The organism is Sphingomonas faeni, from assembly GCF_040407565.1.
Taxonomy (GTDB): Bacteria; Pseudomonadota; Alphaproteobacteria; order Sphingomonadales; family Sphingomonadaceae; genus Sphingomonas; species Sphingomonas faeni_F.
Genome location: NZ_JAPZPR010000005.1, coordinates 55,605 through 424,635, shown reverse-complemented (window position 1 = coordinate 424,635; position 369,031 = coordinate 55,605). Strand labels below are relative to the sequence as shown.

Genomic DNA, 369,031 nt, shown 5'->3' with positions numbered 1-369,031 from the left:
GCCAGCAGCAGCGACCCCGCCATTGCCAGCCTCCGGTTCCGCTTCGCTCCACCTACGCCCGGCAATGGCGGCGGAGGCGACAATGCACTAACTATCTACCCGGACCACCCGGTGGGGGCTGCTCAGGTATGGACTCTCTACGTGGGGCTGTTGACGAGCGTGGCGGTGTTGATCATCAGTGTGATCTTCCAGACCGGTCCTTTTGCGTGGAGCGAGGGGCTCGTCGATCGTCTGTTCAGGCACGACAGCGTCGCGGTAGCCGGGCTGCCGGTAGTTGCGCTGACAATATGGTTGCCGATAGCCGTGCTGCGATGGCTTCCCCGTCGTCCGGAGCGATCCTTTCTGTGCGGCATGCAGGACGCACTCGACCCAAAACGCAATCCGAACTGGCGATCGCGCCTGCCTTCCGGCACCCAGCGCGCAGAATGGTTGCGCCGATGCCGCGCGGGTGCGCTGATCGCCGCCGCCGTTTTCGCCCTTGCCGCGACGGCTGGCTATATCCTGGCCGGAAAGGCGCCCGCCGATGCTGGCAAACCTTTGCCAAGGCTGACCCTAGCGGCACTCGCGGGCAGTCATGGTGCGGGGATGCCGGCCTATGCTCGGCTGGTCGACGCGTTGCCGGGTTACGATCAGGCATGGCTGCGGCGCTGGAATACGCGGACGAGCAGCTATCACGACTATTACCTGCCGTTGCGCGCGCCCGGCCAGTCCCCGATCGATCCGGTCGCCGTCGTCATGTTGGCAAGCTATCCCGCAAGCGGTGAGGGGCCCGATGCCGATCCGCCGGTGCCGCCCCTGGAAGGGGCGCTTTCGAAGGCGCATCTGCCGACCTGGATGCGGATCAGGATGCGCGAGCATGGCTTCGAACTTGCCGAGGATGCGGTGTTGCTGCGGCGCATGGCGCTAGATGGGCGCATGCCCGGCGCTGACGATGTTGCGCAGGCATTGTCCATTATTTTTGGTGGTACGCTGACCTTCTGTTGTCTGATGATGGCTTGGCTGTGGACGCGAGCGCTACGCGCGATGCAGCCAAGGCGGTGAACGCCGCTACGCCGGCGCGGCGACTGGGACCGCCGGCGGGGCCAACCAGGTCCGGCAATGTGGCTTTCGCCGCTCAGTCCTGCGGCTCGGGCTCGCTGAAATGACAGGGTTCCTCGGCGCCTGCATAGAACGCTGTACCGTCGCGTCGTCAGTGCTGTGGCTCTAGCACACGCCCCTTGCGGTCGATTACGGACCAACGCCCGCCGACCATCGTTCCATGTTCGTCGTCGAGCCGTTTTTCCTTGCAGCCTATACAGACTTCGGCGCGACCATGATCGAACGGATATCCCCAGTCATAGTCGGTCACGATCATGGGGCGTAGGGCACGATCATAATAGACGAGCTTGCCGTGCCGCAGCCCTCGCACAAAGCCTTCTTTGAAGTAGTCGGCGCCATTGTCGAGGATGAAAACGCTCACGGCTCGCCCGTCTGGCCTGACATAGGCGATCCCGCCCCCGGTTCCGGCACGGCCGATCCGAACCTCCGCCAGACCATTTTCGAATGTCATCCGCACGAGATGTGCCGGATCGATATGCGGTACGTCCTCCTCGAACCGCGCGCAGGGCCCGTGCGATTCCAACCCGCCGCCTCGCGCTACGTAGGTGCAATCCAGCGGAAAGTTCGTTGTTTGCGGGGATGCCGCAAGCAACGTAACGGCGAGCGCTGCGATCACGATTTTCGCTCTCCCGGCGCGACCTGTGGATCCTGCGTCAATGGGTCATCCAAGCGGTTCCGGTGCCGATGTCGCAGGCCGTTCCCCGCCTGCGCCTGGATACATATCCTCAAATCGCTTGATGCACGAGCGTAGGACGAAGACATTCAATCCGAACACCAATGCCCAAGGTAGAGCAGCGGATGGGTTCTAGATCAGCGCGACCGTATCTGACTGCATCGCAACGCGCCGGACACTCAGCGGATTGTTCCGCCACGGCACGGCCCTCCCACGCCGAAAACCGCGCCAAATTATCATGATCTCGCCGACCGCCCAGACGTTGGCGCCGTTCGGCAATTCGCATTGCTTAATGCGCCGCGCGTGGGATTCATGGCGCTAAGTGGTACCAATGCCGCGTAAGCCGTGTTTGCTCATAGACGATCGCGCCGGTCGGACTTCCGCCGTGCGGCCTGAACACGAAGCTGGTGCCCCAAGGGGTGCCGCCCGGCAGCTTTTCCAACAAGTCGATCTGACCGTCGGCGTGGCGCACGTAACCGGCGAACGATAACCGGTCGATGGCTGCGCACAGCGCCTCGTATCGACCCTTGGGAACGCGCAAGCGCCGCAACATGTCGTTGACATGGACTCTGGGTTGCAACGCTGTCGGATCAGCTTTCGCCGGATAGTGCGTGATCAGCGTGTCGTTCAGGAACCGATAGTCATCGAAGGCGGGTTGCCCGTTTTTCCCTGCATGGTCCTGGCCCCTTTCAAGCGACGCGATCGCGGGCGTCGCGGCGATCTCCGCCACGAGCGCGTCCAGGCGATATCGGTTCAACCAGAAGAAGCCTTGCGTCGTATGGAAGGCGGCCCCATAGAGCGCGCCACCGAGGACCAAAGCGGCGAGCAGTACGCCGATCTTGCGACCTGCGGCCTGGTGCAACAACACGGCAGCGGCGATAATGCCGGCCGCCGTTGGGACCGGCGCATAAATTATCAGCGACCAGACCACGCCGGTAAGTGCGATCGCCCCGAGCGGCAAAGTAGTCGTTGTCGTTGCCCGTATCACTGCGGGTCTGCAGCGTTTAGCAGTCGCAATATCGCTGGCTTATGCGAATATCGGCGTCGCAACCGCGCCTGCTCGGCATCGATGTGCGAGCAACGCAGGCGGCGTATCGCAGTCGCGATTTCGATCGATCGTGCGCGGTCATAAGGTTCTTCGCCTGCCCAATGGGCGCATTGGGCGCGACGCGCCAAAACGCCTTTGACGGAGTCCTTTGATTTGACAGTGTCGATCCGTGCAACCTCTGCCGAGGCGGTGTCGAGCGGCGCAGAGGATGCATCCGCCGTCGCCAATTGTACCGCAAGCAGGAAAAGCGCGCTGGTCTTCATGGCTTGCGCATCTCTTTCGTAAGATGCCGATCGTCGATCAACGTGGGGCGTAAGTGATGCCGATTGAGGCGCGTCATTTAACGGCCGAGATGGCAAGGCGTCGGTGTAGATCGCCCGAGACTCGCAACAGCATTCGACAAGCCTCGGTCGTTGTCGACGTCGAAGCGGCGCTCAGCAGTCGTCGCCGCCGTCCCCGTAGCCCCGACGCCGCCGTTGGGTCAGACTGAAAAACGACGTGGCAAGACACTGCGTCTACATCCACACGGATCGACGCTGAAAGACGCGGCCCATTCCGGCCGCGAAAGAATCGACGCGTGCCCGGAGCAGGGTGCGACGTCCGTCGCCGGTGCGGGTGTAGACCAGTTCCGAACTTCCTATGCTTTGTCGCCATTGACGATGGAAATGTTCAGCAATCTCTTTGCGGGCGCCGATCAGGGCGGGAACGGCATGATAGTCGGTGCGACGGCTACCCCACAGGTGGCTTTCACGAACCAGGAGATACCGCGGGTTCTGCACCGGTCCGAGCACTTCGGCGAGCGCGTCGAGAAATATGCGCTCCTCTGCACGCGTGGCGCGGTCCATGATCACCTCGTAACGGCCTTTGAGGTTCGGTCGGATGAGAATTTCATACCCTGATCCATCCCGCGACAAGGCCCCGGCATGGTGCAGGGTGGCAACGAGGGCTTCGCAGACTTGGCTCAGGCTGCGTTCGAGGGAGCCGTTTCGCCGCCATAGCATCATGGCCCGCGAAAGTTTGGGCAGCGAGAAGACGAAGGTCGCGCCCAGGAAGATCAGCAGCAGCGTCACCAAATTGCCTGAACCGATGAACTGACGGACGACGCCCGTCGCCGAGAGTGCGCCACCGCTGATCCCCGAGAAGGTCAGCGCGCGTAGCGTATCGCGCCATGCGAGTGCGCGCGGTGCGTAGTTCGCTTCGGCCACGCGGCGGACATGACTGCGCTCCGTCGCGCCTCCGAGGGACGTGCGCCATTTTGCCGCAACGCCTTGACGATCGCGCGCTTCCGTCAGGGTCCTGGAGTTCTCGCTGTCCGTCGATACGGCGAGATCGAGCGCCAGCCTCTCGATACCGTTCTCGACCGTTTGGGATGGTCCATTTGTTATGCCTTCGAACGCGTCGAACCGCCGGGCGAGCAGTGCGATATCACCCTCCCGCGCGGTCGGATCCGCTGACGAGCCGGGGAACACGGTCGCGAGGTGCCATATCGCCGCCACCTTGCCCGGCGCGCCCGGGTCGATGCGGATCGCGCGGCCCCGCATCTGGTTCGACAGCATGTAGGAGCCGGCGTTGCTCGCAAGGATCAGGCTGTTGATCGCCGGCGCATCCCATCCCTCGCCGAGCAGCGCCTGCGTGCCTACCAGAACCCGTATGGCGCCGCGCTGGAACAGGCGCGTAACCACGGTAATGAGAACATGACCGATCCCGCCCTTTGCCTCCAGGCCGACATGATCGGGGCAGCCCGGCAGCACGCGACGGTTCACGCGAGCCGGATCGATCCGCATGGCGGTGGCTTCCACGTCGAAGGCTGGCAAGACGCCGATCGGTAGAATGACGAGTGTCCCGGTAAGCACCGCAAGCGCATCGGGGATGACGTTGGCGCGACGCAGCACCTCGAAGATCGGCACAACACCCAGCTTCGTTGGCGAGAACGGTAGGTCGTCCTGCTTCGGTAGTTCGTTCGCGCGCACTCGATCGGAAAGGATGACCATGCGAAGACCGGCTCCGAGCGTGTCCGCTTCAGCTCGCGCGATCTCCACGATGCTGTCCATTTTCGCGACGCTGCCGGCCACCGCCGTAAAGATCGCCTTGGACTCGTGGAGGGTGACGCGCTTGTTCTCGATCAGGCCCAGGTCGTCGAGTTCGTGGCGGAGTTTGCGCCAGCGTTCGTCGCCGAGAACGGTCTTGCTGCGTGGCTCGTCGAGGAGTCCCTGCAAGAGCCGCTCGAGCCAGTCGGACGTCAAGGGAGGCAGGGCAGCGTCCGCGATGCCGAGCAGGTCGGTCGCGGCGGGCGGAATGGCTCGTCCGGCGGCATGGATCACGATCATCAGGGCCGTCAGATATTCGGGGCGGTCGAGCAGTTCCTCTTCATGTGCTTGCGGATCGGCCAGCCAGGGATGCGCCACGAGGCAGTCGATCAGCGCGGCATCGGTGGTCAATGCTTCGGTCAGACGCTCGATCGCCTCACGCCGCGACAGCAGCAGGGTCCATTCGTCGTGATGCGGGCGGGAGAGATGAATATGGTCCTGATGAGGGCACAGGTCGCCGTTGCGCACGAGTTCGGGCACGGAAATTTCGCTGTCGATCGGTCCGCAGAGCGCTTCGTAGCGCGACCACTCGGCAAATGGCGCGTCGTAGGGCGGCGTGGCGGTCAGCGCGACCAGCAGCGTGTCCTGCAACCGTTCGCGCAACGCGAATAGCGCGCTCCACCATTCTCGACGCAGATGATGTGCCTCGTCGACGATCAGGGTGATCGGTCCCATGCGTTCGAGCGCGGTCACTAGGGCATCGAACCGCTCGGCGCCGCTGGCATGGACAGCGTGCAGCGCCTGGTACGTGGTGACCGTCATGGTCGCAGGCGTCTCGATATCGGTCGATATGTCGGCGTCCCAACCCTGTGGATCGTCGAGGAACAACGGAAACAGGCGTTCGCGCCACTGATTGCGGATCGTAAGACTTGGGGCGAGGATCAGCGCGGGGCGCCCGATCCGCCGCATCAATTCCAGACCCAATATGGTCTTGCCGGACCCCGGAGCGGCGACGATGTGCAGTCGTGCGTCGCTGAGGTAGCCATCCATTTCAGCCAGCACGCGCGCCTGATAATCGCGCCAGGTGCCTTTGAATTGCATATCACTCAACATCGGGCCGCATCAGAACGGCTGTTGGCCGTTCGGTCAATTAGGATCCTCCGGCCGACGTGCAGTCCCGAGTTCCGCCAGCGGCATACGGCTAGCCGTTGTGCGAGGCACAGGATTTGACCCTGCGATGCATGAGGGACGCGCGTGCGGTTCGGCGACTGACGGCGTACGCCGCTAATTGGCGGCTCGTCGTCGCCAGTCACTGCCGCTAAGTCGAACCTGTCGATATGAAGCGAGCTAGCGACGACAGGAGCAATGCGATGTTCAGCGATCCCGAAGCATTGGCCATGATCGCCGTTTCGCTTGTGCTGGCGGCGTTCGTCACGTGGATCGCGGTTCGCCTTGTCGGGCGGCGTCTGGCGAAGCGGAACCTGTTCCTGGCCTTCTCGGTGACGGCCCTCGCCGCGCCTGCGATCGCGCTCGCGTGCGGGATCGTGCTGTTCAAAATCGACTCTGCTGCATACCCGAGATCAGACGGGCCACCGATGGCGCTCGCGGGCGCGATCATGATCTCGCAGGTCATGCTGCTGGCGACTGTTCCCACGGCCTGGCTCTTATTGAGACGCCGGAAGTCGAAAGTCGGCGGCGACACCACCGGTCGCGTGGCGTCACCGGGTGACGCGACGAAGGGAGGCAGCACGACGGCGGTTCCGCTGACGATCAGCATGACGCGGGATAGCGTCTGCATGGCCGATGACATCAATGCGCCTCACGACAAGACGTTCGTGGTGACCGCCGTCGATACGCTGGCCGACGTCGCTGCCAAGGTTGCGGCGTCGAGCTATCTGCCGATGCCGAGCGGCACGTTGGGCTGGACGATCGAGGCGGAGGGGGTGGTGGTGGTGATCCGCAAGGGGTTTTTATGCCGTCGCGTAGCCACGGTGCAAGGAGATCCCGCAGCGATCATGGCGCGGGACCACCCGATTTTGACCGCCCTCTACGTCCGTCCGGGCTCGCGCTGGCTAGACGCAGTGAAGGCCTCGTCGTGATCCGGACCAATCGGGGCGGCCAGCGCAAGGCTGCGTAAGGCGGTTTCCTCATCGACTCTTGTCGGCGTATCGGTTTTGACAACCACGTGCCAGCCAGGCAGCGTCGGACCGCTCGAACCGGCGCGCGGCGTGCCCCGCGGTGCGCCGGACGTAAACGATCGGCTTAGCGTATTGGTGACGGCAGGTGATCGTCGCCACGGTATCGGGCTCTTGGCCGACCCGGTCGGGGGGCGAACCACATCGACTTACAGGTCACATACCGCAACGCCGGCCATTACACCGTGACGCTGCCGGGTACCGGGTTCGGCCGCGGCGCGGCGCCGATCGGGCGGAGACCACGCAGGCTAGCGACATGGCGGGCGTTGACCTCGCCGACGCGCGGACGGACAATGACGACGCTCGGCAGATTGTCAGCATGGACAATGAGCCGGCCAAGGGGACGATCCGCCTCCTTCCCGTTGAAACCGGGAGCGGAGCGGGCGCTCGCTCTCCTGAGGACCGTCAAGATTACGCACGCCGAGGTTCAGCCGGTCGGCGACGGACGTCGGCTATCCTTCCCATCACGACATTCGCAAGCGGATAGCCGGGCTTCGAAATCGGTCATTCGAAAGCATGAACCAGCGTCCGTGTGTGGACGCCCCGCTGGATACAATGGGGTATTTGATAGATGTGTTCGCGCAGGTTCAGGTGCTTCCGTGTGTCCGGCCTGTTGATGCAGCCATCATCACGGCTGCTGGCCTGTATGGAGATCGCGGATCGGGTCCAGACCGAAGTTGCGCGCTCGAGGCGCTCGGACACATCCCTGGTTTTCCCAATCCCGTCTCTGACCGTTGCGCCATACCTCTCTACTGACCTTCCTTGCGTCCCTGACGCCTCAAGCCTTGACGGTTACACCGCCGCGGCCGGAGCTCTGTAGGACCGGCCATGCGCCATCAGCGCCCAGACGGTCCTCGCCATCTTGTTGGCCAACGCCACCGTGATCAGCATGCGCGGCTTGCGAGCCAGCATGCCGGCCAGCCATGCGCCGGCTTTATCGGGGTCACGCGCCGCAACCTTCGTAACCGAACTTGCGCCGATAATAAGAAGCCTCCGCAAGCTACGCTCGCCCATCTTTGTTGTGCGCCCCAGCCGCTCCTTGCCGCCGCTAGAGTGCTGTCGGGGTACGAGGCCAAGCCAGGCTGCAAAATCACGCCCGCGTCGGAACGTGCTGGCAGCAGGCGCTAGCGCCACAAGCGCAGTCGCGATCACCGGCCCCACCCCCGGAATGGTCATCAGCCGCTTCGCCACGGGGTCAGTCTTGGCCCGGTGCGCGATTTCGCGATCCAGAAGAGCGATCTGCGACTGAAGCGCTTGAAGGCTTTGAGTGATAACTGTCAGCACTGGCCGCGCCACAGGCGGTATATCGGATGCAGGATCGGCAACAAGCTCGAACAGCTTCCCGACATGCCCGACACCCTGCCGAACGATGTAGCCAAATTCGGTGAGGTGTCCTCGTAGGGCGTTGATCAGCTGCGTGCGCTGGCGCACGAGCAGATCGCGCGTACGGAAGATTACTCCGGAGGCCTGTGCTTCGGCGCTCTTACCCTGCACGAAGCGCATCGTCGGGCGCTGCGCCGCCTCGCAAATCGCTTCGGCATCGGCCATGTCGTTCTTCTGCCGCTTCACGAACGGCTTCACGTAGGCCGGTGGAATGAGCCGCGTGTCGTGACCTACTGCGGTGATCTCGCGAGCCCAGTAATGGGCGCTTGCACAGGCCTCCATTGCCACCACGCATCGTGGCAAAGTCGAGAAGAATGACATAACCTGATCACGCCGAAGCTTTTTGCGGAAGATGACAGCACCGCTCGGATCCGAGCCGTGAACCTGGAAAACCGACTTGGCCAGATCGATGCCGACTGTGCTAAACTCACCCATGGACGCCTCCTCAGTGGTGTTTTCAACACCCCCACTATGGCACATCAATGCCGTCAGGGGGCGTCCACCCCAACGAAGTTGGGAAGTGTGGGAAGCGGCGTTAGCGTCCGCAACTGGTTCCTCAGGACATCACTGCTCGCTGTCGCAAATGTGCATGGTATCCGCTTCTTTTCGGAACGGACATTTGCGACAACCCGATGATCGCATTTCGGTCAGCCGTCGGCCAGGTCACAGCTGTCGCGAAACTTAGGATATTCGCGATTGGGGGCGCAGTCGCTTGGACCATCCGTTCGGAAATCCTGCACGGACTTCGGGCATTGGCGGGTTGCGTATAAAGGCTGCGCTATCTGCCGGCCGGCAGCCAAAGCCGCATCACCGTAGGCGTGCTTACTTGCGGGCCAGCCATCACGACCATGGCATAGGGGGCACCAGCGCGCACGGCGCGCATCGCGGCCCCGCCGGCCTTTCGTGCCGCCCCGCTAACCGCGCTATTGGCAGGTATGTCGAGGTTACGAGCCACCGCCACACCGTCGAAAAACAGCATAGTACGGAACGCGATCTGCACGTTACGTGCATAGAGCACCTCTCCCATGTTGAGATCACCCTGACCGCGCTGGTCCGTGGCAAGCAGCTTACCGACACGCGCCAGCAAGGCTCGATCCGCTGCCAGCTTCATCTGCGCGGCCTTGTAGCCGTCGGTCTGGAGTGCCATCGCGTTATAGGCGATGTCGTGCAGTTTGCACGCTTGGTCCACGGGGCTCTGACGACCAATGCCATTACGACTGATGAGAACAATGGCCGGCTTCTTGAGGTCCGCCGGGGTGAGCGCAGACTGGCTTTCGCGTCCTGCCGACCAGCCCTGACCGCACCAGTCGCCGAAATAGGTTATTGGTTCACGCTGTGGCGGGGTTGGACGTGCTCGAGGTGAGGCCATGTCGCTTACTCCTCTAGGACGATACGACGACGTGCGACCAGCGCGGCGGGGTCCACAGTCCGCCACGTTCGCGTCGCTAGGTCGAGCGTGAACAAAACCTCTGGTTGCATTGGATCAGGACCGCCGACGATCATCGCGACGTGGCCGCCATCGGTCGAAACCGCAACGTCGCGCACGACAAGTGCTTTCATGGTCTTGGTTTCGGACGGCAGGCTTATAATACGCTCCAACCGCGCGGCCGCCTGGCGGAACAGCGCGATCCCTCCCTCGTCCTGTGCTAGCAGCAGGAGGCCGCCCGGCACCGCCATCGCCTTCATTACGTCCTTGTTGCCAGCGAGACGCGCCAGACCGAACGGCTGGGCGGGCGCCAGACGCCACGCGCTGGTGCCGCCAGCATAGTCGAGGTAGCGGTTGCTGTCCTCCACGCCATCGGCCGGGTAGCCAGCGTTGACGACCGTTCCCGCCTTCTGCGGTACGATCGTGTCGACTTCGGCGAAATGGTGTGCAGCGCCGACAGGCGCCGTACTCCCAGAAGCGGTCTGCTCGAATAGGTCATGCTGGCAGTAGCGATCGGTAGGTGCGAGGCAGTTGCGTCGCCAGAACATCAGCCGACCGTTCACTTCCACCGGGAAGCGCATCTGCACTGCATCGCGGCGACGCACTTCCATCGCAGTCTTGCCCGGTAAGAATCTGACGATTGTCGATGGACGATTGCCTTTCGCATCCGCTTGCGGCTTGGTCACAACGGCCAGCACCGCTCCGCCGACGAACGATGCGTCCTTGATGGAGCTGCCGACCGGCGCCGCATATTCGGTCGCGTCGTGCCGACCGATATCAGCGAGGGTGAGGGTGCAGGTCTCTGGCTCGCCGCCGCGGCAGAAGGTAAGCAACAGTTCGCCTGGCTCCGCGCCGAACCGCACATTCTGGAGTTGCCGTCCCACACGTGGAGCAGCCTCCGGCATTTGCGCGGGACCGGAGCATCCGGCTGCCAGGGCGACGAGCACAAGCGTCGCACGCATAAACCAGAGTGGTGCCTGGACATCCATGATCGTCGGCTCCTTTTGAACACCGTCTTGGTCGATTATAGCCATCGCAACAAGCATCACCCCGCAGCGCCGTTGACAAGCTTCATTCGCCCGCGTGACAGACGCAGCGGAGTCTGCCGCTACCATGCACCGCCCGGGTATGAAGGCACTGCTGGCGGTCGTTGCCGCAGGCGGCGTTGACATCTTCTACGCCGACGCGATAGACCGGCTGTCACGCAGTCGGGCCGATATCGCGACATTGTTCGACTATCTCGAGTTTCGCGGCATCCCCCCTGGCGACGCGCAAAGAGGGCATAGTCACGCCGCTGCACATCGGTATGATTGGTACCATCAACGCCGAGCAGTTGAGCGCCACCAGCGACACGACGCGCGATGCGCTAGTGCGTTGTAACGCGATGGGTAAAGATCCCGGTGGCTCTGCTTATGGCTTTAAGAAACGCGTCGAGCACAACGGCAATGGCGAACGCATCCGCGGCCTGCAGCAGATCGTGCCTACCGAGGCTGCGGTGATAGTCCGCCTCTTTGGGAACTACGCTGCCAGCCTGTCGCCAATCGCCATCACGCGGCGCCTTGATGCCGATCCGCATCGCCAACTGCCGCCGTTCTCACAGCATCCCTGCGCAGCGTGCGCGTCGGGTGGTAACCCAACACCCTGAAGATAACGAATTTTTCAATTGTCGTATAATCGTGGTAAGGCTACCGCCACGGTAAGGCAGTACGGCAAAAAGGTACGGCTAGGTGAGGCGACGCGTAAAAATGCGTCGCGCATAGGGGAGGGTTTTTGAGCATGTTTGTTATCGGTTCTCATCGACGCGGGAATGTCATGGCTGCGATGCGTGTTGGCGTATCCTCGGCGGCACTGATCGCGGCCGGCGTCAGCGGGAATGCCTGGGCCCAGGCTGAGACGCAGGCCATTTCGCCTGACACGACGCAAGCGGCGGCACCGGAACATGCCCCTGGCGATCCAGCGGCTAATCAGACGGGTGGCGATATCGTCGTCACCGGTCGCCGCGCGGCGCTCGAAGCTGCCGACGAACGCAAACGTCGTAGCGAAACGATCGTCGACTCGGTCGTCGCCGACGATGCGGGCAAATTACCCGACAATTCGATAACCGAAGTCCTGCAGCGCGTTTCGGGTGTGTCTATCGTACGCTTTGCCGCGCTTGGCGATCCCGATCACTATTCCGTCCAGGGTTCCGGCGTGCAGGTGCGTGGCCTGACCGGCGTCGCATCGCGCCTCAACGGACGCGAGATCTTCAGCGCTAACAACGGCCGCGCGATCCTGTGGAGCGACGTCACCCCCGAACTCATGTCGGCGGTCGATGTCTACAAGGCGTCGACGGCTGATTTGATCGAGGGCGGTACCGGTGGCCAGATCGATCTGCGCACCAAGCTCCCGTTCGACTTCAACGGCAAGTTCCACGTCTCGGGAACCGGCGAACTGGCGCTTGGCGACATGGCGAACAAGGCCGATCCGTCTGGCTCCGTGCTGGTCACCGACTCGTTCGACACGCCGATCGGCCGCATCGGCCTGCTTGGCGATCTCGCGTTCAGCCAGTTCAGTTCGCTGTCGCAGTTCATCCGTGTCAGCCCCTATTTCAAGACGGCGCTTAGCGACGGCAGCAGCAAATATGTCCCCAGCGGCTTCGCGTATGGCGACGAGGCGTTCCAGTATAAGCGCTACGGTATCTATGGTGCGGCACAGTGGCAGCCGGCGGAGTCGCTGACCTTCACAGGCAGCTTCTTCCAGTCGCGCTACAAGAGCCAGTCGAGCGATTACGGCACGCAGCTCGATTCGCAGACGCTGGCGGTCGATCCGGCGAGCAGCAGTTTTGACAGCAATGGTCTGTTGACGAAGACCAGCGCGCTGTTCAACCGCGACACGGGCACGTTCGCTTCGACGGGTGGTGCGGTCAACAGCAGCGGCAATAAGGGGTTCGTCGAGAGCAACACGCGGACGCGCGATTACTCGCTGTCGTTCGCCTGGGCGCCTGTCGATAGCCATTTGTCGCTGAAAGGCTCGCTGCAGCGCGTCGATTCACGCCAGATCTATGATCGGATCGACATCTTTCGCGATATCGGCTTCGGCCAGAGCTTCGGGATGGACCTGACGGGTGACCTGCCACAGATCAGCGTCAGTCCGGCGACCCAGGCGTCGTTTGCCGATCCGGCGAATTATTTCTGGACGGCCTCGATGCCGCACAACGAGCGGAACAAGGGGCGGCTCGACGCCGGACAGCTCGATGCCGAGTACAAGTTCGACAACAGCTTCTTCCGGTCGGTCAAGGTCGGTGGCCGCTACGCCAAGCGGACCGAGCGCGATCTCGCGAACGGGTATAACTGGACCGCGCTTGGCCGTGGCTGGAACGGCGATCCGCAGCTGACCTACGCCAACGCGGCGCAAGGCGATGTCGCCAGCCACGCGTTCAAGGACTTCTTCCGCGGCGACACGACGCTGCCTGGCAACCTGATGTTTGCGTCGGAAAATCTGGCGGACCGGTTCAACGCCAACCGCACCGGGCTCGTGCAAGCACCGCCAGCCGGTTTCTGCACCGGTCGTGAATTCAACTGTTCGGCCTCGGGTCCTCTGCCGGTCACCGGCTATGGCGGCCTTTCTGGCATTCGGCCGGTCGGCTTTGTCCTGCCGGGCGATCAGGTCGACAACAGCACCAAGAATATCGCGGGTTATGCGCTGGTTCGTTTCGGACCGCAGGAGGATGCGCGAGGCATTTCGGGCAATATCGGCGTGCGGGTCGTGCATATCGAGAACGAAGGCAGCGGCTTCATCCAGCAGAACGGTGGCACCGTTTTCATTCGCAATGGCGCCCAGGTGACGCTTGCGAACACCTTCCTCGCGCGCGGCGGCAAGGCGGACTTCACGCGCGTCCTCCCATCGGTCAATCTCGAATATGCGCCGACCGACAGGATCAAGGTGCGCGGCGGCTACAACATTACGATGGATCTGCCGACCTTCAACGCGCTGCGGGCCTCGGGTTCGATCGGCGTGGCGACGACGCCTAGCCAGACTCCCGGCGGCATCGGCACGTTCAACAACTTCACTGCGGATACCGGCAATCCGTTGCTCAAGCCGACGCTGTCGAACAATGTCGATCTCTCGCTCGAATATTATGGACGCGCCGGCACGTCCTTCCATGTTGCGCCATTCTACAAGCGGCTGACCAATCTTCCGATCTACTCGCTGACCAACCGGCAGGTCACGGTTCTGTTTACCGATGGCACGACCGAGAACGTAACCGCGTCGGCAACCGACTACACCAATTCGACCAAGGCGGCGACCGTCAAGGGCGTCGAGGTCGGCGGTCGTTTCTTCCTCGACATGCTGCCGGGCGCACTGGCCGGGATCGGGTTCGAGGGCAACTACACGTTCATCAAGAGCAGCAACCCGGGCGACGTCTACCGTGACATTACCGGTGCCGTCCGCAACAATGCGCCGCTGGTGGGTCTGTCGAAGCACAATCTGAACGCGACTTTGCTGTACGAGCGCAACCCGATCTCGCTGCGGATCGCCTATTCGTGGCGCTCGCGGTACCTGCTCTCGACGAACAGCAACGGCACGAACGGCACGTACACCTACTATAGTGCGCCCGGTGTCGTCAGCAACCAGGATGGCGGCCTGGATGCCTCGACCCAGATCGCCTTGCCGATCTATGGGGGCAATTACGGCTCGATCGATGCCGGTATTCGCTTCAAGGTGAACGACCAGTTCTCGTTCGGCGTGCAGGGTACCAACCTGACCGCGTCCACCCAGCGTACGCTGATGGGCGGCTATCCCGGTGGCGAACTGGTTGGCCGGAGCTGGTTCCAGGCTGATCGCCGGATCAGCACTGGTATCAACCTCGCCTTCTGACGATGATGCATCGCCGGCCGACCCGATGTCGGCCGGCGATCGAGCGGAGGGTGCGATGCGCAAGCGAATCCTGATCGTCGGCGGCGGCACCGCCGGGTGGCTGACCGCCGGCTATCTGGCCAAACGTCTCGGCGCCGACCTTGCGGGCGGCGTTTCGATCACGCTCGTCGAATCGCGGGACATCGGCATTCTCGGCGTGGGCGAGGGAACGTTCCCGACTATCCGGCGGACGCTGGCGACGATCGGCATCGACGAGGCCGAGCTGGTCCGTCGCTGCGGTGCGACGTTCAAGCAGGGGGCGAAATTCGTCCATTGGCGCCATGAGCCCGGCCAAGGTCGCACCGATCATTACCTGCACCCCTTCCAGATCGCGGACGCGAACGACGGGCTGGATCTGCTGCCTTATTGGTTGCTCGGCTATGGCGGTCCGGACAACTGGGACGAGGTTTCCAACCCGCAGAAGAAGGCTGCGGACCATATGCGCGCGCCTAAATTGGCGTCGAACCCCGATTATGTCGGGCCGCTCAACTACGCGTTCCATTTCGATGCGGTGGCGCTCGCCGGGCTGTTGCGCGAGCAGGGCGTGAAGAACGGCGTGCGGCACCTGACCGATACCGTCACCGAAGTGCTGCTCGACGAACACGGCGCGATCGGCGGTGTGCGGACCGAGCAGAACGGCGTGCTCGACGCCGATCTCTACATCGATTGCACCGGCTTCCGCGCTGAACTGATCGGCAAGGCGATGGGGATGCCGTTCCGATCGTGCCGCGACGTGCTGTTCTGCAACCGCGCAGTCACCGCGCAACGGCCCTACACGCGGCCGGACGAGCCGATCGCGTCCTACACCATCTCGACCGCGCAGAAGTCGGGCTGGATCTGGGACATCGGCCTCGATCGCCGACGCGGCATCGGTCACGTCTACTCGTCGGACCATAGCGACGACGAGACCGCCGAGCGCGTGTTGCGCGGCTATCTGGGCACCGGAGGCAACGAAGCCGAGGTGCGTCATTTCAAGTTCGATGCTGGCTACCGCGAGGTCAACTGGTACAAGAACTGCGTCGCGGTAGGGCTGTCCAGCGGGTTCTTCGAGCCGCTGGAAGCAACGGGTATCGCCTTTGCCGAGGTATCGGCCGGGATGATCGCCAACCTCTTCCCCTGGGGTGGCGATTACGAGACGTCCGCGCGGCAATTCAACGCGAACATGTTGCGCCGCTACGAACGCGCGCTCGATTTCATCAAGCTGCATTACTGCATCTCGGAACGTCGCGACACGGCGTTCTGGCGCGACAACGTGGCGGATGCGTCGGTGCCGGACAGCCTGCTCGAACTGCTCGACCGCTGGCGGTTCCGGCCGCCCAACGAACTCGACATCGACGGGCAGGTCGACATCTTCACCGACGCGAGCTGGCAATATGTCCTGTATGGCATGGGCTGGAAGACCGACCTGAGCGCGAAGGCCGGGGCGTTGCGCTATCCCGACGATGCGCGGCGCGCGTTCGCGGAGGTGCAGCGGCAGGCGCAGTATGCGATCGCCAACCTGCCGTCGAACCGTGCGCTGGTCGATTATGCGCAAACGCATCGTTTCGGCGCGCGGGCACCCGCATGACCGGTACGCCGGCGGCGCGCATCACCAAGGTCGTGATCGTCGGTGGCGGCACCGCCGGGTGGATGACCGCCGCGGCATTGTCGCGTCTGGTCGCGACCGGTGTCGCGGTGACGCTGGTCGAATCCGAGGACATCGGCACGGTCGGGGTCGGCGAGGCGACGATCCCGTCGCTGCGCGATTACAACCGGATGCTCGGGATCGACGAGGACGCGCTCGTCCGCGCGACCGGCGCGACGTTCAAGCTGGGGATCGAATTTCGCGACTGGCGGCGGCTCGGCGATTCCTATCTGCATCCGTTCGGTACGCATGGCCGCGATATCGAGGGCGTCTCGTTCCATCAGCTGTGGTTGCGGCAGGCGAACCTGGGCGGCGATCCGGGCCCGATCGGCGATTATTGCCTGTCCGCGGTCGCCGCGCGGAAAGGGCGGTTCACGCGCCCGGCGAGCAATCCGCAATCGGTGTTGTCGACGCTGTCCTATGCGTTTCATTTCGACGCCGCGCTGTACGCGAAGTTTCTACGCGGGATGGCCGAGGAAGCGGGCGTCGTGCGCGTCGAGGGACGCGTAGCGGCGGTCGACCGCGATGCCGAGACGGGCTTCATCACCGGTTTGCGGCTCGACGGCGATCGCTGCATCGACGGCGAGCTGTTCATCGACTGCAGCGGGTTCCGATCGTTGCTGCTCGGCGATGCGCTGGGGGTGCCGTTCACGAGCTGGCAGCATTGGCTGCCGTGCGATCGCGCCTGGGCGGTGCCGAGCGAGCGACAGGGGACGCTGACGCCGTACACGCGCGCGACCGCCGAGACGGCCGGCTGGCGGTGGCGGATCCCGCTCCAGCACCGCGTCGGCAACGGCCACGTCTATGCCAGCGACCATGTCGACGACGACGCTGCGCTGCGCGCGCTGCTCGCCGGGCTGGACGGCAAGCCATTGGCGGAGCCGCGCCAGTTGCGGTTCGTCGCGGGTCGCCGCGAGCGGTTGTGGGAAAAGAACTGCGTTGCGATCGGACTGTCCGGCGGGTTCCTCGAGCCGCTCGAATCGACCAGCATCCATCTGATCCAGTCGGGTATCACGCGGCTGATGGCGCTGTTTCCAGACCGCGGGTTCGGCGGTGTCGAGATCGACGAGTATAACCGCGTGATGCTGCGCGAATATGCGCAGGTCCGCGATTTCATCATCCTTCACTATCACGCGACCGAGCGGTCAGATTCGACGTTCTGGAACCACTGCCGGACCATGACGATCCCGGATATGCTGCAAGCCAAGCTCGATCTCTGGTCGGGCAAGGCACGGACGTTCCGCGAACAGGGCGAGCTGTTCACGCCCGATGGCTGGATCGCGGTGCTGCTCGGGCAGGGGGTGCGCCCGGTGTCGACCGATCCGCTGGTTGCCGCGCTGCCACCCGAAGAATCCGCGCGGTTCATGGACCATGTTCGCGACATGATCGGCAAGACCGCCGAAGCGATGCCCACGCACGAGCAGTTCATCGCGCAGCATTGCGCGGCGACGATCGCGCCATGATCCGCATCGCCGCGCGACGCCGCGGCCTTCAATGCCTCTCGGCGGCGCTACTGTTCATGGTGTCCGCGCCGGGCTGGAGCCGGTCGCCGGAAGCCGTTCCCTATCGCTGGACCAACGTGACGGTCGGAGCGGGCGGCTACGCGCCCAATATCGTGTTCAGCGAGGTCGAGCGCGGGCTCGCCTATCTGCGGACGGACATGGGCGGCGCGTACCGGTGGGACGACGCGACGCAGCGCTGGTCGGCGTTGCAGGACGGCACCGCGACGTCGAGCTATATGGGGATCGAGAGCATCGCGCCCGATCCCCGTAATGCCGACATCGTCTACATGGCGGCAGGCGTGGGCGCGCGCCAGCCCGCGGCGATCCTGCGGTCGACCGATCGCGGGCGTTCGTGGCGGACGACCCCCGTGCCGTTCGCGATGGGTGGCAACGAGGATGGCCGGGGCATGGGCGAACGGCTCGCGGTAGATCCCAACCAGACGCAAACGCTGTTCTTCGGATCGCGCCATGACGGACTGTGGCGCAGTAGCGATGCGGGCGCGACCTGGGCGAAGGTGGCCGGTTTCCCGGTCGCGGGGCTCGGCAAACCGGCGTCGCGGACAACGCATGGCGGCATCTCGTTCGTGGCGATCGACCCGACGAGCGGGCGGGCGGGCGGGGGTTCGCGCAGGCTATGGGCGGGCGTAGCGGATCCCGGGACGGCCAATCTCTACCGCTCCGACGACGCCGGACTGACGTGGCATCCAGCGGAAGGACCGCGACTGTTCGCCGGGAAGGGCGTTATCGATCGCCGCGGCGTGCTGTGGGTCGGCTATGCGAGCGGTCTCGGACCAAGCGGCATCGCGACGGGGGCGGTATGGCGCTACGGCCCCGACGGGCGCGGGCGCGACGTCACCCCCGCCGCCTGGCGCGCGACCGGTGCGGAAGGCGCGTTTCTCGGCGTCGCGGTATCGAGACGCCAGACCGGGACCGTCGCGGTCAGCTCGGTCGATCGCTATCGCCACGGCGACTCGGTGTGGATCAGCCACGACGACGGCCGCAGCTGGGACGATCTCGGTCCGCGTAGCCGGCGCGACGTCTCGGCGACGCCGTTCCTGCTGCACGAGGGCAAGGGGGCCGACTTCGGGCACTGGATCTCGGGGCTGGCGATCGATCCGTTCGATCCCGCGCGGATCGCCTATACGACCGGGGCGACCGTCTATGCCGCGCGGAACGCGACCAATCCAGGCACGATCAACTGGGCGCCCTGGGTTCGCGGCATTGAGCAGACCGCGATCATCACGCTCGTGTCGCCGACCGGTGGCGCACCGCTGATCTCGGGTTTCGGCGATCTGGCGGGCTTCGTCCACGACGATCTCGATCGGTCGCCGCAGCCGACCTTCGTCAACCCGTACATGTCGAACACGAACGCGCTCGACTATGCCGGGATGGCGCCGAACGTGATCGTGCGCAGCGGCAGCCTGTATCTCGACCGACCGCGCGATGGCTCGTTGGGGCGCTCGGAGGATGGCGGCCGGAGCTGGACGATGGTGACCGTGCCGCCGATGGGCACGCCCGCCCGACGCGAGGACCTGAACGGCGATTGGCCGATCACGGTGTCGGCGGATGGGGCGACGATGGTGGTCGCGACGCCGATCCCGCAAGTGACGCGCGACCGCGGCCGCAGTTGGATGCCGGTGCGCGGACTGTCGGGCAAGACGCGGGCGGTCGCCGACAAGCGCGACCCACGGATCTTCTATGCGGTCGATATCGAGCGCGGCCGGGTGCTGCTGTCGCGCGATGCCGCCGCCAGTTTCGCGCCCGTTGCCGGCCACGGCCTGCCCGCGCAGCTTCGGGCGATCGGCCGGCAGGGGCGCGAAGCCCAGAGCGCGCTGATTGCGGTGCCGGGGAACGCTGGAGCGCTGTGGCTGCAGGCGGGCGACCGCCTGTTCCGGAGCATCGACTATGGCAGCAGTTTCGTCCCTGCCAGCGAGGCGCTCAGCGTCGAACTCTATGGCCTCGGCAAGAACGCGGTCTTCGCGGTCGGTACGCGTGACGGCGTGCGCGGGGTGTGGCGCTCGGTCGACGACGGCCAGAGCTGGTCGCGGATCGACGATGACGATCATCGCTGGGGTGGACGCTACCGCGTCGTCTCCGGCGATCCGCGGCGCGAGGGCCGCGTCTATCTCGGCACGGACGGGCGCGGCCTGTTCTATGGCGACCCCAAGGAGGTTCAATGATCCGGCGACTTCTCGTTCTCGCGGCGCTCGGCGCTGCGCATCCCGTCCTTGCGCAGACGGGGGCGGGGCAGGTTGCGGTGGGGCAGGCCACGCCGATCCCGCACCTCGAGACACGGAATGGCCGCCACGCGCTGATCGTCGATGGCGCGCCGTTCACGATGCTGGGCGGGCAGGTCAACAATTCGACCAACTATCCCGACGCGCTCAAGACCGCGTGGCCGGTGCTCGACCGGATCGGCGCCAACACCGTCGAGGTGCCGATCGCCTGGCAGCAGGTCGAGCCGCGCGAGGGACAGTTCGACCTGTCGTTCCTCCAGGCGCTGCTCGATCAGGCGCGGGGGCATGACATGCGGGTGGTGCTGCTGTGGTTCGGGACGTGGAAGAACACTGGTCTCGCGTACACGCCCGACTGGGTGAAGCTCGACAACCGGCGCTTCCCGCGGATGAAGACGCGCGACGGCAGCGATCACGGCGTGCTCAGCGCACACGGCAAGGCGACACTCGACGCGGACCGGCGCGCGTTCGTCAAGGTGATGGAGTATCTGCGCGACCATGATCGCCAGAACACCGTGATCCTTGTCCAGCCCGAGAACGAGACGGGTAGCTATCGCAATCCGCGCGACTATTCGGCGACCGGCAACGCGTTGTTCGCGCAGACCATTCCCGCCGCGCTTGCCCGCGTGACCGGCAAGCGCGGCACCTGGGCGCAGGCGTTCGGCGCGCAGGCCGATCGCGCGTTCAACAGCTGGAACGTCGCCGCCTATGTCGACGCGATCGCGGCGGCGGGCAAGGCGGTCAAGCCACTGCCGATGTACGTCAACGCCAGCCTGTCGGGACCCTCGAACGTGCCCGATCCCGACGGCGTCGCGAGCGGGGGGCCGCAGCAGGATGTGCTCGACATCTGGAAGGCGGCGGCACCGCATATCGATTTCCAGGCGCCCGATATCTACGATCGCGACGCCGGCAACGTCGTCCAGTATCTCGACAAATACGCGCGGCCCGACAACGCGCTGATGGTGCCCGAGATCGGCAACGCGCGCGACTTCCACCGCTTCATCTACGCAGCGCTCGGCCGCGGCGCGATCGGCTATTCGCCGTTCGGGCTCGATGACACCGGCTATTTCAACTACCCGCTCGGCGCGCGCGACCTGGATGACAAGACGCTCGAACCGCTGACGCTCGCCTATCGGATGTTCGGATCGATCATGCGCGATTGGGCGCGGATCGCGTTCGAACGGCCGACCTGGGGCGTCGCCAAGCCCGCCGACGGCGCGGTGGTCTCGACCAGGATGGGCGGCTGGAAGGTCAGCGCGAGCTGGGGCGAGTGGCAGTTCGGGATGAAGGACTGGACCTGGCTCAAGTCCGCCCCCGCGCCCTGGGCGAACGAACCGATCGGCGGGGTCGCGATCGCGCAACTGTCCGCGGACGAGTTCCTGCTGGTCGGCGATCATGTCCGCGTGAACATCGACGGTGCCGACGGCAAGCCCGGCGGCATGGTGGTGCGCGTCGAGGAGGGCGGCTTCGAGAACGGGCGCTGGGTGATGTCGCGAGTGTGGAACGGCGACCAGACCGACTATGGTCTCAATCTGCTCGACCGGCCGCAGGTGCTCAAGGTGACGATGGGCCATTACCGCTGAGCGACCGCACACAACCGTCGGCAAGCGGCCTTTGCATGACGAGAATTTCATTTAGGGTAGCGATACCAGTCGGCGGGTCTACCGTCGAAGGAGAGGACAAGCATATGCGACCGATATCTTCCGTGCCGACGAGCGCGTTTCGTTCAAGCCGCGTTGGCAGCCTGCTCTCGTTGGGGGCGCTGCTGGTCTCGACCGCGGCCTGGGCCGATCCGATCGCGACGGTCGAGCGCAACGGCAGTTTCGTCGCGGTCGAGGCATACGCGCCGAACATCGTCCGCGTGACGATCTCGACGGATCGCGCCGAGGCCACCGCAGCACCGGGGCCGGGACCGAACGCGAAGCCCGACGCGGCGGGATGGGCACGGCGTAGCGACGCCGGCGCCGACGTCTTCACCTCGTCCGCGCTGGCGCTGACCGTCGAGGCGCAGCCCTGGCCCAAGGCGCCGAGCCAGATGGAGCGCTATTTCGCGCCGTCGCTGCCGCCCGTCGCGGTAGCCGTCCGGGGCGCCGACGGCACTTTGCTGACCCGCATGACCGGCTGGGAAATGGCGCCGCACACCGTCAACGACGAGAAGACGTTCCGCGTCGGCGCGCAATTCGCGGCGCCCACCGACGAGCATTATTACGGGCTCGGCCAGAACCAGGAGGGCGTGCTCGACCTGCGCGGCCGGACGATCGATTGCCGGCACAATTATGACGCCCCCGCGGGCGAGACGGTCTGCGTGCCGTTCATGGTGACCAACAAGGGCTACGGCATCGTCTGGGACAATCCGTCGCAGACCACCGTGTCGCCCGGCCTCCATGGTTCGACACACTGGCAGTCGAACGTCGGCGAGCGCGTGTCGTTCTTCGTGATCTCGGGCAAGACCACCGACGAGCTCTACGCGGGCTATGCGCGGCTCACCGGCGCCACGCCGTTGCCGCCCAAGGCGGCGTTCGGGCTGTTGCAGAGCAAGGCGCGCTACGAGACGCAGGCCGAACTGCTTGGTGTGGCCGAGGGCTATCGCAGTCGTGGCCTGCCGCTCGACGCGATGGTGCTCGACTGGTTCCACTGGACCCGGATGGGCCAGATGGACATCGACCACACCTATTTCCCCGACCCGAAGGGCATGAACGCCAAGCTGAAGGCGATGGGGATGCACTCGATCATCAGCGTGTGGCCGCGCTACGAGCCCGAATCGCGTTATTTCGACATGCTGGCGAACAAGGGCTGGCTGCTCCACGAGAAGGACGGCAGCGTCGTCAACGGCCTGCCGATCCGCTCGGACCGGACCGGCGGGCTGATCGACACGACCAACCCCGACGCGCGCGCCTGGTATTGGGACCGGATCCGCGACAACATCATCTCGCAGGGGTTCGACTGGATCTGGCTGGACGAGACCGAGCCCGACCTCGTTCCCGACGGCCATTATTTCTCGATCGGGTCGGGCGATCGCTATCACAACGTCTTCCCGCTGCTGCACACCACCAGCGTCGCGGAAGGATCGGCGCGTGATCGCCCGACGATGCGCAACCTGATCCTCGCGCGTGCCGCCTATCTGGGGGCGCAGCGCAACGGCGCGCTGTTCTGGTCGTCGGATATCCAGGCGACCTGGGAAGCGCTCAAGCGGCAGGTGCCGACCGGGCTCGATTTCACCGCGACCGGCATTCCCTATTGGGGCAGCGATATCGGCGGCTGGCAGTGGCCGAGCGGACCCAAGGCCGAACGCCCGGTGCTGGTCGATCCGGCCGGCGCGACCGCGATGGCGCCCGGCTATACCGACTATCCCGAACTGTTCGTGCGCTGGTTCGGCTACAGCGTGTTCACCCCGACGCTGCGCATCCACGGCCAGCGGCCCGGCACCGCGCTGTGGGAATACGGCACGGCGGCGGAACCGCTGCTCGCCGATTTCCTGCGGCTCCGCTATACGCTGATGCCGTATATCTACGCGCTCGGCCGCAAGACCTACGAGACCAACGCGCCGATGATGCGCGCGCTGTTCATGGATTTCCCGAACGATCCCAAGGTCGCCAATATGGGCGACGAATACATGTTCGGGTCGGCCTTCCTGGTGGCACCGGTCACCGATCAGGGCGTGACGCACCGCTCGGTCTATCTGCCCGCAGGCGCGGTCTGGTATGATTACTGGACCAACGCGCGGCACAGTGGCGGGCAGACGATCGACGTCGCCGCGCCGATCTCGCAGGTTCCGCTGTTCGTGCGGGCGGGCTCGATCATCCCGATGGGCGTGCAGGTGCCGAGCACCGCGACTGCGCAGACACTGTCGGAAATCCGCGTCTATCCGGGCGCGGACGGCAATTTCACGCTCTACGACGATGACGGCGTCACCAACGCCTATCGTGATGGCAAGGGCGCCGGCAAGACGGGTGGCGGTGTGAAATCCGCGCTGCACTGGGACGACCGCGCCGGGCGGCTGACCTCCTCGGGGCCGCTGCCGACCGGGCAGGCGGTCGCCGGGCTGGTCAAGATCGTCGGCCGACCATGATCGGCGCGCGCGGTCTTCGCACGCTCGCGCTGTCGCTTGCGGTGGTGTCGACCCCCGCGTTCGCGCAGGTCGACGTACCCGGCGATCCCTATGCCAGCGATCCGGTCGGGATCGTCGCCGATCCGTGTCCGTCGCATCCCAAGCCGAGCGATGGTCCGGGTTGGCAGGCGTGGAAGCTCCACATGCTGACGCGCGATTTCGCGCAGCTGTGCCGGTATCAGGCGGCGAACCGCGAGGTCCTGGCGTCGGGCAAACCGGTGCGCGTGGTGTTCATGGGGGACTCGATCACCGACAACTGGATCGGCGCAGATCGCGACCTGTTCACCGACGGGCTTGTCGATCGCGGGATCGGCGGGCAGACCACCGCGCAGATGCTGGTCCGCTTCCGCCAGGACGTGATCGCGCTCAAGCCGCGTACGGTCCACATCATGGCCGCGACCAACGACATCGCCGGCAACACCGGCGCGGCGACGATGGCGACCGTGCAGGGCAATATCGAAACCATGGCCGAACTCGCACACGCGCACGGGATCAAGGTGATCCTCGCGTCGGTGCCCCCCGCGGCGGCGTTTCCGTGGAGCCCCGACAAACGCCCGGTCCCGCAGGTCCGCGCGCTGAACGCGTGGTTGCAGGCCTATGCCCGCCGCAACGGCTTCGTCTTCGTCGACTATTATGCCGCGCTGGCAACCAGGGACGGCGCGATGAAGCCGGGGCTGGCGAGCGACGGCGTCCATCCGACGCCTGCGGGCTATGCGGTGATGCGTCCGCTGGCGCTCGCCGCGGTCCGTACCTCGATCGGCGGGCGATGAGCATGGCGCTCGACCGACGCGGCGTGCTGGCGGGGCTCGCGGCGATCGGCCCGGCGACGCACGCGCTGGCGCAAAGCCCGATGGGGCTCGCGCGGGGGCCGGTGAAGCCGACCTGGGAGTCGCTGGTCGATCACTATCGCTATCCCGACTGGTTCCGCGACGCGAAGCTGGGCCTCTGGTCGCATTGGGGGCCGCAGTCGGTGCCCGAGCAAGGCGACTGGTACGGCCGGTTCCTCTACATGCAGGGCCATCCGGCCTACGAGCATCACCTGAAGACCTATGGCCATCCGACCAAGACCGGCATGCTGGATATCCTCGACCGCTGGACCGCGGCGCGCTGGGATCCGGACGCGCTGATCGACCGGTACAAGCGCGCTGGCGCTAAGTATTTCGTGTCGCTCGCCTGCCATCACGACAATCTCGATTGCTACGACAGCCGGTATCACGCGTGGAACGCGCTGCGGGTCGGGCCGAAGCGCGACATCGTCGGCACCTGGGCGGGCGCGGCACGGCGGGCGGGACTGAAGTTCGGTGTCTCCAACCATGCCGCGCACAGCTGGCACTGGTACCAGACCGCCTATGGCTTCGACCCCGTGGGCCCGCGGAAGGGCCAGCGCTACGACGCGTTCACACGCCGCGCGAGCGACGGGCGAGGCACCTGGTGGGACGGGCTCGATCCACAGCAGCTGTACACCGGCGCGCATGCGGTGCTTCCCGCCGGGATCGATACGATCGCCGCGATGAACGCGTGGCACGACGCGCATGACGGGCAATGGGTCGAGACCGGGCCGCCGGGGCATCCGGGCTACGCCGCCAAGTGGCTGCTCCGTCAGGCAGATCTCGTCGAGAAATACCGGCCGGACTTCTGCTATTTCGACGATTACGGCCTGCCGTTCGGGCCGATCGGGCTACAGGCGGCGGCGGATTACTATAACCGCTCGATCGCCTGGCACGGCAAGATCGACGTGGTCCTGACGGGCAAGATGCTCAAGCCGAACGAGCGGTTCGGTATCGTCCAGGACGTCGAACGCGGCTTCACCGATCACCTTTGGGACGAGCCGTGGCAGACCGATACCTGCATCGGCGACTGGTTCTACAACGTCGCGCGGCTGAACGACAAAAGCTACAAGACCGCGGAACAGGTCATCCAGCGGCTCGCCGACGTGGTGTCGAAGAACGGCAATCTGCTGCTCTCGATCCCGCAGCCCGGCGACGGCTCGATCGACGGCGGGGAGGAACGAATCCTCGACGGCATGGCGGCGTGGATGGCGATCAACGACACGGCGATCTTCGGCTCGCGGCCGTGGCGGATCTATGGCGAAGGACCGGCCAAGGTTCAGGAAGGGATGCAGAACGAGGGCAGTGCGGGCCAGTTCACGTCGCGCGACATCCGCTTCACGACCAACAAGGGCGCCTTGTACGCGCTCGTCCTCGGCAAACCCGAAGGCTCCGTGTCGATTGCCGCGCTCGGCAGCGGTCGGCTGAAGGGGGCGATCGAGCGGGTGACGTTGCTCGGGGGCGGCACGTGCGCGCATCGCCAGGATCGCGCCGGGCTCCACGTCGACCTGACGCGCGGCCGTAGCCCGTTCGTGCCGGTCCTGCGGATCGAGGGTCGCGGGCTGACCGGACTGGCTTAGTTGAGCAACCGATTACGCTATCACGAGAGTAGCTAGACCAGAGAAGACGGTGGGGGAATTGGATATGCGGTGGACACTCATGGCGGCGGTCGCGGTCGTTGCATCGCCGTGGGGCGCCTCGGCCGAACCCGCCGAGCCTCAGCGGACCGTCAGCATCGATGTCGCCCAGGCTGCGGCACCGGTCGACCGCTCGTTCGATCTGTCGGTCGGGTCCGACTTTCCCGGCACGTTGATCCGCAGCGACAGCCAGGCGCAGCTCAAGACCGCGGTAGACGAACTCGGCTTCCGCTACATCCGCTTCCACGACATCTTCCACGACGTGCTTGGCACGGTACGGAAAACCGATGGCAGGATCGTCTACGACTGGACCAGAATCGACCAGCTGTACGACGCGCTGCTCGCCAAGCACATCCGCCCGTTCGTCGAACTCGGCTTCACGCCCAACGCGATGCGGACGTCGGAGCAGACGATCTTCTACTGGAAGGGCAACACGTCGCATCCCGACCTGAAACTGTGGCGCGACCTGATCGACGCCTATGTCCGCCACGTCCGCCAGCGCTATGGCAACGAAGAAGTGCGGCGCTGGTATTTCGAGGTCTGGAACGAGCCCAATCTCGCGGGGTTCTGGGAGAAGGCGGATCAGCAGGCGTATTTCGACCTCTATGCCAACACCGCGCGGACCATCAAGGCGATCGATCCGGCGCTGCGGGTCGGCGGGCCGTCGACCGCGGGCGCCGCCTGGGTGCCCGAGTTCCTGAAGTTCACCAAGCTCAACACCGTGCCGATCGATTTCGTCACCACGCATACCTATGGCGTCGAAGGCGGCTTTCTCGACGAGGACGGCAAGCAGGATACCAGGCTTTCACCGTCGCCCGACGCGGTCATCGGCGACGTGCGCAACGTCCGGGCGCAGATCGAGGCGTCGGCCTATTTCGGCCTGCCGCTGTTCTTCACCGAGTGGAGCACGAGCTACACGCCGCGCGATTTCGTCCACGACAGCTATATCAGCGCGCCGTACATCCTCACCAAGCTGAAGCAGTCGCAAGGGCTGGCGCAGGGCATGAGCTACTGGACCTACACCGACCTGTTCGAGGAGCCGGGCCCGCCGCCGACGCCGTTCCATGGTGGCTTCGGACTGATGAACCGCGAGGGCATCCGCAAGCCCGCGTGGTTCGCGTATAAATATCTGCATGCGTTGCAGGGTCGGACGATCGCGGTGACCGACGACCATGTGATGGCGGCTGCCGATGGTCGCCGGATAGCCGCGCTGGTCTGGGACTGGCAGCAGCCGGTCCAGACGGTCAGCAACAAGCCGTTCTACACGCGTCAGGTCCCGGCCACCGCGAGTATACCGGTCGCGTTCCGCTTCGCGCACGTGCCCGCCGGCACCTACCGATTGAAGGTCCGTAAGACCGGCTATCGCCGCAACGATCCGCTCTCGCTGTACATCGACATGGGTATGCCCAAGGCGCTCGAGATCGCGCAACTCGGTCGTCTCCAGCAGGCCACCGTGGATGTGCCCGAGCAGGACCGGTTGATGACGGTCGACGCGCGCGGCACCGCCTCTGTCGCGGTCGCAATGCGCAGCAACGACGTCGCGCTGGTAACGCTGGAGCCGGCCGTGCGTGATGCGCGCATCCGACGATGACGGGGCAATACCGGACCTGCGAAGAGTGCCTGTGACATTTTCCGGCGTACGCTCATCAAGAACGTTATGGCGAGCGCCGTAATTCCGCTTGCCACGGCGCTCGCCGGCTTAGGCAACGAACACGCGCCAGCAAGGACTTCGCTTTGTAAGGAGGGTTCTCATTGCGCAGCGTCACGAACGGCCAGCGTCAGGCTAATCTGGACGACGGGAGTGATCGCAATCCGATCGTAGCTAGGCAATCCAAAGATCCGGCGGGACGGCGGCACTTATCAAATGATTTTTACATGACTTTCTAATTGTTCACGTCGTATCCTGCGATCGTGATCTCGCGGTCGAGCAAATTGGTCGGTTAAGTACCGATGGAGCTGCACTGCGCATGCCGCTTCGCACAATATGAACGGTCGATCTTCGCGTTATCGGCTGCGACATCGACGGGTCGAGAAGCTTTTCGGGCGACCTTTAGGTTGGTGGCTGAAGCAATCCGGCTCAAGTCGACTGTGAATAGTAAGCCAAGATTAAAGTCGCGTTGCATGCGGTGCGTTCAACGGGTCGATGGTGGCTTTTCGACCGGCGCTGGCCTCTCAGACAACCCTATCCATCCAAGGGTGTCGTCCTGCTCGCTGGCGGGGGCGCGGAGCAGCCATGCGGACAGCGCGGGGACGAATGTGAAGGTCCAGACGAGGCCCGCGAAGATCGCGAGCATGACCGCCTGCGCCATCGGCTGGAAGAGCTTGCCCTCGACCCCGCCGAGGCTGAGGACGGGGACATAGACGAGCGCGATGCCGAACATCGTCGGTCGCGCCACCATTCGTGCGGCGTCCGCCACCGTTTCGCGGGGCTCGTCGGGCGTGAGGTCTGCACCTTTGGCACGGCGACGCTCGGCGAGCAGCCTCAGGCTGTTCTCGACCACCACGATCGCGCCGTCGACGATCAGCCCGAAATCGAGCGCGCCGAGCCTCATCAGGTTTCCCGACACGCCGATCGCGTGCATTCCCGAGACGGTGACGAGGAAGGCGAGCGGGATGACGATCGTCACGATCAGCGCCGCGCGCCAGTTACTCATCACCAGCAGCAGCACGAGCGCGAGGAGCAGCGCGCCTTCGCCGAGATTATGCTCGACCGTCGAGATCGTCCGGTCGACGAGGTCGGCGCGGCTATATTGCCGGTGGACGACCATGCCCCTGGGCAGCGCCGACTGGATATCGGGCAGCGCGTCCTGCACCCGCATCGCGACCTCGCGGCTGTTCTGCCCGACCAGCATCATCACGGTGCCGAGCACGGTCTCGCGCCCGTTCTGCGTCGCGGCGCCCTGGCGTGGGGCCGATCCGATCACGACGTCGGCGAGATCGCGGACCTGGAGCGGCAGGATTCCACCTGCGAACTTGACCGGGATCGCGCCGATATCGGTCGCGCTCGTCACGCGGCCGTTGGTGAGCACGGTAAAGCGCTCGGCGCCCCGCGCGATAATGCCGCCGCCCGCATTCTCGACGTTCTTGCCGACCGCCTGCGCGAGTTCGGCCGCGGTCACGCCGTGCATCGTGAGGCGGCGCGGATCGGGTTCGACGACGAACTGCTGTTCGAGGCCGCCATTGGTGTTGACGTCGGCGACGCCGGTAACCGCGCGCAGCATCGGCCGAACCGTGTATTCCTGCGCCTCGTACAGCTCCATCAACTGGCGCTGCGCGTCCATGCCCGCCGGCGGCCGCTGCCATTCGAGTGTGTAGTAATAGATCTCGCCAAGCCCGGTGGTGATCGGCGCGAGTTGCGGCGAGGCGCCCGGCGGCAACTGGTCGCGGACCGCGTTCAGCCGCTCGGTGACGAGCTGGCGCGCGCGCATCTGGTCGGTGCCGTCCTTGTAGAGCAAGGTGACCTGGCTGAGCCCGGTCTTGGTCAGCGACCGCGTTTCCTCGAGCCCCGGCTGACCTGCCATCGCGCGCTCGATCGGCAGCGTCGCGAGCCGCTCGATCTCCTCGGGCGCCAGCGCGGGGACCATGGTGTTGACCTGCACCTGCACCTGCACCCCGGTGATGTCGGGAATTGCGTCGATCTGCAGGTTGGCGAACGACCACAGGCTGACCGCCGCGATCAGCGCGGTCACCACCGCGATCGCAAGCCGGCGCCGCGTGACGAAATCCAGCAAGCTGGCGATCATCGGACGAGCGCGTTGCCGCCGTTGAGTGCGCGCAGTTAGAGCAGCGCCTCGATCGCCTCGCGGCGCTCATCGAGCACCGCGTTGGTCGCCTCGATAAAGGATTGCTGCATCTTCATGTAGATCGCGAGCGGGATCGCGCCGAGCTGGAAGTTGCGTTTGGCCTCGTTGGCGGCATCGGCAAAGCTGCGCGGCGTGTTGCCATCCCATTTGCCGAGCGCGGATCGCTTCGCCTCATATTGCGCGGCCTGATCGAACACGTCGCGCGCGATGCGGCGTACGGCATTGACCGGCGCCGAGTTCGCCTCGGCATCGGCCATCGCCGCGGTCCGCTCCGCACTGATCGCGCCGGCTTGGAGCGAGGCGGCTTCGAGACGCGGGGCGGGGCCGGCCGGATCGCGCGACACGATCACGCGCGCCAGTGCCCGCATCCGCATCGCCACTTCGCGCGCGACGCCCGCCTTCTCATCGGCGGCAACAGCGCGTAGCCCAACGTCCGCGCGCGCGCCGCCAGCGTCGCATCGAACTGCTGGAGTCCCATCTTGGCAAGCTCCACCTGCCGCTCCGCGATCGCCCGGCGCAGCGCGATGCGGCCGCCGAACTCGATCGGCTGGACAACCGAGACGGCATAGGTCGGCCCGTCGCCGAGCGGCATTCCGGTGGTACGGTCGTCGGCGCGGCGCTGGCCGAACTCGACGACGGTCTCGGGGTCGGCCCAGCGCCCTGCCGCCGATCGCTCGACGCCCGCAGTTTCGATCTGGCGTTCGTAGAATTGCCGCTCGGGATTGTTGACGACAACGTCCTGCGCCAGCCGGTCGAGCGAGATCGCGGTACCGGCCGGAGTCTGCGCATAGGCGGCGTTCGGCATGACGGCGCCAGCAACAAGCGCGAAGGCAACAATCCGCATCACGTGCTTCTCCAAGGACATACCCTCGGAAAATCGGTAGCGGAGGGCTTGGCGTTGCGTCGATTAAATCCGCGTTCAGAGTCTGAACTGCAATTCAATTGACGGCGCGTCCACCGGCCTGCGAACTGGTCGCATGACGCATATCCTGCTCATCGAGGACGATGCCGGCACCGCGCACGAGATCACGCTCGAGCTGGCGGCGAACGGCTATGCGGTGACGCACCACGCCTTGCTGGCGGATGGTTTCCTCGCGGCGCAGGGGGACGGCGTCGACCTGCTGATAGTCGATCGCCAGCTTCCCGATGGCGAGGGGCTCGATCTGATCGCGCGGCTGCGGGCCGAGGGCCGGCGGACGCCTGCGCTGGTGCTCAGCGCGCTCGGCAGTCTCGACGACCGTGTGCGAGGGTTGCGCGCGGGCGGCGACGACTATCTCCCCAAGCCGTTCGCTCTGGTCGAGCTGATCGCCCGCGTCGAGGCGCTGCTGCGACGGCCAAACGAAACGCGCGATACACGGCTGATCGTCGGCCCGCTCGATCTCGACCTGCTGGCGGGAACCGCAACCCGGTCGGGGCGGGCGCTGGACCTGTTGCCACGCGAGCTGAAGCTACTCGATTACCTCGTTCGCCGGCCCGAGCGGATCGTCACGCGGTCGATGCTGTTGCGCGATGTCTGGGGCTATACTTTCGAGCCCAATAGCAACGTCGTCGACGTCCATATGGGCCGCCTGCGCCGCAAGATCGACGGCGAGGGCGAGCCGCAACTGATCCGCAACGTCCGCGGGCAGGGCTATGTGTTCGATGTCCCGGCCTGATCCGCGCGCGCGCGCGACCTGGCGATGGGGCGGGGCCATCGCGGCGCTGCTGGTAGTCCAGTCGCTGGTGGTAGCGGGTCTGTTCTGGGCGCTTGCCAACGGCAGTCACCAACGCATGGCGGAGCGCGGGTTCGCGCAGGATTGCCGCGATCTGGCGGCGCTGGCCGCACCGGCGCGACAATCGGAAGTTCGCGCCATGCTCGGTCGAGATATCCACCGCGATCGCTTCCTCGCGCTGTTTGCCGCTAATGGCACGCTGATTGACGGCAATATCGCGCGCCTGCCGGTGCCGAAAATCACGCGCGGGTCGGTAGTCGCTGACGTCGAGACGACCGAACTGCCGGGCAAGGCCCGCGATACCGCGCGGCTGGTCGTGTGTGCGATGCCCGATGGCGCGCGGCTGGTCACCGGCGTCGATCTCGACGATGCGGAGGAGGCCTTGCGGGTAGTCGAGCGGTCGCTCGCATTCGCGTTGATCCCCGCGATCCTGCTGGCGATCGGGTTCGGGCTCGCCGCCGGGCGACGCGCGGCGCGGCAGGTCGACGCGGTCCGGACACTCACCGCGCGGATCGTCGCGGGCGATCTGGCGGAGCGCCTGCCGGTCGGGCCCGATCCCGACAGCTTCGGGCGGCTCTGCGCGCATATCAACTCGATGCTCGACCGGCTCCAGCTGCTCGTGACCGAGGTCCGCGGGGTCGGCGACGACATCGCGCACCAGTTGCGCACGCCGCTCACCCGGCTGCGCGCGCGGGTCGAACGCGGACTGCGCGAGGCGGAAACGCGCGCGCAGTTCGAGGCGGTCGCCGATGCCGCGCTAGCGGAGGTCGACACGCTGCTAGGGATCGTCGCGGCGCTACTGCGGATCCGTGAGCTCGAGGATCATGCGCGCCGCAGCCGTTTCGCCGCGGTCGACCTCGCGCGGCTGGCGGAGGATGCGTGCGAGCTTCACCGCCCGACCGCGGAGGATCGCGGGATCGACCTGACCTGCGAGATCGCCACGACCGCCTCGGTCGAGGGCGATGCGAGCCTGTTGATGGAAGCGGTCTCGAACCTGATCGACAACGCGATGAAGTTCGGACCCCCGCACGGTCGCGTGCTGCTGTCGCTGCGGCAGGAGGGCGAGGGCGTCGTCCTCACCGTGGCCGACGACGGGCCAGGCGTACCGATCGCCGAGCGGTCGCTCGTCACGCAGCGCTTCTATCGTGGGCGGCAAGATTGCGAGGGCGCCGGGCTCGGGCTCAGCCTAGTCAAGGCAATCGCCGATCTGCACGGTTTCACGCTGCGGTTCGCTAAAGTCGGCAGCGCGGTCTCGCTGGTCGCCCCGGTCCGCGAGGACTGAGGTCAGAACCGCATCGCCACGTCGATGCCGCCACCACCCGACCCGGCCCAGGGCGTAAGACGAACGCGGTCGTCGTGGCGCGAGGTCAGCAGGAACCCACTCGCGCCGCCGATCGCCGCGCCGGCCAGCACGTCGTGGACATAATGCTTGTCGGCCCGGACGCGCGCGACGCCGACGAACGACGCGACCAGCAAAGCGGGCAACCCCGCCTCCCAGCCATAGCGCTTTTCGAGCGAGGCGGCCGCGGCGAACGAGACCGAGGTGTGGCCGGACGGAAAGCTCTTGTCGTCGCTGCGATCCGGGCGGCGCTCGTGGATCAGTTCCTTCAGCGCGAACGTGGTGCCGCCCGCGACGAGCATGCTGCCGCCCGCCTCCAGATCGCCGCGCCAGTCGCCCTGGATGGCGGGCACGCCGAGCGCGGCACCGACGAGAAGGTCGCGACCGACGCTGCTGGCATCCGCCCAGCTTTTCGGACTGGCCATCGCAGGCGATGCCCACGCTACCGGGGCGAGTAAAGCCAGTGCCGCAATCGCGAGTCTCATTCCGCTGGGGTCCTTTGTTGTGCGCGTTTGTCGAAAATTGCGATCATGCCCGTGACGCCGAACCCCGCATTGACCGAAGTGATGATGGCGGCAGGTCCGAGCATGACCTGCAGGTCTGCCGGGGTGAGCTGCCGGTGCGTTTCACTGCTGCCAATCCCGATGCGCCGCAGCGAGTCTCCGGTCGTCGCATAGACTGCGAGCCGTCCGCCGCGTCGCAGCACGCGCCGGATTTCGCCGAGCACCGCGCGGTCGTCGTGCCAGAAATAGGCGACGTTGGACGCGAGGATGCGGTCGACGCTCTCGTCGAGCATCGGGATGTCTGTAAACGGCGCAGCGTAGAAGGCCGCGCCGGGGTGACGCCGGCGGGCGCTGGCGATCATGTCCTGCGAGTGATCGAGGCCGTACACCCGCCCGGTGCCCGCTGCCGCCGTCAACGCTGGGATCGCGTCGCCGGTGCCGCAGCCGAGATCGAGCACAGTATCGCCGCGTCGGACATCGAGCGCTGTGATTGCCAACCGCGTCGGCCGGCGGTTGGCGACGCGCATCGCCTGTCCGACCAGCCGACCACCCGTGCCGCTGGGGCTCGCAAGCTGCCGCGCGAGGGTAGCGGCGAGAGGGTTCACGCCGCCTTGAGCTTTGCGTTGATCTTGCCGAGCAGCGCCCGCATTTCCGCACGACGTCCCGCGTCCCAGACCGGACGCGCGCCGTTCACCGGCGCCTGGAGCCCGCGCAGGACATATTGCTTCGCCTGTGCCGGATGCCCCTCGTCGTTGAGGAAGTCGGCATAGAAGAAGTTGTCGTCGAGGCCGTTCGGATCCTGCTTCAGCGCCGCCTCGAGCAGCGCGCGAGCCTTCGCCGTGCTGCCGAAGCCGATCGGAAAACCGGGGACGCGGTAATAGAGGACGCCGAGGCTCATCTTGACGCCGCCGTCCGCGATATTCGGGTCGATGCCCTGCGCCTTTTCAAGGATGTCGCGCGCTGACCGGGCGAAACCGAGCTGTTTCAGGACGCTGGCGCGCGCCGCCTCTTCGCTGACGACGATCCCCTGCCACAGCAGCGGCTCGGCGCGGCCGGGATAGCGTGCGGACACCTGCGCGGCTTGGCCGGCAAGCGCGTCGAGCTGGCGATATTGCTCGTTCCGGTCGGCGACCTGATAGCGGATATGCGCCCATTGGTCGTTGATGCGGCGGACCGCGGCGTCCATCGCCGGGTTGTTGCTGGCGTTGGCGGCACCCGCACCTGTAAAGGCGAGCGCGGCGAAGGCGAGAGCGTAGCGGACGATCATGATAGGGCTCCTGAAGTCTTGTCCTGGAAAAGGCCGCGCGCGGTCAGCACCTGTCCCGCGAGGCCGCGATCGACCACGCCCGGCAGCATCGCGTTGAGCTGCGTGAAGACACGTTCGGGCAGCCCGATCGACACGTCGCGCTCGCGCCGTTCGATCGCGCGGAAGATGCGGTCGGCGACGGCGGCGGGATCGTCCGCGGTCATCTTGGTCAGCGCCATGAAATGCTCGATCGTCGCGGTGTTGAAGCCGGTCCTGACTGCGCGCGGCGCGACGTGCGTGACCGCGATCCCGCGCCCGCCGAGTTCGCGGCGCAGCGCCTGGCTGAGTCCTTTCAAGCCGGCCTTCGCACTCGAATAGGCGGTGAAATAGGGGTAGGGTACTGCACCCATGACCGAGCCGATGTTGACGATCTGGCCATCGCCGCGCGCGATCATCTGCGGCACGACCGCGCCTGCCAGGACCGCGGGTGCTACGAGGTTGACCGCATAGCCGAGCGCGATCCGGCTTACGCCTTGCTGTTCGAACGGTCCGAAATACTGGAGCCCCGCGACGTTGGCGAGGATGTCCACACGGCGCTCGGCGAGCGTGCGGGCGAGGTCGGTCAGCGCCTCTGGATCGGCGAGATCGGCAACGAGATGGTCGTCGCAGGCGCTCGATGCGATCCGGTCGATTCCGGTGACGTATGCGCCGCGTGCGCGCAGTCGGGCCGCGAGCAGCCCGCCGAGCCCCCCGGCCGCACCGGTCAGCACGATATGGCGCCCTTCAAGCCGGGACACGCGTCGCCTCCAGCTCGATGCCAGCGAATAGCCCGCCGAACAGCCCGAACATCGCGTTCGCCATGTCGATGATCGCGCGCTGGTCTTCGGGATCGTCGATCCGGTTCATCAGCTTTTCGAAGAAGACCATGTGGTCCTGGTCGAGCGCACCGTGCGAGGTCAGGTAATGGAACGCGTCGTTGGGCAGCCCGAGCGACGCCTGTACCGCGCCGGCGCCGTGGCTTGCCATCGCGATGCTGGTACCTTCCAGCACATAGACCATGCCGAAGAAGGCGGCGGGGTTGCCCGTGCGGATCGTCTGATAGGCAAATTCGACCATGGCGCGCGTCGCAGGCGAGGGCGCGCGGCTGGCGGCGAGGCTGTCGCCACCGGCCGCTTCGATATCCTCGAGTATCCAGAACTCATGGCCGGTTTCCTCGTCGATATACTCGTCGAGCGCGGCGACCAGCGCCGGGCGATGCGCAAGCCGTGCGCGTGCTTCCTGCATTAGCGGAACGGTGTGGCGGACATGGTGGAAGGCTTCGGTCAGATAGGCGATGTAGTCGGCGCGCGTGATCCGGCCGATCATTCCGGCGATGAGTTGCGGGGTCATCGCAAAGCGCGCCTGCGCCTCGCGGGTTTCGCTGACGAGGCGGTCGAAGAAGGGCTGATCCACGAGGGTCTCCTGATAGGGATAGGCGGCGTCGATCGCGGCGCGGCGCAGCCGACCGTTGCCGGTGAGCAACCCGGTCGCAGGGGTGAACGGCGCGAGGACCTGCCAGCGCGCGACGCGGGCATAGGGAGGGAGCGCCGCATTGGCGGCATCGACCGCGGCATCGACGTCCGCGCTGGGCGACGACGGTACGAGCAGTGCGTTGAGCGTCGCGCGCCCGTCGCCCCGGACCATCGCCTGGAAGATCGCGGGCTGGCGCGTCAGCACACCCTCGACCCATTCGGGCGAGACGTTGCGACCGTGGCTTGTCACGATCAGCGCGGATTTGCGGCCCTCGATCCATAGTCGCCCGGCGTCGTCGATCCGTCCGAGATCGCCGGTTGCGAGCGGACCGGGCGCGCGAGGATTGCCGACGGTACCAAGGAACAGCGGACCGTCGATCAGGATCTCACCATCCTCGGCGAGGCGGATGGTATTGGCGCCGATGCTCCGGCCGACACTGCCGCGCGATGCCGGATCGCCGTCGTCGAGCGCGACCACCGAGGCGCATTCGGTGAGACCATAGCCCTGGCGGATCGGCAGGCGCATGTCCGCCGCGGCGTCGAGCAGCAGCGGATCGACCCGCGCACCACCAACGGCCACGAGCGTCAGTCGCGGCAATTGGATACCGGTCGCGCGCATTGCGGCGACGAGGCCGGCGAGATAGTGCGGCACGAGGATCAGCGACGTGATCGCCTGCCGCTCGATCGTGTTCAGGATCGCCATGACGTCCGGACGGAACGGATCGGCCATGCCGACTGCGGACTGGGGCAGCGCGACGTAAGTGCCACCCGCCAGCATCGTCGCATGGAAGCCGGCGACATTTTCGAGCATTATCCCCGGCGGCAGCAACGGGAGATGCCGCCCGGCATGATGGACACCCAGCGTATCCACCACCGCCTGCGCGACGCCCAGGAGATGGTCGCGCGAGAGGCAGATTCCCTTCGGATCGCCGGTCGATCCCGAGGTGAAGGTGATGCGCGCCGTACCGACGGGCAGGGGCCTGGCGGGCCGGTTGCCGCGCTCTTCGAGAACCTCGAGACCGGGGTGGGCGTCCAGCGAGAACGTCACCGGTCCCGACAACAGCATCTCCGCACCGGCCGCGCCGAGTGCGTGATCGGTCTGCTCGGCCGTGAAGAAGGCAGGCAGGGGGATGGTCGGTATGCCGGCTTCGAGCAATACGAGATCGAGGAGGCACTCGCCGACGCCCTGATCGACCTGCAGCGCTACCGGGCGACCATCGGAAAACCGGGTGGCCAGATTCTCGGCTAACTGCGGAAGGACCCGCGCCAGAGTCCCCCAGTTGACCGGCGCCGCGCCGTCGATCGCGATCGCATCGGGCCGGCGCTCGGCATGGCCTCGGATCGCATCCAGCAACCGTGTCATGCGCGGGCGCTCCGATCGAGCATGGCACGGCACGCGGCGATGTCTCCTGCGCAAACCACCGGATCGGTCTGGTAATAGCGGCCCCAGGCCGAACCCGCCTCGCCAAGCGCTTCGATCCGCGCTGGCGCGAGTTCGATCAGGTCGACGCCCAGCCGCGCGAACATCGATCGCAACGGTCGGGTCAAGACCGCGACCGCGACATCCGCCTGCCCGGCAAGCGCTGCGGCCGCTTCGTGCCACAAGGTGAGGGTCGCGCCGGCGCGCCGCGAGGCGTGGTCGCCGAGTTCGACGATCCGCGCGCGCGGTACGGGCCGTCCGAACGCTTCGGTCAGCACTATTTCTACCGGCCGATCGAGATACGCTTCTAGGAATAGCGCGTCACCAGCGGCGAGCCGGTACCCGAGCGTCGCCTGCGGCACATCGGGGGCGCCAATCGTCAGATAGGTCGGGTAGTCGCTGGCCGGTATCGCCCCGTGGACGGCGGCGTAACGGTCATGGATCAACGCAATCAGCGCAGCATCACGCATAGGCTTCCTCCCAGGTGCAGGAAGGACGCCGCCCGGAGTTCGTGACCTCAGTCTGTGGTGATGAAAGAATCGCGCAATGTCGGATTCATTGAGATATCGTCGCAGGATCGACCGCTTTGACGTAGAAATCTCAATTACTCCACGCGAACTGATAAGCATTATCAGTATAGCATGCTGGACGATCGACCATGAACGCGAATTTAGTTGGCGCTTGGTGGCGTGTGGATTGACAATAGGCCACCTAAAGGGTTGTGAGGCCGGTATCTGTTGCTCAACTCTGGATAGCGTCCGCGAAACCAGCGTCGCTGCGCAACCAACTTCCATACCGACCCCGTCAAACCTCGCGTCTGTCGAAAGCCTCGTTCCATCATGTCGCACCGATCCATGAGGGCCGCCGCATCAGCTGCGCTCGCCCTGCTTCTCGTAAGTTGCGCGGGCGCGCCACGGGCAACTACCCGCGCCGCGCCCCCCTTCATAGCCGAGCGCTTCTTCGCCGGACGCCTTGACGGTGTCGGCACGCTGAAGATCGTGCTGCACGCGCCGGCCATAACGCACGTGACCAGCGTCGGCCGTGTCGGTGCCGACGGTGTACTGGTGCTAGATCAGCACATCGAACAGCAGGGCAAACCGGCGCGCGATCGACAGTGGCGGATCCGACCGCTTGGCAACGGGCGCTACACCGGGACGCTGACCGATGCGTCGGGTTCGGTGACGGGGGAGACGGAAGGCAATCGGCTGCATTTCCACTTTCCGATGAAAGGCGGGATGCGGTTGGATCAATGGCTGACCTTGTCGGCCGATGGGCAGGTGGCACAGAACCATCTGATCGTCCGCAAACTGGGCGTTACCGTCGCGACCCTCGACGAAACCATCAGGAAGATTTCATGAGCGCGCATCACGAACGCCATCTGGTCTCACGGACTGGCTGGTTGCGCGCGGCGGTCCTGGGTGCGAACGACGGCATCGTCTCGACCGCCAGCCTGATCGCGGGGGTAGCGGCATCGGGTGCGACGACCGGCACGGTGCTGGTCGCGGGGTCGGCGGCAATGGTCGCGGGCGCGATGTCGATGGCAGCGGGCGAATATGTTTCCGTCAGTTCGCAGGCGGACAGCGAGGCCGCCGACCTGGCGCGCGAACATGCCGAACTCGCCAGCGACTGGGCGCACGAGCATGACGAACTTGCGCAGATCTATGTCGCACGCGGCCTCGATGCGGCGTTGGCGCATCAGGTTGCCGAGCAGTTGATGGCCCACGACGCACTCGGCGCGCACGCTCGCGACGAGCTCGGCATTTCCGAAATGGTCACGGCGCGCCCGGTCCAGGCCGCGTTCGCATCGGCGGTCAGCTTCGTCACCGGCGCCATCCTCCCGCTCGTAGTCGCGGCGCTGACACCGGCGCCGCGACGGCTGGTCGCGGTAATCGTTGCGACGCTGATCTGTCTCGCCATTCTCGGCGTGGTCGGAGCAAGGGCAGGGGGTGCCCGCCCCTTGCGCCCGGCGGTACGCGTGCTGCTGTGGGGGGCGGCGGCGATGGCGGCGACCGCGGGGATCGGCCACCTCGTCGGCACCGCAGTATGACTATCGACGTACCCGCAGGCATTTCCGGTCGGAGAGCGCGATGAAAGCTCAGACGATGCGCCGCGTGCGCCAGTATCATCTCTATCTCGGACTTTTCTTCGCGCCCGCGATCCTGCTGTTCGCGCTGAGCGGCGCACTCCAGACGTTCCGGTTGCAAGAGGCCAAGGGCTATGGCGGTACGCCGCCGCGCTGGATCGTTTGGATGGCCAGTGTTCACAAGGACCAGTCGCTACCTCGTGAGATGCACGACACGCTTCGCACGACGAACCCATCGGCATTGGTCGCCCGAGCGCCACGCAGCGGGCAGGAACGGCCGTTCACGCGGATCTCGCCATTGCCCTTGAAGATCTTCGTCGCGCTGATGTCGCTCGGGCTGCTGGCGTCGGCGATCCTCGGGATCGTCATCGCGCTCACCAACCGAACGATGCGACGAAGGTCAATGATCGTTCTTGTGGCGGGAGCAGTGCTGCCGCTTCTCCTGCTGCTTGTCTGAAACCGTTCTGGCTGCGTAGGCGCACGGACGATGCGACGTGGATAAGAGTCTGACGTTGGGACCGCAAAGCGGCTTGTGAATGGGTGTAAGTAGGTCGGTTCGGGCCGGTGCGAAGATCGATCAACAAACAAGGTTCGTTTATTTGAGCGTAGGGGGCCTCGCACCATCACGGTCACGCGGTTCAGCAGATCGCCCCCGATCACTGGCGCGATCGACCGGCCGAACGCCGCCTACCTTGGCGTTAGTCGATTGCCAGCATCCGACGCTGAGCTGTCGATGTCCGTTGAAGGGTCAGTGTCGCGCCTTCTTCCTACGCGTCTCGATAGCGGCGGAAAGCTTGCCGTTTGCGAGCGGCGCTCAGCATGCGCGTTCAGCGCGGAAATCGGGTTGAGAGGCCGAATGCCGCCAATATTCTTGCAGTCCGGTTCGTTCGAGTATTGTCGTAAACCCGGGGAGCTGCCGCAGATTGAAGGTGTCGCGTCGGAAAAGGACCACGCTGTCGGGTTGCCCAGCGAGGGTATAGGTGCCCATCATGCTCACGCCGGGAGCCTGTGCCTGGGGAGGGTCCGATCGGAATATCTGATCGGCGATCTCGAGGGCGGCTTCAGGCTGATCCAGTGTCGTCAGCGCGTGGATCGCGACGGTTGCGGGGGCGATGCCGATCCGTGCGAAATCGGTAAAGTTCTTGCGCGCGGCGGCCATGTCGGCGGGGCGGCGGTCGCGCATGGCGATGAGGTGCAGGCGGCGGCGGGCGAGGTTGGGGTCGTCCGGTGCAACGCCGGGTGGCGGCGCGTCGAGCAAGGACTGCACCCGGTCATAATGGTGGGCGACCACGTTCATCCGCACGCATTCCGACCACGCGAGCATGATCCCGGGCCACAGCGCATAGGCTTCCTCAATGGCAGTAATAGCGTCGGTATCACGCCCGATGTCGAACAGAGCGCCCGCCAGATCGAGGGCGATCGCGGGGCTGAGCGGGTTGGTTTTGCGCAAGGCGGCCAAGCACCCGACGGCTTCTGTGGTGCGGCCTACCGACAGTAGGAAATGGCCGTGGAGGTGAAGAAGGCTCACGCTATCCGGCGTGTTCGCCAGTCCTTTCTGGAACAGCGCTTCAATCTCTCCCCAATTGTTGAATCGCGGTACCAGATTGGCGAGCGTGCCTTAGGCCTGACCCAGCCTAGGATCTAGCGCGAGGGCGTGGTCTAGCGACCGGCTACTTTCGGCGCGGGCGGGTCCCTGCATCGGTGCTGGGAGGTAAAGCATCAACAGCCGTTGCGCCTCGGCAAGCGCTGCCCAGCCCGGCGCGAAGTCCGGCGCACGTGTGATCAGTTGTTTCAGATAGGCCAATGCCTGTTCGAGCGGCTCACGGGACGGTTGCTCCAGCCCGACCAGCGCCCGTGCGAAGAGGTCGCGCGCGAGCGGGTCCGCGATCGGAGCGGATGGGTTGCTGGAAGGCAGAGGCGCAGGGTCCGAGGCAACTGTATCGACGGGAAGCGGCTGGATCAGGCGGTAGCCGATCCGTGGCAGGGTCTCGAGACGAGACGCGGGTGCCGATGCAGCGATAAGACGACGCAACAGGCTGATGACGCGGTTCACGGCATCCGGGCTGACAGTTACGCCGCCCCAGCAACTAGCGGTCAACTCCTCCCGGGAGACGGTTCCGCCGTCCGCTCGGGCTAGCGCGATGAGAACCTGCATCAGGCGCGGCTCCAGCCGTTCCGATACATTGCGGTGCTGAACTTCACCACTGGATGGGCGAACGCGCAGCCCGCCGATCCAGAAGTCGGGTTCGTCCGCCAGGCGGATCGGCCGCGGCGCGATGCGGGAGTGTTGCCCCACCCAATCCTCCTTTTCCGGCAGTGATTCTCCGCACCTCGTGCCGTCGTCAGTATTTCATAAGGTTCACATCAGGTTTTCATCAGCCTAGCCGGCTTCACTGAAGTGTTACCGCTCTGTACTCATCGTTCTCGCAATAACATTGCGGACGATGTGAAGATAACCGGGAGGAATCGATGTGTAGCGGTAGAAAATATCCTATTATTGGGGCGGCTGCACTAGTTGCGAGCGCCACTTCCACGCCAGCGATTGCCCAAGATTGGTATGTCTCGGGCGCGGCGACGATATCGGTGCTGGATGATCCAGACTCGATCATTCACAACGCCCCCATACCCGGTGCGACCTTATATATCACAAACGTACTCGAAGATACCGGCTGGGGTGGACAGATCGCCATCGGGCACCGTTTCGGACCAGTGCGGATCGAGGCGGAGGTCGGACGGACGCGGACGGACGCAAGGCGCTACGTAGTCACCGCGCCGATCAGCAACGACCTCCCGCAGATCGGCGGAGATACGGTGACTCGGTTCATGGCCAACGCGTATTTCGATGTGCCGCTCAAGGGCATCGGCGTGAAGCCATATCTCGGTGCGGGCGTCGGCGACGCGACCGTTCACGTCACGACCAAGGCGTCCAGACCGTTCGGCCCGCCGACGGCGCCCACGCAATTAATCGACGATCACGTCAACGGAGTCGCGTGGCAGGCGATGGCGGGAATGGCCGTGCCGCTGTCCGCGCGGTTCGCTGTCACGGCGCAATACCGGTACATGAGCGGGGGGACCCTGCACGGCCAAGACACGCGCGGCCAGGATTTTCAGACGAAGATCCAAGGTCACAATGTCGATCTCGGGGTCCGCTTCTCCTTCTAGCAAACGCTCGAGCAGGGCTGTCCACACTATTGGCGGAGACAGGACATGGCGTCACCGACGGTGCCGGAACACGACGACACTTGCGCACGATCGCGATGGGACGCGGCGGCTGACGGGTGGGATGAACAGACACCGCAAATTCGTGCCTGGCTTCGTGAGGCGACCGCGGCAATGCTCGACATGGCCGACATCGGGCCGGGCATGAAGGTGCTGGACGTTGCGGCGGGCACCGGGGATCAAACCGCCGACATCGCAGGCCGGGTTGGGCCTGGCGGCTTGGTCCTCGCGACTGACGTGTCGCCCCGAATGCTCGCCGCGGCCGCCGCCAATCTGTCCGCAGCCGGGCTGGGCAACGCCCGTACGCTATTGACCGCGGGAGAGACGCTCGCGCTGGACGTCGCGAATTTCGATGCCGCTGTGTGCCGGCTCGGCCTCATGTTCTTTGGCGATCCCTTGGCGGGACTACAGGCGATCCGCCGGACGTTGCGCCCCGGGGGCCGCTTCTGCGCGATGGTCTTCTCAGAACCGTCCGCCAACCCTTGCATCGGAATCACCGTCTCGATCGCGCGCCGCCATGCGGGGTTGCTGCCCGACGATCCCTATTTGCCGGGCGCGCTGCTGAGCCTTGGCAAACCGGGACTGATCGACGAATTGTTCAGGTTGGCCGGCTTTGTCGATCTCGAACTTCGATCTGTCAGCGCGCCGCTCAAGCTCGTGTCGGTCGAGGAATACCTAAGGTTCGTTCGCACCGCCGCAGGACCAGTGATGACCATTCTTGACCGAATGAGTCCGGACACCTCGCGAGCGGCTCGAGCCGAAATGGCGGCAGCGTTGTCAGCCTACGCCACTGCTGACGGATGGGAAGCACCCACCGAATTGCTGCTGGTCGCGGGCGCTCGATGAGCCATGCCAACCACAAATTAGTCCGGAAGGTTTGAAGGCGATCCGCTATGCCCCCGACCAGATGACTTCCTGTCTTGCACTGCCTATCAGGTGTCGGGCGTGCTCATTCCGCCAGTTGCCGATCAGCAGACGGCCAAACTTCATAGTGTCCAGGCCGAAATCTGAGCCCGCGCAGGTCCGCTCCTCCGGAAAGCCGACCATGGACTTTTACCCTGCAAGGGGCTGCTTCGTCTCAACTCCCTCTCACCCGAGACCTGCCGCCGGTCAGGTAGAGACGAACAAGTATCTGATGTTGGAGATTGCTAAACGCGATTTGGAGGTCGTTGGTGTCATTGTTAGTCATCGTCCAGGGTCCAACGGCTAGAATAGCTCAGGCGATGGGTTATCGCGGAGCTCATGGTCGGCTGGACCTTACGACGAGTGCCCCATCGCATATCCCTACCGCATCGCTTTTGTGCCCAAGCGTGCATCGAAGAAGGTAAGCAACAGTTTCCATCTACTGCGGGCGCCGATGCGGGAGAGAATAAGCGGTAGAGAGTGGGAGACCTGGGTTTGCAGTCGAATGCTAGAATGTGGGTACCCAAGCGTAATCAGGGCCAAACCACGCCTAATGTTCCCGCAACGTTCCAAGGCATTCTCCTACGCCGCGGCGCTGTGGCATAAGCCGCGGATGACCCGCACTGCCCACATCGCAGGTTCCGACGAACCAGTCGCCAGCCTCCGGGTACGTCGACTCGCAAATCCTTTACAGCGTGTGAACTTTGTGAGCTCCCGCCCCTTCGACAGCGCGCAAGACACCCGCTATGACGACCGCAATGTCAGATTCCTTCGACCTGGGCGAACCCCCGCAGCCGGCTAAAATACCGGATCCCCCCGCCTACCGCGTGCTCGCGCGCAAATACCGTCCGCAGACCTTTTCCGAGCTGATCGGGCAGGACGCGATGGTCCAGACGCTCGGCAACGCGATCAAGCGCGACCGGCTCGCGCACGCGTTCCTGATGACCGGCGTCCGCGGCGTGGGGAAAACATCGACCGCCCGCCTGATCGCCAAGGCACTCAACTGCATCGGTCCCGACGGGCAGGGCGGCCCGACGATCGACCCGTGCGGCGTCTGCGAACCCTGCCGCGCGATCGCCGAGGGCCGCCATATCGACGTGATCGAGATGGATGCCGCCAGCCACACCGGTGTCGACGACGTCCGCGAGATCATCGACGCGTCCCGCTATTCAGCGGTCACCGCGCGCTTCAAGATCTACATTATCGACGAAGTCCACATGCTGTCGAAGAACGCGTTCAACGCGCTGCTGAAGACGCTGGAGGAGCCACCTCCCCATGTGAAATTCCTGTTCGCGACCACCGAAGTGAACAAGGTCCCGGTGACGGTCCTCTCGCGCTGCCAGCGCTTCGACCTGCGCCGTATTTCCGCCGAACAGCTCGCCAAGCACTTCGCCTGGGTGTCGACCGAAGAGGGCGTCGTCGCCGACCCCGAGGCGCTGATGCTGATCGCGCGCGCCGCGGAAGGCTCCGCGCGCGACGGCCTGTCGATCCTCGACCAGGCGATCGCGCATGCCGGGCTCGAAGGCGGCGGCGTCACGGCGGATGCGGTCCGCCAGATGCTCGGTCTGTCGGATCGCGGCGCGGTCCGCGATCTGCTCACGCTGATCCTCGCCGGCGACGGGGCAGGGGCGCTCGCCTCGATGCGCCGGCAATATGATTACGGCGTCGACCCGCTGTCGGTCCTCCGCTCGCTGCTCGAAACCGTCCACGGTATCACGCTGACGAAGGTCGGCACGCCGCCGGACGCCGCTCAGCCGATGGAGGAGCGTGCGGCACGCGAGGAATGGGCGGCATCGCTCGGCTATCCCGCGTTGCACCGCCTGTGGCAGCTATTCCTCAAGGGCCATGACGAGGTCGCCAAGGCCGTTCTGCCGATCGAGGCCGCGGAGATGGCGCTGTTGCGGGCGATCTACGCGTCGACGCTGCCCGATCCCGGCGAGCTTGCCCGCCAGATCGCCAGTGGCGCGGCCCCCGCGGCTGCACCATCGTCACTGCCGCTGCCGCCACCTATACCCCCGTCCGGCGAAGCGCCGCCCTGGAACGCTGGATCAGCAGCGAAGGCGCCCGACTCCGTCGCGACCGGCCCGATCCTGCCGCCGACGTTCGAAGCGCTGGTCGATCTGCTCGATGAATCAGGCGGCCTCGCGATCGCCGCACGCCTTCGTCACGGTGCGCGCATCGTAAGCTATGTGCCGCCCGAATTCGTCCTCAGCGGCAGCCGCCCGGTTTCGGCCGACACGCTCGCCGAACTGAACACGCTGTTGAAGAGCGTGACGCGGACCGCGTGGAAGGTCTCGATCGTCGACGCCCCCGGTGAGCCGACGCTGCGCGAGGCGCAGGACGCCGCCGATGCCGCGGTGCGCCAAGCTATTCTCGAATCCCCTATCATGAAGGCCGCGGTGGCAGCGTTTCCCGACGCCCAGCTCGAATCGTGGCCCGGTCAAAGGAGCAACGCATGAAGAATATCGATGAAATCCTCGCCATGGCGCAGAACGTCCAGAGCGAGATGGAAAAGGCGCAGGCCAATCTCGACACGATCGAGGTCGAGGGCGCGTCCGGCGGCGGGCTCGTTAAAATCAAGGCCTCCGCCAAGGGCCGCATCATCAACATCGCGATCGACGATTCGCTGATGCAGGTCAGCGAGAAGCAGATGCTCGAGGACCTGCTGACCGCGGCGTTCAACGATGCCCGTGCCAAGGCGGATGCGGTGTCAGGGAGCGAGATGTCGAAAATGACGAGTGGCCTGCAACTGCCGCCAGGCTTTAAGCTGCCGTTCTGAACCAAATCGGGTTCGTTTCGGGGCGGGAACAATCGCTCTTCGGCCGGCGTTGCGCTCTCCAGTAATCAGGGAGAGTCAAAATGGCCGAAGAGCGTATCGTCGAAACCCCGACCACCCACACCACGATCATCGAACGCCGTAGCGGCGGCAGCGGCATGCTGATCGGCATCGTCCTGCTGATCGCGGTCCTGATCGGTGGCTATTACCTGTTCAGCCGCCAAGGCGCGCAGAACAGCAAGGACGCCGCGATCACCTCGGCGGCAAAGAGCGTTGGAAGTGCTGCCGACAAGGCAGGCGACGCGGTAGAAAAGTCGACCCAGTAAACTAGAGTGTTTCCCCGCGAAGGCGGGGACCCAGACGGGGCTCCCGCCTGCGCGGGAGAACAAGGGAGTGGGAAGGGCAGTTGCAACACCCGATCTGTCATGCCGGAACAAGTCCGGGGTGACGAACGTGGTTTAGGATCGCAGGCAACTGTCCAACCCATCGTTCCGAACCACCGAAACCCGCCGCGACAGCGTATTACCATGCTTTCGCACGAATCCGTGCGGATCGATCGCAGCCCGCTTCTTGGGCAGCGGAAGGACAGCCGCAATCCGCCCCGCTTCGGTAGGCGACAGTCGCGAAGCGTCATGATTGAAATACCGGATCGCCCCGGCGTTCGCGCCATACGTCCCGATCCCGGTCTCGGCGATGTTGAGGTACACCTCCATGATCCGCCGCTTCCCCCACAGCGTCTCGATCAGCACGGTGAAATACGCCTCGAACGCCTTCCGCACATAACCGCCGCCCTGGAACAGGAACGCGTTCTTCGCGGTCTGCTGGCTGATCGTCGAGCCGCCGCGGATCCGGCCGCCCTGCGCATTGCGCGCCGCCGCCCCCGCCATCGCCTTGAAATCGAAGCCGTGATGCGAACAGAACCGTGAATCCTCGCCAGCGATCGCCGCGCGCGCCATGTCCGGGTCCATTTCCGACAGCGGCATCCAGTCCTTCGTCACACCGTGCCCGCTGATGACATCGCCCATCATCGTCCAGGTGAACGGCACCGGCACGAAGCGGTAGATGCCGACCCACGCGACCGTGATCAGGACGAAGGCGAAGACGATCTTGGCGGCGATGCGGATGAGGCCCATCGCCGCTCCTTATGCGATCGTTGCGGCCTCGCCAATGACCGCGCGGGCCGCGGTCACGCCGGTTTCGTACGCGCCATGTGCGGTCGAGAAGTCGAATGGGTGGCAGGCCTCGCCCGCGAAGTGAATGCGGCCGTCGACCGAGGCGGCGAGGATGGCGCGCTGATCGGCCCGGCCGATCCGCGCGTGGCTATAGCTTCCGCCGATATAGGGTTCGTGGCGCCAGCGGGTTGCAGCCAGCGGCATGAAGCGCTTGCGCCAGTCGCTGCCGAGCAACCCGACGAGTTCGTCAATTGCAAACTGTGCCGCATCGCCGCCGTCCAGCATCTCCGCGCAGTCGCCACCAAAGAAGCTCTCCACGATCGGCCAGCCGAACGGCGACAGGCGGTGACTCGCTGTGCAGGCGCTGTACGGGTTGCCGATAAGGTGCGCGTTAGTCGGCCATTCGGGGCGGTCGACGTGGAGGAACACCTTGTCCGCGAGACCGAGCGGGAGGTCGGCGGCGGCGGCGTGCTTGTCGGGGAGGGGCGGGTCGAACACGATATGTGATTTGGCGAGGACGGTAGTGGGGACGCAGACGATCACGTGGTCCGCCTCGATCGTTCCAGCCCGGGTGTCGAGTTTGAGGCGGCGGCCGCTGTGGTCGATGCGCGTTACCGGCGTCGACAGGCGGATGTTTAGGCCGACGGCGTGGCTGGCGACGAGCGTGCCGTAGCCCTCCTTGACCGTCCAGTTGTCGTCGGTCGCGGCCTCTTCGTACGCGGCCCAGTCGTGGAGCGAGACTTGCTTGAGGTTCGCGCCGTTGGCGTAGCCGGAGATCGCGTCGATCTTCGAGCGCCACTTGTCGTTGAGGGCGATGAAGTCGGACAGGGGGCGGTCTTGGCCCTCTAAAGCGGCGAGGGCGCGCTCGTTCCAGTCTTGGTAGGCGGTAGAGGACGCCGCTTGGTCTTCCGGCGGGAAACCAAGATCGTGCCATTGTGTACGCCAGTTTGCGTCCGAGCGGTCGACGGTAAAGCCCGACGTATCGGCGATCTCGGTCCAGGGATTGCGCTGGGCGGAGTGTAGCCAGCCGCAACCTGCGTCGACATGTTCCCCCGCGAAGGCGGGGGTCAAGTCTGGGCCCCCGCCTTCGCGGGGGAACAAGGAGGCGAGGGGGAGACTGTGGGCCCGGCCACCTAGGCGGTCGCTGGCCTCGACCAACAGCACCTCGTGCCCCGCGTCATGCAGCGTCCTTGCCGCAACAATCCCGGCCGCACCGCCGCCGATAACGACGGTGCGCGCCACCTTACGCCGCCAGCAGCCGCTTCTCGCCAGCAATGCGCATCATCGCCTTCTGCAACTTCTCGAACGCCCGCACCTCGATCTGCCGCACGCGCTCGCGCGACACGCCGTATACCTGCGACAATTCCTCGAGCGTCTTGGGATCATCCGTCAGGCGCCGTTCGGTCAGGATATGCTGCTCGCGCTCGTTGAGGTCGTCCATCGCCGACACAAGCATCGAGTGACGAACATCCGCCTCCTGCGCATCGGCAACGATCTTGTCCTGCAACGGCGCGTCGTCCTGCAGCCAATCCTGCCACTGACCTTCGCCGTCCTCCCGCATCGGTACGTTGAGCGACGTATCGCCACCCATCGCCATACGACGGTTCATGCTGACCACGTCGGTCTCGGCGACACCAAGATCGGTCGCGATCTTGGTGACATGCTCGGGGCGCAGATCGCCGTCCTCGAACGCATCGAGACGGCTCTTCATCCGGCGCAGGTTGAAGAACAGCTTCTTCTGCGCGGCGGTGGTGCCCATCTTCACGAGGCTCCACGACCGCAGGATGTATTCCTGGATCGAGGCGCGGATCCACCACATCGCGTAGGTTGCGAGCCGGAAGCCACGCTCGGGCTCGAACTTTTTCACGCCCTGCATGAGGCCGATATTGCCCTCGGAGATCAGCTCCGACGTCGGCAAGCCGTACCCACGATAGCCCATCGCGATCTTCGCCACGAGACGGAGATGCGAGGTCACCAGCTGCGCCGCAGCCTCGGTATCGCCATGCTCCTGGAAACGCTTGGCGAGCATATATTCCTGCTCGGGTTTAAGCAGCGGGAATTTCTTGATCTCGGCGAGATAGCGATTGAGCCCTGCTTCGCTGCCGAGCGCAGGTATCGTCGCTGGAACGTTGGAGCGGGCTGCCATGGTCGTAATCCCTTTCTGCTGACCCCGATTGCCGCAATGCGGCATGGGACCGATTATCTATACGTGAAGCTGGGTGAACAGTTCCTGCATGTCTGCGGGCATTTCGCTTTCGAACGCCAAAGCGATGCTTTTCACCGGATGGATGAACCCCAGATGCGCCGCGTGCAAGGCCTGCCGGCGGAAACCGAGCGTTTCGAGCAGCGACTTCTGAGCTTGCTTTGTTCTACCATAAACTGGGTCCCCCAACAAGGCGTGGCCGATCGACGCCATGTGCACGCGCACCTGATGCGTGCGCCCGGTCTCGAGGCGGCACTCGATCAGCGCCGCATCGCGGAGCGTCTGGACGGTCGAGAAATGCGTCACGGCGCGCTTGCCCCCTTCGACGATCGCGATCTTCTTCCGGTTCTGCGGACTCCGCGCGAGCGGGGCGTTGACCGTGCCGCTCGGGGGTCGGGGGATGCCGCCTACAATGGCCTTGTAACGGCGGTCGATGCTGTGGTCGTGGAACTGCCTGGCCAAGCCTTCGTGGGCGCGGTCGGTCTTGGCGGCGATCATCAGCCCCGACGTGTCCTTGTCGATGCGGTGGACGATGCCGGGTCGCGCGACGCCGCCAATGCCCGACAGGTTGCCGGCGCAGTGGTGGAGCAGAGCGTTAACCAGCGTGCCGTCAAAGTTCCCCGCGGCAGGATGGACGACGAGGCCTGCGGGCTTGTCGATCACGATCAGGTCGTCGTCTTCGTAGGCGACGACAAGCGGAATATCTTGTGCCTCATTGTGGAGTGGCGTTGGCGGAGGGATCGCAACCGCGAAAACCTGGCCCACCGCCGCCTTCTTCGCCGAATCGCGCCACTCGCGACCGTTTAGCGTCACTTGCCCTGCAGCGATCAGCGCCTTCAACCGCTCGCGCGACATGTCCGGAAGCACTTCGGCAAGCGCACGATCGAGCCGCCAGCCATCCGTTGCCGGCGTAATCGATGCTTCGACGATGGAAACCCCCCGGTCCATGTCGTAGCGATGTGGCGATGAGCGTGACGATTTCAAGCGAATTGCTGCAGCGGCTTTTGGCGGAGGCTGATGCTTCGCCCGGTGCCGAGGTTTGCGGGTTGCTGTTCGGGACCGCCGGGCGGATCGATGCGGCGGAGGCGTGTGCGAACGTGGCGATGGATCCGGCGCGGGCGTTCGAGATAGATCCGAAGGCGTTGTTCGCGGCGCATCGGCAGGCGCGAGGGGTTGGGCCGGCGGTAATCGGGCATTATCACTCGCATCCGTCCGGCATTCCGGTTCCATCGTCTCGCGACGCCGCGCAGTCGATGGGCGATGACGCGGTCTGGGTGATCCTCGGCGGCGGCGGCGCCGCCGCGCGCGCGTGGAGATCGGTCGAGATGGGTACGTTTGTCGAGGAGGCCATCGAGCGTACGTAACCTTTGAACCTCGTCATCCTGACGAAAGTCAGGATCCAGAGCCACGACCGTCGCGCCGGATTACCCTGGATCCCGACTTTCGTCAGGATGACGGGACGGGCACGTCATGCCCGTTGTGAAACTCGGCGGGTGTGCCACACTTGCGCCGCCGCCGCGCCGCCGCCAGAAGGCATGCTGTAACGAGGGGATTTTCATGACGGTCAGCCCGGTTGATTTCGCGAGCCTGCTCTGTTCGCGCCTGTGTCACGACCTGCTGTCACCGGTGGGTGCGCTCAACAACGGGCTGGAGCTGCTCACCGACGAAACCGACCCGGCGATGCGCGAACGTGTGATGCAGCTTCTGGCCGACAGCGCCCGCGCCTCGGCGAGCAAGCTCAAGTTCTTCCGCCTGGCGTTCGGGGCTGCGGGCGGCTTCGGCGAGTCCGTCGACACCGGCGAGGCGCGCAACGCGATCGAGGGACTGGTTGCCGAGAACAAGCGGATCAAATTCGTCTGGGCGGTCGAGACGCCGGCGATGCCCAAGTCGGCGGTGAAGGTCTTGCTGAACCTCGTCCTGATTGCCACGGAATCACTGGTACGGGGCGGCACGATGGAGGTCGGCGGCGAAGATAATGATGGCCACCTCGAGATCGTCGTGAAGGTCGAGGGTGCGCGAATCGTCCTCGATCCCGAGATCCGGCGTACGCTCGTAGAAGGCGCAAGCGAACATGCCGTCACACCCCGCGCGGCTGCGGCCTACATGATCAACACGATCGTCACCGATGCGGGTGGCACCGTGATCGTGTCCGAGCCGGCCGACGACATCATGATCTTCGGGGCCGTCTTCGACGCGCGGTAGCGCGTAAGTTCGATCCTTCCCCGCAAGGGGGAGGACCAGAGAGGCTCCGACAGAACCTCGATTGCCACCAGGACTAACGGCCTCTTAACCTCCGCTATGCATGAATAGCCTCGAACGCGGGGCTTGCATGGACGATCTGTTACAGGAATTCATTGCCGAGACGCGCGAAACGCTGGAAGCGATCTCCGGCGAGATCGTCGCGTGGGAGGCCGCGCCCGCCGATCGCGGCCGGCTCGATGCGATCTTCCGCTTCGTCCATACCGTCAAGGGAAGCTGCGGCTTCCTCGACCTGCCAAGGCTCGCGCGTCTCAGCCATGCCGCGGAGGACGTGCTGGCGGCGGTGCGCGACGGACACCGCGTACCCGATACGGCGCTGGTGAACGCCGTCCTCGCAATCGTCGACCGGATCGGCGAACTTGTCGAGGCGATCGATGCGGGCTCCGCTCTGGACGATTCGAGCGAGGACCTGTTGATCGCGGCACTAGCGCCCGATGCCGCGCCGAAGACGCCGGTCGTCGTCGCTATGCCCCATCGCGCCATCAGCCGCAGCGTTCGGCTGAATGTCGACCTGCTCGACCGGATGATGAGCGGCATGTCCGAGATGGTGCTCGCGCGTAACGAGCTCGCCCGGCGATTGCGCGATGCGGGCGCCGATCCGAAGGTGGAAGCAGCGCTCCAGCGGCTGTCGCTGACCGTGGCGGACATGCGCGACACGGTCACGCGGACGCGGATGCAGAAGGTGGACGCGCTGTTCTCCGCGTTGCCGCGGATGGTCCGCGATACCAGCGCGGAACTCGGCAAGACGGTCGATCTAATCATCGAGGGCGCTGATGTCGAACTCGATCGCGAGATGATCGAATTGATGCGCGATCCGCTTGTCCACATTATCCGCAATGCGATCGATCATGGGATCGAGCCCCCCGCCGAGCGGCGGAACGCAGGCAAGCGCGAGGTCGGGCGGCTGGTGGTATCGGCACGCCAGTCGGGCAACCAGATCCTGATCGAGGTCGCAGACGACGGACAGGGCATCGATGTCGCCCGGATCGTCGCGAAGGCCGCCGAGCAGAAGCTTCACGGGGTCGCCGAACTCGCGGCGATGAGCGCGACGGCAAAGCTCGACCTGATCTTCGCGGCGGGGCTGTCGAGCCGCGATACCGTCACCGCAACCTCGGGCCGCGGCGTCGGCATGGACGTGGTGCGGGCGAATATCGAACAGATCGGCGGGCGGGTGGTGTTGACCAACGATCCCGGCCGGGGGCTTCGCATCGTCGTCCATGTTCCACTGACTCTGTCGATCATATCGACGATCATCGTCGGGGTCGGCGCGCAACGGTTCGCCCTCGCACGCCAGTCGATCGACGAGATCGTCACCGTGCGCGGCGACCTGGTCCGGATCGAGACGATCGGCGATGCGTCCGCCGCCATGGTGCGCGGCCGGCGGATGCCGCTGGTATCGCTCGGCACCCTGTTCGCACTGAGTACCGGCGCGCCGCCGACGCTGGTGATCGTGTCTACCCGCGAGGGCGTGTATGCTTTGGGAGTCGATACCGTACTCGATACCGAAGAGGTCGTCGTCAAGCCGGCATCGCCCGCGGTGATGGCTACCGGAGTTTACGCAGGCAAGACCTTGCCGGACAACGGGCTGCCGATGCTGCTGCTCGACGCGGCAGGGATCGCCGCCGTGGCCGGATTGCGGTTTGCGCCGATGGTCGTCGACGACGGCGTGCCCGAAGACGTCGTTGTTCCAGGCGTACCCGCGCTGCTGTTCGACGATCTGGACGGTCAGCGTCGCGCGCTGGCCTTGGCGGTGATAGATCGGGTCGAGCCGGTGTCGATCGATGCGATCCGCTGGAGCGCGGGCGCGATGCGATTGTCGGTCGGCGGCGCTATCATCCCGCTCTATGCGGTGGGCGACTTCGGCGGTCGCGACGAGGTGGCGGTGCTGCGGCTGACCGACGGCGAAAGCGAGATGGCCTACGCGATCGCAGAAGCGATCGAGATCGTGACCCTGCCGCACGAGATCGCACCGGCGCGCAGGGCCGCGCCGGGCGCGGGGGCCGGCGCGGCGGGGCCGATCGCCGGCGTGGTGCTGATCGACGGCGATCAGGTCGAGCTGATCGATCCCCATGCGCTCTTCGCGGGCGAGCCTGTGACGATCGCAGCGCCGCCGGTCTGCCTGTTGCAGGTCGATGGCTCGGGCTGGATGGAAACCTTCCTCAAGCCGGCGCTCGAGGCGTCCGGCTATCGGTGCGTGACCGCGCTTGCCCCTGGCGAAACCGCCGCCATTGCGCTCGCGATGGAGGATGCACCGGTGCGCGAGAGCGCTGCCCCGGTGGTCACGCTACGCCGGACTCCCGGTACCGACCGCGACGACGATGCAAGCGTCTATCGCTATGACCGGGCCGCGCTGATCGCGGCGATTGCCGCGCGGAGGGCGATGTGACGGAACTCTTCCTGATCGCGCACATCGCCGGCCGAGGGGTGGCCATCGACGCCGCGCAGGTGGATTCGGTGGTCGATATCGGCGAGATCGTCGCAGTCCCGCGCGCGGACGCCTTCGTGCGGGGATTGGCCGCGTTGCGCAGTCGCGTCGTGACGGTGATCGATACCGGAACCGCGCTGGGGATCGCGCCGACTCCCGATACGGTTCGGCGCGCGGTGATCACGATCGTCGAGGGACACCATTATGCGATCCTTATCGAATCGGTCGAGGATGTTGCGCCGTTCGCACGGCTTCCGCTCTCGGCCGGGCTGACGCTGCAGGCCGGCTGGGCCATCGCGGGAACTGGGATCGTCGAACGCGACGGGGCCCCTCTGCTCGTACTGGACCTCACGGCGATCATTCCCGAATCGGTGCTAGCGGCCTGACTTGGTTACATCTTTTAGTCGCTTAACGCGGCGCTTACGCTTTGCATTCTAAACCTGCTGCAAGATTTCCCCCGGAAGGCATTCCATGAAGACCTGTCTTGTCGTCGACGATTCGAAAGTGATCCGCAAAGTCGCGCGGCACATCCTGGAGACGCTCGACTTCACCGTTACGGAGGCGTGCGACGGCCGCGAGGCAATGACCGCGTGCATGGCGTCAATCCCCGACGTCATCCTGCTCGACTGGAACATGCCGGTGATGAGCGGCATGGATTTCCTTCGCGCGCTGCGTGAAGCCGACGTGCCACGGCGGCCGAAGGTAGTGTTCTGCACGACCGAGAACGGCATGGCCTATATCCGCGCGGCGATCGAGGCTGGCGCGGACGAATACGTCATGAAGCCGTTCGACCGCGATACGCTCGAATCGAAGCTCCAGATTGTCGGCATGGCCTGATCCGGCGATACGGTGACGCTTCGACCCTTATCTTTTTCGCGCCACGCGGACAGCGACGTCGCCGACACAGCCCGCGTCCTGATCGTCGACGATTCGGTGGTCGCGCGTGCCGTGATTGCGCGGATGATCGATGCGAGCGATCGCTTTTCGGTGGTCGGGGCGGTCGGCAACGTGGCGGCAGCCCTCGAGTTCCTAGGCCGGGCGGTGGTCGATTTCATCCTGCTCGATATCGCGATGCCCGGCGTCGATGGCCTGACCGCTCTGCCGGACCTGATCGCGGCGGGGCAGGGCGCCAAGGTTTTGATCGTCTCCTCGACCGCGGACGAGGGCAGCGTCGCCGCTGTTCAGGCGTTGGCGCTCGGGGCGGCGGAGACTCTGGTCAAGCCATCCGCCAGTGCATTGTCGGGGCGGTTCGGGGCGGCGCTTCTCACGAAACTGGAACGGCTGTGCCAGAACGTGCATCAGTTGCCGCCGGCGATCCTCGTCCGGCCCACTCCGACGGACTCTCCGTCGCAGCCGACGCCAGCCGCTGCGATTCCAGCCGCGCAAATGTCCGCGAGCGAAGATTACGACATCGTCGCGATCGGTGCGTCGACGGGCGGCATCCACGCGCTGAGCCGGATGTTTCGTGAGGTACCGACGGGGTTCCGGTTGCCGATCGTCATTACCCAGCACCTGCCGACGTCCTTCATGCCGTATTTCGCCGCGCAGGTCGCGCTACTCGCCGGTCGGCCGTGCGAGGTCGCGGTCGACCGGTTGCGGATTCGCCCCGGCCGGATCGTTGTCGCGCCCGGCGACGCACACCTGCATTGCGTCAAGCTGAGCGACGGGGGCGCCGCGTTCCGGTTGACGCGCGAAGCTGTGGGGAGCGGCTGCATGCCTTCGGTCGATCCCATGCTGACCTCGCTGGCCGACGTGTATGGCCCCCGAGTGTTGGCGATCGTCCTCAGTGGAATGGGTCGTGACGGTGCGGAAGGCGCGCGGCGCGTCCACGAAACGGGCGGCTGCGTCGTCGCGCAAGACAGGGAGAGTTCGGTGGTCTGGGGCATGCCGGGCGCGGTCGCTTCGTCGGGCATGGCGGACGCGGTGCTCGCACCCGATGCGATCGGCCGCCTCGTCGCATCGCGGCGTCGGCCATGACACTCGCCGCAATCCCGCCCTCGGTCGCGTCCCAGACCGCGATCAACGTACTCACCGCACTGCTCGAGGCGCGGACCGGTCAGCAGATTGCGGCCTATCGCTCGTGGCGGCTGGATACCGCGTTGAAACCGCTGCTGCGCGACCGCAATCTCGATACGCTCGATCAACTCGTGACCCAGTTGCTCGAGGGTAGCGATCGACAGATCGGCGATCGGATCGTCGACGCGCTGGTAAACCAGGAAACCTCGTTCTTCCGCGACGCGCAGGTGTTCGAGATGCTCGCCGACGCGGTCGCCGTGGCGGAAACGGATCGTCGGCGCGCGCGGATCTGGTGTGGTGGGTGCTCGACCGGGCAGGAACCCCTGTCGCTGGCGATGCTGTTTGCCGAACGGCACGAGGCGACCGGCGCACCGATCCCCGAGATCGTCGCCACCGACGTGTCCGATGCGGCGATCGCCCGGGCGCGCTCGGGCCGGTTCTCGCAGTTCGAGATCCAGCGCGGATTGCCCGTCCGGCGCATGGTGCGCTGGTTCGACACGACTGGCAGCGACTGGATCGCCAAGCCCGAATTGATGCGGATGATCGCGTTTCGGCGGATGAATCTGGTATCGGACCAGCCGCCACCGGGACAGTTCGACATCGTGCTGTGCCGCAACGTCTTGCTGTATCTTTCGACCGACACCAAGAACCAGGTGTTCCCGAAATTCGCCAGTGCGCTCAGACCCGGTGGTGTGTTCGTCATGGGCGCCGGCGAGACAGTGATTGGGCAGACCCGTCTGTTCGAGCCCAGCAAGCGCTTTCGCGGTCTGTACGAGGTCTCCACCAGCGCCGTCCGGGGCAGCGCCGCGGCCTGACCGCGGTTTACATCCGGCGCGCAGGGCGGCAAGCGGCACCGGTGTCGACAATCTCCGCTACCGGCCACATCACTCGCGAAACGCATCGCTTCGGCCTGCGCGATTTCGTCGTCGTCGTCCTGATGAACGTCCTTTGGGGGCTCAACATCATCGCCGTGAAGATGGCGGTGAGCGCGATCGCGCCGATGACCGCCGGGTTCCTCCGTCAGGCGATCGTCTTCCTCGTCTGCGCCAGCTGGCTAAGATTTGTGCCGGGCCGGACGGGCACGCTCGCGCTGCTGTCCGGCGGCGTCTTCTATCTGCTCATCAACCTGTCGCTGTCGGTCTCGACCAACATCGGCGCGCTGGCGATTGCCGGGCAGCTGGGCGTACCGTTCTCGCTGTTGCTGGCGATCGTTGTCTTTCGCGAACGGATCCACTGGCCGCGGATGCTCGGCATCGGTCTGTCGATCTTCGGCGTCGTGCTGCTGGTGTTCGATCCCGCGGCCGCGCGCGAGGGAACCGGGCTGACGCTTACCGCGCTTGCCAGTTTCATCTGGGCGATCATGTCGCTGATCCAGCGCCGGCTGATCGGCGTTCCCGTCCTGACGATCTACGCGTGGGTCGGCTTGATGGGGACCCTGTCGATGGGTGTCGTCGCGTGGATCGCGGAGCCTGCCGCGATGCGGCACATCCCCGACCTGCCGCTTCGGACGATCGGCTGGGTCGCGTTCTCGGCGATCGGATCGACCGTGATCGGCCAAGGCTCGATGTCATGGCTGCTGCAGCGGCATTCGGTCAGCATCGTCACGCCGATGACGCTTGCCGCGCCGATCATCTCGGTGTTCGCCGCGGCCTATTACTTCGGCAACCCATTGACGCTATTGATCCTGATGGGTGGCGGTGTTGCAATGCTCGGCGTCGCGATCGTCACCATTCGCACCGCGCGTGCCGACGCGACAGTGGCATAACGGCTCGAGGGGAAGCTGGCTTGAAGTTCATCGAGACGCCGTCACCGAATTTCGACGATCGCACGCTCCCCATCACGATGATCGTGCTGCACTATACCGGCATGAAGGACGGACCGTCGGCGATCGCCCGGCTGCGCGATCCCGAGGCAAAGGTGTCGTCGCATTACCTGATCGAGGAGGACGGCACCGTCCTGCGGATGGTCGCCGAGGACAAGCGCGCCTGGCATGCCGGCAAGTCGCACTGGCGCGGGATCGAGGACGTCAACTCCGCCAGCATCGGCATCGAGATCGTCAATCCCGGGCATGAGTTCGGCTATCGCCCGTTTCCGCCCGAGCAGATCGCGTCGGTTGTGGCATTGGTCGCCGAGATCAAGGATCGTCACGAGATCACGCGCGGCAACATCGTCGGCCATTCGGACATCGCGCCGACGCGCAAACGCGATCCGGGCGAGCTGTTTCCATGGCATGAACTGGCGCGGCGGCGACTGGCTCTGCCACGCCCAACCAAGAATTTGATGGATCCCGGCTGGACCGAGGGCGGCTTCTGCCTCGCGCTCGAACGCTTCGGCTATGATGTTGAGAACCGGATGGCCGCGACGATGGCGTTCCAGCGACGGTTCCGCCCAGAGCTGGTCGATGGCGAGGTCGACGCGGAGTGCCGCTGCATCCTGCTGGCGTTGCTGCTGCCCAAACCGATGGGCGACGACTGAGTACTAAATACTGATCCTCCCCCGCCAGGGGGAGGTGGCTGGCGCTTGCCAGACGGAGGGGGCGGTGAGGGCAACCAGATGTTCCGTGTCCTCCCCCTCCGTCGCCTTCGGCGCCACCTCCCCCTGGCGGGGGAGGATCGCAGTCCACCTGTGAAAAACGGTGGTGCATCGCCCGGACCCGCGCTAGGGCTTGCCTCGCCAGAGGGTCGGGCGGCCGCGGGTGTTTTCGGACACGCGAGGAAAGTCCGGGCTCCGCGAAACGACGGTGCCGGGTAACGCCCGGCGAGGGTGACCTCAGGGAAAGTGCCACAGAGAGCAGACGGCCAACCCTCGGCGCAAGCTGGGGCGGTCAGAGTGAAAGGGTGCGGTAAGAGCGCACCGCGCGCCTGGTAACAGGGGCGGCACGGCAAACCCCACCGGGAGCAAGATCGAATAGGGGTGGCACATGGGCTTCGTTTCAGCTCGTCACCCGGGTTGATTGCTTGAGGCGGCGGGCAACCGTCGTCCTAGAGGAATGGTCGCCTAACTTCCGTATCGAAGGATCGGAAATGGACAGAACCCGGCTTACAGACCCTCTGGCATCCTTCCTCGAACCATTGCAGACTGCGGCGGAATAGCGCCGGGCTGCGACGTGGGGAATGTGATGCGTATCAAGACGATCGCGCTGTTGGGTGCAGGCGTGTTGGCGATGGCAGGTGGGCTGGTTCCCGTTGGCGCCCAGACACCGCCGCCATCGACGACAATTCAACAGGACTTCGACGCAGCGACGGCGCTGGATGCGAGACCCGATCGCGGAGCGTCGCTGGCGGCATGGGAAACACTGGAAGCGCGAACCAAGCCCGGATCACGTAGTCGCGGTATCGTGCTGGTCCGCAAGGCACCAACGCTGTTCGCCCTGAACCGCGCCGACGAATCGGTTAAGGCTGCACGGGCAGGGCTCGCCTTGCTGCCGGCCGACGATGCCAGTCTTGCCGAAGACCGGACGCGCGTCTTCCTGATCCTCGGCCAAGTCGCGACCGACACGCTCGATTACGCGGGCGCCGTGACTGCGCTCCAGCAGGCGGAGGCGAGCGCGATCAGTACCGCCGACAAGCTGGGTGCGATGCTGTCGCTGGTGACCGCGCAGATCTTCATCGATCCCACCGCCGCCGCGGCGACGTTGGCACGCAGCGACGCGTTGATCGGCACGGTGAAGCTCGAGAAGAGCGTTGCCGCGCGGTTCGCGCGGGAGCGGACCCTGTTGAAGCTCAACACCGGGGACATCGCCGGCGCCCGCGCCAGCGCGTTGCAGGCGATCCGGCTTCTCGGCGGCCTCGAAACGGACAAGGTCGATATCATGGACGCATCGGCGCGGTCCGATGCCGCGATCGCGTACCTGCTGAGCGGCAATGCGGACGAGGCACGGCGGTACATGGCCTATACCGGTGCAGGACGCATGGTGAAGGGATCGTTCGATCCTGCCGCGGAAATGCGCTCGCCCGATTGCGGCGGCGATGCCGGTCTCAAGCCGCAGGACGTCGCGGTGGTCGAATTCAACATCGCGTCCGACGGTACGATCGACCAGGCGGTGCCGATCTATGCCGCGGGCGGCGGCCAGGTCGCGCTGGAGTTCGCGCGAGCGGTCAAGGGTTGGTCGTGGCCTGCCGAAAAGGTCCAGGCGATCCCGGCCTTCTATCGGTATCACGTGCGGGTCGAGATGCGCTGTTCGACCGCGTTCGAACGGCCGTCGATCGACGACGGACTGGACGACGTCCTGGAACAGTGGTTGTCCAGCAAGGGCATCACGGTCGCTCCTGCCCCAACCGGCTCGCAGGCAGCCGCACTCGCTGCACAGCGCGCCGCACTCGCAACGGCGACCGCCCAGTCGCCTAATGGTTTGCGTACGCTCGCCGCGATCTATCGCCTGACGAACAATCCCACTGTAGCGCGGGAAGAGCGTGCGGCCTTGGCTGCGCGGGCTCTGGCGATCGCGGTGGCCAACGATGCACCGCCGAGCGCCCGGTTGACGTTCGACCTGCCGGGACGCATCGATGCGGTGACCGACATCTGGCGTCCGGGGGTATTCGAGCGGACGTTGACGCCGATGGTATCGGAACCCGTCTATGCCAACGATCCCCAGGCGCGGGCGGCGATCCGGTTGATGATGGTCGACGGCGCCGTCGCACGGACGCGAAAATCCGAGAAGAACAACACGGCGATCGTCACGCTTCGGCAAGTGGCGGACGACAAGGCCTTGAAGCCGAACGATCCGCTGCGCGTCGGTGCGTTGATCCGCATCGCATCGATCGAAGAGCGCAACGGAGAGATCGATGCGGCGCGGGCGACATTCGCGTTGAGTGGTCTGACCGCGAATCAGTGCGCGATCATGGATGCACCACCGAAGATGGTATCACAGCCGGGATCGGAAGCATTCCCGATGGAAGCGATGCGTTGGGGTTTCGAAGGCTGGACTCAGGTTCAGTTCGACATCGGCGCGGACGGCAACGTCATCAACCAGCGCGCCCTGCTGAGCTATCCCCCGTTCATCTTCTCGGAGGCGGGCACTAAGTTCTTCACCAAGGCCAAATACGCCAAGACGTATCGTCCCGACGGGGGGCTCGGTTGCGGCGCCACGACGACCCGTATCAAGTTCATGCTGCCAGACTCGGCGCGGCGCGGCTCGTAAGCGAAAGATAGCCCCTTCCCACGGCCATGGTGGGAAGGGGGAACGCCTTACACCAGCACCTTGTCCGGCCGGCCGACCTCTTCGAGCACGGTCGCCGAATCGATCTCCATCATCGGTTTAATCAGACCGTCGCGGATGTCGTAGACCCAGCCGTGGAGCAGCACTTCCTGGCCGCGCGCAAACGCCCCCTGGATCGTCTTGGTCCGCGCGAGCCTGACGAGCTGGTCGCGGACGTTGACCTCGACCAGCCGGTTGACCTTCTGTTCGCGGTCGGGCTGCGCGTCGATCTCGTCGGCATGGTCGTGCAACACGCAGCGCGCGGTGCTGAGCCAGTCGTCAACCGGCCCGGTGGTGCCGCCGTCCAGCGTCGCGCGGATCCCGCCGCACGCATAATGGCCGCAGATGATGATGTGCCGCACGCCGAGCACGTCGATCGCATATTGCAGCACCGACATCAGGTTCATGTCGTCGTCATTGACGAGGTTGGCGATGTTGCGGTGGATGAACATGTTGCCGGGCGGCGTCATCGTCATCTGTTCCGGCCCGACGCGGCTGTCCGAACAGCCGATCCACAGGAACTCCGGGTTCTGGCCGACCAGCTGGCGCTGGAAGAAGTCGGCGCTCTCCTCGATGATCTCGGCTGCCCACGCCTTGTTGGCGAGCAGGAGCTGCTTGTACTGCCTCATGCGAAACGGACCTCGGTCTGGGGGGCGTTGATAAGCTTGACCGTGCGCATCGCGAGATCGCCGCGGATGAGCACGGTGATGCCGCGATACTGCGCGCCCTTGATGAACGCGTTGATGATGTCGACGTTGTCGAGATCGACATAGCTGGTCGACGACAGGTCGATCAGCAGGTTTGCATTGTCGGGCACCTTGGCGAGCGACTTCTGCAACTCGTATTTATGGATGAAGTACAGGTTGCGGCGGGCGCGAACGAGGCAGTCCTCGTCGTCGCAGGCAAAGGTGATCGCGGTACGGAAGTTGCGCGCGACGACGAACACGAAGCCAACGGCAAGGCCGATCACGATGCCTTCGAGCAGGTCGGTGAACAGGATCGCAGCCACCGTGACGACGAACGGAATGAACTGCGTCCAGCCCTGCTTGAAGCGCTCGGTATACAGCTTCGGCTTGGTGAGCTTGTAGCCGGTCGCGATCAGCACCGCGGCGAGCGCCGACAGCGGGATCAGGTTCAGCACCGCCGGGATCAGCGCGACGCTGACCAGCAGCCAGAAGCCGTGCAGGATCGTTGACAGCTTGCTCTCGGCCTTCGCATCGACGTTGGCGGACGAACGGACAATTACCGAGGTGAGGGGCAGGCCACCGATCAGGCCGGACAGGATATTGCCGCCGCCCTGCGCCATCAATTCCCAGTTCTTGTCGGTCGAGCGGCGGCGCGGATCGATCTCGTCGACCGCCTTGACGCTCAACAGCGATTCGAGGCTGGCCACGATCGCAAGCGTGACCGCGCTGGTCCAGACGATGCCCATCGTGATCCCGGAGAAGTCGGGGAAGGTGAACAGCGACGGGAATTGCGACAGCGTCTGGGTGATCGGCACCTGGACGAGATGCGTCGCCTGGAGCTGCCAGTCGGGCTTCACCGCGCCGAGCAGCATGTTGCCGAAGATGCCGATCAGCACGACGACCAGCGGGCCGGGGACGAAGCGCAACGGGCCGTCCTTGGGCTTGGCACCGTCCCACCAGAACAGGAAGGCGAGGCTGACCGACGCGATCAGGATCGCGCCGGGGGTCACGGCCGCGCTGAGGCTGTCGAGGATGCGCGAGAAGGTGTTGATCCCGTTCGCGGTGGTGAATTCGAAGATCCCCTCCGCCTCGCGGTCGAAGCCTACGGCGTGCGGGATCTGCTTGAGGATCAGGATCAGGCCGATCGCCGCGAGCATGCCGGTAATGACGGAGGATGGTACGAATTCGCTGAGGATGCCGGCGCGGGTCAGCGAGAAGCAGATTTGGAGAACGCCTGCGAGGACGACCGCCATCAGGAACATCTGGTAGCTCGGCATGCTCTCGATCGCGGTCAGCACGATCACGGTCAGGCCGGCGGCAGGGCCGCTGACCGACAGCGGCGACTTCGAGAACAGGCCGACGGCGATGCCGCCGACGATGCCGGAGATGATGCCGGCGAACAGCGGCGCACCGGACGCGAGCGCGACGCCGAGACACAGCGGCAGCGCGACCAGCGCGACGACGATGGAGGCGGGAAGATCCGCGCGCCACGTGGTAAGCTTTGGAATGAGAGTCGGCACCAGGGCTCCTGTCGCTAAGGTGTCGGCTGGGAATACGTCCGCACCGGACGCATCTATCCATGCCACATGACAAATAGTTCATGTTCAGTAATCGATGAACGGTGTCTGACTCAAGGCGGAATGTTGCGGCGCGGAAGATAGTCGAATCCGAGAGTTTCGGCCGGCCTTGCTGCGTATGGTTGCGTTGTCCGTGGGGACGCCTATCTCGGACCGCTATGGCTCGAAGCACGACACGATCTTCAGACTGGGGTTTTCCGCGCTGGCGCGAATATGGCGCGAGTACCGAGGCGGTGACCGTCCGGCTGTGCGATCGGCATGGCTGCAACGAGCCCGGCAACTGCCCCGCGCCGAAATCGCCCAACAGCCCGGACCGCTGGTATTTCTGCATGCACCACGCCGGCGAATATAATCGCGGCTGGAATTATTTCGAAGGCTTGAGCGCGGAGGAAGCGGCCGAACGCGAGGCGGCGGAAACGCGCACCGCGGACGGCTACACCGATCCCAAGCATTACGCTTGGGCCGGCTCGGGCGATGGCAGCCGCTCGCGAGACGAGATGCGCGCGTTGGAGGTGCTCGACCTCGAGCCCGACGCAACGTTCGAGGACGTGCGCGCGGCGTGGCGGCGGATGGCGAAGGCGAATCATCCAGACGTGCGCCCGAACGACAAGGATGCGGCGAAGCGGTTCCAGGGCGTGCAGGCGGCCTATGAGGTCCTGAAGATGGCCGAAGACCAGCGGACGTGGAAACCGGCGTGATCCGCGTCCTCGCCAGTCGCTGGCAGGGAAGCGTTCTGGTCTGCGGCAAGTGTTCGAAGAAGCTGGACGGCGGGTTTGGAGAGAAGGGCCGGACGCCCCTGGTGAAGCTGTTGCGTCAGGCACTTGGCGTAAAGAAGGGCCGCAAGGCGGATCGCGGCGTGGTCGAGGTCAAGTGCCTCGGGGTTTGCCCGAAGAACGCGGTGGTGATGGTCGACGGCGCTCGGCCGGATCGGTGGATGCTCGTCCCGGCTGGTGCGGACGTGGCCGAGGTCGTTGCGAACCTCACCGTATACGCAGCAACCTGACGATCCTCCCCCGCCAGGGGGAGGTGGCTGGCGCTTGCCAGACGAAGGGGGAGGAAGGGGTAACCTCTGTTGCGTGTTCCTCCCCCTCCGCCACCTTCGGCGACACCTCCCCTTGGCGGGGGAGGATCGAAAGTTTCAGCCGGCGTATCGCTCCGCCGTTTCCCGGATCAGGGCGATCATGTTGGGAATCCCCTGAGTCCGGTTCGAACTCAGCTGCTTGCTAAGATCGAACGGCGCCAGTTCCGCCTTGATATCCGTCGCGACGATCTGCCTGGGAGCCTGGTCCTGCACCGTCAGCAGAACCAGAGCGATGATCCCCTTGGTGATCGCCGCATTTGAGTCCGCCAGGAAGTGCAGTCGACCATCGTCGGTCGTAGTCGGATAGACCCAGACCGAGGCCGAACACCCACGCACCAACGTCGCCTCGGTCTTCAGCGCATCCGGCATCGGCTCAAGCTCTTTGCCAAGGTCGATCAGCAGGCGATAGCGGTCGTCGGGTTCGAGGAAGTCGTATTCCTCGCGGATGTCTGTGAGAGTGGCCATGCCTGTCGGGTAGCGGGTCGGCTTCAGCGCTTCAACACCGGGGGCCCAAAACAGGAGCGCGTATCCTCGAATACCACCACCCCGGCGAAGGCCGGGGCCCAGTTGGGGGGCGGCGATGGCGAAGTGCGGTCCTCCGTTATTGCCACCTTTCCAACTGGGCCCCGGCCTCCGCCGGGGTGGTCCGCCCTCTAGTCAAGAGCCCTAGAGATCCACCCCGGCGGCGATCGCCTCGAGCTTCTTGATACGCTCCTTCAAATCCGCAATCTCGATCCGCGATCCGGTCGACACCGCGACCGGCATGCGACCGTCCTGCGCGTGATCCAGCTCCATCCGCCGCAGCGAAAGCCAGCCCCGCCATCCGGCCAAGCCACCGGCGACGATCATCGCCAGCCCTGCAAGGCTCGCCAGCGCCAGGGTGATATAGACGTTCGGTTCGATCATGTCCGCCTCCTAGCGGTCGCGGAGCCGTTCGATCTCTCGGTCGAGATCGACGCTCTTGTGGTTGTCGGTGATCACGCGTTCCAGCACCTGGATGCGCTCCTTCATCTGCTGCACCTCGTCGCGCAGCCGATGCGAATCGACGCTGTCGACCGGACTCGCCGGGGCTTGCCCAAGCGCGCGGTAGCGAGCGGTCAGCACCTTGGCGACCATCACGATCAGCACGATGCAGACGACCATCGAAAAGGGGTTCATCGTGTCTCTCCTTCGGTAAGGCTCGCGGTGCGGCCCGCCGTAAGTGTTGGTGAAGTCTGCAAAGGCAGCGATGGGTAAAAGGGCGGATCGGCCCGGAGCCGTTCGATCTCGGCGGCAACGCCGATGCCCCGGTCGGTGACGATCCGTTCGAGCACCCGTACCCGCTGTTCCAGGCGTTCGGTGTGCGCCGCATATTGCGCGGACTTCTCGGCGGTCTGCGCATTCAGCGCGCTCGCCATGCGCTCCTTGTGCTTGATCCAGTCCTTGAAGACGCTGCTGCCGATCCCGAGGATGACCGGCAGGCCGATCACGATGAAAACGAGCAGGAAGATCGTGAAGTTGTTCATGATCTATGTCCTTCAGCGGTCGCGGAGGGCTTCGATCTCGCGGGCGGTGCGCTCGGCGGGGTCGGTGGCGATGCGTTCGAGGACCGCGATCCGTTCCTCGAGCCGCGACACCTGCCCCGTCAGCCGCTCGTTCTCGCTGCTGAGCAACTGGACCTTGCGTTCACCGTCGACATCGCCGTCTCGCCTGCGTTTGCGGCCCCGCGCTTCGGGTTCGAAGCCGTGCTTCGCGCGGATCCAGTTATTCGCCACCCAGGCGACCGGTCCCACCGAAATCGCCACGATCGGTATCATCAAGGCCCAATCCATCGTCATTCTCCCTGTTGACGCCGCGTCTCAGCGCAGGCTGTCGATCTCTGCCGCGAGGCTGTTGCTTGAGCGGCTGGTATAGTGCGTCTCGATGTCGGCGAGGCGGCGGTCGATGTCGCGGAACTTGCTGCGAACCTCGGCGGTCGACCGCTTCGGGTTCGAGCGGACGCCCTGCCAGAACTTCGCGTCGTCGGGCGTCTCGTACAGGCCGATCGGCTTGGCATGGCCCATCCATGCGACCAGCCAATAGGCCAGCAGCGTCCAGGGAAAGCCTCCGGCGAGCGTCAGGACGACCACCCCGACACGAACGAAAAGCACATCGATTCCGGTATAGTCTGCGATCCCGGCGCAGACGCCCTTCCACTTTGCATTCTGTTTATCGAGGTAGAATTGTGTGCGGCTGCCAGACATTTCAGTTCCTCCGATCGAGGGGGCGATCCAATGGGCGTTCGGACTCACGGTCCGAAAGATACGGCGATTGCGTCGTGCTGAGGCCCGGCTTCCAGTCGGGGTTATCGGCGGCGATGATCCGTTCGACGGTCATCACGCGGTCCTCCAGACGGCGAGCGAGCATCTGCATCTCGTCGAGCAGCTTCTCGTCCTCCTCGGTGATCCGCGGCGCCTGCTTCCACTTGGTGATGTAGTGCAGGATCACCCACGGAAGCCCGATGAAGAGCATACCGCAGACGAGCACGGGCATCAGGTCATCCATCTCAGTCGTCCTTCTTCATGCGCGCCTTGAGCGCGGCGAGCTGGGCGTTGACCTTGTCGTCGCTGCGCAGCTCGGCGATTTCCTCTTCGAGCGTCTTGACGACACCGAGCCCCATCGCATCCGCGCGGCCCTCGGCTTCATCGACACGGCGGTCGAGGATGTCGAAGCGGCTGAACGCCTCGTGCGTCTTCGGGCCGTTGTACATCTCGCGGAGCCGGGTGCGGTTGTTCGCGCTCTCCAGTCGGGTCTGCACCGCGTTCTGCTTGGTGCGCGCCTCGCGGAGCTTGGTCTGGAGCTTGGCGATGTCCTCCTCGGAAGCCCGAAGCGCATCGTCGAGCACGCCGACCTCGGCCTTCAGCTGCTCGGCCATGTCGAACGCCTTCTGGCGCTCGACCAGGGCAGCCTTGGCAAGGTCCTCGCGGTCCTTGCTCAGCGCCAGTTCGGCCTTCTCGGTCCAGTTGTCCTGGAGCTGCTCCAACTTCGAGATATGGCGGCGCATCTCCTTCTGGTCGGCGATGGTGCGCGCGGCGGAGGCGCGAACCTCGACCAGCGTTTCCTCCATCTCCAGGATGATCATGCGGATCATCTTCGACGGGTCTTCGGCCTTCTCGATGAGATCGGCGAAGTTGGCGGCGACGATGTCGCGGGTGCGGGAAAAGATGCCCATGTAAATCCTACTCCAGGGGTCGGCCCGAGGCTCTCGGAGAGCGTCGGTGTCTTATGCCACGATTGCGGTGGTTGCCGCGACGGGCGTTGCGGTGGTTGCGATCGCGGGGCCGACCGCGCCGAGGACGCAGGTTGCGCTGACGACGATGGTGCAGAGGGTGGCGGCGACGGTGCGGGCGATGGTGGTGTTGAACACGGTGGGTCCCCTTTGAGACTGGTTGGTTCCGCTATTCGGCGGGTTGCCTGAAGCATTGCATCTGTCGTGCCAGTTTCGAAAATGGCGGAATTGCAGGGGTTTGCGCGATTTAAGGTGTTTAGGCTGTGGCGGAAGCTTGCCAAGAGTTGGGAATTCGCGCCACATCTTCGCCATGGAGCGCACCACACAGGTCATCGGCGAGTCCGGCACGTTCATGGCGGCGCTCGAACGCGCCTCGCGGGCAGCGGCACTCGATCGTCCGGTGCTGGTGATCGGCGAGCGCGGCACGGGCAAGGAACTGGTCGCCGAACGCCTTCACCGCCTTTCGCCGCGGTGGGACCAGCCGCTGGTGATCATGAACTGCGCGGCACTGCCCGAGACGCTGATCGAGGCGGAACTGTTCGGGCATGAGGCTGGCGCGTTCACCGGCGCGACCAAGGCGCGGGTAGGGCGGTTCGAGGAGGCCGATGGGGGGACTTTGTTCCTCGACGAGCTCGGCACGCTGTCGATGGCCGCGCAGGACCGCCTGCTGCGCGCGGTCGAATATGGCGAGATCACGCGGATCGGCTCGTCGCGACCCATGCGCGTCGATGTGCGGATCGTGGCGGCGACCAACGAGCATCTGCCCGACAAGGTGGATCGCCACGAGTTCCGCGCGGATCTGCTCGATCGGCTGTCGTTCGAGGTGGTGACGTTGCCGCCTCTGCGCGCACGCACCGGCGACGTTGTGGTCCTCGCCGAACATTTCGGCCGGCGCATGGCCTCGGAACTAGGCCGCGAACGCTGGGAAGGGTTCGGCCCGGCGGCGATGGACGCGCTGATCGCGTATCGCTGGCCCGGCAACGTCCGCGAACTGCGTAACGTCGTCGAGCGCGCCGTCTATCGCTGGGAGCAGGCGGGACCGATCGACGCGATCGAGATCGACCCGTTCCAGTCGCCACACCGCCCCGGCGCTTCGACTGCCCCGAAGCCTATGGTTATAACCCCACGCGAACCCGAACCGGAGGACGGCGAAGATCCGGTCGTCGCGTGCGAAGAAGGCCCCTCGGACTTTAAATCCCGCGTATCCCGCTTCGAACGCGACCTACTCTCGCGCGCGTTGTCGGAACACCGCTTCAATCAGCGCGCCACCGCCGAGGCGCTAGGCCTAAGTTACGACCAGCTCCGCCACGCCCTAAAACGCCACGACCTCCTTAACGCAGGAGCTTGAGCTAATCCTCCCCCGCCAGGGGAGGTGGCGCCGAAGGCGACGGAGGGGGAGGCATGCGAAACCTCTGCTCCGTGTCCTCCCCCTCCGTCAGGCTAACGCCTGCCACCTCCCCCTGGCGGGGGAGGATCGCAACTGGCCCCTCAGCCGCTCTTCCCCACCAATCCCGCCAGTTTCTTCAACTTCGGCGCAACCACAGGCACGGTCAGCATCGTGCTCGCCAGCGCCATCAGCAGTAGCGCGGTGAACGTCTCATTCGTAATGATCTTCTTATCCAGCAGGATGTTGACGAAGATGATCATGATCAGCGCCTTGGTCTGGAGCAGCCAGCCGATCGCCGAAGCCTCGCCCGGCCGCCACTTCAGGATCCGTCCGGCGGCGTGAATCCCGGCCAGCTTGCCGCCCACCGACGCGACGAGCAGCAACGCCGCCGCGCCAAACACTGCGTACCCGCCGACCGCCCACTGCGTCTTCAACCCCGTCGACAGGAAGAACACCGGCATCACCGCGAGCAGCACGAAGTGGCGGAACTGGTCCATCTTCGCCGTCGTGAACCACTTCGAATCGAGTACCGCCCCCGACAGGAACGCGCCGACCATGAAGTGCAGCCCCGCCCAGTCCGCCGCGAACCCGCAGCCCGCAAGCCAGATCAGGCTGACATACCAGCGATCGCTCTCCTCGATCCGCGCCATCAGTTTCCGCACGATCAGCGTCACCACCGCGAATCCGACCAGGAAGCCGCCCTGCCGCCCGACGCGCTCCCAGTCGAGCAGGATCAGCGCGAGCACGCCCCAGATCGCGATGTCGTCCAGGCTCGCATAACGCAGGATCCGCTGCCCGATCGGCTCGCGCAGCACGTCGAGCTTTTCGAGAAACAGCACCAGGATCGGCAGCGCGGTGACGGCACAGGCCATGCCGATGCCGAGCACCACCTGCCACGTCGCGCCGTCCGGTCCGCGCCAGCCAGGGTAGCGCAACATCAACACCGCCGCGATGCTGCCGGTCACCAGCGGTACCGCGAGCGCGAGCCCTGCGGTGACGCCGGTTTCGCCGCGGCGTTTCCAGGCCTCGCCGAGGTCGAGCTCGATGCCGGCGACCCAGACGAACATCATCACCGCCCACCACGCGATGCCGTTGAGCGAGCCCAAGGTCGCGGGCGTGAAGACCGTCGCGTAATAGTCGGGATACGCCGCGCCGAGCACGCCCGGCCCGAGCAGGATCCCGCCGAAGATCTGCACCACCACCAGCGGCGCCCAGTAATCGGTCCGCCCGAGCCGCCACACCAGATACGGCACGGTGAAGATGATGAGTATCGCGAGGAGGAAGACCTCCGTCGGCGTCATGGCGTGCATGTGGATCCCCCGCGCCGATCGGTTCCCCCCGCCGGCTTCGTTACGGTAGCGGTATTATGCGTTCGACGCGGGCTCGGCAATATCCGGAAGCCGGGATCGACCTAGCCCGAGACATTATCGCCAATGCGTCATTCCGGGACAGGCGTCGGCAAAGAGCTGAGGACCGACTGGCCGAAGTGCGACGTTCCGTGCGATCACACCGTCCATATCGCAGGCGGGCTACCGCTCCGGAACGAAGAGGATATCGGATGAAACGATCGTTGCTGGCAATTGCGCTGTTCGCCGCTCCCGCGTTCGCGCAAGGCTCCGCGCCGTTCACGGTCGACGGGCAGGGGTTCGCGACGTTGCAGGAGGCGGTGTCGTCGATCCGGATGGGCACCGCGACGATCCTGATCGCGCCCGGCACGTATCGCCAATGCGCGGTGCAGGCGGGGGGGCACATCACCTTCAAGGCGGTCAAGCCTGGGACGGCGATCTTCGAGAGCGTTGCCTGCGAGGACAAGGCGGCGCTCGTGCTGCGCGGGCTTGGCTCGGTCGTCGATGGGCTGGTCTTCCGCGGCTACCGCGTGTCGGACGGCAACGGCGCGGGAATCCGCATCGAGCTTGGCGACCTGACCGTCAGCAACTCGATGTTCCTCGATAGTCAGGAGGGTATCCTCGGCGGTCAGCCGACCGGGCAGAGGATCGCGATTGACCGCTCGACGTTTTCGGGACTGGGGCAATGCGATCAATCGCCGAGCTGCGCGCATGCGATCTATCTTGCGAACAACGGCAGCGTGACGGTGACCAATTCGCGGTTCGAGCGGGGGACGGGGGGGCACTACGTCAAGCTGCGTAGTCCGACCGTGACGATCACCGACAACAGCTTCGACGATACCGCGGGGAAGAAGACCAATTACATGATCGACCTGCCCGAGGGTTCGACAGGGCTGATCGCGCGTAACACCTTCGTGCAGGGGCGAAACAAGGAGAATCATACGGGGCTGATCGTAGTCGCCGCCGAGGCGAAGACGTATCGCTCGACCGGGTTGCGGGTCGAGGGGAACGACGCGCGATTGTCGCCGGGGGATGGCAGCAGCCCGGCGTTCCTGGCGGACTACAGCCACGACAAGCTCGCGCTGGGTGCGAATCGGCTGGGGCCCGGGTTGCGGGCGTTCGAGACGCGGTGACCGGGCGTATCTTCGCCACCCCGTTTCCGTCATCCTGACGAAAGTCAGGATCCAGAGTAACGGGCGCGGTCATTTGCGGCTCTGGATCCTGACTTTCGTCAGGATGACGGGAGGGGGCACAATGACTGGCGAGGGGGATTGCGCACTACGCGCCTAGAGCGAGATATGCCTCAGCCCGGACAAGTACTCGCAGCCCCCGGATCGAGGTCCAGACACCGCCCATCCAGCCCGCTAACCGGCAACCCGATCGTCGCCGCCAGCGTCGGCACGATATCCACCGTCTCCACCGACAGCGGCTGCTCGAACCCCGTCATCCCCTTGCGCCAGAACAGGATCGGCACGCGACGGTCGTAATCCCACGGCGACCCATGAGTCTCGACATACCCCCCCGCCGGCGAAACGATCGTCGTCACGCGCGGCTTGAGCAGCACCACCATTTGCCCCGACCGCTCGGGATAGAACGACGCCCGCGCCCGCTCGATCAGCGTCCAGGTCTCGGGCGGGGACTTCGCCATCGGCGTCGCCATGATCTCGGCGGCGGAGTACGCGCCCGCGATCTGCGGCATCGCGCGATAACGGCGCAGCGCCTCGGCAAGCACCTTCGCCTGCGTCTTCGCTGGCAGCGTGTCGTCGATATACACGTCGCCTTCGGTCCCGAGCAGCACGCTGCCCGGCAGCCCCATGTCCTTGGCGATCGCGGTGCCGACCTGCTTGGCGAGCACGTTCTCGTCCATGTGCGCCTCCATCGGCATCGCGCGCTGCTGCTGGCGTTCGGTCGCATCGTGCGCGCCGTGATCCGCGGTCAGCACGACCTCGTAATCGACCCCGGTCTCATCCATCACTCTGAAGAAGTCGCCGAGCGTCTTGTCGAGCTGCGCCATCTGGATGCACATCTCCGAGCCCTGCGTCCCGTAGGTATGGCCGATATAGTCGGTCGCCGACGCGCCGATATCGATGATGTCGGTCTGCGGACCCTTGCCGAGCTTCATGTCCTGCACCAGCGCCGCCGCCATCGCGAACACCGCGGCGTCCGAGGCCGGCGATATGCGGAAGCCCTTCGCGTCGCCCGCCTCGCGCTCGAATCGACCCTGGCCGTAGGTCTTGCCGGCGATCACGATCGGATGGTTCACACCCGCACAGTAGCCGGGCAGGGGGAGCGCCGCCTGCGGCTTGGCGATGAGCGCGGCGACCGCGTCGCGCGTCCGCTGCACTGCCGGCGGCACCGCGCGACCGGCATACGAAACGTACGTCTTGCCGTCCCACCACCAGAGTTCATCGACCTTGTGGCCGCCCATCATTACCGCCGCGCGATCCTTCCCCGCGACCGACACCGAGCGCGTCCGCGGATCGCGCGCCTTCATCATCTCGCCGAGCGTGGGCACTTTTAGATGCATGTCGGACACGGTGTAGCTGTCGTGCGTGCTGCCGGCGACGCGCTCGTCTTCCGAGCAATAGACGATCTTGTCGGGCCGTCCGGCGCGCTGGTCGATCCAGTTGTTGGCGATGATCCCGGTATGCGCAGGCCGCATGCCGGTCAGGATCGTCGAGTGGCCGGGACACGTCTCGGTCGCGGCATGGCTCTGATACCCGCTCGGGAACACCGCGCCGTTCAACAATCGGGTGAAGCCGCCGGTATAGCGGTTGCGATATTGCTGGAACAGGTCGGCGGCGAACTGGTCGACCGAAATCGCCACGATCAGTTTCGGCGGGGTCGTGGGGGTCGTGGGGGTCGCCGCAGGAGGCGGTGCTGTCTGGGCAGAGACCGAAGAAGCCGAAGTCAGCAGGAGCGCGGCGATAAGTGCTTTCACGAACAGTCCTTTAGCCAGCAACATCCCTCGAGCGGGGCCGTCGCTTTGAAGTGCAATACGACAAGGTCACCGCTATGGCTTTGCGCGATGAACGAAACAAGGATGGCCATGCGCGGATTACGTTGCGTCCTGATGACGGTCTTGCTGGCCGTCTGCGGGCTGGCGAGTGCGCCCGCGTTTGCGGAATCGCTGAACGGCTCAAGCCAGCATCTGATGATGAAGCTGGTTGCCGAAAGCGATCACCCGAAAGCCGGCGCGCCGCTGACGATCGCGCTCGCGACGACGCCCGAGACCGGCTGGCACGGCTATTGGCGCAACCCGGGCGATGCGGGCTTTCCGGCGACGTTCGACTGGACGCTGCCGACGGGCGCGAGGGCAGGCGAGCCCGAATGGCCGGTGCCGACCACGCTGCTGATCGCGGGCCTGATGAACTATGTCTATGAGGCGCCCTATGCGCCGCTCGTGACGATCCAGGTTCCGGCGGGGCTGGCGGCGGGCTCGAAATTCCCGATCCGCCTGAAGACGAGCTATCTCGTCTGCTCCGCGACGATCTGCGTACCCGAGGAAAAGGCGCTGTCGCTCGACCTCACGATCGGTGACGGCGCGCCATCGCAGGCGGCCGCGTTCGCTGGCTGGCGACAGGCGATCCCCAAGCCGCTCGATGCCGGTGCGAACTATGCAGCGAGCAACGGGACGATGCGGATCGCGGTGCCGTTCCCGGCGAGCGCGAAAGCCGACAAGGCGTATTTCTTCCCGGTCACCACCGGCGCGATCGAGAATGGCGCGGCGCAGACGGTGACGCGCGACGGCGACCGACTGACGATCAGCACCAAGGTCGCGACGAACGCCAAGGCCGGCGAGCCGATCGAGGGCGTGCTCCGGATCGGCGACGGGCAGGGGCTCGGCGTCAAGGCGACCCCCGGTGCGGTGGCCGAAGCGGCCGGGGGCGATGCGACGAGCGCGAATGGCGAGAGCCTCTGGCTGACTGCGCTGATCGCATTCGCGGGCGCAGTGCTCGGCGGCCTGATCCTCAACATCATGCCCTGCGTCTTCCCGATCCTGAGCCTTAAGGCGCTCAGCCTCGCGCGCGGTGGTGCGAGCGAGAAGGACGCGCGGGGCGAGGCGTTGGCCTACACAGCGGGCGTTGTGCTGGTCTGCCTCGGCCTCGGCGGCGCGATCCTGGCGTTGCGCGCAGGCGGGTCCGCGGTCGGCTGGGCGTTCCAGTTGCAGCATCCCGGCGCGATCGTCGCGCTGCTGCTGCTGAGCACCGCGATCGCGTTCAACCTCGCCGGGCTGTTCGAGGTCCCGACTCCGCGCTTTGCCGGTGAGAGTGGCGCGAGCGGCGCATTCGCGACCGGCGCGCTGGCCGCATTCATCGCGACTCCGTGCACCGGTCCGTTCATGGGCGCGGCGCTCGGCGCGGCGCTGGTGCTGCCGTGGCCGGCGGCGCTCGCCGTGTTCGGCGGGCTCGGGATCGGCTTGTCGCTCCCATTCCTCGCGATCGGATTCATCCCGTCATGGCGGCGGTGGCTGCCGAAGCCCGGCGCATGGATGGAGACGTTCCGCCACATCCTGTCGGTACCGATGTTCCTCACCGCGATCGCGCTCGGCTGGGTGCTCGGGCGCCAGACCGGCGTGGATACGCTGACGCTCGCGCTGGTCGCGGTGCTGGCAGTCGGCGCGGTGCTGTGGATCGGCGGCTCGCGCCAGCGCAAGGGCAAGTCGTTCGGCATCGTCGCGCAGGTCCTCTTGCTCGTCGTGTTCGTCGGCAGCGCGGTGCTAATCTCGCGCGCGCCGGCGATGGCCGCCAAGACTGCGACCGCAGGTGACGAGGCGTTCACCGAGGCCAAGCTCGCGTCGCTGCGTGCCGAGAAGCGTCCGGTGTTCGTGTACTTCACTGCCGATTGGTGCCTAACGTGCAAGGTCAACGAGAAGGCGGCGATCGACACCACCGGTGTCCGTGACGCCTTCGCCAAGCACAATGTCGCGGCCTTGATCGGCGACTGGACCGACGGCGACCCGGTAATGGGCCGCTTCATCCAGGCCCACAACCGCGCGGGTGTCCCGCTCTATTTGTACTACGCCCCAGGCGCAGCCGAACCCACGGTCCTCCCACAAGTCCTGACCCCAGGCCTGCTGGAAGGCCTGGGAGCCTAAGAGGACTCCCCTCCCTGGAAGGGAGGGGTTAGGGGTGGGTCGGCCCGTTGGCTGACGCAGCACCCGCCTCAAGCCGACCCACCCCCGGCCCCTCCCTTCCAGGGAGGGGGGCATTATCGACCGAGGCGCTTCATCCAATCCCCACAACCGCACAGGCGTCCCGCTCTACCTCTACTACGCGCCAGGCGCCGCCGAACCCACCGTCCTCCCACAGGTCCTGACTCCAGGCCTACTGGAAGGCCTGGGAGCCTAAGCGTTGTCCAATCCTCCCCCGCCAGGGGGAGGTGGCTGGCGCTTGCCAGACGGAGGGGGAGGAAAGGGAAACCGCCGTTCCGTGTCCTCCCCCTCCGTCACCTGCGGTGCCACCTCCCCCTGGCAGGGGAGGATCGAACGATCGCCAGCCTATGAATGCTTACACATTCAGCCCTTGTGCGCCGCAGCAAAGCATTGCAGCATGGAACCGCAACGCTTGATGGGGGATTGACCGTTTCGATGGGGAAACAAGCGTTCGACGAGATCATGGGGACACCGGGCGACACGACCGCCCGGCCCGAACTGGCAGCCCTTGGCAAGTGGATCGAGGACACGCCAGACGCCGAGCTGCGACGCCGGCAGGAAGCCGCCGAGACGACGTTCCGCCAGCTCGGTATCACCTTCGCGGTCTACGGCGAGAACGAGGCAGCCGAGCGGATCATACCGTTCGATATCGTCCCGCGCGTTTTCCTCCATGACGAGTGGACCCGGCTCTCGGAAGGCCTCGTTCAGCGCGTCGAGGCGATCAACGCATTCCTCGACGACATCTACGGCGAACGACGCATCCTGAAGGAGGGCATCCTTCCCGAAGACCTCGTGCTCGGCAACGCGCAGTTCCGGCCCGAGATCGCCGGTATCCGCCCACCGCACGGCGTTTGGGCGCATATCTGCGGGATCGATCTCGTCCGCACCGGCCCCGACGATTTCTTCGTGCTCGAGGACAATGCGCGCACGCCGTCTGGCGTCAGCTACATGCTGGAGAACCGTGAGGCGATGCTCCGCCTCTGCCCCGAACTGTTCCGCGAGTTCCGCGTCGCCGCGGTCGACAGCTATCCCGATCTGCTGCTCGAAACGATGAAGTCGGTCGCGCCGCACGGCACGGGCTCGAACCCGACGTGTGTGCTGCTGACCCCAGGCCATTACAATTCCGCCTATTACGAGCACAGCTTCCTCGCGGACTCGATGGGCATCGAGCTCGTCGAGGCGGCCGATCTTGTCGTGGACGACGACATCGTCTGGATGCGGACGATCGCCGGGCGCGTGAAGGTCGACGTGATCTATCGCCGGATCGACGACGATTATCTCGATCCACTCGTGTTTCGCCCGGACTCCGCGCTCGGTGTCCCCGGTCTGATCGCGGCCTATGCCGCCGGCAACGTCGCGATCATGAATGCGCCGGGCAACGGCATCGCCGACGACAAGGCGATCTACAGCTACATGCCCGACATCGTGAAGTTCTACTCGGGCGGCGAGTGCAAGCTGCGCAACGTCGAGACATGGCGCTGCCGCGAACCGCAGGCGCTCAAGTTCGTCCTCGACAACCTCGAAGACGTGGTCGTCAAGCTGGTCGACGGCTCGGGCGGCTACGGCATGCTGGTCGGCCCGACCGCGTCGAAGCAGGAGATCGAGGATTTCCGCGCCGCGCTGATTGCCGAACCGCATCGCTACATCGCACAGCCGACGCTAGCCCTCTCCACCGTCCCGACGATGGCGCAAGGCGGTCTCAGCCCGCGCCACGTCGACTTCCGCCCCTTCGTGCTGAGCGGCGCGAAGGGCGTGCAGGTCGTCCCCGGCGGCCTCACCCGCGTCGCGCTCAAGGAAGGATCGCTCGTGGTCAATTCCAGCCAGGGCGGCGGCACCAAGGACAGCTTCGTGCTCATGGCCGATCAATCGCAGCGGATGAACGCGGGTGGGATGACGCATACGATGGGCGGCATGACGCAAACCCTCGGCGCGCAGACGTCCGGCGGGAAATCCTGATGCTGTCGCGCACCGCATCCTCGCTCTACTGGCTCGGCCGTTATTTCGAGCGCGCCGACTTCATCGCCCGGCTGGTCGAAGCCACCGTCCGTCTCGACGTGCTCTCGTCGCAACCCTCTGGCGACGCCGCCTGGGCGTCGGCGCTGGCCGTAACCGAGACCGACGAGGCGTTCGCGGCGACCGGCGTCGAGATCGGGCAGCGCGACGTCGTGCGCTTCCTGACGCTCGATTCGAGTCATCCGGGATCGATCGTCCGCTGCCTGGACATGGCGCGCAACAACGCCAAGGCGGTCCGTACCGCGCTGACTCGCGAGGCGTGGACCGCGATCAACCGCGCGTGGTTGCTGTTCGAGAACCGCGCGACGCCCGGCAGCACGACGTCGCAGCTAAACCTCGTCGAGGCGGTCAAGAACGAGACGCGCGGCTTCGAAGGCGCGGTCCACCGTATGCTCCGCAACCAGACGACGTGGTTCATCCGGCTCGGCCAAGCAGTCGAGCGCGCGGACAACACCGCGCGGCTGCTCGACGTCAAATACCACATCCTGCTGCCCGAGGGCGAGCGGCTCGGCGGCGCGATCGACCGCGATCAGTGGACGACGATCCTCCAGACCGTGTCCGCGGTCACCGCCTATCGTTGGCTCTACAATGACGGGCTGCGGCCTGCCGACGTGATCGACCTGCTGCTCGCCCGATCCGAACTGCCGCGCAGCCTGGCCGCATCGGTCGAGGAGACGGTCGACGTGCTGAACCTGCTTGCCAAGCGGACCGGTAACCACGGCGAGGCTGACCGGATGGCCCGAATGCGGGCGTCGCGAATGGCGAAGACGCGATCGGGCGAGGTCATCGCCTCCGGGCTGCACCAGTATCTGCAGGCGTTCATCGCCGAGAACGCGCTGCTCCACGGCGCGATCGGCCGTCAGTTCAAGTTCCTCTGATGCGGCTTTCGATCGACCATCACACGATCTACCGCTTCGCGCAGCCGCAGGGCCGGCTGGTGCAGATGCTCCGCCTCACACCCGAGAACACGCATGATCAGACGGTCGCGTCGTGGCGGATCGACGTAGATTGCGACGCGCGGCTGCGGCCTGGACGCGACGGCTTCGGCAACGCGGTGACGATGCTGTACGCCGAAGGGCCGGTCGACGGGATCGAGATCACCGTGAAAGGCGAGGTGCTGACCAGCCATTCCGACGGCGTCCTGCACGGCGTGCACGAGACGCTGCCGCCCGCGCTGTTCCTCCGGTCCACCGAGGCGACCGTTCTCGATACGGCGATAGCGAAGTTCGCCGCCAATGCGGCCGAGGGCGCGCGCGACCGGATCGGCGCGCTGCATCGTTTGAACCGGGCGTTTCATAAGCGGTTTGCGTTCGATGCCGGACGTCCCGAACCCGGTCGGACGGCCGCCGCGGCGTTCCGCATGGAAAGCGCTACGCCCCGCGACATGGCGCAGATGTTCGCCGTCGCCGCGCGCTCGCTCGGCGCACCTGCGCGGTACGTGTCGGGGTATCATCACAACGATCACGAAGTCGTACATCTGCCGACGCCGCACGGCTGGGCGGAGGCATTCGTCGACGGGCTCGGCTGGGTCGGGTTCGATCCGTGCACGGGGATGTCGCCCGAGGAGCATTACGTCCGCGTCGCGATGGCGCTGGATGCGGCGGGCGCGGCGCCGGTGGCGGGCTCCCGACTGGGCGAGGGCGGCGAGGAACTCGACGTCGACGTCGTGGTGCAGCGCGAGGACTGAGAGTGTTTCCCCGCGAAGGCGGGGACCCAGACTTGGCTCCCGCCTTCGCGGGAGAACAAGGGGCAGGGGTTCTCGAGGGTACCACCCCGGCGAAGGCCGGGGCCCAATTAGCAAAGTGATCGTAACGAAGCGCTGCGCTTAATTAGCGGCGTTTCCCAATTGGACTTCGGCCTTCGCAGGGGTGGTGTTTCTTGAGGGACGCTAGCGGGCTGGACGACTTCCAAACTACACCTCAAACCAGTGCCGCAACCCGCGCAGCCTGCGTCACCAGATCCGCATCCTCCAACCGCCGCCACCCCGCCGGCCCCAGCACCTCCAGCGGCCGATACCGCGTCTTATACTCCATCCGCGGCGAGCCCTTCACCCAGTATCCGAGATACACGTACGGCAGCCCCGCATCGCGTGCGCGCAGGATGTGGTCCATGATGATGAAGTTGCCGAACCCCGGTCGCGCCGTGTCGTCAGCCGCGAAGAAACTGTAGACCATCGATAACCCGTCCGCCTGGCGATCGGTCAGGCAAGCGCCGATCAGCGCGCCCTGCACGCCGCCGACGCTCGGCTCGCGGTATTCGACGATCACCGAATTGACCGGCGAATGCTCGATCATGTCGGCGTAATCGTCCTCGTCCATCCCCGCCATGCCGCCGCCCGGATGCCGCGTCCCAAGGTAACGGCGCAGCAACTGGAACTGCTCGTCGGTCGCCCACGCCTTGCACGCAGTCACCTCGATATCGCCGAGCCGCTTCAGCAACTTTCGCTGCGTCGCGTTGGGCACGAACTCATTGGTCACCACGCGGACCGAGACGCAGGCGATGCACCCCGCGCACGACGGCCGATACGCCACCCCCTGACTGCGACGAAAGCCGATCCGCCCCAGCGCATCGTTCAGCTCGTTCGCATGCGGACCGGTCAGTTCGGTGAACACCTTGCGCTCCTGACGATCCGGCAGATACGGGCACGGCGCAGGGCTGGTGACGAAGAAGCGCGGAAAACGAAAGGGCGCAGTCACCGAGCGGAAAGTCCTTCAGGCAGGCGCGATCAGCCGCGTCGCCTCGTATATGGCCGCCCTGCGGCAACGTGCAATCGGTTTACCACGAATGTCGGTTAACGCGGTAAATCACCGTATCAGAATGGGATTATGCCAGCTCGACGGTCGACGTTTCATACCCGCCAGCCCGCAGTGCCCCCACCAGCCGATCGAGATGCGCACGGTCGCGAAGCTCACATTCGATGTCGGTGATAAGGCCCTTCGCCGGCAGCGTCGTGAAGACGCGCTGGTGATAGATCTCGATGATGTTGACGCGTTCCTGGTCGAAGATCCGCGCGACATGGAACAGCGCGCCCGGCTTGTCCTGCAACCGGATTCGCAACCGCGCCAGCCGTCCCGACCGCGCCAGATCGCGCAGCAGCACGTTGGCGAGAAGCCGCGTATCGATGTTACCGCCGCACAGCACGATGCCGACGGTCTTCCCCGCGAACCGCTCGGGATGCGACAGCAGCGCGGCGAGCCCGGCGGCACCCGCACCCTCGACCACCGTCTTCTCGATCTGGAGCAGCAGGCTGACGGACTCTTCGAGGCTGCGCTCGCTGACCAACACGATGTCATCGACCAGCTCGGCAACGATCTTCGAAGTGATCGCACCCGGCTCCTTGACCGCAATGCCCTCCGCCAGCGTATCGCCGGCGCACGCCATGTCGGTGCCGTTGATCCGGTTGTACATCGACGGGAACAGCTCGGCCTGCACGCCGACGACTTCGATCGGATGACCGCCCGGCGCTTCGCTTAAAGCCCGCGCGACCGTCGACATGCCCGAGATCAGCCCGCCGCCGCCGATCGGAATGACCAGCGTGTCGAGCTGCGGCACGTCCTCGAGCATCTCGATCGCGACGGTGCCTTGCCCTGCAATGACGCGCGGGTCGTCGAACGGATGGACGAAGGTGAAGCCGCACTCGCCCTCGAGGATACGCGCGTGAGCATATGCCGCGTCGAACGTCTCGCCGTGCAACACGACGTTGGCGCCATGCCCTTCGGTCTGCATCACCTTCACGGTCGGCGTGTTGGTCGGCATCACGATAGTCGTCGGAATGCCGAGCCGGTTGGCGTGATAGGCGAGGCCCTGCGCGTGATTTCCCGCCGACGCGGCGATGACGCCCTTCGCGCGCGCTTCGTCCGACAGCTGCAACAGCGTGTTGAGCGCGCCGCGCTCCTTGTACGCCGCGGTGAACTGGAGGTTCTCGAACTTCAGATACACCGTCGCGCCGGTCATCTTGCTCAGCGTCTTGCTGATCAGCGTCGGCGTGCGGACGATCGAGTCGCGGATCCGGTCATGCGCGACGCGGACGTCGTCGATCGAGACGGGGAGGGTGGGTGCCGCTACGGCAGCGTGGGTAGCCATGTCCGACCCGCTAGACCATCTGGCGCGCGTGGGAAACACCGCTTATGCGCGGACGCTATGGCAAAACTGGCATTCATCGGAACCGGCGTCATGGGTGCGCCGATGGCGGGACACCTCGCCGCGGCAGGGCACGACGTCACCGTCTACAATCGGACTCAGGCCAAGGCGTTGGCATGGGCCAATAAATACGGCGGCAAGGTCGCCGACACGCCCGCGGCAGCGGCGAAGGATGCCGAGGCGGTGTTCGCCTGCGTCGGCAACGACCACGATCTTGCCTCGGTCACTCTTGGCGAAGACGGCGCGTTCGCAGCGATGCGCGACGACGCGGTGTTCGTCGATCACACGACGGTCTCCGCCTCGATCGCGCGGCGGCTCGCGGGCGAGCGAACGCTGGTAGTCGACGCTCCAGTATCGGGCGGGCAGGCTGGCGCAGAGAACGGCAAGCTCTCGATCATGTGCGGCGGCTCTGCCGAAGCGATGGCCAAGGCCGAACCGTTCATGCAGGCCTATGCTTTGCGCATCGTCCACGTCGGCGAGGCCGGCGCGGGCCAGACTACCAAGATGTGCAATCAGGTCGCGATCGCCGGCGTGATCCAGGGCGTCGCCGAATCGCTGCGGTTCGCGCAAAACTCCGGGCTCGATCTCGACAAGGTATTCGAGGCGATCTCGGGCGGCGCGGCGCAGAGCTGGCAGATGGTCAATCGCTGGCCGACGATGGCGAAGGACGAATTCGACTTCGGCTTCGCAGTCGACTGGATGCGCAAGGACCTTGGCCTCGCGCTCGACGAAGCACGCCGCAACGGCGCGGTGCTGCCGGTCGCAGCGCTGGTCGATCAATTCTACGCCGATGTTCAGGCGATGGGCGGCGCCCGCCAGGATACGAGCGCGCTGGTACGGAGATTGCCGAAGTGATCAAGCGCAACACCACGGCACTGCTCCCCTCCCTGACAGGGAGGGGCCGGGGGTGGGTTGGCCCGTTGTCCAGGCACCAGGCTACCCCAACCAGCCGACCCACCCCCAACCCCTCCCTTTCAAGGAGGGGGGCAAGAGCGGCGCTGGTCTTGGCATTGCTGCTCCCGACCCCCGCGCTTGCCGACGGGATCGTCGACAACGTCAACGGTGTCACCATTGCTGACGGCGGACGCGTGATCCACTTCAAGGCGATCCTGGTCGACAAGGACGGTCGCGTCACGCGGCTCGTGCCTCCCGGCGAGGAAGCGCCAAAGCTGAGCCGCAAGGAACTCAAGAAGAACGCCGGCAAGCCGCTGTACGACTGGCGCGTCGACATGGGTGGCAAGACCGTGTTGCCGGGCTTCGTCGACGCGCACGGCCATGTCCTCGAGATGGGCTTCGGCGCGCTGTCGCTCGATCTGTCGATGACCAAGTCGCTCGACGAGGCGAAGTCGCGGATCGCGGCCTACATCGCCGGCAATCCCGATCGCAAATGGGTGCTGGGCCGCGGCTGGAACCAGGAGGCATGGGGGCTGGGTCGCTTCCCGACTGCCGCTGACCTGGAGTCCGTCTCCGGCGGCCACCCGATCTGGCTGTCGCGCGCGGACGGGCACGCCGGCTGGGCGAACCGCGAGGCGATGCGCGAGGCCGAAGTCACCGGCGCGACCGTATCTCCGGCGGGCGGGCGGATCGAGAAGACCGGCGGCGCGCCCGCGGGCGTATTCGTCGACGGCGCGCAAGGATTGATCGAGAAGGTCGTGCCGCAGCCGCTTCCCAAGGAGCGCGATGCCGCGTTCCTGACCGCGCAACGCATCCTGCTCGGCTACGGCGTCACCGCGGTCGCCGACATGGGCACGACGCTCGACGACTGGCTGACCTATCGCCGGATGGCGGACATCGGCGGGCTTCGCGTCCGCATCATGAGCTATGCGATGGGCGTCGAGACCGCGAGCCGGATCGGCGGCAAGGGGCCGACGCCGTGGCTGTACAACGACCACCTGCGGATGGGCGGCGTGAAGCTCTATGCCGACGGCGCGCTCGGCTCGCGCGGCGCGTGGCTGCTGAAGCCCTACTCGGACGCACCGGGCCAGTCGGGGCTCGGCTTCCTGACCGACGACCAGCTTCAGAATCAGATGAGCCGCGCGGCGATGGATGGGTTCCAGGTCGCGGTCCATGCGATCGGCGACAAGGCCAACCAGGAAGTGCTCGACGCGATCCAGGTCGAGAGCGAGACCTATACCGGCGATCGCCGCTGGCGGATCGAGCATGCGCAGATCGTCGATCCGACCGACCTTCCGCGGTTCGGCAAGTTCGGCACGATCGCGTCGATGCAGCCCACGCACGAAACCAGCGATCGGACGATGGCCGAGGCACGGTTAGGGCCGAACCGGCTGGCCGGTGCCTATGCGTGGAAATCGATGCTGACCAACGGCGCGAAGCTCGCCTTCGGGACCGACTTCCCGGTCGAGAAGCCCGATCCGTTCGCGACCTGGGCGGCAGCGTTCACGCGTCAGGATGCCGATGGTCAGCCTCAGGGTGGATGGCAGCCACAGGAACTCGTGACGCGCGAACAGGCGTGGTGGGCGATGACCGGTGCGGCGGCCTATGCCGGGTTCGCCGAGAAGCAGTTCGGTGCGCTCGCGCCCGGCCAGCGTGCGGACTTCATCGTCGTCGACCGCGATCCGACGATGGCCTCTCCAACCGACCTGCGCGCGACCAAAGTCAGCGAAACATGGATTGGCGGCGAGAAGGTCTGGGTGCGCAAGTAACCGCGCGGGTTACTGGCGCATCCTGATCAACCCCTCCTGCGCGACGCTGGCGACGAGCCGGCCGTCGCGCGAGAAGATGCGCCCGCGGTTGAACCCGCGGGCATGCCCGGACCACGGTGCGTCGCACGCATAAAGCAGCCAGTCGTCGGCGCGGAAATCCTCGTGCAGCCAGAGCGAATGGTCGAGGCTCGCAGTCTGCAGCCCCGGCGTGATCCAGTTGAAGCCATGCGGCAACAGCGCGGTACCGAGCAATGCCATGTCCGACGCATAGGACAGGATCGCGCGGTGCATCGCCGGGTCGTCACCGATCGGCGCGACCAGGCGGAACCAGTTGGCATGCGCCGCGGGCTGCGGAACGGGTTCGATCCAACTGCGCGGGTTGACCGGACGGATCTCGATCGGGCGCTGGCGCAGCATGTGCGCGCGGTATTTCTCGGGGATGCCGTCGATGCTCTCCAGCCGCAGTTCGCGATCGGTGCGCAGGTCTTCGGGCGGTGCGACATCGGGCATCGCGTCTTGATGATGGAGTCCGTCCTCTGGCGTCTGGAACGATGCCGCCATGTTGAGAATAGGCTGTCCCTTCTGCATCGCGATCACGCGCCGGGTGGCGAAGCTCCGACCCTCGAAATCGCGGACGACGCGGTAGACAATCGGATAGTCTTCGTTGCCGGGGCGCATGAAATACGCGTGCAAAGAATGCGCGGCCTTGGGGCTTTCGGTCGAGCGTTGCGCGGCTTGGAGAGCTTGTGCGATCACCTGCCCCCCGAACACACGACCGACCCCGCCCGGCTGGCGCTTCCCAACATAGAGATCGGTATCGACCTCCTCGATCTCGAGCAGGTCGACGAGCCCCTGCGCGAGAGCTTCGGGCGACGTATCGGCAGTATCCAAGCTCATCTGACCTCCGTGTTCACCCGCGAAGGCGGGTGCCCAGACTGGGCCCCCGCCTTCGCGGGGGCGCACCCTACGGTCAATACCCCGCCGCTACCGCCAGCCGATCAGCATGGAAGTTCGCATCCCCGAACATCTCCGCCAGCACGCGCGCGCGCTTCATGTAGAAGCCGATGTCGTATTCGTCGGTCATGCCGATCCCGCCATGCATCTGCACGCCCTCCTGCACGCTCAGCGTCGTCGCCAGCGCGGTCATCGCCTTCGCCACCGACACCGCCTCGTCCGCACGGTCGCTGCCCTGATCCAGCAATTGCTGCGCCTTGAGCACGGCGGCCCGCGCCACCTCCATCTCCGAATACAGATGCGCAGCACGGTGCTGGAGCGCCTGGAAGCTGCCGATCAGCGTCCCGAACTGCTTGCGCTCTTTCATGTAGCCGATCGTCATGTCCATCGCGCCACCGCCGACTCCCAGCAGTTCCGCCGAAGCCCCGGTCCGCCCCGCGCGCAAAAGCCGATCCAGCGGCGTCCGCCCCGCATCGACCTCACCGATCACCGCATCCGCATCGACCTCGACGCCCTCGAACTCGAGCCGCGCGGCCAAGCTCGAATCCGCGAGGCGTTCGGCGTTTGCCGTCAGTCCAGCAGCATCCTTCGGGACGGCGAACAACGTGATACCGTCCTTGTCGTCGGCACTGCCACCGGTGCGCGCGGCGACGATGATCAGGTCGGCGGTGTGGCCATGCGTGACGAACCGCTTGGCGCCGGTCAGCTTGAAGCCGTTGCCCGAGCGTTCGGCGGTCATCGCAACGGTATCGCGGTGCTTGGCGCCCTCGTCGATCGCCAGCGCCGCGACGGTCTCGCCCGCGATGATGCCGGGGAACCAGCGTTCGGCCTGCGCCGTGCCCTTGAGCGCCTCGACCGCCGCGACCGCGGTGGAAAGGAACGGGGAGGGGGACAGGTTCCGCCCGATCTCCTCCAGCACCACGCCAGCCTCGACATGGCCGAGCCCGAGCCCGCCCTGATCCTCGCCGATCAGGATGCCGGTAAAGCCCATCTCCGCGAACTGCTTCCACAGGTCGCGCGAGAAGCCGGTCGCGTCGTCGGCATCGCGCAACGCTCGCATGTGGCTTACGGGCGCATGCTCCGCGACGAAATCGCGAATGGTGTCCTGAAGGACGGTCTGATCGTCGTCTAGATACAATGGCATGTTTCGTCCTTCTGCTCCCTCGCCCCGTCGGGGAGAGGGTCGGGGAGAGGGGCCGTTGGGTCGGATCACCCGAGCCTCACTGCCCCTCTCCCGCCTACGCTTCGCTGCGGTACCCTATCCCCGAAGGGGCGAGGGAATTACGCAGGCAATTCCAAGATCCGCTTGGCGATGATGTTGAGCTGGATCTCGCTCGTGCCGCCCTCGATCGAGTTCGCCTTGGTTCGCAACCACGATCGCGGGATCGCCCCGCCGCGCGACCGATCGCTGTCCCATTCGAGCGCATCCGATCCGCCCGCCGCCATCATCAATTCGTACCGGCCCTTGTTCAGCTCGGTCCCGTAGTATTTCATCATGCTCGGCTGAGCCGGATGCGCCTTGCCCGCCTTCAACTCGTCGATGAACCGCTCGGACATCGCCCCGAACGCCTTCGCCCGAACCTCGAACAACGCGATCGATGCGCGCAGCAACGGATCCGCCAGCCGCCCGTCATGCCCAAGCCCGACGGTCGCGATCGCCCCGTCGATCAGCGGATTGCCGCCGCTCGACGCCAGCCCCATCCCCGAGATCATCTCTCGCTCATGCCCGAGCAGGTATTTAGCGACGTCCCAGCCCTTGTTCTCTTCGTAGACGCGGTTGACCTTGGGCACCTCGACATTGTCGAAGAACGTTTCGCAGAACGGCGAATTGCCGCTGATCAGCAGGATCGGCTTGGTCGAGACGCCCGGCGACGCCATGTCGAACAGCACGAAGCTAATCCCGCCCTGCTTCGACGTCTTGTCGGTGCGGACGAGGCAGAAGATCCAGTCGGCTTTGTCGGCGTACGAGGTCCACACCTTCTGCCCGTTGACGAGATAATGGTCGCCCTTGTCCTCCGCCGAGGTCGCAAGCCCGGCAAGGTCGGAGCCCGCATTCGGCTCCGAATACCCTTGGCACCAGCGAATTTCGCCGCGAGCGATCTTGGTCAGGTGATCGAGCTTCTGCTCCTCGGTGCCGTATTTGAGCAAAGCCGGCCCGAGCATCGAGATACCGAACGAATTGAGCGGGTTGCGCGCCTTTATTGCCGCCATTTCTTCACGCAGGATCTTGGTCTCGGCGGGCGACAGTCCACCGCCGCCATAGGCCTTGGGCCAGTCCGGCACGGTCCAGCCCTTGGCGGCCATCTTGTCGAGCCACTCCTTCTGCGCAGGCGACGACGGCTTGAACTGCCGCCCGCCCCAGCAGACGTCGTCCTCCGAACGCACCGGCTTGCGCATCTCGGGCGGGCAATTCTCCGCGAGCCACGCACGCGTTTCGGACCGGAAAGTGTCGAGGTCGGACATCGGATCAGCTCCTGCTTAGTCGATTGCACAGCGCGGCGACGGCGATCGCGTCGTGGTCGCGGTAACGGTTGGTGATGACCTGCACGCCGATCGGCAGGCCGCGCGGGTCGATCCCGACAGGCACGCTGGTCGCGGGCAGATTGGGGAAGGTGGCGAGGCCTGCCCAGGCAAACTGGACGCCGAACGGGGTATCCTCGCTATCGATCGACAGTGTCCGCCGCGCGACGTTGCGCTCGGCGATGTGCGGGAAGGCGTTAACGCCGCTCGCCGGCGCGATCACCGCGTCGAACTGCTCGAACAGCGCACCCCAGGCGCGTTGCATCCGCGCCTGGGAATCGAGCAGGTCGAACCAGTGCGACAGCGTCGCGACCTTGCCGTCGCGCGCAGGTCCGCCGCGGGTCATCGCGATGCCGAGCATCCGCATATAGTCGGCGTGCTGAGCAGCGAGGTCGATCGGCGGGGGTGCGCGTGAAATGATGGCGCCGGCCGCGGCGAGGGCTTCACCGACATGCCCGATCGCGCCGACGATCGACGAATCGACGCGTGCCGAGGGATGCGCGGTGAGCAGAAGGATGCGTGGTCGGGCTAAGTCGACGGTCGCGCGCGGCAAGGGGATGTCGGCGAGGATGGCCAGCGCAACGGCCAAATCCTCCGGATTGCGCGCGAGCGGTCCGATCACGCCGAGAGCCGCGCCCGCTCCGTCGGTGCCGGGCACGCGGTGGCCGATGTCGGACAAGGCGCCATAAGTCGGCTTATGCCCCCAGACGCCGCAGAACGCCGCCGGCACACGGATCGAGCCGCCGATATCGGAACCGAGTTCGAGCGGTACCATCCCCGACGCGAGCGCCGCCGCGGCACCACCCGACGATCCGCCGGGCGTCAGCGTCGGATCGATGGGATGATTCGTCCGGCCATGGATCGGGTTGTCCGCCTGCCAGTCGCTCAACCGCACCGGCACGTTGGTCTTGCCGAGGATCACCGCGCCCACCGCCTTCAGTCGCGTGACGGCTACCGCGTCGCGGTCGACGATATTGTCGCGGTGGACCCCGATGCCCCAACTGGTCGGAAGGCCGGCGACGTCGAACGATTCCTTCACCGTCATCGGCACGCCGAACAGCAGCCGGTCGTCCGGACCCTCCGCATCGAGCGCCCGCGCCGCCTCCCGCGCCCGCGCGAAATCGCGCACGACGACGGCGTTTATCGCACCGTCGCGCGCCTCGATCCGCGCGATCGCCGCATCGCACTCGGCGAGCGCGGTCGTCTCGCCCGCACGGACCGCCGCCGCCGTCTGGAGCGCGGACCGCTCCATCAGCGATCGACTACCGGCAAGAAACGACCGCGACCGATCACTTCAGCCGACCGCCCGATGCCGCCGCGTCCTTCAGCGACTTCGCCACCTGGAACCCGTATTTCTCTAGCCCAGCCACGACCTTCGGCAACCCCTCGGACTGCGCCCAGAACATCGGTCCGCCGCGGTACACCGGCCAGCCATAGCCGTAGATCCACACCACATCGACGTCCGACGCCCGTTGCGCCTTGCCCTCTTCGAGGATCAGCGCGCCTTCGTTGACCATCGTGTAGAGCGTCCGCACGACGATCTCCTCGTCGCTGATCTCGCGCGGCGTCACGCCCGACTTCTTGCGGAAATCGTCGATGATCTCGGCAACGCGTGGCGAGTTCGAGGGCGTGCGCTTCTCGTCGTAGTCGTAGAAGCCCGCCTTGGTCTTCTGGCCCCAGCGGTTCTCCGCCGCCAGCGCATCGCGGATGTTCTCGATCCGGCTCGGGTCGCGGTGCCAGCCGATGTCGACGCCGGCGAGATCGCTCATCTGGAACGGCCCCATGGGCATACCGAACGCGACATGGACCTTGTCGATCTGCTCCGGGCTCGCGCCCTCCAGCAGCAGCTTGGTCGCCTCGACCTGCCGCGGCATCAGCATGCGATTGCCGATGAACCCATAGGTGACGCCTGCCACGACGGCGACCTTCTTGATCTTCTTCGCCAGCGCCATGACCGTCGCCAGCACGTCGTCAGCGGTCTTGTCGCCGCGCACGACCTCGAGCAATCTCATCACGTTGGCCGGCGAGAAGAAGTGCATCCCGACCACGTCCTCGGGCCGCTTCGTGCACGCCGCGATCGCGTCGATATCGAGATACGAGGTGTTCGACGCCAGGATCGCGCCCGGCTTGGCGATCGCGTCGAGACGCGTGAAGATCTCCTTCTTCACCTCCATCGTCTCGTACACCGCCTCGATGATCAGGTCGCATTCCGCCAGATCGGCAAAGTCGAGCGTCGGCTTCAGCGCGCCCATCGCCTGCTCGACCTGCTCGGGCTTCATCCGCCCCTTCGCGGCGGTCGCCTCGTAGTTCTTGCGCACGACGCCGGTGCCGCGGTCGAGTGCGTCCTGCTGCATCTCGACGATCGTGACGGGGATGCCCGCGGACAGAAAGTTCATCGAGATGCCGCCGCCCATCGTGCCCGCGCCGATCACGCCGACGCGCTTGATCTCGCGAAGCTTGGTGTCGGCGGGGACGTCGTCGATCTTGGCGGCCTGGCGTTCGGCGAAGAAGATGTGGCGCTGGGCGGCCGACTGCACGCCCATCATCAGCTTCATGAACGCCTGGCGCTCGAACGCGATGCCCTCCTCGAAGCTGGAGCCGTCCGCGGCCTTCTCGACGCAGGCGATGTTGGCGGCTGGCGCATCGAAGTTACGGAAACGCCGCGCATTCTCCTTCTTGAACGCAGCCACGGCATCCGGATCGGCCTGCGCGGTCTTCTCGGACGCGCGGGGCAGGGGACGTTTCGTTGCGATCTCGCGCGCGAACGCGACCGCATCGGCTTCGAGCGAGCCCTCGCCGACGATCTTGTCGATCAGGCCAGCGTCGAGCGCCTTCTTCGCCGAGATCGGATCGCCCTTCGCGGTCATCTCCAGCGCGAGGTTCACGCCGGCGATCCGCGGGATGCGCTGCGTGCCACCGGCACCGGGGAGCAGGCCGAGCTTCACTTCGGGCGTGCCGATCTTCGCCGAGGGAACGGCGATGCGGTAATGGCAGCCGAGCGTGACTTCGCACCCGCCGCCGAGCGCAGTACCGTGGATCGCCGCGACGACGGGCTTCGACGATGCCTCGATCATGTCGACGACGGTGGGCAGGCCGGGCTCGACCATTTCCTTGCCGAACTCGGTGATGTCGGCGCCTGCGAAGAACGTGCGGCCGTCGCAGCGGATGACCATCGCGGAGATGCTGTCGTCCTTGACGCCTTCCTTGATCGCCGCTTCAAGGCCCTGGCGGACCGCTGCGCCGAGCGCGTTGACCGGCGGGTTGTTCGAGATGATGACGAGCACGTCGTCATGGCGTTCGGTGCGGATCGGACTGGTCATCGTCTATTCTCCTTGTTCTCCTGCGAAAGCAGGAGCCCAGGGCCACATTGGCAGCCCTGTGTGATACTGGACTCCTGCGTTCGCAGGAGCACGGGAACTCAGGTCATCGCGGCGTAGATCATCGTCTTCAGTTCGCGGCGGATCGGATACATGTTGCTCGGCGAAAGCTGCGTCATGAACACCATCGACAGGCGTTCGGCAGGGTCGACGAAGAACGCGGTCGAGAACATGCCTCCCCAGTAATATTCGCCCTTCGACCCCGGCACCATCGTCTTGGCGACGTCGTCGGTGATCGCGAACCCGAGCCCGAAGCCGGTACCGGCGTTCGACGCCTCGCTGAACAGCGACTTCGACATCGTCGCGAGATCGGATTTTCCGGGAAGGTGGTTCTGCGTCATCAGGTCGAGCGTCTTCCGCCCCAGAATGCGCGCACCGCCCAGTTCGCCGCCATTGAGCAACATCGTGCAGAAGCGATTATAGTCGACCGCCGTCGACACCAGACCGCCACCGCCGGAGACGAGTTTCGGTGCTCGGCTCCAGCTGCTCTCGGCGCCGCGATCGTAAATCACGCGGCCCTTGCCGGGCAGCAGGGTATAGCAGTCGGTCAGCCGATCGAGCTTGCCTTTTGGGACTTCGAAAAACGTGTCCTTCATCTTCAGCGGCGCGAAGATGCGCGTCCTGAAGAACTGGTCGAGCGGCAGGCCCGACACGCGCTGCACGACGGCGCCGAGCACGTCGGTCGCGACCGAATAATTCCACGCGGTGCCGGGCGAGAATTCGAGCGGGATCTTCGCAAGCGCGCCGATGAAGCCGTCGAGGTCATACCCGCCATGCCAGCCTTCGATCTTGCCCGCACGGTAGGCGGCATCGATGTTCGAACGGTTCTGGAAGCTATACGTCAGCCCCGAGGTGTGGCGGAGAAGATCGACCATCCGCATCGGCTCGGCGGTCGGCCTGGTTACGAACGGCACGCCGCCACCGCCGCCGTCATAGACGCCGATATCCTTGAACTCGGGCAGCACATGGTGGACCGGCGTATCGACCGCGACGAGGCCCTGTTCGACCAGCATCATGAATGCGACCGAGGTGATCGGCTTGGTCATCGACGCGATCCGGAACAGCGAACCCTCGTCTATCGCCTTGCCGCCTTCGCGCGCCGCGCCCGCGTTCGAGAAATGGACGATCTCGCCGTCGCGCGCGATCAGCAATTGCGCGTTCGGCAGCTTGCCTGAGTCGACGTAGCGTGTCTGGAGAAGCGTATCGATCGCCGCCAAACGGCCTGCGTCGAAGCCATGCGCGGCGGGCTTGGCGATTTTCATGATTCGATCGTTCCCGCCATGACCCGCTCCATACCCCTAGTTCGAACTTGGTGCCTCTATTGCCTTGAGTGCGGCAGGAATCAACTATAACCTGTCTTCGAACAGGCGATAAGCCAAACCCGAAATTCAACTCTGGAGTCAACCGGTCTTGGCAAGCGAACCGATCATCGCACTCGATCCCTCCTGGCCGGCGATGTCACTCGCCGATGCCGAGCGTTTGCTGACCGCGCCCGGAGCGAAGTTCGAGATGGAGATGCTGACGATCGACGGCATCGAGACGCGCATCTGGAAGAACGCGCCGCCGTCGTTGCGCTGGCTGGCCGAGGCGGCGCGCGCGCATGGCGAACGGGTCTTCACGGCCTATGAAGACGAGCGCGTCACCTACGAGGCGAACTTTCGGGCGATTGCCGTGCTGGCGCACCGGTTGCGCGAGATGGGGATCGGTCCCGGCGACCGCGTCGCGCTGGCGATGCGCAATTTGCCCGAATGGCCGGTCGCGTTCTTTGCGGGTGCGAGCATCGGTGCGATCATGGTGCCGCTCAACGCCTGGTGGACCGGCGCGGAGATGGAATACGGCCTCGCCGATTCGGGCGCGCGCGTACTGATCACCGATGACGAGCGGCACCACAGGCTGGCGGCGGCGTATGCGACGCTGCCCGCGCTGGAGCACGTGTTCGTCGCGCGCGCCGCGGAACCGCTGACCGGGATCGTGACGCGGCTGGAGGATGTGATCGGCACGCCGCACGACTGGGCTGCGTTGCCCGATGTCGGCTTGCCCGACGCGACGATCGCGCCTGACGACGATGCGACGATCTTCTACACCAGCGGCACCACCGGCGCGCCGAAGGGGGCGCTCGGCACGCACCGCAACATGATGTCGAACATCCTGTCGGGCGGCTATTCCTCGGCGCGCTCGTTCCTGCGCCGTGGAGAGGCTCCGCCCGAACCGACGCCGCGCGTGACGCTGACGGTGATCCCGCTGTTTCACGTCACCGCCTGCTCGGCGGGGATGATGGGGGTGATCGCGACCGGCAGCACGATGATCTTCATGCGGAAATGGGACACGATCCGCGCGATGGAAATCATCGAGCGCGAGAAGGTCAACATCACCGGCGGCGTGCCGACGATCGCCTGGCAACTGCTGGAGCATCCCGACCGCGAGAAATACGACCTCTCGTCGCTCGAATCGATCGCCTATGGCGGCGCGCCCGCTGCGCCCGAACTGGTGAAGCGCATCTACGCGGAGTTCGGCGCGATGCCCGGCAATGGCTGGGGCATGACCGAGACGATGGCGACCGTCACGCATCATGGGGCCGAGGATTATCTCAACCGCCCGACCAGCGCGGGGCCTCCGGTCGCGGCGGCCGACCTGAAGATCATGGCGGACGACGGCGTGACGGAGATGCCTCTGGGCGAAGTCGGCGAACTCTGGGCGCGCGGGCCGATGATCGTGAAGGGGTATTGGAACAAGCCTGACGCGACCGCCTCGACCTTCGTCGACGGCTGGGTCCGAACCGGCGACCTAGCCAGGCTGGACGACGAGGGATTCTGCTACATAGTCGACCGCGCCAAGGACATGATCATCCGCGGCGGCGAGAACATCTACTCCAGCGAGGTCGAGAACGTCCTCTATGCGCATCCCGCCGTGACCGACGCGGCGCTGATCGGCATCCCGCATCGGATCCTCGGCGAGGAGCCGGCGGCGGTGGTGCATCTCGCACCGGGAGCGGTGACGACCGAGGCGGAGTTGCAGGGTTGGGTGCGGCAACATCTGGCGGCGTTCAAGACGCCGGTTGCAGTACGCTTCGTGCATGAGACTTTGCCGCGGAATGCGAACGGGAAGATCCTGAAGAAGGATCTGCAGGTGCTGTTCGAGGACCGGTTGGGGGTGTCGGCGTAGGAGACCGTACCTGATACTGCTCCGTCATCCGGACGAAAGTAAGGATTCAGGGTAAGGGAGGGCCGCGCTTTTGGCTCTGGGTCCTGACTTTCGGCAGGATGACGAAGAGCGGGGGTCTCGGGATCGAGGCATGATCGGACATAGCGCGGTCTTTTCGAGGAATTCCATCGCGCTGGCGCCGCGCACCGCTTGAATGCCGGCCGGGATTACGGGATGGGAGTGGCAAAGGAATTGCCATGACGGACGAGGGTCTTCGCCAGGAAACGCACCAGCCGCAGGGCGGGGACGGCGTCGTTGCGGAAGGTCCGCCGGCCGAGAGTGCGTTCGGGCTGCCGATCGCGGTCGGGGTCGAGGACGCGATGCGGATCGCGCAGCGGCGTGATCGGTTGCTCGCTGCTTTGACACTGACCGCGGGCGTTGGGCTGATCCTCGCTACGCCGTTCGCGTTGAAGTCGGGGGCGGAGTTCTTCCTGCCGCTGACGATCGCGCTCGTGATCTCCGTCGCGCTCGTGCCGGTGCTGGAATGGCTCGAGCGGCGGCATGTTCCTTCGCCGCTTGCCGCGATCCTGTGCATTCTCGTTTTCCTGATCGCCGCGAACATCGCGATCGCCGCGATCCTCGTACCTGCGACCGATTTCTTCCGCCTGCTGCCGACCCGGTTGGATCGGATCCAGAGTAACCTTGCACCGCTGCTCGATTTGTATTCGAGCCTCGAGAAGTACGTGAACAAGACGCTGCGGCAAGTCGCGTCTACGCCGATCAAGCAGCCGGCGACCGCAGGGGTTGCTGCGCCAGGATCCATCCTCGAACTCGCTGCAACATCGGCGCCTGCCGTGATCGTTCAATTTTTGTTCGGCGTGCTGATCGTGTTCTTCTTCCTGTCGGGCTGGACGCGGATGCGGCGGCAGACGATCACCGGGCGGACCAGCTTCGACGGGGCGATGGCGACCGCTCGGGTGATCCAGGATATCGTCGACGATGTGTCGGCGTATCTCGGCACGATCACGCTGATCAACATCGTGCTCGGAATCGTCACCGGGACTGCGTTGTGGTTCATCGGCATGCCGTATCCGGCGATGTGGGGCGGGATCGTCGCGCTGCTCAACTACATCCCGTATTTCGGGCCGGTGATCGGTGCGTTCCTGCTCGCGCTCGGCGGGCTTATGACGTTCTCGGACATCTGGATGGCGATGCTGCCGCCGGCGCTGATGTACGGGCTGCATCTGGTCGAGGCGAACGCGATCACGCCGTTCGTCGTCGGGCACCGGCTGACGATCAGCCCGCTGCTGATCCTGATCTCGCTGAGCTTCTGGGGATGGGTGTGGGGCACGTCGGGCGCGTTGCTCGCAGTCCCGCTGCTGATCATTATCCAGACCATCGTGAAGGCCGCCGGCAAGCCCGACATCGCCGGGTTCCTGTTCGAGCACGGGACGCTGGTGCAGCCCAAGACCGGGCGAAATCGTCGTCGTGGGGACCCGCCCGAGGCACAACGTGAAACTGGCGGATAATTTGGGTTGACGGTATTCGAACCCTCGCCTAGTTGCCGCCTCCACGCTGTTTCAGCGGGTGTAGCTCAGTTGGTTAGAGCGCCGGCCTGTCACGCCGGAGGTCGCGGGTTCGAGTCCCGTCACTCGCGCCATCGTTTGCCCCGACCGGGTAGATGGTTCGAGATTGTGTTGAGGTTTTGACGAGCCTTCCCGCGTGTCCCTTGGGACGCTAGGGTTCGTCATTGGGAATGCGGGTGTAGCTCAGTTGGTTAGAGCGCCGGCCTGTCACGCCGGAGGTCGCGGGTTCGAGTCCCGTCACTCGCGCCACCCTGTTGGGGTGGCCGAGACCCTTCAATGTTTTGCATGCTGCGAGCATTCAGTCCTCCCACCGGGTCAGGACTATCTCCCCCACTCCGTTCGTGCTGAGTAGAGACCGAGTAGCTTCGAAGAAGCGTATCGAGGGCTCGTATCGAAGCATGTGCTCCGCGTGCCAACCTGTCCCTCGATACGCCGCTGCGCGGCTACTCGATGGCTACTCAGGACGAACGGTGGGGGCCGGGGGCAGCGGAGCGCATCGGCGAAGGGAGCCGACAGGCGGATCCGGGCTACCGCCCAAGCTCCATCCACCGCAGGACCGGCTTCAGCGGTGCTATCCAAATCAGGCCGGTGAACAGGTAGAACACCAATTGCCCCAACCAGTGCCAGCTGCCGACGATGTTCGACAGGCTGACTATGGCGACGCACCACACCAGGATCAGGAGCAAGATGCCGAGCATGCCGACGGGTTTGCGCCAGGTTGGCGTCATGGCGTGATCCAGTCTGATTCGGTGGCGATGGCGTGGAGCGGGACGTCCCACGGGTCTGGGGTCAGCATGTCGACTTCCTGCAAAGACAACGCAACCCCGACGCGCCAGGCGTTCGGGTGCGCGAGGAAGGCGCGGTCGTAATAGCCGGCGCCCTGGCCGATCCGGTTGCCGCTGCGGTCGAAGCCGACGAGCGGCGTCAGGATGATGTCTGGTTCGAGTTCGGCGGCGTCTGCGGCGGGCTGGTGCAGCCCGAACGGCCCAGCGATCAGCGCCGCCTCGGTCGCCCAGGACAGGAAGCGCATCGGCAACGAGCGGCGGACGACATGGGGTAGGGCGATCACACATCCCGCATCGACGGCAGCGCGCGCGAAGGGCGAGGGATCGGCCTCGCCGCCGAACGGGACATAGGAAGCAACCGTCAATCCGGGCTTCAGCCGGGTCAAAAACGCCGATGGCACCGGAATATCCACAGGCGGGCGCGCTTCCCGCGCGGCGCGGAGCGAGGCTCTCAGCGCGCTCTTGTCGGTCATGCGCTTGCGACCCTGAAATAGGGAGAAAATGGTGGTGTGGCGGGCCCACCATGGCCGTGTGCCGGGTTATCCACTGACGCACGGTACGTCAGGTGGGGACCATATGCTTCGGACCAGGATCCTAACAGGGACAGCCCCCTATGGATGATGAATAGCCTCAGGGATAATAAAGGCTCGTACCGGGCAGAACCCGCCACAGCCAATCTAGGCGTTGGGCGGGCTAAGCTCAAGGGCTTGTGCGAGGCCTTCAAGACGATCTGCGATCCGCGTGAGTGCGATCTCGCTGACCGCCGAGCCTTCGGGTGGGCGATGCGCGGCTTCGTCGAGGTCGTCGGCGAGCATCAGCGCGACGAACAGCATCGCGCGCTCCGCGCTGAGACCGCCGGCCGCGCGGTCCGCGGTCGCCCAGCGTTCCGCGACCATCGCGCCCAACAAGCGGACGCGGGATTCTTCGCCATCGCGGCAGGCGACGGCGTGCGGACGACCGCCGATATCGAGCATGACCTGGGCCATCAGTTGGGGCTCCCGCGCGTGATGACATCGTCGAGCGCGGCGACGGCTTCGGCCATCCGCGCCTTGAGGGCGGCGTGGCGCTTGGCGAGCGCGTCGCCGGCTTCGGTGCGGGCTGCAATGGCGGATTCGATCCGTGCGATCGCGGCGTCGATCCGTTCGACGGCAGTTGGTCCGTCGGGAAGTGTTTCTGACATGCCATGCGAGATAGCATGGACGGGGGGTGCGACAAGTCGGTTTAGGCGAAACCCAACACCATCCACGGTGTTGACAGGGCGCCCCACCGCCCCGCAAAGGCTGCGCGCCCGGAACGGACTCGCGGGCGTAGCGGAGAGACAGCAATGACGGTCAAGGTTGCGATCAACGGTTTCGGGCGCATCGGCCGTCTCGTCGCCCGTGCGGTACTCGAACAGTCGAACGGCGCACTCGAACTCGTCGCGATCAACGATCTCGGCGATGCGAAGTCGAACGCCTGGCTGTTCAAGCGCGACAGCGTCCACGGCAAGTATCCGGGCGAAGTTTCGGCCGAAGGCAACGAGCTGGTCGTCGACGGCAAGCGCATCCGCGTCACTGCCGAGCGTGACCCGGCCAACCTGCCGCACGCCGAGCTGGGCGTCGACATCGTCCTCGAGTGCACCGGCTTCTTCACCGACAAGGCAAGCTGCCAGAAGCATCTCGATGCAGGCGCCAAGAAGGTGCTGATCTCGGCACCGGGCAAGAACGTCGACCTGACCGTCGTTTACGGCGTCAACCACGACAAGCTGACCGCCGAGCACACGATCGTCTCGAATGCGTCGTGCACCACCAACTGCCTCGCGCCCGTCGCCAAGGTCCTGAACGATGCGATCGGCATCGAGCGCGGCCTGATGACGACCGTCCACGCCTACACCAACGACCAGAAGATCCTCGACCAGATCCACCCGGACCTGCGTCGCGCGCGTGCTGCGGCGATGTCGATGATCCCGACGACGACCGGTGCCGCGCGTGCGGTTGCCGAAGTGCTGCCGGAGCTGAAGGGCAAGCTCGACGGTTCGGCGATCCGCGTGCCGGTGCCGGACGTGTCGCTGATCGACCTGACCTTCACCCCGTCGCGCGATACGACGCGTGAAGAGGTGAATGCGGTGCTGAAGGCGGCCTCCGAGAGCGGCCCGCTGGTCGGCGTGCTCGACTGGTCGGACGAGCCGCTCGTGTCGATCGATCTCCAGCATACCCCGGCGTCGTCGACGATCGACAGCCTGGAGACCGCGGTGATCGACGGCAAGCTGGTTCGCGTCGTCAGCTGGTACGATAACGAGTGGGGCTTCTCGAACCGCATGGTCGATACCGCCACCGCGATGGCGAAGTTCATCTAAGGTAGACGGACGCTGCGTTCCTACAACTTCCGGTCCGACCAAAACCGTCATCCCAGCGAAAGCTGGGATCTCCCCATTCGGGTCGAGACACCCGCCAACGAGGAGACCCCAGCTTTCGCTGGGGTGACGGACATTGGGATGGGCCGTTGATCGGCACCATCGCCGGCATAGCCCGCCACGCCCGTGCGAAAGCCCCGATGGAGGTCATCGACCATGTCGAGATCACCATCGAGGCGGGACTGCACGGCGACTTTCGCGGCTATGTGAAGCCGGGCGGCAAGGGGCGGCGCCAGGTCACGTTGCTGGAACACGGCGACTGGGCCGCGGCGATGGCCGAGGTGGGCCAGGATATCCCATGGTATGAACGCCGCGCGAACCTGCTCGTTGACGGCTTCGACCTACCGCAGATACCCGGCACCCGTCTGCGCATCGGCGCGGACGTCGTGCTGGAGGTGACGCGCCACACCGATCCGTGCGAACGCATGGAGGCCTTGGCGCCAGGATTGTTCGCCGCGCTGACGCCCGACTGGCGGGGCGGGGCCTGTACCCGAGTTTTGATGGGCGGCAAAATTGCCGTCGGTGATGAGATCAGGATCGAAGAACCATGACCAAGCCATTCAAGACGCTCGATGATATGGGCGACATCCAGGGCAAGCGCGTGCTCGTCCGCGAAGACCTCAACGTGCCGATGGCAGAGGGGCATGTGACCGACGACACCCGCCTGCGCGCGACCGTCGCGACCGTAGGCGAGCTTGCCGACAAGGGCGCGATCGTCCTCGTCCTCGCGCATTTCGGTCGTCCCAAGGGCGTGCCGAGCCCGGAGTTCTCGCTGTCGCAGGTCGTTAAGCCGTACAGTGAAGTGCTCGGGCGCGAAGTCCGCTACATCGACTGGGAAGGGGCGGATGACGCCGTCGCGACGCTGGAGCCCGGTGACATCGCGGTGCTTGAGAACACGCGCTTCTTCGGTGGTGAAGAGACCAACGACGAAGCGGTGGTCAAGCGTTTCGCGAGCCTTGGCGACCTGTATGTCAACGATGCCTTCTCCGCCGCGCACCGCGCGCACGCCTCGACCGAGGGGCTCGCGCACGTCCTACCCGCCTTTGCCGGCCGCGCGATGGAAGCCGAACTCGACGCGCTCCAGAAGGCGCTCGGCGCGCCCGAGCACCCGGTTGCGGCCGTCGTCGGCGGCGCGAAGGTGTCGTCGAAGCTCGACGTGCTGCGCCATCTCGTCACCAAGGTCGATCATCTGATCATCGGCGGCGGCATGGCGAATACCTTCCTCGCGGCACGCGGTGTCGATGTAGGCAAAAGTCTTTGCGAGCATGAGCTTGCGAGCGTTTGCGAACAGATCATGGAAGCTGCGGACAAGGCGAACTGCACGGTTCACCTGCCGTATGACGTCGTGGTCGCTAAAGAGTTCAAGCCGAACCCCGCCACCCGCACTGTCAACGTCCACGAAGTCGCGGCTGACGAGATGATCCTCGACGTTGGTCCTGCGGCGGTCGAGTCGCTTGGCGACGTGCTGAAGAACTGCCGCACGCTGGTTTGGAACGGTCCGCTCGGCGCGTTCGAGACGCCGCCGTTCGACAAGGCGACCGTCGCGCTCGCCAAGACCGCTGCGGCACTCACCGAAGGCGGATCGCTCGTCACGGTCGCCGGCGGTGGCGATACGGTTGCGGCGCTCAATCACGCTGGCGTCGCGGACGCGTTCACGTTCGTCTCGACGGCAGGCGGCGCGTTCCTGGAATGGATGGAAGGCAAGACGCTTCCCGGGGTCGCGCCGCTCCACGGTTGAAATACGTGTGCATCCGAGCTATGTTTAACACGTTAAACGGAGACTCGGATGCTCGGCGTCAGACTCGATAGCGAACTCGAAGAGCGACTCGCGGCGGTTGCGCGCACCCAAGGACGCAGCAAGAGCGATATCGCCCGCGAAGCCGTGCGACGCTATGTCGAGCGCCACGACGAGGCTTTCCTGGCGGAGGCACGGCGTCAGTCGCTCGCGGCGGCTGATCACGATAGGCATGCAGGTGAAGAGGATTGGGACGCACTCATCGGGGCGCCCCCTGCATGAAATTCGTCCGCGGTATGATCGTCATCGGAGCGGGCAAGGGCGATTTCTCTGGCAAGCCGCGCCCCTTTCTTGTCGTCCAATCAGACCTTTTTGCAGATCACGCGACGATTTCTCTGTGCCCGCTGACCAGCGTCATTAGCGGGACGAACCTGTTTCGCGTGTCGCTCGAGGCATCGGCGGAAACCGGACTATTTCGCGACAGCGAGATCCAGGTCGACAAGGTCGATACGCTCGACCGCAACAATATCGTCAAGATTATCGGTACGATACCCATCACCACCATGACCCGGGTCGACGACGCGCTGCGCCGCTGGCTCGAACTTTAAAACAGGATTTCAGCATGACCTCGACTATCACCCCGCAAGTCAAAACCATCCTCGACAAATACGAGGCCACCAGTTCGGCGGTGAAGGCAAACCTCGCGCGCATCCTGATGCAGGGTAAGCTTGGCGGCACCGGCAAGCTCGTGATCCTGCCGGTCGACCAGGGCTTCGAGCATGGCCCGGCGCGCAGCTTCTCGGTCAATCCGGCGGCGTACGACCCGCATTACCATTACCAGCTCGCGATCGATGCCGGGCTCAGCGCCTATGCCGCACCGCTTGGGATGCTCGAAGCCGGGGCGGATACGTTTGCCGGCCAGATCCCGACGATCCTGAAGTGCAACAGCTCGAACAGCTGGGCGACGACGATCGACCAGGCGGTGACGGCGACCGTGTCGGACGCGGTACGGCTCGGGTCGGCGGCGATCGGCTTCACGATCTATCCGGGCGCGGACCAGTTCTTCGACCTCGTCGAGGAAATCCGCGAGCTGAGCGAAGAGGCAAAGTCGGTCGGCATCGCGACGGTGATCTGGTCGTACCCGCGCGGCGGCGAGCTGACCAAGGACGGCGAGCTCGCGCTCGACGTCGGCGCCTATGCCGCACACATCGCGGCGCTGCTCGGCGCGCACATCATCAAGACCAAGCTGCCGACCGCGCATATCGAGCAGAAGGAAGCCAAGCCGCTGTACGCCAACACCGACTGGTCGAAGCAGTCGGACCGCGTGAAGCACGTCGTCCAGTCGAGCTTTGCCGGGCGTCGCATCAACGTCTTCTCGGGCGGCGCGTCGAAGGGCGAGGACGCGATCTTCCAGGACGCGCGAGACATCCGCGACGGTGGCGGCAACGGCTCGATCATCGGCCGCAACACGTTCCAGCGTCCGCGCGAGGAAGCGCTGGCGATGCTCGACCGGATCATCCGGATCTACAAAAACGAAGAGTAAGCCACTGTGATCGGGGCGTTCTCCTATCATAAGGCGATCGCCCCGGTGATCTGGGTGCTGATTGGGCTGTCGAGCATCGAGCTCGTGGTCTTCCATTTGTTGTTGGCGCATTGGTGGCCACGGGTCGCGGCCGTCGTTGCGATCGTGACGGTGGTCGGGATCGTCTGGCTCGTGATGATCGTGCGGTCGTTCCGCGGCATGCCGGTGCTGCTCGATGCAGACCGTCTGCTCATGCGTGTCGGGCGGTTGCGCTCGGTCAGCGTTCCGACCGATCTGATACGCGGACTGCGATCGTCTTGTGACGCAGCGGCGTTGAAGCAGCGCGATGTGCTGAACCTGGCGTTGATCGCGTATCCCAACGTGGTGGTCGATCTGACTGCGCCGATTGCAGTCGGTCGGCGGCGGATTGCGACGATTGCACACCGGCTCGATGATCCAGCCGGTTTCGCTGCGGCACTGAACCGGCTAGGGCCGCGTACATGACCGAATTCGAAGATCCGCTGGGCCCGCTCGATCCCAATTTCGCCGAGAATTTCCGTCGCGACATGCGTCGGCCGGCTTGCCAGTTGTATCTGGTGTCGCCGCTGGACGTGGGTGGCGACTTTCCGGAGCGTCTCGCTCGGGCGCTCGATGCCGGACCGGTGGCTGCATTCCAGTTCCGCGTGAAGGATATCGACCAGCACACGGCGGCCGCGCTGGGCGAGCCGTTGCGGGCGATCTGTGCCGAGCGCGACGTCGCGTTCATCGTCAACGACGATATCGGGCTCGCCAAGCGGCTCGACGCCGACGGCGTGCATCTCGGGCAGGACGACGGCGATCCGCGTGAAGCGCGGGCGCAGCTCGGGCCCAATGCGCAGATCGGCGTGAGCTGTCACGGCAGTCGTCATCTTGCGATGGAAGCGGGCGAGGCGGGGGCCGATTACGTGGCATTCGGGGCGTTCTATCCGACGACGACCAAGTCGGTCGAGCATATGGCCGAGCCGGTGATCCTGTCGTGGTGGTCGACGCTGTTCGAGATGCCCTGCGTCGCGATCGGCGGGATCACACCGGAGAATGCCGCGCCGTTGGTGGCCGCCGGTGCCGACTTCATCGCGGTATCAGGTGCGGTTTGGGGTGGCGATGAGGTTGCTGCGATCAAGGCGTTCGGCGAGGTTCTTGCCCCACGCTGAGATCGCGCTGAACCGTTGGAAACAACGGTCATCCCGACCGTTTGATGCACGAGCGTAACGGTTTGGGATGACGGGCATGAAGGCATTTACGACGAAGACTTCGGTTCTTGCGGCATGCTTGCTGGGCGCTGTATCTCCCGCGATAGCGCAGACTGTGCCGACCAATCCGGTCCCGATCGATCGCAACGTTCTTCACGTGCAGGTGATTCTCGATCATCTCGGCTTCGGGCCGGGCGTGCTGGATGGTCGCGGCGGGCAGTCGCTGGTCGCCGCGTTGAAGGGGTTCCAGGAGGCAAAGGGCCTGCCGATCACCGGCAAGCCCGATGCGCGGACGTTGCAGGCGCTGTATCCGTACCGCGCTGCCCGGCCGACCGTGACCGTCGCGCTGACGCCGGAGATGCTGGCCGGCCCGTTCGTCAATCCGTTCCCGAAGGACCCAGCCAAGCAGGCCGAACTGCCGTCGCTGGGCTACAAGAACGTCATGGAGAAGCTCGGCGAGATGTTCCACACGACGCCGGCGGTGATCGTCGCGTTGAACTCGCCGACGACCAAGCTGACGCCCGGTACCAAGGTGGTGTTCCCCAACGCGTTGCCGACGTCGCGCGCCTATGATCCGAAGCTCAAGCCGGACTGGATCGCGACGCTCACCATGCTCAACGTCGATGCGAAGCAGCCGCAGGCGGATCATATCGTCGTCGACAAGTCGGACGGCGTGCTGCGCGTGCTCGATGCGAACGACAAGCTGATCGCGCAGTTCTCCGCGACGATGGGCTCGAGCCACGATCCGTTGCCGCTCGGCACGTGGAAGATCTACGGCTCGGATTACAACCCGAAGTTTCACTTCAACCCGGCGCTCTTTTGGGATGCGAAGAAGGGCCAGAAGAAGGAGATGCTGCCGCCGGGTCCGAACGGTCCGGTCGGGGTGGTCTGGATGGACCTGTCGAAGGAGCATTACGGTATCCACGGCACGCCGAACCCCGAGACGATCGGGCGTGCGGAAAGCCATGGCTGCATTCGTTTGACCAACTGGGACGCGGCGCGGCTGTCGATGATGATCAAGCCGGGGATCAAGGCGGTCTTCCAGGCCTGAGGCGATGACGCGGACGTTCTGGATCATTCTCGGGCTGATCGTTGTCGTGGTCGGCGGGTTCGCCTCGATGATGTCGTTTGGCAGCGACGGTAACGGTATTGTGAAGCGGGTGCCCTGGCGGAAGGCGGCGCCGTCCGCCGAGGTCGCGACCGTTGCCGCCACGCCGGGAGCGCTAGCCGTCCCGGTGGCTGGCGTGTCGCGGAAAGCGATCGCTGACAGCTGGAACGATGCACGGGGCGGCGGGCTGCGCGGCCACCACGGTACGGACATCATGGCACCGGGTGGCACGCCCGTCGTCGCAGCGGCGTCAGGACGGATCGAGAAGCTGTTCCAGAGCGGACTTGGCGGAATCACGCTCTATGTCCGCTCCCCTGACCGTCGCTGGACCTATTATTACGCGCACCTTGCCGGGTACGCGGCCGGCATCCGCGAGGGGATGGTGGTCAAGGCGGGCGATACTCTGGGCTATGTCGGCGATACCGGCGATGCGGGGGCGGGCAATTACCATCTGCATTTCGGGATGACGAAGATGCAGCCGAGCGAGCGCTGGTATCAGGGCGAGAACGTGAACCCGTACCCGCTGCTTGCCGGAACCCGGTCGTCCCGCTAAAGCCCGCCGCTTCGGGTTTCCGCAGAGCCAGGCCTCAGGTCTGAGCTTCGCGGACGGCCCCTAGCTCTTTCCAGCAGGAATCGGTCATGAAGATCAACGCGGTCGAGATTCGTCCCGGCAACATTCTTGAATATGAGGGCGGCATCTGGCGCGCCGTCAAGATTCAGCACACCCAGCCCGGCAAGGGCGGTGCCTATATGCAGGTCGAGATGAAGAACCTCATCGATGGCCGCAAGAACAACGTGCGCTTCCGCTCCGCCGAGAGCGTCGAGAAGGTGCGGCTCGAGACCGTCGACTTCCAGTTCCTGTTCCGCGAGGGCGACATGCTCACCTTCATGGACAAGATCAATTACGAGCAGATCTCGCTTGATGCCGACATCCTGGGCGACGCCGCAGCGTTCCTGCAGGACGGCATGGACGTGGTGATGGAGCTCTGGGAAGAGCGGCCGATCTCGGTCCAGCTGCCGGACACGATCGAGGCGCTGATCGTCGAGGCGGATGCCGTCGTGAAGGGGCAGACCGCCTCGTCGAGCTACAAGCCTGCCGTGCTCGAGAACGGCGTCCGCGTGATGGTGCCACCGCATATCGGCGCGGGCACGCGGATCGTGGTCGATGTTTACGAGCAGACCTACGTGCGTCGCGCGGACTAAATTCCCTTTCCGCTTGCGGGAGGGGTTAGGGGAGGGCCTTCTTCCAGCTTCGCGTATCGGTTCAAGCCCTCCCCCGACCCCTCCCGCAAGCGGGAGGGGAGGAGATTTTTAATGCCCAGCCATTCCGGCATCATGACCGTCATCGAGCGCGCCGCCCGCAAGGCCGCGCCGCGCCTGCGTCGCGACTTCAACGAGGTCCAGCAGCTCCAGGTGAGCCGCAAGGGTCCGGCCGATTTCGTCAGCCAGGCCGACCAGCGCGCCGAGCAGACGATCTTCGAAGAACTTTCGCACGCGCGTCCCGACTGGGGCATGCTGATGGAGGAGCGCGGCGAGGTCGAGGGTGACCCCAACAAGCCGCGGTTCATCGTCGATCCACTGGATGGGACGTCGAACTTCCTCCACGGCATCCCGCATTTCTGCATCTCGATCGCGGTCGAGGAGCCGATGCCGAACGGCAAGCGCGAGGTTACCACCGCGCTGGTGTATCAGCCGCTGACCGACGAGAGCTTTTGGGCGGAGAAGGGGCGGGGGGCGTGGCTCACCGACCAGCGTCTGCGCGTATCGTCGCGGCGCGATCTATCCGAATCGCTGATTGCGACGGGAATTCCGTTCCTTGGGCATGGCGACTTCGCGCAGTGGAGCCGGATTTTCGGCGCGGTTGCACCTGAGGTTGCGGGGATCCGTCGTTTGGGTGCTGCGGCACTCGATCTGGCTTGGCTTGCGGCTGGCCGGTTCGATGGCTTCTGGGAGTCGAACCTGAAGCCTTGGGATGTTGCTGCGGGCATGTTGCTGGTGAAGGAAGCCGGCGGTTTCGTCACCGACTTCCGCGGTGGCGATCGTGCGATGGAGCGTAACGAGTTCCTGGCGGCCAACGACGCGCTGCATTCGCGGCTGCATAAGCTCGTGGCCGGCGCGCTGCGCTGAGGTCAATTCACGATCCTCCCCCGCAAGGGGGAGGTGGCTGGCACTTGCCGGACGGAGGGGGGGTAAGGGAAACCTGCCGTTCCGCGTCCTCCCCCTCCGTCACCTTCGGCGACACCTCCCCCTGGCGGGGGAGGATCGTGAGGTTGGGCGTCAGCGCGCAGTCCGTCATGCCGGCTTGTTCCGGCATCCACTCGCGCAATACATCTTTCGTCGTTTGTTTGCGGTGCCGGGGGACCTCGGGGCTACTCGGTGTATCCCCTAGAGCCGAAGTTAGCTTGTTTCCCCGCGGAGGCGGGGACCCAGACTGGGCTCCCGCCTTCGCGGGAGAACAAGGAAGAGGGAGATGTCGTTCGAAAGCGGCGTCATCCTTGCTTACGGGGGCGCGCCGAACACGTTCAGCATGGCGGATCGGTATCAATGACGTGATCGGCCACCAACGGTGTCATCGAGCGCCAACGCTCGTGCAGGCCGAGTAACGCATGTTTCATGTCACCCCGTCCCTCCACTTGCGAGTGATTCTCACACCCTCCACGCCTTGCCCATCACCCCCCATCGGCCTAAAGCGGCCCCGTTCCGTTCGCACTTGCGAGAAGCAATTTGGTCGACCTGTCGCACTATCTTCCGATCCTCCTGTTCCTCGGGATCGCCATCGCATTGTCGAGCACGTTCGTGTTCCTGCCGATGGCCGTCTCGCGCCTCACCGGATCGCACAAGCCTACGCCCGAGAAGCTGAGCGAATACGAGTGCGGCTTCCCCGCATTCGAAGATCCGCGCAGCCAGTTCGACGTGCGCTTCTACCTGATCGCCATCCTCTTCATTATCTTCGATCTCGAGGCCGCGTTCCTGTATCCCTGGGCCGTCTCGGTCTTCACGCTCGGCTGGACCGCGTGGATTTCGATGATGATCTTTATCGGCGAATTGGCCCTTGGCCTCGTCTACGCATGGAAGAAGGGAGCACTCGATTGGGAGTAGAGCTTCAGCCCGCACCCGGTTCGCCCAGCTCGCTGGTGCCACCCGACCAGGGCTTTTTCGACGGATTGAACGGTGAGCTGACGGACAAGGGTTTCCTCGTCACGTCGACCGAGGAGCTGTTCCAGTGGGCCCGCACCGGCTCGCTGTGGTGGATGACGTTCGGGCTTGCGTGCTGTGCGGTCGAGATGATCCACGTCAACATGCCGCGCTATGATCTCGAGCGCTTCGGTGCCGCACCGCGCGCGTCGCCGCGCCAGTCGGACGTGATGATCGTCGCTGGTACGCTCTGCAACAAGATGGCCCCGGCACTCCGCAAGGTCTACGACCAGATGTCGGAGCCGAAGTACGTGATCTCGATGGGATCGTGCGCGAACGGCGGCGGCTATTATCACTACAGCTACAGCGTCGTGCGTGGCTGCGACCGCATCGTGCCGGTGGATATCTACGTCCCCGGGTGCCCGCCGACGGCCGAGGCGCTGCTGTACGGCATCATGCAGTTGCAGCGGAAGATCCGGCGGTCCGGGAGCATCGAGCGTTGAGGGCTCCCGCACCAGCATACACGTCGAACGACGGCGTGATCGACAGCGCCCGGGCGGCGCTCGGCGGCATGCTGCTCGACGCGGTCGACCATGTCGGCGAAGTCGCGCTGCACGTTCGTCGCGAAGACCTGTACGACGCGATGATCGCGCTGCGCGATACGCCGGGGCTTGCCTATCAGCAACTCATGGAGATCGCAGGCGTCGACTATCCGGATCGGCCTGAGCGGTTCGAGGTCGTCTATTGCATGCTGTCGCTGACGCGGAACCACCGTTTGCGTGTCCATGTCGCGACCGACGAGGAAAAGCCGGTGCCGTCGGTGACCGACATCTGGCCGGTCGCCGGCTGGCTCGAGCGCGAAGTGTACGACATGTACGGCGTGCTGTTCAGCGGCAATCCGGACCTGCGCCGTATCCTGACCGACTATGGTTTTCGCGGCCATCCGCAGCGCAAGGACTTCCCGCTGACCGGGTATGTCGAGCTGCGCTATTCGGAAGAGTCGAAGCGCGTGGTATACGAGCCGGTGCAGCTTGCGCAGGATTTCCGCACGTTCGATTTCATGAGCCCGTGGGAGGGCGCGAACTACGTGCTCCCGGGTGACGAGAAGGGCGCGTTGCCCGAGGCTAAGGGTGCGCCGACGCCGCTCAAGGCTGACACGATCGTCAAGGCGGACGCGGCGCAGTCGCCGACCCAGGCGCCGACCGAACCCAAGAGCACCGAGTCGACCGCGCAAACGGGCGCCGGCAAGTCGGGGTCCGATGCGACGCCGAAGCCTGCCAACCCCGACGTGGTTCCGACCAAGGGTGGAGGACAGAACCAGTGAGTCTGTATGTCGAAGAGCTTCTGGGTGAAGCCGACGCAGCCGATCCCACGACCGGCGACGTCACGATCCAGAGCTACACGATCAATTTCGGTCCGCAGCATCCGGCCGCGCACGGCGTGCTCCGTCTTGTCATGGAACTCGACGGCGAGATCGTCGAGCGCGTCGATCCGCATGTCGGCCTGCTCCACCGCGGCACCGAGAAGCTGATCGAGTACAAGACCTACACGCAGGCGCTGCCGTATTTCGATCGTCTCGATTACTGCTCGCCGCTGTGCATGGAGCATAGCTGGGTGCTGGCGGTCGAGAAGCTGCTCGATCTCGAAGTGCCCGAGCGCGCGCAGTATCTGCGGGTGTTCTTCGCCGAACTGACGCGCATCTCGAACCACATGCTCAACCTCGGTAGCCACGTCATGGACGTCGGTGCGATGACGCCGAACCTGTGGCTGTTCGAGATTCGCGAAGACTGCATGAACTTTTTCGAACGCGTATCGGGCGCGCGCATGCATTCGAACTATTTCCGTCCCGGTGGCGTGCATCAGGACGCGCCGTTGAAGCTGCTCGCCGACATCGGCGACTGGCTCGACACGCGCCTGCCGCGGCTGTTCGAGGATGCGATCTCGCTCGTCGCGGACAACCGCATCTTCAAGCAGCGCAACGTCGACATCGCCGTGGTCAGCCGCGACGACGCGATCAAGTGGGGCTTTTCGGGCCCGATGATCCGCGGCTCGGGCATCGCCTGGGATCTGCGCAAGTCGCAGCCTTATGACGTGTACGCCAAGATGGACTTCGACGTGCCGGTGGGCACGCGCGGCGATTGTTATGACCGGTTCATGGTGCGCGTCGAGGAAGTGCGTCAGTCCGCGCGAATCATGAAGCAGTGTCTGCGCGACATGCCCGAGGGGCCGATCGCGTCGCTCGATCGCAAGGTCGTGCCGCCGAAGCGTGGCGAGATGAAGCAGTCGATGGAAGCGCTGATCCATCACTTCAAGCTCTATACCGAAGGCTTCCACGTGCCCGCTGGCGACGTCTATGTCGCGACCGAAAGCCCCAAGGGCGAGTTCGGCGTGTATCTGGTCGCCGATGGCTCGAACAAGCCGTACCGCTGCAAGATCCGCCCGACCGCGTTCTCGCATCTGCAAGCCATGGACTTTATGGCGAAGGGCCACATGCTGGCGGATACGACCGCGATCCTCGGTGCGATGGATATCGTGTTCGGCGAGTGCGACCGATGACCGCTGCACAGAACGGCGCAGTGACCAACGAACTGATCTATTCGGTTCTGCAGAAGATGCAGGGCGATATGTCCGAGATGAAATTCGACGTCCGCGATCTCAAGACGCGGATGACGATGGTCGAGGAGCATCTCGGCAGTTCTATCATCGCGATTTCCGGCGTCAATTCCCGGCTCGATCGGATGTCCGATCGGGTCGAGCGGATCGAACGCCGCCTAGAACTTACGGATCACGGCTGATGGCTGAAGCACCAAAAATTCCCGACGAGGCCGAGACCCGCGCACGCTGGGGTTCGTTCACGTGGACGGACGAGAACCAAGTGAAGGCGAACGAGATCCTCGGGCGTTATCCCAAGGGTCGCGAGCAGTCGGCGTCGATCCCGTTGCTCGATCTGGCACAGCGCCAGGTTGGTGCTGAAACGCAGACGCAGGGCTGGTTGCCGGTGCCGGTGATCGAGTTCGTCGCGCGTCAGATCAGCGTGCCGTACATGCGCGTGTATGAGGTCGTGACCTTCTACACGATGTTCAATCTCGCGCCGGTCGGTCGCTTCCACGTCCAGGTCTGCGGTACGACGCCGTGCATGCTGCGTGGGTCGGACGACGTTCTGGCCGCCTGCAAGAACCGCGGGCTGGTCAAGGGTGCCACGACGCCGGACGGCATGTTCACGCTGACCGAGGTCGAGTGTTTGGGCACGTGCGCGAACGCGCCGATGGTGCAGATCAACGACGATAACTTCGAAGATCTCGATTACGATAAGACGACCGAGATCCTCGAGGCGCTGGCCAATGGCGGGCACCCGACACCGGGGCCGCAATTTGGTCGTCGCGCGAGCTGCCCCGAAGGCGGCCCGACCTCGCTCAAGGCGATGGTCGACGCGAACCACGATTACCGGGGGGAGTGGGCCTGATGCTCGCCGACAAGGATCGCATCTTTACCAACGTCTACGGTTTCCAGCCGTGGAACATCGACGCAGCGATCATGCGCGGTGATTGGGACAACACCAAGGACCTGATGGCGCTCGGCCAGGACGCGATCATCGACGTGATGAAGGCGTCTGGTCTGCGTGGCCGTGGCGGTGCGGGCTTCCCGACCGGCACCAAATGGTCGTTCATGCCGAAGGAGCCAAAGCCGGACCGGCCGAACTTCCTTGTCATCAACGCCGATGAATCCGAGCCGGGCAGCTGCAAGGATCGCGAGATCATTCGCCACGATCCGCACAAGCTGATCGAAGGCGCGCTGATCGCCGGGTTCGCGATGCGCGCGCGCGCCGCGTACATCTACATCCGCGGCGAGTATATCCGCGAGGCCGAGACGCTGTTTGCGGCCGTCGCCGAGGCCTATGACCGCGGTTTTATCGGCAAGAACGCATGCGGGTCGGGCTACGACTTCGACGTGTTCGTGCATCGTGGTGCGGGCGCCTACATCTGCGGCGAAGAGACCGCGATGCTGGAGAGCCTCGAGGGCAAGAAGGGCCAGCCGCGGCTGAAGCCACCTTTCCCGGCAGGCGCCGGTCTTTACGGCTGCCCGACGACGGTCAACAACGTCGAATCGATCGCGGTTGCGCCGACGATCCTTCGGCGTGGCGCAGCGTGGTTCTCCAGCTTCGGCGCGGAGAACAACCGCGGCACGAAGCTGTTCCAGATCTCCGGCCACGTGAACAAGCCGTGCGTCGTCGAGGAGGAGATGAGCATCTCGTTCCGCGACCTGATCGAGACGCATTGCGGCGGTATCCGCGGCGGCTGGGACAATCTGCTCGCGGTGATCCCGGGTGGCTCTTCGGTGCCGCTCGTGCCCGCCGCGCAGATCATGGACTGCGCGATGGACTTCGACGGCCTGAAGGCGGTCGGCTCGGGCCTCGGCACCGCGGCGATCATCGTCATGGACAAGTCGACCGACATCGTCCGCGCGATCAGTCGTATCTCGTACTTCTACAAGCACGAGAGCTGCGGTCAGTGCACGCCGTGCCGCGAGGGCACCGGCTGGATGTGGCGCGTGATGGAGCGGATGCGCACCGGCGACGCCGAGCTGTCCGAGATCGACATGCTCCAGCAGGTCACCAAGCAGGTCGAGGGTCACTCGATCTGCGCGCTCGGTGACGCAGCCGCATGGCCGATCCAGGGCCTGATCAAGCATTTCCGCCCCGAGATGGAGCGCCGAATCCGTGAGCGCGGTGGCGACACCGCGCCGATGATGGAAGCCGCAGAGTAATGCCTTTAGTCAAAGTCGATGGCGTAGAGATCGAGGTGCCGCAGGGCGCCACCGTGCTGCAGGCGTGCGAGCTTGCCGGCAAGGAGATCCCGCGTTTCTGTTATCATGAGCGGTTGAGCATCGCCGGCAATTGCCGGATGTGCCTGGTCGAGGTGAAGCCGGGTCCGCCCAAGCCGCAGGCGTCGTGCGCGCTGCCGGCTGCGGACAAGCAGGAGATCTTCACCAATTCGCCGATGGTCAAGAATGCCCGCGAGGGCATCATGGAATTCCTGCTGATCAACCATCCGCTGGACTGCCCGATCTGCGATCAGGGCGGCGAGTGCGATCTTCAGGACCAGTCGGTTGCGTATGGCCGCGGCCATTCGCGCTACGACGAGAACAAGCGCGCGGTCACCGAGAAGTATATGGGCCCGATCGTCAAGACGGTCATGACCCGCTGCATCCAGTGCACGCGCTGCATCCGGTTCGCCGAGGAAGTGTCCGGCGTCGAGGAGATCGGTGCGATCTTCCGCGGCGAGGATATGCAGATCACCTCGTATCTCGAGAATGCGGTCAAGAGCGAGCTCTCCGGCAACGTCGTCGATCTGTGCCCGGTCGGTGCGCTGACGTCGAAGCCGTATGCGTTCGAGGCGCGTCCTTGGGAATTGCGCAAGACGCTGACGATCGACGTGATGGACGCGGTCGGCACCAACATCCGGCTGGACAGCCGTGGTCGTCAGGTGCTGCGCTGCGTGCCGCGGATCAACGAGGACGTGAACGAGGAGTGGGCGACCGACAAGACGCGCCACGCGATCGACGGCCTCGTACGCCGTCGTCTCGACAGGCCCTATGTCCGCGTGAACGGCAAGCTGGTTCCCGCGACGTGGGACGAGGCCTTCGCAGCGATCAAGGCTGTCGACGCCGGGTCGAGCGTTGCGGCCGTCGCTGGCGATCTGGTCGATTGCGAGACGATGTACGCCGCTAAGGCGCTGCTCGCAAAGATGGGTTCGAGCCTGCTCGAAGGCCGTCAGACCGGCATGGACTATGATGCGACGAGCATCGCCGCGGTCAATTTCAACACGACGATCGCCGGCACCGAGCGCGCCGATGCGATCCTGCTGGTGGGCACCAACCTGCGCTGGGAAGCGCCGCTGGTGAACACGCGGGTGCGGAAAGCTATCAAGAAGGGCGCGAAGGTCTTTGCGATCGGGCCGGAGACGGACCTGACGTACAAGGTCGAGTGGCTCGGCGACGATCTGGCGCTGCTTGGCGCTCTGCCCGAGGCGGTTACCGAGGCGTTCGGCAAGGCTGAGCGTCCGATGGTGATCGTCGGTGGCGGCGCGCTGAAGGGCGGCCATGCGGCTGCGCTCAAGCTCGTCGACACGCTCGGGCTCGTGAAGGCGGACTGGAACGGCTTCAATGTCGTCCATATGGCAGCGTCGCGGATGGGCGGGCTGATGCTCGGCTATGCGCAGAAGGGCGGCATCGCCGACGTGATGGGGGCGAAGCTCGGCTTCTTCCTCGGCGCGGACGAGGTCGATTATGCTAAGTTCGCCGGCTTTAAGGTGTTCGTGGGGCATCACGGCGACAAGGGTGCGGCGGCTGCCGACGTCATCCTGCCGGGTGTCACCTATGCCGAGAAGTCGGGCACGTGGGTCAATCTCGAGGGCCGTGTCCAGCGCGGCGAGCGCGCGGTCTTCGCACCGGGCGATGCGCGTGACGACTGGTCGATCTTCCGGGCGCTGTCCGATACGCTCGGCCACACGCTGCCATTCGACAGCTTCGAGGGTCTGCGCGAGGAAATGTATGCGGACGTGCCTGCGCTGCGTCATCAGGCGCTCGCGACGTTCGAGTGGAATCCGCCTTCGCTCAATAGCGCAGGTGAGGGTGTCCTCGCCGGCTATCCGATCAAGGACTTCTATCTGACCAACGCGATCTGCCGCGCGTCGCCGACGATGCAGCGCTGCTCGGCCGAACTTCTCCACGGGGAAGATTACGCGGAGGCAGCCGAATGATCTCCTGGTTCGAATCCTCGCTCGGTTACGACTGGGCGTTCTTCCTCGCGACGATCATCGACATCCTCGTGATTGCCTTGCCGCTGATGCTGGCGGTGGCGATGATCATCTATGCCGACCGTAAAATCTGGGCGGCGATGGCGCTCCGGCGTGGTCCCAACGTCGTCGGTCCGTTCGGCCTGCTCCAGAGCTTTGCCGATGGCCTGAAGGTGTTCCTGCAGGAGACGATCGTCCCCGCAGCCGCCAACCGGACGCTGTTCCTGCTGGCACCGATCATCACCTTCACGGTCGCACTGATCGTCTGGGCGGTGGTGCCGTTCGGCGTCGGCGTCGTGCTTGCCGACATCAACGTCGGCTTGCTCTACGTGCTCGCGGCGTCGTCGCTCGGCGTGTACGGGATCATCCTGTCGGGTTGGGCGTCGAACTCGAAATACCCGTTCTACTCGGCGCTTCGTGCGGCCGCGCAGATGGTGTCGTATGAAGTGGCGATCGGCTTCATCCTGATTTCGGTCGTGTTGTGGACCGGCAGCTTCAACCTGTCGGCGATCGTGATGGCGCAGAAGTCGCACGTCTGGTTCTTCAACGGGTACATACTGAACCCGCTGATGTTCCCGATGGCGGTGATGTTCTTCATCTCGTCGCTGGCCGAGACGCAGCGCGCACCGTTCGATCTGACCGAGGCGGAGAGCGAGCTCGTCGCCGGGTACCAGACCGAATATTCGTCGATGTCGTTCGCGTTGTTCTGGCTCGGCGAGTACGCCAACGTGCTGCTGATGTGCGCGCTGAACGCGACGCTGTTCTGGGGCGGGTGGCTGCCACCGGTCGACTGGGCGCCGCTATACTACGTGCCGGGGATCATCTGGCTGTTCGCTAAGATCCTGTTTTTCTTCTTCCTGTTCAGCTGGGTGAAGGCGACCGTGCCGCGCTATCGCTACGATCAGCTGATGCGGCTCGGCTGGAAGGTCTTCCTCCCCGTCTCGCTGTTCTGGGTTTTCCTCGTGTCGGGCTATCTCATGCTGACGCGCGTTGGAGTGGGTTCATGAGCGTCGCTCAGATCATCAAGTCGTTTACTCTGTGGGAATTCGTGAAGGCGCACGCGTTGACGCTTCGCTATTTCTTCAAGGAAAAGGCGACGATAAACTATCCGTACGAGCGCAATCCGGTGTCGCCGCGGTTCCGTGGCGAGCATGCGCTGCGTCGCTATCCGAACGGTGAAGAGCGGTGCATCGCGTGCAAGCTGTGCGAGGCGGTGTGCCCCGCGCAGGCGATCACGATCGAAGCCGAGCCGCGTGACGACGGTTCGCGCCGCACCACGCGCTACGACATCGACATGACCAAGTGCATCTATTGCGTCCTGTGTGCCGAGGCGTGCCCGGTCGATGCGATCGTCGAGGGGCCGAACTACGAGTTCGCGACCGAAACGCGCGAAGAGCTGATCTACGACAAGTCGAAGCTGCTCGATAATGGCGACCGTTGGGAAAGCGCGATCGCGGCGAACCTTGCCGCCGATGCGCCGTACCGTTAATGGCGCGCTCATTCTTCTCGTGGGCGTTTAAGGGGCCGCAATCGTGATTCAGGCCTTAGCCTTCTACCTCTTCGCCTTCGTCGTCGTCCTGTCGGGCGCGCTGACGATCGCGTCGCGCAACCCGGTCCATTCGGTGATGTGGCTGATTCTCGCGTTCTTCAACGCGGCGGGTCTCATGATCCTGGTAGGCGCCGAGTTCATCGCGATGCTGCTCGTCATCGTCTATGTGGGTGCGGTCGCGGTGCTGTTCCTGTTCGTGGTCATGATGCTCGACATCGACTTCACCGAGCTTCGCGCAGGCGTCGCTCGGTATTTCGGGATCGGCCTCGCACTCGCCGTCGCACTCGCCGCCGAGGTGATGATCGCGATCGGCGCGTGGAGCACGGGTCCGATCCAGCTCGCGCGTCGCGCAGCACCAATCGACGACACCGTGCCCAACATCCAGGCGATCGGTAACCTGCTCTACACGCGCTATCTGTTCGTGTTCGAGGGTGCCGGCCTGGTGCTGCTGGTCGCGATGATCGGGGCGATCGTGCTGACCCACCGCCAGCGTGGCGGCGTCAAGGCGCAGAACATCAGCCGCCAGAACGCGCGTCGTCCGCAGGACGCCACGCGCAACACGAGCCCGGTCGTCGGGCAGGGAGTCGAACTGTGACGATCGGTCTCGTCCATTATCTGGTCGTCGCGGCGATCCTGTTCACGATGGGGGTGCTCGGCATCTTCCTGAACCGCAAGAACCTCATCGTCATCCTGATGGCGATCGAGCTGATCCTGCTGGCGGTGAACATCAATCTCGTCGCGTTCTCGGCGTTCCTCCACGATCTCGTTGGACAAGTGTTCGCTATGTTCGTGCTGACGGTCGCCGCGGGTGAAGCCGCGATCGGCCTCGCCATTCTCGTGATCTATTTCCGCGGTCGCGGCACCATCGCGGTCGACGACGTCAACCGGATGAAGGGGTAATACGGTTGATCCAGCTTATCGTCTTCCTGCCGTTACTGGCCGCGATCGTTGCCGGGTTCGGCAATCGCGCGATCGGCAACGTGCCGGCGAAACTCGTCACCACGGCTGCGCTGTTCGCGTCGTGCCTGTTGTCCTGGCCGATCTTCATCGGTTTCCTGTCGGGCACCAGCACGGCCACCGTCGCGCCGCTGCTCGACTTCATCCACTCCGGCGACATGAATGTCGCGTGGTCGCTGCGCGTTGACGCGCTGACCGCGGTGATGCTGGTGGTCGTCACGTCGGTCTCGGCGCTCGTCCATCTGTATAGCTGGGGCTATATGGACGAGGATCCCGACCAGCCGCGCTTCTTCGCGTATCTGTCGCTGTTCACCTTCGCGATGCTGATGCTCGTGACCGCGAACAACCTGGTCCAGATGTTCTTCGGCTGGGAAGGCGTGGGTCTCGCATCCTACCTCCTGATCGGGTTCTGGTTCCGCAAGCCGTCCGCCAGCGCCGCCGCAATCAAGGCGTTCGTCGTCAACCGCGTCGGCGATCTTGGTTTCATGCTCGGCATCTTCGGCACGTTCCTCGTGTTCGGCACGGTCTCGATCCCCGAGATCCTAGCCGCAGCGCCCGGCATGGCGGGCTCGACGCTTGGTTTCCTCGGCTACCGGCTCGACACGATGACGGTGCTCTGTCTGCTGCTGTTCGTCGGTGCGATGGGCAAGTCGGCGCAGCTCGGCCTGCACACCTGGTTGCCGGACGCGATGGAGGGCCCGACCCCGGTGTCGGCGCTGATCCACGCGGCGACGATGGTTACGGCCGGCGTCTTCATGGTGTGTCGCCTGTCGCCGATGTTCGAGATGAGCCCGGTCGCGCTGACCGTGGTCACCTCGGTCGGTGCCGCGACCTGTTTGTTTGCGGCCACCTGCGGCCTCGTCCAGACCGACATCAAGCGCGTGATCGCGTATTCGACCTGTTCGCAGCTCGGCTACATGTTCTTCGCGGCGGGTGTCGGCGCGTACGGCGCGGCGATGTTCCACCTCTTCACGCACGCGTTTTTCAAGGCGCTGCTGTTCCTCGGCGCCGGCTCGGTCATCCATGCGATGCACCACGAGCAGGACATGCGCTATTATGGCGGCCTGCGTAAGAAGATCCCGGTGACGTTCTGGGCGATGATGGCGGGTACGCTCGCAATCACCGGCGTCGGCATCCCCGGCATCTTCGGCAACACCGCGATCGGCTTTGCAGGCTTCCATTCGAAGGATGCGATCATCGAGGCGAGCTGGGCTGCGGGCCAGCCGGGCGTGTGGTTCGTCGGCGTGCTCGTCGCGTTGCTGACCAGCTTCTATTCGTGGCGCGTGATGTTCCTGACCTTCTGGGGCAAGCCGCGCTGGGCCGCATCGGAGCATATCCAGCATGCGCTCCATGACGCACACGGCCACGACGACCACGCGCATGACGCACATCATGTCGACGATCACCATGCGAACCCGGCGCAGGCCGAGGACGCAGGGCACGCGCCGCACGGTCATCACGACGCAGCGCATGCGCCGGCCGAGGGCGATGGTGGGTATCACCCGCACGAGAGCCCGCTGCCGATGCTGATCCCGCTGATCGTCCTGTCGATCGGTGCGGTGCTTGCCGGCTTCGTGTTCCACGGTTTCTTCATCGAGCCGACCGCAGGTGAAGAGTTCTGGAAGGGCGCACTCGCGTTCCGCGAACATCTGATGCACGAGATGCACGGCGTGCCGTTGCTGATCAAGCTGTCGGCGACGATCGCGATGCTGCTCGGCCTGCTGACCGCCTGGTACGCCTATATCAAGGCACCGAATTTCCCGGCCAAGGTCGTCGAACAGTTCGGCGTGCTCTACGACTTCCTGCTGCATAAGTGGTATTTCGATGAGCTGTACGACCTGATCTTCGTTCGCCCGGCGTTCGCGATCGGCCGCTTCCTATGGCATCGCGGTGACGAGAAGACGATCAACCGGTTCGGGCCCGACGGCGCGACCTGGGTCGTCCAGATCGGCAGCCGCGTGGCCAACCGCTTCCAGACGGGATACCTCTACACCTATGCCTTCGTCATGCTGATCGGGCTGACCGCAGCCGTAACCTGGGCGATCGGACTGTAATGACCGGCTTTCCTATCCTCTCCGTCCTGATCGCGGTCCCGATGATCGCGGCCGTCGTGTGCCTGTTCGTCTCGGCGAACACGGCGCGGACGCTGGCGCTCGCGGCAACGCTGATCGACTTCGTTCTCGGCATCATGCTGTGGATGAACTACGACATCGGCGGCGCGCAGTGGCAGTTCGTCGAGCATGCCCCCGGCATCTTCGGCCCGTTCGGCTGGTCGCTCGGCATCGACGGCTTCGCGCTGATGCTGATCATGCTCAGCGTGTTCCTGATGCCGATCTGCATCGGCGCCAGCTGGCGCTCGATCACGACGCGCGTGCCCGAATACATGGCGGCGTTCCTGTTCACCGAAGTGCTGATGATCGGCACGTTCGCGGCGCAGGACCTGTTCCTGTTCTACGTGTTCTTCGAAGCCGGCCTTATCCCGATGTACCTGATCATCGGCATCTGGGGCGGTGCGAACCGGATCTACGCGTCGTACAAGTTCTTCCTGTACACGCTGCTCGGCTCGGTCCTGATGTTCATCGCGATGCTGTACATGGCGAAGACCGCGGGCACGACCAGCATCCCGGCGCTGATGAACTACGACTTCCCGGCGCATGTGCAGACATGGCTGTGGCTGGCGTTCTTCGCATCGTTCGCGGTCAAGATGCCGATGTGGCCGGTCCACACCTGGTTGCCCGACGCGCACGTCCAGGCGCCGACCGCAGGCTCGGTGATCCTGGCGGGCGTGCTGCTGAAGCTCGGCGGTTACGGCTTCCTGCGCTTCCTGCTGCCGATGTTCCCCGAAGCCTCGGGCCAGTTGACCTGGCTGATCTTCGGCCTGTCGGCGGTCGCAGTGATCTACACGTCGCTCGTCGCGCTCGTGCAGTCGGACATGAAGAAACTGATCGCCTATTCGTCGGTCGCGCACATGGCGATCGTCACGATCGGGCTGTTTGCCTTCAACCGGCAGGGCATCGAGGGCGCGATGATCATGATGCTGAGCCACGGCCTAGTATCGGGCGCGTTGTTCCTGTGCGTCGGTGTGATCTACGACCAGCTCCATACCCGCGAGATCTCGCGCTATGGCGGCCTCGCGATCAACATGCCGAAATACGCGATCTTCTTCCTGTTCTTCACGATGGCATCGATCGGGCTCCCGGGCACCAGCGGCTTCGTCGCCGAGTTCCTGTCGCTGATGGGCACGTATCAGGTCTCGACCTGGACCGCGCTGCTCTGCACGACGAGCATCATCCTTGGCGCCGCATACATGCTGTTCCTGTACCGTCGCGTCGTGTTCGGCGAGATCAAGTCGGACGACGTCCGCGCGATGGTCGACCTGTCGGGCCGTGAGATGTGGCTGCTCGCACCGATCGCCGCCGTCGTGCTGTGGATGGGCGTGTATCCCGAGAGCTTCCTGGCACCGATGCGCAAGGACGTGGGCGTGCTTCTCGCCCGCGTCGACCGCGCCAAGCCAGCCAGCGATTCAAACCCAACTGCGGGGAAGCCCGCCGCAACCGTCCATAGTGCCGCGCACGGGGAGGCACACTGATGGATTACGCCGCTAACATCGCAATGACGCTGCCCGAACTGGTGCTGGCGTTGGGTGCGATCGCCCTGATGCTCGTCTCGGCCTGGGGCGGGGACAAGTCCACGCGGGCCGTCTCGATCGCCGCCGTGTTCGTGCTGGTCGGGGCAGGGATCGCATTGGTCGGTCCGGCGTCGTCGGGCGGCTATGCGTTCGACGGCCTGTACCGTGCAGACGCGTTCGGTGCGTTCGCCAAGGTGCTGATCTACATCGCCTCGGCGGTCGCGATCGTGATGGCGCCGAGCTTCTTCGCGCGCACGCACGGCGACGATCTGCGTCCGGAATATCCGGTGCTGATCCTGCTGTCGGCCTGCGGCATGGGAATCATGGTTTCGGCCACCGACATGCTGACGCTGTATGTCGGTCTCGAGCTCCAGAGCCTTGCGGCCTATGTCCTCGCCAGCTTCATGCGGCGCGACGGGCGTTCGGCGGAAGCGGGCTTGAAGTATTTCGTGCTCGGCGCGCTTGCCAGCGGCATCCTGTTGTACGGCATTTCGCTGGTCTACGGGTTCAGCGGCACGACGTTGTTCTCGGGCATCTCGGAAGCCTATGCGGGCACCAAGTCGCTCGGCCTGCTGTTCGGTCTCGTGTTCGTGTTCGCAGGCCTCGCGTTCAAGATCAGCGCCGTGCCGTTCCACATGTGGACCCCCGACGTGTACGAGGGCGCGCCCACCCCGGTGACCGCGTTCTTCGCGTCCGCCCCGAAGGTCGCGGCGCTAGCGCTCAGCGTCCGCGTGGCGGTCGATGCGATGGGCCCGGCGACGGACCAGTGGCGCCAGATCGTAATCTTCGCGGCACTCGCCTCGATCATCCTCGGTGCGGTTGCGGCGATCGGCCAGACCAACATCAAGCGGCTGCTCGCCTATTCGTCGATCAACAATGTCGGATTCGCGCTGATCGGTCTTGCGGCTGGAACGCCTGAAGGCGTGTCGGGCGTGCTGATGTACCTGACGATCTACGTCGCGATGACGCTGGGTTCGTTCCTGGTCGTGTTGCAGATGCGCGGTGACGACGGGCAGCCGGTCGAGACGATCGATAGCCTCGCCGGCATGTCGCGGACGCGGCCTGCACTCGCCGCGGCACTCGCTATCTTCATGTTCAGCCTCGCCGGCATCCCGCCGCTGTTCGGCTTCTACGCAAAGTTCGCGGTGTTCAGCGCAGCGGTCGACGCCGGTCTGTTCCCGCTGGCGGTGGTCGGCATCGCCGCCTCGGTGATCGGCGCGTATTACTATCTGCGTGTCGTGAAGACGATGTACTTCGACGATCCGGCACCCGCGTTCGCGCCGATGGAGAGCAAGGTCGAGGGTGGCCTGATCGCCATCGCCGCGGTGTTCGTGTCACCAGCCGGCTATCTCCTCATCCCCGTGCTCGGCGCGTGGACGATGGCGGCCGCACGGGCGTTGTTCTGAGTACCATCCGCACCGTCGCGGAGACAGGATCGACCAACGCCGACCTGCTGGAGCTTGCACGCGGCGGTACCGAGGACGGTCTCTGGTTGCGCGCGATCCGCCAGACGGCGGGGCGGGGGCGGCTCGGTCGGGACTGGTCGTCGCCCGAGGGTAACCTCTACGCGAGCACGCTGGTCCGATTGCGGCCGAACGATCCGCCGGCCGCCAGCCTCGCGCTGGTCGCCGCGGTCGCGTTGCAGGAAACGGTGTCGACGTTCCTCGTCGCCGGGATCTGCCAGGGCACGACCGATGCGAGCGAGACGCTGGTCCTGAAATGGCCGAATGATCTGTTGCTCGCGGATGCCAAGCTGTCGGGCATCCTGCTCGAGCGCGCGGATAATGCGGTGATCGTCGGCTACGGCGTCAACATCGCGCATCATCCCGATCTGCCCGATCGCGCGACGACCGATCTCGCCGCGCACGGCGTTGTGGTCGAACCGGCGATGTTCCTCGACATCCTCGCCGACAGTTTCGCACGCTGGATCGGCCGCTGGCGGACCGAGGGTATCGCCCCCGTCCGCGAGCGCTGGGTCGATTGCGCGCATCCCGCCGGTACCGCGCTGACTGCCCGCCTCCCCGATGGCAGTGGGATCGACGGCCTGTTCGTCGGGCTCGATACCGACGGCGCGCTGATCCTCCGCTTGGCGTCTGGCGAGCGGCGTGTCATTCACGCTGCCGACGTCTTCCTGCTTTGAGGCCCCGCTGATGCTGCTCGCGATCGATGCCGGCAATACCAATGTCGTGTTCGCGCTGGTGGATGCCGGTGAGATCGTCGCACGCTGGCGGATCGCGACCGATCCGCGGCGGACGGCGGACGAGTATGCGGTGTGGCTGAGCCAGCTGATGCAGCTCGGCGGGCATGATCGTACCGCGGTCGAGGGCGTGATCGTCGCCACCGTCGTCCCGCGCGCGCTCCACAATCTCCAAGTGCTTGCGTCGAAATACTTCGGCACTGAAGCGCTGATCGCCGGTCATCCGCCGGTCGAATGGGGCATCGCAATCGACGTCGACGAGCCTGCCTCGCTTGGTGCCGACCGTGCGGTCAACACGATCGCCGCGCATGCGCTGCATCCGGGCGACCTGATCGTAATCGATTTCGGCACCGCGACCACGTTCGACGTCGTCGACTATAGCGGCGCGTACAAGGGCGGGATCATCGCGCCGGGGATCAACCTGTCGCTCGACGCGCTGGTGACCGCCGCGGCGAAACTCCCCCGGATCGCGATCGAGGCACCGACCGATACCAGCGTCATCGGACTCAACACCGTCTCGCAGATGCACATCGGCATCTATTGGGGCTATGTCGCGATGATCGAGGGTTTGGTCGCGCGGATGAAACGCGAGATCGGCCGTCCCGTGAAGGTCGTCGCCACCGGCGGCCTCGCGACATTATTCGAGAAACAGACCGACGTGTTCGATGTCATCGAAGCCGACCTGACGATCCAGGGGCTGGCGATGATGTGGGATCGTCACCATATCTAGGGCCATTGGGCTCGCGCCGACCGGCCTGCGGGCCATATTCCTGTATAATCCTGAAAGTAATCAATGACTCCGAAGAACGAACTCCTTTTCTGTGGCCTTGGCGGCTCCGGCGAAATCGGCATGAACGTCAACCTGTACGGCTGTCAGGGCAAGTGGGTGATGGTCGATCTCGGCATCACCTTCGCCGATCCGCAATATCCCGGCGTCGACGTGATCCTGCCCGACCTGTCCTTCATCGAGGACCGGATCGACGACCTGCTCGGCATCGTCATCACGCACGGCCATGAGGATCATATCGGCTCGCTGCCGTACCTCGCCGAAGACCTCGGCGTGCCCATCTACGCGACGCCGTTCACGATGGGCCTGATCCGCGGCAAGCTCGAGGAAGAGGGCATCGCCAACCGCGTGAAGCTCAAGATGATCCCGATGGGCGGCAATTTTCAGCTCGGGCCGTTCGGCTTCACCTTCGTCGAGATGTCGCATTCGATCCCCGAGGCGAACGCGCTCCTGATCGACACGCCTTATGGTCGCGTGTTCCACACCGGCGACTGGAAGCTCGACAAGAACCCGGTGATCGGCAATCCGACCACGCCCGAGGGCTTCATGGCGATCGGCGACAAGGGCGTCGACGTGCTGGTCTGCGATTCGACTAACATCTTCAACACCACTGCATCGGGCAGCGAAAGCACCGTTCGGAAAGGTCTGTTCGAGGAGGTCAGCAAGGCCAAGGGCCGCGTGATGATCACCAGCTTCGCGTCGAACGCAGCGCGTCTGCACACGTTCGGTGAAGTCGCGAAGGAAACCGGGCGCAAGCTGTGCGTGACCGGGCGTTCGCTCGACCGGATCATCAAGGTGGCGCGCGCGACGGGCTATCTGAAGGATTTCCCCGACACGATCAGCCCCGACGAGGCGATGCGCCTGCCCAAGAACAAGGTGCTGATCATCGCCACCGGTGGCCAGGGCGAGGAGCGCGCGGCGCTGGCGCGTGTCGCCAATGGCCAGCACACGATCACGCTCGAAGCCGATGACACGGTGATCTTCTCGTCCAAGCAGATCCCGGGCAACGAGGTCCAGATCGGTCGCATCCAGAACACGCTGGCGGCCAAGGGCATCCGCATGATCACCGAGCGCCAGGCGCACGTCCATGTGTCGGGCCATCCGGGTCAGCCCGAGCTTGCGCAGATGTACGACTGGCTGCGGCCGGACGTGCTCGTGCCGACGCACGGCGAGATGCGCCACATGATGGAGCATGCGCGCTTCGGCCTTGAGCAGGGCATTCCGCGCGCGATCGTGCAGAGCAACGGCGACATCATTCGTCTGGCGCCCAAGGGGCCGGCGAAGATCGGCAACGCGACGGTCGGGCGTCTGGTGCTCGATGGCGACGTGATCCTGCCGGCGGACGGCGCGACGCTGAGCGAGCGGCGCAAGCTGGCAATCAACGGCCAGATTTCGGTTGGTGTCGCGCTTGGCAAGGACGGCCGGATGGTCGGCCAGCCGCAGGTCCGCGTGCAGGGCGTGCCGGTCGAGGAGGACCGGGCGGCGTTCATCGCCGACGCGGTCCAGGCGGCTGCGGACACGGTACGCGGTGGCAAGCGCGAGAGCGAGAAGATGCGCGAGCAAATCCGGCTCGCGGTGCGCAAGGTCGCCAAGCGCTGGACCGGCAAGCAGCCGATCGTCGACGTGCTGCTGATCGAGGGCTGATCGGGTGCGCTGGACCTCGGCACTCGCGATCTACGTCCTGTTCTGGTCGTTCTCGGTGTTCTTGGTCCTGCCGTTCGGCGTGAAGACGACACGCGAGGTTGGGGGCGAACATGTCCCCGGCCAGGCCGAGAGCGCGCCGCACGAGTTTCGCTCGGGGCGGACGGCTTGGCGGGTGACCGTGGTGGCGACGGTGCTGTTCGTGCTGTTCCAGCTGAATTATAACTACGGCTGGATCACGCCCCAGACGGTCGACCTGTTCGATCGCGGGAACATGGTCACGCGCTGAGGGGCCATCGACGTCCCCCGTAAAGGGGGAGGTGGCACCGAAGGCGACGGAGGGGGAGGATACGGAACGGAGGTTTCCCTTACCTCCCCCTCCGTCTGGCAAGTGCCAGCCACCTCCCCCTGGCGGGGGAGGATTACAAGTTAGCATTCACCCCGGCGACGCGGCTGACCCCGCCAGCAACCCACCATCGATGTTAATCTCCGTCCCCGTGATATACGTCGCCTCGTCCGACGAGAGCATCACCACGACCGTGGCCACCTCGTCCGGCATTCCGAACCGTTTCAACGGCGTGTCGGCCACCAGCGCCGCCATCCGCGCCTCGCGGTCCGGCCCGCTCCCGAGCATAGGCTCCCAGATCGGCGTCAGGATGGCCGCGGGATGCACCGAGTTGCAGCGGATCTTCCACCCCTGCTGTGCGCAATACAGCGCCACCGTCTTGCTGTGATTGCGGATCGCCGCCTTCGACGACGCATAGGCTGCAGCGAGGGGAATGCCGACCAGCCCCGACCGCGACGAAATGTTGATGATCGATCCCGTGCCGGCCGCCTTCATCGCGGTGATCGCATAGCGGCAGCCGAGGAACGTGCCGTCGAGGTTGACCGCATGAACCGCGCGCCAATCCGACAAGCTCGTATGTTCGGGATCGTGCGAGGCCATGCCGTGCTCGAAACCCGTCACGCCGGCATTGTTCACGACCACATCGGCCACCGGAACGATCGCCGCTAGGCGCTGCCAATCCGCCTCTTCGCGGACGTCGAGCTTTTCGAACCGGCAACCGATGGCCGCCGCAGCCTCGGCACCGGTAGTGTCGTCGATATCGGTAAGTATGACGATAGCGCCTTCGTCGTGGAAGCGCCCCGCAATTGCGCGGCCGATACCGCTTGCTGCGCCGGTGACGACGCAAATCTTTTTCTTCAATCTTGGCATGTATGTCTCGAAATTCGAGTCCGTTCGGCGGATTGCTCCGCTGGCGAGGGCCGCGTCAGCGGTGACGCTGGATCATTTCAACGACTCCCGTTCAGTTCAGCGCAGGCGCTCGATCGCCTGTGCCAGCGCGACGTACAGTTTGCCCATGTCCGACGACAGCAAGGTCACGCCGAGCGGCGAGCCGTCGCGTTGCGTCAGGATCGTGCGGAGCATCGCTTCGAAATCGTGGATGTAGCGGTTGACCATGTCGCGGAAAGCCTCGTCCCCGTCGTAGAAGTCGGCGATCTGCCGGGCTTCGTTCGCATCGAGGATGCGCACCGCGCGACGCGTGAAGACGCCGCGGTCGCCCTTTAGATATGCGCCCCACGCGCTGTCGGATATTTCGGGTGCGATCGCCTTGGTGATGTCGATCGACGCCGAGTTGAGCGACTCGATCAACAGCGAGACGCGGCGGGCAAAGGTGTCTCGGTCCGCATCCTCGCGTTCGCTGCGCGCGTCCTCGATCCGCGCTTCGACGATCGCGGTCTGGTCGACGATCAGCTGGACCTGGTCGGCCAGCCGTCTGGTCGCGTGCGTCGCCGCATCGACTGCGGCATCGGCAGTGTCGACGATCGCGCGGACCTGGCGCTCGACGGTGTCGTTGGTCACGCGGCGCATCGCGTCCGCACTGGCCGCGCCGAGCGCCGCCGCGGCTTCGGGAATTACCTGAGCAAGCGTCTCGCGCGCCTTGTCGGCGGCAACGATCGCGGTTTCACGGACGCGGTGCAGCGCCTCGATCAGTTGCGGCGCGGCCTCTTCCGCGAAATGCTGCGTGCGGCCGATCGCCTCGTCGACCATCTGGCCGAGCGCATCGGCCTTGGCGCGGCCGGTGTTGAGCGTGTTGAGAAGATTGCTCGACAGATGATCGAGGGCAAGGCGCTGTTCGCCGATGACGCCGGCGATAGCCTCGATCGCGTCGTGCGTGCTTTCGGCAGCTGTGACCAGCGCGAGCAGGTCGGGTCGCGACGCGACGACGATCGCCTTGCTCGCCAATACGCGCGAGTCGAGACGAGTCAGCGCATCGGGCAAGGTCTCGTCGATCTCGCGCGAGGCAGCGTCCAGCGCCAACAGCAGTGTTTCTGTGGTGGCGATGGTCTGCGTTGCCATCGAATCGCCGGCGCGCAATGATTCGGTCATCGCGTCCGCCGAGCCGCCAAGCGCGCTGATCGAAGCGGCCAGCCCCAGCGCGCGTTCGGTGCCGTGCTGATGCATTGCCTCGATCCGCGTCTCGACTGCGCCGAGACCCCTATGGAGGCTGTCGACGATCGCATCGCCGGCGTCGCGTTGTTCGTCGAGCCGGGTGGCGACCCGGTCGATCGCCTCTTCGACGGTGGCGATCCGGGTCGCGAGCGCTTCGGCGCTGTCACGGGCAGCGCTGTCGAGTGCAGCTTGGTTGGCGCCTACCATCGCCAGCATCGCGTCGCCCTGCGCGGCGATGCCTCGGCGCGAATGATCGACCGCGTCCGCCGTCCGGTTGAGCAGCGCATCGACCGCGGCGGACATGCCATCGGTGACGGAAACGAGATGATCGCCCGCGGTCTGGCTGGTCGCCTCCATACGGACGATATGCGCAGCGAGGCGTTGCGCGGCGCCGCTGGCCATCGCGTCGGCCTCCCGCCCGCGTTCTGCGAGTGCGGCGATCTGGGCATCGAGCGCGGCGGCGTGTTCGCTCGCGGACAATCCAGTGCGTTCAAGGCGCTTGGCGACATCGTCGATGTCGGCCTGAGCGCGCGGCAGCGTCGCGATCAGGACGCCGAGACTGGTCTGCGCGCCAGCTGTCGAGGTGGCGAGATTGCGGGCATGCGCTGCAGCCTGGTCGATTTCCGAGACCATGCCGCGACCGATCGCCGCGAGTTGTTCGGTCGCACCGCCGCCGATCGCGATCAGCATCTGAACCTGCTCGGCGAGCGCGAGGCGGTTGGCGTCGATCGTCTGCGAAAGCGCCGCCACGGTGCGTTCGAGGCTGGCGGCCTCGTCGCGCATCGCCTGCGCGGTAACGCCGAACCGATGCGCCTCGGTCCGGCTGGTACGCATTGCGAGCAGCCACACGATGCCGACCAGCGCGGGGACGATGCAGAGCGCGGCGACGAACTGGACCACATCGATGGGGCCTGCCGTGGCGAGCGAACCGCGCGCCAGCCACAGCAGGCTGACAAGCCAGACCAAGACTACGCCTACGGCAAGTGCCAGGAACAGCCTCGTGCGGTCGGTCGCATTTTGTTCAAACGGCTCCAGCGGATCGAGCAATTCGGGATTGTCATGCTCTACCGGGTTCATCGCAGGGTTCATCATCATATCCGCACGTATCGGCATGTCCTCACGGATAGGATGGGCGTTGTCTGCCACCGCACGAAAACCGATCATTGACGAACCCCCGTTCATGCGACGAGGCTACCACGAAATATCGGCAGGCGAAACGACTAGCGGAACCTTGTCTTAAGCATCCGTCCGGTAAGCGAGGCAGCATGGCGTATGATCCGGGAGCAATCGATGCGACGCTGGCTGCGGCGGTGGGCGACGAGCCTGCGTTGATCGCCGAGTTGCGATTCGCGTTCGTGGAGGGGGCGGAGCGCGCTTTGACCGCGATGACGTTGGCGAAGGATGCGGCTGAATGGTCTGCGGCGACTGCCCGCCTGCGGGGACTTGCTGCGAGTTTCGGGGCGTTGCGGCTCATGGCGCTTGCCACGGCAGCCGGCGAGGGCCGAGCGCATGATCCGGATACGCTGAAGTCGCTGCGCCGCGCGGTGTCGCGGCTCTAGCGCAAGGCAACCGGATCGCGACGGGCTTTGCAGGACGGCGCCTAGCGCCTAACAGCCGACGATGCTTGCCGGCCTTTTATTTGCAATTCACGACGCCGACGATCGTCCCGATCGTCTTGCCGCCACCCTTCCGTTCAGCGGCGTCACGCTGATCGAGTATCAGGCGCGGCTGCTAATCGCCGCCGGCGTGTCGCAAGTGATCGTCGTCGTTTCGCGGCTGACACCCGAACTGCTGGGCGCGATCGCCCGGATCGGACGGCGCGGCGTGTCGGTCGATACCGTTCGATCCGCGCGCGAGGCGGTGGAGAAGCTGCATCCGCTCGCCCGCGTGCTGATGCTGGGCGACGGGCTTGTCACGACCGAGGCGATCGTCAAGGCGATGGCGGTCGAGGAAGGTGACTGCCTGTTGGTCGTGCCCGAAGCCGATGCCGGGCCGGGGTTCGAACGCGTCGGAGGACAGATGGCATGGGCCGGCGTCGCTCGCCTCGGCTCCAGCCGGATCGCCGAGGTCGCGGAATTGCCGCAGGATTACGACCTGCAATCGTCGCTGCTGCGATTCGCAGTGCAGTCCCGCGCGACGCAGGTTCTGTTGCCGACCGACGCGGTGCGCGGCGGCCACGGTATCGAGCGCCAGGCACGGACGCTCGAGGAGCGCGGTCGTGCTGTGCTGATGACGATCGTGTCCGGGCGACGCGGTTGGTTCGACCGGTTCGTGCTGGCGCCGATCGCGCGGCTGGGCCTGCCGCGGCTGGTCGACCGCGGCGTCGCCGGCGCGACGGTCGGCGCTATGGGGCTCGCGCTGGGCGTTGCAGGATTGCTGGCGATCGGTTTCGGGCTGTCGGCGACCGGGCTTCTTGTCGCTCTCGCCGGCTGTATCGGGTTGGCACTGGGAAATGTGCTCAGCGGACTGCGCGACGATGCGTCGCTGGCCCGGTGGCAGACGATGGCGATTGGCGGAGTGGCTGCGGCGGCGATTCTGATCTTCGCGTTTATCGAGAGCGGCCGCGCGGGAGAGACCACTGCGCTGGCGATCAGCATCGCGCTCGTGGCAATCGCCGCGCTTGCCGAACGCGCGATTCTCGAACGCGATCGCCAGATCTGGTGGGGAAGCCCGACCGCGTATCTGCTGGTCGTCACGGCGTTCGCTGCGGCCGGCCTGCCGACCCTCGGTCTGGGCCTGACCGCAGTCTATGCGACCGCGACGTTGGCGGCGGTAATCGAACGTCTTCGCCCGACGCCTTAGGCTCGCCTTAACGACAGGGGGTTACTTACGAGATCATGTCGGTCGGCCAAGACCCCGCGCATCAGTCTGCGCCCGTGAATGACGATCCCGTGTCGCGGGCCGAAAACGCGCGCCTGCGTGCCGAAGCGCGACTGGCCGGCACGATCGCCGATTTTTTCCAGGATGACGATGCACGGCTGGACGATCGCACGCGCGGCATGCTGGCGCATGTGCTCGACGCGATCATCGGTGCGATCGAATCCGACATTCGCCGCTACGCGGCAAGGATGCTGACGGGGAACGGATCGACGACAGCGGCCGAGGCGATCCTCAAGGAAGGGTCCAACCCCGGGCGTGTGACCGAACGCCTGACCCGCGCGGGTCTGTTGCGCGACGAAGATCTGATGGACGAACTGATCGCGCGCGTACGGCATGATCTGGTTGCTGCGGCGCTGCCGATCGAGGTGACCGAACCGGACGAGGCCAGCCTGTTGGTCCGTCTCGCCGGCGTCCCCGACAGCATCGTCGCGTCCGCCGCATCCGCATTACTGGCGGCCGAAAGTCGGCGCCGCGCTGCCAATGAGAACGGTACGGCGGTGGGAACCGACCTGCCCGCCGAACTGCATCACCGGCTCGTCTGGTGGATCGCTGCTGCGGTACGCACCGGACTGAAGACGTCGTCGCCCGCAAGCGACCGTGCGATCACGGATGCGGCGCAGCGCTGCCTTGCCGCGCATGACGAAGGCGAGCGGCCGGACGCGGTGGCGATGCGCCTCGCCGCAGCGCTCGACGCGCGACCGAACGAACTCGCCGCGGTGCTGGTCGAAGCGATCGGCGATCGCCGGCTGTCGCTGTTTGTTGCGGTACTGGCGAACGCCATCGGCGTCGCATTCGATCAGGTCCGTGCGATCACGCTCGAGCCGGAGGGCGATCGGCTCTGGTTGGCATTGCGTGCGATCGATCTGGATCGTTCGTCGATCGCGCGGATCGCCCTCGCACTCGCCGAGGCCGATCCACGCCGCGATATCGAGGCGTTTGCCGACGCGCTCGACACGATCATTGCTATCCCCGTTGCCGAGGCCCGGACCTCGTTGGCGCCGCTGGCGTTGCATTGCGATTTTCGGATGGCGCTGCGTGCGCTGGCGCGTACGGAGCGGCGATGAGCGTGTTCGATCCCTCGACCGAAAGCCCGATCGCCCATGCGATCGTCGCGCCGGACGGTTCGCTGACGTTCGCGGACCCGGCGTTGATCGCGTTGAACCAGCGTGCGGGCGGAATGCGCGGCGCGCCGCTCGCGGTGCCACAACTCGCGACGATCGCACGGCTTGCGCGACGTCTTGGCATCATCGTGTCGCGTGGCGTCGTGGTTGCCGACGACGAAGCGGACGTCGAGCTGTGGGTCCGGGCTCAGCCGGACGGCGACAATATTCGCCTATCGGTCACTGGCTGGCGCGAAATCGGTGCATGGCGGCCCGCCCGCCCGTCGCCTGAAGCGGAAGCCGATTATCTGCGGAGCGATACCGATTGGCGTTGGGAGACCGATTCGTCGCTGCGGCTCACATTCGTGTCGCTCGATGCTGGCCCGAAGCACGGCTTTGACGCGTTCGCCGCGCTCGGCCAGCCGCTAACGGCGATGTTCGCACTCGATACCGGCGCCGACGGTGCGCTGCCAATTCTCGATTCGCTTGCTCGCCGCCGCGCTCTGGCGTCACAGCCCGCGCGGTTGCGTAGCTCGGGCAAGTCGGTGATCTTGACGGCCGACGTGCGGCATGATGCATCCGGCACGTTTGCCGGTTTCATCGGTGCGGCCCGCATGGTGGCAGACGAAGGTACACCGTCGGTGCTGGTGCCGGAAACGCTGTCGGCGACGTTCACGACGGGCCTCGACAAGGCGTTGCGGACCCCGCTCGCGCGGATCGTGGCCAACGCAGACAGCATCAACGCGCAAGCCGATGGCCCGGTCCAGGCCGATTACGCCGACTACGCCGCGGATATCGCGAGCGCGGGGCGCCATCTGCTCGAACTGGTCGACGATCTGGTCGACCTGCAGGCGGTCGAGCGCGCCGACTTCACGCTAAAGCCCGAACCCGTCGATCTGGCCGATGTAGCGCGCCGCGCCGCCGGGTTGTTGTCCGTGCGTGCGTCGAACGCGGACGTTGCGATCGTCCGACCGGCAATGGACGAAAAGGTGGCTGCGCTGGGCGATTTTCGACGCGTGCTGCAGATCCTGGTCAATCTCATCGGCAACGCCGTGCGCTATTCGCCCAAGGGTTCGCACGTTACCGTGGCTGCCACCCGTTCGGATGCCCAGGCGATCGTGGTCGTCGCCGATCGCGGCAAGGGCGTCGCGGCAAACGATCAGATCCGAATTTTCGAGAAATTCGAACGGGTCGATCCGTCGGAGGCCGGCGGCAACGGGCTCGGCCTGTATATTGCGCGGCGTCTCGCGCGGGCGATGCAGGGGGATCTCACGATCGAGAGCGCACCCGGCGAAGGCGCGCGGTTCGTGCTGACGTTACCGGCGGATCCGGCGCGCCACTAATATCAGCGCGAGGCCGAACGCGGCGAGGAATGCACCGCGATCCGCCCAAGGCCGCTGGTCGAGCATGAAGCTCGACTGCGGCCAGTGGACGTATCCTAGCCCCTGACCGATCCAGAGCAGACCCATCAGCGCGCTGAGCACGCCGACGACCATCAGGATCGGCCGGAGCGTCTTCATCAGCGTGACGCCATCGGGACGTAGTCACGCGCGGTCGGGCCGCTGTACAGCTGGCGCGGACGGCCGATCTTCTGGTCGGGATCGGTGATCATCTCGTTCCACTGCGCGACCCAGCCGACGGTGCGGGCGAGCGCGAACAGGACGGTGAACATCGAGGTCGGGAAGCCGATCGCCGACAGGATCACGCCCGAGTAGAAATCGACGTTCGGGAAGAGCTTCTTCTCGATGAAGTACGGATCGCTGAGCGCCAGACGCTCGAGTTCGATCGCGACGTCGAACACGGGGTCGGTGACGCCCAGCTCGCCGAGCACTTCCTTGACGGTCGTCTGCATGACGGCCGCACGCGGATCGTAGTTCTTGTAGACGCGGTGGCCGAAGCCCATCAGGCGGAACGGATCGTTCTTGTCCTTGGCGCGGGCGATATACTCGGGGATGCGGTCGACGGTGCCGATCTCATGCAGCATGTTGAGCGCGGCTTCGTTCGCGCCGCCGTGCGCGGGGCCCCACAGGCAGGCGATGCCGGCCGCGATGCACGCGAACGGGTTGGCGCCCGACGAACCAGCGAGACGGACGGTCGAGGTCGACGCGTTCTGCTCGTGATCGGCGTGGAGGATGAAGATGCGGTCCATCGCCTTTTCGACGATCGGGTTCACGACGTACTTCTCGGCGGGGACGCCGAACGTCATCTTCAGGAAATTGCCGGTGTAGCTCAGCGTGTTGTCCGGATAGACGAAAGGCTGGCCGACGCTGTACTTGTACGCCATCGCGGCGATCGTCGGCATCTTGGCGATCAGGCGGTGCGACGCGATGACGCGCTGTGCCGGATCGTGGATGTCGGTCGAATCGTGATAGAACGCCGAGAGCGCGCCGACGACGCCGCACAGGATCGCCATCGGATGCGCGTCGCGGCGGAAGCCACGGAAGAACTGCGCGAGCTGCTCGTGCACCATCGTATGGCGCGTGATCGTGGTCGAAAAGTTCGCCAGCTCGTCTTCGCTCGGCAGTTCGCCGTTGAGCAGGAGGTAGGCGACTTCCATGAAGTTCGACTGCTCGGCCAGTTCGCCGATCGTGTAGCCGCGGTGCAGCAGCGTGCCCGCGTCACCATCGATATAGGTCAGCTTCGACTGGCACGATGCCGTCGAGGTGAAGCCCGGATCATAGGTGAAATTGTCCGTCTGCGCGTACAGCTTGCGGATATCGATGACATCGGGTCCGACCGTACCGGACATCACCGGATACTCGAAATCCTTGCCGTCGACCTTGAGGGTTGCGGTCTCGCTCATGCTTGTATCCTTCCTCGAAATCTTATCAGCTAGCCATCCGGTCGGCGATCCGTCCCAGGCTCTCGTCGCGCCCGAGCAAATCGAGCACGTCGAAGATCCCCGGCGACGTCTTGCGTCCCGTCAGCGCGGCGCGAAGCGGCTGTGCGACCTGGCCGAGCTTAACGCCCCGCGCTTCGGCCACGCGCCGTACCGCGCCTTCGAGCGCTTCCGTATCCCACGTGGCGAGCGCGTCAAGTTCGGCATGGGCATTGACCAAAATTGCACTCGCTTCACCCTGCAAAAGGCTCGCCGCGGCGTCATCCATCGCCAAGGGACGCTGGCTGAACAGGAAATTCGACCCTTCGGCGAGCTCGTTCAGGTTTGCGGCACGCGGCTTCAGGACGGGCATCGCGCGAGTCAGAAGATCGAGTCCGCCGGTCGGCAGGTTGTGACCAAGACGATCGGCGGCAAGTTGCGCCAGCCGAGCGTCGTCGGCTTCGCGGATGTAATGGCCGTTGAGATTCTCGAGCTTCTTCAAGTCGAAGCGCGACGGCGACTTGCCGACGCCAGACAGGTCGAACCATTCGACAGCCTGCTCGCGGCTGATGATCTCGTCGTCGCCGTGACCCCAGCCGAGCCGGAGCAGGTAGTTGTCGAACGCCTCGGGCAGGATACCCATCTCGTCGCGGTATGCCTCGATACCGACCGCGCCGTGACGCTTCGACAGCTTGGCGCCGTCGGGGCCGTGGATCAGCGGGATGTGCGCGTAGATCGGCTCGGGCCAGCCCATCGCGCGATAGATCGGCAGCTGACGGAACGCGTTGTTGAGATGGTCGTCGCCGCGGATGACGTGCGTGACGCCCATGTCGTGATCGTCGACGACGACCGCGAGCATGTAGGTCGGCGTGCCGTCGGACCGGAGCAGGACGAGGTCGTCGATCTCTTCGTTCTTGACCGTGACGGCGCCCTGCACGCGATCCTCGATCGTGACGGCCCCCTCCTGCGGCGCGCGCAGGCGGACGACATGGGGGAGGTTCGGTGCTTCGCTCTCGGGGCGATCGCGCCACGGGCTGCGGATGCGGAGTGGCTTCTTCGCGGCCTGTGCCTCGGCGCGCATCGCGGCGATCTCGTCGTTGGTCATGTAGCAGCGATAGGCGTGGCCAGTTGCCACCATTTCGTGCGCGACCTGCGCGTGGCGCTCAGCGCCTGCGAACTGCATGACGACGTCGCCGTCCCAGTCCAGCCCAAGCCAGCGCATTCCGTCGATGATCGCGTCGATCGCCGGCTGGGTCGAGCGGACCCGGTCGGTATCCTCGATCCGCAGCAGGAACTTGCCCCCATTCGCCTTGGCGAACAGCCAGTTGAAGAGCGCGGTGCGCGCGCCGCCAAGATGCAGGAACCCCGTCGGCGACGGAGCGAAACGGGTAACCACGGGTGCGGCCGAAGCGGCGGTGCCCGTATCAGATATTGCGCCCAACCGCGGGTGCTCCCAGACTGATGAAACAATGGAGAAACGATGGCCATGACAGCCGTCGCCGCCCCTAGCATGCGTCCTTGGCGGCGACAAATGGGCGTGCCGCGATGGGGGGCCGTCGTCGGGCTTGCCGTGGAGCGCTGGCTTGAGGCGGAGCGCGACCAGCTGGCGTTGTGGCTGCCGGTGGTGCTGGGGGCGGGGATCGCGTTGTGGTTCGCGTTGCCGGACCCGGAAGCGTGGTGCGTGGCGATATTGGTTTTGGTGGCGAGTGGGCTCGCGTGTCTGGCCGTGGGGCAGGGCGGGCGTGCAGCGCGGTCGCTGGCGATCGGGTTGCTGACGGCGGCGCTGGGGCTTGGGCTGATCTGGGCGCGATCGGAGTCGGTGACGCGACCAGTGCTGGGTGGACCGACGATCGCGAGCTTCTCTGCTGAGGTGGAGGCGATCGAACCGCTGGTCGCGCGAAAGCTGGTCCGGCTGACTTTGCTGCCGATCGGGAAGGGCGCCGAGACCGACGGGCAACCGGTCGCCTTGCCGTACCGCATCCGCGTCAATCTTGCGGAAGCGGATGCGCCCAAGTTGCTGGGCACGGGAGCGGTCGTGCATCTGCGGGCCCGGCTGATGCCGCCGCCGCTGCCCGCGGTGCCGGGCGCCTACGACTTCGCCCGGGTCGCGTGGTTCGGCGGTATCGGTGCGACGGGAAGAGGTTTCGCACCGTTGGTCGTGACGACGCCGAGCGATACGGGTGCCGGCATCCGCGTCGCGCTGTCGCGCCACATCGTATCGCGTCTGGACGGCAGTGCGGGGGGGATCGCCGCAGCGCTCGCAACCGGCGACGTCGGCGCGATCAGCGAGGAGGATTCGGAGGCGATGCGTCGCGCCGGGCTTGCGCATCTGTTGTCGGTGAGCGGGTTGCACATAACGGCTGCGGTGGCGGCCACGATGTTGATCGTGTTGCGGCTGCTGGCGCTCAGTCCTTGGCTGGCTTTGCACGCGCGTCTGCCGTTGATTGCCGCGCTGGCCGGGGCGGCGGCGGCGATCGGCTATACGTTGCTGACGGGAAGCCAGGTTCCGACGATCCGGTCGTGCGTCGCCGCGCTGCTCGTGTTGGCGGCGCTGGCGATGGGGCGCGAGGCGATGACCTTGCGCCTCGTCGCGGCGGGGGCGGCGTGCGTCATGCTGGTGTTGCCCGAATCGGCGGCGGGGCCGAGCTTCCAACTTTCGTTCGCGGCAATCACCGCGATCATGGCGCTGCACGAACACCCGGTAATCCGCGCGTTCTTCGGCCCGCATGACGAAGGGCGCGGGCGCAGACTCGCGCGCGGCGTTGGGTCGTTGCTGCTGACAGGGCTGCTGGTCGAACTCGCGTTGATGCCGATCGCAGTCTATCATTTTCACAGGGCCGGACTGTACGGTGCCTTCGCTAACATCGTAGCGATCCCACTGACGACGTTCGTGGTGATGCCGCTTGAGGCGCTGGCGTTGCTGCTCGATGTCGGCGGACTGGGCAGGCCGATCTGGTGGCTGGTACAGCAGTCGCTCGATGCGCTGCTTTGGCTTGCGCATATCGTCGCCGCTGCGCCGGGCTCGGTGCGGTCCTTGCCCGCAATGCCGACTGCGGCGTTTGCATTGATGATCGTCGGAGGACTCTGGGTTGCGCTGTGGCGAACGCAGTGGCGCCGGCTGGGGCTGATGCCGCTGGCGGCCGGGGCAATCTGGGCGCTGACGACGCCGGCACCGGATGTTCTCGTGACCGGTGACGGACGCCATGTCGCGGTGCGGACCGCGGCTGGGCTCGCGATGCTGCGCGACCGCGCGGGCGACTATACGCGCGACATGCTGGCCGAGAACGGCGGGGTGGACGGTGAGCCGCTGTTGCTGGCGGATCAACCCAACGCGCGGTGCAGCCGCGATCTGTGCGTCACCGATATCGCCGCACGGGGACGGACATGGCGGATTCTCGCAACGCGCAGCGCCTATATGGTCCCGATTGCCGATTTCATTGCCGCCTGTCGCAGCGCCGATATCGTCGTCAGCGAACGGGGCTTGCCGAAACGCTGTGTGCCACGGTGGCTGAAACTGGATCGCCGCATACTGCGACGAACGGGTGGCGTCGCGCTGACCTTGGGGAGCGGGACAGTCGTGACCATCCTGAACGCAGGCGATCGTCACCCCTGGCGCGATCCGCCTCTCCTCGAACGCACCGCGTCGTCGTTCAGGCCGCGCCATGACCGGTTTCACGATACTGCATCGGCGTTTCGTGCCAGACGAGGCCGTCAAAATAGAACTGTTCACGCGAAGGCGCAAAGGCGCGAAGGTGATGCGGCTCGGGAGGCCTTCCACCTCCATGAACGATAAACTCACGTCAGTTTTTTGCCGCCTGCGAAAACCGTTAGGCGCTGATCCAGGCACCATATCTTCGCGCCTTCCGCCTTCGCGTGAACAAAATGTTCCGTCGTCGCATGCGGTCACAGCGAGACGAACTGGTTCACGCGGAGACGCGGAGGCGCGGAGAAGGTTCTTGTATGACGAAGTTACTCGGGCCGGGACTGTTTTGTCTTCCTTCCGAAGACGTTTGGAGGTGCTTCGTTTTCCCTCAGCGCAACACCTCCGCGTCTCCGCGTGAACCGATTCGTCGGCAGCACTGGAGATTGACGACGAGATGTTCGCGCAGAGGCGCAGAGATTGGGCGTTCAAACCGACGGCGCGTTTCTGTGCCGGACCGCGGGATGGTCTTCCGGACGCTTGGAGGGACTGGCTTGGCGTCCAAAAATCTAGCCGCCTTTTACACAGCCCAATGCGTCTAGCTTAATTTGCCGACGAGATCCCGGCGCTATTGTCGGCGGGAAGACCGACTTGGCTGATAGGCTTCGCTGTCGCTTTTCCTGAGCAACCAAAAACTGAGACCGACCTGCTTCGCGATGACGCAGATCGGTCTCGGTAGCTCAGTCGTAGCGGCGGAGGATGCCGGAGAGTTTGCCTTGGACGCGGACTTGGGCGGGGGCGTAGCGTTGGGGGTCGTAGGCTCGGTTTGCCGGGTCGAGGCGAACCATGGCGCCTTCGCGGCGGAAGTATTTGAGGGTGGCTTCGCTGTCTTCGATCAGCGCTACGACGATCTCGCCGTCTCGCGCCGTTTCGGTGCGGCGGATCAGGGCGTAGTCGCCGTCGAGGATGCCGGCTTCGACCATCGAGTCGCCCGAGACTTCCAAGGCATAGTGTTCGCCGGTGCCCAGCAGCGCGGCGGGGACGGCTAGCATTGTGCTGCCTTCGAACGCCTCGATCGGGACACCGGCGGCGATGCGGCCGTGGAGGGGGATCTCGATGACGTCATTGGCCGGTTGCGGCGTCGCGGCGGCGGGGGCTGCCTTGACGTTCGACGGCTTGGACAGGGTCTTCTTTTCCGGGCGTTCGGGCATGCGCAGCACTTCGAGTGCACGCGCGCGGTTTGGCAAGCGGCGGATGAAGTTGCGCTCCTCGAGCGCGCTGATCAGACGGTGGACGCCCGACTTCGACTTGAGGTCGAGCGCGTCCTTCATCTCCTCGAACGACGGCGAGACGCCGGTATCGTTGAGGCGATCGTTGATGAAGCAGACAAGTTCGTGCTGCTTGCGCGTGAGCATGGCGGTTCTCCGTCCGGAACAGACTGGGAACTTCTATGGAACATAATTAACGGCGTCAAGCGTCCGTATCACGCGATCTTGAGGATTTCCGCCGATTCGCCTGTCTTTGCAATCGGTGCGTTGCCGGGGCGGACGATGAGGCAGGTCGACCGGGCCAGTGTCAGGAGCATCGAGCTGTCCTGGATCGTCGAGGCATAGGCTTTGCCGTCGCGGAGTTCGGCGCGGAGATAGTCGGTGCGGGCGTTGTTGGCGGGGAGGTCTTCGCCGAGTAGCGCGTGGGTCGACTGGGGGAGCGGGTCGCTTGCGCCGGCCATGTGCGCGACGACGGGTTTGACGAACAGCGTTGCGGTAACGAACGCGGAGACCGGGTTGCCGGGGAGGCCAAGCACCATCATCTCGCCGATCCGGCCAGCCATCATCGGCTTGCCGGGGCGCAGCGCGATCCGCCAGAAATCGATGGTGCCGCCGGCGGCTTCGATCGCCGGGCGGACGAGGTCGTGGTCGCCTACCGACGCGCCGCCGGTGGTGACGAGCAGGTCGGCCTGGACGCTGGCGAAGGCCTCGCGGAGGATCTCGAGATTGTCCGGCAGGATGCCGAGATCGATGATGTCTACTGGCATGTCGGCGAGCATTCCGGCGAGCATGATCCCGTTCGATTCGGGAAGCGCGAGGCCGTCGGTGGTCGAGCCGGGGGGGACGAGTTCGTCGCCGGTGGCGGCGACGGCGACGCGGACGCGGCGGTTGACGGTGAGGCTGCCGTGGCCGCCGGTGGCGGCGACGGCGATGCGGGCTGGACTGAGGCGGTCGCCGGCGGCGATGAGGCGGGTGCCGGTGGAGAAGTCGAGGCCCTTGCGGCGGGTGTTGCGGCCGAGCGTTGGTGGGCCTTCGCCGGCCAGGATCAGGGTTTCGCCGTCTCGCTCGGCTTCTTCCTGGACCATGACGGTGTCGGCGCCGTCAGGCATAGCGGCGCCGGTGAAGATGCGGGTGGCTTGGCCGGGAGCGACGTGGCCTGCGAAGGGGCGGCCGGCGGCGCTTTCGCCGATGACTTTCCAGGGGCCGGGGAGGTCGGCGTAGCGGATCGCGTAGCCGTCCATGGCCGAAAGGTCTGCGGCGGGCTGTGTGCGGCGGGCGAGGATGTCCTGCGCGGCCCAGCGGCCGGCGGCTTCGCGTAGCGTCACGGTTTCGTGGCCGACGCGGGGGGCCATGGTGAAGAGGCGGGACTGGGCTTCGGCGACGGGGACTAGGGTCATGCTAAGGCTCTGTTTTTGGGCGGTTCTCCTGCTGGAAGTGCAGGAAGTTCACACGCTGGGAGACATTTGGCGGGCGCGGTTCTGGGGTTCAGGTTTGGAACGGTCTCGTCCGGTAGAAGGTCCGGCGGGAGGGGGTGAGTTTTGGCGTGTCTGGCGCTTTGCCATGGGTTTGGGACGTAGGACAGGTGTTGTTGGGGTTGCGGTGGGTGGCAGGGCGGTTCGGCGCGGCTGGTGCACCCTTGTTCTGCCGCGAAGGCGGGAGCCCAGACTGGGTCCCCGCCTTCGCGGGGAAACATGGGTTTGGCGGACGTCGCGCTTCGTTACTGTGACCTTCCCAATTGGGCCCCGGCCTTCGCCGGGGTGGTGTTGATAGTGTTCCGCTTCTTCGCAGCCCGACAAGGAGTTCGGGCTAGTCGTCCATCACCTCTCCAAACGCTCGGCCAGCGCGGGTTCATCGGTTGCGGGGCTTTGTTTGGGAGAAAGAGACACCAGATCAGTATGATGACACGTAATCAGCCTCGGGCGAGAGACAGGATCGGGGCGGCGGTGGGTGCTGTCCTGTTGCCAGGGGTGCTTGGCTATGCGCTGCTAAACGGGCTGGTGGTGACGATGCCGGCGGCGGTGAGCGACGCGTTGAAGGTGTTCAATGTGGCAGCGCCTCCGCCGCCGCCGCCCGAGGAGAAGGTCAGACCTCGACCGTCGCCGAGCCGCAAGCCGGAGGGGGCTGCGTCGCCGCCTAATCTGAAATCGAAGGCTACCGAGGTGGTGGCGCCGCCGCCGGTGGTGCCGGTTGTGGTGCCGTCGCCTGTCGTCGTTGCGGAGAAGGCTGGGGTGGGCGCGCAGGCGACGGCTGGCGCTTCGGATGTTCGCGGACCGGGGACCGGGAGTGGGGGGATTGGTAATGGCACCGGCAGCGGTGGCGATGGCGATGGCGACGGCGGGGGTCGCGAGGAAACGCCGCCGCGGTGGCGCAAGGGGCGGTTGAAGGATTCCGACTATCCGCGCGAGGCGGCCGAGACGGGGATCCGGGGGCGGGTTTCGGTTCGGTATCTTGTGCAGACCGATGGGCGGGTTTCGCGGTGCCGAGTGACTCGGTCGAGCGGAAGTCGGGAGCTGGATGCGCTGACATGTCGGTTGATCGAGGAGCGGTTTCGGTATGACCCCTCGCTCGATGCGGCGGGGCGGCCGGTCGAGTCTACGATCGTTGAGGATCATGAATGGGCGATGGGTGGGGATTGAGACCCTGAATTGACGGCAAACTGCTTGGCTTGCCCTCACCCTCGCCGCCTTTGGCGTCTTTCCCTCTCCCCGTTGGGCAGAGGGTTTGGTTACGCGGTCCAGTTGCCGGATTTGCCGCCGGACTTTGCGCGGACGCGGATGTCGCTGAGGACCATCGTCTTGTCGATCGCCTTGGCCATGTCGTAGATCGTCAGGAGCGTGACCGTGGCGGCGGTGAGCGCTTCCATCTCGACGCCGGTCTTGCCTTCAGTGGAGGCGGTGGCTGTGGCGGTTACACCGGTTTCGTCGATGACCAGATCGATTTCCACCTTGGTCAGCGGGAGCGGGTGGCAGAGAGGGATGAGGTCGCTAGTGCGCTTGGCGGCCATGATGCCAGCGACGCGCGCGACGGCGAGGACGTCGCCCTTTTTCGCGGTGCCGGCGCCGATCGCTGCGGCGGCTTCGGCGGACATGGTGATGCGGCCGGAGGCGATGGCTTCGCGGGCGGTGATCGCCTTGCCGCCGACGTCGACCATGCGGGCCGCGCCGGCTTCGTCGATGTGGGTCAGGCCGGTCATCCGACGAGCGCCCGGGTGGCGGCTTCGACGTCGTCCTGGCGCATCAGTGCTTCGCCGATCAGGAAGCAGTGGATGTCGTGCGCGGCCATCGCGTCGAGCTCTGCGCGCGTCGTGAGGCCGCTTTCGGCGACGAAGGTGCAGTCCTTGGGCGCCTTGCCGACGAGGTCGTAGGTGCGCTGGAAATCGACCGAGAAGTCGCGCAGGTCGCGGTTGTTGACGCCGATCAGGCGCGACTTGAGCCGCAGCGCGCGCTCCATCTCGTGCGCGTCATGGACCTCGACCAGTACGTCCATGCCGCATTCGAGCGCGGAGGCTTCGATCTCGGCCATCTGGATATCGTCGAGTGCTGCGACGATGATCAGGATGCAGTCGGCGCCGATCGCGCGGGCCTCGGTCGACTGCCAGGGGTCGACCATGAAGTCCTTGCGCAGGACGGGGATCGAGACGGCGTCGCGGGCCGCGGTCAGGTAGGCGTCGGAGCCCTGGAACCACTTTTCGTCGGTCAGGACCGACAGGCAGGCGGCGCCACCGGCTTCGTAGGCGCGAGCGTGGGATACGGGATCGAAGTCTGCGCGGATCAGGCCTTTTGAGGGGCTGGCTTTCTTGACCTCGGCGACCAGCGCGTAGCCGGTCTTGGTGTCGCCCTTCTTCGCATCAAGCGCGGCGCGGAAGCCGCGCGGCTTCGACATGCGGGCGATGCCGGCGTCGATATCGGCGAGCGAGGTCGTGGCCTTGCGTGCAGCGACTTCAGCGCGCTTGGTCTCGAGGATACGGTCGAGCATGGTCATGTCAGTAGGCGATCCAGCGGGCGAGCAGCGCGTCGGCGCTGCCGGTGTCGAGGGCGGCGGCGGCCTTGGCCGCGCCGTCGACGAGAGTGGGGACGGTGCCGGCGACCATCAAGGCGGCGGCGGCGTTGAGCAGAACGGCGTCGCGGTAGGCGCCGGCCTCGCCCTTGAGCAGGCGGCGGAGTGCGTCGGCGTTGTGGTGCGCGTCGCCGCCGCGGATGTCGGTGATGGCGTGGCGGGTGAGGCCGGCGTCTTCGGGCATGACCTTGCCGGGGAGCGTAACGCTGCCGACCGAGGCGACGATGCTGGGGCCGGCGCCCGACAGTTCGTCGAGGCCTTCTTCGCCGGAGACGACCAACGCGGCCTCGGTGCCAAGCTGTTCGAGTGCTTCGGCGTAGAGCGACACATAGTCGGGGCGGGCGATGCCGATGAGCTGGCGGGTGGTGCCGGCCGGGTTGGCGAGCGGGCCCATCAGGTTGAAGATCGTCCGCTTGCCGATGCGTTGGCGGATCGGGGTGATGCGCTTCATCGCCGGGTGGTGGTTGGCGGCGAACAGGAAGGCGATGCCGATCTCGTTGAGGCTTGCCTCCGCAGTGGCGCCGGCGCGGTTCATGTCGAGGCCGAGGACCTCCAGCGTGTCGGCGGCGCCGGCCTTGCTGGAGGCAGCGCGGTTGCCGTGCTTGGCGACGGGGACGCCGCACGCGGCGACGACCAGCGCGACGGCGGTCGAGACGTTCAAGGTGTGGTGGCCGTCGCCGCCGGTGCCGCAGACGTCGATCGCGCCGGCGGGGGCGTCGATCGGGAGCATCCGGTTGCGGAGTGCGCGCGCGGCTTCGGCGATCTCGATACTGGTCTCGCCGCGGGTCGCGAGATCGGTGAGGAAGGTCGCGATCGCGTCGTCGCTGGCGCGGGCGTCGAGGATGTCGGCGAAGGCTTCTCGGGCGGATTCGCGCGAGAGGGGGGAGCTGGGGTCTGGGAGAACGGTGGTCGTGGTCATCGTACCACCGTAATGTTTTCCGTCATGCCGGGCTCGTTCCGGCATCCACCGTTCCGCGTGTTTAATGGCCGGCGAGCGTGCGGGACCGTGGACCCCGGAACTAGTCCGGGGTGACGGAGGGCGGCGGTCATATCTCCAGCCCTTCGCGTGGCTTTATCGGAATACCCGCCATCTTCAGGAAGTTCGCGAGCATCGCGTGGCCGTGTTCGGTGGCGATGCTCTCCGGGTGGAACTGGACGCCGTGGATCGGCAGCGTCTTGTGGCGGAAGCCCATCACTGTACCGTCCTGCGCGGTCGCGTTGACGACCAGCGTGTCGGGGACTGCGTTGACGATCAGCGAGTGATAGCGCGTGGCGATGAACGGCGAGGGCAGGCCGGCGTAGAGCCCGGTGTCGTCGTGGACGACGGGCGAGGTCTTGCCGTGCATGAGGCCGCCGCGCTCGACCTTGCCGCCGAAATGCTGGCCGATCGCCTGGTGGCCGAGGCACACGCCGAGCAGCGGTTTGCCGGCATCCGCGCAGGCCGCGACGAGGTCGAGGCTTACACCCGCCTCGGTCGGCGTGCAGGGGCCGGGGGAAATGAGGAACGCGTCCGCGCCCGACGACAGAGCCTGCCCGGCGGAGATCGCATCGTTGCGGACGACTTCGACCTCGGTACCAAGCTCCATCAGGTAATGGACGAGGTTCCAGGTGAAGCTGTCGTAATTGTCGACGACGAGGATCATGGCGCCGCCATAGCCTATGCGGTGCCCCGTGCAAGGCGGGTGCGCGTCGGTGTTGCACTCCGGCGAATTGCAACCATGTTACACCGTATCGCGATACCGGCAGATTTCGGCACGATCGTCGCGGTCATCAAGCGTGTGTCGTGTATCATTCAGCGCGGAGCAATGCCGCAAGACGGACGTTGTTGGTCCGAAGGAGCTTAACCGATGTTTCGTACTGCCGTCCTCGCCGCACTGATCGCTTTTCCCGCCATGGCCTCGGCACAGGACGCTCAGGTCGACAAGCCACCCCAGCGGATCCGCAGCGTGACGCTGACCGGCGACCAGAAATGCCCGGCTTCGAGCGGCAACGAAATCGTCGTCTGCTCGACGCTCGACCAGCCGTATCGCATTCCCAAGGCACTCCGCGAAGACAAGCCGATCGCGGCGCAGAACCAGAGCTGGGTGAACCGTGCGGCGACGATGGATCAGGTCGGGCGCGTGGCTGGCGGGTTGCCGGATACGTGTTCGGCGGTCGGGACGGGCGGTCAGTCGGGCTGTTTCATGCAGCGCAATCAGGCGTATGCGGCCGAGCGTCGGGCTTCGGCTACCGAGTCGAACACGCAGCCCTAAGCGTTTGTCATTAAGGTTGCTCCGTAACCTCGAATGACCTCCCCGGCGAAGGCCGTGGTCCAGTTGGGAAACATTCGTAAAGGAGGTCGCAAATCGTTGCCGCGACCTCTCCAACTGGACCCCGGCCTTCGCCGGGGAGGTCTGATAATAAGGCGAAGGTCGGTCCTGGGTGACCGGATCTACTGCCCGAAACCCGGTGCCTTCGCTCGGCTGACCGCTTCGCGCGCCGCGGCGAGGATCGCGCCGGCCTTGGCTTCGCATTCGCGCTGTTCGTATTCGGGGATGCTGTCGGCGACGATCCCCGCGCCTGCCTGGACGTGGATCATGCCATCCTTCACCACCGCCGTCCGCAGCACGATGCACGAGTCCATCGAGCCGTCTGGCGAGAAATAGCCGACCCCGCCAGCGTACGCACCGCGGCGTTCGGGTTCGAGTTCGGCGATGATCTGGCAGGCGCGGACTTTGGGTGCGCCGCTGACCGTGCCAGCGGGGAAGCCAGCGAACAGCGCGTGGAGAGCGTCCTTGTCGGGGGACAGCGTGCCGACGACGTTCGAGACGATGTGCATGACGTGGCTGTAGAATTCCACGCCGTAGCTGGCGGTAACCTTTACCGAGCCGGGTGCCGCGGCGCGACCAACATCGTTGCGGCCGAGATCGAGCAGCATCAGGTGTTCCGCACGCTCCTTCGGGTCGGCGAGCAGGCTGACGCGGTTCGCCTCGTCCTCGGCGGCGGTCTTGCCGCGTGGGCGCGTGCCGGCGATCGGGCGGATCGTCACTTCGTCGTCGCGGACGCGGACGAGGATCTCTGGGCTCGATCCGATCAGCGCGAAGCCGGGGAGGTCGAGGTGGTAGAGGAATGGCGACGGGTTGATGCGGCGTAGCGAGCGGTACAGCTCGAACGGCGGCAACGCGAATGGCGTGCTGAAGCGCTGGGCGAGCACGACCTGGAAGATGTCGCCGGCGAGGATGTAGTCCTTTGCCGCCGCAACCATCTCGCCGTAGCGGCCTTCGGGGAGCGCGGGCGTGTAGGTCGGTTCGGCGACATCCGCGCGGATCGGTGCGGGGACCGGCGTACTGGCAAGCTTGGCGGCGACCGCGTCGAGGCGATCTTCGGCTTCGGTCACGATCGCATCGGCATCGCGGGCCGGATCGGGCCAGACCGGCGCGACTAGGTAGAGCGCGTCGGTCAGGCGGTCGAATACCAGGATGACGGTCGGCCGCACGAAGATCATGTCGGGCAGGCCGAGCGGATCGACCGGCGGCTGCGGCAGGGTCTCGACCAGGCCGATCGTCTCATAGCCGAAATAGCCGACCAGGCAGGCGAGCGCGCGGGGCAGTTCCGCGGGAACGTCCGCGCGGCATTCCGCAACCAGAGCGCGAAGTGCATCGAGCGTGGGCACCGGGCATGGATCGAACGTCTCGCGATCGGTTGCCCAATGGCGGTTGATCTCGGCGCGATGGCCATGCGCGCGAAACAGCAGGTCGGGGGCCAACCCGATCAGGCTGTGACGACCGCGCGTCTCGCCGCCCTCGACCGACTCGAGCAGGAAGTCACCGCGCCCCGGCTCGATCAGCCTCAGTGCGGCGGCGACCGGGGTTTCCGTATCAGCAACCTGACAGCGCCAGACGAGCGCGGGACGCCCTTCGGCCAAAGCTTCACGCGCGCTGGTCATGCGGTCAGTTGCCCGAGCTGCCCTGGCCGAGCAAGTCGGCGCGGACGCGGGCAAGCGATGCTGCGTTGGTCTTGACGCCGACATCGGCGCGGACCGCCTTGGCGAACTGCTCGACATATTCGCGACCGACCGAGCGGCCAATATTGGCGCGCGCGGCCTTGATCGCGGCATCGTTGCCAAGTGCATTGCCGCTGGCGATGCTGTCGAGCTTGATGATGAACCAGCCGCTGTCGTCGGGCGCGGCGAGTGTCTTGGCGGTGTTCGGCGCCATGCTGAACATCAGTGCGAGCGCGGGCGGTGCACCACGCGGATCGGCGGCGATCTGCGCGCGCGACGCGGTCAGCGGCCGGGCAGCGGGCAGCTTCAGGCCGGTCTGGCCGAGCGACTGCTGAATCGGCATGCCCTTGTTGATCCGCGCGAGCACGTCGGCCGCGACCTTGCGCGCCGCCTGCCGCGCGCGATCGGCGGTGACGTCGTGGAGCACTGCGGCACGAACCTGCGTGAGTGGACGCGGCGTTGCGGGGACGACGCGACCGAGCGCGACGACTGCGAAGCCGCCGTCCGTGCCGAGCTGGACGAGCTGCGGGGCATCGCCCTCGGCGGCCTGGAACGCAGCGGCGACGAGCGGCGCGATCGCGGCGTTCGGCTGGCTGGCGGGATCGTCGGGGTTGGCACCGCTCGCGATCAGCGCGGGCGTGGTGACGGCCGCGAGCTTCTGGTCGGCGATCACCTCGTCGAAGGTGGCGTTCTTCGAGAGCGAGTCGTCGATCTTGTCATGGACGTCGGACAGCGCCGCCGCCGCCTTCTGAATGCCGAGTGCAGCCGCGATCTCGCCGCGGACCTGATCGAGCGAACGACCGGCGACGTTCTCGACCTTGTCGACCTTGGCGACCGTCCAGCCGAGCTGGGTACGGACCGGGCCGATCACCGCGCCAGTGGCGGCGGCGAACACGGCATCGGCAACCTGCGCGGAGGCGGTGCCCGCATAGCCAGCCTTCTCGACACCGGTCTGCGTAGAGGCTTCGAGGCCTGCTGCACGGGCGGCGTCGGCGAGGCTAGTGCCGGCCTTCACCTTGGCGGCGAGCGCGGTGGCGCCGGCCTGATCGGCGACCACGACTTGCGTGATCGTGCGTTTTTCGGTCGCGGCGTAGCGTGCGCGGTCCTGCTGGTAGGTTTTTGCGATCTCGGCGTCGGTTGGGACGGCCTGTGCCTTGACCCGGTCGGGCGAGACGACCGCATAGCGGACGATGCGGCGCTCGGGAACGGTATAGCGTGCGATGTTGCGCTTGTAGAAAGTGGCGAGGTCAGCGTCGCTTGGCGCCGGTCCAGCGGGCACGACCGCCGCGGGGATGAAGCCGATCGTGCCGGTGCGCTTTTCGAGCAGCAGCGATGCGTAGGGGAGCGCAAGCTGGCTCGACACCTGCGTCGCGCCGGTGCTCGGGATCGTCAGCTGTTGGGCAAACGTATCGCGGACAATGTCGCTGCGGATCTGCGCGTCGGTCAGCTTCCGCTGGGCGAGCACTTGGCGATAGAGATTCTCGTCGAACTTGCCGGTCGGGCCCTGTAGCGCGGGGATGCTGGCGATCTGGCCATCGACCGCGCGCTTGCTGACCACCATGCCCTGCGCACGGCCGAACTGCTCGAGCGCCATGCTGGAGATGATCCGGTCGAGCGTGCCGTCGAGCCCGCCCTGATTGACGAAGCTCGCCATGGTCAGCGTCGGCTGTTCCTGGCGGAAGCCTTCGAGCTGGGTCTGCGCCTGCGTCTTGACGTCGTTCGCGGTGACCTCGGCCTTGCCGACCTTGGCGACGTCGCCGCCGGTGATCCCGGCACCGCCGGTCATCGAGCTGAGCCCCGTGACGTCACCCGCCGCGAACGCGAGCGCGATCACGCCGAGTACCAGGAACGTGATGATCACGCCGACCTTCGAATGGGTAAGGCGGCGGAAGAAAGCGAGCATGGACAACCGATCGACAGGGATAGGAACGCGGTTGCTTTACGGGGGCGCGGGCGGCTCTTCAAGTCGGGCGCTCAACGTTGCTTGGGGTTGTGTGGGGTTGTGCGGGGCGGGTGCGGCGCTATCGCTGGGCAAAACACTGGGGAGATGACGATGCGGCGTAAGCTTGTAGCCGGAAACTGGAAGATGAACGGGTCGCGTGCAGCGCTGGCTGAGCTCGATACGATCGCTGCGGTAGCAGCTGCGGCGCCGGGCGTTGATGTCGCGGTGGCGGTGCCGTTCACGCTGATCGACGCGGCATCGCAGCGCGTGCCGGAGTTGGCGATCGGCGCGGAGGATGTGCACGAGGCGGATTCGGGCGCGCATACCGGATGCGTGTCGGCTTCGATGGTCAAGGAAGTCGGCGCGAGCTTCACGATCGTCGGCCATTCCGAGCGTCGCGCGGACCAGCATGAGACGAGCCACGACGCCTGGGCGAAGGCGGCGGCAGCGCGGCTTCAGGGGCTGAACGTGATCCTGTGCTGCGGTGAGACCGAGGCGGAGCGCGATGCGGACCGCGCCGAGCGAGTTGTACAGGCGCAGATCGAGAAGTCGGTGCCGGACAATGCGGACGGAAGCTGGTTCACGCTCGCGTACGAGCCGCGTTGGGCGATCGGGACGGGACGCACGCCGACGCTGGACGAAATCGCGGCGATTCATGCGATTGCGCGCGCGAAGTTGCGGATGCTGATCGGTGACGCGGCGGCCGGGGTGCGAATCCTGTACGGCGGTTCGGTGACGGGGGCGAATGCGGCGTCGATTCTCGATACGCCGAACGTCGACGGGGCGCTGGTCGGTGGTGCGAGCCTGACCGCGGAGAAGTTCGTGCCGATCATCAAAGCTGCCGCGGGGTTGTGACGGCCGGTCCGGTCAATCTTGATCCTGATCTGGACGTTTATGATCCGGATCCTCAGCAGGGCGTGTTAAGTCTCGATAAACATGGCGGTCTTATGGTCTGTGAAAACGATTCGACGGCCGAGTTTCGGGCCGGTGCGTTGGTCGGATAAGTTCGGTGCGAGGGTTGATATGGCCAGGTGGTTCCCCGGTTGCGTGAGTGCCTCGCTGATCGCGAGCGCGGTCCTGTGTCCGATCGCGGCGCGTGCCGAGACGCCGCGCGAGTTACTGACGCAGGCCGGTTTCGTTGACCGCGATCGCAATGTCGCGCTGGCGCGGATCGACCGGGCGGCGGCGGCGGCGGGGCAGGCGCTGAGCCGTTCGCCGAACGACGCCGAGGCCGCGATCATGCAGGCGATGGCGAAGGGGTATCGCGCCAAGCTGCTCGGCAACCGGAGCGAGGCGATCGCCGCGCGGAAACAATACGAAGCGTTGGTAGTCCGCTATCCGCGCAATGCCGAGGCGCAGGCGGCGCTGGGAGCGTGGCATGTCGGGGTGATCGCGAAGCTTGGGCGGTTCGTCGGGCGTGCGGTCGCGGGGGCGCAGAAGGCGACCGGGTTCGAGGCTTTGGACAAGTCGGTGGCGTTGGGTGGCAATCGCGCGATGTTCGCCGGGCTTGCCGGGTTGTTGCGGCTGGAGCTGGATCCGAACGATGCTCGGGGACGGGCGCTGGTCGAGACGGCTAGCAGGGCGCCGACGCCGACTGCGATCGACGGGTATGTGCGGAAAGCTGCGGTGGCGGTGCTGGTGCCGCTGCGGGCCGGCGATGCGAATGCGACGAAGGCTCTGGCAGACAAGTTGCTGCCGTTTGGGCAGTTCGCGACGGGGTAAGGTCTCCGCTTGCGCTGTCCCAAGCATTAGCTTGTTCCCCCGCGGAGGCGGGGGCCCAGGATCTCACAGGCTGACTTTTGTGACCCTGGACCCCCGCCTGCGCGGGGATGACGGCGTGTTTGGCGTTCCCTTTTATTAGCGCGAGTACCGTTTCGCCAACATCGCGAACGCTGCGCGGAGGGCGTAAGCTTCGCCGCCCTTCGGCCGCCCTGGCTTGGCGGACGGGCGCCACGCGAATACATCGAGATGCGCCCACGCGGCGGTCTTCGGCACGAACCGACGCAGGAACAGCGCGGCGGTGATCGCGCCCGCGAACCCGCCATCGGGCGCGTTGACCATGTCGGCGATGTCCGACTTTAGCATCTCGTCATAGCCATTCCAGAGCGGTAGGCGCCACATCTGGTCGTTCTGTTCCAGTCCAGATGCGAGCAGGTCCGCCGCGAGCGACTCGTTGTCGGTGAACATCGGCGGCAGGTCGGGACCGAGTGCGACGCGCGCTGCGCCGGTGAGGGTGGCAAAGTCGAGGATCAGTTCGGGATTGCTCTCGCCTGCCTTTGTTAGAGCGTCGCCGAGCACGAGGCGACCTTCCGCGTCGGTGTTGGTGTTCTCGACGGTCAGGCCTTTCCGCGTCGCGAGCACGTCGCCGGGGCGGAAGGCGTTGCCAGCGATCGAGTTTTCCACCGCGGGGATCAGCAAATGGAGGCGGACCGGGAGTTTGGTCGCCATCACGAGGCTCGCGAGCGCCAGAGCGTGCGCCGCGCCGCCCATGTCCTTCTTCATCAGTCGCATGCCCGCGGACGGCTTGATGTCGAGCCCGCCGGTGTCGAAGGTGACGCCCTTGCCGACCAGCGCGATGCGGGGGTGCGAAGGGTCGCCCCATTCGAGTTCGATCAGGCGTGGCGCGCGGTCCTTGCTCGCCGCCTGGCCGACCGCGTGGATCATCGGGTAACCGGCCGCTAGCGCATCGCCGCGCGTGGTCGTGACGGTCGCGCCGTGGCGTTTCGCGAGTGTCTCCGCGGCGGCTTCGAGATCGGCGGGCCCCATGTCGGACGCGCCGGTGTTGACGAGGTCGCGGACGAGCGCGGTGGCTTCGGCTAGGCGAACCGTCTCGTCGATGTGCGCGGCGTCCGCGGTCAGGAGCACGCGCGGGGCGGTCGCGTCGGGCTTCACGTACCGCGTGAACTGGTGCTGGGCGAGCATCCAGCCGAGCCCGGCCGCGCCGACGGGGCCTTCCGCGAGTCGGTAGGTACCCGCAGGCAGCGACGCGCCGAGCGAGGCGATCCGCCACGGCGACGTCACCGCCTCGTTGCAGACCAGCAGCATCGACCAGTCGTCCGCGGTCTCGCCGGGGAGGACAGCGCGGTCGCCGGCTTTGCCGGTCAGGCGGTGCGCAGCGATCGTCGTTCGGATGCGCTGCGACTGCTTCGCTAGCCAGCCTTCATACGTATCGGGGTGTACGACGTGGATCGTTCGTGCGGGCTGGCCGCGGTCGGGTTGGAGCATCGAAGCGAAGTCGGTCATTGTGCGGGCGCCACCAAAAGTTGTTCGTATCGGCCGTTCGCGCCGGGTTCGGCATAGGTGCTGAGCGAGAGCGTGCGGTCGGGATAGGTGATGCGGTAGGTGCGGTTGACGAAGCCGCCGCGCAAGCGGGTCTTGCCGGTTTGTGCGAATGCGGTGGGCTCGCCGAGCGCACTCAGACTTGTCTTGTAGTCGGCGAGCGCGACCGGCTTGAAGTAGTAATTCGCGTCTTCGGTGAGGCCTTTGCGATCGAGCGTGCCGGTGCGGAGCTGGTCGTAGACGGCGCGGGCCCGGCCGAGTGCGGCGGTATCTTCGGCACTGGCGGGTGCGGTGGGCAGGACGATCTTGGCGACGCCCGCGGCGATGCGGCTCGTGGCGTCGCTGAACCAGCTGTTGGTGAGAACGACGATGGCCGCCTTGTCGTCGGGATAGACGGTGTTCTCGGACAGGAAGCCGACCGCCTCGCCGCTGTGCTCGACATAGCGGCGGCCGTTCGCGCTGCCGGTGAAGACGCCGAGGCCGTAGCCGTTGCTGCTACCGTCGGCGAGCTTGACGGGTGTTTCCTGCGCGGCCCAGTCGTCGGCGGGGAGCGTGGTGCGGTTGAGGCGTGCGACGTCCCATTTGGCGAGGTCTTCGGCGCTCATCGACAGTTCGCCGGCGGCGTAGAGCCAGCCGTCTGCGCTGGGGGTCTCGGGGCGGACGGGGCCGAGGGCGAAGCGGCCATAGCCTTGCGGATAGGCCTTGCCGATCGCCTTGTCCTGGTCGAGCGCGCGGATGTCGAGCGGCTTGAAGATGCGTTGCTGGAGGAAGGCGAGGAGCGGCTGGTGCGCGACCTTCTCAACGATCAGTCCGGCGACGACGTAGCCCGTGTTCGAATATTGCCACTGCGTGCCGGGCTGGAAATCGAGCGGCTTCTTGGCCCAGCGATCGACAATCTGTTGCGGCGTGACGGGCTCGGCCATCGCGGCAAAACTGTAATCCTGCGGCCAGTAATCCTGGAGGCCGGAGGTGTGGCTGAGCAACTGGCGGATCGTGATGCGGTCGCCGTCGGTGATGCCGGGGATGTATTTCGCGACGGTGTCGTCGAGGCTGAGCTTGCCTTCGTCCTCGAGCAGCAGGATCGCGGCGGCTGTAAACTGCTTCGAGATCGAGGCGATCTGGTAGGGGAGCTTCGGGTCTGCCTTGGCGATCGCCTCGGAGGGTTTGCCGTACGCCTTGGCGAACACGATCCGGCCGCCGCGGACTACGGCGATCGAGGCTGAGGGCACGCCGGTATCGCCGAGCGCGCCGGTGACCAGCGTGTCGATCTGCGCGGTTTCGGCGGGGGTGAGCGACTGCGCGATGGCGGGTGAGGGGAGCAGCGCGGCGACGGCGAGGAGGCGGAGGATCATGCGAGCAACGAAGCAGAACCGGCGTTCGCGCGCAACGCCGTGATTTTTATTCCGTGGCGGTTGAAGGGGTTAGGCTAGGGCAGAAATGTTGACGGAACACGCCGTGTTACACGCACGTTTCATCGTCCGACCGGGAGCCTTTTCACGTCTTAGGGGACACAACCATGCTGTATACCATCGCCGTCATCCTGCTGATCCTCTGGCTGGCCGGGTTCGCCTTCCATGTCGCAGGCGGACTCATCCACATCCTGCTGGTGATCGCGGTCATCGTCGTTCTGGTGAAGCTGTTCACCGGCCGCAACGTCGTCTGATCATCCTATGCGACGGGTCCGATCGGCGGGCCCGTCGCGCAATCGAGGATATTTACAATAGTTGCAGTTGCTGTGACAACATCAGCAAGTAGGCTAAAGTTGTCACCGATTTGAATGCAACGTCTGTTGAAAGTTCTCTGCAACCTGCAATGTTCCCTTTGAGATCGATGCATCCGCAATTGTGGCGATTCGGTCCGAGGGGGTTGCATGATGTACGCCTATCTTGCGATGATCGGCTGGTGCGGTACGAAGTGGCCCGGATGGTGGTTCGGTCCTCATCCCGGCCCCGATCCCGAACCTTGGTGGAGCTTGGCGATCGGTGTCATCGGCATGATCGGCGGGATCATCGCGGTCGGGGCTTTTCGGCCGATGCTGCCCGAAGGATTGACCGCGATCACGACGACCGCGTTCTTCGGCGGTACGTTCGCAGCGACGGCGGTGGGCGCTATAGTCGCGCTGCGACAATCGACCGTAGTAAACCGCGCCGGTTAGACTGGTCGTTCAGGTCACTTGAATGCACCATCTGCCACCTGGGAAGCCGCTCGGCGGCTTGCCGGTCGTGGCAGACTTGGCGGTGGCATGAAGCGTCTGCTCAATGGATCGAAGGTTGGCGCGATACGCAAAAGCGCCAATCTTCGACCCGGTATTGCGGCCCGGTATTGCCGCTATGTGACGCTAAACGGCGATACGCTAAACCGGCACGCCGTAGAGGTCGTGATCGTCGGCGTCTTCGATCGTGACCGGGACTATGTCGCCTACCTTCAGATGGCCGGCATCGCGGAGGAAGACTTCGCCGTCGATTTCGGGCGCATCCGCCTTTGAACGGCCGGTGGCGCCTTCCTCGTCGACCGCATCGATGATCACGTCCAACGTGCGGCCGATCTTGGCCTGCAACTTGGCCGCGGAGATTGCTGCGGTCTTTTCCATGATGCGGGCGTAGCGCTCTTCCTTGAGCTCTTCGGGCACGTGATCGGGGAGCAGGTTCGCCGCAGCGCCCTCGACCGGCTCGAACCGGAACGCGCCTACCCGGTCGAGCTGCGCTTCGTCGAGCCAATCCAGCAGATACTGGAAATCCTCCTCGGTCTCGCCGGGGAAGCCGACGACGAAGGTCGAGCGGATCGTGATGTCGGGCGCGATCGTCCGCCAGTTGTGGATCCGCTGGAGCACTTTAGCATCGTTGCCGGGGCGCTTCATCCGGCGCAGCACCGACGGTGCAGCGTGCTGGAACGGGATGTCGAGATACGGCAGCACGAGCCCTTCCGCCATCAGCGGGATGACGTGGTCGACGTGCGGATACGGGTAGACGTAGTGGAGGCGGACCCACGGCGCGATTCTGCCGAGCTCGCGCGAGAGGTCGGTCATGTGCGCGCGCACGTCACGGGCTTCGTTCCGGGACATCGGGCCGCCGGTCTTCACCGGCCAGCTGGCGTGGCGCAGGTCGACGCCGTACGCCGAGGTGTCCTGGCTGATGACCAGCAGTTCCTTGGTGCCGGCTTCGACCAGCTTCTCCGCCTCGCGCAGGATCGCGTCGGGGCGGCGGCTGACGAGATCGCCGCGCAAGCTTGGGATGATGCAGAACGAGCAGCGGTGGTTGCAGCCCTCGGAGATTTTCAGATAGCTGTAGTGGCGCGGGGTCAGCTTGAGGCCGGCGTCGGGGATCAGGTTGAGGAATGCGGACGGCGGCATCGGGGCAGCCTCGTGGACCGCGCCGACGACCTGCTCGTATTCGTGCGCGCCGGTGATCGCGAGGACCTGCGGGAAGCGCGCGCGGATCGCGTCGGCTTCCTTGCCCATGCAGCCGGTGACGATGACGCGACCGTTCTCGGCGATCGCCTCGCCGATCGCCTCGAGGCTCTCCTCCTTGGCGGAATCGAGGAAGCCGCAGGTGTTGACCAGCACGATGTCGGCGCCGGCGTAATCGGGCGACATCTGATAGCCGTCGCCGCGGAGCTGCGTGAGAATCCGTTCGCTGTCGACGAGGTTCTTCGGACAGCCGAGCGAGACCATGCCGATCTTCGGCGGGGAGGGGAGTGTTGTTGCCATGAAGCCCGCGCACATAGGCGCTAAGTTCGGTTTTTTCTAGGCGGTGGAAAATGCATCCGCCATGGGTGAGGAGATTGCGCGGGAAGGAACCGAGATGCTGGCGATTGGACTGATGTCGGGGACGTCGCTCGACGGGATCGATGCTGCGTTGATCGAGACCGACGGCGAGGCGTTCGTGCGGCCGATCGCGTTTCGTGGCGAGCCGTATTCGGACGCGGCGCGCGCGGAACTGGCCGAGGCGACACGGATGGCGCTTACGTTCGAACGCCCGCGGGCTAGTCCGCCGGTGGTGGCTGCGGGTGAGCTCATCACACGGGCGCATGTGTTCGCGGTGCACAAGTTGCTGGCGGATGCGGGGGTTGCGGCGGCGGACGTGGGTGTGATCGGCTTTCACGGGCAGACGATCGCGCACCGGCCGGATCGGCGCTGGACGTGGCAGATCGGCGATGGGGCGGCGGTCGCGCGGGCTACCGGGATCACGACGGTGTCGGATTTTCGCTCGGCGGATGTGGCCGCGGGCGGGCAGGGCGCGCCGTTGCTGCCGGTGTATCATGCGGCGCTGGCGGCGGGGCTCGAGGGGCCCGTCGCGGTGCTGAACCTTGGTGGGGTGGGGAACATTACCTTCATTCCCGGCGGGCGCGACATGCATGATTCGCGCGAGATGTCGCCGGAGCGGGCGCAGATGACGGACCGCGACGGGCTGGTGGCGTTCGATACCGGGCCGGCGAATGGTCTGATCGATAGCTGGGTCGAGGCGGAGACTGGGGCGCGGTATGATGCCGGGGGGGCGCTGGCGACGTCCGGGCGGGTGGACGAGACGGTGTTGACGGCGATGCTCGATCACCCGTTCTTCGATGCGCCTCCGCCGAAGTCGCTCGATCGGAATGATTTTACTATCCAGCCGGCGCGGGGGTTGTCGGCGGCCGATGGGGCGGCGACTTTGACGGCGTTTACCGCGGCGACGGTGGCGGAGGCTTTGCGGCATTTGCCGGCTCGGCCGGTTCGCTTGCTGGTCGCGGGGGGTGGTCGGCACAATCCGACGATGCTGGCGATGATCGCGGCGCGGACCGGGTTGGTGGTGGAGCCTACCGATGTGCTCGGGTGGAACGGCGATGCGCTGGAGGCCGAGGGGTTCGCGTATATGGCGGTGCGGACGCTGAAGGGGCTGGCGATCAGTTTTCCGGGGACGACTGGGGTTCCGGTGGCGATGGCTGGTGGGGTTGTGGATCGGGTTTGAGGGGGGAGGGCAGGCCAACGCTACCCACAACTGATCCAAAGCTTGTTCTCCCGCGAAGGCGGGAGCCCAGTCTGGGCTCCCGCCTTCGCGGGAGAACAAGGGGGCGGGGGTGGCGCTCGCATTACTCGCACACGCCCCGCGATAACCGCACTCCACCTTCTACCACCCCGGCGGAGGCCGGGGCCCAATCGGGAAGGTTGCAGTAACGAAGTGCGCGCTCAGTTAGCGACGTTCCCAATTGGGCCCCGGCCTTCGCCGGGGTGGTGGAACTGGATATCAGTGGGGCTTCTTGGCCTTGGCCGGCTTCTTCGGCTCGGGCTTCTTTGGCGGCGCCTTCTTCTCCGCCGCGTCCTTAGCGCGCAACGCAGGCGCTGCGATCGCCGCCGCAATCCCCGCGATCACCGTCGCGCCAACCGCGATCGCGGTCTTCGGGTGCGACTTCACCGCATCCGTGGCCGTCGCGAGGCCGGCCTTGGCCGCGTCGGTCGCGTCCTCGACCCAGTCGCTGGTCGCCGCGGCCTTCTTCGCGTCGGACTTCGGCTTGTGGTCGTCGTCGTGATGGACCTTGGCGTGCGGCATGGCGGAGTTGGGGATCGACGACATAGGGCTTGTCCTTCGGTAAGGGATGATGCCCGATAAACCGATCGCGTCCGTGACGGTTCCGTTACGGTCCGCCGCTCACCGCGCCAAACTCACCGTTTGCGCGTCAGCTCGCGCATCGCGTCGTCGAGCCCGGCGAGGCTCAGCGGGTACATCCGGTCGGTCATCAGCTCGCGAATGATCCGCACCGACTGCGAATAGCCCCATTGCGCCTCGGGCACCGGGTTGAGCCATGCCGCCGCCGGATAGGTGTTGGTCAGCCGCTGCATCCACACCGCGCCCGGCTCCTCGTTGAAATGCTCGACCGAGCCGCCGGGATGGGTGATCTCGTACGGGCTCATCGACGCATCGCCGACGAAGATCAGCTTGTAGTCGTGGCCGTATTTGTGGAGCAGGTCCCACATCGGCGTGCGCTCCGCAAACCGCCGCGTGTTGTCCTTCCACACGCCTTCGTACGGACAATTGTGGAAGTAGAAGAATTCTAGGTTCTTGAATTCGGTGGTCGCGGCGGAGAACAGTTCCTCGCAGAGCTTGACGAACGGGTCCATCGAGCCGCCGACATCGAGGAACAGCAGCAGCTTGACCGCATTGCGACGCTCGGCGCGCATGACGATGTCGAGATAGCCTTGCCGCGCGGTGCCGGCGATCGTGCCGTCGATGTCGAGTTCGTCGGCGGCGCCGTCGCGCGCGAAGCGGCGCAGGCGGCGCAGCGCCACCTTGATGTTGCGGGTGCCGAGCTCCTTGGTGTTGTCGAGGTTGCGGAACTCGCGCTGGTCCCAGACTTTCAGCGCGCGCTTGTGCGTGCTTTCGCCGCCGATGCGGACGCCTTCGGGGTTGTAGCCGCCGTTGCCGTACGGGCTCGTGCCGCCGGTGCCGACCCATTTGCTGCCGCCCTGGTGGCGTTCCTTCTGTTCCTCGAGACGCTTCTTGAGAGTCTCCATGATCTCGTCCCACGAGCCGAGCGATTTGATCGCGGCCATTTCCTCGGGGGTCAGGAACTTCTCGGCGACTGCTTTCAGCCAGTCCTCGGGCACTTCGCCGGCGGGCGTGCCGTAGCTGGTGGCGAGGCCGCGGAAGACCTTGGCGAAGACCTGGTCGAACTTGTCGAGAAGCCCCTCGTCCTTCACGTACACCGCGCGGGAGAGGTAGTAGAAATCCTCGGGCGTCCGCTCGATCACCTCGGCGTCGAGTGCCTCCAGCAGGATGAGGTGCTCCTTGAGGCTGGCGGGGATGCCCGCGCTGCGGAGTTCGTCGAGGAAGTTCAGGAACATGAGGTCACTCCGTCACTTCGCCGCGGTGATCGGCAGTTCGATCGCGCTAGGCTGCGCGGGCGAGTGGAAGACGCTGATCGTGGCCTTGCGGTAGTCGGCGGGCTTCGCGTCGAAGATGTTGGGGACGTAGGTCTGCGGGTTGCGGTCGTAGAGCGGGAACCAGCTCGACTGGACCTGGACCATGATGCGGTGGCGGGGGAGGAAGACGTGATTCGCGTTGGGTAGCACGACGCGGAAGTGCGTCGGCTGGCCTGCGACGATCGGCGTGGGCTTCTCGAAGCTATCTCGGTAGCGGCCGCGGAGAATGTCCATCGATACGGCGAGCTGGTAGCCGCCCATCTCGGGCTTGTCGGAATACTCCGCCGGGTAGACGTCGATCAGCTTCACGACGAAATCGCCGTCGGTGCCGGTGGTGCTGGCGATCAGGTCCGCGACAGGCGCGCCTGCGATCGCGACAGGGCTGGTCAGCGGCGGGGTCTGGTAGGTGAGGACGTCGGTCCGATCGGAGAACGGGCGCTGATCGTCGACGAGCCATTGCCGCCAGGTCGAGCCGGTCGCGTAGGTTGGGCGGATCGGGCGGAGGCGGTAGGGGATCGGCTTGGCGGGGTCGGAGATATAGTCGTCGTGGCCGTCCTGTGCGGGGGCGGTGGCGCCGAGGCCGTTGGCGGGCTGGAAGTAGAGTTTCTGCGTGGCGGTCGAGTTCGGCCAGCCGGCAAGCGTCTGCCACTGGTTGGTGCCGGTCTGGAACGCGGTGACGGGAGCGAGTGCGGGTGGTGTCGCGCCGGTCTTCAGCGCGCCGTTCAGGAACGGCAGCAGGACATTCTTGCGGAACCAGAGCGCGGTGTCGGCGTCGAAGCGGATCGCGCCTAAGGTAGAGCCGTCGCCGTTGGCGCCGCCGTGCGCCCAGGGGCCTAGCGCGAGGTGATTGACGTGGTTGGGGTCGACCTTCGATACCGCCTCATACGCCGCGACGGCGCCGTAGATGTCCTCCTGGTCCCATTGGCTTGCGACCCAGAGCGTCTGTACCGTCTGCGGCTGCTTCGGCAGGATCGTCTCGAGCGCCTGCCCTTGCCAGAATGCGTCGTAGGTCGGGTGATCGTGGAGGCGGTTGACGAACGGGAGCTGTTCGAGCCCGCGGCTTTTCACGAACGCGCTGGCGGATCCGGCGCGGAGGAAGGTGTCGTAATCGTCGTAGGCGTCGCGCCATAGGTCGCCGGCTTCGCCCTTGGCCGCGTCCTGCGTGTAGTAATAGTCGTAGCCGATCTGGCGGAACGCGCCGCCGTGGAAGTCGTCGTCGCCCTTCCAGGTGTTGATCACCGGGTTCATCGGGACGGCGGCTTTCAGCGCCGGGTGCGGGTTCACCAGCGCCATCGCGGCCATCATGCCGTCATAGCTGCCACCGATGATGCCGACGCGGCCGTTGCTGTTCTTGAGGTTCTTCACCAGCCAGTCGATCGTGTCGTAGGCATCGGTGGAGTGATCGACTTTCGTCTTGTTGAGAGGGCCGATCAGCGGGCGTTCGTTGATATACGCGCCGTTCGAGCCGTTCTTGCCGCGGACGTCCTCGAACACGCGGATGTAGCCGGCATCGAAGAACATCGCGTCGGACGCGCGCAGGTTCATCGCGCCGCTCGGGCTGGAGGATCGGCTGGCGCTGCTCTCGGCGTTGTAGGGCGTGCGCTGAAGCAGGATCGGTGCGTCGGTGACGCCCTTGCGCTGGACGATGACCGCGTGGAGCGTGACGCCGTCGCGCATCTTGATGTCGACCTCGCGGCGGTCGAAGTCGAAGCTGGCGTTGGCGGGGACGAACTTGGCGGGGATGTCGCCGCCGGGGGGCGGGGACTTTTCCTTTTGCGCGCCGACGATTGCGGGAGTGGTGGTCGCGAGCAAGGCCAGCGTGATCGTCGTAAGAGCCTTGAACCGCATCGCTATCCTCACCGTCTTTTCGGCGACGGTGGTGGCACGGTTTGGCAGGTGGCGGCAATCCATTCGCACCGTCATCCTGACGAATCACGCCGTCATCCTGACGGAAGTCAGGATCCAGAGCCATGACGGGCGACGTGCGTAACCCTGGATCCTCACTTTCGTCAGGATGACGGACGCGGGTTTAGCGCGCGATGGGCTCGCCGCTGACCGGCACATAGGCGTCGATCAGCGCGCCGACATAATCAGGGTTTCGGCTCGTCAGTTCGGCAGCCGCGTGCGCATGGCCATAGATGAAGCCGTACACCGGGTACACCCCGCCGCCGAGGCCATCGACGTCCTTGTACCAGACCTTCACGTCGCTCCAGTCGTTATTGCGCGAGACGTCGAACAGCGTGACGTCCTGTTCTGCATGGCCGCGCTCGCCGTTCTGGCGTGACCAGTTGGCGTGGGTGAGCATGACGACGCGCTTCTCGACCACCCGGCTGACCACCGCGACATGGCCGAACGGCAGGCGCGGGGTCTTGGCGAAGACGATGACGGCGCCTTCCTTGGGCTGGTGCGTGCGTTCGTATTTGCCGTCCGCCTGTTCCCACCAGGTCCAGGCGTTGCCGTAGATCTGGATCCCCGACGCGGCGCGCGCGAAGGGCACGCACTGGCCGACATAGTCGAGCAGGGAACCGGCGTGTGCGGTAGCAGCGGTACCGACGGCGGATGCGGCAGCAAGTGCCAGGCGGAGGAGCGTTCGGGGGATTCGCTTCATGCACCTACGCTATCGTGCGGCTGGTGACTGGTCGGTTGCAGCCTATGGTTAACGAATGGCTCCGCCGCGTTTTTCGGGCAGATCGGCGCGGCCGTACAGCGCCCAGTCGACGCCGGACAGGACGGCGCGTCGTCTGACGACCAGCAGGCGGTAGTGCACTTTGCACCGCGCCGTTGTGTTCGCGGCCGGTGCGTCGTCGTCAAGATCGACGTGGAGGAACGCTGGCGCGGGGCATTCCCGCCGGATCCGAAGCGGGTAGCCACGTCCCGCCGCTCCCACGTGCAACGTGGCGATCGGGCGGAGATGATCGACCAACACGCTCGCGCCCGTCGGGCTGAGCGCTGCCATCACAGCGATCGCCGCGCCGGTGTCGCCGCGGCGCAGCGCGGCCTGCGAGAGGTTGTCGCGGATGCTGGCGACCATGACGAGGGCGAGGATCAGGCCGCTGGCGATGCGCGTTCCACGCGACTTGCCGAGGCCGTCGGCCAGCAGGCTGGCGAGCAGCAGGATGATCGCCAGTGCGGAGACCAGGAAATAGCGAGGCATGCCGGTGTTGCCGACGCGCAGGACGGCAAGGCCAAGCGGGAGGCCGATGATCGCGGCGAGATAGAAGATCGCGACCGGATCGCGCTTTCGGACGACCGCGGCGAGCGCAAGCGCGATGCAGACCGTTGCGACGCCCTCGATCCAGGTCGGTGCGGCAAGACCGCCGATACTGCCCGCGATCATGACGACCAGTGCATGACCGATCGCGGCGGGCGAGAACACGACGTAATCGCCGACCTGCATGCCGGTCGTACTTTCCGCCGCTGCGCCGAACACCAAGCCGAAGACGGCGGCTGTCGCGACGATCGTCGGCAGCAGGAGGCGGATCGTGAGGGGTGTCGCGATCGCTCGGGGATGCCGGCTGCGCAGCGAGACCGCGACCCAGAGCGTGATCGCGCAGAGGCCGAAGACCATCGTCAGTTGCGAGAACAGCCCGAGCGTGGCGAGCGCGGCCAGCTTCCAACAAGGTCCGCGCTCGTCGTCGGTTGCGGCGAGCCAACGCAGGACGAGCCAGACCATCGTCATCAGCGCGAGCAGCATCGGCATATAGCCGCGTGCTTCCGAGCCGTAATCGACCATGATCGGGGATACCGCGAAGAGTGCGGCGGTCACGAACGCGTGGCGCGGACTGCGCTGTGCCCCGATCGCGGCGGCGACGAGGATCGCGGCGGTGCCGGTGATGATCGACAGCGCGCGCAGCGCTATCGGCGGCGCGCCAAAGCCGACCAGCCACATCCACAGACTGTTCAGATGATGGTTATTGTCGTGATTGATCGTCGTGAAGATCCCGAGCGGCGTCCGCGCGCGCTCGACCATGACCGCGGACCAGGCCTCGTCGACCCACAGGCCGCCGCGGGCGCTCCACAGGCGGAGGGCCAGGCCGAGGAGGGTTATTGCCGAAAGAAGTAGTATCGCGCGCGCGCCCAACGTGTGGGCCGCGGTAGGCCTATTGTTGGGAGCGCCCGAACCTGCTGATCCTCCCCCGCCAAGGGGAGGTGGCAGGCATTGCCTGACGGAGGGGGCGGTAAGGGGTAACATCGGTTTCGTGTCCTCCCCCTCCGTCGCCTACGGCGCCACCCCCCCTGGCGGGGAAGGATTGCAACGATCCGGCAGCTATGACGCGGTCGGTTTAACGGCGTCCTTACCCCTGGTTCTTCTGCCGCTTCGCCATGAAGGCGAGGCGTTCGAACAGCATGACGTCCTGTTCGTTCTTCAGCAGCGCACCGTGGAGGGGCGGGATCGCCTTGGTCGGATCGCGGTTCTGGAGGATGTCGAGCGGCATGTCCTCGTGCAGCAGCAGCTTCAGCCAGTCGAGCAGTTCGCTGGTCGAGGGCTTCTTCTTCAGCCCCGGCACGTCGCGGACGTCGTAGAACAGGTCCATCGCCTTGCTGACGAGGATCTTCTGGATGCCGGGGAAATGGACGTCGACGATCGCCTGCATGGTCTGGCGATCGGGGAACTTGATATAGTGGAAGAAACAGCGGCGCAGGAACGCGTCGGGCAGTTCCTTCTCGTTGTTGCTGGTGATGATGACGATCGGGCGTTCGACGGCGCGCACCGTTTCCTTGGTCTCGTAGACATGGAATTCCATCCGATCGAGTTCCTGCAACAGGTCGTTGGGGAACTCGATATCGGCCTTGTCGATCTCGTCGATCAGCAGGACCGGCGGCGCGGGCTGCGTGAACGCCTCCCACAGCTTGCCCTTGCGGATATAGTTGCCGATGTCGTGGACGCGCGCATCGCCGAGCTGGCCGTCGCGCAGGCGGGCGACCGCGTCATATTCGTACAGGCCCTGCTGCGCCTTGGTGGTCGACTTGATGTTCCACTCGATCAGCGGCGCGCCCAAAGCCTTGGCGATCTCGTAGGCGAGCACGGTCTTGCCGGTGCCTGGTTCGCCCTTGATCAGCAGCGGGCGGCGCAGCGTCACGGCGGCGTTGACCGCGACATTCAAATCGTCGGTCGCGACGTAGCTCTGGGTGCCCTCGAAGCGCTTCATGCGATGTCCCGTCCGGTTCTGAATACCGGGTATGGATAGAGGGGAAGCGTTGCTCAGCGCAAGCGGTCAGAGGTCGCCGCGTGCGCTCGATCGCGCTTCGAGCAGCGACCACAGGCCGCGGTGCTGCGCGAATAGCTGCTGCGCGCCGAACAGGATCGCGCGCTGGCATCCGGGCGATGCACCTAGTTCCGCGACGAGCGCGGCGGTATCGGTCTCGGGGGGAAGCGTAATCGCGGGGACTGCTACCCCGAACCGCTCGGCGGCGACATCGAGCACGCGGCGGATCTCGCGCCAGTCCTGGAGCAGCGCAGCCACCGCCCCGGTCGCACATCCGCGACGCTCCGAGCGGGCGAGCATTTCGAGCGCATGACGTTCGCCGACCAGTGCCGACTCGCTTTCCGCCTGGCCTGGGGTCGAGGGTAGGGGGCCGACCGCGGCGGTGAGGTGTGCGAGATAGGTGCGCTCGTCGGCGAAGCCGCTGGCTGCGACGGCGAGCCAATCCGATGCCTCGGGCTGAACGGCGCGGGAGAGCACGTCGACGATCAAGCCTGGATGGTCGCCGTGGACCGCGCACAGCGCGTGGACCGCGTCGGAGAGGTTGCGCTGGCCCGGACCGCCGGCGATCAGGCGCGCATGATGCGGATGCGCTGCGCTGCCGTCCGCGTCGGCAAGCGTGACGAACGCATCCCATGCGCTCCGCTCGCTCGGCTTTCCGCCTTGTATGCCCGCGTTCGAATCCATCATTCCCCGGCCGTGCTGCACCACGGAAAGCTCGATCCGCGACGATGTCCCGCTTGCCATAAACGAAGGACGTAAAGACGGAGTTTACGGAGCGTTCATTATGCCGTGTTGGAGGGAAATGACGATGATGCGAGTCGGGGTCGTTTCGGTTCGCTCGGCATCACGATGCGCCCTTTACGCCGGGCCATGCCGCCGCGATAACGCGCGACCGAAGATTTTCGGGTCCGTCGGGCGGTATCCGGCGGGATGATCCCACGGAGACTACAGGATGCGCACATGGTTGCTCGGGCTTGCACTTGCTTCGGTCGGAACCGCCGCGATGGCCGCTGATCAGGTCACGCCGCCAGCCGCACCTGCCACGCCGGCTCCGGCTCCGATGCGCCCCGTCGAAGCCGCCAAGCCCGGCGACCTGACGATGGCGCGCGTGTTCGGCAATCCGGACCTGTCGGGATCGCAGCCGAAAGCGGTCCGCCTGTCGCCCGACGGCACGCTGCTGACGAGCTTGCGCAACCGTGACGACGAGAAAGAGCGCTTCGATCTCTGGGCGGTGGATACCGCGACGGGCCAAGCGCGGATGCTCGTCGATTCGAAGACCGTCGGCAGCGGCGCCGAACTGACCGAGGCCGAGAAGATGCAGCGCGAGCGCGCGCGGATCGGTGGCCAGAAGGGCATCGTCGCGTATGACTGGGCACCGGATGGCAAGTCGATCCTCGTGCCACTCGACGGCGACCTGTATCTCGCCGGGCTCGACGGTAAGGTGAAGCGGCTGACCAACACGCCCGGCGGCGAGCTGAACCCGGTGGTCAGCCCCAGGGGCAGCTTCGTCTCGTTCGTGCGCGACCAGAATGTATTCGTACAGCCGCTCGCCGGCGGCGATGCGCGCGCGGTGACGACGGGCGGTGGCGGCACGGTGCATTTCGGCGAGGCGGAGTTCGTCGCGCAGGAGGAAATGGATCGCCGCACCGGCTATTGGTGGTCGCCCGACGAGCAATATGTCGCGGTTGAGCGGTTCGACGAGGCACCCGTTCACACAGCTACGCGCGCGTCGATCGGCGCGACCGGCACCAAAGTTTATGAGCAGCGCTATCCGGCCGCCGGTACGCCGAACGTGCTGGTCGATCTCTACATCATGAAGCCCGACGGCTCGGGTCAGGTGAAGGTCGATCTCGGTACCAACCGCGACATCTATCTGGCGCGCGTCGACTGGACGCCCGATGGCCGGATGCTGCTGGTGCAGCGCCAGAGCCGCGACCAGAAGCTGCTCGAGATGCTGCGCGTCGATCCGGCGACGGGCAAGTCGACGATCCTGTTCACCGAGAAATCGGGCGTGAAGAGCTGGCTCAACCTGTCCGACGCGTACCGCGTGCTGAAGGACGGCAGCCTGATCTGGCGCTCGGAGCGGAGCGGCTACGGTCACCTCTACCGGTTCGCATCGGGCAAGTGGACGCAGCTTACCAAGGGCGACTGGGTCGTCACCGACCTGGTCGGCGTGGACGAAGCGAAGGGTCGTCTGTTCTTCCTCGGCAACAAGGACGACGTGCTCGAGCAGCAGCTGTATTCGGTCGACGTCGCCAAGCCCAACGCGATCACGCGGCTGACCGAAGCGGGCTGGTGGAACAGCGCGACGATGGATGCCGCCGCCAGCCGACTGATCATCTCGCGCTCGAACCCGAAACAGCCGACCCAGGTGTATCTGGCCGACGCGACCGGCAAGCGGATTTCGTGGATCAACGAGAATGCGGTGGTCGAGGGGCATCCCTATTATCCGTATCTGGCGAGCCATCAGGAGACCAAGTTCGGGACGCTGAAGGCCAAGAACGGCATGACGCTCTACTGGGAGATGATCACGCCGCCGCTGGAACCTGGCAAGAAATACCCGGTGTTCTTCGAGCATTACGGCGGACCCGGCACCGGCCAGGTCGTCACGCGGGGCTGGCAGGGCGCGTTGCCGCAATATCTCGTCGATCGCGGCTACATCTATTTCAAGATCGACAACCGCGGCTCGTACAATCGCGGTCGCGCGTTCGAGAACCAGATCTATCACGCGATGGGGACGGTCGAGGTCGAGGACCAGCTGACCGGCGCGAATTACCTGAAGTCGCTGCCGTTCGTCGAGCCGAGCAAGATCGCGACCTATGGCTGGTCCTATGGCGGCTACATGTCGCTGAAGATGCTGGAGAAGACGCCGGGCGTGTATGCCGCCGCTGTGTCGGGCGCGCCGGTCACCGACTGGCAGCTGTACGACACGCATTATACCGAGCGCTATCTCGGCGATCCGGCGACCGACCCGGCGAGCTATTCGACTTCGGCGGCGGTCGAGGAGGCGAACAAGATCGTCGATCCGCTGTTGCTGATCCACGGCATGGCGGACGACAACGTGTTCCTGGACAACTCGACCAAGGTGGCCGCGCGGATGCAGGCGACGGATACGCCGTTCGAGATGATGTTCTACCCCGGCTACACGCACCGCGTGGCGGGGCCGGGGATCAGCGAGCATGTCTGGGGGACGATCCTGAACTTCCTCGATCGGACGGTGAAGGACAAGCCGGTGCCTGAAGCGACGCCAGCGCCAGCGCCCGCGAAGTAACGTCCGGTGCGGTTCGTCGAGACGTTTCACCTGTGGCCGTTCCTCGACACGCTGGTAAGCTATATCGCCGCGTTCGTGTTCGGGACGCTGATCGGGGCGGAGCGGCAGTACCGCCAGCGGACCGCGGGGTTGCGGACGAACACGCTGGTCGCGCTCGGGGCGGCGGCGTTCGTCGATCTCGGGCAGCGGCTGGGCGGGGACGTCGAATCGATCCGGATCATCGCCTATGTCGTGTCGGGGATCGGCTTCCTCGGCGCGGGCGTGATCATGAAGGAGGGGATGAACGTTCGCGGCCTCAACACCGCGGCAACGCTCTGGTGCTCGGCGGCGGTCGGATCATGCGCGGGCAGCGACATGATCGCGGAGGCGGGCCTGCTCACCTTCGTGGTGTTGCTGGCGAACACCGCGCTGCGGCCGCTGGTCGACGGGATCAACCGGATCCCGACCGAGGGGCGGACGATCGAGGCCACCTACAGCGTGATGGTGACGGTTGCGGCGGGGGATGCGGGACCGATCGGCGATCTGGTGGTCGAGCATCTGGAGGCGGCGCAGTTGCAGGTGGCGGAGCTGGCCGTGACCGAGCGCGGCGAGGGCCGGGTCGAGATCGCCGCGACGCTGGTGGCGACGAACGTGCCGGCGGAGGAGCTGGATGCGATCACGGATCACCTGGCGAAGGTGCACGGAATCGAGCACGCGACGTGGCAGGCTAAGACGCATGACTGACGGGTGCAGGACGCTGGACGATACCTGATTTAACGTTGCCAACGTCTGAAATCGCCCACATCCGGGACGTTCAGGCCCAGTGAGAGTGCAGCAATGAACGACGCCGCAAACGTAATTGCCGTGGACCACACGGGTTTCGCTGTATCGTCTTTGGACGAAGCCGTTCGGTTTTGGACGGGAGCGCTCGGTTTCACACTTGAGCGGCAATCGGAGATGGGGGGCGACTTCCTGCATCAGGTGACAGGTGTCGATGATCCGAGTGTGAAAACGGCGATCGTCAGGGCATCAGACGGCTACGTTGTCGAACTGTTGCAATATTCAAGAGGGCACCAGAACGGGGCGGTGCCTTCCAGCGCGGGATCGATCGGGGCGGCCCACCTGGCGCTGACCGTAAAGGATATTCATGCCGCTATTGCCCGCGTCGAGGCAGCAGGATGGAAGGCCAAGGGTAGCCCACTGCCGATCGCGGGTGGTCCACGGAAGGGTACGTTGGTGGCATACGTTTCAGGCCCCGATCATATCACGATAGAGCTTATGCAGCCGCGGGCCCGTTAATACGCCTGCGGAAGTTTTTCCGCTTCACCATCCTTTTCGGGAAAGGCGGCAACTGCCCAATGTCGGCTATCGCCACCCGCCCTCCCAAACTCTCCTATCCGCGCAACAAGTCGAAAGCCGTTGGACCTCGCCGCGCAACGTCGGTACTGCGCGGCCAAGTCCAATCGGAGTGACAACATGGGTTATCGGGTGGTGGTCGCGGGCGCGACCGGCAATGTCGGGCGCGAGATGCTCAATATCCTGGCGGAGCGCGAGTTTCCGGCCGACGAGATCGCCTGCGTCGCGTCGTCGCGCAGCCAGGGGTTGATGGTCGACTATGGCGACACCGGCAAGCAGATCAAATGCACGAACATCGAGCATTTCGACTGGAACGGCTGGGACATGGCGCTGTTCGCGATCGGCTCCGAGGGCACCGCGGTCTATGCGCCGATCGCCGCCGCCGCGGGCTGCGTCGTGATCGACAATTCGTCGCTCTACCGCATGGACCCCGACGTGCCGCTGATCGTGCCCGAGGTGAACCCCGAGGCGATCGACGGCTACAAGGTCCGCAACATCATCGCCAACCCGAACTGCTCGACCGCGCAGATGGTCGTCGCACTGAAGCCGCTGCACGACGCCGCGAAGATCCTGCGCGTCGTCGTGTCGACCTACCAGTCGGTCTCCGGCGCGGGCAAGGCGGGCATGGACGAGCTGTTCGAGCAGAGCCGCAACATCTTCGTCGGCGATCCGGCCGAGCCCAAGCTGTTCACCAAGCAGATCGCCTTCAACGTGATCCCGCACATCGACAGCTTCCTCGACGACGGATCGACCAAGGAAGAGTGGAAGATGGTCGTCGAGACCAAGAAGATCCTCGACAAGAAGATCAAGGTCACCGCGACGTGCGTGCGCGTGCCGGTGTTCGTCGGCCATTCGGAAGCGATCAACATCGAGTTCGAGAACGAGATCTCGGCCGAGGAAGCGCAGAACATCCTCCGCGAGGCGCCCGGCATCATGCTGGTCGATAAGCGCGAGGACGGCGGCTACATCACGCCGATCGAGTGCGTCGGCGACTTCGCGACGTACATCAGCCGCGTTCGCGAGGATCCGACCGTCGAGAACGGCCTCAACCTGTGGTGCGTCAGCGACAACCTCCGCAAGGGGGCGGCACTGAATGCGGTGCAGATCGCCGAGTTGCTCGGGCGCCGCCACCTGCAAAAGGCGTAAACCGCCGCGGAGAGCGGTTTCCTCATCATCCGAACGCTGCATGAAACACCGCGTCTCTCCGTTAGGGAAGGCGCGGTGTTTCGTGATTCGCGCGCTGAAGACCAGCATCGGCATTTTTCCTTGATCAAACCGTTTTGCACCGATAATCGTAGTCTAAGATGGTGAAATCCGAAACGGTTCGATCACTTTACTATAGAGGCATAGCAAAATTCTAGCTTTTCCTCTGGGTGGTCAGCATTAAAACAAAAACGACTTCATTTAGTTGTCTTTCTGGTTTAAAAGTTCCGGCAATAACACGTCACTATCCTATCTGTTCCTCTGCGTTGCTTATTTATTACGGTAACCTGCTGTTAGTACTAGCGGGCTGAACATTCCTCCGTTCCGATAGTCGACCAACAAGATGGTCGACGCCCCGGAAAGTCCGCGCTGCGTTTGCAGCCGCCAGTGGAGGATTGCTCGATGTCTAACGCGTTTGTTCGCCCGCATGCCGAGGGTACCGTGACGCCGGCAGGCTCAGGTCAGGTCGTCAACCGGACTGCTTCGCCCAAATCGATGACGGGAGCGCGTACGTTGCGCCGGTTGCGCGATGGTGTATCGCTGATCGGGCTCGCCGCGACCTCGTTGTTCGCCACGCAATCGGCCACTGCGCAGACGACGCCGGCACCCAATATCGTCGGCGCATGCTCGGGGGTCAGCCTGCCGCGTTCGGTCGTCACCGATATCCTGACTCCGGTCATCACCGGCATCGTCACGCCGCTCCAGAATACGGTCAACCCGATCACCGGGGGCATCAACACGCTGCTGCCGCTGCTCGGCGTGCCTTCGCTGACCATCAATGCTTCCGGGCTGCTCGCGAACGCGGCGGCAGGCAACAACATCACCTTGCAGGTCCTGAACTCCAACGGGCAGATCGTCGGGCCGGCGGATCGCTGCGATACGCAGGCGGATAGCTTCTCGCTGCGGACGCCAGCCGGCATCGCGATCGGCGGCAACCGTATCACCGGGCTAGGCGCGACCGGCGCCGAGGCGTTTTCAGGGGAGGCGAACTCGATTGCATTCGGTAACCGGGCGCTGACCAGTGCGACCGCGCTCGGCTCGATTGCGCTCGGCACTGATGCGACCGTCGGCGCGAACGCGACCGGCGCGGTTGCGCTGGGCAGGGGCGCAAATGCCACCGGCGCGAACGGCGTCGCGCTGGGCGCCGGCAGCCTTGCTGCGCGCGGCCCGCAGGCGGGATACGCCGCGATCGGGCTTGCCGCGCTCCAGAACTCGGCGGGCGAGGTATCGGTCGGCACGGTCGGCAACGAGCGTCAGATCACCAACGTGGCCGCCGGCGTCGCAGCAACCGACGCGGTCAATGTCGGCCAGCTTGCCGGCGTCCAGGCACAGATCGGCACCGCCGCCGCGAATACCGTGCAGTATGACGGTGCGGCGCATGACCGCGTGACGCTGACGGGGGCGGCCGGAACGACGCTCGCCAACGTCGCGCCGGGTACGCTGGCCGCGACCTCGACCGAGGCAGTCAACGGCAGCCAGTTGTTCGCGACCAACACCAACGTCTCGAACCTGACGACCAACATCAGCAACGGCGCGATCGGTGCTCTGCAATATTCAAACGCGGCGACGCCGACCGTCCCGAATGGCGGCGTTCCGTCCAACGACGCCGCGCTGGTTGGCGCGGCGGCGGGGCCGGTCGGGCTGCACAATGTCGCCAATGGCGTCGTCGCTGCCGGGTCGACCGACGCGGTGAATGGCGGCCAGTTGTCGACCGTTTCCGATCAGGTCGGTACGCTGGCCGGGCTCGCCGTCCAGTATGACGACGCGACGCGGACGCGGGCGACGCTGGGCGGCGTCGGAGCCGGCGCAGCGCCTGTCGCGCTCGCCAACGTCGCCGCCGGCACGCTCGGCGCGACCTCGACGGATGCGGTCAACGGCAGCCAGTTGTTCGCGACCAATACCAACGTCACCAATACGAACACCACGTTGACCAACCTCACCACCAACATCAGCAATGGCGGCATCGGTGCGGTGCAATATTCGAACGCCGCCACGCCGACCGTGCCCAACGGCGGCGTGCCGAGCAACGACGTTGCGCTCGTGGGCGTCGCCGCCGGGCCGGTCGGGCTGCACAACGTCGCCGCCGGTGTCGTCGCGACGGGATCGACCGACGCGGTCAACGGCGGGCAGCTGTCGACAGTTGTCGATCAGGTGGGCACGCTCAACACGCTGGCGGTCCAGTATGACGATGCGACCCGCGCTCGTGTGACGCTCGGCGGTGTCGGTGCGGCACCGGTCGTACTCGGTAACGTCGCGGCGGGGGTCCTCGGTGCGACCTCGACCGAGGCGGTCAACGGCAGCCAGCTGTTCGCGACCAATACCAACGTCACCAATCTCACGACCAACATCGCCAACGGTGCGATCGGCGCGCTGCAATATTCCAACGCGGGAACGCCGACGACGCCGAACGGGGGCGTGCCCTCGAACGACGCGACGCTGGTCGGCGGCGCGGCCGGTGCGGTTGCCTTGCACAACGTCGCCGACGGCACCGTCGCTACCGGATCGACCGACGCGGTCAACGGCGGCCAGCTCGCCTTGGTCTCGGGCCAGGTCGGCACGCTGAACGGATTGGCGGTGCAATATGACGATCTGAGCCGCTCGCGCGTGACGTTCGGCGGGGTCGGCGCCGCACCGGTCGTGCTGGGCAACGTCGCCGCGGGCACACTCGGCGCGACATCGACGGAGGCGGTCAACGGCAGCCAGCTGTTTGCGACCAATACCAACGTCACCAACACGAACACGGCGCTGACCAACCTCACGACCAATATCAGCAACGGCGGCATCGGCGCGGTGCAGTATTCGAACGCGGCAACCCCGACCGTGCCGAACGGTGGTGTCCCGAGCAACGACGTCGCGCTGGTCGGGGTGGCGGCAGGCCCGGTCGGGCTGCACAATGTCGCCGACGGTGTGGTTGCGACCGGGTCGACCGATGCGGTCAACGGTGGCCAGCTCGCCAATGTCAGCGGCCAGGTCAGCGGACTGTCCGCGCTGGCGGTGCAGTATGACGATCTTAGCCGGACGCGCGTCACGCTGGGCGGGGTCGGCAGCGGCGCGGCGCCGGTGGTGCTTGGCAACGTGGCGGCGGGAACGCTCGGCGCAAGCTCGACCGAGGCGGTCAACGGCAGCCAGCTGTTCGCGACCAACACCAACGTCACCAACCTGACGACGAGCATCACCAACGGTGCGATCGGTGCGCTGCAATATTCGAGCGCAGGCGCACCGACCACGCCGAACGGCGGCGTGCCGTCGAACGACGTGACGCTGGTCGGCGGCGCGGCGGGCGCGGTGGCGCTGCACAATGTCGGCAACGGCGTGGTCGGGGTCGGCTCCACCGACGCGGTCAATGGCGGCCAGTTGGCAAGCGTGTCCGGTCAGGTCGGCAATCTGTCGGCGCTAGCGGTGCAGTATGACGACCTCAGCCGCTCCCGCGTGACGTTCGGCGGTGCCGGCGCAGCACCGGTAGTGCTCGGCAACGTCGCCGCGGGAACGCTTGCGGCAGGTTCGACCGAGGCGGTCAACGGCGGCCAGCTGGTCAGCTTCGGTAACAGCGTCGCGGCCGGCTTCGGTGGACTGAGCAACTATGACGCGGCGACCAACAGCCTGCTCGCCTCAATCGGGTTCGGTGGCGTGCAATATGGCAGCGTCCAGTCGGTGTTCGACGCGGTGAACAGCTCGATCAACGGTGGCGCGGGGATCCGCTACTTCCGCGTCCTCTCGACCCGCGCAGACGGCAGCGTTACCGGTACCGACAGCATCGCGATCGGTCCGGAGGCGACCGCCACTGCGAACAACAGTGTCGCTCTCGGCACCGGCGCGCTGGCGGTACGCGGCGGCACGCTCGGCTATGCCGCGCTGGGGCTTGGCGGATTGCAGAACTCGGTCGGTGAAGTCTCGGTCGGCGCGGTCGGTGCCGAGCGGCAGATCACCAACGTCGCAGCCGGCACCGCGGCGACCGATGCGGCCAATGTCGGTCAGGTCGCCGGCGTCGCGGCGCAGGTCGCGGCGCTCGGCTCCACCACTGTCCAGTACGACAACAGCACCAGGAATACGATCACCCTGGGCGGTGCCGGTGGGACCACGATCACGAACGTCGCCGCGGGGAACGTCGCAGCCGGCTCGACCGATGCGGTCAACGGATCGCAGCTGAACGCGACCAACGTCCAGGTCGCGAACAACACCACGGCGATCACCAACCTGGGCAACCAGGTTGCCAATGGCGGTACCGGGCCGGTGCAATATTCCAACCCGGGTAGTGCCACCACGCCGAACGGCGGTATCAGGACTAACGACCTGACGCTGGTCGGGGCCGCGGCTGGACCGGTTGGCCTGCACAACGTCGCCGGTGGCGCGATCGCGGCGGGATCGACCGACGCGGTCAATGGCGGGCAGGTCTATGCGTTGGCACTGACCACGGTCAACGCGGTGTCGTACAACACCGACGCCAACGGTGCGCGGACCAACACCGTGACGCTCGCAGGCGGCAATGCGGCGGCGCCGGTGACGATCGCGAACGTCGCAGCGGGGACGCTGGCGGCGGGCTCGACCGAGGCGGTGAATGGCGGGCAGCTCTACACGACCAACCAGGCGGTAGCGACCGCGCAGGGTACGGCGGACACTGCGCTCGCGCTTGGCGGCAACTCGGTCCAATACGGCCCGACGCGCACCAACGTGACGTTCAACGCAGGCGGCGCGGCCACCGTGCTGAGCAACGTCGCGGCGGGTACGTCCACGACCGACGCGGTCAATGTCGGGCAGCTGAACTCCGGCATCAACTCCGCGGTGACCCAGGCCAATGCCTATACTGACGGACGGATCGCGGCGCTCAACTTCGACCTGCGCAACGTGCGGCGCGACAGCTTTGCCGGTACCTCGAACGCGCTGGCCGCGGCCGGACTGCCGCAGGCCTATGAGGCGGGCAAGGGGATGATCGCGATGGGCGGCGGCACCTATGCCGGTCAGTCGGCGGTCGCGATCGGCATGTCGAAGGCGTTCAACGACGGGCATACCGTGGTGAAACTCAGCGGCACGTACGACTCGCAGGGTCGCGCGGGTGCATCGGGCGGGGTCGGCTATCAGTTCTGATCGGACTGCCGACGTGACCGGAACGGGCGCTCTTCGGAGCGCCCGTTTTGCTGTGTGCGGGATGCCGCCCTGGGTTGACACCGTAGGCGGCGGGACCGACTTGGCGGCAACGCGCTTCAAGACAGGACGACACCTTGGCCAGCACCCCGATCGCCCCGCACTATTTCGAGAGCTTCGACGGCACGCGGCTGGCGTGGCGCGAAGTGGGAGAGGGGCGCCCGGTCGTGCTGATCCATGGGTATTTCTCGGACGCGAACACCAACTGGATCCGCTACGGCCACGCCGCGAAGATCGCCGCCAAGGGCTTCCGCGTGATCATGCCGGACCTGCGCGCGCATGGCGACAGCGGCAAACCGCATGGGCTTGAGGCGTATCCGGCGGATGCGCTGACGCAGGACGGGCACGCGCTGATCAAGCATCTCGGTCTGACGGAGTATGACCTCGGCGGCTATTCGCTGGGCGCACGCACGACGTCGCGGATGGTGGCGACGGGGGCGACGCCGCGGCGCGTGATCTTTTCGGGGATGGGGCTGGAAGGTCTCACGCATACGTCGCGTCGCGCCGGGCATTTTCGGAACATCCTGACGAAGCTGGGCCAGCATGTGCAGGGTACGCCCGAGTGGCTGGCAGAGGCGTTCCTGAAGACGACGGGCGGCGATCCGGTTGCGTTGCTCGGCATTCTCGAGACGTTCGTCGACACGCCGCTGGAGAGTGTGAAGGGTATCCAGCAGCCGACGTTGGTCGTGTGCGGGGGTGAGGACCAGGATAACGGTTCGGCGCCGGATCTGGCTGCGGCGTTGCCGCATGGAGAGTATGTCGAGACGCCCGGCGGTCATATGAGCGCAGTGGTGAAGCCCGAACTCGGCCAGGCGATCGCGGACTTTCTGGCAGGCTGACGCCCTAACCACGATCCTCCCCCGCAAGGGGGAGGTGGCTGGCTCTTGCCAGACGGAGGGGGAGGTAAGAGACCACCTCCGTCGCGCGTTCCTCCCCCTCCGCCGTCTTCGGCACCACCTCCCCCTGGCGGGGGAGGATCGCAAGGTCGGCCAGAGATAGTTGACCGGGCGGCGTCGGATCATCACTCTGGAGGCATAATCCAGGGGAAGATCATGATCCGTACCGTCTCTTTGATCGCGCTTGCGTGCGCGATCGCCGTGCCGTCCGTAGCGCAGGCTCAGACCGCAGCACCCGCCATCACCGGCAAGCCCACCGTAGCGCAGGCGGACGCATTCGTTGCCGAGGCCGAAAAGGCGATGGCCGCTGCCTCGCTCGACGCGAACCGCGTGGCGTGGGTCAACGCGACGTACATCACCGACGATACCGATGCGCTGGCGGCGAAGTCGGGCGCGGAGATGACCGATCTCGGGGTGAAATACGCGCTCGGTGCGGCGCGCTATGCGTCGCTGCCGGGGCTGTCGTTCGATACCAAGCGCAAGCTCGATCTGCTGCGTGGCGGGCTGACGCTGCCGGCGCCGACGCGGGCAGGGGCTTCCGAGGAACTGTCGACGCTGACCACCAAGATGTCGTCCTCCTACGGCAAGGGCATGGGGACGCTCGACGGCAAGCCGATCAACGGCTCCGACATCGAAGCGGCGATGGGCTCGACGCGCGATCCCGCCAAGCTGACTGAGATGTGGACGAGCTGGAACGACAAGGTCGGTGCGCCGATGCGCGGCGACTATGCGAAGATGACCGCGATTTCCAACGAAGGCGCGCGCGAGCTGGGCTACAAGGACGTCGGTGCGCTGTGGCGCTCGGGTTACGACATGACGCCCGAACAGTTTGCCGCGCTGACCGACAAGATCTGGAAGCAGGTCGAGCCGCTTTACATGGCGCTCCACACCTACGCGCGGTGGAAGCTGAACGAGAAATACGGCGACGCGGTGCAGGCTAAGACCGGGCCGATCCGGAGCGACCTGCTCGGCAACATGTGGGCGCAGGAATGGGGCAATATCTACGACATCGTCGCACCCAAGGGCGCGGGCGATCTGGGGTTCGACACCGGCGATCTGCTCAAGGCCAAGGGCTATGATCCGCTCAAAATGGTGAAGCAGGGCGAGGGCTTCTATTCGTCGCTCGGGTTCGCACCGTTGCCGGAGACGTTCTGGAAGCGGTCGCAGATCACCAAGCCTGCCGACCGCGACGTGATCTGTCACGCGTCGGCATGGGACATCGACGCCAAGGACGATATCCGGATCAAGATGTGCACGAAGGTGAACGCCGACGATTTCGTCACGATCCACCACGAGCTCGGACACAATTACTATCAGCGCGCGTACAAGGCGCAGCCGTTTCTGTACGCGAACGGCGCGAACGACGGCTTCCACGAGGCGATCGGCGATACCGTCGCGATATCGATCACGCCGGATTACCTGGTGAAGATCGGGCTGCTCGATCAGGCGAAGGTGCCGAGCGCGGACAAGGACATCGGGTTGCTGCTGCGCCAGGCGATGGACAAGGTAGCGTTCCTGCCGTTCGGGTTGCTGATCGACAAATGGCGCTGGGGGGTGTTCTCGGGGCAGATCCCGGCGACCGGGTATCAGGCGGCGTGGGACGCGTTGCGGTTGCAGTACCAGGGGATCAAGCCGCCGGTCGCACGCGACGAGACCAGGTTCGATGCGGGCGCGAAATACCACATCCCGGCGGCGGTGCCGTACACGCGCTACTTCCTGGCGCGCGTGCTCCAGTTCCAGTTCTACAAGGCGGCGTGCGACCAGTCCGGCTGGAAGGGGCCGCTGCACCGCTGCTCGTTCTACGACAACAAGGCGGTGGGCACGAAGCTGAACGCGATGCTGAGCATGGGGCAGTCGAAGCCTTGGCCGGATGCGTTGCAGGTGTTCACCGGGAGCCGCGAGATGTCGGGCGCGGCGCTTGTGCAGTATTTTGCGCCGTTGAAGGCTTGGCTGGACGTCCAGAACAAGGGGAAGCCGACGGGGTGGTGAGGGGGTAAATCTCGATCTCGCCAAACCTAGTTCCCCCGCGGAGGCGGAGGCCCAGGGTTACGAACGCTTCCGTGGCTATAGCTGGGCCCCCGCCTCGGCGGGGGAACGAGAAGAGTGCTCGGATCGCGCAAAACAATACCACCCCGGCGAAGGCCGGGGCCCAGTTGGAACGTCCTGAGTAACGAAGCGAACCGCTCCGTCAGCAGCGTCCCCCAATTGGGCCCCGGCCTTCGCCGGGGTGGTGGTACTATTGTGGTTTACTCCGGCACCGTCCCCGGGTCGGCGATGCCGGCGTCGAACGACCCCGAAGAGTCCGTTCCGTCCGCTTGATGCGCGTGCGTACCCTTCGGTTTAGGCGCTGTCTGAGCTTTCGGCGTGCTGCCGCGTAAAGTCAGAAGCGCGCCAACCGCTGCCCCCGCCACAGCCACGCCGCTGAAGATCGCCGCAGCCCCCCATTTGCCACGGGTTTTCTCCGGAGGCTTGGCGACCGCGACCGGCGTGGCCGTATTGCGTGCAGGCACCGGGCGGGGCGTGCTGCGCTTGGTCGAGCGCGGCTTTGGCGTCGGCTTGCCCACTGGCTTCGACGACGCCGCAGTCACAGGCTGGTCCGCAACCGGCACGGGCTTGGACGCGACCGGCTTGGCCGACGACGTGGCAGCCGGCGCGGCCTTTGGTGCGCTCGCCTTGCGCGGCGCGCGGCGGCGGGTGACGGGCTTCTTCGCTTCCGTATCGGGCGTGTCGGTGTCGGCCACTTCTATCTTCCCTCAGCAATGATTGCGGAAGCGTAACGCATTCTCGCGCGATCCGCTCCGGTTTTTACCGGAAGGGCGGCTCGTCGAACGCGCGCAGCTTTCGGCTGTGGAGCTTCGAGCCTTCCAGGCGGAGTTGTTCGCAGGTCTCGATCCCGATCCGCAGATGCTCGCTGATCGCGCGTTCATAGAAACGGTTGGCCTGCCCCGGGAGCTTCAACTCGCCATGAAGCGGTTTATCGGAGACGCAGAGTAAAGTGCCGTACGGCACGCGGAAGCGATAGCCCTGGGCTGCGATCGTCGCGGACTCCATGTCGATGCCAACGGCGCGCGACAGCGAGAAGCGGAGTGCGGACTTCGAGTAACGGAGTTCCCAGTTGCGGTCGTCGGTGGTTACGATCGTGCCCGTGCGGAGCCGGCGCTTGAGTTCCTCGCCCGACTGGCCCGAGACGATCTCGGCGGCCTTGGCCATCGCGACCTGGACTTCGGCGATCGCGGGGACGGGAATCTCGGGCGGCAGGACGTCGTCTAAGACATGGTCGTCGCGCAGATACGCGTGAGCCAGGACATAGTCGCCAATCCGCTGACTGGGGCGCAGACCGCCGCAGTGGCCGATCATCAGCCAAGCCTCGGGCCGCAGCACCGCGAGATGGTCGCAGATTGTCTTGGCGTTCGAGGGCCCCACGCCGATGTTGACGAGCGTGATGCCGGTGCGGTCGTCCGCCATGAGATGATAAGCGGGCATCTGGTGACGGCGCCAGGCGCTGTCGGAGATGATCTTGTCGATGTCGTCGCCCGACGAGATCGTGATCCCGCCCGCACCCGACAGGCTGGTGAAGCGACTGCCTTCCCCCAATTGCGTGCCGGCCCACCGGACGAACTCATCGACATAGCGGTGATAGTTGGTGAACAGCACGAAGCGCTGCGCGTGCTCGGCGGGCGTGCCCATGTAGTGGCGCAGGCGGGCAAGGCTGAAATCGGTGCGCAGGCCGTCGAACAGTGCGAGCGGGCGAGTCTCGTCGTTGGCGACCCAGAGGCCGTCGGCGATCTCGTCGCCGATATGCGCGAGTTCGGTTGCGGGGAAGTGGCGCGACAATTCGGTGGCCGAGACCTCGTCGAGGCTGAGCGCATGGCCGGGCTCGATCACGTAGGGGAACGGAATTTCCTGACGCCCCTCTACCGCTTCGACGGTGACGTCGTAATCCTCGATCAGCAACGTCAGCTGTTCGATCAGGTATTCGGCGAAGATCGCAGGCTTGGTGACGCTGATCCGGTATTCGCCGGGCGTGACCATGCGGCCGAACGAGCGCAGCGGCGTGGGGCGATCGACACCGCCCTTATAGTTCAGCCGGATCTCAGGATAGGCGAACGATCCGTCGGTACGGGCGCTTGGATCGGGGACGGTGCCGTCGGCGATATAGGCGCTCATCGCCTGCTGCAGGCGCTCGACGGAGGCACGGTAGAGGCGATCGAGTTCGGTGACGAGATTGGAAGCGATGGTCATCGCACAGTGTTACGTGGCAGACGTTACGGTGGCAAGACCGTGCCGGCCCCAATGATCGACGAGCTTTGGGATGGCGATTTTCGCACACGCCATTCCCCCGGCGCCTACTGTGCCCGGTATGTATCATTGCTCAGGCGGCGGCTGCGCCGAGTTCGTCGCAGCCGCCGGTGGCTCAGCTGATATGCACGGCCTTCGTGATCAGATGCGCGGCGACGCCTTCGGGGCCGTCCTCCGAACCGTGACCGCTGTCCTTAACGCCACCGAACGGGCTGTCCGGATAACTGAGCCGAACATTGTTGATCGCGATCATTCCGGCTTCGATCGCGTCGCCGAGCACGTTTTGGCGACGGCCGTTTTCGGTGAAGCAATACGCCGCCAGCCCGAACGGCAGGCGGTTGGCTTCGGCGATCGCATCGTCGTCGGTGGCGAAGCGTCCGAGCAACGCGACCGGGCCGAACGGCTCCTCGTTCATCGCGCGCGCCGACAGCGGCACGTCGGACAGGACGGTCGGCTGGAAGAAGAACCCGCCCTGGCCGCCATAGTCGCCGCCTGCGAGCAGCTTGGCGCCGTGGCTGGTTGCATCGCCGACGAGCTCGGCAATCGCGTCGGGGCGGCGGGCGTTGGCCATCGGCCCCATCTGGCTTGAAGCATCCATCCCGTCGCCGATCTTGAGCGCGCGCGTCCGCTCGGCGAACCCGGCCGCGAACCGGTCGTAGATGCCGTCCTGGACATGGAAGCGGGTCGGCGCCACGCAGACCTGGCCGGCATTGCGAAACTTATGCGCAACCAGCGTATCGAGGGTCTTCTCGAGATCGCAATCGTCGAACACCAGCACCGGGCCGTGTCCGCCAAGCTCCATCGTCGTGCGCATCATCGTATCCGCCGCCAGCTTCATCAGCGCCTTGCCGACCGGTACCGAGCCGGTAAAGCTCAACTTGCGCGTGATCGGCGAGGCGAGCAGATGGCGAGAGACCATGTCGGGCACGCCGAAAACGCACTGCGCGACGTCGCCGGGCAGTCCGGCATCCTGAAAGCAGCGCATCACTTCGACGGCGCTGCCCGCGGTTTCCTCCGACGGCTTGATGATGATCGAGCAGCCTGCGGCGACCGCCGGCGCGATTTTCCGCACAACGTTCATGATCGGGAAGTTCCACGCGCAGAATGCCGCGACCGGCCCGACTGGCTGGTGCAGGACCAGGCTGCGGGTGCCCGACGGGCGCGGCAGGACGCGACCGTAGATGCGCTGTGCCTCGGCCGCGTGGAAATCGAGCAATGCCGCGGCGAACGCGACTTCACCTTTCGCCTCGGCCTGGATCTTGCCCTGTTCGAGCGTGGCGATGCGCGCGATATGATCGCCGCGTTCGCGCAGCAACTGCGCCGTGCGGATCAGGATCGCGGCCCGCTTTTCTGGTGGCGTCGCGCGCCATGCCACGAAGCCGCGTTGGGTAGCCTCCAAGGCGCGGTCGAGATCGGCGACAGTGGCGAGCGGCAGGGCGGCATGGCCGGCACCCGTCGCCGGATTGAGCACGTCGCGCGTGTCGCGCCCATCGCCGGAAAGCCATTCGCCAGCGATATAGAGGCCGAGCTTGGTGTCATACGCCGTCGTCATGGGGGTGTCTCCGTTGGTCGCAAAGGGATGCCAGAGCCGCAAGGTCGGTGCAATCGACAGAGGATGTAACCCCCCGCAGCGCGCCGATCAGGTCGTTGCGTGGCAATTGTCGGGTCGCTGGATTTCTCGGTCCGCCGCGTCAGCCTTCGCGCTGCTTGGTTTCCGGCATCGCGACGAAATACAGCGCCAAGCCCAGTCCGGCGATGATCGCGAGCGTTAGGAAGCTGGCCGTATAGCCTGCCCAGACGATGATCGCGCCGGCCAATGTCGCAGACAGTGCGGCGCCAAGACCCTGCGCACTGGCCACCGCCCCCTGGCTGACGTTGAAGCGTCCGGTGCCCTTGGTCAGGTCGGCGATCACCACCGGAAACAGCGCGCCGAAGATGCCCGCGCCGATACCATCGAGCGCCTGCACGCCGACCAACCACCACGGATTATCCGATACGGTGTAGAGCGCACCACGCGCGGCGAGGAACGCGAAGGCCACCAGGAACAGCGGCTTGGTGCCCCATTTCTCGGTATTGCGACCGACGACGATCGCCACCGGCACCATCACCAGCTGCGCCGCGACGATACACGCTGCAGTCAGTGACGTCGCTTGATCCTTGCCGACGGTACGCGCGAGCAACTGGCTGACGGAGGTCAGCATCGCGGCGTTGGCGAGATGGAACAGGAAGGCCGTGACCGCGAAGATCATCAGCGGCTTGTTCTCGATCAGCGTCTTCCACCCGCTCGGTTCTTCGCAGTCTTCCTCGGGTTCGCAGTCGAGCCCGCGCGCGACCGCGTTGTCGATGTCGTCGTTGTTGATCCGCGATGCCGTGACGATGCTGGCTACGGTCAGGCCGCCCATCAACCAGAAGACCACGACCGGGCCGAACTTCCACGCCAATACGCCGGCGAGCGCGGCCGAAACCGCGTTGCCAGCGTGATTGAACGCCTCGTTGCGACCGACGCGCTTGGCAAATAGCTTGGGACCGACCAGCCCGAGCGTGATCGCTGAAATCGCCGGCGCGAACACCGCGCCCGCGACGGCCGCTATCGACTGTGTAATCGCGACGGCGGTGAAGCCACTGACGATCGGCAACGAGATACTGCTGAGCGTCACCAGCAACGCGGCGATCATGACGATCCGGGGCTTGTTCTTGCCGCGGTCGATCAGGCTGCCGGCGGGGGTTTGCGAGATCAGGCCGACGATCCCGGCGATCGTCAGGATGGCGCCGACGGTCGCCTCGTTCCAGCCATGCGCCGGACCACGCACCGCGATCAGATAGATCGCCAGATAGGGCCCCAGGCCATCGCGGACGTCGGCGAGAAAGAAGTTGAGCGCGTCGAGCGTCTTGGTCGGGGCGGATTTGCCGCCCGAACTGCCGTCAGCGTCGTGCGTCGGCGCCGTGTCCATCGTGGTGGCCATGTTCTGTCCTTGTCGTTCGGTGTCGTCGGTTCCGGCACCGATCGAAGATCCGTCGGCCATCGAACCGATAAAGCACCTGCGTTTCGTAAAGTTTCGGTGGCTGAAAAATTTTCCTTGCCTTGGTAATATCGAATGATCTCAGAAGTTAAACCGAAACTGAACGAACCGGTTAAGTCTTGCGTGATGAACAAATTGTCACGGAACGATGCACATTCACCGTCGCTATGGGGCCAAGCCCACGAATGACGTCGGCGACACTTGGAAGCTATTATAATGGCAGGATGCCTTACCTGGATTCATTTCGGCGACCTGCACGTCGACGATGCCGATGGGTATGAAGGTCTGACGCGGTTTCGGGCGCTGGTCGCGCTGGCGCGGGCGCAATTGGGGGGCATGGTCGACTTCGCGGTGTTGCCTGGCGACAACGCCAATCACGGTACCGGCGAGCAATATGCCGGGATCGCCGATGCGATGACGGGGCTTGAGTTGCCGTGGCATGTGCTGGCGGGCGATCATGATTTCGAGCCGGGCGACCTGACTGCGATGCGCGCGATCACGACGCGGATGGCGCCATATGCCGAGACGATCGCCGGTTACCGGTGCCTGTTCCTCGATATCGTGTCGGCGGGGAAGGGCGGCCCCGATTTCCGGATTGCCCCTGACCAGCGGACTTGGATTGAACGTGAACTGAGCACTGCCGCAGTTGCCGGCGAGCCGGTCGCAGTGTTCATGCATGCCTATCCGGGCGATCTGCGCGACGATCCCGACGGCATCGCCGGGCTGTTCGCCGCGCATCGGGTCGCATTCGTCGATACCGGGCATACGCATTACAACGAACTGCTCAACGACGGTCGGGTCGTCTACGGCGCGACCCGTTCGATCGGGCAGATCGAGGAGGGAACGGCCGGAACGGCGCATGGCTTCTCGATCGTCACGCTCGACCACGGGGTGCCCAGCTGGCGTTTCCAGGCGATCGACGATCCGTGGCCGCTGGTCCAGATCACGAGCCCGGTCGACCGTCGCCTGATCACCGATCCCGTGCGACCCGACAATGTCCCAGGCGCCGCGTTCGACGTTCGCGCGAAAATCTTCGGTACGGCACCCTGTGCGCGTCTGCAGATCGACGATTTTGCGGACATCGCGATGACGCGGGTCGCCGGTGTACCTGGCATGTGGACGGCAACGGTACACGGCATCGCCGATGGCCTTCACCGGCTGACGGTGCGGAGCGGCGCCGGCGAGGACGGGATCGACGTCCTGGTGCGCGATGCGGGACCACGCCCGAAGCGCAATCCGCCGGTGGCGCTGGGCCGCGACGTGAATGCGGTTGGCGCCTGGTCCGAACGCGGTATCGACGGCGCGCAACGCGGCCCCAACAAGAACGGACTCGACTGGTGACCCCACCCGACACCCTGACCGAGCCCGCGACGTGGGCGATCTGGGCGATCTGCCTCGTGGCCACCTTCGGCGTGATCACCCGCCCGTTCAAACTGCCCGAGGCGGTGTGGGCCGTGGCGGGCGCAGTGCTGTTGCTGGTGTTCGGACTGATACCGCTCGATGCGGCGTGGAGCGCGGTGCTCAAAGGCGGGGACGTCTATCTCTTCCTGATCGGCATGATGCTTCTGTCCGAAGTCGCGCGCGCCGAGGGACTGTTCGACTGGGTCGCCGAGCATGCGGTGCGGTTGGCAGATGGATCGATCAGCCGCCTTTTCGCGCTGGTGTTCGGCGTCGGCATCGTCGTCACCATCTTCCTGTCGAACGACGCGACCGCGGTGGTGTTGACGCCGGCCGTCTATGCCGCGGCCAAGAAGGCGAAGGCGGATCCCTTGCCGATGCTGTTCGCCTGCGCGCTGATCGCCAATGCTGCGAGCTTCGTGTTGCCGATTTCCAATCCCGCCAACCTCGTGCTGTACGGTGGCAAGATGCCGTCGCTCGCCGCGTGGATGGCCTCGTTCGCTCTGCCATCGCTGTTGTCGATCGGCGTGACATTCGTCGTGTTGCGCTGGGTCGAACGCGAGCGATTGACCGGTCGCTGCGAGACGATGGTGGAAACCGGTGCGCTGTCGCAGGGCGGCCGGATCGCGTTCGGCGGGATCGTCGCGACCGCCGTTCTGCTGATCGCCGCGTCGGCCAAGGGGTATGACCTGGGCCTACCGACCTGCCTTGCCGGCGTTGCGACAATGGTCGCGATCTGTATCGGCCGCCGCACGTCGCCGCTGGCCACGCTGCGCTGTGTATCCTGGGCGGTGCTGCCGCTAGTCGCCGGGCTCTTCGTCCTGGTCGAGGCACTGGCGAGTACCGGAGTGATCGCCATGCTCGCACGGTGGCTGGCGGCGAGCGCAGCACGCTCACCGACGATCGCGGCCGGCGCGGCGGGAACGATCCTGGCGTTCGGATCCAACCTGATGAACAATCTACCGGCCGGGCTGATCGCCAGCACGACCTTGCATCAGGCGCATGTCCCCCAGATCGTCACCGACGGGTTGCTGATCGGCGTCGACGTCGGGCCGAACCTGTCGATCACCGGATCGCTCGCCACCATCCTGTGGCTCACCGCGATCCGGCGCGAGGGTGAAGACGTCGGCTTCTGGCGGTTCCTCAAGGTCGGCGCGGTGGTGATGCCACCCGCCTTGTTTGCCGCGCTCGGCGCACGCCTGCTCATCGGCTGACGGAAACCGATCGAGGCGCGGCACGCGCCAGCGAGCAGGCGGGCGGGGGTCAGCTGATCATCATCAGGCTGGCGTTGCCGCCCGCCGCCGCGGTGTTAATCGAGGTGGAAACCTCTTCGAGCAATCCGTCCGCGGCATAGGCACACGGCGCGCCCGGCTTGGCGACATGGACCGATACGATCGGCCCGGGCAGCGCCGCCATGGCCTCGGTCGTCGCCGTCACCGCCGCCGCGTCGCCCTCGACCAGCGCGACCGCGAACGGCACACCGGGCTGATCCCCGAAGGCCGCGGCGATATTCGACGGCAGGTCTTTGGGGAGCGCCATGCCGTCGACCCATCCGGTGTTGCCGGTCGCCAGCACGACGGCCATTTGCTCGAGCAAGCCTGCACCGGTGGCAGGCTTCATCAGCACACGACCGCGGGGATGCAGTGCGTAGATGTTGCGCTCACCGGCGGGGCCGGGCAACTCGCATTCGGTGTCAGGTGTGGCGCCGTCGGCATAGCGCAGCGCGGTCGCCGCGGCGTCCGGTTGGCCGGTTTCGTCGAGCCATTGCACGAAGGCCGCTAGTCGTGGGTTTGGTTGATCGCCGTGCAGGCCGGATGCCGCCGTACCGGTACCGAGGCGCTTCAGATACAAAGGCCCACCCGCCTTCGGACCAGTGCCGGAAAGGCCACGCCCGCCGAACGGCTGCACGCCGACGATCGCGCCGATCACGTTGCGGTTGATGTAGATATTTCCCACCTCAACCCGCGCGGTGATCTGCGCGATGGTGGCGTCGAGCCGGGTGTGCAGTCCGAAGGTCAGGCCGTAGCCGGTGGCGTTGATCGCATCGACCAGCGCGTCGAGCCGGTTACGGCGAAACCGGACGACGTGCAGGACGGGCCCGAACACCTCGCGGTCGAGATCGGCGATCGAATCGATCTCGACGATCGTCGGTGGCACGAACGTCCCGTGAGCACACTCCGCCGGCAGCGCCTGCTGGTCGACGCGGTGCCCTGCGCTGCGCATCCGCTCAATATGCGCGTCGATCCCCGCCTTCGCCTCGGCGGTGATGACCGGGCCGATATCCACCGCCAGCCGGTCTGTCCGGCCGATCCGCAATTCCTTCAGCGCGCCCTTCAGCATCGTCAGCGTGCGATCCGCGACCTCCTCTTGGAGACACAGGACGCGCAGCGCCGAACAGCGTTGACCCGCGCTGTCGAACGCCGAGGCGAGGACGTCGGCGACGACCTGTTCGGCGAGCGCCGAGGAATCGACGATCATCGCATTCTGGCCGCCGGTCTCGGCGATCAGCGGGATCGGCGCGCCAGCCGCGGAGACACGCGTCGCCAATTGACGCTGGATCAGCCGCGCGACGTCGGTCGAGCCGGTAAACATGACGCCCGCGGTTTCGGGTGCAGCGACCAGCGCCGCACCGATCGCGCCGTCACCTGGCACGAGCTGCACCGCGTCCGCCGGGATGCCCGCCTCGTGGAACAATCGCACGGCTTCGGCAGCGATCAGCGGCGTTTCTTCGGCCGGCTTGGCCAGCACGGGATTGCCGGCGACGAGTGCAGCGGCGACCTGCCCGGCGAAGATCGCGAGCGGGAAGTTCCATGGGCTGATGCAAACGACCGGCCCCAGCGGTTGCTGATGCGCCGCAGCATTCGCGCGCGCCTGCTCGGCATAATAGCGCAGGAAATCGATCGCCTCGCGCACCTCTGCGATCGCGTTGGCGACCGACTTGCCGGCCTCGCGCACCGCCAGCCCGATCAGCACCGGCATCCGCGCCTGCATCGCATCGGCCGTACGCTCGAGCGCCGCCGCGCGGTCCGCGACCGGGGTGGCGGACCAGCCGGTGGCGTTCGCGCGGGTCATCGCCGCGCGCGCTTCGTCTATCGTCGCTTCCGTGACGTGCCCCACGACGTCGCGGTGATCGGCGGGGTTGAGTACCGGGCGGGGGTCGGCCGTGCCGTCCGCGGGCGCAGCTGTCCAGGCGATCGCCGCGCTCTGCTGCAAGGATTCACCGAGCGTGACCAACGCCGTTTCGTCGCTGAGATCGATGCCGTCCGAATTGCGGCGATCGGGATACAGGCCGCTCGGTAGCGCGATCAGATCGTGGCGGGCGCCGGGATGCGGCGTCGCCGACACGATCTCGACCGGATCGGCGATCATCTCGTCCACCGACACCGCGGGATCGGCGATTCGGTTGACGAACGACGAGTTCGCCCCGTTCTCGAGCAGGCGGCGCACCAGATATGCGAGCAAGGTCTCGTGCGTGCCGACCGGCGCGTAGATGCGGCACGGCCGGTCGAGCTTGTCCTTGCCGACGACCTGTTCGTACAGCGGTTCACCCATGCCGTGCAGGCACTGGAACTCATATTTGCCGATCGCGAAATCGGGCCCGGCAAGACGGTAGATGGTCGCCAGCGTCTGCGCATTGTGCGTCGCGAACTGCGGGAACACCGCGTCGGGCGCGGCGAGCAGCTTCCGCGCGCAGGCGACATAGGCGATGTCGGTATGCAGCTTGCGCGTGTAGACCGGGAAGTCTGCGAGCCCTTCGACCTGCGCGCGCTTGATCTCTGCGTCCCAATATGCGCCCTTGACCAAGCGAACCATGATCCGCCGATCCGCACGCCGCGCGAGATCGACGATCCAGTCGATCACGAACGGGCACCGTTTGCCATAGCCCTGCACGACGAAACCAAGCCCGTTCCAACCAGTCAGTTCGGGATCGAGCGCGAGGCTTTCGAGCAGGTCGAGCGACAGTTCGAGCCGGTCGGCTTCCTCCGCGTCGATGTTGAAACCGATATCGTAGCGCTTCGACAGCAAGGCGAGGCGCTGCACGGCGGGCAGGAGTTCCGCCATCACACGCTCGGCCTGGCCGCGGACGTAACGCGGGTGCAGCGCGGACAGCTTGATCGAGATGCCGGGGCCAGCATAGACGCCGCGCCCGGCCGACGCCTTGCCGATCGCGTGGATCGCGGTCTCGTAATCGGCGTAATAGCGCGCGGCGTCGGCGGCCGTGGTCGCCGCTTCGCCGAGCATGTCGTAGCTGTAGCCGAAGCCCTTGCTTTCCATTTCACGCGCCCGCTTCAGCGCTTCCTTGATCGTCTCGCCGGTGACGAACTGCTCGCCCATCATCCGCATCGCCAGATCGACGCCGCGGCGGATGACCGGCTCGCCGACCCGCGCGACCAATCGCGACAACGCCGCGCCAAGCCCGCGATCGTCGACGCTGCCGACCAGCTTGCCGGTGACGACCAGGCCCCAGGTCGCGGCGTTCACGAACAGCGATTTCTCACCGCCGAGATGCGCGCTCCAGTCGCCGCCGGCGATCTTGTCGCGGATCAGGGCGTCGCGCGTCGCATGGTCGGGTATCCGCAACAGCGCCTCGGCGAGACACATCAGCGCGACGCCTTCCTGGCTCGACAGCGAATATTCCTGGACCAGCCCCTCGACACCAGTGCCACGGTGATCGGCGCGCAACCGCGTCACCAGATCGCGGGCCGTTGCGCGGACCGCGTCGGACATCTGCGGATCGAGCATTGCGGCGGCGATCAGCGGCGCCAGCGCCTCGGCCTCGTCGCGACGATAGGCGGCGGTGATCGCGGCACGCAGCGCCGACGGCGTCCGAAGGGCAGGGGCGAAGGCGGCGAACGGCTGGCTGGTCATTACCGATCCATAGAAGGCTTCCGAAAACCGATCAGACTTATATAGGAAGCTTAATCAAACGATCTGCCCTATTTCACGGTACATATAAGGCCAAAGAGATGGATAAACGTCCCTCGACAGTCGAAATGGACGAGTTCGACCGGAGGATCGTCGCCGCGCTGCTCGTGGATGGTCGGATGACGGTGACCGATCTTGCCTGTGCGGTCGGGCTGTCGAAGACGCCGTGCCAGGTTCGCCTGCGAAAATTGATCGCGAGCGGAGTGATCCGCGGGTTCTGCGCGATCGTCGATGCCGAGAAAATGGGCATGGATCACGTCGCCTTCGCCGAGGTGAAGCTCGACGACACGCGCGAACAGGCGCTCAAGGCGTTCAACGCGGCGGTCCAGCGCATCGCCGAGGTCGAGGAATGCCACATGATCGCCAGCAGCTTCGATTATCTGCTGAAGGTTCGAACCGCCGATATCCGTCGCTACCGCGCGGTGCTTGGCGAGAAGATCTCCAGCCTGCCGCATGTCGCGAGCACCTCGACGTTCGTCGCGATGGAAACCGTGAAGGAACGCAACCGCTGACGCAGCCGCGCTACACGAGGATCTCCCGGCCCGCCGCCGCGCTGCGAAGGCCGGCATCGAGCACTTCCATTACCTGGATCGCCTCGTCCGCCGGGACCGGGTTCGCGCCCTCGCCGTTGATCGCGGCGGCCAGCGCGGTCCAGAACTGCCGATAGTCACCGCGACTGTTCGCTACGGGCTCTGCGGCGCCGTCGAGCGTGCGAACGCCGTCGGTCGGGTCGAGCCCCCAATCGTCGCCTCCAGGGATGCGGCCCGCCGCCGTGGCCGCTTCCTGCGAATCGATGCCGTGCTTTGTCCAGCTGCCGCGCGTGCCATGCACCACGAAGCGCAGATCGTGCGCGGCGGCGAGCTTGTTCGAATGGAGAATGACGCGTCGACCTGGATAGCGGAGGACGGCGTGAAAATAATCGGGCGCGGCGGCGCCTGCCCGCAACGTCGCGATATCCGCGGTGACACCCTCGGGACGACCGAACAGCACGAGCGCCTGATCGACCAGATGCGGTCCGAGATCGAGCCATGACCCACCGTCGCGTGCGTCCTTCCAGCTATCGGCGGGCACGGGCCGCCAACGATCGAAATGGCTCTCGAACTGGACGATCTCGCCCAATTGCCCGTCCGCGACCAGACGGCGAAGCGTCAGGAAATCGGCGTCCCATCGCCGATTGTGGAACGCCGTGAGCACACGCCCGGACGTGTTGGCCGCGATCACCCGGTGCGCATCGGCGAGCGAGGTCGCGAACGGTTTGTCGATCAGGACGTGCTTGCCCGCCTGCAGCGCACCGATCGCATGTTCGGCGTGGAGGGCGTCGGGGCTTGAGACAATGACCAGGTCGATGCCCGGCTCCGCGAGCAGGGCGTCGACGCTGGGGACGACACGTATCTCGGGAAGGTCGGCATGAACCTTCGCCGGATCACGCGAGACGACCGTGCGCAACGCCATGCCGGGCGTCACCCCGACATAGGGCGCGTGAAAGGCACGGCCGCCCAGGCCATAGCCGATCAACCCGACTCCGATCGTCCGCATCCCGCTCGCCCTTCCGCTATGCCCAGGCCCGAAGGCGACCCCGAGCATAGCGGCGAAAGGGCGGATGGGCGATTCACCGCGAGGTAGTGAGGATCGGTCGTAGCGTCAGAAGCCCTTCTTCAGCGATACGAAGAACTGGCGTGGGGTGCCGGCCAACAAGGTCTGGTTGTCGCCGCTGGCGGTGAAGCCGTTCGACCCGATCGTCGAGACGTACTTCTTGTCGGTCAGGTTGGTGACGCTGCCTTCGATCGCCACGCCGTGCAACGCGCCGTCACCCTCGAACCGGTAGCCGATGCTTGCATCGACCAGGACCCGGCCCGGTACCGACTGATCATTGAGGTAGGTGAAGTAGCGCTTGCTCATGTAATCGGCGCCGACGCGCGCGGTGAAGCCGGACTGTTCGAGGACGATTTCGCCCTTGATCATGTGCTCGGGGCTGTCGACCGCCATCTTGCCATCAGTGGCGACGAGAACGGCGCCGTTGGCGGAGAGCACGTCATCGGCGTATTTCGACTTGTTGTAGGAATAGCTGGCGAACAGCGAGAGCGGGGTGAAGACCCGGTAGTTGACCGCGACTTCGGCGCCGTAGGTGTGGACGCTGCCGACGTTGTTCAGGGTGGCAGGATTGCCGATGATGCCGGCTCCGTTGGCGAAGCCCAGCAGGCGGTTCGAGAAATCGATGTAATAACCGACGGCCGAGGCCTGGAACGGACCCTGGCGGAAACGCAACCCGCCTTCGGCGGTCTTCGAGCGTTCGGGCTTGAGCTGGCCGCGGATCGCGTTGAAGCCGGCCTGGGTGGTGGAGAACGGCCCGGTCGTCGCCGACGAGACATAGGCGCGGACGTTCTCCTTATAGTCGGCGAACAGTTCGGCGCCCGGCGTCAGCTTGAAGAGGATGCCGGCCTGGGGCTGGAACCAGTCCTTCGCGCTGATCCGCCCGACCGCGAGCGGCGACGTCGTCGCGGGCAGCATGATCGCACGATTGTCGACGTAGAAGCCCTTCCAGCCGGCATTCACGACGAGGCGACCATCGGCGAGGCGGAGCGTGTCGCCGACATGATATTGGTAGGTGTCGGTGGTGTATTTGCCGTCCCACTGCGTGAGGTAGGAGTTCTTCTGGAAATCGAGCACGTCGCGGTTCGGCGTCGCGCTGTCGGTCATCCCGTAGAAGCGCCGCGCCTGGGTGAAGGTGTTGGTCTCGTACCAGCTGCCGAGTTCGAGTGTGTTGCTGCCGGTTTCATACGCCAGGGTGCTGAGCGCGCCGCCGCGATGGATCGCATATTCGGTCGTGCGGAAGCCGAGCGGGCTGCGTGCCGTGATCGCGCTGCCATCCTGGTTCAGCGCGCCGATCGGGGTAGGCGAATAGGGCGTGATCCACGATCCCTGGCCCTTGTTGTCGTGATAATAGCCGGTCGTGACGAGAGTCAGCTCGGGTGTCAGGTGCGCGTCGAACGTGACGCCGCCGAGATAATCGCGCCGCACGCCGCCGGCATCGAAATAGGCGTCGTCGACCGTCCCGAAGCCGGCCGGGAAGGTCGTCCCGACGCCGGCCCATGGGGCGACGAAGCCGACCAGCGATCCGTTGTTGGCGGTGGCATAGGCGGCCGACGCCACCTGGTTCTGGTAGGTCTTGCCGATCTGCAGCGCGAGCGGATAATCGCCGGCGATGTTGTCGTTGCGCAGGCCGCGGCGACGGATGATGTCGTAGCTGAGATCCTGGTAATCCTGCTCGCGGCGATCGGAGAAGTTCAGGAAGGCGGACAGGCTGCCGAGGCTGCCCAGGTCCTTGACGATCTTGCCGTTCGCCTGATGCTGGCGCTGGACGCCGTCGCCCTTCCACTTGTCGGTGGAAAGGTAGCCGTAGCTCAGATAGCCCTTCAGCCCACCGCCGAGATCGCCACTGTCGATACGGGCGAAGCCACGATAGGTGTTGTTCGAGCCGTAGGTGCCGCCGCCGGTGACGTTGGCGGTGTCGCGGGGCTTGTCGCTGAAGAATTCGATCGTGCCGCCGAGATTGCTGGTCGACGCGGTGCCGAGCGCGCCGGCGCCTTGCGCCACGTCGGTCCGTGCGACGTTTTCCGAGATGATCGCGCGGCTGATGTGGAGGCCGTTGACGTTGCCGTAGCTCATGTCGCCAAGCGGCACGCCGTCGAGCGTGAAGCCGAGCTGGTTCTGGTTGAAGCCGCGCAGCGAGATGCGCACTGCCCATTCATACGCACCGAACGGGTCGGCCGCCTGGAAGTTGACGCCCGGGAGTTTCTCGATCGCCTTCAGCGGGCTCGATCCGGGCGTCAGGCGGGCGAGGTCGCTGGCGTTGACGCTCTGGACCTGGCGGCTCTGGCCGAAGCCGAGCACCACGATGTCGCCGCCGGCGCCATCGTCCGTCGCTGCTGTAGCGTCGGTCGAGGCCGGCGCAGGGTCGGCGAGCGTCTGGGCTGCGACCGGCGCGGTGATGGCAGGAGCGATGATGGCAAACGCGGCGACGCCCGCAAGCAGGCTGGAAAGGCGGTTCATGATAGTCCCCTTGGCCGCTTGGACGCAGCCCCGGTCTGCGCCATCGCCGATCTGCGTTACGGCACGGCGACGGGACTGTGACGGTTTCGCTTCAAAGGGCCGATCCGGGGAGAATGTCGGGCCAATGACGCCGATTTCGAGTGTCGCGGCGCGAACGCGGAGACGGGGCGGTCGCCAATCGTGGCGGGCGACCGGGCGCGCGTGTCGCCCATGCCTGCGCGAATCGCAGCACAGGCGGCGCGTCCGCGGCTACCGGGGGCTGGCGGACCAGCGGACCGATTTTCCGCTCGAGCGCTTCCCCACCGATGACAGCGGCAGCACGACCCGGACGGGGCCGCCGATGACGAGGTCGGGCAGGTCTCTCGTGTCGGTCAGGTCTCTCGTGTCGGTCAGGGCGATCGTCAAGGCGTAGCTGCCGTCGAGCTGGTCGGTCACGTCGGCGATCGTCGCACGCTTGGGATCCACGCTGAACAGCGCGCCCTTGCCCGGCCCGGTCAGGTTGCCGCGCTGATCGACCGGCCGCAACCGTACCGCGATACAGCGGCCACGCCGGCAAAGGTCGGGCGAACCTGCGCCGATCGTCGCGGTCGCGAGCGTCGCGGCGGCATCGATCGCGACGCCGACATAGCGATCGACCATGTAGGTCCGCTGGAACGGGCCGTTGAGCGGCGTCTTGGCGTCGACCATGAAGGTGACGCGGTAGACCCCCTCGAACGGCGCTGGCGTCAGCGCGGTGTAGACGCCGCGGGCGGTTTCCTTGAGCGGCACCTTCAACTGACCGTTGAACGCGGTGGCGGCGAAGATGTCCTTGCCGCCCGCTGCGAACATCGCCGCCGCCTTCGCGCCCGCCAGGCTGACCGCGTCGCGCTCGTTGCCGCGTCCCGGCTGGGTCCGCGATTGCGACAGGACGTTGCCGAGGCTCGCGGTGGGGCCGCTGATCAGCGCGTAGACGGCGCCTGCAGGGAGTTTGCGGATCGGTGCGCCGGCGTCCGCCAACCGCGCGGTCAGGCGCAGCGGCTGGCCGATTCCGGGCACCGGCTGGTCGACCCTGAACGCCGAGGCGAGCGTCGCATTGTCGCCGAGCACGATCAGGCTGTGATTCAACGATGCTCCCTGCACCCCGCTGGCGGCAAAGCCGAGCGTCCAGTCTCCGCCGGGCTTCACGCATTGGCGGCGATCGTTGCAGAACGGCGCGCGCAACGTCATCACGAGATGACCCTTGCCGCGCGAGAGTATGACGTTGCTGTCGCGCAACGGCTCGAAGTCGATGCCGTCCTTGGCGATCTTCAGGTCGGTCGGCATGCCCTCCCCGTTGGGCGACGACCAGTTGAGCAGCAGCGTTACCGCGCCGTCCTGTGTGCTGGTGCGGAACGGGATCGACACGCCGTTGCCCAGTCGACGCACCACGCCGTTGCCCAGTCGGCGTATCACGGTGGGGGTGATGACGCGAGCGGGTGTCCACAGCGCGCCGTTTGTGACCGAGATGAGTTCCAGCTTGTCGCCAATCAGCGTCTTGTTGAGTACCTCGAGGAAGAAGGGGGTCAGGTCGACGGGCGTGAGGAGTTTGAGCGGGGAGCCCATATGGCCGTCGCAACCGAGATCTGCGACCTTCTGCAACGTCACCGTACCGTCGGCACCCGCGGGATCGTCGGTGCGCAGTCGGAAGGGGCACAGCGACACCGGTTCGCCCCCGACCCACGACGGGCCGAACGGCAGGTTCTGGGCGAGATTGATCTGCAACTTCGTACCGTCGGACGTCAGGAACGGCGCGGTGTTCTGCTCACCGTCGGTGAACAGCAGCATCGTATTTTGATGCGTCCCGGCGTCGCTTAGCAACGATGCCTTGAGGTTCTCGACCCCAGCGCCAATCGACGTGCTCCCGCCTGGAGCATGCGCGGCAAGCGCGCCGAGCGCGGCGTTCAGCGTGGTCCCGTTCAAGGCACCGAGACCGCCGGTATTGCTGGCGGTCGAGTCGAAGAAGACGACGCCGAGTTCGTCGCCGGGCGTCGCATAGGCCTTGGCGACATTGGCCATCTGCGTGGCCGCGTCGTTGAGAATGTTCCAGCGGCGGCAGGCTGGCAGCGGGGAGGAGAAGCTGCCGCAGCCCGGGGAACCTGCTGGCTGGGCGGACCAGTCCATGCTGCCCGATTTGTCGAAGACCAGCACGAGGCGCGCCGGGTTGCGGCCGACGTTCGCTATCGGCTTTGCCCCGGCGAAGGCGGTGTTGCTGTCGAACGGGAGAACGTTGAACCCCGGTTGAGCCAGTACGCCGCTGATGGTGTATCGGATCTCATCGTTGCGCGTCAGCAAGCCGAAATAGTGGATCTGGATGGTATCGGCGGTGCCGCCTATTTCATGGAAAAAGCATTTGCCGACATTGGCGGCGGACAGCTCCTGCGTAACGCTGCTGTACGTGCAGGTGACTTCGCTGGGTTGAAGCTTGTTGGGCCGCAGCTTTACCAGAGCAGCGGCCGGCTTGAGTGGAAATGCGGCCTGATCGTCTGCAAAATACTGGACCTTAATTCCGCCTTTGCCCCCCGATGGGACCGCCTGGCGTACATCCAGCTCCTTGTACCCGGTGCCGGCCATGTTGAGTTGGGGCGCCGAGTTGCTGCCGTCGGCAATACTGGGCGTCACGTTCTGGGCGAGGGCGGGGGCGGATACGCTGGCGAGCAGGGCCAGTAGCGAGGTGCGAGTCAGGATCACGGCATTTCTCCCTGGAGAATGGATCGACGAGCGGTTGAGACGTGGCGGTTCAGACTTGGCGGTTCGGATCGGGCAGTTCAGATTGGGCAGTTCAGATCTGGGTGACGAACGAGACTTGGCGCACGGCATTGCCGTCCTGGTAGAAGACGCTGGCGTTGCCGCCGTCGATCGCGAGGTTGGGATAGCGGGGCGCACTGGCTCCACTGACCATCGGCCGCGCTTCGCCGAGCAGGCCCGCCTCGCTAATGCGGCCGATCAGCTGGCTGCCGCCTCCGGGGCCGGTCAGCGCATAGGCGAGCCACAATCGGCCGGGCGCGATGAAGCCGGCGGCGAAATCATGCACCGCACTGCTAGGCATCGTCGCGAGCGTCGTCCACGCGGCCGGCCATGCGCCCCCGGCGAACGTCTTCGACAGGATCGACAGCGTCGCACCCGATTGCTCGAACAGCAGGATCTGCGGACCCGGCACGATGGCGACGCGGGCCTGCGCGTCGCTGCTCGTGCCGACCGGCGTCAAGGTGGTGATGCCGGCGCCGGGCAGGAAGTTCTCGGTGAACACCGTGGGCGTAGCGGGGGCGGCGGGATTTTGCCCGACCCAGGCGATCTGCGTGCTGTTGTCCGCCAGCCGCATCGCGACCACGCCGACATTGAGATCGGGACTGCCGACCTCCAGCGGCGCGCCCCAGCGGGTCGCAAGCGGCGCGCCGGGATCGAAGCGTCGGCTGAACAGCTTGGCCGTCCCCGCCTGGCCGGTGTAGAACACCCGCCGAAAGCCGGCATCCTCGTGGACGATCGCCATGCTCGTCACGTTCAGCACGCCGGTGAACTGGAACTCGTCCTCGGCCGGCGTAACGGTGCCGTTGGCGGACAGCTTCGCGCGCGACAGAAAGCGATCCGCGCCCGCCACCCGCACCCAGTAGATCAAGGTCCCGTCCGGCGCCGACGCGGTGGTCGGCAGATTGAACGGTCCTCCGGTCAGGCGCGTGACCGGCACGGTGATCGAAGGCCGGTCGCGCAGCACGCCGTTGAGCACGTCGCGCAGCGAGAAGGGGAGCTTTGGCGTGCCGGTGCCGTCGACCGCATAGCCCGCGCCGAACACGTCGGTCGTCAATTGTTCGAGGTCGCGCCGGGACGACACCTGCAGGCCGGTGCGGCGGCCTTCGGCGAGCGTCTGGGTGGTCAGTTCTTGCTGCGCGGTGCGATTGACCTGTGCGAGCATCGCGTAGCTGTGGCCCGGGCGGAAATCCGCATCGCCCGATTGCGGTACGCCGAACCCGCCGCCGGCAGGGCGTACCCGCACCACCCATTCGCGGCGCAATCGCGAACAGCTTTCGGTGCCGAGCCCGGCGAGAATCAGCGTCGCGTCCTCCGCGGCGGTGACGAGACGCTCCCATATGTCGAGATAGATCGACAACGGCGTGGCGCCCGGCACGATCGCAACGATCGCCGGGACGCCCCAGCGCGCCGCCAGTGCCGCCGCGCCGGGTTGGCCCGCATGGAGTGGTTGCGCCGTGAACAGCGTGTCGGCGACGATGAACGCCTCGAGCCCATCGACGAACATCCGGCCGGCGGCGAGCGGGGCGGTGCCGCCACCCGCCATGATGCGACAATCGGTCGTGCTGCCGGCGACGCCGATCGCGCCGATCCGGAACCCGTCATTGCCGAGCGGAACGCCGTCGCCGACGAACCAGCGCACGAACGCGCGCAGCTCGAAACGGCGAATGTCCTCGCTCTCGTTCCAGTCGGCGTCGACCAGCGGTACGCCCTGCGCAAGGCGTACCGACACATAGCGGCGGAGCGGATCGAAGCTGTTGGGCGAGATGACGGCCATGCGCGTTTCCTTTGCCGGTATGGATCAAAACAGGAGCCAGATGGTGCGTTCGAGCGTGCTGACCGGATCCTTGGCGATCACCGGGTGACGGACGAGATTGACGAGCAGGCGCGCCCCGCCGAGCGTGGCCATCAGGCCGAACTCGCGCAGATTGGCGGCGACATGATGCGCGTCGGGCCAAGGGGGCACCGCGGGGCCGATCGTCGCCTTGATCTGGAGCCGATTGGTCGGTGCCGCCGAGACGACGTCGCCTGCTAGGAAATCCATTGCCAGGGCCGCGCCGGTGACCAGAAACGGGGCGGGATCGGCGAGCGCAGTCTCGATCTCGGTCGGCGTGGGCGGTGGCGTCGCGTCCCAGCCGGGCACGCCACCGCCGATTGCCAGTGCGCCGATCGGCAATGCCGCCGGGCTGCCACGCATATAGCTTGCGAGCAGCAGGCGGGTGCCCGTGACGACGACGTTGGACCGCCACTCGCTTTGCCAGGTCACGGTGCCGTCGGGCGCGCGCAGCACGTCGCGGTAACGGCCGGACGGGAGCGGGATGGGCATGGCGTGCATCGGGTAGACCCTCATGTTCTGATGGCGGCGTGATCTGGCTGCGGGCCAGGTGCGAGCGGCTAGGTCGGCGGCGGGAAATAGCTGCGGCGGCGCAGCGTCAGCAGGTCGAGCGGATCGGCGGACACGTTGCCGGCGGCATTGGCGCGCAATATCAGCCAGTCGGGCAGGACCGCGCGGCTGGTGTCGCCGGGCGGGCCGATCCGTTCGACGAACTCCAGATCGTCGAGGAAGCTGTCGGTGATGAAGCCATCGGCGAACACGAACTCTTCGGGCGCGGTGGGATCGAGGATCAGCACCGCGCGCATATTGATCGGCAGGAATTCGTGGAGCAGCTGTTGCAGCCGCAAGGCGGCGTCGGCGGTGATCGCCCGTCCATTCGAGCCGCGCGACAGATACAGCCCGATCGTGCCGCGCGTGTAGAAGTCGTTGGCGGCCAGCGGCGGCTCGCCGTCGAGCACCGGACGATGCGGCGTGTAGCTCAGCAGGTCGTCCCAGCGCTGGCGGCGGCCGTTGCGCGCCGCATCGCCGGCGCGCACCGTCGTCGTGCCGCTGGTGCGTCGCTGCGTGGCGGCAATCGCGGCTGGCGCGGCCGTGATCCTGGCGGCACCGGCGAGGAGCGGCGAGACCTCGCTTGGGGTGAAGCCGGCATCGGCGCGGTGGAACAGCGTCAGACCGATCGGTGCCGGCAGGACGACCGGTACCGGCGCGTTGCGATGGATCGCGCCGGGCATGATCATCGTCGGTGCGCTCGAGGTGAGCGCGGCATCGAGCAGGACCTCGGCCAGCGCGATGCCGCCGCTCCGGTCGGTCGAGAAGAACAGCCGCGCGCCGCCGGCCGGTAGCGGCAGCAGCGCGGGCTCGCGATCCGTCGCGCGTGCGCCTGGCGGCGGGGTGGTCGCGTCGTGCGCCGCGCCCCACAGTCCCGCGACCGGATCGAAGCGCCGGACGCGCAGGCGACGTTGGTCGGCGGCCGGGTCGGCGATGTCGGTCTGCGACCAGGCGAGCAGATGCGCGCCATTCGCCTCGATTGCCAGCACCGGCTCGCGTGCCGCCGGTTCGGCGACCAGTATGACCGTCGCCGATCGTGCCGGCTCGACGCGCGCGACGGCGTTGCTCGGCAGGCCGGCCGCAGTCGTCACGCGCTGCACGACGTCGCCGTCGATCGTCACCGCGCCTGTGGCTGTCGCGGCCCAGGCGGTAGTGCCGTCGGTCGAAATCGCGGTCGCCGGCCCGACGCCGTCGAGTGCGGACCAGTTGCGCCAGCCATCGGCGTCGAGGCGCCATACGCCGGTCGGCGCTGCCACCCACACCGCGCCACGGATCGATCGCGGGCCGATCGGGGTGCCGGTCGCGCTGTAGATCGCGCTGTAGATCGCGGTGCCGATCGCAACGTCCCGCAGGTCGGCAGCGAGCGCGGCGGGAGCATCGACGGCGGTGAAAATGGTACCGTCGACACTGCGGCACAGTCCGGCGGCGGTCGCGATCCACAGCGCGCCGTCGCGTTCGAACGCCAGTCCGCGCACGTCGAGCGACGGCAGACCTGCGGCGAGCCCCAGTGTCGACCAGCTGCCGCCGGTGGCGCGCCGGGCCAGACCGGCAGGCGTGGCGATCCAGATGGCAGCATCGGGGGCTACCACGACCGCGCGGACGTCGTCGCTGGGCAGGCCGTCCGCGATCCGGATCGTCACGGGTGACGCGCCCGGCATCACTCGCGCCAGTCCGGTTGCGGTCGCGACCCACAGCGCGCCGTCGGGTGCCAGCGCCAGCCGCCGCGTATCGTTGCCGGCCAGCCCGGCGGCGGCGGCGATCGATGCCCAGCTGCCATCGGGTCGCTGCCGCGCGACGCCGGCGTCGGTCGCGAGCCAGATCTGCCCGGCGGCGTCGATCACCGCATGCCGGACGGCCGCGCTAGGGACGCCCTGTGCCAGCCCGAACAGCGTGACGCTGCCGTCGTCGCGGCGGCGGGCAAGGCCCGTATCGGTCGCGATCAACGTCGTGCCGGGAGTCGTCGCGGCGCCGGCGATCCGCCATGCGTCGGTAAATTCGCTCCAGGCGAGGCGGATCGTGCCATCGGCGGTGGTGGCCGCGGTGAGGTCGCGCGCCATGCTCGCCCGCGCCAGCATATCGGGGGCGGCAAGCGTCAGGCGCGGGCTCCAGTCACCGCGTGCCGGCGCCAGTTCGGCGAGCCCGAGCCGCCGCGCGCTGGTCGAGCCCGCAAGGTCGATCGACAGCCGCGCCTGTGGGCCGAGCGCGACGGAGGCAAGGACCAGCGAGCCGTCGGGTGCGCTCGATGCGACCACGCCCGTCAACTGGGCGTTGAGCGCGGCGACCAGTTCGGGCGCTTCTGCCTTGGCCGGGTCGACAAAATCAGCGGCCTTGACGATGAAATCTTCGCTGCCGCCTGCGGTGACGAGGCGAAGCCGGCCGCCGACGACGAGCGCGATCGGTGCGCCGAGACGTCCGGCCAGCCTGGCAGGGGTCGGCGAGGCGGCGCTGGCGAGCGCGACGTCGATGCGCGCATCGGGCGTTCCCGCGGCGTCGATCCACGCGACGAGAATGCGGCAGTTGGGCAACGGGGCTGCGGCGGGGTGGCTTGCCTCGACAGGGATCGGCAGTCGCGCGGCCCCGTGCCAGCGGCCATAGGCGAACGACTTGGCGACGATGCCGCCTACCGGCTCCGCGGCCGGGCCGGGATCGCTGGCCATCATCGGATCGCCGGTGGGTGCGGCGTCGCGCAGAATGAGATGAACGCGGCCCGCTGTGTCGGTGGCGACCGCGGCGCGGTCCGTTGCAGCACCGACCAGCGAGAGCAGTTCGGCTTCGGGATGCAGCACGCGCAACCGCGCATCGGCACCGCGGCTGCGCGTGCGGAGCCGCAGCCGCCCCCCGGCGTCGCTCGCCTCGATCTCGGTGGTGGCGGCGCCGATGCGGGCCGCAAGCTGTGCGGCGGTCAGCGCGGACAGGTCGCCGCCACCTCCGGCACCGCTATCGGCAAAGCGGACGACCAGCGCAGCGCCGCGATCGACCTCCACCGTCAGTTGCGCGCCCGCGAACAGCGAATAAGGACCCGGCCCTGCGGTCAGCTCGGCTGCAAGCGCGCCAAGCCCGGCGGCATCGTCGTTGCCGGCGGCAAAGCCCAATATGTCGGCGATATCGAGCGGCGACCGCCAGCCGCCGGCGCGCTCGACCGCGGCGAACAACGGCGGGCGCGGTGGATCGTTGGCGCGCGCGATGAACTGCGCGAACTCCGCCACCCTGGTCGTCCAGCCGGTATAGCGCTGAACGATCGCGCGGTAGCTGGTGATCGAGCCGAGCGAGCGATAGAGCCGGGGCGCCGCCTTCAGTTCGTTGCGCGCGAGCGGCACCGCGTCGGCGTCGCCCAGTCGCCAGCCCAGCCATTCGGCAAGCAGCGGCAGGTGCCGTGCATCGACCGCGTCGATATCGCGCAGCGACCACAGGCCCTCCGCCGAACTGCGCATCGCATCGAGCGCGGCACCGAACGGATCGAGGAAGCGCCGGAGTTGTCCCGCCATCGCTGCGCGGCCCGCCTGGCCGACCGAAGCCTCGGGGATCGTGGCGGATTCGATCGTCGGCCCGCGCACCGTCACGTCGCGCTGGCGGTGCGTGGCGGGCAGCATGTCGTACAAAGTGCGGTTCAGCCCGAACGGCGTGGCGGGCGTGCCGGTTGCGCGCAACCGCACATCGACGCCGGTCAGTTCGTAATAATAGATTGTACCGGGGACGAGCGACAACGGCGCCGCGCCCCCGTCGACGATCGCCACTTCGCGCGACACCGGCCGGCCATCCGCCGCGATCCGCGTGGTATGGATACGACGCTGCCATTCGGTGCCGGGCGGGGTGTGCGCGATCGAGATCGCCTCGATCAGTCGCCGCTCGGCCCCGTCGACCTCCTCGCGATCGGGGAGGTCGAGGATCGCGATGCCGGGACCCGGCGTGCCCGGGAAGGTCGCGGTGTCGTAGACCAGATACGGGTCGGGCACGACCGCGACGCCGAACTGCCAGTCGCGCGTCTTGCGCCGCAACACCAGCCGCGGCGCATCGGCAAGCGTCTCGCCCGCCTCGGGCGTGATCAGCCACGCGACCCGCAGCCGACGAGCGACGAGATCGGGGACGACACGGAAGTGCTCGATCTTCATGACAGCGCACCGACCCGGACGTCGGTGGTCAGGCGATCGAGCACCGGAATCTCATAGGCTCCGAGCGCAATACGGCTGGAGGGCGAGGTGCGGCCGACGAGCGCGCGGCGGATCGAATCCGGCAGCAGGTCGAGGGCGGGAAGGCCGGCGCGGCGCAGTTCATCCTCGACGGGAAGCTCGGCGGTATCGGAGGTCGACAGCCGGGCGAAGCGGGTGATGCTGGCTGCGACGACTCCCGGTACCGCCTCGATGAGTGCGTAGAGATCGCCCTGGTACAGCGTCTGGCCGAAATCGACCGCGGCGAATGCGAAATAGCCGCTGGCCGCGTCGATCACCCGCTGGCGCACGGTGTCCGCGTGGAAGCGCGGATCCACCTCGGCCGCAAGCGCGAGCTCGATCGGTGCGCGCTCCGCGTCGAGAATGCGGACCAGCGTGCCCGCCATCCGCTTGTCCTCGAAGAAATCGAGCAGCCGCGCGCGCAGATCCTCGGGCAGCGGTTGCAGCGTGTCGCCTTCGGGTGCGACGATGACTTCGATCAGGTTCCAGCTGCGGCTGCGCGCCTTGACCTTGGCGACGCCGCCCGCGCGCAAAGCCTGCGCCTCGTAGTCGTCGAGCGTCACCGCGCGCCGGTTCGACCGATAGACCGCGGGGCCGAGCCGGGCACCGCTCGCCGCGTCCTCCGCATCGGTGCCGCCCGACGCGGCCATCGGGTTGGTGACGACGACGAGCAGCGGGATCGCGGACTTCGCGCGCGCGATCGCGCCCGCCGCGACGTTCCCCGCCGCGCCGCCGCCGACCCGGAACGTCGCCCGAACGCTGTTGCTGCCCGGTGGCGGAATGCGCCCGAACTGGCCGTCGCCGGTGCCGATCCGCGCCAACCCCGCATCGTCGAAGGTGAGCGTGTAGTCGCGCGCATCGGCTGGCGACAACAGCAGTCGGCCGGCATCGTCCTCGCTATAGAGGAAGCTGTCGCGCCGGTCCCAGCGGACCCAGTTGCCGCCTTCGTCGATCTCGACGGTCAACGTCTCGGCGAGCAGCGGCGCGCGGTCGATCGCGAACAGCTGATTGGGTTCGCCGGTCGAGCTGCCGATCGCGATCTGCGCTTCGGCGCCGGCCTGGACGACGGGCAGCCGCACGCTCGCCCGCTCGGTATTGGGGCGCACCGCTGGTGCCGGCGCGGCCTGGTCGGAGCGCAGGTCTATCCCCAGCGTCGGGCCGAGATAGCTGAACTCGATCGTCGTATCGCCGACGCCCGCGGCGGTGAACAGCGTGCCCGACACGATCGTCGTCGTCGCCACCGGCGCGATGCTGGGAAATTCGAAGGTGAGCAGCAGGTCGGCGCGTGCGGGTGCAGGCGGGGCGAGCTCGTAGCCGATCAGCCGGAGCAGCTGGACGAGGCTGCGCCGTTCGACCGCGGTGCCGGGGAACATCTCGCTGGCGATGCGGTCCTGATAATAAAGGATGATGTCGCCCATATAGGCGAACATGTCGACCAGCAGGATGCCGACGTCCGACGGCGTGTGATCGGTCCATTCGGGGATCCGATAGCGCGCCAGATCGAGCATCGCGCGCCGCAAGGACTGATAGTCTTTGTTGGTGTAGTCGATCGCGGGGCGGGTGGACATGATGTGCTCCTCAGCCCAGCGGAACCATGAGGCGATCGGTCGCCGCATCGTTGGTCAGTGTGTAATCGAGCCGCAGCGCGAGCGTCGCGTCGGGATCGCCGTCGCCCCCGCCGCTTTCGCCGCCCTGTCGCTCGATGCTGAGCCCGGTGACCATGATGCGCGGCTCCCACGCCAGCAGCGCCTGCTGCACCTCGCGGCGGATCAGCACCGCCAGCGCCTCGTCGTTGGGATCGTGGACCAGCGACGCGAGCCGGGTGCCATAATCGCGCAGCATCGGTCGCTCGCCGAGCCGGGTCGCCAGGATGACGCGGATGTTCTGCCGGATCTTGTCGAGGCCGGCGGCGCGCGCGATCCCGCCGGTCAGCGGATCGATCCTGAACGGGAAGCCGAAGCCGGCGACGGGCATGGTCATGGTCATGGTCATGACAGAGCGACCTCGCCGCTCTGCTGCGCGGAACCGATCACGACGTTGGCCGGGTTGCGCACTTCGCTGACGACGCCCGCGACGCGTCCGGCCGTTACATAGGCGTCGACGCTATCTGCGATCGCCTTGGCGAGTTCGTCGGCGGCGCGCTCGGCGGGCCAGTTTTCGGTCGCGCCGCGCGAAAAGTTGATCTTCAGCCGGGCGGAGAGGCTGGTTGCGAGCGCGGCGGAGTTGAGCGGCATGGCGGGATCCTCAATCGAGCGGGCAGGCCGGCAGCGCGGGCAGCTGCGGCAGTTGCGGGAGGGCGGGGATCGCTGGCACGCCGGGAATGGGCGGGATCGGCACGGCCAATTTGGGAAGCGACACCGTTGGCAGACCCGGCAGTGGCGGCAGTGCGGGCAGAGACGGCGCGGCGGGCAGGGTGGGGATCGCGGGTACACCCGGGATCGGCGGGATCGGTAGCGCCAGCGAGGGGAGCGACAGCGTTGGCAGGCCCGGCAGCGTGGGTAGCGACGGCAGCGCCGGGGGCGCGGGCAGGCTCGGTATCGCGGGCACGCCGGGGATCGGCGGTATCGCGATGGCCGGCATCGGCAGCGGGGGGAAGGCGCAGCGCGTCACGCGACCAGCACCGCGCCCGAGAGATGGACCGCCGGGACTAGCGGCGCGGGGGGCACCGGCGGTAGCGTCGGCCCCATCGCGGTCGGATGCGTGTGCAACAGGAACTGCGTCCACAGCGCCTGGAACGCGGTCCCCATCAGCGTCGGCTGCCCGCTTTTGGCAGCGCCGTTCCCCAGTGCGACCGTCGTGCCGTCGAGAATGATCTGCTTGGCGGTGATCCGCACGGTGTTGCCGGTCAGGTCGAGCGCGGCGCCGTCCTTGTTCATCAGGACGATGCCGGCATCGGTCAGCGTCACGATCTGGCCGTGTTCCGACATCAGCATGGCGTTGCCGCCGTCCGCCGCACTCAGCGAAACGGTCGAACCGTTCTTGTTGGCGATCGTCACGCTGCCCGCCTGGTCGATCGCGACGAACGCGTTCGATGCGTGGCGGATGACGATACGCTCGGCGCCGTCGGTATCGTCGAACTCGACGGTGTGGCCGCCCGGCGTGTGGACGACGCGGTTGTCGGGCGGCTTAACCTGCGTTTCGGGCGGCGCCGCGTTGGTCGGGTGGAAGGTGCCGACCCAGATCGGCGATTGCCGGTCGCCGCCTTCGAACTCGACCCAGACGAACGCGCCGACCGGCGGCACGAAGAACTGCCCCGAGGGAAAGCATGGCTGTGCCCATACCGCGAGCGTGGCGCCGAACATCGCCGGCACCGTCACCCGGATCGCGCCGACCATCGTGTCGTCGGCGTTGTCGACGACGGTGCCGCGATATTTGCCGTAATAGCGGCCGGTGTGGCGGGCGAGATCGGGGTGCATGGCTATTTCGTCAGCTCGAATTCGGTGACGTAGCTGGCCAGCATGTTCTGGTCCGCGCCTGGCGTGGCGACGACGTGCTTGGCGCGCCGGACATACCAATCGGCCTCCGCCCAGCTGGCGATGCCGGTCAGCGTGATCCTGGTCTTGGCGCGCAACATCACCGCACCGACACAGCGGCCGCGCGCACGCCAGCCGAGGGCGCGGGTCGGATCCTGCGCCGCGTCGTCGCCGGACAGCCCTGCCGCCAGCCCGGCCGGGCGCTGGGTTGCCGGTGTTTCGGTGGCCTGCGCGGCGACCGCGATCGCGTCGTCGATCGGTGCGCCCGCGCGGTCGGCGGTGTCGATCGCCCGCGTGCTCGGGTGCTGCGACGGATCGGCGGCGGCGGCGGGCGGGGCGGTGACGCGCGTCTCGCCGGTCGCGGCATCGATAGTCGCGGTGCCGCGCCGGGGATCCGCGCTGGCGGCATGGCGATCGAGATCGAGCGAGAGGATGCGGCCCGTAGTGCCGATATTCGACAAGGTGCCGACCGGCTCGCTGGCCATCAGCCCTGCGAGTGGAACGAAGTAGAATTGCGACTGCAGGGCGTTATATTCGACGAAGGCGATACAGCCCGCGGGGCGGCTCTGCTCCGTGATGAAGGCCCAGTCGTCCTGCGTCTGGCGCAGCGGCACTGTCTCGACATAGCTTGGATCGGCGGCGGGTTCGATCTGCGCGACCGTCACGCCGGCATCGGGAACGCGCGTCACGATTGTCCGGACGATCGAACTCAGCGTCCCGATATGATCGGTCGGGTCGAACGCGCGCTTTTGGATCCGCGACGCGAAATCAAGCGCGGTGAGCCGTACGCGGACGGGTTCGCAGCCCTCCTCGCGGATCTGGACGCGGGTGACTTCGCCTTCGAACACCGTGGCATGCGCGTCGGACCAGCCCAGTTCGACCAGCAGCGTGTTCCCTTCGCGCGGCGCGTTGCTCGCCAGCCCGGCAGGATCGTCGACCTCGACGACCGCTTGATCGATCAGCCGGTCATGATCCTCGACCTCGACGAACCGGACGTTCGCCGAGATGTCGATGCCCTGCAGGAGCACGCGCTGGTAGGGGAGGGACGGAGGATCGGACACGCGTCAGAACCGCCGGTCGCGCACGATGCGCCCGGTATCGCCCGAGCCGATGACGTCGACGACGTCGCCGGGCCGCCAATCGAGCGGGAAGAGGAGCCGGTTGGCGTCGGCTACCCGCCACCAGCCGTCGCTGTTGCCGCCATACCGCCAGCTGAGCGTCTCCAGCGTCTCCGTACCGGTGAGTGCGTGGCGCGATCGCGCGGCGGCACTGGGCGGGGCCCCGTACAGCCGCGCGGGAAGCATCGCGCGCGCGCGTCCGTCGCGGTCCGGCTCCTGTCGGACCGGGATGGTGGCGTACCGCGATCGGATGGCGACGGGCATCATGCTTTCCCTCAAAGATCGAAGATGTGTTTGATCGCGGAAACGCCGGGGATGACGTTGGCATAATCCCCGCCATACCCCGGCCGTGCGAGCGTGGCCGCGACTCGGATCGTCCGCTCGATCGTCTCGATCATCGGCGTGATCGCCTTGGTCTGCTGCTTCAGCGTGACGCTCACCTCGGCCCGCGCGGGCGAGGTGTCGGGATTGAAGCGCGTCATCTTGATCGACAGGCTTTCCATCACGCAGTCGGCGTTGATGCCGCCATAGATCAAGGTGCACTGCGGCGGCGGGAAGGTGGTTTCGAAGCCGCTGCTGAACCACTCGATCAGCCCGCCGGCATCGACGCCCGGATTGACGAACGAGCGCAGGATCGCGAGGTCGGGTTCGATGCTGCCGTCATAGCGGTTGCCGACCTCGGCGGTCGCGCCGTCGAGCGGGACGCCGCCGTCGATGACGAAATCGAGCGAGAAGATGCGGTGATCGCCGCATCCGGCCTGGACCGGGTGGGTGCGAACCAGTTGCGGCCCGATCTCCTGGAGATCCTTGTAGGCGGCGGCCGGTGCGGTCGCGAGCTTGGTGTACCAGGGCTGCGCCGAGTTCATCGCCGCACTGGTCTTGTCGAAAGCCCAGTTCCCGAAGTTGGTCGCGTCGGTGTATTTATAGCTCTTCTTCTCGGTCATCGATTCCGGATTGAACTGGAAGCGGAAGACCAGCGGCGGCAGGCTGAGCCACGAGGCGAGATATCCGCGCGCCATCAGACTGCCGCCGCCAGCGGGGCGCCGGGTGCGAAATCGAGACCGCGGCGGCGCAGTTCGTCGATATGCGCGAGCACGTCGCTGGTCAGACGATCGATATCGAAGCGGGCATGCGGCACGCTGCGTGCGGCGGGTGCCGCCACAGGGGTAAGGTCGATCACGACGTCGGCGATCTCGATCGTCGCGCGGACCCGGTCGACCGTGTCCGCGACGACCGCGCCTGGGATCGACTGCGTATCGCTGGCCGGCGTCCGGCGAAAGCTTTCGGTCAACTGGTCGAGCATCGTCGTGAAGCCGGTGCCGGTCAGCCAGGCCTCGTATGCTGCCGCGATCGCCTCGAGCCCCGTCGCGGGCCGCGTGCTGGCTGCGTCATGAGCTTCGGTGAAACTGCGCCCGACATCGATCGAACGTTGGTGGACGATACCGAGCTGGGTGGCGAACCGTGTCGAATTGCGCTCGAGCTCGGCCGCGACCAACGTTTCCATCCTGGTCGCGACGGCGGTCAATCCGGTGCGTAGCGCGCCGATCATCTCGTCCATACCGCGCAGCAGTTCCTGCCGCGTGCCGTCGAGCGCGGCCTGCAGCGACGCGGCGGCGCCCGCAGGTGCGATCGCGTCGGCGACGTTGGGCATCGCCGGCAACAGCGACGACGGCAGCGCGCCAGCCGCCTGCGGGCCGGGGATGTCGATGCGTGCGGCCCTGTTCAATGCCCTTATCTGCGCGCGAGCGAGCGGCGGCGCGTCTGGCCGGATCAGCGCGAGGAGCGGCGGCAGCACGGCGGGGAGGACGCGGACGAGGTGCGTGATGAGCCGGAAAATCCGCAGATCGCCGAAGCGCGCGAGGACGACGAACAGCGTATCGACCAGCCAGCGGAGCATGACGTTGACGGTGCGCTGCAACGCGCCGGCCAGGAACTGGAAGACCGCGAGCGCGCCGGTCAGGACGGTGCCGACCAGCGTGAAGATCCCGGTCAGCGCACCGCGGATCGTCTCGGCGAGGATCGTCGCGAGCCCGGCCGCCAGCCGCGCTGCCGAGGCGACCAGATCGAAGACGGTGACGAGCACGACGCCGCGCAGCAGCAGGACGTTGCGTACCAGGAACTCCAGCATGTCGACGATCGCGAGCTTGATCGCGTCGAGCTTGTCGACGAACAGCGCCAGGCTGCCGACGAGGATCGGCACCAGCAAGACCATCCCGTCGATCAGCCGGACGATCCCGGCGACCGTCGCCTGGACCGCGTGGAGCATCGTCAGCCAGCGTTCGCCGGCGGGGGTCAGCGACGCCTGCAGCCGTTCGGCCGGCGGCGGTGCGCCGCTGCCCGCGGTCTCGACCAGGCCGGTCGCGAGGTCGAGGATCGAGCGTAACTCGGCGAGCTGGTCGGTCGCCGACTGGCCGAGCGCGCCGGTTGGCGTCGTCTCGGGCGTTGCTGCTGTCGCTGGCGCAGGCTTCGTGCCGATCCCCAGCCGCTGGATGATCCGCTCGATCGTCGTTACGATTGTGCTCATCATGCCGATCATCACCGGCAGCGCGACGCCTGCGATCGTGCCGCCGACGATGCCGCCGACCAGCCCGCCGAACAGCCGGCCGATGCCGCCGAGCAACCCTTCGATGAACCCGCCGATCCCGCCGCTCGCGACGAGATCGCGGATGTTGACGATATGGACCGCAAGCGCGCCGGCGATCATGGGTGGCGCGCCGAAGCCGCCGCCCGGCGTGAACGCCTCGGCGAAGGCGAACCCGGCATAGCGCGCGGTCGCGGTCGCGATCTGGTCGACCGACAGACGCATCGCCGCGAGCTGGGCGATCGCCTGGCCGAGTTGCGCGACCAGGCTATGCGTTTCGAGCACGGCGACCCGGCGGGCGAGCGCTTCGTGCTCCATCAGCAGCAGTCCGAGCGGGTAGCTGGTCGGGTCCATCAGCCGCGCGCCGCCTGCGCGAGAACGCGCTCGCCCTCGCCGTAAGCGTCCTGCACCGCGCGCTGGAAGCGGCTGGCGGTCTCGCGGACCAGTGCCGCGTCGATGCTTTGGCCACCACCGCGGATTTCGAGCCGGTGCATGTCGACCCGCGCGAGCACCGCGTGGCGGGCGAGGATATGCGGGGACGTGGCGGTGACGACGACGGTATCGCCTCGCCCGGCGATCATCTCGTCGTGCCAGAAGGCGCGCATCGCCCCGACATAGATCGGGATCACGCTGCCGATCGCGGCGAACCCGCCCGTGGTCAGCCAGCGCTCGATCGCGCCGGGTGCGGACTGTTGCTCGGTGCCGAGCGTCTTGACCTGGTTGGCAAACAAATCGTTGGCGGCGGTCGCGGTGGTTGCGGCGAACCGGGTGAGCGACGGGCCGGTCCGCGCTGCATCGTCCGCGCTGGCCTCGAACGTCGCGGCGAGATCGGTCAGCGCGCGCGCGCCGCCGCCGACGATACCGGCGATATCGTTCGCGATCGCCGTCCCCCAATTGGCGACGGAGCGGCCGACGGTCGCGCCCCGCCTGCCGATCGCACGGTCGTAGAGATTGGGCATCAGCGGCATCCGCGGCGCGATCGTCTCGGCGGGGTAGCTGCCGGTGCTGGCAAACAGCGCGTCGATGATCTCGCCGACCAGACGCAGGGCACGGCTCGCGTCGCGTCCTGTCGCGCCGGGCATCGGGAACACCGCAGCGCGCGCCGCCAGGATCATGCCCTGCAACGCGTGATACAGGACGAAATTGACCGCGCTGCCGGCCGCATCGATCAGGTCGTTGGGCGTCACGCGGATCCCGAAATGATCGAGGATGAACGCGCTCGGCCCGAGGAACGGTTTGATGAGGGCGAGCAGGTCGAAGTCGAGGACATGGTCGATCGCGCTCAGCACGGTGTCGACGATCGCGATATAGTGGTTGATATAGTCGCGGATCGCCTCGAGGAAATCGTGGAGGACTTCGGTCAGCAGCGCGAAATGGCGTTGCGCGAAATCGCCATAGTGGCGGACATTGTCGGCCAGCAGCATCCCCATCACGGTGACGAGCGCGGGAAGTCGACGCAATTTGTGCGGTAGCGTGACGAAGAAGATCGCATAGACCCGGCGGCGCAGCGCCGCGAGCTGGCCCTCTACCGACTGGATTGCGGTCAGCACGACCATCCGCAACCCGGTCCAGACCCCCCGCACGATCGTTTCGAGCAGGTCCGGTATCGTCGGTACGACGATCAACGCGGCGACGACATAGCGCGTAAAGATCTCGATCGGCTGTGCGTTCAGATAGCTGGGGATCGTCGCGGCGGGATCGGCGGCGCGGGTTGCGGTTGCCACACGCGGCGAGGCCTGCGGCGGGATACCGACCAAGCCGCGGACGACGGCGACATCGCCCGCCAGCGCGCGGAGCTGGCCGGTGCTCGACACGACCGCGCGGTACGCCATCGCCGCGAGCCCGAACAGCTGCCCCGCGTGCGCGTTGCGCGGATCGAACATGGTCGCGGTCGGCGTGGCGAAGGCGGCGATCTGCGCGTCGATCGCGGCGATGATCTCGCGGATCGCGCCGAGCAGGGTCGGCAGGATCATCTCGTCACGCGCCGCCTGGGCGACGCGACCCACCCCGCGCCCGAATGCAACGAACGGCGCGGCGATCGCACCCCCGATGGAACCATCCGGACGATGCGCCGTCAGAGCACCGCTCTGCGTCGCGGTGATCCGCCCGACCAGCGCGGTGCCCTCGAACGCATAGACCGGGAAGCCGCGCGTGCGAGGCTCGAGGATCCGAAGCTGGTCGAGCCGTTGCGACAGCCACGGGCCCAGCGGGGTGAAGCTGCCGAGCAGCCGATCGACCGCGCCGCGGAACGGCGCCTGTGCGCGGGCGATCGCGGCAAGATCGATCGGCATCATGCCGCCGCCAGATAGGGTTGCGCGCGCAGCAGCCCGGTCAGGTCGTTCGCGAAATTGCGCGCGGTCGCAGCATCGCCGTCGGGGAGCACCACGGTCAGCCGGCCGATGATCGGGCGCAGCCGGCCGTTGTCGGGCACCCGCACCGGATGCCGGTCCGCGAGCGTGGCCGCCTGCGCGGTGACCACCGCGTCGATCGCGGCGAGCATCGGTCGCAGCGCCGGCAGCCGCGCGCGAACCAGCGGCATCAGGCTCTTGGCGATCATCGCCTGGACCTGCACCCGGCGGTCCTCCAGCGCGGCGCGCCCCTGCTCGACCATCTCGGCCGGCACTATGCCCATCAGCAGCGGCATGAGTTCGCGGGCACGGTCCAGACCAATGACCGGCGATGGCGCGGCCGCCGCCTCGGCTGCGGTTGCGGCGAGCTGATCCGCGACGATGCTGGCGGGCGCGCGGGTCAATCGTGCGATCATCGCCTGCGTCTCGGCGGTCAGCCCGAACGGCGCCATCGTGTCGGCCGGCAGCGCGCCGATCGTGAAACGTGCGGCCGATCCGAGCTGCGATTGTGGATCGAGCAGCGCCTCCGCGTTCTCGATCGTCGGCATCGGCGGACGCGGCCCGATCATGCCTTCGAGCAAATCCGCATCGGGCAGACCCGGCCAGTGCGGCGCCCCGGCCGGTAGGATCGAGCCGCCGGACGGTGACGGGGCGGGCGCCGGTGAGGGCGGGATGATCGTCCTGACGACCGTCGCGACACGGCCGAGCGCGCGGAACGTCGCGATCAGCGGGATTCTCATGAGGATTCGGCGTGCCGCGTCGATCGTCTCGTCCAGACCGTTGCGCGCCTCGACATCGGCGATGAAGGCGCCGACGATGAATGCGACCGCAAGGTTCAGGAGCGCGTCGGTCACCAGCGCGATCATCCGGTCGACCCCCGCCATCACGCCCTGGAACAGACCCGCCAGCAGGTCGGGCAACGCACCCGCCGCGTCGCTCCACAACCATTCCAGCTGCGCGCGCGCGTCGTTCACCATCGTCTTGACCAGCACGATGCTGGCCTCGGCAAGCGCGCGGATCGCCAGGAACTCGCGGGTCCAGGGCAGGATCAGTGGGCCGATGCGCGTAACGATCAGCCCGATTGCGCCGATTCCTTGTGCGAACAGCGCCGCCATCCGATCGACCAGCCCGAGCAGCGAGGCGATCAGCGGGTTGCCGACGCCCGAGCGCGGGCCGAGGAGCACTGACACTAGCCTGGGCAGCGCGACGAAGAACCGCGCCAGCGCGCCGAGCGCCTCGATCGCCAGTTGGGCCGCGTTCGGCGTGCCCGCGGTCACCGCGACGTAGACGATCGCGGCGAGGACGCCGATCGGCAACAGCACCGCCGCCGCGCCGAGCCCAACGCCGGCCACCGCGCCGCCGACGCCGAACGCGATCGTGCGACCGAAGAACGAGGTGTCGAACAGAATATGAAACAGGATACGCGGCAGCGCACCGGTCGCGGTGCTCAACAGGCCGAACAGCGCGAGCACGATTCCCGACGGCGACAGCAATAGACCGAGCGCCATGCCGGCTAGTCCGGCCAGCGGCTCGACAAGATTGGGTCCCGTCGCTCCGGCGACCAAGGGTGCGCGGGCATGGCGATACTGCGCCGCCAGCGCGTCCAGGTTGACGATCCCAACGAGCAGCTGGTCGCCGGCGCGTGGCAGTCGCGTGCCGAACCAGGTCGACAGGAACGCGCCGCGCGCACGATCGATCACCAGCGCCTCGATCGCGAGCACCTCGCGCCAGCGGTCGAGCGGCGCGGCGGTACCGGCCAACCTGCCGAATTGCTGTTGAAGGAAAAGCGCGATCGGCATCGTCAGCCCCGCCGCGCCGCATTGATCTCGGCGTTCTCGCGTTCGATCTGCTCACGCAACAGCGAAGCAAACGCCTGTCTGTCATCCGTCGGCATCGACATGATTTCGCTCCATGACCAGTGAAGATGGTAGGCGAGGAAGAACAGTTCGCGCCTCAGCCCCTCCAAATTCACTCCATTGCTAAAAAACGCGACAAATCCAGATTGGCCTTGAACTCGTTGCCGCACGCCGGACATTCGATCGGCCGGATCAGGTCGACCCCCGGCGCGGCCGAATTCAGCGCGCGATCGATCAGGCGGCGGTCGGTCATCGTCAGGTCGACGAGGATCTTGGGGCCCAGCGCCTCGAGCCGGTGCGCGGGCACGTCGCCGAGCGCGACCATGCAGCGCGCGAGCAGGGCGTTCTTGCCGAGCGACGGGTTCTTGCGCATCTGCGCCGCCACCGCGCTTTCGTCGGCGCCGGTCGGCAGTCGCAGCACCATCGCGGTGTGCAGCATCCCCGCCCGGTCGAGATAGCCGTCCTCGAGTTCGACCGGGATCTGTTCGACACGCTCGCCGTCCTCGAGCGAGCGCACCGGCAGGTCGTCGAGGTCCTCGGTCACCTCCCACGCGTGATTGCACGACGGGCATTTGTAGCTCGCCTCCAGCGCGGCGCCGAAGGTGATCGCGCGCAGCCGCAGCAGCAGATAGTTGCGATCGGCCGAATACATGTTGGCGACGACGAGCGGCGATACGGGTTCGCCACCGAGATCGACGATACAGCCGTTGAGCAGTTCGGTGACGAGCTTGCCGCCGTTGCGCTGGTTCTGCGTGTCGGCCAGGATCGCTTCCTCCCGCCCGGTCATCTTGCGCAGCGCGCCGTCGCGCCGGATCGTGCCATCCTCGTCGGTAACGCCGATCGGCAAGGTGAACGGCAGCGTGCGGCGACCGCCCGCGGCCGGTGAACGATCGATTGGAAACTCCTCGTGCATGTTCATCCGACGCGCTCCAGTCCCTCGTGCTCCAGCACGATCGTCTGCTTGAGCAGCGTGGTGCTGCCCGCCTCGAGATCGGTGAATTTGGACGATTTGACCCAGGCGCCGTAAAACGCGAAGGTGAGGACGTCGGCACCGTTGTGGCGCTTGACGATCATCCCGTTCTTGCGGACGCCCGACGATCCCTGCTCGGTGACGTTCAGCTTGAAGGTCGATTGGAACCAGTCGCGGAACACCTTGTCCTGCGGGCTGCCATCGACATAGCGCTCGACCGTCAGCGATTCGAACTTCACCTTGGAGCCCGCCAGCTTGTAGACCCGGAGCGACCCGCCATCGGGCTGTTCGACCGACTCCAGTTCGCCTTCGGAGAGTCCCGAGACCTTGGACACGCCGGGGCTTTCGACCCCTTCGACCATCAGCACGAACTCGTTCGCGCGGTAGCTTTCCCATATGTTTCCGACGAGAGGCATCGCAGTTTCTCCTGGCTGGACGGGGAGGTCACTTCTCGGCGACGACGCCGCCCGAGGGTTGCTGGCCAACCGTGATGATGATCGTCTCAGCGGGCCGGGACGGGTAGAAATAGACTTCGACGTTGAGGATGCCCTGGTCGACCTGGTCGGGCGGATTGTTGGTCGCGTCGCAGATGACGGTGAAGACGTCGGCGGGATTGCCCGTCCCGAACGCACCGCGGCGCCACAGCCCGAGCAGGAACGGCGTCACCGTGCCGTAGTTGATCGAGTTCCACAGTTGCGACCGGTTGGGCTCCTGCCGTACCCAGCGCAGCCCGTCCTTGAGGCTCGACTTGACGAGATTGAAGAGCAGCCGGACGTTGACGTACAGCCAGCGCGTGTCGGTGCTGAGCGTCCGGGAGGCATCGATGACGATGCCCGCCCGCGGCATTGCCCGGATGCCGTTGACGCTGCCCTCCTTGACGAGCTGCGTGTGCTCCTCGTCGGTCATGCGGTAGGTGACGTCGATCGCACCGGCGAGATTGGCCTCGTCGCCGGCGGGCGCCTTCCATACGCCGCGCAAGCCGTCGATCCGCGCGTAGACACCCATGACGTGGCCGGTCGGCGGAATGGTCCGCTGCGGCGCGTCGCCGACGCCCTGCGCGTCCGACACCACGATCCACGGGCTGTAGAGAGCACCGTATACTTTCCGCCCCTGGAACGCCTGGCCGTAGGCGACCGCATCGGCACCGACCACGCCCTCTGGCGTCGAACCGACATACATGCAGTCCTCACGCCCCTGGCAATAAGCGAGGCCCCCGATCACGACCGCGGGATCGCTGCGTTCGCAGGCGACGAGCTGGACGGCGGCGGTGTCGAACGCATGGAAACCGGTGCGTGCGGCCGGGTCGCCGACGAACTCGGGCGCGGTCGGCGCTCCGTCGCGGCCACCCGCTAACGGCGCGAACGCGGCGCCCGCCGGCAGATCGACTCCGACCGCGCTCGCACTCAACAGATCCTCCGCCATCACGTAGCGCGATCCGGTCATCAGGTGATTGAGCCGGGTCGGCGCATAGTCGGCGGTGTCGGACTCCATCGACAGGCCATCCCAGACTTCGACGACGTCGGCCGGATCGGTGCCGCCTTGCGCGACCGTCAGCTTGAAGCGGACCGCGCGTACCTTGATTTCGCGCCCCTTCCAGGTTGCAATGTTGGCGATGGCGGGCGCCCAGGTCACCGCGCCGGTCAGGTCATTGCGCGTCATCAGCTTGACGAGCGCGTGGTTCGCGGGCGCCGTCGGGTCGACGATCTCGAGCGCATCGCCCGGCATGAAGTTATCGCTGCGCCGGAGTGTCGCGCCGGTCGTCGTCACCGCAGCGGGCGCGGCGAAACTCTCCACGACGACGGCTGGGAAGCCGACCGCGGCGTTGGCGGTGCGTACGCCGACGCTGGTCCAGCCATTGGCGAGATGTGCGATCTCTCCCGAGGAGGTGAGCATAAGCTTGCCGCCCGCGACGATCGCCGCGCCGACCTTGCTCTGGCGCGCGCCGATCGCCGCGGCGATCTCGCCCGGCGTGGCGTTGGCCGGATCGGCGAAATCGGCGGGTTGGAACGTGATGGTCTGGTCGGTGCCGTCGACGGTGAGCGCCAATGGGGGCAGCGCCGAGAGATCGGATGTCGCGGGCAGCGCCGCGGGGGTGGTGATCGCCGCGCGCGCGCCCTCGCGCAGTCGCGTCTCGAACGCCGGGCTGGGCTCGACCTTGATGGCCAAGCCATCGCCCCAGCGGCCGGGATCCTTGGCACCGCGGAACCCGGCGAACAGGCGCAAGGTCGGTAGCGCGGCGGCATCCTTGAGCGACAGCGACGAGGGCACATGACCGGTCGCCGGATCGGAGGACACGACCCGGTTGATATAGGCCGCGCGCCCGCCATTGTCGAAGAAGCCCTTGACGAGGTACGCGCCGAGGCCGCCCGGAAAATAGCTGCCGAAGCGTTCGACGAACTGTTCGAACCGGTCGATCCTGATCGGTCGGTTGGCAACACCGCGGCGGGTAAGCACATTGAACGCGGCTACCGAGGTCGGCGCGGCGACGATCGAGGGGCTGGCGGAGCCGTCCACTTCGCGGATGTTCAGGCCGATATTGGGCATGGGCGTGCTCCTGCTAGATGGGACGGCTGGGGGCGTGACGGCGTCGAGGTGCCGGCGGCGTATCGGGAGCCGGGTCGATGACTGGATCATTAGCTGAAGCAGAAACTGGGTGCGGGCGCGGTTCGGGGACCGCCGTGGATGAGGCCGACCCGGGTGGGGCCGACGCTGCTGGATTAGTCGCGACCGGGTTCGACGCAGCGGGGATCGACGCAGCTGGGTTCGATGCCGCGGGGTTCGACGCGGCTCGTTTCGGCGCCGATGACGCAACCTGTTGGAGTGCACCGCCGGCGAGCAGCCGATCGATCTGGCGCGAGCGAACGCGTTCGATGCGTTCGCCGGCGGCGACCACCGAGACCTGGCCATCGGCATGCAACTCGACAGGCTGCCGACGCGGATTGTACAGGATCAGCCGGTCATCCACCGGACGGTTCCCGGGGATCGACGATCGTCGAGATGGTTTTGACTGGAGCGACGGCGACGGGAACGCCGCGCTCGCGCCAGGCGGTCACGCGCAGGTGAATCAACTGGCGCTCGATCGCAAAGGCGCGTTCGCGATTGGGCGCCATGATCCATTCGGTGCGTAGCGTCGCGTCGTTGACGGCGAGTGTGCCCTGGCGGGGGAGCGCATCGAGCAGGAAATCGATCAGCACCGCCTGCTCGGCACGGGTCGCGGCACGGGCTTCGATCGCGTAATCGAGCGTGAAGGCTTCGCTGGTTCCGCGCAGTCGCAGGCCGTCGCCGGTAAAATCGGCCGGCGTCGAACCCGCAGCATCCAGCGCCCAGGCGGGCTGGAGGTCATAGGGCTGGATCAGGAGCAGGGGTAGCGCGGCGGGCAGGGGCGTACCCGACGCCACGAGCTGCGCCGGCACCGGCGTGCCGGCGATGCTGATCTTGCCATCGAGCCGGTCGACCAAGGCCGCGTCGATGTCACCGGGCATCGACGCGCGGGCGGCGGCGAGCGCGTCAATGCGCGCGACGAAGAGCGTATTCGTGACGCACCGCAGTTCGATCTGGTCCACCGCGCCACGCACGGCAGGGGGCAGATCGACCAGGCTGAACCGCGGCGATTCCCACCGATCGGCGCTGTCGAGCGGCAGGCGACGACGCCAGCCATTGCCCGGCGAGCCGATCGGTGCCGCCGCCGATCCGAGACGCAGCTCCAGGAAGAAGGGGGCGTCGGCGCGCGAGCCGGTCGCCACATTGGCCTGCCAGGTCATCCGAAGTTCCGGCCAGGTGGCAAGGTTCAGCGGTACGATGCTGCGGCGCAGGCGGTGATCGATCGCGGTGCCCGCAGTCTGTGCGACGAGCGACCGCGCGTCGCCACTCGGCGTGCCGGTCGCGACATCCGCCGCAATGCTCAACGTATCGGACGGCGTCACCCCGTCGGGGGACAAGGCCGTCCAGGACGCAAGTTGCTGCATATTGTCGATCATCAACGCAGCCAACAGTTCCTCCCGTTACGATCGCCTTAATAAGACGAGCGCCATTTTTATCGTTTTAGTAATGCAGAATTTGCTTGCACGAAATCGACTCTATTAAACTGAGTCGCGATATAGTGTTGCAATGTGAGTAGAGTCATCGATGATGTCAAGTTCACTATCACTGACCGATGGATGCCTATTCGAGCATTTGACCAAGTTTCGATTTAAAACACTATTATGGATGTATAGAGAAACCGAGTTATGAAGCGGCAGTCACTTGGCGATAAGCTACCGGTTATTTATCACGCATATCTGAGCAGAGCCCATGTAGGATACGGTCACCGATACATCAGGGATTGCGCACGTTGACATCATCCAATGTGAACCATTCTACAAATCGTAAGATATCTGGACCTTTCGCGGTGTTGCAGGGGGGGGGCGGTATTGACCGACCAGATGCCGCAACTGGTGCGTCCGACTGTCAGCATGATGGCAGGTCCGCGTAGCGTGGCTGAAGAGGCCGGGTAGCGTTCGCCGCCATGACTGTGCTGCTGCATGCACCGCAGGAGCAGGGCATGTCGCGATCATCGCACGCGTTTAGAGTAGTATCACGGTGCCGCAAATTGCGGATGATGAAGCAATCAATCACCGTCTCGAAGGCCGAGATAACTCGGTCGTCGTAAATCGGTGAAATATTCAACCAATATGGTGCATGTTCGGAGTGATCGATCAATTCTAGAATGATAACGTTACAGTTAAGCGTAGATGTTGCGATACTATGCAAGATATTCAGGTCGTGTCTGTACCGATTACGGACAAAGTACTTTGATTTTGGAGAGCGGTGCATGAGCATTCATGGCAGCAAGAACTGGAAGGCGGTCGAGTCGACCGACTTCAATGGCGGTAACCGCAAACTGGTGGTAGCCGGCGATGTCGAGGTTGGCGCAAGCAACGAAGAGCCAGTACTGAGCGACGCCGTACCGCAGGGAATCAATATTAAAATCCTGATCCTCGATCTCGCAACGCCCAAGCACGATGGCGCAGGATCGGAAGTGCTGACGTGGAAATGTGCTGAGTATCGACGAACCATCGAGGAGGACGAGTTCAGTCAGGTCGATATTCGCGGCCACGCGATCGTCGATGTGCTGAAGGAGATTTCCTGAACGACCGAGACCATCGCGGGTTTGCCGAGGTCGGCGTCACGCGGTTCCCGATCCACGCTTCACTAAACGAAGGAACGAAGATGGCGAACGAACGCGTCGACGTCGCGGCGGGCGGTGGTGGCTGGGATAATCCGCTGCTGCGTAACTACGCCTTGGCGATGCGCGCGCTCGACGCGCTGCCGATCTCGGACCAGCACAGCTGGAAGTATCTCGGGGCGATGCACGGTTTCGATGTCGACATCTGGACGCAGTCCGCCCTGATCGATGCCGGAACCGCGGTTCCCCCCTCGCTGACCGACGACACCTTCGGCGACCAGTGCCAGCACAGCACCTGGTATTTCCTGCCGTGGCATCGCGGCTATCTCTTCGCGTTCGAAGCGATCGTCGCCGCCAAGGTCAAGGAACTGACCGGCGACGACTGGGTGCTACCCTACTGGAATTACCTCGACGCGACGAACGCCGCAGCGCGGACCGTGCCGGTCGCGTTCACCGCCGCTACCTTGTGGGACGGTACGCCTAACCCGCTTGCCCGCTATCCAAGGGCGAGGAGCGCGTTGCCGCCGGTTCCGCCGCAGCGCGACATCAGCCTCGAGGGAATGAAGGAGAACGACTTCTCGGTGGGCGCCGACGGGACGCTCGGCCTGGGCGGCGGCACGACCGGGTTCGCGCATTTCGGCGAGATGGCCGGCGAGATCGAGGCCAACCCGCACAACGTGGTCCACGGCATGATCGGCGGATACATGGGCAATCCGTACCTTGCTGGCTTAGACCCCCTGTTCTGGCTGCATCACTGCAACATCGACCGGTTGTGGGAGGCCTGGATGATGACCCCTGGCAAAACGATGACGCACGAAGGCGATTGGCTCGACGGGCCTGGCCCGATCGGCCGGACGTTCGTCATGCCGGGCGCGACCCCGGCGGATGCGCCGTTCCACTACACCGCGCGCGATACCCTCAAACATGGTAGGCTGCACCGCGACTATGACGATCTTCGCAAAGGAACCGGAGTCAGCGGGGGTGGCGCGTTGATCGCGCACACCGCCATGGGTGCGCCCGAACTCCAGCGCGTCGAACTGCTGGGCGTAAGCGCGGACCCGGTGCACGTCGGGTCGATCCCGGCCGCGGCCAGCATCGCGCTGGAACCGGTGGCGGCGAACGTCGCGATCCAGATGATGGGGGCATCGGCGCCGGGCAGCACCATCGCGCGGCTGTATCTGGCGCTCGAATCGATCCGGGGGAATGCACCCTATGCGACGGTGGACGTCTATCTGAACCTGCCCGACGGTGCTGCTCCCGACACGCACGCCGACCATGTTGCGGGAAGCCTCCATCTGTTCGGACTCGACCGGGCTTCGCGTCCCGATGGCGGGCACGGCGGCAACGGCCTCGGTCAGACGCTCGACATCACCGACCTTGCCGACCAGCTCGTCAAGGCCGGCGATTTCGATCCTGCGCATCTCAGGGTGACGCTCGTGCCGGTCGAGGGGAGCTCGGAGACGGATCCGATCACCGTCGCGCGGGTCAGCCTGCTCAAGCGCACGGGGACGATTGCCCAACCTTCGGACTGACGGAGCCCGTACGATGACCGAGAGCGCCGTGATCGAGCTACCAGCACTCGAGCTCCCCACGATCGATCCAGCTGCGATCGAGTTCCCCGTGATCGGATCCACCCGTCATCGATATTGCCACGATCGGTGCGCCGACGATCGGGTGCGCGGCCTGATCGGGGGCCCGCGATGATAAGGTCGCTCCGGTTGGATGGGTTCACGCGACCGCCTTGGCCCTTGTTGCTGGGCATTGCGGCTGCCGGGCAGCTTCTCGTGCTGGCAGCGACCGGGCCCGGCGTCCCATCGTTCTTCTGCGGGAGCGCGGGATGGTTGGTGGCAGCGGATCCCGGGGCGGCGGTCGCGCTGGTTCTGTTGATCGTCGGACCCGCCGCGCTGGCCGGGGGATGGCTGATCATGCTGGCCGTCATGATGCCGCCGGTCCTGCGCTGGCCTGTGATGCACCTCTGGCGATCGAGCCTGCCGGCCCGACGACCGCGCGCGCTCGGCCTGTTCCTGGTCGGCTACGGTGTGCCATGGCTCGTCGCGGGTTTGCCGATGGTGATCGCGGCGATCCTGCTCAGGCTTTTGCTGGGGGAGGGATTGGCGCCGGCGATCGCGATCCTGCTGGCGGCATTGCTGTGGAACGCATCGCCATGGCAGCGCGTGGCGCTCAACCGCGGGCACCGGTCGATGCGGATCGGCGTCAGTGGCTGGAAAGCGGATCGCGACGCCGCCGCGTTCGGCCTGTCGCATGGCGGCTGGTGCGTGTTGTCCTGCTGGCCATGGATGCTCGCGCCGATGCTCGCAGGCGCTTGGCACGCGCCAATTATGGCTGCGGCGACGGTCGCGATGGTCGTCGAGCGGCTTGCGTCCCCCGGTCGACCGCGTTGGCGGCTGCCGCGAACCTGCGTCCTGATCGGCGTGCTGGCCGAGGCGCCGAAGAGGATGCAGGTGAACCATGGATAGACGGATCTGCCTTTCGATCGGCGTCAGCACGATTAACCGCACCGCGGACCGCCAGATCGGCTTCGCCGTCCTCGACGGCGCGGTCAGCGCTGCGAAGTGCATCGGGCGCTGGGCCGATGCGGCTGGTTTCGGTGCAGGCAATGTCGCGGTCGTCACAGACGAACGCGCCGCCGCCGGACCGGTCACGATCGATCGTATCCGAATGGCGGTTGCCGGACTGTTTCCCACCGACGCCGCCCCGGTCGCGCATATGGTGCTGAGCTTCTGCGGCCACGGTCTGACGGGTGCCGAGGTGGGCAGCATCTTCTGGCTCTTTTCCGATTCACTCGAAGAGCAATACCGCGTCAACGTCGACGCGTTCGTCGCCGAGCTCCTCAAATATGGCGCGGAACGCATCACGCTCATTTCGGACGCCTGCCGCGACGGCCCGATCGGCCTCGATCTGCAGCGGCTCGAAGCGCGGCGCGTCGTCATCGGGCCGAGCAAATCGGTCAAGAGCCCGCAATTCGATCGTCTCTCGGCGTGCCAGGACGGCAGCACGGCGTTCATGGTCGGCGAACAGGGCTCGGCGCTACCGGGAAAATGCGTGTTCTCCGGCGTGATCGCCGACATTCTCTGGCGGCGCGAGGCGAGCGCGATCACCGACGGGGCGGTGACCACGATCGGCCTCGGCGCGATAGCGCGGTCGCGGACAACCGAGCGTGCCAGGCAATACGCGCTCGAGCTCTACCCACAGTGCCTGGTCGACCCGCAATCGATGACCCTGGTACCCGCCGCGCCGGTCTTGCCGCCCGAGGTCGGTGCGCAGCCATGGCCGGCCATCGGCCCTGCGCTGGTCATGGGGCAGATCGACCCGCAGTTCGCGAACGACGCCGCGGCAGGCAATCTGGTCCATGCATTCGCCATCCAGGCCTTCGACCTTCAGACCTTAGATCGGATCGACCCAGGCCAGAATATCCACACGGCGATACTCGGCGCCAACTTCGGCGAGGGCATCGCAGATCTCGATTTCGCGAAGAGTTTTTCGGGTTTTCCGGATCGGGCAGCGGGGTCTCTCGCAGACCTGATCCAACTGCGCGCCGTGCTGGACGCCAACGCGCTGCCAGCGGATGTCAGGATCGTCGCGGAACGGCAGGCCGAAACCACGGTCAAGCGGCTTGAAGCGATGGCCGCGACGCAGGCGCGTCACCACGTCGCGGTGCAGATCCGCCAAATGAGCCGACGTCCTGCGGTCGGGCGTGCTGCGTCCGACGCAAATCTGGTCGTGCTTGGAGGCGGCATTCGCGCGATCTGGAGCCCTAAGGACGCCTTGATCGAACGCGGGCCGAGTCTCGATTATGACGCATCGTCTTGGCGCATCGATACGAAGGCGCGCGGTCATTCCGTCGTCGTCGAGACCGACGACATGATCTTCATGCCGGTGACGCTCTACGATGGTTTGCAAGCGACCGTCTCGGCGGATCCGCGCGGCGGCTATGTGCTCGCGTATGGAGACGAGGACGGCGGCGCCCAAAGCGGGTTCGACGCCATCGGCGACCTCGCCGCGGGAACGCTGTCGCCCGCGGATGTCGATCGGCTGGTAGCGCGCTTGCGCGATCGCAAGCATGTCGATCCGATCCTCGGCGTGATTTCCGCGTATCTGTACCGCGCCATCGCCGATGTCGACAGCATCCGGCGGATGGCATATTTCTACGCCGAGCATGGCCAGGCCGTTCCGTTCGACATCGCCATGCTCGGCGCGATGCACGTGGGCTTGGACCCGAGTGGCGCGCTCGCCGCGCATGTTCCCGACGTCGCCGGACGGGCGCGGCCCCCGGGGGATGTGCCGGACTATGTGACGCGCGCGACACCGGCCGTGTCGGTTCCGGTCGGAGGGTGCATGCCCTGGCTGTCGATCGGCTGGGACTATGTCAGCGATCCGGATCCGCAATGGGCGGCACTGGTGGAGGGTCTGGCGCCCTTCGCGCGCGACGTGAAGCGCAGCGGCTTCACCAACTTGCCGGCGGACGCAGGCAGGAGACTCGTCGCGATGCTGAAGTTCGAACCGCTCGCGATGCCGGCGGTTCTGCAGCCCTGATAGCGTCGATGTAGGAGCCAAGCTCGATTTACCGAAGGCTGATGACGCTCAGGCAGCAAAGCGGGCGGAACGCACAACTCGCGCCGCCAATCGGATGGTCGGCGATATCCTGCCGTCGGAGCGGTGTCGCGCGACTGGGCCGGACGTGAGCCGTCCGATGCAGCGCCACCGGTCCGGCGCGCTGGCGGCGCTGCGATTGATCGCTGTCGGCATTAACCGGTGCGCGCGCGTCGCCCCGACCGATGGAGCGGTGACCGCGATGTCGCTCGATCCCGCAGTGGCGACGCCGCAGATCTAGGCCGATCGACATTCGATTCGAGACCGCCAATCTGCGCCTTCTTCCGTCATGCCGGACTGGTTCCGCCAGCCCCGACGCCGCAAAGCCGCGGCTTGTGATTGGTGGAACCATGGACCCCGGGACCTGTCCGGGTGGCGGAGCGAGTGTTGCACTGTCGCGATCCCAAGAAGGTGCCAGAACGCTGGATGTCGATTGGCCCTAGACGGTGCAGCTCTACTCGCCGCCAAACTCGCCGCGACCGAGAGACGCGACGACGCGGCACGACCGAACGGCAGCGCGGCGGTGTTCGCGCATCGGCACGCACCGGCTGCGGCGATCGTCGACCGGACTTCCGACGCCGCGTTCGCCGCGATGTGGACGCCTTCCGTCGCGTCGATCAGGGAGTTTCTGGGCTTGACGACGATAGGGTCTGACGATCTCCATCCGCCTACGCCGGGTGTCGATGCCTATCGCCCGTGCCGCCCCCCCGGCCGAGCGACTGGTCAGCGCTGTTTCTTGGTCGTCGTCGCGGTGAAATCAGGATCCTTGTTCGCCACCCAGTCGACGAACTTGCGCACCGCTGGGTTGGCCAGCAGCGCCTCGACATCGGTCCCGTGGCGTTGCAGTTCGGCGTTGGTGTAATTGGCGGTCAAGGTCTGCTGACAGATCGCGTGCATCGGCACGACGTCGCGTCCCCCACGGCTTTTCGGTACGGGGTGGTGCCAGACCGTGATCTTGCCGGTCGGGCGGCCGCACAGCCAGCAGGGAATGACGATTTCCGGCGCGTCTTCTTCTTCGGAGACGATGTCTTCGCGGGGGCCGTGTTTCGAATGTTTGCGGGCCATAAGTGTCCGTCCTCCTGATCCGCGTGCCCGGCGTGGCGCGGGCTGGAGCGCACGGCGTTTGCGCAGTATCGCGGTCCAGGCAAGCCCGGCTCGACCGCATTCCGCAAAATCCCTGCATCGCGGGGTCTCTAAACGTGCATTTCCAAACGGCAGCCGATACGCTGGCCGTTCACCAATCGGGGAGTGGACATGCATCGCCGCAATTTTATCGCCAGCGCCGCTGCGGCGTCCGTCGTCGCGACTCTGCCGGTCAGGGTCGCCGCGGCGCCCGCAGACCGTGATACCGCGCTGCGCACGATGCTCGACCGCTTCTTTTACGCGCGTCTCGATTCCTCGCCCGAACAGGCGACGCAGATGGGACTCGACAGCGGTACACGTGCCGCGTTGAAGTCGCGGCTCGACGACCAGTCCGCGGCCGGGCAGGCGGCCGACCTCGCGCGCGCCAAGGCCGAGCTGGCGGAACTCCGGACGTTCGGCAACCGGGGTCTCTCACCCGCCGCCGCGCTCGATTACGAGGTGGTGAGCTACCAGTTGACCCGCGCGATCGCGGGCGCCGAGCGGTTCACCTATGGCGACAGCCTCGGTCGGTTCGCGCCCTATGTCCTCAGCCAGTTGACCGGACCGTACCGTGACACGCCCGACTTCCTCGAGTCGCAGACGCGCGTGCGCGACGCAGGTGAGGCCGACGCCTATCTCGAACGGCTTTCCGGTTTTGCCAAGGCGATCGACGACAGCAGCGATCGGCAAAGCCGCGATGCCGCGCGCGGCGTGTTCGCCCCCGATTACATCCTCGATACCACGCTGAAACAGCTCGGCAGCGCGATGGAGCGACCGGCGGACCAGACGGTGATGGTCGCGAGCTTCGCCGCCAAGCTCAAAGCTGCCAACCTGCCCGCCGACCGCGTGGCGAAAGCGACTGCGATCGTCCAGCGCGACGTATTCCCCGCGCTCGATCGGCAACGCGCGCTCGTCGCCGACCTGCGGGGCAAGGCGGTGCATGACGCCGGGTGCTGGCGACTTCCCGACGGCGAAGCCTATTATGCCGCAGCGGCCGAAGCCGCGACGACCGTGGCGATGACCGGCGACGAGATCCACCGGCTCGGTCTGGCGCAGGTCGCCGAGATCGGCGCGAGGATCGACAAGATTCTCACAGCGCAGGGGATGAGCAAGGGGACGGTCGGCGCGCGGCTCGTCGCGCTCAACCAGCGTCCCGACCAACTCTATCCCAACACCGATGCCGGACGCGATGCCCTGCTGGCGCACCTCAATCGCCAGATCAAAGCGATGCAGGCGCGGCTTCCGGAGGCGTTCGCAACCTTGCCCAAGGCACCGGTCGAGGTGCGTCGCGTGCCGCCGACGATCCAGGCGGGCGCGCCCGGCGGCTATTACCAGAACGCCTCGCTCGATGGGTCCCGACCGGCGATCTATTATATCAACCTGCGCGACACGTTCGACCGGCCGAAGTTCGGCCTTGCCACGCTCACGCATCACGAGGCGGTGCCGGGGCATCATCTGCAGGTCGGCCTCGCGCTCGAAAGCACCGAAATCCCGTTGATCCGGCGGCGTGGTTTCTTCAGCGGCTATTCGGAAGGCTGGGCGCTGTATGCCGAGCAGCTCGCCGACGAGATGGGGATGTACGAAGGCGATCCGCTCGGCCAGGTCGGCTATCTCCAGTCGCTGCTGTTCCGCGCCACCCGCCTGGTGGTCGACAGCGGCATGCACGCCAAGCGTTGGAGCCGCGAGCAAGCGACCGATTACCTGATCGCGACGACCGGCATCGCGCGCGGTCGCAGCCAGGGCGAGATCGATCGCTACACCGTCTGGCCGGGGCAGGCGTGCAGCTACAAGATCGGCCACACGGTATGGACCCGGCTGCGCGCAGAGGCGCAGAAACGGCCGGACTTTTCGCTCAAGCAGTTCCACACCGTATTGCTCAAGGGTGCGATGCCGCTCGCGATATTGGAGCGCGTCGTACGGCGGGACATGGGGGCCGCGTAGCGTCATCGGCAGCCTGGCAAGGCGCTCAGATCGCGCGCTCGCTGAAACGTAAGCAGCATTGACCCTTGCATTTTCCTGCTGCGGTGCCGCAAAGGGAAATCGTCGGGCAGGTCTGGCGGCTCCGGGAGTCGCCACCAGTCGTGCCGCGTTCGGATTGGAGATCATCCGTGATCGGTATCGTCAGGGTCGCCCTATCGCGCCCGCTCACCTTCATCGTCATGGCCATTCTCGTCGCGGTCGTTGGCGTGCTCGCGGCCGTGCGGACGCCGGTCGACATCTTCCCCGACATCAAGGTGCCGGTGATCGCCGCCGCATGGACGTATCAGGGCCTGTCGCCCAACGACATGGCGGGGCGCATCATCACCCCGTACGAGCGCGTCCTGTCGACTACCGTCAACGACATCGACCATATCGAGAGCCAGTCGATGCCGGGCATCGGCGTCGTGAAGATCTATTTCCAGCCGGGCGCCGACATCCGCACCGCGACCGCGCAGGTCACGTCGGTGTCGCAGACCGTGCTCCGCCAGTTGCCGCCGGGCGTCACCCCGCCGCTGATCCTCAACTACAGCGCGTCGACCGTGCCGATCCTGCAGCTCGCGCTGTCGGGCGTCGGGCTGTCCGAGGGCAAGCTGTTCGACACCGCGGTCAACCAGATCCGCCCCGGCCTGGTTACCGTGCCGGGTGCGGCCATCCCGTATCCGTCGGGTGGACGCCAGCGTCAGGTGCAGATCGATCTCGATCCACAAGCGCTGCAATCGAAGGGCCTGTCGGCGCAGGACGTCGGCCTCGCGATCGCCGCGCAGAACCAGATCAACCCGGCCGGTTTCGCGAAGATCGGCGGGTTCCAGTATAATGTCCGCCTCAACAACGCGCCGGGCTCGATCGACGAGCTGAACAATCTGCCGGTGAAGGTCGTCAACGGCGCGACGATCTACATGCGTGATGTCGCCCATGTCCGCGACGGCAGCGCACCGCAGACCAACGTCGTCCATGTCGACGGGTCGCGGTCGGTGGTGATGACGATCCTGAAGAACGGATCGACCTCGACGCTGGCGATCGTGCAGGGGATCAAGGATGCGCTGCCCGCGATCCAGGCGACCTTGCCCGACAGCCTCAAGATCGTGCCGATCGGCGATCAGTCGCTGTTCGTGAAGGCGGCGGTCGAGGGCGTCGTCAAGGAAGGTGCGATCGCCGCCGCACTGACCAGCCTGATGATCCTGCTGTTCCTCGGGTCGTGGCGGTCGACCGTCATCATCGCGATCTCGATCCCGCTCGCGATCCTCGCCGCGATCATCGCGCTGTCGGTGACCGGCCAGACGCTCAACGTGATGACGCTCGGCGGATTGAGCCTCGCGGTCGGTATCCTGGTCGACGATGCGACGGTGACGATCGAGAACATCAACTGGCATCTCGAGCAGGGCAAGAGCGTCCGCCAGGCGATCCTCGACGGCGCCGCGCAGATCGTCACGCCCGCGTTCGTGTCGCTGCTGTGCATCTGCATCGTGTTCGTGCCGATGTTCTTCCTGCCGGGCGTCGCGGGCTTCCTGTTCGTGCCGCTCGCGCTGTCGGTGGTGTTCGCGATGATCGCCTCGTTCGTCCTCTCGCGGACGCTGGTGCCGACGATGGCGATGTACCTGCTCAAGCCGCATGCGGGCGACGTCCACGCCGCGGGCACGCCGACGTCGCGCAATCCGCTCGTCCGGTTCCAGCGCGGGTTCGAGGCGCGGTTCGAGCGGTTTCGTGGCGGTTATGGCCGGTTGCTGGAACGCGCGCTGGCGACCGGCAAGCCGTTCCTGCTCGGCTTCCTCGCGGTGGTCGCGCTGTCGATGCTGCTGATCCCGTTCCTCGGCCAGAACTTCTTCCCCGCGGTCGATGCGGGCCAGATCACGATGCACGTTCGCGCGCCGATTGGCAGCCGGATCGAGAGCACGTCGGCGCAGTTCGACCGGATCGCGCGGCGCGTCCGCCAGATCATTCCCGCCAACGAACTCGTCTCGGTGGTCGACAACATCGGCCTGCCGGTCAGCTCGATCAACGCGACCTACAACAACTCGGGCACGATCGGCCCACAGGACGGCGACATCCTGATCCAGCTCGCGCACGAGCACACACCGACCGCCGATTACGTGCGCAAGCTGCGCGAGACGCTGCCGGGTGCGTTCCCCGGCGCGACCTTCTCGTTCCTGCCCGCGGATATCACCAGCCAGATCCTGAACTTCGGTGCGCCCGCGCCGATCGACGTGCAGATCACCGGCAAGGATGCGGCGGGCAACTACGCCTATGCCCGGACTTTGCTGCGGAAAATCGCGGCGATCCCGGGCGTTGCCGATGCGCGCATCCAGCAATCGGCGCGCTACCCGGAACTCCGCGTCAACATCGATCGCAGCCGGATCGGGCAGTTGGGCCTGACCGAGCGCGACGTCACCGCCAGCGTCGGGTCGTCGCTGGCCGGCACGATCCAGACCGCGCCGGTCTATTACCTCAACCCCGAGAACGGCGTGTCGTACAGCGTCGTCGCGCAGACCCCCGAATACCGCGTCGGATCGATGAGCGACCTGTCGAACATCCCCGTCACCGGCACCAATGCGGGCGGTACGTCGCAGGTGCTCGGCGGGCTTTCCACGGTCGTCCGCAGCACCTCGCCCGCCGTCGTCTCGCACTACAACATCGCGCAGGCGATCGACATCTACGCGACCCCCAATGGCCGCGATCTCGGTGCGGTGGCGGGCGACATCAAGCGTGTGCTGGCGGATGCCAAGGCGTCCGCGCCGAAGGGCACGACAGTCGCACTGCGCGGCCAGTATGCGACGATGAACAGCGCGTTCTCAGGGCTCTTCTTCGGGCTGATCGGCGCGATTGTGCTGATCTATCTGCTGATCGTCGTGAACTTCCAGAGCTGGCTCGATCCGTTCGTTATCATCACCGCGTTGCCCGGTGCGATCGCCGGCATCGTCTGGATCCTGTTCCTGACCGGCACGCCGTTGTCCGTGCCGGCGCTGACGGGGGCCATCATGTGCATGGGCGTCGCGACCGCCAACGCGATCCTGGTGGTGAGTTTCGCGCGCGAGCGGCTCGTCGAGCTGGGGGATTCGCACAAGGCGGCGATGGAGGCGGGGATGACGCGTTTTCGCCCGGTGCTGATGACCGCGCTCGCGATGATCATCGGCATGTTGCCGATGGCGTTGGGCATGGGCGAGGGTGGCGAGCAGAACGCACCGCTCGGCCGTGCGGTGATCGGCGGGCTGATCGTCGCAACGTTCGCCACGCTGATGTTCGTGCCCGTCATCTTCAGCCTCGTGCACCGCAAGGACGCCGAGCGCGCCGCCGCCAGAGACCGCCGCGACGAGATTTTAGAGGAAGCGCATGTCTGAGATCGTTCATCCGGATCCCGTCGCCACCGAGCCGCAGCGCGGGTCGCTCAGGAAAGTCGGCATCGTCGCGGCGGTGATCGCGCTGGCGCTGGTGGCATTCGGTATCTTCACGCGGCACCGCTCGGACTCGCAACTCGCGACCTGGACGACCGCACAGTCGACGCCGATCGTCACAGTGATCCACCCGACCGCCGAGGGCGCAAGCGATGCGCTGACGCTGCCGGGCAACGTCCAGGCGTATAACAGCGCGGCGATCTACGCGCGGACCACGGGGTATATCCGCAAATGGTTCGTCGACATCGGCGACCCGGTCCGCGCCGGCCAGACGCTGGCGATCCTCGACGCGCCCGAGGTCGACCAGCAGGTCGCCGCCGCACAGGCCGATCTCCAGACCGCCCGCGCGAACCGCTCGCTCGCCGCCTCTACCGCGACGCGCTGGCGCGATCTGCTCGCCAAGGATGCGGTGTCGAAGCAGGAGACCGACGAGAAGATCGGCGACCTCGCCGCCAAGTCCGCGATCGCCAATGCGGCGTCGGCCAACGTCCGCCGGCTCGGCGCGTTGCAGGGCTTCACCCGCCTGACCGCGCCGTTCTCGGGCGTCGTCACGAGCCGCTCGACGCAGGTCGGTGCGCTGGTGACGGCCGGCACCGCGGCCTCGACGCCGCTGTTCACGATCGCCGACGTCAACCGGATGCGGATCTACGTCCGCGTGCCGCAGGCCTATTCGGGGCAGACCCGGCAGGGGATGCACGCGACGCTGACCGTGCCCGAATATCCGGGACGCGCCTTCGACGTGACGCTGACCCGCAGCGCCGACGCGGTCGATCCGCAGTCGGGAACCGTTCTGGTCGAGTTGCAGGCGGCGAACACCGATCGCGCGTTGAAGCCGGGCGCCTATGCGCAGGTCAAGTTCCCGGTCGGTGCGGGCGGCACCGGCGTACGGCTGCCGTCGAGCGCGCTGGTGATCGGCGCGAAGGGCACGCAGGTCGCGGTCGTCGGCAGCGACGGCAAGGCGCATCTTAAAACGATCACGATCGGTCGCGACGATGGCGACAGCGTCGCGATCAGCGCAGGGCTCACCGCCAGCGACCGCGTGATCGACAGCCCGCCGGACTCGCTCCAGACCGGCGACCCGGTCCGTATCGCGCCTTCGACAGGACCGGCCCGTGCGAAGCGCTAGGCTGGGCATGGCGGCGGTCGCGGCGGCGGGCTTGGCCGGGTGCTCGCTCGCGCCACCGTACAGCATTCCGCCGAGCCCGGCCGCGGCGGCGTACAAGGAACTCGGACCGCAAGGGCAGGGGCCCTGGCAGCCAGCCGCCACCGACACGTCGCTCCCCGCCGCGTGGTGGACCGCGTTCGACGATCCGACGCTGACCGCACTCGAAGCGCGGATCGAGGCGGGTAATCCCGATCTCGCCGCCGCCGTGGCACGCTACGATCAGGCGCGCGGTCTGCTCGGCGAGTCCCGTGCCGCGCTACTGCCGTCGATATCGGTAGGGGCCGACGGCGGTCGTTCGCGCGTATCCGCCGGCCGGCCGCTCTCGCCGGGCAACGCAGCGACCTACAACAACCTCTCGGTCGGCGCGTCGCTGGCGTACGAGATCGACCTGTTCGGCCGCGTCCGCAATTCGGTGCGCGCGGATGCCGCCTCGGCGCAGGCCAGCGCGCAGGATGTGGTCGCGGTCCGTCTCGGGCTCCAGGCGTCGCTGGCGGATTCCTATTTCCAGATGCGCGGTCTCGATGCGCGTACGGTGTTGCTGCGCCAGACCGTCGCGGCGTTCCAGCGCGCCTACGACCTGACCGACACGCGCCATACCGGCGGCATCGCCTCGGGGATCGACGTCAGCCGCTCGGCCGCGTTGCTGTCGAGCGCGCGCGCGGAACTGTCGGCCGTAGCAGGCGCACGCGCGGCGTTCGAGCACGCGATCGCCGCGCTGGTCGGCGAGACCCCCTCCACCTTCGCGATTCCCGTCGCGGACACGTTGCAGCGTCCGCCCGCGATTCCCGTCGGCGTGCCGTCGACGCTGTTGCAACGCCGCCCCGACATCGTCGCGGCCGAGCGCCGGATCGCGGCCGCCAACGCCCAGATCGGCGTGGCGCGCGCAGCCCAATACCCCTCGCTCACGCTCGGCGGGTCGGGCGGGTTCGAGGCGGGCAACGGCAATATCCTTCGTGCCTCGAACAGCTTCTGGGCATTGGGGCCGCTATCCGCCGCGCTCGCGATCTTCGACGGCGGTGCACGGCGTGCCCGCGTCCGCATCAGTCGCGCGCAATATGACGAGGCGGCGGCGTCCTACCGCTCGACCGTCCTCACCGCCTTCCGCGAAGTCGAGGACGACCTCGCCCGCTCACGCGCACTGGTGGATCAAGAACGCGACCAGCTGGCCGCAACCCGCGCCGCCGAACGCACGCGCGACCTGGCGCTCATCCGCTACCGAGACGGCGCGTCCGACTATCTCGACGTCGTCACCGCGCAGACCGCCGCGCTCGACGCGCAACGGCTGTTGCTCGAAGTCCAGGCCGCACGGTTGCAGATCGCGGTCGATACGGTGCGCGCGATCGGCGGCACGATCAGCTGAGCTGCGCGCGGGCGGGGAGGACCGGTCCTCGACGCGCGCCGCAGTCGGTCGTATCGCCGGCGCCAGCGAAGCAAGGGGCACGTGACGTGGTGGACAAGGTTGCGAAGGACTGGAACGGGGCGACGGTTCGCGCCTGGCTCGACAGCAGGGTGGTCGCCGCGCGGGGCGATCAGGTGGTCGCCGAGAAAGCCGGCTGGGAGCGGCAGGACGATTGCGACAAGGCCAATGCCGAGGAGATGGTCTGCCGTATCCTCAAGGCCAAGAAATCGGTCGACGACCAGCCGGCGTTCCTCGCGGAGCTGGACGCGTTGCTGCAGAAGGACGAGTATATCTGCGCGGGCGTCTACAACGACACGCGGTTCGATCGGCATGTTCGCGCGTATCTGAAGAAACTGCGCAAAATGGCGAAGCTTAACAGCGGCTTCGAGAACGTCGCGCATTACCAGTGATCACCGCGCCGCCTCATTCGCCTGGACGGTAGCGGCGTTCGACGTGCCCTTGTAGCTCGTCCGGGTAGAAATAGACGGGGCGCAGCTTGCCCTCCGCATAGCGCGTCGTCTGATCCGCGAAATGCGGCGAGGCCGGATCGCCGCTCTGGCCGCCGGCCATTACCGCCGACGCCATCACGCGCGGACCGAACGCGACGATCGCGACGAAACTGTTACCGCTGGTGCCGTAATAGCGTTTCGTTCCCGGCCACGGCTTCGCGCCGAACGACGCCAGGCTGCCCCATTGCGCCGAGGTGAAGGGCACCGGGATCGAGGGCTTCGAATCGTCGAAATGAGGCGTGATCGCGTCGTCCAGACGCTGGAATCGGTTGATGTCGCGCCACGGCGTCCGCCAGTCACCGAAATCTTGCGTCAGGCGCGCGACCGCAGCGGATAGCGCGGCGAGCTTGGCGTCGGCGGTCACGCGCGTGGCGATGTAGTCGGGCACGTTCAATCGCTCGGTCTGCGCGAAACTGCCGACCTCGCGCCACAATTGGTCGCCCCAGAAGACGGCGAGGCTGGTGGTGGTCGAACCAGCACCCCAGCGATGATCCCACGCCTTGAGCGCCGCGATCGGCGCGGCAAGCGCCTGGCGTCGCGGGTCACGCGCGGGCAGCGCGTCCCATGCGGCGACCAGCCCGGGCAACAACCGCGCGAAGGCGGGCAAATAGGGATCGAACGCGGCGGTGCGCAGGCGCTCGGCGGTCCAGCCACGCTTGCCGGTCAGCAGCAGGTCCGCATGCACGCCACGCGCATTGCCCCCGACCTGGTCCATGTAGCGCGGATAGTCGACCGGCTTGGGACTGTCGGGGCCGGCCGCGCTCCACGGCCAATCGTTGGTGTTGTGCGCCCAGCCGGTGCGCGGGTTGAGCACGCTCGGCAGGTTGGCGAGCGTATGCAGCCCGTGCCAGTCGGTCGCGGGATCGCTGCCGTCGACGGGGCGGGTATAGTCGAACCGGTCGTCGCGGATCGGCATGAACTGCGGCATGAGAAACGCGATCTCGCCCTTCGCGTCGGCAAACAGCGTGTCGTTGGACGAATTCGCCTTGCGCTCGGCGACCGCGAGGTAGCTGGCGAGATCGGTCGCCTTGGTCCGCAGATAGCTCTGCTCGAGCGCGGGGACGGGTTTCCACATCAACGCGGTGGCGATCCAGCGGCCATCCTTCCTCGCGACGATCGGCCCGTGATGCGTGCGGTAGGTGGTGAAATTGCGCACGCGGATCGCCCCGTCGGCATCGCTGTAACGCAGGCTGACTTGCCGCGTCGTGACCGCCCGGTGTTCCGCGCCGTAGCGATAGGCATAGGCACCGGCGGTGCGCGACACCCGCTCGGCGAACTCGTCGATATTGTCGACCGTCGACGAGGTGTGCATCCAGCCTGCACTGGCGTTGAACCCCTGATAGACGAAGAACTGCCCCCAGGTGCTGGCACCATAGGCGTCCAGCCCTTCGGCGCTGGTCATCTGCGCCTCGGACCGGAAATAGAAGCTGGTATGCGGATTGATGAGCAGCAGCGCATGGCCGTCGGTGGTGAGCCGCGGCGCGATCGCGATGCCGTTCGAGCCCGACGGTTCGCGCGGGATCGTGCCGCGTTCCTCGGGCGTCGGCGGGGTCGCCGTGCCGTAGAAGGTCTTGAGGTCGCTCAGCGAAATCCGCTCGATATCGCCACCGATACTTCCCTCGGTGAAGCTCAGCGCCATCCACGGTTCGAACCGGGTGAGGACCCTCGGCCTGGTCTGCGGATGCGTCGCGAGGTAATAGTTGAGCCCGTCCGCCCAGGCCTGCATGAGGTTGCGCAGCCAGCCCGGGCTGGCCGCATATTGCGCGGGCAGTTCGACCGGGTCGACGAACAGGCGCTGGCGCAGGTCGGCCCACAGCGCGTCCTCGCCGTCCGCCTCGGCGGTGCGGCCGAGCGCGGTCAGATAGTTCGCCTCGATGCGGGCAAAATCATCTTCGGCCTGCGCGTAGATCAGGCCGAATACCGCATCGGCGTCGGTCCGTCCGCGAACGTGCGGGATCCCCCAGTCGTCGCGCGTGATCGTGACCCGCGCGGCCTGTGCCTGCCACCGGGACGTCTCGGTCGTCGGGGGGCTGAGCGGCGAGGCACTGGGCGCCGCCGTCAGCAGGGCTAGCAGGATCACCGGACTGCGCGCGCGAAGGATCATGCCCGAGCGTAAATCGGAACGCCGTGAAACGCCATGCGCCGATCGCCGCTACCCATAGCGTCAGGTTGCGAGGCGGAAGTCAGATCACAGCGCGGTCGCGTACAAGGCGTGGTGCGTGAGGATGAACAACGTGCGCCCGTCCGCACCGCCGACGACGAGTTGCAACGGACGGTCCGGAACGTCGATCCGGCGAAGCAGCGTGCCGTCGGGCCGATAGACGAACACCTGCCCGTTGGCGACGTAGACATTGCCCGCGGCATCGCGCGCGACGCTCTCGCCGCCACGCTCGGCGACGACCTTCAGGTCCGTCACGCTGCCGCCATCGCCAACGAGGCCGCTATAGGTGCGGTTCTCCGATGCGTTGGTGAGGACGACGCGCTCGCCCGGCTTGGCGGCGACGAAGCCGTGCGCGTCCAGCGCATCCGACCAGCGCCAGCCCTGGTGATCGTCGGGCCCCTGGTTCCACACGCGGAAGGCGGGGAGGACGAGCGAGCCATCGGGCGAGACGTATTCCGCGGTCTTTGCCGCGCGCATCTTGGTCGCGAACAGGTCGGCCATAGTCGGGTACTGGTAGGTCTTCGGATCGATCCGGTCGGCGAACTCGCCATTCTCCCACACGTTGGCGGGCAGCACGGTCGCCGCGTCGCGTCGTACGCGGCTGGGCGTCGGGGCGATCACGCGGACGTCGGCGGGTTTCGCCGGATCGATGCTGTAGACGCTGCCGTCACGTCCGGCCGAGGACAGGACGAGCAGATCGCCGGATCGATCGACCGCGAGGTTCACCGCGTCGAGCGGTGCGTCCGCGACGATCGACAGCCCTTCGGTGCTCGACCAGCCATGGATGCGCTGCAAAAAGCGATCGATGAAGTACAGCTTGCCCTTCGCATCGACTGCGCCTCCGGCGATCGAATAGAAGCCGTCCGCGAGCTTCTCGACGCCGGGCGAGACCGGGACCGCCGAAGCAATCGCCGCGGTGGCGGGACCCGCGGGCACGTCGAGCCGCGCGAACTCGCGCTCTCGCACCTCCTGCCTACGGGTCATGTCCTTGATCGCGTTCTCGAACGGATATTTGCTGGCGCGGAGATACGTGCCGCAGCCCTTCGCGTCGCAACTCGCAAAACCGCTCTCGGCATTCACATGGACATTGCGGAAGCGGATATCGCCGGACTCGTACAGCTTCACCGCGGCGTCCATCGGCTTGATCGAGCGCGTGACGCGGTAGCCGTGATAATTGGCGAACAGGATGTTGCGCGAGTGGCGAATCTCGGTCGAGATGGCATCGACGCCGTCGCGCACCTCCTGCTCGGTCTGCGGCGCGAGAAACTCCCAGTTCTCGACGTGATCGAGGACGATTTCGGCACGGTAGTGATGTTCGGCGGACAGTTCGTAGACATGGCCCGGCGTCTTGGTGTTCGAGACGTAGAAGCCGGCCGAGGCGAGCGTGTTGGGCGACCACAGCGCCGCGAACGTCCCGCCGCCGCCGTCGGTCACCCAGATGCTCGGATGCTGGCCGTCGAAACGCGCGCGGGAATCGCCGTAGCCGATCGCCCCCTTGGTCGGCACGGTGCCGGCGCCGCCCTGAATCTTGACGTCGTTGACCATCGACGCCTCGCCCGCGCGCCACAGCAGCGCGGTCGCCCGCGGGTTCACGCCACCGGTCGACAGGCCGAGCCCCGAGACGATGTCGTTGCCGCCCTTCGCGCTCTGGAGCAGCGCTTTCGGTCCGCCGACGCCCATATAGCCAGGTGTCTGGTCGGGCAGGTAGAGTTGGGTAAGGCTGGGATGGAGCGCGATCAGCACGCTGTCCGGACGCAGCGTGAGCGTGTCGGTCAGGCGGTAGCGGCCTGCCGGAAGATAGACGACGCGGTGCGTGTCGATCGCACGCTGGAGCGCGACGGTATCGTCGGTCCGGTCGTCGCCCTGCACGCCGAGATCGCGCGCATTCGTCCAGTCGCGCACCGTCGGCATCACCCGGATCGCAGGCGCGCGCCGGGCGGGCAAACGGGCGAGCGGCGCCATCACGACATCGGTGGCATAGTCCCCGATTGTGCCGAGACCCGGTAGCTTCAGCCCGTAGGAAAAATCGCTCACCCGGTAGGTCTTGCTCGATCCGGTCACCGTCTTGCCGCTGTCGCGGAAGCGGGCGAAGACTGGCGTGTTGGCGGCGACCGCGTTGTCGAAGCCGATCTGCGTGAAGACGCTGTTCTCCGCGGAAATGACGATGCCGGCCTGCGACACGTTCTCGAACCGGACGTCCTTGCCCCAGAGCGAGTCTGAATAGCCGCGGTCGATGTCGATCCCGATCGGCGTGTCACGGATCGCCACGTTGACCAGTGTCAGATCGACCTCGTGTTCGCGGATCGCGGCGTCGCGCTGGCCCTGGAACTCGGAATCGATCAGCGTGAACTGCCAGGCGGGCGACGTTTTTTCGGACATGATGCCGTAGCGGCCGCCGTAGAAACGCAGATCTTCGAACTCATTGCCGGCCTGGTAGACGCCGGCGAGCCCCGACCCGATATGGAAGTCGACATGCCGGAGATAGCCGTGCTGGGCGACGCGGAAGCGGACCGCGACCGCGCCCGTATTGCCCGCGCCGATCCGGAAATCGACGTTCGACAGCGCGGAATAGAAGGTGCTCGAGGTCGCGTCGAAGATGCTCGGGTCGAACGGCTCGCTGGTGGGGGGCGGCACGGGTGCCTTGCCGACATGGTATTGATCCTCGCCGGTGAACGCTACCATCGCGGCGATGCCCGACGCGTAGCCTGCGCTGTTGTCGGCCAGCACGATCTCCGGACGGGTCGGCCCGACCCCGAAGATCCGCACCGCGGACCGGACGAAGATCGTGCGGCTGATCCGGTATCGCCCCGAGGGCAGGAACACGATGCCGCCCTTGCCGCCGGCCGCCGCGGCATCGATCGCCTGCTGGATTGCGGCGCTATCGTCGGTCCGCCCGTCGCCAGCGCCCTGCACCGTGATCGCACCGGGATCATGGGGTGCGCTCAGGTAGACAGAGCTCGATTTTGCAAGCACCGGGGTTGCGAGCAGCATCAACGCGGGGAGCAGCACCGCCGTCCCCAACAGCCATTTCGCCTTCATCGCCCGTCTCCCGTTATCGAACCCGGTCCTACCGTCGGAGACGCTCCGCTTCATCCACTACGAAGGTCGTACGTCGGCGAAGGTCGTAGGTCGGCCCTCGAGACGATGCACGAGTGGCGGCCCGCGGCGATACACCACGGGTCGAGGCCCGCGACGATGGTCGTAGATGATACCGCTATCGGTTTGGCGTAGAACCCGACCCAGAGGCGACATGTCCGACCCGGAGAACCGGCGCGAGGCAATGGGCAAAAGGGGATGGATGATGGAGATGGTCATGCGCGATCGACGGTTGGCCCGGCGCTTCCACGGTGGCGCGGTCAGCGTCGCGGCACTGGCAGCCGCCCTGATGACCACGGCGGCGGCAGGCCAGTCGGCTCCAGTCGCGCCCGCGACGCTGGAGACGCCGCAGATCGCACCCGATGTGCCCGAGGCGACGCGGACCCCGTCGACATCGGAGGACATCGTCGTCACCGGCTCGCGCATCACCTCTAGCGGTTTTAACGCGCCGACGCCGACGACCGTGATCGGCGAGGACCAGATCCTCAAGAACGCGCAGCCGAACATCTTCAACGCGGTCGCGCAGTTGCCGTCGCTGCAGGGTTCGACCGGGACCTCTACCGGCACGTTCAGCACGTCCAGCGGCACGCAGGGGTTGAGCTCGTTCTCGTTGCGTGGCCTCGGGCCCATCCGCACGCTGACCTTGCTCGATGGCCAGCGTGTCGTCGGCGCGAACGTCACCGGCGTACCGGACATCAGCATGTTCCCGCAGCTGCTGGTCAAGCGCGTCGACGTCGTGACCGGCGGTGCGTCGGCCTCCTACGGCTCGGACGCGGTCGGCGGCGTGGTCAACTTCATCACCGACACGCGGTTCAAGGGCTTCAAGGCGAACGTCCAGGGCGGCATCACCAACTATGGCGACGACAAGCAGGGCCTCGTCCAAGCGGCATTCGGTACCGCGCTGTTCGGCGATAAGCTGCACCTGATCGTCAGCGGCGAATATGACGACGAGGACGGCGTCGGCCCGGGCGATTTCGGCACTGATCTCGCCAAGGGTCGAGACTGGTACCGCGCGACCACGCTCGTCAACACCAAGCAAACGAACAACGGCCTGCCGCAGTATAATTATCGCGATTATGCGCAGCCTTACCAATATGCGCGCTACGGACTGATCAACAACGGCCCGTTGCAGGGCATCGCCTTCGACCAGAACAGTGCGCCGTATAATTTCAACTATGGTTCGAACGGCCGTCCGACCGGGACTGGCGACGTTACCAACTGCTTCCCCGGCAACAGCTTCTGCGTCGGCGGCGACCTGTCCGGTGCGCCGGGTTCGGGCGCATCGCTGAAATCGTCGATCGAGCGGCTTAACGGCTTCGGACGGATCGGCTTCGATTTCGCCGAGAACAACGAGGCCTATGTCACCGTCAACATCGCGCAGGTGAAGACCAGCAACCAGCCGAGCCCGGGGTACAACCGTCCGAACCTCACCGTGCAATGCGCCAACGCGTTCCTGCCGCAACTGGTGCGGGATCGTTGTGCGACGGCGATCAACCCCGTCACGAACACCCCGGGAATCACGCAGTTCAACTTCGGTACCAGCAACGGCAATTTCCCCGACCCGCTGGTCCAGACGGATCGTCGCCAGTACCGCTTCGTCGGCGGGCTGAAGGGCAAGTTCGAGATCGGCAGCACGCCCTGGACCTATGACGCGTATTACGAACACGGCATCACGCTCGCGGCGATCGACGTCGACGACACCGTGCTCCAGCCGCGCTACGTCGCCGCGACGAACGCTATCACGCTGAACGGCGCGGTCGTTTGCGCCGATCCGGCCGCGCGCGCCGCCGGGTGCCAGCCGATCAACGTCTTTGGCGGCGCCGTGCCGTCGGCATCGGCGCTCGCTTATGTGACGCCGGCCAACGGACCGCTCCAGCGCACCAAGCTCACGCAGGACGTGGCAAGCGTCAACGTCTCGGGCGAGCCGCTCAACCTGTGGGCGGGGCCGCTGGCGATCGCGTTCGGTGGCGAATACCGTCGCGAATTCTACCGCGTCCACGGCGATCCCTACGGCGCCGGTGTCGCCGCGGTCAGCCCGAACAGCGCAGCCTATCCTGCCGATCCGGTGCTCAATTCGTCGGTGGGCACCAATTGGGCGGCAGGCAACTACAAGAACGGGCGCGGCAAATACGAGGTGTATGAGGGGTTCCTCGAACTCAACCTCCCCCTGTTCAACAACGAGGCGATCGGCCGCGCCAACCTCAACGGCGCGGGCCGCGTGACGCACTATAGCACCTCGGGCACGGTCTGGGCCTGGAAGGCCGGCGGCACCTGGGATACGCCGCTGGACGGCATCCGCTTGCGCGCCGTCACCTCGCGCGACGTCCGCGCGCCGAACCTGTCCGAGCTGTTCGCCGCGCCGACCGTCACGACGCTGCCCAACTTCACCAACCCGTTCCCACCGGGCGGCGGGGTGCAAGCGTTCCAGAACACGATCGGCAACACCAATCTCAAGCCGGAAATCGCGCGCAATACCGAGGTTGGTATCGTCCTGTCGCACCCGTCATGGGCGCCGGGTCTCGGCCTGTCGTTCGATTATTACAAGATCAAGCTCGACGGTGTGGTCTCGACGCTGTTGCCCGACCAGATCGTCCGCTTCTGCTTCGAAGGCAACCAGGCGTTCTGCGGGGGCTTCGTGCTCAACAGTCCGACCCAAGGCGGTAATTTCATCAACGTCCAGCCGTTCAACCTCGCCTCGTGGAAGACCAGCGGGTTCGACATCGAAGCCAGCTATCAATGGAAGAAGCCGCTCGGCATCCCCGGTAATTTCACGATCCGTGCGCTCGGCACGCATGTGAAGGAATTCCTCGTCGACGCCGGGATCGCCGGCGTGGCCGTGGTTGACCAGGCGGGGGCCAACAACGGCAACACGCCGGACTGGAAGTGGCTGGCGACGCAAAGCTACGACAACGAGGTCTTCAGCATCAACCTGCAAGAGCGCTGGTTCTCGGACGGCGTGTTCGGCAACCAATATGTCGTCTGCACCACCGGCTGCCCGGCCTCGACCGCCAACCACCCGACGATCGACTACAACACGATGAAGGGCGCGTTCTACTTCGACCTGGGTGGTTCGGTGAACGTGACCAAACAGGTCAGCATGTTCTTCAAGGTCGATAATGTGTTCGATCACGATCCGGAACCCGCGCCGCAGACCAATACCGGCCTCGACGTGAACCCCGCGCTGTACGACACGCTTGGCCGCTTTTACCGCGTCGGGGTGCGCGCGCGGTTCTGATCCGTGAGCCGGTTCCCGCCATGTTCGGCCGGTGGCTAGGCGATCGGTCCGCTATCTCCTATGTTCCCCGTAATTTGACGCATCCTGGATGCGCTTGATCGACAGGGAAGGAGTGCCTGATTGGCACAGAACGAAAATTTGCCGCCGCGTGCCCGGACCGGGATCGTCGGGCTCGACGATATCCTCAATGGCGGACTGACCCCCGACCGGATGTATCTCGTCGAAGGTACGCCGGGGACGGGCAAGACGACGCTGGGGCTGGGCTTCCTGCTGGCGGGGGCGTCGGTCGGGGAGACCGGGCTCTATATCACGCTGGCGGAGACCGAGGTCGAACTGCGCGCGGTGGCGGCCACGCATGGCTGGTCGCTCGATCCGCTGACGCTGTTCGAGATGGTGCCGGCCGACGGCTTCGGTGAGGATCACGAGCAGACGTTGCTGCATCCGAGCGAGGTCGAGCTTGGCGAGACGATCCGTGACGTGATGGCGAAGGTCGACGAACTGCGTCCGGCGCGCGTCGTCATCGACAGCCTGTCCGAGCTGCGGCTCCTCGCGCAGAGCCCGATCCGGTATCGTCGCCAGATTCTCGCGCTCAAGCACTTCTTCTCGACACGCGCATGCACCGTCCTGTTCCTCGACGACAAGAGCGGGTCGGGCAGCGATCTCCAGTTGCACAGCATCGCGCACGGTGTGGTGTCGCTCGAGCAGACGCTGTCCGGGTTCGGGGCGCAGCGCCGACGGCTGCACATCGTGAAGATGCGTGGGCTGCGCTACCGGGGCGGCTATCATGATTTCGAGATCGAACGTGGTGGGCTGCGCGTCTATCCCCGTCTGGTCGCGTCCGAACACGTCATGGCATATTCGGACGAGGCCGTATCGACCGGGTCCGCCGAACTCGACGCGTTGCTGGGTGGCGGACTGATCCCAGGGACCGCGACGCTGCTGACGGGCCCGGCGGGCGTCGGCAAGACGACGGCCTCCGTCCAGTCGATGATCGCGGCGTTGAAGCGCGGCGAGCGCGCTGCGTATTTCCTGTTCGACGAGCGGCTCCCGACGTTGCTGAAGCGAAGCGCCTCGCTCGGCATGGATCTGATGCCCTATGTCGACAACGGACAGCTCGAACTGCGTGCCATCGATCCCGCCGAAATGTCGCCGGGAGAGTTTTCCGGAGCGGTCCGCGCGGCGGTCGAGGAGCATCGCGCGCAGGTCGTCGTGATCGACAGCCTGAACGCGTATCTGCAGGCGATGCCGAACGAGCAGTTCCTGATCCTGCAGATGCACGAGATGCTGACCTATCTCGGGCAGAAGGGGATCGTCAGCCTGCTGATCCTCGGCCTACACGGCATTACCGGCGATGTTCGCTCCGACGTGGACCTGAGCTATCTGTCCGATACCATCGTCCAACTCCGCTATTTCGAGGCGCATGGCGAGGTGCGACAGGCAATTTCCGTCATCAAGACGCGCACCGCACGGCACGAACGAACGATCCGGGAGTTTCAGATTGGTAGCAACGGATTGTTGGTCGGCGAGCCCCTGCGCGAATTCCAGGGCGTGCTGACCGGCGTTCCGACATTCTCGGGTGAAGGAAAGACGTTGATGGCCAGCCGGATCGGCATGCACGGTACGCGCGACTGAGATGGACGACCGCGTTCTGATCCTGGCGCCGCGGGGGCGTGACGCGGCGATTGCTGCGGATCTGCTCGGCAAGGATGGTATCGCCGCGACGGTGTGCGACGACCAGGCAGGGCTGCTCGCCGAACTCGACAGAGGCGCGGCGGCGGTGCTGCTGACGGAGGAAGCGTTGACGACGGCCGACCCCGCCTCGCTGGCGGAATGGGTCGCTGCGCAGCCGAAATGGGCCGACATCCCCTTTATCGTGCTGGCGAACGGAACCAAGACACCGCGGACGGTGCGCGCCACGCAGCGTCTGAGCGATCTCGGCAACGTCATCTTGCTCGAACGGCCGCTTCATGCCGAAGCGATGCTCGGTGCGGTCCGCTCCGCCTTGACGTCGCGCCGACGCCAATACGAGTTGCGCGATGTCGCCGTCACGCTCGAACGCGCGGTGCTCGACCGGACGAGCGAACTGCGATCGGCGCGCGAGAGTCTGGAGATCGCGCTCGAGGCGGCCGGCATGGGCAGCTGGGATCTCGATCTCGCGACCGGCGAGGCGCGACGGACGCTGCGGCACGACGAGATCTTCGGCTATCCGCAGGGACGCGCGGACTGGAGCGTCGACACCTTCCTCGGTCACATCGATCCTCAGCAGCGGGCTGGCATGGCGCAGGCGTTCGAGCAGGCGCGGCAGTCCGGCACGATCGATGCCGAATGTCGGATCGATGCGGCCGATGGCCAGTCGCGCTGGATCGTCGCCAAGGGCCGCGTTCGCTACGACGATGCCGGCAACGCGGTGCGGATGACCGGCGTCGTGTCCGACGTGACCGAACGCAAGGAATCCGACGCGCAGCTGGCGCAGGCGCAGAAGATGGATGCGATCGGCCAGCTGACGGGCGGGGTCGCGCATGATTTCAACAATCTCCTGACCCCGATCGTTGGTAGCCTCGATCTGCTGCGCCGGCGCCACAAGGACGACGAGCGGACCCAGCGGATGATCGGCGGTGCGTTGCAGGCCGCTGAGCGCGCCGCGACGCTGACGCAGCGGCTGCTTGCCTTTGCGCGGCGGCAGGCGCTCCAGCCAAAGGCGGTGGATATCGGCGCGCTGATCGACGGCCTGGTCGATCTGATCCGGCGATCCTTGGGACCGTCGATCACCGTCACGCTCGAGATTCCTCGGCACCTGTCGGCGGCGCGCGTCGACCCCAACCAGCTCGAACTGGCATTGTTGAACCTTGCGATCAATGCGCGTGACGCGATGCCGGGCGGTGGCAAGCTCACGCTGTCGGTCAGCGAGACGGTCGCCGACGATCGCAACGTCATGGGGCTGGCCCCGGCACGGTATGTCCGGATCGCGGCGATCGACACCGGCATCGGCATGGACCGGGCGACGCTGGCGCGCGCCACCGAGCCGTTCTTCTCGACCAAGGGCGTCGGCAAGGGCACCGGCCTAGGCCTCTCGATGATCCACGGTCTTGCCGCGCAGTCGGGCGGTACGCTGCGCCTGACGAGCGAACCGGGTTCCGGTACCTCAGTCGAGCTCTGGCTGCCGACGACCGACGAGCCTGCCGCCGATACGACCGAGACCAGGGCGGAGCCGGTCATCGCACGGCGTGCGGCCAAGGTGCTGCTGGTCGACGACGAGGATCTGGTCCGCGCGGCGACCGCCGACATGCTGCGCGATATCGGCTATGTCGTGGTCGAAGTTGCCTCCGCCAGCCAGGCGCTCTCGGCGATCCGTGCCGGTGTCGATGCCGATGTGCTGGTCAGTGACTATTTGATGCCCGGCATGACCGGCGGTCAGCTGATCAGCGAACTCTGGGCGTCCGGTCACCGCATCCCGGCGCTGCTGGTCACCGGCTATGCGGCGGCTGGCGAGGACGTCCCGGAAGGCGTAATTCGCTTGTCCAAGCCGTTTCGCCAAGCCGACCTGGCGAGCCGCGTCGACGATCTGCTCCGGCAGGTCCCGCCCGACCGGCCCAGATTGCGCGCGGTGAAGTAATCGGTGCTGGGGACGGTCGCAGACCGCCCCGGACGCTATTTGATCATCCGCGCGATCGTCTTGGCGGCGGCCGCACCGTAAGGTGGCTTCAACCCGGCGAGCTTGGCAACGTCGAGCCGCGACTGCTTGAACACTGCGCGCGTATGGCTGAACGTGCGGAAGCCGTCGATGCCGTGATACGCGCCCATCCCCGACGGGCCGCTGCCGCCGAAGGGGAGGTCCTCCATCGAGACGTGGAAGACGACGTCGTCGAGCGTTACCCCGCCCGAGATCGTCCGGTCGAGCACGCGGCGGCGTTCTGCGTCGTCGTTGCCGAAATAATACAGCCCGAGCGGCCGGTCGCGGCGGTTCACCTGCGCGATCGCGTCGTCGATCCCGTCGTAGCGGCGGATCGGCAGGACCGGGCCGAAGATCTCCTCCTGCATCACGATCATGTCGTCGGTCGCGTCGCGGACGATGTGGAGCGGCATCTTCCGCGAATTAGCGGCGCCGAAATCCTCGTTGGCGGGGTTCACGACCTCGACCGTCGCGCCCTTCGCGCGGGCGTCGGCGATCCAGTCGGTGAGGCGCTGGTGGTGGCGATCGTTGACCACCGAGGTGTAGTCTGCGTTGGCGAGCAGGGTGGGGTACATGGCGCTGGCCGCCGCCTTGATGCCGTCGACCACCTTGGCCTCGTTCGCGGACGGCACGAGCATGTAGTCCGGCGCGAGGCAGATCTGCCCGGCGTTCATCATCTTCCCGAGCGTCACGCGTTCGGTGGCCTTCGCGATATCCGCCGAGGCGCCGAGGATGACCGGCGACTTGCCGCCGAGTTCGAGCGTGACCGGGGTCAGATTGTCGGCGGCGGCGTGGAGGATGTGGCGGCCGATCGCGGTCGCGCCGGTGAAGATGAGGTGATCGAACGGGAGTGCGGAGAACGCCTTGCCGACCTCCGCATCGCCCGACACGATCGCGAGTTCGTCCTGGGCGAAATACTTCGGCGCGATCTCCTCGAACAGCGCGGCGGTCGCGGGCGTGTATTCACTCGTCTTCGCCATCGCCCGATTACCCGCGGCGAACACGCCCGCGAGCGGCCCGACCAGCAGGTTCACGGGAAAATTCCACGGCGCGATAATGCCGATCACACCCTTTGGCTGGTACTCGACCCAAGCCTTTGCGCCCAAAAGCCCCAAGGGAAACTGCACCGCGCGGCGCTCGCGCCTCATCCAGCGGTCGAGATGCTTGGCGGCATGCGCGATCGGCGCGAGCGACGCACCGATATCGGTCATCATCGTCTGCTCGCGACTGCGATGTCCGAAATCCTCGGATACCGCGTCGCAGAACCGCGCCGCGTTGTCCCGCACCATCGCCGCTGCGCGCTTGAGCCGATCGAGGCGCACCGCCATGGTGACGGGAAGCTCCGCCATGAACGCTTCGCGCTGGACGGCGAGGATGGTTTGCATTTCGGTCATAGGAGCATCCTAAAACGGGGGCAAAACGCGAATACGCATGCAACAAGCTAGATGAGCGCCAGCTGGCAGAGGTTCGGTGGAGGGCGATGTGGCCTTTCTGAACCGACCATATCCAGTACGCTGCCGTCAGTTATCAAGTAGCCGTTAGAAGACTTTGCTAACACGGTCGCAATCTATTGCGGAGCAACAGCGGGCACTGCTTCTGGCGTTGAGCTTGGCAGCTTCCAGCGCAGTCTGCCTGCATACATCGACGCGACAGGCTTGCCTGTCACGTCCAGCGCTGGTTTGAACTGCGCGGTTTTTCGTAACTGGCTGCAAGTCTGTTGGTCGAGATCGGCATGATCGCTGGTTTGCGTCACCCGGCATCCAGCGACCTTGCCATTCTTCGCCAGTTTTACCTCGAACGCGACCACTCCTTCCGAACGGGCGCGCAATGCGGTCGGCGGGTAATCCAGCTGAACTGAAATCAACTTCGCTGGCGTCGATGCACCGGCAGAAGCCAGCAGGGCGAATGATACAACCGCTTGCAACATCGTCATCATTCCTCGCCTATCACTGTCCGCTATCAAGTCGCGCTACGGACCATTGATGCCAGCATCGCTCAATGCATCCCTGTAATCAATCGAGTAGCGCGGATGCCGTTTTCCGGATTTCGCGCGCTGTATGCTGCCCGCTCTCAAGCCCCCACCGGCAGGTCCCGGAACGCCTGGTCCTTGTCGACGCGGATTTCGCCGGGGAGGCCGAGGACGCGTTCGGCGATGATGTTCTTGAGGATCTCGTCGGTGCCGCCGGCGATGCGCAGGCCGGGCGCCCACATCGTTGCGGCGTGGAACGCGCCTTTCAGCGGGGTCAGCGCGGGGTCGGCTATGATGCCGTATTGATCGCCGGCCTCGACCGCGGTGTTGCCGATCGCCTGGAGCTGGTTGGCGGCGACGATCTTGCCGATCGAGCTTTCGGGGCCTGGCACCTGTCCCTTCGACAGCGCGGTGATCGTCCGCATCCGGGTGTTGCGCAGGCCTTCGGATTGCACCCACCAGTCGGCGAGCGTCTGGCGGAACGCGGCGTCCTTCAGCAGCGGACCGTCTGCGCCGTTGGCCTGGGCGGCGAAGGCGAGGATGTCTTCGGGCCCAACGCCGCCACTCGTGCCGATCGCGAGGCGCTCGTTCATCAGCGTGAACAGCGCAACCTTCCAGCCGCCGTCTACGGGTCCGAGGCGTTGCGCGTCGGATATCCGGACGTCCTCGAACCAGACTTCGTTGAAGCTCGACCCGCCGGACATCTGATGGATCGGGCGGATTTCGATTCCCGGCACCTTCAGGTCGAGCCAGAACATCGTCAGGCCCTGATGCTTCGGCACGTCGGGATTGGTGCGGACCAGGGCGATGCCGTAGTCGCTGTAGTGCGCGCCCGAGGTCCAGACCTTCTGGCCGTTAATGATCCAGTCGTCGCTCCCATTCTCGTTCTTGGCGCGCACGGCACGGGTACGGATCGCGGCGACGTCCGAGCCGCCGGCGGGTTCGGAGAAAAGCTGCGACCAGATCTCGTCGCCGCGCACCGCAGGGCCCACGAAGCGGTGCTTGGTCGCGTCGTCGGCATAGGCCATCACGGTCGGCACGCACATGCCGAGCCCGATCGTGAAATAGCTGCCATCGACCGCGTGGCGCGCCTCTTCCTGGCCGAAGATGACGCTCTCGATCGGGGTGCCACCGCCGCCACCCCATTCCTGCGGCCAAGTGATGCAGGCGTAACCGCCGGCCGCCTTGCGTGCCTGCCATGCCTTCGCCTTGGCCATGTCGTCGGGGTAGTGGCCGGCATCGTGCTCGGCGATGTTCGCGTCGAGCCAGTCGCGCGCTGCGGCGCGGTAGGTGGCTTCGGCGTCGCTGTCCTTGAAGTCCATGCTCGTCCTTTCAGGCGGCGTTGCGCATTTCGAGTTGGCCGACGAGGCGCTCGCGCCACGCTGCGGGGCTGCCGGCGACGAGCGCGAGCTGGCGCGAGCGGCGGTAATAGAGGTGGCAGTCGGACTCCCAGGTGAAACCCATCCCGCCATGCGTCTGGATGTTCTCCTTCGACGCGAACCAGTAGGCGTCGGAGGCGGCGACACGCGCAGTGGCGGCGGCGAGCGGCAGTTCGGCGGCGCCCGCGTTCAGCGCCCACGCGCCGTAATAGGCGTTCGAGCGCGCGAGTTCGTTCTTCACGTACATGTCGGCAAGCTTGTGCTTGATCGCCTGATAACCGCCGATCTGCCGGCCGAACGCGTAGCGATCGAGCGCATAGCCCTTCGCCATCTCAAGACAGCGATCCGCGCCGCCGAGTTGCTCGAATGCGAGGAGTACCGCGGCCCGGTCGAACACCGCCTGCATCGTGGCGATGCCGTCGTCGCTGCCAAGCTTTTCGCAAGGGGCGTCTGTGAAGGTGAGGCGGGCGGCGCTTCGCGTCGGGTCGAGCGTTTCCAAGACTTCCGCGGAAACGCCGACGCCCTTCTCGACGAGGTAGAGGCCGTCGCGGGCTAGGATAACGATCAGGTCGGCGACGTCGCCATCGGTGACGGGGATCTTCTCGCCGGTGAGCTTGCCGGCGGAGACGGTGGTGCGGACCGAGCGCGCGGTGACCGGGCCGGCGCCTTCGGAGGTTGCGAACGCGCCGACGACGTCGCCCGCCGCGATCCTCGGCAGCCATCGGACCTTCTGGGTGTCACTGCCGTACAGCATTAGCGCCTCAGCGACGAAATAGACGGTCGAGGCGAACGGGATCGGCGCGCAGGCTCGTCCGAGTTCCTCTGCGATCGCGCAGAGTTCGATATGGCCGAGCCCCAGTCCGCCGAATTCTTCGGGGATCGCTGCGCCGAGCCAGCCTTGTTCGCCGACCGCCTTCCAGAGATCAGCGTCATAGGCCCTAGCGGGATCGTCGAGCACTGTGCGGACACGGTCGCTGCCGCAATGCGCGCCGAGAAACTTGCGCGCTTCGCCCTTGAGGAATTTCTGGTCGTCGGAATAATCGAAGTTCATGCGGACTCCTTCGAATGCGCCCAATATTCGTCGCGGAGCAGGCGCTTGTAGAGCTTGCCCGTCTCGTGCCGCGGCAGCGTGTCGCGGAAGTCGATCCGGCGCGGCGCCTTGACGTGGCTGAGGTTGGCGCGGGCGAAGGCGCTGAGCTCGGCAGCGAGGTGCACGCGATCCTCGGTCGGATCGGCGGGGCAGACGATCGCCACCACCTGCTCGCCCATCTCGTCGTCGGGCGCGCCGATCACCGCGACGTCGGCGACTTTCGGATGGGTAACGAGGAGGTTCTCGATCTCGGCGGGATAGATGTTCACGCCGCCCGAGATGATCATGAAGCTCTTGCGATCGGTGAGGTAGAGATAGCCCTCCTCGTCGAGCCAGCCGACGTCGCCGAGCGTCGTCCAGCCGTGCGCGTTGGCGGCTTCCGCGGTCTTGGCGGGGTCGTTGTGATATTCGAACGCCCCACCGCCCGCAAAATACACGTCGCCTTCAGCGCGCGGGGGCAGTGCATTGCCGTCCTCGTCGCAGATCATCGTCTTAGCGGTCAGGTTACGGCCGACCGAGCCCTTGTGCGCCAGCCATTCCGCGCTGGAGATCGCGCAGAACCCGTTGCCTTCGGTGCCGGCGTAATATTCGCCGATGATCGGGCCCCACCAGTCGATCATCGCCTGCTTGACCGGGAGCGGGCAGGGGGCCGCGGCGTGCCATACCGCCTTCAACGACGACACGTCGTAGCGCGCGCGGACCTCGGGTGGGAGCTTCAGCAGGCGGATGAAGTGCGTCGGCACCCATTGCGCGTGTGTGACGTGGAACCGCTCGATCGCGGCAAGCGCGGCTTCGGGATCGAAATGCTCCATCACGACGACGGTGCCGCCGACCTGATGCACTGCCATCGACCAGCGCAGCGGCGCTGCGTGATAGAGTGGCGCGGGCGAGAGATAGACCATCTCGGGCGTGAACCCGTACAGCCCCTTGCCGAGCATCACGAGCGGCGAGACATTGGTCCCGAACGGCTCGTCCGACAGCGCGTGCTTGACGCCCTTTGGCTTGCCCGTGGTGCCCGAGGAATAGAGCAGGATGCCGCCGGGTGAGGGATCTACGATCGGCGTGGCGGGCTTTGCGTCGCGCGCCGCTTCGTATGCCGCGTACCCGTCGATCGCGCCGTCTACGACGTAGCGGCGCACGTCATAGACCATCGGCACCAGCGCGGCGGCTACTTCTGCACATCCCTTGCTCACGATTAGCACTCGGCAGTCGCCGTCGCGGATGATGTACGCCGCCTCGCTCGCGGTGAGCTTCGAGGGCAGACAGGTGCAATAGACGCCGGTGCGCTCGGCCGCCCACATCACCTCCAGATAGCGCGCGGAATTGTCCATCAGCACCGCAATGCCGTCGCCGCGCTTCAGCCCGAGCGACCGGAGCAGGTGCGCGCCCCGGTTCGCCCGTTCGTCGAGGTCGCGATACGTCACCGTCTCGCCCGTCGCCGCCATGATATAAGCGGGTTTCTCGGGGGTCGTCAGCGCGTGCGCGACGGGGTGCATCAGACGCGCTCGATAATGATTGCCGGCGCCATCCCGCCGCCCGCGCACATCGTCACGAGCCCGCGTTTCAGGTCGCGGCGTTCGAGCTCGTCCAGTATCGTGCCGATCAGGATCGCGCCGGTCGCGCCGATCGGATGGCCCAGCGCAATCGAGCCGCCGTTGACGTTCACCTTGTCGCGGTCGAGCTTCAGGTCACGGATGAACTTCTCGGCGACCACCGCGAACGCCTCGTTGATTTCCCAGAGGTCGATGTCGTCGACCGTCAGCCCGGCCTTCGCGAGAACCTTACGCGCGGCGGGGACGGGGGCGTTGAGCATCAGCGTCGGGTCGTCGCCCATGTTCGCCATCGCGACGATCCGCGCGCGGGGTTTCAACCCGTGCTTGGCGGCATAGTCTGCGCTGGCGAGCAGCACGGCGGCGGCGCCGTCGACCACGCCAGACGAGTTGCCGGCGTGGTGGACATGCGCGATTTCGAGGTCGGGATAACGGCGGTTGATCTGCTTGCGATACGTCGTGCCCTTCTCGTCGAGCGGAATGTCGGCGATTCCCGCAAACGACGGGCGCAGCGCAGCGAGGCCCTCTGCGGTGGTGTCGGGCCGCGGATATTCGTCCTTTTCGAGCACCAGCGCGCCGGTATCGTCGGTGACCGGGACGAGGCTGCGATCGAACCGCCCTTCGGCGATCGCGACCGCGGCGCGCCGCTGACTTTCGAGCCCGAGCGCTTCGAGCGTTGCGCGGTCGATCCCCTCGATGCTGGCGATCGCGTCGGCACAGATGCCCTGGTTCGATTGCGGATGCGCCGCGTCGAGCCTGGCGTTGCCCGAGCCGATCCCGAGCGGCCGCTTCCCCGCCGCCATGTCGTCCTGCATCATCGTCGTGGTCAGCGACATCATCTCGGTACCGCCGGCGATGACGAGGTCTTCCATTCCGCTCATGATCTGCGCCGCGGCGAAGTTCACCGCGGTAATCCCGCCGCCGCAGAACCGGTCGAGCGTCGTCCCGCTCGCCTTGACGTCATAGCCCGCATCGAGCGCCGCCATCCGCCCGAGATCGCCGCTTTGCTCGCCACGCTGAGTCGAGGTCGACCAGATGATGTCGTCGACATCGGCGGTATCTAGCTTGTTTCGCTCGGCAATCGCCTTCAGGACGGTCGCGGCGAGATGTTGGGGGTGCATGTGCGCAAGCGCGCCCTTGCCGGTCTTGCCGATACCGCGCGGGGTACGGACGGCGTCGATGATCAGTGCCTCGGCCACATCGCTCTCCTGTTGCACCCGCCGGTTCGGTCGTGGTGCCTGGTGCCGGATTGCCTCCGGCGTCTGTACGGCGTAACATTCGTTATGGGGATTGGCTTGTCAAGCAGGGTATTGGTGGAAGAGGCGGTCGTACCGCGCGCGGATCTGGCACCACGCGACTGGCTGGAAATCGGCTTGCAGTTGTTGAAGGATGGCGGGCTGCGTGCGCTGAAGCTCCGCGGCCTGGCGCTGACGCTGGGCGCATCGACGGGTAGCTTCTATCATCATTTCAAGGACTTCGATGGCTACCACGCGGCGCTCGCGGGATATTTCATCGAGGCGCAGATCGATCCGCTGGTCGAGTCGCTGCAAGCGTCCGACCTGGCGCCGGTCGAGCGCATCCGCGCATTCGCCGATCATGTCCGCGACTTCGACTTGTCGCAATTGGCGCTGGCGATGCGCGCCTGGGCGAAGAGTGATCCACGCGTGGCAGCGGCGATCCGCGAGCATGACGACAAGGTCATGGCGTTTCTGGTCGAGCAGCTGACGGCGCATGGGTTCGACCCGGTCGAGGCGGGGATCCGGGCGTTCGCATTGCTCGCGATCGGGTTGAGCGAAGTCCATTCGGCCGACGGGCTGGACCGAAGCGTGTTGCGCAATGGGTTGCTCACACTGCTGTGCGAGCGGTAGCATATACGGGCAATGCGACTCCGTAAAAAACGGAGCGCGAACAAGAGGATGCGGGCATGCAGACGTATGACTACGTGATTATCGGCGCGGGCTCGGCCGGCTGTGTGCTCGCCGCGCGACTGACCGAGGACCCGGGGGTGAGCGTACTGCTGCTCGAGGCGGGCGGCCGCAACGACGGCGTGCTGGTGCGGATGCCGGCGGGGGTCGGCGAACTCATCAAGAGCAAGAACGCGAGCAACTGGGGATTCTCGACCGAGCCCGAACCGCATCTCGACAACCGCCGGCTGTGGTGGCCGCGCGGCAAGGGGTTGGGCGGCAGCTCGTCGATCAACGGCATGATCTACACGCGGGGCCATCCGCAGGACTATGACGAGTGGCGGCAGATGGGCTTGCCGGGCTGGTCGTTCGACGATGTGCTGCCGTATTTCAAGCGGCTCGAAGGCCATCATCGCGGCGAATGCGATCTGCACGGTGGCGCGGGCCCGCTGACGATCTCGGGCGGCGAGTCCGACAGCCCGTTCTACGATGCGCTGGTCGAGGCGGGGCGGCAGGCGGGCTATCCGGTGACTGAGGATTTCAACGGCGCGAGCCAGGAGGGCTTCGGACGCTACGACCTGACGGTCGCGGACGGGAAGCGCTGGAGCACCGCGGCGGCGTATCTGCGGCCGGTATTGTCGCGGCGCAACCTGACCTGCGTCACGGGCGCGCGGACGACACGGATCCGGATCGACAAGGGGCGTGCGACCGGCGTCGATTACGTGCTCGACAAGGGCGCGCGCGCGGAGTCGGTAACCGCAGCGCGCGAAGTGTTGTTGTGCGCGGGGGCGGTGCAGTCACCGCATATCCTCCAGCTGTCGGGAATCGGCGATCCCGATCGGTTGACCGCGGCGGGCCTCGGCGTGGTGCATGCGCTGCCCGGCGTCGGCGAGAATTTGCAGGACCATCTCGACGTCGTGATGAACTGGAAATCGCGCGGGCTGCGAACCGGGTACGCGATGACCAAGGGCGTCGGGATGATCGGCGTCGGGCTCAATTACCTGTTGCGTGGCAAGGGGGCGGGGCGGCAGCAGTTCCTCGAGGCAGGCGCGTTCGTGGCGTCGCGCGAGGGGCTGTCGCGGCCCGACGTGCAGATCCACGCGGTGCTCGCGATCATGCAGGATCACGGCAAGGTGAAGGCGACCGAGGACGGCTTCACGCTGCATCTCTGCCAGTTGCGGCCGGAAAGCCGGGGGCGGATAGGGCTGCGCTCGGCCGATCCGTACGCCGATCCGGTGATTGCGGCGAATTACTTGGCGACGGCGGAAGATCGTCGGGTGATGCGCGCCTGCATCGGGATCGGTCGCGACGTGGCGCGGCAGGCGGCGCTCGATCCGTACCGTGCGGGGGAATTGTCACCGGGCGAGGATGTGCGGACCGATGACGAGATCGACGCCTGGGTGCGGCGGACGGCCGAAACGATCTACCATCCGGTGGGGACGTGCAAGATGGGGACCGCGGACGATAAGCTGGCGGTGGTCGATGCGACCTTGGCTGTGCGCGGGCTTCGAGGGTTGCGGGTGGTAGACGCCTCGGTGATGCCGACGCTGATCGGGTCCAACACCAACGCGCCGACGATCATGATCGCGGAAAAGGCGGCGGATATGATCAAAGGGCGGCAACTGGCGCGGGCTGCCTGACGGCGATCGGTATTTGCATCCTCCCCCGCCAGGGGGAGGTGGCACCGTAGGTGACGGAGGGGGAGGACACGGAGCCGGCGTTTCGCTTTCCTCCCCCTCGTCTGGCAAACGCCAGCCACCTCCCCCTGGCGGGGGAGGATTAGCAGGTCGCGTTCACCTGGACGGAACGACTTGGCCCCTTGCCGCCTTCTCCGTGGGACCGGTGAGGACGATCTTACCGCGGCGCCATCCGGATCGCGCCATCAAGCCGCACGTCCTCCCCATTGAAATACCCGCATTCGATCATCGTCAGCGCCAGTGCCGCGAACTCCTCCGGTCGCCCCAGCCTTTTCGGAAACGGCACTGACGCCGCCAGCGCATCGCGGACCTGCTGCGGGGCGGCGGCCAGCAAAGGCGTGTCGAAGATCCCCGGCAGGATCGTGTTCACCCGGATCCCCTCGCTCATTAGGTCGCGCGCGATCGGCAGCGTCATCCCGACGACTCCCGCCTTGGAAGCGGAATACGCCGCTTGCCCCATCTGGCCGTCCTCCGCCGCGGCGCTTGCCGTATTGACGATCGCCCCCCGCTCGCCGTCCTCGCCGGGTTCCAGCGTCAGCATCCCCGCCGCCGACTTCGCGAGGCAACGGAACGTGCCGACGAGGTTGATCTGAATGATCCGGTCGAACGCATCAAGCGGGAAATGCTTGATCGACCCGTCCTGCTTCGATCGTCCCGCGGTCTTCGCCGCGTTCCCCGTCCCCGCGCAATTGACCAGGATCCGCTCCTGGCCGTGCGCCGCGCGCGCCGCTGCGAACCCCGCATCGACGCTGTCGTCGGACGTGACATCGACCTTGCAGAACACCCCGCCGATCTCGTCCGCGAGCGCTTCACCTTTGTCCGCTTGAAGATCGAAAATCGCCACCTTCACCCCCCTGGCGGCCAGCGCGCGCGCCGTGGCGGCACCAAGGCCCGACGCGCCGCCGGTCACGACGGCAGCAGTGTTTGCGAGGTCCATGCATCTCTCCTGTCAAAGCGCCGGGATCCGCGCCCCGGTTGCAGAACATTAGTTATGCCCGTATCCTGGCGTTGCCAAGCCGGCATGTCGCTGAGGATCCGCCGATGAGCCACGCCATGTTGCAGAACGCCCGCCCGCACTGGCTCCCGCGTCAGCGAAAGGGCGCGCTCGATCATATCCCCGGCAATTACGGCCTGCCCCTCGTCGGCAACACCTTCAAGTTGCTCGCCGATCCGATCGCATTCTCGGCGAACATGGCGGCGCGGTACGGCCCGGTGTATCGCAATCGCGCGCTCGGCGGGACCGGCGTCAACCTGCTCGGCCCCGACGCGAACGAACTGGTGCTGTTCGACCGCGACAAGATCTTTTCTTCCGAACAGGGCTGGGGGCCGGTGCTCAACCTGCTGTTCCCGCGCGGCCTGATGCTGATGGATTTCGACAAGCATCGCGCCGACCGGAAGACGCTGTCGGTCGCGTTCAAGCCCGAGCCGATGCGGCATTATGCGACCGAACTCGATGCCGGGATCGAGGCGGCAATCGGCGGCTGGGCCGGGCAAACCTTGCGCTTCTACGACGTGGTGAAAAAGCTCACGCTCGATCTCGCCGCGACCAGTTTCCTGGGCGTGCCGCTCGGCACGGAGGCGGACCGGATCAATCAGGCGTTCGTCGACGAGGTCCAGGCGAGCGTCTCGCCGATCCGCAAGCCGTGGCCGGGCACGCAGATGCGCAAGGGGGTGAAGGCACGCGCCTATCTGGTCAACTTTTTCGAGCGCGAAATCCCCGCCCGGCGAACTGGCGACGGGCAGGATTTCTTTTCGCAATTCTGTCGCGCGACCAATGACGACGGTGCGCCGCTGTCCGCGCTGGCGATCGCCGACCACATGAACTTCCTGATGATGGCCGCGCACGATACCATCACCTCTTCCGCGACGAGTCTCGTCATGCTGCTCGTGCGCAACCCCGAGTGGCAGGAGCGGTTGCGCGAGGAAGTCGCCGCGCTGGATACGACGCTGCCGCTGACCGAGCAGCTCGATCGCCTGATCCTTACCGAATATGCATTCAAGGAATCGCTGCGGATGATGCCGCCCGTCCCGTCGATCCCACGCCGCGCGCTCAAGGATTTCAGCTTCGGCGGGTATGATATTCCCGCAGGGACGAGCGTCGGGACGGCGATCACCTATACGCACCGGATGGCCGAATACTGGCCCGATCCCGAGCGGTTCGATCCGCTGCGGTTCACGCCCGAGGCGTCGAAGGGGCGCCACCGGTTCGCCTGGGTCCCGTTCGGCGGCGGCGCGCATATGTGCATCGGGCTGCATTTCGCGACGATGCAGATGCGACTGCTGATCGCGCATCTGCTCACGCGTTACCGGATCGAGGCGGCGGCGGGCAGCGGCGATGCGTGGCAGGTCTTCCCGATCCCGCGGCCTAAGGATGGTTTGCCGGTGACGTTCGTACCGCTTGCCACCCCGTAATAGTGTGTCATCTTCGCGCGGTTCATTCGAAGGAGCCGTTCGTTGCGCTTGACCCTTGCCCTCCTCCTGCTCGCGGCGACGCCGGCCTTTGCCCAGCAACAACCGGCCGCACCGGTACCTGCCCCCGTACCTGATGGCCCGACGCGCAGCTTCACCGGCAGCGACCTGTTCGGCCTGACGATCGCGGCGGACCCGCAGATCAGCCCGGACGGCAAGACGATCGTCTATGTCCGCCGCACCGGCGACGTGATGACCGACACGATGAAGTCCTCGCTGTGGCTGATCGACGTCGCGAGCGGTCGCCAGACGCCGTTCGCCACCGACGGCAGCAGCCCGCGCTGGTCGCCTGACGGTGCGCGGATCGCCTATGCCGCACGCGACGGCGAGGGATCGCAGCTATTCGTCCGGTGGCTAACCGGTTCGACGAGTGCGCGCGTGACGAGTTTCCCCCGCGATCCGCAGGCGCTCGCCTGGTCGCCGGACGGGACCAGGCTCGCCTATATCGCGACGGTAGCGGGCGAGGGGACCAAGCTCGGCACGCAGCCGCCCAAGCCCGAGGGCGCGAAATGGGCCGAGCCGCTGACGATCATCGACCGGGTCAACTACCGCAACGACGGGCCGGGCTATGTGAAGCCGGGCTACGACCACCTCTTCGTGGTCGGCGCGGACGGCGGCGCGGCCCGGCAGCTCACATATGGCAAGTTCGACGACGGCGGCCCACTGTCGTGGACGCCGGATGGCCGCAGCATCGTCTTCGCCGCGATCCGTGGGCCCGCCGCCGACCGCCAGGTGATGAATTCCGACGTGATCGCGGTCGATACGAGCAGCGGCACGATCCGGACGCTGACGACCCGCGATGGCCCCGACGCGCAGCCACGCGTCTCGCCGGATGGCTCGAAGATCGCTTGGCTCGGCTTCGACGACAAGCGCCGCAGCTACGAGAACACGCAGCTCTATGTCGGCGACCGCGATGCCGCCTCGCCGCGCTCGCTGACCGCCACGCTCGACCGCGCGATCGAGGACGCGGTGTGGTCCGCCGATGGCCGCAGCCTGTACGCGAGCTACGACGATCACGGCCAGCGCCGCGTCGCGCGGATCGGAGTCGATGGCCGCGTCACGCCGCTGATCGACAATGTCGCGGGCGGCGGGCTCGACCGGCCCTATACCGGCGGCGAGTTCTCTGTCTCGAAGGGCGGGACTATCGCCTATACCGGTGGCGATGCGAGCGCCCCCGCCGACGTCTGGGTGCTGGCGGGCGGGAAGCCGCGCCGCCTGACGACGCTCAACGCAGTGCTGACCGGATCGAAGGCGCTCGCACAGGTCCGCAAGATCACGGTGACCGCGCCCGACGGTCGCCCGATCGACGCATGGCTCGCGACCCCGCCGGGCCGTGTCGCAGGCCAGCGCGTACCGCTGATCCTCGAGATTCACGGCGGCCCGAATGCCGCCTACGGCTCCGGCTTCGCGACGGACATGCAGCTCTACGCCGCGGCCGGCTATGCGGTGCTCTGGACCAACCCGCGCGGCTCGACCTCCTACGGCGCCGAGTTCGCCAACCTGATCGACAAGACCTATCCCGCCGCCGATTACGACGACCTGATCGCCTCGGTCGACGCGGCGATCAAGGACGGGACCGCCGATCCTGACAATCTGTTCGTGACCGGCGGCTCTGGTGGCGGGCTGCTGACCGCATGGATCGTCGGCAAGACCGACCGGTTCAAGGCCGCGGCGACGCAGAAGCCGGTGATCAATTGGATCAGCGAGGCGCTCACGATGGACGCCACACTGTTCACCTCGCGCTACTGGTTCACCAAGCTGCCGTGGGAGGATCCGATGAGCTATTGGAACCGCTCGCCGCTGAGCCTGGTCGGCAACGTCAAGACGCCGACCCTGGTCGTGGTCGGCGGTGACGATTACCGAACGCCGGTCAGCGAGTCCGAGCAATATTATGCGGCGCTACAGATCCGCGGCGTGCCGACCGCGCTGGTGAAGGTGCCGGGCGCGAGCCACGGTGGCCTCGCCGCCCGCCCGTCGCAGTCCGCGGCGAAGGCGTCGGCGATCATCGCCTGGTTCGATCGATACCGGAAGCCGGCAGCGGCGCAGGGAGCAGCACAATGACGACACGGTACATGATGCTGGCTGGCGTGGTGCTGGTCTCGACCGCGGCGGTCGCTCAGGTCCAGCCGCCGCGCGTCGCGAAGAAGCCGTTCCAGGTGACGTCGCCCAACGGCGCGCGCGAGGACGATTATTACTGGCTGCGCGACGACACGCGGAAGAACCCGGCGATGCTCGCGTATCTCGCCGCGGAGAACGCCTATGCCGATGCGCAACTATCCTCGCTGAAGCCGCTTCAGGCGAAGCTCTACGAAGAGACCGTCTCGCACATCAAGCAGGACGACAGCTCGGTCCCGTACGCCAAGAACGGCTATTATTACGGCTCGCGGTTCCAGACCGGGGCCGATTACCCGATCCTCGAACGCCGCAAGGGCAGCCGCACCGCGCCCGCCGAAACGCTGTTCGACGAGCCGGCGATGGCGAAGGGCCACAGCTTCTTCGCGCTGAGCGACTGGGCAGTGAGCCCCGACAACCGCCGCGTCGCCTGGGCCGAAGACACCGTCGGCCGTCGCCAGTATGTCCTCAAGGTGAAGGACCTCGCGACCGGCGCAACGATCGCCGACACGCTGTCGAACATCGAGCCGAACGTCGTCTGGGCGGACGACAACAAGACGTTGCTGTACGTCGAGAAGGACCCCGTCACGTTGCGCGGCTACCGCGTAAAGGCGCATGTCCTCGGCACGCCGGTCGCCAGCGACCGTCTGCTCTACGAAGAGAAGGACGACACCTATTCGATGGAGGTCTCGCGCACCTCCGACGACAAGTTCGTCTGCATCGGCGTCGGCAGCACGGTGAGCGACGAGCAACGCTGCGCACCGGCCGCTGCCCCGACCAGCTTCACGATCGTCGCACCGCGGGCGCGCGAGTTTCGTTATAGCGCGGATCATATCGGCAATCGCTGGATCATCCGCACCAACAAGGCTGCAAAGAACTACAAGCTCGTCACCGTCGCCGATGCCGACTTGGCCAAGGGAACGACGGCATGGCGCGACCTCACGCCGGCCAGCGACACCGTCTTCATCGAAGGCTTCAAGCCGTTCGAAGGCTTCGTCGCGATCGACCAGCGCGAGGGCGGCAACCGGATGATCCGCGTGCTGAACGACGCCGGCAAGTCGACTGCGGTCACTGCCGACGAGCCCGCCTATCGCATGTCGCTCGACGTCAACGAGGAAATCGCAACGCCTTGGGTCCGCTACACCTACGGCTCGCTCGTCACGCCTACCACCACGTATGAGGTCAACGCGAAAACCGGCGAGCGCCGCGTGCTGAAGGTCGCCCCGGTGCCGGGCTACGATCCAGCGAAATACGTCACGGAGCGAGTATGGGCACCGGCGCGGGACGGCACGCGCGTGCCGGTGTCGCTGGTCTACGCCAAGGGCACGAAGCGAGACGGCACCGCGCCGCTCTTCCAATACGCCTATGGCAGCTACGGAATCTCAAGCGATCCGGGCGTCGACCCCGGTCGCATCGGCCTGCTCGATCGCGGCGTGATCTACGCGATCGCGCATATCCGCGGCGGGCAGGAGATGGGCCGCGGCTGGTATGACGACGGACATCTGCTCAACAAGAAGAACAGCTTCACCGACTTCATCGACGTCACCCGCCATCTCGTCGCGCAGAAATATGCGGCGAAGGACCGCGTCGCGGCGATGGGCGGCAGCGCGGGCGGGCTGCTGATGGGCGGCGTCGCGAACATGGCACCGGCGGACTACAAGCTGATCATCGCGCAGGTGCCGTTCGTCGACGTGGTGACGACGATGCTCGACGCGTCGATCCCGCTGACGACGTTCGAGTATGACGAATGGGGCAACCCCGCGCAGAAGGCATCGTACGACTACATGCTGAGCTACTCGCCGTACGACAACGTCAAGGCGAAGGCCTATCCAGCGCTGTATGTCGGCACCGGGCTGTGGGACAGCCAGGTGCAATATTATGAGCCGACGAAATGGGTCGCCAAGCTGCGCGAACTGAAGACCGACAAGAACCCGCTGCTGTTCCGCGTCAACATGGAGGCGGGGCATGGCGGCAAGTCCGGGCGGTTCGAGCGCTATCGCCAGAATTCCGAGTGGCAGGCGTTCATGCTGCAACAGCTCGGTCTCGCGAAATAGCGCGACCGTTGGCACGCGACCCAAAGCAGGGTACCGATCATGCGGGACACGGCTTCCAGCCGTTTCCCGTGATCGCGTCGGTGCCCGGAAGGGCTTGATTGGGAATGCGGTGCGGACGATTCGCCGTCCCATGCCGCGGCTGTCCCTGCAACTGTAAGCGGTGAGCGAGACGCACGAGCCCTTTTCGCGAGGGCAGCCACTGGGTCGACGACCTGGGAAGGCGTGGCGAGGAGCTTTGACCCGCGAGCCAGGAGACCTGCCGGCGTCTGGTCGCTCTTGTCCCGGTCCAGGGGGTGGCCGAGGCACGGTGAACGCCGTCTGCGTGGCACTGGCTGAGCGACGACCATGTGGCGGGGGCCGCATCGGCGTCGTGCGTCGGCCGCTCATGGCGTCCGGTCGTCGCATGACCCGGCCGTTCGCGGCAGGCCCCGGTCCTCGTCGGACGCTCGGGGTTTGTGCATGACGACTTTGACACTTGAAAGACCGACGCGGGTTTCGACCCGAAAGCGCATCGGCTGGATGTTCGCAGGCCTGGTCGCGGCCAACATCGCCGCATGGTGCTGGGCGTTCTCGCTGTTCCACGCGCAACCGCTGATGCTGGGCACAGCCTTGCTGGCCTGGGGGTTGGGCCTGCGCCACGCGGTCGACGCCGACCACATCGCCGCGATCGACAACGTGACGCGCAAGCTGATGCAGGACGGACAGCGCCCGATCGCGGTCGGCTTCTGGTTCGCGATCGGCCATTCGGGGATCGTGCTCATCGCCGCCGTCGCGATCGCACTGACCGCGAACGCGCTCTCGCAGTTCGAGGCATTCAAGCAGGTCTGCGGGGTGGTCGCGACCGTCATCTCCGCCGTGTTCCTGTTCACGATCGCCGCGATGAACCTGATCATCCTGCGCTCGGTGTGGCGCACCTTCGGCCACGTCCGCGGCGGCGGCACCTATGTCGAGGAGGACCTCGACCTCCTCCTCGGCAACCGCGGCCTGCTTGCACGTCTGTTCCGCCCGATGTTTCGGCTCGTCACGCGGAGCTGGCACATGGCGCCGCTCGGCTTCCTGTTTGGGCTGGGTTTCGACACGGCTACGGAGGTCGCGATCCTCGGCCTCTCAGCAAGCCAGGCCGCCGACGGTCTCTCGATCGGTGTCGTCCTCGTGCTCCCCGTACTGTTCGCGACCGGCATGGCATTGGTCGATACCGCGGACGGCGTCGTCATGCTCGGCGCCTATGAATGGGCATTCGTGAAACCGATCCGTAAGCTCTACTACAACATCACCATCACCTTGATCTCCGCCATCGTCGCGATCGCGATCGGCGGGATCGAAACGCTGGCGCTGCTCGGATCGAAGCTCGGCTTCACCGGCGGCATATGGGACGTCGCAACGGCGCTCGGCGAGAACTTCAACGGCCTCGGCTTCGCGATCATCGGCCTGTTCGTGCTCTGCTGGGTGCTGAGCTTCGCGATCTACCGCTGGAAACGCTTCGACGAGATCGAAGTCGTGCACGGATAGCTGGCGTCATAACTGAGTTGGACGCGCTCTCGATCCTCCCCCGCCAGGGGGAGTTGGCGCGAAGCGACGGAGGGGGAGGACGGCGACCACGTTTGCTCCGTGTCCTCCCCCTCCGTCTGGCAAGTGCCAGCCACCTCCCCCTGGCGGGGGAGGATCGAAAACTACCGATATGCGAATTGGCACGCTCTCGGAATTCCTCTAACCAACCCCCGAGGCTCGGTTTCACCGAACCTCACAGATCGCGCCGGTGCCCTTCGGGGCTTGAATGGGAATGCGGTGCGGGAGTTCCTCCCAATGCCGCGGCTGTCCCTGCAACTGTAAGCGGTGAGCGAGACGCACACACCCTTCACGAGAAGGGCAGCCACTGGGTGAAAACCTGGGAAGGCGTACGTCGAGCCTCGACCCGCGAGCCAGGAGACCTGCCAGCGCAACGGTCGCTCTTGCTACGATCCAGGGGATGGTCGCGGCACGGTACTCCGTCTGAGCGACGAACGCGTGCGGCCCTATGGTCGTGCGTGCGTGTGCTCGCAGGAGAATACCAATGCCCGATCTTTCAAAGGTCCCCGTCACCATCGTCACCGGCTTTCTCGGCGCCGGCAAGACCACGCTCATCAGCCACCTGATCCGCAACGCGAACGGCCGCCGTCTCGCCGTCGTCGTCAACGAATTCGGCACGCTCGGTATCGACGGCGACATTTTCAAGGGCTGTGCGATCCCCGATTGCCCGGCGGAGAACGTGATCGAGCTGGCGAACGGCTGCATCTGCTGCACGGTGGCGGATGATTTCATCCCGACCGTGGAGGCGCTCCTCGCGCTCGACCCGCGCCCCGATCACATCCTGATCGAGACCTCCGGCCTCGCGCTGCCCAAGCCGCTGTTGAAGGCGTTTGACTGGCCCGCGATCCGCTCGCGCATCACCGTCGACGGCGTCATCGCGCTCGCCGATGCGGAAGCCGTTGCTGCGGGCCGCTTCGCCCCCGACGTGGCCGCGCTCGACGCCCAGCGTGCCGCCGACCCGAGCGTCGATCACGAGACGCCGCTCTCGGAAGTGTTCGAGGATCAGCTTGCCTGCGCCGATCTTGTCCTGCTCACCAAGGTCGATCTCGCCGGCCCCGAGGGAGTCGCCAAGGCCCGCGCGGTGATCGCCGCGGAGTCCGCACGCCCGCTCCCGGTGATCGACCTGACCGACGGCATCATAGATCCCGGCGTGATTCTCGGCCTCAACGCCGCGGCCGAGGACGATATCGCCAGCCGCCCGTCGCATCACGACGGCGAGGATGATCACGAGCATGACGACTTCGACAGCGTCGTCGTCGAGCTTGGCGAGATCGCCGACCCCGCCGACCTGACCGCGAAGATCGAAGCGCTCGCCCGGAGCGCCGACATCCTCCGCGTAAAGGGCTACGCCGCCGTCACCGGCAAGCCGATGCGCCTGCTTGTCCAGGCGGTCGGCGCGCGCGTCCGTACGCAGTACGACCGCCCGTGGCGCGCCGACGAACCGCGCCGCACGCAACTGGTGGTCATCGCCGAGCACGACCGCATCGACGAGGCCCGCATCAAGGCCGCGCTGAACGGCTGAGGCCCACGATGCACGTCGTCTTCCGCGAGACCCACGGACTAGAGGAAAGCGCGGTCCCGCAGGACCTCGCCCAATCCCCCGCGGATCTCGTCGTCCTCTCGTTCTCCGACGGTGACCTCGGCGCGTTCGCCGCGGGCTGGAAACGTGCGGATGTCGCTGGAAGCCGATTGCCCTCGCTGCGCCTCGCGAACCTGACCGCACTCCAGCACCCGCTTTCGGTCGACACCTATGTCGAACAGACGCTGGCCGGCGCGAAGGGCATTCTGATCCGGCTGATCGGCGGGCGCTCCTACTGGAGCTACGGCCTGCAACAGGTCGAAAATCTCGCGCGAGAAAAGGGCATCGCGCTCGCCGTTCTCGCCGCAGACGGTCGCATCGACACGCGTCTCGACGCCGCCTCGACGATCCCGCTCTCGACGCTACGCCGCCTGGCCCATCTCTGCGACACCGGCGGCGCCGTCGCGGCGCAAGCGGCACTGGCCCAGTTCGCGCTCGCGGCCGGCATCTACGCCGGCCCCGTTACCGGCGTCCGCGCGATCGCCGACGTCGGCGGCTGGCAGCCACATGACGGCGTGACCTGCCCAGCCGCGTTCGCTCTGAACGCGACACGCCCCCGCATCCTGATCGTCTTCTACCGCTCGTACCTGACCGCCGCGGACCTCGACCCGATCGAAGCGCTCCACGCCGAGCTGACCGCGCGAGGCTTCGACGTCATCGGCCTCTTCGCGCCCTCGCTGAAAGCGCCCGACGCAGCCGGCTGGATGAAACGCTGGGTCGAAGCGTTGAGGCCCGCCGCGATCGTCAACGCCACCGCCTTTTCCGCACGCGGCGCCACCGAAACCACGCCTCTCGACGGCGCGAACGTCCCAGTATTCCAGATCGCACTCGCCACCTCCGACCGCGCGGCTTGGATCGGCGCGACCCGAGGCCTGTCACCCGCGGATCTTGCGATGCACGTCGTCCTCCCCGAAGTGGACGGCCGCCTCTTCGCCGGCGTCGCCAGCTTCAAGGAAGCCGCCGCCCGAGATGGCGACCTGGAATACACCCGCCGCGAACACTGCGCCGACCCCGCGCGGATCGCCGCCATCGCCGCGCGCATAGAAGCCTGGACGAACCTCGCCAGCAAACCCGTCGCCGACCACCGCCTCGCGATCGTCCTCTCGACCTACCCCGGCAAGGCGTACCAGATGGCGCACGCCGTCGGTCTCGACGCGCTAGCCTCCACACAAGCGATCCTCGCCGACCTCACGGACGCGGGCTACGCGATCACCCCCGACTCAACTGATCTCGCGACCTCCCGCATCCACTGGCCGCTCGCCGAGTGTCGCAAAGCCCTCGCGCACCTCCCCGAAACCCTGCAAAGAGACCTTCAAGAAAGCTGGGGCGACCCAACGGAAGACTTCACGTTCACCGCGATCGACCAAGGCGGCGCGCTCGTCGCGCTACAACCCGAACGCGGCCGATCCGAGCAACGCGCGGACGAGTATCACGACCTCTCCCGCTGCCCCTGCCACGCCTATGTCGCCTTCTACCTCTGGCTTCACGCGCGAGGCACCGATGCGCTGGTCCATGTCGGCGCGCACGGCACGCTCGAATGGCTCCCCGGCAAGTCGGTCGCGCTGTCCGACGCCTGCTGGCCCGAGGCGCTGACCGGCGCGATGCCCGTTATCTACCCGTTCATCGTCAACGACCCCGGCGAAGCGGCCCAAGCCAAACGCCGCATCGGTGCGGTCACGCTCGGCCATGTTCCGCCACCGCTCGAACGCACGCGCACCGGCGCCGGTCTCGGTCGCCTCGAAGCGCTGCTCGACGAATTCTCCAACGCCGACGGCCTCGATCCCGCCCGCCGCGACCGCCTGCAACGCGACATCCGCGACGAAGCCACCGCCACCGGCCTCGCCGCGACGCTGGGCCTCGACGACGCGCAGTCCCAAGCCGACGCGATCACCCGCATCGACACCTTCGTCTGCGACGTGAAGGAAAGCCAGTACGGTGACGGTCTCCACATCTACGGCCGCGGCGAACACGGCGCAGCCGAACGCGCCGGTCTCCTGTCGGCCCTCCAAGGCAAACGCGTCGCGTCCGGCCCCTCCGGCTCGCCGTGGCGAGGTCGCGCCGACGTCCTCCCGACCGGCCGCAACCTCTATACAACCGATCCCCGCGCAGTCCCGTCGCGCGCCGCCCATACCCAAGGCGTGAAGCTCGCCGACGAACTCGTCCGCCGTCACCTGCAGGATCACGGCGACTACCCGCGCAACCTCGTCGTCGACCTATGGGCCTCCGCCACGATGCGCACGGCCGGCGAAGAGTTCGCGATGGCGCTCTATCTGCTTGGCGCGGAACCGGTGTGGGACGTGCAGTCCGACCGCGTGACCGGCATCGAGATCCTCCCGCTCGCCAACTTCGATCGTCCCCGCATCGACGTCACCCTGCGTGTATCCGGCCTGTTCCGCGACGCCTTTCCGACGCTCTGCACGATGTTCGGCCAGACCGTCCGTGCGCTCGCAGCACGCGACGAACCGGCGGACTGGAACCCGTTCGTCGGCCATGTCTCGACCCCGCGCGTCTACGGCCCCGAACCCGGCCGCTACGGCCTGAGCATGGGCGACGCCGCCGAAACCTACACGCCCGAAGCCCGCCTGACTGCGGGGAAGGCCTGGCTCGCTGCCTCCAGCCACGCGCTCGATGGCAGCGGGGAGGGGGGCACCGACCAGTTCGATCCGACCGGCATCCGCGATCGCGTCGCCGCCGCAGACGCGTTCGTCCACATCCAGGACCTCCCCGAGACGGACCTGCTTCTCGCTGCCGACTATGCGGCGCACGAAGCCGGGTTCGCCGCCGCGCAGTCCGTCGCAGGCGGCACCGCTGCGCTCTACCACCTGGATGCGAGAGACCCGTCGCGCGCAATCGCCCGGCCGTTGCGGGAGGAAATCGCCCGCGTCGTCCACGCCCGCGCTGCGCATCCGGGCTGGATCGACGGGATGATGCGCCACCGCGTTCGCGGCGCCGCGGAGATCGCCGCGACGCTCGATCACCTCGGCGCGTTCGCACATCTCGCGGGTGCAGTCCGGCCCGAACTGATCGATCTCTACTACGACGCCACACTCGGCCGCGGCGACGTCCACGCGTTCCTGGCCGAGGCGAACCCCGGCGCGCTTGCGGCGATGCAGGCGCGTTTTGCCGCGCTCTACGCAGCCGACCTCTGGCCGACCCGCCGCAACTCGATCCGAGCGCAGTTGAACCTGCCCTCGTGAGCGAGCCCGTCGTCAGGGGATGGTGCCCACATGCCTGGCGCCCGATGATGGCCGGCGATGGCCTGCTCGTCCGCGTTCGCCCGCCACTCGGCCGCCTGACCCGCGCGCAGGCGCTCGGGCTCTGCGTGGCCGCAACCGAGCACGGCAACGGACAGATTGATCTCACCACCCGCGCCAATCTCCAGATCCGCGGCGTCCGCGAGGATGGCTGGCGCTCGCTGGTCGAGGCGTTGATCGACCTCGGCCTGATCGATCTCGATCCGGTCCGCGAAGCCCGCGCGAACATCCTCGTTGCCCCTGACTGGCGGACGGGCGACGACACCCACCGGATCGCCGAAGACTTGCGCCGCCGCCTGTCCGACCTGCCCGACCTCCCCGGCAAGATCGGCTTCGCCATCGATGCCGGCGCCAGACCGGTGCTGCGTGAAGCGCCCGCCGATTTCCGCATCGAGCGCGCCGCATCCGGCACGCTGATCCTGCGCGCGGAAGGCCGCGCCCTCGGCGCGCCGCTGACGCTCGGCGGTGAGCCGGAAAGCCTCATCGCGCTTGCCCACTGGTTCGTCGATACCGGCGGCCTTGCGAGCAAGCGCGTCGCGCGACATCATGCGCCACTTCCCGAGTGGGCTCGCGGAACGACACCCCCCGCTGCCGTCGCGGCACCGATAAGCCCCGGTCCAAATCCGCTGGGGATCGCGCTCGGGCTGAGGTTCGGTCGCCTGACCGCGATCGCAATGACCGATCTGCTCGCCGCCGAACCGACGATCCGGGCGATCCGGACAACGCCTTGGCATATCGTGGTATGCGAAACCGACCCGCAGCTCGCCACGCAACTCGACAGTGCCGACTTCATCACCGACCCGTCCTCACCGACGCTGCGAGCAGACGCGTGCGTCGGCGCGCCCGCCTGTCCGCAGGCGACCGTCGAAACGCGTGATCTCGCCCGCCGGCTCGCTCCGCACGTGACCGGACGCCTCCATGTCTCGGGATGCGCGAAGGGGTGCGCGCGCGCCGCGACCGCCGATGTCGTGCTGACCGGCCGCGACGGCCGCTACGACCTCGCCTTCGACGCGCGCGCCGGTGCGCCATCCGCCCGGACCGGGCTCGACGCCGCGCAGATCCTTGCCCAGTTCGGAGCCGCCTGAATGCCGTACGCCTATGAAACCGACGGCGCGGCGATCTACCGCCAGTCCTTCGCGATGATCCGCGCCGAAGCCGATCTTGCGCACTTTTCAGCCGAGGAAGAGCCCGTTGCGGTCCGTATGATTCATGCCGCCGGCGTAGTCGGGCTGGCCCGCCACATCCGCTTCAGCCCCACCTTCGCGGTCGATGCCCGCCGCGCGCTGCAGGCTGGTGCACCGATCCTCTGCGACGCGCGCATGGTCACGGAGGGCATCACGCGGGCAAGACTGCCGGCAGACAACCGCATCGTCTGCACGCTCCAGGATTCCCGGACGCCAGACCTCGCGCGCACTATGGCGAACACGCGGTCGGCAGCCGCACTGGAGTTGTGGCGCCCTCATCTCGCCGGTGCCGTCGTCGCGATCGGCAACGCACCGACCGCATTGTTCCACCTGCTCAACATGCTCGAAGACCCCGATTGCCCGCGACCGGCGGCGATCGTCGGTTGCCCGGTGGGTTTCGTCGGCGCGGTCGAGTCGAAGGCCGCGCTCTGGACCGACCAGCCGGTCCCCTGCGTCGTCGTGGAGGGCCGCATGGGTGGCAGCGCGATTACGGTTGCCGCCATCAACGCGCTCGCGAGCGGCACCGAATGACAATCGGTACGGTATACGGCGTCGGCCTCGGCCCCGGCGCGCAGGACCTTATGAGCGTCCGCACCGACCGCCTCGTCCGCGGTGCGCGCCATATCGCCTATTTCCGCAAGGCTGGTCGTGCCGGTCATGCGCGGAAAATAGTCGACGGCATGCTCCGCGACGACGTGATCGAGTTCCCGATGGAATACCCGGTGACGACCGAAATTCCGGTTTCGGATCCCCGCTACAATGATTGCCTCGCGGCCTTCTACACCGGCTGCATCGCTCATCTCGCCACGCTTGTCCGCGCCGGCGGAGACGTCGTCGTGCTCTGCGAAGGCGACCCGTTCTTCTACGGTTCGTTCATGCACCTCTACACCCGGCTCCAGGCAATCGCGCCGGTGCAGGTCGTGCCCGGCATTACCGGCATGTCGGGCGCCTGGACCGCGAGCGGCGCGCCCATCACCTGGGGCGACGACGTCCTCACCGTGCTGATGGGCACGCTCCCCGAAGACGACCTCGTCCGCCGGATCCGCGACACCGACGCGCTTGTGGTGATGAAGATCGGTCGCCACCTCGACAAGCTCCGCCGCGCAGTCTCCGCCGCCGGGCGCGAGGGCTCGGCCTGGCTGGTCGAACACGCGGCAATGGCAGACCAGCGCGTCACACGGCTGTGCGACGCCGCGGCTGTCACGCCCTATTTTTCGATCCTGCTGATCCATGGCCAGGGGCGACGGCCATGACGGGCTGGCTGGCGATCGCGGGCCTCGGGCCCGGCGACCCGACCCTCGTGACCCCGGAAGTCACCGCCGCGCTCGCCGACGCGACCGACGTGATCGGCTACATCCCGTACGTCGCCCGCGTCGCGCCCCGCCAGGGCCTTACGCTCCACCCGAGCGACAATCGCGTCGAACTCGACCGCGCCGCGCATGCGCTCCAGCTCGCCGCACAAGGAAGGCGCGTCGCGATCGTATCGTCGGGCGATCCGGGCGTGTTCGCGATGGCGGCGGCGGTGTTCGAGGCGCTCGAGGCCGGACCGTCCGAGTGGCTCGATCTCGACATCCGCGTCCTGCCCGGCATCACCGCGATGCTTGCCGCTAGTGCACGCGCCGGCGCCCCGCTCGGGCATGATTTCTGCGCAATCAACCTGTCCGACAATCTGAAACCCTGGAGCCTGATCGAACGTCGCGTGCGCCTCGCGGCCGAAGCCGACTTCGCCATCGCGTTCTACAACCCGCGTTCGAAGGCACGCGCCGATGCGCTGGCCCGCATCTTCGACCTCCTGCGCGAAACCTGCCGCGACGACCGCCCCGTGTTGTTCGCCCGCGCCGTCTCGACGCCGGAGGAGACCCTCGGCATCGTCGCGCTCACCAATGCCCGCGCGGAAATGGCGGACATGCGGACGATGATCATCGTCGGTTCGAGCCTGACGCGGATTATCGAGCGCCCCGCCGGCCCGATCCTCTACACGCCAAGGTCGGCCCCATGATCGATCCAGCGCAGCACGTCTTCTGCGGCATGCACCTCCAGCCGGGAAGGCATGACCGGCCGATCGATCATGATCACCGGCAGCCCGAGCGCACGCGCCGCATCGAGCTTGGCGGAAGCGCCGGTGCCGCCGGCATTCTTGCACACCACGACGTCGATCGCATGGGCCTCCAGCAATTGCCGGTCGCCCGTGACATCGAACGGTCCGCGATCGACCACCAGATGATGGCGGGGCGGGGCTGGCTCTCGATCGGGCCGGTCGACGAACCGCAGCAGATAGTCGTGCTGCGGCTGGACCGCGAAGGCGTTGACATGCATCCGCCCGAGCGCGAGCATGACGCGTCGCGCGGGGCCGGCCAGCGCCGTGACCGCACCGTCGATATCGGCCACGCGGGTCCATCGGTCACCGACCACTGGCACCCAGGCGGGTCGCGTCAGCGCGATGTGAGCGACCCCGGCACGCGCCGCAGCGGCGACCGCATTCGCGCTCATCCGCGCCGCGAACGGGTGCGTCGCGTCGACCAGGTGCGTCACGCCATGATCGCGGAGATAGTCGACCAGCCCATCGATACCCCCGAAGCCACCGACCCGCACCGGGATCGGCTGCGCCTTGGGGCTGGCAACGCGCCCCGCATAGCTGAGCACCGCGGCACAGCCCCGTGCAGCCAGCAGCATCGCCAGCGCGCTAGCCTCGGTCGTGCCGCCCAGCATCAGGATGTTCGACATGACTGACCCTCCCTGGCTGACGATCGTCGGGATCGGCGAAGACGGCGCGGCGGGGCTGTCGGACGCCGCGCGATCCGCGCTCGCCGAAGCCGCTCTCGTGACGGGCGCAACGCGTCACCTCGCGCTGCTCCCCGATCTTAAGAGCGCGGTCGCGCCATGGCCAGTCCCGTTCGAGGACGGCCTGACGGATCTGCTTGCGCATAGTGGCCGCAAGGTCGTGATGCTCGTCTCGGGCGATCCGTTCTGGTTCGGCGGTGGTAGCACGGTGACCCGCCACCTCGATCCCGACGAGTGGGTTGCGCACCCGACGCCCTCGACCTTCAGCCTTGCCGCAGCGCGTCTCGGCTGGCCGCTCGAAGACACGGTCTGTCTGGGTCTCCACGCGGCGCCCTTCACGCGTCTTCGCCCGCACATCGCGCCGAACCGCCGCGCAATCGTCCTGGTTCGCGACGGTGCGGCGGTCGCAGACCTCGCCGGTTACCTCAAGGCGCTGGGCTTTGGCGGCTCGCATTTGCACATCCTCGAAGCGCTCGGCGGTCCGCGCGAACGGGTTCGTCAAACGACTGCGGCGACGCTGGCGTTCGACGACATCGCCCACCCGGTCGCGGTCGGTATCGCCTTCGCAGGCGACGGTGCGGTCCTTTCGCAGACTTCCGGACTGTCGGACGCGTGGTTCGAGCATGACGGCCAGATCACCAAGCACCCGATCCGCGCGCTGACGCTGTCCGCACTCGCGCCCCGGCCCGGCGAAACGCTCTGGGATATCGGTGCGGGGTCAGGCTCGATCGGTATCGAATGGTTGCTCTCGCATCCGTCGACGCAGGCCACCGCGTTCGAGGCGGACCCGAGCCGGGCGGACCGTGCCCGGAGCAACGCCGCCGCGCTCGGGGTCGACCGACTGCGCGTGTTCGAAGGTCGCGCACCGGACGTGCTCGAAGGTCATTTACGACCGGATGTCGTCCTTATCGGCGGCGGTCTGTCCGAGGCGTTGCTCGAGCACCTTTGGAAAACGCTGCGGACCGGCACGCGGCTGGTCGCCAACGCGGTCACCCTGGAGTCCGAAGCTTTGCTTGCGCGATGGCACGGCCTGAAAGGGGGCTCGCTGCTGCGGATCGAACTCGCCGACGCCGTTCCGCTCGGTACGCGCCGCGGCTGGGACGCGCGGTTTCCCGTCGTGCAATGGAGCGTGACGCTGTGATCGTCGCCGGTTTCGGGTTTCGCGCGACGGCCGATCTCTCGGCGCTCAAGGCGGCGCTCGCCAGCGCGCAGCAGGGCTTGCCGCTCGTTACCGCACTCGCCACCCCACATGACAAGCTGAACCTGCTCACGGACCTTGCCGAAGCGATGATGTTGCCGATCGTCGCGGTCTCACCCGCACAGTTGCAGGCGGCGGTAACGCACACCAGTTCGCTAGCCAGCCTCGACGCGCGCGGCACCGGCAGCGTTGCCGAAGCGTCCGCGCTCGCTGGAGCCGGCCCCGGCGCGCGCCTCCTGACGACCCGCCACATCTCGCCTGACCATATGGCGACCTGCGCCATCGCTAGATCGGGTGCTGAAGGATTTCACGCATGACCGTCCATTTCATCGGTGCCGGCCCCGGCGCGCCGGACCTGCTGACGCTCAGGGGCCGCGACCGGATCGCGGAATCGCCGGTGTGCCTCTACGCCGGATCGCTGATCCCGGCGGCGATGCTCGATCACTGTTCGCCCGGCGCGCGGATCATCAACACCGCGCCGCTATCGCTCGACGAGATCATCGCCGAGATCCGGACCGCACACGATGCTGGGCAGGATGTCGCGCGGCTCCATTCGGGCGACCTGTCGATCTGGTCGGCGATGGGCGAGCAGCTCCGGCGGCTGCGCGCGCTCGACATCCCGTTCACGATCACGCCGGGCGTGCCCGCCTTCGCCGCCGCCGCCGCCGCGCTGGAGGTCGAGCTGACGCTGCCGGAACTCGCGCAGTCAGTGGTGCTGACCCGGACGCCAGGTCGCGCCAGCACGATGCCGCCGGCCGAGACGCTGACCGCGTTCGCGGCGACGGGTGCGACCCTCGCGATCCATCTCTCCGTCCACAATCTCGCGCAGGTAATCGCGGACGTGACGCCGGCCTATGGTGCCGAGTGCCCGGTCGCGATCGTCTGGCGCGCGAGTTGGCCGGATCAGCAGATCGTTCGCGCCACGCTCGCGACGATCGCGGATCTGTTGGCGGGCAAACCCGACCGCACCGCGCTGATCCTCGTCGGCCAGGCGCTTGCCGCGGAGGATTTCGCCGAAAGCAGCCTGTACGCCCAAGGCTATGACCGCCGCTTTCGCCCGCAATCCGCGGACTCGCGATTTGCCGGAGTAGGCGAATGACCCGCGGCCTGATGATCGCCGCGCCCGCGTCCGGCACTGGCAAGACCACGGTCATGCTCGGCCTGCTCCGTGCGTTGCGCGACGATGGCCTCGCGGTGCAGCCGTTCAAGAGTGGTCCCGACTATATCGACCCTGCCTTCCACCGTGCCGCCAGCGGTCGCGCGTCGTTCAATCTCGATAGCTGGTCGATGCCTTCCGCGATGCTCGAGACGCTGGCTGCAAAGGCGGATGAGGCCGAATTTGCGCTGGCCGAGGGTTCGATGGGGCTGTTCGACGGCGTCGCGACACCCGGCGCTAGCGGCAACGGCGCCAGTGCGGACATCGCGCGGCGGATGGGATGGCCGGTCGTGCTGGTGATCGACGTCTCGGGCCAGGCGCAGTCCGCCGCGGCTACCGCGCTCGGCTTCAGCCGCTACGATCCGACCGTGACGATCGCCGGCGTGATCCTCAACCGCGTCGCCAGTCCGCGCCACGAACGCCTCGCACGCGCAGGGATGGACGCCGTCGGTCTCCGCGTATTCGGCGCGTTGCCGAGGCGCGGTGACCTCAAGCTGCCCGAACGGCATCTCGGGCTGGTGCAGGCGGCGGAGCATCCGGACCTCGATGGGCGGATCGACGAATACGCAGCGTTCCTGCGCGCTCATGTCGACATTCCCGCGCTGCGTGATGCTGCAACTGCCGGCGTCCGATCGGCAAGCCCGGCGACCTGGATTCACCCGCCCGCGCAACGCATCGCGCTGGCCCAGGACGCTGCGTTCTCGTTCACCTACGCGCACGTCCTGGAGGGCTGGCGACGGGCGGGCGCCGAGGTGATCCCGTTCTCGCCGCTCGCCGACCAAGCGCCCGCCGCGGACGCCGACCTGGTCTGGTTGCCGGGCGGCTATCCCGAGCTTCACGCCGGCAAACTGGCCGCTGCGCACAAGTTCCAGACAGCACTCGCAGAGCATGCCGCGACGCGCCCGGTCCACGGCGAGTGCGGCGGCTACATGGCGCTCGGCGAAGGGTTGATCGACGCCGACGGCACGCACCACCGGATGGCCGGCCTGCTGGGCCTCGTCACCAGCTATGCGCAACGGAAGATGCACCTCGGCTATCGCCGCGCGACCTTGCGCGCGTCGATGGGCGGCTTTGCCGCAGGCGCCGCGCTTACCGGCCATGAATTCCACTACTCGACGATCGTCGAGCAGCCCGACGCGCCCCTCGCGCACGTCGCCGATGCGGAGGGCAACGGGGTCGCCGAAACCGGCTCGTACCGCGGCCACGTCACCGGGAGCTTCTTCCACCTGATCGCTGCCGGCGAAGGAGAGTTCGTCGCACGCACGCCGGTGGCAGGCCATTGATCGACCTGCACCTTATCGGCATCGGCACGGGCAATCCTGACCATCTCACCCGCGCGGCGATCGCGGCGATGAACGCGGCCGACCTGATCCTGCTGCCACGCAAGGGCAGGGCGAAGTCCGACCTGATCGATCTGCGCCGGGAAATCTGTGCGCAGGTGCTGACGGGCGCCACCCGGATCGTAGAGTTCGACCTGCCCGTGCGCGATCCGGTGGCGGCGTACCGCGACGCGGTCGATCGCTGGCACGATGCGATCGCCGAGGTCTGGGCCGCCCAGATCGCCGCGCATCTGCCTGGGGGCGGCCGGCTCGGGCTACTCGTTTGGGGCGATCCGTCGCTCTACGACAGCACGTTGCGGATCGCCGACCGGCTGCGTGCGCGCGGGATGGCAATCCGCGTCCATGTCGAGCCCGGCATCACCAGCCTCCAGGCGCTGACCGCGGCGCATGCGATACCGCTGAACACGCTCGCCGCCCCGGTCCTGATCACGACCGGGCGACGACTGCGCGCGGAAGGATGGCCACCGGCGATCGACACGATCGCGGTGATGCTCGACGGCGGGTGCGCGTTCGAGACGCTGGCGCCGGACGACCTCGTGATCTGGTGGGGCGCCTATCTTGGCATGCCGCATCAAGCGCTGATCGCGGGGCCGCTGGCGCTGGTGGCTGACGACATCGTCCGCACCCGCGCGGCGCTCCGCGATCGGCACGGCTGGATCATGGACATCTACGTCCTGCGTCGCAGCCGAGGCAGGCTTTGAGTAATCTGAACGGCGTTTAATCTGAACGGCAGATGGCCGGGCCGTTCAGCCAGGATGCGGCGTAGAGATCGTAAGCGCCGGCCGACCGAGAGAAAGACGGAGTCGGACCATGTTGAAGATCGTCATCGTCGTCGTCGCGGCGATATGGGGTGCGTCCATGCTGTTCGGCGTCAGCCTGCTCGTCGGCAGCCGCTATTCCGCGCGTGTCCGGCGGTTCGTCACGGGAGAATAGTCATGCACCGGTTCATGACCGGCGGGTGACCTGTGCCCACCGGCGGAGGTTGTCCGCCGGCGATAATCGCAACGAACCGCGGCGTGCTATTCGAGGTCGTTCTCGTCGACCACGATCGTCGTCGCGTTCGGCTTGCGTTCGATCGCCGCGAGGCACGCGTCGACGATATCGTCGTTGAAGCGGTTGAACAGCTCGATCGCGTCGTCCTCGGGCTCGTCGCCGCTCAGTTCCTTGAGCACCGCGTACTTGACCGCGAAATCATACTCGTCGCCGTCGAACTCGCCGAGGAATTCGATCTGCTTCTGGACGTCGTTGTCGACGATGCTGGATTCGTCGATTTCAAGAAGGGTTGCCATGTCTGAGCTCCTGAGGTTTGCGGGCCTACTGCCCGCCCTCGGGCAACAGCGCAAGCAACTCGCTGCCGCTCATTTCACTGCGTCACCTTTCCCCGCTTTGCCACCGAAGCGACCACGCCAGTTGACCAGATGCCCGACCGCGAGCAGCACGCTACCCGCGACCGTCAGGATCGTCTCGGTCGAGCTCCGTGCGGCAAGCACGATGCCGAGCGTCATCAGCGTCAGCCCGGCCATGCCCATCACTACCGGCACGAGACTGCGATGCGCACGCCAGCCGCCGGTCAGGGCGAGCGTACTGGTCGGCACCGCGATCGCCAGAACGACGCGGTGGAAGGTTTCGCCGGGATCGATCCAGGCCGCCAGTGTCGGCAATGCAGCCAGCAGGAGCGGGAGCAGAAGGCAATGCGCCATGCATACCGCCGAGGCGCCGACCGCGAAACCGTCGAGCCTGTCGCCGATGGATCCTCGTCTGGACGACAGCGGGCCGGACGACAGCGGGCCGGACGAAAATTGGCGTGGATAGCGTGCTATGATCAAGATCCCTTGCATGTGCCCGACAGATGATACATTGTATCACTCAGCGCAAGGGGTGATGGTCGCCGCCTGCGATTGTTCGCCACAGGACATTGTAACGCCCTGTGCGACCGTGCAAAAGCACGGCATCACTCCTGCCATTGTGAGTCTCAGATGCGTTCACGCCTGCTCCGTTCCGCTGCTATCCTCTGCTGCTTCGCCAGCGCCGCCGTCCAGGCGCAAGGCGGTCGCGTCAACCCGCTGACCGTTCCCAGCACGCTGCCGTTCCAGGCGCCGCGCTTCGATCAGATCAAGGACACCGATTACCAGCCCGCACTCGAGCAGGGCATGGCCGAACAGATCGCCGAGATGAAGGCGATCGCGAACAACCCCGCGGCACCGACGTTTGCCAACACGATCGAGGCGATGGAGCGCTCGGGCCGCACGCTCGACCGCGCGAGCCAGGCGTTCTTCGGCGTGTCGCAGGCGAACACCAACGATGCGCTCGACGCGGTGCGGTCCGCCGAGGCGCCCAAGCTCGCGCAGCACAGCGACGCGATCTACCTCGACCCAAAGCTCTTCGCGCGCGTCCAAGCGCTTTATGCGAAAAAGGACTCGCTCGGTCTCGATGCCGAGCAGAAGCAGGTGCTGGAGATCTACCACAGCGATTTCCTGCATGCCGGCGCGCAGTTGAACGATGCCGACAAGGCCAAGCTGCGGTTGCTCAATACGCAGATCTCGACCGCGACGACCGACTTCCAGCAGAAGCTGCTCGCCGGCACCAAGGCTGGCGCGCTGGTGGTCGACGACAAGACCAAGCTCGCTGGGCTCAGCGATGCCGAGATCGCCGCCGCTGCCGAGGGCGCGAAGGAGCGGGGGATGCCCGGCAAATACGTGCTGTCGCTCCAGAACACGACGCAGCAGCCCGCGCTCGCCTCGCTCTCCGATCGCGCAACCCGCGCGGCGCTGTTCGAGAAGAGCTGGAACCGGTCGCAGCGCGGCGACGCGAACGATACGCGCGCACTGATCCAGAAGATCGCGCAGTTGCGCGCGCAGAAGGCGCAACTGCTCGGCTATCCGAACTACGCCGCCTATTCGCTGTACGACCAGATGGCGAAGACCCCGGCGGCGGCGAAGGGCTTCATGACGCAGCTCGTCCCCGCGACCGCCGCGGAGCAGCGCCGCGAGGCGGCCGAATTGCAGAAGACCATAAACGCGACCGGCGCCTCGTTCCCGCTCGCGCCGTCCGACTGGGATTTCTATTCGGACAAGGTGCGCAAGGCGAAGTACGACCTCGACCAGAACGAGCTGAAGCCGTATTTCGAGATCAGCCGCGTGCTCACCGACGGCGTGTTCTTCGCCGCGAACCAGCTCTACGGCGTCACCTTCAAGGAACGCCGCGACATCCCGACCTACCAGCCGGACATCCGCGTGTTCACCGTCTACGACAAGGACGGCTCCGAACTGGGCCTGATGTATTTCGATTACTGGAAGCGCGATAACAAATCGGGCGGCGCGTGGATGTCGAACTTCGTCGGCCAGTCGAAGCTGCTGAAAACCAAGCCCGTCGTCTACAACGTCGGCAACTTCACCAAGCCCGCGCCGGGCCAGCCTGCGCTGATCACGTTCGACGACGTGACGACGATGTTCCACGAATTCGGCCATGCGCTGCACGGCCTGTTCGCGAACCAGACCTATCCTTTGGTCTCGGGTACCAACACCGCGCGCGACTGGGTCGAGTTTCCGTCGCAGTTTAACGAGCATTGGGCGCTCGATCCCAAGGTGTTCGCGAACTATGCCAAGGATTATCGCACCGGTGCGGTGATGCCGCAGGCGCTCGTCACGAAGATCAAGAACGCGGCGAAGTTCAACCAGGGATATGAACTGGGCGAGCTGGTCGCGGCGGCGACGCTCGATCAGGACTGGCATTCGCTCCCGGCGTCGGCCGGGCCGCAGGATGTCGACGCGTTCGAGACCAAGGCGCTGAACTCGATGGGGCTCGACACGAAGGACGTGCCGCCGCGCTATCGCACCAGCTATTTCGCGCACATCTGGGCGGGCGGTTATGCGGCGGGCTACTATGCGTATCTGTGGACGCAGATGCTCGATAACGATGCCTATGCGTGGTTCATGGCGCACGGCGGCCTGACCCGCGCAAATGGTCAGCGCTTCCGCGACATGATCCTTTCGAAGGGTCATACCGAGGATTACGGTCCGATGTTCAAGGCGTTCTACGGCAAGGATCCCGACATCGGCCCGATGCTCGAGGATCGCGGCCTGACGGCGGGAGCGAAGTAACCGAACCGGGCTGGTCGCGACGCTCCGGTGTCGTGGCTAGCCCGAAGCGGGCGGCACCAGGTCGAGCGCTTTGTGGCTAGGGAAGCGGGCTGGCGCATCGCCCGGGCGCCACGGTGGCAGTCTCAGCATAGCCGCCGCGAACGCATCCGATGCCAGATGCGCGGCCAGCCATGTATGAAGCGCAGGCAAGGGCAAGGCGTCGAAATAGTGCCGGTCGGTTGCCGCGAATTGCCGGACGAACGGCATGATCGCGAGGTCGGTGATCGTCGCGCATCCGCCCCCGAGGTATCGGTTGCCGGTCAGCCGTGTCTCGATCGGGTCGAGAAGCCGGGTTGCCGCATCGCGGTGCTCGATCGGATCGCCGCCGTGGCGGTCGGCATATTTGTAGCGATCGAGATGATGTTTGAACGCGCCGTCGTTCGCGGCGATCAGCGCGAGATCGGGGGCTCCTGCGTCGTCGTCGGCGAACGCCCAGCGCATGATGTCGAGGCTCTCGTCGATCACGGTTCCGTCGGGAAGGACCAGCACGGGCACCGTGCCCTTGGGCGACGCGGCCAGCATCGCCGCCGGCTTGTCGCGCAAGACGATCTCACGCAGTTCGACACGGGCGCCCCCCGCGAGGATCGCGAGGCGTGCGCGCATGGCATAGGGACAGCGGCGAAAGCTGTAGAGGATCGGCAGCGACATTGCGCCGCCATAGCCGGCGACCGCATTGCCGTCGTCAGGTTCCGGAGCCGGACCCCAGACGGGGGCCCGGCTCGTCGGATCAGAAGCGATAGCCGATCGTCGCCTGCGCGGTGCGGCGATTGCCATACCAGCACCAGCCGTAATCGAGGTAGCAGGTGCTCAGATACTTCTTGTCGAACAGGTTGGTGACGTTGGCGGCCAGCGTCAGGTTCTTCAACTGGGGCGACAGCTTGCTGAGATCGTAGCGAATCAGCGCGTCGGCCAGCGTGTAGGATGGAGTATTGCGCTCGATGCCGTCGAAATAGGTGCCGGCATAGACCTTGTCGACATGGCGTATCGCGCCGCCGATCGCGAACCCTTCCAGCGCGCCGCTCTTGGGCGCCCATTCGAGATTGGCGGAGATGCCGCCGCGGCCGACGCCGAGGATCTGGCCGCCATCGGGCTTTTTCACCTTCTGCCGGCTGAACGCCAGCTTGGCCTCGAAACCATAGGGCAGGGGGGCGGTCGCCTCGATCTCGACGCCGTGCGAATTGACCTTGTCGGTCTGCTGATAGCCGTTGAGGTTGGCGAGATAGACCAGGACGTTGGTCTGATCGATGTCGAACCATGCGCCGGTGACCAGGATGCTCGTGCCGGGCACGGTGTATTTCGCCCCGATCTCGAGCTGCTTGCCCGAGGACGGGCTCGCGAACTCGCCGGTCGGGCGGCCCTGATCGTCGACCAGCGCGCCGATCTGCGGCTCGAACGACGTCGAATAGCTGACATAGGGCGCGATGCCGATCGGCGTGGTGTAGAGCGCCCCGGCGCGCCAGGTGAACTTGTCGTCCTTCTGTCGCTGGCCGTTGGTCGAGACCTGTGCCCAGTCCTGCCGTCCGCTCAGCACGACGCGCAGGTCGCCGATCGCCATCTGGTCCTGCGCGTAGACGCCCTGTTGGCGCAGATTGGCCTGGAGCTCCTGCACGGTGGCGAGCGTGCCGGGAGCGTAGCCGGGCACGGTCTCCGGCGTCCGCGGCACGACCATCGTGCCATAGACCGGGTTGAACCCGTTGATCGGCGTGGCGCCGCCGAACGCATAGACCTCGTTGGCGTGTGCGACCTGGCGATCGGTGCCGAACAACAGGTCGTGTCCGATCGGTCCGGTCGTGACCTTGCCGTGAAGCTGGTTGTCGAACGCCCAGGAATTGAGCTGTTCGCGGGTCGAGTAGGAAAAGCGGTCGAACGTCTGCTGCGTCGCATCGCTGGCGGTCAGCGAGCCGCCCGGATAGACGATGCCGAGCTTGGAGCTGACATATTGGTAGCGGCCCAACGATCGCAGGCTCCAGCCGCCGCCGAAATCATGGTTGAAGATGTAGGTGAGCGCCGCCTGTTCGCGGGAGAAGAAATTGTCGGGTTCGCCGCCATCCCATTTCGTCGAAAGCTTGCCGTTCGGATTGGTCAGGAACGTGCCCGACGCCGGGAAGACGCTGTAGGTGCCGTTGAAGGGATCGTGCGAATAGGCGCCGAGCAACGTGAAGCTGGTCGAGCTGCCAGCGCCGGCCGTGACCGCCCCCGACACCGTCTGGCGCTCGCGTTTGCCGAAGCGCTGCTGGGTCGACGCGCCGTTGGCGCTGCCGTTCAGCCGCCACAGCACGCCTTCGCCCGCACGACCGCCGAGATCCGCATCGACGCGGTAGAGGTCGTAATTGCCGTAGGACGCGCTGATCGCGCCGTACAAGGCCTGGTCGAGCGGCAGCTTGCTCGACAGCGACACCAGGCCGCCCGGACCCGACTGACCATAGAGCACCGATGCCGGACCCTTCACGACCTCGATCCGATCGAGCCGCGACACATCGACCTGCGGCTGAAGATACCCCGCGCCGCCCTGCAACTTCAGTCCGTCGAGGAACTGCGGCGCATCGAACCCGCGCAGCTTGAACTGGTCGTACACTTCGGCGCTCGACCCGCGCTGCTCGGGGGTGACGCCTGCCACGAAGCGCAGCGCCTGATTGAGGTTCTGCAAGCCCAGGCCCGCGATCTCGCCCGACGTGATCACGCTGATCGACTGTGGCGTCTCCGCGAGCGGCGTATCGGTTTTCGTGCCCGACGACGCCTGTTCGGGGGCGTGTTGTCCGGTCACGACGATCGCGTTGGTCTCACCGTCCGCCTGAGCGGTCTGCGCAAAGCCAGGGCCGGCTACGAAGGCCGAACCGAGCAGGATGGCGGTGCCGAAGCGACGACGTGTCATGAAATTCCCTTTACGTTATGCCGCCCCGCTAGAGTTTATGATAACGATTATCAATAGCCAGCTGTGGCTTCAGGGAAATAGCGCTTGCATCCGCGACAATCCGGCAACACCCGCTCGCGTGAACACCCAGGGTCGGACAGGGACGATATGGACGCGCGGAATTTCAGTGAGATCGCGGTGGCCGGCGATGCCTCATGGTTCGATCGCCACCCCGACCGGCGGTTGCGCATCCGCAATCTGGTCGAGGGAGAATTCGGCGACGTGGCGGGACCGCCGCCTGTCGGCATGGCGTGGCGGACCATTGTCCTGGAAGCACAGCCTGGGGCACGTAGTCGGCAGGCGATCGCCCTGCCGATCGGCGTTGATCTCGACACGCTTGGCGATGCCGAACTCTTCGACCTGTTCCTTCAGGTCGCGCCGCCCGGTGCACGCCGGATGATCGCATCGCTGCGCAAGGTGAAGGTACCCGGCAAAGCGGACGCAGGCGCGGCTCAGTAAGAGCCACCGCGAACGAGTCCGCGCCGGATGCGGCGCAATATCCGACAAACCGAGGCAACCGCATGACGGACCGCGCTAGTCACGGCGGGATCACATGCTAGCTTGTACCCAGAGACGCGCTGCCGACCGGCGCTGCGTCCTGGGTGCCCCGTCCGGATACGAGAGTGTCGCACGGACGGACGGGGCGCCTCGTTCATCTCAAATTCACCCATGAAGAGCATAGCGCGCGGCAGAGGCATCGCCACAGTATCGCGTACCCTCGGCGCCCCGCCGGGCATCAGTCACACGGGCAGGCGGGGCGCCTTTTATCGCGACGGTCGAGACGCTTACCCTTCCCGCGCTACTTTTCATCGTTCCTCGGTCAACCCAGCCCCTGTCGCGACAGGCGTGCGTCGACCAGATCGAGTTCCCGCCCCAGTTGCTCGGCAAGTTCGATCCCGATCTCACGGCGACGGGCAAGATCGAAGATGGTGTTGCGCTCGGCCCGGATGGCAGCGAGGCGCATGTCGCGTTCGATCCGCGCATCGCCCTGGCCTGCGCGATCCTCGGGCTGCGCGGACAGGCTGTCGATGCGTTCGCGATACTGATCCATCAAACGCGCGGCGACGTCGGTAAAGCGATCCGCGTCGTCGCGTCCCTCCGCCATTCGGTGCTGGACGCGGTCAAGCTCCGCGATCGCCGCGTTCGCCGCGGCCAATCGGGCCATGTCGCGCGCGGCGGCCACGCCCGGTTCGGGCGGCAGGCTCAGTCCGCGCAACAGCAGCGGCAACCCGATCGATGCGATGACGAGCGACGACAGGATCACGCCCGACGCCAGGAAGATGACGAGATCGCGCGCAGGAAACGGCGTACCGTCGGTCAGTGTAAGTGGGAGCGTCAGCGCACCGGCCAGCGTGATCGCGCCGCGTGCACCCGCACACGACATCGCCGCGATGATCCGGCGCGGGGGGCTGACCGCGACGTCGTTGCGCCGGCGCGCGTGCAGGATCGTGAACTGTAGCGAGACCCACACCCAGCCATAGCGCAGGATCGCCAGACCGGCGACGACCGCGACGACGTAGACGGCCAGCCACCACGGGCTGACGTGCCCGGTCGCGGTGACGGTATCGCGCGCACGGACGAACACTTCGGGGAGTTGCTCGCCGAGCAGCACGAAGATGACGCCGTTCAACGTGAACTGCAGCATGTCCCAGACCGCGCGACGGCGGATCCGCGTACCGGCGGCGACCGCGGTGGTCGCGTCGGTAAAGCTCATCGCGATGCCGGCAGCCGCGGCGGCGAGCACGCCCGAAGCATGAACGTGTTCGGCGAGCAGATAGGCGGCGAACGGGATCAGCAGGCTGACCAGGATGTTCGAGCCCGCCTCGTCACCGAACCGGCGCGCGAAGGCACTCTTGATCGCGACGATCCCAAGCGCGATACCGACGCCGATCGCGACGCCGGCGATCGCCATCCACGCGAACGTCGCGGCGGCATCGGCGAGCGAGAAGCTGCCGGTCAGCACGGCGGCGATCGCGAACCGGACGCAGACCAGCCCCGACGCATCGTTGAGCAGCGCCTCGCCTTCGAGGATATGCATCATCCGCTTCGGGATCGGAGCCTTTTGCGAGACGGCGGATACCGCGATCGGATCGGTTGGCGATACCACTGCAGCCAGCGCGAAGGCCACACCGAGCGGCATCGTCGGAATGAGCCAGTGGACGAACAGGCCCATGCCGAGCACCGTCAGGAAGACGAGGCCGAGCGCCAGACCGAGAACCGCGCCGCGATCGCGGAAGAGTTCGTCCTTCGGGATGCGCCAGCCGTCGAGGAACAGCAGCGGCGGCACGAGCAGCAGGAAGAAGAGTTCGGGATCGAGTTCGACGCGGACATGCGCGACCATGCCGATCAAGGCGCCGAGCGCGATCTGCACCAGCGGCCGGGGCAGTGCCGATGGCAGCATGCGCGAGACGATGCCGCTCACCACGACGGCGAGCAACAGGAACAGGCACAAGGTCACAATCTGCAAACCGGACTCCCCGAAGATCTGGATGCGCGGCAGGCACGCAGGCGCGCGATCGAAAGGACCGGCAGGTATCCAGAGTCAGATAGCAGAGAAGCGGAAATTTCGGAAGCGTGCGCTGCCTTTTCCAGCGGCGTACAGCCCCGGACGGAGCATCAGGAAACCGCCACGGACGTTGTGATGATAGCCCGACACCTCCATCCCCCGATCGAACCGGTGCCAGGTCCGGCCGCCATCGCCGCTGGTGTCGTACGTCACGATGTGGCGATCGTTGGTCACGCGGATCCGCATGGAACGTCCGTGCGGGTTGGCGGGACGGCCGCGCTCGGCGCCATATTGATGCGTGACGAAGCGATCGCCGTCGAAGCCGAGGCCGCAATACAGTTTGTCGTCATAGAATAGCAGCAAGCCTGCGGTCGTGCCGGGATCGATCGCGATGTCGCACTCGAAGCGATAGCGCGTGTCGCCGGCGATCAGCAGGAGCGGCGACGAATCCACCGGCGCGGTGCCGCGTGCTGCGAGCGTCAGGGTATTGCCGGAAACCGACACGCGCTTTGCCTCATCCGGACCGGGGCGGAAGAAGCTCCATTTCGTCCCGAGTGCGAGCGTCGCAAAGTTGTCGGACAGTGCTTGGCCGTGCGGGACCGCGGTGCCGCCTTTCGGTTTTGCGAGTGGCTTCGACAGGTCGCCGCCCTTCATCCGGAACCAGCCGTCCGCGGTCCATTCCACCGGATCGAGCAGGGTCTGGCGGCCGAGCGTCCAATAGCCGTTCTCGAACCCGTGATAGAGCGCCCACCAGTCGCCCGCCGGCCCCTCGACGAGCGAGGCGTGGCCGCGCGACCACCAGCGTTCGGTGCTGTCTGTGGTGCGGACGATCGGGTTGGCGGGGCAATCCTTCCATGGGCCGTGGATCGATCGCGAGCGGGCGGCGATCACCATATGGCCGGTCGGCGGCCCGGCGGTGCCGCCGACCGCGGTGATGAGATAGAACCAGCCGCCGTGCCGGACGATCTTGGTGCCTTCGGGCGAGAAGCCCTCGACGATCCAGTCTTCTGGATAGCGCCACGGATCATAGACGTGCTCGACCTCGCCGACGGTGGACAGTCCGTCGGAAGCGAGCCGAACGCGGTCGCCGCCCGAGAGGAACAGCCAGCGGCTGCCGTCTTCGCCGACGATATGGCATGGATCGATATGCTTGTGCAGGCCGAGGTCTACGGGATCGCTCCACGGGCCTTCAATACGGTCGGCGTGGATCACCCAGATCGAGTTCGGATCCGCCTTGACGGGGATGTAGAGGAAATAGCGGCCGTCGTGCTTTTCGAGACTGACCGCCCAGACCGAGCCGATGTTGCGGGTCAGCGCCGGACCGATCGGTTGCCAGTTCACCAGATCGCGCGAGTGCCAGATGACGAGCCCCGGATAGGAATCGAAGCTGGAGAAGGTCATGTAATAGTCCGACCCGTCCTTCAGGATCGCCGGGTCGGGTCGATCACCGGCCATCACCGGGTTGAGGAAGCGACCATCGCCGAGATCGGCGATGCGCTGGTTGTCGAGGCCTCGTCGCCAGGCGGGTTCGGCCGGCGTGGTTTCGGCCTTGGTGCTGGCAGGCGCCTGGCCGGGAACGAGCAGCGCGCCGGCGGCGCCGAGCGTGGTGAAGGCGTCGCGTCGGGTGAAGGTCATGCGGTGATCTTTCGGATGTCGTCGATGCGCATGCGGCCATGGGCGAGCAACGCGGTGTGATACGCAATCGTCGCCTTACCGTGTGCCGTGTCGGCGATCGTCAGCCACGCCATCGCTTCGGCAACGCGCGCGGCGGGTTCGAGCGGGATGCGCGCGAGTTCGACGTCGAACGGCGCAAAATAGGCAGGTTCGCCTTGCCATTCGACCAGGCGGTCGCGGGCCTGCTCGATCGACCAGCCGTGAAGGTGGACGCCGAGATCGACGAGCGCGCGGGTAACGCGGAACAGGAGCCAGTGGACGTGGCCGAGCGCATCGTGCGGGTCGGCATAGGCACCGGACTTTGCGGCGAGCTGCTCGGCATAGATGCTCCAGCCTTCGACGAACGCGGCTGCGTATTCGATGCGGAGTGGATGGGGCGGGGCTGCGCCTTCGAGGCCGAGCTGGATCATGTGACCAGGAAGGAGTTCGTGCGCGACGACGCTGGGTAGCGTCCAGCGCGGGCGCCGGCGAATGTCCTTGAGGTCGACGATGTACGCGCCCGACCGGGTCGACGTCGGGACTTCGCGATAGCCATTGCGGCCGCTGGCGATGTCGCTTGGCGACAGGGAGCGGACCGTTGCGTCGAGGCACCAGGCCGGGCGTTCACCGAACGCAGCCGGGACGTGCGTGCGGGCGGTCGCGAGCATGCGGTTCATGTCGGCAACGGCGGTGGCGCGGCCCGCTTCGGTGGCGGGATAGAGGAAGCGGTCGTCGCGCCAGAGCCTGGCGTAGCGGTCTGCAATCGAGCCTCTCGGCGCGCCGATCTGGTCGAACCGCCGCGCGGCGCGGGCGTGAAGGCGGTTGAGTTCGACGAACAGCCGGCGTTCGGCATAGGCCGGCGTCATGGCGCCGAGCGAGCGCTGGAGCTGGAGCGTGTACCAGTCTGCGCCACCGCGGAACCGGCCGACTCCGGGGGCGGAGGGGGCGATGTCGCGCAGACTTTCCAACGCCTCGATCTGGCGGTTGATGGCAGGGTCAGCGGGCGCGGTTCGGAGCGCTTCGACCGTGCGATCTAGGGACAGGCGGGGGAGGATTATGCCGGCTCCGGCATCCGTGAGGATAGCGGTGGTGTCCGCGTCGATCATGGCTCGATCGGGACGGGCGGCCTTCCATGCACCGGTCGTCGGGGTGACGCGGTAGGGGCTCCGTCCGGTGCGGCCGAACGCGGATCGGACGAGGGCGGCGTCGATCGCCAAACCCGCGCGGCCGGTGATCAGGTCCAGGCGATCGGCGGGTTGAAGGGAGCTCGCGTCGATCGGGGCTAGCAGACGGAGCGCTTGGTCTGGGTCAGCTGCGACTGCTGCAGCGGCAGCGGCGTCGAGAGCTTGGCGTAGGGATGTGGTGGATTGGGCACGCAGCGTTGCTGGGACGAAGGGTGACGAAGCCAACCCAGCCAGCACGGTTCGGCGGGTCGGCGTCATTCCACACCCCTCCGTTCGCCCTGAGCGAAGTCGAAGGGTGCGCCCGAGGATAGGTATGCTTCGATTTCGCTCAGCACGAACGGGGTGAGGATGGTCTTCCTTCGGAGTGCGGTGCGACTCTGGGTAGCGGCGGTGCTGCTATGAACGCGGTTGGTCGCAGAACCCGTCGAACATCCGTCCGTCATTCCCGCGCAGGCGGGAAGCCATACTGACAGGCTTTTCCGTGTGATCGCCGACGTTCGAGTATCTGGGGCCCCGCCTCCGCGGGGATGACGCAGGGTAGATGCCGGGGTGGGATAACCATGTACTGGTTTCGGGGCAGAATTCTGATGAAGCGTCATCGGGAGCGCGTCATCGTTGCAGCGGGACGCGGTTGTTCGCCTGCGTGATCTCGGGCTCGTCTCCAGCCAGCGCGACGTGAACGGTCAGCGTTGCGGGGCTTACGCGGGCCGGGATCGCCAGCTTTACGGTCGTGGTCCTCGGTCGCAGATCCAGCGGAGCGGCCAGCGGCGGGATGCTCTTGGTTGCCACCACTCTACCCGTTGGGTCGACCAGCTCCGCGCGGCCGCCCCTGGCATCTTTAGCGCCAAGGCTGTGGACGGTGACCGCCACACTACGCCCCTTCACGGCCACGTCGTCCGTGCCGATGCCGAGGTCTGCGCGCTCGTCCACCGAGCTTCCCCCCTCTACCAGCGCGAAGTCGAACACCGTCGTGCCGGGCGCGAACGTCACGTCGGTGCTGGCGCTGCGTTCGAGTGTCATTGCCTGCGCGACGCCGATCGGCGCGAGCGTCCTGCCGCCGTCGGCACTGGTCGACGCCTGCATCGACCAGCGCCCCGCCGTGACCGTCCAGGTCGACATCGTCGCACGCTGCGCGTGATCAGTGGTGTTGTAGGCGATCACGCGGAACTTGGTCGGCGTGGCGCCCGGCAACAGGATTGCGACGCGTTCCGCCGCGCCCGGCTCGGCGAAGCGCCAGCTTACCGTGTTGCCAGGCCAGCTCTGGTTCCGCCGGAGTGCCACGCCGCCAAGCCGTTCACGTTGCAGGATCTCGCTCGGCTGGTCGACGCGGTCGCTCCACCAATGGCCCTCGGTGTACATGTCCATATGCTGCGACTTGTCGGCGATCGCGTCGGCGTGGAGTGCTTCCAGCGGCGCGGTGTCGCCGGTCGCGGCCCAGGCGGTGTAGCGGGCGAACGGGTCTTCGGACTTGGTCGCCGCGAGTTTGGTCCGGGCTGCGGCGCCACCGGGGAGGGCATCGAACGCGTTCTCGTTGAACTCTGCGAGCGCGCCCGGACCCGCCTTGGCGAGGCGCGCTTCGATCGGACGGAGGTATTTCGCATCACCGGTGTAGCGCCACGCGGCCCAGGTCGCCTGCAACGAGGTGGTGATGCCGCCGCCGTCGCCGACGCGCTCGGCATCGGTGCGCCAGTTGATCTCGTTGGGATAGCTCCAGCCGCCGTCCGGACCCTGTTTGCCATGCGCCATCCAGCCGTCGATCACGCCGGTGACGAGCCCGCGTGCGAGCGGATTGGCGTTGTAGAGGCCGACCAGCATCGGGCCGTGCATGACGGTGAAGGCATAGGGTTTCTGCCATTCCCACGCGCCCTCACGGTACATCGTCCGGCCGCCATACCAGTTGCTGGCGAAGTGCATGTGGCCGGCGGGGTTTTTCAGGATCACGGTCTGCAGGGCGCGCGTGTTATCCATCAGGCGTTCGACCGCCTTGGGTTCGCCCCAGTTGAGGTACAGGCGTTCGGCGTTGCTGTTCAGGCCCTCTTCGTATGCGTGGAGTTCGTCGGCGGTGATGTAGCCGAGGCCGTTGACGATCATGCCGTTCTTGTAGACCGCATCCGACAGCGCGCGGAGCGAGGCATTGATCTTGTCGGGCTCGACACCCATCAGCGCGAGGCCGGGCCATTGCTGCGTGAGGTCGGTGTCGTCCGAAATGCCGCCGCCGAAATCGCCATAGGGAACCTGGCGCTTGTCGATCCACCACGTGACGAACTGGCGGACGCGCTTCAGGTCTTCGAGTTGGCGGAAGGCCCAGAGCGGGACGCCCGCGGGAGCGACCGGCTGGACGAATGCTGGCAGGTTTTCCGGGCGGTAATTGATGTCGGCCCAATAGGCGCGGGCGCGCGCGTTGTCGGGATCGACGCGGAGCAGGTCGGAAATGTCGGCGAACAGGCGCTGGTAGAGGCCGGCGCGCTTCGACGCGGTGTGCTCCTCGACGAGGAAGCCCCAATTGTCCTTCACCTGCGCCATGCGGTCGGCGATGTGCTCGGGCAGGCTTTCCGCACGAGGTTTGAACACGAGGCGTATCTTGGCGCCGTTGAGCGCGGTGGCGTCGAAGTCGGGCGATGCGCTTGCGATCGTAAGGTAAAGGCTGTCGTTCGGGAGGACCCGGTCGCGCAGGTCGAGCCAGAGCGTGCGCGCTTCGTTCGGACGGACCGAGACGGAAAGGTCGATCATGTCGCGGCCGGGCCAGATCGGGTCCTTAACGCGGATGTTGAGCGCGATCAGGCCGGCAGCGTTGGGCTTGGCTTTCAGCGCGGGGATGTCGAGGGCGATGCCGTCGAGGCCATCGTTGAGATTCTGCCAGCCATAGTCGAACGCGCGGGCGAGCGGGCGGTCGGGTAGGGCGTCGCCGAAGCTCGCTGGGACCAGGATGTGGACGATTGGGGCGGCATTCTCGCGGCGAACGGGGGCGCCCGATGCGCCACCGGTGCCTGCGCCGACCGCGGCTTTGAGGCCGGCCGAGGGCATGGCGACGACGGTGCTGCGTTCGTCCGGGGCGAAGCGGCCGGCGATGTAGGCGTTGAGGGGCGCGAGGGCGGCGAGGTTGGGAGAGGCGGCGGCGTCGATGGTGTAGGAGAGCTTGAAGCTGCCGGCGGGTTCTGCGCCTGCGCCGATGTCGTAGGCCCAGAGTTCCTGGATCGGCTGCTCCTGCATCGTGTTCGTGAAGCTGAGCGTGCCGCCGGTGCGGGGGGCGAACTGGTCGACGCTGCGGACGGTGCCTTGGGCGCGTGTGGCGATCTGGGTGGTCTTGCCGGCGTCGCTCCAGTCGAGCCGGCCGTACGCGGCGCCGCGGATCTCGACGCGATTGAAGCGCTCGCCAGGGGGGATCGTCAGGTCGTAGCGCTTGCCGCCTTCGACATAGGTGTTCCAGTCGGGCAGCTCGAAATAATCGTCGCGGCCGGGCAGGCGGGAGCGGTTGTAGACGCCGGGCCACGTCGTCTCGGCGATGCCGTCGACGCCTTTCCACATCCATTCTTTCAGATCCTTCGCGTCGGCGAACTCGACTTTTCGGATGCGGGTGACGGGGGCGTCGAGCACGGGCGGCGCGGTCTTGTCCCAGCCGTACCGGTGGAGCCAGGCCGTGCGTCTGGCTGCCGGATCGGACGCGGGCGCAGGGGACGGTTCGCGCTTGTCGGCGAGTGCCGCGACATCGACGGCGGCGAGCATGTGATCGTAGACGCGGATCTCGTCGAGGTCGGAGCCACGCATGAAATTGTAGCGGCTCTGGACCTGGTGCGGGGACATGACGCGACCAGCGAGACCGAACTGGTCCAGGCCGCTGTCGAGGTCGGCCTTCTGGTCCTTCCGCGCGACCAGCTTGCCGTCGACATAGAGCTGCACGCCGACGGTTTCATCCCAGGCGAAGGCGATGTGCGACCAGGTGTCGGCGGCGGGCGCTCGCGGTATCGTCCAGGAAACGCGGATGCGTGAGAGGTTCGCGTCGGTGACGAAGGCGTCGAAGCCGTGGCCGTTCCAGTCGATCCGCAGGAACGCCATGTCCCAGCTCGAATGGTCGGCGAACCCGGTGCGGAAGATCACGAACGGTGCTTCGCCGACGGGCGTGCGGGCGCGCCAGAAAAAAGCGAGCGTACCGCGATCCGCGCGGATGTTGCCGGGGGCTTTCCACGCGACATAGCCGTCGTCGGCCCAGCGCGCTGCGCCGCCGATCGCGCCATCGGGGGTGATGTCGACGCCGCTGCGGAAATTGGGGACGGGATCGCCGGCGGCGTAGTCGGCGGTCAGGCTCTTGTCGGCCGAAGCACGCAACAGCAGCCCGGTCGCATCCTGTGCTTGTGCCGGCGCGATGCTCGTAACGGCCAGCGCGAGGGCGGACGCCGTGGTGAAACGCTTCACTGCTCTCTCCCTGAGGCCAATCGGCATTGAGCGATTTGGCCAAATGTTCGTCGTCAGAAGCTTGTTCTCCCGCTCAGGCGAGAGAACAAGAGACGGCAGTGTTAGCCCGCGTCCACTCTCGCCAGCCTAGGCGAAAGCAGGTGCACCACGATGATCGCGATCAGATACGTGCTGCCGGCGACCGCGAAGATCAGCGTGTAGCTGCCGGTGGTCTGCAGGACATAGCCGGTGAACTTGGCCATCATCATCCCGCCGATCGCGCCGACCGTGCCGCCGATGCCGACCACCGACCCCACTGCGCCGCGCGGGAACATGTCCGACGGGATCGTGTAGAGGTTCGCCGAGAACGCCTGATGCGCCGCTGTCGCGAGGCCGACGATCCCGACCGCGAGCCAGAGATTGTCGACATATTGCGCGAAGAAGATCGGCATCACCAGGAACGCGCAAACCAGCATCGTGATCTTCCGCGCGAAATTGGCGGAATGACCACGCCTCATCAGCTTCGACGACGACCAGCCCCCCGCCACGCTGCCGACGTCCGACAGCAGGTAGATCGCGACCAGCGGCGGGCCGAAGCTCTTGAGATCAAGATGATAGGTCTTGGCGAGAAAGTCGGGCGTCCAGAACAGGAACAGCCACCAGATCGGGTCGATCAGGAACTTGCCCAACGCGTACGCCCAGGTCTCGCGGTAGCCGAGCAGCTTGATCCAGCCGATCTTCTTGGCCGGATCCGCCGGATCGCTCTCGATATGCGCGAGTTCGGCGGGCGACAGCTTGGCGACTTCACGCGGGCGGCGGTAGATTGCGATCCAGGCGACCAGCCAGATCAGGCTGATCGCGCCGGTGATAATGAACGCCATCCGCCAGCCGAACGCGATCGTGATGATCGGCACGATCAGCGGCGTGATCACCGCGCCTATATTGGCACCCGCGTTGAACACGCCTGTCGCAAACGCGCGCTCCTTGGCGGGAAACCACTCCGACACGGCCTTGATACCGGCCGGGAAATTGCCCGCCTCGCCGAGGCCGAGCACGACGCGCGCCGCGGAGAACTGGAACGCATTGCCCGCGAACCCGCAAAGCGTGTGACCGAGCGTCCAGATCACGAAAGCCACCGAATAGCCGATCCGCGCGCCGAGCACATCGACGATCCGGCCGAAGCTCAGATAGCCGATCGCATACGCTGCCTGAAACCAGAAGATGACGTCGGCATAGGTCGTCTCGTTCCAGCCGAGTTCGGCGGAAATCGTCGGTTTCAGCACGCCGATCATCTGCCGGTCGACGTAATTGATCGCGGTGGCGGCAAACAACAGGCTGCAGATCAGCCAGCGGTAACGGCCAATCTTGCGGCCAATTCCATCCACGCCCGTGTCGGTCGCTCCTGCGGCGCCCGCCGCCGACATGCCCGTCATCGCCATTGGCCTCTCCCGTTAAAAGCAGCCTCTAGCGGGCCTTGATGGTGCACTGGACGGCGAACCGTCCGTCGAAACGCGCCTCTACCCGGTCGCCGATCGCAACCGGATGGACACCGGTGACAGCGCCCGTCGAGATCCACTGCCCGGACGATAACGCGATGCCCCGCGCCGCCATGTGCTCCAGCAGGTATCGCACGGCGCCGAACGGTCCGTCCAGCATGGTCGCGGTGGTCGCAGCGCCGATCCGTTCGTCGTTGATCAGCAATTCGACTGGCCAGGTATTGATGTCGCCATCGCGCCATCCCAGCGCATCCGCACCGATCACCAGTCCGTTGTTGTTGCCGAAATCGGACACCGTCACGGTGGGGCCGAGCGCGTTGATACCGGGGAAAGGCGAACTCGCGATTTCGATCCCGACATGGACGGCGTCGATCATCGCGCGCGCTTCGGCCAGTGTATAGTGTGTCTTTGCCGGATCGGGCGCGGTGCCGAGACGCAGCAGGAACTCCGCCTCCGCCGCCGCGAACCCGTCGGCAAACACCGGCATCGCCACCGGGGTCTCGGTCGCCGCCACGACCTGATCGTCGAAGATCGGACCAGACAGCCGGTCCACGCCATCGAGCGGCGGGTTGATCCGACCGACCTTCCATCCGGCGACCGTGCCGTCCGCCAGAAGCAGCGCCGCGTCCTGCACCGCATAGCCTTCGTCGAGCGTCACCGGCACCGGCCCCGGAAATTCGGGAACGGCAGCGCCGCGGCGTCGCGCATCGACGAAGGTGCGCGCGATATGCCTGATAATGTCGGTCGTGTCCGGCTGTGCCGTCAAGAACCCCTCCTGTTTTTTACGATACTCTGCTTTGTCCCGAGCGTATGGGAAACCGGTGTCATTGACAAGCAGCGCGGGGTTTTATTGCCGCATCGTGGTTTGTGGGTCGTGCGACACTGGTGGTTGCGATGTCCTGCGGCTATGCCGAGCCATGCAGAAGACCGGTCAGCCGACGATCAACGATGTGGCGCGGATCGCCAGCGTCTCGAAGAAGACGGTGAGCCGGGTGATCAACCGGTCACCGCTGCTCAACGACGATACGCGCAAGCGCGTCGAGGACGTTATCGCCGAGCTCGGGTATATTCCCAATCCGCAAGCGCGGGCCTTGGCACTCCGGCGCAACTTCCTGATCGGGCTGGTCCACGACAACCCGAATGCACAGACCGTGCTGAACGTACAGCAGGGCATGCTGGAGGCGTTGCACGGGAGCGAGTTCGAGATGGTCGTTAGGCCACTCGATCGCGGGTCGGCGACGATGCTCGAGGATCTGCGGCATTTCCTCGAACGCCAGCGGCTGTTCGGGGTGCTGTTGATGCCGCCGGTCAGCGAGAACGACTCGGTCGCCAGACTGTGCGACGCGATCGGCTGCCGCTACGTCAGGATGGGGTCGGCGGTGATCGACGACAACGATCATATGGTGGCGTCGAACGACCGCGAAGCCGTGAGGATCGCGACCGAATATTTGATCGCGCAAGGGCATCGGCGGATTGGCCTGGTCGCCGGGCCGCACGGCTTTCGGTCTGCCCGCGAGCGACGTCTCGGTTTCGAGGATGCGCTGGGCGCGGCCGGCATCGCCTTGCCGCGCAGCATGATCGCGGATGGCAATTACACGTTCGAATCGGGACTGGCCGCCGCCGAGCGGCTGCTCGACCTCATGCCACGACCGACCGCGATCTTCTCGTCGAACGACGAGATGGCGGCAGGTATCATCCATGCCGCTCGACAGCGCGGCCTGGACATTCCACGCGACCTGTCGATCGTCGGCTTCGACGACACGCCGATCGCGGCGCATGTGTGGCCGCCGCTGACGACGGTCCGTTGGCCGATCGCGTCGATGGCGCGGTCCGCGGCGTTGAAGCTGATCGCCGGCGCCGACGACGGCAGCGATCTGGTCGAGGAGCCTTCGTTGTTCCTGTCGACATTGATCCGGCGCGGGTCGGTCGCACCGCCGCTGGACGCCGAGACGGCATGAAGGCGCGACCAATTATTATTGCGCAGCGTGCTGACACCGGTTACCAGAATCGATGACGGCGGCGGCAATCGGCCGATCGCATGATGAGAGAGGATGGTATGGCGCGGGCCCTCGAACTGCATCCGGACAGGCTGTTTCCGGCCGATCCGACGACGCGGGATATCGCCCGGACGCTCTACGCGGAGATCGCGCATCTGCCGATCGTCAGCCCGCATGGCCATACCGATCCGACCTGGTTCGCCGACGACGCGCCGTGGCTGGATGCGACGACGCTGTTGCTGGCGCCCGACCATTATCTCTTCCGTATGCTCTATAGCCAGGGCGTCGATCTCGATGCGCTGGCTATCCCACGGCGGGACGGTGTGCCCGCGACCGACCCGCGGGCGGCATGGCGGACGTTTGCGGATCATTACCCGCTGTTCCGCGGCACGCCTTCGCGGCTCTGGCTCGATCACGTCTTTGCCGATGTGTTCGGTTTCGACATCGCCTTGGACTCCTCGACCGCGGATCGGTATTTCGATCTGATCGGCGAGAAACTGGCGACGGCGCCGTTCAGGCCGCGCGCGCTGTTCGACCGGTTCGGGATCGAGTTTCTCGCGACCACCGAGGGCGCGCACGACGATCTGGCCGCGCATCGCCGGATCCGCCAATCTGGCTGGGGTGGTCGCGTGGTCACCACCTACCGCCCGGACGGCGTGATCGACGTCGAGCATGAGGCGTTCACGCCGGCGATGGCGCGCTTTGCCGCGCTGACCGGAGAGGACGTGTACGACTGGCAGGGCTATCTCGCCGCACATCGCAAGCGCCGCGCCGACTTCCGCGCCGCCGGGGCGACCGCGACCGATCATGGCCACCCGACCGCGGCGACCGCGAACCTGTCGAACGTCGAAGCCGAAGCACTGTTCGCCAAGGTAACGCGCGGGGACTGGACGCCGGCCGACGCCGAACTGTTCCGCGCGCAGATGCTGACCGAGATGGCGGCGATGTCGGTCGAGGATGGCATGGTGATGCAGATCCATCCCGGCTCGTCACGGAACCACAATGCCGGGCTGTTCGCGAGCCATGGTCGTGACAAGGGTGCCGATATCCCGACGCGGACCGATTACGTGCACGCACTGAAGCCGTTGCTCGACCGGTTCGGGACGAGCACGGCGCTGTCGGTCATCCTGTTCACGCTCGACGAGAGCACGTACGCGCGCGAATTGGCGCCGCTCGCCGGGCACTATCCATGCCTGAAGCTGGGACCGTCGTGGTGGTTCCACGACAGTCCCGAGGGGATGCGCCGGTTTCGCGAGATGACGACCGAGACCGCCGGGTTCTACAACACCGTCGGCTTCAACGATGACACACGGGCGTTTCTTTCGATCCCGGCGCGGCACGATGTCGCGCGGCGCGTCGATTGCGGCTTTCTCGCGCGGCTGGTGGCGGAACACCGCCTCACTGATTGGGAAGCGGCTGAACTCGCGCACGAACTCACCAGCGGCCTAGTCCGCCGCGCCTACCGTATCGACGAACCCCATTTCGCTGCGCAAGCGGCCTGACCGGAGCCTTTTATGTTCGACCGCACTTATTACGCCACGCACCCCGACATGATGGAGTGCGTCTCCAACGACGAACTGCGCGACCGGTATCTGATCCAGGACCTGTTCCGCGACGGCGAATGCGTGCTGAACTACACGCATGCGGAGCGCTTCGTGATCGGCGGCGTCGCGGTGGCGAGCGGTAGCGTCAAGCTGCCCGACCAGGCCGAGCCGGCATCGGCGGCGGGGCACCCGTTCCTCGAGCGTCGCGAACTCGCGGTCGTCAACGTCGGCAAGGTCGACGGCACCGTCACGGTCGACGGCGGGACGTTCACGCTCGGCAACAAGGATTGCCTGTACGTGACGATGGGCGCGAAGGACGTGCAGTTCTCCGGCGACGGTGCGCGCTTCTATCTGGCGTCGTGCCCGGCGCACAAGGCGTTCACGACGCGCGTCATCTCGGTCGGCGATGCGACGACGCTGGAGCGCGGCAGCCTCGAGGAGTCGAACGAGCGGACGATCTACCAGATGGTCATTCCCGGGATCTGCGACAGCGCGCAGCTGGTGATGGGGCTCACCGTCCTGAAGCCGGGCAGCGTCTGGAACACGATGCCGCCGCATATCCACGAGCGTCGCAGCGAGATCTATTTCTACTTCGAGCTCGACGATCTCGAGAAGGACCGCGTGTTCCACTACATGGGCGAGGGCGAGGCGACCCGCCACATCGTCATGGCGAACGAGGAGGCGGTGATCAGCCCGCCCTGGTCGATCCACATGGGTTCGGGCACCAAGGCGTACGCGTTCATCTGGGCGATGGCCGGCGAGAACCAGGATTATACCGACATGAACGTCCTGGATATCTGCCAGCTGGCCTAAAATCGTCTCCCCTCCCGTTCACGGGAGGGGTCGGGGGAGGGCGTGTCCACGAGCGTCGGTCCGCATTTCCCCTCCCCTAACCCCTCCCGCAAGCGGGAAGGGAATGAGAGAGAAAGCATGACCACTCCTGTACCTGGCCCCTTCGACCTGACCGGCAAGGTCGCCATCGTCACCGGTGCGAACACCGGCATCGGCCAGGCGATCGCGCTCGCGCTTGCCGCCGCGGGTGCCGACGTCGCGTGCGTCGGTCGCACGCCGGCCGAGGATACCGTCGCGCAGATCCGCGTGCTCGGGCGGAAAGCCGAGATCGTCTCGGCCGACCTGTCGACGATCGAACCCGTACAGCGCGTCGTCGACGAGACGGTGGCCAGGCTTGGCGGGCTCGACATCCTGATCAATAACGCCGGCATCATCCGCCGCGCGGACGCGGTCGACTTCACCGAGGAGGACTGGGACGCGGTCATCGACACCAACCTCAAGTCGGTGTTCTTCCTGTGCCAGGCGGCGGGGCGGCACATGATCGCGCACGGGTCCGGCAAGATCGTCAACATCGCCTCGATGCTTACGTTCCAGGGCGGCATCCGCGTGCCGAGCTACACCGCGTCGAAGTCGGGGATTGGTGGTCTCACCAAGCTGCTGGCGAACGAATGGGCGAGCAAGGGCATCAACGTCAACGCGATCGCGCCGGGCTATATCGCGACCAACAACACCGCCGCGCTGCAGGCCGACGAGACCCGCAACCGGTCGATCCTCGACCGGATCCCGGCAGGCAAATGGGGCGATGCGAGCGATCTGGGCGGGGCGGCCGTCTTCCTGTCCTCCGCCGCCGCCGCCTATGTCCAGGGCCATATCCTGGCGGTCGATGGCGGCTGGCTCGCGCGCTGACCTCGTCGATGGCGGGGCGCTGGCTTGGCGCTGGGCAGGGGCGAGGACGCCTGGCGCATGAGGGAAGGGGCTTCCACCGGCGGGTACGCCTGTGGCACGTCGTAGGCGCCCCGGCCCAGGCGGCGATAAGCCGCTTTGACCGGGAAGGCATAACGGAGAGGCGATATCTTGGCTAAGTTCCTGGCGTTCGGCGAAATCATGTTGCGGCTTTCCCCCCCGGGGCGCGAACTGTTGATGCAGTCGCCTCGCTTCGATGTCTGGGTGGCTGGCGCGGAAGCCAACGTCGTGACGCAGCTCGCCCGGCTCGGACACGACACCGGCATGGCGACGATGGTCCCCGACAATGATCTCGGTCGCGCGGCGATCACGACGTTGCGCGGGCACGGCGTCGACACCGCGGCGATCGCGCTCGGCGGCGAGCGGATGGGGCTGTATTTCGTCACGTCGGGTGCAGGCCTGCGGGCTACCGAAGTGATCTACGATCGGGCCTGGTCGTCGTTCGCGGAGGCGCCCTCGACGGCTTGGAACTGGGACGCGTTGCTCGACGGAGTCGATCGGCTCCACCTCTCGGGGATCACGCCAGCGCTTGGGCCGGTCCCGGCGGAAAGTGCGCTCGCTGCGGTCAGGGCCGCCACCGAGCGCGCGATCCCGGTGTCGTTCGACGGCAATTGGCGCGGCAAGCTGTGGGAACGGTGGGACTCGAACCCACGCGCGATCCTGACGCAACTCGTCGAGCACGCGGATCTGATGTTCGGCAACCACCGCGACATCGCGCTGCTGCTCGGTCGTGATTTTTCGGGGGATGCCGAGGATCGCCGGCGCGAGGCGGCGGACGCGGCGTTCGCAGCCTTCCCGCGATTGCAGACGATCGCGTCGACCGCGCGGCATGTCGAGCATGTCGATCTCCACCGCCTTGCCGCACGGATCGATACGCGGGCCGCGCATGTCCAGACCGACGAGGTCGTCCTCGCCGGGATCGTCGACCGGATCGGCGGTGGCGACGCGTTTGCGGCGGGCGTGCTGCATGGGTTGCGGTCCGGCAAGGATATCGCGGACACGGCGCGCATCGGCCTGGCACTCGCGGCGCTCAAGCATTCGCTGCCGGGCGATGCGAGCCTGTTCCGGCAGGCCGACATCGATGCCTATCTGGCAGGCGGGCTGGATGTCCGACGCTGACCACTGGACGCGGCGGGCGGTGCTCGGCGCCGGTGCCGCCACGCTGATCGGGCGTGCCGCTAGCGGGGCGGCCCCGATGGCGCGTCCGGCAACGACGATCCGGTGTTCCGCCGGCACCTTTGCCGGCATAGCGTCCGACCCGCCATATGGGGGCGTCACCGCCTTCAAGGGCATCCGCTACGGACGCGCGGCGCGGTTCCGGGCGCCGGTGCCCGTTCCACCGACGAGGGACATAGTTCCGGCGCGCGCGTTCGGACCGGTGTGTCCGCAGGCGGGGCCGTACGGGCCGCAATCCGAAGACTGCCTGTTCCTCAACATCTGGACCGCCGACGCCGACGTTCGCGCGAATAAACCGGTGATGGTCTATATCCACGGTGGCGCCTATTCGAACGGCAGCGTAACCGACCCGCTGAACGACGGCCAGGCGTTGTCCGCACGCGGCGACTGCGTGGTGGTGACGATAAATCACCGCCTCAACGCGCTGGGCTACCTCTACCTCGCACGGCTCGACCCGCGGCTTCCCGACAGCGGCAACGCCGGGCAGCTCGACCTGATCCTCGCGCTCAAATGGGTGCGCGACAATATCGCGGCGTTCGGCGGAGATCCGGCCTGCGTTCTTGTTTTCGGCCAGTCGGGTGGCGGCGCCAAGATCGCGACGATGATGGGCATGCCCGCGGCCGCCGGCCTGTTCCAGCGCGCGGCGACGATGAGCGGGCAACAGGTCACGGCATCCGGCCCGATGAACGCGACCGCGCGCGCAAGGGCGTATCTGGCCAAGCTGGGCGTTGCCGAGACCGACCTTTCGCCGCTGCTGGCGATGCCAGTCGAGAGGCTCGTCGACGCGTTGACGACGACCGATCCGATAATCGGTGGCGGCGTGTATTTCGGGCCGGTGCTCGACATGACCTGGCTTGTCCGGCACCCGTTCTGGCCCGATGCGAACCCGCTCGGGCGCGGCATCCCGATGATGCTGGGCAACACGCATGACGAGACGCGGGCGTTCATCGGCCTGGATTCACCGAAGGTGCGGGGGCTCGACTGGAGCAATCTCGCCGCACGCATGGCGCCCGAACTCAAGATCGACATCCTGCCCGAATGGGTGGTGGCGCAGTATCGCACGCGGTATCCGACCTGGTCGCCGATCGACATATTCTACGATGCGACCACCGCGGGGCGGAGCTGGCGCGGGCAGGTTATCGAGGCGGAGGCGCGGGCGAAGGCTGGCGCGCCGACCTGGGTGTATCAGGTCGACTTCGCGTCGCGCAAAGATCCGCGGCGCGGTGCCTTCCACACGATGGACATCCCGCTGGTCTTCGGAACGCTGGACGCGGCGGGGTCGCAGACCGGCACCGCGGCCGATGCGCGCGCCGCGTCGAAGGCGATGCAGGACAGTTTCGTCGCGTTCGCCACCACCGGCAACCCCGATCATACGGGCGCGCCGCACTGGCCGCGCTATGACCTGTCGACGCGCGCGACGATGATCTTCGATGCGCGGTCGGCCGTGACGAACGATCCACGGCGGTGGCAGCGCGAACTTTTTGCGCGTGTACCCTATATTCAGCCCGGAACCTGACGGCGATCGGTACCGCCGGCACTCGACGACCGGCGGCATCGATCCCGGACGATGTTTGCGCCGGCCAGGGCAGGGCGCTTGAGATATCCGATCTCGATCCTGATCTGAACAGCCTCGTCGTGCCCGGGCGACACGATCCGCGTCGCGGCATGTTGACACGCAACGCATCGTCGGACATTGTTCTGACACCGGTTACCTAAGCATTGAGGGATCGGCGCGCGGACCAGCAACAACTGGCCGTCCGGGAGAGGATGAGATGCCCCCGTTCCCAGCAACGGGTCTTATTCCCCAAGATATCAGGGCGGTAGCGGTTCGGCGGACGGTCGGAACCGTAACCGGTGTCATCGGCGTTGACCGAACGGGGAGTGAAGCAATGGACGTTCAAGCGACGGTAGCGAATCAGCGGATGAACTGGCTGGGCGGTATTTCTGCCGGCAGCCTCGTTCTCGCGCTCGCCATGCCTGTGACCGCGTTCGCGCAGGCTGCGCAAATCCCAAGCAGCGTGACGCCGGGAACGCCGGCGCAGGTCGATCCGTCACCGGCGCAAACCGCCGTCGTACCGCAAGGCCAGCCCGCCGACCCCGCCGCGACGACCGCGGCACAGGATGGAGTGGCGGCCGAAACCGTATCGCCGAACAGCGAAACCGCCGAGATCATCGTCACCGGTTTCCGCCGCTCGCTCGATGCCGCGCTGAACGTCAAGCGCCAGTCGGTATCATCGGTCGACGCGATCGTCGCGGAGGATATCGCGAAGTTTCCCGACCAGAACCTGGCCGAGTCGTTGCAGCGCATCCCCGGTATCTCGATCCAGCGCGATGCGGGCGAAGGCCGCGCCATCACGGTGCGTGGGCTTGGCGCGCAGTTCACGCGCGTCCGGGTCAACGGCCTGGAGACGGTGGCGACCTCGACCGACGGGGCCAGCTCGAACCGCGATCGCGCGTTCGATTTCAACGTCTTCGCGTCCGAACTCTTCAATTCGATCGTCGTCCACAAGACGGCCGAAGCGTCGCTCGACGAAGGCTCGCTCGGTGCGGTCGTCGATCTGAACACGGGCAATCCGCTTGGCGGCAAGACCGGCTTCACGCTCGTCGGGTCGGCGCAGGCGAGCTACAATGATCTCAGCAAGAATTTCGGTCCGCGGCTCGCGGGCCTGTTGTCGTGGAAGTCGGCCGACGGCACGTTCGGCGTGGCCCTGTCGGGCGCGTACACCAAGACCAACAATTTCGAACTCGGCAACAACAGCGTCCGCTGGGCGCAAGGCGTCTTCGACTCGGTCGGCGGGACACCCTGTTTCACGCAACCCAACCGCGGCGGCACCTACACCAGCGCGGCGGTTTGCGACAAAGCGGCGCTCGCGTTCCATCCCCGCATCCCGCGCTACGGCTCGGTCCGGCACGATCGCGAGCGGCTGGGGCTGACCGGCAGTATCCAGTGGTCGCCCTCGGATGCCACGAAGGTCTCGATCGACGGGCTCTATTCGCGGTTCAAGGAAACCCGAGAGGAGAAATGGGGCGAAGTGCTGCTGCGGTCGAACGAGCGCTCGATCGACATCAGCAATTACACGATCGACGACAACAACAATCTGATTAAGGCAACGCTGAACGACGCATGGGTGCGTACCGAGCATTATCTGCGCAAGTCGCAGACGGAATTCTATCAGCTCGGCGGCAGCTGGGATCAGGATATCTCCGACAAGCTGCGGTTCACTCTGATGGGCGGCTTTTCGAAATCGGATGCGACCATCCCGGTCGAGACGACCTTCGTGTTCGACGACCGCGACGCGCAAGGGTATGGCTACGATTATATCGACATGAAGCGTCCGAAGCTCACCTTCGGCACCAGCGTGACCGATCCCGCGAATTTCCAGCTGGCCGAAATCCGCGATCGGCCGTCCGAGACGGTCAACAAGTTCCGCACCGCGCAGCTGCGCACCGAATGGGACGTGACCGAGGGCTTCCAGATCAAGGCCGGCGGCATGTACCGGCGCTTCTCGTTCGACACCGCGGGCTTTTCGCGCGACGCGGTCGTCTGTCCGACGGCGGGCGGACGCGACGTCGTGCTCGGCACGATCACCTGCTCGCCCAGCACCGCCTTCGGCCCGACCGCGGTCTACGGCTTTCCCGCGGGGAATCTCGGGGAGATCTTCAATCTGGGCAAGGCCGGCCAGCCCGCGGGTTCGACGACCGGTTTCCTGATCCCGAACATCGACGCGTCGGCGGCCTATACCAGCCTATACGGGCGCACGCCGACGGTGCTGGTCGGCGATACCCGCAGCGTCGTCGAGGAAGTCACCGGCGGCTATGCCGAGTTCGACGTGAAGGGCGACATTCTCGGCCTGAACTACGCGGCGAATGCGGGCATGCGCTATGCCCATACCGCGCAGAAATCGACCGGCATCTCGTCGGCGGTCGTCGGCGGGGTCACCGTCAACACGCCGGCGACGGTCGGGCGCAGCTATGACGACTGGCTGCCGGCGATCAACATCGCGCTGTTCCCGACGGACAAGATCATCCTGCGCGGCGCGATCGCCAAGGTGCTGACGCGGCCTAGCCTCGGCAGCCTGACCCCGGGCGGGTCGGTCGACGGTTTCAACTACCGCGTGACGTTCGGCAATCCGCAGCTCGATCCGTTCCGCGCGACCGCGTTCGATCTGGCCGCCGAATGGTATTTCGCGCCGCAATCGATCTTCTCGGTCGCGGTGTTCAAGAAGAACATCGAGAGCTTCCCGGTGACGCAGCCGCGGAGCGGCACCTTCGCGTCGACCGGCTTGCCCTTGTCGGTGATCCCCGCCAGTTCGCCCGCGGCGGGCGCGCCCGAAGGCCAGCTTTGGCAGATCAACGCGCCGATCAACGGCACCGGCGCATCGCTGAAGGGGATGGAAATCTCGCTCCAGTCGAGCTTCCGGTTCCTGCCGGGCTTCCTCAAGAACTTCGGCTTCCTCGCCAACGCGACGTTCGTCGATTCGAAGGCGGACTATACGCAGGGTGGTCCGGCGACATTGGTGACGCGGCCGACCTTCAATCCGGTCACCGGCGCCGTCCTGACGCCCGGCGGGGTGCTGGGGTCGCTACCGGCGACGACGCGCACCGCGACGCTTTATGGTCTGTCGAAGCGCGCGTATAACGGCACGCTGTATTACGAGGACAAGAAGTTCAGCGCGCGCGGTTCGGTCAGCTATCGCAGCCCCTATATCGACGGCAGCTCGGCGACCGGCAATCTGTTCGAAGGCTATAACTCGACGCTGAACGTCGACGCGTCGGTGCGCTACAAGCTGACCCCCGCGGTCGAAGTGTCGCTGGAGGGGACGAACCTCACCGACAATTATCGCAGCCGGTACACCGATCTCGATGCGAACCGGAACTACGAATATAATCACTTCGGCCGGACGTTCCTGATGGGCGCACGGTTCAAGATGTAGATCGTAGCGGCCTCTCTCCCGACTTGGGGCGCATCCTTGCGGGGATGCGCCCTTTTTTTGGTCAGATCTCGTCCGGTCCGAATCCGAGAGCCGTGGTCAGTGCGGCACGGGCGCTGGCGCATCGCTCCCAAAGGCGGGGATCGCCGAGATTTTCCGGCGCAATCGCTTCCGGCCACGCCCGTGCGATGACGTCCTCCATCCGTCGACAGGCGGGTTCGTCCAGCAGGAAGCGGGGATCGATCGCGGCAAGCGCATCCGGCTCGACCTGCACGCGCAGCCGCAGGCAGGCTGGGCCGCCGCCATTGCGCATCGATTCCCGGACGTCGACGATCTCGAGCTGTCGGATCGGACCGTTGCCCGCAACCATCTCCACCAGCCAGCCCCAGACGTCGGCGTTCTCGCGGGCTTCCGCGGGAAGCACCAGCGCCATGCCGCCGCTTGGCAGGGTGACGAGCTGGGAATTGAACAGATACGACCGGATCGCCGTATCGAGCGACACCCGGTCCGCGGGAACCTCGATGATCGTGGCGTCCGGCACGAGGCGGTGCAGCGCCGCGTAAAGCCCCCGCGGTTCGGCGAAGGCCTGCTCATGCGCGAACAGGACATGGCCGTTCGCCACCGCGACGACGTCGTTGTGGAAGGCGCCGGCCGCGATCGCCGCGTCGCTTTGCCGGACCATCATGGTGTGGGCGGGATCGAGCCCGTGACGCCGCGCGACGGCTTCGCTGGCGATGCGATGCTGGCGCGACGGGAAGCCGCCGGCACGGCCTTCGCCATAGACGAACATCTCGACGGCGGGGCCGCCGGCTGCGGGGGCGAGGCGCATGAAGTTGGCCGCACCCTCGTCGCCAAAGGCAGAAGGGACGGGGGCGTGCACGCGAAAATAGCGCGGATCCGCAAAGGCCAGCCTTAATTGCCGTTCGGTCTGGATAGCCTCGCTGGCGCGGTGCGGCATCGTCGAGAGGTTCGCGACCGAAAGGTGGCAAAGCCCGTCCCGCGTATCGGCCGAGGGCGATACGGTGCCGGCGTTGGCTGCCCACATCGCGGATGCCGACATCGCCGTGGCAACGAGCGCGGGGTCCTCGGTCCAGGCCGCCGCGAGAACTTCCGGATCGCTGCCGTCGAAGCCGAGTGCGTGCAACCACCCGACATTCGGCCGGGCATGCGGAAGGAACACGCCCTGCTTCAACCCCATCCGCATCAGCTGCCGCATCTTTGCGATGCCCTGCAACGCGGCGAGACGCGGTGCAGACGTTGCGCCCGCGTTGGCGGACGATGCGAGATTGCCGATCGAAAGCCCGGCATAGTTGTGCGTAGGACCAACGATCCCGTCGAAATTGACCTCGATCACGCCGATATTCCCCTCGTTCCACGGCTCTGCGGCCCATGATTGCGGCTCTTACCGCGCAAGGCACCGTTCTGGATAGGGAATAGCTTTGGGGACTCCGGAGAAGCCTAGCTGCCGACGCAGCATGTTCATATGCGAACTGATAATTTCCAAGTAAGTATCAGATGTACTACACTTATGCATATCAGGAAGTTAAATCCGTATTAAACAAGGTTTCACCGTATCGATCCATATCGGTTTATTATCCGATATGCAGCATATAGATGTGGCTTTAGCTTTATGCGACTTGCAGATTATCAACGCGATCGGCGCGGATTCTTCATGCAAGACGCAAGGAGAAGATCATGGCAAACAACGTCACCACTGCGTTGAACTGGCTCGCGGACACGCCCGAGGGCGCTATTGCCCTGAAGGGCGTTGCAGACGCCGGTGAAGCGCTACGCAAGGCATTGCCGGTCAAACTGACCAACGACGAGCTCAAATACGTCATCGAACGTCTGTGGGCACAGCGCGCGACCGAGGGCTGGGATGCCAAGGCGCATTTCGATGTTCAGACCACGGGCGGCAGCCACAGTGCGGAACTGTCGCGCATCAAGGTGCCGACGGCACTGATCGCTGATCTGAAGATCCGTGATCTCGGGTTCGTGATCAAGGCAGAGATACCCCAACCGCGGTTCTGAACGCGCTGGCTGCCACACGCGCCGCCCGAAGTGACGGCAATCGATTATCCGAAGTTTCGGCGGACGGGGCGCGGCATGCCGATCCCGGTCCGTCGACCTTCGCAGCAAGGCCTTGTCCCATGTCGAACGCCCGGCGCTACGAATGCTTCTGTGTCGATGCGACCGAGCAAGTGATGTTCGCAGGCGATATTGCCGGCCGGATTTCGACCATCGACATCGACAGCTTTCTCGTCGTCCGTCATGGCCAGGCTCATTGCGGCACGATCCATGCGCTCACGGCGCATCCAACGCTGCCCTATCTGGCGGCGCTGTCGAACGACCGCACCATTTCGATCTGGCGGATCGGCGACGACGCTGTGCTGACGCGTGTCGGCCAGGCATCGATCCGCGATCTCGCCTGTACCAACGACGACGCGGCGATCGCGCCGATTTTCTCGCACAGCGTCGCGCTCGGGTTTCACGACAGCAAACGACGCATCGTGACGCGCACCGGCAATGGCGGCACGGTGGAACTCGAATTCGACGACGACGGTACGCTGACACAGCGTTGGGCGTTGCGGCTCCATGACGACTGGGACGTGCAGATGACGCGCTTCGTCGCAGGGGGCGACGGCGTGCTCAGCGCCGGTCGCGATGCGAGCCTGGTGCTGGTCGAGGATGGCCGGGAAATACGGCGCTGGCGGTTCGGCGACGTCGTGGCGCATTGGGCGGAGCATCTGTCGGGCAGCGTGTATCTGGTCGCGAGCGATCTTGGCCTCGCTGCAAAAGTCGACATCGCGTCGGACTCGCCACCGCAGTTCGGCGTACGCTTCGCGCATGACGATATGGAGTTCCTGACCTATAATCGGACCAGCAGACGCGCGTTCGGTACCAGCTTCGATCGTAACGTCTACGAAGTCGATCCGGTCACGCTGGCGTCGAAAGGCGTCGTCTATTCGCCCGGCTACAAATGCGTCTGGGCAAAGACGCTGGAGCGCTCTCCGTCGATCCTACTCGTCCAGAGCCGCAACGGTGGCCTCTACAAGGCGGACCTCTCGACCGGCGAGACGATCGCGGTGATCAAGGACGTTCCCGATGCGCTGTGGAGCGTCGTCGTGCTGACCGACGGCGACATGCTGGCGGCGGGCGAGGGCGATTTCCTCGTCCATTACCGGTTCTGCGATGTCGGCGAGCAGAGCAGGACGCAAGTGTTCGAGACGCGGCGGATCGTTCTGCCAATGGCGGCGGAAAGCTATACCAAGCGGATCGTGTACGACCCGGCAAGCGGGCATATTGCGTTCGGACGAACCGACGGCGACATTTGGGCGGGAACACTCGACGCCTTCGACCTAGTGACCAATCTCGGCTCGGCTATCCGTGATCTCGCCTTCGATGCCAGCGGCCAGGGGCTGGTCGCCGCGACCGAAGACGGGCGCATCGTCGCGGTCGACATCGCGACGCGCCTGGCGGTGACGCGGCATCAGGACGACGCGCAGCCGTTCGCCCGCGCGATCTGGGCGCTCGCATACAATCCCATTCACGACCTTCTGGCCTATGCGCCGTTCGGAACGACGCTCCATGTCGTCAAGCTCGCCGATTTCACGCCGTTCGTCACGGCAGAGTGCGCGCGGGTGAAGCGGATCCGTTGGATCGATGCCACCACGCTGCTGTATGGCAGTTCGGGCGAGATCGTCCGCCTGGACGTATCGACCGGCGAGACGACGACATTGGTCGCCAGGATGCAGAACACGATCGAGGACTTCATCTGGGATCGCGGCCGACGCTACCTGCTGGCGATCAGCTATCAATGCACGATCGGGTTGTTCGATTTCGATACCGGCGCCCCGCTCGACCATGTTCGGGACCAGATCGACTATGCCAAGGGCCTCGCCTGGCTCGATCCGGCGGGTAGCGATGCTTATCCGATGGACTTCATCACCTGGGGGCGGTCTGGCGAATGCCACCTCTACCGCATCCACAACGAGCGGATCGTGGCGATGGGGCCGATCGGGCGGCCGTCTGCAGAGGCACTGGCGCCGCTCCGCGCCGACGATCTGGCGCGTATCCCGACCCCGTCGTTCGCCTGACGACGCATGACCGTCGCTATCAGCAGTGCACGCCCATGCAGCTGTGCATGCCCGGCGGATCCGTGGCGGTCAGGCCAAGCCGAACTGACGCCGACGTCGGATCAAGCGCAACCTGATGTGCCTACTTGGAAGAGGCAGGCCAGCGGCCGTGACCGGCGGTCGGCCACCATCCGGTCGCCGATCTCGAGGATGTCGCGTCGTACCTCTGGGGTCGCTGGCGCCCCGGTTTCGGAGAATCGCGCGCAGCGATGTTCTCGCACCATTTTCACGCGTCTGCCGCGCTACTCTCATGGCAGGTGAGGGCGCGCCGCCGATGGACGATATCGTCGCTATTCCCGCGACGACGTTCTGGATGGGTTCCGACCTTGACGAGGTGGAGCGCGCGGTGCGCGAGTGGCAGGACCGGCTCGTCGATCGCGCCTACCGCAGCGTGTTCCGCGACTGGATCCTGAAGGAATATCCCGCGCACCGCGTAACGGTTGCAGCGTTCGGTCTGGCGCGCGTGCCCGTGACCAATCGCGACTATCGACGCTTCCTCCGCGACCGGCCGGGCTCGGTGCCGGAATCTCTTATCCGCGACATGCCCGGCGATCATCCCGTCTGGGGTGTCTCGCTTGCCGATGCCCGAGCCTATGCCGCGTGGTTGCGTCGGGTCGACGGGCAGGCGTGGCGGCTACCGAGCGAGACCGAGTGGGAACTGGCCGCCGCCGGTCCGCAAGGGCGACGCTATCCCTATGGCGACGTCTTCTCGGCCTTGCAGTGCAACAGCATCGAAAGTCGCCGCGGCATGACGACACCGGTCGATGCGTTTCCGGGCGGCGCATCGGACTGGGGCGTGCTCGATCTCGCGGGCAATGTGGAGGAGTGGACGATGACGCGCTACGAACCCTATTCCGGCGGGGTGCCCGTCGCGGACGACCTCGCTCGGCTCCACGCCGGCGCGTACAACGTCCTGCGCGGCGGCTGCTTCGCGCTCGGCGGCGATCTGACGCGAACGCGGCGGCGTCACGGGCCCTATGTCGGCGCGCAGTTTGCGGTGACGGGATTCCGGCTGGCGCTGGACGATCCCCGATGATCGGTCACCGCTCCCCGATCAGCGGCGTCGACGTCAGCGCGCATGGCCTCACTGCGACCGCAGGCTATGACAATGCGATTATCCTGTGGGACGATCTCGGACGCCCCGTCGCGCGGGGGAACCACGACCATCTCGTGAACCAGTGCCGCTTCAATCCGGCCGGCGATCGCCTGGTGACGGCCAGCAGCGATTACAGCGCCAGGATCTGGGAAATCCCGGGGCTTCGGCTCGTGTCGGTGCTGCGCGGCCATGACGATGATGTGGAAATGGCGTCGTTCAGTCCCGACGGCACCCGTGTCGCCACCGCCTCGCGCGATCACCGGATCGGTGTGTTCGATGTCGGCGGGCCGGGCGCCGATCCGAACGGCTGCAAGATGACGCTGTCGTTGCGAGGGCACAAATCCGACGTCCTGTCGGTCGAATGGAGCGAAGACGGCGCGACGTTGTTCTCGTCGAGTGACGACGGAACGGTGCGGCGGTGGTGCGCGCGCAACGGTACGCTGCTCGCGACCATCGACCTCGGCACGGTCGAGGCGGACACGGTGGTGCGCGGCGAGGGCGATACGCTGTACGCGGGCACGGACGGCGGCGAGATCGCGATCATCCGCGGGTCCGTGGTCGAGCGGATCGCCGCGCATGCCTCCGGCGTGAAGCGGGTGATCGCGGACCGGGTGTCACGCCGGCTGATCACCGCGAGCTACGATCGCTGGGTCAAGCTGTGGCGGATCGATGCCGATGGCGGCCTGTCGCTCGCCGCCGAAACGCAGGCGCCGGCCTCGGTCTGGCTGCGGAGCATTGCCGCGCGCGCCGACGGGCGGCTTGTGTTCGGCACGTTCGGAACGGGCTACGCCGTGTTCGATCCGGCGATCGGCGACTGGGACCTGTCGCGCGTCCAGGACACGTCGGGCATCAACGCGGTGCGTCACCATGCCGGCGCGGTCTGGACGATCGGCGATGCCGGCGTATTGCGCCGTGACGGAGTGGTCGTGCAGCGGATCGGCAGCCTCTGCAATTTCCTGATGCCGTTCGGGACCATGCTGCTGACCGGGGGGCATCTTGGCATCGTCTTCGACGCGCTGACGGGCACGGAACTTCATCGCCATCATTCCCCGCTCAACTGCGCGACGGTCTTCGTGCGGGATGGCGTCGATCACGTCGCGATCGGCAGCTATACGGGGGAGGCCCTGATCTTCAGGCAGGGGGCCAGGGGTAGGCTCGATATGGCGGCGACGATCGACGTCCATGCGAATGCGATCAAGGGGCTTGCGAGCAACGGCACGGAGCTATTCAGCGTTTGCGCGACCGGCGATGCCGCGCGCGTGCCGATTAAAGCGCTCGGCCCGGTTTCGATCATTGCAGCCGCGCATAGCCGTATCTGCAATGGTGCCGCGGCGCTGAACGATGGCGGATTCGTCAGCGTCGGGCGCGATCTGCAGTTGCGCTTCTGGTATCCCGATCGTGCCTGGGCCGTCGCCACCCCGCACCGGCATTCGGTCAAATGCGTGGCGGCTTGCGACGCGAGCGGTCGGGTCGCGACCGGCACATATGACGGCGAAGTCGGCATCTATGATTCTACGACCATGACCTGGACTGTCGCGCGCCCGACCACCGCAGGCATCTCCTCGATCGCCACCTGCGGCGAGGCAGGCGTGTTCATCGCAGCCTCGTACGATGGGCAGACGTACCGGATCGACCACCCCGCGCAACCGGCCGGGTGATCGGAGTTAACAGTTTGAACAGAGGATCGAGGAGACGGGAGACCCGACCGGTTCGGGGACGTTGCAAGTCATTCAAAACATGTGCTGACCGTCCTGTTCATGGACTGATATCCCCAGGCGCGGACGGACTGGACATCGGCCACATCGACTGCTGCGCAACCAGCATGGAAACCGTGTTCGCGCCGTACGGCAACACCCTACCGCTATCGGGGCTACCTGACCCAACCAACCTGGCCGCCATCGCACCCAGCCTGACCGTCTCGCCTGCCATGACGGTCCACATGACGAGCGCCCGGAACCGCGCGGCTCCGCCTCTGGCAACGACCGCCTACGCGGGTTTCGGGGATCGCGCAGAAGTGCGTTGAAGGTTGCCGCCCGACTTTATACTGGCACCGGATCAGTTGCTTCGGTCACCTCGCGCTCGGAAGCCGGCTTGTGAGCACGCATAAGGGTAGGTCGTCAGGATTTTTGAATCGCAATGAATTATCGCCATTCCTTCCACGCCGGCAATAGTGCCGATGTCGTCAAGCACGGCCTGTTGATCGCTCTCGTGCGGGCCCTGCAGCAGAAACCGGGCGCGCTGACGCTGATCGACACGCATGCCGGGTGCGGGCTGTACGACCTCGGCGGCGACGATGCCCAGCGTACCGGCGAGTCCGCGCAGGGCGTGGTGCGGGCACTTGCCGACCCGAACTCGTTGCTGGCCGACTACCGCGCCGTCGTGCAAGCGGTGAATGTCGGCGCCGAGCCGCACTTGTACCCCGGCTCGCCGCGGATCCTGGCGCAGCTTCTGCGTCCGCAGGATTTCCTGATCCTGAACGAAAAACATCCCGCGGACGCCTACACTCTACGCGGCGTCATGCGCGACACATCCGCAGCGGTGCACGAGCGCGACGCCTACGAGCTTTGGCTGGCGATGGTGCCGCCCCGAACCGCGCGCGGCGTGGTGGTGGTCGACCCGCCGTACGAGCAGCTCGATGAGCGGGACCGTATCACGGCCACCCTCGCCGCCGCCCACCGCAAATGGGCGCATGGCGTGACGGTGATCTGGTATCCGCTGAAAGAGCGCGCCACGCAGTGGCGGTGGAAGGACCAGCTTCGCAAGCTCGGCATCCCGAAATTGATGGGCGTCGAGCATTGGCTGTACGATGTCGATCAGCCCGGCAGCTATAATGGCGCAGGCCTTTACATCGTCAACCCGCCATATGCCTTCGTGCAGGCTTTGCCGCCTCTGCTGGAAGCCCTGCGCGCCGCGCTGGCGCCGGAGGGGCATAGGGGCGAGATCACGGCCGATTGGTTGCGCGAATAAGGTAAACCGCCCTAAGGTCCCCGCGGTTTCCCCGCGGAATGCTTTTAGGTTCGGCCAGCTCGCGCGCGTTCCAGCCACCATGACATCGCGGCGACCAGCAGCCAGCCGATGAACCAGGGCCAGGATGGCCCGTGGTCGTATTCGAGCGTCCGCACGCTCTCGCGATTGCCGCCACCGACTTGGCGCAGTGTTCCGTCGCGACGATCTATCGCGCGGAGGCCCGGCAGCGCATTGGCGGGATAGACGTAGAAGGGCCGTGCCGCGGGACCCGAGGCCCGGTGCCAGCCGGCAACGCTGGGCCAATAGCCCGCGCACCCGGCTGCACCGGTCGCGGGATCGACGAGCGCCCGACTTGCGTCTCCTCGGGGATCGGTAACGAGGATGGGGCCCGCGCCGCAGATCGTCATACGCTGGCCGGCGAACGCGGGCGTCTCGATCCGCACCACTGGACCGGCCTGACGACGGGCGACGTCGGAGACAAGGTTGCTCCAGAGTTCGTTATGGGCATCGCTATGGCCGCTGGTGACGAGCGCGAAGCTGTCCTGCACGCTGATCAGGGCGACCTTGCCGCGTCCGCGGCTCCGCGACGCCGCGAGCACGGTGCCGCGGATGTCGCGCAGAATTGGCATGCCGCCCGTGAGGGTAACGGCCTGTCGTGTCAGCACCGGCACGGTGTCGCGCGCGCCCGCTACCGAGGCGGGGGCGTCGCGAGTTCCTGGACCACGGCGCGCGGCGAGCGCTTCGTCGCTGGGGGCGTCGGGCTGCAACGTTACCGGCGCGATGTCGGCCGTGCCGGGCGCGGTCAGCCCGAGAACTTGCCAGCCGCGCGGCACCGGCCCGGTTATCCGCACGATCAGGCCCATGCCGCCCCGCACCGCCGCCGCGACCGCCTCGCGTCCGCCCGCGCCGATCCCGTCCCAGGCGCGGTCGTCGAGGATCATGGCATCGACCTTTCCCAGCGCCGCGGTCGTCATGTCGGGCGGCGTATCGACGAGCGAGGCGCCACCACCCAAATCGACCCGGACCCGCGGCGCCAGCCCCGCATCGGTCGCCCATCGGCGCAGATACTTTACTTCGGGGCCCGGCGCCCCGGCACGGATAAGCACGCGCGCGGGGGCCGAGGCCGGCACCCAGACCGGTACCGATGCCTGCTCGATCAGCGTCCGCGATCGGTCGCGCAGACGCACGGTAAAGATCGCGGTTCCCGCAGCGCGGGCGGTACCGGAAAGCGCGATGTCACTGGTCGGTCCGATCGGTTGCTCGTCGACGATCCGCGACGCTGGATCGAGCAACGCCGCCGATCCGCCTGCAATCCCCTCGGCGCGGGCTGTGACTGCGAACCGCGCGCCGGCGGCGATCGGAGCCGTCGGTTGCAGCGCGATCAGGCCGCGTGGTTCGCCGGTCGGTTCGAAGCGCACCGCCCATCCGGCGGTCGCTTGCCGGTCGCGGGGTTCCAGACCGGAGCCAACGATCCGCAGCGCGCCGGCGGAGGGATAGTGCCTCAGCGCGGTGCCGAGATCGGGCAGGAGTTCGGCCCCGACTACGCCCGACGCCTCGGGTAACGCGATCAGTCGCTCGCCCGGTCCGGTCGGGACGAAACGAGGCGCTCCGGACGTCGCTATGACCAGCGTGCCGGTCGCCTTTCCGGCGGCGGCGGGGGGGAACAGCGTGCAGTAGAGCAACACGGCCGCCACCGGTTGCAGCGCCAGCAACGCAGCCAGTCGCCACCGCCGCGCGCGGGACGACGCGGGGGCATGTCGCTGCCACAGCAAAAGGCGCGCCCAGCCGAGCACGACCGCGAGCGTCAGGATCGCTGCGATGCCTTGCGCTGCGCTCATGGCAGCGCGTCCAGATAGCGGCGGCCGATCGCGTCGCCGGCCGGGCGCCGGGTCAGGCCGGGCGTTGGCCTGGGTAGCGCGCTCCAGAGCGTACCGCGCAGCTTGGCGCGGCAGGGGGCGCAGCCAGGATCGCGACGCAGCGTGTCGATCGCGGCAGACAGCGCGAGCGGATCGGGCACGCGCGCCGCGTTCGCGTGGAGCCAGCGCGAGAGTGCGTCCAGCCCAGCGGTGTCGCTGCCCGTATCGAGTGCCGCCCAGATCGCCGAGGGCGTTGCGTCGACCGGGTCGGCCGCGGTGGAGGCGAGCGTGCGCGCGGCCATGTCCGAACGGTCTCCCGTCAGCCTGCGCGCGAGATCGACCGGGGGCAGTTGCGATCCGGTGCGCGCGAGGAAGATTCGGGTCGCCTGCTGGACCTGTTTGATGAAGCGCAACGCCTTGTACGCGAACGGCAGTGCGCGCCTGGGGTCGCCCAGCTGGAGCGCGGTTTCGGACTGGCGCATGTTGTCGAGCGCCTGGCGCAATGTCGCGCGCGTGCCGGGATCGAGCAGCGTCGCGGCTTCGGATTCGTCATGCGTGTGGCCGTACGTCTCGACGATCGCCGCCTCCTGCCCGAATTGCGGAGCGGCTGGAGGTGTTTCGCCGGCGTGTTCGTCGGCGACAGGGGGGGCGCCTTCTTCCGCGTCGCTGGTCGGCATCGCGTTGGTTGCGCCACCGCCGACTTCCTCGCCCATGAACTGGCCATACCGCATGCGCAGAAGTCGCTGATCGTCGGCGATCGAGGACGAGCGTGCGAGGAAGCGGTCGGGCGCGGGGCGGGGGCGTTCGGCGAGCAGCGCTTCGGCGTCGATGATGACTTGTCGCTGGCTGCTGAAATACGCCGGCATCGTGCGACGTGTCATTGCCTCCAGCCCGCTCTCGGCACCGCTGGCGGGCGGGCGGCGAAGGATCACGGCGGGGCCGACGATGCGGTGCGGCGCGGGCGTACGGGCGTCGGCAACGGTGAGTTGCGCGACCAGATCGCCGGGTTCGGTGAAGCCGGTTCCCGCGAGCGCGATGGTCGTCGCGAAGATACGGCGGCGAGCGTCACCGGTGCCGCGGACCGCCACGGTGCGCTCGCTGAAGCGGACATTCTCGCCTTCACCCTGCGCAACTACGATGTGGAGAGAGGCGACCGGTTGCACGCCGTAATCGTCCGTCGCCTCGAACGACAGCGACCAGCTGCGCTGACCCGCTGACATCTGGACGAGCGTATCGGTGGGCGAGGTCAGGCGGACCTGCGGCGGCTGATCGGAGATCACGTCGATGCGGTGGAGCGGGGGGGCCGGTAACCCACCCTGCGCGACGACGCGGTAGAGGAACGCCCGGTCCGCGGTGCGCGCCGTGGTCCACGTCGCGCCGGATTGCGCAAGGCGCGAAGGCGCTCCGTCAAGGACCACGAGCGAGGCAGCGATGGGTTCGGGCGAGAAGGCGAGCGTCCACTCGAGCCGCGACCCGGCCGGGACGCGCGCGTCGAGCGTGCCGAGTGCGCGCGGGGGGAGGCCGGTATAGGCGGGCGGAATTACCGTCAGGCGCTGCGCGGCCAGCGCCGGGACGCCCGGCCGCGCGACGCCCTCATGCGCCGGCGACAGCGCTGCGCCGGGCCTGGTTCGATCGGGCCACAGAGCGATCGCGGCGAGGGCGGCAACAGCGGCCAGCCACAGCAAGACCGCCGTTCGGTGCGATCGGGCGGGATACAGCTCCGGCACCGGTTCGGCGGCCAGTCTCGCCGCGACCCGCGCGCGTTGCAAGCGCTGGAACGGAGTCAGCGCGGCCGGATCGGCGAAGAGCAGGTCGGTACTGTCCTCCGCGTCGCTGCGCGCGGCATCGATCGCCGCGATCAGCCAGCGGCGGTCGTAGCGGCGCGCGCGGTCGCGGACGACCAGGACGGTCGCGATGACGCCAAGCACGGCCAGGACGAAACCCGTGGCAGGGCTCGATAGCCGCCAGCCCGATGCCGTCACGACGATCACGATCGGCGTCGCGAGGAGCAGGTCGTCGCGCATCGATCGCGTTCGCGCTGGTCTGGCCCAGTCGGTCACGGGCGTCACCACGCTCATGGCGCGATCGCCCGCTTGGCGCGGGTCGCGAGCCAGCGCTCGACCAGCCACGCGACGGCGATGGCGAGCGCGAACCAGGGACGCAGATCGCGCGACTGGCTTGCCGGGGGCAGACCGCCGGGCAGCGGCCGGTACGCGCTCGCTTCGACCCGCGTCGGTGGTGAACCGGGCGCAAGAAGATCCGCGAGCGTCTTCGGGAAGCTGGGCTCTACCAGCGCCGGCATGGCGATCGGATCGAGCGGTTGCAGCAGCCGCGCGACGTGCCCATTGCCCTGCGACCGCGTTTCGGCGAGCGGTCGGCCGGTCTCGTCATGCCATGCCGGGACGGTAGGGCTCGCTGCGATCACAGTATCGCTGGCGACGAGCGCGGTGCCGCCCCGGTCGATCCAGCGGGCGGCGGGAGCCGGCAGGGTGCCGCCCGCCAACCAGATCAGCGCCGTCGTGCGCGGCGGAATGGCGCGTGCCGTATCACCGACGTCGATCGCGAGGCCGAGTGCGGCGGTTGCAGCCCTAATGTAGCGTGAGCCGGGCGCATGCGCAGCGTCGGTGCGCAGCGCGACGCGGAGCGGTGACGCGGCGGGTCTGCTCGCCGCCATGGCGCCGGGGACGACCCTCCAGCGCACACGGTGCGACACGCGTGGATGCTCCGCATCGGCGCCGTCGAGGGTGGCGGGGACGACGATCGTCAACGGCGCCGTCGCCGCAGTTTGCAAATCGAGTTGGCGAATCAGGCTGCCGATCGGAACCGCGCCACGCGGGGCGGGCGTGTCGATTGGCGGGAAGCCGGGCGCGAGCCAAATCGCGCGTGCTTTTGCATCCCGAGTCACGGTCGTGACGTCGATCCCCGGCGCGAGCGCGATCACGGGCGTCGGGTCCTGGGTGTTCAGCAGCGCTGGCCCAGCAAGGAACACCGACACGAGCGCGAGCAACAGGATTCGGGTCGCTAGCAACAGCAGTTCGTCGAACTTCGGCCGGTGACGCGGACGCGGCTTCTGACGAAGCCAGCGCAGTGCGGCGAAGTTGGTCGGGCGCTGTTCGGTCCGGCGCGCGAGGTGGAGGACCAGCGGTATCAGTATCGAGGCCAGCGCGGCCAGGCCCAGCGGGAACAGGAGCGTCGGCGTCATGCTCCGCCCGCGCGGTTGCCGATGCGGCCGAACAGGCGCTGCAACGGCGTGTCGAGCGGCTGGTCGAGGACGAGTTCGGCGTGGCGGATGCCAGCGGCGTCGAGCGCGGCGTGGAGGCCCGCCTTGGCTTCGGCGAACCGGTTCAGATACTCGGCGCGGAGGGCAGGGCCGTCGCCGAGCAGTTCCTCGCCGGTCTCGGGATCGCGGAAGCGGTAGCCGCCGTCGTAATCGAAATCGCGCTCCCCGACGGTGAGGATCTGGATTCCCAACACTTCGCGGCCAGCGGCGGACAGCCGGCGAGCGAGATCGAGGCAGGCTGGGTCGAACCAGTCTGACAGGATCACGACCAGGTCACGCTGGCCGATGCGCTCCCACAAGGGGGCGATCTTCGATTCCTCGGGAAAAACGCCGGACGCCGCCAACGCGTGAAGGTCGAGGTGGAGGCGATCGCGGTGGCGGGTACCGCTCGCTGGGCGGGTCAGCGCGAGACCAGTGTCACGCAGCGCGGCGAATGCGAACCGGTCGCCTTGCGCGAGTGCAAGTTCCGCCAGCACCGCGACGAGCCCCTTCGCTGCATCCAGCCGCGTGTATTCGGGGCGGCGCGCGTCTGCCTGCATCATCGACGCGCTGGCATCGAGCAGGATCCACAGCGCGACGGGACTTTCCCGCTCGGCTTCGCGGACGAAGAAGCGGTCCGATCGGGCGTATAGCTTCCAGTCGATCTGGCGCGGTTCGTCGCCGAACTCATACGGTCGGTATTGCGCAAACTCGAGGCCGGTGCCGCGGCTGTGGCTCGCGTGCAGGCCGATCCCGCGATCGCCTACCGCACGGCGGGCGACCAGCGACAGTCCCTTCAACCTGTGCCGCACATCAGCTGGTATCAGGACGGGCGGTATCAGGCTGTCAGGCACCAGGACCCCGGACCGCGCCGACCAGACGCGAGACGACCTGGTCCGGGCTGATGCCCTCGGCTTCGGCGGCAAACGACAGGATCAGGCGATGGCGCAGCACCGGCGCGGCAAGCGCGAGGATGTCGTCGCGGGTCGCGGCCAGCCGCCCCTGGAGCAGCGCACGCGCCTTGGCGGCGAGGACCAGCGACTGGCCCGCGCGGGGCCCCGCACCCCAACGGACGTAGTTGCGGATCGCGTCGGGCATGCCCTCGCCCGGTCGGCTCGCGCGCACGATCCGCGTGATCCAGTCGAGCAGGTCCTCACTCAGATGCACGTCGCGCACCCAGCGGCGCAGGACCAGCACGTCGTCCGCATTGAGCACGCGCGGCACTGTCGCGGTACGGCTGCCGGTGGTCTGCGCGATGATCGCGCGCTCCTCCGCCTCGGTCGGATAATCGACGCGGACGTGGAGCAGGAATCGATCGAGCTGCGCCTCGGGCAGTGGATAGGTGCCGGCCTGCTCGATCGGATTCTGCGTCGCCAGCACGAAGAACGGATCGGGCAGCGTGTAGGTGGTGCCACCATAGCTGACGGTGCGTTCCTGCATCGCTTCCAGCAGAGCGGCCTGCGTCTTGGGCGGCGTGCGGTTGAGTTCGTCTGCGAGCAGCAGGTTGGTGAAGATCGGGCCCTGCTGGAAGCGGAAATGGCGCTTGCCGGTGCCGTGATCCTCCTCGAGCAACTCGGTACCGAGAATGTCGCTCGGCATCAGGTCGGGCGTGAACTGGACGCGGCGAAAATCGAGTTCCAGCGCCTCGCCGAGCGACCGTACCAGCAACGTCTTGCCGAGGCCTGGAACGCCTTCCATCAGGCAATGCCCGCCGGCGATCAGCGCGATCAGCAGTTGCTCGACGACCGCCTCCTGCCCGACGATAGCCTGGCCGATCGCGGCGCGCAGGTCGCCGAGCTTGGCCAGTTGCGCGGCGATATCCGTTTCGGTGACGTCGGTTTCATTGATGTCGGTCATCGGAGCACTCTCGGGCAGGCTAGGGTCAGACGGTCAGCGCGTACATGACGATGTTGACGCCGAACTTGGTATTGTCCTGCGCGAGAAAGCGCTTGTTGCGCCAGTCGTAGTCCCATTCGCACCCGTAATCCTTGTTGCTGTAGAGCAGCCCGAGCCGGCCATCGATGGTGATGCCCTTGAGGTAATCGTGGACGAGGTCGTCGCCCCAGCCGTTCAGCTCGAACGTGGTCGCCGGAGGCCCGGGAAACTTGAAGAAGCTGGTGTAGATCGGATGCTTCGGCGGCAGCTTCTGCAAGCCGCGCGGCCCAAAGATCTTGGCCATCTGGCGTTCGAAGGACTGCGCGAACAGACCGTCGATATCGTGGTTGCAATCGTCGACCAGCACGAACCCGCCGCTGCGGACATAGCGTTCGAAGTTGCGGCGTTCGGCGGCCGAGAACTCGACCAGCTTGTGCCCGGCCATGTAGCAGAACGGCGCGGTCAGCATCTTGGGGTCGGCGAGCGCGACGACGCGCTCCTTCGGATCGACGCGCAGGTTGGTGTAGTCGATCAGCGAGGTGATGATGTTCGACGGCATCCGCCGATCGACGTCCCAGTCGCCGGATTGATAGCGCAGGCGCGTGAACCAGAAGTCGTACGCGCCGGCGGCGGTGGCGGCGCGCGGGAGGAGCGTGGTGGCCAGGCCAGCGCCCATGAGCTTGAGGAAGTCGTGGCGCGTCATGTCGTCAGTCGCGTCATGCTACCACCCCGGCGAAGGCCGGGACCCAATGGGAATGGTCATAGTGCCGGTGCGCCATCATCATTGTCGCCGTCCCCCAATTGGGCCCCGACCTTCGCCGGGGTGGTGCAATTGGGGGACGGGCAAGGTCACACCGCGTCCGACAGCGACGTGAAGGTGAAGTCGCGCAGTTTCATCGGTGGGATCATCATCACCAGCGAGCTCTCGTCGCCGGCCACGCGGACCGGCTTGCCCAGTTCGTCGATGTTGTTGAGCATGATCACCGGGCTTTCGTTGAAGCGGAAGTTCTTCACCGGATACTTGATCTCGCCGTTCTCGATGTAGAACGTCCCGTCGCGCGTCAGGCCGGTCAGCAGCACGGTCTGCGGATCGACCATGCGGATGTACCAGGTCCGCGAGACGAGGATGCCGCGCTCGGTGCCGCGGATCAGGTCGGCGGTCGTCTTCGTGCCGCCCGCCATCAGCAGGTTGCCCGGCGATCCGACCGCGCGCTTGCCCTGCTTCTGCGCCCAGTAGCGCGAGTAGTTGAGGTTGACGATCTTACCACCCTTGACGATCGGCATCGCCTCGCGCGGGAGCCCCTCGTCGTCCCACGGCATCACCGCGGCGCCAGGCGCCCAGGGGTCGGCGGTGAAGTTGACGCGCGGATCATAGACCTGCTCGCCGACCTTGTTGCCGCCGCCCTTCTTCGACAGGAAGCTACGCCCTTCATCCGCCTGACGCGCGTCGAAGAAGTTCATCATGAAGCTGATGAGCCCCGCCGCCGCCGCGGGTTCGAGGATGACGGTGTACTTGCCGGGTTCGAGCGCGCGCGCGTCGACCGAGGCGGACGCCTTGCGGATGCCGGTGCGGATGTCGGTGGAGGCGCTGAACGCAGCAGAATCCTGCAGGCTGCGGCCTACCCAGCCCGAACCGCGGCCGTCTTCGGAACGGACCGTGCAGGTGTAGTCCATCGACGAAGCGCGCTGGTAGCCGAAATTGCCCTTCGAATTGGCGAACGCGACATAGCTCTGGCCGTCCTGCAGGAAGCCGGCGGCGATCAGCTTCTCGGCCTTGCACGCGGTGATCGAATCGCCGGCGACCTTGGCCCGATATTCGGGATCGATCGCGGCGGTCGCGGCGCTGAACGTCGGCGACGGCTTGTAGACCTGCTTGGCGACGGCGGGGACGAACTCGGGGTTCTCGGGCGCGAGGCGGGCGAGATCTTCGGCGCGGCGGACGACGCGTTCGAGCGAGGCGTCGTCGAACTGGTTGATCGTCGCGGTGCCGACGCGCTTGCCGAACGCGACCTGCACGGCGAGATCCGAATTGTTGATCACCCCGCTGGTCGAGATGTTGTTCAGCGCGAACCGGATGTTGCCGTCGATCGAGCCCGTGAGCTGCGCGGTACATTCGTCGGCTTTCGACAGCGCGACGACCTTGGTGAGGATGGCGCGCGCCTGCTCTTCGGTGAGGATGCTCATGACCTGTATCTCCTATCAGCCGAGCGAGCGGGCGGTGTTGATGACGTTGATGCCGTTGAAGCGCGCGGTCGAGGAGCCGTGGCTCACCGTCGAAACCTGGCTCGGCTGGCCCTTGCCGTCGAAGAACGACCCGCCCATCCGGTAGTCGCTGGCGTCGCATACGCCGACGCACGCGTTCCAGAATTCCGGCGTGCGGATCTGGTAGGCGACATCCTCGATCTGCTGCGTGATCTTGCCGTTCTTGATCTCGTAGAACAGCTGACCGCCGAACTGCGCATTGTAGCGTTGCTGGTCGATCGAGAAGGACCCGTCACCGATGATGTAGATGCCGTTCTCGACACCGCCGATCATGTCGGCGACGCTCTGCTTCTTCTTGCCCGCCTCCAGGCTGACGTTGGGCATGCGCTGGAACTGCACGTTGGCCCAGTTGTCGGCATAGCAGCAGCCGTCCGAGGCGGACTTGCCGATGATGTGCGCCTGGTCGCGGATCGCCTCCAGATCGACCAGCTTGCCGTCGCGGATGAGATCCCATTTCTTGGTCTTCACGCCCTCGTCGTCGTAACCGACCGCGCCGAGGCTGCCATATTGCGTCTTGTCGGCGACGATCGAGACTTCGGGGCTGCCGTACTGGAAGCGCTGCTTGACCTTGTCGAGCGTGACGAACGAGGTGCCGGCATAGTTCGCTTCGTAGCCGAGCACGCGATCGAGCTCGAGCGGATGGCCGACCGATTCGTGGATCGTCAGCCAGGTGTGCGACGGGTCGAGCACGAGGTCGTATTTGCCGGGCTTGACGGTCGGCGCCTTGAGCTTGGCCTGCGCCTGCTTGGCGGCGGCGATCGCGTCCTCCTTCATGTCGTAGGACAAGCCGTAATTGACGACGCCGTTGGGCGAGACGAACTTGCCCGACGCGGCACCGTCGAGATACTCGAACCCCATGCCCATCGGCGCGGACAGGCCTTCGCGGGTGCGGAACTTGCCGGTCGCCTTGTCGATCGCGGTCACGGTCAGCGGCGCCCAGATGCGGTGGACGTCCTGGTCGATGTACGATCCGTCGGTCGAGGCGAAATACTTCTGCTCGTTGACCAGGAAGAGGATCGAGTTGACGAAGCTCGCCCCGGCATCGGTCGCCGCGGCGTTGACGCCGAGCAGCAAGTCGACCTTTTCCTTGAGCGGCACCGCCATCGCGTTCTTCTTGACCGGGGTGCGCCACGACACCTCGCCGACGCCGGGCGTGGGCGCGAGCTGGACCGGTGCGGTCTGCGACTTGGAATTGGCCTTGGCGATCGCGGTGGCAAGCTTGGCGGCGTTGGCGACCGCATCGACGGTCATCTCGTTGGTCGCGGAAAAACCCCAGGCGCCGTTGGCGATGACGCGAACGCCGACCCCGGTCGATTCGGTGCTGACGACGTTCTCGACGTTTTTCTCGCGCGTGATGACGAATTGGCGAAGATACCGGCCGACGCGGACGTCGCAATAGCTGGCCCCTGCCGCTTTCGCGGCATTGAGAGCGGCATCGGCAAGACGCTTTTTCACAGCGACATCGAGGGTTGAGACCAGCTCCTCGGCAGCGATCGCGCGCCCGAGGAACGTCGGCAACACGCCGCCGCCCAGTGCCAGGCCGCTCGCGGCCAGGAAGTCCCGTCTATGCAACGCCGTTCCCCCAATATCGCCCGCGAGTGTCCTCTGCGTGGCACGGTTCTCAAATACCGGTGACGACGACCGCGTTTCGATCGTGACCTGTCCGAGGCAGGATCATCGCGCGCGTTTCGACCGGCGTCAACACGGTGTTTTACCGATATGCTACAGCAAGCGTGTTTGTCCCACTGGGACCGACACGAGCCCGTCCTCCGTCGGCTTCGCGCCATTGGTAATGGACTGGAAGATGCTCGTTCAAACGCGAGGACCGACGTTCGCCAGAGATTGACGATTCAGCCGCCGCGATACGCCGTCCTTTCGCGATCACCTTGCGGGAGCTTACGCGCTCCGGACTGTCGGCGCTTCAGAAGCTGCTCTGTTGCATAGCGACCAGGCGCCGTTGGCCGACCGCGAGCAACGCCAGCGAACGATCGCGACTGCTCACCAGCGGCATCGCACCGGGATTGTGGCGGGTACCGCAGACGAAGTAGCGGGTCACCGTTGAGCCGCCTGGCCCGAGCGAACACACGTCCGAAGGCTGGCGGTCCGATTGTCCTGAAGCAGGGCACCGCAACGATGGGTTGGCTGATGATCATTTCCCTTCGTTGCGGTCATCGACGAGGTCCTGTCCGAGGTCGTCGGCACACGGCAACCGTTCCGTAATGGCGGAATGCTCCAAAATGGCGTGCGTTCATAACGTCTAAAGATGATACGTCGGCTGTGCCGCGACGCGTGCGACCGGTGAGAGCGCAACGTCGGACACCTTGCCTACGAATTCATCGAATGCCGAAGCGATCGGCCGATAAGCGAGAAAAATGCACGGCTGGCGCCGCTGATTGCGACATCCCATTCGGGATGCCATTGGACGGCGACGACGTCGCCGCCGCAGGGTCGCGCCGAGAATGCCTCGATCAGGCCGTCGTCGGTCGCGATCGCCTCAACGTTCAGCCCGGTTCCGAGCTGGTCGATGCCCTGGCGGTGGACCGACGTCACCGACACGCTCGACTGTGCCATGACCGTTTCCAGGACGCCGCCAGTTTGCAGCACCACATCGTGAACATGGTCGAACAGCGTTTCATACGCCGTCACGTCGTCGGTTTCCCGGTGATGGCCTACGTCCGCGTTGCCCAGCGTGCCACCGAACAGGACATTGAGTTCCTGCAGGCCACGACAGATGCCGAAGACCGGTCGGCCCGCCTCGATCATTCGTGCGGCAAGATCGAACGCGACGGCATCGCGGTCGAGATCCAGCGTATCGTCCGGCGCATCGACACGGCCGTAGCGGTCGCCGGCGACGTTCGACCGCGACCCGGTCAGCAGAAGTCCGTCGAGTCGCGGCGCCAACGACCGGGCGTCCAGTGCGCCCGCGACCGCCGGCACCAGCAGAACGGTCGCATGTGAATAGCGCACGAGAGGATCGACGAAACGGGTGGCGACCGCCTGGATGGGGCGATCGGCGACTTCGTTGCAGCATACCACGCCGATCACCGGGCGCGCGGGTCCAGTCTCTCGGTGGCTGGGATCGCGTCGCGACGGAAAAAAGCGCGTCATGCCGACCGCCCGCGCAACGTCTCATGCAACTGGATGGCGGCGTCTCCCTGCAGGATCACCGCGGTTGGCTGCGCCACGACGCTGCCGGGTGGAACGTCTTCCAGCAGCCAGACATTGCCACCGATCGTCGCACCGCGACCGATCGTCACGCGCCCCAGGATGGTGGCACCGGCATAGATCACCACGTCGTCCTCGACGATCGGATGGCGGGCCAGTCGCTCGCGTACCGACATGTCCGTCACGCCGAGCGGGCTGCGCGCGCCGAGCGTCACGTGCTGGTAGATCTGGACCCGGTCGCCGATGATCGCGGTCTCGCCGATCACGACGCCGGTGCCGTGATCGATGAAGACGCCGCGCCCGATCGTGGCGCCGGGGTGGATGTCGATGCCGGTGCGGGTGTTGGCAAGCTCGGACACGATCCGCGCGACGATCGGCGCTCCCAGATTGTAGAGCGCATGCGCGATGCGGTGATGCAGCATCGCGACGATTCCGGGATAGCAGATCAGGATCTCGTCCGCGCTGCGGGCCGCCGGATCGCCGAGGAACGCGGCACGGACGTCGGCATCGACCATCTCGCGGATTGGGGCGAGTTCGGCGACGAACAGGCGGACGATCATCGCCGACTGACTCGGATCGAACGGCTCCACCGATTCCTCTTGCCAATAGGCGAGTTCGCTTGCCACCTGCCGCTGCAAGATCGTCAGCGCGCTGCGTAACGCAGAGTGGACGAAGGCGTCTTCCCCCGCGCCGTCTCCCGAATAGCCACCGAGCCGACCGGGAAACAGCGCGACGACAAGCTCGCCTACCGCGCGCTCGACCTCGATCCGCGACGGAAAGCGCGCCACGCTGTGACGTCCGCCATCCTCGCGTCGCCACGCGACGCGCGCGGCACGCAGGTCGGCGATGGCGTCGTCGATATTGGGTAGCTGATGCGGGGCGGCAGTCATAGCAGGTCCGGATAGCCGAAGCGGATCGCGGTCTGTTCCAGCGCGCGGATCGGGGCCAGCGCGTCAGCGTTCGCGGTCAAAACAGCTGCCAGCCCAAGCATCGCACGATCCTCCGCGAGGTGAGGGTCGGTCATGATCTGCTGCAAGGCGAGACGCAGCGCTGCGATCGTCTCGATGCTCGTGGTCGCCGACGTCACGAACGGCAGCGTCGGAGAGGCGGGGCTCCGCGCGACGATCTTGAGCGGGGCGGTCAGATCGGGCTCATGGCGTATCAGCGCTGCGTAGCTGACCGTATCGATCGCGGCGATATCCGCGTCTCCCGCAACGACCGCCACGACACTGGCGCGGTGCGATCCGGTCTGCACCGCAGTGGCGAAGAAGCTACGCGTCTCAGCGATCGGCGCCAGCGTCGCGCGAAACAGGTTCATGCCCGTGTTCGACTGCGGATCGTTGATCGCGGGGCGGGTGTCGCGGTAGTCGCCAAGCGATCTGCGCCCGTCGTTCGCCCGTGCCACCAGTACGCTGGCATGCGTTGCATGGCCATGGCCCGAACCAGGCGCATCATAGACCGGCAAGGCGATGACTAACAGCGCAAGGCTTTCGTCGGCAACCAGCGGATAGCCGCACGCCTGCCCGAACAACAGATTCGGGTCCCGCCAGATATCATGGACGTGGCGCGCCCGGTCGAGGACATCGGGCACGCCTTCGACCCCACGCGTGCGCAGGATACGGACGATCGCGGACCAGATCCGATCGTTAGCGCCCTGTTGCGCCGGGTGATCGTACATCCCGAGCGACGCGACCAGCCGCGTCATGCGGAGCGTGCCCGGTGATCGGGATGCAGCATGTCGTCATGCGATCGAAACGCGAACCGCCGTATGATCTCGCCATAGCCGCGATAGATGGGCGCCCCCCGTTCGACGAACCGGTCACGGTGGCTGCGGTGATAGGACGGCAGGCGATACCAGGCCAGCCGCGGACGCTCATGGTGAGCGGCATGGAGATTATTGTTGAGATACAGGACCGAGAACAGGCCGCCGCGCTCGACGATGGCGGCCCGTCCAGGACTTGCCAGATCGGCGCGATGCTCCGCGTAGGAGCGGAGCATCGTCAGCGCGGTGCCCGGATAGACGAAGGCCAGCAGATAGGTCGCAAGGTTCAATCCGACGTGATCCAGCCACCACAACACCGCGGCCACGCCGATCAGATGCGGTGCCCAGTCACGCGCGACGGCAGCAGGGCTACGGACAGCACGTCGCGCCTCGGCGATCAGAAATCGACCGATCGATAAGGCCGGGCCGAAGATCATCTGCCCGACCAGGGTCGATTGCAGCGAAGCGGCGAGGGCGCCTTGGCTCGATAGACGGTAGCGCGATTCTGGATCGTGCCGGGGATCGGTAATCACCTTGGCGCCATGATGCGCGAGATGGCTTCGGCGATACAGCCGGTACGGCAGCCAGAGCGACAAGGGAGCAAAACCGATCGCGCTGTCGACGCGGCTGAACCCGGTCGGATGGCCGTGGATCGTCTCGTGTTGCAGCGATCCCTGCCACGCCACCAGCCATCCGCCGAGGACGACCAGCACGGGAAGCGGAACCTGCGCGTGTAACGCGGTAAGCGCGATCCATCCGGCATAGATCAGGACGGCGATGGTGAGCGTGGGCCATTCTATGACGGGCACCCTCGCGACGAACTTTCGCATATCCACCTCCTTTGCTGTCGCCAACATCCCCGCAACCGGTGGGAATTGAAAGCAAGCAAAGGTGCGCCGCGGGGATAGGTTTGCTTCGTCAGTGCGATTTGAGGGCGGGCTATCCCGAACCTTGACGTCGGCGATTTTCGACAAGTGCTCACACCGCCCGACGTCCGGCCGTCTCACTTGACGACCGGCGTCCAGCTAGGCGTCTCCGATCGCCTGGATGATGCGATACGCGGCACCCACGTCGCGCTCGACCACTGCGGAGGTAAAGCGTTCGATGATGGCGCGCAGGCGGTTGGTCGGCGCCGTCGCCGCGCTCAGCAGCGGGCCATCGATGAGGCGACTGCCCCATTCCACGCCAAGGCGCTGCGCCTCGTCATCGGCGCCGACGACGATAGACGGGAAGGGCAGGCCGATTTTCGGTGCCGCAAAATGACGCTGGTGCAAGCTCGTGCCTTCGGGGGCGACCAACAGGGCGCCGGCAACGTTCGCGGTATAGGCTTTCGGCGACAGTCGGGCCCACCATGCGGCCGCCGCGCAGGCGCTGCCCTGTGCCAGGAGCATGACCGCGCGATCGGACGCCGATACGGCGGCATCGATCCGCGCGGCCAGCGCCGTTCGCTCGGCAGCGGTACGGCTGCGCACCGCAATATGCTGCGCATCGCCAAACCGCGGAAACTCCCGGAACCGCTCGAATATGGAGACGGCCTTGTCGGGGACGAGCGCGATAAGCGTCAGCCGATGGCTATCCAGGACAGCAACAGACACAATCCGGTCTCCCTTTCCGTGAATGCATAAGCTGCCTTCTTCCGGTCGACGACGCAACGCAGCTTCTCCGATACGCGCCAAACCGTTCTATCCTGGGTTTCGGCTGAGATGAGCCGATCAGTTTCCTCTCGGTCTGTCACCACGTCCAGCTAAGCGGTGCTTCCCCATTTCGACTCAGTTCAGTCCGTCAGCCTGAAAAGGCTTTTCCGGATGCATGAAGAACGACAGACCAGCGCCGACCAGGAGTAGCGCCAGCGATGCACAGAACGGGATCGACCAGCTTCCCGTAAGGTCCACCGCCGCGCCGAACACCAGCGGAGAGAGGATCCCCGCGATACCGAAGCCGAAGTTCATCATGCCGCTCGCGGTGCCGGCATATTGCGGCGCGATGTCCATTGGCACGGCCCAGATCGGCGCGACCACGAGTTCGGAGAAGAAGAACGCCAGCGACAAACACAGGGCGACCGTCGTCAGATCGTGGGTGAGGACCACGGGCACGAGAAACACGAACGCGCCGACCATCCCGACGATGATCAGATTGCGCCGTGCCGCCTGCAGGCTGCCGGTCCGGCGGTAGATATAGTCACTCGCTGCGCCACCGACCCAGTCGCCGACCACGCCACCCAACAGCACGCCGCCCGAAAACAGCGCCGAGTGCTTCAGGTCCAGCCCGAAATTCTTGAAGAAGAACGAAGGGAGCCATGTCAGGAACACCCACAGCGTCCAGCCGTAGCAGAAATCGACGGCCGTGACGGGCGCGATCCGCCGCGCGAGCCGCCACCACGGCACGGGAGGCGTGGTCGCGGCCTGTTGCGCCGCCGGGGCGAGTTCGGCGCGTTCCTGGTCGGACATGCCGGGGTGTCGTTCCGGGGTCTCCCGCGCGACCACCAGCCACAGGATCACCCACACCGCGCTCGCCAGTCCGAGCACCACGAACGCGCCCCGCCACGATACGAGCGCCATCACTCCGACCAGCAGCGGCGGGGTCAGCGCGTTACCGAGCCGTGCCGCGGCGTGCGTGATCCCTTGCGCAAAACCCCAGCGCGCCGGTGGCAGCCATGTCGCCATGGCGCGCGTCGCAGCGGGGAAGGCGAACCCCTCGCCGATGCCGAGCGCGAGACGCAGCGCGAACAGTGATGCCATCCCGCCGACCAGCCCGGTCAACACCGTCGCCACGCAGACGACCGCACCGCAGATCAGCAACATGCGTCGCGGCCCGAAGCGGTCGATGACGCGACCACCGAACAGCTGGATCAGAGCATAGGGGTAGGAAAAGGCGGAGATCGCCAGCCCGAATTGGGTGTTGCTCATCCCCAGTTCGGCGGTCATGCGCGGACCGACCGTCGCCAGGTTCACCCGGTCGATGTAGAGCACCAGGTACATCAGGCACAGTACTGCGAGGATGCGGTTCGGGATGCTCATCCACCGCGGAACGTGACGCGCGATCGCGTCGGACCGGCTCAGGCTGCGGCCCGTCATGCAGGTCTACCCGTCCCCTTGATCTGCGTCCGGTGCATCACGCGTCGCGCTGCAGGATCGAACGAATCGCGCCGGTGCATCGTGCAGCGATTGTCCCACAGCACCAGGTCTCCCTTGCGCCATTCATGGCTCCAGCCAAATCGCTCGCCGTCGACATGCTCCCAAAGCGCGTCGAGCAGCGCTTCGGAGTCGGCCAGATCCAGACCATCGATATAGGCATTCCGCCGGCGTCCGAGATACAGCGCGGCGCGTCCGGTTTCAGGATGGGTGTAGACTAACGGGTGCAGACTGCCCGGCGCCTCGCGCGGATCGTCGCTTGGCGTGACGCCCTGGCGAAGGAAACCACCGCTATTGTAGGTGCCGTCGTGCTTTACGCGGCGTCCCGCGATGCGCGCCTTCAGGTCATCGGGCAACGAATCGTACACGGCGTACATATCGACGAAGCTCGTATTGCCGCCCGTCGGTGGCACCTCCAGCGCATAGAGAGCACTCGCCTGAGGCGGGACTTCGACATAGGACATGTCGGTGTGCCAGACCGCCTCGCCATTGCCGAGGCTGCCGATCGGAACGCCGCCTTCGACTACGTTCGAGACGACATAGAGTTCGGGCAGTCCCTCGACGAAGCGGCGGCCGGTCTCCTGGATGGGCGCGAGATCGAGGTCTCCAAACCGGCGGCTGAAGGCGATCAGATCCGCATCCGAAAGCGATTGGTCGCGGACCAGCAGGACCAGATTGTCGAGCCAGGCCTGGTGAAGATCGGCGAACTGCTGATCATCGAGCGTCCGAAGATCGATACCCCGAACCTCAGCGCCGACGCCCTTTCCGGTTTCGATCACGTCCAGGCCAAGTCGACTTGCCAGAAGATCGCTCATCATTCCGTACTCCATACTCGCACGTTCGCAGTCGACGAGGCTCGACTGCCGCATGACCGGTTTAACGATTGACCGCCGATGCGGGCCGCAAAGCATTTGTTTGGGCCAGTCAACCGGGGCATATTTGCGTGCGCAATTGGCGCCAATTGGTCGCCAAAGGGATCGCCGGACGCGGCGGCGACATTCCCCACCGGCCATGATTCTGGCCAACGCCCAAGCCGACTATTTGGCCTTCGAAACCGGATTACGGTTCTGGCAGTCAAGCGCCAGATCCGCCGCTACCCATGCGCGCTCCTCGCTCCCGCCAGCATCGACTAACCGGCCATGCTCGCCGGACGTCCAGCGCGCCGCGGCGCCCTAGTAGGGACGGAGAGCCCACGCTTCCGGACAGCGCGACCTCTCGACCGTCGCACCGAACCCGCCCGCCATACACCCCGGGGCGCATCGATTATTCCCTGTGCTAGACGACAGGGATAGCGGCACGTCCGCGGCGGTTACGGTGATCTTGCTGTGACAGTATAGCTGCCACCGTGCACTGTGATGTCCGGTAAGCCCAGTCCATCGCCCCCAATGGGTACAGCGATGGCGATGGCGATGGCCACAGCCATTGCCGATCGCCATGTTGGCGACGAGAAATCAATCACTTCGCATATGATGGTCGGGGAGACAGGATTCGAACCTGCGACCCCCTGGTCCCAAACCAGGTGCGCTACCAGCCTGCGCCACTCCCCGACGCCGATGCGGTTAGGCGCAGCCGGCGGCATGTGCAACCCCGTTCGACACAGAATAGCGTACGGTCGTGCGTGCGTCGCGTGCGGCGACACGAGGTTCCGATCGCCGCATCGGTGTGGCACAAGCTGCCGATGGGTGGGGTTATGACAGCAACATGGTTGCGCCGCGGCGCATTGGGTTTGGCGTTCGTGCTGGCGAGCGGCGGGCCGGCGTCGGCGCAGACGGATACCGCGTTCGACGCGTATATGACGACGCTTCGGCAACAGGCGCTTGCCGACGGTGTCAGCGCGCGCACCGCCGACGCGGTCTTCCCGACGCTGACGTTGAACCAGCGCGTCATCGACCTCGATCGCGGACAACCCGGCGCCGCAACCGTCAGCGCGATTCCGGCCTTCGCACCGTACCGCGCCCAGCATGTCGATGCCGCCAGGATCGCGCGCGGTCGGCAGAATTACCAGGCGCAACGCTATCGCCTCGAGCGGATCGAACGCACCACCGGCGTCCCCGAATCGATCATGGTCGCGATCTGGGGGCACGAGACCAATTACGGCAGCTATACCGGCGATTTCGATCTGCTTCGATCACTGGCGAGCCTTGCCTATGAGGGCCGCCGCCGCGCCTTGTTCGCAGGCGAGTTCATCGCCGGCCTCAAGATGATGGATCGCGGCGTCTCGCGCAGCCAGTTGAAGGGCAGCTGGGCCGGCGCGACCGGGAACCCGCAGTTCCTGCCCTCCGTCTATCTCCGCGTCGCGCGCGATGGCGATGGCGACGGGCGCGCCGACATCTGGAACAGCCCTGCGGACACGCTCGCGTCGATCGGCAATTATTTCGTCGATGCCGGCTGGCGCGCAGGTCAGCCCTGGGGGCTCGCGGTCGGCGTTCCGGCGGGGTTCGACCGATCGCAGGTTCGCAACCGGCTGGTCTCGCCGCGCTGCCCGCGCGTGTTCGAACGGCACAGCGGCTGGCGGACGATTGCCGAATGGCGTGCTCTCGGACTGGTGCCGCAGGGCCGCGCCTGGCCCGCCGACAGTGTCCTGGCGACGTTGCTCGAGCCGGATGGCGCGGGATCGACCGCATATCTGCTGACCAGCAACTACCGCGTCATCCTCGACTATAATTGCTCGAATTTCTACGCGCTGTCGGTCGGACTGCTGGCCGATGCGGTCGAACGCTAGGGTCTTCGCGCTGGCGCTGATGCTGTCCTGCGGGATGGCGTCCGAAACCGTCGGTTCGCCCCTGCCGACGCCCACCGGCACCTACGGGCGCTACGAGGATACCGGCCTGGCGAGTTGGTATGGCGAGGAATTGCTCGGCAACCGTACCGCGTCGGGCGATCGGTTCGATCCCGCGGCGATGACCGCGGCACATCGCACCTTGCCGCTCGGATCGTTCGTCGAGGTGACCTCGCTCGAGACAGGCCGGTCGATCCTGGTTCGTATCAACGACCGTGGACCGGGACGTCGGGACCGCATGATCGACCTGTCGCGCGCAGCTGCCCGCCTGCTCGGCACCGATCGCCGACAGGTGGTCGCGGTGCGCATCCGGACGATCGTGCCGACCCTGCTGGATGCGACGCTGTTGCGCGCGGGAAAGGCCGCGGCGCCGCGGATGCCGACGCTGACACGCATCGCGGCGGTCGATCCGTTGCCGGCTCGCAGGACACTCCCGCCATTCGAAGCGGGTCACCTCTATATTCTCCAGGTCGCTACCTTTTCGAATCACCCACGGGCTACCGCTTTGGCGGGACGGCTCGGGGCGACGGTGACCGCACGCGGAGGTCTTTACCGCGTGCGCCTCGGCCCGTTCGCCGATGTGTCGAGCCTGCAACGCGTGCGTGACGCGGTCGCCGAGCGCGGCTATGGCGATGCACAGGTCCTGCCCACGGATTGAGTTCCCTTTTGCCTACGGAATCCCCATGAAGAAGCTGATCGTAGCACCGTTCGTCGCCCTCGCGCTGGCGCACCCTTCTGTCGCCGCTGCTCCACAGTTCCAGACCGCGGCACCGATCGCCTACATGGAAGATCTGTCGTCCGGCGCCGTCCTGTTCTCGCGCGACGCGGATCGTCGCATGCCGCCGGCCTCGCTGGCCAAGATGATGACCGTGTATGTCGCGTTCGACATGATCAAGAAGGGCGAACTGAAGCTCGACCAGATGATGACCGTACGCCCCGAGACGTGGGCGAAATGGCATGGTCCTGCAGCAGGTTCGACGATGTTCCTTTCGTCGGGTGAGAGCGTGAGCGTCGCCAATCTCCTGTACGGCATCGTGACGCTGTCCGGCAACGACGCGTGCATCGTGCTGGCCGAGGGCATTTCCGGATCGGAAGAGGCGTTCACCGAGCGAATGAACCGCAAGGCCGCCGAACTGGGTCTCAAGGACAGCCATTTCGGCACCGCCAACGGTTGGCCTGACAACGGCGTCACCTATGTCACCGCGCATGATCTTGCCGAGCTCGCCGCAGCGACGATCACCAACTATCCGGCGCTCTACAAGCAATTCTATTCGAAGCGCGATTTCACCTGGGGCAAGACGATGGGCGGCAACGCAATCACCCAGGCGAACCGCGATCCGCTGCTGGGCCGCGTCGCCGGCGCGGATGGTCTGAAGACCGGTCATACGGAAGAAGCCGGCTATGGGTTCGTCGGCTCGGCGGAGCAGGGGGGGCGTCGCCTCGTGATGGTTGTCGCCGGATTGACCGGCTTCAACCAGCGGTCGGAAGAGTCGGTCCGGTTCATGGAATGGGGCTTTCGCGCCTGGCAGTCCAAGCCGATCGTCGCGAAGGGCCGCAAGGTCGAGACCGCCGCGGTCCAGCTCGGCGATTCGTCGTCGGTCGGCCTTGTCGCGCCCAAGGCGCTGACCGTGACGCTGCCCGCCGGCACCTCGCCGAACCTGACCGCGAAGGTCGTCTATGACGGTCCGATCAAGGCGCCGATCAAGGCCGGCCAGCATATCGCCGATCTCGTCGTGACGACATCCGACGGGCTCCAGCAGCGCATGCCGCTGGTCGCCGAGAAGGACGTCGCGCTCGCCGGCTTCTTCGGGCGTGCATGGGCAGGACTGACCGGATTCTTCGGATGACGCTACGGCAGGCGGCGACCACGCCGAACCGATGACCGCGATCTTCGGCAACACCGCCGCGCAATCCGCGTTCCTCACGGCCATGCGTGGCGGTTCGCTGCATCATGCCTGGCTGCTGACCGGCCCCCAAGGCGTTGGCAAGGCGACGTTCGCGCGCGCTGCGGCGATGCGGATGCTGGCCGACGGCGCTCATCCCGATACGGCGACCGGCGGGTTCGACGTACCGGCGGGTGACGGCACGCGCTCGCTGATCGAGGCCGGATCGCATCCGGACTACCGCGTATTGTCGCGTTTGCCGAAGGACCCCGAGAAACCCGACCAGGATCTCGCGCGGAGCATCACGATAGCGCAGGTCCGCACGCTGCAACCGCTGTTCGCGACGACGCCATCGATGAGCGCGCGCCGCGTCGTGCTGATCGATGCGATCGACGATCTGGAACGGGGCGGCGCGAACGCGCTGTTGAAGAATCTCGAAGAACCGCCGGCGGGAACGATCTTCCTGCTGGTGAGCCATGCGCCGGGACGCCTGTTGCCGACGATCCGATCGCGGTGCCGGCTGTTGCGGTTCGAGGCGTTGAACGACGCCGATGTAACGGCGGCGATCCAGGCGTTGCGGCCCGATGCGGACGAGCAGGAGGTTGCAGCGCTGGTGCGGGCCAGCGATGGCGCGCCGGGGCGGGCATTGCGGTATGCCGGGCTCGACATCGCCGGGATCGACGCAGCGATCGCGGCGATTGCTGCGGACGGCGACCGCGATAACGGCCGGCGCCTGAAACTTGCCAAGGCGCTGGGGCTCAAGGCGGCGCAGCCACGCTACGAGGCGTTTCTCGATCGCGCTCCGGCATTCATCGCGCAGGCGGCACGGACGCGCTCTGGCCCGGCGTTGCGGACCGCACTCGATGCGCAGGTCGCCGCGCGCGATCTGGCGAGTGCCGCGATCGGTTTGTCGCTCGACGCACAGGCGACCGTGTTCGAGATGGCCGGGATCGTCGCGACGCTTCGCACCTGACGGGGTGGATCGGCGCTGGGGATGGGCTTCACCTCGTCGGGGCGATGCTCTAGGAGCGCGGCATGGCCGATCCTTTCTACATCACCACCGCGATCCACTATCCCAATGGCCGCCCACATATCGGCCATGCGTACGAGATGGTCGCCGCCGACGCGATCGCACGCTTCCAGCGGCAGGCCGGGCGCGACGTGCTTTTCCAGACCGGCACTGATGAGCACGGGCTGAAGATGGTTCAGGCAGCGCGCGACCGCGACCTACCGGTCCGCGATCTCGCCAATGAAATGTCGTCGTATTTCCATGCGATGGCCGACCGCTTTGGCATCTCGTACGATCGCTTCATCCGCACGGTCGACGAGGATCATTACGCCGCGAGTGCAGCCATCTGGCAGGCGATGGCGGATGCGGGGGATCTGTACCTCGATCGCTACGAGGGCTGGTATTCGGTCCGCGACGAAGCCTTTTACGACGAGGCTGAGCTGACGGGGGAGGGCGACGATCGCCGCTCGCCGCAGGGCACGCCGGTCGAGTGGACCGCGGAGGAGACATGGTTCTTCCGCCTCTCGAAATACCAGCAGCCGTTGCTCGATCTGTTCGCGGCCAACCCCGATTTCATCCGGCCCGAGAGCCGTCGTAACGAGGTGATGCGGTTCGTCGAAGGCGGGCTGAAGGATCTGTCGGTGTCGCGGACAAGCTTCGACTGGGGCGTGCCGGTCCCCGGCAGCCCTGGCCACGTGATGTACGTATGGGTCGACGCGCTGACCAATTACCTGACCGGGATCGGGTATCCGGACACGAACGGCGACAAGGCGAAATACTGGCCGGCCGACATTCACCTGATCGGCAAGGATATCGTGCGGTTCCACGCGGTGTATTGGCCGGCGTTCCTCCTGTCCGCGGGGATCCCGTTGCCCAAGACCGTCTTCGGTCACGGCTTCCTGCTGACCCGCGGCGAGAAGATGTCGAAGTCGGTCGGCAACGTGGTCGATCCGATCGCGCTGGCGGATGCCTTCGGGGTCGACGCACTACGCTACTTCTTCCTCCGCGAAGTCAGCTTCGGACAGGACGGCAGCTATTCCCCCGAGGCGATCGTCACGCGTGTCAATGCGGAGCTCGCGAACAGCTTTGGTAATCTGGCGCAGCGGACATTGTCGTTCATCGCCAAGAACCTGGAGGGCGTCTTTCCCACCGTGGGTACGGTCCAGGACGCCGACGGCATGCTGATCGAAGAGGTCGTCGTCGCGTGCGCCGGATTCAAGTCCGCGTTCACCGATCTTGCGCTGTCGCAGGGGATCGAGGCGTGGATGCGTGGTGTGTTCGCGTGCAACCAGTATATCGACGCGCAGGCGCCCTGGGCGCTGCGGAAAACCGATCCCGAGCGGATGCACGCGGTGTTGCGCACGCTCGTTCGCGCGATCCGCATGCTCGCGATCACGATCCTCCCGGTCGTCCCGGAGTCGGCGGGCAAGGTGCTCGACCAGATCGGTGCGAGGGAGCGCGATCATGCGGCGATCGACGACGATGGCTGGTACGACCGGACCGCAGCATCGGACTTCCGGATCGCACCACCATCGCCGGTGTTTCCCCGCCTCGAAATGCCCCTAGACATGCCCGCGGAGGCCTGATGCTCGCCGACAGCCATTGCCATCTGAACTACAAGGGGCTCGTCGAGGATCAGCAAGCGGTGCTGGCGCGGGCAAGGGCGCGCGGCGTCACTGCGATGCTCAATATCTCGACGCGCGAGAGCGAATGGGACGACATCGTCGCGACCGCCGAGCGCGAGCCCGATGTCTGGGCGACGATCGGTATCCACCCGAACGAGGCGGACGTGTATCCCGACGTCGACGCCGCCAAGCTGATCGAGCGCGCGCGGCATCCGCTCGTCGTGGGGCTGGGCGAAAGCGGCCTCGACTATTTTCGCGACACCGCCGATCGCGCCCGTCAGCAGGCGAGCTTCCGCGCGCATATCACCGCGTCGCGCGAGACCGGCTTGCCGATCGTCGTCCACACCCGCGATGCGGAGGACGATACCGCCGCGATCATGGCGGAGGAGATGGGGAAGGGGGCCTATCCAGGTGTTATCCACTGCTTCACCGCAAGCGGCGCGTTCGCCGACAAGGCGCTGGACTTGGGGCTGTATATCTCCATCTCCGGCATCGTGACGTTCAAGAATGCGCGCGACCTGCAGGACACCGCCGCACGGTTGCCGATCGAGCGTCTGCTGATCGAAACCGATGCGCCGTTCCTCGCGCCCGTGCCACACCGCGGCAAGACCGGCGAACCCGGCTTCGTCGCCGATACCGCGCAGTTTCTCGCCGACCTGCGCGGAGAGAATGTCGAGGATTTATCGCGGCGTACGGCCGAGAACTTCCACCGGTTGTTCGGCAAGACGTTGGGCAAGACGTTCGCGTGAAGATCACGATCCTCGGGTCCGGCACGTCGTCGGGCGTGCCGCGCATCGGCAACGACTGGGGCGAGTGCGACCCGGCCGAACCCCGCAATTATCGCACCCGCGCGTCCGCGCTGGTCGAGCATGACGGTGTGCGTATCTTGATCGACACCAGCCCGGACATGCGCGTGCAGTTGCTCGCGGCCCAGGTCGACCGGGTCGACGCCGTCATCTGGACACACGACCATGCCGATCACTGCCACGGCATCGACGACCTTCGGCAACTCTACCATGCAGCGGGAACACCGGTGCAAGGCTTTGCCCGGAGGGAAACGCTGGCCGCGCTCGACAGCCGCTTCACCTACGCTTTTCACGGCCGCAGCGGGTATCCGTCAACGATCGCCGGGGCGCTGCTGCCCGACCGATTGACGATCGGCGGAATCCACATCCGGGTTGCCGATCAACCCCATGGCAGCATCCACGCTGCGGGTCTGCGCTTCGAAGCAGACGGGCGGTCGATAGGATATGCCACCGATTTCAATATTATGACGGACGACATGGCGGCGATGTATGAGGATCTGGATATCTGGGTCGTCGATGCATTGCGCCGGCGTCCGCATCCGACGCACATGGAACTTCCCGCGGTGCTCGGCTGGGTCGATCGGCTGCAGCCGACCCGAACCGCATTGATCCATATGGACAACAGCATGGACTATGCGACCTTGCGGGCGGAGCTTCCGGCCGGTGTCGAGCCGGGCTATGACGGGCTGGTGCTGACGGCATGACCGGCGATCGGGCGGCGCAGTTCGCGTTATACGCGATCATGCTCATCCTGCCGCTTGCCGCACTGATCGCGCGCCGGCCGCCGATCGGCCCGCTACTCAAGATGAGCGCCGCCTGGATCGGCATCTTTGCCATCGGCCTGTTGCTCGCAAGCCAGCGCGACAGGATGTCGAGCCTGTTCGACGCCTTCAGCGGTCAGCAGGTCAGTGGCGCCGAAACCCGGATCCGGATGGCCGACGATGGGCATTTCTGGGCCGATGTCGATATCGACGGGGTTCGACGCCGCATGCTGATCGATAGCGGCGCCACCACGACCGCGCTGTCATCGGCGACGGCCAGCGCGATCGGGCTCGATGCCGAGGAAAGTCCGTTCCCGGTTGTGATCTCCACCGCGAATGGGCAGGTCACGGCAAGGACCGGAACCGTCAAGCGGGTGGCGGTCGGCGGCGTCGTCTTGACCGATCTGGGAGTCGTCACGTCGCCATCGTTCGACGATATGGACGTACTCGGGATGAATTTCCTGTCTCGACTGGGTACATGGCGGGTCGAAGGGAAAACGCTGGTCCTGATCCCCACAGCCCATACGATTTAACATAATGTATATTATCGATCTTGGAATGCTCTGGTCGATTGGTGTCTTCTGTGGGAGTTTCCGATGATCGAACGGCTGGTGGCGATTATGGCGCGGCTCCGTGATCCCGTCGACGGATGCGAATGGGATCGCGTGCAGACCTGGGCGACGATCGCCCCCTACACGATCGAGGAAGCGTATGAGGTCGCGGACGCGATCCAGCGCGACGATCCTGACGATCTGAAAGACGAGCTCGGGGACCTGTTGCTTCAGGTCGTGTTCCACAGTCGGATCGCCGAGGAAGCCGGCGCGTTCACGTTGGCCGATGTGGTCGCGTCGATCGCCGACAAGATGGAACGGCGTCACCCGCATATTTTCGGTGATGCGTCGCATTCGCCCGGCTGGGAGGCTCTCAAGGCCGCGGAACGGGCAAGCCGGCCCGACAAGAGCGCGCTGGCTGGCGTAGCGGTCGGACTGCCCGCCTTGTCCCGCGCCGACAAGCTGCAGAAGCGTGCCGCACGGGTCGGCTTCGATTGGCCGGACGTCGCCGGTCCGCTGGCCAAGGTCCATGAGGAGATCGACGAGGTTCGCGAAGCCGGCGCCGACACCGTTGCTGAGGAAATTGGCGACCTGTTGTTCGCGGTGACCAATTGGGCGCGACATCTCGGTGTCGATCCCGAGGCGGCATTGCGAAACGGCAATGCCAAGTTCGAGACGCGCTTCCGTGCGATCGAGGCGGATGCCGGCGACGCGTTTGCCGGCATGACGCTCGATCAGAAGGAAGCGCTATGGCAGGCGGTCAAGCATCGCGGCGGATAAACCTGTCGTAATCCGTCTCCGACAGCCGGACGTCGTAGATCGTCTCGAGGCCTTCCGCGTCGGTCGCGAGCACCTCGCCATGCGCATGAAGCCAGGCAGCCCCTGCACCGTCGCTCGCGTCGAGCAGGATCCGATACCGCCGATGGGCATCGGTCAGCTTGGCAGCGACCTGTTCGACGAGATGCTCCACCCCTTCCCCGCTTAACGCCGAGATCGCAACCACGTCGTCCCGGTGCGCGGCTTGCCCGGCGATCTCGTCATGCGTTTCGGGATCGAGCAGGTCGAGCTTGTTCCACACCTCGAAGCGCGGGGTGTTGTCGTCCACGCCGATCTCGGCGAGCACCGTCTCGACATCGGCGCGCTGCGCTTCGCTGTCCGGATGCGCGATGTCACGGATGTGGACCAGCAGGTCGGCCGACACCACTTCCTCCAGCGTCGCCTTGAACGCGGCCACCAGCTGTGTCGGAAGGTCGGATACGAAGCCGACGGTATCGGACAGGATCGCCTTGTCGATGCCGGGAAGCTGGATCTGTCGCAAGGTGGGATCGAGCGTCGCGAACAACAGGTCTTCCGCCATGACGTCGGCGCCCGTCAAGCGATTGAAGAGCGTCGATTTCCCGGCGTTGGTATAGCCGACAAGCGCGATGACCGGCCATGGCGCCCGCTGGCGGCGTTCGCGGTGAAGTCCGCGCGTGCGGCTGACCTGCTCGAGTTCACGCTTGAGTCGAGCCATGCGGTCGCGGATCAGCCTTCGATCCGCTTCGATCTGCGTCTCGCCCGGGCCGCCCAGGAAGCCGAAGCCGCCGCGCTGACGTTCGAGATGCGTCCAGCTCCGGACCAGCCGCCCCGCCTGATAATCGAGATGCGCCAACTCGACCTGCAACCGACCTTCGGCAGTCGCCGCGCGTTCGCCGAAGATCTCGAGGATGAGCCCGGTCCGGTCGATGACCTTGGTGCCGAGCGCCTTTTCGAGATTCCGCTGCTGGATCGGGCTGAGGCTCGCGTCGAACACGACGAGCCCCGCCTCTTCCATCCGCACCTGCGTGGCAAGCAGTTCGACCTGTCCGCTGCCGATCAGCGTCGCTGGCTTTGCCTGACGGACGCGGTAGGCGATCCGCTCCACCACCTCGACGCCGATCGCCGCGGCGAGACCCGCCGTCTCCTCCAGGCGAGCGTCGACATCGCGCGACGCGTCGCCCTGATCGGGGAGCACGACGATCGCCCGTGTGCCGCGGGTGAACTCGTCCCGATCGCGTTCGAACCCGCTACTCAATCGTCATCGTCCGTTTCATCGGTATCGGTAGGTTCTTCGGCAAGGTTGAGCGGACGGGCGGGCTGGATCGTCGAGACAGCGTGCTTGTAGACGAGCTGCGCCATGCCTTCACGCTGAAGCAGCATACAGAACAGGTCGAAGCCCGCGATCTGGCCCTGCAGCATCACGCCGTTGATCAGGAACATCGTGACGCTGTCTTCGGACTTCCGCACCGCGTTGAGGAATATTTCCTGCAGCAGCGGATGCTTCTTCTGATTTTCGCCGACCGCATCGACGATCGCGGCGACGTCCATCGGTCCAGCCGGCATGATTGTCGAAATGGCGTGCTTGTAGATCAGCTGCGACTGGCCATCGCGGCGAAGCAGCACGGAAAAATTATCGAACCAGGTGACGATGCCCTGGAGCTTCACGCCCTTGACCAGGAACATCGTGACTGGCGTCTTGGAGCGCCGGAGTGCATTCAGAAACAGGTCCTGAAGCGAGCCTTGTTTTTCGGCCAATGGGATAACCCTTTGTTTTTGGCGGGACTTTGCCCGCAAGGCGCCGTTTCCCGGCGTCGGAGACGCGCCCGGTTACCAGGCGCTGATGCTAATCTATGATCGCCATCCCGCTACGTCCAGAGGACGGCGAAATTACGACCGATCAATCGTCGCGCGTTTCCGTGATACCGAGCAGCTTCAATTTACGGTGGAGGGCGGACCGCTCCATGCCGATGAAACTCGCGGTGCGCGAGATGTTGCCCGAAAATCGCCGGATCTGGACCCGCAGATACTCGCGCTCGAACGTCTCGCGTGCTTCACGCAGCGGCGATCCCATGATCGCGGTCGATCCGGCCGAGCCCATGTCGCCCTGATCGCCGAGCACTTCGGCCGGGAGAAGATCGAGATCGATGCGGCCGATCCGATCGCCAGGCGCGAGGATGATGGTACGCTCGACGACGTTGCGTAGCTGGCGCACGTTGCCCGGCCAGTCGTAGGATTGCAGTGCGACCATCGCATCCGGCGCGATTTCAGGCGTGGGCACGCGTCGTTCCGAAGCGTAGTGCGCGATGAAATGCTGGACCAGCGCAGGAATGTCCTCGCGCCGATCAGACAGCGGCGGGATCGTCACGGGAACGACGTTCAGCCGGTAATAGAGGTCCTCGCGGAAGCGCCCCTCGGCGATCTCGAAGACCAAGTCGCGCGCGGTGGCGGAGACGACCCGAACGTCGACCTTGACCACGCGCGTGCCACCGACGCGCGTAAAGCTCTGGTCGGTCAGCGCGCGCAGGATCCTCGCCTGCGTCGCGATCGGCATGTCGGCGATCTCGTCGAGAAACAGCGTGCCGCCGTGCGCTTGCTCGAACAGGCCGGGCCGGACGAGATCGCCCGCTTCCTCGACGCCGAACAGCTCCTCGTCCATCCGCTCGGGCGTCATCCGCGCCGCGCTGACGATGATGAACGGCGAATCGGTTCGCAGGCTCCAGCCGTGCAGCAGGCGGGCCGCGACCTCCTTGCCGACGCCGGCCGCGCCCATGATGAGCACGCGGCTGCCGGTTGCAGCGACCCGTTTCAAGGTGGCGCGGACGCCGTTGATCGAGCCCGAGCTTCCGGTGAGATCGGTCTCGCGGCCGACGGTCGCGCGCAAGGATGCGACCTCGCGACGAAGCCGCTCGGTCTCGGTGGCGCGGGCGACCATCAACAGAAGACGCTCGGCCTCGAACGGCTTTTCGATGAAGTCGGACGCGCCGCGACGGATCGCCGCGACCGCGGTGTCGAGATTGCCGTGGCCCGAGATCACCAGCACCGGGATCGACGGATCGCGCCGCTTGATCTCGTCGAGCAGTTCGAGCCCGTCGAGCCGCGAGCCCTGCAGCCATACGTCGAGCAGCACCAGCGACGGACGCCGCGCGGCAATCGCCTCCAGCGCGGAGTCACTGTCGCCAGCGTCGCGCGTATCATAGCCTTCGTCCTCCAGGACGCCGGCCACGAGTTCGCGGATGTCACGTTCGTCGTCCACGACGAGAATATCGAGCGCCATCAAATCATATCCGGTTGCGGGTCATCGTGGCGAGCTGGCCCTCCCCTGCCAACTCGGGTGCCGATGCTCCTTGGTCGAGCGCGGCCAGCGCCTTGGCGTCGAAGGTCATGGTGACGATTGTACCGCCACCGGGTCGATCAGAAAACCCGATCGTACCACAATGCTCCTCGATGATCTTCTTCACGATGGCAAGCCCGAGACCAGTGCCGCGCGCGCGCGTCGTCACGTAAGGCTCCATGATCCGGTCGCGATCGGGGGGCAGGCCGATGCCGGTATCCGCTACCGCGATGGTGACGCTACGGCCTGGATCTAGGGTCAGCGTCATGGTCACCGAGCCGCCGGGTTCACCCCGCGATTCAACCGCTTCCACCGCATTCTTGACGATGTTGGTGAGCGCCTGACCGATCTGGCGGCGATCGCAGACAAGCGCCAGACCCGGATCGTCGTTGACGAGCTGGAATCCGATTGCGGGATGCGCGACCTCGTGCAGAAAGAGCGCCTGGCGCGCCGCATCGACCAGCGATTCCTCGCGGAACACGGGCTTGGGCATTCGCGCGAACGACGAGAATTCGTCGACCATCCGGCGAAGGTCGCCGACTTGGCGGATGATGGTATCGGTGAGCCGCGAGAACGTACCGTCCTGCATCTCCGCTTTCGCACCATAGCGCCGTTGCAGACGCTCGGCGGCGAGCTGGATCGGCGTCAACGGGTTCTTGATCTCATGCGCGATGCGTCGCGCAACGTCGGACCATGCAGCACGCCGCTGATCGAGCAGCTGCTGCGTGATGTCGTCGAACGTCAGGATCGGGTTCGTCGTCGGACGCGCGACGCGGACCGCAAGCGTGCGCATGTCGCCCCCCTGTCCCACCTCGACGATCGCCTCGCGGTCGCCGCTGTCGAGCATCGCGTCGAGCTCGGGTGCGACATCGAACAGCCGACGTCCGACCAGACTGTCCGTACCGACGCCGGTTGCCAGCAGCCCGGTCGCCGAATCATTGGCGATCGTGATGGTACGGTCACGGCCCGTCGCGATGACGCCGGCGGATACGCCAGCCATCACCGCCTCGATCAGCGCCCGACGACTTTCGAGCTGACCGTTGGCGGTCACGAGTTCGGTGTTCTGTTCTTCCAGCCGCCCGGTCATCTGGTTGAACGCGTTGGCGAGCGTGCCGACTTCGTCACGGCTGCGCGGATCGGGCACGCGCGCGGTGAGGTCGCCGCCCGCGACCCGTCTGGCGGCATCCACCAGCTCTCCGACCGGGCGAACCAGGCGGTCCGCGACCGCCAACGCGATCCAGACCGAGATGCCGACGATCAGCAGCGAGATCAGGAGCAGCGCCGCGTTGAACCGGAGTTGCAAGCTCCGAGACCGCGCGAGCAGCGACCGATAGCTCGTCAGAACCTCGTTCGCGCGGGTCGTCTGACCCGAAAGCAGCTTGGTGTCCTCGACCCGCCCTGCATAGAGGAACAGCTCGTCGGACCCGGGCAGCATCGTGATCGTCTGGATCCGATCGCCGGTGACGGTCACGACGGCCGACTTTCCCGCCCTCAGCTGAGCGATCGCCCCCGGCGTCACTTGCCGCGCGAAATCGATCTCGTAGGGATTGACGATGGCGAAGGTCTGCACGTCGCCCTGCGGCGTCACCTTGAACAGCGCGCCTTCGGAGAGACTACGATAATAGACCTGTTGCAGGAACCAGCCCGGGAAGTCCGGGCTTTGTAGCGATCGTTCGCGCAGATAGCCCGACATGTCGGCTGCCATCGTCACGGTGGCTTCCTGCCACCGGTTGAGCTGGCGGGCGTAGGACGACTGGGCAAGGCCGGTCGCATTCTCGAGCATCCCGCGCGCCTGATCCGAATACCAGAACTGCACGCCGTATTGGAACAGCAGCGACGCGAAGATTGTGACGAGCAACATCGGCACCGCGGCGACGATCGAGAACAATCCGACGAGCCGGACATGCAGCCGCCCCCCGCCCCCGACGGGCGAGCGCGCAGCCCGTCGCATCGCGACGCGGCGGCCGAGCAGCATCAGAACCGCGATACCGGGCACGAGGTTCGCGACCAGCAACAACGCGACGAGCGGCGGCGGGAGAAGACGCTGCGGCGCGTCGGCGCCGGTAATGACGAAGTAGCTCGTCACGCCGATCGCAACCGCGACCGCGACGACCAACGCTTCGATCGCGGGCGTAACAGCGAACCGGGGCGAAAGCGCCTCATCGTCCATGGGTAGCGTCGCGGAAGCGATCATCGTTGCCTCGGTACAACGTCAACCGTTGCCTTGAAACCACATAATTTGCCGATCAGTGCCGGTATGCATCATTGGCGCGGGCGTCAGTCACCGCGATACCGAGCGTATCGAGCCGTTTGCGCAGCGTATTGCGGTTGATTCCCAGCGCGCGCGCCGCACGCAGCTGGTTCTGCCCATGGCGGGCGAGCATCGCCTCGATCAGCGGACGTTCGACCTCGCCGATCACCCGGTCATACAAGCTGCCGTCGTCGAGCGCGTCGGGATCCTCGCGGGCGATCCGTTCGATCAACGCGCGCACCGCTTGGGCGAGATCGACATCGGCGGCCTGCCCCGAGACTGCCTGCGTACCGATCATCGCCCGGATCGCCTCGGCCTCGATCACCTCGTCGCGCGACAGGACTGCCAGTCGACGCATGAGGTTTTCGAGTTCTCGGACGTTGCCTGGCCAGTCATGCGCACCGAGCGCAGTGAGCGCGTCACCAGCCAGTCGCCGTCGCGGCAGACCTTGCGCTGCCGCGTGATCGAGAAAATGCCGCGCGAGCAGAGCGATATCCTGCCGACGCTCGCGCAGCGCGGGTAGCGGGATCGGTACCACGTTGAGACGGTAGAAGAGGTCCTCGCGGAACTGGCCGGTGGCGACTTGCGCCGCCAGATCGCGGTTGGTGGCGGCGACGATGCGGACGTCGACGCGAATCGTCCGAGCACCGCCGACGCTGGTGAACTCGCCCGATTGCAGCACGCGGAGCAGCCGCGTCTGCGCCTCCATCGGCATGTCGCCAATCTCGTCGAGGAACAGCGTGCCGCCGGACGCCTGCTCGAACCGCCCGGCGTTGCGCGCCGCCGCGCCGGTAAAGGCGCCGCGTTCGTGCCCGAACAGCTCGGCCTCGATCAGTTCGCGCGGGATCGCCGCCATGTTGATGGCGACGAACGGGGCTGCGCTGCGCGGGCCCAGATCATGGATCGCGCGTGCGACGAGTTCCTTGCCGGTCCCCGATTCGCCCGAGATCAGCACGGTCAGGTCGTTCGATACGACGCGAGCGATGATTCGGTAGACGTCCTGCATCGCCGCCGAGCGACCGATCAGCGGGAGCGCACGGTCCTCGTCATGCAACGCATCATCAGAGACCATGCCGCCTCGGGCAAGCGCGCCCGTCACAGCGCTGGCGAGGACATCGAGGTCGAACGGCTTGGGAAGATATTCGTACGCGCCGACCTCGGCCGCGCGGACCGCGGTCGTCAGCGTGTTTTGTGCCGAAAGGACAATGATCGGCAGTAACGGGAAACGCGCGGCCACGCCGCGGACATGATCGATGCCGTCACCGTCGGGGAGGATAACGTCGGTGATGAGGACATCGGGCAACGCAGTCGCCAGCGCACGTTCGAGCTGGCTCAGACTGTCGGCCACCGTGACGTCGTGCCCGGCGCGGCGGAGCGCCTGGGCGACGACGGTCCGGATCGCGGCGTCGTCGTCGACGACCAGGACGCTACTCACGACGCGGCGCTCATGAGGCGGCCCGGGGAAGCAGGAGGCGGAGGACGGTCATTTCGGGTGTTCCTTCGCGGGCATACTGGACGATCCCGCCCATGTCGCGGGTAAGCTTGTCGACGAGCGCAAGGCCGAGCCCCTGCCCTTCGCGCCGGCCCGACACGAACGGATCGAACAGGTGATCGGCGATATCCGCAGGAGCACCAGGACCATTGTCGAAGACGCAGATCTCGATCGGCAGCGGCAGGCGAGGCTTGCCCGGCGCGGAACTGACGGTGATGCCATGGCGATAGGCAGTGGTTAGAACGATCCGCGGTTCGCGTTCGTTTCTAACGGCTTCGCGTGCGTTCTTGAGCAGGTTTATGATAATCTGGAGGAGCGCGTCACGGTTTATCTGTGCGGGCGGGAGCGAGGGATCGAAGCGTTCCTCGATCGCGATGCCGCGCGCGAACCCAGCTAGTGCCAAGCGGCGGGCATGGCCTAGCAGCGGATAGATGTTCTCGCTGGCGAGCGGCAGAGGCCGCGTGTCGCTGAAATCCTGCATGCGGTCGATCAGCGCGGCGATCCGGTCGACCTCGGTCACGATCAGCGTGGTGAGCGCGCCCGCGCCGAGCAGCTGCGCCGCGCCGCGAATGCCGGACAGCGGGTTCTTGATCTCGTGCGCAAGCATCGCCGCGGCGCCAACCGCCGCCCTTGCTCCGGCCGCGCGGTCGACCGAATGCCCCAGTCGACGAGACGTTGCCGATGCGTGGAGCGTGATGGCCCGCCACCCGGGATAGTCGGCAATCTGCGTCTCGGCGAAATCGACGCGGATCTTTACGCCACGTGCCGTCGATATCTCGGTGTCGTAGACCGATAGCCCGTGGCCGTCCCGGTTACGTGGGTCGTCGGGCGGCGGGATGATCGCATCGAGCGGTTGGCCGATCATCAGCCGCTCGGAGAGGTTCAGCAATTGCTCGGCAAGCGCGTTGGCATGCGCGATGCAATGGACTGGATCGACGACGACGACCGCGACCGGGAGTGCTGCGAACAGCTCCGCAAAGCCTGGCCGCCCCCGGGATTGCGTATCAGGCCGCGGCAAGTTCGCGCCAGGGAGCGTAGAACTCGGCCAGCATCGCCTTGACCTGCTTCGGGTCGGGCACCTGGTTCACCTTGTTGCGGAATTCGGCCGAACCGGGCAGTCCCTTGGTGTACCAGCCGATGTGCTTCCGCGCCATGTTGACGCCGGTTTCGATCCCGTAATGTTCGAGCATCGCCTCGTAATGCCCTGCGATCGCGTCATATTGCTCGGTGATCGACGGATCCTCGATGCGACGGCCGGTGGCGAACCACTCCATCACCTGGCCGAGCACCCAGGGGCGGCCGTAGCTGCCCCGACCGATCATCAGGCCATCGGCCCCGGATTGGTCCATCGCCGCTTCGGCATCCTCGATGGTGCAGATGTCGCCGTTGACGATCACCGGCACGGTCACCGCGTCCTTGACCTTGCGGACGAAGCCCCAGTCGGCATTGCCCTTATACATCTGGTTGCGCGTGCGACCGTGGACAGTGATCAGCTTGATGCCAAGGTCTTCCGCGATCCGCGCGAGGTCGGGCGCGTTCAGGCTGTCGTGACACCAGCCCATCCGCATCTTGAGCGTCACGGGGACGTCGACAGCCTTGACGGTGGCCTCGATGATCGCGCTGGCGAGCTTGGTGTCGCGCATCAGCGCCGAGCCCGCATCGCCGTTGACGACTTTGCGTACCGGGCAGCCCATGTTGATGTCGATGATCGCCGCGCCGCGATCCTGGCTGAGCTTCGCGGCCTCGCCCATCTCGTAGGGCGTGCAGCCGATCAACTGCATCGACACCGGCTCCTCGAGCCGATCCCATGCCGCCTTCTGCAACGACTGGCGAGTTTCGCGGATCGCCGCCTGGCTGGCCACCATCTCGGTGACGTTGAGGCCCGAGCCATAGCGTCGCACCAGCGTGCGGAACGGCATGTCGGTGACGCCGGTCATCGGCGCGAGCACGACGGGGCTTTCGATCCGGACGGGACCGATCTGTATGGGAGCAAGGTTACGCATGGATGTGCCTGAAAAAGAGGCAACGCCCTACCCTGCCCGGTCGTTTTTCGCAAGACTGGCGAGCGTCGGGACGAAGCGCTAGGTCGCGAGCATGACACAGGCAAAGCGTATCGTCGCGATCATCGTCGCCGCCGGAACCGGCGTGCGGGCGGGGGGATCGGTTCCCAAGCAGTTCGCGCTGATCGCCGGTCGACCGATGATCGCCTATTCCTATGAGGCGTTCAACACGCATCCGGCCATCGCCGAAACGATCGTCGTCTTAGCCGACGGACAGCAGGGCTTGGCAATCGCCGCGTTGGGGACCGCGCCGATCGTCGTTGGCGGGACAACGCGCCGCGAGTCGGTCACCAACGGCCTCGCGGCGATCGGCGACGCGACGCATGTATTGATCCACGATGCCGCCCGCCCCTTCCTGTCGCACGCGGTCATCGATTCGCTCGTTGCCGCCTTAAAGACCCGGGACGCGGCCATTCCGGTGCTCCCCGTGACGGATACGCTCGCGCGCGGCAACGTCCTGCTTGGCGACATCGTTTCCCGCGCGGACCTCAACCGGGTGCAGACACCGCAGGCGTTCGCCGTGGAGGCACTCCGTGCCGCGCACGCGGTCTGGCCTGCCGACGAAGAGGCGACCGACGACGCGCAGATGGTGCGGCGACTTGGCGTCGGCGTTGCGTTGGTGCAGGGCTCGGCGATGCTCGAGAAAGTCACGCACCCTGAAGATTTCGCGGCCGCCGAAGCGCGTGTCGCCTACGAAACCCGCACCGCGATAGGGTTCGATGTCCACCGTCTCGAAACCGGCGAGGAGCTCTGGCTCGCAGGCGTGCTGATCCCGCACGACAAGGGCCTGTCGGGGCATAGCGACGCCGACGTCGCGCTCCACGCGCTGACCGACGCGCTGCTCGGGACGATCGCGGCGGGCGATATCGGCACGCATTTTCCACCGAGCGACCCGCAGTGGAAAGGCGCCGACTCCGCTCAGTTCCTCCAGCACGCCGCCAAGCTGATTGCCGACAAGCGCGGCCGGATCGATTTCGTCGACCTGACGATCATGTGCGAGGCGCCGAAGATCGGCCCGCACCGTGCGGCGATGACTGCACGAATCGCCGACCTGCTCGGGCTCACGGTCGACCGGGTCAGCGTCAAGGCAACGACGACCGAGCGGCTTGGCTTTACGGGGCGTGGCGAAGGCATTGCCGCTCAGGCGGTTGCGACTGTTCGCGTTCCTGGATCGCCCCTGTGAAGATCGCCGCCGCGCTTGCCGCGATCGCGCTCCTCGCCAGCCCGGCGGTCGCGCAACCGCGTTGCATCACAGGACCCGAGGCCGAATCGCTGACCCTCGTCGCGATGCCCGATATCCTCCGCGAAACCGGTCGCGTCTGCGCGGCGCAACTCCCGGCCGCCAGCCTCATCCGGTCGCAGTCGAGTGCGCTAATCGACCGCTATCAGATTGAATCCGACCGGGCCTGGCCCGCGGCCCGCGCAGCGATCGTCAAGCTCAGCGATCCTGCCGTCGACGCAATGCTCGATTCGGAGTTTGCGCGACCGCTGCTGACGACGCTGCTGGTGCCGCAGATCGTCGGGCGGATCGCCACGCGCGATTGCGGAACGATCGACCGGATGGTGACGCTGCTCCAGCCCTTGCCACCGCGCAACACCGCGGGCATCGTCGTCGAGACGTTGCGGTACCTCAAATCCCAGAAGTCGCGCAGCGGTGATATCGCCGCGGTGGCGATGCTGCTCTGCCCGGTGGAGACTCGCTGATGGATACGATCCTTCCTGCCGAACTGGTCGATGCCGCACGCAAAGTGGTCGAGCAGAACCGCGCGATCGGCCGCCGGGTCGCGGTCGCCGAGAGCTGCACCGGTGGGCTCGTCGCGGCTGCCCTGACCGAGATCCCCGGGTCGTCCGACGTGTTCGAGGTCGGCTTCGTCACCTATTCGAACGCCGCCAAGCTCGGCGTCCTGAAGATCAGTTCGGACGTGCTGGAAACGTTCGGCGCGGTCTCGATCGCGGTGGCGTGGAGCATGGCGCAGGCCGCGCTCAAGCAGTCGGGCGCTGATATCGCCGTGGCCATCACCGGCGTTGCAGGCCCCGGTGGCGGATCGCTCAAGAAGCCAGTCGGCACCGTCGTATTTGGTCGTGCTGAGAAGGGTCGCGACCCGTCCGACGTCCATGCCGATCGCAAGAATTTCGGCGATCTCGGCCGCGGCGGGATACGGCTTCAGGCAGCGTTGTGCGCGCTCGAACTTTTGCTGCCGGACGCTTCGGCCCCGTAAAGCTCCGCGGCGCGGGTCTCGAACGCGCCGATCATCTTCCGCAGTGCAGCGCCGAATACCTGCCCGGCGATCATCTCGAACATCCGGTTCTTGAACGCAAAGTCGACGGTGAAGTCGACCGCGCAGCCCTGCGGCTCGGGTCGGAAATGCCATTCGTTGCGCAGATACTTGAGCGGGCCATCGACGTAATCGACGTTGAGTTCGCTCGGCCGGACCTTCTGCACGCGCGACGTGAACGTCTCGCGCAGCCCCTTGAAGCCGACGATCATGTCGGCGAGCGTCTCGGTCTCGCTGTTCGAGCGCACCCGCATCGCACTGACCCAAGGCAGGAACTCGGCATAGCGGCCGACATCGGCCACCAGGTCGAACATCTGCTCAGGCGTGTAGGGCAAATGGCGCGTTTCCGAATGCTTCGGCATCAGATGCGCGCGACGCCCAGCTTGGCGTCGCGGTTTGCGCGCAACCGTTCGAAATCATCGCCGGCGTGATAGCTCGACCGCGTCAGCGGCGACGACGCGACGAGCAGGAAGCCCTTGGCGCGCGCGATCGAGGCATAGGCGTCGAACGCCTTGGGCGGCACGAACTCGGCGACCTTGGCATGGCGCGGAGTCGGTTGGAGATACTGCCCCATCGTCAGGAAATCGATGTCGGCGCAGCGCATGTCGTCCATCACCTGATGAATCTCCAGACGCTCCTCGCCGAGCCCGAGCATCACGCCCGACTTGGTGAAGATCGACGGATCATGCTTCTTCACGCTCTCCAACAATCGCAGCGACGCATAATACCGCGCACCTGGCCGGATCGTCGGATAGAGCCGCGGCACCGTCTCGAGGTTATGGTTGTAGACGTCGGGACGCGCCTCGACGATCGACTCGATCGCGGCCTGCGCCTTGTTGCGGAAGTCTGGAGTCAAGATCTCGATCGTCGTCGTCGGGTTCGACGCGCGGATCGCATGGATTACCTTCACGAACTGCGACGCACCACCGTCCGGAAGATCGTCGCGATCGACCGAGGTGATGACGATGTGGTTGAGGCCCATTTGCGCCGCTGCATCGGCGACGTTCTGCGGCTCCATCCGATCGACCGCGCGCGGCATGCCGGTCTTGACGTTGCAGAACGCACACGCCCGCGTGCAGGTATCGCCGAGAATCATGACCGTCGCATGCTTCTTCGACCAGCACTCGCCGATGTTGGGGCATGCCGCCTCTTCACATACGGTGGTAAGGCTTTTGGACCGCATGAGCTCACGCGTTTTTGCGAAGCCAGCGGAGGTCGGCGCCTTGACGCGGATCCAGTCGGGCTTGCGGGCACGGACCGGCGCAGCCATCGGGGTCATGTCGTTCATGCACGCCAGATAGCCCCGCCCGGTCGTTGAGACAATGGTGGCGGGCCATGTCAGCGGGTTGGAACCATCGGACGAACCGGATAAAATCATGGAACCAGTTTCAACATGACAAGTTTGTCATGTTGCATCGCAAACTGATATGGAAGGCTAACCGTGCCAACTCACTTTCCGGAAATGATCGAAGGCTATCACCGCTTCAAGGACGGCCCCTGGGAGGAGCAGCGCGAGCGCTGGAAGGAACTGCAGGACGGCCAGAGCCCCAAGGTGATGATCATCGCCTGCTCGGACAGCCGCGTCGAGCCTGCACAGATTTTCGACACGCTGCCAGGCGAAGTGTTCGTCGTGCGCAACGTCGCCAACCTCGTACCGCCGTTCGAGACCGGTGGTGGCCATCACGGTGTTTCGGCTGCGATCGAGTTCGCCGTGACGCAGTTGAAGGTCGAAGAGATCGTCGTAATGGGCCACGAGAAGTGCGGTGGCTGCAAGGCGGCGCTGACGCAGGCGTTTGCCGATGCCGAGCGTGGCGCAGGTGGCTTCGTCTCCGACTGGGTGAGCCTGCTCGACGGCGCACGCGAGAAGGTTGTCGCGAAATTCGGCGATGGTGCCGAGGCCGGTCGCGAGATGGAACTCGAGTCCGTCCGCACCTCGATCGCCAACCTGCGGACGTTCCCGTTCGTGACCGAAGCAGAGGCCGCCGGCACACTGGCCCTGCGCGGTGCCTATTTCGGCATCGACAAGGGCCAGATGCTGCTGCTCAACGAGGATGACGAGTTCATCCAGGCCGACGCGCCAGACGCGAAGTCCGCGAAAGCCTGACGCGTCAGCGAAGGTCTAACGCCTTCTCCGCCACCTTCTTGACCTTCGGGTCGAGCGGTGGCGGCACCATCGATACGCCAGCCTCGAGGCGGTCCGCGATCAGCGTCAGCGCTGCGATCCGGGCCGCCTTCTTGTCGTTGCCATCGATGACGGTCCACGGCGCGGTCGCGGTGTCGGTGCGCGCGAACATCTCGGCCATCGCCTCCAGATACTCCTCGCGCCGCGACCGGTTGTGGAAATCGTCGAGCCCGGTCTTCCAATGCTTCCACGGATCGTCGAGCCGTGCCTTCAACCGCCGGTCCTGCTCCTTCTGCGTGGTGTGGATGAACAGCTTGATGAGGGTGGTGCCGCTCTCGACCTGCTGCGCCTCGAACGCGTTGATCTCGTCGTAACCGTGGCGCCATTCGGTCTCGCTGGCGAACCCCTCGACGCGCTCGACGAGGACACGGCCGTACCAGCTGCGATCGAACACCGCGATGTTGCCGTTGGCGGGCAGACGGTTCCAGAAGCGCCAGAGGAAATGGTGCGCCTTCTCGTCCGCCGTTGGCGCCGAGATCGGCCAGACCTTGTAGTTGCGCGGGTCCCATTCGGCCGACAGGCGTTGGATGATGCCGCCTTTCCCGGCCGCGTCCCAGCCTTCGAACATCACGATCGCGCGCGTGCCGCCGACGATATGCGCGACCTGGATATGCTCCAGGCGCTTTTGCAGCGCGGCGAGGTCGTGCTTGTACTTGCCGTCATAGTCGTCGCCGATTTCGTAATCGGCCAGATGGATCGTCATGCGTTGCTCTCCGTCGCTAGTGGCACATGAACGTTCCAGGGCCCGCGACGACGCAGGACGAACCAATAATAGCCGATCGAGAGCAGGATTTCGGCCGCGGTCATGATCAGGCCGGGGCGGCCCTCCGCCAGATCGAACCAACTCGTCCAGCAGACATAGCCGAGCGCCAGCAGCGTCACGACCGGAGCGAGCGGGTAGAGCGGCATCCGGTAGGGAGCGTGGGTGGTCTTGCCGGTGCGCCTGCCGACCATCGCCGCGACGCAGATCCCTGAGTAGATCGCGACGAGGCCGGTGCCGCTAAGCACGAGCAGCAACTGGAGCGGCAGAAAGCACGCGACGATCCCGAATCCGCCGACCAGCAGCGTGCCCACCCAGGGCGAGCCGAACTTCGGGTGGACCTGCGTCATCCATCGATCGAGCGGACGCCCCCAGCTTCCGTCGCGCGCGGTGCCGTAGAAGAAGCGCGCACACGCGAGGATGCAGGCGATCACCGCATTGACGATCGCAACGACGACGCCGATCGAGATCCAGTTCGCCGTCGTAGTGCCGCTGCGGAGGGTGACGAGGAGGCCGAACGGGTCGTCGGCGGTGAGCGTGGCGTGGAGGTCTGGTGCGCCGACCAACACCGCGACGATCGGGATGCCTTCGAACAGCAGCGTCAGCGCGAGCGAGGCCATGATCGCGCGCGCGATCAGCCGGGGGGCGTCGAGCATCTCCTCGCCGAAGTACACCGCGGCGCCATAACCGTTGAGCGCGAAGATCGCGATCGAGGTGGCGAGGCCGATCGAGGCTGCGGACGCGGGGACGAGATTGGCGCCTTGCGGCATTACCGGGTGGAGGAGCAGGTCGCCGATCGGGCGGACGGTATCGGCGAACCCGAGCCAGACGACCGCGCCGATCGCCAGCATTTCGACCAGTAGGAAGAGGCCGGTGAGCCAGGCGTTGACGCGAATCTGGAGGATCGCGACGAGTGTCGATCCGGCGACCACGGCGATCGCGACGGGGATCTGCGGCAGTCCGGGGACCAAAGTGCCGAGCACCGCGCTGACGCCGAGACCTGCGACGGGCGGGAAGAGCAGGTTGTTGAAGACGTTGACGCCGAGCATTACGAACCCCGCCATCGGTCCGAGCGTATGCGCGACCGCGACATACTCGCCACCTGCGACCGGCCAGGCGGAGGATAGCTCGGCGTAGACGAACGCGGTGGCGACGCAGACGAGTCCGGCAATCAGCGTTGCCCAAACTGCGCCGGTGCCGGCGACCTGAAGCATGCCGGGGACGATGACGAACACCGACGATGCCGGGGTCGCGACGGAGAGGGTGAGGAACAGGACGCCCGTCACGCCGAGACTGCGGACGAGGCTTGGCGCCGGTGTCATCTGATCGTCGCGCATGCCAACCCCTTATCGTGCAGGGGTATTTGCATGGTTGAGGGGGTTGAGGAAGCGTGGGACGTCTTTCCCTCGCCCCTTCGGGGAGAGGGAGGGGCCCGCCCGCGCTTGCGGGTGGGAGGATGAGGGGAAGTTGGCACGCACCAACCGCTCCTCGCCCTCCCGTCGCCAAGCGGCTCCTCCTTCCCTCTCCCCGTAGGGGCGAGGGACAGAGAGAGGTTACCCAGCGCTCGGCGCGACCACCTTTGTCGCGTCCTTCGGACCATCCACCGTCAGGCGGATGTTGAGTTCCTTCAGCTGCTTGGCGCTGACCGGACTCGGCGCACCCATCATCAGGTCCTCGGCCTTCTGGTTCATCGGGAACAGCACGACTTCGCGGATGTTCGGCTCGCCGGCGAGCAGCATGACCATCCGGTCGATCCCCGGCGCCGAGCCGCCATGCGGCGGTGCGCCGACCTTGAACGCATTGATCATGCCCGCGAAGTTCGTGTCGACGTCGGCCTGCGTATAGCCGGCGATCTCGAACGCCTTGTACATGATCTCCGGACGGTGGTTCCGGATCGCGCCCGACGACAGCTCCACGCCATTACAGACGATATCATACTGATAGGCGAGGATATCGAGCGGATCCTTGTTTTCCAGCGCGTCCATCTCGCCCTGCGGCATCGAGAACGGGTTGTGGCTGAAATCGACCTTCTTGGCGTCCTCGTCATATTCGAACATCGGGAAATCGACGATCCAGCAGAACTCGAACCGATTCTCGTCGATCAGGCCAAGGTCGGCGCCGATCCGCGCACGCGCAGCGCCCGCGAGCTTGGAGGCGGGGAGTTCCTTGCCGGCGGCGAAGAAGATGCCGTCGTTGGGGCCGAGGCCCATTTCGGCGATCAGCTTCCGCGTCGCCTCCTCGCCATGGTTCTTGGCGATCGGGCCGCCGAGTTCGCCGTTCTTCTGCGTGATGTAGCCGAGCCCGGCGTGACCCTCGGCGCGGGCCCAATCGTTCATGTCGGTGAAGAACTTGCGGCTCTTGTCGGCAGTGTTCGGCGCGGGGATCGCGCGGACCACGTCACCGCCGGCGACGATCCCGGCGAACAGGCCGAAGCCCGAATCGACGAAGTGATGGCCGACGTCGTGGATCAGGATCGGGTTGCGCAGGTCGGGCTTGTCGCTGCCGTACTTCAGCATCGATTCGCGGTAGGGGATGCGCTTGAACGGCAATGCCGAGACCTGGCGCCCCTTGCCCTGCCAGTCGGCGAATTCCTCGAACACGCCGTGCAGCACGGGTTCGATCGCGGCGAACACGTCGTCCTGCGTGACGAAGCTCATTTCGAAATCGAGCTGGTAGAACTCGCCTGGGCTACGATCGGCGCGGGCGTCCTCGTCGCGGAAGCACGGTGCGATCTGGAAATAGCGATCGAAGCCCGCCACCATTAGCAGCTGCTTGAACATCTGCGGCGCCTGCGGCAGCGCGTAGAACTTGCCCGGATGGACCCGGCTCGGCACCAGATAATCGCGCGCGCCCTCGGGCGACGACGCGGTCAGGATCGGCGTCTGGAATTCGGTGAACCCCTGCGAGTTCATCCGGTTGCGGAGCGACGTGATCACGTGGCTGCGGAGCATGATGTTGGCGTGAAGCCGCTCGCGCCGCAGATCGAGGTAACGATAGCGCAGGCGGATATCCTCGGGATACTCGGCCTCGCCCGCGACCGGCATCGGCAGCTCGCCCGCCATCGACTGAACGGTCGCGGCGGTCGCGCGGATCTCGATCCCGCCGGTCGGCAGGTTCGGGTTCACGGCTTCCGGCGCACGTGCGGTCACCTTGCCGGTGATCGTCACCACGCTTTCGCTCTTCAGGCCCTCGATGACCTTGAAGACCGGGCCCGACACGTCGGTGACGATCTGCGTGATGCCGTAGTGATCGCGCAGATCAATGAAGACGAGGTCGCCGTGATCGCGCTTCTTGTGGACCCAGCCGGAGACGCGGACCTCTTCGCCGACCTGTTCGGGGCGGAGGGCGGCGCAGTTGTGGGTGCGATAGGCGTGCATGATGGGTCTTCTCGGACGATAAACAGGTGGTCCGCGCTTCCCTTCCCTTCCGGGCTTTGTCAACCCGAACGAGGCTCGCTATGGACGGGCGATGCATATCCACCCGCTTATCTCCGACAGTGCCACGCTCGCCAATCTGTGCGCGCGCATGGCCGACGCCGACTATGTGTGCGTCGACACCGAATTCATGCGCGAGAGCACTTATTACCCGGAACTCTGCCTGATCCAGATCGCCGACGACAAGGAAGCCGCAGCGATCGACCCGATGGCGCCGGGGATCGACCTCAAGCCGCTGCTCGACCTGCTCGTCGAGAATCACGACGTGCTGAAGGTGGTTCATGCCGGCGGGCAGGACATCGAGATCGTCTATAACCTGACGGGCAAGACGCCTTTCCCGCTGTTCGACACGCAGGTCGCGGCGATGGCGCTCGGCCAGGGCGAGCAGATCGGCTATTCGAACCTGGTCGACAGCTGGCTCGGCATCGCGGTCGACAAGGGTGCGCGGTTTACCGACTGGGCGCGCCGGCCGCTCGACGCGCGGCAGATCGAATATGCAATCGGCGACGTAACGCATCTGTCGAAGATCTTCCCGAAAATGCTGGAGCGGTTACGGAAAACCGGGCGCGGCGTCTGGCTCGATCAGGAGATGGAGCGGCTCGGCGATACCGCCAATTATGCGAACGATCCGGATCTGGCCTGGAAGCGCGTGCGGATTTCCGGGCGCAAGCCCGACGTGCTGGGGCGGTTAAAGGCGCTCGCGCGCTGGCGTGAACTGGAGGCGCAAGCGAAGGATCTGCCGCGCGGGCGGATCGTCAAGGACGAGACGCTGGGCGACATGGCGGGGCATCCGCCGAAGAAGCAGGCGGATCTCGCAAGAGTGCGTGGATTGTCGGCGACCTGGGCGGGCAACGACATCGGTGGCCGCTTGATGGCGGCGGTCGAGGGCGCGCAACCGCTTGGCGACGATGAACTGCCGCCACGCGACGATCGCAAGCCTGGCCTTGGCAAGGAGGGTTCGCTGGTGGCGGACCTCCTCAAGCTGCTGCTCAAGATTCGCTCGCGAGACATTGATGTCGCGTCGAAATTGCTGGCGCGCACCGATGAACTCGAAGCGCTGGCGGCGGGTGTGCGGACCGGGCTACCCATGCTCGAAGGCTGGCGGTTCGATCAGTTCGGCCGCGATGCACTGGATCTGGTCGAGGGGCGACTGGCGTTTGCGGTCATCGGCGGGAAGCTCAAGATGACGCGTACGGAAGATGCCGCATGAGGATCGTTCTGGTTGCTGCGTTGCTCGCGTCGGCGGGGTGTACGCCGATCGAGATGCGCGGCGAAAAGCCTGTTCCTGCACCGATTGCCGCGGCGTGCAATGCCGACTCGCTCGGCGATCTGGTCGGCAAGCGGGCCAGCGATGCTCGGGCCGACGTGATGCAGACCCGGTCGGGCGCACGCACGCTCCGCTGGATCGCGCCGAACACGGCCGTTACGATGGATTTTCGGCCCGACAGGCTGAATGTCTATGTCGATGCGAAGGGTCGGATCGAACGCTTTACCTGCGCCTGATAACTTAGCTCCTCCGCTGCAAGGAGTGGAGCTAAGCAATAGCGAATAACGGTTTGCGACCTAACGCGGTCGCCAGGGCGGTATGGCGACGCTCGACCGCCTCGCCGTATAGTCCACGATCGTCCGAACGCAGCGTCAGCGTGAGCGATACGCCATCGTCCGCGAGCTGCGAGCGCTTCAGCGGTCCGGCTAGACCGCCGCTCATCCTCTGGCCGAGCCGCATCGCCATACCCCAGGCCGTAGCACTCTTCAGCGTGGCAGGCGTCGCTAGCCGCCCGACTGGATCAGCAGCCGCCAAGTCGCCGCCCAGGCTCGTGTAGAGCGCCTGCGCCAGCATCCCGCGGCCCGGCGCGTCGATCGCGACCCAATTGCCGTGTAGCGCAACCTCCACGCCGCGTTCGGCGCGGAACTCGGGGTTGGCGCGCCAGCCGACGTCGGCGAGCAGGCACGCCGTGTGGCGAATGCGGGCCATCGCGGGTGGCTCGGTGGTGAACAGCGGCGCGATCCAGCGGTCGAGGAGATCGCCGTGCTCCGGGAAGCGGCCGAGTAGGCGCCCCTCTTCGCGCGCGGCGACGATTAGCGGATCGAGCGCGCGGTCTGCCGGTTTCAGGTCTTCGTAGAGAAGGCCTTCCCGCAGGCCATAGGCGGATACGATCGTCGTCCGGCTGCCGAGCTGGCGCATCAACACGCCGAGCAATGCCGCGGCGTCGGCGAGCGTTGCCGTACGGCCCGACGACAGCCCCGGGATCGCCTTCAGACGCGGCTTGGAAAGCTGCGGGATCGTCCGGCTGAGCCGGGTGATCGTCGCCGCGGTCATCGAATATTGGTGGATGATCGGCAGCGGATAGTCCGACAGCTCCATGTCGAGCCGTGCCAACGCACGCCAAGATCCGCCGACCAGATAGAGCGGAAGCCCCTGCCCCTTCGCCGTCCAGCCCGCCTCGCGCACCAGACGCGCCACATAGCGCGCGAGCACCTTGCCGCGCTTCGCCCGGATCGGGCCGATGCGGAGGACGCCGAGCGGGAACGAGACGCGGTCCTCGATCTTGCCACGGCGGACGCGGACGAGTTCGAGACTGCCGCCGCCGAGATCGCCGACAATGCCATCCGCTTCGGGAATCGCGGACAGGACACCGTAGCCGGCCGCGCTGGCTTCCTGCTCGCCCGATAGCGTCTCGACGGTCAGGCCGAGTTGTTCAGCCGCGGCAATGAGTTCGCCGCCGTTCTTTGCATCGCGTACTGCCGCCGTTGCGACCGTGCGGAGCGTCGAGCATTCCATTTCCTTCGCCACCGCCGCGAACCGCGCTAGCGCGACGCGTGCCGTCTTCAGCGCCGACTTCTCGATCGCGCCGGTAGCGGCGAGCCCACGCCCGAGCCCCGCCAACACCTTCTCATTGAACCGGATCGCAGGCAGGCGTGGCGGCCCCTGGTAGACCACCAGCCGGATCGAGTTCGAGCCGATGTCGATGATCCCGGTGCGCGGATGATCGTCGGTCTCGGCCTTGGGCGGGGAATTGCCGAACAGGATATTCGTGACGCTCATCGTTTTCGACGGAGCGACAGCGTCGGTACGGCATTGCTGGTCGCGAGCGAAGCGCCGCGGCCGGAGAGCGAAGGATTCGTCATGAAGTACCGATGCAGGTTGAACGGGCGGTCGCCGGGATCGACGCGGCTATATTCGCCATCGGGGCCTAGCTCCCAACTCTGCTCGTTGTCGATCAGGTTCGCGACCATCACCTGGTCGAGGACCTGGTCGTGGACGGTCGGGTTGAGGATCGGCAGCATGTACTCGACGCGGCGGTCGAAGTTGCGCGGCATCCAGTCGGCCGACGAGATGAACAGCTTGGCACCGTCGTTGGGCAGCGCCTTGCCGTTGCCGAACGCCCAGATCCGGCTGTGTTCGAGGAACCGGCCGATCACTGATTTCACGCGGATCGTTTCGGACAACCCAGGCACGCCGGGACGCAGGCAGCAGATGCCGCGGATGATGAGGTCGATCTCAACCCCTGCCCCGCTTGCCTCGTACAGCTTCTCGATCACCGCGGGGTCGACCAGCGAGTTCATCTTCGCCCAGACGCCGGCGGGCTTGCCGGCGCGCGCGTTGGCGATCTCGACGTCGATCAGGTTCATCAGGTTCTGGCGCAGGTCGCGTGGGCTCAGGCTGACGCGCGCCATGTCGGTCGGTTCGACGTACCCGGTGATGTAGTTGAACATCTGCGCCGCATCGCGCCCGACCGCGGCGTCGGCGGTGAAGAAGCTGAGGTCGGTGTAGATCTTGGCCGTGACGGGATGATAATTGCCCGTGCCGAAATGGCAGTAGGTGCGGAACGCCTGGCCTTCGCGGCGGACGACCAGCGAGACCTTTGCGTGCGTCTTCCAGTCGATGAAGCCGTAGACGACCTGCACGCCTGCGCGTTCCAGGGCGGAGGCCCAGACCATGTTCTGCTCTTCGTCGAACCGCGCCTTGAGCTCGACGACCGCGGTGACCGACTTGCCCGCCTCGGCCGCAGTTATCAGTGCGTTGATGACCGCGGGCTGCTTGCCGGCGCGGTAGAGCGTCTGCTTGATCGCCACGACATCGGGGTCGTTCGCCGCCTGCTTGAGGAAGGCGAGCACCACCTCGAACGTTTCGTACGGATGATGGACGACGATGTCCTTGGCCTTGATCGCCGCGAAGCAATCACCGCCGAACTCGCGGATGCGTTCGGGGAAGCGCGGCGTGAAGGGCGGGAACTTCAGGTCCGGGCGATCTTCGTCGACCAGCCCGTCGAGGTCGACGATGCCGAGCAGATTGCCGCTCTCGGTAATGATCGCGTCGGCGCCGCCGAGTTCGTCCTTAAGGACCGCGGCGAGGACGTCGGGGATGCCGGTTTCGAGTTCGAGACGGATTACGCGGCCGCGGCGGCGGCGTTTGATCGCGTTGGCGAAGTAGCGGACGAGATCCTCTGCCTCCTCCTCTATCTCCATGTCGCTGTCGCGCAGGACGCGGAAGCTGGCGGCGGCGAGGACTTCGTAGCCGGGGAACAGGACCGGCGCGAACCGCTTCAGGATCGATTCGATCGAAATGTAGCGTGCGGGCTCGCCAGGGAGGCGGACGAAGCGCGTCATCGTATGCGGGAGCATGACCAGCTCTCGGACCGGCTCGTTATCCGAACGGCGGACCAGGTCGAAGATCACCGACAGGCCGCGGTTCGGGATGAACGGGAACGGATGCGCGGGGTCGAGCGCCTGCGGGGTCAGGATCGGGAAGATCTGATCGCGGAAATGCGTTTCGAGCCATTCGTCGGCCTCCCCCTCGACCGCCTCACGTCGGAGCGCGAACAGGCCCGCCTCATCAAGCAGCACGCGGAGATCGCCCCACACCGCTTGCTGGCTCGCCATCAGAGCATCGGCCTCGCGGACGATCGCGGTCAGCTGTTGTCCTGCGGTGAGGCCATCTGCCGAGCGTCGATCGACGTCCTGCGTCTGCTGGCCCTTCAAGCCGGCGACGCGGACCATGAAGAACTCGTCGAGGTTCGACCCCGAGATCGACAGGAAGCGGAGCCGCTCCAGCAGTGGGTGCGCGGGGTTGCACGCCTCCTCCAGCACACGGCGGTTGAACGCCAGCCAGGAGAGCTCGCGGTTGAAGAACCGGTCGTTCGGCTCTGCGCCGATGGGATCGTCGTCGTCCTCCGATTGGCGGACGATATGGGCTGGACGGTTCATCGGGCCTCTTGGGGGCTTATGGTGGCGTGAAGAGCGGGAGGTCGAGAGCGAGTTGCGGCCGGAGGATCAGCCCGGCCTCGGTGAGTGTGGTTCGTGCAAGAGGAATGGACAAGCGCTTGCGACGTTCCATCGCCTCCTGATCCAGCGCATCGACGGTTCGCGTTACGGTAATATGACTGCGCTCGATTCTAGTCGCGAGCCAGTCGATCAGATCGGGCCGCGCGTCGAGGCTGCGGCGCTCGAACAGATGCGCCAACAACAGCCGCATGAGCTCGTCGTCGGGTGCGCCGATCGCCGCGATCGGGCTGGCGGCGAGGCGCGAGCGGAGATCGGGGAGCTTCACCTTCCATTCGGGCGGCGCGGCGTCGGCGACGATCAGCAGCGGCCTGTGCTCCTCCTGCGCGCGGTTCCAGGCGTGGAACAGCTGCGCCTCGGGCACGCGCTCGGCATCGTCGATGATCGTCCCGCCACTTTTCGCCGCGAAGATCCGGGCGAGCAGGCTGCGACCCGATTTGCGCGGGCCGGTGAGAATGGCGGTCATGACGGGCCATGTCGCGGTATGCTCCAGCGTGTGGACGGCCCGCGAGTTGGAGGGGGTAACCAGGAAGGCGTCGTCGCGAGGGTCCGCCGGCCACCCGAGTGGCAGCGCGATTTGAGTCATCTTGGTCGCGCTCACCCTGTCGTCGCATTGTCCGCGGGCAAGTCCGGCGGAAGAAGTTGGGCGACCCGGCGGATGCGGATCGTCTGGCCGGAGCCGAATACTTGGTAGCCGCGGGCTTCGAGCGCGGTCTTCAAAGCGGCCGGGTCGCCGTCGTACGCCACGCGCATCAGCGAGACCCCGCCGAGTGCTAGGCTGGTCGTTGCAGCCGAGCGGACACCGGGGATCGCGCGGAGTGCTGCTTCGATCGAAGAGACGTTTGCTGCGGCCGGCGTATCGAACTGGACGATGACCGAGATGCCCTCGCCGCCGGTCAGCGCCGCGGTATTGGCGTCGGCGGTCTCGTCGGTGGGCAGGTCGTCTATCGTTGCGGCTTCGGGCGGCGGTGGTGGTGAGAGGCTGTAGTCGACGCGGAGCGAGCCGTTGCGACGCGCCTGCTGGTACAGGTCATCGATCCGCTTCACGCCGGTGTCGAGCAGCTGCGCGATGCCGTCGGGCGTGCCGACTCGCAGCGTAAAGCTGCCGATCAGGTCGTTGTCGGGGCCGTGGCGCGCTTCGAACACCCCGATCACCGGGCCGCCGGGCCATTGGCGATAGAGCTTCACGACGGGGGTGAGCACATCGCTCGCGCCATATTGATCGAGGATCGTCCGCCACCAGCCACGGCCGGGGCGCTGCGTCTGGCCGAC

The 369,031-nt window shown here is 66.1% G+C and carries 310 protein-coding genes, 3 tRNA genes, 1 other RNA gene, 1 pseudogene and 2 riboswitches (1 of these 317 running past the window's edge); of the genes and pseudogenes, 164 read left to right on the top strand and 151 right to left on the bottom strand.

The genetic code is table 11. From position 1 onward, the window contains the following. Positions 1 to 91: pseudogene (locus O6Y00_RS13055) on the top strand (integrase catalytic subunit); the annotation flags it as partial. Positions 92 to 159: 68 nt separating this feature from the next. Next, on the top strand, positions 160 to 1,041 hold the full coding sequence (locus O6Y00_RS13050; protein ID WP_353443021.1) for a hypothetical protein: 882 nt from the start codon (positions 160 to 162) through the stop codon (positions 1,039 to 1,041). 148 nt (positions 1,042 to 1,189) lie between these two features. Here O6Y00_RS13050 and O6Y00_RS13045 read toward each other — a convergent pair whose 3' ends face one another. The 4 genes from O6Y00_RS13045 to O6Y00_RS13030 form a co-directional block, all read right to left on the bottom strand. Continuing rightward, positions 1,190 to 1,714, bottom strand: coding sequence for a hypothetical protein (locus tag O6Y00_RS13045; RefSeq protein WP_353443020.1), 525 nt, complete (start codon positions 1,712 to 1,714; stop codon positions 1,190 to 1,192). Between the two features lie 367 nt (positions 1,715 to 2,081). Further along, positions 2,082 to 2,759 carry a hypothetical protein gene (locus tag O6Y00_RS13040; protein ID WP_353443019.1) on the bottom strand — a complete coding sequence of 226 codons (678 nt, stop codon included), beginning with the start codon at positions 2,757 to 2,759 and terminating at the stop codon, positions 2,082 to 2,084. Further along, the gene (locus tag O6Y00_RS13035; protein WP_353443018.1) at positions 2,756 to 3,082 is read right to left on the bottom strand and encodes a hypothetical protein; all 327 of its coding nucleotides are present in this window, start codon (positions 3,080 to 3,082) and stop codon (positions 2,756 to 2,758) included. Before O6Y00_RS13035 ends, O6Y00_RS13040 begins: the two co-directional genes overlap by 4 nt. A gap of 252 nt (positions 3,083 to 3,334) precedes the next feature. Next, positions 3,335 to 5,947, bottom strand: coding sequence for a DEAD/DEAH box helicase family protein (locus O6Y00_RS13030; RefSeq protein ID WP_353443036.1), 2,613 nt, complete (start codon positions 5,945 to 5,947; stop codon positions 3,335 to 3,337). 269 nt (positions 5,948 to 6,216) lie between these two features. On the opposite strand from O6Y00_RS13030, the gene O6Y00_RS13025 reads away from it, so the two are divergent. Continuing rightward, on the top strand, positions 6,217 to 6,945 hold the full coding sequence (locus O6Y00_RS13025) for a hypothetical protein (RefSeq protein WP_353443017.1): 729 nt from the start codon (positions 6,217 to 6,219) through the stop codon (positions 6,943 to 6,945). 888 nt (positions 6,946 to 7,833) lie between these two features. On the opposite strand, the gene O6Y00_RS13020 is transcribed toward O6Y00_RS13025, so the two are convergent. From O6Y00_RS13020 to O6Y00_RS13010, 3 genes are all read right to left on the bottom strand, one after another. Further along, a complete protein-coding gene (locus O6Y00_RS13020; RefSeq protein ID WP_353443016.1) occupies positions 7,834 to 8,859 on the bottom strand; it encodes an IS110 family transposase in 1,026 nt (341 codons plus the stop codon). Positions 8,860 to 9,202: 343 nt separating this feature from the next. Then, complete coding sequence (locus O6Y00_RS13015) at positions 9,203 to 9,793, bottom strand: hypothetical protein (RefSeq protein WP_353443015.1); 591 nt, start codon at positions 9,791 to 9,793, stop codon at positions 9,203 to 9,205. A gap of 5 nt (positions 9,794 to 9,798) precedes the next feature. After that, entirely contained in the window at positions 9,799 to 10,884 is a 1,086-nt protein-coding gene (locus O6Y00_RS13010) for a hypothetical protein (RefSeq protein ID WP_353443014.1), read from the bottom strand. A gap of 49 nt (positions 10,885 to 10,933) precedes the next feature. Here O6Y00_RS13010 and O6Y00_RS13005 point away from each other — a divergent pair, with 49 nt between their 5' ends. From O6Y00_RS13005 to O6Y00_RS12955, 11 genes are all read left to right on the top strand, one after another. Next, the gene (locus O6Y00_RS13005; RefSeq protein WP_353443013.1) at positions 10,934 to 11,230 is read left to right on the top strand and encodes a recombinase family protein; all 297 of its coding nucleotides are present in this window, start codon (positions 10,934 to 10,936) and stop codon (positions 11,228 to 11,230) included. Further along, positions 11,157 to 11,495, top strand: coding sequence for a hypothetical protein (locus O6Y00_RS13000; RefSeq protein ID WP_353443037.1), 339 nt, complete (start codon positions 11,157 to 11,159; stop codon positions 11,493 to 11,495). The genes O6Y00_RS13005 and O6Y00_RS13000 overlap by 74 nt, the downstream gene beginning before the upstream one ends. Before the next feature lie 167 nt (positions 11,496 to 11,662). Then, complete coding sequence (locus O6Y00_RS12995; RefSeq protein ID WP_353443012.1) at positions 11,663 to 14,707, top strand: TonB-dependent receptor; 3,045 nt, start codon at positions 11,663 to 11,665, stop codon at positions 14,705 to 14,707. 55 nt (positions 14,708 to 14,762) lie between these two features. Next, complete coding sequence (locus tag O6Y00_RS12990; RefSeq protein WP_353443011.1) at positions 14,763 to 16,313, top strand: tryptophan halogenase family protein; 1,551 nt, start codon at positions 14,763 to 14,765, stop codon at positions 16,311 to 16,313. Then, positions 16,310 to 17,833 (top strand): tryptophan halogenase family protein, encoded by a 1,524-nt coding sequence (locus O6Y00_RS12985; protein ID WP_353443010.1) that lies wholly within the window; start codon positions 16,310 to 16,312, stop codon positions 17,831 to 17,833. The genes O6Y00_RS12990 and O6Y00_RS12985 overlap by 4 nt, the downstream gene beginning before the upstream one ends. After that, on the top strand, positions 17,830 to 20,052 hold the full coding sequence (locus O6Y00_RS12980) for a WD40/YVTN/BNR-like repeat-containing protein (protein ID WP_353443009.1): 2,223 nt from the start codon (positions 17,830 to 17,832) through the stop codon (positions 20,050 to 20,052). The genes O6Y00_RS12985 and O6Y00_RS12980 overlap by 4 nt, the downstream gene beginning before the upstream one ends. Then, positions 20,049 to 21,689 carry a DUF5597 domain-containing protein gene (locus O6Y00_RS12975; protein ID WP_353443008.1) on the top strand — a complete coding sequence of 547 codons (1,641 nt, stop codon included), beginning with the start codon at positions 20,049 to 20,051 and terminating at the stop codon, positions 21,687 to 21,689. The genes O6Y00_RS12980 and O6Y00_RS12975 overlap by 4 nt, the downstream gene beginning before the upstream one ends. Positions 21,690 to 21,793: 104 nt before the next feature. Further along, on the top strand, positions 21,794 to 24,175 hold the full coding sequence (locus O6Y00_RS12970; RefSeq protein ID WP_353443007.1) for a TIM-barrel domain-containing protein: 2,382 nt from the start codon (positions 21,794 to 21,796) through the stop codon (positions 24,173 to 24,175). Further along, entirely contained in the window at positions 24,172 to 24,984 is an 813-nt protein-coding gene (locus tag O6Y00_RS12965; protein WP_353443006.1) for an SGNH/GDSL hydrolase family protein, read from the top strand. Before O6Y00_RS12970 ends, O6Y00_RS12965 begins: the two co-directional genes overlap by 4 nt. Before the next feature lie 2 nt (positions 24,985 to 24,986). After that, positions 24,987 to 26,621, top strand: a complete 1,635-nt coding sequence (locus O6Y00_RS12960) for an alpha-L-fucosidase (protein WP_353443005.1) — start codon at positions 24,987 to 24,989, stop codon at positions 26,619 to 26,621. Between the two features lie 64 nt (positions 26,622 to 26,685). Further along, positions 26,686 to 28,269 carry a GH39 family glycosyl hydrolase gene (locus O6Y00_RS12955; RefSeq protein ID WP_353443004.1) on the top strand — a complete coding sequence of 528 codons (1,584 nt, stop codon included), beginning with the start codon at positions 26,686 to 26,688 and terminating at the stop codon, positions 28,267 to 28,269. A gap of 541 nt (positions 28,270 to 28,810) precedes the next feature. On the opposite strand, the gene O6Y00_RS12950 is transcribed toward O6Y00_RS12955, so the two are convergent. From O6Y00_RS12950 to O6Y00_RS12940, 3 genes are read right to left on the bottom strand one after another with little or no spacing between them, the layout of a single operon-like run. After that, positions 28,811 to 30,421, bottom strand: coding sequence for an efflux RND transporter permease subunit (locus O6Y00_RS12950; RefSeq protein ID WP_353443003.1), 1,611 nt, complete (start codon positions 30,419 to 30,421; stop codon positions 28,811 to 28,813). A 35-nt stretch (positions 30,422 to 30,456) separates the two neighbouring features. Next, the gene (locus tag O6Y00_RS12945; RefSeq protein WP_353443002.1) at positions 30,457 to 30,861 is read right to left on the bottom strand and encodes a hypothetical protein; all 405 of its coding nucleotides are present in this window, start codon (positions 30,859 to 30,861) and stop codon (positions 30,457 to 30,459) included. Beyond that, positions 30,828 to 31,325 carry a TolC family protein gene (locus tag O6Y00_RS12940; protein ID WP_353443001.1) on the bottom strand — a complete coding sequence of 166 codons (498 nt, stop codon included), beginning with the start codon at positions 31,323 to 31,325 and terminating at the stop codon, positions 30,828 to 30,830. The genes O6Y00_RS12945 and O6Y00_RS12940 overlap by 34 nt, the downstream gene beginning before the upstream one ends. 133 nt (positions 31,326 to 31,458) lie before the next feature. On the opposite strand from O6Y00_RS12940, the gene O6Y00_RS12935 reads away from it, so the two are divergent. Together O6Y00_RS12935 and O6Y00_RS12930 are read left to right on the top strand one after the other, a co-directional pair. Then, complete coding sequence (locus O6Y00_RS12935; protein ID WP_353443000.1) at positions 31,459 to 32,136, top strand: response regulator transcription factor; 678 nt, start codon at positions 31,459 to 31,461, stop codon at positions 32,134 to 32,136. Beyond that, positions 32,123 to 33,475, top strand: a complete 1,353-nt coding sequence (locus O6Y00_RS12930) for a sensor histidine kinase (RefSeq protein WP_353442999.1) — start codon at positions 32,123 to 32,125, stop codon at positions 33,473 to 33,475. Before O6Y00_RS12935 ends, O6Y00_RS12930 begins: the two co-directional genes overlap by 14 nt. Positions 33,476 to 33,477: 2 nt before the next feature. Here O6Y00_RS12930 and O6Y00_RS12925 read toward each other — a convergent pair whose 3' ends face one another. Genes O6Y00_RS12925 through O6Y00_RS12900 form a run of 6 tightly spaced genes read right to left on the bottom strand, consistent with a single transcriptional unit; the run spans position 33,478 to position 38,682 of the window. Further along, positions 33,478 to 34,017, bottom strand: coding sequence for a phosphatase PAP2 family protein (locus O6Y00_RS12925; protein ID WP_353442998.1), 540 nt, complete (start codon positions 34,015 to 34,017; stop codon positions 33,478 to 33,480). Next, positions 34,014 to 34,640 carry a class I SAM-dependent methyltransferase gene (locus O6Y00_RS12920; RefSeq protein WP_353442997.1) on the bottom strand — a complete coding sequence of 209 codons (627 nt, stop codon included), beginning with the start codon at positions 34,638 to 34,640 and terminating at the stop codon, positions 34,014 to 34,016. Before O6Y00_RS12920 ends, O6Y00_RS12925 begins: the two co-directional genes overlap by 4 nt. After that, positions 34,637 to 35,302 carry a hypothetical protein gene (locus O6Y00_RS12915; RefSeq protein WP_353442996.1) on the bottom strand — a complete coding sequence of 222 codons (666 nt, stop codon included), beginning with the start codon at positions 35,300 to 35,302 and terminating at the stop codon, positions 34,637 to 34,639. The genes O6Y00_RS12920 and O6Y00_RS12915 overlap by 4 nt, the downstream gene beginning before the upstream one ends. Beyond that, complete coding sequence (locus O6Y00_RS12910; RefSeq protein ID WP_353442995.1) at positions 35,299 to 36,078, bottom strand: SDR family NAD(P)-dependent oxidoreductase; 780 nt, start codon at positions 36,076 to 36,078, stop codon at positions 35,299 to 35,301. The genes O6Y00_RS12915 and O6Y00_RS12910 overlap by 4 nt, the downstream gene beginning before the upstream one ends. Beyond that, on the bottom strand, positions 36,065 to 38,155 hold the full coding sequence (locus O6Y00_RS12905) for an AMP-binding protein (protein ID WP_353442994.1): 2,091 nt from the start codon (positions 38,153 to 38,155) through the stop codon (positions 36,065 to 36,067). Before O6Y00_RS12905 ends, O6Y00_RS12910 begins: the two co-directional genes overlap by 14 nt. Further along, positions 38,152 to 38,682 (bottom strand): thermostable hemolysin, encoded by a 531-nt coding sequence (locus tag O6Y00_RS12900; protein WP_353442993.1) that lies wholly within the window; start codon positions 38,680 to 38,682, stop codon positions 38,152 to 38,154. The genes O6Y00_RS12905 and O6Y00_RS12900 overlap by 4 nt, the downstream gene beginning before the upstream one ends. 384 nt (positions 38,683 to 39,066) lie before the next feature. Here O6Y00_RS12900 and O6Y00_RS12895 point away from each other — a divergent pair, with 384 nt between their 5' ends. Genes O6Y00_RS12895 through O6Y00_RS12885 form a run of 3 tightly spaced genes read left to right on the top strand, consistent with a single transcriptional unit; the run spans position 39,067 to position 40,752 of the window. Then, entirely contained in the window at positions 39,067 to 39,570 is a 504-nt protein-coding gene (locus O6Y00_RS12895; RefSeq protein WP_353442992.1) for a DUF3833 family protein, read from the top strand. Continuing rightward, positions 39,567 to 40,259, top strand: coding sequence for a VIT1/CCC1 transporter family protein (locus O6Y00_RS12890; protein ID WP_353442991.1), 693 nt, complete (start codon positions 39,567 to 39,569; stop codon positions 40,257 to 40,259). Before O6Y00_RS12895 ends, O6Y00_RS12890 begins: the two co-directional genes overlap by 4 nt. Before the next feature lie 40 nt (positions 40,260 to 40,299). Continuing rightward, complete coding sequence (locus tag O6Y00_RS12885; RefSeq protein ID WP_353442990.1) at positions 40,300 to 40,752, top strand: hypothetical protein; 453 nt, start codon at positions 40,300 to 40,302, stop codon at positions 40,750 to 40,752. 357 nt (positions 40,753 to 41,109) lie between these two features. Here the strand turns inward: O6Y00_RS12885 and O6Y00_RS12880 are convergent, their stop codons facing one another. Then, positions 41,110 to 41,754 carry a hypothetical protein gene (locus O6Y00_RS12880; protein WP_353442989.1) on the bottom strand — a complete coding sequence of 215 codons (645 nt, stop codon included), beginning with the start codon at positions 41,752 to 41,754 and terminating at the stop codon, positions 41,110 to 41,112. 159 nt (positions 41,755 to 41,913) lie between these two features. Next, positions 41,914 to 42,591, bottom strand: a complete 678-nt coding sequence (locus tag O6Y00_RS12875) for a winged helix-turn-helix domain-containing protein (RefSeq protein WP_353442988.1) — start codon at positions 42,589 to 42,591, stop codon at positions 41,914 to 41,916. A 173-nt stretch (positions 42,592 to 42,764) separates the two neighbouring features. Between O6Y00_RS12875 and O6Y00_RS12870 the strand changes: the two genes are divergently transcribed. The 5 genes from O6Y00_RS12870 (at position 42,765) to O6Y00_RS12850 (ending at position 47,519) form a co-directional block, all read left to right on the top strand. Further along, positions 42,765 to 43,457, top strand: coding sequence for an outer membrane protein (locus O6Y00_RS12870; protein WP_353442987.1), 693 nt, complete (start codon positions 42,765 to 42,767; stop codon positions 43,455 to 43,457). 171 nt (positions 43,458 to 43,628) lie between these two features. Then, complete coding sequence (locus O6Y00_RS12865; RefSeq protein ID WP_353442986.1) at positions 43,629 to 44,360, top strand: class I SAM-dependent methyltransferase; 732 nt, start codon at positions 43,629 to 43,631, stop codon at positions 44,358 to 44,360. Positions 44,361 to 45,175: 815 nt separating this feature from the next. Next, positions 45,176 to 46,876 carry a DNA polymerase III subunit gamma/tau gene (locus O6Y00_RS12860; RefSeq protein WP_353442985.1) on the top strand — a complete coding sequence of 567 codons (1,701 nt, stop codon included), beginning with the start codon at positions 45,176 to 45,178 and terminating at the stop codon, positions 46,874 to 46,876. Further along, entirely contained in the window at positions 46,873 to 47,196 is a 324-nt protein-coding gene (locus O6Y00_RS12855) for a YbaB/EbfC family nucleoid-associated protein (RefSeq protein ID WP_056063013.1), read from the top strand. Before O6Y00_RS12860 ends, O6Y00_RS12855 begins: the two co-directional genes overlap by 4 nt. An 80-nt stretch (positions 47,197 to 47,276) precedes the next feature. Further along, positions 47,277 to 47,519, top strand: a complete 243-nt coding sequence (locus O6Y00_RS12850; protein WP_333922819.1) for a hypothetical protein — start codon at positions 47,277 to 47,279, stop codon at positions 47,517 to 47,519. 132 nt (positions 47,520 to 47,651) lie between these two features. Here the strand turns inward: O6Y00_RS12850 and mtgA are convergent, their stop codons facing one another. Genes mtgA through O6Y00_RS12830 form a run of 4 tightly spaced genes read right to left on the bottom strand, consistent with a single transcriptional unit; the run spans position 47,652 to position 51,516 of the window. Further along, complete coding sequence (gene mtgA / locus O6Y00_RS12845; protein ID WP_353442984.1) at positions 47,652 to 48,326, bottom strand: monofunctional biosynthetic peptidoglycan transglycosylase; 675 nt, start codon at positions 48,324 to 48,326, stop codon at positions 47,652 to 47,654. Between the two features lie 9 nt (positions 48,327 to 48,335). After that, a complete protein-coding gene (locus O6Y00_RS12840) occupies positions 48,336 to 49,607 on the bottom strand; it encodes a flavin monoamine oxidase family protein (RefSeq protein WP_353442983.1) in 1,272 nt (423 codons plus the stop codon). Position 49,608: 1 nt separating this feature from the next. Then, the gene (gene rpoH, locus O6Y00_RS12835; protein ID WP_056048373.1) at positions 49,609 to 50,511 is read right to left on the bottom strand and encodes an RNA polymerase sigma factor RpoH; all 903 of its coding nucleotides are present in this window, start codon (positions 50,509 to 50,511) and stop codon (positions 49,609 to 49,611) included. A gap of 57 nt (positions 50,512 to 50,568) precedes the next feature. Beyond that, positions 50,569 to 51,516, bottom strand: a complete 948-nt coding sequence (locus O6Y00_RS12830; protein WP_353442982.1) for an RluA family pseudouridine synthase — start codon at positions 51,514 to 51,516, stop codon at positions 50,569 to 50,571. Between the two features lie 17 nt (positions 51,517 to 51,533). Between O6Y00_RS12830 and O6Y00_RS12825 the strand changes: the two genes are divergently transcribed. The 11 genes from O6Y00_RS12825 to O6Y00_RS12775 all read left to right on the top strand — a co-directional run bounded on the left by O6Y00_RS12825 (position 51,534) and on the right by O6Y00_RS12775 (position 62,408). Further along, positions 51,534 to 51,932 (top strand): M67 family metallopeptidase, encoded by a 399-nt coding sequence (locus O6Y00_RS12825; RefSeq protein WP_353442981.1) that lies wholly within the window; start codon positions 51,534 to 51,536, stop codon positions 51,930 to 51,932. Positions 51,933 to 52,125: 193 nt separating this feature from the next. Continuing rightward, positions 52,126 to 52,770 carry a histidine phosphotransferase family protein gene (locus O6Y00_RS12820; RefSeq protein WP_353442980.1) on the top strand — a complete coding sequence of 215 codons (645 nt, stop codon included), beginning with the start codon at positions 52,126 to 52,128 and terminating at the stop codon, positions 52,768 to 52,770. A gap of 127 nt (positions 52,771 to 52,897) precedes the next feature. Next, on the top strand, positions 52,898 to 55,213 hold the full coding sequence (locus O6Y00_RS12815; protein ID WP_353442979.1) for a chemotaxis protein CheA: 2,316 nt from the start codon (positions 52,898 to 52,900) through the stop codon (positions 55,211 to 55,213). After that, on the top strand, positions 55,210 to 55,638 hold the full coding sequence (locus O6Y00_RS12810; protein ID WP_353442978.1) for a chemotaxis protein CheW: 429 nt from the start codon (positions 55,210 to 55,212) through the stop codon (positions 55,636 to 55,638). The genes O6Y00_RS12815 and O6Y00_RS12810 overlap by 4 nt, the downstream gene beginning before the upstream one ends. An 85-nt stretch (positions 55,639 to 55,723) precedes the next feature. Beyond that, entirely contained in the window at positions 55,724 to 56,089 is a 366-nt protein-coding gene (locus O6Y00_RS12805) for a response regulator (RefSeq protein ID WP_353442977.1), read from the top strand. A 123-nt stretch (positions 56,090 to 56,212) separates the two neighbouring features. Next, positions 56,213 to 57,229: a chemotaxis protein CheB gene (locus O6Y00_RS12800; RefSeq protein ID WP_435368628.1), complete on the top strand. Its 1,017-nt coding sequence runs from the start codon at positions 56,213 to 56,215 to the stop codon at positions 57,227 to 57,229. Beyond that, entirely contained in the window at positions 57,226 to 58,083 is an 858-nt protein-coding gene (locus O6Y00_RS12795; RefSeq protein ID WP_353442976.1) for a CheR family methyltransferase, read from the top strand. The genes O6Y00_RS12800 and O6Y00_RS12795 overlap by 4 nt, the downstream gene beginning before the upstream one ends. 41 nt (positions 58,084 to 58,124) lie before the next feature. Next, positions 58,125 to 59,033 (top strand): DMT family transporter, encoded by a 909-nt coding sequence (locus O6Y00_RS12790; RefSeq protein WP_353442975.1) that lies wholly within the window; start codon positions 58,125 to 58,127, stop codon positions 59,031 to 59,033. Positions 59,034 to 59,053: 20 nt separating this feature from the next. Next, positions 59,054 to 59,743 carry an N-acetylmuramoyl-L-alanine amidase gene (locus O6Y00_RS12785; protein ID WP_353442974.1) on the top strand — a complete coding sequence of 230 codons (690 nt, stop codon included), beginning with the start codon at positions 59,054 to 59,056 and terminating at the stop codon, positions 59,741 to 59,743. A 198-nt stretch (positions 59,744 to 59,941) separates the two neighbouring features. Further along, an RNA gene (rnpB, locus tag O6Y00_RS12780) (RNase P RNA component class A) lies at positions 59,942 to 60,326 on the top strand. A gap of 60 nt (positions 60,327 to 60,386) precedes the next feature. After that, a complete protein-coding gene (locus O6Y00_RS12775; RefSeq protein ID WP_353442973.1) occupies positions 60,387 to 62,408 on the top strand; it encodes a hypothetical protein in 2,022 nt (673 codons plus the stop codon). A 47-nt stretch (positions 62,409 to 62,455) separates the two neighbouring features. Here O6Y00_RS12775 and O6Y00_RS12770 read toward each other — a convergent pair whose 3' ends face one another. Further along, complete coding sequence (locus O6Y00_RS12770) at positions 62,456 to 63,094, bottom strand: carbonic anhydrase (protein WP_353442972.1); 639 nt, start codon at positions 63,092 to 63,094, stop codon at positions 62,456 to 62,458. Continuing rightward, on the bottom strand, positions 63,091 to 64,671 hold the full coding sequence (locus tag O6Y00_RS12765; RefSeq protein WP_353442971.1) for a SulP family inorganic anion transporter: 1,581 nt from the start codon (positions 64,669 to 64,671) through the stop codon (positions 63,091 to 63,093). Before O6Y00_RS12765 ends, O6Y00_RS12770 begins: the two co-directional genes overlap by 4 nt. A 215-nt stretch (positions 64,672 to 64,886) precedes the next feature. On the opposite strand from O6Y00_RS12765, the gene O6Y00_RS12760 reads away from it, so the two are divergent. Both O6Y00_RS12760 and O6Y00_RS12755 read left to right on the top strand, forming a co-directional pair. Continuing rightward, complete coding sequence (locus O6Y00_RS12760) at positions 64,887 to 65,426, top strand: J domain-containing protein (RefSeq protein ID WP_353442970.1); 540 nt, start codon at positions 64,887 to 64,889, stop codon at positions 65,424 to 65,426. Continuing rightward, positions 65,426 to 65,731: a (2Fe-2S) ferredoxin domain-containing protein gene (locus tag O6Y00_RS12755; RefSeq protein ID WP_435368627.1), complete on the top strand. Its 306-nt coding sequence runs from the start codon at positions 65,426 to 65,428 to the stop codon at positions 65,729 to 65,731. Before O6Y00_RS12760 ends, O6Y00_RS12755 begins: the two co-directional genes overlap by 1 nt. 135 nt (positions 65,732 to 65,866) lie before the next feature. Here the strand turns inward: O6Y00_RS12755 and O6Y00_RS12750 are convergent, their stop codons facing one another. The 9 genes from O6Y00_RS12750 to O6Y00_RS12710 all read right to left on the bottom strand — a co-directional run bounded on the left by O6Y00_RS12750 (position 65,867) and on the right by O6Y00_RS12710 (position 69,194). Beyond that, positions 65,867 to 66,274: a SufE family protein gene (locus tag O6Y00_RS12750; RefSeq protein WP_353442968.1), complete on the bottom strand. Its 408-nt coding sequence runs from the start codon at positions 66,272 to 66,274 to the stop codon at positions 65,867 to 65,869. 201 nt (positions 66,275 to 66,475) lie between these two features. Then, on the bottom strand, positions 66,476 to 66,715 hold the full coding sequence (locus O6Y00_RS12745; protein ID WP_353442967.1) for a hypothetical protein: 240 nt from the start codon (positions 66,713 to 66,715) through the stop codon (positions 66,476 to 66,478). Between the two features lie 9 nt (positions 66,716 to 66,724). After that, entirely contained in the window at positions 66,725 to 66,967 is a 243-nt protein-coding gene (locus O6Y00_RS12740) for a hypothetical protein (protein WP_353442966.1), read from the bottom strand. Then, positions 66,964 to 67,314 carry a hypothetical protein gene (locus O6Y00_RS12735; RefSeq protein ID WP_353442965.1) on the bottom strand — a complete coding sequence of 117 codons (351 nt, stop codon included), beginning with the start codon at positions 67,312 to 67,314 and terminating at the stop codon, positions 66,964 to 66,966. Before O6Y00_RS12735 ends, O6Y00_RS12740 begins: the two co-directional genes overlap by 4 nt. Before the next feature lie 12 nt (positions 67,315 to 67,326). Beyond that, entirely contained in the window at positions 67,327 to 67,626 is a 300-nt protein-coding gene (locus tag O6Y00_RS12730) for a hypothetical protein (RefSeq protein ID WP_353442964.1), read from the bottom strand. 21 nt (positions 67,627 to 67,647) lie between these two features. Next, the gene (pspC, locus tag O6Y00_RS12725; protein WP_353442963.1) at positions 67,648 to 68,031 is read right to left on the bottom strand and encodes an envelope stress response membrane protein PspC; all 384 of its coding nucleotides are present in this window, start codon (positions 68,029 to 68,031) and stop codon (positions 67,648 to 67,650) included. 1 nt (position 68,032) lies between these two features. Then, positions 68,033 to 68,332, bottom strand: coding sequence for an envelope stress response membrane protein PspB (gene pspB, locus O6Y00_RS12720; protein ID WP_353442962.1), 300 nt, complete (start codon positions 68,330 to 68,332; stop codon positions 68,033 to 68,035). A gap of 1 nt (position 68,333) precedes the next feature. Further along, positions 68,334 to 68,999, bottom strand: coding sequence for a phage shock protein PspA (pspA, locus tag O6Y00_RS12715; protein WP_056482347.1), 666 nt, complete (start codon positions 68,997 to 68,999; stop codon positions 68,334 to 68,336). 51 nt (positions 69,000 to 69,050) lie between these two features. Continuing rightward, positions 69,051 to 69,194 (bottom strand): hypothetical protein, encoded by a 144-nt coding sequence (locus O6Y00_RS12710; RefSeq protein WP_353442961.1) that lies wholly within the window; start codon positions 69,192 to 69,194, stop codon positions 69,051 to 69,053. A 172-nt stretch (positions 69,195 to 69,366) separates the two neighbouring features. Here O6Y00_RS12710 and pspF point away from each other — a divergent pair, with 172 nt between their 5' ends. Next, positions 69,367 to 70,404: a phage shock protein operon transcriptional activator gene (gene pspF / locus O6Y00_RS12705; protein WP_353442960.1), complete on the top strand. Its 1,038-nt coding sequence runs from the start codon at positions 69,367 to 69,369 to the stop codon at positions 70,402 to 70,404. A 140-nt stretch (positions 70,405 to 70,544) separates the two neighbouring features. Here pspF and O6Y00_RS12700 read toward each other — a convergent pair whose 3' ends face one another. After that, complete coding sequence (locus O6Y00_RS12700) at positions 70,545 to 71,753, bottom strand: cation:proton antiporter (protein ID WP_353442959.1); 1,209 nt, start codon at positions 71,751 to 71,753, stop codon at positions 70,545 to 70,547. 248 nt (positions 71,754 to 72,001) lie between these two features. Here O6Y00_RS12700 and O6Y00_RS12695 point away from each other — a divergent pair, with 248 nt between their 5' ends. After that, positions 72,002 to 72,922 (top strand): right-handed parallel beta-helix repeat-containing protein, encoded by a 921-nt coding sequence (locus tag O6Y00_RS12695; protein WP_353442958.1) that lies wholly within the window; start codon positions 72,002 to 72,004, stop codon positions 72,920 to 72,922. A 170-nt stretch (positions 72,923 to 73,092) separates the two neighbouring features. On the opposite strand, the gene O6Y00_RS12690 is transcribed toward O6Y00_RS12695, so the two are convergent. Beyond that, positions 73,093 to 74,754 (bottom strand): alkaline phosphatase family protein, encoded by a 1,662-nt coding sequence (locus tag O6Y00_RS12690; RefSeq protein ID WP_353442957.1) that lies wholly within the window; start codon positions 74,752 to 74,754, stop codon positions 73,093 to 73,095. An 84-nt stretch (positions 74,755 to 74,838) separates the two neighbouring features. Between O6Y00_RS12690 and O6Y00_RS12685 the strand changes: the two genes are divergently transcribed. The 4 genes from O6Y00_RS12685 to O6Y00_RS12670 all read left to right on the top strand — a co-directional run bounded on the left by O6Y00_RS12685 (position 74,839) and on the right by O6Y00_RS12670 (position 80,644). After that, positions 74,839 to 76,887: a protein-disulfide reductase DsbD family protein gene (locus O6Y00_RS12685; protein ID WP_353442956.1), complete on the top strand. Its 2,049-nt coding sequence runs from the start codon at positions 74,839 to 74,841 to the stop codon at positions 76,885 to 76,887. Positions 76,888 to 77,379: 492 nt separating this feature from the next. Continuing rightward, positions 77,380 to 78,900 (top strand): circularly permuted type 2 ATP-grasp protein, encoded by a 1,521-nt coding sequence (locus tag O6Y00_RS12680; RefSeq protein ID WP_353442955.1) that lies wholly within the window; start codon positions 77,380 to 77,382, stop codon positions 78,898 to 78,900. After that, positions 78,900 to 79,835 (top strand): alpha-E domain-containing protein, encoded by a 936-nt coding sequence (locus tag O6Y00_RS12675; protein ID WP_056048449.1) that lies wholly within the window; start codon positions 78,900 to 78,902, stop codon positions 79,833 to 79,835. The genes O6Y00_RS12680 and O6Y00_RS12675 overlap by 1 nt, the downstream gene beginning before the upstream one ends. Next, positions 79,835 to 80,644: a transglutaminase family protein gene (locus O6Y00_RS12670; RefSeq protein ID WP_353442954.1), complete on the top strand. Its 810-nt coding sequence runs from the start codon at positions 79,835 to 79,837 to the stop codon at positions 80,642 to 80,644. Before O6Y00_RS12675 ends, O6Y00_RS12670 begins: the two co-directional genes overlap by 1 nt. 232 nt (positions 80,645 to 80,876) lie before the next feature. Here the strand turns inward: O6Y00_RS12670 and O6Y00_RS12665 are convergent, their stop codons facing one another. After that, positions 80,877 to 81,653 carry an arginyltransferase gene (locus O6Y00_RS12665; RefSeq protein ID WP_353442953.1) on the bottom strand — a complete coding sequence of 259 codons (777 nt, stop codon included), beginning with the start codon at positions 81,651 to 81,653 and terminating at the stop codon, positions 80,877 to 80,879. 127 nt (positions 81,654 to 81,780) lie between these two features. Continuing rightward, a complete protein-coding gene (locus O6Y00_RS12660) occupies positions 81,781 to 83,040 on the bottom strand; it encodes a threonine ammonia-lyase (RefSeq protein ID WP_353442952.1) in 1,260 nt (419 codons plus the stop codon). A 57-nt stretch (positions 83,041 to 83,097) separates the two neighbouring features. Between O6Y00_RS12660 and O6Y00_RS12655 the strand changes: the two genes are divergently transcribed. Next, complete coding sequence (locus O6Y00_RS12655) at positions 83,098 to 83,952, top strand: NAD(P)-dependent oxidoreductase (protein WP_353442951.1); 855 nt, start codon at positions 83,098 to 83,100, stop codon at positions 83,950 to 83,952. Between the two features lie 149 nt (positions 83,953 to 84,101). Next, complete coding sequence (locus O6Y00_RS12650; RefSeq protein ID WP_353442950.1) at positions 84,102 to 85,760, top strand: amidohydrolase; 1,659 nt, start codon at positions 84,102 to 84,104, stop codon at positions 85,758 to 85,760. A 9-nt stretch (positions 85,761 to 85,769) separates the two neighbouring features. Here the strand turns inward: O6Y00_RS12650 and O6Y00_RS12645 are convergent, their stop codons facing one another. The 6 genes from O6Y00_RS12645 to O6Y00_RS12620 all read right to left on the bottom strand — a co-directional run bounded on the left by O6Y00_RS12645 (position 85,770) and on the right by O6Y00_RS12620 (position 93,873). Beyond that, positions 85,770 to 86,657, bottom strand: a complete 888-nt coding sequence (locus O6Y00_RS12645) for an acyl-CoA thioesterase (RefSeq protein ID WP_353442949.1) — start codon at positions 86,655 to 86,657, stop codon at positions 85,770 to 85,772. A gap of 73 nt (positions 86,658 to 86,730) precedes the next feature. Then, positions 86,731 to 87,858, bottom strand: a complete 1,128-nt coding sequence (locus O6Y00_RS12640) for an acyl-CoA dehydrogenase family protein (RefSeq protein WP_353442948.1) — start codon at positions 87,856 to 87,858, stop codon at positions 86,731 to 86,733. 137 nt (positions 87,859 to 87,995) lie between these two features. Beyond that, positions 87,996 to 89,177: an acyl-CoA dehydrogenase family protein gene (locus O6Y00_RS12635; protein ID WP_120300063.1), complete on the bottom strand. Its 1,182-nt coding sequence runs from the start codon at positions 89,175 to 89,177 to the stop codon at positions 87,996 to 87,998. Positions 89,178 to 89,181: 4 nt separating this feature from the next. Beyond that, positions 89,182 to 90,486, bottom strand: a complete 1,305-nt coding sequence (locus O6Y00_RS12630; RefSeq protein ID WP_353442947.1) for an amidase family protein — start codon at positions 90,484 to 90,486, stop codon at positions 89,182 to 89,184. A 37-nt stretch (positions 90,487 to 90,523) separates the two neighbouring features. Then, positions 90,524 to 92,554, bottom strand: coding sequence for a 3-hydroxyacyl-CoA dehydrogenase NAD-binding domain-containing protein (locus O6Y00_RS12625; protein WP_353442946.1), 2,031 nt, complete (start codon positions 92,552 to 92,554; stop codon positions 90,524 to 90,526). A 98-nt stretch (positions 92,555 to 92,652) separates the two neighbouring features. After that, positions 92,653 to 93,873 carry a serine hydrolase domain-containing protein gene (locus tag O6Y00_RS12620; RefSeq protein WP_353442945.1) on the bottom strand — a complete coding sequence of 407 codons (1,221 nt, stop codon included), beginning with the start codon at positions 93,871 to 93,873 and terminating at the stop codon, positions 92,653 to 92,655. Between the two features lie 193 nt (positions 93,874 to 94,066). Between O6Y00_RS12620 and O6Y00_RS12615 the strand changes: the two genes are divergently transcribed. The 4 genes from O6Y00_RS12615 (at position 94,067) to O6Y00_RS12600 (ending at position 97,587) form a co-directional block, all read left to right on the top strand. Beyond that, entirely contained in the window at positions 94,067 to 95,773 is a 1,707-nt protein-coding gene (locus O6Y00_RS12615) for a class I adenylate-forming enzyme family protein (protein WP_353443034.1), read from the top strand. A gap of 359 nt (positions 95,774 to 96,132) precedes the next feature. Continuing rightward, on the top strand, positions 96,133 to 97,281 hold the full coding sequence (locus O6Y00_RS12610) for an AI-2E family transporter (protein ID WP_093398070.1): 1,149 nt from the start codon (positions 96,133 to 96,135) through the stop codon (positions 97,279 to 97,281). Between the two features lie 54 nt (positions 97,282 to 97,335). Further along, a tRNA-Asp gene (locus O6Y00_RS12605) sits at positions 97,336 to 97,412 on the top strand. 98 nt (positions 97,413 to 97,510) lie between these two features. Beyond that, positions 97,511 to 97,587, top strand: a tRNA-Asp gene (locus O6Y00_RS12600). A gap of 278 nt (positions 97,588 to 97,865) precedes the next feature. On the opposite strand, the gene O6Y00_RS12595 is transcribed toward O6Y00_RS12600, so the two are convergent. From O6Y00_RS12595 to O6Y00_RS12580, 4 genes are all read right to left on the bottom strand, one after another. Beyond that, complete coding sequence (locus tag O6Y00_RS12595; protein ID WP_056048481.1) at positions 97,866 to 98,066, bottom strand: DUF2842 domain-containing protein; 201 nt, start codon at positions 98,064 to 98,066, stop codon at positions 97,866 to 97,868. Further along, positions 98,063 to 98,596, bottom strand: a complete 534-nt coding sequence (locus O6Y00_RS12590) for a 5-formyltetrahydrofolate cyclo-ligase (RefSeq protein ID WP_353442944.1) — start codon at positions 98,594 to 98,596, stop codon at positions 98,063 to 98,065. Before O6Y00_RS12590 ends, O6Y00_RS12595 begins: the two co-directional genes overlap by 4 nt. A 204-nt stretch (positions 98,597 to 98,800) precedes the next feature. Continuing rightward, a complete protein-coding gene (locus tag O6Y00_RS12585) occupies positions 98,801 to 99,109 on the bottom strand; it encodes a cell division protein ZapA (RefSeq protein ID WP_056048487.1) in 309 nt (102 codons plus the stop codon). Beyond that, positions 99,109 to 99,303, bottom strand: coding sequence for a hypothetical protein (locus tag O6Y00_RS12580; RefSeq protein WP_181321090.1), 195 nt, complete (start codon positions 99,301 to 99,303; stop codon positions 99,109 to 99,111). The genes O6Y00_RS12585 and O6Y00_RS12580 overlap by 1 nt, the downstream gene beginning before the upstream one ends. 144 nt (positions 99,304 to 99,447) lie before the next feature. Between O6Y00_RS12580 and gap the strand changes: the two genes are divergently transcribed. The 31 genes from gap to O6Y00_RS12425 all read left to right on the top strand — a co-directional run bounded on the left by gap (position 99,448) and on the right by O6Y00_RS12425 (position 127,086). After that, the gene (gap, locus tag O6Y00_RS12575) at positions 99,448 to 100,458 is read left to right on the top strand and encodes a type I glyceraldehyde-3-phosphate dehydrogenase (protein WP_056048489.1); all 1,011 of its coding nucleotides are present in this window, start codon (positions 99,448 to 99,450) and stop codon (positions 100,456 to 100,458) included. 197 nt (positions 100,459 to 100,655) lie between these two features. Beyond that, the gene (locus tag O6Y00_RS12570) at positions 100,656 to 101,066 is read left to right on the top strand and encodes an MOSC domain-containing protein (RefSeq protein ID WP_132740778.1); all 411 of its coding nucleotides are present in this window, start codon (positions 100,656 to 100,658) and stop codon (positions 101,064 to 101,066) included. Next, a complete protein-coding gene (locus O6Y00_RS12565; RefSeq protein ID WP_353442943.1) occupies positions 101,063 to 102,253 on the top strand; it encodes a phosphoglycerate kinase in 1,191 nt (396 codons plus the stop codon). Before O6Y00_RS12570 ends, O6Y00_RS12565 begins: the two co-directional genes overlap by 4 nt. 48 nt (positions 102,254 to 102,301) lie before the next feature. Beyond that, a complete protein-coding gene (gene relB, locus O6Y00_RS12560) occupies positions 102,302 to 102,532 on the top strand; it encodes a type II toxin-antitoxin system RelB family antitoxin (protein WP_353442942.1) in 231 nt (76 codons plus the stop codon). Beyond that, on the top strand, positions 102,529 to 102,858 hold the full coding sequence (locus O6Y00_RS12555) for a type II toxin-antitoxin system PemK/MazF family toxin (RefSeq protein ID WP_353442941.1): 330 nt from the start codon (positions 102,529 to 102,531) through the stop codon (positions 102,856 to 102,858). Before relB ends, O6Y00_RS12555 begins: the two co-directional genes overlap by 4 nt. A 14-nt stretch (positions 102,859 to 102,872) precedes the next feature. Then, positions 102,873 to 103,793, top strand: a complete 921-nt coding sequence (locus O6Y00_RS12550) for a class I fructose-bisphosphate aldolase (RefSeq protein ID WP_353442940.1) — start codon at positions 102,873 to 102,875, stop codon at positions 103,791 to 103,793. Between the two features lie 6 nt (positions 103,794 to 103,799). Continuing rightward, the gene (locus O6Y00_RS12545) at positions 103,800 to 104,276 is read left to right on the top strand and encodes a hypothetical protein (RefSeq protein ID WP_353442939.1); all 477 of its coding nucleotides are present in this window, start codon (positions 103,800 to 103,802) and stop codon (positions 104,274 to 104,276) included. Beyond that, entirely contained in the window at positions 104,273 to 104,962 is a 690-nt protein-coding gene (thiE, locus tag O6Y00_RS12540) for a thiamine phosphate synthase (protein ID WP_353442938.1), read from the top strand. Before O6Y00_RS12545 ends, thiE begins: the two co-directional genes overlap by 4 nt. A 76-nt stretch (positions 104,963 to 105,038) precedes the next feature. Next, positions 105,039 to 106,052, top strand: coding sequence for a L,D-transpeptidase family protein (locus tag O6Y00_RS12535; RefSeq protein WP_353442937.1), 1,014 nt, complete (start codon positions 105,039 to 105,041; stop codon positions 106,050 to 106,052). A gap of 4 nt (positions 106,053 to 106,056) precedes the next feature. Next, positions 106,057 to 106,662 (top strand): M23 family metallopeptidase, encoded by a 606-nt coding sequence (locus O6Y00_RS12530; RefSeq protein WP_353442936.1) that lies wholly within the window; start codon positions 106,057 to 106,059, stop codon positions 106,660 to 106,662. Positions 106,663 to 106,748: 86 nt separating this feature from the next. After that, positions 106,749 to 107,312 carry an elongation factor P gene (efp, locus tag O6Y00_RS12525; protein ID WP_107954870.1) on the top strand — a complete coding sequence of 188 codons (564 nt, stop codon included), beginning with the start codon at positions 106,749 to 106,751 and terminating at the stop codon, positions 107,310 to 107,312. 111 nt (positions 107,313 to 107,423) lie between these two features. Next, positions 107,424 to 108,236: an inositol monophosphatase family protein gene (locus O6Y00_RS12520; RefSeq protein WP_056048515.1), complete on the top strand. Its 813-nt coding sequence runs from the start codon at positions 107,424 to 107,426 to the stop codon at positions 108,234 to 108,236. 597 nt (positions 108,237 to 108,833) lie between these two features. After that, on the top strand, positions 108,834 to 109,208 hold the full coding sequence (locus O6Y00_RS12515; protein ID WP_056048518.1) for an NADH-quinone oxidoreductase subunit A: 375 nt from the start codon (positions 108,834 to 108,836) through the stop codon (positions 109,206 to 109,208). Beyond that, positions 109,199 to 109,747 (top strand): NuoB/complex I 20 kDa subunit family protein, encoded by a 549-nt coding sequence (locus O6Y00_RS12510; RefSeq protein WP_056058310.1) that lies wholly within the window; start codon positions 109,199 to 109,201, stop codon positions 109,745 to 109,747. Before O6Y00_RS12515 ends, O6Y00_RS12510 begins: the two co-directional genes overlap by 10 nt. After that, positions 109,744 to 110,568 carry an NADH-quinone oxidoreductase subunit C gene (locus O6Y00_RS12505; protein ID WP_353442935.1) on the top strand — a complete coding sequence of 275 codons (825 nt, stop codon included), beginning with the start codon at positions 109,744 to 109,746 and terminating at the stop codon, positions 110,566 to 110,568. Before O6Y00_RS12510 ends, O6Y00_RS12505 begins: the two co-directional genes overlap by 4 nt. A gap of 20 nt (positions 110,569 to 110,588) precedes the next feature. Continuing rightward, positions 110,589 to 111,800, top strand: coding sequence for an NADH-quinone oxidoreductase subunit D (locus tag O6Y00_RS12500; protein WP_435368626.1), 1,212 nt, complete (start codon positions 110,589 to 110,591; stop codon positions 111,798 to 111,800). Next, complete coding sequence (locus tag O6Y00_RS12495; RefSeq protein WP_353442933.1) at positions 111,797 to 112,039, top strand: hypothetical protein; 243 nt, start codon at positions 111,797 to 111,799, stop codon at positions 112,037 to 112,039. Before O6Y00_RS12500 ends, O6Y00_RS12495 begins: the two co-directional genes overlap by 4 nt. Continuing rightward, entirely contained in the window at positions 112,039 to 112,707 is a 669-nt protein-coding gene (locus tag O6Y00_RS12490; protein WP_353442932.1) for a complex I 24 kDa subunit family protein, read from the top strand. The genes O6Y00_RS12495 and O6Y00_RS12490 overlap by 1 nt, the downstream gene beginning before the upstream one ends. Continuing rightward, positions 112,707 to 114,008, top strand: a complete 1,302-nt coding sequence (gene nuoF, locus O6Y00_RS12485; RefSeq protein ID WP_056050371.1) for an NADH-quinone oxidoreductase subunit NuoF — start codon at positions 112,707 to 112,709, stop codon at positions 114,006 to 114,008. The genes O6Y00_RS12490 and nuoF overlap by 1 nt, the downstream gene beginning before the upstream one ends. Further along, the gene (gene nuoG / locus O6Y00_RS12480) at positions 114,008 to 116,002 is read left to right on the top strand and encodes an NADH-quinone oxidoreductase subunit NuoG (RefSeq protein ID WP_353442931.1); all 1,995 of its coding nucleotides are present in this window, start codon (positions 114,008 to 114,010) and stop codon (positions 116,000 to 116,002) included. Before nuoF ends, nuoG begins: the two co-directional genes overlap by 1 nt. Beyond that, a complete protein-coding gene (gene nuoH, locus O6Y00_RS12475) occupies positions 115,999 to 117,045 on the top strand; it encodes an NADH-quinone oxidoreductase subunit NuoH (protein WP_056058320.1) in 1,047 nt (348 codons plus the stop codon). The genes nuoG and nuoH overlap by 4 nt, the downstream gene beginning before the upstream one ends. Beyond that, complete coding sequence (gene nuoI, locus O6Y00_RS12470; protein ID WP_353442930.1) at positions 117,042 to 117,527, top strand: NADH-quinone oxidoreductase subunit NuoI; 486 nt, start codon at positions 117,042 to 117,044, stop codon at positions 117,525 to 117,527. The genes nuoH and nuoI overlap by 4 nt, the downstream gene beginning before the upstream one ends. Positions 117,528 to 117,570: 43 nt before the next feature. Next, a complete protein-coding gene (locus O6Y00_RS12465; RefSeq protein ID WP_056048540.1) occupies positions 117,571 to 118,182 on the top strand; it encodes an NADH-quinone oxidoreductase subunit J in 612 nt (203 codons plus the stop codon). Continuing rightward, a complete protein-coding gene (gene nuoK, locus O6Y00_RS12460) occupies positions 118,179 to 118,487 on the top strand; it encodes an NADH-quinone oxidoreductase subunit NuoK (protein ID WP_082441002.1) in 309 nt (102 codons plus the stop codon). Before O6Y00_RS12465 ends, nuoK begins: the two co-directional genes overlap by 4 nt. 5 nt (positions 118,488 to 118,492) lie before the next feature. Further along, entirely contained in the window at positions 118,493 to 120,598 is a 2,106-nt protein-coding gene (gene nuoL / locus O6Y00_RS12455) for an NADH-quinone oxidoreductase subunit L (RefSeq protein ID WP_353442929.1), read from the top strand. Next, positions 120,598 to 122,133: an NADH-quinone oxidoreductase subunit M gene (locus O6Y00_RS12450; RefSeq protein ID WP_093397292.1), complete on the top strand. Its 1,536-nt coding sequence runs from the start codon at positions 120,598 to 120,600 to the stop codon at positions 122,131 to 122,133. Before nuoL ends, O6Y00_RS12450 begins: the two co-directional genes overlap by 1 nt. Further along, positions 122,133 to 123,578, top strand: coding sequence for an NADH-quinone oxidoreductase subunit NuoN (gene nuoN / locus O6Y00_RS12445; protein WP_060524719.1), 1,446 nt, complete (start codon positions 122,133 to 122,135; stop codon positions 123,576 to 123,578). The genes O6Y00_RS12450 and nuoN overlap by 1 nt, the downstream gene beginning before the upstream one ends. Before the next feature lie 44 nt (positions 123,579 to 123,622). Then, entirely contained in the window at positions 123,623 to 124,312 is a 690-nt protein-coding gene (locus O6Y00_RS12440; RefSeq protein ID WP_435368625.1) for a biotin--[acetyl-CoA-carboxylase] ligase, read from the top strand. Positions 124,313 to 124,322: 10 nt separating this feature from the next. Beyond that, positions 124,323 to 125,099 (top strand): type III pantothenate kinase, encoded by a 777-nt coding sequence (locus O6Y00_RS12435; protein ID WP_353442928.1) that lies wholly within the window; start codon positions 124,323 to 124,325, stop codon positions 125,097 to 125,099. Between the two features lie 63 nt (positions 125,100 to 125,162). Continuing rightward, positions 125,163 to 126,800 carry a ribonuclease J gene (locus O6Y00_RS12430; RefSeq protein ID WP_353442927.1) on the top strand — a complete coding sequence of 546 codons (1,638 nt, stop codon included), beginning with the start codon at positions 125,163 to 125,165 and terminating at the stop codon, positions 126,798 to 126,800. A gap of 4 nt (positions 126,801 to 126,804) precedes the next feature. Further along, positions 126,805 to 127,086: a DUF1467 family protein gene (locus tag O6Y00_RS12425; RefSeq protein ID WP_060524725.1), complete on the top strand. Its 282-nt coding sequence runs from the start codon at positions 126,805 to 126,807 to the stop codon at positions 127,084 to 127,086. Positions 127,087 to 127,233: 147 nt separating this feature from the next. Here the strand turns inward: O6Y00_RS12425 and O6Y00_RS12420 are convergent, their stop codons facing one another. After that, positions 127,234 to 128,013, bottom strand: a complete 780-nt coding sequence (locus O6Y00_RS12420) for an SDR family oxidoreductase (RefSeq protein WP_353442926.1) — start codon at positions 128,011 to 128,013, stop codon at positions 127,234 to 127,236. Positions 128,014 to 128,109: 96 nt separating this feature from the next. Beyond that, the gene (locus O6Y00_RS12415) at positions 128,110 to 130,416 is read right to left on the bottom strand and encodes a hypothetical protein (protein ID WP_353442925.1); all 2,307 of its coding nucleotides are present in this window, start codon (positions 130,414 to 130,416) and stop codon (positions 128,110 to 128,112) included. A gap of 101 nt (positions 130,417 to 130,517) precedes the next feature. Here O6Y00_RS12415 and O6Y00_RS12410 point away from each other — a divergent pair, with 101 nt between their 5' ends. The 4 genes from O6Y00_RS12410 (at position 130,518) to O6Y00_RS12395 (ending at position 134,575) form a co-directional block, all read left to right on the top strand. Further along, positions 130,518 to 130,811: an Hpt domain-containing protein gene (locus O6Y00_RS12410; RefSeq protein ID WP_353442924.1), complete on the top strand. Its 294-nt coding sequence runs from the start codon at positions 130,518 to 130,520 to the stop codon at positions 130,809 to 130,811. A gap of 61 nt (positions 130,812 to 130,872) precedes the next feature. Then, a complete protein-coding gene (locus O6Y00_RS12405) occupies positions 130,873 to 132,054 on the top strand; it encodes a hypothetical protein (RefSeq protein WP_353442923.1) in 1,182 nt (393 codons plus the stop codon). Between the two features lie 89 nt (positions 132,055 to 132,143). Beyond that, positions 132,144 to 133,196, top strand: a complete 1,053-nt coding sequence (locus O6Y00_RS12400; RefSeq protein WP_353442922.1) for a DUF2336 domain-containing protein — start codon at positions 132,144 to 132,146, stop codon at positions 133,194 to 133,196. After that, a complete protein-coding gene (locus O6Y00_RS12395) occupies positions 133,193 to 134,575 on the top strand; it encodes a sensor histidine kinase (protein ID WP_353442921.1) in 1,383 nt (460 codons plus the stop codon). The genes O6Y00_RS12400 and O6Y00_RS12395 overlap by 4 nt, the downstream gene beginning before the upstream one ends. Here the strand turns inward: O6Y00_RS12395 and O6Y00_RS12390 are convergent. From O6Y00_RS12390 to gltX, 3 genes are read right to left on the bottom strand one after another with little or no spacing between them, the layout of a single operon-like run. Then, complete coding sequence (locus O6Y00_RS12390; RefSeq protein WP_056482223.1) at positions 134,549 to 134,752, bottom strand: hypothetical protein; 204 nt, start codon at positions 134,750 to 134,752, stop codon at positions 134,549 to 134,551. The genes O6Y00_RS12395 and O6Y00_RS12390 overlap by 27 nt on opposite strands. Beyond that, the gene (locus O6Y00_RS12385) at positions 134,752 to 136,035 is read right to left on the bottom strand and encodes a citrate synthase (RefSeq protein WP_060524737.1); all 1,284 of its coding nucleotides are present in this window, start codon (positions 136,033 to 136,035) and stop codon (positions 134,752 to 134,754) included. The genes O6Y00_RS12390 and O6Y00_RS12385 overlap by 1 nt, the downstream gene beginning before the upstream one ends. Positions 136,036 to 136,060: 25 nt before the next feature. Continuing rightward, positions 136,061 to 137,491 carry a glutamate--tRNA ligase gene (gene gltX / locus O6Y00_RS12380; protein WP_435368622.1) on the bottom strand — a complete coding sequence of 477 codons (1,431 nt, stop codon included), beginning with the start codon at positions 137,489 to 137,491 and terminating at the stop codon, positions 136,061 to 136,063. 90 nt (positions 137,492 to 137,581) lie between these two features. On the opposite strand from gltX, the gene O6Y00_RS12375 reads away from it, so the two are divergent. Next, on the top strand, positions 137,582 to 139,843 hold the full coding sequence (locus O6Y00_RS12375; protein ID WP_353443032.1) for a ComEC/Rec2 family competence protein: 2,262 nt from the start codon (positions 137,582 to 137,584) through the stop codon (positions 139,841 to 139,843). 587 nt (positions 139,844 to 140,430) lie between these two features. Here the strand turns inward: O6Y00_RS12375 and lexA are convergent. Both lexA and O6Y00_RS12365 read right to left on the bottom strand, forming a co-directional pair. Continuing rightward, positions 140,431 to 141,105, bottom strand: a complete 675-nt coding sequence (gene lexA, locus O6Y00_RS12370; protein ID WP_353442919.1) for a transcriptional repressor LexA — start codon at positions 141,103 to 141,105, stop codon at positions 140,431 to 140,433. 68 nt (positions 141,106 to 141,173) lie between these two features. Next, positions 141,174 to 142,355 carry a molybdopterin molybdotransferase MoeA gene (locus O6Y00_RS12365; RefSeq protein WP_353442918.1) on the bottom strand — a complete coding sequence of 394 codons (1,182 nt, stop codon included), beginning with the start codon at positions 142,353 to 142,355 and terminating at the stop codon, positions 141,174 to 141,176. Between the two features lie 546 nt (positions 142,356 to 142,901). On the opposite strand from O6Y00_RS12365, the gene O6Y00_RS12360 reads away from it, so the two are divergent. Continuing rightward, positions 142,902 to 143,594 (top strand): energy transducer TonB, encoded by a 693-nt coding sequence (locus O6Y00_RS12360; protein WP_353442917.1) that lies wholly within the window; start codon positions 142,902 to 142,904, stop codon positions 143,592 to 143,594. Positions 143,595 to 143,683: 89 nt separating this feature from the next. Here the strand turns inward: O6Y00_RS12360 and moaC are convergent, their stop codons facing one another. The 4 genes from moaC to O6Y00_RS12340 all read right to left on the bottom strand — a co-directional run bounded on the left by moaC (position 143,684) and on the right by O6Y00_RS12340 (position 146,657). Continuing rightward, the gene (moaC, locus tag O6Y00_RS12355; RefSeq protein WP_353442916.1) at positions 143,684 to 144,151 is read right to left on the bottom strand and encodes a cyclic pyranopterin monophosphate synthase MoaC; all 468 of its coding nucleotides are present in this window, start codon (positions 144,149 to 144,151) and stop codon (positions 143,684 to 143,686) included. Further along, positions 144,148 to 144,939 (bottom strand): indole-3-glycerol phosphate synthase TrpC, encoded by a 792-nt coding sequence (gene trpC / locus O6Y00_RS12350; protein ID WP_353442915.1) that lies wholly within the window; start codon positions 144,937 to 144,939, stop codon positions 144,148 to 144,150. Before trpC ends, moaC begins: the two co-directional genes overlap by 4 nt. Before the next feature lies 1 nt (position 144,940). Beyond that, complete coding sequence (gene trpD / locus O6Y00_RS12345; protein ID WP_353442914.1) at positions 144,941 to 145,933, bottom strand: anthranilate phosphoribosyltransferase; 993 nt, start codon at positions 145,931 to 145,933, stop codon at positions 144,941 to 144,943. Between the two features lie 127 nt (positions 145,934 to 146,060). Further along, positions 146,061 to 146,657, bottom strand: coding sequence for an anthranilate synthase component II (locus O6Y00_RS12340; protein ID WP_353442913.1), 597 nt, complete (start codon positions 146,655 to 146,657; stop codon positions 146,061 to 146,063). 204 nt (positions 146,658 to 146,861) lie between these two features. On the opposite strand from O6Y00_RS12340, the gene O6Y00_RS12335 reads away from it, so the two are divergent. Beyond that, complete coding sequence (locus O6Y00_RS12335) at positions 146,862 to 147,266, top strand: hypothetical protein (RefSeq protein ID WP_353442912.1); 405 nt, start codon at positions 146,862 to 146,864, stop codon at positions 147,264 to 147,266. A 179-nt stretch (positions 147,267 to 147,445) separates the two neighbouring features. Here the strand turns inward: O6Y00_RS12335 and O6Y00_RS12330 are convergent, their stop codons facing one another. Continuing rightward, positions 147,446 to 148,939 (bottom strand): anthranilate synthase component I family protein, encoded by a 1,494-nt coding sequence (locus tag O6Y00_RS12330; protein ID WP_353442911.1) that lies wholly within the window; start codon positions 148,937 to 148,939, stop codon positions 147,446 to 147,448. Between the two features lie 4 nt (positions 148,940 to 148,943). Then, on the bottom strand, positions 148,944 to 150,899 hold the full coding sequence (locus O6Y00_RS12325) for a peptidylprolyl isomerase (RefSeq protein WP_353442910.1): 1,956 nt from the start codon (positions 150,897 to 150,899) through the stop codon (positions 148,944 to 148,946). A gap of 150 nt (positions 150,900 to 151,049) precedes the next feature. On the opposite strand from O6Y00_RS12325, the gene tpiA reads away from it, so the two are divergent. Both tpiA and O6Y00_RS12315 read left to right on the top strand, forming a co-directional pair. After that, complete coding sequence (gene tpiA / locus O6Y00_RS12320) at positions 151,050 to 151,793, top strand: triose-phosphate isomerase (RefSeq protein ID WP_435368621.1); 744 nt, start codon at positions 151,050 to 151,052, stop codon at positions 151,791 to 151,793. Between the two features lie 192 nt (positions 151,794 to 151,985). After that, positions 151,986 to 152,660: a hypothetical protein gene (locus tag O6Y00_RS12315; RefSeq protein WP_353442908.1), complete on the top strand. Its 675-nt coding sequence runs from the start codon at positions 151,986 to 151,988 to the stop codon at positions 152,658 to 152,660. Between the two features lie 135 nt (positions 152,661 to 152,795). Here O6Y00_RS12315 and O6Y00_RS12310 read toward each other — a convergent pair whose 3' ends face one another. Beyond that, a complete protein-coding gene (locus tag O6Y00_RS12310; RefSeq protein ID WP_353442907.1) occupies positions 152,796 to 154,181 on the bottom strand; it encodes a leucyl aminopeptidase family protein in 1,386 nt (461 codons plus the stop codon). Then, complete coding sequence (locus tag O6Y00_RS12305) at positions 154,178 to 155,569, bottom strand: serine hydrolase domain-containing protein (RefSeq protein ID WP_353442906.1); 1,392 nt, start codon at positions 155,567 to 155,569, stop codon at positions 154,178 to 154,180. Before O6Y00_RS12305 ends, O6Y00_RS12310 begins: the two co-directional genes overlap by 4 nt. 164 nt (positions 155,570 to 155,733) lie before the next feature. Here O6Y00_RS12305 and O6Y00_RS12300 point away from each other — a divergent pair, with 164 nt between their 5' ends. Then, positions 155,734 to 155,880 (top strand): lmo0937 family membrane protein, encoded by a 147-nt coding sequence (locus O6Y00_RS12300; RefSeq protein WP_107954842.1) that lies wholly within the window; start codon positions 155,734 to 155,736, stop codon positions 155,878 to 155,880. 207 nt (positions 155,881 to 156,087) lie between these two features. Next, positions 156,088 to 156,372, top strand: coding sequence for a hypothetical protein (locus O6Y00_RS12295; RefSeq protein ID WP_353442905.1), 285 nt, complete (start codon positions 156,088 to 156,090; stop codon positions 156,370 to 156,372). 198 nt (positions 156,373 to 156,570) lie between these two features. On the opposite strand, the gene rimO is transcribed toward O6Y00_RS12295, so the two are convergent. Next, the gene (rimO, locus tag O6Y00_RS12290) at positions 156,571 to 157,923 is read right to left on the bottom strand and encodes a 30S ribosomal protein S12 methylthiotransferase RimO (RefSeq protein ID WP_353442904.1); all 1,353 of its coding nucleotides are present in this window, start codon (positions 157,921 to 157,923) and stop codon (positions 156,571 to 156,573) included. 94 nt (positions 157,924 to 158,017) lie between these two features. On the opposite strand from rimO, the gene O6Y00_RS12285 reads away from it, so the two are divergent. Continuing rightward, positions 158,018 to 159,160, top strand: coding sequence for an anhydro-N-acetylmuramic acid kinase (locus O6Y00_RS12285; protein ID WP_353442903.1), 1,143 nt, complete (start codon positions 158,018 to 158,020; stop codon positions 159,158 to 159,160). Positions 159,161 to 159,436: 276 nt separating this feature from the next. On the opposite strand, the gene O6Y00_RS12280 is transcribed toward O6Y00_RS12285, so the two are convergent. The 3 genes from O6Y00_RS12280 to O6Y00_RS12270 all read right to left on the bottom strand — a co-directional run bounded on the left by O6Y00_RS12280 (position 159,437) and on the right by O6Y00_RS12270 (position 162,957). Further along, positions 159,437 to 159,763, bottom strand: coding sequence for a hypothetical protein (locus tag O6Y00_RS12280; protein ID WP_353442902.1), 327 nt, complete (start codon positions 159,761 to 159,763; stop codon positions 159,437 to 159,439). 89 nt (positions 159,764 to 159,852) lie between these two features. Next, positions 159,853 to 161,031 (bottom strand): vWA domain-containing protein, encoded by a 1,179-nt coding sequence (locus tag O6Y00_RS12275; protein ID WP_353442901.1) that lies wholly within the window; start codon positions 161,029 to 161,031, stop codon positions 159,853 to 159,855. Between the two features lie 12 nt (positions 161,032 to 161,043). Beyond that, positions 161,044 to 162,957, bottom strand: coding sequence for a CocE/NonD family hydrolase (locus O6Y00_RS12270; protein ID WP_353442900.1), 1,914 nt, complete (start codon positions 162,955 to 162,957; stop codon positions 161,044 to 161,046). Here O6Y00_RS12270 and O6Y00_RS12265 point away from each other — a divergent pair. After that, complete coding sequence (locus tag O6Y00_RS12265; protein WP_353442899.1) at positions 162,947 to 163,099, top strand: hypothetical protein; 153 nt, start codon at positions 162,947 to 162,949, stop codon at positions 163,097 to 163,099. The genes O6Y00_RS12270 and O6Y00_RS12265 overlap by 11 nt on opposite strands. Before the next feature lie 39 nt (positions 163,100 to 163,138). Here the strand turns inward: O6Y00_RS12265 and O6Y00_RS12260 are convergent, their stop codons facing one another. The 4 genes from O6Y00_RS12260 to O6Y00_RS12245 form a co-directional block, all read right to left on the bottom strand. Beyond that, positions 163,139 to 163,717, bottom strand: a complete 579-nt coding sequence (locus tag O6Y00_RS12260; RefSeq protein WP_353442898.1) for a CHAP domain-containing protein — start codon at positions 163,715 to 163,717, stop codon at positions 163,139 to 163,141. A 48-nt stretch (positions 163,718 to 163,765) separates the two neighbouring features. After that, positions 163,766 to 165,190, bottom strand: a complete 1,425-nt coding sequence (locus O6Y00_RS12255; RefSeq protein ID WP_353442897.1) for a glycosyltransferase family 39 protein — start codon at positions 165,188 to 165,190, stop codon at positions 163,766 to 163,768. A 214-nt stretch (positions 165,191 to 165,404) separates the two neighbouring features. Beyond that, positions 165,405 to 166,259 (bottom strand): AAA family ATPase, encoded by an 855-nt coding sequence (locus O6Y00_RS12250; protein ID WP_353442896.1) that lies wholly within the window; start codon positions 166,257 to 166,259, stop codon positions 165,405 to 165,407. Positions 166,260 to 166,325: 66 nt separating this feature from the next. Then, on the bottom strand, positions 166,326 to 167,000 hold the full coding sequence (locus O6Y00_RS12245; protein WP_353442895.1) for a DUF6975 family protein: 675 nt from the start codon (positions 166,998 to 167,000) through the stop codon (positions 166,326 to 166,328). 376 nt (positions 167,001 to 167,376) lie between these two features. On the opposite strand from O6Y00_RS12245, the gene O6Y00_RS12240 reads away from it, so the two are divergent. From O6Y00_RS12240 to O6Y00_RS12210, 7 genes are all read left to right on the top strand, one after another. Continuing rightward, the gene (locus O6Y00_RS12240) at positions 167,377 to 169,587 is read left to right on the top strand and encodes a DPP IV N-terminal domain-containing protein (RefSeq protein WP_435368624.1); all 2,211 of its coding nucleotides are present in this window, start codon (positions 167,377 to 167,379) and stop codon (positions 169,585 to 169,587) included. A gap of 6 nt (positions 169,588 to 169,593) precedes the next feature. Beyond that, positions 169,594 to 170,310 carry an MgtC/SapB family protein gene (locus O6Y00_RS12235; protein ID WP_353442893.1) on the top strand — a complete coding sequence of 239 codons (717 nt, stop codon included), beginning with the start codon at positions 169,594 to 169,596 and terminating at the stop codon, positions 170,308 to 170,310. Positions 170,311 to 170,403: 93 nt separating this feature from the next. Further along, positions 170,404 to 170,865, top strand: a complete 462-nt coding sequence (locus O6Y00_RS12230; protein ID WP_353442892.1) for a VOC family protein — start codon at positions 170,404 to 170,406, stop codon at positions 170,863 to 170,865. 177 nt (positions 170,866 to 171,042) lie between these two features. Continuing rightward, positions 171,043 to 172,068, top strand: coding sequence for an aspartate-semialdehyde dehydrogenase (locus O6Y00_RS12225; protein ID WP_121885163.1), 1,026 nt, complete (start codon positions 171,043 to 171,045; stop codon positions 172,066 to 172,068). Positions 172,069 to 172,527: 459 nt separating this feature from the next. After that, positions 172,528 to 177,207 carry a YadA-like family protein gene (locus O6Y00_RS12220; RefSeq protein WP_353442891.1) on the top strand — a complete coding sequence of 1,560 codons (4,680 nt, stop codon included), beginning with the start codon at positions 172,528 to 172,530 and terminating at the stop codon, positions 177,205 to 177,207. Positions 177,208 to 177,341: 134 nt separating this feature from the next. After that, positions 177,342 to 178,103, top strand: a complete 762-nt coding sequence (locus tag O6Y00_RS12215; protein WP_353442890.1) for an alpha/beta fold hydrolase — start codon at positions 177,342 to 177,344, stop codon at positions 178,101 to 178,103. 213 nt (positions 178,104 to 178,316) lie between these two features. Then, positions 178,317 to 180,149 (top strand): M2 family metallopeptidase, encoded by a 1,833-nt coding sequence (locus O6Y00_RS12210; protein WP_353442889.1) that lies wholly within the window; start codon positions 178,317 to 178,319, stop codon positions 180,147 to 180,149. Between the two features lie 257 nt (positions 180,150 to 180,406). Here O6Y00_RS12210 and O6Y00_RS12205 read toward each other — a convergent pair whose 3' ends face one another. The 4 genes from O6Y00_RS12205 to O6Y00_RS12190 all read right to left on the bottom strand — a co-directional run bounded on the left by O6Y00_RS12205 (position 180,407) and on the right by O6Y00_RS12190 (position 185,422). Then, on the bottom strand, positions 180,407 to 180,901 hold the full coding sequence (locus O6Y00_RS12205) for a hypothetical protein (protein ID WP_353442888.1): 495 nt from the start codon (positions 180,899 to 180,901) through the stop codon (positions 180,407 to 180,409). A 64-nt stretch (positions 180,902 to 180,965) separates the two neighbouring features. Next, positions 180,966 to 182,402, bottom strand: a complete 1,437-nt coding sequence (locus O6Y00_RS12200) for an AMP nucleosidase (RefSeq protein WP_353442887.1) — start codon at positions 182,400 to 182,402, stop codon at positions 180,966 to 180,968. A gap of 172 nt (positions 182,403 to 182,574) precedes the next feature. After that, the gene (locus O6Y00_RS12195; protein ID WP_353442886.1) at positions 182,575 to 184,011 is read right to left on the bottom strand and encodes an NAD-dependent succinate-semialdehyde dehydrogenase; all 1,437 of its coding nucleotides are present in this window, start codon (positions 184,009 to 184,011) and stop codon (positions 182,575 to 182,577) included. A 139-nt stretch (positions 184,012 to 184,150) separates the two neighbouring features. Next, positions 184,151 to 185,422 (bottom strand): MFS transporter, encoded by a 1,272-nt coding sequence (locus O6Y00_RS12190; protein ID WP_353442885.1) that lies wholly within the window; start codon positions 185,420 to 185,422, stop codon positions 184,151 to 184,153. 273 nt (positions 185,423 to 185,695) lie between these two features. Between O6Y00_RS12190 and O6Y00_RS12185 the strand changes: the two genes are divergently transcribed. Continuing rightward, a complete protein-coding gene (locus O6Y00_RS12185; RefSeq protein ID WP_353442884.1) occupies positions 185,696 to 186,820 on the top strand; it encodes a metallophosphoesterase family protein in 1,125 nt (374 codons plus the stop codon). After that, complete coding sequence (locus tag O6Y00_RS12180; RefSeq protein WP_353442883.1) at positions 186,817 to 188,091, top strand: arsenic transporter; 1,275 nt, start codon at positions 186,817 to 186,819, stop codon at positions 188,089 to 188,091. Before O6Y00_RS12185 ends, O6Y00_RS12180 begins: the two co-directional genes overlap by 4 nt. Before the next feature lie 49 nt (positions 188,092 to 188,140). Here O6Y00_RS12180 and putA read toward each other — a convergent pair whose 3' ends face one another. Continuing rightward, positions 188,141 to 191,746 carry a trifunctional transcriptional regulator/proline dehydrogenase/L-glutamate gamma-semialdehyde dehydrogenase gene (gene putA, locus O6Y00_RS12175; protein ID WP_353442882.1) on the bottom strand — a complete coding sequence of 1,202 codons (3,606 nt, stop codon included), beginning with the start codon at positions 191,744 to 191,746 and terminating at the stop codon, positions 188,141 to 188,143. Positions 191,747 to 191,844: 98 nt separating this feature from the next. Here putA and O6Y00_RS12170 point away from each other — a divergent pair, with 98 nt between their 5' ends. Beyond that, on the top strand, positions 191,845 to 192,315 hold the full coding sequence (locus O6Y00_RS12170) for an Lrp/AsnC family transcriptional regulator (protein ID WP_353442881.1): 471 nt from the start codon (positions 191,845 to 191,847) through the stop codon (positions 192,313 to 192,315). Positions 192,316 to 192,325: 10 nt separating this feature from the next. On the opposite strand, the gene O6Y00_RS12165 is transcribed toward O6Y00_RS12170, so the two are convergent. The 21 genes from O6Y00_RS12165 to O6Y00_RS12065 form a co-directional block, all read right to left on the bottom strand. Then, on the bottom strand, positions 192,326 to 193,339 hold the full coding sequence (locus tag O6Y00_RS12165; RefSeq protein ID WP_353442880.1) for an oxidoreductase: 1,014 nt from the start codon (positions 193,337 to 193,339) through the stop codon (positions 192,326 to 192,328). 105 nt (positions 193,340 to 193,444) lie between these two features. Beyond that, complete coding sequence (locus O6Y00_RS12160; RefSeq protein WP_353442879.1) at positions 193,445 to 195,853, bottom strand: TonB-dependent receptor; 2,409 nt, start codon at positions 195,851 to 195,853, stop codon at positions 193,445 to 193,447. Between the two features lie 249 nt (positions 195,854 to 196,102). After that, complete coding sequence (locus tag O6Y00_RS12155) at positions 196,103 to 198,559, bottom strand: vWA domain-containing protein (RefSeq protein WP_353442878.1); 2,457 nt, start codon at positions 198,557 to 198,559, stop codon at positions 196,103 to 196,105. Positions 198,560 to 198,650: 91 nt separating this feature from the next. Beyond that, the gene (locus tag O6Y00_RS12150) at positions 198,651 to 200,390 is read right to left on the bottom strand and encodes a DUF6519 domain-containing protein (protein ID WP_353442877.1); all 1,740 of its coding nucleotides are present in this window, start codon (positions 200,388 to 200,390) and stop codon (positions 198,651 to 198,653) included. A 24-nt stretch (positions 200,391 to 200,414) separates the two neighbouring features. Next, complete coding sequence (locus O6Y00_RS12145; protein ID WP_353442876.1) at positions 200,415 to 200,948, bottom strand: hypothetical protein; 534 nt, start codon at positions 200,946 to 200,948, stop codon at positions 200,415 to 200,417. Positions 200,949 to 201,007: 59 nt separating this feature from the next. Further along, positions 201,008 to 205,105 carry a phage tail protein gene (locus O6Y00_RS12140; protein WP_353442875.1) on the bottom strand — a complete coding sequence of 1,366 codons (4,098 nt, stop codon included), beginning with the start codon at positions 205,103 to 205,105 and terminating at the stop codon, positions 201,008 to 201,010. Beyond that, a complete protein-coding gene (locus O6Y00_RS12135) occupies positions 205,102 to 206,730 on the bottom strand; it encodes a baseplate J/gp47 family protein (protein WP_353442874.1) in 1,629 nt (542 codons plus the stop codon). The genes O6Y00_RS12140 and O6Y00_RS12135 overlap by 4 nt, the downstream gene beginning before the upstream one ends. A gap of 10 nt (positions 206,731 to 206,740) precedes the next feature. Continuing rightward, positions 206,741 to 207,154, bottom strand: coding sequence for a GPW/gp25 family protein (locus tag O6Y00_RS12130; RefSeq protein WP_353442873.1), 414 nt, complete (start codon positions 207,152 to 207,154; stop codon positions 206,741 to 206,743). Next, complete coding sequence (locus O6Y00_RS12125; protein ID WP_353442872.1) at positions 207,151 to 207,396, bottom strand: hypothetical protein; 246 nt, start codon at positions 207,394 to 207,396, stop codon at positions 207,151 to 207,153. Before O6Y00_RS12125 ends, O6Y00_RS12130 begins: the two co-directional genes overlap by 4 nt. A 10-nt stretch (positions 207,397 to 207,406) precedes the next feature. Beyond that, complete coding sequence (locus O6Y00_RS12120) at positions 207,407 to 207,742, bottom strand: hypothetical protein (RefSeq protein WP_353442871.1); 336 nt, start codon at positions 207,740 to 207,742, stop codon at positions 207,407 to 207,409. Positions 207,743 to 207,768: 26 nt separating this feature from the next. Beyond that, positions 207,769 to 208,578 carry a phage baseplate assembly protein V gene (locus tag O6Y00_RS12115; protein WP_353442870.1) on the bottom strand — a complete coding sequence of 270 codons (810 nt, stop codon included), beginning with the start codon at positions 208,576 to 208,578 and terminating at the stop codon, positions 207,769 to 207,771. A 2-nt stretch (positions 208,579 to 208,580) separates the two neighbouring features. Then, on the bottom strand, positions 208,581 to 209,696 hold the full coding sequence (locus tag O6Y00_RS12110) for a hypothetical protein (protein ID WP_353442869.1): 1,116 nt from the start codon (positions 209,694 to 209,696) through the stop codon (positions 208,581 to 208,583). Between the two features lie 3 nt (positions 209,697 to 209,699). Beyond that, on the bottom strand, positions 209,700 to 210,017 hold the full coding sequence (locus O6Y00_RS12105; RefSeq protein WP_353442868.1) for a hypothetical protein: 318 nt from the start codon (positions 210,015 to 210,017) through the stop codon (positions 209,700 to 209,702). A gap of 11 nt (positions 210,018 to 210,028) precedes the next feature. Beyond that, on the bottom strand, positions 210,029 to 210,772 hold the full coding sequence (locus tag O6Y00_RS12100) for a hypothetical protein (protein WP_353442867.1): 744 nt from the start codon (positions 210,770 to 210,772) through the stop codon (positions 210,029 to 210,031). Beyond that, positions 210,772 to 212,688 (bottom strand): hypothetical protein, encoded by a 1,917-nt coding sequence (locus tag O6Y00_RS12095; RefSeq protein ID WP_353442866.1) that lies wholly within the window; start codon positions 212,686 to 212,688, stop codon positions 210,772 to 210,774. The genes O6Y00_RS12100 and O6Y00_RS12095 overlap by 1 nt, the downstream gene beginning before the upstream one ends. Further along, positions 212,688 to 214,628, bottom strand: a complete 1,941-nt coding sequence (locus O6Y00_RS12090; protein WP_353442865.1) for a hypothetical protein — start codon at positions 214,626 to 214,628, stop codon at positions 212,688 to 212,690. The genes O6Y00_RS12095 and O6Y00_RS12090 overlap by 1 nt, the downstream gene beginning before the upstream one ends. Next, entirely contained in the window at positions 214,625 to 216,481 is a 1,857-nt protein-coding gene (locus tag O6Y00_RS12085) for a hypothetical protein (RefSeq protein WP_353442864.1), read from the bottom strand. The genes O6Y00_RS12090 and O6Y00_RS12085 overlap by 4 nt, the downstream gene beginning before the upstream one ends. A gap of 169 nt (positions 216,482 to 216,650) precedes the next feature. Further along, a complete protein-coding gene (locus O6Y00_RS12080) occupies positions 216,651 to 217,457 on the bottom strand; it encodes a hypothetical protein (protein ID WP_353442863.1) in 807 nt (268 codons plus the stop codon). After that, on the bottom strand, positions 217,454 to 217,924 hold the full coding sequence (locus tag O6Y00_RS12075; RefSeq protein ID WP_353442862.1) for a phage tail protein: 471 nt from the start codon (positions 217,922 to 217,924) through the stop codon (positions 217,454 to 217,456). Before O6Y00_RS12075 ends, O6Y00_RS12080 begins: the two co-directional genes overlap by 4 nt. 28 nt (positions 217,925 to 217,952) lie before the next feature. Further along, positions 217,953 to 220,052 (bottom strand): phage tail sheath family protein, encoded by a 2,100-nt coding sequence (locus O6Y00_RS12070; RefSeq protein ID WP_353442861.1) that lies wholly within the window; start codon positions 220,050 to 220,052, stop codon positions 217,953 to 217,955. A 413-nt stretch (positions 220,053 to 220,465) separates the two neighbouring features. Beyond that, the gene (locus tag O6Y00_RS12065) at positions 220,466 to 221,485 is read right to left on the bottom strand and encodes a hypothetical protein (RefSeq protein ID WP_353442860.1); all 1,020 of its coding nucleotides are present in this window, start codon (positions 221,483 to 221,485) and stop codon (positions 220,466 to 220,468) included. A gap of 833 nt (positions 221,486 to 222,318) precedes the next feature. Here O6Y00_RS12065 and O6Y00_RS12060 point away from each other — a divergent pair. The 5 genes from O6Y00_RS12060 (at position 222,319) to O6Y00_RS12040 (ending at position 227,524) form a co-directional block, all read left to right on the top strand. Continuing rightward, positions 222,319 to 222,636 carry a hypothetical protein gene (locus O6Y00_RS12060; protein WP_353442859.1) on the top strand — a complete coding sequence of 106 codons (318 nt, stop codon included), beginning with the start codon at positions 222,319 to 222,321 and terminating at the stop codon, positions 222,634 to 222,636. 80 nt (positions 222,637 to 222,716) lie between these two features. Next, a complete protein-coding gene (locus tag O6Y00_RS12055; protein WP_353442858.1) occupies positions 222,717 to 224,204 on the top strand; it encodes a tyrosinase family protein in 1,488 nt (495 codons plus the stop codon). 312 nt (positions 224,205 to 224,516) lie between these two features. Continuing rightward, positions 224,517 to 225,149 carry a DUF2182 domain-containing protein gene (locus tag O6Y00_RS12050; RefSeq protein WP_353442857.1) on the top strand — a complete coding sequence of 211 codons (633 nt, stop codon included), beginning with the start codon at positions 224,517 to 224,519 and terminating at the stop codon, positions 225,147 to 225,149. Continuing rightward, complete coding sequence (locus tag O6Y00_RS12045) at positions 225,142 to 227,226, top strand: hypothetical protein (protein ID WP_353442856.1); 2,085 nt, start codon at positions 225,142 to 225,144, stop codon at positions 227,224 to 227,226. The genes O6Y00_RS12050 and O6Y00_RS12045 overlap by 8 nt, the downstream gene beginning before the upstream one ends. Positions 227,227 to 227,320: 94 nt before the next feature. Continuing rightward, positions 227,321 to 227,524, top strand: coding sequence for a hypothetical protein (locus tag O6Y00_RS12040; RefSeq protein WP_353442855.1), 204 nt, complete (start codon positions 227,321 to 227,323; stop codon positions 227,522 to 227,524). Between the two features lie 482 nt (positions 227,525 to 228,006). Here O6Y00_RS12040 and O6Y00_RS12035 read toward each other — a convergent pair whose 3' ends face one another. After that, a complete protein-coding gene (locus tag O6Y00_RS12035; protein WP_353442854.1) occupies positions 228,007 to 228,348 on the bottom strand; it encodes a hypothetical protein in 342 nt (113 codons plus the stop codon). Between the two features lie 189 nt (positions 228,349 to 228,537). Here O6Y00_RS12035 and O6Y00_RS12030 point away from each other — a divergent pair, with 189 nt between their 5' ends. From O6Y00_RS12030 to O6Y00_RS12010, 5 genes are all read left to right on the top strand, one after another. Continuing rightward, a complete protein-coding gene (locus tag O6Y00_RS12030; protein WP_353442853.1) occupies positions 228,538 to 230,346 on the top strand; it encodes a DUF885 domain-containing protein in 1,809 nt (602 codons plus the stop codon). A gap of 167 nt (positions 230,347 to 230,513) precedes the next feature. After that, positions 230,514 to 233,717: an efflux RND transporter permease subunit gene (locus tag O6Y00_RS12025; RefSeq protein ID WP_353442852.1), complete on the top strand. Its 3,204-nt coding sequence runs from the start codon at positions 230,514 to 230,516 to the stop codon at positions 233,715 to 233,717. After that, the gene (locus tag O6Y00_RS12020; RefSeq protein WP_353442851.1) at positions 233,710 to 234,897 is read left to right on the top strand and encodes an efflux RND transporter periplasmic adaptor subunit; all 1,188 of its coding nucleotides are present in this window, start codon (positions 233,710 to 233,712) and stop codon (positions 234,895 to 234,897) included. The genes O6Y00_RS12025 and O6Y00_RS12020 overlap by 8 nt, the downstream gene beginning before the upstream one ends. Next, the gene (locus O6Y00_RS12015) at positions 234,884 to 236,296 is read left to right on the top strand and encodes an efflux transporter outer membrane subunit (RefSeq protein WP_353442850.1); all 1,413 of its coding nucleotides are present in this window, start codon (positions 234,884 to 234,886) and stop codon (positions 236,294 to 236,296) included. Before O6Y00_RS12020 ends, O6Y00_RS12015 begins: the two co-directional genes overlap by 14 nt. A gap of 89 nt (positions 236,297 to 236,385) precedes the next feature. Then, on the top strand, positions 236,386 to 236,745 hold the full coding sequence (locus O6Y00_RS12010; RefSeq protein WP_353442849.1) for a hypothetical protein: 360 nt from the start codon (positions 236,386 to 236,388) through the stop codon (positions 236,743 to 236,745). A 13-nt stretch (positions 236,746 to 236,758) separates the two neighbouring features. Here the strand turns inward: O6Y00_RS12010 and O6Y00_RS12005 are convergent, their stop codons facing one another. Beyond that, complete coding sequence (locus tag O6Y00_RS12005; RefSeq protein ID WP_353442848.1) at positions 236,759 to 238,948, bottom strand: penicillin acylase family protein; 2,190 nt, start codon at positions 238,946 to 238,948, stop codon at positions 236,759 to 236,761. 84 nt (positions 238,949 to 239,032) lie between these two features. Next, on the bottom strand, positions 239,033 to 242,044 hold the full coding sequence (locus O6Y00_RS12000; RefSeq protein WP_435368620.1) for a glycosyl hydrolase family 28-related protein: 3,012 nt from the start codon (positions 242,042 to 242,044) through the stop codon (positions 239,033 to 239,035). A gap of 274 nt (positions 242,045 to 242,318) precedes the next feature. Here O6Y00_RS12000 and O6Y00_RS11995 point away from each other — a divergent pair, with 274 nt between their 5' ends. From O6Y00_RS11995 to O6Y00_RS11985, 3 genes are all read left to right on the top strand, one after another. Then, on the top strand, positions 242,319 to 245,336 hold the full coding sequence (locus O6Y00_RS11995; RefSeq protein WP_353442847.1) for a TonB-dependent receptor plug domain-containing protein: 3,018 nt from the start codon (positions 242,319 to 242,321) through the stop codon (positions 245,334 to 245,336). 120 nt (positions 245,337 to 245,456) lie between these two features. Continuing rightward, positions 245,457 to 246,968, top strand: a complete 1,512-nt coding sequence (locus tag O6Y00_RS11990; RefSeq protein ID WP_353442846.1) for an ATPase domain-containing protein — start codon at positions 245,457 to 245,459, stop codon at positions 246,966 to 246,968. A gap of 1 nt (position 246,969) precedes the next feature. Beyond that, positions 246,970 to 248,949: a PAS domain-containing hybrid sensor histidine kinase/response regulator gene (locus O6Y00_RS11985; RefSeq protein WP_353442845.1), complete on the top strand. Its 1,980-nt coding sequence runs from the start codon at positions 246,970 to 246,972 to the stop codon at positions 248,947 to 248,949. Between the two features lie 35 nt (positions 248,950 to 248,984). Here O6Y00_RS11985 and O6Y00_RS11980 read toward each other — a convergent pair whose 3' ends face one another. The 6 genes from O6Y00_RS11980 to O6Y00_RS11955 form a co-directional block, all read right to left on the bottom strand. Next, on the bottom strand, positions 248,985 to 250,400 hold the full coding sequence (locus O6Y00_RS11980; protein WP_353442844.1) for a coniferyl aldehyde dehydrogenase: 1,416 nt from the start codon (positions 250,398 to 250,400) through the stop codon (positions 248,985 to 248,987). Positions 250,401 to 250,573: 173 nt separating this feature from the next. After that, a complete protein-coding gene (locus O6Y00_RS11975; protein ID WP_353442843.1) occupies positions 250,574 to 250,939 on the bottom strand; it encodes an energy transducer TonB in 366 nt (121 codons plus the stop codon). A gap of 137 nt (positions 250,940 to 251,076) precedes the next feature. Beyond that, positions 251,077 to 252,297, bottom strand: coding sequence for an acyl-CoA dehydrogenase family protein (locus O6Y00_RS11970; protein WP_353442842.1), 1,221 nt, complete (start codon positions 252,295 to 252,297; stop codon positions 251,077 to 251,079). Between the two features lie 10 nt (positions 252,298 to 252,307). Then, entirely contained in the window at positions 252,308 to 253,405 is a 1,098-nt protein-coding gene (locus O6Y00_RS11965; RefSeq protein ID WP_353442841.1) for an acyl-CoA dehydrogenase family protein, read from the bottom strand. After that, positions 253,402 to 254,940 carry an acyl-CoA synthetase gene (locus O6Y00_RS11960; RefSeq protein ID WP_353442840.1) on the bottom strand — a complete coding sequence of 513 codons (1,539 nt, stop codon included), beginning with the start codon at positions 254,938 to 254,940 and terminating at the stop codon, positions 253,402 to 253,404. Before O6Y00_RS11960 ends, O6Y00_RS11965 begins: the two co-directional genes overlap by 4 nt. Next, on the bottom strand, positions 254,940 to 256,193 hold the full coding sequence (locus O6Y00_RS11955) for an acetyl-CoA C-acetyltransferase (RefSeq protein ID WP_353442839.1): 1,254 nt from the start codon (positions 256,191 to 256,193) through the stop codon (positions 254,940 to 254,942). The genes O6Y00_RS11960 and O6Y00_RS11955 overlap by 1 nt, the downstream gene beginning before the upstream one ends. 114 nt (positions 256,194 to 256,307) lie before the next feature. On the opposite strand from O6Y00_RS11955, the gene O6Y00_RS11950 reads away from it, so the two are divergent. Together O6Y00_RS11950 and O6Y00_RS11945 are read left to right on the top strand one after the other, a co-directional pair. Further along, complete coding sequence (locus tag O6Y00_RS11950) at positions 256,308 to 256,862, top strand: TetR/AcrR family transcriptional regulator (protein WP_353442838.1); 555 nt, start codon at positions 256,308 to 256,310, stop codon at positions 256,860 to 256,862. 56 nt (positions 256,863 to 256,918) lie between these two features. Next, positions 256,919 to 258,538 (top strand): choline dehydrogenase, encoded by a 1,620-nt coding sequence (locus O6Y00_RS11945; protein WP_353442837.1) that lies wholly within the window; start codon positions 256,919 to 256,921, stop codon positions 258,536 to 258,538. 214 nt (positions 258,539 to 258,752) lie between these two features. Here O6Y00_RS11945 and O6Y00_RS11940 read toward each other — a convergent pair whose 3' ends face one another. Beyond that, positions 258,753 to 259,532 (bottom strand): SDR family NAD(P)-dependent oxidoreductase, encoded by a 780-nt coding sequence (locus tag O6Y00_RS11940; RefSeq protein WP_353442836.1) that lies wholly within the window; start codon positions 259,530 to 259,532, stop codon positions 258,753 to 258,755. Positions 259,533 to 259,636: 104 nt separating this feature from the next. On the opposite strand from O6Y00_RS11940, the gene O6Y00_RS11935 reads away from it, so the two are divergent. The 10 genes from O6Y00_RS11935 (at position 259,637) to cobJ (ending at position 274,812) form a co-directional block, all read left to right on the top strand. Next, positions 259,637 to 261,007, top strand: a complete 1,371-nt coding sequence (locus O6Y00_RS11935; RefSeq protein ID WP_353442835.1) for a cytochrome P450 — start codon at positions 259,637 to 259,639, stop codon at positions 261,005 to 261,007. A gap of 42 nt (positions 261,008 to 261,049) precedes the next feature. Further along, a complete protein-coding gene (locus O6Y00_RS11930; RefSeq protein WP_435368619.1) occupies positions 261,050 to 263,125 on the top strand; it encodes a prolyl oligopeptidase family serine peptidase in 2,076 nt (691 codons plus the stop codon). Further along, the gene (locus tag O6Y00_RS11925) at positions 263,122 to 265,230 is read left to right on the top strand and encodes a S9 family peptidase (RefSeq protein WP_353442834.1); all 2,109 of its coding nucleotides are present in this window, start codon (positions 263,122 to 263,124) and stop codon (positions 265,228 to 265,230) included. Before O6Y00_RS11930 ends, O6Y00_RS11925 begins: the two co-directional genes overlap by 4 nt. 61 nt (positions 265,231 to 265,291) lie before the next feature. After that, positions 265,292 to 265,508, top strand: a riboswitch (cobalamin riboswitch). 181 nt (positions 265,509 to 265,689) lie between these two features. Next, complete coding sequence (locus O6Y00_RS11920) at positions 265,690 to 266,739, top strand: HoxN/HupN/NixA family nickel/cobalt transporter (RefSeq protein WP_435368618.1); 1,050 nt, start codon at positions 265,690 to 265,692, stop codon at positions 266,737 to 266,739. A gap of 228 nt (positions 266,740 to 266,967) precedes the next feature. Next, a riboswitch (cobalamin riboswitch) is annotated at positions 266,968 to 267,180 on the top strand. A 100-nt stretch (positions 267,181 to 267,280) separates the two neighbouring features. Continuing rightward, on the top strand, positions 267,281 to 268,318 hold the full coding sequence (cobW, locus tag O6Y00_RS11915) for a cobalamin biosynthesis protein CobW (RefSeq protein ID WP_353442833.1): 1,038 nt from the start codon (positions 267,281 to 267,283) through the stop codon (positions 268,316 to 268,318). Between the two features lie 8 nt (positions 268,319 to 268,326). Beyond that, complete coding sequence (gene cobN / locus O6Y00_RS11910; protein ID WP_353442832.1) at positions 268,327 to 271,572, top strand: cobaltochelatase subunit CobN; 3,246 nt, start codon at positions 268,327 to 268,329, stop codon at positions 271,570 to 271,572. 47 nt (positions 271,573 to 271,619) lie between these two features. Further along, positions 271,620 to 272,714 carry a cobalamin biosynthesis protein CobG gene (locus tag O6Y00_RS11905; RefSeq protein WP_353442831.1) on the top strand — a complete coding sequence of 365 codons (1,095 nt, stop codon included), beginning with the start codon at positions 271,620 to 271,622 and terminating at the stop codon, positions 272,712 to 272,714. Further along, positions 272,715 to 273,344, top strand: a complete 630-nt coding sequence (locus O6Y00_RS11900) for a precorrin-8X methylmutase (protein ID WP_353442830.1) — start codon at positions 272,715 to 272,717, stop codon at positions 273,342 to 273,344. Beyond that, a complete protein-coding gene (cobI, locus tag O6Y00_RS11895) occupies positions 273,341 to 274,066 on the top strand; it encodes a precorrin-2 C(20)-methyltransferase (protein ID WP_353442829.1) in 726 nt (241 codons plus the stop codon). The genes O6Y00_RS11900 and cobI overlap by 4 nt, the downstream gene beginning before the upstream one ends. Continuing rightward, the gene (cobJ, locus tag O6Y00_RS11890; protein ID WP_353442828.1) at positions 274,063 to 274,812 is read left to right on the top strand and encodes a precorrin-3B C(17)-methyltransferase; all 750 of its coding nucleotides are present in this window, start codon (positions 274,063 to 274,065) and stop codon (positions 274,810 to 274,812) included. The genes cobI and cobJ overlap by 4 nt, the downstream gene beginning before the upstream one ends. On the opposite strand, the gene O6Y00_RS11885 is transcribed toward cobJ, so the two are convergent. Beyond that, a complete protein-coding gene (locus O6Y00_RS11885) occupies positions 274,788 to 275,537 on the bottom strand; it encodes a cobalt-precorrin-6A reductase (RefSeq protein ID WP_353442827.1) in 750 nt (249 codons plus the stop codon). The genes cobJ and O6Y00_RS11885 overlap by 25 nt on opposite strands. On the opposite strand from O6Y00_RS11885, the gene cbiE reads away from it, so the two are divergent. The 6 genes from cbiE (at position 275,527) to O6Y00_RS11855 (ending at position 280,221) form a co-directional block, all read left to right on the top strand. Further along, positions 275,527 to 276,735 carry a precorrin-6y C5,15-methyltransferase (decarboxylating) subunit CbiE gene (gene cbiE, locus O6Y00_RS11880; protein WP_353442826.1) on the top strand — a complete coding sequence of 403 codons (1,209 nt, stop codon included), beginning with the start codon at positions 275,527 to 275,529 and terminating at the stop codon, positions 276,733 to 276,735. The two genes, O6Y00_RS11885 and cbiE, sit on opposite strands and share 11 nt — an antisense overlap. Further along, the gene (locus O6Y00_RS11875; RefSeq protein ID WP_353442825.1) at positions 276,717 to 277,109 is read left to right on the top strand and encodes a cobalamin biosynthesis protein; all 393 of its coding nucleotides are present in this window, start codon (positions 276,717 to 276,719) and stop codon (positions 277,107 to 277,109) included. Before cbiE ends, O6Y00_RS11875 begins: the two co-directional genes overlap by 19 nt. Further along, positions 277,106 to 277,891, top strand: a complete 786-nt coding sequence (gene cobM / locus O6Y00_RS11870; protein WP_353442824.1) for a precorrin-4 C(11)-methyltransferase — start codon at positions 277,106 to 277,108, stop codon at positions 277,889 to 277,891. The genes O6Y00_RS11875 and cobM overlap by 4 nt, the downstream gene beginning before the upstream one ends. Further along, entirely contained in the window at positions 277,888 to 279,231 is a 1,344-nt protein-coding gene (locus O6Y00_RS11865) for a cobyrinate a,c-diamide synthase (protein WP_353442823.1), read from the top strand. Before cobM ends, O6Y00_RS11865 begins: the two co-directional genes overlap by 4 nt. Beyond that, a complete protein-coding gene (gene cobF / locus O6Y00_RS11860; protein WP_353442822.1) occupies positions 279,228 to 279,989 on the top strand; it encodes a precorrin-6A synthase (deacetylating) in 762 nt (253 codons plus the stop codon). The genes O6Y00_RS11865 and cobF overlap by 4 nt, the downstream gene beginning before the upstream one ends. A gap of 109 nt (positions 279,990 to 280,098) precedes the next feature. Next, positions 280,099 to 280,221: a hypothetical protein gene (locus O6Y00_RS11855; protein WP_353442821.1), complete on the top strand. Its 123-nt coding sequence runs from the start codon at positions 280,099 to 280,101 to the stop codon at positions 280,219 to 280,221. 86 nt (positions 280,222 to 280,307) lie between these two features. Here the strand turns inward: O6Y00_RS11855 and O6Y00_RS11850 are convergent, their stop codons facing one another. Together O6Y00_RS11850 and O6Y00_RS11845 are read right to left on the bottom strand one after the other, a co-directional pair. Then, positions 280,308 to 280,577 (bottom strand): DUF1488 family protein, encoded by a 270-nt coding sequence (locus O6Y00_RS11850; protein WP_353442820.1) that lies wholly within the window; start codon positions 280,575 to 280,577, stop codon positions 280,308 to 280,310. A gap of 69 nt (positions 280,578 to 280,646) precedes the next feature. Next, positions 280,647 to 281,036 (bottom strand): MerC domain-containing protein, encoded by a 390-nt coding sequence (locus O6Y00_RS11845; RefSeq protein ID WP_353443028.1) that lies wholly within the window; start codon positions 281,034 to 281,036, stop codon positions 280,647 to 280,649. A gap of 228 nt (positions 281,037 to 281,264) precedes the next feature. On the opposite strand from O6Y00_RS11845, the gene O6Y00_RS11840 reads away from it, so the two are divergent. Continuing rightward, entirely contained in the window at positions 281,265 to 283,388 is a 2,124-nt protein-coding gene (locus O6Y00_RS11840; RefSeq protein ID WP_353442819.1) for a M3 family metallopeptidase, read from the top strand. Between the two features lie 36 nt (positions 283,389 to 283,424). Here the strand turns inward: O6Y00_RS11840 and O6Y00_RS11835 are convergent, their stop codons facing one another. Together O6Y00_RS11835 and O6Y00_RS11830 are read right to left on the bottom strand one after the other, a co-directional pair. Then, positions 283,425 to 284,075, bottom strand: a complete 651-nt coding sequence (locus O6Y00_RS11835) for a glutathione S-transferase (RefSeq protein WP_353442818.1) — start codon at positions 284,073 to 284,075, stop codon at positions 283,425 to 283,427. A gap of 79 nt (positions 284,076 to 284,154) precedes the next feature. Further along, positions 284,155 to 286,299 carry a TonB-dependent siderophore receptor gene (locus O6Y00_RS11830; RefSeq protein ID WP_353442817.1) on the bottom strand — a complete coding sequence of 715 codons (2,145 nt, stop codon included), beginning with the start codon at positions 286,297 to 286,299 and terminating at the stop codon, positions 284,155 to 284,157. 147 nt (positions 286,300 to 286,446) lie between these two features. Between O6Y00_RS11830 and O6Y00_RS11825 the strand changes: the two genes are divergently transcribed. Continuing rightward, complete coding sequence (locus O6Y00_RS11825) at positions 286,447 to 286,797, top strand: hypothetical protein (RefSeq protein WP_353442816.1); 351 nt, start codon at positions 286,447 to 286,449, stop codon at positions 286,795 to 286,797. A gap of 361 nt (positions 286,798 to 287,158) precedes the next feature. Here O6Y00_RS11825 and O6Y00_RS11820 read toward each other — a convergent pair whose 3' ends face one another. The 6 genes from O6Y00_RS11820 to O6Y00_RS11795 form a co-directional block, all read right to left on the bottom strand. Beyond that, complete coding sequence (locus O6Y00_RS11820) at positions 287,159 to 288,805, bottom strand: Na+/H+ antiporter (protein WP_353442815.1); 1,647 nt, start codon at positions 288,803 to 288,805, stop codon at positions 287,159 to 287,161. Positions 288,806 to 288,880: 75 nt separating this feature from the next. After that, positions 288,881 to 290,479 carry a family 43 glycosylhydrolase gene (locus tag O6Y00_RS11815; protein ID WP_353442814.1) on the bottom strand — a complete coding sequence of 533 codons (1,599 nt, stop codon included), beginning with the start codon at positions 290,477 to 290,479 and terminating at the stop codon, positions 288,881 to 288,883. After that, positions 290,476 to 291,939 (bottom strand): DUF885 family protein, encoded by a 1,464-nt coding sequence (locus tag O6Y00_RS11810; protein WP_353442813.1) that lies wholly within the window; start codon positions 291,937 to 291,939, stop codon positions 290,476 to 290,478. The genes O6Y00_RS11815 and O6Y00_RS11810 overlap by 4 nt, the downstream gene beginning before the upstream one ends. Before the next feature lie 351 nt (positions 291,940 to 292,290). After that, positions 292,291 to 296,091, bottom strand: coding sequence for a LamG-like jellyroll fold domain-containing protein (locus O6Y00_RS11805; RefSeq protein ID WP_353442812.1), 3,801 nt, complete (start codon positions 296,089 to 296,091; stop codon positions 292,291 to 292,293). A 101-nt stretch (positions 296,092 to 296,192) separates the two neighbouring features. Further along, on the bottom strand, positions 296,193 to 297,494 hold the full coding sequence (locus O6Y00_RS11800) for an MFS transporter (protein WP_353443027.1): 1,302 nt from the start codon (positions 297,492 to 297,494) through the stop codon (positions 296,193 to 296,195). Between the two features lie 40 nt (positions 297,495 to 297,534). Beyond that, positions 297,535 to 298,332 carry a 2-keto-4-pentenoate hydratase gene (locus O6Y00_RS11795; protein ID WP_353442811.1) on the bottom strand — a complete coding sequence of 266 codons (798 nt, stop codon included), beginning with the start codon at positions 298,330 to 298,332 and terminating at the stop codon, positions 297,535 to 297,537. Between the two features lie 151 nt (positions 298,333 to 298,483). Between O6Y00_RS11795 and O6Y00_RS11790 the strand changes: the two genes are divergently transcribed. The 7 genes from O6Y00_RS11790 to O6Y00_RS11760 all read left to right on the top strand — a co-directional run bounded on the left by O6Y00_RS11790 (position 298,484) and on the right by O6Y00_RS11760 (position 308,972). Next, positions 298,484 to 299,524 (top strand): LacI family DNA-binding transcriptional regulator, encoded by a 1,041-nt coding sequence (locus O6Y00_RS11790; protein WP_353442810.1) that lies wholly within the window; start codon positions 298,484 to 298,486, stop codon positions 299,522 to 299,524. A 98-nt stretch (positions 299,525 to 299,622) separates the two neighbouring features. Beyond that, a complete protein-coding gene (gene uxaC, locus O6Y00_RS11785) occupies positions 299,623 to 301,065 on the top strand; it encodes a glucuronate isomerase (protein WP_353442809.1) in 1,443 nt (480 codons plus the stop codon). A 12-nt stretch (positions 301,066 to 301,077) separates the two neighbouring features. Then, positions 301,078 to 301,920, top strand: coding sequence for a 5-dehydro-4-deoxy-D-glucuronate isomerase (gene kduI / locus O6Y00_RS11780; RefSeq protein WP_353442808.1), 843 nt, complete (start codon positions 301,078 to 301,080; stop codon positions 301,918 to 301,920). Positions 301,921 to 302,037: 117 nt separating this feature from the next. Beyond that, positions 302,038 to 302,805 (top strand): 2-dehydro-3-deoxy-D-gluconate 5-dehydrogenase KduD, encoded by a 768-nt coding sequence (gene kduD, locus O6Y00_RS11775; RefSeq protein WP_353442807.1) that lies wholly within the window; start codon positions 302,038 to 302,040, stop codon positions 302,803 to 302,805. Between the two features lie 168 nt (positions 302,806 to 302,973). After that, entirely contained in the window at positions 302,974 to 303,981 is a 1,008-nt protein-coding gene (locus tag O6Y00_RS11770; RefSeq protein WP_353442806.1) for a sugar kinase, read from the top strand. Beyond that, positions 303,968 to 305,554: a carboxylesterase/lipase family protein gene (locus tag O6Y00_RS11765; RefSeq protein ID WP_353442805.1), complete on the top strand. Its 1,587-nt coding sequence runs from the start codon at positions 303,968 to 303,970 to the stop codon at positions 305,552 to 305,554. Before O6Y00_RS11770 ends, O6Y00_RS11765 begins: the two co-directional genes overlap by 14 nt. Positions 305,555 to 305,927: 373 nt before the next feature. Further along, the gene (locus O6Y00_RS11760) at positions 305,928 to 308,972 is read left to right on the top strand and encodes a TonB-dependent receptor (protein WP_353442804.1); all 3,045 of its coding nucleotides are present in this window, start codon (positions 305,928 to 305,930) and stop codon (positions 308,970 to 308,972) included. Positions 308,973 to 309,033: 61 nt separating this feature from the next. Here O6Y00_RS11760 and O6Y00_RS11755 read toward each other — a convergent pair whose 3' ends face one another. Beyond that, positions 309,034 to 310,329 (bottom strand): N-succinylarginine dihydrolase, encoded by a 1,296-nt coding sequence (locus O6Y00_RS11755; RefSeq protein WP_353443026.1) that lies wholly within the window; start codon positions 310,327 to 310,329, stop codon positions 309,034 to 309,036. 335 nt (positions 310,330 to 310,664) lie between these two features. Here O6Y00_RS11755 and O6Y00_RS11750 point away from each other — a divergent pair, with 335 nt between their 5' ends. The 6 genes from O6Y00_RS11750 to O6Y00_RS11725 all read left to right on the top strand — a co-directional run bounded on the left by O6Y00_RS11750 (position 310,665) and on the right by O6Y00_RS11725 (position 317,168). Next, the gene (locus tag O6Y00_RS11750) at positions 310,665 to 311,000 is read left to right on the top strand and encodes a hypothetical protein (protein WP_353442803.1); all 336 of its coding nucleotides are present in this window, start codon (positions 310,665 to 310,667) and stop codon (positions 310,998 to 311,000) included. A gap of 119 nt (positions 311,001 to 311,119) precedes the next feature. After that, positions 311,120 to 313,066, top strand: a complete 1,947-nt coding sequence (locus O6Y00_RS11745; protein ID WP_353442802.1) for a WD40 repeat domain-containing protein — start codon at positions 311,120 to 311,122, stop codon at positions 313,064 to 313,066. A gap of 313 nt (positions 313,067 to 313,379) precedes the next feature. Further along, entirely contained in the window at positions 313,380 to 314,141 is a 762-nt protein-coding gene (locus O6Y00_RS11740; protein ID WP_353442801.1) for a formylglycine-generating enzyme family protein, read from the top strand. Next, positions 314,138 to 315,859, top strand: a complete 1,722-nt coding sequence (locus O6Y00_RS11735; RefSeq protein ID WP_353442800.1) for a WD40 repeat domain-containing protein — start codon at positions 314,138 to 314,140, stop codon at positions 315,857 to 315,859. Before O6Y00_RS11740 ends, O6Y00_RS11735 begins: the two co-directional genes overlap by 4 nt. A 164-nt stretch (positions 315,860 to 316,023) precedes the next feature. Continuing rightward, positions 316,024 to 316,224, top strand: a complete 201-nt coding sequence (locus O6Y00_RS11730; protein WP_353442799.1) for a hypothetical protein — start codon at positions 316,024 to 316,026, stop codon at positions 316,222 to 316,224. A 113-nt stretch (positions 316,225 to 316,337) separates the two neighbouring features. Next, entirely contained in the window at positions 316,338 to 317,168 is an 831-nt protein-coding gene (locus tag O6Y00_RS11725; protein ID WP_353442798.1) for a 23S rRNA (adenine(2030)-N(6))-methyltransferase RlmJ, read from the top strand. A 44-nt stretch (positions 317,169 to 317,212) separates the two neighbouring features. Here the strand turns inward: O6Y00_RS11725 and O6Y00_RS11720 are convergent, their stop codons facing one another. From O6Y00_RS11720 to O6Y00_RS11640, 17 genes are all read right to left on the bottom strand, one after another. Continuing rightward, on the bottom strand, positions 317,213 to 319,006 hold the full coding sequence (locus O6Y00_RS11720) for a carboxypeptidase regulatory-like domain-containing protein (RefSeq protein WP_353442797.1): 1,794 nt from the start codon (positions 319,004 to 319,006) through the stop codon (positions 317,213 to 317,215). Then, positions 319,003 to 321,102: a DUF4175 domain-containing protein gene (locus O6Y00_RS11715; RefSeq protein WP_353442796.1), complete on the bottom strand. Its 2,100-nt coding sequence runs from the start codon at positions 321,100 to 321,102 to the stop codon at positions 319,003 to 319,005. Before O6Y00_RS11715 ends, O6Y00_RS11720 begins: the two co-directional genes overlap by 4 nt. Next, positions 321,099 to 322,226 carry a BatA domain-containing protein gene (locus O6Y00_RS11710; RefSeq protein ID WP_353442795.1) on the bottom strand — a complete coding sequence of 376 codons (1,128 nt, stop codon included), beginning with the start codon at positions 322,224 to 322,226 and terminating at the stop codon, positions 321,099 to 321,101. Before O6Y00_RS11710 ends, O6Y00_RS11715 begins: the two co-directional genes overlap by 4 nt. Further along, positions 322,223 to 323,137 carry a DUF58 domain-containing protein gene (locus O6Y00_RS11705; protein WP_353442794.1) on the bottom strand — a complete coding sequence of 305 codons (915 nt, stop codon included), beginning with the start codon at positions 323,135 to 323,137 and terminating at the stop codon, positions 322,223 to 322,225. Before O6Y00_RS11705 ends, O6Y00_RS11710 begins: the two co-directional genes overlap by 4 nt. Further along, entirely contained in the window at positions 323,130 to 324,140 is a 1,011-nt protein-coding gene (locus O6Y00_RS11700; protein ID WP_353442793.1) for an AAA family ATPase, read from the bottom strand. Before O6Y00_RS11700 ends, O6Y00_RS11705 begins: the two co-directional genes overlap by 8 nt. A 25-nt stretch (positions 324,141 to 324,165) precedes the next feature. Continuing rightward, a complete protein-coding gene (locus O6Y00_RS11695) occupies positions 324,166 to 324,861 on the bottom strand; it encodes a DUF4159 domain-containing protein (protein WP_353442792.1) in 696 nt (231 codons plus the stop codon). 146 nt (positions 324,862 to 325,007) lie between these two features. Continuing rightward, positions 325,008 to 326,342, bottom strand: coding sequence for a TldD/PmbA family protein (locus tag O6Y00_RS11690; protein ID WP_353442791.1), 1,335 nt, complete (start codon positions 326,340 to 326,342; stop codon positions 325,008 to 325,010). 15 nt (positions 326,343 to 326,357) lie between these two features. Continuing rightward, complete coding sequence (locus O6Y00_RS11685; protein WP_353442790.1) at positions 326,358 to 327,992, bottom strand: TldD/PmbA family protein; 1,635 nt, start codon at positions 327,990 to 327,992, stop codon at positions 326,358 to 326,360. A gap of 349 nt (positions 327,993 to 328,341) precedes the next feature. Further along, a complete protein-coding gene (locus O6Y00_RS11680) occupies positions 328,342 to 328,476 on the bottom strand; it encodes a hypothetical protein (protein ID WP_353442789.1) in 135 nt (44 codons plus the stop codon). Positions 328,477 to 328,745: 269 nt separating this feature from the next. After that, on the bottom strand, positions 328,746 to 329,528 hold the full coding sequence (locus tag O6Y00_RS11675) for a gamma-glutamyl-gamma-aminobutyrate hydrolase family protein (protein WP_353442788.1): 783 nt from the start codon (positions 329,526 to 329,528) through the stop codon (positions 328,746 to 328,748). Then, the gene (gene epsC / locus O6Y00_RS11670; RefSeq protein WP_353442787.1) at positions 329,525 to 330,475 is read right to left on the bottom strand and encodes a serine O-acetyltransferase EpsC; all 951 of its coding nucleotides are present in this window, start codon (positions 330,473 to 330,475) and stop codon (positions 329,525 to 329,527) included. Before epsC ends, O6Y00_RS11675 begins: the two co-directional genes overlap by 4 nt. After that, positions 330,472 to 331,290, bottom strand: coding sequence for a phosphate/phosphite/phosphonate ABC transporter substrate-binding protein (locus tag O6Y00_RS11665; protein ID WP_353442786.1), 819 nt, complete (start codon positions 331,288 to 331,290; stop codon positions 330,472 to 330,474). Before O6Y00_RS11665 ends, epsC begins: the two co-directional genes overlap by 4 nt. Further along, entirely contained in the window at positions 331,287 to 332,177 is an 891-nt protein-coding gene (locus O6Y00_RS11660) for a fatty acid desaturase (RefSeq protein WP_353442785.1), read from the bottom strand. The genes O6Y00_RS11665 and O6Y00_RS11660 overlap by 4 nt, the downstream gene beginning before the upstream one ends. Before the next feature lie 195 nt (positions 332,178 to 332,372). Further along, entirely contained in the window at positions 332,373 to 333,023 is a 651-nt protein-coding gene (locus O6Y00_RS11655) for an alpha/beta hydrolase (RefSeq protein ID WP_353442784.1), read from the bottom strand. Between the two features lie 93 nt (positions 333,024 to 333,116). Further along, complete coding sequence (locus tag O6Y00_RS11650; RefSeq protein ID WP_353442783.1) at positions 333,117 to 334,421, bottom strand: MFS transporter; 1,305 nt, start codon at positions 334,419 to 334,421, stop codon at positions 333,117 to 333,119. After that, positions 334,418 to 335,293 (bottom strand): TauD/TfdA dioxygenase family protein, encoded by an 876-nt coding sequence (locus tag O6Y00_RS11645; protein ID WP_353442782.1) that lies wholly within the window; start codon positions 335,291 to 335,293, stop codon positions 334,418 to 334,420. The genes O6Y00_RS11650 and O6Y00_RS11645 overlap by 4 nt, the downstream gene beginning before the upstream one ends. 655 nt (positions 335,294 to 335,948) lie before the next feature. Beyond that, positions 335,949 to 336,025, bottom strand: a tRNA-Pro gene (locus O6Y00_RS11640). Positions 336,026 to 336,168: 143 nt separating this feature from the next. On the opposite strand from O6Y00_RS11640, the gene O6Y00_RS11635 reads away from it, so the two are divergent. From O6Y00_RS11635 to mazG, 9 genes are all read left to right on the top strand, one after another. After that, positions 336,169 to 337,200 carry a lytic murein transglycosylase gene (locus tag O6Y00_RS11635; RefSeq protein WP_353442781.1) on the top strand — a complete coding sequence of 344 codons (1,032 nt, stop codon included), beginning with the start codon at positions 336,169 to 336,171 and terminating at the stop codon, positions 337,198 to 337,200. Then, positions 337,184 to 337,915: a septal ring lytic transglycosylase RlpA family protein gene (locus O6Y00_RS11630; protein WP_353442780.1), complete on the top strand. Its 732-nt coding sequence runs from the start codon at positions 337,184 to 337,186 to the stop codon at positions 337,913 to 337,915. Before O6Y00_RS11635 ends, O6Y00_RS11630 begins: the two co-directional genes overlap by 17 nt. 25 nt (positions 337,916 to 337,940) lie before the next feature. After that, the gene (locus O6Y00_RS11625) at positions 337,941 to 339,104 is read left to right on the top strand and encodes a D-alanyl-D-alanine carboxypeptidase family protein (RefSeq protein WP_353442779.1); all 1,164 of its coding nucleotides are present in this window, start codon (positions 337,941 to 337,943) and stop codon (positions 339,102 to 339,104) included. Between the two features lie 31 nt (positions 339,105 to 339,135). Beyond that, the gene (locus O6Y00_RS11620; RefSeq protein ID WP_353442778.1) at positions 339,136 to 340,113 is read left to right on the top strand and encodes an AAA family ATPase; all 978 of its coding nucleotides are present in this window, start codon (positions 339,136 to 339,138) and stop codon (positions 340,111 to 340,113) included. Between the two features lie 62 nt (positions 340,114 to 340,175). Next, positions 340,176 to 341,735, top strand: a complete 1,560-nt coding sequence (metG, locus tag O6Y00_RS11615; protein ID WP_353442777.1) for a methionine--tRNA ligase — start codon at positions 340,176 to 340,178, stop codon at positions 341,733 to 341,735. Further along, the gene (locus O6Y00_RS11610) at positions 341,735 to 342,523 is read left to right on the top strand and encodes a TatD family hydrolase (RefSeq protein ID WP_353442776.1); all 789 of its coding nucleotides are present in this window, start codon (positions 341,735 to 341,737) and stop codon (positions 342,521 to 342,523) included. Before metG ends, O6Y00_RS11610 begins: the two co-directional genes overlap by 1 nt. Next, on the top strand, positions 342,520 to 343,284 hold the full coding sequence (locus O6Y00_RS11605) for an MBL fold metallo-hydrolase (RefSeq protein WP_353442775.1): 765 nt from the start codon (positions 342,520 to 342,522) through the stop codon (positions 343,282 to 343,284). Before O6Y00_RS11610 ends, O6Y00_RS11605 begins: the two co-directional genes overlap by 4 nt. Then, the gene (locus tag O6Y00_RS11600) at positions 343,281 to 343,874 is read left to right on the top strand and encodes a retropepsin-like aspartic protease family protein (protein ID WP_353442774.1); all 594 of its coding nucleotides are present in this window, start codon (positions 343,281 to 343,283) and stop codon (positions 343,872 to 343,874) included. Before O6Y00_RS11605 ends, O6Y00_RS11600 begins: the two co-directional genes overlap by 4 nt. A 63-nt stretch (positions 343,875 to 343,937) precedes the next feature. Beyond that, the gene (gene mazG, locus O6Y00_RS11595; RefSeq protein ID WP_353442773.1) at positions 343,938 to 344,672 is read left to right on the top strand and encodes a nucleoside triphosphate pyrophosphohydrolase; all 735 of its coding nucleotides are present in this window, start codon (positions 343,938 to 343,940) and stop codon (positions 344,670 to 344,672) included. Here mazG and hflX read toward each other — a convergent pair. The 7 genes from hflX to dusB form a co-directional block, all read right to left on the bottom strand. Continuing rightward, positions 344,653 to 345,945, bottom strand: a complete 1,293-nt coding sequence (gene hflX / locus O6Y00_RS11590) for a GTPase HflX (protein ID WP_353442772.1) — start codon at positions 345,943 to 345,945, stop codon at positions 344,653 to 344,655. The two genes, mazG and hflX, sit on opposite strands and share 20 nt — an antisense overlap. After that, positions 345,942 to 346,484 (bottom strand): RNA chaperone Hfq, encoded by a 543-nt coding sequence (gene hfq, locus O6Y00_RS11585; protein WP_353442771.1) that lies wholly within the window; start codon positions 346,482 to 346,484, stop codon positions 345,942 to 345,944. Before hfq ends, hflX begins: the two co-directional genes overlap by 4 nt. A gap of 103 nt (positions 346,485 to 346,587) precedes the next feature. Further along, positions 346,588 to 347,964 carry a sigma-54-dependent transcriptional regulator gene (locus O6Y00_RS11580; RefSeq protein ID WP_353442770.1) on the bottom strand — a complete coding sequence of 459 codons (1,377 nt, stop codon included), beginning with the start codon at positions 347,962 to 347,964 and terminating at the stop codon, positions 346,588 to 346,590. 4 nt (positions 347,965 to 347,968) lie between these two features. Next, on the bottom strand, positions 347,969 to 350,215 hold the full coding sequence (locus O6Y00_RS11575) for a sensor histidine kinase (protein ID WP_353442769.1): 2,247 nt from the start codon (positions 350,213 to 350,215) through the stop codon (positions 347,969 to 347,971). A gap of 52 nt (positions 350,216 to 350,267) precedes the next feature. Then, a complete protein-coding gene (gene ntrC / locus O6Y00_RS11570; RefSeq protein ID WP_353442768.1) occupies positions 350,268 to 351,707 on the bottom strand; it encodes a nitrogen regulation protein NR(I) in 1,440 nt (479 codons plus the stop codon). Positions 351,708 to 351,717: 10 nt separating this feature from the next. Beyond that, complete coding sequence (locus tag O6Y00_RS11565) at positions 351,718 to 352,782, bottom strand: two-component system sensor histidine kinase NtrB (protein ID WP_353442767.1); 1,065 nt, start codon at positions 352,780 to 352,782, stop codon at positions 351,718 to 351,720. Beyond that, positions 352,769 to 353,767: a tRNA dihydrouridine synthase DusB gene (dusB, locus tag O6Y00_RS11560; protein WP_056058746.1), complete on the bottom strand. Its 999-nt coding sequence runs from the start codon at positions 353,765 to 353,767 to the stop codon at positions 352,769 to 352,771. The genes O6Y00_RS11565 and dusB overlap by 14 nt, the downstream gene beginning before the upstream one ends. Positions 353,768 to 353,858: 91 nt before the next feature. On the opposite strand from dusB, the gene O6Y00_RS11555 reads away from it, so the two are divergent. Genes O6Y00_RS11555 through O6Y00_RS11545 form a run of 3 tightly spaced genes read left to right on the top strand, consistent with a single transcriptional unit; the run spans position 353,859 to position 356,043 of the window. After that, the gene (locus O6Y00_RS11555) at positions 353,859 to 355,007 is read left to right on the top strand and encodes a bifunctional 2-C-methyl-D-erythritol 4-phosphate cytidylyltransferase/2-C-methyl-D-erythritol 2,4-cyclodiphosphate synthase (protein ID WP_353442766.1); all 1,149 of its coding nucleotides are present in this window, start codon (positions 353,859 to 353,861) and stop codon (positions 355,005 to 355,007) included. Then, positions 355,004 to 355,528 carry a hypothetical protein gene (locus O6Y00_RS11550; protein ID WP_353442765.1) on the top strand — a complete coding sequence of 175 codons (525 nt, stop codon included), beginning with the start codon at positions 355,004 to 355,006 and terminating at the stop codon, positions 355,526 to 355,528. Before O6Y00_RS11555 ends, O6Y00_RS11550 begins: the two co-directional genes overlap by 4 nt. Beyond that, positions 355,528 to 356,043 carry a CinA family protein gene (locus tag O6Y00_RS11545; RefSeq protein WP_353442764.1) on the top strand — a complete coding sequence of 172 codons (516 nt, stop codon included), beginning with the start codon at positions 355,528 to 355,530 and terminating at the stop codon, positions 356,041 to 356,043. The genes O6Y00_RS11550 and O6Y00_RS11545 overlap by 1 nt, the downstream gene beginning before the upstream one ends. Here O6Y00_RS11545 and O6Y00_RS11540 read toward each other — a convergent pair. Both O6Y00_RS11540 and lipA read right to left on the bottom strand, forming a co-directional pair. Beyond that, entirely contained in the window at positions 355,989 to 356,462 is a 474-nt protein-coding gene (locus O6Y00_RS11540) for a type II toxin-antitoxin system RatA family toxin (protein ID WP_353442763.1), read from the bottom strand. The genes O6Y00_RS11545 and O6Y00_RS11540 overlap by 55 nt on opposite strands. Then, positions 356,462 to 357,388, bottom strand: a complete 927-nt coding sequence (gene lipA / locus O6Y00_RS11535) for a lipoyl synthase (protein WP_353442762.1) — start codon at positions 357,386 to 357,388, stop codon at positions 356,462 to 356,464. Before lipA ends, O6Y00_RS11540 begins: the two co-directional genes overlap by 1 nt. Positions 357,389 to 357,562: 174 nt before the next feature. Here lipA and O6Y00_RS11530 point away from each other — a divergent pair, with 174 nt between their 5' ends. After that, positions 357,563 to 358,204: a carbonic anhydrase gene (locus O6Y00_RS11530; protein WP_353443025.1), complete on the top strand. Its 642-nt coding sequence runs from the start codon at positions 357,563 to 357,565 to the stop codon at positions 358,202 to 358,204. Positions 358,205 to 358,208: 4 nt separating this feature from the next. On the opposite strand, the gene O6Y00_RS11525 is transcribed toward O6Y00_RS11530, so the two are convergent. The 3 genes from O6Y00_RS11525 to aspS all read right to left on the bottom strand — a co-directional run bounded on the left by O6Y00_RS11525 (position 358,209) and on the right by aspS (position 362,419). Then, complete coding sequence (locus O6Y00_RS11525; protein ID WP_353442761.1) at positions 358,209 to 358,985, bottom strand: polyphosphate kinase 2 family protein; 777 nt, start codon at positions 358,983 to 358,985, stop codon at positions 358,209 to 358,211. Next, positions 358,982 to 360,379 carry an APC family permease gene (locus O6Y00_RS11520; RefSeq protein ID WP_353442760.1) on the bottom strand — a complete coding sequence of 466 codons (1,398 nt, stop codon included), beginning with the start codon at positions 360,377 to 360,379 and terminating at the stop codon, positions 358,982 to 358,984. Before O6Y00_RS11520 ends, O6Y00_RS11525 begins: the two co-directional genes overlap by 4 nt. A 216-nt stretch (positions 360,380 to 360,595) precedes the next feature. After that, positions 360,596 to 362,419 (bottom strand): aspartate--tRNA ligase, encoded by a 1,824-nt coding sequence (gene aspS / locus O6Y00_RS11515; protein WP_353442759.1) that lies wholly within the window; start codon positions 362,417 to 362,419, stop codon positions 360,596 to 360,598. A gap of 91 nt (positions 362,420 to 362,510) precedes the next feature. Between aspS and rnd the strand changes: the two genes are divergently transcribed. Next, the gene (rnd, locus tag O6Y00_RS11510) at positions 362,511 to 363,686 is read left to right on the top strand and encodes a ribonuclease D (RefSeq protein WP_353442758.1); all 1,176 of its coding nucleotides are present in this window, start codon (positions 362,511 to 362,513) and stop codon (positions 363,684 to 363,686) included. Then, on the top strand, positions 363,683 to 363,979 hold the full coding sequence (locus O6Y00_RS11505) for an I78 family peptidase inhibitor (protein WP_353442757.1): 297 nt from the start codon (positions 363,683 to 363,685) through the stop codon (positions 363,977 to 363,979). The genes rnd and O6Y00_RS11505 overlap by 4 nt, the downstream gene beginning before the upstream one ends. 31 nt (positions 363,980 to 364,010) lie before the next feature. Here O6Y00_RS11505 and O6Y00_RS11500 read toward each other — a convergent pair whose 3' ends face one another. The 4 genes in view from O6Y00_RS11500 to O6Y00_RS11485 are tightly spaced (at most 16 nt apart) and all read right to left on the bottom strand, a layout consistent with a single transcriptional unit that may run on beyond the window. Next, positions 364,011 to 365,522: a Ppx/GppA family phosphatase gene (locus tag O6Y00_RS11500; RefSeq protein ID WP_353442756.1), complete on the bottom strand. Its 1,512-nt coding sequence runs from the start codon at positions 365,520 to 365,522 to the stop codon at positions 364,011 to 364,013. Next, entirely contained in the window at positions 365,519 to 367,684 is a 2,166-nt protein-coding gene (locus O6Y00_RS11495) for an RNA degradosome polyphosphate kinase (RefSeq protein WP_353442755.1), read from the bottom strand. The genes O6Y00_RS11500 and O6Y00_RS11495 overlap by 4 nt, the downstream gene beginning before the upstream one ends. Positions 367,685 to 367,700: 16 nt before the next feature. Continuing rightward, complete coding sequence (locus tag O6Y00_RS11490) at positions 367,701 to 368,345, bottom strand: HdaA/DnaA family protein (RefSeq protein ID WP_056050416.1); 645 nt, start codon at positions 368,343 to 368,345, stop codon at positions 367,701 to 367,703. Between the two features lie 11 nt (positions 368,346 to 368,356). Further along, on the bottom strand, positions 368,357 to 369,031 hold the 3' portion of the coding sequence (locus O6Y00_RS11485; protein WP_353442754.1) for a heavy-metal-associated domain-containing protein. The gene runs 582 nt beyond the window's last position; only the last 675 of its 1,257 coding nucleotides appear in the window; its start codon lies beyond the right edge, outside the window; the stop codon is at positions 368,357 to 368,359.

Coding starts and splice junctions, on each gene's coding strand:
- O6Y00_RS13035 (WP_353443018.1), bottom strand. CDS start 3,082: ATGAAGACCAGCGCGCTTTTCCTGCTTGCGGTACAATTGGCGACGGCG.
- O6Y00_RS13030 (WP_353443036.1), bottom strand. CDS start 5,947: ATGCAATTCAAAGGCACCTGGCGCGATTATCAGGCGCGCGTGCTGGCT.
- O6Y00_RS13025 (WP_353443017.1), top strand. CDS start 6,217: ATGTTCAGCGATCCCGAAGCATTGGCCATGATCGCCGTTTCGCTTGTG.
- O6Y00_RS13020 (WP_353443016.1), bottom strand. CDS start 8,859: ATGGGTGAGTTTAGCACAGTCGGCATCGATCTGGCCAAGTCGGTTTTC.
- O6Y00_RS13015 (WP_353443015.1), bottom strand. CDS start 9,793: ATGGCCTCACCTCGAGCACGTCCAACCCCGCCACAGCGTGAACCAATA.
- O6Y00_RS13010 (WP_353443014.1), bottom strand. CDS start 10,884: ATGGCTATAATCGACCAAGACGGTGTTCAAAAGGAGCCGACGATCATG.
- O6Y00_RS13000 (WP_353443037.1), top strand. CDS start 11,157: ATGATTGGTACCATCAACGCCGAGCAGTTGAGCGCCACCAGCGACACG.
- O6Y00_RS12995 (WP_353443012.1), top strand. CDS start 11,663: ATGGCTGCGATGCGTGTTGGCGTATCCTCGGCGGCACTGATCGCGGCC.
- O6Y00_RS12990 (WP_353443011.1), top strand. CDS start 14,763: ATGCGCAAGCGAATCCTGATCGTCGGCGGCGGCACCGCCGGGTGGCTG.
- O6Y00_RS12985 (WP_353443010.1), top strand. CDS start 16,310: ATGACCGGTACGCCGGCGGCGCGCATCACCAAGGTCGTGATCGTCGGT.
- O6Y00_RS12980 (WP_353443009.1), top strand. CDS start 17,830: ATGATCCGCATCGCCGCGCGACGCCGCGGCCTTCAATGCCTCTCGGCG.
- O6Y00_RS12975 (WP_353443008.1), top strand. CDS start 20,049: ATGATCCGGCGACTTCTCGTTCTCGCGGCGCTCGGCGCTGCGCATCCC.
- O6Y00_RS12970 (WP_353443007.1), top strand. CDS start 21,794: ATGCGACCGATATCTTCCGTGCCGACGAGCGCGTTTCGTTCAAGCCGC.
- O6Y00_RS12965 (WP_353443006.1), top strand. CDS start 24,172: ATGATCGGCGCGCGCGGTCTTCGCACGCTCGCGCTGTCGCTTGCGGTG.
- O6Y00_RS12960 (WP_353443005.1), top strand. CDS start 24,987: ATGGCGCTCGACCGACGCGGCGTGCTGGCGGGGCTCGCGGCGATCGGC.
- O6Y00_RS12955 (WP_353443004.1), top strand. CDS start 26,686: ATGCGGTGGACACTCATGGCGGCGGTCGCGGTCGTTGCATCGCCGTGG.
- O6Y00_RS12950 (WP_353443003.1), bottom strand. CDS start 30,421: ATGATCGCCAGCTTGCTGGATTTCGTCACGCGGCGCCGGCTTGCGATC.
- O6Y00_RS12940 (WP_353443001.1), bottom strand. CDS start 31,325: ATGCGGATTGTTGCCTTCGCGCTTGTTGCTGGCGCCGTCATGCCGAAC.
- O6Y00_RS12935 (WP_353443000.1), top strand. CDS start 31,459: ATGACGCATATCCTGCTCATCGAGGACGATGCCGGCACCGCGCACGAG.
- O6Y00_RS12930 (WP_353442999.1), top strand. CDS start 32,123: ATGTCCCGGCCTGATCCGCGCGCGCGCGCGACCTGGCGATGGGGCGGG.
- O6Y00_RS12925 (WP_353442998.1), bottom strand. CDS start 34,017: ATGAGACTCGCGATTGCGGCACTGGCTTTACTCGCCCCGGTAGCGTGG.
- O6Y00_RS12915 (WP_353442996.1), bottom strand. CDS start 35,302: ATGATCGTCCGCTACGCTCTCGCCTTCGCCGCGCTCGCCTTTACAGGT.
- O6Y00_RS12905 (WP_353442994.1), bottom strand. CDS start 38,155: ATGACACGGTTGCTGGATGCGATCCGAGGCCATGCCGAGCGCCGGCCC.
- O6Y00_RS12900 (WP_353442993.1), bottom strand. CDS start 38,682: ATGCGTGATGCTGCGCTGATTGCGTTGATCCATGACCGTTACGCCGCC.
- O6Y00_RS12895 (WP_353442992.1), top strand. CDS start 39,067: ATGAGGGCCGCCGCATCAGCTGCGCTCGCCCTGCTTCTCGTAAGTTGC.
- O6Y00_RS12890 (WP_353442991.1), top strand. CDS start 39,567: ATGAGCGCGCATCACGAACGCCATCTGGTCTCACGGACTGGCTGGTTG.
- O6Y00_RS12885 (WP_353442990.1), top strand. CDS start 40,300: ATGAAAGCTCAGACGATGCGCCGCGTGCGCCAGTATCATCTCTATCTC.
- O6Y00_RS12870 (WP_353442987.1), top strand. CDS start 42,765: ATGTGTAGCGGTAGAAAATATCCTATTATTGGGGCGGCTGCACTAGTT.
- O6Y00_RS12865 (WP_353442986.1), top strand. CDS start 43,629: ATGCTCGACATGGCCGACATCGGGCCGGGCATGAAGGTGCTGGACGTT.
- O6Y00_RS12860 (WP_353442985.1), top strand. CDS start 45,176: ATGTCAGATTCCTTCGACCTGGGCGAACCCCCGCAGCCGGCTAAAATA.
- O6Y00_RS12855 (WP_056063013.1), top strand. CDS start 46,873: ATGAAGAATATCGATGAAATCCTCGCCATGGCGCAGAACGTCCAGAGC.
- O6Y00_RS12850 (WP_333922819.1), top strand. CDS start 47,277: ATGGCCGAAGAGCGTATCGTCGAAACCCCGACCACCCACACCACGATC.
- mtgA (WP_353442984.1), bottom strand. CDS start 48,326: ATGGGCCTCATCCGCATCGCCGCCAAGATCGTCTTCGCCTTCGTCCTG.
- rpoH (WP_056048373.1), bottom strand. CDS start 50,511: ATGGCAGCCCGCTCCAACGTTCCAGCGACGATACCTGCGCTCGGCAGC.
- O6Y00_RS12830 (WP_353442982.1), bottom strand. CDS start 51,516: ATGGACCGGGGGGTTTCCATCGTCGAAGCATCGATTACGCCGGCAACG.
- O6Y00_RS12825 (WP_353442981.1), top strand. CDS start 51,534: ATGAGCGTGACGATTTCAAGCGAATTGCTGCAGCGGCTTTTGGCGGAG.
- O6Y00_RS12820 (WP_353442980.1), top strand. CDS start 52,126: ATGACGGTCAGCCCGGTTGATTTCGCGAGCCTGCTCTGTTCGCGCCTG.
- O6Y00_RS12815 (WP_353442979.1), top strand. CDS start 52,898: ATGGACGATCTGTTACAGGAATTCATTGCCGAGACGCGCGAAACGCTG.
- O6Y00_RS12805 (WP_353442977.1), top strand. CDS start 55,724: ATGAAGACCTGTCTTGTCGTCGACGATTCGAAAGTGATCCGCAAAGTC.
- O6Y00_RS12800 (WP_435368628.1), top strand. CDS start 56,213: ATGATCGATGCGAGCGATCGCTTTTCGGTGGTCGGGGCGGTCGGCAAC.
- O6Y00_RS12795 (WP_353442976.1), top strand. CDS start 57,226: ATGACACTCGCCGCAATCCCGCCCTCGGTCGCGTCCCAGACCGCGATC.
- O6Y00_RS12775 (WP_353442973.1), top strand. CDS start 60,387: ATGCGTATCAAGACGATCGCGCTGTTGGGTGCAGGCGTGTTGGCGATG.
- O6Y00_RS12770 (WP_353442972.1), bottom strand. CDS start 63,094: ATGAGGCAGTACAAGCAGCTCCTGCTCGCCAACAAGGCGTGGGCAGCC.
- O6Y00_RS12760 (WP_353442970.1), top strand. CDS start 64,887: ATGGCTCGAAGCACGACACGATCTTCAGACTGGGGTTTTCCGCGCTGG.
- O6Y00_RS12750 (WP_353442968.1), bottom strand. CDS start 66,274: ATGGCCACTCTCACAGACATCCGCGAGGAATACGACTTCCTCGAACCC.
- O6Y00_RS12745 (WP_353442967.1), bottom strand. CDS start 66,715: ATGATCGAACCGAACGTCTATATCACCCTGGCGCTGGCGAGCCTTGCA.
- O6Y00_RS12740 (WP_353442966.1), bottom strand. CDS start 66,967: ATGAACCCCTTTTCGATGGTCGTCTGCATCGTGCTGATCGTGATGGTC.
- O6Y00_RS12735 (WP_353442965.1), bottom strand. CDS start 67,314: ATGAACAACTTCACGATCTTCCTGCTCGTTTTCATCGTGATCGGCCTG.
- O6Y00_RS12730 (WP_353442964.1), bottom strand. CDS start 67,626: ATGACGATGGATTGGGCCTTGATGATACCGATCGTGGCGATTTCGGTG.
- pspC (WP_353442963.1), bottom strand. CDS start 68,031: ATGTCTGGCAGCCGCACACAATTCTACCTCGATAAACAGAATGCAAAG.
- pspB (WP_353442962.1), bottom strand. CDS start 68,332: ATGGATGACCTGATGCCCGTGCTCGTCTGCGGTATGCTCTTCATCGGG.
- pspA (WP_056482347.1), bottom strand. CDS start 68,999: ATGGGCATCTTTTCCCGCACCCGCGACATCGTCGCCGCCAACTTCGCC.
- pspF (WP_353442960.1), top strand. CDS start 69,367: ATGGAGCGCACCACACAGGTCATCGGCGAGTCCGGCACGTTCATGGCG.
- O6Y00_RS12700 (WP_353442959.1), bottom strand. CDS start 71,753: ATGCACGCCATGACGCCGACGGAGGTCTTCCTCCTCGCGATACTCATC.
- O6Y00_RS12695 (WP_353442958.1), top strand. CDS start 72,002: ATGAAACGATCGTTGCTGGCAATTGCGCTGTTCGCCGCTCCCGCGTTC.
- O6Y00_RS12690 (WP_353442957.1), bottom strand. CDS start 74,754: ATGTTGCTGGCTAAAGGACTGTTCGTGAAAGCACTTATCGCCGCGCTC.
- O6Y00_RS12685 (WP_353442956.1), top strand. CDS start 74,839: ATGCGCGGATTACGTTGCGTCCTGATGACGGTCTTGCTGGCCGTCTGC.
- O6Y00_RS12680 (WP_353442955.1), top strand. CDS start 77,380: ATGGGGAAACAAGCGTTCGACGAGATCATGGGGACACCGGGCGACACG.
- O6Y00_RS12675 (WP_056048449.1), top strand. CDS start 78,900: ATGCTGTCGCGCACCGCATCCTCGCTCTACTGGCTCGGCCGTTATTTC.
- O6Y00_RS12670 (WP_353442954.1), top strand. CDS start 79,835: ATGCGGCTTTCGATCGACCATCACACGATCTACCGCTTCGCGCAGCCG.
- O6Y00_RS12660 (WP_353442952.1), bottom strand. CDS start 83,040: ATGGCTACCCACGCTGCCGTAGCGGCACCCACCCTCCCCGTCTCGATC.
- O6Y00_RS12655 (WP_353442951.1), top strand. CDS start 83,098: ATGGCAAAACTGGCATTCATCGGAACCGGCGTCATGGGTGCGCCGATG.
- O6Y00_RS12645 (WP_353442949.1), bottom strand. CDS start 86,657: ATGAGCTTGGATACTGCCGATACGTCGCCCGAAGCTCTCGCGCAGGGG.
- O6Y00_RS12640 (WP_353442948.1), bottom strand. CDS start 87,858: ATGCCATTGTATCTAGACGACGATCAGACCGTCCTTCAGGACACCATT.
- O6Y00_RS12635 (WP_120300063.1), bottom strand. CDS start 89,177: ATGTCCGACCTCGACACTTTCCGGTCCGAAACGCGTGCGTGGCTCGCG.
- O6Y00_RS12630 (WP_353442947.1), bottom strand. CDS start 90,486: ATGGAGCGGTCCGCGCTCCAGACGGCGGCGGCGGTCCGTGCGGGCGAG.
- O6Y00_RS12625 (WP_353442946.1), bottom strand. CDS start 92,554: ATGACCAGTCCGATCCGCACCGAACGCCATGACGACGTGCTCGTCATC.
- O6Y00_RS12620 (WP_353442945.1), bottom strand. CDS start 93,873: ATGAAAATCGCCAAGCCCGCCGCGCATGGCTTCGACGCAGGCCGTTTG.
- O6Y00_RS12615 (WP_353443034.1), top strand. CDS start 94,067: ATGTCACTCGCCGATGCCGAGCGTTTGCTGACCGCGCCCGGAGCGAAG.
- O6Y00_RS12610 (WP_093398070.1), top strand. CDS start 96,133: ATGCGGATCGCGCAGCGGCGTGATCGGTTGCTCGCTGCTTTGACACTG.
- O6Y00_RS12595 (WP_056048481.1), bottom strand. CDS start 98,066: ATGACGCCAACCTGGCGCAAACCCGTCGGCATGCTCGGCATCTTGCTC.
- O6Y00_RS12590 (WP_353442944.1), bottom strand. CDS start 98,596: ATGACCGACAAGAGCGCGCTGAGAGCCTCGCTCCGCGCCGCGCGGGAA.
- O6Y00_RS12585 (WP_056048487.1), bottom strand. CDS start 99,109: ATGGCCCAGGTCATGCTCGATATCGGCGGTCGTCCGCACGCCGTCGCC.
- O6Y00_RS12580 (WP_181321090.1), bottom strand. CDS start 99,303: ATGTCAGAAACACTTCCCGACGGACCAACTGCCGTCGAACGGATCGAC.
- gap (WP_056048489.1), top strand. CDS start 99,448: ATGACGGTCAAGGTTGCGATCAACGGTTTCGGGCGCATCGGCCGTCTC.
- O6Y00_RS12570 (WP_132740778.1), top strand. CDS start 100,656: ATGGAGGTCATCGACCATGTCGAGATCACCATCGAGGCGGGACTGCAC.
- O6Y00_RS12565 (WP_353442943.1), top strand. CDS start 101,063: ATGACCAAGCCATTCAAGACGCTCGATGATATGGGCGACATCCAGGGC.
- relB (WP_353442942.1), top strand. CDS start 102,302: ATGCTCGGCGTCAGACTCGATAGCGAACTCGAAGAGCGACTCGCGGCG.
- O6Y00_RS12555 (WP_353442941.1), top strand. CDS start 102,529: ATGAAATTCGTCCGCGGTATGATCGTCATCGGAGCGGGCAAGGGCGAT.
- O6Y00_RS12550 (WP_353442940.1), top strand. CDS start 102,873: ATGACCTCGACTATCACCCCGCAAGTCAAAACCATCCTCGACAAATAC.
- thiE (WP_353442938.1), top strand. CDS start 104,273: ATGACCGAATTCGAAGATCCGCTGGGCCCGCTCGATCCCAATTTCGCC.
- O6Y00_RS12535 (WP_353442937.1), top strand. CDS start 105,039: ATGAAGGCATTTACGACGAAGACTTCGGTTCTTGCGGCATGCTTGCTG.
- O6Y00_RS12530 (WP_353442936.1), top strand. CDS start 106,057: ATGACGCGGACGTTCTGGATCATTCTCGGGCTGATCGTTGTCGTGGTC.
- efp (WP_107954870.1), top strand. CDS start 106,749: ATGAAGATCAACGCGGTCGAGATTCGTCCCGGCAACATTCTTGAATAT.
- O6Y00_RS12520 (WP_056048515.1), top strand. CDS start 107,424: ATGCCCAGCCATTCCGGCATCATGACCGTCATCGAGCGCGCCGCCCGC.
- O6Y00_RS12495 (WP_353442933.1), top strand. CDS start 111,797: ATGACCGCTGCACAGAACGGCGCAGTGACCAACGAACTGATCTATTCG.
- O6Y00_RS12490 (WP_353442932.1), top strand. CDS start 112,039: ATGGCTGAAGCACCAAAAATTCCCGACGAGGCCGAGACCCGCGCACGC.
- nuoF (WP_056050371.1), top strand. CDS start 112,707: ATGCTCGCCGACAAGGATCGCATCTTTACCAACGTCTACGGTTTCCAG.
- nuoG (WP_353442931.1), top strand. CDS start 114,008: ATGCCTTTAGTCAAAGTCGATGGCGTAGAGATCGAGGTGCCGCAGGGC.
- nuoH (WP_056058320.1), top strand. CDS start 115,999: ATGATCTCCTGGTTCGAATCCTCGCTCGGTTACGACTGGGCGTTCTTC.
- nuoI (WP_353442930.1), top strand. CDS start 117,042: ATGAGCGTCGCTCAGATCATCAAGTCGTTTACTCTGTGGGAATTCGTG.
- O6Y00_RS12450 (WP_093397292.1), top strand. CDS start 120,598: ATGACCGGCTTTCCTATCCTCTCCGTCCTGATCGCGGTCCCGATGATC.
- nuoN (WP_060524719.1), top strand. CDS start 122,133: ATGGATTACGCCGCTAACATCGCAATGACGCTGCCCGAACTGGTGCTG.
- O6Y00_RS12435 (WP_353442928.1), top strand. CDS start 124,323: ATGCTGCTCGCGATCGATGCCGGCAATACCAATGTCGTGTTCGCGCTG.
- O6Y00_RS12430 (WP_353442927.1), top strand. CDS start 125,163: ATGACTCCGAAGAACGAACTCCTTTTCTGTGGCCTTGGCGGCTCCGGC.
- O6Y00_RS12420 (WP_353442926.1), bottom strand. CDS start 128,013: ATGCCAAGATTGAAGAAAAAGATTTGCGTCGTCACCGGCGCAGCAAGC.
- O6Y00_RS12415 (WP_353442925.1), bottom strand. CDS start 130,416: ATGATCGGTTTTCGTGCGGTGGCAGACAACGCCCATCCTATCCGTGAG.
- O6Y00_RS12410 (WP_353442924.1), top strand. CDS start 130,518: ATGGCGTATGATCCGGGAGCAATCGATGCGACGCTGGCTGCGGCGGTG.
- O6Y00_RS12405 (WP_353442923.1), top strand. CDS start 130,873: ATGCTTGCCGGCCTTTTATTTGCAATTCACGACGCCGACGATCGTCCC.
- O6Y00_RS12395 (WP_353442921.1), top strand. CDS start 133,193: ATGAGCGTGTTCGATCCCTCGACCGAAAGCCCGATCGCCCATGCGATC.
- O6Y00_RS12390 (WP_056482223.1), bottom strand. CDS start 134,752: ATGAAGACGCTCCGGCCGATCCTGATGGTCGTCGGCGTGCTCAGCGCG.
- O6Y00_RS12385 (WP_060524737.1), bottom strand. CDS start 136,035: ATGAGCGAGACCGCAACCCTCAAGGTCGACGGCAAGGATTTCGAGTAT.
- O6Y00_RS12375 (WP_353443032.1), top strand. CDS start 137,582: ATGGGCGTGCCGCGATGGGGGGCCGTCGTCGGGCTTGCCGTGGAGCGC.
- lexA (WP_353442919.1), bottom strand. CDS start 141,105: ATGCTCACGCGCAAGCAGCACGAACTTGTCTGCTTCATCAACGATCGC.
- O6Y00_RS12365 (WP_353442918.1), bottom strand. CDS start 142,355: ATGACCCTAGTCCCCGTCGCCGAAGCCCAGTCCCGCCTCTTCACCATG.
- moaC (WP_353442916.1), bottom strand. CDS start 144,151: ATGACCGGCCTGACCCACATCGACGAAGCCGGCGCGGCCCGCATGGTC.
- trpC (WP_353442915.1), bottom strand. CDS start 144,939: ATGACCATGCTCGACCGTATCCTCGAGACCAAGCGCGCTGAAGTCGCT.
- trpD (WP_353442914.1), bottom strand. CDS start 145,933: ATGACCACGACCACCGTTCTCCCAGACCCCAGCTCCCCCCTCTCGCGC.
- O6Y00_RS12340 (WP_353442913.1), bottom strand. CDS start 146,657: ATGATCCTCGTCGTCGACAATTACGACAGCTTCACCTGGAACCTCGTC.
- O6Y00_RS12335 (WP_353442912.1), top strand. CDS start 146,862: ATGTTTCGTACTGCCGTCCTCGCCGCACTGATCGCTTTTCCCGCCATG.
- O6Y00_RS12330 (WP_353442911.1), bottom strand. CDS start 148,939: ATGACCAGCGCGCGTGAAGCTTTGGCCGAAGGGCGTCCCGCGCTCGTC.
- O6Y00_RS12325 (WP_353442910.1), bottom strand. CDS start 150,899: ATGCTCGCTTTCTTCCGCCGCCTTACCCATTCGAAGGTCGGCGTGATC.
- tpiA (WP_435368621.1), top strand. CDS start 151,050: ATGCGGCGTAAGCTTGTAGCCGGAAACTGGAAGATGAACGGGTCGCGT.
- O6Y00_RS12310 (WP_353442907.1), bottom strand. CDS start 154,181: ATGACCGACTTCGCTTCGATGCTCCAACCCGACCGCGGCCAGCCCGCA.
- O6Y00_RS12305 (WP_353442906.1), bottom strand. CDS start 155,569: ATGATCCTCCGCCTCCTCGCCGTCGCCGCGCTGCTCCCCTCACCCGCC.
- O6Y00_RS12300 (WP_107954842.1), top strand. CDS start 155,734: ATGCTGTATACCATCGCCGTCATCCTGCTGATCCTCTGGCTGGCCGGG.
- O6Y00_RS12295 (WP_353442905.1), top strand. CDS start 156,088: ATGATGTACGCCTATCTTGCGATGATCGGCTGGTGCGGTACGAAGTGG.
- rimO (WP_353442904.1), bottom strand. CDS start 157,923: ATGGCAACAACACTCCCCTCCCCGCCGAAGATCGGCATGGTCTCGCTC.
- O6Y00_RS12285 (WP_353442903.1), top strand. CDS start 158,018: ATGCTGGCGATTGGACTGATGTCGGGGACGTCGCTCGACGGGATCGAT.
- O6Y00_RS12280 (WP_353442902.1), bottom strand. CDS start 159,763: ATGTCGTCGATCCCCAACTCCGCCATGCCGCACGCCAAGGTCCATCAC.
- O6Y00_RS12275 (WP_353442901.1), bottom strand. CDS start 161,031: ATGTTCCTGAACTTCCTCGACGAACTCCGCAGCGCGGGCATCCCCGCC.
- O6Y00_RS12270 (WP_353442900.1), bottom strand. CDS start 162,957: ATGCGGTTCAAGGCTCTTACGACGATCACGCTGGCCTTGCTCGCGACC.
- O6Y00_RS12260 (WP_353442898.1), bottom strand. CDS start 163,717: ATGAAGCGAATCCCCCGAACGCTCCTCCGCCTGGCACTTGCTGCCGCA.
- O6Y00_RS12250 (WP_353442896.1), bottom strand. CDS start 166,259: ATGAAGCGCTTCGAGGGCACCCAGAGCTACGTCGCGACCGACGATTTG.
- O6Y00_RS12245 (WP_353442895.1), bottom strand. CDS start 167,000: ATGGATTCGAACGCGGGCATACAAGGCGGAAAGCCGAGCGAGCGGAGC.
- O6Y00_RS12240 (WP_435368624.1), top strand. CDS start 167,377: ATGCGCCCCGTCGAAGCCGCCAAGCCCGGCGACCTGACGATGGCGCGC.
- O6Y00_RS12230 (WP_353442892.1), top strand. CDS start 170,404: ATGAACGACGCCGCAAACGTAATTGCCGTGGACCACACGGGTTTCGCT.
- O6Y00_RS12225 (WP_121885163.1), top strand. CDS start 171,043: ATGGGTTATCGGGTGGTGGTCGCGGGCGCGACCGGCAATGTCGGGCGC.
- O6Y00_RS12220 (WP_353442891.1), top strand. CDS start 172,528: ATGTCTAACGCGTTTGTTCGCCCGCATGCCGAGGGTACCGTGACGCCG.
- O6Y00_RS12210 (WP_353442889.1), top strand. CDS start 178,317: ATGATCCGTACCGTCTCTTTGATCGCGCTTGCGTGCGCGATCGCCGTG.
- O6Y00_RS12200 (WP_353442887.1), bottom strand. CDS start 182,402: ATGACCATCGCTTCCAATCTCGTCACCGAACTCGATCGCCTCTACCGT.
- O6Y00_RS12195 (WP_353442886.1), bottom strand. CDS start 184,011: ATGACGACGGCGTATGACACCAAGCTCGGCCTCTATATCGCTGGCGAA.
- O6Y00_RS12190 (WP_353442885.1), bottom strand. CDS start 185,422: ATGGCCACCACGATGGACACGGCGCCGACGCACGACGCTGACGGCAGT.
- O6Y00_RS12185 (WP_353442884.1), top strand. CDS start 185,696: ATGGCAGGATGCCTTACCTGGATTCATTTCGGCGACCTGCACGTCGAC.
- putA (WP_353442882.1), bottom strand. CDS start 191,746: ATGACCAGCCAGCCGTTCGCCGCCTTCGCCCCTGCCCTTCGGACGCCG.
- O6Y00_RS12170 (WP_353442881.1), top strand. CDS start 191,845: ATGGATAAACGTCCCTCGACAGTCGAAATGGACGAGTTCGACCGGAGG.
- O6Y00_RS12165 (WP_353442880.1), bottom strand. CDS start 193,339: ATGCGGACGATCGGAGTCGGGTTGATCGGCTATGGCCTGGGCGGCCGT.
- O6Y00_RS12160 (WP_353442879.1), bottom strand. CDS start 195,853: ATGAACCGCCTTTCCAGCCTGCTTGCGGGCGTCGCCGCGTTTGCCATC.
- O6Y00_RS12150 (WP_353442877.1), bottom strand. CDS start 200,390: ATGGCCGTCATCTCGCCCAACAGCTTCGATCCGCTCCGCCGCTATGTG.
- O6Y00_RS12145 (WP_353442876.1), bottom strand. CDS start 200,948: ATGCACGCCATGCCCATCCCGCTCCCGTCCGGCCGTTACCGCGACGTG.
- O6Y00_RS12140 (WP_353442875.1), bottom strand. CDS start 205,105: ATGAAGATCGAGCACTTCCGTGTCGTCCCCGATCTCGTCGCTCGTCGG.
- O6Y00_RS12135 (WP_353442874.1), bottom strand. CDS start 206,730: ATGTCCACCCGCCCCGCGATCGACTACACCAACAAAGACTATCAGTCC.
- O6Y00_RS12130 (WP_353442873.1), bottom strand. CDS start 207,154: ATGACCATGACCATGACCATGCCCGTCGCCGGCTTCGGCTTCCCGTTC.
- O6Y00_RS12125 (WP_353442872.1), bottom strand. CDS start 207,396: ATGCCGCTCAACTCCGCCGCGCTCGCAACCAGCCTCTCCGCCCGGCTG.
- O6Y00_RS12120 (WP_353442871.1), bottom strand. CDS start 207,742: ATGCCGGCCATCGCGATACCGCCGATCCCCGGCGTGCCCGCGATACCG.
- O6Y00_RS12115 (WP_353442870.1), bottom strand. CDS start 208,578: ATGCACCCCGATCTCGCCCGCCACACCGGCCGCTATTACGGCAAATAT.
- O6Y00_RS12105 (WP_353442868.1), bottom strand. CDS start 210,017: ATGCCCGTCGCCATCCGATCGCGGTACGCCACCATCCCGGTCCGACAG.
- O6Y00_RS12100 (WP_353442867.1), bottom strand. CDS start 210,772: ATGGCGCGCGGATATCTCGCCTCGTGGCTCAGCCTGCCGCCGCTGGTC.
- O6Y00_RS12095 (WP_353442866.1), bottom strand. CDS start 212,688: ATGGACCCGACCAGCTACCCGCTCGGACTGCTGCTGATGGAGCACGAA.
- O6Y00_RS12090 (WP_353442865.1), bottom strand. CDS start 214,628: ATGATGCCGATCGATCTTGCCGCGATCGCCCGCGCACAGGCGCCGTTC.
- O6Y00_RS12085 (WP_353442864.1), bottom strand. CDS start 216,481: ATGCCGATCGCGCTTTTCCTTCAACAGCAATTCGGCAGGTTGGCCGGT.
- O6Y00_RS12080 (WP_353442863.1), bottom strand. CDS start 217,457: ATGAACATGCACGAGGAGTTTCCAATCGATCGTTCACCGGCCGCGGGC.
- O6Y00_RS12075 (WP_353442862.1), bottom strand. CDS start 217,924: ATGCCTCTCGTCGGAAACATATGGGAAAGCTACCGCGCGAACGAGTTC.
- O6Y00_RS12070 (WP_353442861.1), bottom strand. CDS start 220,052: ATGCCCAATATCGGCCTGAACATCCGCGAAGTGGACGGCTCCGCCAGC.
- O6Y00_RS12065 (WP_353442860.1), bottom strand. CDS start 221,485: ATGATCGACAATATGCAGCAACTTGCGTCCTGGACGGCCTTGTCCCCC.
- O6Y00_RS12060 (WP_353442859.1), top strand. CDS start 222,319: ATGAGCATTCATGGCAGCAAGAACTGGAAGGCGGTCGAGTCGACCGAC.
- O6Y00_RS12055 (WP_353442858.1), top strand. CDS start 222,717: ATGGCGAACGAACGCGTCGACGTCGCGGCGGGCGGTGGTGGCTGGGAT.
- O6Y00_RS12045 (WP_353442856.1), top strand. CDS start 225,142: ATGGATAGACGGATCTGCCTTTCGATCGGCGTCAGCACGATTAACCGC.
- O6Y00_RS12040 (WP_353442855.1), top strand. CDS start 227,321: ATGGTCGGCGATATCCTGCCGTCGGAGCGGTGTCGCGCGACTGGGCCG.
- O6Y00_RS12035 (WP_353442854.1), bottom strand. CDS start 228,348: ATGGCCCGCAAACATTCGAAACACGGCCCCCGCGAAGACATCGTCTCC.
- O6Y00_RS12030 (WP_353442853.1), top strand. CDS start 228,538: ATGCATCGCCGCAATTTTATCGCCAGCGCCGCTGCGGCGTCCGTCGTC.
- O6Y00_RS12020 (WP_353442851.1), top strand. CDS start 233,710: ATGTCTGAGATCGTTCATCCGGATCCCGTCGCCACCGAGCCGCAGCGC.
- O6Y00_RS12005 (WP_353442848.1), bottom strand. CDS start 238,948: ATGATCCTTCGCGCGCGCAGTCCGGTGATCCTGCTAGCCCTGCTGACG.
- O6Y00_RS12000 (WP_435368620.1), bottom strand. CDS start 242,044: ATGAAGGCGAAATGGCTGTTGGGGACGGCGGTGCTGCTCCCCGCGTTG.
- O6Y00_RS11995 (WP_353442847.1), top strand. CDS start 242,319: ATGCGCGATCGACGGTTGGCCCGGCGCTTCCACGGTGGCGCGGTCAGC.
- O6Y00_RS11985 (WP_353442845.1), top strand. CDS start 246,970: ATGGACGACCGCGTTCTGATCCTGGCGCCGCGGGGGCGTGACGCGGCG.
- O6Y00_RS11980 (WP_353442844.1), bottom strand. CDS start 250,400: ATGACCGAAATGCAAACCATCCTCGCCGTCCAGCGCGAAGCGTTCATG.
- O6Y00_RS11975 (WP_353442843.1), bottom strand. CDS start 250,939: ATGACGATGTTGCAAGCGGTTGTATCATTCGCCCTGCTGGCTTCTGCC.
- O6Y00_RS11970 (WP_353442842.1), bottom strand. CDS start 252,297: ATGGACTTCAAGGACAGCGACGCCGAAGCCACCTACCGCGCCGCAGCG.
- O6Y00_RS11965 (WP_353442841.1), bottom strand. CDS start 253,405: ATGAACTTCGATTATTCCGACGACCAGAAATTCCTCAAGGGCGAAGCG.
- O6Y00_RS11960 (WP_353442840.1), bottom strand. CDS start 254,940: ATGCACCCCGTCGCGCACGCGCTGACGACCCCCGAGAAACCCGCTTAT.
- O6Y00_RS11945 (WP_353442837.1), top strand. CDS start 256,919: ATGCAGACGTATGACTACGTGATTATCGGCGCGGGCTCGGCCGGCTGT.
- O6Y00_RS11940 (WP_353442836.1), bottom strand. CDS start 259,532: ATGGACCTCGCAAACACTGCTGCCGTCGTGACCGGCGGCGCGTCGGGC.
- O6Y00_RS11935 (WP_353442835.1), top strand. CDS start 259,637: ATGAGCCACGCCATGTTGCAGAACGCCCGCCCGCACTGGCTCCCGCGT.
- O6Y00_RS11925 (WP_353442834.1), top strand. CDS start 263,122: ATGACGACACGGTACATGATGCTGGCTGGCGTGGTGCTGGTCTCGACC.
- O6Y00_RS11920 (WP_435368618.1), top strand. CDS start 265,690: ATGACGACTTTGACACTTGAAAGACCGACGCGGGTTTCGACCCGAAAG.
- cobW (WP_353442833.1), top strand. CDS start 267,281: ATGCCCGATCTTTCAAAGGTCCCCGTCACCATCGTCACCGGCTTTCTC.
- cobN (WP_353442832.1), top strand. CDS start 268,327: ATGCACGTCGTCTTCCGCGAGACCCACGGACTAGAGGAAAGCGCGGTC.
- O6Y00_RS11905 (WP_353442831.1), top strand. CDS start 271,620: ATGGCCGGCGATGGCCTGCTCGTCCGCGTTCGCCCGCCACTCGGCCGC.
- O6Y00_RS11900 (WP_353442830.1), top strand. CDS start 272,715: ATGCCGTACGCCTATGAAACCGACGGCGCGGCGATCTACCGCCAGTCC.
- cobI (WP_353442829.1), top strand. CDS start 273,341: ATGACAATCGGTACGGTATACGGCGTCGGCCTCGGCCCCGGCGCGCAG.
- cobJ (WP_353442828.1), top strand. CDS start 274,063: ATGACGGGCTGGCTGGCGATCGCGGGCCTCGGGCCCGGCGACCCGACC.
- cbiE (WP_353442826.1), top strand. CDS start 275,527: ATGTTCGACATGACTGACCCTCCCTGGCTGACGATCGTCGGGATCGGC.
- O6Y00_RS11885 (WP_353442827.1), bottom strand. CDS start 275,537: ATGTCGAACATCCTGATGCTGGGCGGCACGACCGAGGCTAGCGCGCTG.
- O6Y00_RS11875 (WP_353442825.1), top strand. CDS start 276,717: ATGGAGCGTGACGCTGTGATCGTCGCCGGTTTCGGGTTTCGCGCGACG.
- cobM (WP_353442824.1), top strand. CDS start 277,106: ATGACCGTCCATTTCATCGGTGCCGGCCCCGGCGCGCCGGACCTGCTG.
- O6Y00_RS11865 (WP_353442823.1), top strand. CDS start 277,888: ATGACCCGCGGCCTGATGATCGCCGCGCCCGCGTCCGGCACTGGCAAG.
- O6Y00_RS11855 (WP_353442821.1), top strand. CDS start 280,099: ATGTTGAAGATCGTCATCGTCGTCGTCGCGGCGATATGGGGTGCGTCC.
- O6Y00_RS11850 (WP_353442820.1), bottom strand. CDS start 280,577: ATGGCAACCCTTCTTGAAATCGACGAATCCAGCATCGTCGACAACGAC.
- O6Y00_RS11840 (WP_353442819.1), top strand. CDS start 281,265: ATGCGTTCACGCCTGCTCCGTTCCGCTGCTATCCTCTGCTGCTTCGCC.
- O6Y00_RS11835 (WP_353442818.1), bottom strand. CDS start 284,075: ATGTCGCTGCCGATCCTCTACAGCTTTCGCCGCTGTCCCTATGCCATG.
- O6Y00_RS11830 (WP_353442817.1), bottom strand. CDS start 286,299: ATGACACGTCGTCGCTTCGGCACCGCCATCCTGCTCGGTTCGGCCTTC.
- O6Y00_RS11825 (WP_353442816.1), top strand. CDS start 286,447: ATGGACGCGCGGAATTTCAGTGAGATCGCGGTGGCCGGCGATGCCTCA.
- O6Y00_RS11815 (WP_353442814.1), bottom strand. CDS start 290,479: ATGACCTTCACCCGACGCGACGCCTTCACCACGCTCGGCGCCGCCGGC.
- O6Y00_RS11810 (WP_353442813.1), bottom strand. CDS start 291,939: ATGACGCCGACCCGCCGAACCGTGCTGGCTGGGTTGGCTTCGTCACCC.
- O6Y00_RS11800 (WP_353443027.1), bottom strand. CDS start 297,494: ATGTCGGCGGCGGGCGCCGCAGGAGCGACCGACACGGGCGTGGATGGA.
- O6Y00_RS11790 (WP_353442810.1), top strand. CDS start 298,484: ATGCAGAAGACCGGTCAGCCGACGATCAACGATGTGGCGCGGATCGCC.
- uxaC (WP_353442809.1), top strand. CDS start 299,623: ATGGCGCGGGCCCTCGAACTGCATCCGGACAGGCTGTTTCCGGCCGAT.
- kduI (WP_353442808.1), top strand. CDS start 301,078: ATGTTCGACCGCACTTATTACGCCACGCACCCCGACATGATGGAGTGC.
- kduD (WP_353442807.1), top strand. CDS start 302,038: ATGACCACTCCTGTACCTGGCCCCTTCGACCTGACCGGCAAGGTCGCC.
- O6Y00_RS11765 (WP_353442805.1), top strand. CDS start 303,968: ATGTCCGACGCTGACCACTGGACGCGGCGGGCGGTGCTCGGCGCCGGT.
- O6Y00_RS11760 (WP_353442804.1), top strand. CDS start 305,928: ATGGACGTTCAAGCGACGGTAGCGAATCAGCGGATGAACTGGCTGGGC.
- O6Y00_RS11750 (WP_353442803.1), top strand. CDS start 310,665: ATGGCAAACAACGTCACCACTGCGTTGAACTGGCTCGCGGACACGCCC.
- O6Y00_RS11745 (WP_353442802.1), top strand. CDS start 311,120: ATGTCGAACGCCCGGCGCTACGAATGCTTCTGTGTCGATGCGACCGAG.
- O6Y00_RS11740 (WP_353442801.1), top strand. CDS start 313,380: ATGGACGATATCGTCGCTATTCCCGCGACGACGTTCTGGATGGGTTCC.
- O6Y00_RS11735 (WP_353442800.1), top strand. CDS start 314,138: ATGATCGGTCACCGCTCCCCGATCAGCGGCGTCGACGTCAGCGCGCAT.
- O6Y00_RS11730 (WP_353442799.1), top strand. CDS start 316,024: ATGGAAACCGTGTTCGCGCCGTACGGCAACACCCTACCGCTATCGGGG.
- O6Y00_RS11725 (WP_353442798.1), top strand. CDS start 316,338: ATGAATTATCGCCATTCCTTCCACGCCGGCAATAGTGCCGATGTCGTC.
- O6Y00_RS11720 (WP_353442797.1), bottom strand. CDS start 319,006: ATGAGCGCAGCGCAAGGCATCGCAGCGATCCTGACGCTCGCGGTCGTG.
- O6Y00_RS11715 (WP_353442796.1), bottom strand. CDS start 321,102: ATGAGCGTGGTGACGCCCGTGACCGACTGGGCCAGACCAGCGCGAACG.
- O6Y00_RS11710 (WP_353442795.1), bottom strand. CDS start 322,226: ATGACGCCGACGCTCCTGTTCCCGCTGGGCCTGGCCGCGCTGGCCTCG.
- O6Y00_RS11700 (WP_353442793.1), bottom strand. CDS start 324,140: ATGACCGACATCAATGAAACCGACGTCACCGAAACGGATATCGCCGCG.
- O6Y00_RS11695 (WP_353442792.1), bottom strand. CDS start 324,861: ATGACGCGCCACGACTTCCTCAAGCTCATGGGCGCTGGCCTGGCCACC.
- O6Y00_RS11690 (WP_353442791.1), bottom strand. CDS start 326,342: ATGAGCATCCTCACCGAAGAGCAGGCGCGCGCCATCCTCACCAAGGTC.
- O6Y00_RS11675 (WP_353442788.1), bottom strand. CDS start 329,528: ATGACGCGCTTTTTTCCGTCGCGACGCGATCCCAGCCACCGAGAGACT.
- epsC (WP_353442787.1), bottom strand. CDS start 330,475: ATGACTGCCGCCCCGCATCAGCTACCCAATATCGACGACGCCATCGCC.
- O6Y00_RS11665 (WP_353442786.1), bottom strand. CDS start 331,290: ATGACGCGGCTGGTCGCGTCGCTCGGGATGTACGATCACCCGGCGCAA.
- O6Y00_RS11660 (WP_353442785.1), bottom strand. CDS start 332,177: ATGCGAAAGTTCGTCGCGAGGGTGCCCGTCATAGAATGGCCCACGCTC.
- O6Y00_RS11650 (WP_353442783.1), bottom strand. CDS start 334,421: ATGACGGGCCGCAGCCTGAGCCGGTCCGACGCGATCGCGCGTCACGTT.
- O6Y00_RS11645 (WP_353442782.1), bottom strand. CDS start 335,293: ATGAGCGATCTTCTGGCAAGTCGACTTGGCCTGGACGTGATCGAAACC.
- O6Y00_RS11635 (WP_353442781.1), top strand. CDS start 336,169: ATGACAGCAACATGGTTGCGCCGCGGCGCATTGGGTTTGGCGTTCGTG.
- O6Y00_RS11630 (WP_353442780.1), top strand. CDS start 337,184: ATGCGGTCGAACGCTAGGGTCTTCGCGCTGGCGCTGATGCTGTCCTGC.
- O6Y00_RS11625 (WP_353442779.1), top strand. CDS start 337,941: ATGAAGAAGCTGATCGTAGCACCGTTCGTCGCCCTCGCGCTGGCGCAC.
- O6Y00_RS11620 (WP_353442778.1), top strand. CDS start 339,136: ATGACCGCGATCTTCGGCAACACCGCCGCGCAATCCGCGTTCCTCACG.
- metG (WP_353442777.1), top strand. CDS start 340,176: ATGGCCGATCCTTTCTACATCACCACCGCGATCCACTATCCCAATGGC.
- O6Y00_RS11610 (WP_353442776.1), top strand. CDS start 341,735: ATGCTCGCCGACAGCCATTGCCATCTGAACTACAAGGGGCTCGTCGAG.
- O6Y00_RS11600 (WP_353442774.1), top strand. CDS start 343,281: ATGACCGGCGATCGGGCGGCGCAGTTCGCGTTATACGCGATCATGCTC.
- mazG (WP_353442773.1), top strand. CDS start 343,938: ATGATCGAACGGCTGGTGGCGATTATGGCGCGGCTCCGTGATCCCGTC.
- O6Y00_RS11580 (WP_353442770.1), bottom strand. CDS start 347,964: ATGGCGCTCGATATTCTCGTCGTGGACGACGAACGTGACATCCGCGAA.
- O6Y00_RS11575 (WP_353442769.1), bottom strand. CDS start 350,215: ATGATCGCTTCCGCGACGCTACCCATGGACGATGAGGCGCTTTCGCCC.
- dusB (WP_056058746.1), bottom strand. CDS start 353,767: ATGCGTAACCTTGCTCCCATACAGATCGGTCCCGTCCGGATCGAAAGC.
- O6Y00_RS11555 (WP_353442766.1), top strand. CDS start 353,859: ATGACACAGGCAAAGCGTATCGTCGCGATCATCGTCGCCGCCGGAACC.
- O6Y00_RS11545 (WP_353442764.1), top strand. CDS start 355,528: ATGGATACGATCCTTCCTGCCGAACTGGTCGATGCCGCACGCAAAGTG.
- O6Y00_RS11540 (WP_353442763.1), bottom strand. CDS start 356,462: ATGCCGAAGCATTCGGAAACGCGCCATTTGCCCTACACGCCTGAGCAG.
- lipA (WP_353442762.1), bottom strand. CDS start 357,388: ATGAACGACATGACCCCGATGGCTGCGCCGGTCCGTGCCCGCAAGCCC.
- O6Y00_RS11530 (WP_353443025.1), top strand. CDS start 357,563: ATGATCGAAGGCTATCACCGCTTCAAGGACGGCCCCTGGGAGGAGCAG.
- O6Y00_RS11525 (WP_353442761.1), bottom strand. CDS start 358,985: ATGACGATCCATCTGGCCGATTACGAAATCGGCGACGACTATGACGGC.
- O6Y00_RS11520 (WP_353442760.1), bottom strand. CDS start 360,379: ATGCGCGACGATCAGATGACACCGGCGCCAAGCCTCGTCCGCAGTCTC.
- aspS (WP_353442759.1), bottom strand. CDS start 362,419: ATGCACGCCTATCGCACCCACAACTGCGCCGCCCTCCGCCCCGAACAG.
- rnd (WP_353442758.1), top strand. CDS start 362,511: ATGCATATCCACCCGCTTATCTCCGACAGTGCCACGCTCGCCAATCTG.
- O6Y00_RS11505 (WP_353442757.1), top strand. CDS start 363,683: ATGAGGATCGTTCTGGTTGCTGCGTTGCTCGCGTCGGCGGGGTGTACG.
- O6Y00_RS11500 (WP_353442756.1), bottom strand. CDS start 365,522: ATGAGCGTCACGAATATCCTGTTCGGCAATTCCCCGCCCAAGGCCGAG.
- O6Y00_RS11495 (WP_353442755.1), bottom strand. CDS start 367,684: ATGAACCGTCCAGCCCATATCGTCCGCCAATCGGAGGACGACGACGAT.
- O6Y00_RS11490 (WP_056050416.1), bottom strand. CDS start 368,345: ATGACTCAAATCGCGCTGCCACTCGGGTGGCCGGCGGACCCTCGCGAC.